General features: G+C 62.6%; 379 protein-coding genes, 2 tRNA genes and 1 pseudogene (2 of these 382 only partly in view). 207 read left to right on the top strand and 175 right to left on the bottom strand.

All coding sequences use genetic code 11. The features are described 5' to 3' along the window. Positions 1–1,081, top strand: partial view of an exo-alpha-sialidase gene (locus tag F4X08_07400; GenBank protein MYD25624.1) — the 3' portion only. 35 nt of this gene lie to the left of the window's left edge; only the last 1,081 of its 1,116 coding nucleotides appear in the window; its start codon lies beyond the left edge, outside the window; its stop codon occupies positions 1,079–1,081. Next, a complete protein-coding gene (locus F4X08_07395) occupies positions 1,078–1,380 on the top strand; it encodes a MoaD/ThiS family protein (protein ID MYD25623.1) in 303 nt (100 codons plus the stop codon). Before F4X08_07400 ends, F4X08_07395 begins: the two co-directional genes overlap by 4 nt. Positions 1,381–1,385: 5 nt before the next feature. On the opposite strand, the gene F4X08_07390 is transcribed toward F4X08_07395, so the two are convergent. Beyond that, positions 1,386–2,360, bottom strand: a complete 975-nt coding sequence (locus tag F4X08_07390; GenBank protein MYD25622.1) for a hypothetical protein — start codon at positions 2,358–2,360, stop codon at positions 1,386–1,388. A gap of 29 nt (positions 2,361–2,389) precedes the next feature. Next, positions 2,390–4,636, bottom strand: coding sequence for a sigma-70 family RNA polymerase sigma factor (locus F4X08_07385; GenBank protein MYD25621.1), 2,247 nt, complete (start codon positions 4,634–4,636; stop codon positions 2,390–2,392). Positions 4,637–4,761: 125 nt separating this feature from the next. Here F4X08_07385 and F4X08_07380 point away from each other — a divergent pair, with 125 nt between their 5' ends. Further along, positions 4,762–5,133: a glyoxalase gene (locus F4X08_07380; protein ID MYD25620.1), complete on the top strand. Its 372-nt coding sequence runs from the start codon at positions 4,762–4,764 to the stop codon at positions 5,131–5,133. Positions 5,134–5,152: 19 nt separating this feature from the next. On the opposite strand, the gene F4X08_07375 is transcribed toward F4X08_07380, so the two are convergent. From F4X08_07375 to F4X08_07350, 6 genes are all read right to left on the bottom strand, one after another. After that, a complete protein-coding gene (locus F4X08_07375) occupies positions 5,153–6,061 on the bottom strand; it encodes a DNA-3-methyladenine glycosylase 2 family protein (GenBank protein ID MYD25619.1) in 909 nt (302 codons plus the stop codon). Positions 6,062–6,155: 94 nt separating this feature from the next. Beyond that, entirely contained in the window at positions 6,156–6,503 is a 348-nt protein-coding gene (locus F4X08_07370) for a VOC family protein (GenBank protein MYD25618.1), read from the bottom strand. A gap of 64 nt (positions 6,504–6,567) precedes the next feature. Then, positions 6,568–7,158, bottom strand: coding sequence for a hypothetical protein (locus F4X08_07365; protein ID MYD25617.1), 591 nt, complete (start codon positions 7,156–7,158; stop codon positions 6,568–6,570). Positions 7,159–7,183: 25 nt separating this feature from the next. After that, a complete protein-coding gene (locus tag F4X08_07360) occupies positions 7,184–9,751 on the bottom strand; it encodes a DNA polymerase II (protein ID MYD25616.1) in 2,568 nt (855 codons plus the stop codon). After that, a complete protein-coding gene (gene uvrA, locus F4X08_07355; protein MYD25615.1) occupies positions 9,729–12,698 on the bottom strand; it encodes an excinuclease ABC subunit UvrA in 2,970 nt (989 codons plus the stop codon). Before uvrA ends, F4X08_07360 begins: the two co-directional genes overlap by 23 nt. 51 nt (positions 12,699–12,749) lie before the next feature. Then, positions 12,750–13,706, bottom strand: coding sequence for a nucleotidyltransferase domain-containing protein (locus F4X08_07350; GenBank protein MYD25614.1), 957 nt, complete (start codon positions 13,704–13,706; stop codon positions 12,750–12,752). 258 nt (positions 13,707–13,964) lie between these two features. Here F4X08_07350 and F4X08_07345 point away from each other — a divergent pair, with 258 nt between their 5' ends. Then, entirely contained in the window at positions 13,965–15,533 is a 1,569-nt protein-coding gene (locus F4X08_07345; protein ID MYD25613.1) for a hypothetical protein, read from the top strand. On the opposite strand, the gene F4X08_07340 is transcribed toward F4X08_07345, so the two are convergent. Together F4X08_07340 and F4X08_07335 are read right to left on the bottom strand one after the other, a co-directional pair. Then, positions 15,511–16,548 (bottom strand): hypothetical protein, encoded by a 1,038-nt coding sequence (locus F4X08_07340; GenBank protein ID MYD25612.1) that lies wholly within the window; start codon positions 16,546–16,548, stop codon positions 15,511–15,513. The two genes, F4X08_07345 and F4X08_07340, sit on opposite strands and share 23 nt — an antisense overlap. Positions 16,549–16,596: 48 nt before the next feature. Continuing rightward, positions 16,597–17,289 (bottom strand): hypothetical protein, encoded by a 693-nt coding sequence (locus F4X08_07335; GenBank protein MYD25611.1) that lies wholly within the window; start codon positions 17,287–17,289, stop codon positions 16,597–16,599. 11 nt (positions 17,290–17,300) lie between these two features. On the opposite strand from F4X08_07335, the gene F4X08_07330 reads away from it, so the two are divergent. Continuing rightward, complete coding sequence (locus F4X08_07330; protein MYD25610.1) at positions 17,301–18,602, top strand: hypothetical protein; 1,302 nt, start codon at positions 17,301–17,303, stop codon at positions 18,600–18,602. Between the two features lie 45 nt (positions 18,603–18,647). Here F4X08_07330 and F4X08_07325 read toward each other — a convergent pair whose 3' ends face one another. Then, on the bottom strand, positions 18,648–20,357 hold the full coding sequence (locus tag F4X08_07325) for a hypothetical protein (GenBank protein ID MYD25609.1): 1,710 nt from the start codon (positions 20,355–20,357) through the stop codon (positions 18,648–18,650). Further along, a complete protein-coding gene (locus F4X08_07320; GenBank protein ID MYD25608.1) occupies positions 20,354–20,851 on the bottom strand; it encodes a hypothetical protein in 498 nt (165 codons plus the stop codon). Before F4X08_07320 ends, F4X08_07325 begins: the two co-directional genes overlap by 4 nt. A 212-nt stretch (positions 20,852–21,063) precedes the next feature. Between F4X08_07320 and F4X08_07315 the strand changes: the two genes are divergently transcribed. From F4X08_07315 to F4X08_07305, 3 genes are all read left to right on the top strand, one after another. Beyond that, positions 21,064–21,858, top strand: a complete 795-nt coding sequence (locus F4X08_07315) for a hypothetical protein (protein ID MYD25607.1) — start codon at positions 21,064–21,066, stop codon at positions 21,856–21,858. An 18-nt stretch (positions 21,859–21,876) separates the two neighbouring features. Next, positions 21,877–22,626: an SDR family oxidoreductase gene (locus tag F4X08_07310; GenBank protein ID MYD25606.1), complete on the top strand. Its 750-nt coding sequence runs from the start codon at positions 21,877–21,879 to the stop codon at positions 22,624–22,626. A gap of 85 nt (positions 22,627–22,711) precedes the next feature. Next, positions 22,712–23,569 (top strand): ZIP family metal transporter, encoded by an 858-nt coding sequence (locus tag F4X08_07305; protein ID MYD25605.1) that lies wholly within the window; start codon positions 22,712–22,714, stop codon positions 23,567–23,569. A gap of 23 nt (positions 23,570–23,592) precedes the next feature. On the opposite strand, the gene F4X08_07300 is transcribed toward F4X08_07305, so the two are convergent. The 5 genes from F4X08_07300 to F4X08_07280 all read right to left on the bottom strand — a co-directional run bounded on the left by F4X08_07300 (position 23,593) and on the right by F4X08_07280 (position 27,812). After that, the gene (locus tag F4X08_07300) at positions 23,593–24,654 is read right to left on the bottom strand and encodes a Gfo/Idh/MocA family oxidoreductase (protein ID MYD25604.1); all 1,062 of its coding nucleotides are present in this window, start codon (positions 24,652–24,654) and stop codon (positions 23,593–23,595) included. Positions 24,655–24,703: 49 nt separating this feature from the next. Beyond that, on the bottom strand, positions 24,704–25,342 hold the full coding sequence (gene pdxH / locus F4X08_07295) for a pyridoxamine 5'-phosphate oxidase (GenBank protein MYD25603.1): 639 nt from the start codon (positions 25,340–25,342) through the stop codon (positions 24,704–24,706). Positions 25,343–25,411: 69 nt separating this feature from the next. Continuing rightward, positions 25,412–25,915 carry a DUF1761 domain-containing protein gene (locus tag F4X08_07290; protein ID MYD25602.1) on the bottom strand — a complete coding sequence of 168 codons (504 nt, stop codon included), beginning with the start codon at positions 25,913–25,915 and terminating at the stop codon, positions 25,412–25,414. After that, positions 25,842–26,534, bottom strand: a complete 693-nt coding sequence (locus F4X08_07285) for a hypothetical protein (protein ID MYD25601.1) — start codon at positions 26,532–26,534, stop codon at positions 25,842–25,844. The genes F4X08_07290 and F4X08_07285 overlap by 74 nt, the downstream gene beginning before the upstream one ends. A gap of 57 nt (positions 26,535–26,591) precedes the next feature. Continuing rightward, positions 26,592–27,812, bottom strand: coding sequence for a DNA polymerase IV (locus F4X08_07280; GenBank protein ID MYD25600.1), 1,221 nt, complete (start codon positions 27,810–27,812; stop codon positions 26,592–26,594). A 97-nt stretch (positions 27,813–27,909) separates the two neighbouring features. On the opposite strand from F4X08_07280, the gene F4X08_07275 reads away from it, so the two are divergent. Next, complete coding sequence (locus F4X08_07275) at positions 27,910–28,521, top strand: hypothetical protein (protein MYD25599.1); 612 nt, start codon at positions 27,910–27,912, stop codon at positions 28,519–28,521. A gap of 24 nt (positions 28,522–28,545) precedes the next feature. On the opposite strand, the gene sfsA is transcribed toward F4X08_07275, so the two are convergent. Both sfsA and F4X08_07265 read right to left on the bottom strand, forming a co-directional pair. Further along, positions 28,546–29,652, bottom strand: coding sequence for a DNA/RNA nuclease SfsA (gene sfsA, locus F4X08_07270; GenBank protein ID MYD25598.1), 1,107 nt, complete (start codon positions 29,650–29,652; stop codon positions 28,546–28,548). Positions 29,653–29,667: 15 nt separating this feature from the next. After that, positions 29,668–30,750: an aminotransferase class V-fold PLP-dependent enzyme gene (locus tag F4X08_07265; GenBank protein ID MYD25597.1), complete on the bottom strand. Its 1,083-nt coding sequence runs from the start codon at positions 30,748–30,750 to the stop codon at positions 29,668–29,670. A gap of 338 nt (positions 30,751–31,088) precedes the next feature. Between F4X08_07265 and F4X08_07260 the strand changes: the two genes are divergently transcribed. The 3 genes from F4X08_07260 (at position 31,089) to F4X08_07250 (ending at position 34,204) form a co-directional block, all read left to right on the top strand. Next, on the top strand, positions 31,089–31,499 hold the full coding sequence (locus F4X08_07260; protein ID MYD25596.1) for a hypothetical protein: 411 nt from the start codon (positions 31,089–31,091) through the stop codon (positions 31,497–31,499). 3 nt (positions 31,500–31,502) lie between these two features. Continuing rightward, on the top strand, positions 31,503–32,411 hold the full coding sequence (locus F4X08_07255; GenBank protein MYD25595.1) for a hypothetical protein: 909 nt from the start codon (positions 31,503–31,505) through the stop codon (positions 32,409–32,411). A gap of 95 nt (positions 32,412–32,506) precedes the next feature. Next, positions 32,507–34,204, top strand: a complete 1,698-nt coding sequence (locus F4X08_07250) for a hypothetical protein (GenBank protein ID MYD25594.1) — start codon at positions 32,507–32,509, stop codon at positions 34,202–34,204. Positions 34,205–34,215: 11 nt separating this feature from the next. Here F4X08_07250 and F4X08_07245 read toward each other — a convergent pair whose 3' ends face one another. Beyond that, complete coding sequence (locus F4X08_07245; protein MYD25593.1) at positions 34,216–35,085, bottom strand: hypothetical protein; 870 nt, start codon at positions 35,083–35,085, stop codon at positions 34,216–34,218. Between the two features lie 169 nt (positions 35,086–35,254). Between F4X08_07245 and F4X08_07240 the strand changes: the two genes are divergently transcribed. Further along, a complete protein-coding gene (locus F4X08_07240; GenBank protein MYD25592.1) occupies positions 35,255–36,478 on the top strand; it encodes a hypothetical protein in 1,224 nt (407 codons plus the stop codon). Positions 36,479–36,528: 50 nt separating this feature from the next. Next, on the top strand, positions 36,529–38,358 hold the full coding sequence (locus F4X08_07235; protein MYD25591.1) for an ankyrin repeat domain-containing protein: 1,830 nt from the start codon (positions 36,529–36,531) through the stop codon (positions 38,356–38,358). Between the two features lie 65 nt (positions 38,359–38,423). Here F4X08_07235 and F4X08_07230 read toward each other — a convergent pair whose 3' ends face one another. The 3 genes from F4X08_07230 to F4X08_07220 all read right to left on the bottom strand — a co-directional run bounded on the left by F4X08_07230 (position 38,424) and on the right by F4X08_07220 (position 40,160). Next, positions 38,424–38,750 (bottom strand): hypothetical protein, encoded by a 327-nt coding sequence (locus F4X08_07230; GenBank protein ID MYD25590.1) that lies wholly within the window; start codon positions 38,748–38,750, stop codon positions 38,424–38,426. Next, positions 38,747–39,220 (bottom strand): VOC family protein, encoded by a 474-nt coding sequence (locus F4X08_07225; protein MYD25589.1) that lies wholly within the window; start codon positions 39,218–39,220, stop codon positions 38,747–38,749. Before F4X08_07225 ends, F4X08_07230 begins: the two co-directional genes overlap by 4 nt. 97 nt (positions 39,221–39,317) lie before the next feature. Next, positions 39,318–40,160 carry a helix-turn-helix transcriptional regulator gene (locus F4X08_07220; GenBank protein MYD25588.1) on the bottom strand — a complete coding sequence of 281 codons (843 nt, stop codon included), beginning with the start codon at positions 40,158–40,160 and terminating at the stop codon, positions 39,318–39,320. Between the two features lie 236 nt (positions 40,161–40,396). On the opposite strand from F4X08_07220, the gene F4X08_07215 reads away from it, so the two are divergent. The 3 genes from F4X08_07215 (at position 40,397) to F4X08_07205 (ending at position 43,878) form a co-directional block, all read left to right on the top strand. Further along, complete coding sequence (locus tag F4X08_07215; GenBank protein ID MYD25587.1) at positions 40,397–41,917, top strand: hypothetical protein; 1,521 nt, start codon at positions 40,397–40,399, stop codon at positions 41,915–41,917. A gap of 218 nt (positions 41,918–42,135) precedes the next feature. Next, positions 42,136–42,411 (top strand): oxidative damage protection protein, encoded by a 276-nt coding sequence (locus tag F4X08_07210; GenBank protein ID MYD25586.1) that lies wholly within the window; start codon positions 42,136–42,138, stop codon positions 42,409–42,411. A 27-nt stretch (positions 42,412–42,438) separates the two neighbouring features. Beyond that, positions 42,439–43,878 (top strand): radical SAM protein, encoded by a 1,440-nt coding sequence (locus F4X08_07205; GenBank protein MYD25585.1) that lies wholly within the window; start codon positions 42,439–42,441, stop codon positions 43,876–43,878. A gap of 55 nt (positions 43,879–43,933) precedes the next feature. Here the strand turns inward: F4X08_07205 and F4X08_07200 are convergent, their stop codons facing one another. The 6 genes from F4X08_07200 to F4X08_07175 all read right to left on the bottom strand — a co-directional run bounded on the left by F4X08_07200 (position 43,934) and on the right by F4X08_07175 (position 52,279). Then, the gene (locus F4X08_07200; protein MYD25584.1) at positions 43,934–45,136 is read right to left on the bottom strand and encodes a hypothetical protein; all 1,203 of its coding nucleotides are present in this window, start codon (positions 45,134–45,136) and stop codon (positions 43,934–43,936) included. A 1-nt stretch (position 45,137) separates the two neighbouring features. Then, complete coding sequence (locus F4X08_07195; protein ID MYD25583.1) at positions 45,138–46,331, bottom strand: hypothetical protein; 1,194 nt, start codon at positions 46,329–46,331, stop codon at positions 45,138–45,140. Between the two features lie 9 nt (positions 46,332–46,340). Beyond that, the gene (locus F4X08_07190; GenBank protein MYD25582.1) at positions 46,341–47,285 is read right to left on the bottom strand and encodes a paraslipin; all 945 of its coding nucleotides are present in this window, start codon (positions 47,283–47,285) and stop codon (positions 46,341–46,343) included. 70 nt (positions 47,286–47,355) lie between these two features. Beyond that, positions 47,356–47,787, bottom strand: a complete 432-nt coding sequence (locus tag F4X08_07185; protein MYD25581.1) for an NfeD family protein — start codon at positions 47,785–47,787, stop codon at positions 47,356–47,358. 38 nt (positions 47,788–47,825) lie between these two features. Further along, complete coding sequence (odhB, locus tag F4X08_07180) at positions 47,826–49,199, bottom strand: 2-oxoglutarate dehydrogenase complex dihydrolipoyllysine-residue succinyltransferase (GenBank protein ID MYD25580.1); 1,374 nt, start codon at positions 49,197–49,199, stop codon at positions 47,826–47,828. Positions 49,200–49,372: 173 nt separating this feature from the next. Further along, positions 49,373–52,279, bottom strand: coding sequence for a 2-oxoglutarate dehydrogenase E1 component (locus tag F4X08_07175; protein ID MYD25579.1), 2,907 nt, complete (start codon positions 52,277–52,279; stop codon positions 49,373–49,375). A 288-nt stretch (positions 52,280–52,567) separates the two neighbouring features. On the opposite strand from F4X08_07175, the gene argG reads away from it, so the two are divergent. The 13 genes from argG (at position 52,568) to F4X08_07110 (ending at position 65,485) form a co-directional block, all read left to right on the top strand. Then, entirely contained in the window at positions 52,568–53,812 is a 1,245-nt protein-coding gene (gene argG, locus F4X08_07170; protein MYD25578.1) for an argininosuccinate synthase, read from the top strand. A gap of 54 nt (positions 53,813–53,866) precedes the next feature. After that, positions 53,867–54,289: a VOC family protein gene (locus tag F4X08_07165; GenBank protein MYD25577.1), complete on the top strand. Its 423-nt coding sequence runs from the start codon at positions 53,867–53,869 to the stop codon at positions 54,287–54,289. Positions 54,290–54,309: 20 nt separating this feature from the next. Then, positions 54,310–55,896, top strand: a complete 1,587-nt coding sequence (locus tag F4X08_07160; protein MYD25576.1) for a peptidase M14 — start codon at positions 54,310–54,312, stop codon at positions 55,894–55,896. A gap of 51 nt (positions 55,897–55,947) precedes the next feature. Continuing rightward, on the top strand, positions 55,948–56,910 hold the full coding sequence (locus F4X08_07155; protein ID MYD25575.1) for a nucleoside hydrolase: 963 nt from the start codon (positions 55,948–55,950) through the stop codon (positions 56,908–56,910). Beyond that, complete coding sequence (locus F4X08_07150; protein MYD25574.1) at positions 56,907–57,644, top strand: SDR family oxidoreductase; 738 nt, start codon at positions 56,907–56,909, stop codon at positions 57,642–57,644. Before F4X08_07155 ends, F4X08_07150 begins: the two co-directional genes overlap by 4 nt. 2 nt (positions 57,645–57,646) lie before the next feature. Beyond that, complete coding sequence (locus F4X08_07145; protein MYD25573.1) at positions 57,647–58,294, top strand: AMP-binding protein; 648 nt, start codon at positions 57,647–57,649, stop codon at positions 58,292–58,294. Then, positions 58,291–59,448 (top strand): CoA transferase, encoded by a 1,158-nt coding sequence (locus F4X08_07140; GenBank protein ID MYD25572.1) that lies wholly within the window; start codon positions 58,291–58,293, stop codon positions 59,446–59,448. Before F4X08_07145 ends, F4X08_07140 begins: the two co-directional genes overlap by 4 nt. Before the next feature lie 21 nt (positions 59,449–59,469). After that, positions 59,470–60,891: a cupin domain-containing protein gene (locus F4X08_07135; GenBank protein ID MYD25571.1), complete on the top strand. Its 1,422-nt coding sequence runs from the start codon at positions 59,470–59,472 to the stop codon at positions 60,889–60,891. Between the two features lie 12 nt (positions 60,892–60,903). Beyond that, positions 60,904–61,806: an aldo/keto reductase gene (locus F4X08_07130; protein MYD25570.1), complete on the top strand. Its 903-nt coding sequence runs from the start codon at positions 60,904–60,906 to the stop codon at positions 61,804–61,806. Positions 61,807–61,899: 93 nt separating this feature from the next. Next, complete coding sequence (locus F4X08_07125) at positions 61,900–62,661, top strand: hypothetical protein (GenBank protein ID MYD25569.1); 762 nt, start codon at positions 61,900–61,902, stop codon at positions 62,659–62,661. Continuing rightward, the gene (locus F4X08_07120) at positions 62,658–63,407 is read left to right on the top strand and encodes an amidohydrolase (protein MYD25568.1); all 750 of its coding nucleotides are present in this window, start codon (positions 62,658–62,660) and stop codon (positions 63,405–63,407) included. Before F4X08_07125 ends, F4X08_07120 begins: the two co-directional genes overlap by 4 nt. Positions 63,408–63,421: 14 nt before the next feature. Next, the gene (locus F4X08_07115) at positions 63,422–64,414 is read left to right on the top strand and encodes a hypothetical protein (GenBank protein MYD25567.1); all 993 of its coding nucleotides are present in this window, start codon (positions 63,422–63,424) and stop codon (positions 64,412–64,414) included. A 39-nt stretch (positions 64,415–64,453) separates the two neighbouring features. After that, positions 64,454–65,485, top strand: coding sequence for a Gfo/Idh/MocA family oxidoreductase (locus F4X08_07110; protein ID MYD25566.1), 1,032 nt, complete (start codon positions 64,454–64,456; stop codon positions 65,483–65,485). 51 nt (positions 65,486–65,536) lie between these two features. Here the strand turns inward: F4X08_07110 and F4X08_07105 are convergent, their stop codons facing one another. Continuing rightward, entirely contained in the window at positions 65,537–66,118 is a 582-nt protein-coding gene (locus tag F4X08_07105) for an AAA family ATPase (protein ID MYD25565.1), read from the bottom strand. Between the two features lie 193 nt (positions 66,119–66,311). Between F4X08_07105 and F4X08_07100 the strand changes: the two genes are divergently transcribed. After that, positions 66,312–67,712, top strand: coding sequence for an amino acid permease (locus F4X08_07100; GenBank protein MYD25564.1), 1,401 nt, complete (start codon positions 66,312–66,314; stop codon positions 67,710–67,712). 63 nt (positions 67,713–67,775) lie between these two features. Further along, positions 67,776–69,353, top strand: a complete 1,578-nt coding sequence (locus tag F4X08_07095; protein MYD25563.1) for a thiamine pyrophosphate-binding protein — start codon at positions 67,776–67,778, stop codon at positions 69,351–69,353. On the opposite strand, the gene F4X08_07090 is transcribed toward F4X08_07095, so the two are convergent. From F4X08_07090 to F4X08_07070, 5 genes are all read right to left on the bottom strand, one after another. Continuing rightward, positions 69,350–70,192 (bottom strand): histidinol-phosphatase, encoded by an 843-nt coding sequence (locus F4X08_07090; GenBank protein ID MYD25562.1) that lies wholly within the window; start codon positions 70,190–70,192, stop codon positions 69,350–69,352. The genes F4X08_07095 and F4X08_07090 overlap by 4 nt on opposite strands. Before the next feature lie 60 nt (positions 70,193–70,252). Further along, positions 70,253–71,107 carry a sugar phosphate isomerase/epimerase gene (locus tag F4X08_07085; protein ID MYD25561.1) on the bottom strand — a complete coding sequence of 285 codons (855 nt, stop codon included), beginning with the start codon at positions 71,105–71,107 and terminating at the stop codon, positions 70,253–70,255. 9 nt (positions 71,108–71,116) lie between these two features. Next, positions 71,117–72,367 (bottom strand): tyrosine--tRNA ligase, encoded by a 1,251-nt coding sequence (locus tag F4X08_07080; protein ID MYD25560.1) that lies wholly within the window; start codon positions 72,365–72,367, stop codon positions 71,117–71,119. 32 nt (positions 72,368–72,399) lie between these two features. Then, positions 72,400–73,374, bottom strand: a complete 975-nt coding sequence (locus tag F4X08_07075; protein MYD25559.1) for a Gfo/Idh/MocA family oxidoreductase — start codon at positions 73,372–73,374, stop codon at positions 72,400–72,402. An 88-nt stretch (positions 73,375–73,462) separates the two neighbouring features. Further along, positions 73,463–73,810 carry a hypothetical protein gene (locus F4X08_07070; protein ID MYD25558.1) on the bottom strand — a complete coding sequence of 116 codons (348 nt, stop codon included), beginning with the start codon at positions 73,808–73,810 and terminating at the stop codon, positions 73,463–73,465. A gap of 536 nt (positions 73,811–74,346) precedes the next feature. Between F4X08_07070 and F4X08_07065 the strand changes: the two genes are divergently transcribed. Further along, positions 74,347–74,961, top strand: coding sequence for a GNAT family N-acetyltransferase (locus tag F4X08_07065; GenBank protein MYD25557.1), 615 nt, complete (start codon positions 74,347–74,349; stop codon positions 74,959–74,961). 8 nt (positions 74,962–74,969) lie between these two features. Here the strand turns inward: F4X08_07065 and F4X08_07060 are convergent, their stop codons facing one another. The 11 genes from F4X08_07060 to F4X08_07010 form a co-directional block, all read right to left on the bottom strand. Further along, positions 74,970–75,779, bottom strand: a complete 810-nt coding sequence (locus F4X08_07060; GenBank protein MYD25556.1) for a carbohydrate ABC transporter permease — start codon at positions 75,777–75,779, stop codon at positions 74,970–74,972. 55 nt (positions 75,780–75,834) lie between these two features. Continuing rightward, positions 75,835–76,719 (bottom strand): sugar ABC transporter permease, encoded by an 885-nt coding sequence (locus F4X08_07055; GenBank protein MYD25555.1) that lies wholly within the window; start codon positions 76,717–76,719, stop codon positions 75,835–75,837. A gap of 44 nt (positions 76,720–76,763) precedes the next feature. Beyond that, positions 76,764–78,170, bottom strand: coding sequence for an extracellular solute-binding protein (locus tag F4X08_07050; protein MYD25554.1), 1,407 nt, complete (start codon positions 78,168–78,170; stop codon positions 76,764–76,766). Position 78,171: 1 nt separating this feature from the next. After that, positions 78,172–78,990 (bottom strand): DUF72 domain-containing protein, encoded by an 819-nt coding sequence (locus F4X08_07045; GenBank protein MYD25553.1) that lies wholly within the window; start codon positions 78,988–78,990, stop codon positions 78,172–78,174. A 15-nt stretch (positions 78,991–79,005) separates the two neighbouring features. Then, positions 79,006–80,316, bottom strand: a complete 1,311-nt coding sequence (locus F4X08_07040; protein ID MYD25552.1) for a 2-oxo acid dehydrogenase subunit E2 — start codon at positions 80,314–80,316, stop codon at positions 79,006–79,008. 55 nt (positions 80,317–80,371) lie between these two features. Continuing rightward, positions 80,372–81,352, bottom strand: coding sequence for an alpha-ketoacid dehydrogenase subunit beta (locus F4X08_07035; protein ID MYD25551.1), 981 nt, complete (start codon positions 81,350–81,352; stop codon positions 80,372–80,374). A 22-nt stretch (positions 81,353–81,374) separates the two neighbouring features. Beyond that, positions 81,375–82,400, bottom strand: coding sequence for a thiamine pyrophosphate-dependent dehydrogenase E1 component subunit alpha (locus F4X08_07030; protein MYD25550.1), 1,026 nt, complete (start codon positions 82,398–82,400; stop codon positions 81,375–81,377). 33 nt (positions 82,401–82,433) lie between these two features. Beyond that, on the bottom strand, positions 82,434–83,123 hold the full coding sequence (gene lipB / locus F4X08_07025) for a lipoyl(octanoyl) transferase LipB (protein MYD25549.1): 690 nt from the start codon (positions 83,121–83,123) through the stop codon (positions 82,434–82,436). A 79-nt stretch (positions 83,124–83,202) separates the two neighbouring features. Next, positions 83,203–84,033, bottom strand: coding sequence for a carbon-nitrogen hydrolase family protein (locus tag F4X08_07020; protein MYD25548.1), 831 nt, complete (start codon positions 84,031–84,033; stop codon positions 83,203–83,205). Positions 84,034–84,139: 106 nt separating this feature from the next. Continuing rightward, positions 84,140–85,294, bottom strand: a complete 1,155-nt coding sequence (locus F4X08_07015) for a TIM barrel protein (GenBank protein ID MYD25547.1) — start codon at positions 85,292–85,294, stop codon at positions 84,140–84,142. Positions 85,295–85,315: 21 nt separating this feature from the next. Next, positions 85,316–86,206: a hypothetical protein gene (locus F4X08_07010; GenBank protein ID MYD25546.1), complete on the bottom strand. Its 891-nt coding sequence runs from the start codon at positions 86,204–86,206 to the stop codon at positions 85,316–85,318. A 242-nt stretch (positions 86,207–86,448) separates the two neighbouring features. Between F4X08_07010 and F4X08_07005 the strand changes: the two genes are divergently transcribed. From F4X08_07005 to F4X08_06975, 7 genes are read left to right on the top strand one after another with little or no spacing between them, the layout of a single operon-like run. Next, positions 86,449–87,387: an SDR family oxidoreductase gene (locus F4X08_07005; protein MYD25545.1), complete on the top strand. Its 939-nt coding sequence runs from the start codon at positions 86,449–86,451 to the stop codon at positions 87,385–87,387. 30 nt (positions 87,388–87,417) lie between these two features. Continuing rightward, a complete protein-coding gene (locus F4X08_07000) occupies positions 87,418–88,455 on the top strand; it encodes an AAA domain-containing protein (protein ID MYD25544.1) in 1,038 nt (345 codons plus the stop codon). A gap of 51 nt (positions 88,456–88,506) precedes the next feature. Continuing rightward, positions 88,507–89,409 carry a DUF58 domain-containing protein gene (locus F4X08_06995; protein MYD25543.1) on the top strand — a complete coding sequence of 301 codons (903 nt, stop codon included), beginning with the start codon at positions 88,507–88,509 and terminating at the stop codon, positions 89,407–89,409. A gap of 35 nt (positions 89,410–89,444) precedes the next feature. After that, positions 89,445–91,562, top strand: a complete 2,118-nt coding sequence (locus tag F4X08_06990) for a VWA domain-containing protein (GenBank protein ID MYD25542.1) — start codon at positions 89,445–89,447, stop codon at positions 91,560–91,562. A 3-nt stretch (positions 91,563–91,565) separates the two neighbouring features. Beyond that, positions 91,566–94,991, top strand: coding sequence for a hypothetical protein (locus F4X08_06985; protein ID MYD25541.1), 3,426 nt, complete (start codon positions 91,566–91,568; stop codon positions 94,989–94,991). 52 nt (positions 94,992–95,043) lie between these two features. Then, the gene (locus F4X08_06980) at positions 95,044–96,000 is read left to right on the top strand and encodes a histone deacetylase (GenBank protein MYD25540.1); all 957 of its coding nucleotides are present in this window, start codon (positions 95,044–95,046) and stop codon (positions 95,998–96,000) included. Between the two features lie 22 nt (positions 96,001–96,022). After that, complete coding sequence (locus F4X08_06975) at positions 96,023–96,976, top strand: aldo/keto reductase (protein MYD25539.1); 954 nt, start codon at positions 96,023–96,025, stop codon at positions 96,974–96,976. A 10-nt stretch (positions 96,977–96,986) separates the two neighbouring features. Here F4X08_06975 and lexA read toward each other — a convergent pair whose 3' ends face one another. Then, a complete protein-coding gene (gene lexA / locus F4X08_06970; GenBank protein ID MYD25538.1) occupies positions 96,987–97,604 on the bottom strand; it encodes a transcriptional repressor LexA in 618 nt (205 codons plus the stop codon). Between the two features lie 239 nt (positions 97,605–97,843). Here lexA and F4X08_06965 point away from each other — a divergent pair, with 239 nt between their 5' ends. Continuing rightward, positions 97,844–98,200 carry a sporulation protein gene (locus F4X08_06965; GenBank protein ID MYD25537.1) on the top strand — a complete coding sequence of 119 codons (357 nt, stop codon included), beginning with the start codon at positions 97,844–97,846 and terminating at the stop codon, positions 98,198–98,200. Here F4X08_06965 and F4X08_06960 read toward each other — a convergent pair. Beyond that, entirely contained in the window at positions 98,194–100,188 is a 1,995-nt protein-coding gene (locus F4X08_06960) for a peptide transporter (protein MYD25536.1), read from the bottom strand. The genes F4X08_06965 and F4X08_06960 overlap by 7 nt on opposite strands. Before the next feature lie 21 nt (positions 100,189–100,209). Further along, positions 100,210–100,692, bottom strand: coding sequence for a hypothetical protein (locus F4X08_06955; GenBank protein ID MYD25535.1), 483 nt, complete (start codon positions 100,690–100,692; stop codon positions 100,210–100,212). 391 nt (positions 100,693–101,083) lie between these two features. Between F4X08_06955 and F4X08_06950 the strand changes: the two genes are divergently transcribed. The 8 genes from F4X08_06950 to F4X08_06915 all read left to right on the top strand — a co-directional run bounded on the left by F4X08_06950 (position 101,084) and on the right by F4X08_06915 (position 109,516). Next, complete coding sequence (locus tag F4X08_06950; GenBank protein MYD25534.1) at positions 101,084–102,187, top strand: Gfo/Idh/MocA family oxidoreductase; 1,104 nt, start codon at positions 101,084–101,086, stop codon at positions 102,185–102,187. Between the two features lie 3 nt (positions 102,188–102,190). After that, positions 102,191–103,126, top strand: a complete 936-nt coding sequence (locus tag F4X08_06945) for an ATP-binding protein (GenBank protein ID MYD25533.1) — start codon at positions 102,191–102,193, stop codon at positions 103,124–103,126. A gap of 228 nt (positions 103,127–103,354) precedes the next feature. Further along, positions 103,355–104,227, top strand: coding sequence for a xanthine dehydrogenase family protein subunit M (locus tag F4X08_06940; protein ID MYD25532.1), 873 nt, complete (start codon positions 103,355–103,357; stop codon positions 104,225–104,227). A gap of 6 nt (positions 104,228–104,233) precedes the next feature. Then, complete coding sequence (locus F4X08_06935; GenBank protein ID MYD25531.1) at positions 104,234–104,704, top strand: (2Fe-2S)-binding protein; 471 nt, start codon at positions 104,234–104,236, stop codon at positions 104,702–104,704. Positions 104,705–104,765: 61 nt separating this feature from the next. Continuing rightward, the gene (locus F4X08_06930) at positions 104,766–107,042 is read left to right on the top strand and encodes a xanthine dehydrogenase family protein molybdopterin-binding subunit (GenBank protein ID MYD25530.1); all 2,277 of its coding nucleotides are present in this window, start codon (positions 104,766–104,768) and stop codon (positions 107,040–107,042) included. A 184-nt stretch (positions 107,043–107,226) separates the two neighbouring features. Beyond that, positions 107,227–107,496, top strand: a complete 270-nt coding sequence (locus F4X08_06925) for a MoaD/ThiS family protein (protein MYD25529.1) — start codon at positions 107,227–107,229, stop codon at positions 107,494–107,496. A 79-nt stretch (positions 107,497–107,575) separates the two neighbouring features. Then, a complete protein-coding gene (locus F4X08_06920) occupies positions 107,576–108,484 on the top strand; it encodes a hypothetical protein (protein ID MYD25528.1) in 909 nt (302 codons plus the stop codon). A 144-nt stretch (positions 108,485–108,628) separates the two neighbouring features. Then, the gene (locus tag F4X08_06915; protein ID MYD25527.1) at positions 108,629–109,516 is read left to right on the top strand and encodes a restriction endonuclease; all 888 of its coding nucleotides are present in this window, start codon (positions 108,629–108,631) and stop codon (positions 109,514–109,516) included. A 65-nt stretch (positions 109,517–109,581) separates the two neighbouring features. Here F4X08_06915 and F4X08_06910 read toward each other — a convergent pair whose 3' ends face one another. Together F4X08_06910 and F4X08_06905 are read right to left on the bottom strand one after the other, a co-directional pair. Continuing rightward, positions 109,582–112,050 carry a S1 RNA-binding domain-containing protein gene (locus F4X08_06910; protein MYD25526.1) on the bottom strand — a complete coding sequence of 823 codons (2,469 nt, stop codon included), beginning with the start codon at positions 112,048–112,050 and terminating at the stop codon, positions 109,582–109,584. 71 nt (positions 112,051–112,121) lie between these two features. Beyond that, positions 112,122–113,342, bottom strand: coding sequence for an aminotransferase class V-fold PLP-dependent enzyme (locus F4X08_06905; protein MYD25525.1), 1,221 nt, complete (start codon positions 113,340–113,342; stop codon positions 112,122–112,124). Positions 113,343–113,569: 227 nt separating this feature from the next. Between F4X08_06905 and F4X08_06900 the strand changes: the two genes are divergently transcribed. The 9 genes from F4X08_06900 (at position 113,570) to F4X08_06860 (ending at position 123,375) form a co-directional block, all read left to right on the top strand. Next, positions 113,570–115,015 (top strand): menaquinone biosynthesis decarboxylase, encoded by a 1,446-nt coding sequence (locus tag F4X08_06900; GenBank protein MYD25524.1) that lies wholly within the window; start codon positions 113,570–113,572, stop codon positions 115,013–115,015. 213 nt (positions 115,016–115,228) lie between these two features. Then, on the top strand, positions 115,229–115,528 hold the full coding sequence (locus F4X08_06895) for a YciI family protein (protein MYD25523.1): 300 nt from the start codon (positions 115,229–115,231) through the stop codon (positions 115,526–115,528). A 43-nt stretch (positions 115,529–115,571) separates the two neighbouring features. After that, a complete protein-coding gene (locus F4X08_06890; protein ID MYD25522.1) occupies positions 115,572–117,401 on the top strand; it encodes a hypothetical protein in 1,830 nt (609 codons plus the stop codon). Between the two features lie 10 nt (positions 117,402–117,411). Continuing rightward, positions 117,412–118,125 carry a hypothetical protein gene (locus tag F4X08_06885; GenBank protein ID MYD25521.1) on the top strand — a complete coding sequence of 238 codons (714 nt, stop codon included), beginning with the start codon at positions 117,412–117,414 and terminating at the stop codon, positions 118,123–118,125. Beyond that, complete coding sequence (locus F4X08_06880; protein ID MYD25520.1) at positions 118,122–119,072, top strand: extradiol ring-cleavage dioxygenase; 951 nt, start codon at positions 118,122–118,124, stop codon at positions 119,070–119,072. Before F4X08_06885 ends, F4X08_06880 begins: the two co-directional genes overlap by 4 nt. A gap of 137 nt (positions 119,073–119,209) precedes the next feature. Next, positions 119,210–120,421, top strand: a complete 1,212-nt coding sequence (locus tag F4X08_06875) for a CofH family radical SAM protein (protein MYD25519.1) — start codon at positions 119,210–119,212, stop codon at positions 120,419–120,421. A gap of 5 nt (positions 120,422–120,426) precedes the next feature. Then, on the top strand, positions 120,427–121,551 hold the full coding sequence (gene mqnC / locus F4X08_06870) for a dehypoxanthine futalosine cyclase (protein MYD25518.1): 1,125 nt from the start codon (positions 120,427–120,429) through the stop codon (positions 121,549–121,551). 44 nt (positions 121,552–121,595) lie between these two features. Then, complete coding sequence (locus F4X08_06865; protein MYD25517.1) at positions 121,596–122,402, top strand: menaquinone biosynthesis protein; 807 nt, start codon at positions 121,596–121,598, stop codon at positions 122,400–122,402. 7 nt (positions 122,403–122,409) lie between these two features. After that, complete coding sequence (locus tag F4X08_06860) at positions 122,410–123,375, top strand: DUF362 domain-containing protein (protein ID MYD25516.1); 966 nt, start codon at positions 122,410–122,412, stop codon at positions 123,373–123,375. A 38-nt stretch (positions 123,376–123,413) separates the two neighbouring features. Here the strand turns inward: F4X08_06860 and F4X08_06855 are convergent, their stop codons facing one another. The 3 genes from F4X08_06855 to F4X08_06845 all read right to left on the bottom strand — a co-directional run bounded on the left by F4X08_06855 (position 123,414) and on the right by F4X08_06845 (position 126,897). Next, complete coding sequence (locus tag F4X08_06855) at positions 123,414–124,541, bottom strand: aminotransferase class V-fold PLP-dependent enzyme (GenBank protein ID MYD25515.1); 1,128 nt, start codon at positions 124,539–124,541, stop codon at positions 123,414–123,416. 100 nt (positions 124,542–124,641) lie between these two features. Then, positions 124,642–124,974 carry an STAS domain-containing protein gene (locus tag F4X08_06850; protein ID MYD25514.1) on the bottom strand — a complete coding sequence of 111 codons (333 nt, stop codon included), beginning with the start codon at positions 124,972–124,974 and terminating at the stop codon, positions 124,642–124,644. A 201-nt stretch (positions 124,975–125,175) separates the two neighbouring features. Further along, positions 125,176–126,897, bottom strand: a complete 1,722-nt coding sequence (locus F4X08_06845) for a hypothetical protein (protein ID MYD25513.1) — start codon at positions 126,895–126,897, stop codon at positions 125,176–125,178. Positions 126,898–127,060: 163 nt separating this feature from the next. On the opposite strand from F4X08_06845, the gene F4X08_06840 reads away from it, so the two are divergent. The 3 genes from F4X08_06840 to F4X08_06830 all read left to right on the top strand — a co-directional run bounded on the left by F4X08_06840 (position 127,061) and on the right by F4X08_06830 (position 131,240). After that, positions 127,061–128,452: an aminotransferase class V-fold PLP-dependent enzyme gene (locus tag F4X08_06840; GenBank protein MYD25512.1), complete on the top strand. Its 1,392-nt coding sequence runs from the start codon at positions 127,061–127,063 to the stop codon at positions 128,450–128,452. 67 nt (positions 128,453–128,519) lie between these two features. Further along, complete coding sequence (locus F4X08_06835) at positions 128,520–130,202, top strand: AMP-binding protein (GenBank protein MYD25511.1); 1,683 nt, start codon at positions 128,520–128,522, stop codon at positions 130,200–130,202. Between the two features lie 39 nt (positions 130,203–130,241). Then, positions 130,242–131,240, top strand: a complete 999-nt coding sequence (locus F4X08_06830) for a site-2 protease family protein (protein MYD25510.1) — start codon at positions 130,242–130,244, stop codon at positions 131,238–131,240. A gap of 130 nt (positions 131,241–131,370) precedes the next feature. Here F4X08_06830 and F4X08_06825 read toward each other — a convergent pair whose 3' ends face one another. After that, complete coding sequence (locus F4X08_06825; protein MYD25509.1) at positions 131,371–132,126, bottom strand: tetratricopeptide repeat protein; 756 nt, start codon at positions 132,124–132,126, stop codon at positions 131,371–131,373. Between the two features lie 209 nt (positions 132,127–132,335). On the opposite strand from F4X08_06825, the gene F4X08_06820 reads away from it, so the two are divergent. Next, positions 132,336–132,938 carry a molybdenum cofactor guanylyltransferase gene (locus tag F4X08_06820; GenBank protein ID MYD25508.1) on the top strand — a complete coding sequence of 201 codons (603 nt, stop codon included), beginning with the start codon at positions 132,336–132,338 and terminating at the stop codon, positions 132,936–132,938. Positions 132,939–132,988: 50 nt separating this feature from the next. Here the strand turns inward: F4X08_06820 and rsmI are convergent, their stop codons facing one another. Together rsmI and F4X08_06810 are read right to left on the bottom strand one after the other, a co-directional pair. After that, complete coding sequence (rsmI, locus tag F4X08_06815; GenBank protein MYD25507.1) at positions 132,989–133,657, bottom strand: 16S rRNA (cytidine(1402)-2'-O)-methyltransferase; 669 nt, start codon at positions 133,655–133,657, stop codon at positions 132,989–132,991. A gap of 3 nt (positions 133,658–133,660) precedes the next feature. Further along, on the bottom strand, positions 133,661–134,845 hold the full coding sequence (locus F4X08_06810; GenBank protein ID MYD25506.1) for a Gfo/Idh/MocA family oxidoreductase: 1,185 nt from the start codon (positions 134,843–134,845) through the stop codon (positions 133,661–133,663). A 535-nt stretch (positions 134,846–135,380) separates the two neighbouring features. Here F4X08_06810 and hemE point away from each other — a divergent pair. Together hemE and hemG are read left to right on the top strand one after the other, a co-directional pair. Next, positions 135,381–136,445 carry a uroporphyrinogen decarboxylase gene (hemE, locus tag F4X08_06805; protein MYD25505.1) on the top strand — a complete coding sequence of 355 codons (1,065 nt, stop codon included), beginning with the start codon at positions 135,381–135,383 and terminating at the stop codon, positions 136,443–136,445. Further along, on the top strand, positions 136,442–137,920 hold the full coding sequence (hemG, locus tag F4X08_06800; GenBank protein MYD25504.1) for a protoporphyrinogen oxidase: 1,479 nt from the start codon (positions 136,442–136,444) through the stop codon (positions 137,918–137,920). The genes hemE and hemG overlap by 4 nt, the downstream gene beginning before the upstream one ends. Here the strand turns inward: hemG and F4X08_06795 are convergent. Both F4X08_06795 and F4X08_06790 read right to left on the bottom strand, forming a co-directional pair. After that, positions 137,913–139,250 carry an aminotransferase class III-fold pyridoxal phosphate-dependent enzyme gene (locus F4X08_06795; GenBank protein ID MYD25503.1) on the bottom strand — a complete coding sequence of 446 codons (1,338 nt, stop codon included), beginning with the start codon at positions 139,248–139,250 and terminating at the stop codon, positions 137,913–137,915. The two genes, hemG and F4X08_06795, sit on opposite strands and share 8 nt — an antisense overlap. Before the next feature lie 22 nt (positions 139,251–139,272). Next, positions 139,273–140,217 carry a phytanoyl-CoA dioxygenase family protein gene (locus F4X08_06790; protein ID MYD25502.1) on the bottom strand — a complete coding sequence of 315 codons (945 nt, stop codon included), beginning with the start codon at positions 140,215–140,217 and terminating at the stop codon, positions 139,273–139,275. A 270-nt stretch (positions 140,218–140,487) separates the two neighbouring features. Here F4X08_06790 and F4X08_06785 point away from each other — a divergent pair, with 270 nt between their 5' ends. From F4X08_06785 to F4X08_06675, 23 genes are all read left to right on the top strand, one after another. Further along, positions 140,488–141,645, top strand: coding sequence for a Re/Si-specific NAD(P)(+) transhydrogenase subunit alpha (locus F4X08_06785; protein MYD25501.1), 1,158 nt, complete (start codon positions 140,488–140,490; stop codon positions 141,643–141,645). A gap of 37 nt (positions 141,646–141,682) precedes the next feature. Continuing rightward, entirely contained in the window at positions 141,683–141,964 is a 282-nt protein-coding gene (locus tag F4X08_06780) for an NAD(P) transhydrogenase subunit alpha (GenBank protein MYD25500.1), read from the top strand. A 4-nt stretch (positions 141,965–141,968) separates the two neighbouring features. After that, positions 141,969–143,369, top strand: a complete 1,401-nt coding sequence (locus tag F4X08_06775; protein MYD25499.1) for an NAD(P)(+) transhydrogenase (Re/Si-specific) subunit beta — start codon at positions 141,969–141,971, stop codon at positions 143,367–143,369. 54 nt (positions 143,370–143,423) lie between these two features. Continuing rightward, complete coding sequence (gene purT, locus F4X08_06770; protein MYD25498.1) at positions 143,424–144,605, top strand: formate-dependent phosphoribosylglycinamide formyltransferase; 1,182 nt, start codon at positions 143,424–143,426, stop codon at positions 144,603–144,605. A 105-nt stretch (positions 144,606–144,710) separates the two neighbouring features. Next, on the top strand, positions 144,711–145,568 hold the full coding sequence (locus tag F4X08_06765; protein MYD25497.1) for a phytanoyl-CoA dioxygenase family protein: 858 nt from the start codon (positions 144,711–144,713) through the stop codon (positions 145,566–145,568). Positions 145,569–145,680: 112 nt separating this feature from the next. Next, positions 145,681–146,325 carry a ThuA domain-containing protein gene (locus tag F4X08_06760; GenBank protein ID MYD25496.1) on the top strand — a complete coding sequence of 215 codons (645 nt, stop codon included), beginning with the start codon at positions 145,681–145,683 and terminating at the stop codon, positions 146,323–146,325. A gap of 114 nt (positions 146,326–146,439) precedes the next feature. Then, complete coding sequence (locus tag F4X08_06755; GenBank protein ID MYD25495.1) at positions 146,440–147,072, top strand: peroxiredoxin; 633 nt, start codon at positions 146,440–146,442, stop codon at positions 147,070–147,072. Positions 147,073–147,333: 261 nt separating this feature from the next. Further along, a complete protein-coding gene (locus F4X08_06750; GenBank protein ID MYD25494.1) occupies positions 147,334–148,149 on the top strand; it encodes an SPFH domain-containing protein in 816 nt (271 codons plus the stop codon). Positions 148,150–148,171: 22 nt separating this feature from the next. Continuing rightward, positions 148,172–148,342 (top strand): Arc family DNA-binding protein, encoded by a 171-nt coding sequence (locus F4X08_06745; GenBank protein MYD25493.1) that lies wholly within the window; start codon positions 148,172–148,174, stop codon positions 148,340–148,342. After that, positions 148,338–149,324, top strand: coding sequence for a phytanoyl-CoA dioxygenase family protein (locus F4X08_06740; protein ID MYD25492.1), 987 nt, complete (start codon positions 148,338–148,340; stop codon positions 149,322–149,324). The genes F4X08_06745 and F4X08_06740 overlap by 5 nt, the downstream gene beginning before the upstream one ends. Further along, positions 149,212–150,669 (top strand): ABC transporter permease, encoded by a 1,458-nt coding sequence (locus F4X08_06735; GenBank protein MYD25491.1) that lies wholly within the window; start codon positions 149,212–149,214, stop codon positions 150,667–150,669. The genes F4X08_06740 and F4X08_06735 overlap by 113 nt, the downstream gene beginning before the upstream one ends. Then, a complete protein-coding gene (locus F4X08_06730; GenBank protein ID MYD25490.1) occupies positions 150,657–151,412 on the top strand; it encodes an ABC transporter ATP-binding protein in 756 nt (251 codons plus the stop codon). The genes F4X08_06735 and F4X08_06730 overlap by 13 nt, the downstream gene beginning before the upstream one ends. Continuing rightward, the gene (locus F4X08_06725) at positions 151,409–153,634 is read left to right on the top strand and encodes a CPBP family intramembrane metalloprotease (protein MYD25489.1); all 2,226 of its coding nucleotides are present in this window, start codon (positions 151,409–151,411) and stop codon (positions 153,632–153,634) included. The genes F4X08_06730 and F4X08_06725 overlap by 4 nt, the downstream gene beginning before the upstream one ends. A gap of 106 nt (positions 153,635–153,740) precedes the next feature. Beyond that, on the top strand, positions 153,741–154,334 hold the full coding sequence (locus F4X08_06720; protein MYD25488.1) for a hypothetical protein: 594 nt from the start codon (positions 153,741–153,743) through the stop codon (positions 154,332–154,334). Positions 154,335–154,391: 57 nt separating this feature from the next. Then, a complete protein-coding gene (locus F4X08_06715; protein ID MYD25487.1) occupies positions 154,392–157,241 on the top strand; it encodes a carbohydrate binding family 9 domain-containing protein in 2,850 nt (949 codons plus the stop codon). A gap of 211 nt (positions 157,242–157,452) precedes the next feature. Further along, positions 157,453–159,675 (top strand): thiol:disulfide interchange protein, encoded by a 2,223-nt coding sequence (locus tag F4X08_06710; protein MYD25486.1) that lies wholly within the window; start codon positions 157,453–157,455, stop codon positions 159,673–159,675. A gap of 43 nt (positions 159,676–159,718) precedes the next feature. After that, positions 159,719–160,345 carry a thioredoxin family protein gene (locus F4X08_06705; GenBank protein MYD25485.1) on the top strand — a complete coding sequence of 209 codons (627 nt, stop codon included), beginning with the start codon at positions 159,719–159,721 and terminating at the stop codon, positions 160,343–160,345. Positions 160,346–160,649: 304 nt separating this feature from the next. Further along, complete coding sequence (locus F4X08_06700; GenBank protein MYD25484.1) at positions 160,650–161,498, top strand: phytanoyl-CoA dioxygenase family protein; 849 nt, start codon at positions 160,650–160,652, stop codon at positions 161,496–161,498. Positions 161,499–161,540: 42 nt separating this feature from the next. Beyond that, positions 161,541–162,380 (top strand): phytanoyl-CoA dioxygenase family protein, encoded by an 840-nt coding sequence (locus F4X08_06695; GenBank protein MYD25483.1) that lies wholly within the window; start codon positions 161,541–161,543, stop codon positions 162,378–162,380. Between the two features lie 10 nt (positions 162,381–162,390). Then, positions 162,391–164,025: a thiamine pyrophosphate-requiring protein gene (locus tag F4X08_06690; GenBank protein MYD25482.1), complete on the top strand. Its 1,635-nt coding sequence runs from the start codon at positions 162,391–162,393 to the stop codon at positions 164,023–164,025. Between the two features lie 20 nt (positions 164,026–164,045). Then, positions 164,046–165,530 carry a M81 family metallopeptidase gene (locus tag F4X08_06685; GenBank protein ID MYD25481.1) on the top strand — a complete coding sequence of 495 codons (1,485 nt, stop codon included), beginning with the start codon at positions 164,046–164,048 and terminating at the stop codon, positions 165,528–165,530. Between the two features lie 46 nt (positions 165,531–165,576). After that, positions 165,577–166,509 carry a DMT family transporter gene (locus F4X08_06680; GenBank protein MYD25480.1) on the top strand — a complete coding sequence of 311 codons (933 nt, stop codon included), beginning with the start codon at positions 165,577–165,579 and terminating at the stop codon, positions 166,507–166,509. Positions 166,510–166,646: 137 nt separating this feature from the next. Beyond that, positions 166,647–167,159 carry a hypothetical protein gene (locus F4X08_06675; GenBank protein ID MYD25479.1) on the top strand — a complete coding sequence of 171 codons (513 nt, stop codon included), beginning with the start codon at positions 166,647–166,649 and terminating at the stop codon, positions 167,157–167,159. Positions 167,160–167,183: 24 nt separating this feature from the next. On the opposite strand, the gene F4X08_06670 is transcribed toward F4X08_06675, so the two are convergent. The 22 genes from F4X08_06670 to F4X08_06565 form a co-directional block, all read right to left on the bottom strand. After that, the gene (locus tag F4X08_06670) at positions 167,184–168,497 is read right to left on the bottom strand and encodes an amidohydrolase (protein ID MYD25478.1); all 1,314 of its coding nucleotides are present in this window, start codon (positions 168,495–168,497) and stop codon (positions 167,184–167,186) included. Between the two features lie 10 nt (positions 168,498–168,507). Further along, a complete protein-coding gene (locus tag F4X08_06665; GenBank protein ID MYD25477.1) occupies positions 168,508–170,271 on the bottom strand; it encodes a hypothetical protein in 1,764 nt (587 codons plus the stop codon). Between the two features lie 80 nt (positions 170,272–170,351). Continuing rightward, positions 170,352–171,137 (bottom strand): acyl-ACP--UDP-N-acetylglucosamine O-acyltransferase, encoded by a 786-nt coding sequence (lpxA, locus tag F4X08_06660; GenBank protein ID MYD25476.1) that lies wholly within the window; start codon positions 171,135–171,137, stop codon positions 170,352–170,354. Positions 171,138–171,160: 23 nt separating this feature from the next. After that, a complete protein-coding gene (locus tag F4X08_06655) occupies positions 171,161–172,717 on the bottom strand; it encodes a bifunctional UDP-3-O-[3-hydroxymyristoyl] N-acetylglucosamine deacetylase/3-hydroxyacyl-ACP dehydratase (protein ID MYD25475.1) in 1,557 nt (518 codons plus the stop codon). A gap of 6 nt (positions 172,718–172,723) precedes the next feature. Next, positions 172,724–173,782 (bottom strand): UDP-3-O-(3-hydroxymyristoyl)glucosamine N-acyltransferase, encoded by a 1,059-nt coding sequence (gene lpxD / locus F4X08_06650; GenBank protein MYD25474.1) that lies wholly within the window; start codon positions 173,780–173,782, stop codon positions 172,724–172,726. A 6-nt stretch (positions 173,783–173,788) separates the two neighbouring features. Beyond that, complete coding sequence (locus F4X08_06645) at positions 173,789–174,319, bottom strand: OmpH family outer membrane protein (GenBank protein ID MYD25473.1); 531 nt, start codon at positions 174,317–174,319, stop codon at positions 173,789–173,791. Positions 174,320–174,368: 49 nt separating this feature from the next. Continuing rightward, positions 174,369–176,894, bottom strand: a complete 2,526-nt coding sequence (gene bamA, locus F4X08_06640; GenBank protein ID MYD25472.1) for an outer membrane protein assembly factor BamA — start codon at positions 176,892–176,894, stop codon at positions 174,369–174,371. A gap of 67 nt (positions 176,895–176,961) precedes the next feature. Beyond that, positions 176,962–179,433 carry an ATP-dependent Clp protease ATP-binding subunit gene (locus F4X08_06635; protein MYD25471.1) on the bottom strand — a complete coding sequence of 824 codons (2,472 nt, stop codon included), beginning with the start codon at positions 179,431–179,433 and terminating at the stop codon, positions 176,962–176,964. Between the two features lie 66 nt (positions 179,434–179,499). Further along, entirely contained in the window at positions 179,500–180,579 is a 1,080-nt protein-coding gene (locus tag F4X08_06630) for a protein arginine kinase (protein ID MYD25470.1), read from the bottom strand. Further along, a complete protein-coding gene (locus tag F4X08_06625) occupies positions 180,572–180,895 on the bottom strand; it encodes a hypothetical protein (protein ID MYD25469.1) in 324 nt (107 codons plus the stop codon). The genes F4X08_06630 and F4X08_06625 overlap by 8 nt, the downstream gene beginning before the upstream one ends. A 99-nt stretch (positions 180,896–180,994) precedes the next feature. Then, entirely contained in the window at positions 180,995–181,714 is a 720-nt protein-coding gene (locus tag F4X08_06620) for an ABC transporter ATP-binding protein (protein ID MYD25468.1), read from the bottom strand. A 43-nt stretch (positions 181,715–181,757) separates the two neighbouring features. Beyond that, on the bottom strand, positions 181,758–183,212 hold the full coding sequence (locus tag F4X08_06615) for an FtsX-like permease family protein (GenBank protein MYD25467.1): 1,455 nt from the start codon (positions 183,210–183,212) through the stop codon (positions 181,758–181,760). Continuing rightward, positions 183,083–184,582, bottom strand: a complete 1,500-nt coding sequence (gene lysS, locus F4X08_06610) for a lysine--tRNA ligase (GenBank protein MYD25466.1) — start codon at positions 184,580–184,582, stop codon at positions 183,083–183,085. The genes F4X08_06615 and lysS overlap by 130 nt, the downstream gene beginning before the upstream one ends. Before the next feature lie 273 nt (positions 184,583–184,855). After that, positions 184,856–185,893: a peptide chain release factor 2 gene (locus F4X08_06605; GenBank protein ID MYD25465.1), complete on the bottom strand. Its 1,038-nt coding sequence runs from the start codon at positions 185,891–185,893 to the stop codon at positions 184,856–184,858. 98 nt (positions 185,894–185,991) lie between these two features. After that, entirely contained in the window at positions 185,992–187,035 is a 1,044-nt protein-coding gene (locus F4X08_06600; protein ID MYD25464.1) for a Gfo/Idh/MocA family oxidoreductase, read from the bottom strand. A gap of 117 nt (positions 187,036–187,152) precedes the next feature. Continuing rightward, positions 187,153–187,851, bottom strand: coding sequence for a JAB domain-containing protein (locus tag F4X08_06595; protein ID MYD25463.1), 699 nt, complete (start codon positions 187,849–187,851; stop codon positions 187,153–187,155). 80 nt (positions 187,852–187,931) lie between these two features. Beyond that, a complete protein-coding gene (locus F4X08_06590) occupies positions 187,932–188,816 on the bottom strand; it encodes a slipin family protein (protein MYD25462.1) in 885 nt (294 codons plus the stop codon). A gap of 14 nt (positions 188,817–188,830) precedes the next feature. After that, positions 188,831–190,150 (bottom strand): nodulation protein NfeD, encoded by a 1,320-nt coding sequence (locus tag F4X08_06585; protein ID MYD25461.1) that lies wholly within the window; start codon positions 190,148–190,150, stop codon positions 188,831–188,833. Positions 190,151–190,192: 42 nt separating this feature from the next. Next, entirely contained in the window at positions 190,193–192,232 is a 2,040-nt protein-coding gene (locus F4X08_06580) for a hypothetical protein (protein MYD25460.1), read from the bottom strand. Positions 192,233–192,292: 60 nt separating this feature from the next. Further along, complete coding sequence (locus F4X08_06575) at positions 192,293–193,756, bottom strand: M81 family metallopeptidase (GenBank protein MYD25459.1); 1,464 nt, start codon at positions 193,754–193,756, stop codon at positions 192,293–192,295. Between the two features lie 16 nt (positions 193,757–193,772). After that, positions 193,773–194,141: a DUF423 domain-containing protein gene (locus F4X08_06570; GenBank protein ID MYD25458.1), complete on the bottom strand. Its 369-nt coding sequence runs from the start codon at positions 194,139–194,141 to the stop codon at positions 193,773–193,775. 58 nt (positions 194,142–194,199) lie between these two features. After that, the gene (locus F4X08_06565) at positions 194,200–194,976 is read right to left on the bottom strand and encodes a glucose 1-dehydrogenase (protein MYD25457.1); all 777 of its coding nucleotides are present in this window, start codon (positions 194,974–194,976) and stop codon (positions 194,200–194,202) included. 181 nt (positions 194,977–195,157) lie between these two features. On the opposite strand from F4X08_06565, the gene F4X08_06560 reads away from it, so the two are divergent. Beyond that, the gene (locus F4X08_06560; protein MYD25456.1) at positions 195,158–196,417 is read left to right on the top strand and encodes an enolase; all 1,260 of its coding nucleotides are present in this window, start codon (positions 195,158–195,160) and stop codon (positions 196,415–196,417) included. A 74-nt stretch (positions 196,418–196,491) separates the two neighbouring features. Here the strand turns inward: F4X08_06560 and F4X08_06555 are convergent, their stop codons facing one another. The 8 genes from F4X08_06555 to F4X08_06520 all read right to left on the bottom strand — a co-directional run bounded on the left by F4X08_06555 (position 196,492) and on the right by F4X08_06520 (position 206,689). Beyond that, complete coding sequence (locus F4X08_06555) at positions 196,492–197,775, bottom strand: hypothetical protein (GenBank protein ID MYD25455.1); 1,284 nt, start codon at positions 197,773–197,775, stop codon at positions 196,492–196,494. Positions 197,776–197,828: 53 nt separating this feature from the next. Then, positions 197,829–199,658, bottom strand: a complete 1,830-nt coding sequence (locus tag F4X08_06550; GenBank protein ID MYD25454.1) for a hypothetical protein — start codon at positions 199,656–199,658, stop codon at positions 197,829–197,831. A 166-nt stretch (positions 199,659–199,824) separates the two neighbouring features. Then, complete coding sequence (locus F4X08_06545) at positions 199,825–201,264, bottom strand: NADH:flavin oxidoreductase (protein ID MYD25453.1); 1,440 nt, start codon at positions 201,262–201,264, stop codon at positions 199,825–199,827. Between the two features lie 95 nt (positions 201,265–201,359). After that, a complete protein-coding gene (locus F4X08_06540) occupies positions 201,360–202,400 on the bottom strand; it encodes a hypothetical protein (protein MYD25452.1) in 1,041 nt (346 codons plus the stop codon). A gap of 90 nt (positions 202,401–202,490) precedes the next feature. Then, on the bottom strand, positions 202,491–203,222 hold the full coding sequence (gene pyrH, locus F4X08_06535; GenBank protein MYD25451.1) for a UMP kinase: 732 nt from the start codon (positions 203,220–203,222) through the stop codon (positions 202,491–202,493). 9 nt (positions 203,223–203,231) lie between these two features. Further along, a complete protein-coding gene (locus F4X08_06530) occupies positions 203,232–204,575 on the bottom strand; it encodes a nicotinate phosphoribosyltransferase (protein MYD25450.1) in 1,344 nt (447 codons plus the stop codon). Between the two features lie 9 nt (positions 204,576–204,584). Beyond that, a complete protein-coding gene (locus tag F4X08_06525; protein ID MYD25449.1) occupies positions 204,585–205,814 on the bottom strand; it encodes a trans-2-enoyl-CoA reductase family protein in 1,230 nt (409 codons plus the stop codon). A 29-nt stretch (positions 205,815–205,843) separates the two neighbouring features. Further along, positions 205,844–206,689: a histidinol-phosphatase HisJ family protein gene (locus F4X08_06520; protein MYD25448.1), complete on the bottom strand. Its 846-nt coding sequence runs from the start codon at positions 206,687–206,689 to the stop codon at positions 205,844–205,846. A 190-nt stretch (positions 206,690–206,879) separates the two neighbouring features. Between F4X08_06520 and trmB the strand changes: the two genes are divergently transcribed. Together trmB and F4X08_06510 are read left to right on the top strand one after the other, a co-directional pair. Next, positions 206,880–207,524, top strand: a complete 645-nt coding sequence (gene trmB, locus F4X08_06515; protein ID MYD25447.1) for a tRNA (guanosine(46)-N7)-methyltransferase TrmB — start codon at positions 206,880–206,882, stop codon at positions 207,522–207,524. Between the two features lie 17 nt (positions 207,525–207,541). Beyond that, positions 207,542–208,000 (top strand): peroxiredoxin, encoded by a 459-nt coding sequence (locus tag F4X08_06510; protein MYD25446.1) that lies wholly within the window; start codon positions 207,542–207,544, stop codon positions 207,998–208,000. 35 nt (positions 208,001–208,035) lie between these two features. On the opposite strand, the gene F4X08_06505 is transcribed toward F4X08_06510, so the two are convergent. Then, a complete protein-coding gene (locus F4X08_06505) occupies positions 208,036–208,902 on the bottom strand; it encodes a sugar phosphate isomerase/epimerase (protein ID MYD25445.1) in 867 nt (288 codons plus the stop codon). Between the two features lie 181 nt (positions 208,903–209,083). On the opposite strand from F4X08_06505, the gene F4X08_06500 reads away from it, so the two are divergent. The 6 genes from F4X08_06500 (at position 209,084) to F4X08_06475 (ending at position 217,023) form a co-directional block, all read left to right on the top strand. Then, positions 209,084–209,599: a biotin transporter BioY gene (locus F4X08_06500; protein ID MYD25444.1), complete on the top strand. Its 516-nt coding sequence runs from the start codon at positions 209,084–209,086 to the stop codon at positions 209,597–209,599. A 124-nt stretch (positions 209,600–209,723) separates the two neighbouring features. Beyond that, entirely contained in the window at positions 209,724–211,478 is a 1,755-nt protein-coding gene (locus F4X08_06495) for a peptide ABC transporter substrate-binding protein (protein ID MYD25443.1), read from the top strand. 39 nt (positions 211,479–211,517) lie between these two features. Continuing rightward, a complete protein-coding gene (locus F4X08_06490) occupies positions 211,518–212,381 on the top strand; it encodes a phytanoyl-CoA dioxygenase (GenBank protein MYD25442.1) in 864 nt (287 codons plus the stop codon). A 13-nt stretch (positions 212,382–212,394) separates the two neighbouring features. Beyond that, positions 212,395–213,204, top strand: coding sequence for a phytanoyl-CoA dioxygenase family protein (locus F4X08_06485; protein ID MYD25441.1), 810 nt, complete (start codon positions 212,395–212,397; stop codon positions 213,202–213,204). A 36-nt stretch (positions 213,205–213,240) separates the two neighbouring features. Next, positions 213,241–215,952, top strand: a complete 2,712-nt coding sequence (locus F4X08_06480; protein ID MYD25440.1) for a peptidase M14 — start codon at positions 213,241–213,243, stop codon at positions 215,950–215,952. Between the two features lie 63 nt (positions 215,953–216,015). Then, positions 216,016–217,023 carry an Ldh family oxidoreductase gene (locus F4X08_06475; GenBank protein MYD25439.1) on the top strand — a complete coding sequence of 336 codons (1,008 nt, stop codon included), beginning with the start codon at positions 216,016–216,018 and terminating at the stop codon, positions 217,021–217,023. Positions 217,024–217,063: 40 nt separating this feature from the next. Here F4X08_06475 and F4X08_06470 read toward each other — a convergent pair whose 3' ends face one another. The 3 genes from F4X08_06470 to F4X08_06460 form a co-directional block, all read right to left on the bottom strand. Continuing rightward, the gene (locus F4X08_06470) at positions 217,064–217,480 is read right to left on the bottom strand and encodes a DUF4440 domain-containing protein (protein ID MYD25438.1); all 417 of its coding nucleotides are present in this window, start codon (positions 217,478–217,480) and stop codon (positions 217,064–217,066) included. Positions 217,481–217,494: 14 nt separating this feature from the next. Next, positions 217,495–218,022: a hypothetical protein gene (locus tag F4X08_06465; protein ID MYD25437.1), complete on the bottom strand. Its 528-nt coding sequence runs from the start codon at positions 218,020–218,022 to the stop codon at positions 217,495–217,497. Positions 218,023–218,242: 220 nt separating this feature from the next. Beyond that, positions 218,243–219,058 (bottom strand): hypothetical protein, encoded by an 816-nt coding sequence (locus F4X08_06460; protein ID MYD25436.1) that lies wholly within the window; start codon positions 219,056–219,058, stop codon positions 218,243–218,245. A 226-nt stretch (positions 219,059–219,284) separates the two neighbouring features. Here F4X08_06460 and F4X08_06455 point away from each other — a divergent pair, with 226 nt between their 5' ends. Then, positions 219,285–220,847 (top strand): DUF2088 domain-containing protein, encoded by a 1,563-nt coding sequence (locus tag F4X08_06455; GenBank protein ID MYD25435.1) that lies wholly within the window; start codon positions 219,285–219,287, stop codon positions 220,845–220,847. Here F4X08_06455 and F4X08_06450 read toward each other — a convergent pair. Further along, positions 220,844–221,929, bottom strand: coding sequence for a Gfo/Idh/MocA family oxidoreductase (locus tag F4X08_06450; GenBank protein ID MYD25434.1), 1,086 nt, complete (start codon positions 221,927–221,929; stop codon positions 220,844–220,846). The two genes, F4X08_06455 and F4X08_06450, sit on opposite strands and share 4 nt — an antisense overlap. After that, positions 221,866–222,891 (bottom strand): zinc-binding dehydrogenase, encoded by a 1,026-nt coding sequence (locus tag F4X08_06445; protein MYD25433.1) that lies wholly within the window; start codon positions 222,889–222,891, stop codon positions 221,866–221,868. The genes F4X08_06450 and F4X08_06445 overlap by 64 nt, the downstream gene beginning before the upstream one ends. 147 nt (positions 222,892–223,038) lie before the next feature. Here F4X08_06445 and F4X08_06440 point away from each other — a divergent pair, with 147 nt between their 5' ends. The 9 genes from F4X08_06440 (at position 223,039) to F4X08_06400 (ending at position 235,121) form a co-directional block, all read left to right on the top strand. Beyond that, positions 223,039–224,286: a transglutaminase domain-containing protein gene (locus F4X08_06440; protein ID MYD25432.1), complete on the top strand. Its 1,248-nt coding sequence runs from the start codon at positions 223,039–223,041 to the stop codon at positions 224,284–224,286. After that, positions 224,279–225,292: an NAD-dependent epimerase/dehydratase family protein gene (locus F4X08_06435; protein MYD25431.1), complete on the top strand. Its 1,014-nt coding sequence runs from the start codon at positions 224,279–224,281 to the stop codon at positions 225,290–225,292. Before F4X08_06440 ends, F4X08_06435 begins: the two co-directional genes overlap by 8 nt. 29 nt (positions 225,293–225,321) lie before the next feature. Next, positions 225,322–226,383 (top strand): dihydrodipicolinate synthase family protein, encoded by a 1,062-nt coding sequence (locus F4X08_06430; GenBank protein MYD25430.1) that lies wholly within the window; start codon positions 225,322–225,324, stop codon positions 226,381–226,383. A gap of 37 nt (positions 226,384–226,420) precedes the next feature. Then, complete coding sequence (locus F4X08_06425; GenBank protein ID MYD25429.1) at positions 226,421–227,536, top strand: mandelate racemase/muconate lactonizing protein; 1,116 nt, start codon at positions 226,421–226,423, stop codon at positions 227,534–227,536. 41 nt (positions 227,537–227,577) lie between these two features. After that, positions 227,578–228,636 (top strand): Gfo/Idh/MocA family oxidoreductase, encoded by a 1,059-nt coding sequence (locus F4X08_06420; GenBank protein MYD25428.1) that lies wholly within the window; start codon positions 227,578–227,580, stop codon positions 228,634–228,636. 6 nt (positions 228,637–228,642) lie between these two features. Further along, a complete protein-coding gene (locus tag F4X08_06415; GenBank protein MYD25427.1) occupies positions 228,643–230,685 on the top strand; it encodes a hydantoinase/oxoprolinase family protein in 2,043 nt (680 codons plus the stop codon). Next, positions 230,634–232,373, top strand: a complete 1,740-nt coding sequence (locus F4X08_06410) for a hydantoinase B/oxoprolinase family protein (GenBank protein ID MYD25426.1) — start codon at positions 230,634–230,636, stop codon at positions 232,371–232,373. The genes F4X08_06415 and F4X08_06410 overlap by 52 nt, the downstream gene beginning before the upstream one ends. 10 nt (positions 232,374–232,383) lie before the next feature. Continuing rightward, positions 232,384–233,871, top strand: a complete 1,488-nt coding sequence (locus F4X08_06405; GenBank protein ID MYD25425.1) for an NAD(P)-binding protein — start codon at positions 232,384–232,386, stop codon at positions 233,869–233,871. Positions 233,872–234,044: 173 nt separating this feature from the next. Further along, positions 234,045–235,121 carry a Rieske 2Fe-2S domain-containing protein gene (locus tag F4X08_06400; GenBank protein ID MYD25424.1) on the top strand — a complete coding sequence of 359 codons (1,077 nt, stop codon included), beginning with the start codon at positions 234,045–234,047 and terminating at the stop codon, positions 235,119–235,121. A 27-nt stretch (positions 235,122–235,148) separates the two neighbouring features. Here the strand turns inward: F4X08_06400 and F4X08_06395 are convergent, their stop codons facing one another. The 6 genes from F4X08_06395 to F4X08_06370 are packed head-to-tail and all read right to left on the bottom strand — an operon-like array spanning position 235,149 to position 244,955. Next, positions 235,149–235,889, bottom strand: a complete 741-nt coding sequence (locus F4X08_06395; GenBank protein MYD25423.1) for a hypothetical protein — start codon at positions 235,887–235,889, stop codon at positions 235,149–235,151. A 24-nt stretch (positions 235,890–235,913) separates the two neighbouring features. Next, a complete protein-coding gene (locus F4X08_06390; GenBank protein MYD25422.1) occupies positions 235,914–236,966 on the bottom strand; it encodes a methyltransferase domain-containing protein in 1,053 nt (350 codons plus the stop codon). 37 nt (positions 236,967–237,003) lie between these two features. Then, on the bottom strand, positions 237,004–239,031 hold the full coding sequence (locus F4X08_06385; GenBank protein ID MYD25421.1) for a cytochrome P450: 2,028 nt from the start codon (positions 239,029–239,031) through the stop codon (positions 237,004–237,006). Continuing rightward, entirely contained in the window at positions 239,031–242,207 is a 3,177-nt protein-coding gene (locus tag F4X08_06380) for an efflux RND transporter permease subunit (GenBank protein ID MYD25420.1), read from the bottom strand. The genes F4X08_06385 and F4X08_06380 overlap by 1 nt, the downstream gene beginning before the upstream one ends. Then, a complete protein-coding gene (locus F4X08_06375) occupies positions 242,204–243,418 on the bottom strand; it encodes an efflux RND transporter periplasmic adaptor subunit (GenBank protein ID MYD25419.1) in 1,215 nt (404 codons plus the stop codon). Before F4X08_06375 ends, F4X08_06380 begins: the two co-directional genes overlap by 4 nt. Before the next feature lie 7 nt (positions 243,419–243,425). Then, positions 243,426–244,955: an efflux transporter outer membrane subunit gene (locus F4X08_06370; GenBank protein MYD25418.1), complete on the bottom strand. Its 1,530-nt coding sequence runs from the start codon at positions 244,953–244,955 to the stop codon at positions 243,426–243,428. Between the two features lie 317 nt (positions 244,956–245,272). Between F4X08_06370 and F4X08_06365 the strand changes: the two genes are divergently transcribed. Genes F4X08_06365 through F4X08_06350 form a run of 4 tightly spaced genes read left to right on the top strand, consistent with a single transcriptional unit; the run spans position 245,273 to position 250,683 of the window. Further along, the gene (locus F4X08_06365) at positions 245,273–247,012 is read left to right on the top strand and encodes an ABC transporter ATP-binding protein (GenBank protein MYD25417.1); all 1,740 of its coding nucleotides are present in this window, start codon (positions 245,273–245,275) and stop codon (positions 247,010–247,012) included. A 42-nt stretch (positions 247,013–247,054) separates the two neighbouring features. After that, the gene (locus F4X08_06360; protein ID MYD25416.1) at positions 247,055–247,810 is read left to right on the top strand and encodes an energy-coupling factor transporter transmembrane protein EcfT; all 756 of its coding nucleotides are present in this window, start codon (positions 247,055–247,057) and stop codon (positions 247,808–247,810) included. Positions 247,811–247,863: 53 nt separating this feature from the next. After that, entirely contained in the window at positions 247,864–248,982 is a 1,119-nt protein-coding gene (locus F4X08_06355) for a Gfo/Idh/MocA family oxidoreductase (GenBank protein ID MYD25415.1), read from the top strand. A gap of 24 nt (positions 248,983–249,006) precedes the next feature. Beyond that, the gene (locus tag F4X08_06350) at positions 249,007–250,683 is read left to right on the top strand and encodes an NAD(P)/FAD-dependent oxidoreductase (GenBank protein ID MYD25414.1); all 1,677 of its coding nucleotides are present in this window, start codon (positions 249,007–249,009) and stop codon (positions 250,681–250,683) included. Here the strand turns inward: F4X08_06350 and F4X08_06345 are convergent. Continuing rightward, positions 250,677–252,104 (bottom strand): proline--tRNA ligase, encoded by a 1,428-nt coding sequence (locus tag F4X08_06345; protein ID MYD25413.1) that lies wholly within the window; start codon positions 252,102–252,104, stop codon positions 250,677–250,679. The two genes, F4X08_06350 and F4X08_06345, sit on opposite strands and share 7 nt — an antisense overlap. Continuing rightward, on the bottom strand, positions 252,089–252,508 hold the full coding sequence (gene apaG, locus F4X08_06340) for a Co2+/Mg2+ efflux protein ApaG (GenBank protein MYD25412.1): 420 nt from the start codon (positions 252,506–252,508) through the stop codon (positions 252,089–252,091). Before apaG ends, F4X08_06345 begins: the two co-directional genes overlap by 16 nt. Positions 252,509–252,703: 195 nt before the next feature. Here apaG and F4X08_06335 point away from each other — a divergent pair, with 195 nt between their 5' ends. Further along, positions 252,704–253,825 (top strand): citrate synthase, encoded by a 1,122-nt coding sequence (locus F4X08_06335; protein MYD25411.1) that lies wholly within the window; start codon positions 252,704–252,706, stop codon positions 253,823–253,825. Between the two features lie 118 nt (positions 253,826–253,943). Further along, a complete protein-coding gene (locus F4X08_06330; GenBank protein ID MYD25410.1) occupies positions 253,944–254,531 on the top strand; it encodes a hypothetical protein in 588 nt (195 codons plus the stop codon). A 14-nt stretch (positions 254,532–254,545) separates the two neighbouring features. Here F4X08_06330 and F4X08_06325 read toward each other — a convergent pair whose 3' ends face one another. After that, positions 254,546–254,788, bottom strand: coding sequence for a hypothetical protein (locus F4X08_06325; protein ID MYD25409.1), 243 nt, complete (start codon positions 254,786–254,788; stop codon positions 254,546–254,548). 123 nt (positions 254,789–254,911) lie between these two features. Continuing rightward, a complete protein-coding gene (locus F4X08_06320) occupies positions 254,912–255,739 on the bottom strand; it encodes an N-acetylmuramoyl-L-alanine amidase (GenBank protein MYD25408.1) in 828 nt (275 codons plus the stop codon). 243 nt (positions 255,740–255,982) lie between these two features. On the opposite strand from F4X08_06320, the gene F4X08_06315 reads away from it, so the two are divergent. After that, complete coding sequence (locus F4X08_06315) at positions 255,983–256,966, top strand: hypothetical protein (protein ID MYD25407.1); 984 nt, start codon at positions 255,983–255,985, stop codon at positions 256,964–256,966. On the opposite strand, the gene F4X08_06310 is transcribed toward F4X08_06315, so the two are convergent. Beyond that, positions 256,963–257,745, bottom strand: coding sequence for a cupin domain-containing protein (locus F4X08_06310; GenBank protein MYD25406.1), 783 nt, complete (start codon positions 257,743–257,745; stop codon positions 256,963–256,965). The genes F4X08_06315 and F4X08_06310 overlap by 4 nt on opposite strands. A gap of 159 nt (positions 257,746–257,904) precedes the next feature. On the opposite strand from F4X08_06310, the gene F4X08_06305 reads away from it, so the two are divergent. From F4X08_06305 to F4X08_06275, 7 genes are all read left to right on the top strand, one after another. Continuing rightward, positions 257,905–259,404: a glycoside hydrolase family 32 protein gene (locus F4X08_06305; GenBank protein MYD25405.1), complete on the top strand. Its 1,500-nt coding sequence runs from the start codon at positions 257,905–257,907 to the stop codon at positions 259,402–259,404. Positions 259,405–259,602: 198 nt separating this feature from the next. Then, entirely contained in the window at positions 259,603–259,818 is a 216-nt protein-coding gene (locus F4X08_06300) for a hypothetical protein (GenBank protein ID MYD25404.1), read from the top strand. Positions 259,819–259,975: 157 nt separating this feature from the next. Continuing rightward, positions 259,976–260,746 (top strand): SDR family oxidoreductase, encoded by a 771-nt coding sequence (locus tag F4X08_06295; GenBank protein MYD25403.1) that lies wholly within the window; start codon positions 259,976–259,978, stop codon positions 260,744–260,746. A 70-nt stretch (positions 260,747–260,816) separates the two neighbouring features. After that, a complete protein-coding gene (locus F4X08_06290; GenBank protein MYD25402.1) occupies positions 260,817–261,665 on the top strand; it encodes a hypothetical protein in 849 nt (282 codons plus the stop codon). 20 nt (positions 261,666–261,685) lie between these two features. After that, the gene (locus F4X08_06285; GenBank protein ID MYD25401.1) at positions 261,686–261,931 is read left to right on the top strand and encodes a peroxidase; all 246 of its coding nucleotides are present in this window, start codon (positions 261,686–261,688) and stop codon (positions 261,929–261,931) included. Positions 261,932–261,982: 51 nt separating this feature from the next. Next, positions 261,983–262,249, top strand: a complete 267-nt coding sequence (locus tag F4X08_06280; GenBank protein ID MYD25400.1) for a peroxidase — start codon at positions 261,983–261,985, stop codon at positions 262,247–262,249. Between the two features lie 63 nt (positions 262,250–262,312). Then, positions 262,313–263,119 (top strand): TauD/TfdA family dioxygenase, encoded by an 807-nt coding sequence (locus F4X08_06275; GenBank protein MYD25399.1) that lies wholly within the window; start codon positions 262,313–262,315, stop codon positions 263,117–263,119. Between the two features lie 94 nt (positions 263,120–263,213). On the opposite strand, the gene F4X08_06270 is transcribed toward F4X08_06275, so the two are convergent. Further along, the gene (locus F4X08_06270) at positions 263,214–264,053 is read right to left on the bottom strand and encodes an MBL fold metallo-hydrolase (protein ID MYD25398.1); all 840 of its coding nucleotides are present in this window, start codon (positions 264,051–264,053) and stop codon (positions 263,214–263,216) included. A 211-nt stretch (positions 264,054–264,264) separates the two neighbouring features. Between F4X08_06270 and add the strand changes: the two genes are divergently transcribed. Beyond that, complete coding sequence (add, locus tag F4X08_06265) at positions 264,265–265,302, top strand: adenosine deaminase (protein MYD25397.1); 1,038 nt, start codon at positions 264,265–264,267, stop codon at positions 265,300–265,302. 77 nt (positions 265,303–265,379) lie between these two features. Here the strand turns inward: add and F4X08_06260 are convergent, their stop codons facing one another. From F4X08_06260 to F4X08_06195, 14 genes are all read right to left on the bottom strand, one after another. Further along, on the bottom strand, positions 265,380–266,384 hold the full coding sequence (locus F4X08_06260) for an ATP-binding cassette domain-containing protein (protein ID MYD25396.1): 1,005 nt from the start codon (positions 266,382–266,384) through the stop codon (positions 265,380–265,382). Positions 266,385–266,396: 12 nt separating this feature from the next. Continuing rightward, entirely contained in the window at positions 266,397–267,386 is a 990-nt protein-coding gene (locus F4X08_06255) for an ABC transporter ATP-binding protein (protein ID MYD25395.1), read from the bottom strand. 18 nt (positions 267,387–267,404) lie between these two features. Then, entirely contained in the window at positions 267,405–268,421 is a 1,017-nt protein-coding gene (locus tag F4X08_06250; GenBank protein MYD25394.1) for an ABC transporter permease, read from the bottom strand. A 112-nt stretch (positions 268,422–268,533) separates the two neighbouring features. Then, positions 268,534–269,835, bottom strand: a complete 1,302-nt coding sequence (locus tag F4X08_06245; GenBank protein ID MYD25393.1) for an ABC transporter permease — start codon at positions 269,833–269,835, stop codon at positions 268,534–268,536. A gap of 80 nt (positions 269,836–269,915) precedes the next feature. Then, on the bottom strand, positions 269,916–271,775 hold the full coding sequence (locus F4X08_06240; protein ID MYD25392.1) for a hypothetical protein: 1,860 nt from the start codon (positions 271,773–271,775) through the stop codon (positions 269,916–269,918). Positions 271,776–271,846: 71 nt separating this feature from the next. Continuing rightward, positions 271,847–272,836 carry a zinc-binding dehydrogenase gene (locus F4X08_06235; GenBank protein ID MYD25391.1) on the bottom strand — a complete coding sequence of 330 codons (990 nt, stop codon included), beginning with the start codon at positions 272,834–272,836 and terminating at the stop codon, positions 271,847–271,849. A 126-nt stretch (positions 272,837–272,962) separates the two neighbouring features. Then, a complete protein-coding gene (locus F4X08_06230) occupies positions 272,963–274,666 on the bottom strand; it encodes a peptide ABC transporter substrate-binding protein (protein ID MYD25390.1) in 1,704 nt (567 codons plus the stop codon). A 78-nt stretch (positions 274,667–274,744) separates the two neighbouring features. Beyond that, positions 274,745–275,938, bottom strand: coding sequence for a hypothetical protein (locus F4X08_06225; protein ID MYD25389.1), 1,194 nt, complete (start codon positions 275,936–275,938; stop codon positions 274,745–274,747). Positions 275,939–276,052: 114 nt separating this feature from the next. Further along, positions 276,053–277,267, bottom strand: a complete 1,215-nt coding sequence (locus tag F4X08_06220) for an aminotransferase class I/II-fold pyridoxal phosphate-dependent enzyme (GenBank protein ID MYD25388.1) — start codon at positions 277,265–277,267, stop codon at positions 276,053–276,055. A gap of 48 nt (positions 277,268–277,315) precedes the next feature. Then, entirely contained in the window at positions 277,316–278,089 is a 774-nt protein-coding gene (locus F4X08_06215; protein MYD25387.1) for a heme-copper oxidase subunit III, read from the bottom strand. 31 nt (positions 278,090–278,120) lie between these two features. After that, a complete protein-coding gene (locus tag F4X08_06210) occupies positions 278,121–279,068 on the bottom strand; it encodes an amidohydrolase family protein (GenBank protein MYD25386.1) in 948 nt (315 codons plus the stop codon). Further along, complete coding sequence (locus F4X08_06205; GenBank protein ID MYD25385.1) at positions 278,987–279,982, bottom strand: MBL fold metallo-hydrolase; 996 nt, start codon at positions 279,980–279,982, stop codon at positions 278,987–278,989. Before F4X08_06205 ends, F4X08_06210 begins: the two co-directional genes overlap by 82 nt. A gap of 28 nt (positions 279,983–280,010) precedes the next feature. Next, positions 280,011–280,316 carry a hypothetical protein gene (locus tag F4X08_06200; protein ID MYD25384.1) on the bottom strand — a complete coding sequence of 102 codons (306 nt, stop codon included), beginning with the start codon at positions 280,314–280,316 and terminating at the stop codon, positions 280,011–280,013. A gap of 388 nt (positions 280,317–280,704) precedes the next feature. After that, positions 280,705–281,820, bottom strand: coding sequence for a trypsin-like peptidase domain-containing protein (locus tag F4X08_06195; protein ID MYD25383.1), 1,116 nt, complete (start codon positions 281,818–281,820; stop codon positions 280,705–280,707). Positions 281,821–282,106: 286 nt separating this feature from the next. Between F4X08_06195 and F4X08_06190 the strand changes: the two genes are divergently transcribed. Both F4X08_06190 and F4X08_06185 read left to right on the top strand, forming a co-directional pair. Continuing rightward, entirely contained in the window at positions 282,107–283,213 is a 1,107-nt protein-coding gene (locus F4X08_06190; protein ID MYD25382.1) for an aminotransferase class V-fold PLP-dependent enzyme, read from the top strand. 33 nt (positions 283,214–283,246) lie between these two features. Further along, entirely contained in the window at positions 283,247–283,561 is a 315-nt protein-coding gene (locus tag F4X08_06185; GenBank protein MYD25381.1) for an MTH1187 family thiamine-binding protein, read from the top strand. A gap of 51 nt (positions 283,562–283,612) precedes the next feature. Here F4X08_06185 and F4X08_06180 read toward each other — a convergent pair whose 3' ends face one another. Continuing rightward, positions 283,613–284,578, bottom strand: a complete 966-nt coding sequence (locus F4X08_06180; protein MYD25380.1) for an aldo/keto reductase — start codon at positions 284,576–284,578, stop codon at positions 283,613–283,615. A gap of 141 nt (positions 284,579–284,719) precedes the next feature. Here F4X08_06180 and F4X08_06175 point away from each other — a divergent pair, with 141 nt between their 5' ends. The 5 genes from F4X08_06175 to F4X08_06155 all read left to right on the top strand — a co-directional run bounded on the left by F4X08_06175 (position 284,720) and on the right by F4X08_06155 (position 290,456). Continuing rightward, entirely contained in the window at positions 284,720–285,550 is an 831-nt protein-coding gene (locus F4X08_06175; protein ID MYD25379.1) for a phytanoyl-CoA dioxygenase family protein, read from the top strand. A gap of 8 nt (positions 285,551–285,558) precedes the next feature. Continuing rightward, positions 285,559–287,022: a sulfatase-like hydrolase/transferase gene (locus F4X08_06170; protein ID MYD25378.1), complete on the top strand. Its 1,464-nt coding sequence runs from the start codon at positions 285,559–285,561 to the stop codon at positions 287,020–287,022. 36 nt (positions 287,023–287,058) lie between these two features. Then, a complete protein-coding gene (locus tag F4X08_06165; GenBank protein ID MYD25377.1) occupies positions 287,059–288,060 on the top strand; it encodes a hypothetical protein in 1,002 nt (333 codons plus the stop codon). A 66-nt stretch (positions 288,061–288,126) separates the two neighbouring features. Continuing rightward, positions 288,127–289,332: a hypothetical protein gene (locus F4X08_06160; protein ID MYD25376.1), complete on the top strand. Its 1,206-nt coding sequence runs from the start codon at positions 288,127–288,129 to the stop codon at positions 289,330–289,332. Continuing rightward, on the top strand, positions 289,329–290,456 hold the full coding sequence (locus F4X08_06155; protein ID MYD25375.1) for a hypothetical protein: 1,128 nt from the start codon (positions 289,329–289,331) through the stop codon (positions 290,454–290,456). The genes F4X08_06160 and F4X08_06155 overlap by 4 nt, the downstream gene beginning before the upstream one ends. A 65-nt stretch (positions 290,457–290,521) precedes the next feature. Here the strand turns inward: F4X08_06155 and F4X08_06150 are convergent, their stop codons facing one another. The 3 genes from F4X08_06150 to F4X08_06140 form a co-directional block, all read right to left on the bottom strand. Beyond that, positions 290,522–290,995, bottom strand: coding sequence for a metallophosphoesterase family protein (locus F4X08_06150; GenBank protein MYD25374.1), 474 nt, complete (start codon positions 290,993–290,995; stop codon positions 290,522–290,524). Between the two features lie 35 nt (positions 290,996–291,030). After that, on the bottom strand, positions 291,031–291,444 hold the full coding sequence (locus F4X08_06145) for a DoxX family protein (protein MYD25373.1): 414 nt from the start codon (positions 291,442–291,444) through the stop codon (positions 291,031–291,033). Positions 291,445–291,579: 135 nt separating this feature from the next. Beyond that, on the bottom strand, positions 291,580–292,578 hold the full coding sequence (locus F4X08_06140; GenBank protein ID MYD25372.1) for a Gfo/Idh/MocA family oxidoreductase: 999 nt from the start codon (positions 292,576–292,578) through the stop codon (positions 291,580–291,582). 222 nt (positions 292,579–292,800) lie between these two features. Between F4X08_06140 and F4X08_06135 the strand changes: the two genes are divergently transcribed. Beyond that, positions 292,801–293,124 carry a TM2 domain-containing protein gene (locus F4X08_06135; GenBank protein ID MYD25371.1) on the top strand — a complete coding sequence of 108 codons (324 nt, stop codon included), beginning with the start codon at positions 292,801–292,803 and terminating at the stop codon, positions 293,122–293,124. A 6-nt stretch (positions 293,125–293,130) separates the two neighbouring features. On the opposite strand, the gene F4X08_06130 is transcribed toward F4X08_06135, so the two are convergent. The 3 genes from F4X08_06130 to F4X08_06120 all read right to left on the bottom strand — a co-directional run bounded on the left by F4X08_06130 (position 293,131) and on the right by F4X08_06120 (position 296,894). Continuing rightward, entirely contained in the window at positions 293,131–293,520 is a 390-nt protein-coding gene (locus tag F4X08_06130) for a DUF805 domain-containing protein (GenBank protein MYD25370.1), read from the bottom strand. Positions 293,521–293,588: 68 nt separating this feature from the next. Beyond that, the gene (locus F4X08_06125; protein MYD25369.1) at positions 293,589–294,710 is read right to left on the bottom strand and encodes a mandelate racemase/muconate lactonizing enzyme family protein; all 1,122 of its coding nucleotides are present in this window, start codon (positions 294,708–294,710) and stop codon (positions 293,589–293,591) included. 63 nt (positions 294,711–294,773) lie between these two features. After that, positions 294,774–296,894 carry a hypothetical protein gene (locus F4X08_06120; GenBank protein MYD25368.1) on the bottom strand — a complete coding sequence of 707 codons (2,121 nt, stop codon included), beginning with the start codon at positions 296,892–296,894 and terminating at the stop codon, positions 294,774–294,776. A 241-nt stretch (positions 296,895–297,135) separates the two neighbouring features. Between F4X08_06120 and F4X08_06115 the strand changes: the two genes are divergently transcribed. From F4X08_06115 to F4X08_06040, 16 genes are all read left to right on the top strand, one after another. Then, complete coding sequence (locus F4X08_06115) at positions 297,136–298,356, top strand: pyridoxal phosphate-dependent aminotransferase (protein ID MYD25367.1); 1,221 nt, start codon at positions 297,136–297,138, stop codon at positions 298,354–298,356. 246 nt (positions 298,357–298,602) lie between these two features. Beyond that, a complete protein-coding gene (locus tag F4X08_06110; GenBank protein ID MYD25366.1) occupies positions 298,603–302,274 on the top strand; it encodes a DUF3883 domain-containing protein in 3,672 nt (1,223 codons plus the stop codon). Positions 302,275–302,314: 40 nt separating this feature from the next. Further along, complete coding sequence (locus F4X08_06105) at positions 302,315–302,848, top strand: hypothetical protein (GenBank protein MYD25365.1); 534 nt, start codon at positions 302,315–302,317, stop codon at positions 302,846–302,848. Positions 302,849–302,989: 141 nt separating this feature from the next. Beyond that, positions 302,990–305,455: a toll/interleukin-1 receptor domain-containing protein gene (locus F4X08_06100; GenBank protein MYD25364.1), complete on the top strand. Its 2,466-nt coding sequence runs from the start codon at positions 302,990–302,992 to the stop codon at positions 305,453–305,455. A gap of 58 nt (positions 305,456–305,513) precedes the next feature. Next, positions 305,514–308,786, top strand: coding sequence for a DUF1156 domain-containing protein (locus F4X08_06095; protein MYD25363.1), 3,273 nt, complete (start codon positions 305,514–305,516; stop codon positions 308,784–308,786). Then, on the top strand, positions 308,783–310,066 hold the full coding sequence (locus F4X08_06090) for an AAA family ATPase (GenBank protein ID MYD25362.1): 1,284 nt from the start codon (positions 308,783–308,785) through the stop codon (positions 310,064–310,066). The genes F4X08_06095 and F4X08_06090 overlap by 4 nt, the downstream gene beginning before the upstream one ends. Next, entirely contained in the window at positions 310,063–310,635 is a 573-nt protein-coding gene (locus F4X08_06085; GenBank protein ID MYD25361.1) for a hypothetical protein, read from the top strand. Before F4X08_06090 ends, F4X08_06085 begins: the two co-directional genes overlap by 4 nt. Positions 310,636–310,647: 12 nt before the next feature. After that, a complete protein-coding gene (locus F4X08_06080; GenBank protein ID MYD25360.1) occupies positions 310,648–313,968 on the top strand; it encodes an ATP-binding protein in 3,321 nt (1,106 codons plus the stop codon). 113 nt (positions 313,969–314,081) lie between these two features. Next, positions 314,082–315,377 carry a tryptophan 7-halogenase gene (locus F4X08_06075; GenBank protein ID MYD25359.1) on the top strand — a complete coding sequence of 432 codons (1,296 nt, stop codon included), beginning with the start codon at positions 314,082–314,084 and terminating at the stop codon, positions 315,375–315,377. Between the two features lie 213 nt (positions 315,378–315,590). Then, the gene (locus F4X08_06070; protein ID MYD25358.1) at positions 315,591–316,148 is read left to right on the top strand and encodes a hypothetical protein; all 558 of its coding nucleotides are present in this window, start codon (positions 315,591–315,593) and stop codon (positions 316,146–316,148) included. A gap of 7 nt (positions 316,149–316,155) precedes the next feature. Then, the gene (locus F4X08_06065; protein ID MYD25357.1) at positions 316,156–318,366 is read left to right on the top strand and encodes an NHLP family bacteriocin export ABC transporter peptidase/permease/ATPase subunit; all 2,211 of its coding nucleotides are present in this window, start codon (positions 316,156–316,158) and stop codon (positions 318,364–318,366) included. Then, positions 318,366–321,317, top strand: a complete 2,952-nt coding sequence (locus F4X08_06060; protein ID MYD25356.1) for an ATP-binding cassette domain-containing protein — start codon at positions 318,366–318,368, stop codon at positions 321,315–321,317. The genes F4X08_06065 and F4X08_06060 overlap by 1 nt, the downstream gene beginning before the upstream one ends. Before the next feature lie 50 nt (positions 321,318–321,367). Continuing rightward, positions 321,368–322,669 carry a hypothetical protein gene (locus F4X08_06055; GenBank protein ID MYD25355.1) on the top strand — a complete coding sequence of 434 codons (1,302 nt, stop codon included), beginning with the start codon at positions 321,368–321,370 and terminating at the stop codon, positions 322,667–322,669. Between the two features lie 64 nt (positions 322,670–322,733). Beyond that, entirely contained in the window at positions 322,734–325,142 is a 2,409-nt protein-coding gene (locus F4X08_06050) for a hypothetical protein (protein MYD25354.1), read from the top strand. Further along, the gene (locus F4X08_06045) at positions 325,139–327,577 is read left to right on the top strand and encodes a TOMM precursor leader peptide-binding protein (protein ID MYD25353.1); all 2,439 of its coding nucleotides are present in this window, start codon (positions 325,139–325,141) and stop codon (positions 327,575–327,577) included. Before F4X08_06050 ends, F4X08_06045 begins: the two co-directional genes overlap by 4 nt. A gap of 9 nt (positions 327,578–327,586) precedes the next feature. After that, a complete protein-coding gene (locus F4X08_06040) occupies positions 327,587–328,705 on the top strand; it encodes a hypothetical protein (GenBank protein MYD25352.1) in 1,119 nt (372 codons plus the stop codon). A 143-nt stretch (positions 328,706–328,848) separates the two neighbouring features. On the opposite strand, the gene F4X08_06035 is transcribed toward F4X08_06040, so the two are convergent. Genes F4X08_06035 through F4X08_06020 form a run of 4 tightly spaced genes read right to left on the bottom strand, consistent with a single transcriptional unit; the run spans position 328,849 to position 331,758 of the window. Continuing rightward, positions 328,849–329,127 carry an NHLP leader peptide family natural product precursor gene (locus F4X08_06035; GenBank protein MYD25351.1) on the bottom strand — a complete coding sequence of 93 codons (279 nt, stop codon included), beginning with the start codon at positions 329,125–329,127 and terminating at the stop codon, positions 328,849–328,851. Positions 329,128–329,164: 37 nt separating this feature from the next. Beyond that, positions 329,165–330,655 carry a sodium:solute symporter family protein gene (locus tag F4X08_06030; GenBank protein MYD25350.1) on the bottom strand — a complete coding sequence of 497 codons (1,491 nt, stop codon included), beginning with the start codon at positions 330,653–330,655 and terminating at the stop codon, positions 329,165–329,167. 3 nt (positions 330,656–330,658) lie between these two features. After that, a complete protein-coding gene (locus F4X08_06025; protein ID MYD25349.1) occupies positions 330,659–330,877 on the bottom strand; it encodes a hypothetical protein in 219 nt (72 codons plus the stop codon). Positions 330,878–330,915: 38 nt separating this feature from the next. After that, a complete protein-coding gene (locus F4X08_06020; GenBank protein MYD25348.1) occupies positions 330,916–331,758 on the bottom strand; it encodes a hypothetical protein in 843 nt (280 codons plus the stop codon). Between the two features lie 177 nt (positions 331,759–331,935). Here F4X08_06020 and F4X08_06015 point away from each other — a divergent pair, with 177 nt between their 5' ends. Next, positions 331,936–332,718 (top strand): SDR family oxidoreductase, encoded by a 783-nt coding sequence (locus F4X08_06015; GenBank protein ID MYD25347.1) that lies wholly within the window; start codon positions 331,936–331,938, stop codon positions 332,716–332,718. Between the two features lie 48 nt (positions 332,719–332,766). Here F4X08_06015 and F4X08_06010 read toward each other — a convergent pair whose 3' ends face one another. The 5 genes from F4X08_06010 to F4X08_05990 form a co-directional block, all read right to left on the bottom strand. Continuing rightward, a complete protein-coding gene (locus tag F4X08_06010) occupies positions 332,767–333,471 on the bottom strand; it encodes an NAD(P)-dependent oxidoreductase (GenBank protein ID MYD25346.1) in 705 nt (234 codons plus the stop codon). After that, positions 333,468–334,694 (bottom strand): hypothetical protein, encoded by a 1,227-nt coding sequence (locus tag F4X08_06005; protein MYD25345.1) that lies wholly within the window; start codon positions 334,692–334,694, stop codon positions 333,468–333,470. The genes F4X08_06010 and F4X08_06005 overlap by 4 nt, the downstream gene beginning before the upstream one ends. A gap of 143 nt (positions 334,695–334,837) precedes the next feature. Next, positions 334,838–335,722 (bottom strand): phytanoyl-CoA dioxygenase family protein, encoded by an 885-nt coding sequence (locus F4X08_06000; protein ID MYD25344.1) that lies wholly within the window; start codon positions 335,720–335,722, stop codon positions 334,838–334,840. A 3-nt stretch (positions 335,723–335,725) separates the two neighbouring features. Beyond that, positions 335,726–336,106 carry a hypothetical protein gene (locus F4X08_05995; GenBank protein ID MYD25343.1) on the bottom strand — a complete coding sequence of 127 codons (381 nt, stop codon included), beginning with the start codon at positions 336,104–336,106 and terminating at the stop codon, positions 335,726–335,728. 174 nt (positions 336,107–336,280) lie between these two features. Continuing rightward, complete coding sequence (locus F4X08_05990) at positions 336,281–337,216, bottom strand: heme A synthase (GenBank protein MYD25342.1); 936 nt, start codon at positions 337,214–337,216, stop codon at positions 336,281–336,283. 138 nt (positions 337,217–337,354) lie between these two features. Here F4X08_05990 and F4X08_05985 point away from each other — a divergent pair. The 9 genes and pseudogenes from F4X08_05985 to lepB all read left to right on the top strand — a co-directional run bounded on the left by F4X08_05985 (position 337,355) and on the right by lepB (position 343,458). Further along, a tRNA-Trp gene (locus F4X08_05985) sits at positions 337,355–337,427 on the top strand. Positions 337,428–337,505: 78 nt separating this feature from the next. Next, on the top strand, positions 337,506–337,871 hold the full coding sequence (locus F4X08_05980) for a hypothetical protein (protein MYD25341.1): 366 nt from the start codon (positions 337,506–337,508) through the stop codon (positions 337,869–337,871). Between the two features lie 36 nt (positions 337,872–337,907). Then, positions 337,908–338,672 (top strand): hypothetical protein, encoded by a 765-nt coding sequence (locus F4X08_05975; protein ID MYD25340.1) that lies wholly within the window; start codon positions 337,908–337,910, stop codon positions 338,670–338,672. Positions 338,673–338,703: 31 nt separating this feature from the next. Next, a complete protein-coding gene (locus F4X08_05970) occupies positions 338,704–339,915 on the top strand; it encodes a CoA transferase (protein ID MYD25339.1) in 1,212 nt (403 codons plus the stop codon). Positions 339,916–340,085: 170 nt separating this feature from the next. Continuing rightward, positions 340,086–340,886 (top strand): arylamine N-acetyltransferase, encoded by an 801-nt coding sequence (locus F4X08_05965; protein MYD25338.1) that lies wholly within the window; start codon positions 340,086–340,088, stop codon positions 340,884–340,886. Next, a complete protein-coding gene (locus tag F4X08_05960) occupies positions 340,883–341,272 on the top strand; it encodes a co-chaperone GroES (protein ID MYD25337.1) in 390 nt (129 codons plus the stop codon). Before F4X08_05965 ends, F4X08_05960 begins: the two co-directional genes overlap by 4 nt. Positions 341,273–341,319: 47 nt before the next feature. Beyond that, positions 341,320–342,027, top strand: a complete 708-nt coding sequence (locus F4X08_05955) for a permease (protein MYD25336.1) — start codon at positions 341,320–341,322, stop codon at positions 342,025–342,027. 134 nt (positions 342,028–342,161) lie between these two features. Then, a pseudogene (locus F4X08_05950) lies at positions 342,162–342,284 on the top strand (collagen-like protein). 565 nt (positions 342,285–342,849) lie between these two features. Continuing rightward, entirely contained in the window at positions 342,850–343,458 is a 609-nt protein-coding gene (gene lepB, locus F4X08_05945) for a signal peptidase I (GenBank protein MYD25335.1), read from the top strand. Between the two features lie 13 nt (positions 343,459–343,471). Here the strand turns inward: lepB and F4X08_05940 are convergent, their stop codons facing one another. Together F4X08_05940 and F4X08_05935 are read right to left on the bottom strand one after the other, a co-directional pair. Further along, positions 343,472–345,775, bottom strand: a complete 2,304-nt coding sequence (locus F4X08_05940; protein MYD25334.1) for a M1 family metallopeptidase — start codon at positions 345,773–345,775, stop codon at positions 343,472–343,474. A gap of 194 nt (positions 345,776–345,969) precedes the next feature. Beyond that, positions 345,970–346,503 carry a hypothetical protein gene (locus tag F4X08_05935; GenBank protein ID MYD25333.1) on the bottom strand — a complete coding sequence of 178 codons (534 nt, stop codon included), beginning with the start codon at positions 346,501–346,503 and terminating at the stop codon, positions 345,970–345,972. Positions 346,504–346,929: 426 nt separating this feature from the next. On the opposite strand from F4X08_05935, the gene F4X08_05930 reads away from it, so the two are divergent. The 6 genes from F4X08_05930 (at position 346,930) to F4X08_05905 (ending at position 353,138) form a co-directional block, all read left to right on the top strand. Continuing rightward, a complete protein-coding gene (locus tag F4X08_05930) occupies positions 346,930–347,484 on the top strand; it encodes a hypothetical protein (protein MYD25332.1) in 555 nt (184 codons plus the stop codon). Between the two features lie 41 nt (positions 347,485–347,525). Beyond that, a complete protein-coding gene (locus F4X08_05925; protein ID MYD25331.1) occupies positions 347,526–348,044 on the top strand; it encodes an adenylyltransferase/cytidyltransferase family protein in 519 nt (172 codons plus the stop codon). Between the two features lie 102 nt (positions 348,045–348,146). Further along, entirely contained in the window at positions 348,147–349,250 is a 1,104-nt protein-coding gene (locus F4X08_05920) for a Gfo/Idh/MocA family oxidoreductase (GenBank protein MYD25330.1), read from the top strand. Between the two features lie 8 nt (positions 349,251–349,258). Then, complete coding sequence (locus tag F4X08_05915) at positions 349,259–350,023, top strand: sugar phosphate isomerase/epimerase (protein MYD25329.1); 765 nt, start codon at positions 349,259–349,261, stop codon at positions 350,021–350,023. Positions 350,024–350,064: 41 nt separating this feature from the next. After that, positions 350,065–351,390, top strand: a complete 1,326-nt coding sequence (locus tag F4X08_05910) for an aspartate aminotransferase family protein (protein MYD25328.1) — start codon at positions 350,065–350,067, stop codon at positions 351,388–351,390. Between the two features lie 89 nt (positions 351,391–351,479). Next, positions 351,480–353,138, top strand: coding sequence for a peptide ABC transporter substrate-binding protein (locus tag F4X08_05905; protein MYD25327.1), 1,659 nt, complete (start codon positions 351,480–351,482; stop codon positions 353,136–353,138). 197 nt (positions 353,139–353,335) lie between these two features. On the opposite strand, the gene F4X08_05900 is transcribed toward F4X08_05905, so the two are convergent. Beyond that, positions 353,336–353,935, bottom strand: coding sequence for a tetratricopeptide repeat protein (locus F4X08_05900; protein ID MYD25326.1), 600 nt, complete (start codon positions 353,933–353,935; stop codon positions 353,336–353,338). A 479-nt stretch (positions 353,936–354,414) separates the two neighbouring features. On the opposite strand from F4X08_05900, the gene F4X08_05895 reads away from it, so the two are divergent. Then, positions 354,415–355,626, top strand: coding sequence for a hypothetical protein (locus F4X08_05895; protein ID MYD25325.1), 1,212 nt, complete (start codon positions 354,415–354,417; stop codon positions 355,624–355,626). A 67-nt stretch (positions 355,627–355,693) separates the two neighbouring features. On the opposite strand, the gene F4X08_05890 is transcribed toward F4X08_05895, so the two are convergent. Further along, positions 355,694–356,089 (bottom strand): cupin domain-containing protein, encoded by a 396-nt coding sequence (locus F4X08_05890; protein ID MYD25324.1) that lies wholly within the window; start codon positions 356,087–356,089, stop codon positions 355,694–355,696. Between the two features lie 46 nt (positions 356,090–356,135). Further along, positions 356,136–357,266: a ferritin-like domain-containing protein gene (locus tag F4X08_05885; protein ID MYD25323.1), complete on the bottom strand. Its 1,131-nt coding sequence runs from the start codon at positions 357,264–357,266 to the stop codon at positions 356,136–356,138. 112 nt (positions 357,267–357,378) lie between these two features. Between F4X08_05885 and F4X08_05880 the strand changes: the two genes are divergently transcribed. From F4X08_05880 to F4X08_05870, 3 genes are all read left to right on the top strand, one after another. Continuing rightward, entirely contained in the window at positions 357,379–359,517 is a 2,139-nt protein-coding gene (locus F4X08_05880) for a CBS domain-containing protein (GenBank protein ID MYD25322.1), read from the top strand. A 127-nt stretch (positions 359,518–359,644) separates the two neighbouring features. Further along, entirely contained in the window at positions 359,645–360,718 is a 1,074-nt protein-coding gene (locus F4X08_05875; GenBank protein ID MYD25321.1) for an outer membrane beta-barrel protein, read from the top strand. Positions 360,719–360,766: 48 nt separating this feature from the next. Next, entirely contained in the window at positions 360,767–361,888 is a 1,122-nt protein-coding gene (locus F4X08_05870; GenBank protein ID MYD25320.1) for an outer membrane beta-barrel protein, read from the top strand. An 89-nt stretch (positions 361,889–361,977) separates the two neighbouring features. Here the strand turns inward: F4X08_05870 and F4X08_05865 are convergent, their stop codons facing one another. The 6 genes from F4X08_05865 to F4X08_05840 all read right to left on the bottom strand — a co-directional run bounded on the left by F4X08_05865 (position 361,978) and on the right by F4X08_05840 (position 368,521). Then, a complete protein-coding gene (locus F4X08_05865) occupies positions 361,978–362,610 on the bottom strand; it encodes a threonylcarbamoyl-AMP synthase (protein MYD25319.1) in 633 nt (210 codons plus the stop codon). Positions 362,611–362,630: 20 nt separating this feature from the next. After that, positions 362,631–363,671, bottom strand: coding sequence for an aminotransferase class I/II-fold pyridoxal phosphate-dependent enzyme (locus tag F4X08_05860; GenBank protein MYD25318.1), 1,041 nt, complete (start codon positions 363,669–363,671; stop codon positions 362,631–362,633). Between the two features lie 9 nt (positions 363,672–363,680). After that, positions 363,681–364,121 carry an ATP-binding protein gene (locus tag F4X08_05855; GenBank protein MYD25317.1) on the bottom strand — a complete coding sequence of 147 codons (441 nt, stop codon included), beginning with the start codon at positions 364,119–364,121 and terminating at the stop codon, positions 363,681–363,683. Between the two features lie 202 nt (positions 364,122–364,323). Then, on the bottom strand, positions 364,324–365,334 hold the full coding sequence (locus F4X08_05850) for an alpha/beta fold hydrolase (protein ID MYD25316.1): 1,011 nt from the start codon (positions 365,332–365,334) through the stop codon (positions 364,324–364,326). 213 nt (positions 365,335–365,547) lie between these two features. Next, complete coding sequence (mutL, locus tag F4X08_05845) at positions 365,548–367,356, bottom strand: DNA mismatch repair endonuclease MutL (protein MYD25315.1); 1,809 nt, start codon at positions 367,354–367,356, stop codon at positions 365,548–365,550. 22 nt (positions 367,357–367,378) lie between these two features. Next, the gene (locus F4X08_05840; protein ID MYD25314.1) at positions 367,379–368,521 is read right to left on the bottom strand and encodes a sorbosone dehydrogenase family protein; all 1,143 of its coding nucleotides are present in this window, start codon (positions 368,519–368,521) and stop codon (positions 367,379–367,381) included. 207 nt (positions 368,522–368,728) lie between these two features. Between F4X08_05840 and genX the strand changes: the two genes are divergently transcribed. After that, positions 368,729–370,066 (top strand): EF-P lysine aminoacylase GenX, encoded by a 1,338-nt coding sequence (gene genX, locus F4X08_05835; GenBank protein ID MYD25313.1) that lies wholly within the window; start codon positions 368,729–368,731, stop codon positions 370,064–370,066. Between the two features lie 72 nt (positions 370,067–370,138). After that, complete coding sequence (locus F4X08_05830; GenBank protein ID MYD25312.1) at positions 370,139–371,164, top strand: alcohol dehydrogenase catalytic domain-containing protein; 1,026 nt, start codon at positions 370,139–370,141, stop codon at positions 371,162–371,164. A 36-nt stretch (positions 371,165–371,200) separates the two neighbouring features. Here F4X08_05830 and F4X08_05825 read toward each other — a convergent pair whose 3' ends face one another. From F4X08_05825 to F4X08_05800, 6 genes are read right to left on the bottom strand one after another with little or no spacing between them, the layout of a single operon-like run. Next, positions 371,201–374,839 carry a hypothetical protein gene (locus F4X08_05825; protein MYD25311.1) on the bottom strand — a complete coding sequence of 1,213 codons (3,639 nt, stop codon included), beginning with the start codon at positions 374,837–374,839 and terminating at the stop codon, positions 371,201–371,203. 26 nt (positions 374,840–374,865) lie between these two features. Beyond that, positions 374,866–375,585 (bottom strand): inosine monophosphate cyclohydrolase, encoded by a 720-nt coding sequence (locus F4X08_05820; protein MYD25310.1) that lies wholly within the window; start codon positions 375,583–375,585, stop codon positions 374,866–374,868. A 23-nt stretch (positions 375,586–375,608) separates the two neighbouring features. Then, positions 375,609–376,763, bottom strand: a complete 1,155-nt coding sequence (locus F4X08_05815; GenBank protein MYD25309.1) for an AAA family ATPase — start codon at positions 376,761–376,763, stop codon at positions 375,609–375,611. 26 nt (positions 376,764–376,789) lie between these two features. Beyond that, positions 376,790–377,980, bottom strand: coding sequence for a mandelate racemase/muconate lactonizing enzyme family protein (locus F4X08_05810; protein MYD25308.1), 1,191 nt, complete (start codon positions 377,978–377,980; stop codon positions 376,790–376,792). Continuing rightward, a complete protein-coding gene (locus F4X08_05805) occupies positions 377,977–378,858 on the bottom strand; it encodes a hypothetical protein (protein ID MYD25307.1) in 882 nt (293 codons plus the stop codon). Before F4X08_05805 ends, F4X08_05810 begins: the two co-directional genes overlap by 4 nt. 57 nt (positions 378,859–378,915) lie before the next feature. Next, positions 378,916–380,367 (bottom strand): aminotransferase class I/II-fold pyridoxal phosphate-dependent enzyme, encoded by a 1,452-nt coding sequence (locus tag F4X08_05800; GenBank protein MYD25306.1) that lies wholly within the window; start codon positions 380,365–380,367, stop codon positions 378,916–378,918. A gap of 395 nt (positions 380,368–380,762) precedes the next feature. Here F4X08_05800 and F4X08_05795 point away from each other — a divergent pair, with 395 nt between their 5' ends. Then, on the top strand, positions 380,763–381,974 hold the full coding sequence (locus F4X08_05795; protein MYD25305.1) for a hypothetical protein: 1,212 nt from the start codon (positions 380,763–380,765) through the stop codon (positions 381,972–381,974). Continuing rightward, entirely contained in the window at positions 381,953–383,449 is a 1,497-nt protein-coding gene (locus F4X08_05790; protein MYD25304.1) for a HupE/UreJ family protein, read from the top strand. The genes F4X08_05795 and F4X08_05790 overlap by 22 nt, the downstream gene beginning before the upstream one ends. Here F4X08_05790 and F4X08_05785 read toward each other — a convergent pair. Next, positions 383,412–384,020: a hypothetical protein gene (locus F4X08_05785; protein MYD25303.1), complete on the bottom strand. Its 609-nt coding sequence runs from the start codon at positions 384,018–384,020 to the stop codon at positions 383,412–383,414. The genes F4X08_05790 and F4X08_05785 overlap by 38 nt on opposite strands. A 282-nt stretch (positions 384,021–384,302) precedes the next feature. On the opposite strand from F4X08_05785, the gene F4X08_05780 reads away from it, so the two are divergent. From F4X08_05780 to mutY, 9 genes are all read left to right on the top strand, one after another. Next, complete coding sequence (locus F4X08_05780; GenBank protein ID MYD25302.1) at positions 384,303–384,533, top strand: twin-arginine translocase TatA/TatE family subunit; 231 nt, start codon at positions 384,303–384,305, stop codon at positions 384,531–384,533. A 102-nt stretch (positions 384,534–384,635) separates the two neighbouring features. Then, positions 384,636–385,964 carry a glycerate kinase gene (locus tag F4X08_05775; protein ID MYD25301.1) on the top strand — a complete coding sequence of 443 codons (1,329 nt, stop codon included), beginning with the start codon at positions 384,636–384,638 and terminating at the stop codon, positions 385,962–385,964. Positions 385,965–385,987: 23 nt separating this feature from the next. Continuing rightward, positions 385,988–386,794 (top strand): phytanoyl-CoA dioxygenase family protein, encoded by an 807-nt coding sequence (locus F4X08_05770; protein MYD25300.1) that lies wholly within the window; start codon positions 385,988–385,990, stop codon positions 386,792–386,794. A 98-nt stretch (positions 386,795–386,892) separates the two neighbouring features. Beyond that, the gene (locus tag F4X08_05765) at positions 386,893–389,790 is read left to right on the top strand and encodes an anaerobic glycerol-3-phosphate dehydrogenase subunit C (protein ID MYD25299.1); all 2,898 of its coding nucleotides are present in this window, start codon (positions 386,893–386,895) and stop codon (positions 389,788–389,790) included. Beyond that, a complete protein-coding gene (locus F4X08_05760) occupies positions 389,787–390,437 on the top strand; it encodes a DUF1028 domain-containing protein (protein MYD25298.1) in 651 nt (216 codons plus the stop codon). The genes F4X08_05765 and F4X08_05760 overlap by 4 nt, the downstream gene beginning before the upstream one ends. Next, positions 390,434–391,639: an MFS transporter gene (locus F4X08_05755; protein ID MYD25297.1), complete on the top strand. Its 1,206-nt coding sequence runs from the start codon at positions 390,434–390,436 to the stop codon at positions 391,637–391,639. Before F4X08_05760 ends, F4X08_05755 begins: the two co-directional genes overlap by 4 nt. A 36-nt stretch (positions 391,640–391,675) precedes the next feature. Continuing rightward, positions 391,676–392,050, top strand: a complete 375-nt coding sequence (ytxJ, locus tag F4X08_05750) for a bacillithiol system redox-active protein YtxJ (protein ID MYD25296.1) — start codon at positions 391,676–391,678, stop codon at positions 392,048–392,050. 3 nt (positions 392,051–392,053) lie between these two features. Continuing rightward, a complete protein-coding gene (locus tag F4X08_05745; GenBank protein ID MYD25295.1) occupies positions 392,054–393,304 on the top strand; it encodes an FAD-binding oxidoreductase in 1,251 nt (416 codons plus the stop codon). Between the two features lie 77 nt (positions 393,305–393,381). Next, complete coding sequence (mutY, locus tag F4X08_05740; protein ID MYD25294.1) at positions 393,382–394,452, top strand: A/G-specific adenine glycosylase; 1,071 nt, start codon at positions 393,382–393,384, stop codon at positions 394,450–394,452. 76 nt (positions 394,453–394,528) lie between these two features. Here the strand turns inward: mutY and recA are convergent, their stop codons facing one another. Further along, positions 394,529–395,608: a recombinase RecA gene (gene recA / locus F4X08_05735; protein MYD25293.1), complete on the bottom strand. Its 1,080-nt coding sequence runs from the start codon at positions 395,606–395,608 to the stop codon at positions 394,529–394,531. A 302-nt stretch (positions 395,609–395,910) separates the two neighbouring features. Here recA and F4X08_05730 point away from each other — a divergent pair, with 302 nt between their 5' ends. The 6 genes from F4X08_05730 to F4X08_05705 are packed head-to-tail and all read left to right on the top strand — an operon-like array spanning position 395,911 to position 407,164. Next, the gene (locus tag F4X08_05730; GenBank protein MYD25292.1) at positions 395,911–398,145 is read left to right on the top strand and encodes a tetratricopeptide repeat protein; all 2,235 of its coding nucleotides are present in this window, start codon (positions 395,911–395,913) and stop codon (positions 398,143–398,145) included. A 34-nt stretch (positions 398,146–398,179) separates the two neighbouring features. Then, on the top strand, positions 398,180–399,046 hold the full coding sequence (locus F4X08_05725; protein ID MYD25291.1) for a hypothetical protein: 867 nt from the start codon (positions 398,180–398,182) through the stop codon (positions 399,044–399,046). Then, positions 399,043–399,870 (top strand): phytanoyl-CoA dioxygenase family protein, encoded by an 828-nt coding sequence (locus F4X08_05720; GenBank protein MYD25290.1) that lies wholly within the window; start codon positions 399,043–399,045, stop codon positions 399,868–399,870. Before F4X08_05725 ends, F4X08_05720 begins: the two co-directional genes overlap by 4 nt. Positions 399,871–399,927: 57 nt before the next feature. Continuing rightward, on the top strand, positions 399,928–401,319 hold the full coding sequence (locus tag F4X08_05715) for an alanine:cation symporter family protein (protein ID MYD25289.1): 1,392 nt from the start codon (positions 399,928–399,930) through the stop codon (positions 401,317–401,319). Positions 401,320–401,363: 44 nt separating this feature from the next. Then, positions 401,364–404,321, top strand: coding sequence for a TonB-dependent receptor plug domain-containing protein (locus F4X08_05710; GenBank protein ID MYD25288.1), 2,958 nt, complete (start codon positions 401,364–401,366; stop codon positions 404,319–404,321). 32 nt (positions 404,322–404,353) lie between these two features. Beyond that, positions 404,354–407,164 carry a TonB-dependent receptor gene (locus F4X08_05705; protein ID MYD25287.1) on the top strand — a complete coding sequence of 937 codons (2,811 nt, stop codon included), beginning with the start codon at positions 404,354–404,356 and terminating at the stop codon, positions 407,162–407,164. Between the two features lie 53 nt (positions 407,165–407,217). On the opposite strand, the gene tatC is transcribed toward F4X08_05705, so the two are convergent. After that, positions 407,218–408,456 carry a twin-arginine translocase subunit TatC gene (tatC, locus tag F4X08_05700; GenBank protein ID MYD25286.1) on the bottom strand — a complete coding sequence of 413 codons (1,239 nt, stop codon included), beginning with the start codon at positions 408,454–408,456 and terminating at the stop codon, positions 407,218–407,220. Positions 408,457–408,640: 184 nt separating this feature from the next. Between tatC and F4X08_05695 the strand changes: the two genes are divergently transcribed. The 6 genes from F4X08_05695 to F4X08_05670 all read left to right on the top strand — a co-directional run bounded on the left by F4X08_05695 (position 408,641) and on the right by F4X08_05670 (position 415,743). Beyond that, positions 408,641–409,717, top strand: coding sequence for an NDP-sugar synthase (locus tag F4X08_05695; protein ID MYD25285.1), 1,077 nt, complete (start codon positions 408,641–408,643; stop codon positions 409,715–409,717). 48 nt (positions 409,718–409,765) lie between these two features. Continuing rightward, positions 409,766–411,721 (top strand): selenocysteine-specific translation elongation factor, encoded by a 1,956-nt coding sequence (selB, locus tag F4X08_05690; GenBank protein MYD25284.1) that lies wholly within the window; start codon positions 409,766–409,768, stop codon positions 411,719–411,721. A 25-nt stretch (positions 411,722–411,746) separates the two neighbouring features. Further along, positions 411,747–411,844: transfer RNA gene (locus F4X08_05685), tRNA-Sec, on the top strand. A gap of 367 nt (positions 411,845–412,211) precedes the next feature. Continuing rightward, a complete protein-coding gene (locus tag F4X08_05680; GenBank protein ID MYD25283.1) occupies positions 412,212–414,581 on the top strand; it encodes a response regulator in 2,370 nt (789 codons plus the stop codon). A gap of 17 nt (positions 414,582–414,598) precedes the next feature. Beyond that, positions 414,599–415,138 carry a hypothetical protein gene (locus F4X08_05675; protein MYD25282.1) on the top strand — a complete coding sequence of 180 codons (540 nt, stop codon included), beginning with the start codon at positions 414,599–414,601 and terminating at the stop codon, positions 415,136–415,138. Then, positions 415,135–415,743: a heme-copper oxidase subunit III gene (locus F4X08_05670; GenBank protein MYD25281.1), complete on the top strand. Its 609-nt coding sequence runs from the start codon at positions 415,135–415,137 to the stop codon at positions 415,741–415,743. Before F4X08_05675 ends, F4X08_05670 begins: the two co-directional genes overlap by 4 nt. Before the next feature lie 104 nt (positions 415,744–415,847). On the opposite strand, the gene F4X08_05665 is transcribed toward F4X08_05670, so the two are convergent. After that, positions 415,848–416,684, bottom strand: a complete 837-nt coding sequence (locus F4X08_05665) for a sugar phosphate isomerase/epimerase (protein ID MYD25280.1) — start codon at positions 416,682–416,684, stop codon at positions 415,848–415,850. A gap of 77 nt (positions 416,685–416,761) precedes the next feature. Beyond that, positions 416,762–417,376, bottom strand: coding sequence for a CoA pyrophosphatase (locus F4X08_05660; protein ID MYD25279.1), 615 nt, complete (start codon positions 417,374–417,376; stop codon positions 416,762–416,764). Between the two features lie 623 nt (positions 417,377–417,999). On the opposite strand from F4X08_05660, the gene F4X08_05655 reads away from it, so the two are divergent. After that, on the top strand, positions 418,000–420,000 hold the full coding sequence (locus F4X08_05655) for a hypothetical protein (GenBank protein ID MYD25278.1): 2,001 nt from the start codon (positions 418,000–418,002) through the stop codon (positions 419,998–420,000). A 185-nt stretch (positions 420,001–420,185) separates the two neighbouring features. On the opposite strand, the gene F4X08_05650 is transcribed toward F4X08_05655, so the two are convergent. Beyond that, positions 420,186–421,055, bottom strand: a complete 870-nt coding sequence (locus F4X08_05650) for a phytanoyl-CoA dioxygenase family protein (protein MYD25277.1) — start codon at positions 421,053–421,055, stop codon at positions 420,186–420,188. A gap of 326 nt (positions 421,056–421,381) precedes the next feature. Here F4X08_05650 and F4X08_05645 point away from each other — a divergent pair, with 326 nt between their 5' ends. Together F4X08_05645 and F4X08_05640 are read left to right on the top strand one after the other, a co-directional pair. Continuing rightward, positions 421,382–422,383 (top strand): acetyl-CoA carboxylase carboxyltransferase subunit alpha, encoded by a 1,002-nt coding sequence (locus tag F4X08_05645; GenBank protein MYD25276.1) that lies wholly within the window; start codon positions 421,382–421,384, stop codon positions 422,381–422,383. Positions 422,384–422,406: 23 nt separating this feature from the next. Continuing rightward, a complete protein-coding gene (locus tag F4X08_05640) occupies positions 422,407–423,594 on the top strand; it encodes an amidohydrolase family protein (GenBank protein MYD25275.1) in 1,188 nt (395 codons plus the stop codon). 32 nt (positions 423,595–423,626) lie between these two features. Here the strand turns inward: F4X08_05640 and solA are convergent, their stop codons facing one another. Together solA and F4X08_05630 are read right to left on the bottom strand one after the other, a co-directional pair. Then, complete coding sequence (gene solA, locus F4X08_05635; protein ID MYD25274.1) at positions 423,627–425,132, bottom strand: N-methyl-L-tryptophan oxidase; 1,506 nt, start codon at positions 425,130–425,132, stop codon at positions 423,627–423,629. Beyond that, positions 424,796–425,791, bottom strand: a complete 996-nt coding sequence (locus F4X08_05630; protein MYD25273.1) for a Gfo/Idh/MocA family oxidoreductase — start codon at positions 425,789–425,791, stop codon at positions 424,796–424,798. The genes solA and F4X08_05630 overlap by 337 nt, the downstream gene beginning before the upstream one ends. A gap of 175 nt (positions 425,792–425,966) precedes the next feature. Here F4X08_05630 and F4X08_05625 point away from each other — a divergent pair, with 175 nt between their 5' ends. The 6 genes from F4X08_05625 to F4X08_05600 are packed head-to-tail and all read left to right on the top strand — an operon-like array spanning position 425,967 to position 431,522. Continuing rightward, positions 425,967–426,824 (top strand): phytanoyl-CoA dioxygenase family protein, encoded by an 858-nt coding sequence (locus F4X08_05625; protein MYD25272.1) that lies wholly within the window; start codon positions 425,967–425,969, stop codon positions 426,822–426,824. 22 nt (positions 426,825–426,846) lie between these two features. Beyond that, positions 426,847–428,106 carry a mandelate racemase/muconate lactonizing enzyme family protein gene (locus tag F4X08_05620; GenBank protein ID MYD25271.1) on the top strand — a complete coding sequence of 420 codons (1,260 nt, stop codon included), beginning with the start codon at positions 426,847–426,849 and terminating at the stop codon, positions 428,104–428,106. Positions 428,107–428,133: 27 nt separating this feature from the next. Further along, positions 428,134–429,165: a phytanoyl-CoA dioxygenase family protein gene (locus F4X08_05615; GenBank protein ID MYD25270.1), complete on the top strand. Its 1,032-nt coding sequence runs from the start codon at positions 428,134–428,136 to the stop codon at positions 429,163–429,165. Positions 429,166–429,197: 32 nt separating this feature from the next. Further along, positions 429,198–429,929: a phytanoyl-CoA dioxygenase family protein gene (locus tag F4X08_05610; protein ID MYD25269.1), complete on the top strand. Its 732-nt coding sequence runs from the start codon at positions 429,198–429,200 to the stop codon at positions 429,927–429,929. Next, positions 429,856–430,671, top strand: coding sequence for a hypothetical protein (locus tag F4X08_05605; GenBank protein ID MYD25268.1), 816 nt, complete (start codon positions 429,856–429,858; stop codon positions 430,669–430,671). Before F4X08_05610 ends, F4X08_05605 begins: the two co-directional genes overlap by 74 nt. A 35-nt stretch (positions 430,672–430,706) precedes the next feature. Then, positions 430,707–431,522 carry a creatininase family protein gene (locus F4X08_05600; GenBank protein MYD25267.1) on the top strand — a complete coding sequence of 272 codons (816 nt, stop codon included), beginning with the start codon at positions 430,707–430,709 and terminating at the stop codon, positions 431,520–431,522. A 54-nt stretch (positions 431,523–431,576) separates the two neighbouring features. Here F4X08_05600 and F4X08_05595 read toward each other — a convergent pair whose 3' ends face one another. From F4X08_05595 to F4X08_05585, 3 genes are all read right to left on the bottom strand, one after another. Continuing rightward, positions 431,577–432,410, bottom strand: coding sequence for a glucose 1-dehydrogenase (locus tag F4X08_05595; protein ID MYD25266.1), 834 nt, complete (start codon positions 432,408–432,410; stop codon positions 431,577–431,579). Further along, complete coding sequence (locus tag F4X08_05590) at positions 432,364–433,632, bottom strand: L-seryl-tRNA(Sec) selenium transferase (protein MYD25265.1); 1,269 nt, start codon at positions 433,630–433,632, stop codon at positions 432,364–432,366. Before F4X08_05590 ends, F4X08_05595 begins: the two co-directional genes overlap by 47 nt. A gap of 82 nt (positions 433,633–433,714) precedes the next feature. Further along, positions 433,715–434,308 carry an N-acetylmuramoyl-L-alanine amidase gene (locus F4X08_05585; GenBank protein ID MYD25264.1) on the bottom strand — a complete coding sequence of 198 codons (594 nt, stop codon included), beginning with the start codon at positions 434,306–434,308 and terminating at the stop codon, positions 433,715–433,717. A gap of 192 nt (positions 434,309–434,500) precedes the next feature. Here F4X08_05585 and F4X08_05580 point away from each other — a divergent pair, with 192 nt between their 5' ends. Both F4X08_05580 and F4X08_05575 read left to right on the top strand, forming a co-directional pair. Further along, complete coding sequence (locus F4X08_05580; GenBank protein MYD25263.1) at positions 434,501–438,061, top strand: indolepyruvate ferredoxin oxidoreductase family protein; 3,561 nt, start codon at positions 434,501–434,503, stop codon at positions 438,059–438,061. Positions 438,062–438,100: 39 nt separating this feature from the next. Further along, positions 438,101–439,210 (top strand): acyltransferase family protein, encoded by a 1,110-nt coding sequence (locus F4X08_05575; GenBank protein ID MYD25262.1) that lies wholly within the window; start codon positions 438,101–438,103, stop codon positions 439,208–439,210. A 172-nt stretch (positions 439,211–439,382) separates the two neighbouring features. On the opposite strand, the gene F4X08_05570 is transcribed toward F4X08_05575, so the two are convergent. The 4 genes from F4X08_05570 to F4X08_05555 all read right to left on the bottom strand — a co-directional run bounded on the left by F4X08_05570 (position 439,383) and on the right by F4X08_05555 (position 445,701). After that, positions 439,383–440,597 carry an aminotransferase class I/II-fold pyridoxal phosphate-dependent enzyme gene (locus F4X08_05570; GenBank protein MYD25261.1) on the bottom strand — a complete coding sequence of 405 codons (1,215 nt, stop codon included), beginning with the start codon at positions 440,595–440,597 and terminating at the stop codon, positions 439,383–439,385. A gap of 44 nt (positions 440,598–440,641) precedes the next feature. Continuing rightward, positions 440,642–441,856, bottom strand: coding sequence for an aminotransferase class I/II-fold pyridoxal phosphate-dependent enzyme (locus F4X08_05565; protein MYD25260.1), 1,215 nt, complete (start codon positions 441,854–441,856; stop codon positions 440,642–440,644). 290 nt (positions 441,857–442,146) lie between these two features. Then, positions 442,147–443,193 carry a glycosyltransferase gene (locus F4X08_05560; GenBank protein MYD25259.1) on the bottom strand — a complete coding sequence of 349 codons (1,047 nt, stop codon included), beginning with the start codon at positions 443,191–443,193 and terminating at the stop codon, positions 442,147–442,149. A gap of 66 nt (positions 443,194–443,259) precedes the next feature. Beyond that, positions 443,260–445,701, bottom strand: coding sequence for a leucine--tRNA ligase (locus F4X08_05555; GenBank protein MYD25258.1), 2,442 nt, complete (start codon positions 445,699–445,701; stop codon positions 443,260–443,262). Positions 445,702–445,921: 220 nt separating this feature from the next. Between F4X08_05555 and F4X08_05550 the strand changes: the two genes are divergently transcribed. Continuing rightward, positions 445,922–447,370 (top strand): hypothetical protein, encoded by a 1,449-nt coding sequence (locus tag F4X08_05550; GenBank protein MYD25257.1) that lies wholly within the window; start codon positions 445,922–445,924, stop codon positions 447,368–447,370. Here F4X08_05550 and F4X08_05545 read toward each other — a convergent pair. Beyond that, a complete protein-coding gene (locus F4X08_05545; protein MYD25256.1) occupies positions 447,318–448,691 on the bottom strand; it encodes an APC family permease in 1,374 nt (457 codons plus the stop codon). The genes F4X08_05550 and F4X08_05545 overlap by 53 nt on opposite strands. Positions 448,692–448,906: 215 nt before the next feature. Here F4X08_05545 and F4X08_05540 point away from each other — a divergent pair, with 215 nt between their 5' ends. Beyond that, positions 448,907–450,073: a phosphoribosylaminoimidazolecarboxamide formyltransferase gene (locus F4X08_05540; protein MYD25255.1), complete on the top strand. Its 1,167-nt coding sequence runs from the start codon at positions 448,907–448,909 to the stop codon at positions 450,071–450,073. Between the two features lie 21 nt (positions 450,074–450,094). Here F4X08_05540 and F4X08_05535 read toward each other — a convergent pair whose 3' ends face one another. Next, on the bottom strand, positions 450,095–450,832 hold the full coding sequence (locus tag F4X08_05535) for a glycerophosphodiester phosphodiesterase (GenBank protein ID MYD25254.1): 738 nt from the start codon (positions 450,830–450,832) through the stop codon (positions 450,095–450,097). Between the two features lie 124 nt (positions 450,833–450,956). Here F4X08_05535 and F4X08_05530 point away from each other — a divergent pair, with 124 nt between their 5' ends. Then, positions 450,957–452,726: an arylsulfatase gene (locus F4X08_05530; protein ID MYD25253.1), complete on the top strand. Its 1,770-nt coding sequence runs from the start codon at positions 450,957–450,959 to the stop codon at positions 452,724–452,726. A gap of 3 nt (positions 452,727–452,729) precedes the next feature. Here F4X08_05530 and F4X08_05525 read toward each other — a convergent pair whose 3' ends face one another. After that, a complete protein-coding gene (locus F4X08_05525; GenBank protein MYD25252.1) occupies positions 452,730–453,668 on the bottom strand; it encodes a dihydrodipicolinate synthase family protein in 939 nt (312 codons plus the stop codon). A 292-nt stretch (positions 453,669–453,960) separates the two neighbouring features. Between F4X08_05525 and F4X08_05520 the strand changes: the two genes are divergently transcribed. The 3 genes from F4X08_05520 to F4X08_05510 are packed head-to-tail and all read left to right on the top strand — an operon-like array spanning position 453,961 to position 459,639. Then, on the top strand, positions 453,961–455,241 hold the full coding sequence (locus F4X08_05520) for a pyridoxal-phosphate dependent enzyme (GenBank protein ID MYD25251.1): 1,281 nt from the start codon (positions 453,961–453,963) through the stop codon (positions 455,239–455,241). A gap of 10 nt (positions 455,242–455,251) precedes the next feature. After that, complete coding sequence (gene pdxA, locus F4X08_05515) at positions 455,252–457,882, top strand: 4-hydroxythreonine-4-phosphate dehydrogenase PdxA (GenBank protein ID MYD25250.1); 2,631 nt, start codon at positions 455,252–455,254, stop codon at positions 457,880–457,882. Next, positions 457,879–459,639: a peptide ABC transporter substrate-binding protein gene (locus F4X08_05510; GenBank protein MYD25249.1), complete on the top strand. Its 1,761-nt coding sequence runs from the start codon at positions 457,879–457,881 to the stop codon at positions 459,637–459,639. The genes pdxA and F4X08_05510 overlap by 4 nt, the downstream gene beginning before the upstream one ends. A 212-nt stretch (positions 459,640–459,851) precedes the next feature. On the opposite strand, the gene F4X08_05505 is transcribed toward F4X08_05510, so the two are convergent. The 3 genes from F4X08_05505 to F4X08_05495 all read right to left on the bottom strand — a co-directional run. Beyond that, positions 459,852–460,133 (bottom strand): integration host factor subunit beta, encoded by a 282-nt coding sequence (locus F4X08_05505; GenBank protein MYD25248.1) that lies wholly within the window; start codon positions 460,131–460,133, stop codon positions 459,852–459,854. A gap of 31 nt (positions 460,134–460,164) precedes the next feature. Further along, entirely contained in the window at positions 460,165–461,043 is an 879-nt protein-coding gene (sppA, locus tag F4X08_05500) for a signal peptide peptidase SppA (protein ID MYD25247.1), read from the bottom strand. 114 nt (positions 461,044–461,157) lie between these two features. Next, a protein-coding gene (locus F4X08_05495) for a LysM peptidoglycan-binding domain-containing protein (GenBank protein MYD25246.1) crosses the window boundary here: on the bottom strand, positions 461,158–461,373 show its 3' portion. It continues 1,644 nt past the right edge of the window; 216 of the gene's 1,860 nt are visible here — the last part of the coding sequence; its start codon lies beyond the right edge, outside the window; it ends in the stop codon at positions 461,158–461,160.

Here is a 461,373-nt window from a genome sequence, read left to right as displayed (position 1 = left end):
AGGGGCGTTTATTCTGTCATCGGACGGCGCCCGAAAAGACTGGAGCGTCGACGGTCCGCATTTCGGAGGTTGGGAGGTCTACCACATCAAGGGATCCCCCATCAATCCGGATCGCCTCTATGCGTCCCAGGGCACGGGCTGGTTCGGGCAGCTGGTGCAGAAATCGGACGATGGCGGAAAGAGCTGGGACCCGGTGAGCAACGAATTCACCTACGAGGGAGAGGTGGGCACCCACCTCGATTTCGACGACAACCCGCGCCCATGGGCATTCAAGCGGGTCTGGCACCTCGAGCCATCGCTCTCCGACCCGGAAACGGTGTTCGCGGGCGTCGAGGACGCAGCGCTCTTCCGCTCGACGGACGGGGGCCGGTCCTGGCAGGAACTGGCCGGCCTGAGGAACCACCCTTCGGGTTCGGGCTGGCATCCCGGCGCGGGCGGGCTCTGCCTGCACACCATCCTGCTGGACAAGGGCGATCCGAACCGGATGATTGTCGCCATTTCCGTGGCCGGCGCGTTCCGGACCCTGGACGGCGGTGCGTCCTGGCAGCCGATCAACAAGGGCCTGCATTCCGACTACATGCCCGAACCCGAGGCCGAGGTGGGCCACTGCGTCCATCGACTCGCCATGCATCCATCCCATCCGGACGCGCTGTTCATGCAAAGCCACAGAAACATCATGCGCAGCGACAACGGTGGTGATTCCTGGACGAATGTGAGCGGCAACCTGCCCAGCGACTTCGGCTTTCCGATCGGCGTGCACGCCCACGAACCCGAGACGATCTACGTCGTCCCGATGAAGGGCGACTCCGAGCACTACCCGGATGAGGGCCACCTGCGCGTATACCGGAGCCGGACCGGCGGGAACGAATGGGAACCGTTGTCCTCAGGACTGCCGCAGAAAGACTGCTACGTCAACGTTCTTCGGGACGCCATGGACGTGGATACGCTCGATGAATGCGGGATCTACTTCGGGACTTCGGGTGGCACGGTCTACGTATCCCCCGACGGCGGCGACCACTGGGGCTCCATCGTGGAGAATCTCCCGCCGGTGATGTCCGTCGAAGTCCAGACCCTCCCATGATACGCGTCGTCCTGCCCTATCACCTGCGGAACCTGGCGGGCTGCCGGGACAAGGAAGTCATCCTGCAGATCGCCGGTGGGGTCGTGACCCAGCGCAAGATCCTGGACGCACTGGAAGCGCGCTTTCCTCAACTCGGTGGGACGGTCCGGGATTACGGATCGGGTTGCCGCCGGCCCCTCGTGCGGTTCTTTGGTTGCGGGCGGGACCTTTCCCTCGAATCGCCCGACGCGCCGGTACCGGAAGCCATCGCGCAAGGCGAGGAGCCCTACCGTATCGTCGGTTCGGTGGCCGGCGGGTAGCGGCATCAAGGCGCGCCGAGCTCCATCAATAACGCCAACTCCCGGCTCGTTTCTCTCCAGACCGGACCTGACGCGAACCTCTCCGCGTATCCTCGAGGCGTCAGTTCCAGCACCTCCTTGAAGAAGTGATCTGCACCCTTGTGAATACAGTCCATGACCAGATGGTTGTCGCCCGGGTTCGACTGGATCAAGGCCTTCACAGCCGGGTCGGGTTTCAGGTCCAGCAGGTGTTCGAATACGTGAAAGCCCGTCCCCTGGTTCGTGCCGATGGCATGAAAGAGGGGCGTCTGGCCTCCCACGCCGTTCCGTCCGATGGACACCCGTGCGTCGAGATCGGCCCCGTGTTCCAGCAGCAGGGCTATCGCGTCCAGTTCGTGAAACTCCACGGCCACGTGGAGTAGCGTACTTCCCCGCAGGGTGAGGTGATTGCCGTAGTCGAGGGCATAACGGGACGTAACGAGTTGTTCGTCCACCTCGAGACGGGCCGCCAGGGTATCCAGGTCTCCCCGGTGGATGTCCATGACCGGACCGTCTTCAAAAGCGGCGCCATGGTCGATCAACAGGTTTATACAGGTGTGTAAACGGTCCGGGCTCGACCGGGTATAGGTCTGCAGGAAACCGTACAGCACGTCGCAGTCCCACCCTTCGTTCCGTGCGTCGTTCGGGTCGACGCCGACGGCCAGCAACCGCCGCAGGTGTGCCAGGTCATGGCCCTCGCAACAGCCGAAGAGCGAAGCATCCAGGTCATGGATGTCGGCGCCGGTCTGTAGCAGTCGCGTCGTCATGTCGACCCGCGCCAGCATGTCGGCGAGCATCAGGGGCTTGACCGGCCGCTCCCTGCCTCGGCGATCGATCCAGCTGCCGGGCGTCTCCACCAGTTCGGGTCTGGAGGTGATCACCGTTTCGAAGGCGGCCAGGTCATTGCGTACGATGGCCTCGCCCAGTGCGTGATCTTCGGCCAGGCTTTCGGTTTGTGGCATGATCGATTACGCTTCGTTGGTAATCCGTTCTATTTCAACATCTCGACGATTTCCTGGTGCCCGGCTTTCTCCGCCCGCGCCAGCGGGGTCGCCCACTCCGCACCGCCACCACGGGGATCCGCGCCCCGATCCAGCAGGAACGCCGCAAGGTCCCGGTGTCCCCAGCGCGCGGCCCATCCCAGCGGGGTGGAGCGCCACTCGTCGTCCACGGCCTCGATGGATGCGCCCCGGTCCAGCAGCAGGGCGGATTTCTCCACGTCGCCGATCACCGCCAGTTTGTGCAGGTAGGTGACACCGTGCCAGTTGGCGTTGTTGGGATCGGCGCCATGGTCGAAGAACAGGTTTAGCATGTCGAGGATATCGTCGTTGGGGGTCAGGGCGCGCCCGTCCAGGTGCCATCCCTTGCGCCGCCGGAACGCGTACCCCATGTAGTTGTTGGCGTACCAGGGCCGGTTCAGTTCCGCACCCGCCCGGATCAACATTTCGATGATCTCCCTGCGTGCGAAGCCGGCCGCCATGCAAAGCACCCCGTAATCGCCGCCGTAATTGGCCAGACCGGGGTCCGCGCCGAGGAGTTCGCCGACCACGGGGATATTGTCCAACAGCACGTACATGCTGATGTCGGCCGTCGCCCCGTGCTGATAGAGAAGGTTTACCATCTCCTCGTTTTTTCCCTGGCCGAGGGCCTGTGAAAGTGGCACGCCGCTGGATTCAACCGGAGCGTTGGGATCGGCGCCGTGAGCGAGCAGCAGTTTTGCCGTTTCCAGGTGATTGCCGGCCACAGCTTCGTACAGCGCGTGTCCCCTTGGCGCGTTGTGTTCCGGTGCGTTGGGATCAGCGCCGTGGTCCAGCAGAAGCTGCACGATGTCGTTGTATCCCTGTGACGCCGCGCTGAACAGCGGGGAGTGTCCGCAGGTATCCTGGTCGTTGGCCAGGTTTCGGTCTTGTGCCAGGAGTGCTCCAACGCGCCGTTCGTCCCCCAGGGCGCACGCGACCGTCATGCTGTAGTTCGCTCCTCTTGCGATCAGGTATCCGGTCAACAACGGATTCAGGCCTCCCCTGGACTTGCGCGCGCGAAACACGGCCACGTGCAGCGGTTTGCTTCCATCCCACCTGACCGGATCCGGTTCGGCCCCCATGTCCAGCAGCAAAGCCGTCATTTCCAGGTTGTGTTCTTCCACGGCCTCGTGGAGGGGACGGTTGCCGCGCTCGTCCGAGGCGTTGATCAACTCGGGAGAAGCCTCGAACAACGCCCGGGCTTCCTCCAGATCGCCTTGACGGACTACTTCGCAGGCACGTTCGCCCACGGGCGGCGCACTGTACCTGGACGCGATGGCGTCCGTCAGAAGACCGGCGATCTCGTCGTACCCACGGTCCCTGGCCCGTTCGAGCGGCGGCACGTGATAATCCAGTCCCGATGCCGACGAAGGATCCGCGCCGTGTTCGAGCAACAGACGGACCGCCTCCGTGTGACCTTCCCGGACGGCGAAGTGCAGGGGCTGGTAATACGCCCAGTTGCAGTTGGCCAGGCCTGGATCCTCCTGCAACAGCGACCCGATCCTGGCAAGATCGCCTTCCACCGAGGCCAGCAACATGTCCCAGACCTTGTTCGGCTTGCCATCCATGAAATGACCTTGCTCGCTCGTGAAATCGGGTCGTATCCAATGCATAACTCGGTCTCCGAAGATATCATTTGCAGACGGCGCGTGACCGTTCAGTTCGCTTGACAAAGTGCGAAGCAGACTCGGTTTCAACTTGCTCCGTGCTTCGAACAGCCTTTTGCGCACCGTGCCTGCTTTCAATCCCATGAAATTTGCGATTTCAGGCGCTGAGTAGTCTCCAATATACCGTAGCACCGTTACTTCTCTCAGTGTTTCCGGCAATGCCTCCACCGCTCCGCGGACTATTTGGCTTATGTCCCTGCGTGCCGCCCGGTCCAGGGGACTTTCCACGGCCGCCTCGATGTCATCCACCATGGGCACGAACCGGTGGTTATCGCGTTTCTTGAACCGGAAACATTGCCACTGAATGATCCGCCTCAGCCAGGCCGGAAACGAATCCGGCTCGCGAAGCGACTCGATGTGCTGCCAGGCGGCGATGAATCCCTCCTGAGCGGCATCTTCCGCCAGGTGCCGTTCTCCCAGAAGGCCCAGCGCGTAGCCGAAGGCCATGTCCTGGAAGTTGGCTACCACCTCACCGAAAGCGGTACTGCGTTCGGCATGGGGTAGAGATCGGTCGGCTGAAACCCGAATGTGTTGTTTGAGTTCGTTGGTCATATCGAACCGTCGAAGCGGTAACCGGCGACTTGCGCCTTCCGTCCATTCTCCATTACCATAGTGTCTTTCAATGGGCCAGGTGTTACAATGTCATTTGGATAGTCGAGCAAGAGGAGGGATCCTCCATGCATAACCTGAAAGTGAACGCGCTCCGGGTCTTCGTCCCGTCTAAAGACTACGATGATTCTACCCGGTTCTACGAGGACCTCGGATTCGAAGTGGCCTGGGCCGCGGACGAAGTGAAGGAGATGCGCATCGAGGGATTCAGCTTCTTCCTTCAGAACTACTATCAGAAGGAGTGGGCGGACAATTTCATGATGCAGCTGAAAGTGTCGGACCTGGACGCCTGGTGGGAGCTGATCGTGGGAAAAGACCTCGTGGCGCGATACGAGGGGGCCCGCGCCAGGAAGCCCACAGATTATCCCTGGGGGCTTCGCGAGATCCACCTGATCGATCCGGCGGGCGTGCTCTGGCACATCGCCCAGGATCCGGACTGACCTTTCTTTTCGCGGAGGATCAGGTCCCGCCGGAACCGTAATCGGCCAGGAGGTACTGTACGGCCAGGTTCGCGAAATCGCCCCACCGTACCGCAAATTCTCGGATCTGCTCCTCGGAAACGCGTTCTCCGTTGAAGTAGTGCCGCTCGATGGACCGTTTGACCGCGAGATCGCCGGCGGCGATGACGTTGCCCCGGCCCAGGTAACGTGCGCGAAACCAGTCCGCCGTCCAACGCCCGATCCCCACCAGGGCCGTCAATTCCCGTTCAACCGACGCGTCGTCCTTCTCCGCGAGCCCGGCCAGGTCGATTTCGCCCTCCCGAACGGACCGCGCCAGGTTCAGGATGTACCGTTCCTTCTGTCTCGAGAACTGCAACGGCAGCAGATCGCCGGGCACCGCTTCCGCCATCCTGTCGGGCGTCGGAAAGGCATAGTGGGTTTCGCCGCCGAACACGTGAGGTTCGCCGTATTCGGCTACGAGCCTGCTCCGCACGGTATAGGCAAACCCCAGGTTGATCTGCTGGGCCGTGATCGAGGACACGATCATCTCGAAGGGATCGACCTGCAGATTGGGACGCAGGCCGTAGTGGTTCTCAACTGCGTCGGCAAGGACCGGGTCCTCCGACGCGAACGCGTAGAAGGCCTGCAGAGGGAAGGACAGGCCCAGGATCTTCCCGGCTGCCGCGATCGCCTCGTCGGTCGCCGAGGAACCCGATCTGGCAGCCCCGTCCCCGGGCATCAGGCGCAATTCGATCCGGTCTTCGACGCGGTACAGGGACAGAAGACACGGTCCCCCGGCTGTACGGACCACCTTGCTGAAGACGCCCGCTTCGAACCGGTTGGCAAGGTCGGTGCCGTACCGCCGGTATCGATCGAGCGTGGATTCGAAATCGATGATCGTACCGCTGTCCGCGACGGTATGGACCAAGTTTCTGATGGTCTAGTTAACTCCTTGCAGACGTTGGTGTTACGGTCATTCTGAAAGACGTGTTTCCGCCGGAAAACAAAGTAGCGAACTACAATTACAGGGGCTTCCACAGTCCGACGAACGTTCCCTCGTTGTCCGCAATCCACGCGAAGTGGCCCATGCCCGGCACTTCGGTTGGAGGTACGATGGAGGCTCCACCCAGTGCCTCGGCCTTCGCGACGTAGGCGTCCAGATCGTCCACCTGCACATAGACCAGCGTATAGTTGTGCGGCTCGTGACCGAGGGCGGAAATATGACCGTTGATCCCTTCATCTTCCCCGGTGTCGATCATGGAGGCATGTTCATGGGACTCCATGTTCCACCCGAACAGGCCGGCGTAGAAGGCCTGGGTTTCTTCTCGATTCTTGCAACCGATCTCGAAATGCATGACGGGGTTCGCCATGGCGCGCTCCTCTCTGGTTGTGGTGCGTGTTGCTGCGGTTCATGCTACTTTGTGGTACATGCTACTACTTGTACTTGTCATTGAGTCCGTGGCCGGTCCGGATCATGGGCAGGATCTTCTCGAGGCGCCTGGCCCTGGTCTCCGCCCGTTTGGCCTCGGCAATGTATTCGGTGTACTCGCGCTGCTTGCCCGGCGTAAGCGCATCGAACCGATCGCCGGCGTCTCGGTCTTCCGCTAGTGCGCCGGCCAGTTCATCCGGAACCTCCACCGGCTTTTTCCTTTCCGCCTTGATCGCTTTGCCCTGCCGCTGGTTTTCGATGGACTCGGCCACGTAAGCGCGCAGCATCGGTTCGTCGATCTCTTCGACCGCCTGAAACCGCCATTGCCGCATGGCCCTGGTCCTGCCTTCCTGCGCATTGACCAGGACGCCGTGTTCGTCGCGCAGCAACGCGCCCTGGAAGAACCAGACGCTCACGAACTCCTTGAACGCCCCGATACCCGCCACGTTTTTGCCTGAATGGGTATAGCAGGGCTGACCCCACTTGACGGTCTCTTCGACCTCGCATTCGTTCATGACGGCGCGCAGTCTTTCCAGCATGGGACGCCATTCCACGTGGCCATCCAGGTAGTCTTCGACCGATTTATACCGTTGCACGATCCATCCTTTCCATGAATCCGGCCTAGGACGAGACTTCAGGCCGTCCCGATTCGTAGTGCGGGGTGTTCTGGGTGTTTCCGAAGAGACTGAGCCGGCCGGACAGGGCGGCCTCCACGTCCAGTTCGTACGCGTTGGCGACGGTCGTGACGATGGGCCGGATCTGTTTCTCGACGTAATGTCCGTAGTCTATCGGGGCCGTGATCCGGCCCTCCGGTTGCGGACCGTCAAGGGTAATCACGTACCGGATGACACCCGTCGGGTTTTCCATGAGCCGGGCCGCCTTGACGTGGGGAGGCACCGAACGGGTGTAGGATTCGACGGGCTTGCGCAGGTTCTTCCGATAGACGAGCAACTCGTCCCGGCGGCCCGAGCGGACCTCCTGGACCCAGTTGTAGATCTCTTCTTCGATCTCGGCGCCGGGCACGTCGTGAAACACCCGGTCGAGCAGCACGCCCTGCAGCCGGTGGGCCAGGTCGGTCCAGTCCCGCCGTACGGCTTCCATGCCCACGATTTCAACGCGGTCGCCATCGATCTCACGCCGCAGGCCCGCGTAACCCTTGGCCCTGCCGCGCTCGACGTCGCCCCGCATGGAAGGCAGCAGGAACCGGTGGTAGCACTTTTCGAGTTCCAGTTCGAGGAAAGACGCCACGCCGTACCGTTCCCTCACGTGCGCGGCCAAACGGGCATTGATCCGGTCGCATACCTTCCGCCCCAACTCCGTGGCCCGGTCCGATTCCGGACTGTCCGCCGGGTCGAGATCCACGAACACCGAATCCGTGTCCCCGTAAAGCACTTTGTATCCGTCTTTCTCCAACTCATCCCGGCACCACTTCAGGATGTAGTGTCCGAATTCCGTGATCGCACCGGCCAGTTGAGGCGCGGCGAAGCGGCAGGAAGCGGATGCCAGTACGCCGTAGAAGGAATTCATGACGATCTTATAGGTAAAGGAGGCGAGTTCGTCCCCGGTAGTCCTGGCCTCCTCGCGGCGCTTGAAAAACTGTTCCAGCATGGAAGGCAGTATGCCCGGGGTACGGGAAAACCGCGCGCCATTGGGAGCTTCAAGAAATCCCCCGTTCCGGTCGCCGTCGGACACGCGGCCGGGCACTGTGTCCGTCTGGCGGCCGGGTACCAGATCGGTCTCGCGGCCGGGAACCGCGCCCGTCTCGTCCGATGCCGTTTCCTGGCCCTCGATATGCGCCAGGGGATCGATATTGAAGGTGCGGATGATGGACGGGTAGAGACTCTTGAAGTCGAAGACGAAGACGTTTCGGTAGAGCCCTGCTTTCGCGGGGATGATCAATCCGCCCGGCGCGCCGGCGCCCGGGGTGCGGTCCACGCCGGTCGTCGGCGCCACCATGCCGCGTTGGTGTAGCGCGTTGATGTAGATGTTGTCGAAGGCGGCCACGCTGACCCACGCCCGTTCCAGCGGCAGGCCCGTCAACAGGCCCCTGCGCAGCGTCAGGTTGATCAGTCCTTCCGCCTCCAGGATGTCGAGTACCAGCCTCGCGTCCTCGAGACAGTAGGCGCAGAAGGTCGCCCGGTCCTCGCGATAGACCTCCGTGATCTTCTCCGCCCGGGAGCTCCCCTCATCGTCCTCCAGCAGCTTGCCCCTGCCCAGGATGGCGTTGGCCACGGTGTCCAGGCGGTAGTCCTCGAACCGCTGCAGCGTGCCGCGAAGCAGGTGCAGGGCGTCCAGGATCTGCCGGCCGTGAATCACCATGGTGCTTCCGCCCCAGACCTCCCCGGACCGGTACCAGGACTGGTCATCGGTCCGGCCGAGTTGAAACGGCACGTTCAGGTCCCTGTAGCGTCTCTGCAGGACCTGCAGGTCGAAGTCGACCAGGTTCCATCCCGTGATCAGGTCGGGATCCATTTCGAGTACGTGGGACGACAGGCCGCGCAGCATCGACGCCTCGTCGGGCCAGCAGACCAGGTGCGAGGGGTCCCCGTCGGCTGGTTCGCCGACCATGTGTATTTCTTCCGAGTCCATCCCGCCGTCCGTACCCGACAGCACCAGGCCCACGGCGTAGATGGTGGTCGCTTTGGGGTCCGTTTCGATATCCAGGGCCAGAACGCTGAAGGCAGGTTCCCAGTATTCCGGTTTAAGTTCGGGATTGGCGTAGACCCGGTCGACCCGATCGCCGGATGTCCAGGCGCCGCTGATCTTCACCCCACCCCGAAGGCCTCGTCCGATCAGGTACTGCCTGGCGAAGGGGATATCGCCTTCGTAAGTCCGCGGCTGTTGGACCTCCAGGCTCTTGACCAGGTTGCGCTGATCGCGCACGCGCTCGAACTGGATGCCTGCCACGGGCTCGCCGTCCATCGTGGTGTATTCCGATGGGACCACCCGGGCGGAAACCCCGTCTGAACGGATCCGGGAGTCGAGCTCAGGTTGTTCCGAGACCCGAACGAAGAGTGTGGGCGCAACGCGGTCGTCCGTGAACTGGAAAGTCTGGCCGTCCTGGAGTTTACCGACCCCGCAGATCACATCCCGGCCGTTCTCCGCCCGATGGAACACGTGGAGCAGGTAGCCCACGTCTTCCGCTTCGGTCTCCCCGCTGTTGTTGTTATGCGGTTGCGCGTTGGACATGGCTCAAATGGTCTCGGAGAAACCGGCCGGTGTAGGATGCGTCGATTCCCGCCACCTCCTCGGGCGTGCCGGTGGCGATGACTTCACCGCCGCTGTGGCCGCCTTCGGGACCCAGGTCGATGATGTGGTCCGCCGTTTTGATCACGTCGAGATGGTGCTCGATCACCACTACGCTGTGACCGGCTTCGATCAACCGGTTCAAGCTGGACAACAGATGGACGATGTCGGCCAGGTGCAGCCCGGTGGTGGGTTCGTCCAGGATGTACAGGATATGGCTGCCCCGTCGAAGCTTCCCCAGTTCGCTCGCCAGCTTGATGCGCTGTGCTTCGCCCCCGGAGAGGGTGGTGGCGGACTGGCCCAGCGTGAGGTAACCCAGGCCCAGTTGGTCCAGCGTCCCGATCTTCTTCGCGATGGAAGGCCTTTCTTCGAAGAAAGTGACCCCCTCTTCGACGGACATGTTCAACACGTCGGCGATGGTCTTGCCCCGGTAGGTCACTTCCAGCGTTTCCGGGTTGTACCGGGCGCCCTTGCAAGCCTCGCATGGCACCTCCACATCCGGCATGAAGTAAAGCTGGGTGGTGATCGTGCCCTCTCCGTTGCATTCGGCGCAGCGTCCCTCGGCCACGTTGAAGCTGAACCGGCCGGGCCGGTATCCGCGGGATACCGCTTCGTCCGTCTTCGAGAAGAGCGTCCTGATCTGGTCGTAGAACCCGATGTAGGTAGCCGGGTTCGAACGGGCGTTCCGGCCGATGGGCGACTGATCGATGTTGATGACGTGCTTGATGTACTCGACGCCTTCGAGCCGGTCGTGGTCCCCCGCGAGCACGCGGCTGTCGTACAGCTGGTTGTACAGCTTCTTGAACAGCACTTCGTTGATCAGTGTACTTTTCCCGGATCCGGATGCACCGGTCACGCAGACGAACTGTCCCAGGGGTATTTCGACGTCGATATCGGTGAGGTTGTTTTCTCGCGCGCCCAGGATGCGCAGCGTCTTTCCGGTAGGTCCGCGCCGTGTCTGCGGGGTGTCGATGGTCCGTGCGCCCGAGAGATACTGGCCGGTCGGCGACGCGGCACAGTGCAGGATATCGTCGAGCTCTCCCTGCACCACCACCTCACCGCCGTGCACACCCGGTCCCGGTCCCATTTCCACGATGTGGTCGGCCGCCCGGATGGTTTCCTCGTCGTGCTCCACCACGATGACCGTGTTGCCGAGATCGCGCAGTTGCCTGAGCGTGCGGATCATCTTCACGTTGTCGCGGGGATGGAGCCCGATGCTCGGTTCGTCCAGCACGTACAGCATGCCCATCAGGCCCGACCCAATCTGCGTGGAAAGCCGGATGCGCTGCGCTTCGCCGCCCGAGAGGGTACCGGCACGGCGGTTGAAGTTGAGGTAGTCCAGGCCGATGCCCAACAGCAGGTCGAGCCGGCCGATAATCTCCCGGATCACCTGCCGGCCGGCCAGTTCCTGTCGTCCCGTGGGTTCGATGGCTTCCAACTCGGCGCGGAGTTCGTCGAAATTGATCTCCCCGAAATCGTGGACCGTGCGGCCGTTGATCCGGAACAGGTGCCGTGTCTCCTTGAGCCGGGAACCCTTGCAGTCGGGGCACACCCGCTCCACCATGACCTTTTCGAGCCAGGCTTCCATGCCCGAACTGGCCACCTGCTTCTGCCGATACCGTTTGTAGTTCCGCTCGATACCCTTGCCGATTCCGCCGAAGCCCCATGGCTTCCCGAGCAGCTTGTGATCGGGTTCCTTCGCATCGGGCGGCGCCAGCAGGGGAAACTTGTCCGGCGTGCCGTCGAAAAGCACGTCCTGGATATGTGGCGGCAACGTACGGTAAGGCGTATCGAGGCTGAATCCCATGTGCACCGAAAGGCTGTACATGACCCGCCCGGACCAGGTATCCGGCTTGTAGTTAAAGGCGTCCTTGACGAAGCAGCCGTCCCGTATGCTCAGCGATTTGTCCGGTACCAGCAGGTCCCGGTGCACGACCATGTACGTGCCGAGTCCGAGACAGGTCCGGCACGCGCTGGAGGGATTGTTGAACTGGAAGTAGTCCGGCGCCAGGTCGCCTACCGCGAGATGGTGTTCCGGACAGCCGAAGGACGCGTAGAACCGTTCGGCGTCGCGCTTCCTGCCGCAGGCCGCCACGTGGATCCTGAGGAACTGATCCCCGGCGACCAGGGCGTTTTGAATCCCCTTGACCAGTTGTTTCTCTACGCCGAGCTTCAGGACGAACCGGTCAACGATCACCTCCATGCGCAAGTCACCGGATTCATCGACATCGACTTCGCCGCTGATATCCACGGGCTTTCCGTCGATCACCATGCGGCGGTACCCCTTCTTCCGGATCTCCGCGAAAAGAAAGTCGAGGTCCTCGCCATAGATCCGGGAAACCGGCGCGCGCAGTTCCACTTCGGTGCCTTCGGGCAGCGACAGCAGTTCATCGAGTATCTGCACCCCGGTCTTGATCGGAAGGTCGCGGCCGCAATAGGGACAGCCGGCGCCGCTGATCGTGGCGAACAGCAGGTTCAGGTAACTGCTGACATCGGTCATGGTGCCCACGGTGGAGCGTGGATTGCGCGCGACGGTCTTCTGCTCGATGGAGATGACGGGAGAAAGCCCGAAGAGATAGTCCACGTCCGGCTTGCCCACCTGCTGGATGAACCGGCGGGCATAGGAGGAAAGCGACTCCATGTAACGCCGCTGGCCTTCCGCGTAGATGGTATCAAACGCCAGGGACGATTTCCCCGAACCGGAAAGCCCCGTTACCACGATCATCCGGTTGCGCGGCAGCTCTACCGTGATGTCCCTGAGGTTATGCTCCCGGGCGCCCTGAACCAGGATCGACGTCCGGGGACCGGCCCCGTCACCGCTTTCGACGGCGTGCGGACCGACCGATACGGGATCGGCGGATGTTTGCGGTCGGACCGGGATTTCGGGCATGTCCATGCTCCAGAATTGCTGAGCGACTGTTCGCCCACGGCAGCAGTTGAATCACCCGCGATAGTAGTAGAACCCGAGTTCCTCGTACTCCACGTTGCTCTTCAACGTGAGCCGCAGCGGGCTGGATACCCGGGAAATGACGTCCTTGTCCGAGAGCCATTCACACACGGTGGTAACACCCCTGAGATTCATCTGGTTGTCGAACCAGGTCTCGATCTCCGTGACCGACCTGGCCGAGCCTTCCTCTGCGAGGTAATCGAGAATGGGCTGGAACAGGTCCGGCAGGCGTTCCTCGAGATAGGCATCGATCAGGCCGAGCGCTTCACCCACCACTGCCTCGGTCTTCGGCTGGTCGATCAGGTCCGTATACACCTTGTTGAAAAACTCCGGATTGAGTTCCAGCGCCTGCTGGATGACTTCGCGTCCGGCAAGCTGGCCGTGCATGAACACCTCGATCTTCGCGAGGCTGTTCGCGCACAACATGATGTAGAGAAACGCGTAGTGCAGATCGCGCCGGACGTGAAACCACTTCTCCGCCTTGTACAGGGTGGGTATCACGTGCGATGCCGCGTGCATGAGCTGGACCTGGCGGTCTCTCGAATGCAACGCCTGAATGCCGTCGTACAGTTCTCGGATCGTCTCGTCGTGGGTAAAGAGAAGGCGGCTGCGGGCCAGGGCCGAGTGCATGAACGAGCTCTGCAGTCCGCCTTCGATCATCTTCCTGAACGCCGAGCGCGGCTGCATGAACACGTGGATATACACGTCGTTCTCCAGGAGCGCGGCGCCTTCGGACACCTCGTCGTCATCCCTGCTCTCCCGGCGGAACAGGTTCTTGTCGTCTCGAGTGACGACGATCAGGTCGATATCGGATTTCTCCCACACCCGGTCGGCGGAGAGGCTGCCGAAGAGAATCGCCGCCAGGATGTGCCGGTCTTCCCGCGCCTTGCTTACGAAAGACGCGAGGGCCGACTCGAATTTCCGTTCAACCGTCGAGGGTGTGGTTTCCATCTGGGTATCCCCGGAAAAGGCATCCAAAAGGATAAAGCGCATACCGCAAAACCGCGACCGGTCCGTGGATGCGCCCGTTTCTATATAACATGCACCTGTGCCGTCGTCAACGCACAATTGCGAGTCGCAAGGCGATGAAACCCCTTGATTGGAACGCCCGCCGGCGGCTACTTTGCACCAGGTGCCAGGACCCGCATTCCAACCTTGCGGGATTTTCAAGCTTCGTACGGCGAGATCCCATGGTCCGAGGATGGTGCAATGCCGGCATCACCAGCATCCGGCGATTCGTCCCGTTTCCAGGCCCTGCTGGCCCACCGCGGCGGGCTCGCAACCGCGTTGCGGCCGGATCCCACCCTGTTCGAACGGATCGGCGGCCGGTCCGTGGTCGCGGACGTCATCGACGGCCTGTACGACCGGATCGAAAAGGACGCCGAACTACGTCCCATGTTCACCCGTACGCTGGCTCCCGAACGCATGAAGCAGAAGGCGTTCATGGAGGAGTGGATGGGCGGCGAACCCGGCTACACGCGGCACCACGCCTACGGCGGAATAAAAAACCGGCACGGTCACATTCACATCACCCGGGCATCCGCCGACCGGTGGCTGTCCCACATGACCGCTTCGCTGCAGGATCACATCGGTGACGAACCGCTCGTTGCCGAAGTGCTGCACGTGCTCCGGCCCCTTGCCCATGGTCTCGTCAACGAGCAAAAACCCGCCCGGCACGGCTGGGAGATGAGGTGTTATCGGGAAAAGCGATGGAGAGCGCCCGCCAGGTTGGCGGCCAGGGGTCAGGCGGAAGCCCTCGAGCGCAGCCTGGACGAGGATCCGGCGATGCTGAACGATCCCCGTCACGGCGCGATCATCCTCGCGGAAGCTGCGTTGCGGGGTCACACGGGGGTAGTGGCCCTGCTGCTCGACCGTGGGGTGGACGTAAACCTTCCGTCGGCCCATTCGAGCGACATTATGATGACCGCCCACTGTGCCGCGCGGAGCAAGAAGAAAGACGAAACGGCCGCGTTCCTGCTGGAGCGAGGTGCCGTGTATGACGTCTTCAGCGCCTGTTTTCTGGGTGACCGGCACCGGGTATCCGAACTCCTGGATGCAGCGCCGAGCCTGGTCGACGCGCAGGACCCCGCCTGCGACCTGCTGCCCGTAACCCCCTTGCATCACGCCGTTTACGGCGGTCACGAAGAGGTCACGAGCATGCTGTTTGACCGGGGCGCCGGGGTCGGCGTAAACAGCACGGCACTGGTCCGTTACGCCGCCGGTCGACGGCGGACCGATCTGCTTCGGCTGGTGCTGGAGCAGGGCGCGGACGCCACCCGGATCGGCTGCGGCAGATGGGTACTCGACGAGGAAGAATCCGCCCTGCTTATCGCCCGTGGCGCCGATGTCAACTATCCCGATGGAAAATGGATCTGGACGGCCTGTACGGGGAACAACAGCCAGCGGGACGATCCACGGTACGTGCAGGCCTTGCTGGACAAGGGGGCCCGGATCGACACGGTACTGCGTGGCGCCGGCGCCCTGCACTTTGCCGCCAAGGCTGGATTCACCGGAGTGATGGAGGTGCTGCTGGACAACGGCGCTCCGGTCGACGGGCGGAGCGAGAAGGGCGAGACCCCTCTGTTCTACGCGCTGAAGGCGGGTCCCCGGGCGGACATGGTGAAATCGGCGGCACTGCTGTTGGACCGCGGCGCGGACCCGACCCTTGAAGATAGACTGGGCAAGTCTCCCCTGGGGATCGCCCGCCGGATGAAGCGTCCGGACAAGGAACGCATCGTCTCGATGTTCGAAGCCGCTAGTCCGTCCGTGCCGGCGTAATGTCCTTCAGGTACGCAACCAGGGCCTCACGCTCCGGCGTTGTACCGTTGATTTCAATCCCCACTTCCGCCCAAACCAGTGGCGTCGTGCCGTGTTCATCGTCTGTCGCACCCGGATCGGCACCGGCATCGACGAGCAACTTCGCGATCCCGGCGTCTCCGCACAGATGCAGTGGCCTCTGCCCGGAGTCCGCCCGGGCGTTCGCATCCGCGCCACAACCCAGTAGCAACCGGACCGTTTCCTCCCGTCCATGCTGCACCGCTGCGTGCAGGGGCGTTCCCACTACGGCGTGAACCCCGATCTTCCCTTCGAATGCCACCGTGTCTGCATCGGTCCGGCAAAGCCGGCCGAGCTGGTCTGTCCTTCCGAGAGCGGCGAGCTGGCAGGGATCCGCCGGCGCGCCCCGGTCGATCAGGTACTCCGCCAGACGGCGACAACGTTCGCCGCGGGACAGCGCTGCGCCCAGCGGCGTGTTGCCATCGCCGTCGGCCGTATCCAGCCGCGCTCCGTGGTCCAGCAGGATCCCGGCCGTTTCCGCGGACACAACCACGTGGAGAGGCGGTTCTCCTCCCAGACCCGGACGGGATGCCGCGCCGGGGTCTTCCGCCAGCATCGCCCGAACGGCGTTGACATCATCCAGCAGGCACGCGGCGTGGAGGTCGACCTTCGCCCCACCTTCTATCAACAGCCGGGCCGCTTCCATGTGCCCCCAGTGGGCAGCGAGGTGGAGAGCGGTCCAGCCTCCATAGGAATCGGTGCCGTGGTTCGGATCCGCACCGTTGTACAACAGAATTTCGATGACTTTCGTGTTCCCTCGTTCAGCCGCCAGTTGAATCGGCACCGGACGACCTCCCCAGCGCGGGTGGGACGCCGGTTCATTCACCAAGCCAGGCACCTGGGAAAGGGCTGTTTCGACCCCTGACGGATCCATCTGCCAGATGGCGGTTCTCAGTCGTTTCATTGCCGCGCCGGCGTGCGATTCCGCCTGGGGGACGGGTTCACGGGATTCGGGCATCTGACTATCCTCTCTTCCGTCCAGTTCGATGCGTGGATGCGTGCGTGCCTAACAGTTTTGTTCGAGAATCCGGGACAACACTCTGTATCTGCGAACGCCAAATGGGGGATTTCGCCGTATGGACTTCAGGCGGCGCTCGCACTCCGGCAAGGCGTACAGCACGGCGCGGCGGGCATTCGGCGTATCTACCTCGGACAGGGCAAGCAGGGTGTAGAAGAAGGGAAACCGGCGCCACGCCCCCGCCCCGTCTGCGTGGCTCGCCAGTACGCCGATGCCTTCATCCAGGTGACGGGCGTAGTCGCCGAAACCGCCTATGGCCATGTGACGCCAGAGCGAGACGGTGCAGGGACCGCAGCAGAACGTTCCCCGCGGTTTGCCCTTCGAGTGCGCCGCCTCGAAACATCCCAGCAGTCTGGACGTTGCCGCCTCGAGTTCGGGCAACCGGTCGCGCCCGACGCGGCGGTTCAGCAGGATGATCGCCCGGCAGGTTTCTTCGGCGTGGATATGTCGCAGCGACGCCGATTGAAGTCGCTCACCCGTGAAGGTATAGAGTTTGGACCGGCTGTCCTGCTCGGTAACGCCGAACGTCCCGGCATAGGCGGACTCAGCGCCAAAACGACCGGCGAGCCAGTCCAGGGCGCGTTCCGCTTCGGTCCGGTCGAACGATTCACCGAGGAAGTGCCGTTCGTTGATACGGTCCAGCGTCTCGGAGAGACTGTGAGGATGGGGAATGCAGTCCATGGACTTCCTTGATGCACGCCAGGTGTCAGCGCAGTGGGCCGTTACACCCGAATTATATTGACACCATGGGCCTTGCGCCAGTAAATCATCCTCGCTTCATCTTCATTTCCCGCAGGATCTTAGCACCATCAAGGTTAACCATGCAACACCGTATAGTCGTGAAAGAAAAAGGACGCTACAACGCGTTCCCCGTATTGAATCATCTTCCGGACGGGCGGCTTACAATCGGCTGTATCTCTTCGCCTTTCGGGGATCACTACGGTCTGGCCGACTGGCGGACGCTCGAGTCCCGCGACGACGGACGAACCTGGACGCCGTCGGAAGATCCAATGCTGCCGCCCAACTGGCCGGGTACATCGCCGCGGGAACGGTACGACCGGCTCTCAGGCGTTCTACCCGGCGGCACCTTGATGGCGGTGGGTTCGGTGGGGCATGAATTGTTGACGCTGGACCGCCGGGAGGAAGCCGAGGCCCGCGGTCTGGGTTTCGTAGAAGATGAGACGTACACGTCCCGTTTTCCGGGAAAGTTGATCATATCGGGATATCGACTGTCGGTGATACGATCCCGGGATGGAGGACACTCCTGGGATCGGCGCACCTGGACCGTGCCGGGTTATAGATTCGCGGTCGGTTTTCCACGCGGGATTGTGCTCGAAGACGGTTCGTGGCTGTTTCCTGTTTACGCGATGCGCGACGGGGGCGAGAGCGATTGCCTCCTGTTCCGGACCGGCGACGACGGGGAGACCTGGCGTCTTCATGAGGCGGTGCCGCGTATCGGCAGCGAATGGGCCCTGGTGGAGACGGAGCCGAACCGTGTCCTGGGCCATATCCGCTCGACGTGTTACTGGGATCCGGCGGCCGTTGAGCGTACCTTTCACAGGGACCGGTTCTACACCCTTGAAGTCTGGTCGGAAGACGGTGGCAGGACCTGGACCCGCCCGGTTGAGACGTCCTTCGAGGGCTATCCGAACCACCTGCTCAAACTGCGTGACGGACGTATTCTGTGCACCTACGGCTATCGCCGGGCCCCGATGGGCATACGGGCCCTGATCAGCGAGGACGGCGGTCGCACCTGGGACACGGACCACGAATATGTGCTCCGGGATGACGGCGGTGGTGTTTCGAGTGCGTGGCCGCCGGAGAAGCGTCCCCGTATGGGCGGCGCGGATGTGGGCTATCCGATTTCGACGGAATTGGATGACGGTACCATGCTGACCGTCTATTACATCACGACGGAAGATGAAACCACCCATGTCGCCGCCACACACTGGCATCCTGACCGGGACAGACCATCAGGTCCTCGAGGAGGGTGAGCAACCGGCGCTCAGGAAATGGCGCCGGCTCGCCGCAGCACTCGCTCAGGAAACGGCGCCGTCTTGCCGCAGACGCTCCACGATGGCCGTGTGCCCGTACCGTTCGGCCCAGGCAATCGGCGTGGTCCAGGATTCTCCGTCGGGCTGCGGATCGGCGCCGTGCTCGAGATAGAGATCGACCAGCGCATCGCGGCCCCAGCGGGCCGCCCAGGCCAGGGGCGTGGAATGGAGCAGCGTATCCCTGCCGTCGAGCGAAGCGCCGTATTCGAGGAGCAGGCGGGCGAACTCGATCCGTTCGTCCTCTTTCAGATTCGGTTCGCCCCAGACTTTTCCGGTGGCCGCGATGTAGTGCGGGAGTGAGGTGTCGCGCCGGCCCTTCACGTTCGGGTCCACCCCGTGATCGAGGAACATGCGAAGGATCTCCGGGAAAACGGAACGATCGAAATCCCGGTACTTCCGATGGGGACCGCAGGGCCAGATGCCGATGGGCTGGATGACGAGTCTGTACCACCGTGGATCGTCCAGGGCCCAGTCCAGTTTGCGCAGGCACACGCCGACCACGCTGGGATCGCCTCCGCAGGCGGCGCCCCACAGGATCTGCTCGACCAGGTCGGGCTGCAGGTTCAGCGCCATGACGGCCGCGGAGGTATCGCATTCCAGGGCCGCACCGTCCGGCGTCATCGATCCTCCGTACCGGTACAGCAGCAGCTTCATGCGCTCGTCCCGGTTATTGTAGGCGCGGCTCATGGGATTGCCGGAGGCATAGACGCTGGCGTTCGCGTCGGCGCCCCGCTCGAGCAGCAACCGCGCGATATCGTGCTGGCCGTCGCCGGCCGCGATCCACAGCGGTTCTCCCCAGTTGTACGTCTCTTCCTCCAGGGACTGGATGCGGTACCGCTGGTTCGGGTCCATGCCGAGATCGAGCAACAGCTCTACCATCTCGTACCGGTTGTGTCGGACGGCGTCGCCCAGCAAGTGGGTTTCTGTATCAACATCCGGTTCGAACAGACCGGGGTGACTCGCGGCGACCTCGCGCACGGCTTCCCCGTCGCCCAGCATCACGTTCGTTCGCAGGCTCCTGGGGGCGCCCGCGCTCATAAGGATACCGGCGGCCATGAAACACCCTTCCGCCCGCCGCCGATCCGTAGCGGCCGTTTGATCTACGGCCAGTTCGAGGGGAGTTCGGTCTTCTAGATTGGTCTTGCCCGTGTCGGCCTTGACCGCCAGCAGCGCCTGTACGAGTCCGGGATGACCGTGGCTGGCCGCGTGGTGCAGGACCGTATTCCCGTCTTCGTCGCAGGCCTCCGCGAGTTCGGGCGCGGCGTGGATTTCCCGCATCGCGCCGGCCACGTCGCCATCCGCGACTTTCTCGGCGAGGCACACCACTTCCGGAGCTACGGTCAGATTCGGGCAGAGGTTCGCTTCCCGCCGCCGCTCCATTTCCTCGGTGATCGTTTCTACGACGTCATCAAAACCGCGGTCGCGGGCCATGACCAGGGGCGTGGAGGCATCCCGGTGGGGATAGACGCCCTGGTGCGGGTCGGCCCCCGCGGCCATGAGCGCGGAAACCGCGTCGATCCGGCGGTTCATCACCGCGTGGTGCAGGGCGCGGTGCTCGTCGTAGGACGCCGTGTCCACACCCACCAGGTGGGGCGCTACGGCCAGAATGGAATTAATGCGCTTCAAGTCTCCATCGGCCGACGCCTCGCAAAGCTCGGACACGGTAAAGGCGCCGGAGGTCGTCTCGTTCGTCATGTTTTCTTCTCCTCGGAGTCGTCGTTGCCCGCGACCAGGTGGCCGTATCGATCCGTATAGACCTCCATGAGATCGTCATACCGGTCTTCCACGGTGGTCCCGGCCAGGTACGGACCCAGGTGGTCGATGAAGGCGTGCCAGCCGGCGGAGAATCCCATCAGGATGTCCGGCGTGACGTGGGAATTCGTGAATCGCAGACGTGTGCCGCCCTCGCAAGGCTCGAGCACCCACCGGACCACGGAAAGCCCCCAGGTATAGGCAAACACCCGTTCCGGTACCCATTCGCAGACCGTGCCTTCCAGGTTTCCTTCCGACTTGAAGTCCACGTAGATCCTGCCACCCAGGCGGCGGTCCAACGTGGCTTCGTACTTCATCCAGGCCGAGATCCCCACCGCCGTCGTGACGGCCGTCCAGACTCGGTCGACCGGAAAGGGGTACTCCCGTTCGATGTCGATACAGTATTCCGGCGATATCCTGGCCAGATGTTCTGCCATAGTGATCACTGTGCTATAGTGTTAGTGTCAATTAGAACGGTCGGCGTTACAAATACTTGTGTTTCGGTCAAGAATTCGAACCCAATTTGCCGGAAACTTTAATCCGATGCGTTTCAGGCGACTCTCTTAACTGCTGGGGCATATCGAGGTTTGTATTGACAGTGCAACCCGGCGGCACTAACCATGATTTGTCGATATTATGGGAGCGGACGATGCGATTTGACAAGGAAAAACAGTGGATCGGCGCCGTGTACGCCGAAGACCTTGGCCTCATGGCCGAAATGCTGGCCGAAGACCCGTCTCTGGCCGATTTCTGCCACGAAGCCTTCGACGATCCCTATCGGGAGGGCCGCTTCCCGGTATATACCCTGTCCTTTGCCGTCGGCGGTCCTCCGCATCAGCAGATCGACTGGCGCCAGGTGGAACGCAGGATAAACTTCGACATGGTGGAGCTGCTCGTCGAAACAGGCGCCGACCCCAATATCGAAAACGTGCACGGCCGGCCCCTCTGTGTATGCCGTGAAGAACGTATGGCGCGGTACCTGATCGATCATGGCGGCGACATAAACCAGTGGCACGACAACGGGGGCGCGCCGGTTTATTTCGCGGTGTGGCAGATCGATCCCGAACGGCTGAAGATGCAGATCCGGCTGGGTGCCGATCCCGGACAGATTAATCCCCATAACGGATCTTCCGCCTTTCATTCCGCCGCGGAAGTCAGGCCCGGCGACGAACAGGTTGCCGATCACCTCGAGAACATTCACATTCTCAAGGAAGCCGGCCTGGATCCGAACCACCGTGCGGGCGTCGGCGTACAGTCGGACTGGGGCCCCGTCTACCAGGGCGATGCGCCGCTGCACATGGCCGCCCAGCTGAACAGGTCCGAAGTGATCGAAGCGCTGATTGCCGCCGGCTGCGGCCGGTCCCAGGCCAACGCCGCCGATGAAACGCCGCGCGAAGTAGCCCGCAGGGTCGGGCGAAGCGAGGACATCGTCCGCCTGCTCTAGGCGGCACGGAATCAGACCATGGCCTACGACTTCACCGGCAAAACTGCCCTGGTAACCGGTGCGTGCAAAGGAATCGGACGATTCACGACGATAGCGATGCTGGAGGCCGGCGCTTCGGTGACCGCGGCGGACCTGACCCCCTGCGCACGCAGCCTGGAGCTATTCCGGACACGCAGCGAGAAGGTGCACTTCATTCGCACCGATGTAACCGACGCCGCCCAGGTCCGGGCAGCGGTACGGCAGACCCGAAAACGCTTCGGACGCCTGGATTTCGCGGTAAACAACGCGGGCGTCTACAGGTACGAGGCACTGACGCACAAGTGGAGAGAAGACCGGTGGGATGACATGATAGACGTCAACCTAAAGGGCGTCTGGCTCTCCATGAAATACGAGATTCCCGCCATGCTCGATCAGGGTGGCGGGGCCATCGTGAACGTCTCGTCTGTCGCCGGCCTTGTGGGCATAGGCGGCATGTCCGGCTACGCCGCCAGCAAGCACGGCGTGATCGGCCTGACGAAATCTGCGGCGCTGGAATACGCCCGGGAAGGCATCCGGATCAATGCGGTATGCCCCGGCAGCCTGGCCCGACCGTCCCTTCGCTTTCCCCGCGTCTTCACCGAGGTCAAAGAGGACGACGGACGTCACCCCATGGGACGTTGGTGCAAGGGCGAGGAAGTGGCGGACGCGATTCTCTGGCTTTGTTCGGACCGGTCCTCCTTCACGACGGGCTACGCGCTGGCCGTAGACGGCGGATGGGCGGCGCGATGAAAGACTTACTGCTTCAGGACACTGAATTCCGAGTCTAGCCGCTTTTGGAATCGTCGATGTCGCCGACGACCGGAGAATCAAACTCATGTCCCTATTGACATTCAAGCTACTTTCCGCGGCCGCGATACTGGCCATCGCGGTGATCGGCGGGCTGATCCCCCTATACGCCGCCAGACACGAAAACAGCCGGCGGTTTTTTTCGCTGGGAAACGCTTTCGCGGGCGGACTGTTTCTGGGCGTCGGGTTTATCCACCTGCTGCCGGAGGGTATAGAAAAGCTCGAGGGGGTCACGGATTATCCCCTGGCCGTGCTGCTGGCCGCGATCGGCCTGGTGGCACTGCTGCTCATTGATCGTGTCGTTTACGGAGAGCATCACGACACCGGGCATACCGAAGACGGAGAGCAACACTGTATCTACCCGTACGTACTGCTGGTGCTGCTGTCGGTCCATTCCGTCATTGCGGGCATATCCCTCGGTATCGAATCCCACTTTACGGGGCTGGCCATCATATTGCTCGGGATCCTCTGTCACAAGGGATCAGCCGCCTTCGCACTGATGATCAGCGTCCTTCGGGCCGGCATCGAACAGCGCCGCCATCGGCCCATCCTGGCGGTTTTCGTATCGATGACACCATTGGGCATTCTGATCGGAATGGGGGCCGGCATGACCCTGCATGAAAACGAGACCGTCACGACCGTGATCGAGGGAAGTTTTAACGCCCTTGCGGCGGGAACGTTCATTTACGTGGCGATCATCGACATCATCGACGCGGAACTTTCGAGGCGCAATGTACGCGTGGCGAAATTCGTCATGAGCGTGCTCGCCGGCGAAGACGACCAGCCCATGCCCACCCGGGACCACGACCGCGTGTTTAAATTCGCCCTGGTCATCCTGGGTATCGGACTGATGGCGCTGCTGGTGGAATGGGCGCACGCCCACTGACCCGCGGCGAACCTCCCGTTCACTCAGCCGATGTGCACTTTTTCGCCGGTCTTCGCGCTGTCGTACATCGCGTCGAGCAGTTGCATGTACCGGTAGGCGTCATTCGCATTCACATCGGGCTTTACGCGGCCGGCGACCGCCCGGGCGAAGTGTTCGACTTCATGGAAGAAGGGCAGGCCGTCTTTCGGCGGATCGGAATGGGGCACGTCGGATTCGTCGTCGATCTCCCGGGAGGTGAAAACGCCGTCCTCCATCTGCCAAAGTTGACCGTGGGAATAGGCGCCCTCGCTACCGTAGACCTCCACCACGGTGGGCGTATCGCAGTGCACCCAGCGGGAGCAGTCGATCTGGATCGTCTTGCCTCCTTCGAAGCCGGCTATCCCCGAGAAATAGTCTTCGGCCGGTCCTTCCGGTCCGTCATACAGTGCCTCGACGACGTGCTTGGCGGCAAAGGCCCACTGGGGATCCGGACAGCCCATCCACCACCAGGCCAGGTCCAGCTCGTGGGACGCGTGCTGGCCCAATGCGCCGCCCTTCTGGCCGAAGACGTGGGTCCAGGCCTCGGGACTGTCCAACGGCGCCCTGTGGTTGTATTTCAGAAAGATGCGGGCGTGGTACGGCTCGCCGATGCGCCCCCGGCTTAACGCGACCCGCGTCCTGCGGTTCACCGGGGCATGACGCATGAAGAAGCAGAACTGCATCGTTACGCCGGCGCGCTCGGCCGCTTCCTTGAATGTCAGGATGTGGTCGGCGCGGGTGGCGTGCGGTTTCTGTACCAGCACGTGCTTGCCCGCGGCGATCGCGTCGAGGACCATGGGATAGCGGGCGGGCGGATTCACCGCCAGGAGGACGGCTTCCACGTCCTTGTCGGCCAGCAGGTCCTGGTAAGGTCCGTACAGACGCGGGATGCCATCCTCACGGCCCACCCGGTTCAGTCGCTCCTCGATCAGGTCGCTGATCGCGACGACGTCGAGCAGCGTGCTGGCACAGGCCGAACGGATGGCGGCATGGCCGGCCCCTCCGCAGCCAACTACGCCGAACCGAATCGCATTTTCCTTCTGTGTCATTGCTTGATTTTTAGTCATCGCTTGTTTCCTGTGTCAGGGACGGCAGGATCCAGGGCGGCAACGGGATTTAGGGCGATAGCCGTTCGATCACCCAATTGCCGTCTGCGCCGCGCCGGTACCGAATGCGGTCGTGCAGGCGGAGTTCCCTGCCCTGCCAGTATTCGAACTCATCTGGAGAAACGCGGAACCCGCCCCAATTGTCGGGACAGGGGACGTCACCTGAGGGGTGTTCCGCCTTAAGCGCTTCGTAGCGGTCTTCCAGCACCTTCCGATCGGATATGATCTCGCTCTGGCTCGAGGCCAGGGCCGCCAGGCGGCTTTCCAGGGGTCTGGACCGGAAGTAACGGGTGGATTCTTCTTCAGCTACCCGTTGAACCGCGCCCGTAATCCGGACCTGGCGTCCGAGCTCGCGCCAGTAGAACACCAGCGCGGCCCTGGGATTCTCATCCAGGTCCCGGCTCTTCGCGCTACGGTAGTCCGTGTAAAACACGAACCCCCGCTCGTCGACTCCCCGCAATACGACGATCCTGGCCGATGGCACGCCGGCCTGCGAAGCCGTGGCGACCGTCATCACGTCCGCCAGGTCGATCCCCGCGTCGACCGCGTTCCCGAACCAGATGTCGAACTGCTTGAACGGGTCTGCGTTCAGATCCTGTTCTTCCAGACTGCCAAATACGTATTCCCTGCGGAGTGCGTCCGGGTCCATGAGGGTGCTTTCTGTGCTGTCCATGCTATCTGTGCTGACCGAGCCGTCTGTGCTGACCGTGCCGTCCGCCTAACGCCACACGGCGAGAATCGCGCCCATCAACACGCTGTAGAGCACACGGTATCCGGACTGGATCAACCACAGTTTCAGCCCGGTGTCGCCGAAGGCGCTGTCCGAAGCCATCGCAGTGGCGATGAAACCGATGCCCACGAGAAGCCCGATCGATATACCTCCGCCCAGCGTCGATATGTTCAAGGCGCTGATGAACATCGCGAGTACGATCGCCGTGACCAGGGAGGTGAAGAAACTGATGACGAACGGTGTGGCGGATGGTTGAATCTGGTCTGCCGTCTTGCCCAGCGCGGCCAACCATGCCTCGCCAAAAATCGGGCCGTACCAGATCCCGCCCAGTGCGAATCCAGCAACCGTTGCCACGAGAATGGCCAGCCAGTTCAGTCCGGTTAACTCAAGCATGACGCCTCCTTGGTTCAGCATGGGTTTATTGTGGTACGACCGTTCCTTCCAGTCCTTCACCTTCGGTACTGCCGGTAGGGTCCGAGGTGGTTCCGCCATCCGAAGGTTCCGTCATCGGTTTGATCACGTAACGCAGGATGGTGACGTATTCCTCGGGGTTACCCCTGAAAATCATGCCGGGTCCCTTCAGGTACTCTTCCTCGTGGGGACCGGCGAATGCATATCCTTCTTCGGCCGCGAAGTTCCGCAGTCTTTCAATGGAGGGGGTTTCGTCTTCATAGGGACCGATGTAGAGCAGTTCCGCGACTTCTCCATAATCCCAGGTCGTAAGAGAAACCGTCATGCCGGGTATGTGGACATACTCCGGCAGTTCCGCCACCGAATCGGGAACGGGTATGCCATAGATACCGACCCACTCTTCCCTGGGGAGATCGGGCGAGACCGGCCAACGGGCCCTGGGCGCCGGAAGGGGCCAGTAATCCACGCCATTGACGCTGTAGTACAGATCGTACAGCATTTCGTAAGCTTCGGATGCTACGTGGTCCGGATCGCCCCTGGCCTCGACCACGATCATCCGCTGAGGCGGCATGGTTGAAATCGCAGGTTCGACGAGATGGCCATAGGAGGAAAGGTCGGGGCCCTTCCACAGGTAATAGCCCATCACGGACACACCGGCCACGACCGCGACGACAAAGACCAGCAACAGTTTTTTTATCATAGTCCTCCCGTCCCTGTTATGCGTAGGTGCGAACGCGGATCAGGCTAATATCGCCGATCAGGCTTTCATTGTGGATGCGCCGTGTCGTATGGCGCGGCGGCCGTAGCGGTCCCGTATGGTGTCGAGCGCGCGCACGAGACGATCCGACTGCCGGTCGCCTTCCGTGAAGAGATCGGTTTGCACGGGCTCCTCCGGTCTAACCAGGTTGCCGACGGCCACGCCGAGCAGCCGAATGCCCGTCTTGCCGTCCCAAACACCGTCGAACAGTTCCACGGCCGCCTTGCCGATGACGAAGTCGTTGTCTGTCGGCGCCACGGCCGCCTGCCGGGTGAGGGTCTTGAAATCCCCGAACCGGACCTTGACCCGGACCGTCCTGCCCAGTCGCCCCGCTTTCCGCAGCCGACGTCCCACCTTGTCGCTCTGGTCCACCAGCACGCCGTGACATTCCTCCCGGTCCGCCAGGTCCGTGCCGAACGTGTTTTCGTGGCCGACCGACTTCGCGGGATGCCCGGTCACTACGGGCCGGTCGTCCTGCCCCCGGGAGATCTGCGCGAAATGTGCGCCGGCGGCGCTGCCGAGCAGCCGTTGCAGTTCCTCCGATGATCGCCGCTGCACGTCCCCGATCGTCCGGAGTCCGAGACGGACCATGCGTTCCTGCATGTCCCTGCCCGCGCCCCATAGGCAGGAAACGGGCAGAGGCGCCAGAAAATCCAGTACGCGGTCCGGCGGGACGATCACCAGGCCATCGGGCTTGTCCAGGTCGGAAGCCACTTTGGCCACGAATTTGCACGGCGACACGCCGACGGATATGGTAAGGCGCGTTTCCTTCAGCACGTCCGCCTTGATCGACCGGGCGATCGCTTCGCCGTCTCCGAACAGCTGCGACGAACCGGTGACGTCCAGGAATGCCTCGTCAAGCGACAACGGCTCGACGAGGGGCGTATACCGGTGGAAGATCTCCTGGACCTGCCGTGAAACCGCTCCGTAGGCCTCCGATCTGACGGGCAGGAAGATCCCTTGTGGACACAGCTTCCTGGCCGTCGTGCCCGGCATGGCGGAGTGTACGCCGAATTCGCGCGCCTCGTAGGAACAGGTGGAAACGACGGACCGCGGCCCGTCGCCTCCGACGATGACCGGTTTGCCGCGCAGTTCGGGACGGTCCCGCTGCTCGACGGCCGCGAAGAAGGCATCCATATCCGCGTGCAGAATGGTGCGTGGGCGATACACTGTAGATGTAAGCAGGCGTGGAAGTGAATGTATTGACCGAGTACTATACATCCTATTAAACTAAACGCACGGCTGGCATACAAGGGCTTTGTTGACCTGTAGGCTCAGGGCGTTTTTTCCCAGGGCGGCCGGCGGAAGTGAGGTGATCGTGTCCGGACATGCAGACCTGAACTCGACCTTGATCGACGCCGTGGAGAATGGCGACCCGGCGAAAGTGTACAGGGCGATCGAGCTTGGCGCCGATGCGGCGATCATTACCCCCGCCCACATTCCGCCTCAGCAGGAAACCGATGAACATTACGAGATCATGAGATACCTTTTTTCCGTGGGTACTGAAGTGAACTTCGCGGGATTCGACGAGGGCATCCTCATGACGTTTTCCGCGTACCGAGGCCAACTGCGGTACCTGCGCCTCTACCTGGAAGCGGGCGCCGACATCAATCTCGCCCAGCCCATGAACGGCGTCACGGGATTGCACGTGGCGGTCCAGCACAACCTCCCGGACGTCGTGCGTTTATTCCTCGAGAACGGCGCCAGCGTCGATCAGGCCTGCCACGAAGACGCGCCGACGACCGACCCCGGACACGTATACGGTGAAACGGCCCTGCATTTCGCCGCCGCGGGGGCCGACTGGGTAATCATCGAAACGCTCCTGGCCCACGGCGCGGACCGGTCGGCAAAATCCTCCCGGGGAGAAACGCCGCTGGACTACGCGGTCCGCAACCACCGGTCGCCGGACGTGCAGCAGTTGCTCAGCTAAGACGCTGCTTCGATGAAAGGCGTTTCAGTGCGAACCCGGTCGCAGCCGGCGCGGCATGCGGAAGTCCAGGAGCGCCTCTTGAAACTCGGGCGTTGGTACCGGGTCGGTTGCACACCTGAACGTCCAGCCGTCGGCGTCTTCTGACGGGTTACCATAAAGCCCTGAAAGCATGCCCGCCATACTCTCCGAAGCGTCGATGGAGGACCGGACGGGGTATACAGCACCTGCACGGCCTGGGCGGCCTGGGCGGTCCGCGCGACCCGCACGAGTGCGTGTGCGCGTTCGCATCCGCATTACTAACTTTCGCGAGAGTTCGTCCGAATAGCGTGTCAGTGTAATCCGGTATCCCGTCCCACCACGCGCGACGCAGACCAGGTGGCCGCAGTCCACACATTCTGTGCGGATGGTGTCCCACGGAATGATTACCCTCGGATTCGAGACTCGGAATCGCAGGTCCGGTGTCCACTCCAGGGCAACGGCCAGGACGGGCAGTCGGTCCTTCACGTCGCAGAATGCCTTGGCAAATGCGAAATCCGTGTGATAATCCGGCAGAAAAGCCCTGGCGTTTCCGTGGTGAATCAGGAACAGCAGGGCGCCCCGCTTTCCCTCCGCGTGCATCTGTGCCAGGGCCAGCAGATGCCTGCGCCCCCGTTCCGTGACCGCGTCGGGAAACATGGCGATCCCGTTCGCGGACAGGGTGCAGGATTTCACTTCCAGGTACAGGTCCGCCGCGGTGTCCCGCAAGAGAAGGTCGAACCGGTGGGGGCCAACGGTCATCTCCGATCCCGCGACCGCGAAGTACCTCAGTCCGGGGACCGCCCTGCCTTCGACCAGGTTGCGCGCCGCGAGGTTGTTCAGATGGGTGTGGAGGAACACGATGCGCTCCCGGTAGCGCACGGCCATCACCGTATACCGAGTCTTTCGGTTTGCCTGCGGGCCGTGATCAGCGAGGATCAGCATTACCCCTGGCAGAAGCAGTTCCCTCATCCTGCCGGGATTCGGCATGAAGACGTACTCCTCCATGCCGTCGACCAGGCACGTTACGCTGAATCGGTTGGGCCGCGACAGATACGTCCCCTCGACGAGGGAGAGGGAAGTAATGGGCGAATAGAACGAAGGTTCAGGTGACATGCCGATCCTGCACGCTCAGTCGCATAGCAGTTCCCGCAGCCGTCGGATCACCCGGTCCACCTCGCCCGGCTGCAGCGTACCCAGTTTCACCCGGAAGCTTCCGTTCCTGCACCAGGTCACGATCGAAGGTTCGCCGGCGAGCAACAGCCGCTCAAATTCCTGGTCCGACCACCCGGCCCGGGCGAGGTCGATGTCAACCGAGACCACGTCGCCGCTCCGCTTGACCGACTTCACCAGGGAGGACGGGGACAACCCCTTTCGGATATCCAGCCCCATACGGTTGACTTCCCTGCGGACCGCGTCCTCATCTCTTTCCATGATGTACTTTACCGCCGCGTAGATACCGGCCAGTTCTTCCTTGCCGACCTTCATCGTGCGGCCGATGGCCCGATTAGGATTGCCGTGGGCGGCGCATGCTTCCACGATGGACTTCCTGCCGATGACGAGCCCGGTGGTCTGGGGGCCGCGGATCGCCTTGCCGCCGCTGGCGATGATGGCATCGACTCCCAGTTCGCGGGTGAAGTATCGGAAATTGGCCTTGGGCGGGATACTGAACGCCGCGTCCACGAGTACCGGTACGCCGTGTCCGTGGGCGATGTGGACAATCCGGTCGATGGGCAGCATGCGGCCCCACGGAGACAGGGTCAACACCGCGGCCGTACGCTCGTTGATGCACGCGGCGAGCTGTGGTACCGTGGCGCCGCGCTCGTCGCCCATTTCCACGATCGTCGCCCCGGGAACCTGGATGGCAATATCCTCGTAAAACCGCGCGCACCGGTGCACGATCACCTCGTTCTTCATGCCCGTCGTATCGGGCAGTTGTACGATCCTTTCCGGATCCGTGCCGGCCATGCAGGCCGCGACCGCCAGCGCGATCCCGCCCGCGGCGCCGCAGCTCACGTAGGCGGCTTCGTTCCCCGTCAACTCGGCGATGGCCTCGCCGACCCGGGTCTGCATCTCGAACAGGTTGACGTACTGGCGGGACGCTTCGACCATGGCTTCTACCGCGCAAGGCCACATGATCGACCCGCCGTACCGCGTGTAGTGGTCCGCGGCGTTGATGAACGGCCGGATGCCCAGTTCCTCGTAAACTCCCATGTCTGCTCCCTTGCAAGCTTCATCTGTCTTAAGCGGATGGCACGCTGAGGTCCGACTGGATTCGGACGACGAAAACCAACGTACTTCCGGGACGAATACCGGACAAGGCCATTATCTGCCGGTGATTTGCTTTGCCTGCACGTCCAGTTGGGGGTAGATTTCACAGCAACCGGAATTCGCACCAGGCATGGATCCGGCCGGAACCTGGCCGGTTGTGGACCGTGGGTGGAACAAGCGATTTCAGGTTTAGAAGTCTATACGATGTATATACGTGTCTATTCGTGTCTATACGATGTAAATACGCAGCCATTCTCCTCACCTGACCAGGAGGGCACACCATGGGTAAAACGGTCAGAATCGTCCTGGCGGTGGTCCTGGGCATGGCGGCCGGCAGCGCGGTCAACATGGGCCTGATAGTGTTAAGTCCTATGGTCATTCCGCCGCCGCCCGGCGTCGACGTAACGGATATGGAATCCCTGGCGTCGTCCATGCACCTGTTTCAGTTCCGGCATTTCGTCTTTCCCTTTCTGGTCCATGCGGCCGGCACCCTGGCAGGCGCGTATCTGGCCGTGAAGATTGCGTCGGGGCACAGGCTGAAGCTATCCATGCTCATCGGATCGCTGTTCCTCCTCGGCGGCATCGCCAACGCCATGATGCTGCCCGCGCCGGGCTGGTTCATCGCGATGGACCTGGTCGGTGGGTATCTGCCTATGGCATGGATCGGCGGGCGGTTGGCTGCCAGAGATTGAGACATGACGTACCCGGAGGGTCCAACCGGTATGGAGTCCGGATCTGACGAAGCCTTCCTTGCGATGTTTGCACGAGGGGATCTGAAAGCCGCGCAGGCCGCTGTCGAAAGCCGGCCACGGCTCGCAGGCTACGACGGGATCGCGGCCCACCCTCTGCTGCGGGAGTTCGTCCGCCGAAATTGCGGCCACTGCTATAAGCCGGTCCACCGGGCGATCGCGGACCTTCTGATTCCCGATCGGGTGCGCGCCTGCAGGGATGCCGTGATGGCGGACCGGATCGAAGCGGTCCGGTCCGGGCTGTCGGACGATCCCAAACTCGTACATGCCGAGTTCACCGGAGGCCGGGGGATCGCCCTGGCGATACATCACTGGCGGTCCGTCCCTGTCGGCAGTCTACTGCTGGGCGCTGGGGCCGACGTGAACGCCCTGACTACCGTGGGGTGCGCCGGGGAAACCCCGCTCATGATGCAACTGCGATTCGGCACCGTGGAAGGCGCGCGATTCCTGCTGGAAAACGGCGCGGAACCGAACCGGGGCGGACTCAAGCATACGCCGAGCGCGTCGATGGCCGAGGGCCTTGAACTGCTGGTCAGGCACGGTTGGGACATCAACGAGTGGGTGGACGGTCGCACCCTACTGCACCACGACGCCAATCACGGTCACGGCAAGCGGGTCCGTCTTCTCCTGGATCTTGGGGCTGATCCCAACCTCCGGGATGGTGAAGGCCGTACCGCGCTGCACCTGGTCTGCGCGAGAGGAACGGGAACCGATACGGTCCGCGCCTTGATCGAAGCCGGCGCCGACCCGGACGCGCTGGACCACGGGGGCAGAACGCCGCTGGACTGTGCAGCCTCCGCGAGGGGACGGACGGCATTCCACACGCTGGTTGAACTTGGCGGCCACACCGGTTGAAAACGAGGATCGGCCGGGCGGCATCTGCCAGGCAACACAACAGGGTCGATCGGGTAACGGATCGGCATCATCGAGCAACGGTTTGGAGCAACGCAGTGAAAATCAAAGGAAAGTACCCCGATCGCGCCGCGCGCATGGCGTTTCCCGGGAAGTTCCGGGGGCGGGTGCACCTGTACGCTTGCCGGACCGGGTTCATGATCTGTCCGGGTCTGGGTCCCGATTACGGACGGCCCTACTACGACGACCGCTGGGGCGACGAGACCGACTGGATCGACGGAGAAGCCGCCTGGTCGCTGTTCAAGGCCGGAGCTGCCGGAGATCTGGCGGCCATTGCGGCGCTCCTCGACGAAGATCCGCGCCTGGTGAACGCCTTGCACTGGTACACCCAGCCGGTGCACATGGCCGCGCGCCACGGCCATTCCGATGCCGTGCAACTGCTGCTCGACCGAGGCGCCGATCCCGGGCTCAACATATTCAATTCGACCTGGGGGAGTCTTCTAGAAGGCGCCCGGGAACGCGGCTTTGACGACGTGGCAGCAGTACTCGAGAAAGCGATGAACGCCCGGCTCGGCTACGATCCCGCGTTCTGGGAGATCGCCGATCTCATAAAGGCATGCGACTTCGAGGGCGTTGCATTCGAGCGTGTTGCATCTGAATTGAGCGGCCGGCCCGAATTGGCCGGGCGAGCGGACGAAGACGGGAACAACGGGCTTCACCTGTGCGTACTGAATGGCCGGAAAGACCTGATCGAGCTGTTTCTGGACCGCGGCGTACCCATTGATTCACGGCGCGCGGACGGTAAGACCCCGCTGACCTTGTCCTTCGATGTCGGATTCGGACTCGACCCGCCGGATCCAAATCTCGGGCTCACGGAGTTTCTGTTAGAGAACGGCGCACATTACGGCATCTCAGCGGCCTGCCACCTGGGCGACTTCGAAAGGGCAGTGTCGATCCTCGAAGCGCATCCCGCCGAGAAGCACCGCGATGCCGCCCTGAGGTCCCCCCTGTCCTATGCGGTGCGCGCAGGACATGAACCCATCGTTCGACTGCTGCTCGAAGCGGGCACCGACGGACACGCCGTAGACGAAGCGCTCTTCGTGGCCGTGTGGCACAAGCAGACGGATCTGGTCGCCCTGCTGCTTGAAAGCGGCGCCAATCCCAACGTGGAACTGGACTCCTGCGGATGCGCCGCGGGCACGGACGATCAAGCCACTAGAGACCTGCTCATACGTCACGGCGCAGTGTACCCGCCGTCCTGGAGCCTGGACCGCGTAGCCCTCCGGAACCTGGTGGACGGCAAATTAAAACGGGTCCGGGATCCCTACGTGGCCGCCGAGGTGATCGGTTCGGAAGACGAGCGACTGATCGATACATTGCTGGCCGACGATCCCGAAACGCCGGGACGCCTGGTTGATCTTCAGTACCTGCCGGGCTGGGGCGACAACGCCGCGAATACAGGCAAGCTAGTCGCGGCGGGCCTGGATCCGAACCGCCGCACTTTCGAGGGCCAGACCTACCTGCACGTCTGCGCCCGGCAGGGCTGGGCATCCACCGCCCGGTCCCTGATCGAACGGGGCGCGTCGGTGAACGTACTCGATGAGAAAGATGGCCGCACGCCCCTGGCCGTCGCGGTCGAGCACGGCCAGACCGGCATGGTTGGCCAGCTGCTGGAACATGGCGCCGACCCCGTCCTGGCCGACTGGCCCTGGACCCGTCCGCTGGCGATTGCCGCGGATAAAGGAGAAGATGAGATCGCGAAACTGATTCGGGAGTGGAGGGCTGAGGATGCATAACCGACGGGTCATCAATCCGTGGAAAGAAACTCCTCCCAGCCGGCTCGGACCGTCGCTTCCACGACCTCGGGATAGGCGAAGGTATACTGCTCAGCCAGCGAACGCCCGACGCGGGCGACCTCATCCCGATGCCGTTCGATCAGCGCCTTCAGTTCGGTGCGGTTTCGCACCGGCGCTCCGAGGACTTCCAGTGCGTTTCTCCCGGTTTTCCCGATCGACCGAATCTGGGGCGTCAGTGTATGAATAGTCGGTTTCGCCGCACCCAAATCCTGTCCCGATGCGTGTATCGCCCAGAGCCGGATCAGGATGGCGCGCTCGGTCTGCAGCCCCACGATGACCATGGGATCGAGCCCGCGGTACAGCACCTTGCGATGTTTGTTGGAGTTAATCCAGAAATCGACGATCAACTGGCCTACAGTACCGGGATCCGGATCCGTACCCGGCGATCCGGGCGATACAGCGGCCGATACAGTGACCGGTTCCGTGAAACTCCCGGCCAGCGCGGGGTCCCGGCAACCAAGCAGGCGGCTGGTGCCATGCAGGGCAAGCCGATCGATCCGCTGGATGCCGAGGTCGTACATTTCGCCGGTTTCGAGCAGAACGTGATGCAAGATCGCTTCTTCTTGCGGAAAAAGCCTTTGGTGCGCGATACACAGGCCCTTGAAAAGCGCCGTAAAATCGGGAGTTTCCCATTTCCGGAATCGCGCGACGGGAACCGCCAACCGAAGGTCCACGTCGCTGTACCGGTCCGCGGTCTCCTGTCCGAAGCTGCCTTCGATCCAGATGGCCCGCACCTCTTCGTTGGACCAGATTTCAGGTGCGACTCGCTTGAGCGTTTCCACCTGGGGCAAAACAGGTAGAAACGAGAAATCCAAACCCATGACTACCCCTGTCTACGGCGGAGGGTTTCGTATTACATTCGTACCGCACAATACCGAACAATCCCCGGACATTACCGCGCATGTGTCCGGAAGATGAACAAACATTCGTATAGACAGTAGTCCTATTGAAGTTGGAATGGAAGCATGATCGCGTAAATAGTGAGAAAGCATGGCCGATACAGTCATAGTACAACTTCCCGATCACCCCGACCTGGATCGGCTGGAAGCGGAGGCTGAAGGCCTTCTCGAGGAAGGTTCCTGCCCATCGCTGTCCGATGCACGGCAGCAGATCGCCGCGCGGTACGGATTTCCCAGTTGGTCGAAACTAGCGTCCTACGTCGGGTCGATCGGCGCCATGGGGGCACTCGAACGGGCGATCCAGGCGGACGATACCGATCGGTTGAGGCTGTTGCTGCGGGACGATCCCGGACTGATACACCGGGAAGGGCACTGGATAAAACGGCGCCGGCACAACGGTTACCGGCCGCTGGCCTATGCCGCCTTTTTCGGCAGGACCGGGGTCATGAAGACCCTGATCGATGCCGGAGCGGATGTACACGAAGGGGAGGAGAAGGCGTTGCGGGCGGCGGCGTGCTTCGATCGGAACCTCCCTGCCGTCGACTTGCTGCTCGACTGCGGCGCAAACCCCGACGCGTCGACGACCTCGCCCTCCGGTGTACCGTACCGGGTGATCGACTATCCCTGCATGACGTTGGCGCCGGCGATGCTGGACCGCCTGGCTTCGGCGGGCGGTACGCTCACGCCGGAAAACGCCGGGATGGTCCTGGCGACGAATGAAAGACGACCTGTCGACAAAGCCGCGTGCCTGCGCGTCCTTAAGCAGGCGGGCATCATGTTGCCGGACACGCCGCCCATGGCGCTGCATCTCCGGGACAGGGACGGTCTCGAGTGGCACCTGGACGGCGATCCTCACATGCTCGAGAGGCTGTTCAGCTCGGAGGAAATCTTTCCATCGGACTTCGGGATCAGGCATCCCGCTCCTTACGCCTGTGCGACCCCTTTGGCCGGCGGCGTAACGCTGCTTCACATGGCGGTCGAGTTCTGCGACGTGGAAATGACCGGATGGCTGCTTGAACAAGGCGCCGACGTCAATGCGCCCGTGGGGACCGACGACGAGGGATACGGGGGCTGGACGCCGCTATTCCATGCCATGGCTTCTCTTCACGTACCACGCAACTTCACAGACATGGCGGACCTGCTCCTGGAACACGGAGCCGACCTGGCGGTGCGCGCGTCCCTTCGCAAACCGACGCCGGAGGGCGGGGAATACACGTGGAGGGATGTGACGGCGGCCGAGTACGCCCGGAGATTCGCCTATCCCGATCTCGTCAACCAGGACGCGCTTCGACGCGTCACGGAGGCGGGTGGCTGAACCGTACCCGCAGGCCGCGGGCGGCCGATCCGAACCCGAGAATAAGCAGCATGCCAGAATTGGATCCACTCCCTACAAAACCATGGCCGTACCCGGTCACCCTGAACGATATCGCCGGCGAAGCCCGCGAGTTGTTCGAGGCACACCGGACCGGGGCGGAAGCAGCACAGGGTAAGACGGCCCGGAACCAGCCCAACCCGGATCCGCCCACCCTCACCCTGCAGGACGCCCGCGACGCCGTGGCCCGAAGCTACGGGTTCCCGGACTGGAGCCGGGTCGAACGATACTTCCGCACGGTCGAAGACTTCACACGCAGCCCCAACGTGGAACCCACGCCGTCGAAACCGTGTGACGGCGCCGGATTCGCCGACGATTTCCTTCGTCTCGCCTGTCTGACCCAGGGCGCCCAGGACCACCCGTCGAGGTGGGCAAGGGCCCGGAGCATGCTGGACGCCCATCCGGAACTTTCCCGGATGAGTATCTACGCCGCCGCCGCGGCCGGTGACCTTTCCGCCTTAGCCGCTTTTCTGGAAGCAAGCCCCGGACTTGCGAAGACTCCGGGCGGCCCCCATGGCTGGGAACCGCTGCTCTACGTGGCGTTTTCCCGTCTGGAACCGAAGACATCGGAACCTGCGGCCGTCGAAGTAGTCCGGTTGCTGCTCGCCCACGACGCCGACCCGAACGCGGGCTATCTTTGGGCCGGTTTCCCCTGTCCTTACACCGTCCTGACCGGTGTATTCGGCGAGGGGGAAAACGGTCCGGCAAGGTGCCCGCCACACCGGAACTGCTACGACCTGGCGGAGATCCTGATCGCGGCCGGCGCCGATCCTAACGACGCTCAGACGCTCTACAACCGGATGTTCAGCCGTGACGACGTGCACCTGAGGTTCCTGTTCGCCCACGGACTGGGAAAGGAAGGGAAACGGCCCTGGCACCGGTCACTGGGCGAGCAATCTAGGGGCTGGGTGAGCAGTCCGGCTGACATGCTGGCCTATCAACTGCAGTGGGCCGCCCGGTGGAACTATCCGGACCGGATACGCCTGCTGGTGGAGAACGGGGCAGACGTTAACCAGCCTTCTCACCGTCCTGATGCGCGATCCCCTTACGGCGAAGCCATCTATCACGGGAATGAGGCCATCGCCGAGTATCTGGCAGCCCGCGGCGCGAGGTCGATCCCGCTGGACGACCTGGACCGGTTCGCGGGTGCATGCATCAGCGGAGACCGGGACCGGGCACGCACGTTGCTGACCCGCGATCCATTGCTTGTCGAAAAACTCGGAGATCGCGGTAACGCGCTCATGGAGAACGCCATTGGATCGGACAACGGGGACGCGGTCCGGCTGATGGCCGAACTGGGGTTCGACTTGAATGCCTGCGGAATGCACGAAGCAGCCCGGTACGGCCACCTGGACATGATCAAGCTGCTGGTCGAACTGGGGGTCGATGCGTCACAACGGGACGGGGGACACGGCATCGAGGCAATCGGCCATGCCAGCCACTACCAGCAGGACCACGTGGTCGACTATCTGGCACCGTTTGCCGGGATACACCGGGCCGTAAAATCGGATCTGCTGGTCCGCGTTCGGGAGCTACTGGAGCATGACCCCGCCTGCGCCCGCGAACGGGACGACGCGGAGAACACGCCGCTGCACGGTCTCGACGTGGATAACCGGATGGAGGATACAGAGGAGATACTCCGGCTGCTCGTAACGCACGGAGCCGATGTCAATGCCAGAAACAACGCGGGCCTGACACCGCTCGACAGGCTGGAGCGTCTTGCCGGTTTGAGTCGAAGGGACGACCTGGCCGAATTGCTGCGCGGATACGGGGGCGTGGAATCAGACGTCGCGGACGCGCCGAAGGACCGCCCGGGGACCTGAATCGGCACCCGCCGCGCCGGATAGCATGACGCCCATCCCGATGAATCCTCAACCGTTTCCCGGGATCACTTTCCCCATTTCGATACGACCAGGCCCGCCAGCAAACCGACGACGATCCCCGGAGGCACGATCTCGACGTAGGATCCCGTGGAGACCGCCGCGAGCAGAGAAAGCACCGCACCCACCGCGCCGCCGGCCAGCACGTTCTTGCCTACCCCATCGATTCTGCACGCGATCATGCCGACCAGCAGACCCGTGACCAGGCCCTTCGCCGTTCCCCACACGATGATTTCGGTCATCATGCCCTGTGCCTCGGGAATCAGGAACGCGGACAGCCCGTCCAGCAGACCAAGCACCGCGCCGGCGATCAATCCCAATGGTACGCGCTTCATGACGGCTGCTCCTGTGTATCCAGGTGACAATTGAACATCCAGTTTGTGCCGAATTTGTCCGTGATCATTCCGAAACGAGCACCCCAGAAGGTATCCTGCAACGGCATGGTCACCTCGCCGCCGGCGGACATGGCGTTGAATGCCTGCTCCTGTTCATCCACGCTCGCGAAGTCGATCGAAAGCGAGATGTTGGTGTCCGAAGGGACCGTTTCAATATGGTCCGAACCCATGAGCATGTTGTCTCCGAACTGGATGGACATGTGCATGGCCTTTCCCACCATGTGGTCGGGGATATCCATGCCGATGTCCTGGTCTTTGCTGTAGTGACTCAGATTCACGACTGAACCGCCCAGACAGTTCCGGTAAAACTCGAGTGCCTCCTCGCATTGACCGTTAAATGCCAGATAGGGTACCAGTTTCACGATAGGTCTCCTTACGGTAAGCCACCGAGCGGGTGGCGGGTTCGCCAGGCCGCCGCGCGGATGGCGGGTTCGCCGACGTCAGGATACTTTCATGACTAAAGATACAAAGTGTGGTGTGATATAATTGTAAAAATGAGACACAAACCTAAAGTTCCGCGAATTTCACGTTGTTTTTAGCGAAGAACGCCTTCGGGGTAAACCCGGTAAAGGCATTGAATTCCCGGATGAAATGGGCCTGGTCGAAGTACCCGCATTCGTGGGCCAGTCGGGTCAGCGTACTGTCCCGGTACCTGTCCAGATGATGGCAGATGTTTAGAAACCGGCTGATGCGGGCGAAGGTCTTCGGCGTCGTGCCGACCGTAGCCACGAACTTCCTTTCCAACTGCTTTCTTGAGAGACCGACGCGTTCACCGACCTCTTCGACAGACAGTTGCCCGCCCGTGGACCGGATGAGCTTGACCGCCTCGTCTAGCGCTACGTCATCCTTGTAATGCTCCTCCAGTCGGTCCAGCAGGAACCCCTGCACGACAGAGGCGAGGCCCGCGCCGTCTGCACCGCCCGTGCTGCTCGCAACGCCCGCGCCGCCTGCCGCCACGTGTAGTTTCTCCGTCATTTCCTCGTAATGCACCGGCCATAGGGCCGCCGTGCTCACCATATCATCCAGAAAACTGTGAACTGGGTTGTCGAAAAAGTGGTAGGCGCCCCACGGATAGAAGCGCACCGACACGAAGCCGGTCCGGCCGTTGGACTCGATTTCGATATACTTGCGCATCTGGGAGACCGCGAAGCTCCGCGGCTGGACCAATCGCCTCCCGCCCGCCACCGTCGTGATCCACGGATCGCCGTAATGGAAGACGATCTCCACTATGCCGTCCGGAACGATGAGCGACCTGGGCGCGTGGTCGTCCTCGTGCTCGGACTCCATCATCCATACGAGTTGAACGTAAGGCGCGAGAACGGCGTGCGTTTCGAATTCCCGATAGATCATGACTGATGCGATAGGTAACAGGAAAAGCGGCCTCCGTCAAGCCGGACGCTTTCCCTTGACGCAACCGCAAGGCGCCTGTACCATTCCATGACCGGTGTGTGCAGGACGCCGCCCGTCCGCGGAAAGAACACAAGTTCACCTGCGTTGGTTCCCATCTGTACTGGCAACCTTCTTCCTGCCCGTACGGCGGACACACGGGTGTTCCGGCGGTCTCATGGCCGCGCGAAGGAGGTTCCATGCCGTCCCTGCCTTCCCATCCCGATATACGCCATCTCAGGCTGCAGGCGAAAACGCTGCTGAAGTCCGCGCGCAGCGGCAAAGAAGGCGCCGTCGACAGAATCCGGTCGGCCACCGGCGCGCGGCGCGACCGCGTCGTGCTGTCGGACGCCTATCATGCCATCGCCCGGGAACATGGGTTCAGATCCTGGCCCCACCTGAAGATCCACCTCGAAATCGCTGCCGGGAACCTGGACGAGAAACGGGAGATGTTCCTGTCCTCGGCCTGGTTATGGGGCGATCGGAAACGCGCCGAGGCCGTGCTCGAATCGTCACCGGAACTCACCCGGGGGGATATCCACGCCGCCTGCGCCGCCGGGGACCTGGATGCCGTCACAGACATGCTGGCGACTGATCCTACCACGGCCACGACAAAGGGCGGCCCGAGAGACTGGACCCCGATCCTACATGCGACATGGTCCTGCTATCTGACCGAACGCGCCGACGCCATGGTCCGCATCCTGGAACTGCTGCTGCGGCACGGTGCCGACCCGGACAGCTACTGGGTGAACGATGACGACTGGAAGGAGTCGGCCCTCTACGGATGCGTGGAAAACAACTGCGTGCCGGCGGCCCGGGTGCTGGTGGACGCGGGCGCCGACCCCAACGACAACGAGTCCCTGTACCACGCCTGCGAGAAGTTCAACCTGGAACTGCTGGATACGGTCGCCGCGAACGGGTTGGACGCGGAAGCGGTTTCCTACTGCATCAAGCATGTCATGGACATGAACTGGACCGAGGGCATTCGGTGGTTTCTCGACCAGGGCGCCGATCCCAACGCCATCCATCCCGCCGACGGGGAAACGTCCCTGCACTGGGCCGTAAAGCGAAACAACACGGTAGAAGTGATCGGCGCGCTCCTGGTGGCCGGCGCGGACCCCAATGCGCGCACCTCGACAGGTAAGAGCACGGCGCTCGGGATCGTCGGGTGGACGCCGCTCGACTTTGCGCGTCGCCTCGGCCGACGCGATGTGGCCGAACTCCTCAGGCAGCATGGCGCCGAGCCGTCCCCTACCTCCGAATATGACCGGTTCGTGATTGCGTGTGCGAACACGGATCTCGAAGTCGTGCAGAGGCTTAGAAGTCGTCACCTGAACCAATTGAACGACGACGACAAAACCCTGATCAGCCACGTGGCCCAGGTGGACAACTGGACCGCGGTCCGTCTCATGGCGGACCTGGGCTGGCCGATTGACGCCCGGGGCTGGATGGAGGCCACACCCCTGTACTGGGCCCTGTGCAAGGGGAATCCCGAGATGGTCGACTTCCTCCTCCGGCGGGGCGCCTCCACCGAGCCCATCGGCGGGTATTTCCAGGACACGGTCCACGCCGTGATGCACTGCCAGTGGAATCGGGATAACGGCGGGTATCCTGCCGCCCTCGGCCTGCTGCTCGACCACGGTCTCGGCGTTCCGGAAGGACGCTATCCCAGCGGCAACGCCGCCATGGACGCGGTACTGTCGCAGTATATCGAGGACTGAGGCGGCCATCGAAGGAACGCGGAGGATCCGGGCGAGAAGGCAGGTTCCCCGCCCGGGACCTAAGCTTCGAGACGGGGCGCTGCGCTTCGATGCCGGGAAACGGCCACGGTCAACTTGACAAACCAGGGGCGGGCGGGTATATAGCCTGTGTTGTAACACAAGCGAAACCAACCGGCATTTGATCATAGAAGACTACGCCCGTTACGAGGAGGTCCGGCATGGCCCGCATGGTCCACTGCGCCAAGCTCAAAGAAGAACTCGAAGGACTCGATTTCGTCCCCTTCCCCAACGAACTCGGCCAGCGCATCTACGATAACATTTCCAAACAGGCCTGGCAGATGTGGATCAACTATTCGGTCATGGTCATCAACGAGTACCGCCTGAATCTCGCCACGACAGAGGGGCAGGAAGTCTACGACCGGCACCTGGAAGAGTTCTTCTTTGGCGAAGGCGCTGAAATGCCGCCGGGATACCGTCCCCCTCAGACGAAATAACCGGCCTCCGTCGCCGCCCGTGGTTATATCATGAAGCGTGACGATGTCATCCTGCTCATCTCCTGCTATGAACTGGGCCATCAGCCCTTCAGCCTGGCCTCCCCCGCCGCTCGCCTGAAGTCCGTAGGATATAACGTCTCTGTCGTCGATGCCGCGATCGAACCGGTCCCGGAGGATATCGTCCGCCGGGCCGGCTTCATCGGCATTTCGGTGCCCATGCATACGGCAATGCGGGTCGGGATGGACCTGTCGCGCCGCATCCGGAACCTCAACCCCGGCGCGCATCTTTGCTTCTACGGACTCTACGCCACGCTGAACGCCGAGTATCTCCTGTCCCACGGGGCAGACTCGGTGATCGGCGGCGAGTTCGAACAGCCGCTCTGCGACCTGGTCGGCAGGTTGTGCGACGGCGAATCGTCAGTGGCGACCGGGGAGACCGTATCGGCCGGCGAACCCGCATCGGCCGGCGGTGAGGCCGGCGGTACGGCTGCCGCCCCGAATCTCGCCCGCCAGTCCTGGTTGGTCCCGGACCGCGATACGCTGCCCGGGCTGAAGCGGTACGCCCAGCTGGACAACGGCATTGAATCACTTCCCGCCGGTTACACCGAGACCACGCGCGGCTGCCTGCATACCTGTCTGCACTGCCCGATTACGCCGGTGTACAACGGCCGGTTCTTCGCCGTGCCCGCCGACGTGGTGCTCGCTGACGTGGACCAGCAGGTACAGATGGGGGCCCGGCACATCACCTTCGGGGACCCGGATTTTCTGAATGGCCCCACCCACGTCCTGCGCATACTCCGCAGGATGAGCGACGCCCATCCCGGCCTCACCTTCGATTTCACCACCAAGATCGAACACATCCTCCAGCACCCGTCCTTTTTCCCGGAAGCCAGGGACCTGGGCGGCATCTTTGTCGTATCGGCCGTGGAATCGGTCAGCAACCTGGTGCTGGAGCGCCTCAGGAAAGGACACACCCGCGACGACGTCGTCCGGGCCCTCGCCATCCTGCGCGACGCGGACTTGCCCATGCGGCCCTCGCTGGTGGCTTTCACGCCCTGGACGACCCTGGACGGCTACCTGGATCTGCTGGATTTCGTCGAAGTCCACGACCTGGTCGACCACATCGACCTGGTGCAGTACACCATCCGCCTGCTCGTGCCACCGGGGTCGGCCCTGCTGGCCGAAGCGGAAACCCGGTCATGGATCGGCGCGCTGGATGAAGCGGGGTTCACCTACGCCTGGCGCCATGACGATGGGCGCATGGACCGGCTGCATCAACGGGTTTCCCGTCTCGTGGAGGAGGTCGACGCGTCGGGAGAGGAAAGGGACAACCGAATGGTTTTCCACCGGATCCGGTGCCTGGCGGCGGAAATGGCGGGCGTCGAAGCGCCTTCGGAGCAGCCGTTTCACGACATCCCGTTCAAACGGCGGCGCGTCCCCAGGCTGACCGAGGCCTGGTTCTGCTGAGCGGAGCCCACCGCGAGCCGGAAAGGCTCGTTCATCTAATCTTCGTAAATCGGATTCAGGAAGTGTATCCGTCCTGGGCGGGACCGCAGTGTTGCGACCGGACCGGAGCCCGGTACTGCACGCGGTGATCGGGCGTCTCCAGGCAGACGCCACCTTTCTGCTTCGACGTGAGGCAGTGGTCGAGAATGCCGCAGACGGTGAGCGTTCGTTCCACCGGGATCGGGGAAACGCCGGTCTCGAACATCTCGTCGATCTTCGACACCAGGCAGGCGGAATAGGTGACCGGAGGCGTGGGCGGCAGGAAGAACTGGGTCGACTGCGGCTCGGGTTCGTCCTTCAGTCGGGCGGCGAAACAGTAGTCCCCGATGGCGCCGTTGAGCATGAGCAGCGTGGTCTTCAGTCCATCCACGTGTTCGATGAAGTAGGCGGCCGGCTCAGTAGCGAGCCGTTGCAACTCGCCCGTGCCCAGCAGGTCCTGGGTACGCCCGTCCTCGTCCGCAAGCCCCTTCGGACTGTCGCAGCGGGACAGCGCCGATTCCAGCAGTTCCTTCGAATAACGTCCCTGCTCGCCAGCCTCCCACACGGCGTCGCCCACGATCATCTGCACTGCCTTGACCCCCGTTTCTCCGCCCCTGCGGCGCTCGATCATGCACTGCATGGCTTCGAGGGCGTGGTAGTCCATGGCGTCCGAACCGCCGACGCCCACCATCAACGCTTCCTCGATGTCGCATTCCAGCGGGAGTTCCAGGTCGGGCAGCCGCCAGGTGACCGGCAGGCTCGAGCCCGCGAGCACCGGAAAGCCGAGTCGCTTCGAATCGGCCACCATCTCCAGCCCCCGGTCGAAGCTGTAGGACAGGTTCTTGTCGTTGTAGACCGGCACCGAGCGGCCGTCCCACTCGAACACCTCGACGCAGGCCTTGAACATCTCGTAGCGCGGGTAGAGTTTCTGTCCTTTTTCGTTGTTCGGATAATCGCCGTGTTCGCAGATGATCAGGATCCCGTCCACCGCCAGCGTATCCCCGCCGCACCGCAGCGCTTCGGCGATGGTGGGATAGACCTCGAAACCGAACTCTCGGGCGCGGCCGGTACTCTGGTCGCCTTCGGGCCGCTGGTCGACGTAGAGCGACACCACTTCCACGTCCGGCCGGTGCCAGCGGCCGGACCGCGGATAGCCCACGAGGAACCGGTCCGCGAAATGCTGCGTATGGGAGAGATAGGTGTAGATGGAACTGATGACGGCGAGCCGTTTGGCCATGATGTCAGTATCTCCAGAACGTGGAGCGCTCGGGCGCCGGGTAGGCGACGTCGAGATGAGGCGTTTCAAGGCGTACCTGCCCCTCGTGCAGGCTGTCCACCCCCGCCGCGGTGAGGCCCGTCGTCAGCAGGGTACGTTCCACGGGATAGGCGGCCTCGCCGGTGAGGAACATCTGTTCCACGTTGTTGACCTGCGGCGAGAAGAAGTTGGCCAGCGAGGTGCGCGCGGGGGGCATGGGCAGGTACATCTGGGTCGACAGCGGTTCGCTACGCCCCGCGAGGCGCGCCGCGAAGTTGAAGTCCTCCACCAAACCGTTGAAGAGGATCATGGTGCACCGGAGCCCGTCGCGGTGCTCGTAGGTGTAGGCCACGGGGTCTTCCACCATCCGCTTCATCTCGTTGATGGTCGGGAAGATGTGGTTGAAACCGTCGCGGGAGGGTTTGAGCGTATGGCTGCGGCAGAGCGCCGCTTCGAAGAGCTCGCGGGACCACACTTCGTCGTGGTAGGCTTCCCAGAAGGCCTCGCCGCGCCGGGCGTGGAGCCATGCTACCCCCGTCTCGCCGCCACTGCGCCGCTCGACCATGCACTGCAGGGTCTCCAGGCCGTGGAAGTCGTAGCTGTCGACCCCGCCGTAGCACACGCACACGGCCTCCTCCACCTCGGCGTGAAGCGGCATGTCGATCGAGGGCGTCCGCCAGGTGACCGGCAGGCTGGACCCCGCCATGAAGGCGAACCCCAGCCGCCGCGAGGTATCATACATCTCCCGGGCCCAGTCCCAGTTCCACGACAGGTGCTTGTCGTTGAAGATCGGCGCGGAACGGCCGCTGGCCTCGTAGACCTCCACGATCTCGCGGAACAGTTCATAGCGCGGATAGAGCCGCTGCCCCTTCTCGTTGGCCGGATACTCACCGTGCTCGCCCACCAGGAGGACGCCGTCCACCTGCAGCGAATCCCCGCCCAGAGTGAGGGCGTCGGCGACCGTGGGGTAGATCTTCATCCCGGGGAACCGTGCGGACCGGTCCCGGCTGAGATCGTTCTCCCGCACCTGGTCCACGTACAGGGAGACCAGGTCCATGGGCGGGTGGTGATGCCGTCCGGCCCAGCCGTACCCCTCCAGGAAGCGGTCCACGATATGCTGGGTGTGGGCGTAGGGGTGGTAGATGGTCGTGATCGCGGCGATCTTCGGTCGGTTGGGCATGGACGTAAGCTAGACGCGCCCCCGATCGCCGTTATCTGCGGTCCGGTCGTGCTTGATCACGGACATGGCCGATGCGATGATGGAGCTGACGTCACTGAGATTGGACGGAATGATCAGGCTGTTGCCCGACTTGGCCAGGTTGCCGAAGGTTTCGATGTACTGCTCGGCCACCCTTAACTGTACGGCCTCGTCGCCTCCGTCCGACTTGATGGCGCCGGCTATGGCCCGGACACCCTCGGCCGTGGCGTTTGCGACGGTGAGGATGGCCTGGGCTTCGCCCTCGGCCTCGTTGATCTGCTGCTGCTTCGTGGCCTCGGACTCCTTGATGACCTTCTGCTTCTCGCCCTCGGCCTGGTTGATATTGGAGTCGCGCAGCCCTTCCGAATTCAGGATGGCCGCCCGCTTCTCCCGTTCCGCCCGCATCTGCTTCTCCATGGCCTCCAGGACGTCCCGGGGCGGACTGATGTTGCTGATTTCGTACCTCAGGACCTTGACGCCCCAGGGATCGGACGCCTTGTCCAGTTCGCTTACGACGGCAAAGTTGATGGCGCCGCGCTCTTCGAAGGTCTTGTCCAGGTCGATCTTGCCGACCTCGCTTCTCAGGGTCGTCTGGGCGAGTTGCGTGATGGCCAGGTCGTAATCGGCTATGCCGTAGGAGGCCCGCTCCGCGTCCAGCACCTGCATGTAGAGTACACCGTCCACGCCGACCTGGACGTTGTCCCGCGTGATGCAGAGCTGTTCCGGGATGTCGATGGACTGTTCCTTCAGCGTGTGCCGGTAGGCCACCCGGTCCACGAAGGGCAGCAGGATGTAGAAACCGGCATTCAGCGTCTTGCTGTACTTCCCCAGCCTTTCGATGACGCGGGCTTCCTGCTGCGGCACGACGATGATCAGGTTTCTCAGGAATATAATCGCGGCGATCGCGACGACGATGGTTACGATCAAGGTTTCCATTACAGGTTCCTTCCAGCGGTATTGGTGACGGACGAGGTCATAAAGAACCCTCGACGCCATCCGGGTACGTTTACGCGCTCCTTACCCAGAGTGAGACGCCTTCAACACGTTCGACCAGGCAGGCCTGTCCCTTTTCGATAAGCGTGTCTCCCTTGTTCACGGCGTTCCAGCTCGTGCCCCGCACTTCTACCTTGCCGGTGCCATCGGCCGGGATGTCCTCGAGGGCCGTTCCCGATTCGCCTTCCAGGGTGTTGATCTTCGTAGCGGGCTCATCGGGATTCAGTTTTTCGGTCAACATCCTGCGGAACAGGACGAGCGAGGCGATGGAGACAACGGAAAACAGGAGAAACTGGACCCAGGTTGTTTCCACCAGGCCTACCCAGGCCAGCACGCCGACCACGAGCGCGGCGACGCCGAAGAACAGCAGGTAGAAAGCGCCTGGCGTGGCCATCTCGGCCAGGCAGAGCAACACGCCGCCAACAATCCAGACCCACCAGGCCATCAGACCCTCCCGGAATCAGGTAAATCGCCGTCAGGACGTCACACTTCGAGCAGCAAAGCCGCGGGCACCTCGATCAGGGTCTTGACCTTGGCCAGGAACTGCACGGCTTCCCGGCCGTCGATGATCCGGTGGTCGTAGCTCAGCGCCACGTACATCATGGGACGGATCACGACCTCCCCGTCGACGGCCACAGGACGGTCGTCGATGCGGTGCAGCCCCAGTATGCCGACCTGCGGCGGGTTCAGGATGGGCGTGCTCAGCATCGAACCGAAAACCCCTCCGTTCGTGATCGTGAAGGTGCCGCCGCGCAGGTCCTCCAGCGACAGTTTGCCCTCGCCCGCCTTTGCCGCGTACTGTCTGATATTGCTTTCGATCTCGGCGAATGACATGCGGTCCGCGTCCCGCAGGACCGGCACCACGAGTCCGTCTTCGGCGCCCACGGCGATACCGATGTCGTAGTAGTGCTTCCTGACGATCGCGTCCCCGCGGATCTCGGCATTGAGTTCGGGGAAATCCCTGAGCGCGCCGATCACGGCCTTGACGAAGAAAGACATGAATCCCAGCCGCACGCCGTGCCGTTCCTCGAAGGCCTCCCGGTTCCTGCGGCGTATCGTCATCACCGTGCTCATGTCGATCTCGTTGAAGGTCGTCAGCATCGCCGCGGTCTGCTGCGCCTCCACGAGCCGGCTGGCGATGGTGCGCCGGCGCCGGGACATGGGCACGATTTCTTCCCGGTCGTCACCGGCCGGGTCGGCCGTGGGCACCGTCGGGTCGGCCGCGGGCGTCGGCGGTTCAACCTTTCGTTCGGATGCCGGACTCCTGCTGGATGCTGCCGCATCCTCCTGCGACTCCGCTGCTGCCCCGGCACCCGATACTTCGCCGGCCAGCCCGGTCTGCGCGGACATGTCCTGTTCTCTTCTCGCCGCCACCGCACGTTCCACGTCCTCCCTGCGGATCCGGCCACCCATCCCGGTCCCTTCCACGTCCGACAAGGAAATCCCCGCCTCATCCGCCATACGCCGCGCCACAGGCGTTACCCGGTCGTCGGTGACCGCTTCGGACGGTCCTGACTCTCCCCGGGCGGGTAAGGGGGGTTCATCCGCGGAACCGGGCTCATCCGCGGAACCGGGCTCATCTGCTGATGTTTCCGAGCTGTTCGTCGCCGCCGCTTCATCGGTTTCGTCCAGTACGCCAAGCAGGTCGCCGATGCGGACGTCCTCGCCAGCGGCCCGTTCGATACGGGAAAGTACACCGCTGTCGTTGGCGTTCACCTCGAGAGTGACTTTCTCCGTCTCGAGCTCCAGAAGCGCTTCGCCGGTCGTGACCGGGTCGCCTTCCTGCTTGAACCACTGGACGACGGTTGCTTCTACGATGGATTCACCCAGTTGCGGCACGGTGATATCGATGGCCATTCAAACTCCCCGAGTCTTCACCTCAATCTACGAACGTTCTCTTCACTCTCCGATCAGGACAACCGTGATTCAGACTCTTTTCGACCAGACTGAAGGGGCTGCCTCGAGCCCGCGGGTTCCGGTTTCCGGGCGCATGCCCGAATCGTACAAAATGCGCCGGATGCGGCGATCTGTCAATGCATCTCGATATTTCCCGACGCGCCCATGTCAAAGGCCATTTTAACGAGGTTTTTCTGGTTTTGGTTGTGAACGGCCGTCGAACCCTCCGAGGGCACCGCGCTCGGCGGGCGGGATACGCGGTAGGTCGGGCACCGGCCATCCAGGACCGTCTCCAAGACCTTGCGGATGTAGTCCCAGGCGCCCATGTTCTCAGGTTCTTCCTGGAGCCAGACGACTTCCTCCAGCCCGGGGAACTGCCCGATGATCCCGGCCACCTGGTCCTCCGCCACCGGGTAGAGTTGCTCAATGCGAACGACCGCGGCATGGGTTGCGCTTTCCCACAGCTCGTCGTTCATCAGGTCGACGTACACCTTGCCGCTGCAGAACACCAGTCTCCGAATCTTCTCCGGATGTTCCTCCGCGCGCTCGTCTTTGATAATCGGCATCCATTTCCCTTCGGCCAGTTCGCGGGCGGAAGAGGCCACGTCGGGATGACGTAACAGGCTCTTGGGTGTCATGATGATGAGGGGCAGCGGGTCGGATTCGAGGAGCCTCGACTGCCGCCTCAGCAGATGAAAGTACTGGGCCGCCGTGGTGCAGTTGGCGATGCGGATGTTGAAATCGGCGCCGAAGGACAGGAATCGCTCCATCAGCCCGCTGGAGTGATCCGGCCCCTGCCCTTCGAATCCGTGCGGGAGCAGGATGGTCAAGGACGATGTCTGTCCCCACTTGGCCCGGCCGGAAACGAGGAATTCGTCGATGATGATCTGGGCGCCGTCCACGAAGTCGCCGTACTGGGCTTCCCAGAGTACGAATCGCTCCGGCGCCTGAATGCTGTACCCGTATTCGAATCCCAGCGCGGCATATTCGGTCAACGGCGTGTTCCGCGTCTCGAAGGAGGCGTTCGCCTGGGGCAGCCGCCGCAACGGCGTCCAGGCCCGGTCGGTCTCGTAGTCGTGCAGTACGTTGTGCCGCTGGCTGAAGGTCCCCCGCTCCACGTCCTGGCCCGTGAGGCGGACCGGCACGCCGTCCTCGATGATGGTGGCGAAGGCCAGGGTCTCGGCATGGGCCCAGTCGATTTTCCGGGCGTCCACGTCGTCCAGCGCTCGCCGCCGGCGTTCGATCACGCGCTTGAGCCGGGGATGCAGGGTGAATTGATCCGGAAACGTCCACAGCGCCTTGTTCAGGTTCTTCAGACGCCGCATGGAAACGGAAGAACGCGTCCGCCGGGCGGTACCCGACCTGGGCGGTTTGTAATAGGGCTCCACGAGCACTTCTTCCGGTTTCAATTCATCCAGCATCGTCTGCATGGCCCCCATGCGGCCGGCGACCAATTCCTCCGGCTTACCCGCTTCGATCCGGCCCTCCGCCGCGAGCCGGTCGGCCCACAGCTTCCTCACCGTCGGATGGGCGTCGATCCGCCGGTAGAGACTGGGATGGGTGAGCGAAGGATCGTCTCCCTCGTTGTGGCCGTGCCGGCGATACCCGATCAGGTCGATCAGGAAGTCCTTGCGGAACTTGACGCGATAGGCGTAGGCGATGCGGGCGGCCTCCAGACAGGCCGCCGGGTCGTCGGCGTTCACATGGATGATAGGGATTTCGAATCCCCGCGCGATGTCGCTGGCGTACAGCGTGCTGCGGGACTGTTCCGACGGGGTGGTGTACCCGAGCTGGTTGTTGGTGATGAGGTGGATCGTGCCGCCCGTCCTGAAACCCGGGACGCGGTAGAGCGTAAAGGTCTCCGCGACGACGCCCTGTCCCGAAAACGCCGCGTCGCCATGGATCAGGATGGGCAGGTTCCGCTCGGGCAGGGGCCGGACATCCCCCGGCAGGTTGACGATCGTCCCCGCGGCGCGGGCCATGCCCTCGAGCACCGGATTGACCGCTTCCAGGTGGCTGGGGTTCGGTGCGAGGTGGATATGCAGGTCCACTTCCTTGCCCTGCCGGTCCTGGTATCTGCGCTGGGCGCCGCTGTGGTACTTCACGTCGCCGGTCCAGCCCGTGTCGTTGCCGGTCTTGTTGACCCGCTGCACCGGGTCCCGGAATTCGGCCAGGATGTGTTCGTAGGGTTTGTGCAGGATGTGGGCCAGCACGTTGAGCCGGCCCCGGTGGGCCATGCCGATGAGGATGTTGCAGGTGTTGTTCTCCGCGGCCTCGCCGATCACCCCGTCCAGGACGAGGATCATGGTGTCCAGGCCTTCGATGGAGAACCGGGTCTTGCCGGGGAAAGTCCGGTGCAGGAACTGCTCGAAGACCTCCACCTCGGTAAGACGGTCGAGGATGGCCAGTGCGCTCTGGTCATCTTCCGAGGGTCTGAACCGCCCCGTTTCCGCGGCCTCCTGCAGCCATTCCCGCTCTCCGGGCACCTCGATGTGCATGTAGTCGTAACCGGTGGTGGAGGAATAGACGCGCTTGAGTTTCTTGAGGGCCTCGGAGGCATTGTCGCACTGCTGGCCCACCGGACCGCCGATCAGGGAGGAGGGCAGTTGTCGCATCGTCACTTCGGTCACGCCCTGCGCCTCCAGTTCCAGCTCGGTCAGGGGGTCGCCCAGTGCGGCGTCGTCCTCGGTCGCGAAGACGGAATAAGGAAAATACCTGGGATCGGCCAGGGGGTCCAGGTGGGCGCCGAGATGTCCATACTCGCGGACGTTCTGGGCGAGATTGGCGATGAAGACGATCTGGTCGATACCGGCCGGACTGGCGCTGCCGTCTGCGCTGGCTGTGCCGTCGGCTCTGGCGGGGCTGGCGGCGCTTGAAGTTCCGTCGGTGCCGGCAGTTGGATCTCCGTCGAGGTCAGCTGCATGGCGGGAGAACAGCGCGCGGGTTTCCGCGTCGACAGATTCGGGATCTTCGAGGTATTGCTCGTATAACGCGATCACGTATCCGGCGTTTGGGCCATGGAACTCGCGCAAGAGATCCAACTCGAATCCTCCCACGGGCGACTGAATTCGACGTGGCTGGCGGGCGGGGAATCAATGCCTGGCGAAGGCCTCTCAGACTCCGGTTCATCGCCGTTTCAACCCGCATACGAAGATAGAGGCGCCACCGTGGAAAGGCAAATGAATTGTAGGGGTTCCGGGTGAGTGCTGAAGCGCCGGATGCGGGTCCCTTTCCCCGATTAGTGCCTTGACTTTTGACTTGCGTATGCATTACTTCCAGATTTCGATCTTAATCCGTATCAACCGGTTGTTTCGAGGAGTTTCGACCTCATGGACCTGAGTAGGTTGAAGGGCAGGACCGTCGGCGCCGCGGTATCGGGCGGACTGGACAGTTGTACCGTCACCCGGTGGCTGGCGGATCACGAAGTGGACGTGGTCTGCGTGACCGCCGACCTGGGCCAGCCGGATGAAGAACGCATCGACTACGTCGCCGAACGCATGATGCGGTGCGGCGCGAAAGACGCCGTAATCGTAGACGCGAAGGATGAACTGGCGCAGGCCGGCATCGAGGTCATCCAGTGCCAGGCCGCCTACGAGGGGAACTACTGGAACACGACCGGCATAGCCCGTCACATTACGGTGCGGACCCTGCTGCCCGAGCTCAAGAAGCGCGGCATCGATATCCTCTCCCACGGCGCGACAGGCCGCGGGAACGACCAGGTCAGGTTCCAGCTCGTGGCCAACATGATCGACCCTTCGGTAGAGGTCTACGCCCCCTGGAGGGACCAGGCTTTCCTGGATGATTTTCCCGGACGCAAAGAAATGATCGACTTCTGTGAAGACCGCGAGTTGCCGATACAGGCTTCCCACGAGAAACCCTATTCCACGGACGCGAACATCCTCGGACTGACTCATGAGGCCGGCCGCCTCGAGTCGCTCGAAACCCCAGCCGGTTTCATCACGCCCGGCATGGGCGTCCATCCCCGGGAAGCGCCCGATGCGCCCGAACGGTTTGCCGTCCGCTTCGAACAAGGCGTACCGGTCCGGATTAACGGTGACCCGGTGACGCCGCTGTCGGCCATCGAGACGGCCAACCGGATCGGCGGCAGAAACGGCATCGGGATCGGGATCCACACGGTGGAAAACCGCTTCGTGGGCATCAAGAGCCGGGGCGTCTACGAGTCACCGGCCATGACGCTCCTCGGTCAATGCTACGAGTTCCTGCTGCAGCTCATTCTCGACCGCCGCGCCCGGCGTTCCTTCGACCAGGCCTCGGAAGTCATCGCGGAGCAGATCTACCAGGGCTACTGGTACGATCCCGCCACCCAGGCTTTGCGGGCATCCGTCGACGTGTTCAACCAGCTCGCCACGGGGACCATCCAGGTCGGATTGTACAAGGGCGGCGTGTCCTTCGTTTCGGCCGAGGACGTCCCCAACTCACTCTATTCCGAAACGACGGCTTCCATGGAGGGCGTGGGTGATTTCGACCACAAGGATTCCGAGGGATTCCTGGGCGTGCTGGGGGTCAGCGCACGGGCGCTCAAATCATCCGGTCAGACCAGCCGGATGCGGTAGGCCGAACCGCACACGCTGAAAATCGCGCACGTTGAAAACCTGGAGACTGCATTTATGCCGGTAGGCAGCAAAAACCCGTTGGTTCCCGGATGCGGCACGCATCACGTGGCCGTTCAGACGAGGGATTGGAACGCATCGCTGCGGCTGTACCAGGAGGTCCTGGGCATGCAGCCCGTGGCGGAATTCGGCCCCGCCGAACGGAGGATCATGCTCCTCGACGCCGGGGACGGCAGTCACATCGAACTGTTCCAGCCCACGAACGATACCCCTTTGCCGGGCGGCCCCTCGCCCAATGACCCGGTCACCCATATCGCGCTGGCCACGACGGACGCACGGACCGCGATCGAACACGTCCGGTCCCATGGATACGAAGTGACGATCGAACCGAAAGAGGTCAATCTGGGGGGACTGGAAGTGACCGTCGCTTTCTTTAAAGGCCCGTGCGGCGAGGTGATCGAGTTCTTCCAGGAGCATTGACAGAGCAACGCAGGGACCCGATGTACCGAATCTTCGCCACCCTCGTCCTGGTCATGGCGGCCGCTTGCCCCGCCATCGCCCAGGAATATGACGTATCCGAGCTCCAGACGCGCGCCGAGTTCTCCGATTACGACGAGACGACCCGGTATGCGGAGGTCATGTCCTACCTCCGGGCCGCCGTGCTCGCGTCCGACCGGCTTCATCTGACCGAATTCGGCTATACGACGGAAGGCCGGACCCTGCCCCTGCTCGTATACGGCGACGTCTGGGACGCATCCGCGGAGGAAATCGCCCGGACCGGCAAAACGAGGGTGTTCGTCCAGGCGAACATCCACGCCGGAGAGGTGTGCGGCAAGGAAGCCCTGCTTATGCTGATCCGGGAACTGGCCTCCGGAGCGTACGCGGACTGGGCCGATTCCCTGGTGCTGATGATGGCGCCGATCTACAACGCCGACGGCAACGAGCGGATCAGCCTGTACAACCGTCCGCGCCAGCATGGACCCGTGGGGGGCATGGGGCAGCGGCCGAACGCCCAGGGTTTCGACCTGAACCGCGATCACATGAAGCTGGACTCCCCCGAGGCGCGGTCCCTGGTCTGGCTCATGGACGAGTACGATCCCCACGTGCTGATCGATCTCCACACCACGAACGGCACCGTCCACGGCTACCACCTTACCTATTCGCCGCCGCTCAACCCCAATACCGACGGCCGTATTATCGAACTGTTGCGGGGTCGATGGCTGCCCGAGGTGCGAACCACCGTACGTGAGAACTACGGGTGGGAGTTCTATTACTACGGCAACGTGCCCCGGGCCGGGTCGTCCCGTGAACCGGGATGGTACACCTTCGATCACCGGCCCCGGTTCAACAACAACTACGTGGGACTCCGGAACCGAATTGCCATACTGAGTGAAGCCTATGCCTACGCGTCCTTCGAAGACCGGATCATGGCCACCCTGGCCTTCGTGAAGGAGAACGTCCACTTCGCCTACCGGAATGCGTCTTCGATACGCGCGATCCTGGAGACCGTGGACCTGGAATCGGTGGTGGGCCGGGACCTAGCCGTCCGTTCCGCATTCGCCCGGTCCGGTGAACCGGTGGAAATCCTGCTGGGTGAAGTCGATGAGACGCGCAACCCCTACACGGGCGAGGTCATGTATCTCCGGAAGGAAGTCCTCAGGGCGACTTCGATGTACGAATACGGGACATTCTCCGCGACGGAGACGGAGCGCGCGCCCCGGACGTATTTCGTACCCCCCTCCCTGTCCACCGTGATCGAACGGCTCGGTGCCCACGGCATCTGGTACGAGGAACTTTCCGGTCCGCGCGAATTGGCGCTGGAGCGGTTCAGGATTGACGCGTCGCAGGCCGCCGAGCGGCCCTTCCAGGGCAGGCACGAACGGACGCTGTCGGGCGTCTACGAACCCGTGGTCCACACGCTGGAACCCGGCACGCTGGTCGTACCGGTGGATCAGAAGCTGGGCAGGCTGGTATACTACCTGCTGGAACCTCGGTCCGACGACGGCCTGGTCGCGTGGGCGCTGATGGACGATGTGCTCGAAGGCGCGGAGCACTACCCCATACTGCGCGAACCGGCCGACCCATAGCCGGCCGGAAGGGCCCGCGACGGCCCGGAATCTACTCCCGACGGAGCCCGAATGCCCGTACGCGTAATCCTGGACACCGATACGGGGGTCGACGACGCCCTGGCCATCCTGCTGGCCATGCGGTCGCCCGAGCTTCGCGTCGAGGCCATTACGGGAGTGTGCGGAAACACGTCTCTCGAAAACTGCGTACGCAACATTCACCTCACGCTGAACGTACTCGATGCCCGTGAAACACCGGTCGTGGCCCCGGGCGAGGACCGGCCGCTGGTCCGCGAATTGGCCTTCGCCGGGGATATACACGGCGAGGACGGACTGGGCGGCGTGTCCCGACAGGTGGACGCGGACGGGCGCCGCGTATACCCTGATCCCGACCAGCGGCCGAGTACCGAACACGCCGTCGATCTGATCACGGACCTCGCCGGCCGGTACCCGGGTGAGCTTGTCCTGGTCGCCGTGGGGCCGCTCACTAACGTCGCGCGGGCCGTCATGAAGGATCCGGACCGCATGCGCGGGCTGCGGGAGATCATCATCATGGGCGGCGCCTTCGAGACCGGCGGAAACGTATCTCCAGTGGCGGAGTTCAATATCCACGCCGATCCCCATGCCGCGCAAATCGTCTGCGATTCCGGGATCCCCCTGGTCTTCGTACCCCTGGACGTGACCCGGCAGGCGTTTCTGGATGCGGGAACGATCGACCGTTTCGCCGCTGAGACGGGCGCCAGGGCCGTCTTCGTTCGCGACTGCACGACCCGTTACGTGGCCTTTCACCGGCAGAACAGGGGCGTCAACGGTTGCTTTCTCCACGATCCCCTCGCCGTGGCCGTCGCCGTCCGGGAAGACCTCGTCACGACGGTGCCGGCCAGGGTGGACGTGGAAACCGCCGGCGATTTGACCACGGGCATGACCGTGTCCGATCTTCGTTCCGACCGGTGGGGCGAACCGAACGCGAGGATCTGCACCGCGGTGGACGTCCAGGCATTCACCAGGCTGTTCGAGGAAAGGGTGCTCGCATGATACTGAAGGACCGTACGGCCATCGTAACCGGCGGCGGGCAGGGCATCGGCCGGGCGATATGCGATATCTTCGCCGAAGAAGGCGCCGCGGTCGTGGTCGTGGATATCAATGAATCCGCCGCCGAGGAGACCGCCCTGCAGCTGAACCGGGAAGGCCATGACGCGCGGACCGTCCGGGCCGACATCTCGGTCGCGGCGGAGATAAGCGCCCTGGTCGACGGGGTCGTCGAGGAGTACGGCCGCGTGGACATTCTCGTGAACAACGCGGGACTGGCCCTGTTCAGGTCGGTGGAAGCGTGCACGGAGGAAGAATGGGACCGGGTGATGGCGGTCAACCTCAAGGGACCGTTCCTGCTGTCAAAGGCCCTGCTGCCCACCATGATCGCCCAGCAATCCGGCGCGGTGATCAACCTGGCCTCGGTCGCGGGGAAGACCGGCGGCGTGGTGTCCGGCGCGCCTTATTCGGTCTCCAAGGCCGGAATCGAGTGTCTGACCAAGTCGCTGGCCCGCGAACTGGCGCCGCACGGGGTCCGGGTCAACGCCATCGCGCCCGGAATCATAGATACCGCCCTGACCGCCCATCACGATCCGGCGTTCGTCGACGCGATCCCCCTGGGCGGCAGCAAAGGGGAACCGCGGGACGTGGCCGAGGCGGCGCTTTTCCTGGCATCAGACCGGTCGCGTCATATCACCGGCGAGATCCTGGACGTCAACGGCGGCCTGTTGATGGACTGACCATGACCGCATCCGTTTCCAATTTCGCCGTGGACATCGTGGACCGGCATGCGCGGGAGCCGGGCCGGGTCGCCCTGCGATGGCAATACGCAGGCGGCGTCACGACGGACGTGACCTTCCTTGACATGAAGATACGCTCCGAGAAGGTCGCCTACGTGCTGCACCAACATGGCTTGCGCCCGGGACAGCGGGTGTTCATCCTGCTACCGCCATCCACGGCCTGGTGGGAGTCCGTACTCGGCTGCATGCGCGCGGGCGCCGTGGCCGTACTGGGCCAGGACGCGTCCACGTCACAGGTGCTGAAGGACCAGATCAACCAGTCCCGGTCCACGCTGGTGATCGCGTCCGACGCCGTTGCGGAGGTGATCGGCCGGATCATGGGCGACTGCGGCCGGATCACCCACTGGCTTTCCGTAGGCTGGGAGCGTGAAGGGTGGGTGGATTTCGACCGCCGCGTCTCCCTCGCGCCGGCCGGCTTCAAGGCGGTGGAAACGCGCGGATCCGATCCGTGCATCGTCGTGTACGACCAGGGATCGTCGGCCATCGAAACCACGCACTGTCACGGCGATGATGGATATGACCTGGAGCAGCTCGATGCGTGGCGCGACGGGCTGGCCATTGCATTGCAAGAAACCTCCGAGCACCCATGATTCGCGCGCTGACCGACTGCCTGGTGGTGGAGTTGACCACGCAACTGCCGGGTCCCTACTGCGCCATGCTGCTGGCCGATCTCGGCGCCGAAGTGATCAAGGTGGAACCGCCCGGCGGGGATCCCCTGCGCGGTTTCCCCCCGGCGTTCACCGGCGTCAACCGAGGCAAGCGGAACATCGTGATCGACCTCAAAAAGGACGCGGGCAGGGCGGTCATGAGCCGCCTGATCGGCCGGGCGGACGTCGTGCTGGAAGGATTCCGGCCGGGTGTGGCCGAACGGCTCGGCGTGGACTACCCCGCGGCGAAACGACTGAACCCCACCATCGTGTACTGCGCTATCTCGGGATTCGGACAGGAAGGCCCGTACCGGGACCGTGCCGGCCACGACATCAACTACCTCGCGATCGGCGGCCTGCTCGGACGCGGCGATCCGCCCACGGTCCCTCCTGTACTGATTTCGGACCTGTCCTCCGGTCTGTACGCCGCGCTGGCCGTTTCCGCCGCGCTCATGCGGCGCGCGGCCACGGGGGAGGGAAGCTTCATCGATCTGTCCATGACCGACTGCATACTGTCCTGGATGGCGCTTGACATCGCCGCGGCTGCGCAGGATCCGGAGGCGGCCCGGGGACAGTTCCTCGGGAACATCCCCCATTACGGGATCTACGAGACCTCGGACGGCCGGCACATCAGCCTCGGGATCGTCCACGAGGACCATTTCTGGGCCCGTCTCTGCGACGTCATGGGACTGGACGTATGGCGGAGCTGGCCTTCGCAGAAAAGGCTGGAACGGGCGACGGAAATCAGGGAGAAACTCCGTGCCGTTTTCGCCACGGCATCCTGCCGGGAATGGGACCGGAGGCTGCGTGAAGCCGACGTGCCATGTGCACCCATTTACCAGCTTGACGAGTTACCGGACGACCCTTATATACAGTATCGAAACCCGTTTTACCATCTCGTCGCTTCCGACCGGTCGGAAAGCCGTCAGGTCAGGGCGCCGTACCGTACGGATTCGCCGGAGTCCGAAGCCCCGCTTCCGCCTCCCGTCAAAGGCGAACATACGCGATCGGTACTTTCGGATTCCGGATACGACGATGACGAGATCGACCGACTGATACAACATGGCGCAGTTCACGCATCCCGAACCGGGGAGTAGTAGCCGAATCCCAAAGGAGATATGATGAGCATCCGCGTGCGAAACTGGCGTGACCAGGCGCCTTATGTCGGACATATCAGCGCGCTGGTCTGGACGCTGTACCAGTCCCATGACAAAGACGAGACCTCTCCACCGGAAATCAACCGGCTGCACGGCATCAACAGCTTTGTCAAGCACGGTCTGCAGGGCCACCAGCACTCGGACCACCACCAGCACGACGCCATAGAGCAGTTGTATTTCATCCTCCGCGGGCGCGGCCAGTTGCTGATCGGGGACGACAAGGTGGACGTCCGGGACGGCACGGCCGTCTACATGCCCGTCAACGTGCCCCACCAGGCGTTCAACGACGGGGAAGGCTGGATGGAGCACCTGATCGTCAGTTGCCCGCTCGAAGAAATCCGGGAGGGCACGCCCGCGGTGCGGGACTGGCGCGATGTCCATCCGGTCGTACTGGAAGGCGGCACCGTTTCCTGGCCGCTGCTGCGGCGCGAGGAGGATGCCCCGGCCGGAGAAGGCGGCGTGCTCCAGCGCGTGCAAAGCGTGACCCGCTACGCGGTCCAGGGGCGCCAGGGAACCGCCTGGCAGCAATTGGATGGCATCGAACTGGTCCACTACGTACTCAGCGGATATGGCATCGTCGAGGATCTGGACGGGGACCGCCAACTGGTCACGGAAGGTTCCGCGGTTCACGTGCTGCCCGGGGTTGCCCATCGATTCGCCAACCAAAGCGAGGGCTGGCTCGAGTACGTCACGTTCGCGGTCGAAACAGGTGAGGTCGAAGCGCCGGACGAATCCGACGAGTTCGATGAGTCCAAGGAGCCGGTTGTGGAGTACGGCGTGGAAGAAGTCGCCGAGGCCGCCGTGGTGGCGGAAGTCGATTGGGACGACGCCGACACCGTGGAGACCGAAGAGGAAATCGAGGAGGACGGGACCGACGATGAAGCCGACGATGAAGTAGAGTCGGCGCAGTCCGAAGATGAGGATGAGGATGAGGCAGAGGCCGAGGATGAGGCGGAGGTGGCAGTTGAAGCGGCCGTTGACGATGAGGCCGGCGGCGACGGAATAGAAGATGAGGCCGGCGAATCGGCAGTGGCCGACGAAGAGTATGAAGCTGACGAAGCCGACGAGGATATCGAAGTCGTGGAGGAAGGCAACGGCGAAGATGGGGAAGACGCGGAGGAGGTCGGAGCGGAAAGCACTGAGACGACCGATGATAGCGAACCGGAAGCGGCAGTAGAAGACGCCGAGGACGCGGAAGCGGAAGAAGAAGACGTGGCCGAAACGGAACAGGCCGAAGCCTCAGAAAAAGCGAAAGCGGACGACGACGATTTCGACATGGAAGACGACGATGCGGACTTCGATATCGAAGACGAAGATGAAACCGTCGTGGAGGACGAAACAGGGGAGGAGGACGACGATTCCCCTGATGCGGACAGACGTTAATCGAAAGCGTACGTGAACAACCTACCCGCCCGCTCGTTCGGGCGTACCGGCATGCGTCCGGCGGCGCTGGCCATGGGAGCCGCCTTTCTGCACGAAAGCCCCGAGGCGGTCGAGGCCATCCAGACCGCCCTGGAACTGGGCGTCAACTATTTCGATACCTATCCGGGCCACAACGAGGAGAAATGGGGCGAAGCGCTCTCCGGCGTGCCCCGGTCCTCCTACTATCTCCAGGCCAAGATCGGCACCCATCCCGAACGCAGGAAGGATTTCTCCGGAGAAGGCGCCAGGTGGAGCCTGGACCAGAGCCTGCGATCCCTGAAGACAGACTACCTCGACTGCGTGCTCGTGCACGATCCGGCCGATGTAGAGGAATTGCTGCGCAAAGGCGCGGTTTTCGACGTGCTGCTCGAGATGAAATCGCAGGGCGTGGTCAGGAACATAGGGCTCGGCGCCCGCTCCCATGACTGGCACGTACGGCTGATCGACGAAGGCATCAGCGACGTGTCCCTGACCTTCCTGGACTATACCCTGGTCAACCAGTCGGCCGCCGCCACCATTTTTCCGGCGGCCAGGAAGCGGTCAACGGGAGTCATCCTCGCCAGTGTGCAAGGCATGGGACTTCTGACCGGACAGGAGCCCGATCCGGATCGCGAGCGGGGCATGCATCCCGAGTCCGAGCCACGCGCGCATCGAATCTGGACCTGGTGCCGCGAGCACGGCGTCAACATCCGCCACCTGGCCATACAGTTCTGCCTGGCGGCACCGGTGGACAGCATCGTCATGTTCGGGCCGGCGAGCATCCGGCACGTCCACGACGCCTACGAGGCCGCCACCGAGACGATTTCGGCCGAACTCTGGGAAGCGTTCGACCTGGCTTTCGGCATTCATCCGGGCATGGATGCCGGACCGTCATAGTTCCAGTACGGCGAGTTGTCACCTTCCCACCTATATCGAGAGAACCAAACACGTCATGTCACAAGCCACCCATCCGTACGGAATTCCTTCCACATGCCCTCACTGACCTTCTCGCCCCGCGTGCCCGTCATCGACGCGAATGTGTGCGTGGGCAATCACCATACCGGACCTTCGCCCTGCCAGAGCCCCGCGCAACTGCTCGACGAAATGGATTTCCACGGGGTCAAGCGCGCCGTGATCTACCATGCCCAGGGTGAACAGATCAGTCCGACGGACGGCAACCGGTACCTGGAGGACTGGCTCGACGAGGACGGACGCCTGATCCCCCAGTGGTCAGTCGCGCCGGTGGAAATCTCCATCGAGCAGATCGCGGAACTCCACGGCCAGGGCCGGGTGCGTTCCGTCCGGCTGCACGACTGCCAGTCCGCCGGACTTCCCTTTCTCCCATGGGGTTACGACGATCTCCTGACCTTTCTTTCAGACGCCGGGATCCCAATCTGGATCCCGCTGATGGACGTGGAAACAGACCACCTGGTCACGACGCTCAAGGCCTATCCGGACCTGCACGCCGTGCTCGTCGGCGCGCACTATACCCACGCGCTGGTCGTTCGCGGGCTGCTGGAAGCGAGTCCCCGTGCCGTGCTGGAACTCAGCCGCTACGAACCCATCGGTGAAGTAGAGGCCCTCGTGGATCGGTTCGGCGCGGGCCGGTTCGTCTACGGCTCGTGGTATCCCCGGTACGCCATGGGGCCGATCCTTTTCTACCTGCACCACACGCGCATGGGCGAGGATGCACTCGCGCGGATCTGCGCGGGAAACGTCGAGCGGCTGCTCGGACTCGGGGAGGGGTCATGATAGACGGTACGAGGGTGATCGACTACCACGGTCACACGGGAAGATGGGAACGGTATGGCATGGTGGACGACCCTGAACTCCTCCTGGGGGCCATGGACGCCGTCGGCATCGATATCGCGTGCCTGTTCCACATATTTCATCCGGACGGGACCACGGGCAACGATCTGACGGCGAAATTCGTCGCCAGGAACCCGGACCGCTTCGTCGGTTTCGCCTATGTCTCGCCGACAATGCCCGAACGCATGGTTGCCGAACTGGAGAGGGCGATCGACAAACTGGGGTTCCCGGCCATCAAGCTCTACCCGCCCTATACGCCCTGGCCCTTCAACGAGGAACCCTGGCATCCGATCTACGAGTTCGCCCAGGACCGGGGGCTGGCCATCATTTTTCACACGGACCACTTCATCAACAGCCGGCCCCGTTACTTCGAAGACCTCGCACCGGCCTACCCCCGGGTGAACTTCGTCTCCGCCCACTGCGGCAACGTGCCCGAGGCCCGCGCGGAGGCCATCGCCGCCGCGCAGAAGTACCCGAATGTCTACCTCGAGACCTGCTCGACGTACCGGACACCCGGCGTGATCGAGGAACTGGTGGAAAAGGGCGGGGCCGACCGCGTGCTGTACGGATCGGACATGCCCCTGATGGATCCGCGGCCTCAGATCGGCAAGATCATCACGGCCCGGATATCCGACGAGGCGAAACGCATGGCACTGGGCGAAAACGCGGCCCGGCTGCTGAATATCTAGGACAGGAGGTTCACGTGATTCTCGGCCAGGCAGAACTGCACAACGTACACGAACTGCTGGACGACCCCGGAGGCGCGGGCAGTATCTGTTGCCGCGTGCCGAACGACCTGCGCGTGACGCTGAACGAATCGGCGAAGAACAACGCCCTGCAGGCCACCGGGTGCGAGATCCGGTTCAACCTGGAGGGACCGGAGGCGGCTATCACGCTCCAGAGCCCCGACGGCCCGACGCTCGCGGAAGTGTACCAGGGCGACTTCTTCAGCGCCCTGCACATCGTCGACGCGACCCCGACGCGAATCACCGTTGTGCGCCCCGAGTCCGAAGCGGACATGCGCCGGGTCACGCCGTCCGATGCACGGTTCGATACCGGCCTCACCAGGGTGGTCCTGCCATGGCGGCCTGCGGTCCGCCTGGTCTCCATTGAAGGCGACACGTCCCTGCCAAGACCGGACCAGGCGCCGCAGACCCGGTACCTGGCCTACGGTTCGTCGATCACCCACGGCAGCACGGCCGTCCGGCCCACAGGAACGTATCCTGCCCGGACCGCCGAGTTGCTGGGCACCGATCTCTTCAACCTGGGATTCGGCGGAGGCGCCCACCTGGAAGCGGGCATGGCGGACTACATCGCCGGACGCACGGACTGGCACTTCGCCACGCTGGAGATGGGTATCAACGTCGTGCAGTCCTTCACCGTGGACGAGTTTTATAACCGCGTCGCGTACTTCGTGACCACGATTGCCGACGCCCATCCCGACGACTGGATCTTCTGCATTGACATCTTTCCGTGCCGGTATGATTTTACGGGCGTCGAAAAATGCCAGACCTTCCGGTCCATCGTGGCGGAACGGGTGCTGGAATTGAACCGCCCGAAGCTCGTGCATATCCCGGGAGACGCCATGCTCCGGTCCAACAACGGCCTCACGGTGGACCTCGTGCATCCCGCGCCCGCCGGTTTCGAGGAGATGGCGCGGAACCTCGCGGACATCATCCGTGCGCGCAGAACGTAGTTTTTTAAACTTCATCCAGCAGACCAAAAGGGGAAACGAATGGATACCATCCGGGTAGGCGTGGTCGGCGCCGGCACCAATACCGTGACCATGCACATACCGAAGCTGCAGGCCATTGAAGGCGTGAAGATCGTCAGCGTGTGCAACCGAAGCCGGGCGTCGTCGGAGCGGGTGGCGAAGCAGTTCGTCATTCCGAAGACCTACGAAACGTGGACCGAGCTGATCGAGGCCGAAGATACGGACGCCATCGTCGTGGGGACCTGGCCCTATCTTCACTGCGCCACGAGCATGGCGGCCCTGGCGAACGGCAAGCACATCCTTTGCGAAGCGCGTATGGCCATGAACTACGAAGAGGCCCAGCTCATGCACGACGCCGCGCAGAACAACCCGGACCTCGTCGCCCAGATCGTGCCTTCCCCCATGACGCTGTGGGCAGACAAGACCATCCAGCGCCTGATCGCGGAAGGGTACGTGGGCGAGATCCTCAGCGTGGAACTCCGCTCCTCCGGCAGCGAATTCATCGACAGCGACGGTCCCATGCATTGGCGACAGAACACGGACTACAGCGGCATGAACATCATGACCATGGGCATCTGGTACGAGGCCATGCGGCGCTGGGTCGGGGATCCGCTTTCGGTTTTCGCCCAGGGCAAGACCTTCACGAAGATGCGCCGCGACGCCGAAACGGGCGTGATGCGCGCCGTCAGGGTGCCGGAGCATATCGACATCGTGATGGACATGATCTGCGGCGCGTCGGCCTATGTCAAGATTTCGACCGTCCAGGGCTTGGCCAACGAAAGCGAAGCCACGATTTACGGCAGCGAGGGCACGATCCGCATGGGCGACAGCAAGCTCTACGGAGCCCGCCGGGGCGACGACGCCCTGTCCGAAATCGAGATCCGGTCCGAGGACCACGGGGAATGGCGGGTGGAAGAGGAATTCATCAATGCCATACGCGGCCTCGAGAAGGTGTCCCACACGCCCTTCGACGTCGGGGTCAAGTACATGGAATTCACCGAGGCCGTAACCCGGAGCATGTCGGAGGGCAAGGCCATCGCCCTGCCATTGTAAGCCCCTGTAGGAGAGGGGTCTCCCGCGGGTGAGTGTTAGGCGGAAGGCCTGTTACGTTGAAGTGACGCGATCCACGTAGGCCAGGACGGCGTCGATCAGGTCCTCCGGGGCCGATTCGTTGACGACGGTGAAGTCCGCCATGGCGATGGGGCCGCCCTTCTCGATGTTCTCGATCTCCGCGTGGTCCCGCTTTCGCGCCTCGTCCGCCGTGAGGGGACGCATCCGGAACTGGGGGTCCGTCCGCGCGTCGTGGGTCCGGTGCTCCAGCCTGCGGTAGCGGGTCTTCGGCGAAGAGACCACGGCCACCACGTGGATGCGGTCGCCGAAGGTCTCCTTCAGGATCTTGTGTTCCGACCACGAATACAGCCCGTCGATCACCACGTGGCCGTGTTTCAGCCCTTCCTCGATGGCGGGCAGCGAAAGCAGCGCGAAGGCGCCCATCCCGTGTTCGCGCCGCAACCCTTCCCGCATCTCCTTCTCGTTCTCCGGATTCACGTCCCGGCCTTCCGCCCTGAGCCGGTCGATGGTCACCTGGCCAAAACGGATATGGCGCCAGCCCCGGTCGACCAGACATTCGGCAGCCGTCGATTTCCCCGATCCGGTCATGCCTACGATGGCGACGATTAGGTGCATTTCAGGTCCGCCTGGTTGCAGAGAAGGAAGACGAAAACCGGGCAGAATATACCATTTTTCAGGGACCCTGTCAAAGCGGTTGTACGCGGGGTATATTGTCCTTGACGATCATCCCGCGTCCAATTTGTTTTAAGTTTCTTCGACTTTAACAAACGATCCGAATAACCGTGCGTGACGGCAACGGAGGAAGGCCATGGCTGAATCATCACCCGATCGCGTCGGAAGTCGATTTCAACTCGAGACCGAGCTGGCCCGGGATCTCGGCCTGGTCGCGGCCACGACGATCATCGTCGGCGGCATCATCGGATCCGGCATATTCGGCGCGCCCGCGGGCATCGCGGCCGTACTGGGCTCTCCTGAACTGTTCCTGCTGGTCTGGGTCATCGGCGGCCTGCTCTGCTTCTCGGGTGCGCTGTGCTTTGCCGAACTGGGCGCCATGATGCCCCGTACGGGCGGCATCATCGTGTACCTGCGGGAATCCTATCCCCCCTACGTGTCCTTTCTCTACGGGTGGACGGAAACCGCCGTGATCTGTCCCGGCGCGCTGGCCGCCGTCGCCATGATCTGCACCTCGTACCTCGGTTACTTCGTACCGGATATCTCCCTGGAGCACGTGCTGCTGCAGGCTGGACCGGTAATGGTCTCGACCCAGCACCTGGCGATCTTCGCCGTCCTGGCCCTGCTCGGAGCCGTCAATTATGCGGGCGTGCGATTCGGTGGGTTCATATCCAATGTGTCCACCTTCGCCAAGGTCGCGGCCCTGCTGGGCCTGGTGTTCCTCGCCCTGATCGTCGGCGGGTCCGCGGAGCATTTCTCAACGCCGTCGGCCACGGGCCGGGAGATGAGTCTTTTCGGTGCGCTGGGAACGGCCATGGTCGGCATCCTGTTCTCGTACAACGGCTGGTACAACACGAACAACGTCGCCGGTGAGGTGAAGGACCCTCGCCGCGTACTGCCCCTGGCCATCATCATCGGGCTGAGCCTCTGCATGCTGGTCTACCTGGCCGTCAACTGGGCATACCTCTACGTCATGAGCATCGACGAAATCGCCGGGTCGAATCAGATCGCCGCCGAGGTAGCGGAAAGGCTGATCGGTCCGATCGGCGGATCGCTCACCTCTCTGGCGGTGATCGTCGCCACCTTCGGAACCCTGAACGCCAACATCATGTACATGCCGCGCATCGCCTACGGCATGGCCCGTGAGCGCCTCTTCTTCGGCTGGTTCACCCGGGTGCATCCCAGGTTCCGGACCCCGTCGCGAACGATCACCACCCTGACCATCCTGGGCATGGCGTGGAGCCTCGTCGGGAACTTCATGGAAATCGTCCTGGCCGTGATGTACGTGTTGTTCGTGTTCTACGTGTTGACCGTGATCGCCGTGTTCATCCTCCGCCGGAAGTATCCTGACGAACCCCGACCATTCAAGGTGTGGGGCTACCCCGTCACACCGCTCTTCTTTATCGTGGTATCCCTCGGATACATCATATCGACGGTCGTTTTCAGCTTCGGCGACGCCCTGCCGGGCATTATCGTCCTGCTCCTCGGCGTGCCGGTGTACCTGCTGTGGTTCCGCAGGCAGGCGGCCAGTGCATAGACTTCAGATTGCAGGCTTCAGGTTAGTGATTAAAACACAGATCAATGAAAAGAGGAGTTACCGATGCCCGTCATGAACGGCGGCGAGACCCTCGTCCGGTCCCTGCACGCCAACGGCGTCGAGGTCGTCTTCGGACTGCCCGGCGCCGGCCAATACGAAGCCATCGACGCGATCTACCGGCAGGAGGGCATGCGGTACATCACCACGCGGAACGAACAGGCGATCAGCTACATCGCCGATGGCTACGCCCGCGTGAGCGGCAAGCCGGGCGTGGGTATCGCGGTCGAAGGCCCCGGGTTCTTCAACACCACCGCTGGACTGGCCACCGCTTTCGCGCAATCCTCGCCCGTACTGCTGGTCACCGGAGACCACCACGGCGTGTCCATACCCGGCCGGCCCCGGCACGACAGCCTGGGTGACTACGGCGCCTATTCGAAGTGGGCGGGTCGTGCGGAATCGCCATGCGACGTCCCCGGCCTGGTCCGGGAGGCGTTCCGCCAGCTCAGCACCCCGCGGAAACGGCCCGTCGTCCTGGAGATCGGACCCCACGTTTTCAGGGCCGAGGAGGAGGTCCGCCTGCAGGAAGCGGCGGCGTACTCGCCCGCGGCGGGAGACGCCGGCCGACTGGCGCACGCGGCCCGGCTGCTCGCGGAATCGAAACGGCCCCTGATCTGGGTCGGCGCCGGGGCGTCGGAAGGCGCGCCGCTGGTCCGGAAGATCGCCGAGCACCTGGGCAGCCCGGTCGTCAGCAGCCGCAGCGGTAAGGGCATCCTTCCGGCGCGGCATCCGCTTTCGCTGGGGATGTTCGAGGCGCGGTTCAGGCCGCTGAAGGACCGGGTGGACGAATGCGACGTGATCCTTGCCGTGGGCACGGCGACCGACCTGAGCGCGCGACTGGATGGACAGACGGTGATCCGGATCGACGACGACCCCGACGAGATCAACCAGGACGGAAGCCATACTCACGGCATCCTGGGCGAAGCCGCACTGAGTCTGGAGGTCCTGTACGACAACCTGGCCGGCCTGTCCGCGCCGAGGCCCAACGTCACCGAGGACATCCAGGCGATCAACGCCCACCGTTTCGGTCCGGCGGAACAACTCCAGCCCCAGGGCGCTTTCATGGACGCCATGCGCGCGGCGATTCCCGATGACGGCATCTTCGTGGGCGGGATGAACCAGATGGGATATTACGGCCGGAACTACTACCATGCCCAGTCCCCGAGGGGATACCAGACTTCCTCACACCACGGCACACTCGGCAGCGTGTTCCCCGTCGGCATCGGCCTCAAGATCGGACGCCCCGAGCGCGCGGTCGTCGTGGTCTCCGGCGACGGCGGCATCCTCTACAACCTCCAGGAACTCGCCACGGCCGTGCAGTACGGCATCAACGTCGTGACCGTCGTGTTCAACGACAACGCCTACGGCAACGTGTTGCGGGCCCAGTTGGAAGAGTTCGACGGCCGCGTCATCGGTACCGAACTCCACAATCCGGATTTCGTGAAACTGGCCGAAGCCTATGGCGCAAGGGGGGTTCTGGCCGCGGACCCGTCACAGCTGGAGGCGGCCGTGGGCGAGGCCGTTACGGCAGACGCTCCGACCTTGATCGAGGTGCCGATCGGCCCCTGGGAGCGAAGGTACTAGGCAGGACACTTCCAGTTCAGGTCGCATCCCGCTTCCCGCAGGAAACGGATACCCTCGTCCCAGTGCCGGTCGACGTTTCCTACCCCGTGGGAATCATCCCCGGGTACCACGGCGACTCCCATTTTCAGGGCCTGCTCGAGTACTGGCCGGGAGACGTAGGGCTCGGCCTGGCCTTTCTTCAGCGCGGCCAGGTTGAAATCCAGGATCGACCCGATATCACGGATCGCTTCCAGGTTGCGCACGACCCGGTCCCACACGAAGGGCTTTACGAGGCGCGCCCTGTAATCGGGGTCGAAGATCCGCACCAGGTCGAAGTGGCCGATCACCTCGGGACGCAGCTTCGTGATCATTTCGTACTGTCGGTCGAAGTACGCGCAGTACAACTCATCCACGCCTCCGACTGTATCCGCCGCGGCACGGTACCATTCCGGCGATCCATCGAACAACTCATCGTTGATCTGGTGCACGGAACCCACGATATATTCGGGTTCGTGCGCCTCCCTCATCGCGGGTACCCAGGTTTCATACCCGCTGTACGCCTCCGTTTCGAAGGCTACCAGTATGCGGATTTCGGACGCATACTGGTCCCGCAGCCGTCTGCAGGCCGCCATGTATTCGGCGAATCTCGCCTGTTGATCGACGGCGTTCAACCCGGTGGTCAGCTCATCGGGATAGCTCAATGCATCCCGCTCCGGCGGCATGTGCTCGGTGATGCCCACCCAGGCGTATCCATGGGCGATGTAGGCCCGTACGATCTCCTCCAGCGAGTCCTCCGCGTGTCCGCAGAACTCACCGCTGTGGCCGCCGTGGACGGAAACGCGTTCGGGGGCTGAGGCCATTCTCGAACCTGTTTCGATTGTTTCGGTTATTGAAGGGTGGCAGGCTGCCGGGATATGCGACTATGCGATACCGGCCGATGCCCATGCCCGATGCATGGCCTCGGACGTCTCCCGCAGGGCGTCCTGCGGAGCCTTGGCGTTCACCCGCGCGCTGAAAGGTTCGGCGGTGACCGGTCCGTCGTAGCCCATGGCGTCCAGCGCCTTGAGGAACCGGGCTATGTCGAGGACGCCGGTCTCGCCGGGCAGGCATCGCTGGTTGTCGATCTGATCGTCCACCGGGACGCCGGCCGGCGCGTCGTTGACGTGCACGTTGACCACGTCGCCGTTGCCCAGCTGCGCGAGGTCATCCCAGGTGCCGTGGGACGTATACCAGTGCCACAGGTCCAGCAGTAGGCCCACGCTCGGACCAAGGTCGCGGCACAGCGCCAGCATGCCGCCCATGGTATAGATGAACGCATGCTTCCGGCCCCGACGAAGCGTTTCCGGGCCGATAAACTCCAGGCCGAACCGGCAATCGTGCTCCCCGAGGATCTCCGCCACGGGCTTCAGCCGCTCCACGTGGAAGGCGTAGTTCTCGTCGAAGGTCCGTTCATCCGACCAGGGCATGACCACGGCAGTCGTCCGCAATGCGCCGATGTCCCGCGCCAGGCCGGCATACCGGCGCAGCCGGGCCAGTTCTACCGCTTGATCCCGTTCCGAACCGTGCCATTCGATCGGCAATCCCCAGTTGCCGGGACGGCAGCCCGCCCTCGCAAAAAGATCGCGGACCTCTCCGGCTGAAGTCTCCCGAACCAGTTCGGCCACGTCCGGCAGGTTGACATCGACACCGTCGAAACCGTACTGCGCGGCCATATCCAGCGCTTCGGCCAGGGAAGCATGAATGCCGATCATGCCAGGATTGAGGTTCTTGAACATGGCCCGGCCTTACCCGGTCTTGACGCGCTGGAACCGCTTCTTGCCGGCCCTCAGGAGCAGGACACCTTCGTCGTCGAGGTCCCCCGTATCGAGCATTCGGTCGATGGCGGCCACGCGTTCGCCGTTGACGGACGCGCCGCCCTGCTGGATCAGCCTGCGCACTTCGCTCTTGCTCTTGCCCAGTTCGGCTTCCACGAACAGGTCGACCACGTTGATGCCGGCCTCCAGGCGTTCCCGGCCGATCTCCACGGTGGGCACGTCCTCCGCCCCCGCCTGCGCGCCTCCGAATACGCTCCGCGCGCCGCGCTCAGCCTGGGACGCCGCTTCCTCGCCGTGGGTGATCTTCGTCGTCTCGAAGGCCAGGACCGACTTGGCGTGGCGGATCTTCTCGCCCTCGAGGGCGCCGAGTTCCCGAACCTGCTCCATGGGCAGGAAGGTAAAATGGCCCAGGAGGCCTTCCACGTCCCGGTCGTCCACGTTGATCCAGAACTGGTAGAAGTCGTAGGGCGAGGTCATATCGGGATCGAGCCAGACGGCGCCTTCGGCCGTCTTGCCCATCTTCTTGCCATCCGAAAGGGTCAGCAGGGGCGTGGTAATCGCCTGCGCGGCCGCCCGTTCCTTGCGCCGGATCAGGTCCACGCCGGCCACGATGTTGCCCCACTGGTCGTCTCCCCCGAACTGCATCGTGCAGCCGTATTCCCGGAAGAGCATGAGGAAGTCGTAGGCCTGGAGGATCTGGTAGTTGAATTCCAGGAAGGTGAGTCCCGTCTCCATGCGCAGCTTATAGGCTTCGGCCGTCAGCATCCGGTTCACGCTGAAATGTTCTCCGATTTCCCGCAGGAAGGTGATGTAGTTCAGCGTGCGCAGCCAGTCCGCGTTGTTCACCATCAGCGCTCGGCCCGCCCGGCCCACGTGCCCGCCTTCGAAATCGAGGTAGCTGCCCAGTTGCTTCTTGATCCGGAGGATGTTCTGATCGATGTCCTCCGTCGAGAGCTGCGGACGCAGGGCGTCCTTGCCGCTCGGATCGGGAATCATCGCCGTGCCGCCGCCCACCAGGGCGATGGACCGGTGGCCGCCGCGCTGCACGTGGGCCAGCATCATGATCTGGACGAGATTGCCGACGTGCAGACTCTGCCCCGTCGGGTCGAACCCGATGTAGCAGGTGACGGTCTCGTCTGCGAAGGCCCGGGCCACGGCCTCTTCGTTCGTGACCTGGGAGACGAATCCCCGTTCCTTCAAAACGTCGAATGCGCTGGACATGCTGGGAGATTCCGTATTAATGGGACACCGAATTACAGGGAAACGGCCTGTCCCGTCCGGGAAGATTCGTAGATGGCGAGGATGAGCGCGAGGGACTTCTTGGCTTCCTCGCCCGTAATGCGGGGCGTGCCGCCGTGCCGGACCAGGCCGACCATGTCCTCGATCACGTTGCGCGGGCCCTCGTAGGGAAACGGATCATCGGCCGATTCATCCGGAACATGCCATGTATCGACCTTGTTGCCGGCCGTAATGACCAGCCCCTGCGTACCGTGCAGCTCCACCCCCGCGGGGATGGTGACGGGACAGGTCGTCGTCCCAAGGATGGTTCCGACGGCGCCGCTCTTGAACCGGAGCATGGCCATGCCGAGGTCCTCGGATTCGATGTCGTGGTTGAACACCCCGATCTGGCCCTGGACGCGGTCGACCTCCCCCATGTACCAGCCCAGCAGGTCGATCTGGTGCACGGACTGGTTGATCAGCGACCCGCCGCCGTCCAGCGCCCACGTGCCGTGCCAGCCCTCGTAGTAGGCGTCGTTTCTGAACCACTTCAGCCGTACCTCGCCCAGGATCATCCGCCCGAGGCGTCTTTCGTCCACGGCCTGCTTGACGCGCACGTTGTCGGCCATGTACCGCGCTTCGAAATCGACGGCCAGGATCACACCGGCCTTGCGGCAGGCCGCGATCATCCGGTCCGCCCGTTCCAGGCTGACCTCCACGGGCTTGGTGGTGATGACATGCTTGCCTGCCTCCGCGGCCGCGATGGCGAAGTCCGCGTGGGTGCCGCTGGGCGTCATCACGGTGATGACGTCGATATCGTCGCGGTCGAACAGCCGGCGGTAGTCCCGGTACCAGTCGATCCCGTACTCCGCCGCGGCTTTCCGGCCCCGCTCCTCGTCGAGTTCCGCCACCGCCACGAGCCGTGCGCCTTCCGTCTCGCTGATGAAACGGGCGCGTACCGCCCCCATGCCAAGCCCTATCACGCCGAAACCGACGGGATCGGTGCTCAAGTCGAACTCCTTTTCATGTGAATGGAAATGTCAACGCCGGTCCGGGCGGGACTTCCTCCTGCCGGACCGGCATGCGATGCAGCACCGTTCATTCTTCGAACCGGCCCGAACCCACGGTCAGGAATTCGCCCGCCAGCAGCTCGCGCAGGATTTCCACCTTGTTGCCCGTACGCCGATGCAGATCGCCGAGGACCTCTTCGCCCGCAAGCTCGTCGACGCAGCCGACGTGCTCCACGTATTCTGCCACGAGATCCTCGTTCCATTCTCCATCGATACTGGCGGTTATATAGACCGAAAAGGTTTTGATGGGCATGGGATACTCATCCGGAATCATCACCTGTACATCACGAATCACTTCATTCACCCTGATCGACTGGACGCTTTTCTCCTTCAGCTCGTGTATCATATCGTTGAGATCGGTGAATGTAAGCTTCATGGATAGGCTCCTCTCCGGCCACGGGCCGTATACCTGCAAATCGGTATGACAGCACAAGAATGAGGGACGCAGCGCAGGCAGGCCTGCTGAACGTGTTGCGACCTGAAACTAAAGCTGGATCTTATCGTGGCGTTGGTCTGCATTCAGGCTAAGCGGAAGGAGCGTTTATGTCAAGCGGTTTTTGGCCGGTTCGCGCACGGTTTTCCTGCCGGCCGATCGGGTCTTCGAGTCGGTTCCGAAGCGCCCCGCGTGTACAAATTGCAAGTAGTACTTTCAGATTTACACATGGTCGGCCATGCCGGCTCATTCGTCGCTATGATTCGCACCTGCGAACGTCACGCCCGCACAGTTCGCGCAGGTCCCGTCAGGACAGCTCTTGCGGGTCCCGTCAGGACGGCTCGCGCAGACCCCGCACGCACACTGCCAGACCCCGCTTGACAACCGGTACCGTTCGATCTAACTTTCAGTGAAAAGTACAGGCGTTCAGACATCCTATCCAAATCGAGCGCCGCCGGCTGGCTGTTTTCGGCAACGCGATGGCACGAGAGCAGAAGGGAGTCGCCATGCTGGATGAAATCCTGGCCCAGGAATATCCGAAACAGGAGACGTTGAAGGACGGTACCAAGGTTACGATCCGCCCGCTCGAAGCGGACGACGTGGAAGCGCTGTACGCCTTCTTCCAGTCGATCCCGCGCAAGGACCGGATCTTCCTGAAGGACGATATCCGCGACAAGAGCATCATCCAGGGATGGTGCAACAATATCGACTGGGACGTCGTCATCCCCATCGTGGCGATCGTGGAGGGCGATATTGTCGCCGAGGTCTCGCTGCATCGCGAGCGCCGCGGCTGGAAAAGCCATATCGGTAAGCTCCGCCTCGTCGTACACCCTGATTTCCGCCGCCAGGGGCTGGCCGTCGATATGATCAACGAACTGATCGCCGTAGCCCTTCACACCGGGTCCATCGAGCAACTCAACGCCGAGTGCATGGTGGACGTCCAGCGTGGCGCGATCCTCCTGCTGCAACTCGTGGGGTTCGTACAGCGCGCCATCCTGCCCGGCCAGGTCCGCGACATCGAGGGAAGCGTGCATGACCTCGCCTTGCTTTCCTACACCCTGCGCGACCAGGAAGACTTCCCGGCCCTGGACTAGCGCGGGACCTACCCCTTTATCGCACCGATCGTGATGCTCCGCACGAAATAGGGCTGGAAGACAAGAAAGAAGGCGATCATGGGCAGGGCCGACACCGCGGCCCCGGCCATGAGCAGGCCGTAGTCGGTGTAGTACTGGTTCTGCAGAGAGTTGAGCCCGACCTGCAGGGTCAGCATCGAGCTTTGGTTGATCACGATCAACGGCCACAGAAAGTCGTTCCACACGCCCATGAAGGTGAAGATGGCCAGCACGCCCATCCCGGGCTTCGCCAGCGGCAGGATCACCCGCTGAAACACCCCCCACTCCCCGCATCCATCCATGCGCGCGGCCTCGATGAGTTCCGTGGGCAGCGTCTGCAGAAACTGTTTCATCAGGAAAATGGAAAAGGGCATGATCAGCGCCGGGACGATGAGCGCCTGGTAAGTATTGATCCAGTCCAGTTGGACGATCAGCGCGTAGAGCGGGATGATGGTCAGCTGGCTCGGGATGAACATGAGGCTGATCACCGTCCAGAAGATCGTCTGGCGTCCCGGGAAGACCTTCTTGGCCAGCGTGTAGCCGGCGAGCGTGCCAAGGAGCACGTTGGATGCCGTCACCGTGCCCGTCACGATGAGGGAATTGGCCATCCAGGTGCCGATCTCGGAACCATTGAACAGGCGGGCGAAATTGATCCACGACGCGGGCGACGGTACCAGGCTCGGCGGGAAGGCGAGGACCACCGACGGGGTCTGGAACGCGGTAACGACGATCCAGTACAGCGGCATCAGCGTCAGCACGGCGAAAAGCGCGAGCAGGATCTTAAAAGTGTATTGTAACATATCCTTGTAACTTGGCCGTCCTGGTTCTGAAGACGTGGGGTTCTGGCGATTCGTATCAATATTCCACGTCGCTGGCCAGCCACTTGTACTGCAGTACGGCGATACCGGCCAGGCTGAGGGAAAGCAGCGTCGCTTCGGCGGCGGCCTTCCCGAAATCGAAGTATTCGAAGGCGTCTGTGTAGATCAGATAGACCAGCGTGGTCGTCGCGTAATCCGGGCCGCCTCCCGTCATCATGAGTACCTGGGTAAATACCTGGAAGGAGGCGATCGTGCTGGTTACGAGCAGGTAGAGCACCGTCGGACGGAGCAGAGGCAGGGTGATCTTCCAGTACTGTCGCCACGGACCGGCCCCGTCCAGACGCGCCGCCTCGTAGTAGCTGGCCGGGATGCCGCCCATGGCGGCGGTCAGCAGCACGATGGCTGCGCCGTGCCCGCCCATGATCGCCATGAACATCAGCGAAGGCAGGGCCATCTGGGGATCGCTGGTCCACAGGTAGGGTCCCAGCCCCGCGAAGGACAGCACGTAGTTGAGCAGGCCCCGGGCCGGGTTGAACAGCCAGAGCCAGACCAGGGAGAGGATCGCCCCGGACGTCACCACCGGGAGATAGAACGCCGATTTGAAGATGACCTGGGCCCAGGCGTATTTCAGACCGAAGATGACGTAGGCCAGGAACAGCGAGATCAGCAGGCTGGCAGGCACCACTCCGCAGGTATACAGGACCGTGATGCCCAACGCCTTCCAGAACAGGTCGTCCGACAGCGCGTAAGCGTAGTTTTCGAGGCCGGTCCAGACCGGTTGTCCCCCTGGAAAGTAGTCGGCGAAACCGAGGAAGATCGTCGCGGCCATGGGCAGCATGTTGAAGACCGCGAAAAGCAGGAGGGGCAGGAGGAGGAACAGGTAGGCCCAGCGTTCCTTGAAGATCGTTCGGGTGAGGCTCAAGACGATGGGACCCTCCGGCGCTTACTCCGCGCTTACTCCGGCGCTTACTCCGCCCCGGCGCGCAGGCGGCGTTCGATGTCTCTGCGAATGAACCGGTTACCCCGCCTGGCCAGGTCGTCGAGCGCTTTCCTGGGCGTGGCCTGCCGGGACATGGCGGCCTGGAAGGCGCTCAGGGTCATGTTTACCAGGGGAATGCCGTATCCCTGTATGGCGTCCTTCGTGCCGTAACGCGCCACGCGCAGGACGTACTGCTGGAAGGGATCGCCTGCCCAGACGTCCAGTGCGGAATACCGGGTCGGCAGGGTGGACAGGGCGTAGGCCGCTTCCCGTTCGTGGCGGGTGTTGGTCAGGAACTTCGCCAGGGCAATGGAGAGTTCCCGTTTTTCTTCATTTTCCTGCTTGAATACACACGGAGAGTCGGCCACGACGAACGCGCCGGGATCGGTACCGGGCAGGGACGGGTACATCATGGGATAAAGCTCGATGATCCCCTCCTCGATCACGCCGGTCTCCAGCGCGCGCTCATGGGCACGCCGGGTACCGTGATGGGCCTGGCGCATGGCGAGCCGTCCCGCGTTCCACAGATCGGTCACGTCGTTGTTGCGCAGTCCCGCGGAGCCCTTTGGAACTACGCCGTGCACGTGTTCCAGGTCCACCATGAACTGAAGGGCCTTCACTCCCACCTCGCTGTTGATCACCAGGCTGTCGCCGCTGTCGTTGAACTGCCGCGCGCCGTGCCCCCAGAAGAACGGCATCTGGTCCTGCTGCGGTGAATTCCGCTGGAAGGGCATGGCGAAGCCATATACGTCGACCCCGCCGTCGCGGTCGAAGGTCGTCGCGCGGGCGGCGGCGAGGAATTGATCATAGGTCCAGAGCCGGTCTCCCTCGCTCGGGAGCAGATGCACCGCGTCCCGTTCCCGGAAGATCTCCAGATTCGCCACCATGTACCGGTTGCCGCCGATAAAGGGCAGGAAGTAGTGTTTGCCTTCATACTCGCTGAATCCGTAGAAGGATCCGAAATCCTTGATGTCTTCTTCGGAGAGATATTCGTCGAAGGCTTCCAGGAGCCCGAAACGTGCGTACTTGAGTGCGATGCCCGACGTGCTGATCAGGACGTCGGGCGGCCGTCCGGAAGCCACGGCGATGTCGATCTTCTGAAACCCGCTGGTCCAGTCGAGCGTTTCGATGTGGATGCGGATCTTCCGGTTCGGATACAAGGCCTTGAAGTCGTGAGCGACCTTGTTGTACCAGTCCTTGACGGTGTACTGCGCCCGCCGCGGGTCATCCAGCGGGACGCCGTCCAGTTCGTGGCCGGTGACGCCGACCCAGTAGTCCTGGGTCCAGAGCGTGAGCCTTATCTCGTCTTCGTCCAGCGGAGCGTCCGCCGCGCAGGCGCACAATGCCAGCAGGATCGATCCGATCACGAGTGATTTTCCCATGGCGCAACCCATTTCAGAACAGGCTCAACTGACGGTCGAAATCGGGGGCGGCCGTGTCCAGTCCGAGCAGCCTTTTCATCCGGTTGCAGTCCGTGGGTGAATGACCGGAATAGTAGTTGTTGAAAAACCCGTACAGCGTGTCGACCCGGGGGAGGATGTCGCGCTTCAGCCGTTCCGCCCACTTGATGAGCTCCTGGGTGCGGTCCACGACGGATTCCCGGAAGTGGCCGATGCGCGGGTCCTCCGTATTGCCCATCCATCGGATATAGGTGAAATCCGCGGTGATCTCGGGCACGATCGGCATGATTCTGGGATGGTCCTGCATGGTCCAGGCCACGCCGTGCGTCCGGAGCAGGTCGAACACCTCCGCCTTGATCCATGACCCGTGCCTGAACTCGAAGGCGAAGCGGAAGTCGCTGGCGGGCAACAGTTTCAGGAATGATCCCACCCGGCTGAACGTCTCTTTGTTGCACCGGAATCCGGGAGGAAGCTGAACGAGCACGCAGCCGAGACGCTCCCCCAGGAGGGCCATGCTGGCCAGGAACGGGGTCAACAGGTCCTCCGTGTCGACCAGGCCCCTTTCATGGGTGATCTCGCCGGGAAGTTTGGCCGTGAAGCGGAACGTCCCCGGGGTGCGGTCGTGCCAGGACGTCACCACCTCCGGCCTGGGGATGAAGTGGAAGGTACTGTCTATTTCGAGGGCGTCAAAGACCCGGGCGTAGTGCTGCAGGAGGACTTTGCGGTCGGCGTCGCGGGGGTAGAAGGATCCAAGCCAGTCCCTGTAGGTCCATCCCATCGTGCCGATATGCAGGAAGCCGGGTTCGGGCGTCATTTCCGGGCCGCCGGGTCAGACCCCGACCCGGTCGGTATCGAAGGACTCCAGGTTCTGCGTGATGTCCCGGATGAACCGGGCCGCGTTGAGGCCGTCGATGAACCGGTGGTCGAAGGACAGGCTCAGGAACATCATGGACCGGATGGCCAGTGAATCGTCCGCCTGCACGACGACCTGCTTCTTGACGCTTCCGGTGGCGATGATGCCCGCCTCGGGCTGGTTGATGATCGGCGTGCCGAAAAGGGTGGCCCACATGCCCGGGTTCGTCAGGGTGAACGTGCTGCCCTGCAGGTCGTCCGGGGTCAGCTTGCGGTCATGGGCCCGCTTGGCCAGGTCGTGGGCCGCCGCGGCGATTTCCGAGAAGTCCATCTCGTCCGCGTGGCGGATCACCGGTACGACGACGCCTTTTTCCAATCCGACTGCCAACCCCATGTTCACGTGCTTCCACTGCAACACCCGGTCGCCGTCCATCGTGGCGTTCAGCATGGGGTTCGCCCGCAGGGCGTCGACGATGGCGGTGATGAAGAACGGGGTCAGCGTCAGCCGGATGCCGGTCTTCTGCTGGAACCGCTCCCTGGCCTCGTCCCGGTAGCGGACGACGTGGGTCATGTCGACTTCCGACACGGAGGTCACGTGGGGGGACACCTGCTTGCTGAGGACCATGTGCTTGGCGATGGTCTTGCGCAGGGTGTCCAGGTTCACGACACGGGCTTCTTCGGTGCCGGCCGGACGGGAAACCGATACGAATTCCGATTCGTCTTCCTGTTCCGCGGCCGCTTCGGGAATGCGCGACGCGCGCCGTTCCAGGTAGGAAAGCAGGTCGTCCCGGGTCAACCGGCCGCCCTTGCCGGTTCCTTCCAGAGACTCGAGCGTGGCCATGTCTATACGCTCTTCCCGGGCGATGCGCAGCACGAGGGGGGAGTAAAACCGCTCGGAACGCCGGCGCTTCAATGGCCCGCCGTCGCCAGCCTCCGCGGCCTGAGTCAGTTCATCAGCCTCAATTGTCTCTACTTCTCCACCGGAATCACCGGCCTGCTCGGCTGCCTCGGTTTCACCCGGTCCGCCTGGTCCGCCCGGTCCGTCGGCATCGTCATCCCCCGTATCGATGACACCGATGACTTCTCCGATGGCCACGGTCGTTCCCTCGGCCACCCGGATCTCGCTCAGCACGCCGCCCGCGATGGCAGGGATGTCCGTGTCGATCTTATCGGTGGTGATCTCCACCACGGACTCGTCGCGCTCAATCGGATCGCCGACTTTCTTCAGCCAGCGGATGACCGTTCCTTCTTCCACGCTTTCGCCGAGCCTGGGCATAACGATGTTCACTTAGCGTTTCCTCTCAGTGCCTGACGATAGGTACCGAACGATGCGTGCCTGACGGTCAGTAGGCCAGTAGCTCTCTCAGGGCCGCGGTCACCTTCTCCGTGTTCGGCAGGAAGTATTCCTCCAGCGGCGGACTGAAGGGGACGGGCGTGTCGATGGCCGCCAGCCTGCGGACCGGCGCGTCGAGATGCTCGAAGGCTTCCTCGGCCACCACCGCGGCGATTTCACCGCCGAAGCCGCCGGTCAGCGTATCTTCATGGACGACCAGGAGCCGGTTCGTCTTCCGGACGGACTCGAGGATGGCCTGCTTGTCGTAGGGCAGCAGCGACCTCAGATCGATCACTTCCGTCTCGACCCCCTCGCCGGCCAGCGTTTCCGCGGCGTCCAGGCTGTGAAAAACCATCTTGCCGTAAGTTACGATCGTCGCGTCGACACCCTCCCGGCGGACTGCCGCCTTGCCGATGGGTACGGTATAGTCCTCTTCAGGTATTTCTTCCCGGATCCGGGGAAACCGGTACAGGCCCTTGTGCTCGAAGTACAGTACCGGGTTGTTGTCGCGGATCGAAGACTTGAGCAGGCCTTTCGCGTCGTAGGTCGTGGCCGGCGCTACGACCTTGAGGCCGGGCACTTTGCAGAACCAGGCCTCAGGGTTTTGGGAATGGAAGGGACCGGCATTGCCGATGGCCCCCGAGGGGCACCGCACCACGAGGGGTACCGCGGCGCCCCAGCGGTAGTGGGTCTTGGCCACGTTGTTGACCAGTTGGTTGAACCCGCAGGTGATGAAGTCGGCGAACTGCATTTCGGCCACGGGCCGCATGCCCATGAGCGCCGCGCCCATGGCCGCGCCGATGATCACGGATTCGGCGACGGGCGCGTCGATCACGCGGTCCTCACCGAAATCGTCCAGGAACCCCTTCGTGATCTTGAAGGCCCCGCCATAGACGCCGATATCCTCGCCGAGGCAGAAGACGCTTTCATCCCGTTCCATTTCTTCGCGGAGTCCGGACGAAATGGCTTCAAGGTAGGTTACGGGCGGCATGGGCAGGTTCCTGTTGGGGACATCAGTCCGCGTAGACGCCCTGGAGCGCTTCTTCGGGTTCGGGCAGGGGACTCTGTTCCGCGTAATCGACCGCGTCGTCGACGATGCCCTTGACTTCTACCTGGATCCCGTCGATCTCCTCGCGGGTGAAGTACTTCCTTTCCAGCAGGAGGTTCTCGGCCTTCGTGACCGGATCGTTGTTCCACCCGTCCTCCATGATGTCCTTGGGGACATAGAAGGCGTCGTCGTGCTGGGCGTGGCCGAGCAGCCGGGTGCAGCGGGCTTCGATCAGGGTCGGACCGCCCCCCTCCCGTGCGAGATCCACGGCGTCCCGCGTCGCCTTGTACACGGCGCGGACATCCGTGCCGTCCACCAGCGCGCCGGCGATGCCGTAACCCCGGGCCCGGTCCACGATGTGTTCGCAGGCGTACTCGTAACGGGTGGGCGTGGAGTAGGCGAACTTGTTGTTCTCGACGATCAGCACCATGGGCAGCCGGTGCACGGCCGCGAAGTTGAGTCCTTCGTGGAAATCGCCGATGCTCGAGCCGCCTTCGCCGATGTAGGTCAGGGAGACCGCCCCGCCGCCGCGGATCTTGCTGGCCAGCGCCACGCCCGCGGCCACGGGTATGTTCGCGCCGAGGTGGCTGATCATCCCGACGATGTGGTGGTCCCAGTTGCCGCAGTGCATGTTGCCGTCTTTGCCGGCGGTCGGTCCGTTGGCCCGGCCCAGGTACTGGCACATCATGTCCCGCGCGGTGTGCCCGCGTAGGAAATGAGCCCCGATCACCCGGTGCATGGGGACCAGGATGTCCGCGTCTCCCAGGGCGTAAGCGCTTCCCGCGGCGATGGCCTCGTGTCCCGCGCCGGCGTAGGCCGCGCCCACGAGCCGGCCCTGCCGGAAGAGACGGTATACACGCTCTTCGAATTCCCGTTGAAGGCGCATGGTATGGTAGAGAGTTCGGTAGTCTTCCCGGCCGAGGCCGAGATCGTCCAGGTCGGACGCTGCAAGGTCGGGGTCGGACAGGGCGGGGGCGGTCTCAACGTTCATAACGCCTCCAGGGTGCGGTGTGGCGTGTACTGATCATAGTCTCTGCTGCAATTCGGGCAGGCTCGTCTCCTCGAAAGCCATGCCGAAGACGTCACCAAGGTTCCGGAGCAGGCTTTTCTCCACCTCCTCCATCGATACCGGCCGTCCGAGCAGCCGCTCCATCGAGGTGACCTCGCGGTCGGCGATACCGCACGGGACGATTCCCTCGTACAGGGAGAGGTCGGGACGCACGTTCACGGAAAACCCGTGCATGGCGATCCACCAGCTGACCCTGATGCCCAGGGCCGCGACCTTACTTTCGTCCACCCAGACCCCGGTAATCCCCTCCAGGCGGCGTCCCTCGATGCCGAAATCCCCCAGACACCCGATGATCGCGGCCTCGAGATCGCGCAGATACCGATAGACGTCCTGGTACCATGCCGCGATATCGAAGATTGTGTACCCCACCAGCTGGCCGGGGCCATGGCAGGTGATGTCTCCGCCCCGGTCGGTTTCGTAGACCCGAATGCCACGGGTCCGGAGCGTTTCTTCCCCGTAGAGCAGGTGTTCGCTGGCTCTCAGCCGACGACCGATCGTGTACGTGGGAGGGTGTTCGAGCAACAGGAGCACGTTGTCTATCAGGCCGGAACGACGCGCCGCGAGCAGACTCCGCTGAAGAGACAGCGCCACGCCGTATTCCATCGTGCCGGTCCGCTTGGCCCGAACAACCCAGCAAGGCAGCACCTGCCCTCCTCATGTACGGCGGCCTCGTATTCTCCAGGCCCTGTACCCCGGACAACCTAAGTTCTGGGGGTCCGTTCTGTCAAGGTTTTTCTCCCTCGACGATGGGTCCGTAGAACTCCACCCGGCGGTCTTCCAGGCGGTCGAGTTCATAGGCCTTGGCCACGTTCACGATGTGCTTCTCGCGAGCGCCGGCAAGGTCCAGGTCGGCGAAGATGATCTCCTCGCGGGACCGGTCTCCTTCGGCCAGCGTGCGCCCGGTGAAATCGACGATCTTGCTCTGTCCGATGAAGTTGGTCCCGCGCTCCCGCCCGACCCGGTTCACGGCGATGTAATTGACGCGGTTCTCGAAGGCGCGCGTGTTGACCACGAACTCGGTGTTGCAGTCCGCGCCGACCGGCCAGTTGGTGGGCAGGGCGATCAGTTCCGCGTCATGGAGCATCATCACGCGGGCGCTCTCCGGAAACGCCGCGTCATAACAGATATTGAGCCCGATCTGGCCCACATCCGAATCATACACGCGAAAAGGGCGGTCGCCGGGGGAAAGGAAACGGTCGATCCCGAGATAGGGGAGGTGGATCTTGCGGTAGTGGCCGATCAGCCCGTTGGGCGCGATGAAGGCCGCTGAATTGTATATACTTGACCCATCCGCTTCCAGCAGGCCGATGATGATGTGTAGTTCGAGATCCCGGCAATGCCGTTCCAGGCGCTCGGTGTAAGGCCCGGGCACGGGCTGGGCGTACGCCCGGGCTTCCTCCAGGTCGTAAAAACAGTACCCGGTCAGCGCGCATTCGGGAAACACGGCCAGGTCCGCTCCCGCGCGGGAGGCCGTCTGCATGGCGTCGAAGACCCTGGTGAGATTCTGCTCGGTCGCGGCGAGTTTCAGGTCCATCTGCACGCCGGCGACCCGTATGGTATCTGGCATTTCTCCCCCCGTCTGCCTGTGGGCTGTGTTTCGGGATTATACGCCTTCGAGGGCCGGAAGTTGCCGGAAGGAAACGGCTACCCTGACCTGGGCCCTATCCCTGGCCCTTCCGGTACGCCGGCATGGCGCTCAATCCAGTCGAGGTAGGATGGAAGAGCCGGGTCAGGTGGGCTTCGATGACGCCCCGGTTGAGATCGGGGCGCTCCATGCAGGCCACGACCAGTTCGTGGTCCACCCGTTCGGTCATTTCAGCGATGGCCTTCATGCGGTCGATGGAATTGATGAGGGCTTGCCGGATGGGGATGCGCTCCGGGAAGATGTCGATGCCCATGTAACCCCGGTAGCCGTACATCTTCAGCGCGTACATGCCGGCGAAGATCTGCTCCGGCGATACGATGCCGACCTGCAGGTCCTGGTCGTAATTGCCCAGGGGCTGGCTGTTCCAGTGCGTGTGGGCCAGCCTGCCCTGCCGGAGGATGCGGCTCAGGGCATAGGGGAAATCCTCGAAGCCCATCAGGACGTGGCCGAGTTCCGGATTCAGGCCGACGATGGCGTGTCCCTCGTCGATCAGCGCCCGGTTCTCGGGGGCCCGGAGCCGCTCGTCCACGTTCTGGGCCATCAGGATGCCGTCCGTGGTGTTCCGGTAGATATTGTTCCCCCGGGGCTCGTAGGGCTTGGGTTCGATGGCCGTCCGGATCCCGGGCACGGCGTCCAGCGCCTCGGCCAGGCCCGACTCGAAGAGGTCCCACATGGCGTAGAAATCGGTCCCGAAATTGAGTTCGTAGCCGTCGCCGCCGGGCCACACGACCATGAAGTCCGTATCCAGTTCCCGGTTCATCCGCAGCGTCTCGATCACCCGGTCGATGGCGGCGCGGCGCGCCTCGGGCACCGGGGAGGAAAGGGAACCGAATTCGAACTGCGCATCCCAGAAGAGGTTGGGGATCACCGTGATCAGCCGCACGCCCGTGTCCTTTTCCAGTTGCTGGTAGAGATGGGCGTTGTCCTCGTTGATCTCATTGGGATAGTGGGCCTCGATGCCGCACAGGCCGTATTCCGCCAGTTCGCCGGCGATGTCCAGGCGTTCCTCGATGGAATAGGGTTCCATGTAGGCTTCGTGGAAACGGATCTGGGACGGCGAGAAGAACCAGACGCCGGCCGAGATCTTCAATTCGAGCGGAAAACTACCGAGGTGACGCACGAGTTCATCGCCTCTGCGCACCGTTGCCTGGTCCCGAAGGTCTGCGAACATAGCCGTCTCCTGAGGTAAGCGTTAGCCCATGGCGAGTCGTTTTTTCTGTGCTGCAAGCATCTCTTGTTGCCGTCTGACACGTTCGGGCACCAATCGCTCCCGCGGCGCGGCCGGTTTGAAGTCCAGGCGTTCTCTGCCCAGTCCCGAGAGGACGGCCCGTTCCACCGGAGAGAAATCTTCGGGATCGTCGCGATTGAAATCCATCGGTTCCTTAAGCGCGACCGGAGGATTGGTGATAAAGCGCGCACGGCCTGACGGGTTGCGGGACGCGGAGTGCAGCATGAACGGATGCAACAGCAGGACGTCTCCCGCGTTGCCCGTAATTTCCGCGAAGTCCCTGCAATTTGAAACCAGATGGCCGAAATTGCCGCTGGGTAGCAGACCCTGTGGATTTTCGTAAAGATGCCGCGCGACGTGCTGCACCGAATCACAGGCGACAAACGTGCCGCCGCTTCTGGGTAGTATGTCGGACCATACGACGATTGTCAACAATCCCTGCTCCGGACTGTCCAGGAAGTGCCGGAAGAAATCACCGTCCTTGTGCCAGCCCCGGCTAAGGGTTTCCGGTGGTTCCCATATCTCGTCCGCACCATAGGAGAAGTTGATGATAAAACCATCTCCCCAGGACGTCTGGGTATCTGCCAGCCGGTCTTTACCGCCCAGCAGGTCGCAGATGGCGTCCCATGCCCTCGGCGCGATTTCGCGTATCGGAACCCGGTTCATCGATGGAAGATGCATGCGTGGTTCCTCCCAGGTCGCGGCATCATCGGGATCGTAGCCGAGACGACTGAACGCCAACGCGCGCCATTCGACGGCCAGTTCCCGTGAGAAACAGTCCCGCAGGACGACATGGCCTCGTCGGATGAAATGGTCTACGTCTGATTCGGTCAGCGCCCTGTAGCTTTTCGCCATGATACCCTGGGAGTCGTTCCTACAACCTCTGTGGCCGATACGGTTGTGCAGGCCGCCCCGCACCAGCGATGAAGATCGAATCCGCACTGGTTTCCAACAAGATTATAGGAGTGAAAAAAGAGCCTGTCAACAGGGAGATCCGGCGTCAAAAGAGCGCTTGACATGCGAAGTGAAATCTCCGTATTTTCCACCTTTATCCTGCAGGTTTCCGTGACCTTACATACCACGCAAAGGAAACGTCCTTGCGCGTTGTCGTAACCGGTGGTGCGGGTTTTCTGGGATCCCATCTGTGCGACCGTCTGCTGGCGGACGGTCACCGGGTCGTCGCCGTGGACAACCTGATCACGGGCCGGACCGTGAACATCTCCCATAACCTGGAAAAAGAAGGATTCACCTATCTCCAGCGGGACGTTTCAAAATACCTGGACATCGAAGGCGAGGTGGACTTCGTCATGCACTTCGCCAGTCCTGCGAGCCCGATCGACTTCGAGCGCGTCCCGATCCAGATTCTGAAGGTCGGCGCTCTGGGTACCCACAACGCCCTCGGATTGGCAAAATCCAAGGGCGCGGGCTTCTTCCTCGCATCCACCTCGGAAGTCTATGGCGACCCGCAGGTCAACCCCCAGCCGGAGAGTTACTGGGGCAACGTCAATCCCATCGGCGTCAGGGGGGTCTACGACGAGGCCAAGCGCTTCGCGGAGGCCCTGACCATGGCCTACCACCGGAAACACGGAATCGACACGCGGATCGTCCGGATCTTCAACACCTACGGTCCCAGGATGAGACCCGCGGACGGCCGCGTCGCGCCGTCCTTCATCACCAAGGCGCTTCGGGGAGAACCGCTGACGATCTTCGGGGAAGGGCGGCAGACCCGCAGTTTCTGCTACTACGAGGACCTCATGGAAGGCATCGTGCGGCTCATGCGATCCGGCGAGCACGATCCGGTGAACATCGGGAACGAGAACGAGATCACCATCCTCGAACTCGCCCACACCATCATCCGCCTTTGCGGATCCGGCAGCGAGATCGTCTTCCGGCCCCTTCCCCAGGACGATCCCCAGCTGCGGCGCCCCGACACGACAAGGGCGCGGGAGATCCTGGGTTGGAAAGCCGAAGTCTCCCTCGAAGAAGGCATGAAGAAAACCATCGCGTATTTCAGATCCCTGGACGGGAACGCCTGATCAGGCGCCCGACGGAAAGGATTCCGGCCGATGACGACGAGCGGCACCGCGCAGCACGCAACCGAAGAAGGACCCGGACAGGTACGCATAGAAGCATTCCAGGAGGGGCGGGAGAAGATACTGGCCGAAGTGCGCAAGGTGATCACCGGCCAGGATGACGTCCTGGAACAGGTGCTGATCGCCCTGTTCGCGGGAGGGCACTGCCTCGTGACCGGCGTGCCCGGACTGGCAAAGACCCTGCTCATCAAGACCTTCGCCGAGGTGCTGGACCTTGAGTTCCGGCGCATCCAGTTCACCCCGGACCTCATGCCGGCCGACATCACCGGGACCGAGATCCTGGAAGAGGACAAGGCTACGGGACAGCGCTCGCTGACTTTCATCAAGGGTCCGATCTTCGGCAACATCGTACTAGCGGACGAGATCAACCGGACGCCGCCCAAGACCCAGGCCGCCTTGCTCGAAGCCATGCAGGAACACCGAGTGACCGCCGGCCGCACGACGTTTCAGCTGGACGAACCCTTCTTCGTCCTCGCCACCCAGAACCCCATCGAGCTGGAGGGGACCTATCCCCTGCCCGAGGCGCAGCTCGACCGGTTCATGTTCAACATCCACATCGAATATCTCGAGGAAGACGACGAAGTGGCCGTGGCCCGTACGACGACCTCCGCCGAGACGGTCTCGGTCGATACCGTCCTGTCGGGCGAGGTGGTCCGGGATTACCAGCGCCTGGTCCGGGAAGTCCTGGTCTCCGAACAGGTTGCCCGGTACGCCGTTCGCCTGGCATCCGCGAGCAGGCCATCCAGCGAGGAACCGCCTGAATTCGTGAAGAACTGGGTATCCTGGGGGGCCGGCCTGCGCGCCTCCCAGTACCTGATCCTGGGCGCCAAGGCCAGGGCCCTGCTCGACGGCCGGGGACACGTTTCCTGCGACGACATCCGCGCGCTCGCCCATCCGGTCCTGCGGCACCGGATCCTGACCAATTTCTACGCCGAGGCGGAGAAGATCACCTCCGAGGGCATCGTCGACCGGCTGCTCGAGACCGTTCCGGCGCCGCAATCCGGCATGTAATTCGGCACAAAACACGGCATGTAACCCTTCATCCCTGCCATCGGCACCGACATGACCGAAGTCCCCCGCTTCCTGGACCCGAGGACCCTCTCCAGCCTCTCCTCCATGGAAATGCGCGCCCGCATCGTGGTCGAAGGGTTCGTATCCGGCCTCCACAAGAGCCCGTACCGGGGCTTTGGCGTGGAGTTCGTGGAATACCGGCAGTATACGCCGGGCGACGACATCCGGCACGTGGACTGGAAAGCCGTGGCGCGGTCGGACCGGTACTACGTCAAGGAATACGAGGACGAGACGAACCTGCAGTGCGTGATAATACTCGACCGCAGCGCGTCCATGGGATACGGCGGCCAGCGGAACCCAGCACTGGACAAGCTCGAATACGGATCCTATCTCGCGGCTTCCCTGGCGTATCTCATACTGCGGCAGGGGGACGGGGTGGGACTCGTCACCTTCGACCAGGTCGTACACAATTACCTGCCGCCCAGTTCGAAGAACACCCAGTGGCTCGCCATCCACTCGACCCTGGATGAACTGCGCGCGGACGAAGGCACCGATTTGGGCAGGCCCCTGCACGAACTCGCCGAATCGATGCCGAGGCGGGGATTTGTCATCCTCATTTCCGATCTGATCGACGACGTCGAGCAGATGATGAACGCCCTGATGCACTTTCGCTTCAAGGGTCATGAAGTGCTGGTCTTTCACATCGTCGACCGGGAAGAACTCACCTTCCCTTTCAGCGAGACCGCACGGTTCGACGACCCGGAGACCGGCGAGCGGATCACGGTGGCTCCGTCGGCCATCCGGGCGGACTACCTGGCAGCGGTGGAGGAATTCATGGAATCGATCAGGACCGGATGTGCGAAGATCCAGGTCGACTATGAGCGCATGGAGACCGACCGGCCGCTGGATTTCGCGCTTTATTCCTATCTGAGCAGGCGCATGGTGAAACGTTAGGGCTTCACCAGCGCATCGCCCCGCAGGTACGCGTCATGGACCTGGCCTTCCTGAACCTCACGTTCCTCTTCGGCGCGCTGGGCGCGGCCGTCCCGCTGATCCTGCACCTGGTGCGAAGGCAGCGGGCCGGGATCCACGTCTTCAGCATGGTCCGTTTCCTCATTTCGTCCCAGCGGTCCATCGTCCGCCAGCAGCGATTTCGCCGTCTCCTGCTGTTGCTGCTGCGCATGGCGGCCTGCGCGCTGCTGGCCGTGATTTTCGCGCGGCCCTTCCTCCGGGATCAGGACGAAACCGTTTTCGCGGGCACCCAGCCTGAAGCGGTGGCCATTCTGGTCGATACCTCCTACAGCATGGGATACGGGAACCGCATCGCCCTGGCGAAGCGGCGGGCGGCCGAGATCCTGAACGATCTGCAGACCGGCGACCAGGCGGCGCTGCTGACCTTCGCCGTGCAGGCGCGGGTCATCCGGGAACTCGGGTCGAGCCACTCCGAACTGCCCGTCCTGGTGGACTCCGAGGTCAGCGCGACATTCCAGGCGACGGACTACGTGGAAGCGCTGCGCGCCGCCGACGACCAGTTGAGCGGGTCGGACTTCGACCGCCGGACGGTCTACCTCGTTTCCGATTTCCAGCAGTCCGGCTGGAATCCACGGTCCGGCGGATGGAAGCTCGGTCCGGGCGTCCAGCTCCGGATGATCGACGTCGGGGACGCACAGGACGACAATTCCGCCGTCACAGGCGTGGAGATCCCGACCGTTGCCGGCATGGAATCTTCGGCCGCGCCGGACGGCGCGGAACGTGCACTGTCCGCGGACGGCCGTACCCTGGACGTGGCCGTCCGGATCCGGAACTTCGGACAGGCGCCCTTCCGGGACGAGGTGACGCTCCGGGTCAACGGGATCGAGACCGGGAAGCGGCGGGTCGACATTCCCCCGCACTCCAGCCGGGTGGAGATCTTCCGGCAGACTTTCGGATCGGCCACGAATACGGGTGAGGTGATGCTGGGTGAAGACGGGCTCCCGGTGGACAACCGGTTCTTCTTCACCGTGAATGCGCCTACGCCAGTGCGGGTCCTCTGCCTGGAGGAAAGATCGCGGCCGAACCGCCCGTCGGAGGCCGCGTACTACCTGTCCCAGGCGCTGTCGCTGCGCCGGGACCCGCCAGTCGTCGTGGACGTGCGGTCGCCGGACGCGCTGGCCGCCGTCGATCCATCGGAATACGACGTGGTCATCTCGGCCAACCTGTCCGTCCTGCCGAGGGCCGCGAAGGACCGGCTGACCGGGTACGTGCGATCGGGCGGCAGTCTGATAATCGCCTTGAATCCCGCAGTATCTTCCGGTATATTCAATTCATCCTTCGGCGAACTGCTGCCTGGACGCATTGCATCGCTTTCGCCTCCGGACCGTCCGCGAGACCGGTACCGGGTGCTGACGGACGTGAATTACCAGCACCCCGTCTTCCAGCCCTTTTCCGGTCCCAGGCACGGTGATTTCGGTACGGTACGATTCTACCGCACGGCACGGTTCGAACCCGACTCCTCGGCATCGGTCCCGGCTCGTTTCGATGACGGCGCCGCCGCCGTTGCGGAAAAGCCCTTGGGAAACGGCCGCACGTTCCTGGTTCTTTCCACCTTCGACCTTGCGTGGACCGATTTTCCCATACGGGAGGTGTTCGTTCCCTTTCTGTACGAGAGTATAGACTACCTGGCCTCCCGGGGAACGATGCACGAGCGCGGGGCCGGGTTGTACCGCCTGGCGGGGGAGGCGGTCAGACTGCCGGACGGCGCGCAACACGTGGTACTTCCATCCGGAGAGCAGGTCCCGGTGGAAACGTCCCGGACGGGCAGGAAGCTGTTCACGCAGACGAGGCAACCGGGGTTGTACCGGGTGCAGTCGGAGGGCGGGCAGCAGACATTCGCGGTCAACCTCGACACCCGTGAATCCGACTTCGCCAGGATGGACGCGGAAGCCTTCGCCGCGGCGCTGATCAATCCCGTGGCCGAGAGTCCGGAATCACGGGAAACCGAGTCGCTGGCCCGGTTTGTCCGGGACGCCGAAGTCGAACGCCGCCAGGGGCTCTGGTGGATCCTGGGGTTCACGCTCATCGCCCTGGTCCTCGGAGAGACCCTGCTGGCGAATCGAACGCACAGGTGATCCATGTCGACGGAACGATCCATCCTTCAGGAATGCCTGCGGAGCGTACTTCGCCGCTGGCGTGCCATGCTGGTCATTCGCGGCGTCTCGGTCATCGCGATCGCCGCAGTCATGCTCTTCCTCTGCGGCGTAACGGCCGTACATTTCTTCGATCCAGGCGGTCTGGCCAGGATCCTCTACCTGTCCGCCGCCGCGGGGATCCTCGGCTGGCTTGCTTTCAGATATCTGCTCGCACCGCTCCGTCAGTCGCCCTCGGACCTGCAGGTCGCCCGTTATATTGAAGAACGGCATCCCGCGCTGAACGACGCCTTGGTCAGCGCCGTGGAATACGGCGACACGCACCTCCGGCGACCCCAGCAGGACCTGATGGACCAGGTGCTGGAGTACGTCGCCGGTTACACCGAGCAGATCGAATACAAGAAGATCGTGGATCGCAGGCGCCACGCCCGCATCCAGGCTTCCGCGGCCGGCGCCGTCCTGGTCCTCGCCGTCCTGATCTTGCTTGAACCCGGTTACTTTGGCCGGTCCGCCCTCCGGTTGGTGTCGTGGACCCAATTGGAACCGGCCTTGCCCGGCGGTATTCGGGTCGAACCCGGCGACACGCACGTAAGACGCGGCGACAGCCTGACCATCACCGCCATCCTGGGCAGCGGCCTTGCCCCGGATCCGAGCCTGTTCGTCCGGTTTGGGCAGGACGAAGACTGGACAACATTGGACCTGTTTGCCATGGACGGCGAGCGGACCTTCGCCGGCGATATCCACGGGATCGTCGAGAATGCGCGGTACTACGTCGCCGTGGCCGGAACCCGGTCGGGTGAATTCCGGATCTCCGCCATCGATCCGCCCTATGTCGAACGGATCGACGCCCGGTACGAATTCCCGGACTACATGGAACTCGTCTCGAAGACCGAGGAAGACCGCGGAGACATCACGGCGCCGGTGGGCACGCGGGTCGCCCTGCGTATCACGGCGAGCAAACCGGTGGTTTCCGGGGCGATGCGCTTCAGCGACGGCCGGTCCGTTGAGCTGGAAGTGGGCGGAGAGGACCTCGAGGGATCCTTCGTCGTGCGCGAGGATCTTTCCTACTCGATACACGTGGTGGACTCGGACGGCTTCGCGAACGACGACCCGGTGGAGTACTACGTCCGGGCGCTGCAGGACCGCGCGCCCCGGGTGGCCATCCTCGAACCGCAAAGAGACACGAGGGTCTCCCCCGTCGATGAAGTCACTATCCGCGCCGAGGCCGAGGACGACTTCGGCCTGGCGGCCTTTTCCCTCAACTACGCGGTGAACGGCGGCGACGAAGTCGTCGTGGACCTGGGCGCATTGCAGCGCGAATCGAGCGGCACGGTCTGGGAGGGAGAGCACATAGTTTACCTCGAGAACCTGAGGGTCCAGCCGGGAGATTTCGTGGCCTACTACGCCGAGGCGGGCGACCGCAGGAGCGAAGCCGGCACGTCCGCGACGGATATCTACTTCATCGAAATCAAGCCATTCGATGCAACCTACCGCCAGGCTGAAGGCGGAGGCGGAGGCGGCGGGGGAGGAGCAGGGGACGACGTGATGCAGACGAGGCAGCTCTCCCGCAAGCAGAAGGAGATCATCTCGGCGACGTGGCGGGTCAAGCGGACGCTCGCGGCAGCACCCGATACGCGGGTGGAAGAAGACCTCGAGGCCATCGCGGCGGTACAGGACGGATTGCGGGAGCAGGTGGAAGAAGCACTCGCCTTCATGCGCTTCATGGTCGGGTTCTCGCAGGAAGCGATGAAGATGGTCGAAACGCTGGAACTTGTGCAGACGCCGATGGCGGCGGCTTCCGAAGCACTCCGCTCCGGCGCGGTCGACGAGGCCCTGACACACGAACGTGAGGCGCTCATGTACCTCACGAGGCTCGATGCGCAGATGCGGGAGTTTACGGTGAGCCAGCAACGCGGCATGTCGGGAAGGGCACCGCTCGACCTGTCGGACACCTCCGAACTCGAACTGGATGATGAGCGGAACAGGTACGAGGTCCCGGATCAACCGGCGCTGGAACGGGAGCGGGAGCAGAGCATCGACGAGCATCAGCAACGCGTCCAGGACCTGGCCCGGCGCCAACAGCGCGTGAATGAACGGATGCAGAAGCTGGCGGACGACGAAGACCGCCCGGAAGCCGAGCGCCGGAGGGAACTGGACCGGCTGACCAGGACCCAACGGGATCTCAGGGCGGAGACGGAAGAGATCGCCCGGTCGCTTTCCGGGGCCAGGAACCCCACGGACGCGCGCGGCGCGCAATCGGGGGCGCAACGCCCCATGCTGGATCAGGCGGACCGCGACCTGCGTGACAGCTCCGAGTCGATGGGCGAATCGATCGAACAAATGCGCAGGGACCGCCTCCAGACTGCGGCGGAGGGCGGCGCTCAGGCCGCGCGGCATCTGGCCGACGCTTCCAGCCAGCTGCAGCGGGCCCAGGGTGCGTCGCTGGAGCGGCTGGCGAGAGAAGCCGTGAAGCAGGCGGACCAGCTGGCCGTCCGGCAGGAACAACTCGAACGGAACGTCAACGCGCTGAAAGACGAGAAAGAAGGTGGATTCGAGGGCATTCTCAATCGCCTGGACGCGATCGATTCGAGGCGCGGCGGTTTGGACGAGTCATCGAAGGAGCGGCGCCTGGACCGGTTCCTGCGCGATCGGATGAGGGGTCTGGAAGGGGCGAAAGAGGAGATCCGTTCGGACCTCGAACGCCTCGAGAAAGACCTCGAATTCCTCGCCAGGAGTGCGTCCCGGGTGCAGCCCGAGACGGCGGCGGCTGCGGACCGGGCCGGCGAGATGATCGATGAGGAACGGTTAAGCGAAGAGATCGAGCGTTCGAAGCGGCTCTTGAACCGGAATTCCCTGGACCAGTCCGCCCGCACGGAGACGGATATCTCCGCGGCGCTGGACCGGCTCGCGGAAATGGTCCGCATGGCGCGGGACAAGTTGATCACCCGGGACATGGACCATCTCGCCAGGACGCAGGACAGTGCGCGGGATGCCATGTCCGAATGGCAGGGACTGCAGCGCCGGCTCTACCGGTTGAACCGCGGCATTCCCAATTCAGAGACGCTCGACCAGATCTCGCGGGATTACCAGCGTCAGCTGCAACGCCTTCGGGACCTTTCGGGACAGGTCCCGCAGATGTCCCGGGAGTCGCGGCAGTTGCAGGACGACCTGGATCGGGCGATCGCCCTCGGCGACGAACCGTGGAAGATCGACCGGGGATCATGGAACGAGCTCCACCTCAACATGGCCCGCAGTCTCGTGGACTACTACGATGGCCTGCGTGCGGAAGTCCGGGACATGCGCCGGAGGGAAAGGCTCTACCTCGCTCGGGAAGAGGATGTCCCGCCGGGGTACCGGGACCTGGTAAACGACTACTTCGAGAATCTCTCCAGGAACGGGAGCCGCAACTGAAGTTCCGGCCGGTGGTCTCCGCTCCCGGAGACCTTCGCCCTGTCGCGACAACATGCCCACCGCGTTGATCAGCCACCCCGACTTCCTCCTGCACGATACCGGTCCCTTCCATCCGGAACGGCCGGACCGCATGAACTCCGTGCTTGCCCAACTCGGCCTGTCCGGCGATGTTCCCGACGGCGCCCGTCAGGCCGGCCTGCTGTGCCTCTTGCCCGAGCCGGCCGGCGAGGCGCGGATCAAGGCCATCCACGACGGGGCCTATGTCGACGCCGTCGTCGACTGGTGCGGAAAGGGATACCGGAATCTGCCCACAGGCGACACCACCGTTTCGTCCGCATCCGAGACCGTGGCCCGACTGGCCGCCGGCGCGGCGATGCGGGCGGTCGACGCGGTGCTGACCGGGGAAGCGGACCGTGTATTCTGCGTCGCCCGGCCTCCCGGGCATCACGCCGAATCCGACCGGGGAATGGGCTTCTGTATCTACAACAACGCCGCCGTCGCGGCCCGTTACGCCCAGTCGCGGTTCGGGGTGGAACGAGTGGCCGTGCTGGACTGGGACGTCCATCACGGTAACGGGACCCAGGAGATTTTCGAGGAAGACCCGTCCGTGTATTATCTCAGCATACACCAGTATCCCCTCTATCCCTTCACCGGCGCGGAGCGGGAGACAGGAACGGGCAAAGGGGCGGGTTTCACGATGAACGTCCCGGTCTCCGCCGGATCCGGAGACGAGGTTTTCATCGATGCATTGCGCGGCACGGTCCTGCCCGCCATGAAGGCCTATCAGCCGGACCTCCTTATCCTTTCGGCCGGATTCGACGCCCACATGGACGATCCGCTCTCCGGCACCCTGGTCACGGACGCGGGTTTTCGGGCCATGACCCGCCTGGTGCTGGACTTCGTGGAAGACGCGTGCGGGGGCCGCCTGGTTTCCGTCCTGGAGGGCGGTTACGACCTCGAGGCCCTCGGCCGGTGCGTCGCGGACCACGTAGGCATGATGAACGACTGAATGCCGGTGGAGGAGTCGAACAGTGCGGTACAGAAACCTGGGGCGAACCCGTTTGCGCGTTTCCGAAGTCTCCCTCGGCACGGTCGAGCTGGGCATGGAGTACGGCCTGAAGGCGGGCGGCGAACCCGGCGTGCCCGCGGAGTCCGACGCCCGGATCCTGCTCAACCGGGCGATCGATTCGGGTGTGAACTTCATCGACACCGCGGCGCTGTACGGAAACAGCGAGGAGATCATCGGCCGGGCGCTCGGTAGCCGGCGGTCCGAATACGTCCTCGCCACCAAGTGCGTGCACCGGCTGGAAGAAGGGCTGGATTACGCCGAATCGAGACGGAGCATCGCAACTTCCATCGACCGGAGCCTGTCCAGGCTGCAGACCGACCACATCGACCTGCTGCAGGTACACGGTCGGGACCTTCTCGAGCTGGAACTCCGCATGATCCGGGACGGCGAGGTGATGGAAGAGCTCGACAGGGCCCGGGAGGCGGGCAAGGTCCGCTTTGCGGGATATTCGTCCTACAGCGAAGAGGCGGCGCTTGCGGCCATCGAGGATGGGCGGTGGGACACCCTGCAGATCCCCTGCAACATACTAGACCGCCGTTACCTGGTACGCGTCATTCCCGAGGCGCGCCGGCGCGGCGTGGGCGTCATCGTGCGATCCGCACTGCTGAAAGGTGCCCTGACCGAGAAAAGCAGGTTCATGCCCGACAGGCTGAAGCCCCTCGTCGCGCATATCGACCGGCTGGTCGAAATCCAGTCCGCGACCCGTTTCAGCCTGCCTGAACTGGCCCTGCGCTTCGTCCTGTCGATCCCGGACGTCTCCACTGTAATCGTCGGAGCCGACAAAATCGCGTACCTGGATGAAGCCGTTTCCGTGTCGGACGGCCAGGGCCTTAGTGAGGAAACACTACTGGCGTTGGAAGATATGGCGCTGAACGATCCCTACCTGCTCAATCCGGGGAACTGGGGCATTCCCTGAACGCCGCCGCTCAGTCCATTCTGCGGTATACCCCGACCACTTTGCCCACGATGGACACCTCATCGGCGATGATGGGCTCCATGGTCGGATGGGCGGGTACGAGTTCGAAGCGGTCGTTGCGCCGGTAGAATCGCTTGACTGTGGCCTCGTCGTCCAGCAGCGCGACGACCGTTTCGCCCGTCTCGGCCACGGGCTGCTCGCGGACCAGGACGTAGTCCCCGTCCATGATGCCGTCTTCGATCATGCTGTCCCCGTGTACCTCGAGGGCGAAGACGTTCCCGTCCTGCTTCACCATGCCTGTCGGAAAAGTCATGTACTCCTCGACATTCTCCTCGGCGAGAATTGGCAGCCCTGCGGCTACACGGCCGAGGACGGGGACCCGTACGACGTCGTCGGCGCCCGGCGCGGAGGCACCCCTGGACCCCACGATTTCTATCGCGCGGGGTTTCATGGGGTCGCGGCGGATGTAGCCCTTTTTCTCGATCGCCCGAAGGTGGTCATAGGCCGCGCGGGTACTGATGCCGAACTGTTGCGCGATCTCCCGGACACTGGGTGGATACCCGATCCGGCCGACCTTTCTCCGTATATAATCGTATACGTTCTGCTGCTTGGCCGTTAACGCTTTCATGAGGTGGAACTCCCGGGATCTTCATGCGCGAGGTTTTGTGCTTCTTGAGGGCCTGTGACGGTGAAATATACACAACATACGGTTAGTCGTCAACAAAAAAACGAATTACCGTCGTGGGCATGTCGTGATTTCTCGAATTGCAGTATAGCCGGGCTGGCGTTAAAAATTCACGTGCACAGGCCGCCGGACGTCATATATATTGATTCGACCGATCACGACCGCATGAACCGGAGACCGCCATGCCTGTAAATGAAATGATCCAGACCATGCTGGAGGAACTGCGCCAGATCGCAGATACCGAGGTGCACGTGGGCAAGCCGATGCAGATCGGCGATGCCTGGGTGGTTCCGGTTTCCAGGCTGTCCCTGGGGTTCGGCGCCGGTGGATTCGGCGGCGAGGACAATCAGAAGAAGGGGGCAGGGGGCGGTGTATCGGTCGAACCGCTCGCCTTCCTGGTCATCCAGCAGGACCGCGCACAACTGCTGCATATGAAATCGCCCAGCAGCCCGATGGGCAAGTTGCTGGACATCATGCCGGACGTCATCGAGGAATTGAAAAGGTATACCCGAAAAGACGGAAAAGACGGCGATCAATAGACCAGGGGCGCCACGGTCTTGGAAATCAGCGCGATGGCTACCGTAGCCATGCCTACCAGCCCCGTACCGCAGGCGTAGCCGGCCGCCAGGACCGGCGTGTACCGCATCCATTTCCGCCTGCCGAATTTCCGCTCCATGTAGAACCTGCCCAGTATCGCGCCCAGAAACTGCGGGATGAAGGCGTGGGGCACCGTGCCCACGCTGGCGATCACGCCGAAGATCAGCATGACGGGAAGGTTGAAGGCCGCCAGGACGGCGTAGGCCAACACGCCGAAGGCCGCGCCGCCTATCATGTAGGGAATCTTCAACGCCTCGATCAGGTAGCTTGACTCGAACCCCGATCCTGCCGTACTGGAGTACCACAACGCCTGCATCGTGGCCTGCTGCTGCCAGAACTTCTGCGCGTAGGGATAGGCCTGCGATGGTATCGGCGCGAGTCCCCAGACGAAGTGCCAGAATAGCAGGCTGCAGACGAGCAGGAACGGGATCATGACCAGTTCCGCCTTCAACACGCTCGTGAACCGGGTGCCGGTCAGCTCGACCTCGCGAAAGGCCTGGGCCTGGCCGCCGTAATTGAATATGGGAATCGGCGCGAACCAGATGTCCACCCCCTTGTAGCCGCTGAGAATAAACGTGGCCTCCTTGATGAGGGGGAACTGCAGATCGGCGCCCGTGATGGCGCGCAGGCGGGCGCTCGCGTACGAGCTGAGCGGAGTATAGAAGAATCCGTAGAACACGAAGAAGAGGATGGGGAACCCGGGCACCAGGCGCCAGCTCAGGACGACGTAGCCGACCGTCAGGACCAGGAAGGCGCCGAAAATCAGAGACATGGGAAAATCCCCCCGGCCGGGCGGCGTGCCGTATCCGCCGGACGGACCGGCGTTCGATCCTTCGCGCCTCGCCTCGCCCGACCGTTTCCTGAGTCCGGACAGGATGCTCCATCCACCGATCAGTGCCACGGCGAATCCCGTGCCGATGCGTACGCTCATCCAGAAATCGATATCGTTGACGAGCGTGGTCTGGATGGCGTCCATGCCCGGCGACCAGGTGCGCAGGATATTGAAATCGTAGAGCAGCGGGTTGACGACCACGGTAAGCAGTGCACCAATGGCGGAACCGACAACGATCCAAAAGGGCAGCACGAACCCCGTCAACACCGGCCCCAGTCCCAGTTCAACCGCCATGGCCGCGGCGGGCAGGATGTTCTCCGTATTGCGCGTCAGGTCGGCGAAGGGAATGGGAATCAGCGTGATCGGCTCAGCCAGCAGCGCGCCTGTGACGGCCGGTATGCCGATGTAGAACGCGCCGAAAACGAGTCCCAGCATGGCCCCGATGCTGAAGGCGCGCCAGCGCCACGATTCCTGTCCCGCGGAGCTCTCCGCCAGGGCCGTGGCGCCCTCCGCCTGGATCGGGGCCAGGGGGAAGGGCAGCCGTTCCACGTCGGCTGTCACGCGAAAGAGTCCGTAACCCAGCGTGAAGGCGCTCGCCCGGTTGAAGATGTGGAGCACGGCGATGAGCAGGATCGGTACCAGCCATTCCCCGTGCAGCAGCGTGCGCAGGACGATGGCGTCGGAATCCGCGCCGGGAGAGATCCAGGAAGGGATCTGGTCGTCGATGCCGAAGGCCCGGGCGCCGGGGGACTGGACGAAGTACTGGTACCAGATGAGCTGGGCGAAGGGCCCGCCGGACAGTGCCAGTCCCACGCCGGCGGTGAGGCTGGCCGCCACGTAGTACAGCATGTAGATTTCCTGGCGGCTGAGCGTGGTGAAGGACCGGCGCGCGACTTCGATGAACAGGATGATCGTGGTCCATTCCGCCGCAGGCCCCAGGCTTTGCCCGGCAATCAGGTTCAAATAGATCGAGCCCGGGATCATGAACAGCCCAAGGAAGACGATCCCGATGACCGTCTTTACATTGAACCCTTCCTCGTAGACCTGGGGATGGTCGGAAAAGGCGGAGGCTGACAGGTCGTCCTTGACGAGGGTCATGCCCTGGCGCTTTCGTTGGCGTTATGGATCCGCGGGGGGCTCGACGTCGGGCAGTTTCAGCCAGACGTCCGTGACGCTGAAAAACCTGCCCGATACGTGGCGGATTTCCTCGGAGTCGCGCACCAGCCTCAGGCCGTCGAACGTAAAACGGTCCTCGTACTGCTGGTTGTCATCGGTCACGAAGTAGAACACGTTGTCCAGCACGCTCCAGCGTCCGTTCTGGATATTGACCGTCGTGGAATCCGATACGATGGTCGTATCGACCTGGCCGTACCGGCCGTCGGTGCTGAGGCGGAGGTGTCCGCGTACCAGCGGGGGTACCAGCGTGATCCTTTCCTCCGTGCTGCCGGAATCCGTCTGTATGGTGGTGTTGACCGTTCGGCTTTCGAGATCGTAGTTGCCCACGAGGGGCCTGGCGACGTTGCCGGGACCGACAACTTCATCGCTGCACCCCGCAATCAACGCGCTGAAGAGCACACCGCAAGTCAGGATCTGCTTGATCAAGGCTTTCTCCGGCGGGTTGACCGCGGAATGTCACCACGGGATGTCACCGCGGAATGGCGCCGCGGAACGGCACACGGGATGGTCCAGCGTACGGTTTATTCCGGCGGCGATGTGGACCGATTTCGCGCGGCCGGATCACCGGTCCGGGACGATTGAGATTATAGGCAAGCCCCTTGTGAACGTCAAGCGATTACAGGTCGCCTCCGGCGGCATATTTCGCTTGACGTTTACCGGCCCGCGGATTAGAAGTGATGGGCATTTGCCAGGTGGTACTCCCGTGGCTCCATGGATACGGATCACGAGGCCTGGCAACGCGTTCCGCAGCGGTATCGACGCGGCGGGACCGTACTTTCGCGTTACGGTAAGCTACCGCACTGCAGAGGTGAATTCCATGGCGGCGCTCAAAGCCGGCATCATAGGATGCGGAAACATCAGCGGCGTATACTTCGAGGCGGGACGCAAGTTCGAGGCTTTCGACGTGGTCGCCTGCGCCGACATGATCCCCGAACGGGCGCGAGTTAAAGCCTCCGAATACGAAGGGGTTGAAGCGCTTTCGGTGGAAGCCCTGCTGGACGATCCCGCTATCGAGATCGTCATCAACCTGACCATTCCCGCCGCCCATGCCGAAATCGCCCGGGCCGCGCTGGAACACGGAAAATCAGTGTATTCGGAAAAACCCATGGCGGTCCGGAAGGAAGACGGCCGCGCCTTGCTCGACCTCGCGAAGCGCACCGGGAAGCTGGTGGGCGGGGCGCCGGACACCTTCATGGGAGCCGGCATACAGACCTGCCGCAAGCTCATCGACGACGGCTGGATCGGAGAACCGGTGGCGGCCACGGCCTTCATGCTGAGTGCGGGGCACGAAAGATGGCACCCCGATCCCGCCTTCTTCTACAAGCCCGGCGCCGGCCCCATGCTGGACATGGGGCCGTACTACGTCACGGCGCTGGTCAATCTGCTGGGGCCGGTCGCCCGGCTCACGGGCACTACGCGCATCACCCATCCCGTACGCACCATAACGAGCGAGCCCCTTCGCGGAGGTCAAATCGAGGTCGAGGTGCCCACGCACCTGGCGGGCCTGCTCGAGTTCGAAAGCGGACCCATCGGGACGATCGTGACCAGTTTCGACGTATGGCACCACGAGTTGCCCCGCATCGAGGTCTACGGATCGGAGGGCTCCCTGAGCGTGCCCGATCCCAATTCCTTTGGCGGGCCCGTGAAACTGCGCCGCGGCGGCGCGGAAAACTGGACCGAAATGCCCCTGAGCCACGGTTACGAGGAGCAGAACCGCGGCCTGGGCGTGGCGGACATGGTCTATGCCTTGCGCTCGGGCCGCCCGCACCGGGCCAGCGGCGAACTCACGTGCCACGTACTTGATGTCATGCTGTCCATCGAGGAATCGTCGGAATCGGGGCGTCACATCTCGTTGGAAAGTACCTGTGCCCGGCCGGCCCCGTTGCCGCTCGGGCTGGCGCCTTATACGCTGGATACTTGATTTATGCCTGATCACCCCGTAAGAACCCTGTCCGATCTGCTGCCGCGCCTCGAAAGGCTGTTGGGCCGCATCGAAACGCTGGTCTCTGCCTACACGGGAGGGCGGAGCAGGCCGACCGGGCGAACCGGGCAGTCCGGCTCGTCAGACGACGTGTTCGCCGGCTCCATCGCATTCCGGTGGGGGAAGCTTGGAGAAAGGGGCTGCCTGGAACCGATCGTGCACCCCGACCTGGTGGACCTGTTCGATCTCTTCGGCCTTGACCGCGAGATCGGGATCCTGGAGCGGAACACCCGCCAGTTCGTCCGGGGGATGCCCGCGAACAACGTGCTGATCTGGGGCGAGCGCGGAACCGGCAAGTCTTCGGTGGTGAAGGGCCTCCTGGCCCGGTTCGCCGGCGAGGGTCTTCGCATGATCGAGGTCCGCCGGCAGGACCTGACGGATCTGCCCGAGATCGTCGAACTCCTGTGGGACCGGCCCGAGCGTTTCGTCCTGTTCTGCGACGACCTGTCCTTCATGGAAGACGAATCCATTTATCTCGAGCTCAAGGCGCTCCTCGAGGGCAGTCTTTCCGCACGGCCCGACAACGTGCTCGTCTACGCCACGTCGAACCGCAGGCACCTGATGCCGGAGAAACTCGCCGACAACACCTTTCGGTTCAGTCCGGACGACGATGAAATCCACCCCCAGGAAACCGTGGAGGAGAAGGTCTCGCTGAGCGACCGGTTCGGCCTGTCCATCGGTTTCTACCGGATCACCCAGGACACCTATTTCCGGATCGTCCGCCATCTCGCCGATCAGCGCGGCATCGACATGGACGCGGGACTGCTGAGACGGGAATCCCTCCGGTGGCTTCAGCGCGCGAGCGGCCGTTCCGGCCGGGTGGCGCGGCAGTTCGTGGACGACCTCGAGGGACGAATCAAACTGGGCGAATTACCGTAGATTCGGGGCCGATTCGAACCGGACGAACTGCCTTGATTTTCGACCCGCCGCGATATTTCGGGAACCGCATTTCTTTCCCGCTTGACACGTTATTTCGCACCGCCTAATTATGTAGATTGGATTTTCTCGATAACCGCTTGTTGAACCCGTGTGTAACCGGGTGCCCGGTTTTGCGGCTATTTCGATTTCGCAGTCAACAGTTCAAGGTAAACAGCAAAGGAGTGTGTCTTGCACGCATTCGATTACGCCACGCCTGAAAGCGTGGCCGATGCGGTCGTGATGCTTAGCGATCAAGGGAAAAACGCCTGTGTGCTCGCGGGCGGTACGGACCTGATCGTTCAGCTCCGGGAGAACCGCAGGCGGACCGATCTCGTGGTGGACGTCAAGAGCATCGCGGAGTTGAACGCGTTGTCCTACGACGCCGCGACGAGCCTCACGATCGGGGCGGCCGTGCCCTGCTACCGGATCTACGGGGACGCGGAAATCGCCGCGGCCTATCCCGGACTCATGGACGCGGCCAGACTGGTGGGCGGCACGGGGATCCAGGGCAGGGCCAGCCTGGGTGGGAACCTGTGCAACGCCTCCCCGGCGGGCGATACGATTCCCCCCATGATCGTCCTTTCCGGCGAGGCGGAAATCGCCGGTCCGAACGGAACACGGAAAGTGGCCGTGGAAGACTTCTGCACAGCGCCCGGCCGTACCGTGCTGGAGGACGGCGAGTTCCTGGTGTCGCTCCATTTCCCGGCGCCGGCACCGAATTCCGGCGCTTACTACCGGCGCTTCATCCCCCGTAACGAGATGGACATCGCCGTGGTCGGCGTCGGCGCGTCTGTCGTCCTCAGCGAAGACCGGTCCTCGTTCGTGTCGGCGCGCATCGCCGTCGGCGCCGTGGCCCCGACGCCCCTTTTCGTACGGGAGGCCGGGGACGCCCTGGCCGGACAGCCCGTGTCCGACGAAACGATCCGGCGGGCAGCCGACCTCGCCCGCGACGCGGCCCGGCCCATCAGCGACATGCGGGGCACCGCCGAATACCGCAAGCATCTGACCAGCGTATTGACGCGCCGGGTTGTGGAAGGCGCGGTCCAACGAGCCAAGGAGTAGCCGTCGATGTCGAAAAAAGTACACGTACAGACCACTATAAACGGAGAAGCCGTCGATTTCCTCTGCGAACCGCGCAACAGCCTGCTCGAAGTGCTGCGCGACGACCTGGATCTCACCGGCGCCAAGGAAGGATGCAACAACGGCAACTGCGGGGCATGCAACGTGATCATGGACGGCAGGCTGGTCAACTCCTGCTGCGTGCTGGGGGTCGAAGCCGACGGATGCGAGATCACGACTATCGAAGGCATCGGTTCCGCCGCCAACCTCCATCCGCTGCAGCAAAAGTTCCTGGAGCACGCAGCGCTGCAATGCGGAATATGCACGCCAGGATTCATCGTTTCCGCCAAGGCGCTGCTGGACGAGAACCCGAACCCCACAGAAGACGAGGTGCGTTACTGGCTGGCTGGCAATCTGTGCCGCTGCACGGGATACGACAAGATCGTCCGCGCGGTCCTGGACGCCAGGAACGGCGCCTGACCGGTCGGTACATGGATCGGCTGAATGATCTGAAAGCAATGACTCAACGGAGGGAACAGACGTGTCACAAAACGGACATAAGGTCATCGGCACCCGTCCGATTCGCCATGACGGGGTGGACAAGGTCACCGGCCGGGCGATCTACGGCGCCGATATCCAGCTGACGGGACTGCTGCACGGCGCCATCAAGCGCAGCCCCCATCCCCACGCGCGGATCAAGAACATCGACACCAGCCGCGCGGAGGCCCATCCGGGCGTGCGGGCCGTCGTCACCGCCCACGACCTTCCGCAGATCGCGGATAAACTCGCCGACCTGGGCGAGGCGATCGTCAACTTGCGCGACGCCAGCAACAACGTTCTGGCCTACGGCAAGGTCCTGTACAAGGGGCATGCCGTCGCCGGCGTAGCGGCGATCAATCTGCACGTGGCGCAGGAGGCGGTGGAACTGATCGACGTAGAGTACGAAGTGCTGCCCCACGTCACGGGCGTGCTGGAAGCCATGGAGGACGGCGCGCCGATCCTGCACGAGGACATGAAAACCACGTCCATGGGCGAGGAGACGGACAAGGTCAGCAACGTCGCCAACCACTTCCAGCACAAGATGGGCGAACCGGACGACGGTTTCGCGGAAGCCGACGTGGTGATCGAACGGGAGTTCACGACCCAGACCGTCCACCAGGGCTACATCGAGACCCACAACGCCACGGCCCACTGGAATGAAGAAGGCCAGCTCACGATCTGGACGAGCACGCAGGGCGCTTTCTCGGTACGGGACCAGATGGCCGAGATCCTCCAGATGCCCGTTTCGAAGGTCAAGATCGTGCCCCTCGAGATCGGCGGCGGCTTCGGCGGCAAGATCTCCGTCTACCTGGACCCGGTCGCTGCGCTGCTGTCGAAGCGGACCGGGCACCCGGTCAAGATGACCATGACCCGGGACGAGGTCTTCGAGGGAACGGGACCGACGCCGGGCTCCTACCTGAAGGTCAAGATGGGCGCCACCAGCGACGGCCGGCTCACGGCCGCCACGGCCTACATGGCCTACGAGGCCGGCGCCTACCCCGGATCGCCGGTCGGCGCGGGCGCGGGCTGCATCTTCACGCCCTACGACATACCCAACGTCCAGATCGACGGGTACGACGTGTGCGTGAACAAGCCCAAGACGAACGCCTACCGTGCGCCGGGCGCCACCAACGCGGCCTACGCCACCGAAACCGTCGTGGACGAGATCAGCGAGAAGCTCGGCGTGGACCCGCTCGAGTTCCGGGTGAAGAACGGCGCGAAGGAAGGCACCCGCCGGGCCGACGGTCCCGTGCACCCGCGTATCGGCTGCATCGAGACTACGGAAGCCGCCCTCAACAGCGAACACTACAGGTCTTCCCTCGCGAAGTCGGGGAACGGCAAGGTCCGCGGCCGGGGCGTCGCTTCCGGTTACTGGTTCAACTTCAATGGCGGCCGGTCGGCCATTTCCGTGAGCATCAATCCCGACGGCACCATCAACATGCTGGAGGGTTCCACGGATATCGGCGGGACGAGAGCCTCCATCGCCATGCAGCTTGCCGAGACCATCGGCCTCGAGGCCACCGACATCAAGCCCTACGTCGTGGATACGGACTCGATCGGCTATACCGACGTGACCGGCGGCAGCCGCACGACCTTCGGAACGGGCTACGCCGCCCATGCCACGGGGCAGGCCCTCATTCGTGAGATGAAGGAACGGGCGTCCAAACTCTGGGACGTGCCCGCCGACGCCATCGACTTCGAGGACGGGGTCTTTTCCTACCGGGATGACGCGGAGAAGCGGGGCAGCTTCAAGGAACTGGCGAGCCAGGCCGGCGATGCCGGCGGTCCCGTGGTCGCCCAGGTCAGTACGAATCCCGACGGCAGCGGAGGCGGCGCTTTTGCCACCCACGTGGTCGACGTGGAGATCGACAAAGAAACGGGCAAGGTGGACATACTCCGGTACACCGCGGTCCAGGACGCCGGAACGGCCATTCACCCGAGCTACGTGGAAGGACAGATGCAGGGCGGCGTGGTCCAGGGCATCGGCTGGGGCCTGAACGAGGAGTACATCTACAACGACGACGGTTCCATGACCAATGCCAGTTTCCTGGATTACCGCATGCCCACGACCCTCGACCTGCCCATGATCGAGACCATCATCGTGGAAGTGCCCAACGAGTCCCATCCCTACGGCGTACGGGGCGTCGGCGAAGTGCCGATCGTACCGCCGCCGGCCGCCCTCGCCAACGCCATCTACGACGCGACGGGCGTGAGGCTGCGCGACCTGCCCATGTCGCCGCCTCGGGTCCAGAAGGCCCTGGCGGAAAACGGCGGGTAGGCGCGGACTGGGAAGCGTTTTGGTAGCGATGACGTTGTAGCGAAGACGCTAAGGGCGGGAGAAGTAGTTTCCCGCCCTTTTGCATTACGTGAAGGAATAGCCAGATCCTGCGCTGGCTGAGTGTACAGAACGTCGGATAAATACAGGACGCAGGAAAAAACCGCAAATCAGCGAAAGCACATCCATGGCCACCATCTACATCCCGTCCCTCATGCGCGACCTGACCGGCGGCAAGGAGATCATCCACGTCGAAGGGGCCGACATGCGTCAGATCATCGCCAACCTGGAGACGGCCTACCCGGGTTTTAAGCAGAGACTGCTGGAGGAAGGGACGCAGCGGATCAAACCCAACATCGCGGTCATGATCGACGGCCGGAACGCCCGTCGCATCCTGCTCGACAAGGTGAACGAGAAAAGCGAGATCCACTTCCTGCCCGCGATCAGCGGGGGATAACAATGGATTTGTACCTAGAAGTGATTGTGAAGTCTCTTATACCGACAGTTGAGCACTGAGTCTTTAGGGAGGTAAACCTGTGGGTACCCCCCAGTTAGGTACATTGGAGTCTATCGACGTTCGTCAGGCTTGGAAGCACGAAGCCCATGAATTCACACCATGGCTTACAAAAAACCTTGACCTGCTATCAAACGTATTAGGGATCGAAATGGAATATATCGACAGTGAAGTATACGTTCAGGGTTTTCGTGCGGATATAATAGCACGTGACTTAAGAGACGGAAGCCAAATACTTATTGAGAACCAATTAGAGAACGCAAATCTGCAGCATCTTGGTCAAGTACTAGCATACCTCGCTGGCCTAGATGCAACGGTGGTAGTTTGGATTGCGAAACAGTTTAATGCAATTCATCGTTCTGCAATACGATGGCTTAATGATCACACTAGCGATCCATTTAGGTTTTTTGCTGTTGAACTCAAGGTTGTGCGGATTGGAGACTCACCGTTAGCGCCTGTATTTGATGTGTTGGAGAAACCGAATGAATGGGATCGCAGTGTCAAAGATACAGCACATCGTACTGAATTGAGTGAGCTTGGTCAATTTCGTCGAGAGTTTTGGAATTTCGTAGCAAGTAAGTATCCAGGTGAAGTAAGACCCGATCATGCAGACAGCAACGTCTACCATCAAGTTGACGGAATAGAACTACGGATTTCGCAGTGTTTATACCGAAAGGGTGTTGGTGTGTTTCTTGTGGTTACCTCATTCAGTGATCCAGAACTGCCGTTCCTTGTAAAACCATATCTCGAACCACTAGATTTAGCGCTTCAATTAAACAGGTCTGAAGAAGAAACGGAGATATCTACGAGAGGTGAAGTGTACCTACGAACAAATCCTCGTGAAAGATCGAACTGGGGTCGTATGGCTGAATGGTTGCATGATAGACGCTTAGTCTACGAACGTGTGCTTCGCGAAACTAAGGTCGATTGACCGGGTATTTTGTAACCAACGAAAATACCGGATCATAGACAATTACATGGCTTCGGAATACTGAATTGTGTTTAAACTGACATACCAACTTCCAATGAATTCGCTTTACCCATGAAATTGCGCTTAACAAGGTCAGGTACACGTATGGCAATGAAATCCATAACGAAACCACCTACACATATCGAGTTGTTTAACCCTACAATAAAGGCACTTCGATCGTTGGGAGGGAGTGGTTCAATAGACGAAATCGCTGAAACTGTGCTTCAGCAGTTGGAGTTGCCAGATGAAATCGTCAATCAGTTGCACGGCGAAGGACCACGGACTGAAGTTGAATACCGCCTCGCTTGGTCTCGTACCTACTTAAAACGATTCGGGATTCTCGATAACTCTTCCAGGGGAGTTTGGTCATTAACACCATTAGGTTTGGAGAATGAAGAAGTGGACCCGGAAGAGGTCACCACTCACTATCAAGATTACTATTTGTCCAAGCAACGTAATCGTGGAAAAAAGAACCGACCCAACGAAAAGCAGGGTGATCTTACCCTACCAATTGTAATTCCCAAAGAAGATGACAAGTGGCGGGAAGACTTTCTTGATTTATTGCTGAATCTATCGCCAGATACGTTTGAACGGTTATGTCAGAGGTTACTTCGCGAGTCAGGATTTATAGAAGTTGAAGTTACTGGTCGCTCTGGAGATGGAGGGATTGATGGCCATGGGATAATCCGATTGGTAGGACTCGTCAGTTTTCCTGTTCTTTTTCAGTGTAAGCGCTACAAAGGAACAGTCTCGCCAAATCAAGTTAGGGATTTTCGTGGTGCAATGACTGGGCGTGCTGACAAAGGGCTGATAATTACGACAGGTGGTTTTACCCGAGAAGCTCGACGTGAAGCAACACGAGAAGGGGCACCACCGATCGATTTGATCGATGGCGATCACCTAATCGATATTTTAATGAAACTGGAACTCGGCGTGAGTGTTAGGAAAGTGGAAGTTGTAGAGATAAACAACGAGTGGTTTGAGAAAATCTAGTAGCAGACTTGATTCCTTGCGACAGCGTTATCCATCTGGAGTTGCGTCGAACCGCCTTCTTTCCATTACAACTTACGGTTCAGCTTGAGCAGGTGATCGACGGTCAGGACCTTGTTGGCTGAGGAACTTCGTTGGCCGGTCGACTTCCGATTCGAGGGTTTTTTTCTCCGGTTCTTTCGTGAGACTACTTTCCCGGACGCTTCGGTCTTCCCGGCGTCTTGTGCCTTCGAGGTCGAGTCTGCCTTCACGGACGGATCTCCCTTTTCGGTTGCTTCCGCCTGCCCGTCCGCACTCGTGCGCTCCGCCGCCTTCACATTCCCGCCGTCGGTCTGCCCATCCTGCCGGCGCTTCGATGGCCGGCGCCTTCGCCGGCGCTCGGGCTTCCCGTTGCCACGTTCCTTGCCCTCCCGCATCGACAGCGAGATCCGGTTTCGTTCGTGGTCTACGCCAAGCACCCGCACCTCGACCAGTTGCCCCACCTTGACGGCTTCGCCGGCATGCTTGACATACCGGTCCACGAGCTGGCTGATGTGCACGAGCCCATCGAGGTGGACCCCGACGTCCACGAAGGCGCCGAAGTTCGTGACGTTGGTCACGACGCCGTTGAGCCGCATCCCCTCCTTGACTTCATCGATGCTATTTACCCCTTCGGTGTACTGGACGGGCTTGAACTCCTCGCGGGGGTCGCGCCCGGGCCGCGCCAGTTCTTCCAGGATATCTTCGAGCGTAGGCAGCCCCACGGTATCGTTCACGTAGGTATCGAGCTCGATACGGCCGCGGACCGCTGAATCGTCCATGAGCTCCTTGACGCTGCAACTTTGATCGGAAGCCATCCGGTCCACGATTTCATAGCTCTCGGGGTGCACGGCACTGGCGTCCAGGGGGTTCTCGGCGTTCCCGATTCTCAGGAAACCCGCGGCCTGCTCGAAGGCCCTCGGACCGAGGTTCGGCACCTGCTGCAGATCCGTCCTCGAGACGAAGGGACCCGCTTTCTCCCGGTGGGCCACGATGTGCTTCGCCAGCGCGGGCCCAATGCCGGACACGTAGGAAAGGAGTTGAGCGCTCGCCGTGTTTACCTCGACGCCGACGTTGTTCACGCAACTCGTCACCACGTCGTCCAGGCTCTTCTTCAGCGCTGCCTGGTCGACGTCGTGCTGGTACTGCCCGACGCCTATGGACTTGGGATCGATCTTGACCAGCTCGGCCAGGGGATCCATGAGCCGGCGGCCGATGGAAATCGCCCCGCGTACCGTGACGTCCAACCGCGGGAATTCCTGCCGGGCCTCGGCAGACGCCGAGTAGACCGAAGCGCCGCTTTCGTTCACGAGCACGATGGACGGATCACCGGCAAGCCCGATCGTACGGAGGAACTGGGTGGTCTCCCGTCCGGCTGTCCCGTTGCCCACGGCGATAGCATCGAATTCGTACTGCTCGTGCAGGGTCCGCACGATCCGTGCCGCCCTTTCCTTCTTCTTGTCCCCGGAATGAGGAAAGATGCTGGCCCGGTCCATCAGTTTGCCCTGTTCGTCGAGACACACGACCTTGCAGCCCGTGCGGAAACCGGGGTCGACCGCCATGATGCGGCGGCGGCCCAGGGGAGGCGCCATCAGCAGCTCCCGCAGGTTCCGCGCGAAAACGAGAGTCGCCTCCTGCTCGGCCTTCTGCCGGACAAGGGACCTCAACTCCGTTTCGAGGGAGAGCGAGAGCAGGCGGCGGTAGCCGTCGGTAACGGCCAGGCGGACCTGTTCGGACGCGGGACCTTCTCCCTTGACGAAGAGCTCCTCGAGTCGCGCAATCGCCTCGCCTTCCGGCGGGGCAATGGTCATTCGCAGCACGTCTTCTTTCTCGCCGCGCCGCATGGCGAGCACGCGGTGAGAAGGCGCTTTCACCGCCGTCTCGGACCAGTCGAAATAGTCCCGGAACTTGATACCCGACGATTCCTTCTCCGCGACCACCGTGGACCGGATGACCGCCTTTTCTTGGAACAGCCGGCGCAGGGCCGACCGTGCCGTCGTATCTTCATTGATCCATTCGGCGATGATGTCGCGCGCGCCGGACAGGGCGTCCTCGGCGGTATCGACTTTCTTCTCCGGATCGACGAAGGGAGCGGCTTCGGCTTCCAGATCCATTTCCCCCTGCTCGAAGATGCGCTTCGCCAGGGGTTCCAGGCCCCTTTCCCGGGCAGCCGTGGCCCGCGTGCGCCGTTTCGGCCGGTAGGGAAGGTAGGTATCTTCCAGTACGGTCAGGGTTTCCGCGGCGCGCACCTTCGATTCCAGCTCGTCCGTGAGCAGGGCGCGGTCCTTCAGGGAGGCAAGGATCGAGGTCCGGCGCTTCTCCAGTTCCCGGAGCTGTCCGATCCGGTCGCGTATCGCCGTAACGGCCACCTCGTCGAGCGAACCGGTCCTTTCCTTGCGGTAACGGGCGATGAAGGGGACCGTGGCCTCTTCGTCCAGCAGGCGCGCGACGGCTTCCACCTGCTCGGGCCGGATCCCCAGTTCACCGGATATCTTCGTGATGTGCGTTTCGTCACTCATGTATGATTGTGGCCTTGTCTGTCCTCAACTCGTCCGTTCTCGCCTGGCCCTGCCTGGTCTGATCTGCTTATTCACGCGCCCAGGATCTCCCTCAGCCTCTGGGCCACCCGTTCCGGTTCGCCCGCTTTGAGGCAGACCGGGCCGAAGAGCACGATCCCTTCCGAGACTCTCCCGGTATTGGCCTGGATGGGAGGATCGCCCTCCTGCAGTGCGAGGACCACGTCCAGGGCGGTCTTGCCCGCCACGGACTCGTCAAGTTTCAGCACGGCCATCGGTACCTCGCTGGGCCTGCTGTCGGTATCGATCGTGAACCGGCAACCGGGAGTCTCCCCTGTGGCGGCCACGAGTTCATCCATGCGGTCCCGCCACGCCGCCGCGCGCGCTTCCAGGTGTTCACCGGCAAAGCGCTCCAGCGCGGTCAGCAGGCCCACGATTTGTTCCTTGCCGACCTTGCAGGGTCTCCCGATGCCGTGATGAGGCGCGCCGGGCAGGATTGACTTGTCGATGAGGGATTCCGGTGGATTCCACTGCGGTTTCAGTACGTCCATGTCCAGGTGTTGTAGCGCCACGCACATGATGAGGTCCCGGCGGCCGCAGAGAATCCCCGAACCCTGGGGACCGCCGATGGCCTTTCCGCCGCTGAAGGCCACGAGGTCGGCGCCCATGGAGATGTATGCCTGCAGGTTCGACCGTGGCGGTAACTGTCCGGCGGCGTCGACGATCACCGGTACGTTGTGGGCGTGGGCGACTTCGACGACTTCTTCCAGGGGAGGCAGGGCGCGGGGATGGGCGACGTAGCAAACGGCCGCCGTGCGCTCCGTGATGGCATCGGCAATCTCCCACGCTTCGGTGTCCCGAACGCCGGCCCCACTGTAGCGGTCCGCGATCCCTACTTCGACGAGCTTTACGCCGACGGACCGGATCGCGTGGTCGTAGAAATTCCGCTGGCTGCGGGACATGATGACTTCGTTCTTCATGCCCTCCGTGTCCGGCAGCCGGTTCATCTTGCCGGGGTCCGGACCGGTGACGCAGGCCGCGGTGCCCAGGAGGAGTCCCGCCGCCGCGCCGGAGGTGACGTATCCCGCTTCCGCCCCGGTGATCTCCGCGATTAACTCGCTCGCACGGGCCTGGAGTTCGGCGATGTCGACGCAGTACTGCGACGCCTCGTGCATGGCGTCGGCGACTTCGGGATCCATGATGCCGCCGCTGAGACGGGTGGACGGCCCCGAAGCGTTGATGATCGGCCGTACGCCGATGCGTTCGTAAACGTTGGGCATGCAATACCCTGGCATGATTCGAAGGACGGTGTTTCGAAAGCGCCACTAATCCTATTACATCGTCCCGTGGTTTGCAACCTGTTTTTTCGCGGTCTCGGCCGGGACGCTCCGATCCGCCAGTAATGAATTGACTTGGACCATCGCCGGGGGTACTTTACACGGGTGGAAATACCATCGTGGCGTGGCGCCGAACCCCATGCCGAACCCCATGTCGAATCGAACTCTTTTCAGGCAGCAAGTCAATGGCTCACAAAGACTTAAATACGTTCGTCGATCTGCTTCGGGAAGAAGGTGAGTTGAAGGAAATCACTGCGGAGATCGATCCCGAGCTGGAGATCAGCGCCATCGCGGACCGCGTGGTCAAGCAGAACGGGCCGGCATTGCTCTTCACCAACGTAAAAGGCCATTCCGGCATACCCGTGCTAATCAATACCTTCGGGTCGAAACGCCGCATGGAGCTGGCCCTGAGTACCGAGGACCTGAACGACATCGCGGCCGAAATCGCCGACCTGATCAATCCCCAGGTGCCCGCCTCCCTTGCGGGAAAGCTCCAGCTCCTGCCCCGGCTCGCCCGGTTGAAGGATACCCAGAGCAGGACCGTGCGCAACGGCCCCTGTCAGGAAATAGTCGAGACCGACGCGGCGTCTCTCGATAGCATTCCGGTCATCAAGTGCTGGCCCGGCGACGGTGGAAGGTACATCACCTTTCCCCAGGTCATTACGAAACACCCTGGGAAGGACACGCGGAACGTGGGCATGTACCGGCTCCAGGTCTTCGACGAGAAAACCCTGGGGCTTCACTGGCAACGGCACAAGGGCGGCGCCCATCACTACCGCGTCGCGGAGGAGATGGGCAAGCGGCTGGAGGTCGCCATCGTGCTTGGACCGGATCCGGAAACCATGTACGCCGCGACGGCGCCCCTGCCCGACGAGATCGATGAGTACATGCTGGCCGGATTCCTTCGCAGGCAACCGGTCCAGCTGGTGAAGTGCCACACGGTGGACCTGGAGGTGCCGGCCAACGCCCAGATCGTCCTTGAGGGGTACGCCGAACCCCATGAACGGCGCGTGGAAGGGCCCTTCGGAGATCACCAGGGCTACTACTCGCTGCCCGACGAGTACCCCGTGTTCCACCTTACCGCCATCACGCGGAGAAAAGACGCCATCTACCCGACGACCATCGTCGGACCGCCGCCGCAGGAAGACGGGTGGCTCGGGAAGGCCACCGAACGCATCTTTCTCCCGCTGCTCAAGACCACCCTGCCGGAAATCGTGGACATCGACCTGCCCGTCGAAGGCATCTTCCACAACCTGGCCATCGTATCCATCGACAAGCGCTATCCCGGCCACGCCCGGAAGGTGATGCACGCCCTCTGGGGCCTGGGCCAGATGATGTTCACCAAGGTGATAATCGTTGTGGACAAGGACGTGGACGTGCATAATATGCGGGAAGTCGCCTGGCGGGTCGGCGTCGCCATCGATCCGAAGCGGGACCTGCTGATCAGCGAGGGGCCCTGCGACGTCCTGGATTTCGCCGCGCAGACCGCCGACGTGAGCGGCAAGCTGGGCATCGACGCCACCGAGAAATGGCCGGACGAGGGATTCGACCGGGGATGGCCGGAAATCCTGCGCATGCCCGAAGAAGTCGACCGGCGCATAGACAAGCTCTGGCCGGAACTGGATCTGTAACCTGGTCAAGGCTGGAGATGGACCGCCCGGTTTCGGTCCCGACGTATCCTGAAATCGCCGTCGCAACTAAGTCTTGCATAACCTTTCCGACTTAGTTTTTATACTTAACATTTCTAACTCTTGCACTACGTTAATGAATCAGGCTTTGTCGGCTGCCCGTAAGATCGCGTGTCGGTATGATCTTGCGTGCATCCCGGCAGGAAGGGAGGACAGATGTTTTTCGTAGTCTCTGCGACACATAAGGCGGAAATGGCACAGGAAAGGCTTCGTCTACAGGAATCATTTGCCGCCTACATTCACGATTCCACCCATCATCCCGATGTGACCGTACATCACGGCGGGCAAACGCTCAGTGAGGGTGACCGGTCCGTCACCGGTTTCGTCCTCGTGCTCGAGGCGCCCTCTATCGAGGTAGCACGGGCATTTGTCGAAGGCAGTCCCTATGCCCAGGCGGGCACCTTCGCCGAGTCTCACGTCCGCCCATGGAACTGGTTGACCGGACGGCCCGGCTGAGCGAAACGCTGCCACCGCTCATTCCGGATCGGGTCCACGGTGGATTCCGTACATCTCCAGGTGTTGGATCACCCGGTGTGCGTATACCGGCCAGGGGAGTCCTGTGAGCAGCCGTGACGAGCAAAGCGCTTCTGGCGTTCAATACGAACCCGGCGAACATCCTCCGGCGCTTGTGTCGCTGGGCAGCGGCCTGCAACTGGTCGTACTCGGCATAACAAGCATCATCTTCATCCCCACGATCATCATACGGGCCAGCGGCGGAACCGAGGCGTACCTGTCCTGGGCCGTGTTCGGCGCGGTCGCCGTCAGTGGGATCTGCACCGCGCTGCAGGCCGTCAGATTCAGCCGGGTCGGTGCGGGATACCTGCTCTTCATGGGTCCCGCTGGCGCCTTTATCGGGGTCTGCGTCAGCGCTCTCGTCGAAGGCGGTCCGGCGCTGCTCGCCACCCTCGTCGTCGCATCGTCACTCGTCCCGATCGTGATATCGATGCGGCTGGCCCTGTTCAGGCGGCTTCTCACACCGACCATCGTCGGCACCGTGAACATGCTGATCCCGGCGACCGTGCTGCCGGTTGTATTCAGCCGCCTGGCCGACGCGCCGCAGGACGCGGCGCTCAGTGCACCGCTCACCGCAGTGGCGACGGGTCTGGTCATCGGCGGCATTTCCCTCACGGCAGGGGCGACGCTGCGTCTGTGGGCTCCGCTCATCGGGGTGATCGTAGGTTCGGTCATCGGCGGATCACTGGGGCTCTACGACTTCGACCTGATTGCCCGGGCACCGTGGATCGGGTTGCCACAGGGCAATTGGCCGGGTATCGGTTTCGACCTCGGGCCGGCCTTCGTGAGTCTTCTGCCTGCCTTCGCTTTCGTGGCCCTCATCGGCGCTATCCAGACGATAACCGGTGCCGTCGCCATCCAGCGCGTGTCGTGGCGCCGGCCGAGGGCCGTGGACTACCGGGCCGTGGAGGGTGCGGTGACGGCGGACGGTATCGGCAAACTGCTTTCAGGCATCGCCGGAATCGTGCCGACGCAGACTATTGGCGTCAGCGTCCCGACCGTTGAACTCACGGGGGTCGCGGCCCGCCGCGTGGGCATCATTGCCGCCGGCGTGCTGATCGTGCTGGCGTTCCTGCCCAAGTTCCTCGCCATGATCCTCGCTATTCCCAGTGCGGTCGTGGTCGCCTATCTGACCGTCGTGCTGGCGTTGACCTTCGTCCGAGGGATGACCGAGGTGGTGCAGGGCGGGATCGACCATCGCAAGGCACTGATCGCGGGCGTCGCCTTCTGGGTCGGCGTCGGCTGCCAGAACGACCTCCTGTTCCCCGAAGTGCTCGCGGAGTTGGGGGGCGGCCTGCTGGCGAACGGCATAACGGCCGGTGGTATCATGGCGATCCTCATGACCCTGTTTCTGGAAGCGACGGCCCCGCGCAGCAGCCGGATCGAAGTGGCGCTCGACCTGTCCGTGCTGCCGAAGATCAGGGCGTTCCTCGAGGCGTTCGCATCCCGAAACGGATGGGGACCGGAGATGGTCGGCCGTCTCGACGCCGCCAGCGAGGAGACGCTGCTGACGCTGATCGAGCAGGACGAGGGCAGGGAGAGCAGCGAGCGAAGGCGCCTGCTCCTGAAGGCGCGAAGGGAAAGCGGTGGCGCCGTCCTCGAGTTCATTGCCGCGGCGGGTGAGGAGAACGTTCAGGACCGGATCGGATTGCTGGCGGACCGACCCGACGACGTGCTGGTGGAACGGGAAGTTTCGCTTCGGCTGTTGCGGCACATCGCTTCCTCCGTCCGCCACCAGCAGTTCCACGACACGGATATCGTTACCGTCCACGTGAAAGTTCCCGAGCCGGACAGGAACCAGCCGAGCACATCATGAGACGCGAAGGATGAAACGCGAGAAAATGCACGAGGCGGAAGGCGCCGGCGTTCCGAAAGGCGCCGGCGTTCCGGGAGAAGCCGCGGCGCCCGTCAGTCCGCCGACACATGAAGCAGCATTCGAACGGGCCTGGACCAACCCTGGCAACACCCGAATCGAGCTTGATCCCGTCGACATCAACGGGACGCTGGCCCGTTATTACCGCACGAACAAGCCGCTCAGGTTCACCCGGACCATGCTGTGGGACATGGAGGTAAAGAAGGCGTTCCGGCCCGACCTGTATATTCCTTCTGTGGTAAAGAAAGGCAGTTCCAGCTATTGGAACCGGCAGGCATCGACCGGCGGAGCCGAATCCTTCGTGCGATGCTCGCGGCAGCGCCTCTGGCTTGAACCGTCGAAGCACGGGCTGGTTCTCGAACGCGTCTTTCTCAATCCCGGGCGGCAGCGCGTCACATTCATCGGCACGACGGAACTGCCCGGCATGGATGGGAATCCGCTTCAAGCAGGCGATAAACAGCCGCTCTTTCACGTTGAGCATTCGGTCGATGGCAGTGAATTGCGGCCGCTGAACCTGTGGCGCATCGTTTACCTCACCGACGGACCCCGGCAGCAACTGATCGATCGGTTCACGCTGGCGAAGGACGTGTGGCTGCGCGAGTTCGTCGAAATCTACATCCGGCGGGACTTGAAGATCGCGTTGAACCGGAGGGAGCTTCCCGGATGAAGATCCTGGACATCCGCCACGTGGGGTTGCTGTCACCCGCGACCCCGACCCACGCGAAGTTCTACCTCGAGGCCTGGGGACTCGGCTCGGCCGGCGAGGACCGGCACGCACGGTATTTCCGAGGAGCGTCGACCGAGCATTACATTCTCAGTCTGCATGCGGCGAAACGGCCTGGGCTGCACCACCTGGCCTTCAGCGTTGACGGATGCGAGGCGGTCGACGGGGCGGCAACCGAGCTCGAACGCCGGGGAATCACCATCGTGGCCCCTCCGGGCGTCCTGGACGAACCCGGCGGCGGGTACGGGCTGCGATTCCTGGACCCGGAAAACCGCTGCATCGAACTGTCGGCCGGCGTGGCCCGACACGCGAACGGCGGGGCCGATGCGAACGGCGGATCCGATGCGAACGGCGGGTCCGGCGAGCACGATGGACCCCGCCGGTTGTGCCACGTGGGTCTCAACACGCCGCGGTTCGAGCAGACCGTGGCGTTCTATACCGATGTGCTCGGATTCCGGGTCTCGGACTGGATCGAGGACCAGATGGTCTTCCTGCGATGCGGCCGGAGACATCACGTCGTCGTGTTCACTCGCGCGGATCACGCATCGGTCAACCACGTCGCGTACGGGATGTCCGGCGTGGACGCCTTGATGAGAAGGGTCTCCAACCTTCGTGACCGGGGGCAGGAACCCGACTGGGGGCCGGGACGTCACGGCCCCGGCAACAACATCTTCTGCTACTACAAGGATCCGGCCGGATACGTGAACGAATGCTCCAGCGACCTGGCGTGCATCGAAGACGAAGCAACGCACGAACCCGCGGTGTGGCGAAGAGTGCCGGAAACGATGGATTACTGGGGTACGGCTGAGGCGCCCGGTTCCGGCGTTCGGAAGGCGATGGCCGGCGACCCGGATCCCGGCTGGACGGCACAGGGCCTCGTCGAGGAATGACAGGGAGATTGCCGAGGTGATTCTTATTGTGAAAAAGGGCTCGGAAGTGCATAATAAGAGGGAAGCGTGTGGCGGGTCGGCGTCTGCAGAGGACGCCCGCCGGTTGAAACTGAACGACTGTTTATGAGGAGACGGTTTTGTTCGAAGCATTGATCGCCGCGGCGGGACTGGAAGACATCCACGAGAAGGTCGCAGCGGGCGAGCGACTTTCGGCCGACGACGGGAGAAGGCTGTACCGGAACGGGAACCTTCCTGCCATCGGCTACCTGGCCAACCTGGTGCGCGAGCGCATGCACGGCGACCGGGTATACTTCGTGCGCAACCAGCACCTGAACTACACCAACATCTGCAACAAGAGCTGCCTGTTCTGTTCGTTTTACGCCCTGCCTAAAGACCCCGAGGGCTACGTGCTTTCGCCCGACGACATCAGGGCGAGGATGGAGACCTACGCTGACATTCCCATCTCCGAAATCCACATGGTAGGGGGCGTGAACCCGAAGCTGCCCTACGCCTATTACCTGGACATCGTCCGGGTGATCAAGGAAGTCCGGCCCGGGGTGTCCCTCAAGGCCTACACCATGATCGAACTCGAGCAGATCCGGAGAATCGGCAAGAAGTCCATGGCCGAGATCCTGCTGGATCTGAAAGAAGCCGGGGTGGACGCCCTGCCCGGCGGCGGGGCCGAGGTCTTCAGCGAACGGGTGCACGAGGAGCTGTTCCAGGCCAAGTCGGATTCGGACAAGTGGCTCGAGACCGCGCGCGTCGCCCACGAGGTGGGCCTGCCGTCGAACGCCACCATGCTGTACGGCCACGTGGAGCAGACGGAGGAGAAAGTCTACCACCTCATGAAACTGCGTGAACTGCAGGACGAGACAAACGGACTGCTGGCCTTCATTCCCCTGTCGTGGCACCCTGAGCGTACGGCGATCGAGCACCTGCCGGGGCCGACGGGGCAGATGGACCTCCGGGAGATCGCGGTTGCCCGGCTCATGCTGGACAACGTGCCCCACATCAAGTCGTTCTGGATCATGAACACGCCGGCGGTGACGCAGGTGTCGCTGTGGTACGGCGCGGACGACATGGACGGCAGCGTCCTGGAGTACGAAATCACCCGGAACCCGGTCACCGACCGTATGCAGGCCCTGACCCACACGCAGATGCTCGATATGATCAGCGAGTCGGGGCGGAAGCCCGTCGAACGCGACGCGCTCTATCATATCGTCGACCAGCCCGAAACGATCCGTCCGGCCTATATGGAGACCGCCAACGGGGCGGAGGCCGCCGGGGCGAAGGCCAACAGGGATGCGGCCAACGTGGCGAAGGCCGCCGCGACACCGAGCCAGGGTTAACCCACATGATCACCGATATCGCGGAAAAAGTCCTGGCCGGAACGCGGCTGACTGCCGAGGACGGGAGGCGTCTTTTCCAGCACCCGAACGTCACCGAACTGGGCATGCTGGCCGATCACGTGCGCCAGACCAGACACCCCGAGCCGGTGGTGACCTACAACATCGGGCGCAATATCAACTATACCAACGTGTGCTGGGTGCGGTGCAAGTTCTGCGCCTTCTACCGCCCCCCGGGCGACCAGGAAGGATATACGCTGCCGGACGAGGAGATCTTTGCGAAGGTCGAGGAACTGATCAGCGTCGGCGGGAACACGCCGGAATCCTGCGAAATCCTCATGCAGGGCGGTTTGAACCCGAAGCTGAAGATCGACTACTACGAACGGCTCTTCTCGGAAATCACCCGGCGCTATCCCGCGGCCTATCTCCATTCACTGTCCGTGGCGGAAATCGTCTATCTCGCCCATATCTCGAGAATCTCGGTCGAGGAAGCGCTGATCCGACTGCGCGCGGCCGGACTGAAATCCCTCCCGGGCGCCGGCGCCGAGATCCTGGACACCGAGGTGCGCGACGCCATCGCCTTCCGCAAGGAAACGGTGGAGGAATGGCTGGACGTCCACAGCCTGTCCCACCGCCTCGGCATGAAGTCGACGGCCACCATGATGTTCGGATCGGTGGAAACCGTCGAACACCGGTTGAAACACCTTCTGCGGGTCCGCGAAGTGCAGGACGAGTCCCTGGCTCGCCACGACGGTTACTTCACGGCCTTCATCGCATGGAGCTTCCAGCCGGAGGGCACGGAACTGCCGGATACGCGAAAGGCGACGGGGTACGACTACCTGCGCACCGTGGCGATCGCCCGGCTGATGCTGGACAATATCGAGAACGTCCAGGCGTCCTATGTGACCCAGGGGCCTAAGATCGCGCAGATCGCCCTGGGCTACGGGGTGAACGATTTCGGCAGCACCATGATGGAAGAGAACGTCATCAGCGCCGGAGGCACGAGTTTCGTGATGCCTACGGTAGAGATCGAGCGCCTCATCAGCGACGCGGGATACACGCCGCGACGACGTAACACGCGTTACGAGTACGTGGGAAACGGCACGCCAGAAAAGCACGAAGCCACCGCGTAAATGCGCGGGAAGCGGTGACGGATACAACCGGCAACGACTTCCGAATGGACAACAGAACCCGCATCTACGCCGTCAGTTACCTGAATTCCCGGGCTTTGACTTATGGCCTGGAACACGGCGGCCATGAACACGGATTCGAAATCCTCTACGATATCCCCTCCGAATGCGCCCGGAAGGTAGGGACGGGCGAGGCCTCGGCGGGTGTCATTCCGAGTATCGAATACGCAAGAAGCCAGGCGGCCTACGCCATCGTGCCGGAGATCGCCATTGCGTCTGATGGTCCGGTCGCCAGCATCCTCCTTTTCCACAGGATGCCCGTACACCGGATCCGCAAGGTGGCGATGGACGCGAGTTCCCGGACCTCGGTCGCCCTGGCGCGGATCGTCCTGCATGAGCGATACGGAATTGAAATCGATTCCTTCGACCATCCGCCGGACGTCTCCGCGATGATGGAACGGGCGGATGCGGCTCTGGTCATCGGCGACCCGGCTTTGGAATACACGGACCGGCCGGAACCGCGGGTCGATCTGGGGGAAGCCTGGCAGGAACTGACCGGTCTGCCTTTCGTATATGCCTTCTGGGCGGGAAAGGACGGCGGTCTCACCCCCGCTGAGGTCGAACGGCTGATCGCGTCGAAGGAACAGGGGCTGTCCGCCCTGGATGAGATCGCCAAAGCACATGCAGGGAACCGTTCCCGGCCCACTTCTTTTTATGCGTCGTACCTGAAGGACAACCTGGCCTACGACCTTGGTGACCGCGAGCGTAGCGGGCTCATGGAGTTTTACGGCCTGGCCCATGCCCGCGGCCTGATCCCGGACGTGCCGGAACTGCGGTTCTATCCACGTCAATGAAGGAGAGATGACCATGGCTTCGAAAACGACGGTCGGAATCGGTACGGGAAGCAACCGCCGGGAGAACGTAAGGACGGCCGTAGAACGCTCCGCCCCGCAACTGGCCTCCCTCATGCGCGAGGAGGTCATGCTCAAGCCCAATTTCCTCTCCGGCACGAACCCCGTAGTATGCACCCACCCGGACGCGGTCCGCGGCGTACTGGACGTGATCATGACCCTGCCCGACAGGCCCCGGCGGGTCCTGATCGCCGAGGGCGGGAACGAGACCGTACCCGGGGAGTGCTTCCGCCACATGGGGTACGCCGACATCCCGGACGAATACGACCTCCCCATCGAACTCGTGGATCTGAACCAGGAGACACGGTGGCGCAACACCCGGGTATACATGGTCGACGGCACCTGGACTACGGTCCGAATGCCCCGTACCGTGCTGGACTGTCCCTGCGTCATTTCGGTCGCCGTGGCCAAGACCCATGACGGCGCCATGGTTACCCTGGCGCTGAAGAACCTCATTATGGGCACGATCCTGAAGAAGGACCGCATCAAGGTACACGGCTACACGACTCACCACGATCGGCACCATCCCCAGGAGGCGCGGGCCCTCAGCAGGAACCTGATACGTCTTGCCCGCCACCTCTATCCGCACTACAGCGTGGTGGACGGCACGGTGGGCATCCAGGGCAACGGTCCCGGTGGTACCGACACGGTACCGCTCGGGTTGGCGGCGGCCGGCGAGGACACCATCGCCGTGGACGCCGTCATTTCGAAGGCCATGGGATTCGAGCCCCTGGAAGTGGGCACGGTCTTCTACGGGGATGCCATCGGGCTGGGTGTGGGTGACCTGTCACGTATCCGTGTCGCCGGCGGCCGGTTGGATGAGCACGCCCTGTCCTTCAAAGGTCACGAGTCCATCGACCTGCAGCGCCAGTGGGCTATCGAAGGCGCGTGGGAGACGGCGGCGGTCGGCGGCTGAAGCGGTCGGCGACAGAACGCGGCCGGCGGCTGAAGCGGTCAGTGCCCGGGAAGCGCGTCCACGACGCGAAGTACTTCCTCTTCCGTGTTGTAGAAATGCGGGGATATGCGAATGCCGCCTCCGCGGCGCGCGCCGATGATCTGGTGGCTCCGCAGCGTGCGATGCAGGGCTTCGGTCTCGTGTACCGGACTGTCGAACGTCACGATGCCCGACCATTCGGATGCACCCCGTGGACTCAGGACGCGGTAGCCTGCGTCGCGCAGCCCGTCGACCAGCCGGTCGGTCAGCAGTCGCAGTCTCCCCTGCACCGCGTCGATACCCACCTCCAGCAGCAAATCCAGGGAAGCGCCCAGTGCGTGTATGCCCAGCGTATTGTGGGAACCGCACTCGAAGCGCCGCGCCGTCGGTGCCGGCGTGGGATCGTAGGCATCGTAGTTGCCGGCGTCGGCCACCGAGTTCCAGCCCACTTCGTAGAGCCTCAGCCGATCCGTCAGGTGCGGCGCGCAGTAGAAGACGCCGATCCCTTCCGGACTCAGCAGCCATTTGTGGCCGTCGGCCGTGAGGAGGTCGATGGACATCTCCTCCACGTCCACCGGCGTCTGCCCGAGGGACTGAATGGCGTCGACGACGAAACAGACGTCCTTCTCACGGCACAGCGCGCCGATTGCCGCAAGGTCGTTGCGGAATCCGTTCCCGAACTCGACGTGGCTGATCGAAACGGCGCGCGTCCGCCCATCGATCCTGTCCGCGATCGAATCCACCGTGAGCCGGCCGTCCACGGACTCGACCATCCGTGTTTCCACGCCGTCTTGGGCAAGATTGAACCAGGGATATACGTTCGAGGGGAATTCCAGGTCGTTCAGGACCACGTTGTCGCCTGAACGCCAGTCGATGCCGTTGGCGGCGAAACACAGGCCTTCGGTCGTATTCTTGACGAAGGCGATCTGCTCGGGTGTGGCGTTGATCAAGCGGGCAGCCCGGGACCGGGCGGTCTCGATGGCGGCTTCCCAGTCGCGATAGTTAGAGGCGGCGTGCTCGTTGAAGTCCTCCACGTAGGCGCGCACGGCTTCCCTGGCGCGCGTGGGCAACGTGCCGACCGCCGCGTGGTTCAGATAGGTGCAGCGCTGGACGACAGGGAATTCCTGGCGGATGCGGTCCAGGTTCAATTCAGGCCGGTCCGGTTCGACGGGACAGTGTGCGGCAAGGCAGGGACGGGTGCCGGACCGTGTGGTACGGCAGCCTGATCGACGACAGTCCGATCAACAGTTAGAAACTTGCCGCGGCGTCCTCTGCCGAGTCGAAGATGTTGAAAACGGAATCCAGGCGGGTAACGACGACCAGCACGTTGTGCGTGCGTTCGCTCAGGTTAGCCAGCTTCAGGTCGCCTCCGGCTTCACGGAGGGTCTTGGCACTGCCCACGAGCGCGCCGACGCCCGAACTGCTGATGAGGTTCAACCTGCCCAAGTCGACGACGGCCGCGGTCGTGCCTTCGGCCTTCAATGCCCTCACGCGGTCATGGAATGCGGACACTTCGGGATCGCCCAGGAAGCTGCCGACGAGTTCGATAACCGGTATACCGTTAATCCTGCTTTCGTTCATTACACGCCTCCGTCTATAACACTGCTAAAGCAAAGACCAGCTATTGGATGGTGTAACATTAAACATCAGGTACCCGGTCTCCGCAAGGATAAATTGCGCGGATCGCGGTGGACCCGAAAGCGGTGCGGACGGCGCAAAAAGCGGCGCGGTAGATCGGTCTTTCGGCCGGTCCTGTGGCCGATTTCGCAGATGGCCGGACGGTCAGGTATTCGACGCAAAAACGGCGGTCTCGGCGCCTTTGGCGCTATAGCCCGGGCAGTGCCCGCTCTCGATGTAGGGACAGGGGCTCCGGGCGATGATCACGCGGACGCCCGACTGGCGCAGGCCCCGTCCGATCACGTCGCGCGACCGGTCCTCGTCCCAGGGATCGATGGTCTCGTTCAGCGAGACCGGGCAGGCTTCCACGATGCCGTCGATGCTGAGCGGCATCGTCTCGCGGCCCGGTTCGGATCCGCCCAGGTTGGGCGTGCCCTGGAACCCGGACAGGGCCGTCGTCGCGTTGTCCAGGATGAGGATGATCAGATCAGACCCCTGGTGGGCCACGTTGAAGAGCGCGTTGGCGCTCAGGTGAAAGAAGTCGGAATCCCCTACGACGGCGATCACGGGGTCGGTCACGCCGGCGAGGACCAGACCCGATGCGATGCCGATGCTCGAACCCATGGAGTATTTCACGTCGAGCATCTCGAAGGGCGGCGTGCTGATCTTGATCGCGCAACCGGGGTCCACCACGTACACCGGCGACAGGCCGAATTGCCCGCTCAAATCGCGCAGGATTTCAAATACGGGCGTGTAAGGACAGTTTTCCGGAAGGCCCGCCTCGCTGGGCAGGTCTTTGTGTTCCGCTTGCGGCGGGAAGTCGTGTGCCGGCTTGAATCCGGGGACGAAACCGGCCAGGGCCTCCGCGATCTGGCCACGGAACAACTCCCCTTCCCGCGACACGGCCCCGTCGTGCTTGCCGCTTATCGGCGTCGAGATCTTCGCGTCATAGGAGACCGATTTAATCAATGTTTCGAGAAAGGGCTCGTTCTCTTCCAGGACCAGGGTTTTCTCGGTGGAGGCAAGAAAGCGGGTGATCCGACCGGTGGGCAGTGGCCACAGGGTGGAAAGCTTGAGAATGGACAGGCCTGAGATATCCACCCCATGAAGCACGTCCATCAATTTGGTGTGGATCACTCCCGCGGCGATGATACCGGTCTTCCCGGTGCCGGTGATCTGGTTGAAGCCCGCGGATTCGAAATGCATGGCGACCGCCTCAAGCCGCTCGTGCAGTCGCCGATGCAGCTGGACGGCGTTTCCGGGCACCGATACCCACCGCATGGGATGCCGATCGAAGGCATGGGGCCGAACGTGAGCCGTACGGGGGATCTCAGGAGGTTCCACTTCCTCTTCCAGCGCTCCGTACGTCTTCGTGATGCGCACGATGACGGGCATTTGCGTCTCGCGGGACAGCCGGAAGGCCTCCCGGGTCATGGTGATCCCTTCGGAGGGCGTCGCCGGTTCCAGCATGGGCAGTTCGCTACCCCAGGCGATCGGGCGGGTATCCTGGTCGTTCTGGGTGGCCCAGGCGCCCGGGTCGTCCCCAAGCAGGATGACGAGCCCGGCGCCCACGTCCGTCAGGTTGGCCACCATGACGGTATCCAGGGCGACGTTGAACCCGACGCCCTTGCAGCCCATCAGGGCCGGGACGCCGCCGATGGATGCGCCCACCGCCGTTTCGAAAGCGACTTTCTCGTTGGTGGACCATTCCACGTACAGCCCGTGGCTCTCCGAGAATCCACGCAGAAACTCGATGGTACTGCTGCTCGGTGATCCAGGATAGCTTGTCGCCACCGCGACACTCGCCTGCAGCGCGCCGTACGCGATGGCCTGGTCACCGGTGATGCGCATCCCGGCCATGTAACGCTCCCGCAAGGGCAAAACCATGCTTGAATGAACGTGTGAATATAGGTTTTGCGGCCCTTGACGGTCAAGCGATATCCGTCGCGGAGAACCGGCCAGAAACCGCTTGCGACCGTTCCGCCGTCCGGCTATATTTGACGCGTTTCCCTTCAAGGTTCAGCACCGGGGCCACTTGACGCGGGACCGCATGACACGGGACCGCATGATGCGGGCACGTCCGTGCCGGTCCTCCGGTGCCACGCATTTCGCTCCGAAGATCCACGCGGGCGACGGAGATATGGGAATGGCAAAAAGTCGGCAGGCATCCGGACGGAAAAAGGCGGCGAAAAACGGACGGTCCGGACAGACCGGACGGTCCGGACGGACCGGACGGATGGCGGACACCATCGAAGAACTGGACGGGATGCTGGCCGGCGCGGGACCGGCCGAAGCGGACAACGAGAAATACTGGCAGGCCGTGAGAGCCCAGTTTCCCTATAACGGTTCCATACACTACACCAACAACGGGACGATCGGCATTCTGCCCCACATGGTCCTGCAGGCCCAGATCGCGGTCCTGAAGGAAACGGAGATCCAGGACGGGGACACCGGGGGCGTCGCCTATCCGGCGCCTCACGAGGCCCACGAGAAGCTGGCCGCGCTGATTAACGCGGACCCTTCCGAGGTCGCCATCACGAGGAATTCAACCGAGAGCATGAACATCATCGCCCTCGGCCTCGACCTGAAACCGGAAGACGAGATCCTTACGACGACCCACGAGCACTACGGCGGCTGGTCCTGCTGGCAGCACCGGCACGCACAATTCGGCAACCCGATCCGCAAGCTCGACCTGTACGATCCGCCGGAAGACGAGGACGAGATCGTCCGGCTGTTCGAGGAAGCCATCCGGCCCGAAACCCGCGTGCTCAGCTTCTGCCACGTCACCTGCACGACGGCCTGGCGCCTGCCCGTCCGGAAGATCTGCGCCATGGCCCGCGAGCGCGGGCTCATCACCGTCGTCGACGGGGCGCAGTCGGTGGGCATGATCGCGGTCGACGTGAAGGACCTCGGCGGCGACTTTTACGTGAGCAGCACGCACAAGTGGCTGTTTACGCCGAAGGGCACGGGCCTGCTTTACGTGGATGACGCCGCGCAGGACAAGATCGGGCTGGGTTACTACACGGGCGGCGGCCCGCCGACGGCGAGGCGGTTCGAGAACAACGCTTCCCAGAGTCACGCGCCGCTGGTGGGATTCGCCGTGGCCGTGGATTTCCACAACGCCATCGGCACCAGCCTGGTCGAGGACCGCGGCGGGGCCATGGCGAAATGGCTCAAGACCCGTCTTTCCGACATACCCGGCGTTCGGGTCTGGACGCCGATGAACCGCGCACTCTCCGCGTCCATGGTATCTTTCTCCATCGCCGGCATGACCTCCTCCGACGTGGGCACGCCGCTCCGGGAAAGGTACCGGATCCACAGCCGCGGACTGTACGAAGGGGGCTACCACGGCGCACGCATTTCCTGCGCCATGCACAATAGCTACGAAGAAATGGAGCGAGTCGCCGGCGCCGTGCGCGAAATCGCGGCGAACCGGTGCTAGAGGTGCAAAAACCTGGTTCATTCAAGCGTACGTCTGAACAGGTGCAAATAACGCGGGAGAACGGATCATGTCCGATACTGCACTTACCATAAAGGCACTGAAAGACCGGTTGGGAGATGCGTTCGCGGAGAACGTCGTCCTCCGCATCAAACGCGACGGCGAGTACGTGGAATTCACGGGGTCGGAAGCGGCCCGCCGGGCCGACGCGCTCGCAGGACTGCTCGCCTCCCTCGGTTTGCAACACGGCGACCGGGTCGCGCTGCTGGCGGCCAACCAGCCCGAATGGGGCATCGCCTACCTGGCCATCGTCGGGCACGGGATGACGGCCGTGCCCATCGACCGGCTGTTAAAACCCGGTGAATACCAGCGGATCCTCGAGGATTCCGGGGCGCGGGCCATCGTCGTGTCGGACGCCTTCCGGGACGATTTCCATTCCATCGCCGGTTCCTTGCCCGAACTCAAGCACGTGCTGAGCCTGGAAGAGGTAATGGCCAGCGAGACGGACGCCGCCGCGCCCGAAAACCAGGTCAACCCGGATGACCTCGCCGTCCTGATCTACACCTCGGGCACGACCGGCCGGCCCAAGGGCGTGATGCTGTCCCACCGCAACATCATGTCCAACGTGTCGGCCGCCAGCCAGGTCATATCCATTAGCTCCGACGACAGTTTCGTTTCCGTGCTCCCCCTGCACCATACCTTCGAGTGCACGGCCGGGTTCCTTGCGCCGGTCTTCAACGGCGCCATGGTGTCCTACGTGGGCAGCCTCAACTCGAGAGACATCGTCGAGACCATGAAGGACTCCAGGGCGACGATCATGCTTGCCGTCCCGCTGCTGTACGAGAAAATGTACCAGGGGATCATGCGCAAGGTCGGCTCCCAGCCCGCGGTCACGCGGACCGTGTTCAACCTCCTGATGGGCGTGGTGAAACTGGGCGAGAAGTTCAACAAGCGCATGGGCACAGCCCTGTTCCGGAGCCTTCGGGACAAGGGCGGGCTGGGGACGATCCGGTTCTTCGTGTCCGGCGCCGCCGCGCTGCCGCCCGAGGTGGCCGAGGGATTCGATCGGCTGGGCCTGCGCATCCTGCAGGGTTACGGGCTTACGGAAACCTCTCCGGTCGTTTCCGTGCACCGCGTGGAGCAGCCTCCGAAACCCGATTCCGTCGGACCGCCCATTAATGGCGTGGACGTGGAAGTCGTGAACCCGGACGACACGGGCGTGGGCGAACTCGTCGTGCGGGGTGAGAACGTGATGCTGGGCTACTACAACAATCCCGAGGCCACGGCCGAAGTCCTCAAGGACGGCGCGCTATATACCGGCGATTCGGGATGGATCGACGACGAAGGGCATGTCCATATTGCGGGCCGGCTCAAGAACGTGATCGTCACCCGGGCCGGCAAGAACATCTATCCGGAGGAAATCGAGGGTGAACTCGTCCTCAGTCCCTACATCGCGGAGGCGCTCGTCTTCGGCGCCGAAAACGCGGATACGGGAGAAGAATACGTCCGAGCGGTGGTGGTCCCCGACTTCGAAGTCCTGGAAGAAGAAGGCACACCGGACGACGACGAGACCCTGACCGCGCTCATGAACCACGAGGTGCGGGAGCGTTGCCGGAACCTCGCGGACTACAAGCGCGTCAGAGAAGTGGAGCTGCGCCGGGAGGAGTTCTCGAAGACTTCCACGCGCAAGATCAAACGTTTTCTCTTCAAGACCGGGCAGGAAAGCCCCGCGGAGGACACCGCCGGCCAGTGAGGGAGATGCCGCGATCCCCGGAAGGCGGAATCACGATCCATGGATAACAGGTTACACCCACCCGATTCGGATCCGGCGCCGCATTCCTCGAAGGATACGCTCCCGCATGCCCTGCGGCCGGACGAAGCCGGGCGGCAGCCCACGCACTGGCGCCGCCCCACCGTCCTGTTCGCCTGTACCTTCCTGACCACCCTGATCTCCGGCACCATCATGGAGCACCCCACGGTCCCCCCGCTGGTGGTGCTGTTCACCCTGGTGACCGTCCCGACGCTTCTCCTGGACGGTTTGCCCTTTTCCCTGTCGGTGCTCGGCATCCTCATGGCCCACGAGATGGGCCACTATCTCTACGCCAGGTGGTACGGCGTCCACACCTCCCTTCCTCATTTCATTCCGTCGCCCTTCTTCTTCATCACGCCGAATCCGGGTACCTTCGGCGCCGTCATCGTGACGAAGGCGCCCTACCCGAACCGGCAGGCCCTGATGGACATCGGCGCCGCCGGTCCCATCGCCGGATTCATCGTGGCAGTCCCGATCATGGCGTACAGCCTGGTCGGCGCCCGGGTGGATCTCATTCCCGGTGAGGGAGAGGGCCTTTACCTCGGCGAACCCCTGGTGTTTCAGGCGCTCGCCTACCTGATACACGGTCCGCTGCCCGAAGATTACACCATTTATCTCGATTCCGTGGGCCTGGCGGCATGGTTCGGCTGCCTGGTCACCATGCTCAACCTGCTGCCGGTGGACCAGTTGGACGGCGGCCATATCCTGTATGCCTTCACGGGAGGCGCGGCCGGAGGCAGGCGCCTGCAGAAAAACCTCGCGCTCGCGAGTTTTGCGGCGCTGGCCGTGCTGGGGTGGTATTCGCCGGGATGGTGGGTGTTCGGGGTCCTGCTGCTGTTGATGGGCAGGTTCAGCGGTTTCCGGCATCCCGCGCCGGTGGACGACGCGGCGCCGCTTCCCCGGCACAGCAGGTGGCTGGGCTGGCTTGCCGTCGTAGTCTTCATCCTGACCTGCATGCCGGTACCGATCTCGTTTACGTGACGGTAGCCCTGAAGTCCGGTGCGCGCGTTGTGGGTAGGTCGAGCAGTCAGAGCGGGCCGAGTACGCCGGGCGGGCCGAGTACGCCGGGCGGGCCGGGCAGGCCGAGTACGCCGGGCGGGCCGGGCAGGGATCAGCTGATCAGCAATCGCTCCAGTTTCTTGTGGATTCGTTCGTCGCCCCCGTCGATACGGTGGGCCTTGAGCAATTCGTCGATCGCCCGGGCGTTCTCACCCATGATCTCGAAGATGGACCCCAGCGCGTAGTGGGCCGCGAAATTGGTGGCGTCGAGATCGAGCGCCTCTTGGTACTCTCCGACCGCCAGTTCCCATTTCTCCTGACGGACGAAGATCTCTGCGAGACTCATGTGGATTTCCGAGTTGTCTCCATCCCACCGCATGGACTCCCGGTATGCGGCGACGGCCTCGTCGTACATGGTCCGCCGCTTGTACACCATGCCCAGGAGCTTGTAGGCGGCGCCGTTCCGGGGTGTACGGCGGATGACCTCGCGGAAGCAGTTGGTCGCCTTTTCGAATTCACCTAGATAGCAGTAGATCCGGCCCAGGTCCTGGAAGAGGGCGTCCGTTCGGTATCCGCCCTCGAGGGCGTTCAACATGTAGCCGCGGGCTTCGCTGTAGCACTCCTGCTTCATGTAGATCAGGCCGATATCGTACTGTACCGCGACCTTTTTCGGATACGCCCGCGCGCACTTGCTGAGCCATTCGAAGGCTTCGCTCGTGCGGCCGGTATACATGAGTCCGAGACCCAGGCCGCGCAGGGTCCAGTAGTCGGCCTGGTTCCGCTCCACGCGCTCGAAGCAGAGTCGCACGATGGTCTCGTAGTCCTTCTTCACCAGGAGGAGCTTGAGCTTATGAGACCAGAACCACATATTGTCTACACTTTCACGTACGGCCGGCACCGTAGAAGGGGGTTCGATTCCGGAGGAACGGGACACGCGGCGCCACCATCCCGATACCCTGAATATACGTCGGTTCGGCAGGGGTGTCAAGCGGACCCGGCTGGCCGGATTTCGGGGTTTTTCGCGTGGTCGAGGGAAATGGAATCGTAGGTCGGAATCAGATGGAGCGAACACGATAAATGACAGCCAGAGAAGAAGTTACGGGCGTCATCCTCGCCGGAGGAAAGAGCAGCCGGTTCGGCTCGAACAAGGCACTCAGCCGGATCGACGGAGACCGCCTGATCGAACGGCTTTGCCGGACGGTCGGTTCGGTGACGGGACGGATGATGCTGATCACCAACACCCCGGCAGACTACGCCTTCCTGGAGCTGGAAAGCCGGAAGGACCTGGTGCCCCGCTGCGGGCCCATCGGCGGCATTTATACCGCGCTAATGACGGCGCATACGCCGCTTTGCCTGTGCGTTGCCTGCGACATGCCTTTTGTCAGGCCGGAATTCCTGGAATACATGATGGAGCGGTCGTCCGGCTACGACGTGGTCGTCCCCGTGAACGACGGACGGGTGGAACCGCTGTGCGCGGTTTATCGTGAGACCTGCGTCCCGGCGATCGAGGACCGGATCCATGCGCGCAGATACAAGATCGCCGGATTCTTCGACGAGGTGCGCGTCCTGCGCCTTGTACCGGAGGAGGGTGGGTTCCACGACGACGGCATGTTCTTCAACATCAACGACAGGACGGATTACGACGAAGCGCTGAAGCGCATGACGGACCAGGCGCGCTAGCCGGACCAGGTGCGCTGGCCGGACCAGATGCGCTGGCCGGACCAGGTGAGCTAGCCGGAACGTCCCTCCACCAGCAGGACAAACTCCCCGCGCAGACGGCGGTCCCGGGTCTCTTCGCGCAGCACCGACAGCGGACTCCGGTCGATTTTTTCGTGAAGCTTGGTCAGGTCGTTCGCCAAGGCCGCCCTGCGGTCCCCGAACGCCTCCAGGGCGTCGGCGATGAGCGCGTGCACCCGGTGGGGGCTTTCGAAATAGATGAGCGTGTCCGCCCGGTCCGCGTCCGCTTCCAGATAGCGGCGCCGGGCTGCGGGCTTGCGAGGCGGGAAGCCGCAGAACGAAAACCGGTGGACCGGCAGGCCCGAGAGGACGAGCGCCATGATCGGTGCGCTCGGGCCGGGGGCCATGCTAACGGGGATTTCGGCCTGGATCGCGGCCTGGACGAGCCGGTAGCCGGGATCGGCGATACCGGGCGTGCCCGCATCCGTGACCAGGGCGAGGTCCCGTCCCCGTTCCAGGGCGGCCAGGGCCCTGGGGACGGCCCGCTGCTCATTGTGTTCATGGTAGGACATCTGCCGCGCGCTGATCCCGTAACGCTTGAGTAGCCGTCCGGTCCTGCGCGTGTCTTCGCTGAGCACGGTATCCACGCCGCGCAGGATCTCCAGCGCCCGAAGCGTGATGTCGTCCAGATGGCCGATCGGCGTGGCTACCAGGTAAAGCATGGATCAGTTCGTCTGTTCGGGGAACGGCGCGCGTATGTCGTAGCGGCCGTGTATCTCCACGGGAAGCGCTCCCTCCTCTACCATCCGGTCCAGCGGATTGTCTCCCGTCTGCAGCGGCAGTTCGACCACGTCGCGGATACGGGCCGACTCGTAGATCGCCATCATGAGTTCCATGGTCAGACGTGCGGTCTCGCCGTCGTTGCGGTGTCCTTCGCCGCTGCCGTCCAGCCAGGAAATGAACTCGTCGTACTGGTCGACCTCCACCGGCGGCGGCGTGATGGGCCGCCAGTCGCCGGCATGGCGGTTCAGCAGGAGCAGGCCGCCTTCGGGACCGCGTTTCAGGATCCCCTCCGTACCGTAGATGACGTCGCCCTGAAGCCCGGGATCGGGCAGGTCGCTTTCATAGGTACCCCTGATCCCGCCTTCGAAGGCGATGATCGCCGCACACCGGTCCTCGCACCGCACCCGGCGCTCCCAACGGTCCGTCTTGCGGGTCACCTGGCCGATCACCCAGACCGGAGCGGGGTCGCCCAGCACGTACATCATTTCGTCCAGTTCGTGAGTGCCCCGGTTGAGCAGGCCGTGGGCGTCCCGGCGCAGCATGGCCGTGGGCGCTCCGATCGCGCCGTCCATCACCAGGCGGCGCGCTTCCACGTTCTGCGGGGTGAACCTGCGCTGGTGGCCGATAGCGAGCTTGACGCCATGCTGCGCGCAGGATGCCAGCATGAGGTCGGCTTCGCGGAGGCTGGACGCCATCGGCTTCTCGCCAAGAATGCCCTTTGCGCCCGATTCCGCGGCTTTCACGGTGATTTCGGCGCGGACGTTCTGCCAGGTGGTGATGCTGACGATGTCACAGGCTTCTTCCTCCAGCATATCCACGTAATCCGTGTAGGGTTTCGCGTCGAATTCGTCGGCCAACTTGCGGGCGCTTCGCTCACTGACGTCGGCGACCGCGACCACGTCGGTCTGCGCCTTCTGCGTCCAGTGCCGCGCGTGCGAACCGCCCATTCCTCCGCAGCCTATGATGCCCACCCGATATGACCCGGACATGTGAACTCCTTGATTGCGTGTGCTTTCCCGTCTCCCGCGGTCTGTCGTCCCGCGCAATGTACCACTTGCCGAATGAACCCGCAACCACTGTTTGGCAGGGCCAGGCACGCCCGGGCGGGGTCGGTAAACCCCGGGCATGGACCAGCGGAACGATCGCCGCACCTTACTAATATATTGCTCCCCACTATCGTCGGTTGTAGGTTAGAACAGTTCAACTTCGGGAGAGTACGAAATGGACTACAACGGCCTGCAGGTCGCTACATTGGACGGGTCGCTACGGGACGCTATTGCCGCGCGCGGCGGCAGACCCATGGTAGCCAGTGCCGACGATCCGGAGCGCGTGGACGCCTTTATCGATGGCCTGGCCAGGGACGACATCGCCGTACTGTTGCTGTCGGAACCCGAGCATATCCGCGCGTTACTGGGGCGAGTGGCCGCCACGGGCCGGATCGAGGTCCTGCTGGATGCCGTCAGGCAGATTGCCGTGGGCTCGGCCGGGCCGGCCTGCACGGACATCTGGAGAAACCACCGTCTCTCGGTCGACTTCGAACCCGACGGAACGGGAGGCGAAGCACTCGTGTCAGGCATGGCGCGCCTGGCGGGCTACCTGGTCAACAAGAAGCGCACCGCGGTGGACGGAGGCGTGGATACCTCGTACTGGCACCGCACCGACATGCGGTGGCATTTCGAGAGCGATCCGTACGGTACCCGGGGTGAATCGGCCTTCCTCAGGGCGTGCCGCCGCGAATCGACGGAGTATACGCCCATATGGCTGCTGCGCCAGGCCGGCCGGTACCAGCGAGCCTACCGGGAACTCAAATCCGACCTGGATTTCCTGGATATGTGCAAGACCCCGGAGCTCACGGCGGAAATCACGTTGATGGCCGCGGAACGCCTCGGGGTGGACGCCGCCATCCTCTTCGCGGACATCCTGCCCCTGCTGCAGCCGATGGGGTTCCGCCTCGAATACATCACGGGCCAGGGTCCGGTCATTCACAACCCGTTGCGGTCGGCCGAAGCCGTGGACCAGCTCGAAGACGGGGAACCGGCGTCCCAGCACTTCGTCTACGAGGCCATCCGCATGGTGCTGCCCGCGCTGCCGCCCCATATCCCGCTCATCGGTTTTTCCGGCGCCCCATTCACCCTGGCGGCCTATGCCATCGAAGGCCAGAGTACCAAAGACTTCAGGCACCTCAAGACCTTCATGTATACCGATCCGGGCGCGTGGCACGCCTTCATGTCGAAGCTGGCCCGGGCCGTCACGGCGTACCTCAATGAACAGATTGAGGCCGGCGTCCACGCCGTGCAGCTGTTCGACAGCTGGGCCGGCTGCCTGTCACCCGACGATTACCGGGCGTTCGTCCTTCCCCACACGGGGTACGTCTTTTCCCACCTTCACCGGGGCGTGCCCAGGCTTCACTTCGGCGTGGGGACGGGGTCCCTGCTCGAACTGATGCGGGAGGCGGGAGGAGACGTCATCGGGCTGGACTGGCGGGTGGACCTGGCCGAGGCATGGCGACGGCTCGAATACGATACGGCCGTCCAGGGGAACCTCGATCCCGTGATCCTGTTCGCCTCCCCCAATGAAATCCGTAAACAGGCCGCGGCCATCCTGCACAAGGCCGCCGGACGTCCCGGCCACATATTCAATCTGGGCCACGGCATACTGCCCGGCACGCCGGAAGACCACGTGATCGCCCTGGTGGACGCCGTACATGAGATGGGAAGCGGTCGATGAAGGTCGTCGTGGTCGGCGGGGGCATCGCGGGATTGAGCGCGGTCCACCGGCTGACGGAATCCGGGCATCCCGGACTGGAAGTGACGCTGCTTGAAAGGTCGGACCGTTTCGGCGGGACGATCCGTACGGTCGAGCGCGACGGATGCCTGGTCGAACTGGGGCCTGATTCCTTTCTCACTTCCAAGCCCTGGCTTTCGGACCTCGCGGACCGCCTGGGCGTGGCGGATCGGATCATCCCCACCGCGCAGACCCATCGCAGGTCCCACGTGGTCCATCGCGGAAAGCTGCATCCGTTGCCCGACGGTTTTCTGATGATGGCGCCCACCCGGCTCTGGCCCATGGTGGGCACCTCCCTCTTTTCGTGGAAGGGCAAGGCCCGGTGCGCCCTGGACCTGGTTCTGCCCAGGGGGACCGCAACCGGCGACGAAAGCCTCGGCGCCTTCGTACGCAGGCGGTTCGGCGGCGAGGTGCTCGAACGTGTCGTCCAGCCGCTCATCGGCGGCATCTACGCGGGAGACCCGGATACCCTCAGCCTGAAGGCCACCATCCCGCGGTTCTTCGAGATGGAACAGCGTCACCGCAGCGTCATCAAGGCCATGGTCGCGCAGCGGCGCGCGGCCGCAAAGAGACAGCGTGATGCGTCCGCAGGCAGCGGGGCCTCCGCAGGTAACGGAAATTCCGTCAGTAGCGGTGACCGCGCCGGCAGCGGCGCCCGTTACGGCGAACTGGCTTCCTTCGACCGGGGCATGGAAACCATCGTGCAGGCGCTGCTGCGGCGACTGCCCTCGGACGCCATGCATACCCAGGCCGATGTGACGCGGCTGACCCGTGACGGCAGCGGCTTGAGCCTGTCCTGCGGCGATGGGCGGCATTTCCAAGCGGACGGCGTCATTCTCTCCGTGCCCTCCCGACATGCCGCGGAACTGCTGCACCGTACCGACACGGATCTTTACGACGAGCTGGCGGCCATCCCCCACGCGTCGTCGGCCGTCATGAACCTCGCATACCGGCGTTCGGACGTGCCCCATCCGCTGGACTGCTTCGGTTTCGTGGTGCCCGCGGTAGAGGATCGCAAAATCATCGCCTGCACCTTCAGCAGCGTGAAGTTTCCGAACCGGGCGCCGGAAGGCCTCGTCCTGTTGCGCGTGTTTTTAGGTGGCATGCTTCAGCAGGAACTGCTCAAGTCCGGCGACGAGATCCTGCTGCGGATCGTACGCGGGGAATTACGGGACCTGATGGGCATCGAAAACGAGCCACTGCACACGGAACTGGCGCGCTATCCGGACGCCATGCCCCAGTACCTGGTCGGCCACGGCCGGCGCGTTGAGCGGATCGGATCGCTGCTCGGGCGGCATCCCGGGCTCGCATTGGCGGGCAATGCCTACGGGGGCGTGGGCCTGCCCGACTGCGTGCGCTCGGGTGAACAGGCGGCGGAGCGGGTCCTGGGCGGAGCGGATGCCACCCAACTCACCTGACCAGCCTCCTGAAGGGTTCCTTCTTGAGGTCGCATTCAAGCAGTTCCGACAGGTTGCCGTGGTCCAGGCCCGATTTGATGAGCCCGAAAACCTCGGCGGCCGCCTCGCCCAGTTGCCGGACGTCTTCCTCCGTATGAGCCATGGTGACCCGAAACGAGGTAGGGGTGAAGATGCCCCGGCGCGACATCTCCTGTACGAACAGCGTGGAGACGATGGGGGTGAGTTCCGGATCGGGCAGGTCGAAGGCGAGTCCGGGATTGTGGGATAGGCCCACGCAGGCGCCGGGCAGTCCCGCGCTCGCGAAGGCGTCGTTTATCGTCTTCTTGACCAGTTCGCCCATGGCATCGAAGAAAGGTACCGAGTCCCGTCGCTTCAACTCACGAATAGTGGTCAGCGCCGCGGCAAGGCCCACGTTGTCGCTCCAGTAGGAACTGGATACGAACATCGACGCGGCGGGCGCCATGGCCTCGCGGGACCCTACGACGGCGCCCATGGCGTATCCGTTCGACATGGCCTTGGCCAGGGTGGTAACGTCGGGCGTCACCCCGGTATACTCCTGGAATCCCCCGATGCGGAAGCGCCAGCCACAGGACACCTCGTCGAATATCAGCAGCGCGCCGTTTTCGTGGGTCAGCGACTTGACGGCTTCCAGGTAGCCAGGCGGCGGGAGATCGGACCGCGCGGGTTCCATCATGACCGCCGCGACCTGTCCCTCGTACTTTTTCAGAAGGTCCGAGAGCATGTCCAGGTCGCCGTACGTGAAGGGGATGGCCGTCCCGGCCAGCACCCTCGGCACGCCGATCGGCTCGATGCCGGCGAAGGGATACTCGCCGCTCTCCGGATCGACGAGGTAGTTGGCGGACTGGTACCAATCGTGCCAACCGTGATATCCGCAGAAGAGGATGATGTCCCTGCCGGTGGTTCCCCGCACGATCCGCACGGCCAGGGCGCAGGTTTCTCCCCCGGCCTTGGCGTATCGCACCATCTCGGCGCTTGGGATTGTGTTGACGAGTTCCTCGGCCAGTTCGATTTCCAGCGGACCGTTCAGCGTGTAGATACTGCCCCGGTCGATCTGTTCCTTCACCGCTCCGTCAACGATATCATCGGCGTGACCCAGGATGATGGCGCTGACCGCGTTCATCATGTCCAGGTACTCGTTGCCGTCCACGTCTACGAAACGCGCGCCCTTGGCGCTTCTGGCGTAGACCGGGCTGACACCGTTGGCAAACTGGCTTGCCCGCCGGCTGATGAGTTGTGTCCAACCGGGGATCAGTTCCTCGGCCCGCCGGTACATGCGCATGGACCGTTCTACGGAACGGGTGACGGACATTTTTATCTTCCTTTCCTGGTCATTATGCTTTGCTGCTTCGGGTCCAGCCTCGCGGCCTGTGCCACGGCTTGAAGAGCGCGCGTTGGTCGTCGTCCCATCGGGCGAAAGTGGCTTCCGTCACATAGGGAAATTCGTCCATGGTCGCCTGGTTCTGCGACAGCATCCAGTAGGGCCCATAACCCACGTGGATCGTCTTGCGGACCCGGTCGGAACTGTTGGTAACGCCTCCGTGACGGAGGTTCTCCGTGAACAGTATGGCGTCACCGGCCTTGACTTCCAGCGCGGCCACGCCGGGTTCCTCGTCCGGATTGCCGTCATAGGGACAGGGCAGGTTCGTCTTGTGGGTTCCGGGAATGACGCAGAACGCACCGTGTTCCCGGGACACGTCATGGATAAAATAGACCATGCGCACCATCATGCAGTCGATTCCGTTGGCGTTGAACCCATACCGGTACTTTTGGTTCTCGAGCCGCATGCCCCCGTGCAGTCCCGACAGGTTCCCGCGGTAGCGGATCCGGATCTCGGAATTGTTGATCGTGGACCTGCCCTGGACGATCCCGCCGATATAGGCCATGGTGCGCGCGTCGTTCACCAGCGCGTCGAATCGCTCGTCGGCGTTCCAGAAGTCCTCGATGATGACGGTCCTGCCCTCCGCGTTCGATCCGTCCACGTGATATCCCCGTTCCGGATTCCGGTGGTAATCCGGCCCCCACGGACTGACCTTGCGCGGCGGTTTTTCCAGGTTCTCCAGTGCGTGTGCTTCCAGTTCGTCCACCGCCGCCGACAGCGAGGAGACGGTGCCCGGATCCAGCAGGTCTTCGATCACGATGTAGCCCTGGCGGTCGAATTCATAGCGTTCGGATTCGTTCATGATGACTCCTTGGCTGCCCGTCTCCCTTAGCGGAATGTAGGCCGCCTGTTCCACCGATGCCACCGTTCGCGATTTCATCCTCGAGGCCCACTCCATACAAAATAACGCGCGACCGTGACCCTGACAATATGCGCGTGGCTTGCACGGGTTTTTTTCCGCGGCGCCGAAGAGTCCAATCTGGTAGTTGACGCGTCCGGCAGGAATCCTTATATATAGAACTCGGTCCGCGTAGAACTCGGTCCGCGACGCGGCGCAAGCATGCGGTCCGTTCAGTCCGCATGGTCCGCATGGTCCGCACCGTCGGACCAGCCAGCATATTTGATACAGCCGGAATATTCAATACAGTCAACGCAGTCGGAGCAGTAAATGACCATCGGCGTCCCTAACGAAACCTGTCCGGGCGAACGGCGTGTATCCATCGTTCCGGCCGGGGTTGGCGCCCTGGTACGGGCAGGTTGCGCCGTCCGGGTTTCCGCAGGAGCGGGCCGTGAGGCGGGCATCTCGGACGCAGACTATGAAGCGGCCGGTGCCAGGGTTGTACCGGATCGTGGATCGGTATTTTCTGAAGCAGACGTGATCGTGCAGGTCAGAGGGGGCGGAGCCAATCCCGACTCGGGTATGGCGGACGTCGAGCTGCTGCGCGAGGGACAGGTACTGATCGGGTTTCTGGAACCGCTGTCCGCCGCCGCCGAGATCCGGGCGCTTTCAGACCGTCGCGCAACCGCCTGCGCCATGGAGTTGATCCCGAGGACCTCCCGGGCGCAGAGCATGGACGCCCTTTCCTCCCAGGCCAATATCGGCGGGTACAAGGCCGCGCTAATGGCGGCCGAATTCCTCCCGAAACTGTTCCCCATGATGATGACGGCGGCCGGGACCATCACGCCCGCCCATGTCTTCGTGGTGGGTGTCGGCGTGGCGGGCCTGCAGGCCATTGCGACCTGCAAGCGGCTGGGCGCCGTGATCCAGGCCTACGACGTGCGGCCGGCCGTCAAAGAACAGGTCCAGAGTGTCGGGGCACGATTCGTGGAGCTGGAGCTCGACACCGCGGAATCCGAAGGATCGGGGGGTTATGCACAGGCCATGGACGAGCAGTTCTACGAGAAACAGCGGGAGATGATGGCCCGCGTCGTATCCGAGAACGACGTGGTGATCACCACGGCCGCCGTACCCGGAAAGCCGGCGCCCGTGCTGGTGACGGAAGACATGGTCAAGAGCATGAGTCCCGGCTCGGTCGTGATCGACCTGGCGGCGGAACGGGGGGGAAACTGCGAGATCACGGAGCCGGGCAAGACCGTCGTCAAACACGGCGTGACCCTCGTGGGCGAATTGAACCTGCCTTCGACCGTGCCCTTTCACGCCAGCCAGATGTATTCCAACAACATCGTGAACTTCCTGAAGCTGATGATCAACGACGGCGCGCTGGACGCGACCGTGGACGACGATATCGTGCAGGGCGCGACCGTTACCCGCGACGGCGAGATCGTCAACGAACTGGTCCGTTCCGTACTTGACGGTACCGGCTGAGCTGGCTTGTACCGGCGAACGAATCGAGGAGTGCCACATGGGTGAAACCATTGCCATATTGACCATTTTCGTCCTGGCGGTGTTCGTCGGATTCGAAGTCATCACCAAGGTCCCGCCCATTCTCCACACGCCGCTGATGTCCGGCTCGAACGCCATATCGGGGATCACGATCATCGGCGCCATCCTCTCGGCCGGAACCCAGTACTCTACGCTGACCACGGTCCTCGGAACCGCCGCCGTGGTTTTCGCCACGATCAACGTGGTCGGCGGCTACCTCGTGACCAACCGCATGCTGGACATGTTCAAGAGAAAGGAGTAGGCGGATGTCCCCCGATCTCGTCCGCTTCGCCTATCTCGTCGCCGCCTCCCTGTTCGTATTCGGGCTGAAGGGCCTCTCACATCCCCGCACCGCGGTGCGGGGCAACCGCCTGAGTGCCCTGGGCATGTTCATAGCCATCGTGGTGACACTGATCGACCAGCAGATCGTCCGGTTCGAGTTCATCGTCGCGGGTATCGTCCTCGGCGGAGCGATCGGCGCCATCTGGGCGCTCAAGGTGCCCATGACCGCCATGCCGCAGTTCGTGGGACTGTGCAACGGTTTCGGCGGCGGGGCGTCGGTGCTCGTGGCCGGCGCGGCCTACGTCGAGGCAGCGCTGCGGTCCGCGGACACGATTTCGATGCAGTTCGGCATCGCGACCATGGCGTCCGGACTGATCGGCGGCGTGACTTTCTGGGGTAGCCTGATCGCCTTTGGCAAACTGCAGGGCATCGTCTCCGAAAAAGCGGTTCGCTTCACCGGAGATCACGTGCTCAAAGGGCTCTTCCTGTTGGCCGGACTGGCGGCGGGCGTCCTCTGCATCCTGCAGCCGGAGAACACCATGTACTTCTGGATCATGGTGGCGATCGCTTCCGTCCTGGGCATACTGCTCGTGGTGCCCATCGGCGGCGCGGACATGCCGGTGGTCATCGCCCTGCTCAACTCCTATTCGGGCATGGCCGCCGCGGCGACGGGCTTCGTGCTGTCCAACAACGTGCTGATCATTTCGGGATCGCTCGTCGGCGCTTCCGGATTCATCCTTACGAGCATCATGTGCAAGGCCATGAACCGGTCGCTCGCCAACGTGATGTTCGCGGGCGTCGGCGGCGATGCGGGCGGCGACGACGCGGGTCCTGCCGACGATCTCTACGAAGGCAAAGTGAAATCCACCACCGCCGAGGAGGTCGCCATGGTGCTCGACAGCGCGCGGCGCGTGGTGTTCGTCCCCGGCTACGGCATGGCGGTGGCCCAGGCGCAGCACGCCGTGCGCGACCTGGCCAATCAACTGGAGGCCGACGGCATCGAAGTGGAGTTCGCAATCCATCCCGTTGCGGGCCGCATGCCCGGACACATGAACGTGTTGCTGGCCGAAGCGGACGTCCCCTACGACCGCCTGAAGGAGATGGACGAGGCCAATACGGGTTTCGAACAGACCGACGTAACCATCGTCATCGGCGCCAACGACGTGGTCAATCCCCTGGCCCGCGACGCGGCGGACACGCCGCTGACCGGCATGCCGATCCTGAACGTGGACAAGTCGCGGACCGTCGTGGTCATCAAGCGCAGCCTGAGCCCGGGCTTCGCCGGCATACCCAATCCGCTCTTCGCCGCGGACAACTGCCTGATGCTCTTCGCCGACGGCAAGGATGCGGTGCAGGAACTGACGGCGGCGGTGAACGAAATCTGACCGCGGTGCACCGGGAATGATGGAATCAGCAACACATACCGGAAGGACGACCCGATGGCCGTGCTAGGCACGCCGCTGTCCCCTTCGGCGACCCGGGTGCTGATGTGCGGCTCGGGCGAACTGGGCAAGGAAGTGGTCATCGAGTTCCAGCGGCTGGGCGTGGAAGTGGTCGCGGTCGACCGTTACGCCAACGCGCCGGCCATGCAGGTGGCCCACCGCTCCCATGTCGTGGACATGCTGGATCCATCCGCCCTGCGCACGGTGATCGAGCGGGAAAACCCCGATTTCGTCGTACCCGAAATAGAAGCCATCGCCACCGGCGCACTGGTGGACCTGGAATCGGAAGGATACCACGTCGTTCCCACGGCGCGGGCCGTCCACCTGACCATGAACCGGGAAGGGATACGCCGGCTGGCTGCGGAGGAACTCGGCCTTCCCACGTCGCCCTATCGCTTCGCCGAGACCCGCGAAGCCTACGAACGTGCGGTGCGCGAGATCGGCCTGCCCTGCGTCATCAAGCCCGTCATGAGCTCATCCGGCAAGGGACAGAGCACGGTGCGCCACGCATCGGAGGCGGCCGGCGCCTGGCAGCGCGCGCACGACGAGGCCCGCGGCGGCGCGGGCAAGGTGATCGTAGAGGGATTCGTCGAATTCGACTACGAAATCACGCTCCTGACAGTGCGCCACGCGGGCGGCACGGGTTTCTGCCTGCCCATCGGCCACGAGCAGGTCGATGGAGACTACCGGTACTCCTGGCAGCCCCAGCCCATGAGCGAGAAGGCGTGGGCGGAAGCCAGGCGGACGGCTTCAGCGGTCACCACCGCACTCGGTGGCCGTGGCGTATTTGGCGTTGAGTTGTTCATCAGGGGCGATGAAGTGGTCTTCAGCGAAGTCTCGCCCCGCCCCCACGATACGGGCATGGTCACGCTCATCTCGCAGGACCTGTCCGAGTTCGCCCTGCACGCACGGGCCGTGCTGGGTCTTCCGATCCCGGAGATCCACCAGCATGGTCCTTCCGCGTCGGCAGCCCTCGTGGTGGAAGGCGAGTCCGACCGGATGAAGTTCGGCAACCTGGGTACCGCCCTTGCCGAGCCGGACACCGGCCTGTTTCTCTTCGGCAAGCCCGAGGTCTCCGGTCACCGGCGCCTTGGCGTAGCCGTCGCCCGGGGCGATGACATCGACGCGGCCCGCGCGAAAGCGGTCCGGGCCATGGAATCCGTGCGCGTCGAACTGTAGTGCGCCGATTGTGGTGCGACGCTGTACTGGGAGACGGACGGGGAGTTCGCTGGCGGTGACTTGCCGCAGACGGCAACGCCCGGATCTCGGGAGAAAGGAGGGATGATGCACAGTCAAGCGGAACAGCAGATCAATGTGGATGACCGGGACTGGCGCGCCCTCACCCGGGGCGAGCGGGTCCGGATGATCGAGGAGGAGGGCTACCTGATCATCCCGGACTGGATCTCACCGGACCACCTGGCCGAGTTGAAAGCGGAAAGCGAAAGACTCGAAACCGTCGGACGGGACTACAGCGAAAAGCAGCGGGGCTGCAGGGATCCGCATCTTGCCAGTCCGAAGCTGGCCGAACTCATCGCCTTCGAACCCACGGTGGGGTTCCTGGAGGAGTTGTTCGGCGACCGCCTGGTTTTCATTCACTATACCTACGACCGGTCCGAACCCGGCACGCCGGGGATCAGTCTCCATACGGACGGCCAGCCCTACGGCTCAAAGATATTCGGGTACGAGGGAAGCTGCCCAATTACCGTCCGGGTACTCTACTACCTCGACGACCTGACGCTGGACGTCTCGCCCTTCCGGGTCGTTCCCAGGTCCCATCTCTGCATGCACGCGGACGCCCACCCGTACAAGCGGTACGAGCGCCATCCCGAGGAGGTGGTCGTACCCTGCACAGCGGGATCGGCGTTGTTCCTGAATCACCGGACGTTCCACGGCACGCTGCCCAACAGAGGCAACCGGTCTCGGGCCATGCTCGCGGTGGCCTACCGGCCGGCCTGGGCCGGACCGATCGTCGACGTGGAGCCGCGGGATCCGTCGGACCTGGAAAGTATGCCCGATTCCGTCCGGCCCTTCCTGGGTGATCCCAGCATGCGAACCTACGAGTTCGGCGTCGGCAACAAGCCGGAGGGCATGTCGGACAGTGCGCCCGGGATGAACCCGAGCCGCTGGGAACGGCGGTCATAGCGGGGGGACGGCCGGAACAGGAAGGCCTGATCCGCGAACCCGACGGCCGCGAAACCACGGTGCCCTGGTCCGCATAGGGCAGTAATCGAATTGCAACCATAGGAGCAACCACATGCCTAAGGCCCTTTTCGTCTGGGGTGGTTGGGAAGGACACGAACCCAGGCAGTCTCAGGACATCTTCATCCCGCTGCTCGAATCGGAAGGATACGATATCACACAGAGCGACACGCTCGCCGCCTACCTGGACGCGGAAGCCATGCCCACGTATGATCTCATCGTTCAGACCGTGACCATGAGCACGATCACCGGCGCCCAGGAAAAGGCGCTCCTGGATACGGTGTCCGCCGGGGCCGGGTTCGGCGGCTGGCACGGCGGGCAGGCGGACGCCTTCCGCAACAACACGAATTACCAGTACATGGTGGGTGGACAGTGGGTGTCCCATCCGGGCGGCATCATCGACTACGAAGTCAACGTCACCGATCACGACGACCCCGTGACGGCCGGGCTGGACGACTTCGCCATGCACTCGGAACAGTACTACATGCACGTCGATCCGTCCAATCACGTGCTCGCGACCACGACCTTCAGCGGGGATCACGACGCCTGGATCGACGGCACGGTGATGCCCGTGGCGTGGAAAAGGCCGTGGGGCAAGGGGAAGGTATTCCACTGTTCGCTGGGTCACGTCGCCAGTGATTTCGACGTGCCCGAGGCGCGGGAAATCGTCCGTCGCGGGCTGATCTGGTGCACGCGTTGATTTTATTCTTTACTTTGTTGACCTAAATAGGTATATTATCGTGGCCAATAGACGGATCAGGCCACTGATCTCACCATCATATATCTACAGCAAGCCCTTTGCAGGAGGACTGTCATGGCGTTACGTTTAATGGACGAAGCCCCGGATTTCACCGCTGAAACCACCGAGGGAACGATTCGTTTTCACGAATGGCTCGGGGACGGCTGGGGCATACTCTTTTCCCATCCTGCGGATTACACGCCGGTCTGCACCACGGAACTGGGTTACATGGCCAACATCGCCCACGAGTTCGCCCGGCGAAACGTCAAGATCCTGGCCATCAGCGTGGATCCCCTCGATTCCCACCGCGGCTGGATCGGCGACATCAACGAGACGCAGAACGCGAACGTGAGCTACCCGCTGATCGCGGATCCTGACCAGGAAGTCGCCCAGCTCTACGACATGATCCATCCGAACGCCGACGACAAGATGACCGTACGTTCGGTGTTCGTCATCGGTCCGGACAAGAAGATCAAGCTGATGCTGACCTACCCCGCGTCCACGGGCCGGAATTTCGACGAGATCCTGCGCGTCGTGGATTCCCTCCAGTTGACGGCTCATCACAAGCTCGCCACGCCGGTGAACTGGACCAGCGGCGAAGATTGCATCATCGTGCCGGCGGTCACGGACGAGGAAGCGGACCAGACCTACTCCGACATCCGCCGCGTGAAGCCCTACCTGCGCTACGTGAAGCAGCCCCAGGGCTGATTGCGGCCGCGGACGGCCGTTACAGTAAGGAAAAAGGAAGAAAAAGGCACCTCGACAGGGGTGCCTTTTTTTATTTGAAAATATGTGCTTGACAGGCGTTCCTTTATCTCTTAATATGATATCATAATAATATCAATATGTTATCCATAGACAGGTATTTCGAGGAGGGAAGCAATGATTACGGAACGAAGCCCGTTGAAATTCAGCGGCTGGAGGGCGTTGGTCTGGCTGATCGTCCTGTTTCCTTTGACGTTAGTGGTCATGGACTGGGTCATCACGTTCAATCCACCCGTACTGGAGCAGGAAATGAGCGTCAGAGACGTGCTCCTGCTGGTGTTTATCTTCATACCGGTCCTCGCCGTGTTGGGATTCTGCTTCAAGGGATTCTTCACGCTGGAACCGAACGAAGCTAGTGTGCTTACGCTGTTCGGCAAATACACGGGGACGGTGAGGGAGCAGGGATTCTGGTGGGTGAATCCCCTCAACAGCAAGGCGAAGATCTCACTGCGAGCCAGGAATTTCGACAGCGAGCGACTGAAGGTGAACGACAAAAACGGCAACCCGATCGAGATCTCGGCCGTCGTGGTCTGGCGCGTGGAAGATACGGCCCAGGCGAGTTTCGATGTGGACGATTTCGTCGAATACATACAGGTACAGTCCGAATCGGCCATTCGCCATTTAGCCACCAGCTATCCCTATGACCTGACCGAGGGGGAGACCGCCAGCCTGAGGTCCTCCATAGAGGAAGTGTCCGAAGCGCTCGGAAACGAAATACGGGAACGGGTCGCGGCGGCCGGGGTTTCGGTATCGGAAGCGCGGATCAACCACCTGGCCTACGCCCCGGAAATCGCGCAGGTGATGCTGCAGCGGCAGCAGGCCGATGCCATCATCGCCGCCCGCCAGAAGATCGTGGACGGCGCGGTGGGCATGGTGGAGATGGCCCTGGAAAGACTGAAGGACCAGCATGTAGTCGACCTGGACGAAGAACGCAAGGCCGCCATGGTGAGCAATCTCCTCACCGTGCTCTGCAGCGAGTCGTCCACGCAGCCTATCGTCAATACCGGTTCGCTGTACTGACGGGGCTTCAGGGAAACGTTCGATCGTGCCGGATAAAAAGAAACCCCTGCTGCTGCGAATCAACACCGAGCTCTGGAATGACCTCAACGCCTGGGCAAAGGATGAATTGCGTAGCGTGAACGCCCAGATTGAGTATATATTGAGGGCGGAAGTGCACAAACGGAGGAAGCGGCGGCGGCGCGAGGAAGATTGAAGGATTCGAAACGTGTGCAGGTAAACATGTGAGGTGTACAAAGGAAACGCGCGGCCAGGCCTGGGCGAATTGTCCTGGGTGGCCAGACAGGAGCCGCGCGCTGGACCGGGAGGCCACTGGCTTGGCAGTAGAGATAAATACGAACCTGGATCGGTTCGAAACAACGGGATTCGTGATCCTGAAGGGGTTCTATCCCGATAGGGTGGTGGAGGCGGCCCGGCGCGACGCCGGCGAACTCGTGGACAGGTTCGCGGACCGGCTGATGGCGGCCGGCAAGATCTCGAGAGACCACGGCGATGCGCCCTTCGAGACGCGCCTGGCCCGGATCTGCGAGGACGCCCCGGACGACGCGCCCCACATCTTCCGCAAGGAGCTCCACCTGGCGGGCATGTACGAGGTTTTCTTCCATCCGCCGCTGCTGGACATCGTGGAAACCCTACTGGGCGAGGAACTTCGGCTCTATCCCAACTACTCCATCCGCCCCAAGCTGCCCGACCACGCCCCGACGCTCGTCCTCTGGCACCAGGACGGCGGATATACCTACAAGGTCCACCGCGACGGCGATCACAGCGCGGAGACGGTGGACGCCCTGCGCATGATCAACGTATGGTCTCCCCTGGTCCCCGCCCGCGAGGACAACGGGTGCATGCAGTTCATCCCCGGTACGCACCGGATTGGCATGGCCCGGCACGAAGACCGCGAATACTACCTCGAAATTAAGCAGGAGGACCTGGCGCCCTACGTGGACCAGGCCGTGTCCATCGAAATGGACCCGGGAGACATCGTCCTCTTCCATAACATGCTCTACCACCAGGGACTGCCCAACCGCTCCGATCAGGTCAGGTGGAGCATGGACTGGCGTTACCAGGATGCACGGCAGCCGACGCTGCGCAGCACCACGGGGCATCTCGCCCGCAGCCGCCTGCATCCCGAAAAGGTCGTACGCGACGCCGGGGACTGGGTCCGCCGGTCGTTTCAGTAGCCGGTCCTCTTCCCGCGAACAGGATGCCGTATTGCTCAATCTCACCGATACCGGTCTCGTATTCCTCCGCGAACTCCGCGGCGCCCTGCGTGAACGCTCCATCGTCATCAACGTCGTCCTGGTGCCCCTGTTCATGTACCCGGTCCTCCTCTGGCTGGCCTACACGGGGCTGTCCTTCGTCATCGGCCAGACCGAGAACTTCACGGCCCGCGTGATGATCGTGGGCGACGTGGGAGAAGACGCTGCCCTCGTCCGCGAAATCGAGGCCGCGGACCGCCTGGAACGCGTGGACCGCGCTGAAGGGGTGGACCGTCCTGGACTTGTGACGGCCGCAGACCCGCAAGCCGCCGAGGAAGCGATTCGCGACGGCCAGCTGGATCTCCTGGTCGAACTCGCGCTCCGCGAGGGGGGTGAAGCGGACGACATCGAGGTCCGGATGACCGGCGACTCTTCGAAGGACCGGAGCCGGATCGCCATGAGCCGGGTCGAAGACGTCGTCAACCGCCACCGGACGGCCTACCTGGAAAGGGCGGGAAGGGAACGCGGGCTGGCCGGCCCGGCCTACCAGATGATCTGGATTGAACGGGAGAACGTTTCCTCCAGCCGGGACATGGGACGTTTCATCCTGGGGATGGCGGTCCCCATCCTCGTCATCATCATGCTGATCGTGGGCGGCATGTATCCCGCCCTGGACGCGACGGCCGGAGAACGCGAGCGATCCACGTGGGAGACCACGTTGACGGCGGCGACGGACCGCGTGAACGTCCTCGCCGGAAAGTACCTGTACGTGGCCACGCTTTCGACCACGGCCGGCATGCTGAATTTCCTGGCTATGAGCCTGTCCATGCGCACCCTCATGGCGCCGCTCTTGGGCGACCGGATCCAGGACCTGAGCTTCACGATCCCGTGGTCCGCCGTTCCGCTGATCTTCGTGGTGATCGTGCTCCTCGCCCTGTTCGTCTCCGCCTTCCTCATGGTCGTGGCCAGCTTCGCCCGGACGTTCAAGGACGCCCAGTCCCTGGCGGGTCCCTTCGTAACCGTCATGATCCTGGTGCCGGCGGTCTTCATGCAGTTCCCCGGCCTGGAACTCACGACCTGGCTGGCCTGCGTGCCCATCATAAACGTCTGTCTGGTGTTCCGGGAAGCCATCGGCGGGGTCTATCACTGGCCCCAGATCGGCCTCACTTTGCTGATGGAAGTCCTGTACATCTGGATCATTCTGCGGATCGCCGCGGCGATCACCCGTTACGAAGACATCATGACCGGCAGCTATGAAGGCGGGCTGGGCGGTTTCCTGAAACACCGGCTTTTACGCCGCAACCCCTCAAGAGGATGGCAACCGTGAACGATCCCGTATTCGTGAAGGACCTGAGCAAGACCTATTACGATGAATCCCGCGGTCCCGTGCACGCCGTGCGGCAGATCGATTTCACCTGCCGTCCCGGCGAGATCTTCGGGTTGCTGGGTGCGAACGGCGCCGGCAAGACGACGACGCTGCGCATGCTGACGACGATACTCAAGCCCTCGGCCGGCACCGCGCAGATCATGGGATTCGACGTGGCCGAGGAACCCGTGGAAGTCCGTAAACACGTCGGGTTCTATTCGGCCACCACCGCGTTGTACCCCCGCCTTACCGCGAGAGAAACCATCGAATTTTTCGCCCGGATCAACGGATACGACGCCTCACGGACGCCCGCCAGGGTCGATGAACTCGTCGAGCGCTTCGGGATCGAGGAATATGCCCGCGCCCGCATAGACAAGCTCTCCAGCGGGATGAAGCAGAAGGTGGCGATCGCCCGGACCCTGGCTCACGATCCGCCGATCCTGGTCTTCGACGAGCCCACCGTCGGCCTCGACGTGCTGAACGCCCTGGAAATGCAGGCCATATTGACCGAACTGAAAGCACAGGGCAAGACCATCCTGTTCTCCACCCACATCATGAGCGAAGCGGAAAAACTGTGCGACCGGATCGCCATCATCCACGAGGGACGGATCCTGGCTTCCGGCACCCTTGAAGCGCTTCGCGAGCGGACCGGGGCGCACTACCTCGAAGACATCTTCGTCTCCTTCATCCAAGAGGCCGCATGAACCGCGCAAAGATCGGACTGCTGTACAAGCACGAAATGCGCATGCTGCTGCGAGACCGCCGGACGGTGGTATTGAGCATCCTCCTGCCGCTCCTCGTATTGCCGGCGATCCTCTTCGGCTTCAAATTCATGAACGAATGGCGCAGTGATCAGCTGGATACGACGACGTATCGATACGTCGTGGTGGGCGCCTACGCCGACTCCGTCCGGACGCTCATCGCCAGGGGCGAACTGCACGCGGCGGGCAGTCCGGCCGAGAACGGGGATCCGGCCGAGAACGGGGATCCGGCCGAGAACGCGGGGCCCGCCGAAACCGGGGATGAGGACCGGCGGCCGGCCACTTTTCTGGAGGTGGAGGCCGCGATGCCCGATTCGAGCCTGGAAGCCGGCGACCTGGATTTCTACCTGGAAGCCCTGACCGGATCCGAAGCCGATTCGCTCGACCTGGCCCGCGCCGCGGCCGACACCACGGAAACCGGAGACGAAGCCGACGCCACGGAACCCGGGGACGAAGCCGGCGTTGTGGTGACCGTGGCGGACGAGCGGTATCCGGGTGTCCCCGTGGTCAGGGTCTACTACCGCGCAAACCGGGACGATTCCAGAAGGGGCAGCGCCCTGTTGGTGGATCGGATGGTCGACGCGAGGAAACAGGACCGCGCCGAAGCGCTGCGCGTAAGCGGGCTCGAGGCTGATCCCGAAGAAGCCATCCGGCTGTCAAGGGTGGATGTTGCCACGCCGGATCAGGCGGCGGGGTTCTACTTCGGACGACTGCTGCCGCTGCTACTCGTTTTTCTCACGCTCACCGGTGCGTCGGTGGCGGCTATGGACAGTGTCGCGGGCGAGAAGGAGCGGGGTTCGCTCGAAACCCTCCTGACCACGTCGGTCCGCCGGATCGAGATCATTGCCGCCAAACAATTGACGATCCTGTCCGTCGCACTCTTCATCACCCTGGCACAGGCGGGGAACCTCTTCGTGTACCTCGGCCTCGGGTTGATCGAACTCCCCGCGGAAATGGACATCGAAGTATCGCCCGTCGCCGTGCTGGTGTTGTTCGCTCTCTACATTCCCGTGGCCATCGTGGTCTCGTCCCTCCTGCTGCTGATCTCGGCTTATGCCAAGACCTACCGGGAGACGCAGCTCTACCTCCTGCCGGTTTTTCTCGGACTCATGGTCCTGACGGCGGCGGGGCTGCTCCCGGCGGTATCCCTGCGCTCGCTGATCGCCGTGGTGCCGATCGCGAACGTCAGCGTGGCCGTGCGGGAAATCATGGTCGGTCATTACGACATCCCCATGCTCCTTGTAGCCTGCGCATCCATGCTGCTTGCCGCCTTCCTGCTGCTCCGACGGTCGTCCCGCATGCTGGACAAGGAAAGGCTCGTCACCGCGCAGGACATGGACGAGGCGGACCTGGCAGGGGGCGCCGCGCTGTTCCCCAGGCGGGTGCTCCTGTGGTTTCTCGGCATGTGGGCCATTGTCATCATCGCCCCTTCGAACGTAGACGCGCTGACCCGGCTCGAAGGGCAGTGGGCCTTCAATATGTTCGGCGTCTTCTTCCTGGGCTCGCTGCTCATGATCCGGGTACACCGGCTCGACTGGCGCCAGGCCCTGGCGATCCGCCCGGTTAGGCCCCAGGTATGGCTGGCGGTGCTGCTCCTGGTGCCGTCGACCCTGTTGACAGGGATCTTCGTCGTGGAACTGTCCAGCGCGTTCCTGCCCTTCCCGGAGGAAATGCTGGAACAGTTCGCCAGCGAGCTGTTGCCGGAAGACTTTCCCCTGTGGCAGATCATGCTCATGATGGCCATTACGCCTGGGATCGTGGAAGAAATGGCCTTCAGGGGCCTGCTGCTTCACGGACTGCACCGCCGGCTGAGACCCGTCGTACTCATCCTGGTAGTCGGCATTATATTCGGACTGTTCCACCAGGCCCTGTTCCGCATCATTCCGACGACCTACCTGGGCGTGGTAATCACCACCGTGGCGGTCCTTTCCGGCTCGATCTTCCCGTGCATGCTGCTTCACGCAGGCAACAACGCATTCGCCTTCCTCCTTTACCGCTATGGCGTCGAGATCGAGACCTGGCCCCCGGAGCTGCTCCTGCTGAACCTGCCCGTGTTTGTCTTCGCGCTCTATCTGCTGTACCGGTACCGTACGCCCTATCCGGGCCTGTTGCCCTTCAGGAAAGGGGTAAGCGCAGGTCCGGCGAACGAGCGTATGCAGCCATAGCGATTGGTATTGCCTCCCGTGGCCGACGGACATATATTGGCTCCGGTCTTTCGCGATATCCCTGATCCTGCCCTGAATCGGGCTCCGGCTGCAATCCTTCCAGTACATGTCACGATCCGCACAACATCCGTTTTTCCTTTTTCTCCGGGTCATGCTGAAGAACCCGCTGAGCGTGTGCGCCCTGACGCCCAGTTCGAGAATGCTCGCCCGGGCCATGGCCAGGGGATTGAAAATCAAGGCCAACGAATCCGTCATGGAACTGGGTCCGGGGACGGGTGCGCTCACGGACCAGATTCGGCATATCCTCCCCGATGACGACGGATATATCGGCATAGAACTCGAACTACGGTTCGTTCACCTGCTGCGGGATCGGTTTCCGAACCTTCGCTTCGAACACGACACCGTCACCCGGGCGTTCCAGGTGCACGCGGATACGGGCGTACCACCGGTCAAGGCCGTCATCTGCGGGCTGTCCATATCCACCATGCCGGTTCCGATAATCGACGAGCTCATCGACAACCTGGACCAGCTGCTGGGGCCCGGTTCCGTATTCCGCATGTTTCAGTACGTCCACGCCTACTATCTGCCCTCGGCAGTACGGTTTCGCCGCCGCATGACCCCGCTGTTCTCCGACTACCGTTGCGAATCGCTCGTCGTGAGGAACCTGCCCCCGGCTTTTGTCCTGACCTGGACCCGCTAGCACCTGGCGGCAAACGCCGATATTTTAAAGTTTTACCATGCACGTTTGTAGTATAAGATGACTTCCGTCGTCGCACTGGCGGACAGTGCGGACATGTCGCATGGCCGCGGTGGATTGTCGCCGGCGGTGTATTGGCATGGCGGAAGACGCAAACGCAAAGCTTTTGGATTCGATCTGCACCACGCGCAGGAAGGAACCGTTGCAAATATGCATTTGAAATCCCTTGTCCCGCCGATTTTCGCCCTGATCGCCGTCTTCGCGCTGTCCGTCGATACCGCGCTCGCCCAGACGAGCGCCGACGCGCCTGCCGTCCCCGCCATGGAGGCGGCGCAACGCACCGGGCCCATTGCGATCGACGGCAGGCTGGATGAAGCGGCCTGGGCCGTGGCCATTCCAGCGACGCGGTTCGTCCAAAGGGAACCCGTTGAAGGCGTCGAACCCGGAGAGGACACCGAGGTCCGTGTACTTTACGACGACGGCGCCATCTACATCGGCGCCCGGATGTACGACGATCACCCGGAGCGTATCGGCAGGCAACTCGTCCGGCGGGATGAACGGGGCGCCTTCGACCTGCTCTCCGTTTCCATTGATCCGAACAACGACCGCCTGACCGGATACCAGTTCCGCGTGAGCGCCGCCGGGGCACAGCGTGACGCCTATCTCTACGACGACGTGCGGCAAGACGACGCGTGGGACGCCGTATGGGAATCCGGCGTGGCGATCGACGAACAGGGCTGGGTCGCCGAGATGAGGATACCGCTCAACCAGATAAGGTATGAGACGACGGACGGCGCCCAGTCCTGGGGCATCAACTTCATGCGCCGGTGCCTGGCCACGAATGAGATCATCGACTTCGCCCTCCAGTCCCGCCAGCGTTATGGAAGGGTCAGCGTCCTCGGCCGCCTGAACGGCCTGGTCCTTCCTACAGAGGCCAGCCGCCTGGAGATCCGTCCATACATCCTCGCCAGCGCCCGGACCGCCCGGGCCGAACAGGGGAACCCCTTCTTCGACGGATCCGACTTCAGTGGGCGGGGAGGGTTCGGTCTGCGTTACGGACTCAGTCCATCCTACCACATGGTCCTAACCGTCAACCCGGACTTCGGGCAGGTGGAAGTGGATCCCGCCGTCATAAACCTTTCGGCCTTCGAGACGTTTTTCCGGGAACAGCGGCCGTTTTTCGTGTTAGACGCCCAGGAGTTTGAGTTCGGCCTGTCGGGCCGGGATGAACTGTACTACAGCCGGCGGATCGGGCGGCAACCACGAGGGGGTACGCCAGACGGTGCGGATTTCGCCGACATACCCACGGAGACCAGCATTCTCGGCGCGGCCAAGATCACCGGGCGGTCGCCGGGTGGCGTGTCCATCGGCGCCCTGGCCGCGGTTACGGGCCGGGAAAAGGGCAGGGCCCATTCGATTGCGAACGGCAGGATCCCGGAATTTACGGTCGAACCCCGGGCGGAATTCGGCGTTTTCCGGATCCGCAAGGACTACAGGAACGGCGCCAGCCAACTCGGAGCCGTCGGCTCGTTAGTGCACCGGGCCCTTCCCGACGACGGCGCTTTCGACTACCTCACGTCGGAGGCTTTTTCCGGTGGGGTGGATTTCGAACACAATTGGGGAGGAGCGCGTTCGCGGGACTGGGCCGCTTACGGCTACCTGGCCGGCAGCCGCGTCCAGGGAAGCACAGACGCGCTGATCCGGCTGCAGCGGTCCAGCAATCATTACTTCCAGCGTCCCGACGCCACGCGGTTGGCCGTGGATTCCACCGCCACCTCCATGAACGGCTACAACTGGCGGCTGCAGTTCGCCCGCCGGGACGCCGAACATTGGACCGGAGCGGTCTGGTTCGCCCAGATATCGCCCGGGTTCGAGATCAACGACCTGGGGTTCTCCCGCTCGAGTGAACGACTCGACGGCGGCGCGCGTATCCAGTACCAGAACATCACGCCGGGTCGCTTCTTCCGAAATTACGAGTTCAGTTTCTTTTCCTTCTACAACTTCCGGCACGAAGCCCTAGACGATCCGTGGTCCTGGTCGTCGTGGCGGAACAATTACAAGAACGGCAGCTTTTGGGCGGGGGCCGAATTCGAACTCAACAATTACTGGGAAGTTCGGTTCGACTCCAGTTACAGCCCCACCGAGTTCAGCGACACGCGGACCCGGGGCGGTCCTGTGATGGAGAACCCCGGATCCTATTCATCCCGCCTCTACCTCAGATCGGACCGGAGGAAACCGATCTACCTGGGGACGGGAATCGATTACGAGCGATCCCAGCGGGGCGGCCATGAGTGGGAAGCGGAAGTCGAAGCCACGATTCGCCCGACCCCGAATTGGGAACTGGAAGTTTCGCCTAATTTCAGCTGGGAGCGGAACGCGGCCCAGTATGTTACCCGGACCGACGCCGTGCCCTTCGCGCCTACATACGGCAGCCGTTACGTGTTCTCGGACCTGGAGCGGCGTTCCTTATCCCTGGAAACCCGGTTGAACGTGGCCTTTTCGCCCGACCTGACTTTGCAACTGTATGCACAGCCCCTGCTTTCCTCGGGAGACTACTTGAACTACAAGCAGTTGCTCAGGGCGAGCAGTTTCGATTTCGACGTGCTGGACGAGGGCACGCGTTCCTTCATCGATCCGGCGGACGGCTACAGGTACCTCGACTTCGACGGGGACGGCATGCCCGATATCAATTTCTCGGACCGTGATTTCAACATCCAGTCCCTGCGCATGAACGTGGTGCTGCGCTGGGAGTACCGCCCCGGTTCCCGGGTGTTTCTCGTCTGGCAGCAGACCCGAAGCGAGCGGGACGAAAACGGGACGCTGGACATCGGCAGGGATTTCGGCAACCTATTCGGCGTGGAATCAGAGAACATCTTCATCGTCAAGTTCAACTACTGGTTCGGCGTGTGAATGCGGACGGACAGCTGGACCCACATCCGGATGCGGCTTGACACCGGGACGTTTCTTGGACCATATTGTGCTTGTATACCTGTTCCGCCGCATGAAGCCCGAGCGGCCTTCGCCGGCTGAGATGGTCGATAGAGCCGGCATCGACGAACCTGGATAGCACGGCATCTGTCCGCGCGAACCGAAACACACCATGAAGACTTCTCAACACACCATGAAATCAATGCGCGCCACCTTACTGTCGCTAGCGATCCTGTTCGCCATCGGTGCCGGCACCTGGTCCGTACACGGTCAGGCGGTCCGTACCGATTACATGGAGACCGAACTGGTCGTGGAGACAACGTCCATCAAACCCGGGCAGCCTTTCTGGGCCGGCCTGAGGATGAAGATGGACGAGCACTGGCACACCTACTGGCGCAATCCCGCCGATTCGGGTCTGCCCACGAAGATACACTGGACGCTGCCTGATGGATTCCAGGCCGGAGAGATCAACTGGCCCTATCCCCAGAAGATCGAACTCGACATCCTGGCCAGCTACGGCTACGAGGGCGAGACGCTCCTGCTCGTGGAAATCACGCCACCGGCCGACCTGGCACCCGGCGGGACGGTCGACGTCGGAGCCTTCGCGTCCTGGCTGGTCTGCGCGGACATCTGTCTCCCAGGAGAATCCGGATACCAGGTGACGCTGCCCGTTTCCCCGGACGCGCCCCAGGCCGATGATCGATGGACCGATCTCTTTACCCGCACCCGGGAGAACCTTCCGGTCGCGGTCCCCGGATGGCATGTCGAGGCCGCCATCTCCGATTCCACCGTGGCGCTGCACGCCGCGCCGCCCGAATGGTTCCCGGGTAACCTTACCAGCGCCGATTTCTACCCCTACAATGCAGACCTGATCGACTACATATCTCCCCAGAAACTGGAGAAGACGGAGACTGGGTACCTGTTGACGATGCGCCGGTCGGGCTTCTACACGGGCAGGCCGCAGCAGATCACGGGCGTACTGGTGTCCGCGGATGGATGGCGTGGCCCCGGATCGGAGCGTGCCATGGCCGTGAGTGCCGTCTATTCGGACGAACTTCCGGCGGCGGTCGCCGTAATCGGACCGGCGGGTTCAGGCGACGTATCGGTGGTATCGGGCCTTGCGGCCACGGCGGTTTCCGGCGATCTCGTATCCGGCCTGTGGCAAGCCCTGCTCTTCGCCCTCGTCGGCGGCATGATCCTCAACCTGATGCCCTGCGTCCTCCCAGTGTTGTCTATCAAGGTGCTCGGATTCATCCACCAGGCGGGCGACGACCCGGCAAAGGCCCGCAGGCACGGCCTGGTCTTCACCGCGGGCGTCCTGGTTTCCTTTCTCGCATTGGCGGCCGTCCTGATCGCCCTACGGGCCGGGGGAGAGCAGCTGGGCTGGGGATTCCAGCTCCAGTCGCCGGCCTTCATCGTCGTTCTGTCGGTCATCATATTCATGTTCGGCCTGAGTCTCTTCGGCGTCTTCGAGATCGGCACGTCGCTGGTCGGGCTCGGCGGGCGGATGGATTCGGGGAGCGGACTCGGCGGATCCTTCCTGAGCGGCGTCCTGGCCACGGTCGTGGCCACGCCGTGCACCGCGCCGTTCATGGGCGTTGCCCTGGGATACGCCCTGACGCAGTCGGCGGTCCAGTCCCTGGCGATCTTCGGGTTCCTCGGCCTGGGCATGGCCCTGCCCTACCTGACCCTGTCATCTGTACCCGTCCTCCTGCGGTATGTGCCGAAACCCGGCGCGTGGATGGAATCCTTCAAACAGTTCATGGGTTTCCTCATGATGGCCACCGTGGTCTGGTTGCTCTGGGTGCTGAACCTCCAGACGGACCCCAACCTGGTCGCCCTGGTGATGGTCCTGCTGGTGCTGGTAGCCCTTGGAAGCTGGATTCTCGGCCGCTGGGGAGGCATCGCTGCCGGAAGCCGTTCGAGGATAGCTGCCCGTGCTGCCGCCGCGGTGATCATCATCGCGAGCATGGTAACCGTACTGAGCCAGGTGCCGGCACCGGCCAAGGCGGAACGGACCGCCGCGGCTACGACATACAGCGCGGGGCTGGAATGGGAACCCTTCTCCCGGCAGTTGGTGCGGGACCTGCGCACTTCCGGGAAGTCGGTTTTCGTGGACTTCACCGCGGCCTGGTGCCTGAGCTGCCAGGTCAACAAGCGCGTGGCGCTGAGCGACAGCCGCGTGGTGGAGCAGTTCGAGACCCTGGGCGTGGTCCCGGTCCAGGCCGACTGGACGTCAAGGGACCCCGAGATCACGCAGGCGCTCGCCGAATTCGGTCGCAACAGCGTCCCACTGTATGTGCTGTATACGGGCGGTCCGGATTCCGAACCGGAGATCCTGCCTGAACTGCTCACACCCGGCCTGGTGCTGGATGCGTTGCAGAAGGTGGAAAGCGGGAGCGCTGCCATCAGGTAGAATTTGAAGTAGTTTGACGTTACTATTCACAAGGAGGATGTTCATGAAGAGGATCTTGATTCCGGCAGCCGTGGTGGCCGTTGCCGCCGCGTTCCTGCTGGTTAACTTCTCCACACCGATGGCCGCCGGAGAAGCCAAGGTGGGAAACGCGGCACCGGATTTCACGCTGACGGACACGAACGGCAACAGCGTGACGCTTTCGGACTACAGCGGCAAGTACGTGGTCCTGGAGTGGATCAACTACGACTGTCCCTTCGTGGCCAAGCACTACGACGCCAAGAACATGCAGGGCCTGCAGGACAAGTACCGCGAGCAGGGCGTGGTCTGGCTGGCCGTCAACTCGTCGGCCGAAGGCAAGCAGGGCCAGTTTTCCAATGAAGAAATCCACAAGCGCCTGAAGAAGCACGCGTCGACCGTGGACGCCTACCTGCTCGATGGCAACGGCGACGTCGGCAGGGCGTACGGCGCCACTCACACGCCCCACATGTACATCATCAACCCGGAAGGCACGCTGATCTACATGGGCGCCATCGACAGCATCAACTCGGCCAACATCGCCGACATACCCAAGGCCGACAATTACGTCGTCATGGCCCTGGACGCGGTTTTTGCCGGCAATGAAGTGCCCGTCGAGATGACCCGGGCCTACGGCTGTACGGTGAAGTACTAGAGGAATTCGCGGGTCGCGCCATCGGCCTGTAGAATTCGGAATTATCCAATTGCCGTTGTTGCCGCACTTGTGGTGACAACGGCAATTTCTGTAATTATGGGAAGGAAGAAACCAGGTCCGGTCAACGTATAGTTACCTTTGACTACGCTCCTCCGTTTTCTATATTCCTGAACACGTGATTTTGTATTCCACCGACGCCGGAACGGGCCGTATCCGTTCGTGGCGACTGGATACACAGTGAGGCGGAGCAAGCCGCCAGGAGACCGCCATGGCCATGTTCGGCGACCCGGAAGACTTCGTCGTGATGAGCGAGCGCGAGAAATACCTCTATGACCTTCAGGGGTTTCTCGTGGTCCGCAGCCTGCTTTCCTCCGATGAAGTGCGGGCGCTGAACGACGCCCTGGACGCTCATCCCGACCGGACCGGCGAGCACGGACCGGGCGGCGCGCTGGACGGCACTCCGCTGGCGGGCCCCGACACGCAGTACGTCCACTACGAAGGGATGCTGACCTGGGACCCGCCCTGGTGCCAGCCCTTCCGCGACCTGCTTGCTCACCCGAAGCTGATTCCCTATCTGAATACCATGATGGGCCGGGGCTGGAAACTTGACCACAACATCGACGTGCTCACCTCGAAGCCGGGCGCCCAGGGCACGCCCTTCCACGGCAACAGTACGGGGAAGTTTGCCGGGTCCACCTACTACATGTACGACGACGGCCGCATGCGGAGCGGACTGATCGTCTGCCAGTTTTACCTGACCGATGTAGATCCGGATGACGGCGGGCTGACCGTGATACCGGGCAGCCACAAGGCCAATTTCCCCATGCCGGGATACGTCCGCCACTACGAGGACCACCGGGAAATCTTCCATCACGTCACTGTGAAAGCCGGCGATCTGGTGATCTTCAACGAGGCCACGACCCACGGCGCGCTGCCGTGGAGGGGAAAGGGTGAGCGACGCTGCGTGCTCCACCGGTACATCCCGAAATACATGCATTACGAAGGCGGCGTATATGAAACGCGCCTGCCCGAATGGACGAATGAGCTCACCGAAGCCCAGCGCGCGGTCCTGGAACCCCCGTACATCTACAACCGCCCCCTGATCGAGGACGACGGCGAATCGATCGTACGTCCCCGCAGGGAGGGGATCTGAATCGAACCAGTCCACATGAACCCGTCCACGCCATTCGCCACCATGGAACCCCATGAGCAGTACCTCTTCGACTTGCAGGGGTTCATCGTGGTGCGCAAGGCCCTTGCGCCCCAGCAGGTTGCGGCACTGAACGAGGCCCTGGACGCCAATCGAGACAAGCGGAAGGACGATACAGCGAGCAGCACGAGCAAGGCGCTCAAAGGCACGCAGCTCCGCGGGCTCTATGAAGGCATGCTGACGTGGGAGCAGCCCTGGTGCCGGCCATTCCGCGAGGTGCTGGCCAATCCGAGGATCATCCCTTATCTGAACACCCTGCTGGGCCGGGGGTGGAAGATGGATCACAGTCCCTTCATCTTCACGTCCGCGGCGGGGACCGAGGGACTGCGCCTTCACGGGTACGGTCAGGCCGAATACAACGGATCCCGGTCCTACCACTACCAGAACGGCGCCATGCGTTGCGGGCTGATCAACTGCCAGTACCAGCTGAGCGACGTGAACCCGGGCGACGGCGGGCTGTGCGTCGTCCCGGGCAGCCACAAGGCGAACTTCACCCTTCCGGACGAAATCTCCCGCTACGAGGCCGATCAGGATATCGTGTACCACGTGCCCATGAAGGCCGGCGACCTGGTCATCTTCAACGAGGCCACGACCCACGGTACGCTGCCGTGGAAGGGGCAGGGAGAGCGCCGCTCGCTGTTCTACCGGTACACCCCGAAGTACATGCATTATACCGGCGGTGTGTTTGAAACTGGCCTGCCGGAGTGGACGAAAGAACTCAACGAAGCCCAGCGGGCCGTGATCGAACCGCCGTATGTGTATCACCGTCCCTTGATCGACGACGACGGTAGGACGCTTTCGACCCCTCGGCGCGAGGGAGAGTAAAGGGAAACCCATGACCGGAAACGAAGCCATTGCGAAGATCCTGAAGGCGGAGGGGCTGGACTGGTTCAGCTGTTTCCCCCACCATCCCCTCATCGACGCCTGCGCGATCGAGGGCTTGCGTCCCATTCTCTGCCGGCAGGAACGGGCCGGCGTCAATATCGCCGACGGATTCAGCCGGATTCGGAACGGGAAAACCATCGGCGTCTTCATGATGCAGATGGGGCCGGGTGCGGAGAACGCCTTCGGCGGGGTGGCCCAGGCCTACGCGGATTCGGTGCCCGTCCTGCTGCTGCCCGGCGGTCCGCCGCGGTCCCGTGCGGGCGCCGACCTGGCCTTCGAATCGGTAGAAAACTACCGGGGCATCACCAAGTGGGTCTCGAACATCAACTCGGCGGCCCGGATTCCGGAAATGATGGGGCGGGCGTACAGCCTGCTGAAGCAAGGCAAGCCGGGGCCGGTCATGCTGGAGATCCCCGGGGACGTGGGCGAGGAGGAGATCCCTGACGACGCCTTTGACTACACCCCCATTAAACCATTCAAGAGCGGCGCATCGCCCGAGGACGTCCGGGATCTGGTTTCGGCCCTGCTGAAGTCCAGATGCCCGGTCATCAGCGCCGGCCAGGGCGTGCTGTACGCCGAGGCCACCGATGCGCTGATCGAGTTCGCCGAATGGACGAAGACCCCGATCATGACCACGTTGGCCGGCAAGAGCGCCTTCCCCGAAACCCATCCCCTGTCCCTGGGCACGGGAGCGGCCTCCCATTCCCTGATGGTGGCGGAATACCTGAAGAAGACCGATTTCTTCTTCGGCATCGGCACGAGCATGACTTCAGGGTTCAAATCGGATGTGCCGGCGGGCGCGGCGCTCGCCCAGTGCGTCGTCAGCCACGGGGACCTGAACAAGGAGCACCGCGTCGACTACGGCGCGGTGGGCGACGCGGGGGTGGTGCTGCGGCAGATGGTCGAGGAAGCGAAACGTCAGCTCGACGGGCGGCCCCGGGACGATGAGCGGGGCGATATCGAGGAGATCGCACGGCTCAAGGCGGCGTGGCTGGCCGAATGGGAACCCCGTTTCCGCTCCGACGAGGTGCCCCTGAGCCCGTACCGCGTGTTCCGGGAGATCGCCGGGGTAGTGGACGGCAGGCGCACGATCATCACCCACGATTCGGGGTATCCGCGGGAGCAGCTCGCACCCTTCTGGGAGACCGATACGCCCCGGGGCTATATCGGCTGGGGCGCTTCCACGCAGCTGGGCTACGGGCTGGGACTGGCCATCGGCGCCAAGATCGCCGACCCGGAGAAACAGGTCGTCAACGTCATGGGAGACGCCGCCTTCGGCATGGCCGGGCTGGACGTGGAGACCGCCGTGCGTTCGGAGATCCCCATCATTACGGTAATCCTGAACAACGGGGTCATGACCCACTACGACCATCACATGGCCTACGCATCGGAACGCTGGGGGAGCAATCGGCTGGGTGGGGATTACGCCGCCATCGGGGCAGGGCTGGGTGCTTACGCCGAGAAGGTGACGACGCCCGACCAGATCGCTCCGGCGATACAGCGAGCGGTGGAAGCCAACCGCGAGGGCCGGCCGGCAGTCATCGAGACGATCACCAAGGTGGAAGAGCACACGTCGAGGTATTGAAAGGAGACCGCCGGAGCGCCATGCCCAGAATCCTGATCGGCACCTACTTCCAGGAAACCAACGACTTCCATCCCAACGATACGGTGTATGAAGATTTCTGTATCCTGCGCGGCCGCGAGATGCTGAAGGGTCCGGTCGGCCTCGAGGACCCGGATGACCAGGGCGGCGCGGACAGCCTCGGTGGCGTGGTCGGCGGTGCCGTCGATACCCTTTCCGCTCGGGAAGGCATGGAAATCGTGCCCACTTACAGCGCTGCCATGGGGGCGGGCGGTACGATCACGCAGGCGTGCTTCGAGCGGACCACGTCGGAGTTGCTCGACGCGATCGAACGGCACAGGACCGGCGCCGACGGCGTTTACCTGAACCTGCACGGCGCCATGGCGGCGGAAACCGAAAAGGATCCGGAAGGGTACGTCCTGCGGGAGGTGCGACGGATCGTCGGACCCCACGTGCCCGTGGTCGCTTCCTTCGACATGCACGGCACGATCACCCGGCGCATGCTGTCCCACATGGACGCCTGCGCCATCCTGCACACCTATCCCCACATCGACTGGTACGAAACGGGCGCGCGGGCCGCCGGGGTGCTGCTGCGCATCCTCGACGGGGCCCGGCCCGTGATCGCCAGCGTGTATACGCCCACCATGGTCAGAGGCGACGAGCTCAAGACGGCCACCGGCGTGCACGGCACGTTCATCCGGTACCTGGAGCGCCTGGAGGAACGGGACGACGTGCTCGCCGGGGGGATCATGCTGGGCCACCCGCCGACGGACTGCCCGGAACAGGGCTCCCGCGTCGTCGTGATCACGGACGGCAACCGGGACCTGGCGGTGCGGGAGGCCCTGCATATCGGCCGGAGCTTCTGGAACATGCGGTCCCACATGCAGTGCGTGCTGCACAGTGTAGAGGAGGGCATCCGCATCGCCGCGCAGGCGAAAGGAACGGTCGTTTTCGCCGATGCCGCCGACGCCACCAGTTCGGGCGCGCCGGGCACGAGCAACACCATCCTGAAGGGGTTCCTCGAGAGCGACTACCGGGGCAGCGTGCTGTTCCCCATCCGCGACGATCCCGCGGTCGCGCGCGCCATGGATGCGGGTGTCGGACAGACCATTACCGTCCCCCTGGGCGGAACGCGGGACCCGCGCTTTATCCCGGTGGAAGTCACCGCCACGGTGGAAGTGCTGGGCCGGCGGGACGACGTTCCCATCGCGGTGCTGCAGTGCCGGAACGTCACGATTTTCCTGGCGGCTTCCGGTCCCCTGCTGTGCGACCGTTGGATGTATCCCGCCTTCGGCCAGGACCCGAAACGCTTCGACGTCGTGGTCAAGAAACTGCCCCATACGCCGGACGCGTGGTACGACGACTGGGCGGAACGGACCATCACCATCGATTCGCCGGGGGCGGCGAGTCCCAACATCCCCACGCTTGGCCACCAGTACGTCCCCCGACCCATCTACCCCCTCGATCCGGACATGACCTGCACGCCGGAAGTGGAGGTGTTCGAATAAAGCCGAGCGGCTGTCCTCCCGTAACGGTCTCTCCCGCGGGGAAGGCATGAACCGGCACGTCACCAGCGGCCGTTGGGGCCTGGGACTGGTCCTTAGCCTGTTCACGATCTTCGTATGGGGCGGCCTGCCCATTGTCCTGAAAATCATGCTGATCAGCCTGGACGCCTTCACGATGACGTGGTACCGGTTCGTCGTCGCGGCCGCGCTGATGGCGTTGATCGTATACCGGCAGGGTCATTTCACCCTGGTCCGTCGACTCAAGGGCGGTTACGCACTCGTCTTCCTCGCGGCGGTGCTCGGGTTCAGCTGCGCGTACGTGTTCTATCCCCAAAGTTTGCAGTATATCTCGCCCAGCGCCGCCCAGGTGGTCAACCAGATTTCGCTGCTGTTTCTGCTGTTGGGCGCCATGCTGCTCTTTCATGAACGGATGACCCTGATCCAGGTACTGGGTCTCCTGCTGCTCACCGGCGGGATCGTGCTGTTCTTCAACGAGGAACTGGCGGAACTCCTGTCCGGTGACAGCGCGATGATTCCGGGCATTATGTGGGTGACTGTCGCCGCGCTGGCACTGTCTACCTATACCCTCACCCAGAAGCAGTTGCTCCAGATCCTGCCCACGTCCGTCATCCTGTTCCTGATCTACCTGGCCGGTTCGATACTGATCCTGCCCTTCGTTCGATTCGAATCGCTGCTGGTGCAGGACACCCGGCAGATGATCCTGCTCAACGCTTCGGCGGTGATCTCGCTCGTCGCCTTCGTTACGCTGGTGGAATCTCTGAAACATCTCGAAGTGTTCCGGGTCAGCATGGTCCTGGCGGCCGTGCCCCTGGTCACGGTCGTGGACATGATGATCCTTGCGCCGCTCCTTCCCGGCCTGCTGCAGCCGGAGCACCTGAATCTGCTGAGCATATCCGGCGCCGTGCTGGTCGTCATCGGGTCCATACTCGGCAACCTTCGGCGGTCTGTGAAGTCCGGGTAACCGGTTGTCGCGCGGTTCCGCCGAGGACGAACAGGCCGGAAAGCCCCGGTAGCTTCGCCGTGACCGTGCCGGCCGGACCACCCCGCCGCGACCGTGCCGGCCGGCGTCATCGATTTACGCAGAAAGGAACCGATACCATGAAGCCCCTCGTGGTCATGGGTTTACGGACGCTGGCGCACCTGGACGCGAAAGAAACCATGTACGAACAGATCGACCGGGACGAGATCCAAGCGTCGGGACGATTCCCGGTGGAACATCTCAAGGTCATCGCCGGCGGATTTGCGCTCGGGATCCTGTCCAGCCACAGCGTGACGCGGATCGAGCGCGTGGTCGGTCACCTGGGATGGTCCCGCCTGTTTCCGACGGAACATCTGATCTCATCGGATCCACTGGACCGGAAGGACGCGACAAACTGGATAGGATGGCGGCGGGAATACGAAGCGCGGGGGCTTGCGCTGCACACGGTGGTCGATATCGGCGAGGTGCTCGTGCACAACCTCGCCGGTTCGACCGCCTTCGGGGAGGTGGACAAGTATTATGTCACCGGGGACGCGGGCATGCGTATCGAGGGAGCGACGCGCATCACAGGCCTGGACCAGACACGGGCTTACCGCCAGGCTGTCCGGGGTCCGCGGAATATGGGTCGTTAAGACTCACATACCCCCGTCGCGCGGCTACCGATCGGACCGCGGCGCCCGGGCGTTCAGGAACTCCAGCACCAGGTGGGTCATCACCCGCATGCCCACCCCCACGGATTCACTGTCCGCCGTCATGGTCGGGGTGTGCAGGCCGCCTGAAGGCTGTCCGGGCCGGGTGGTACCGAGCCGGTAGAAGAATCCGGGAATCTCGTTGGCGAAATAGGCGAAGTCCTCGCCGCCCATGGTCGGGGGCAGTTCGAGCACCTGCTCGACGCCGGGCGCACCCGTCAGGTAACCGGCCATTTCCCGGGACAGCGCGGGGTCATTGATCACGGAAGGGGTGCCGCGGTCGTAGTTCAGTACGAAGGAACCGCCATAGGCCCCGGTTATGCCCTCCAGGATGGAGTTCATCCGACGCTCCACCGTGTCCCTGACCTCGGGGTTATAGGTGCGCACCGTCCCTTCGAGATGGACTTCCCGGGGGATGATGTTGAAGCGTTCGCCACCGCGGAAGATACCCACCGTGACCACGCTGGGCTCGAGGGGCGACAGGGTGCGGGACCGGATCGTCTGCAGGGCGAACACGATCTCGGAAGCCATGACGACCGGGTCGATGCCCTCTTCGGGACGGGCGCCGTGGGCCTGCTTGCCCCGGACTTTGATGGTGAAGTGGTCCACGGCGGCAAAAGCCGGCCCGATGGTGTATCCGACGGTGCCCACGTCGAGGGAGGGCAGCGCGTGGAGACCAAAAATCGCCTCGGGCGCGGGGTCTTCGAGGACTCTCTCCCTCACCATAAGGTCCGCGCCGCCCTCTTCACCGGGCGGCGCTCCTTCTTCCGCCGGCTGGAAGATGAACTTGACGGTGCCGGGCAGGTCGTCTTTCATTTCGGCCAGCACGGAAGCGACGCCCAGTTGTACGGCGGTGTGCACGTCATGGCCGCAGGCGTGCATGACGCCCACTTCCTGGCCGAGGTAGGTCGTCCGTACGGTCGACCGGAAAGGCAATACCGTCTCCTCCGTCACGGGCAGCGCATCCATGTCCGCCCGGATGGCCACTACCGGACCCGGTCGGCCGCCTTTAAGTACGCCTACCACGCCCGTGTGGGCGACGCCAGTCCGGATCTCGATACCGAGCGCGGTGAGATGATCCGCCACCAGCGCCGCCGTCTTGAACTCCCGGTTGCTCAGTTCCGGGTTCCGGTGGATGTGCTCCCGCATGCGGATGGCGTCAGCACGGTACTTCGCCACCAGGGCGGCCACATTTTTCTGCTGGGCGGCCGCGGGCAGCGGCATGTTCGTGATAAACAACATGCCCAGGATGAGCAGCGCCCATGTCTGTCTTCTCTGCATATGGTCTGTTCTACCTCTCCCAGGGGAAGTCGAAGGACGGCCGGTTGGCGTAACGGTCCATGGCCACGCGCAGCCGGCTGCCGCATCCCGGCTCGAGCGTCACCGTAAAGCTACTGCCGTCGATCGGGGTTGTCCCGCTTCCGCCATCCACTTCCAGGATCTGATGTTCCCCGTATGCGCCGCCCTGGACGGTCACCGAACGGGAGGAGACCTGGTTGGTATTGACCAGCGTGACCACCGCACTGTCATCGTGAAGCTCTTCCACGAGGGCGCCCACGTCTTCCGGCATTCCCGGACGGACGCGCGCCGGATCGAAATATCGGAACCGGCAGTGCAGGGGGTGGCCCAGGTGCCCGGTGGGCATGCCACCGAGCATGAGCCGGATCAGGGCGTCCACCGCCGCGGGATTCGTGCCGTTCATGTCGTCCGATAGACGCGTATCCGGCGTGGACAGGTCGTTCCGCATCCTTTCCATCTTCGAGCGAACGGTCGAGATGTCCTCCAGCAGCGCCTCTTCCGGATAGTCCGGGTTCTGCCCTTCCAGGAAGGCGATCCAGCCCTCCATGGGCACCCGTTCGAGATCGCGTCGGTCCATGGACCAGTAGTAGACCTGCTCCGCGCCCACGTCGAAGGGTTCGGGACGGTAGTCGTACCAGCCGTCATCGCCGTGCATGCGGGGATAGAGCGTCCGGCCGTTCTCGACCTTGCTGTTCGCGTTGACGCCGTCGATGACGCCGCGCCAGGTGTCGACGTACTTCTGATCGCCGGTCAGCAGCAGCCCGTTGCCGAAACTCCAGTGGGCCCGGATCAGGAAGTAGGGCCGGTGCGCTGTCTCGCCGGTCTGGGGCACGATCGTCGAGAATCCCCACCCGTACGCCCCGCCGTACCATCTTCCGCCGCACTCCCCGCCGATGCTCCCGTCCAGTCCGATGTTGGAGGGGATGATCCCGTTGTTCTTTTCGGTGCGCTCCACCCAGGCGTCGATGTAGTCCTTCGTCCAGTCATAGTACCTTTCATCGCCGTCGATCATGTAGGCGTTCAGGGTCATCGTGGTTACGCCCATATTCAGTGGATGATCGCCTGCCACATCGTTGTAGTCCTTGAAGTGGGCGACCATCTCCTCGTAGTTCCGTTCCCCGTGCCCCAGTCTGAAACGGCCCTCGACCTCGATGGAATCGCCGGCCCAGTCGAGCCCCGTGGCCTTGCGCAGCATGGACCCCCGGCTTCCGTTGAACATGCTCTTGATCACGTGGTGCTCGGGGATCCAGTTGTCGGCGATGGGATCGTCGCCCATGTAGAAGCCGCAGAAACGCCGGGTGCGGTCCACGAACTTCTTGTCGCGGGGGTCACACAGGCCTTCGAGGAAGAAGGCCGTGAATCCCTCCCCGTTGTGCATCCAGTCGAACATCGTGGGGAATTCCTTGAAGTACATGCCGTCCCGGGCGAATTCGACCTCGGTGGTCTTCGCCTCCGAGTACTGCAGCAGGTGGCCGTCCCACGCCTTCTTGTACAGGTCATATACCCGCTCCGAAGCGCCGATCGCGTAGAGTTCCGGCCAGTTCGCGAAGTTCTCCGCTGCGTCGTCCGGACCGTCGTCGCCGCCCCAGCGGGGCACGCACAGCAGGTACCCGCGTTCATCGAAGTATTGATTGTAAAACGCTTCCACGGACTCTTCCTGCTGTTTGATCAGGCTCAGTTCAAGCAAGGCCCAGGACGGAGGCGACATGGGCGAGGCAATACGCACGGTACGCCCACCGGTTGAGACGGCCGACATGGCAGTTCCTTTCTTTGACGATGGGTAGTGTGGATAGTGAAGGGGACCGCGGCAGCTTCTCTTCTGAAGAATCCACGCGATCAGGAAGTCAGGCCGCGGCCGTATCGCTTGCTCCGCCGGGCGCTTTCCTCTATAAACGCGAGCAGGTACTTGACTTCGTCGGTATGTTCCACTTCCGCCGTCACCGCTTTCACCGCCTGGGAGATATTGAGCGAGGACCGGTGGAGCAGGCGATAGACCTGCTTGAGCGTACGGATGGCTTCCTCGGAGAACCCGCAGCGCTTCAGGCCGATGGTGTTGAGTGAAACGGGCTTGAGCGGATCGTGGCCATACTTGAAGTACGGACAGATGTCCTTGGTCACCATGCCGCCCCCGCTGATAAAGGCGTTGCGGCCGATCCGGACGAACTGGTGGACGGCGACGAGCCCGCCGGTGATGGCGAAATCCTCTATTTCCACGTGGCCGCCCAGCTGCGTGCCGTTGGCGAGGATCACCCGGTTGCCGATCACGCAATCGTGGGCGACGTGCACATAGGCCATGACCAGGGTATCGCTTCCGATCACCGTCTTCCCCAGCGCGCTCGTCCCGCGATTCAGCGTGGTGAACTCCCGGATGGAAGTCCGGTCTCCGATCTCCAGGATGGACTGCTCGCCGATGAATTTCTGATCCTGGGGGATCGATCCCACGACGGCCCCGTGATAGACCTTGCATTCGGCGCCGATACGGGTATGGGCGCCGATCATCGCGCTGGATGCAATCTGGGTACCGGCCCCGATGGTCACGTTGGGTTCCACGATCGTGTACGGACCGATGCTGCATCCGGCGCCCAGCTCCGCGTCTGGATGCACGATGGCCGTGGGATGAATCTGGACTTCGGTGGTAATGTCCGTCACTGTGGGGCCTCCCGGTCCGCCCGGTCCGCCCGGTCCGCCTGGTCCGCCTGGTCCGCCTGGTCCGCCTGGTCTGCCTGGTCCGCCTGGTCCGCCTGGTCCGCACGGTCCGCCTGGTCCGCACGGTCTGTGAGCATGGCCATGAGGGTGGCTTCGGCGACCAGTTCATCGTTTACGTAAGCCTTGCCTTCCATCTTGCAGGCGTGCATGCGCATCCGGACCGTCTCCAACTCGAAGCGGAGCTGGTCGCCGGGTTTTACCAGTCTGCGGAAACGGGCATGGTCGATGCCCATGAAATAGGCCATCTTGCTTTTCGGCTCATCGATCGTGTTGAGCAGCAGCAGGCCGCCCGCCTGCGCCATGGCCTCGACGATCAAGACGCCCGGCATGACGGGATGGCCGGGGAAATGGCCCGCGAAGAAAGGTTCGTTGATGGTCACGTTCTTCAGCGCAGTCACCCGTTTCCCCGGTTCCATGTGAATCACCCGGTCGATGAGCAGAAAGGGATACCGGTGGGGGAGGATGCGCAGGATATCCTCGATGTCGAGGACCGATTCGGGTTCAGATGCAGGCGGAGCAGGCGCTGGCGGGGCAGACGCAGCCGGATCGGCATTCCCGGTTTCCGGCTTCTTCTTCACGCACGCGCCGCGGATCCTTCGCACGAGTTCCACGTTGGCGGCATGGGAGGACCGCGCGCCGAACACCTGCGCCCTGAGCGGCGCTCCGAGCAGGGCCAGGTCGCCGATCAGGTCTAGGGCCTTGTGCCGGCAGGGTTCGTTGTCGAACCGAAGCGGCTGGGTGCCCACGATTCCGTTCTCACCGATCACCACCCTGTCCTCCACGCCGAACAGATCCTTCAACTCGTCCAGTTCCTCGTCGGACAGGTCCATGTCCGCGATGACCACCGCGCTTTCCAGGCTGCCCCCCTTGATCAGTCCCCTTTCGCGCAGGGCCTTCACGTCACTCAGGAAGGTCCACGTCCGCGCCGGGGCGAACTCGGTGACGAACTCGTCTTCCAGGGAATAGAGCACGGTGTGCTGGCTGGCCAGGTTGGATTTCTGATAGTCGACCATGTAGGTGAGATGGAAATCGTCGGAGGGCATGACGACGAGTTCCTTAAGCAGGCCGTTCTCCCGCTCCGAATACAGCACGGGGTTGTCCAGTTCCAGGTATTCCCTGGGGGCGTCCTGTTCGACGATGCCCGCTTCAATCAACGCGTTCACGAAGGGAATGGCGCTGCCGTCGCAGATCGGCGGCTCGTCCCCGTCCAGTTCGATCCGGATATTGTCCAGGCCCAGGCCAGCAACGGCGGCCAGGACGTGCTCCACGGTGTGGATCCGGACGCCATCCCGCGCCAGGTTCGTCCCCCGGGTCGTATCGATCACATAGTCTATGTCCGCCGGGATTTCCAGCCTGTCGGGATGGTCGACGCGCACGAACCGGATCCCGTCGTTCACGGTACCGGGCTTGAACGTAATCGTCGCCCGTCCACCGGTATGCAGGCCGATGCCCTTGATGGACGCCGGGGATTTGATGGTACGCTGGCGATTGAACATGTGCCGCTACTCTCTTCCTTCGTTGGATGGCCCATCCTGTTCGCCGCTTTCGAGCGTCTTGATCCGTGCCTCCAGGGTCTGGACCTGGTGCAGCAGATCCGGCAGGCGCTTGATGGCCGCCTCGATTCTCCTGGCCTGGTTGTGCGGACGGGCGGGATATCCCGAAACAGTCGATCCGGCGGGAATGGACTTGGTCACGCCCGCCTGCCCGCCGATCCTGGAACCGGCGCCTACGTGGATGTGATCGGAGAGTCCGGCCTGCCCGCCGATGAGGGTCCCCGATTCAACCACCGTGCTCCCCGCGATGCCCACCTGGGCGCATATGGTGACGTGATCGCCGATTACGACGTTATGGCCGATCTGTACCAGGTTGTCGATCTTCGTGCCGCGGCCGATACGGGTCATGCCCATGGTTGCGCGATCGATTGTCGAATTTGCGCCGATCTCCACGTCGTCGCCGATCTCCACGCCGCCGACCTGCGGTATCTTCCTGGCCCCTCCGCTGCCCTGGAAATACCCGAAGCCATCGCTGCCGATCACAACGCCGCCGTGCACGATCACGCCTTCTCCCAGGGAAACCCGGTCGTAGAGCGTCGCGTTGGCGAAGATCCACGTGCCGGCGCCGACCCGGCAATGGGCGCCGATCGCCACGTTCGCGCCTATGCAAGCGCTCCGCCCCACCGTGGTGTGCGGGCCGATCGACACATGGGGGCCGATGGCCGCTTCGTCATCCACTTCCGCGGCAGGATCGATCCTGGCCGTCGGATGGATCCCGCTATCGGCGGGACGGTGTCCGGCGAAATAGGTCGTCAGCAGGGTGACGAGGGCGAGCTCGGGAGAAGCCACGCGGATGATGGGGACCGGAGCGTGATCGATTTCCCGGGAGACAATGACCGCCGCGGCCTCCGTCGACTCCAGGCGCCGGCTATGCCGGGCGTTGATCAGAACGGAGATCGACCCCTTGCCGGCCTCGTCCAGCGGCGCTACGCTCTCGATGATGCACGAACCGTCACCGACGAGTTCGCCCTGTACCTGCGTCGCGATATCTGCCAGCTTCTGTCGCATGGGTGGCTAGTTGGCTTCCTTCTGCAGTTCCTCCAGGACCTGCCCCGTGAGGTCCTGCGCTCTCAAGGGATCCACGTATATGAGCGACCCGGCATCGAAGACATAGGTGTAGTTCTCCGCCTTGGCCAGGGTCTGCACCACGTTGAAAATGGATTCCTGCAACGGCCGGGTCAATTCCACTTCCTGTTGCGCCAGCTGCATCTGCTGGGACTGGGCGAACTGTATGAGCTCCTGTTCCTTCTGCATGATATTCTGCTCGTCCTGCTGCCGCCTGGCCGCGGTCAACATGGTCTTGCGGGCTTCATACTGCTGCTTCAGCATCTCGACTTCCTGCTGCCTGCTCTGGACCTGTTCCTGCATGGCCGTCACCTGCGTCTGGAAGGCCTCCTCGGCATCCCTGAACCCCTGGTAGGACTGGCGCAGGCGTTCCATGTCGAGATAGCCGATTTTGAGTTCCTGCCCCTGGGTCACGACCGGCAGCAATATGACGGCGGCGAGCACGGCCGCAATGCGAATCATCCCTCTCCCTGAAACCATTTATTTCCTCCTCGAATGCCGGATCGCTCCGGTAACCTGGACCAGCTTGTCAGAACATCTGTCCGAGCTGAAAGTGCGTATGCCAGCCGCTTCGCTTTTTCTGGAGGGCCTGGATCGGATCCGAGGGCTGGTCGAATCCGTATCCTACGTCGAAGCCCAACAGCCCCACCAGGGGCATGATCACCCGGATGCCTGCGCCCACGGATTTTTTCATGTTGCCCGGCAGCGGCGTGGCGTCCCCGAGCTTCGCCCAGGCGTTGCCGGCCTCGACAAACGCCACGGCGTAGACCGGCTGCTGAGAGCTGAGCTGGTCGATGATCGGGACCTGGTACTCCAGGGTGATGATGCTCATCGCCCGCCCTCCGTCCCGGCTGCTGGTCCCGTCACCCAGATCGGTATAGGGGCCGACGGAGTTGTTGCCGTACCCCCGGATCAGGCCGTCGAAACTGACCCCCCCAGGAAAGAACCGTTCGAAAAACGGGACCTCCCGGTCGTTGAAGGGGTTTGCGGCCAAGGAGTACCTTCCCCTGAGGGAAATGGACGTGCCCTTGAACAGGGGAACATAGAAATCGGATTCCAGGGTCTGCTTGAGGAACTTCACGTCACCCCCGACGCCGGCAACGGCACTGCGGGACGTATGGCGCATGCCGCGCGTGGCGAACTGGGGGAAATCGCGGCTGTCGCGCGTCACGGAGAAGGAGACCTGGCTGGTCAGGCCGCTATTGGATTCGTAGGATTCTCTTCTACGGATATTCTCGTTAATGGCCGAGATCTGTACATCCGTTAGTGTAGTATCTCCCAGCGCCGCCGCGTAGTAACGCTCGCCGAAACCGGAGTAACTCTGGTCGTAAAACCGATAAGCCCCGTTGATGCGCCAGTACGTGCCGCGGAAGCGCCGCCCCAGGGACAGCCCGAAGCCCTTCTGTATGACATTGAATTCCCGGTACCATCGCCGGTTCGTACGGTAGATGTCGATGCCGGCGCTGGTCGGCGTATCGAAGAGCCAGGGCTCGACGAAACTCGTTGAAATGGAATTGCGCCGGGCGCCGAATTCCCAGTTGAAATTCACGTTCTGTCCGTTGCCCAGGAAATTCGGGATGATCATGGATATGGTGCCCACGAGCCCGTCGAGCCCGCTGTAACCGGCGCCGGCATTCGCCGTGCCCGTCGGTTTCTCCAGGACGGTGAAGGTGATGTCCACGTCTCCGTTGGGACGGGGTTGCAGGCCGGGCTGCACGTCCTGGAAGTAATTCAGCTGGAAAACGTCCCGCTGGCTTCTCATCAGCACCGAGCGGCGAAAGAACTGTCCCGGCTTGATCAGCAGCTCGCGCCGTATGACCTTGTCCTTCGTCTTGGTATTGCCGACGATGTTGATCCGGTGAACCTTCGCGGGTTCACCCTCGTTGACCGCGAAATGCAGATCGATGGTGGAGTCGTTGGCCGCCGATTCCCGGGCGATGGGCGTGGCGTACAGATAACCCAGTTCGCCATACGCTTCGTAGATGGTCGACACGCTTTCCTGGTATTCTTCTTCGTTGAAGGGCTGGCCCGCGTCGATCTTGATGAGACTGGACAGTTGATCGCCGGTGAACTTCGTGTTCCCCTCGAAGGCGACGTCCCCGAGGTAGTACCGCCTTCCCTCGTTGACATCGACCTTGATGTACATCCGCTTCCTGTCCTCGCTGAACCAGAGCGTGTCGCTCACGACTTCCGCGTCCCGGAATCCATGCTTGCGGTATTCCTGGACGATTTTCTCGAACTGGTCCAGCAGGCGTTCCCGGCGCAGGTCGCCCTCTTTCCAGAAATGTTCTTCTTCCGTTTCCGCTTTCTTTCGAAAGGCTTTCTGCAACTCCTTTTCCGGTACGGACACGTTGTTTTCGATAAAGATCTCGCCCAGCCCCACCTTCTCGCCTTCATCGATTTCGATCCGCATGATCGCGTTGTTTCTTTCCACGAGGACGCGGTCATTCAGCGTGGCGAGCAGGTACCCCTTTTCGTAATAGGCGCTGGTGATGTTGTCCAGGACACTCTTCCTGCGGAAGGGAGACAGGGCCTGGCCCTGGAAAATACCCGAAATGCGTTCAAGTTCGTCGTCCTTGATCTTATCGTTTCCCTCGAACTCCAGGCGGTCCAGCAACGGGTATTCCTTGACGTTTACGGTCACGATCAGACCCGTCGCGCCTCCACTGACGTAGATGCGTATGTCCTCGAACAGTCCCAGCCGGTACAGTTGCTTGATCGTGGTGGCGCCGTCCCGGGGATTGTACGGGTTACCCGCTTTCAGCGCGGTCATCGACCGTATGAGGGGTTCATCCACGTTGGCGTGCCCCTCGATACGCACGTCGGCGATCAAAGACTGCTGCTGTTGTCCGAAGACTTTCTGGGGACTCACGGATGCGGAGGCAAGAATCCCGCCCGTAAGGATCAGTACAAGGAAGGGTTTGAAGTACATGGATGACTTTGAAGACACTAAGGCAACTTTCCCGTCCATGCGGGTAATCGATCGGCAGAAGCCGGCTATCGACATGAACACGGCGCAAGCGAACCGGCTGTCGATTCTACGCGCATCCCACATCACGGGTTCCCGTCCGAGGGTTTCAACCGGACATACTCGGAAGGACTCGGCCCGCGGATCCGCGCTTTCAAGCTTCCGACTCGGTGAGGACGGGCGCTTTGCCGGAATCAGCGGTCTCGGCCTTGTAGAACGTCAGGTTTTCGCCTTTCTTGCCGACCCTGATTTCATCGCCGTCGCCGAACGTTCCCTTCAGCAGCTCTTCCGCAAGCGGATCCTCGAGCATGCGCTGGATGGTCTGGTTCATGAACCGGGCGTTGTAGACCGGGTCATATCCCTTGTCGGACAACAGCTCCCGCGCACTCTGCGTCAATGAAATGCGGATGCCCCTTTCGCTCATCCTTTCGTTGATTTCCTTGAGCTGCAGATTGATGATCCGGGAGATATCGGACGGGTTCAACTGGCGGAAGACCACCGATTCGTCGAGCCGGTTCAGAAACTCCGGATTGAACAGTTTCTTCACCTCTTCCTTGACGGTGGCCTCCATCTTTTCGTAGTCGACGGTGGCGTCCTGCTGGAAGCCCAGGCCTCCGGCCTTGTTGATGTCCCGGGTGCCGAGATTGGAAGTCATGATGATGATGGTGTTGCGGAAATCCACCCGGCGGCCGTTGCTGTCGGTCAGTGTGCCCTCGTCCAGTATCTGCAGGAGGATATTGAATACGTCCGGATGGGCTTTCTCCACCTCGTCCAGCAGAATGACGGAATAGGGTTTGCGCCGTACCTTCTCCGACAGGTGCCCGCCTTCGTTGAATCCCACGTAGCCCGGCGGAGCGCCGATCAGACGGGACACGTTGAACTTCTCCATGTATTCGGACATGTCGATGAAGATCAGGGCGTCGCTGTCCTGGAAGAGGAAGGAGGCCAGGATCTTGGCCAGTTCCGTCTTGCCCACGCCGGTCGGGCCGAGGAAGAGAAACGATCCGATGGGCCGGTTGGGGTTCTTCAGCCCGGAGCGCGAACGCCGGATGGCCTTGCTCAGCACCTGGATGGCCATGTCCTGGCCGATGATCCGTTTCTTCAGTTCGTCCTCCATGCGCAGCAGGCTCCTCGATTCCTGTTCCTCGAGCCGGAACATGGGAATGCCCGTCATGCTGGAGATGATCTGCGCCATGTCGTTCTCGGAGACGGTCACCACCTGGTCGGATACCCGTTCGCGCCAGGCCATGAACGCCTCGTCGTACTCGCGCTGCAACTCCTCCTGGCGGTCCCGCAGCGCGGCCGCGCGTTCGAACTCCTGCTGCTGGGCGGCCTCCACTTTCTTTTCCTGAATGGCCTGGAGCTGTTCCTCGATCTCCCGGATTTCCTCGGGGACCGTCATCTTGGACAGCTGCGCCTTGGACCCGGCCTCGTCGATGATGTCGATGGCCTTGTCCGGGAGGAAGCGGTCCTTGATGTACCGGTCGGACTGTTTTACGGCGAACTCGAGGGCGTCGTCCGTATACTTGACGTGATGGTATTCCTCGAACCGGCTGCGCAGCCCTTTGAGCATGTCGATGGTTTCCTCGATGCTCGGCTGGTCCACGATCACCTTCTGGAACCGGCGTTCGAGCGCGCCGTCCTTTTCGATGTGCTTGCGGTACTCGTCCAGCGTCGTGGCGCCGATGCACTGCAGTTCGCCCCGGGCGAGGGCCGGCTTGAAGATGTTGGACGCGTCGAGACTGCCTTCGGCGCCGCCCGCCCCCACGATCGAATGGAGTTCGTCGATGAAGATGATCACCTCGTCCGACTTGGTGATCTCGGCCATGATGGATTTCAGCCGGTCCTCGAACTGTCCCCGGTACTTGGTCCCGGCCACGATCGAGGCCATGTCCAGCGTCACGACGCGCTTGTTCTCCAGGATCTGGGGGACGCTGCGCTGCACGATGCGCTGCGCAAGCCCTTCGGCGATGGCGGTCTTGCCCACGCCGGGCTCGCCGATCAGCGCCGGGTTGTTCTTCTTGCGCCGGCTGAGGACCTGGGTGACCCGTTCGATTTCCTTGTCGCGGCCGATGACCGGATCGAGTTTGCCGCCGCGCGCCATTTCGGTGAGATCGCGGCCGAAATGATCCAGAAAGGGCGTTCGGCTGCGCTGGGCGTCCTTCTTGGTCACCGAACGGTCGCTCTGGATGTTCTGGATCTCTTCCTTGATCTTCTCGAACGTCACGTCGTAGGTCGAAAGGATCTGGGAGGCGATCCCCTGCTTGTCCCGGACCAGCGCGAGCAGCAGGTGTTCGGTCCCCACGTACTTCGATTTCATGTTGTTGGCTTCGTGCGCGGCGATCTCCAGGGCCTGTTTCGCCCTCGGCGTAAAGGGAACCTGGCCGATCGTGAGCGCGCTCGACTGGGATACCGTAGCCTCCTCGATGGATTGCCGGAGGTCTTCGAGATCGATGCCCATATTGCGCAGCATGGCGGCCGCGGTCCCTTCCCCATCCCGGATGAAGGCCAGCAGCAGGTGCTCCGTGGCGATGTAGTCATGCTGCAGTCGGGCGGCTTCTTCCCGGGCGATGTGCATCACCCGTTTGAACCGTTCCGTAAACTTGTTGTTGTTTCCCTGGGGCATCTTGAGCATCCCTCCCTTCATGGTCCGGGGTCGTAACCCCCGGCCGGAGTGTGTTCGCCGTCTTTCTCAGAACCTCAGGTGTTCCCTGACCAGCTCCGCGCGTCGCTCATCCTGTTCCTCCGCCGTCATTTCCCGGCCCGAGGCCATCCGGATGTGCGCGGGCTGTATCGCGATCATCAACTGGTTGAACGCACTGGTCTCCATGCCCTTGCAGATCCGCATAAACGCGCCCATCCTGAGCATGGACAGGGCATCCAGCGCTTCCATCTCGCCGAGCAGCCGGGCATGCTTCAACAGGCCGTACGCCCGGGCCACCCTGTCTTCCGTCTGGCGTTTCGCCCTGCTTGCCAGGGCGTCGCAGGCCCGTTCCTCGAAGGCGGCCAACCGGCGCGTGACGCGGTCGAGCCGGTCTACGATCTCCTCCTCGGCGTGTCCCAGGGTGCACTGGTTGGACACCTGGTACATGTTGCCCGATCGCCCGGTGCCTTCGCCGTGCAGTCCCCGCACCGTGAACCCGATCTCCTCCATGGCGCATCCCAGGGAGGCCATCTGGTCCGCCAGGGTCAAACCCGGCAGGTGCATCAACACCGACAGCCGCATTCCGGTGCCCGTGTTGCTGGGACAGGACGTTAAATAACCAAACTCATCTGAGAAGGCAAAATCAAGTGTTTTGCTCAGTTCGGTATCGATTTTGTCCGCTTCCTGCCAGGCGGCGCGCACCTGCAGGCCGCCCTTGATGGTCTGCAGGCGCAGGTGGTCTTCCTCGTTCACCATGAGGCTGAAGGTTTCTCCGGGGCCGATGAACACGCCCGCAGGCCGCGTCCCGTCCGCCAGGGAAGGGCTGATCAACCGTCTTTCCACCAGCACCCCGCGGTCCAGTTCCGACGTGTCCAGCAACGACAGGTACACCGACCGCGCCACGTTTTCGCTGCGCTGGACGGCGTTTTCCACCTGTTCGATCACGCGGAACCGCTCGTTCTTGATCGAACGGTGCACGAAGGGCAGGGTGGTCAGGTTCCGAGCAAGACGTGCCCGGCTGCTGATCACCAGGTCCGCCGTATCGCCTTCGGGCACGCACCATTGCGGCACGTCGACCAACAGTTCCGTGTACAGGTTTTCCATTGCGTTGTCCATGGGCCTATCCATGGGCTACCTGGTGCAGGTCCGAGCCGCGCTCGAGTTCCTTGATGCGGTCCCGCAGGTCCGCCGCCTGTTCGTAGGCTTCACGGCCGACGGCCTTCTTCAGGGCCCGCCTGAGGTCGATCAGTTCGCGCCGCATCTTCTGCCGCGACGGATCGGACACGGGGACCTTGCCCCGATGGAACTCATTGCCGTGAATCTGCTTGAAGAGCGGGACCAGCGTCTCCTTGAAGGCGCGGTAGCATGCGGCGCATCCCAACTGTCCCGAATCGCCGAACTCCGCCGCGGACAAGCCGCACTGTGTACATGAAGTCGTTTTCATCACCGATCCAACCCCTGGTCGCCGTTCCGGGCCTGGTCGCCAACCTGAACATGGACGCCACCCCGGGATCCGGACACCGACCTGGACCTGGAAGCCACCCTAGGCCGCCACAGCGTTCAATAGTCCGTCTTCCAGCCTGAATGCGCGGTCCGCACGGCGGCCCAGGTCTTCGTCATGGGTTACGACGACGAAGGCCTGTCCGTGCCTGCGGGACATATCCCACATCAGGTCCAGCAGTGCTTCTCCGTTCCCGCGGTCCAGGTTGCCGGACGGCTCGTCCGCCAGCACGATATGGGGCCGGCCCACCAGGGCCCGGGCCACGGCGACCCGCTGCTGTTCTCCGCCGGACAGCGCGACCGGCTTGTGGTCGAGACGCGCCGCCAGTCCCACCTCCGCGAGCAGGCTTCCGGCCCGGTCGCGGGCCGTGTCCCAGTCGCATCTTCCCACCAGCAACGGCATCATCACGTTTTCCAGCGCCGAGAACTCGGGGAGCAGGTGATGGGCCTGGAAGACGAAGCCCACGGTCCGGTTCCGGAACTCGGCCAGCCGGTCGTCCGGCAGGTCGAAGGCGTTCGTTTCGCCGATGAAGACCTGGCCGGAAGTGGGCCGGTCCAGCGTCCCCAGGATATGCAGCAGGGTGCTTTTGCCCGCGCCCGACGCGCCGTGGATCGCCACGATCTGCCCGCGGCGGATATCGATGTCGATGCCCTTCAGGATCTCGAGCCGGCCGTTGCCTGAGAGGAAGTCCCTGGTCAGGCTCCTCGCGCTCAGCACTTCATCGGTCCGGCTGTCGTCCGCTGTGGGCGGTTCGTAGGCCATACCCTGGCTTCCAGTCCTCCTCCCGCGCCCCGCGGCGCGTTCGCTATTCGTGCCTGATCGCCTCGACCGGCACCAGGCCGGCGGCCTTCCGGGCCGGATAGACGGCGGCCATCACGCAGATCAGCATGGATCCCAGGGCGACGCTGGCGAAATCCAGCGGGTCGACCCGTACGGGCAACGCGTCGATCAGATAGATGTCCGGCGGCAGCGCGATGAACTCGAAAGTCCGCTGCGTCCAGCAAAGCACGTAGCCGATCACGCAACCGAGCAGGGTACCCAGGACGCCGACCACGGACCCCTGGATGATGAATACCCTGGTGATGCTGGCGGCGGTGGCGCCCATGGACTTCAGTATGCCGATGTCCCGCGTCTTCTCCAGCACGACCATGATCAGGGTGCTGGCGATGTTGAAAGCGGCCACCAGGATGATCAGATTGAGTATGGCGAAGGATCCCCATTTCTCAAGCGTCATCCATCGGAACAGGCCCTTGTGCCGCTGCATCCAGTCTACCGTAAAATACGCTACGGACGGGCTTGACGCAACAGGGGATTGAGTGGTCTCCTCCACGTAGCGGTTAAGTGCGGCCTCGATTTCTTCGGAGACACGACGCGCCTGGTCCCGGTCGGCAACCCGGACGGCGATGCCGTTAATGTCGCTTCCGAGTTTGAACAGTTTCTGGGACTCGTCCAGGGAGACGTAGGCGGAGGAGGCGTCGTACTCGTAGAACCCGGTTTCCGAAATGCCCGTGACCCTGTACGGCCGGATGTATGGCGTGAGCGCCGAGGTCAGGGAGAAGCCCTGGATGTTGCCCAGAGCCACCCTTTCGCCGACGACGATCCCCAGCTGATCCGCCAGGCCCCGGCCCAGTACGATCCCGGGCAGCGGTCGTCCTTCCGGATTGGCCGGATCGGGCGCGGCCGTCAGGTCCAGGGCGCCGAAGGCGATGTTTTCCTCGAGGTTCGTGGCCAGGCGGCCCGATGCGATGTCCAGCCCGTGCACGATGACGCCCGCCGCGGCATTTCGCGTCGTGGGCACCGGTGCGCAGACGGCCTTCTCCAGCACGTATGGCGCGGCCGAGACCACCTCGTCCACCGACAGGATGACGTCGATCAACGGATCGTATTCGGAAATCGAACCATCGCCAAGCAGCGAATACACGTTGATATGCGCGCGCTCCCCGATGATCCGTTCCCGGACTTCGCTTTCAAAACCGTTGAACAGCGAGAGGACGATGACGAGGGCGGCAACGCCCACCAGCACGCCGCCCACGGATATGTAGGTGATGAGGGAAACGAACCGGTTCTGCCGCTTGGAGCGCAGGTATCTCAGAGCGATGAACCATTCGTATGACCATCGTTTACGCAGCACTATTCGGCATCCTGTGCGCCGGGTTCGTCTTCGAAGGCTTCCCTGCGCAGATGGGGAAAGAGCAGTACGTCCTTGATGTTGGCCGAGTCGGTGACCAGCATGGCCAGCCGGTCGATGCCAATGCCGCATCCCCCGGTGGGCGGCATGCCGTATTCCATGGCGCGCAGGAAGTCTTCGTCCATGGCATGGGCTTCCCCGTCGCCTTTCCGCTGCATTTCCACCTGCTCCTCGAACCTGCGGCGCTGGTCCACCGGGTCGTTCAACTCGGTGAAGGCGTTGGCGAACTCGCTTCCGCAGATGAAGAGTTCGAACCGCTCGGTAAGGTCGGGATCGTCCCCGCGGCGCTTGGCCAGGGGGGAGATCTCCACAGGATAGTCCGTGATGAAGGTCGGATTCACGAGGCGGTCCTGCACGAAGTGCTCGAAGAGTCCGTCGATCATCCGGCCCCGGCCCAGCTCGGCGTCCACATCCAGTCCCCGTTCGCCGCAGACCGCGGCGAGTTCACCGGTCGTCAGGCCGGCGACGTCGATACCGCTGTACGTGCGGATGGCTTCCAGCATGGGAATCCTCGGCCAAGGCGGGGTTAGATCGATGGGCTGGTCCTGGTAGGTGTGCTCCAGCGTGCCGTTTACCTCCTCGAAGACCGCGACGAAGAGGCGCTCTACCAGGTCCATGATGTACTGGTAATCGACATAGGCGATATAGAACTCCAGCATGGTGAACTCGGGATTGTGCGTGCGGTCGATCCCTTCGTTCCGAAAGTCGTGTCCGATTTCATACACACGCTCCATGCCGCCGACGATCAGCCGCTTGAGGTAGAGTTCATCGGCGATGCGCATGAACAGCGGCATGTCGAGGGCCTGGTGATGGGTCTTGAAGGGACGTGCAAGCGCGCCGCCGTACAGGGGCTGGAGGATCGGCGTTTCGACTTCGATGAAGCCCTCGCCGTCCATGAACCGCTGGATGGACCGGATGAGGCGCGAGCGCTTGAGGAAGACATCCTTGACCCCGGGATTGATGATCAGGTCGACGTAGCGCTGCCGGTACCTGGTCTCGATATCCCGGAGGCCGTGCCACTTCTCGGGCAAAGCGCGCAGCGACTTGGACAGCAGCGTCAGTTCGTCCGCCATGACGGTGGTTTCACCGGTCCGGGTGGTGAAGACGGCACCTTTCACGCCCAGGTAGTCCCCTACCTCGATCAACTGGTCGTAGACCTCGTAGGCGTCCGGTCCGACGCGATCGAGCCGGACGTAGATCTGGATCCGGCCGGTACGGTCGAGCAGGTGGGCGAAACCGGACTTGCCATGGCCCCGCTTGGACGTGATCCGGCCCGCTACCGCGACGGGCTCGGCGGATTCGATCAGTGATTCCGCCTGATCGAGAATGGACTGGGCGGGATGGGTTACGTCGTAGCGGACGGGGTACGGATCGATGCCGCGCGCGCGGATCTCTTCGAGTTTGCTGTACCGTTGACGGTTGAATTCGATCGGGCGGTTCACCCGTTTGCTCCGAAGAACTTCATGGTTGGTGGCGGACCCCGGTAGAGGCGCGCTGCGGATTGATCGATGCGCCGACCGGCCTGCCGGACGGGCACCGGAATATAGGCGCGACGGGCCGTCCTGTCAACGAAAAAGGACTTCCAGAATAGCGTGCGGCGGGGGTCCGTACGGCATGCGTGCGGGGGATGCGAGGCGGCGGTTGCGCGATGTGCGGTGGGGGTCCGTGCGGGGGACGCGCGGCGGCATGCGGGCGGGGGACGCGCGGCAGCGGTTTCAGTCGCTTTTCGCGGCGTCTCCACTGCGGAGGTAGGCCTCGATGAAGGCATCGATTCCGCCGTTCATCACGGACTGGATATTGCCGATTTCCGTTCCGGTCCGGTGGTCCTTTACCATGGTGTAGGGATGGAAGACGTAGGAACGGATCTGGCTGCCCCAGGCGATGTCCTTCTTGTCGCCTTCGAGACGTTCCCTTTTCTCCCGGATCTCATCCTGCCGTTGCTGGTAGAGGCGGGACATGAGCACCTTCATCGCGCTTTCCCGGTTGCGGTGCTGGGACCGCTCGGACTGGCACTGTACGACGATGCCGGAGGGCCGGTGGGTGATGCGCACGGCCGAGGAGGTCTTGTTCACGTGCTGGCCGCCGGCGCCGCTCGCCCGGTAGACGTCGATCTCCAGGTCCGTCTCATTTAAATCGATATCGCCCGGATCGTCAATTTCGGGCAGCACGGAAACCGAGGCGAAGGAGGTGTGCCGCCGGTGGTTCGAGTCGAAGGGGGAGATGCGCACGAGGCGGTGGACCCCGGCTTCCGCCTTGAGGTACCCATAGGCGTATTCGCCCGAGACTTCGATGGAAACGCTCTTGATGCCGGCTTCTTCGCCCGGCTGCAGGTCCAGGGTGTCGAAGGCGTAGTCCCGTGATTCCATCCAGCGCAGGTACATGCGCATGAGCATTTCCGCCCAGTCCTGGGACTCGGTACCGCCCGCCCCCGGGTGAATGGAGACGATGGCGTTCTTCGTGTCGTCGGGAGCCGACAGCATGCTCTGCAGCGTCGCCGTCTCAAGGAGGCCCTGCAGCGACCGGACCCCTTCTTCAATCTCGTCGAAAGCGTCCCGGTCGTCCTCCTCTACGGCCATTTCAAACAGGGTCTCGAGGTCCTCGGCCTGGCTGCCCATCTCGTTCCAGCCATCGATGATCTTCTTGTGATCGCTGATCTGACGGCTGATCGCCTGGGCCCTGGCCTGGTTGTTCCAGAAGTCCGGTTCGCCCGTGACGCCTTCGAGCCGAGCCGTCTCCGCCTGCCGGTTCTCTATGTCAAAGGCCCCTCCAGAGCCAGGACAATTGGTCGCGGCACGCTTCCAGCGCGTTCTTGATTTCGGAGGGTTCCATCATCTTGGGCATGTGCTCCTTTCTAGAACCGCCTGAACGCTTCTTCCAGCAGTTCCTGGTCGCGGATCGAGTCCGCCCCGGAGGAACGGACCGGGTCGCCGGACCGTATGCAGGCCAGGAAGTGGGCGTTCGCCCGGCGGAACGCCCAGTCTCTCGGCGCCTGCGGCTGGGAATGCTCCTGTACGTCACCGGCCCGGTAGACCGAGACCCCGGCCGGCACGTTCCTGAGCAGCGGGGGCGGCGTAAGGACCTCCACCCATCCGTCCTCGAAATACACCTTGACGCCCTCGTCCCAGAAGTTCGCCGACAGCCGGCCCAGTTCCAGCACCGCGTCGAAGCCGTCCATGGCGAAGACCATCAGTTTGGTCGGGCCGTCGAGGGCCGCGTATTTCAGTGCCCGGACCTCGCCCAGCAGGTGGCGCATCAGATTGATGTTGTGGCAATACAGGTTGTTTAAACTGTAGATCTCACGGACGCGTTCATCGTCCAGCCATTCCGGAGGCCGGGGTTCGATATCCGGGTAGGTCTCGTCCGTTCGGATCGGCGTCTCGGCGTTGCAGACCCAGTCTCCGGCGAAACAGTGGCCCTTCGCGTGGGTGATCGCTCCGAGTTCGCCGGATGAGGTCAGTTCTTCGATGACCGAGCGGGCCAGTTCGACGCCGGTATCGAACCGTTTCATGTACCCGACCATCAGCTGGCGTTCGTTGCCCTCGGCGGCCTCGACCATGCGGCGGGCATCGGACAGGTTGGTCGCCATGGGCTTCTCGAGATAGACGTGCTTGCCCGCGTTCAACGCGTCGATGGAAACGGGCGCGTGGGCGTCGTCCGAAGTGATCTGCACGATGGCGTCTATCGCGGGGTCGGCGCAGAGTTCCTCGTGGGATTCGCAGGTCCTCGCGACCCCGAAACGGTCGGCCACCAAACGCGCCAACCGGGGCCTGCGGTCAGCCAGGGCGACCACCTCGCAACTGTCCATCTCCGTGAAATTGGGCAGATGGACCAGTTGTCCCATGAATCCCGCGCCGACGAAGCCGATCCTGATCCGGTCGTTGTTCGAAGTTCCCACGCCATCCTCCGGTTGCCATGTGCACCAGGCTGACCAGGCTGACCAGGCTGACCTGGCTGACCTGGCTGACCTGGCTGACCAGACTGTCCAGACTGGCCAGGCCGACCAGACTGGCCGCTATATTAAACCTTTGCCGGCCAGGCTGGTAAAGGACTTTCGGCCGATGATGATGTGATCCAGCACCTTGATGTCGATCATCTGGCCCGCGTCGACGAGCTGGGCCGTGATCTTGAGGTCGTCCTGGCTCGGAGTGGGGTCGCCGCTGGGATGGTTGTGAACGAAGATCACCGAGGCGGCCGAATCGAGGATGGCGGGTTTGAACACCTCGCGGGGATGGACGATGCTGGCCGTAAGACTGCCCACCGATACGGTCACGCCGCGGATCAGGCAGTTGCGCGCGTCGAGCATCAGGACCATGAAGATCTCCTTGCGCAGGTCCCGAAGCCTCGGCATGAAGTAGCGGGCTACGTCCGTACTCGAAACGAAGGACTTCTGTTCCATGTCCTGCGCTTCGAGCCGGCGGCCGATTTCGATGGCGGAGGCGATCTGGGCGGCCTTGACGGGTCCCACACCCGACACCTGGCACAACTCGCTCAGTTCCCGGGTGGCGAGGTGGCGCAGGCCGCCGAAGTGCTGCAGGAGTTCCCGTGAGATTTCAATCACGTCCCTGCCGCCTGCGCCGTTTCCCGTGCGCAACAGCAGCGCGATCAGTTCCGTGTCCGACAGCGTGTGTATGCCGTACTTGAGCAGGCGCTCCCTGGGCTTCTCGTCCTCCGGCCAGTCCCTGATCGGCGTTACTCCCTGTAAATCGGTCATCGCATCGTCCTTTCTGCGGGTCATTGGAAACATTGCGTGTTGACCGATTTAGTCGGAATCCGATCAGGCGATCTCGTAAGCTATGAAGCCTCCTCGCCCGGACGCTCCGCTGCGCCCGAATTCGTCTCCGCCGCGCCCGAATTCGTCTCCGCCACGCCGGAACCCGGATTCGCCGGGCCGCCCGTGACCGCCGGTTTCATCGCGTCCACGAAAGGCTTGAAAAGGTCGATGGGGACGGGGAACAGCGTGGTGGAGTTGTTCTCCGCCGCCACGACCGACAGGGTCTGCAGGTAACGTAACTGAATGGCGACGGGATGGGTGCCCATGACGTGGGCGGCTTCGGAGAGTTTCTCCGCGGCCTGCTGCTCGCCCAGAGCGTTGATAACCTTGGCCCGGCGTTCCCGTTCCGCTTCCGCCTGCTTGGCCATGGCCCGCTGCATCTCCAGGGGCAGGTCGACATTCTTTATGACGACCATGGACACCTTGATGCCCCAGGGTTCGGTCTGCTGGTCCAGGAGGATTTGCAGATCCTCGTTGATCTTGTCCCGATTGGAAAGCAGGTCGTCCAGTTCCACCTGCCCGAGGACGCTCCGCAACGAGGTCTGGGCCAGCTGATGGGTCGCCTGCAGGAAATCCTCCACCTCGGTGATCGCCCGTTCGGGGTCGAGGACCCGGAAGTAGATCACCGCGTTGACCTTGATGGACACGTTGTCCCGGGTAATCACGTCCTGGGCCGGCACGTCCTTGGTCACGGTACGCAGGCTGACCTTCTCCATTTTATCGATGCCGGGGATCAGGATAATGATACCCGGTCCGTTCTTCCCGATGAGGGCCTTGGAAAGCCGGCCCAGCCGAAAAATCACACCCCGCTCGTATTCGCGGAGTATCTTGACCGCGTTGGTGAAGAGTATGATGAGGATCAGGATGATTACAATCGTCGATAGCTGAAATCCGTCAAAGAACATGGGCGTCCCCCTTGTTACGTTGCGTCCGTACCTGAGTCCTGGCTTTCCACCTTGAGTCGCAGGCCATTGACCTCCACTACCCGAATCGGCGTATCGGGCTCGATAGGCGCCTCGCTCGTGGCGAACCAATATTCGCCGTGGACGAATACTTTGCCGCTCCGGCTGTCCACGGCCGTGTGCGCGCGGCCCGTCTCGCCGATCAGTCCCTGGCTGCCCGTGGTCGTGCGCCGCTTCTGGGCCTTCAGCGCGTAACCCAAGGCGAAGAGCGTGAAGGCCGCGGTCGCGAGCACGGCCGGAATGATGGCATACAGGGAAATGCGGAGATAGGGATCGGGCGAATCGATGAGCATCATCGAACCGATCGTGAACGAAACGGCGCCGCCGAGGGTCAGCAGGCCCCCGCTGGCCACAAACAGTTCGGAGACGAACAGTCCCAATCCGAGCAGGAGCAGCAGAAGCCCCGCGTAGTTGATGGGCAGCGTCTGCAGGGCGAAAAGCCCGATGACAATGCACATGCCGCCCACGACACCGGGGAAGATGGCCCCGGGATTGATGAACTCGTAGATGAGCCCGTAGAACCCGAGCATCATCAGGAGATAGGCAATATTGGGATTGGAGAGCACGTTCAGTACCCGGTGATGCCAGCTCATTTCACGTATGCTCACCTCGGCGTCCTTCGTGCGCAATACCCGGCTGCCTTCGCGGACTTCGACCACGGTGCCGTCGATCCGTGTGAGCAGGGAGTCCAGCGTGGCGACGCTGAGGTCCACGACGTTCTGCTCCACGGCTTCCCGGTCGGTCAGGGCCTCGGCCTTCCGCACCGCCTGTTCCGCCCAGTCCGCGTTACGGCCGTGCTTCTCGGCGATGGACCGGATATAACTCACGGAGAAGTTCTCGACCTTCTCCTGCATGGTCGAGTCCGCGACCGCGCCGCCGATGCCCACGGGGCTGGCCGCGCCGATGCTCGTGCCCGGGGCCATGGCGGCGACGTGGGCGCTCATGGTGATGAACACGCCCGCGGACCCGGCGCCCGCGCCGCTGGGCGACACGTAGACCACGACGGGCACGTTGGACGCGAGCATGTCCTTTATCATCATCTGGGTGGACTGGAGCAGCCCGCCGGGGGTGTCGAGCAGAATCACCAGGCATTCCGACCGGTCGTCTTCCGCCCGTTCGATCGCGGCGGACACGTGTTGGACGCTGATCGGCCCGATCGGGCCGATCAGCCTGATGACGTCGACCCGGGATGCCGCGGCGTCCGCTCCCGGCCAGGCCAGCCCGCAGGCCAGTCCGCAGGCCAGCAGGAGGCGTTTGAGCGTTCTTATCGGGTTCATAGTGGGTTTGCCCGGTTGGTGCGTGAAAGGATTCAGCGGCGGCTAGGGCCGGTGATTCGGATTGAGCAGGTGAACGAGTTGCACGGCCTGGAACAGCGCCGCCGGTTCGATCTGGGGCCTGAGGGACCGGCGCCGCGGGAACAGCGTGGTCTCTCCCATCATGGGCGGCGCCACCACGACTTCGACCTGGCCCGGGTTTATGCGGATGTTCCGTCTCGGACACTTGGGCCAGATGGAATGGATGCCCCTGAAGGCCATGGGAATGATGACCACGTCGGGCGGAATCTTGCTGAACAGCCCGTGCTGCAAGGGTATGGACTGGATGTCGAAGGCCGCCGTGGTCCCCGCGGCGTATATGATGCCCGGCCGTTTCTCCAGCAGTCCGGCGAATCGCTGGGTCGCGTTGTTGGTGTCTCCCGCGCGGGGCAGGACCACGTAACCGTCGACTTCCTCGAGCAGCCGGTCGAATTCCGCGGCGTTCACGCCGAACAGGGTCGTGCTCCAGGAACCCAGTCGCAGCGTCACGTACTCCGTCAGTCCCGACCGGGACAGGATGGTGCAGGGACGGGAGTCCTCCCAGCCCAGGGCGTCCAGCAGGACGCGGGACTGAAGCACCTTGTACATGACGGGATGGTCGAAGACGCTCTGGTGGGTCGGGAAGAACAGGACCTTGTACCGTCCCTCGTGGAGCTTGAGCACGCGGGCCAGTTCGCCGACCATCGGATCGACGTGGACCTTGACCGTTATGCCGAAGATCTTCAGGGTCCGGTCGGCCCAGGTGAGACTGTTGTGCCAGGCCGCCTCTAGCTGCTCCCGCTCGCCCAGGTTCTCCTCCTCGATGGCGAGTTTGTTCCTGACGTACCGCCATGAAGCACCGATCCACCGGGTGAGCTTCGTGGCGCGCTTGACGGGAGAGTACCGGGCGTTGCGCCCCACGTGCGGATACTCCAGGAAATGGCCCGCGGCGGTCCGGTCCAGCAGGGGCGGCACCACCATGGGTTCCAGCATGGAGGCGAGTTCGTCGGGGATTTTCGCCTTCTCCTCCTCATGGTCCTTCATGTGCTGGTTGATCCGGTAGATGACCAGGTTGCACTTGTCCATCAGGGCATGGGTCAGGTCGATCATGTCCCGTGTCAGGCTCGTATAGTGATGGCCGTACCAGTATCCGGTAGGCTTGAGCTGCGCGGGGTTCTCCTGGTGCGCCTGGAAGAACTCCACCATCATGGCCTGGCCGAGCAGGATATCCTCCTGGATGCCGTCGATCTTGCGCTGGATATACTTGCTCGGGACGTGCCGGCGGCAGAACTCGGCCAGCAGTTCGGCGTCGCTGATGATCTTCCATACCGCGCAGCCGAACCAGGCGAAATTGGTATAGGTATTGTAGCGGACGGCGAGCAGTTCGCCGGCGGCCAGATATTCGAGCGTCTTCTCCGCGGTGTTGTGGAAGATGTCCCGCAGTGTGGAGCGGGTTTCCTTGCCGTCGAGCGTGCATGGATAGGTAGCCTGCCAGATGGGGTCGTCCTCCGGCACGATGTCCTTGAGCTTCTCGGCGACAGGCTGGGCGTGAGACAGGGGCACGCGGGACAGCCTGGCCCCGGCCAGGGCGGCCTCGCCTTCGTCCGGGGTAAACACGTTGCTCGCCCGGAGCGCTTCGACGTAGACCGTCTGGTAAAGTTCGAGGAACTGGGCGGTGGCGTCCGGGTCCTGCTGCAGGAACTGCTCCCTTACGCGTGCGTACAACTGGACCGACTGGTAGTAGTCGGGGGCGACCCGCCGGAACTGGTCGTAGGCCTCGCCCATCCGCTGGTCGCGAAGGAGGGGAACCCCTTCGTAGATCGCGCCGATCAGCTTCGCGCGATAGCCCAGTCCCTCCAGCCCGATCGATCCACCGGGCGTCCGCGAAGGCGGCCATTTCAGTAGTTCCGGATCGACGCCTTCGAAATAACCCTCGCTGTTCGCCAGGTCCAGCACGCCTTGCGCGGCCTGGTCGTAGACCGTGAGCAGGACGTCCACGTTCCTGATCAGCGTCTGGTGATCGAACCAGATCGAAGCGGAATCGATTTTCTGGGTCGCGGAGTTCATGTCTGGTTCCGTAATAGTCCAGCCCTTGGTGCGCGCTGTCGGACCGCCGGTATCGCTGCGTTATCCCTGCGCGCCGTCGAGCGGATAGAGTTTCCTGCCGAGGCGGTGATAGGTGACCACGCCGGCGTCATGGACGCCCGGTTCCGTGACCACGTGGATCGCGCCCGCCCACGGTTCGAATCCGGCACGGAAGTGGGCCGAAGACTTGACGCCGATGTAACGCATTGCCCTGGGGTCCAGGCCGAGCGATTCCGAAAACGCCGTATCGAAAGGCTGTTCGCGCTCGTTCACGAGTATGACGTGTACGCCTTCCTGCCGGATATGGGCCGATGGTCCCATCGTACCTTCCAGGCCGGCGAGCATGGGGCCGTGGTACCGGAACCTGCCGTCCGACAGGGCCAGCACCTCCGCCGTCATGGTCACCGGCTCGCCCTGCAACGGCGTGGATTTCCCCCCGACGTCCAGCGTAACCGTCGCGCCCACACCGGCATCCATGCACCGGTCCACCGCCTCGGGGTCAACCATGTACAGGACGCAGGCGTCTTCGAGTCCGGCGTCGATGAACGTGCGCAACATGGCGGTACTGTCACCGGGCGAGCCGCCGCCCGTGTTGTCGTTGTGGTCCGCCAGCACGACGGGGAAAAGGTCCTCCTCGTGGACCCGTACCAGCGTCTCTTTCGTCGACGGCATGTGATAATGCCAGTCGGCCCGCTGGTCGTACAGCCAGGCGCCCAGTTCGTCTGCGTAACGCTGGGCCGTCTCCCGGTCGTCGTCCGTCACGATGTACACGGACGCGCCCATGTGAGGTATATCCGCCAGCGGGAAACAGGTGGCGATCGATCCGCAGACGACCCCGGGCCTCGACTCGATTTCATGCAGATAGTCGATCGCCTCCTTCATGGGCGAATGAGCCGTCACCTGGTTCATGCCCCAGGCCATGGGGATCTGGTGCAGTGCCATGGTGGGCCGCAAGCCCTCCTTAAGGATCCGTACGAGCACGTCGGCGCATTCCCGTCCCCGGGGCGCCATGTCCACCTCCGGGTAGGACTCCCGGCCGATCAGCACGTCGGCCTGCTCGATCATCAGTGGCGTCATGTTGGAGTGGATATCGAGCTGCCCTACGATGGGCAGGTCGCCGACGAGTTCCCGGACGGCGGAGAGGATGTATCCTTCGCCATCGTCGATGCCTTCGGCCACCATGGCGCCGTGCAGTTCGAGCAGCACGCCGTCTATGGGCCCCGCGTTGCGAAACCCCTCCAGCATCTCGTCGACGATCTCGTCGAAAAGCGCCCGAGGCGTGGGACCGCTCGGATGGGGTTCGGCCACGATCGTGGGGATCAATTCGAACCCGTGTGCTTCCGCGCCTTCGATGAAGCCGCCCGTGGGCTTGTTCGTGCCCCTGAACGCCTTGAGGATCTCGCCGCCCCGCAGGCCGCCGTACCGTTCCTCGTAATTCCTCCGGGTGGTTTCCACGGTCGTGAACGTGCTCGTCTCGTGGGCGATGATTCCGGTTACGACGCGCATACAACTCCCTGCCGATTCAAGCCCGGTATATGCCGTAGACCAGGAGCAGCCAGCCGACGATGAACGCCACGCCGCCCAGCGGAGTCACGGCGCCCAGCCACCGGATGCCCGTGAGACTCAATACGTACAGGCTGCCGGAGAACAGCACCGTGCCCGCGATGAACGACCATCCCGCCGCCGGCGGGATCGCACCCGGCCATCGCGAGACCGCCCAGGCCGCGAAGAGCAGGCCGAAGGCGTGATACATCTGGTACCGGACGGCGGTCTCGAAGATCTCCAGCATCTCCGGCGAGATCCGGTCCTTCAGCCCATGGGCGCCGAAGGCCCCTGCGACCACGCCCAGGAGCGCCGAGATTCCGCCGGTTATGGCAAATAGCTTATCCATCTAGAACCAGGTCCTGTTCGGCGGCCTACCAGATCGGGGCCAGCCAACCGCCGTCAGCCTACCAGATCGGGGCCAGCCAGCCGCCGTCCACGGGCAGGGCCGTTCCGGTGATCCACTCGGCGTCGTCCGACGCGAAGAACACGCAGGCCCGGCCGATGTCCTTCGGTAGTCCCAGCCGGGGCAGAGGGGTCTTCTCCAGTGCCTCGGCGACCTGCTCCTCGGTCAGGTAGTCCTGGATGGGCGTCTCGATATAGCCCGGGCAGATCGTATTGGCGGTTATGCCGTGCGACGCCAGTTCGACCGCCGTATCCCGCGTGAGGTTGACGACACCGGCCTTGGCCGGCGCGTACGCCGGACCGCCGCCGCCGTGAAAGGCGTGCACGGAAGCGATGTTGATGATCCGTCCAGCGCGGGAATCCTTCAGGTGCGGCACGGCCGCGCGCGTAGTCAGGAACAGGGCCCGCAGGTTCACGCCCATGACGCGGTCCCATGTCTCGACCGGGGTCGTCTGGCTGTCACCCAGGGTGAAAATCCCTGCGTTGTTGACCAGGATGTCCAGGCCGCCATAGGCTTCCAGCGTCCGGTCGACCAGCCGGTTGACGGATATTTCGTCCGATACGTCGGCCTGCACGAAGAGGCCGTCGGAACCTATCTCGGTCAAGGCCTCCACGGTGGGCGTCGTCACGTCCTGGTCATGGTACTTGCCCGGCCTCGGCCGTTCGACGAGGTCGCACACCACGACGCGGGCCCCTTCCCTGGCCAGCTCGATGGATATACCTCGGCCAATACCGGAACTGCCGCCCGTGACGATAGCGACCCGACTTTCGAGTTTCAAGTGGTCCTCTGTTTAACCTGGTAAGCGATCTGGAGCCTTTCTGAATGGAATGTAACCAGATCGAAAAACCGAGGCAAGGCAAGTGTTCATAAATGGATTGCGTTTTTCGAATCCCGCCTTAGTTATATAGATTTCACGCCCGTCCCGACCCTACCGTCCCATACCAACGCAGGAGGAATCCATGAAGATCACGCACGCCGAACGAACGGCCCTGAACGTGCCGTTCTACGCCCCCCACGTCGATCACGCCATGGCTCGGGCGAACACCCATAACGAGCGCGTCTGGGTGTACCGGCTGGAAACCGACAACGGACTGGTCAGCATCACCGACGGCCACGGCGCTTCGGATACCGCCGGCCTGGTCGGCAAGGACCCCTGGACCATCATGTGGGACGACGATATCGGTTTCGGACCGCAGATCGCCGTCTTCGACCTGTGCGGGAAGGACGCCGGGGTGCCCGTGCACGCCCTGCTGGGCAACAAGCTGCGGGACCGTTGCCCCCTTTCCTGGTGGGATATCGACATGGCGCCCGAAGACTGGGTCAAGGAGGCGGAGGAGTCCCTGCGACGCGGCTACACGTCCTTCAAGATGAAAGCGCGGCCCTGGCGCGACATCATCGCCCAGATCGACGCGGTAAGCGAGGTCGTTCCGGCCGACTACCGGTTCGACGTGGACTTCAACGGTTTCCTGCTCACCCAGGCGAAGGCGGAACAGATCCTGTCCCAGCTCGACCAGCGGGTGAACGTCGGCATTTATGAGAGTCCCTTCTACCTGCGGAAAGACCTCAAGGGCGCGCAAATGCTCCGGGAACGCATCCAGAAGCCCATCGTGGAACACTTCGGCGACGACGTCTGGCACGCGGAGGTCAGCGACGGGTTCGTGGTCGGCGGCGGCGCCTCGGGGACGATGCGGCAGGGCATCATGGCGGCCGCGTTGAACAAGCCCTTCTGGCTTCAGATGGTGGGGGCCGGATTGACCACGACTTTCGCCGCCCACATCGGCTCGGTGCTGTCCCACGCCCAGCTGCCCTACATCACCTGCCACGAACTCTGGCAGACCGATCTGCTGACCGAACGGATCAAGGTGGTGGACGGGTACATGGATGTGCCGGACAAGCCCGGTCTCGGCGTGGAGGTCGACGAGAAGGCCATCGAAACCTACGCGGTCGACGACGACGAACCCACGGCGGTGCAACGCTACCGCAGCAAGAAGCGGATCCTGCGCGTGGTCTGGCCGGGCCATGCCGGCGGGCAGCGCGTCTGGGAGTTCACGGACGAGAGCATCTACCAGCCCGAATTCTACAAGGGGAATCTGCCGGGATTCGAAACGGGGGTGCACCTTGAGGTGATCGAAGACGACCAGAGTTCCGCCTTCGAACAGCGGCACGCGGAACTGGCGCGGCGGGAGGCCGCCGTGGCCCGAGCACCCAAGGGGATCTAGAACCGGGCCGGGAAGCGCGCGGCCTTAGCCACGGCCGAAGCGTGCGACGTCAGCCACGGCCGAAGCGTGCGGCCTCACGTTTTGTTCTTTCCGGACCGTCTGAACGTTTCCGGTATCACCCGCTGCGCCGCTTCGACGACGCGTTCTTCCACGTCGCCGGCGAAGCGATTGGGCAGTCCGAAATACACCGTGGCGTCGCCGCCTTCGTACCCGCCCTCCTTCCAGATCCGCCGGGAGGGTATGTATCCGGGGAAGTCGTTGGCGTACGCGCCTATCCACATCCTTGACGGATCGTACATGCGCCTCAGCCTGAAGGCGTAGTCCGCGACGACCTCCCCGGACAGGAAGACGATGGCGAGTTCGTCCCCGAACGACCATCCCTGGACCGGATAGCTGAGTGCTTCCGGGACGGTTTCGCCGTGGTCCATGCGGGCGATCCACTTCCGGGCGTGGTAGCCCGTGGCGCCTGTTTCCTTTGCCGCGGCCATCCAGGCCTCGCGCGAAGGCAGGGTGTCGTAGGGCAGCGAGGCGTGGACCAGGCGGCACCGGATCCGTCCCGTCAGGGGGCGTCCGGGGATCCGGAGCAAGCGGTCCACTTCCCATGCGATGTCTCCACCGTGACGCCGGGAAAAGGAAAGGCCCGTGCGGGGAAAGGGATTCGCGTTGGCGGCGCACCCGATGGTGACCAGGGCAACGGCCCCCGGGTGGTTCCGCCTGATCCTGTCGGCCGCGAATCCCGCCCAGTCACCGCACATGAAGTTGTCCGCGGGGCCGAATGTCGTGCAGTGGCAGGCGTAGCTTACCCATACCGCCCTCAGGTTTCCGTCCGGGTCATCTACCCGTATCATGGGCATCACGTGATCCACGGGCCCGATCTGCGCGCGCCGATTCACCGCGAACCCGGCGTGTCCCTCGCTGTAACTCAACCGGGACGATTTACGGTCTGACAGGGCACGCAGTCCCACCTCCACGAGCCTTTTCGTCACTTCCCCGGTATAGCGGTCGATATGCCGCTGGTGCGCCGCCGGGATATCCGTGCTGAACAGCATGGGCGCCGCGCCCGACAGCATGGGCGCGTTGTGGGTGTGAGTATAGCACAGGACGATGCGCTCACGTTCCATCCCCGCCTGCCTGCCCAGTTCCCGCGCGACGGACGCCGTCATGGATTCGGTCACGCCGCAGTTGTCCAGGGCCAGCATCAGGACCGGCCGCTCCGCGCCGATGGCCAGGGCGCGGGCGTACAGGGGCGACTTGATCTTCACCGTTTCTTCCCGGCGCGCGCCGTAACCGCTCAGGCGCACCGGGTAGTCGGGGGTTACGTCGACTTCTGACACGCCTACCGGGATCAGTTCGCTCATCGGTATTCCCTGCCTTCCCTGCGCGACGCGAACGCGCCGCGAACGCGTGCCAGCTAATACCATTCCGTCCTGTGGGGGGTTCCCGGGAAGAAGACCGCGTCGACCACGAGGGACAGGACGACGCCGAGGAGAAACCCGAGGATCGCTCCGGTGAAGAATGGTTGGGCGGCGCGGTACATGCGCACGCCGCCGATGCGAATCAATACGATCTGCAAGAGCCAGGCGAGGAAAATCGGCAGAAAGGCGTTCCTCACCACGCCGCCCACGTCCCCGACGGCCATGCCGACGGGATGCAGGGGCCACCACGTGAAAAACGCCCTGCCGGCGATGACCAGGCCGTTGATCAGCATGCCGGACAGCAGGAACAGGGCTTCGAGGACCCCGATCTGGGCGGCGTTGGTCGCCCAGACGATGGTGCGTCCGAAGAAGAACGTACCCAGGCCGCCGGGCTGGGTATAGAGGTTGTTGGCGCCCACCGTATGGGCGGAATGGACCAGGGAGACGACCGAGACCACGGCGCTTACACCGATCGCCAGGCAAATCCAGCCGAACAACCCGCGGCCACGCCCTTCCAGCCGGTTCTTCAGCCACGCGATGTGCGAAAACCCGACCAGGGTGAAGGTCCGCCAGTTCCGCGCGAAACCGTTGGCCATGCCCATCACGTTGATGTCCCGCATGGACAGGGAGGCCGTTCCGATCAGTCCGACCGTGAAGTAGTTGGGTTTCACGGTGAGCTCCGCCATGACCAGCCCCGATTCGGCCACCACCCGGGCGAGTACCAGGTAGAAGGTGAACATGACGGCGAGGAAGAGCACGCCCACCGCAATGGAGAGCCCGGCGCTGTACAGCCACAGCACCGCGAACGCCGAACCGCCCGCAAGGCCGATGAGCGCCCACCGGTAGGAGAACAGTTCCCGCGCCTCGCCGTCGTCCCGGACGGGCCGCCAGGCAGCGCGCCACACCGAAGCCAGGTGGCGCCTTGCGATCCAGACCAGCCATGCTGCAAAGACGATTACGCCGCCCATGTACTGCATGCCGGTCAGTCCCCCCTGCACCACGCTGCCGCTCGTGGAGAACATGCCCATGCGGCTCAGCAGCCCCTGTTCGAGCACCCCGAAAAGCTGGAAGAACCAGAGACTGAAGAGGATCTCCGCAGGCGCGAAGAAAGCGAAGCACAGGGCGTAGACGTTCAGGTACAGGGGTATGCCCGGGAAGTAGGGGGCGATTTCCAGGGTGGCCACCGCCCCCGGATGAATGGGCAACATGGGCAGCGCGCCCGAGTAAGCCGCGCAGTTCCAGGCCATGGCGGTGAAGGTGAGGAGCAGCCCCGCCAGAAAAAGCCGGTTGCCGCCGCGTCCGGGACGGGACGCAGCCCGGTCCTCCCCGGATTCCCCGATGAGCCGAAGGGCCGCTTCCGCCAGGGGGAATCTAAGGCGTTCGTACTCCATCCACTGCCTGCGGAAGATCACCACGATGCAGGCGCCGATCAGCAGGAGTGCGGCGAACAGGCAGAGCCACCAGAACACGGGGGTCATCCAGACCGACCACGGAATCTCCTGGCCCGGCTGCAGGCCTTCGTAGAATCGCCGGGCCGATTCGGAATCGCTCAGGTAGACCCAATGGGGAAGGTGGGGAAGGATGAGTTCGTCCCACCGGTTTTCGGGGGAGGCGAAGTAGGCGGGCGCCGCGATGGCGGAAACCATGTAGCGGGTGACCCCCAGGTCGGGCATCATGGACGCCGCCCAGCCCATCGCGAAGACCGTGAACAGCTCGGTCCGGGTTAACGCTTTGCCCGGGCAGCAGGCCCGGCAGATCAGGTTGGGCAGCAGAACGAGGGCCAGAAAAGGGATCAGGAAGCCGGAGGGCAGGTGGGCGAACAGCATGAAATCGTAACCGCCCCGGTCGGCCAGGTATTGCGTGCCTAGCCCGATGAGGGCCGACAGGAGGAGGCCGATACCGGCCGACCTCAGCGTTACGGGCTGCCGGTCCGGGCCGTCCGGGCGATCAGGGCCGTCCGGGCCGACCTGAAGATTCGCAGATTTGCCGTCCCTAGGGTTCAGGCGCTGTATCCAGCATCTCCTTGTAGATGTCCGCGTAGATCTTGTCCCGTGGAACGCATCCGACGGCGAACTGGCCGAGTTCGTTGTGCTTCCCGCGCATCAGGGCGGTGCAGTAACTGACCGTGATACAGCTCTTCTTTCGGATCATTTCACCGTGCTCGGCCACGTCCTTCGCGAAATCGGGATAGGCCAACGCGCCTCTGCCCGATCCCATGACGGTGACCCGGCCGTCGCGGATATTCGCCGCACCCGCGTTGATCATGTACTTCTGCAGCCAGCTATACCCGGTACCCACGATGTGGAGTTCCGGATGCGCCGCGCAGAGGGCGGCTGCCGCGCGGAAGTGCCGCGCAACGCCGAACAGGGGATGTTCGGGGGCATCGTAGCCGTCCACCGGCGATCGCTCGGCCGGACGGCCCACGTGGGGATTGTAGTAGGGGCTTCCCATGGTGGCGTTGATCATCCCGATCCCGGCCTCCTTGAGCAGGCCGGCCACCGCGACCGGTTCCGACAGGTCCTCCCGCAGCGGATCGTCCGCGTCCACGCCGAATCCGGAGAGGTAGGGTACGGGGTACGGCGCGCGGGGCGTGCCCGTGCCCGTATCCGGGTCGGTGGTGTACGGAATGCCGTCGTATATGTTCATCCGGGTTGCCAGCGGCAATTCGTCCTTCGTTTCTTCGCGAATGCGTCCGATCACATTCCGGACCAGCCGCGTCCGGTTCTCGAGACTCCCGCCGTAATCGCCTTCCCGGAGCCTTGCGGCCAGTAGTTCGGAGAGCAGGTAGCGATGGCACTGCTTGATGTCCACAAAGTCGAACCCCAGTTTCCAGGCCAGGACCGCGGTATCCACGAGGGCATCCTCCACCCGGCCGAGATCGGCGTCCGTCAGCACCGGGTAGTCCGGGGTAACCGGTATCTTGCGCTTCTTGTCCACGAGGGTGACCGGATCGGCGGCGGGATCGTGGAAGGCGATGAGCGGTTTCCGGTAACTGTAACGGCCCGAGTGGGTCAGCTGCAGCCCGACCACCAGGTCGTCATCGCGGCCATGGACGGTCCGGTGGGCCTCGCGGGTCTGCGCGAGCAGCGCCTCGAAGGACACGGCGTTGCCATCGTGCAACCAGAGTTGCCGGGTATTCGCCCGGGCTTCCTCCGTCACGGCCGTGGCTTCGCCCCAGATCAGTTTGGCCCCGCCCTCGCCGAAGAGCCGCCACCTGCGGAATACCAGCTCGTCAGGCGAGCCGTCCAGGTGCCCATCGCATCCCTCCATGGGGTGCACGGCCATGGAGTTGCCGATCGTGCGGTTCCCGAACCGGATGGGGCGCCAGAGCGGATCGAGGTCCTCGGTCAACGGGATATCTTCGTTCAATCCGAGGCGGTCGATATCCTGTTGCAGATCCTCGAGCGAACGGTAGCGAAAATGCTTCGGCATGTCGTCATCCTGTTCCGGTTGAAATCCAGGGCGTCACGGGGTGCGCGGGCCGCCGGTGGCTTTTAGCACACGATCATCACGGGACGGCACGATCATCACGGGACGGCGTACCATCGACGCAGCACCCGTTCCGCTTCCTTGTTCTGAGGACTGAATTCTATCCTGTCCTCGGTTACGCGGCTCGCGTCCGGATACCACTTCCAGATGAACATTCCGCGGAACCAGGGCACTCTACCGACAGTCCGGAACAGGGCTTCGTAGGCGTTGACCTGCTCGTCCGGATCGACCTGGTGGACTACCGGGCTGACTTCCCCGCGCCGGTTCCGCCTTCTCGGCGGCCACTCCCATGGCCGGATGGTCGACCCGGGTGAGTTCTTGTAACCTACTTCCGTGAAAAGCACGGGTTTTCCGTGCGTATCGGCCAGCCGGCCGATGTTCTCGATATGGGGTTCCCACCCGGACATGATTTCAGTGACGCTCGGTCCATGCCGGTCGGTCAAGGGGAAATAGGCGTTGACGCCGATGTAGTCGAGGTGGGGCCACAGCTCGATCACGTCGTAGTCCCCGTGCCAGTTCGCTGCGTAGGTGAGCTTCCCGTTGTAGACCGTCCTGATTTCCGCAATGAGCGACTTCCAGAATCGTGGACGGGACCGCACCGGATTCGAGAGTTCCGTAGCAATGCAGAGGATCTCCATGTCTTCCGCCTGCGCCAGTTCGGCGTAGTGCAGGATGAACGTCCGGTAATCCGCCTCCCACTGCCGCCACTCCTCCTCCGTTGTGAAATCGATCACGCCGATCCAGCCGTCGTCCACGGGCCGGGTCAGCCAGATGTGGGGCTTGAGCATCAACCGGAATCCCAGCTCCCTGGCCTTCCTGGCCGTAGTCCGCAGTCCCTGGTCGGTCTCTCCCCAGAATCGTCCGCGCCGGTTCAGCCGCACGGACGGCGTAGTGTGGTTCTCCATCCATCCGAAAGGTGTGAGCGCCAGCCATTCGACGCCCAGTTCGCGCGCCTCGGGGAGGGCGTTTTCCGGCATCTCCCAACGGCCGCCCACCCAGGATACGCCCTTGTAGAAGTTCTCCAGCGCAAAGGGCGGTTCCTGTGCCGCAGCGCGGTCGCACCACAGGACGCATAACAACAATAGAATACCGAGGTAACGGATTGGCGTCATGTTGATGGATTGGCGTAGCGTAAACTAAATGGCGTCATGTCGACGAAACGGCCGTGGTCAGGCGAACTGGTCCGCCGCCCTTGTGATGAGGCTGCCGAGGTCCTCGCCACGGCAGATGCGTTCCATGGCGCCGGGCGAGTTGAAGTCGAAAACGTGAATCGGCAACCCGTTGTCGCGGGCCAGCAGCACGGCCGTCTGGTCCATGACTTTGAGATCGTGCTGGATGACCGAGTCGTAGCTGATGACCTTGTACCTGCGGGCGTCCGGGTTTTCCCGGGGATCGCTCGTATAGATCCCGTCGGTGCCGTTCTTGGCCGAAAGCAGGACTTCGGTCCGAAGTTCCAGGGCGCGCAGAACCGATGGATAGTCCGTGGTCACGTATGGGTTCCCGGTGCCGGCGGCGAGGAGGACGATGCAGCCGTGCTCCAGGTGCCGGACGGCTCGGAGCCGGATATAGGGTTCGGCCACGGTATTGATGGGGATGGCCGTCATGACCCGGACGTCGCCCGCACCGCGTGAGGTCAGTGCGCCCCGGAGCATCATGCTGTTGATCACGGTCGCGATCATGCCGATGTTGTCGGCCTCCGCCCGCTCGATGCCCCAGTCCTGGCCCAGTTCGCCTTTGAATATGTTGCCGCCGCCCGCCACGATGCCCACCTCGACACCCGCGGCATGCAACTTCATGACCTCGCTGGCAATGTACTCGATGGCGGAAGGATCGAATCCCCAGGGATTTTGACCCGAAAGCGCACCGCCGCTGAGTTTGACCAATACTCGTTTGTAACGCACGGGTCCTCCTTATCGATTTGCGGAAAGTTGAGCACTGAACCGGACGGGATAGGCCGCCGCGTCTTCCCTTCGTTTGTAGCGCGCGGGGAGGCTGTCCAGTTGTGACGCCCTCCTGCGGCCGGCCGCGGACAGGTCCGGCATCGGACCTTCAAGGCGGCCGCTGCGCATGACAGGGCCGAGCAGGGGTTCCCATTCCTGGAATCCGGCTGGTTCGCCGTCCCGGGTTACCCGGTCCTCCACGAACTCCCCATGCCCGTCGCGCCGCCGCCACACCTGCTTTGCATAGGGCCGGGTCTGCTTCCCCTCGCTGAGTTTGAAGACCGGCCGCGTACCGGAAGGCGTTTCCAGCGCGCATAGCTTGTAAACGCCGCTCAGGGACGGCGCGTCCGGCGAGTTGACCAGTTCATTGCCGACACCGAAGAGATCCACGGGTACCCCGGCTTCGACCAGCGAAGCGATTCGGAATTCGTTCAGATCTCCGCTGAGCATGATCCTCGTTTCCGTCATTCCGGCCTCGTCCAGGATGCCGCGGACTCGCCTCGCCTGATCGGCCAGGTCGCCGCTGTCGAGCCGAACTCCCTTCAGAGACGGTCCTATCCTGGTGGCCAGCCTGGCAGCCTCTACGGGGTCGAAGGTGTCCAGCAACAGCGTGGTGCTCCCGGGGAAAACGCGATGGTAGGCGCGGAAGGCCTCCAACTCGTTTTCGAAGGTCATGATCCAGGAGTGGGCGGCGGTCCCGTAGACGGTGATGCCGAACTGCCGTCCCGCCTCCACGTTGGACGTCCCGATGCACCCCCCGATGACCGCGGCCCGGGCCGCCATCAGTCCTGCCTCGGGGCCGTGGGCCCGGCGGCTGCCGAATTCCACCACACCCCTGCCCGCGGCGGCTTCGACGATACGCGCCGCCTTCGTGGCCACCAGGGTCTGGTGGTTTACCGTGGTCAGCAGGAAGGTCTCGACGATCTGGGCTTCGATAATCGGCGCCGTAATCCGAATCAACGGCTCGCCGGCGAAAACCACGGTCCCTTCGGGTATGGCCCAGAGATCTCCCGAAAAGCGAAACGAAGACAGGAAATCGAAAAACGCGTCCGGTATACGTTGAAACGGCGGCAATGTCTTCAGATGATCGATGTCGTCCGCAGAAAACCTGAGTGCGGACAGATAATCGACGGCCTGCCGCAACCCGGCCGCGACGAGCCAGGACCGCCGTGCCGGCAGGTCCCTGATGAACAACTCGAAGGTGGCTCTTTCCCGGCGTTCGTTTACGAAATAGCCGGCCGCCATCGTGAGTTCGTACAGATCGGTTGCCAGCGAAGGCGACCAGTGAATCGGGCAGGAACCCTTCTGGTCCATGCAGATCCGCTATATCTCCGCTTCCAGTTCGACCGGTTCGTCGTACGCCACGCCGTCCACTTCGAAACCGAACAGCTGCCGGAAACCCCGCTTGTAGGCATCGTAGTCGGTCAGTGCGCGGAAGTTGTTCGTCGTAATCGTCGGCCACACCGAATCGATTTCCCCCTGGACCGGCCCGCCCAGTTCCAGGTCATCGAGGCGGATCCTGTCCTCCCCGTCGAGCGCTGGCGTCCTGCCTGGACCGATATGGTCGTTGAACAACCGAACCATCTGGTGGATCGGATCCTCGTGCAGGCCGCGTTCCCGCATAATACGGTACAGCAGGCTGATGTACAAAGGGACGACCGGGATCGCGGCCGAAGCCTGGGTGATCACGGCCTTGTTCACCGACACCATGGCCCTACCCCCGACGGCTGATTGTAACTGGCCGTCGATCGCTTTCGTGGTCTCTTCCAGGTGTTCCTTCGCACGGCCGATGGTGCCGCTCCGGTAAATGGGCCAGGTCAGGGCCGGCCCGATGTACGAGAACGGAACGATCCGGGCGCCGTCGGCCAGCAAACCGGCGTCGAGCAGCGCTTCGCTCCACCGGCGCAGGTCGTCGCCGCCCATGACGCCCACCGTCCCGCGGATGCCTTCGTCCGACGCCGGTTCCACGGTGACCTCGTTGATGACCTCGCGGTTCAGATCGATGGTCTTTCCCACGTAGGTCTCCCCGATGGGACTGAGTACGGACTGGTAGTTCTCGCCCGTGTCCGGATCCGTGCGCTTCGGAGAGGCCAGGCTGTAGACGACCAGGTCCACCTGGCCCAGCCGGGACGCGACCAGTTCCACGGTCTTCCGCTTGATCTCGTGGGAGTAGGCATCGCCATTTACATTGGCCGAGACCAGTCCGATTTCCGTCGCGTACCGGTGATATGCCGCGGTGTTGTAGAAACCCGGCGTACCGCATCGGGTTCCGCTGCTTTCGCGTTCAAAAAAGACGCCCACGGTGCCGGCGCCGTACATCGCGCCTGCCGCGATGCGCGCCGCCAGGCCGTATCCCGTCGAAGCCCCGATCACCAGTACACGGAGCGGGCCGGCGCCATTCTTCTGGTCTGCCTGACCGTCCTGAACGGACCGGGCAGACCGGGCGGACCGGGCGATCCGGATCTGGGCGTTGACGTTCGAAGCGCAACCGGCGGGATGCGCCGTGGTACAGATAAAGCCCCGGATGCGTGGCTCAATGACGGCCGTGGCCATTAGTTCTTTTCCCTTCCCGTATTAAATGCCTATTCAATGGGCACCGGCGTCGCGCGCCGGCCGTCAAAGGACATGGCTTCCCCGTACCCGCAGGATGCCGCGTGGGTCCTGACCCGGTCGAAATCCCGGCCGATGTCTTCCAGAACGTGGGCGTCTGATGCCGTCGTGATGGAGATCCCGCGACGGGCGCAGGCCTCCAGCAGGGGGCGCTCCGGGTAGATCCTGCCCACGGGTTTGCGAAAGCCGGCCGAGCTGATCTCCACGCAGAGGCCCTCCTGACCGCTCACCTGCTCGGCAAAGGCCTCGTACAGATCCGAAATGTCGCCGTCGGGCATATGTCCCATCACCTTGATCAGATCCGGATGGGACATGGAATTGAAACATCCGGTCTGCACGGCCTGTCCCAGCAGGCGGAAGTAGTCCCGGTAGGCCTGGTCCACCGATCTCCGGTCCCACTCGTCCGCGAAAAGGGACATGTCGAATCCCCAGTCGCCGATCCAGTGCACCGAACCCAGCACGAAATCCCAGGGATATCCCCCGACGATCCGTTCGATGACCGGTTCCTTGCCTTCGATGTAATCCATCTCGATGCCGGTTTTGATGGGCAACCCCTCCCGGCGGGCTTCCTGCAGGAGGCTCACGTATTCGTCCATATCGTAAAAGCACTTGTCCACCGCCCAGGGCTTGTCCACGATCTCCCGTGCCTGGACGAAGTGGTACACGTGCTCGGTGATGGCGATTTCCCGCACGCCGTGTTCGGCCGCCGAGGCGGCGAAAAGGCGCATGGTCTCCATCGGATCCGTGCCGTCCGGGCGGGTGTCCTCCGTCCTGCCGAAGGGAAAGTAATTCTCCACGTGCATGTGGTAGTCGAGCATGGTTCAGCCTCGTGCCGCAGGAGGAATCAGCCGCGGGGATGCCGGGCGTGAGTGCTGGTAATGATAACCAGTGGCCGGTCTAAAATCAAACCAATTCTGGGCGGTCCGTATCGCTTGACAGGGCACCGAAGGATTCCTAATTTGCCCGGTGGAACGTCCAGGTGGCCACCCCTGTCCTCATCGCCTTTCTATGGAACAAATGACCCTTTCCCCCGAACCACGTCGGGCGGCGGACGCGACCCGGGACGTGGAATTCCGCATACGCGAGAACGAGGACCAGGTTCAGTGGGACCGGTTTTTCGAAAACAGCGGGCCCGTGGAAGTCGAAATCGGGTGCGGTAAGGGCCGCTTCATCATCAATTCGGCCATGGCCTATCCGCATATCAATTACATCGGCATAGAACGGGCCCTGCGCTATTTCCGCATCATGAAGGAACGGGTGGTCCGGCGGGAACTGGCCAATGTCCGCCTGCTGCGGGACGACGCCGTGTATTTCGTTGAACGGTTCATACCCGACGGGGCGGTCTCGGCCTTTCATATCTACTTTCCCGATCCCTGGCCGAAGAAACGGCACAGGAAACGCCGCCTGTTCAATCTACGGTTTCTGGACGAGATCGTGCGCACGCTGGCGGCGGGGGGGACCCTCGATTTCGCCACGGACTACGTCGAATACTACGAAGAGATCCAGGCCCTGCTCGATGCGTCGGACCGACTGGACGCACTGGGGGAGATCCCTGATAGGGTAAAGGAACTGGGGCGTGATCTGACCAATTTCGAGACGAAGTACACCGCGGAGGGTCGGGCGATTCACCGCGGGGCGTACGTGAAACCCTGAATAGAAAGGAAACCATTATGCTGCAGGCAGGCGATCCCGCACCCGACTTCACAATGGAGGCCGATAAGGGCGGACCCGTTTCGCTCAAGGGCCTGATGGGCAAGACGGTGGTGCTGTATTTCTACCCGAAGGACGACACCCCCGGCTGCACCCGGGAATCCTGCGCCTTCAGGGATCACTTCCCATCGTTTCAGGGCCGGGATGTGCTGATCTACGGCGTCAGCTGCGACGATATTCCTTCCCATGAGAAGTTTGCAGCGAAGTACGACCTGCCCTTCCCGCTGTTGAGCGACCCGGACACCTCCGTATCCACGGCCTACGGCGTGTACAAGGAGAAGACGAACTACGGCCGGAAGTACATGGGGATCGAGCGATCAACCTTCGTCATCGACGGGAACGGCCGGATTTCCAGGATCTTCCGCAACGTCAAGGTGGACGGCCACGTCGAGAAGGTGCTGGACGAAGTGTCCGGCTGAAGGGCGCCACACTCCGGCTGAGGGGCGCTACACCGCTACACCATGTACCGTTTCAGGTGCGCCCGCGCGCGGACGAAACCCTCTTCTTCCAGTTCCCACGAACCGTAATACCGCCCGTCCTCGTGTTCGATGCTCAGAATGCCGTCGTAGCCGAAGTCTTCGAGGCGTTTCACGATGAGCGCCCAGTCGGCCATGCCCTCGCCGGGGATGCAGTAACGCCAGTAGCCTTCGCCGAAGGCGACCGGAGAACCGAAGGAGGGCTTGATTCTGCCGTACAGGTAAAGGGCTTCCTCGTCGAACACGGTGTCCTTGGCGTGCACGTGGTGGGCGCGGTGGCCGAACTCCATCAGGAAGCGCATCGGATCGACGCCCAGCCGGATCAGGTGCGAGGGGTCGTAGTTGATGCCGAAGGCGGGTGACGGGCAGGCCTCGAACATGGCCCGAAGCATCTCTGGCGTGGCGCCGATCCGCTCATGGTGGGTCGACCCCCCGGGCCAGCCTTCGAGGGCGATGGTCGCCCCGCGGGACTCGGCGAAGTCCACGATTTCGGGCATCGTGCGTTTCCACTGCTGGAAGGTGGCCTCGCGGCCCTGGGCGGGATCCTCGGGGGCCGGCGCGACGTAGAACAGGTTGGTTACGCCATGGTCGACCGCGCGCTGGATGGAATCCCTGGAGGCGTCCAGCGCCTGTGTCTGTTGCCCGGCGTCATCACTCAGCAGTTCCGTGCCCGCGACGAGGTCCACCTGGCCGATGGCCACGCCGTGCGCTTCGGCGGTCCGGACCATGTCGCCGTCGATCCTGGATACGTCGATCGTATCGAACCCCTTCTCGGCCATCCACGCGCACACATCTTCGAAGGGCATGGCGTTCAAACGGCCTGTAGTGCGGATCCCTACTCTCATCGAAGCACTCCTTTGCCTTTAGAAAACGTCGTTGACACAACCGCCCGCCAATGTATATGAACGTGCGTGAGGTAGCAAGGCAAAGCAGCCTCCCTTGAGCATGCGAACGTAAACCGGTTCGGCCGGAACGACAGGAAGGGAAATTTTGTCCAGGAACGTGCGACTGGCCACGGCCTCCCTGATGGCGGCTCTGACGGCGGTGAGCGCCTATATCAACATACCAATCGGCCCGGTGCCCATCACGATGCAGACCTTCTTCGTCCTGCTTTCCGGCGCCGTACTCGGCGGCCGCTGGGGTGCCGGAAGCCAGATCGTCTACGTATGTCTCGGCCTGGCCGGCATCCCGGTATTCGCCGGCGGCATGACCGGGCCGGCGGTCGTGCTCTCGCCCACCTTCGGCTACCTCGTTGGGTTCGTCCTTTGCGCTTTCCTGACCGGAAGTTACCTGGACCGTTTCACCCGGAGCAGCATCCCCCATATCGTCGTCGGAATGCTACTCGGTCACGTCGCCATCTTCGGTTGCGGCCTTTTGTATCTGTACGCCTACTTCAACTTCTACGCAGGCGTGGAGACCACCTGGCCCGCTACGCTGGCCGTCGGCCTGATCCCCTTCCTCCCCTTCGGACTGGTCAAGCTCGTCCTCGCGGTCTCCGTTACCCGGACCCTGTCGAAGTATGTCCGGATCGAATGCCCGTGAACCGAGCGTCCGGGTGCGCGCCTGTATGTACGCGCCGGACACCGTAGCCTGCTGTTGACACGCCATCTTCCGTATTGTATAGTCTTTAGTCTGCCGGAATCCTGCGTTCCGCGTCGATTCCATCATGTACACGACAGCCACGGGAACAGGTATGAATAAGGGGACACGACCGGTCCGGTCCGCAATCACGCGCGTCCGGGCCCTGTGTGCACGGGGGCGTCTCTTCGCCGTCGCGGCCTGCCTTGCCGGGTTCATCTGCTGCTTCCTGCCGGTCGCCACATTGACCGGCGCCGTCCCATTGGTCAACTCCGTCGGCAAGGAGATGCCACCGGACGCGGCGTCCCTGGAACAACAGGTGTTCCGCTATACGCTCGTAGAACCGCTGACCTTCGACGTCAGCATCAATATATACGAGGGCCAGGGGGCGCTAACCCTGTTCGAACGCCTGGTCATGCTCGACAAGAACCTGGAGCTTGTCGGGGCCGCGGCTTCCTCGTGGGAACAGTCGACGGACGGGCTGCGCTGGACGTTCAAACTCCGTCCCGACGGGAAGTGGAGCGATGGCCGCACGGTCACGGCACACGACTTCGAATACACCTACAAGCGATTCCTCGATCCGGCCGTAGCGAGTCCCTACGCCTTCTTCTACTACGAAATAAAGGGCGCTCGCCCGTACAACCAGGGCAGTGTGACCGACCCGTCGACCGTGGGCATTCGCGCCCTGGACGACTTCACGCTGGAGATCGAAACGGAGAAGCCCTGTCCCTATCTGCCCTTCATCGTAGCGTTCACCGGATCGGGACCGGTACCCCGGTGGCAGGTCGAAAAACACGGGGTGCGATGGAGCGAAGCTGGGAACCTGGTAGCCAACGCGAGCTACACCCTCTCCGAATGGCAGAAGGGCAGGCAGGCCACGCTGACCCTCAATCCCTACTATACCGGTCCCCACAAAGGGTATCTCGAGAAAATCGTACAGATCTTCACCACGGGACACCCGGGCACCCCACCGTACGAGAACGACGAAATCGACTATCTCAGGGTCATGTTGACCGACCTTCCCTTCATCGAAAACCATCCGACATTGAAGAACGAACTCGCCTACTACGCCTTTCCGGAAACCTGGTACCTGTTCTTCAAGACCCGCGAACCGCCCTTCGACGATGTCCGCGTGCGCCGTGCGATCAGCCACGCCATCGACCGCGAGGCGTTGTGCAAAGTCGTCCTGCGCAATACGGGCGTGCCCGCGTACTCCATGCTCCCGCCAAATTTTCCCGGAAGCGCGGACGCGTCCATACAGTCCGTACAGGCCTACGATACGGACCGCGCCAGGGCCCTGATGGCCGAGGCGGGATATCCGGACGGCAAGGGGTTTCCACCGATCGATTTCTGGATCGGAAAGACCAATCCCCAGATCAGCTACACCGCGCAGACCGTTCAGGCGATGCTGGCCAACACCCTGGGCCTGCGACTCCGCATGCGGGGGTCGGAAGACAAGGTATACCGGGACAATATGTACGACTGGAACATTCCCATGGGCCTGGGTGGGTTCAATGCGGATTATCCCGATCCGAACAACCTGCTCGGCATGGTTTGGCGTTCGCAGCCGAGAGGATTCGGGCGACAGGACTGGCGCAACGAGGGCTTCGACCGGCTGATCGACGCGGCGGCGCATGAAATGGATCACGACAAACGCATGAGCATGTACCGTGAAGCGGAGCGGCTGCTCGTGGAAGACGTGGGCGGCGCGTTTCTGTACCACAATCTGACGGTGGACCTGCGGAAACCCTACTTGAAAGGGCTCGAGGTCAACAAGTTCGGCTACGCGATGTTCTCGTGGATCGGCATCATGCACACCGAGATGTACATCGCCCGGCACTGAAGACGCCGGCACTGAAGACGCCGGCACTGAAGAAGGTCGATTGGAAGGAGCGTGCGGGACTTGAATGCGGAAGGAATCGTAACCGAAGACATCGTACGGCAATACCAGGAAGACGGCGCGGTGTGCATACGGCAGGCCTTTGATCCGCACTGGGTGTCCATCGTGGAAGCCGGCGTGTCCCGTAACCTCGCCGAACCCAGCGATTACGCGGGCACTCTGAAGGCGGGCGAGGAAGACCGAGGGGGTTTCGTCGACGACTACTGCAACTGGCAGCGGATTCCCGAGTACCGCGATTTCGTGTATAAGTCGCCCGCGGGGGCCATGACGGCGCGACTCATGGAATCGCGGAGTTCCGTTTTCTATCACGAACACCTCCTGGTCAAATGGCCCGGCACGCTCAAACGGACGCCCTGGCACCACGACCAGCCCTATTACCCGGTGAACGGCCGCCAGAACGTATCCCTGTGGATGCCGCTGGACCCCGTTTCGAAAGCGTCTTGCGTGCAGTTCGTCCGGGGTTCCCACGACTGGGGCCGCTGGTTCGTACCCCGCAAGTTCGCCACGGAAAGCAATTACGCCATCGAGGACGCCTCCGCGAAACCCATGCTCGAGGACCGGCCCTTCGAGGACGTGCCGCCCATCGACGAACACCCGGAGGACTACGAGATCCTGGCGTGGGACATGGAACCCGGCGACGTCATCGCGTTCCACATGTGTACGCTGCACGGCGCGGCGGGCAACCAGTCCCTCACCGATGCGCGCCGGGTGCTGGCCACCCGATGGCTCGGAGACGACGCCCGGTTCGCGACCCGGCCCTGGGAGATTTCCCCCACGGAAACCGGAGGGCTCGCCCCGGGAGACCCCATGGCCTGCGACCTGTTTCCCCGGGTCTGGTCCGCATGACGGAGCGCAAGAAATGAACCATCTATTGACGAGTGAACAGATTGCCTCCTACCGGGAAAACGGTTTTCTCATCATCGAAGACTTCCTGAACGAATCAGATCTGGAGACCTGGCGGTCCGCGGTGGATGAGGCGGTCACGCTACGGGACCGGAACAGGCTGCCCGAAGGGTCCTACCACCTGGCCAGGAAGGTAACGGCGGACGACGAATCCGTATTCCGGCAGCGGATCAACCTGTGGATGGATCACGAAGGCGTCCGCGCGCTGATGCTGGACGGTCGGCTGGGTAAAATGGCGGCCGACCTGGAGGGGGTCGACGGGATCCGGATCTGGCACGACCAGGTCCTGACCAAGCTGCCCTGGGCCAATCCCACCACGTGGCACCAGGACAATACCAAGTGGTCCTTCGCGTCGGAACACGCCATCACCATCTGGGTCGCCCTGGATGAAGTCACCGTCCAGAACGGCTGCATGTTCTTCATGCCTGGTTCACACAAGCAGCGGCGGGACGACTTCCCGGCGGCCGGGAAACAACTGGGAGCCATGTTCGACGCCTACCCCGATCTCGGCCGGACGGACCCTGTGCCCGTCGTCATGCCGGCGGGCGGATGCTCCTTCCACAACGGGCTGATCGTGCACGCCGCCGCCGCGAATATGACGCCCCATCCGCGCCGCGCCTTCACCTGCGCCTACATGCCCGACCACAGCACGTTCAACGGCACCCCCAACGTGCTTCCGAACCGGATACTGGATTCGATCGAAATTGGCGACCCGCTGGATGACGATACTCAGAACCCGCTTATTTACTCCAATGACTTTACCTGAAAGAACCGCCCAGACCGTGTGTGAGGAGGTATATCGATGAATAGGCTCACCGTCCTGCCGCTTTTTTGCCTGGTTCTACTCGCCGGGATGATCCCCCGGGCAGCTGGAGCGCAGGACTTCGAATACTGGCCCGGTACCGAGTACGATCCCGCGGTGCCCACCGCGGAGGAGGTCCTGGGCTACCGGATCGGGGACCGGATCACGCCTCACGCGGGACTGATGAAGTACCTGGAGGCGATCGAGTCGGCCTTGCCCGGCCAGGTGCGCGTGCTAGAGTATGCCCGGTCCTGGGAAGGGCGGAAGCTGGTGTACGCTTTCGTGGGTTCGCCGGAACGGATCGGCGCGCTGGCGGAAGTCAGCGCGGGCATGAAACGGCTGGCCGACCCCAGAATAACGCCCCGCGCGAGCGCCGACAGCCTGATCGCTTCGCTGCCGGTGATTGTCAACCTGAGCTACGCCGTCCACGGCAACGAGATCTCCCCCGGGGATGCGGCGCTGTTCACGGCCTATCACCTGCTGGCGGCCCGCAACGACCCGGTCGTGGACCGAATCCTCGAAGAAACGATCGTGATGATCGACCCGGTACAAAATCCGGACGGACGGGACCGGTTCGTCCATAATTACGAGATCGCCGAAGGCCTGGAGCCGAACGCCAGTCCGCTGGCGGCCGAGCACAACGAACCGTGGCCCGGCGGACGGACCAACCACTACTACTTCGACCTGAACCGCGACTGGATTTCGCTGAACCATCCCGAGACCCTGGGCCGGGTGAAGGTCCTGCAGGACTACTACCCGCCCGTATTCGTCGACCTGCACGAAATGGGTTCCAATACCACCTACTACTTCGCGCCGGAGGCGATTCCCTACAACCCGCACCTGGCCCGGGACCAGCGCGAGAACCTCCAGCTCTTCGGCCGCAACAACGCGAAGTGGTTCGATCACTACGGGTTCTCCTACTTTACCCGGGAGATTTTCGACGCCTTCTATCCGGGTTACGGCGCCAGTTGGCCGTCCTATTACGGCAGCGTGGCCATGACCTATGAACAGGCATCGGCCCGGGGACTGGTCGTCAGGAGAAGCGACGCGTCGGTGATGCACTTCAGAGACACGGTAAGGCACCACTTCGTGGCGTCCATCGCCACCAGCGAGACGGCCGCGATCCACCGGGAGAAGCTCCTGGCGGACTTCTACGCCTACCGGCAGTCGGCGATCGAGGAAGGCCGCAGCGAGGACATCAGGGCCTACATCCTTCCGCGCAGGCTGGACGGCAATACCTCGGGGGTGGACAAGCTGGCCTGGCTCATGGACCGTCACGGCGTCGAGGTGCACCAGGCCGGATCGGACTTCCGGTCCGGCGGAGCGACCTATCCCGCGGGCAGTTACGTCATTTCCCTCGCCCAGCCGGCCAAGCGCTTGATACGCACGCTCCTGGACAAGCACGTACCCATGGATGACGACTTCATCGAGGAACAGGAGCGTCGCAGGAGCAAGGGCATTGGGGACCAGATCTACGACGTGACCGCGTGGTCGTTCCCGCTGATGTACAACGTGGACGCCGTGGCCGCGGGTCGGACGGTCGAAGGCGACCTCGCCCTGGTCGATCCTGACATGATCCCACCGGGTGTGATTCAGGGAGACCGGGCGGAAGTCGCCTACCTGGTGCCCTGGGGCACCCAGGCCGCCGGCCGCCTGCTGGCCGCGTCGCACCGGGCCGGGCTCCGGGTATTCAGCACCGACCTGGCCTTCGTGCAGGGAGACCGGCGCTATCCGTCCGGCACGTTGATCTTCAAGGTCAAGGACAACCCGGATCACCTGCACGAGACACTGTCGCGAATCGCCGCATCCTCGGGCGCGGAGGTCATCGCGACGGACACCGGCTGGGTCGATGAAGGACCCAACTTCGGCAGCAACAACGTGGTCTTCATGCGCAAGCCGCGCATCGCCCTCGCGTGGGACCGGCCCACCCGCGCGTACAACGCGGGCGCCACCCGTTTCGTCGTCGAACGCCAGATCGGATACCCGGTAACGGCCATCCGGACGCGCCAGCTCGCCACGGCCGACCTGAGAGACTTCGACGTGCTGCTGCTGCCGGACCCCGGATTCGGCGGCACCTACGGCACCGTGCTCGGTGATCGGGGAGCCCGTCGTATCAGGGAATGGGTGCGCGGTGGCGGCACGGTGGTCGGACTTGGGGCCGGCGCCACGGCTTACCTGGCGTCGGAATCAGCCGGCCTGCTATCGACGACCAGGGAAGACGAGGCCGAAGAAGACGGCGAAGACGGCGATGGCGATTCCGGTGACGGAAGCGCTTCCGGACGCATTTTCGAGACGGAAGACGAATACCTTCGGTCATTGAATCCCGATGATCCCGCACCGCCGTCCACGCAGGGCGTGCTCCTCAAGGCCGGGCTCGATCCGGACCACTGGCTGGCGGCCGGCAGGGACCGCACCGTGAACGCCCTGGTCAGCGGCAGCTCGATCTTCAAGCCGCTCAAGCTGGACGCAGGCAGTAACGTGGCGGTTTTCCTGGGTCCCGACGAAGTCCTCGCAAGCGGTTTCGCCTGGGAAGGAAGCACGCAACAGCTGGCCTACAAACCCCTGCTCATGGAAGAGCGGCACGGCCGCGGCCTGGCCATCGGATTCACGGCGGACCCGAACTTCAGGGCCTACATGGACGGCCTGAATATCCTTTTTATGAATGCGATCTTCCGCGGTCCGGCCCACGCGGGGGCGGCCGTGACGGAGTAGCATGGCAGTGACGGAGTAGCACGACAGGGACGACCACGGCTGCAACAGAAAGGCGATCGAAGCATGACCACCATTCCTATGCGCAATACCCCGCCGGTCCATGGCATCAGGGTACCGTACGAAACCCATGCGGCATTCACCGCGGAGCTTTTCGTTTCGGCCGGGATGGGTCGGGATGAAGCGGGACTGATGGGCAGGATTCTCGCCACGGCCGACAAGCGCTGCGTCTACAGTCACGGCACGCAGCAAGCGCTCGGTTACCTGCCGAAGCTCCGCGACGGCGACGTAAATCCGCGTCCCGAGGTGACGACGGTACGCGAATCGGAGACCGTACTGGTACTTGACGGGGACGGGGGCATGGGGTACGGCCCGTCCCACCGGGGCATGAAGACCGCCATCGAAAAGGCGCTGGCACATGGCCTAGGCGCGGCGGCCACGCGCAATCACTACCACTTCGGCGCGGCCGGAAACTACTCGCGCATGGCCCTCGAGCACGGGTGCGTGGGATGGGCGCTGTCCACCCACCGCGTCGCCCTCGACCCCGAAAACGTAATCATGTCCGCAAGCGGCGGCTCGCCCATGAGCCTGGCCTTCCCCACGCGGAACCAGCCCCCCCTGGTGCTCGACATGGCCGCGGTATTCATGGGATACAAGGACGAACTTTTCCAGGAACACTTTGCCCTCTTTGCCAAGAGCCTGGGTCTCGCGGTCGCCCTGCAGGCGCTCGGCGGCATCCTGGCCGGCATCTGGAAGCCCGAATTCCAACCGCCCCGTTCAAATTGGGAATCCAACCAGGGCGCCTTCCTGCTGGCCATGAAGGTCGATCATTTCATGGATCTGGACGAGTTCGAGCAGACCCTGGACGACTTCGTTTCGAAGGCGAGAAAAATGCGGCCCTTCCCGGGCATGCCCCACGCGGAACTTCCCGGTGGCATGGAGTGGCGGTGGGAAAGGGAGAACGAGGCGAAGGGCGTGCCGCTGAGCGACGAACACCGCGGGAAACTGGAAGACATCGCACGCGAATTCGCCGTAGAGCCGCCCTACGGGGAGTACGAATCCACGCGGTTCTGAATCGAAACGACGTTTTCCGGTGACGGATATTCAAGGAAAGTCAGGAAGGCCGCCGGTCGAACCAGGTTTCGTGCACGCGTAGCCACTCCAGGCCGTTCGGCTTCTCCTCACTGCGGCGGAAGACCGCGGTGCTGTGCCTCGAAGTCGTCTCCCCGCCCTCCGTCTGCCATTCCTCGTATTCCGCGACGACGAGCGCCCGGTCTTCCTCCAGCACCCGAACGTTTTCAATCCAGATCCGGATGCCCGGCCGCCCGCCGTGGGCGTCATAGAGGCCCTTCAGCAGCAGCGCGCGTTCCACTTTACTGCCCTGCGGCATGACGATGACAAAGGCCTCGCCGAGGGCCGTATCGATTCGGCCGAAGGCCTCCGCGGTCCTGGGGACGCGGCCGTTGAACCAGTCTTCGAAACACCGGTGCAACGTGTCGATTTCGTTTCTGCACGCTTCTTGAATCTGCATAGATGATCCCGGAATCACCGGCCTACCTTGAATCCGACCATGGCGTAGACCGCCGCCGTACTCACGCCTTTCTCCAGGTTGATGTACCTGCCCTCAATCCCCACGAAGGCGGGGCCGAGGGACGCCCCGATCAAAACACCCGGTTGCGCGTAGTAGGTATTCGTCGTTGTGGTGGTGGCCGTCCGGGTATCGTCGTCCCGGGTCACCGTCTGCTCCGAGTCCTGCGCCCTTCCCACGCCGATCATCGCGCGCACCAGAATGGGAGACGAGACCAGCGTCACGCCCGCGTCCACTCCGTACAACAGCAGGGATTTCTCGCCATCGTCCTCCGTTCTCGCCACATGATAGGTCGCCCTTGCCCCGACGTGAACGGTCCGGATACCTGTCGGCAGGTTGACGACCAGGCTGCCACCCCCGCCCCGCTCATATTCCTCGACGGCCTGACCGCCGTGAAAGGCGATTTCCGCACCCTGGCCATGGACGGAACCCGTAACCGCGGCAAAGACGACAACACACAGAATCAAGCCGATACTTCGAGACATCCTCAAGTCCGTTACTCCGGTGAAGGTTCCCCGCCGCCATGCCTGAGGACCCGCCGGGTTGTTGCGAATCAATCTGAACGAACGAGCCGAACAACGACCAGCAATATAACCCGGACTCGCCCAGCAAGTCCACCGGGATGTGACGGTCGGGTCGTATGCCGTGGCCGGCGCTCCGTCTGCCGTGACCGGGGACATGCATTCCGGATGGTCGGCCTATCGCTTAGAACTCGTATGCCGTCTCCAGCGACAGACCTTCTTCGATGGCCCGGCGCGACCGGGTTTCCTTCTCTTCTAGCTCGCCAATCTTCTGAACCACTTCCATCATCGCTTCAGCCGGAAAAGCCATTACGCCGTTCACGTCGGCGGCGACCACGTCGCCGGGCGAGATTTCGATCCCGCCGCAGGTCACGGGCACGTTGGAGGCCACCGGGCGTATGACCGAACCCGGTCCGTAAAGACAGGTGCCCGCCGCGTAGACGGGCAAACCGACTTCCTCCATCCCCTCGATGTCCCGGCAGCCGCCGTCGGTTACCAGCCCGGACAGGCCCTGCTGCATGCAGGAGAGCACGATCACGTCGCCGAACATGCTGAGGATTTCCGTGGTGCCGCTGGCTGTGACCCAGATCGACCCGGGCCCTGCCTCATCGACCGGCCGGAATACATGGGCCCGGATATCGTCCCGCGTCGTCGGTATGTCGCTTTCTTCGTATTTCGTCGTCACCGCCGGCCCGGCGATGGTGCCCCTGGCCTGGTACATCGGTCGCACGGCGCGGGACATGGCCAGGCGGGTGCGGTCGTAACCAATCCGGGTCAGCGCATCCATGATGAGGGGCGTGGGCGTATTCCTGAGGGTCAGATAGGGGTTATCGTCGCTGACCGGACCGCGGTTCTCCTGGCCAGCCTGGTCAGCCTGGGTGGTGTGGGCGTCCTGGGCGGCGTGGGCGCTGCGCATACCGGCGAGGCCACCCGCGGCCGCAGCGGCCATTCCGGTTTTCATGAATCCCCTTCGGGACAGGTTGCGGTCGAATATCGTCATTTTGTACTCCCGGGCGGTGAGGATGTGGGCCGAAAACCGGTACGGGTCACGGCCTATGCGTTCGAATCGAACGCGCGATTAATCGGTTGATACCACGAATATACGCGTCTATAATGAATGAACCCGACCTTAAACCGACCCGCTATCAGGCCGGGCGGAAGGCCGCAGGACTGTCCTTCCTGATCCCCTGCGGACTACAGAATATTCCCGAAACGCGGAGTGCGCGATGAAATACCTTACCTATTCCGGAAACAACATCATACACGCCGAACTGCCCGACGAGGGGTCGGTTTTCTTTCCGCCGCCGCCGCTGCCGGGCATTCCGAACAAGGACATTCCGGACCGGGTCAGGGCGGCATTCGAATCCCCCCTGGACATGCCGCCCCTCGAGGAACTCGTCGACGCGAACAGCCGGATCCTGATCGCTTTCGACGACAACTGCCAGCCCTTTCCGGCTACCGCGCCGCCCGACATCCGCCAGCTCGCCATCGAGACCCTGCTGGAAATGCTCTACCGTTACGGGGTAAAGCAGGAGAATATCGAGCTCATGTGCGCGGTCGCGCTGCATCGCAAGATGAAAACCCACGAAATGGCCGCCATGCTGGGCAAGCGGATCATGAAAGCCTTCCACCCCAGCCAGCTGGTCAATTTCGACGCCGAAGACCCGGACGACATCGTCGTGCTGGGCACCACCGACCACGACGAGCCGGTGGAGACCAGCCGCAAGGTCATCGAGAGCGACCTGGTGATCTACGTGGACTCCATCCAGATCCCCCTGAACGGCGGACACAAGTCCGTGGCCGTCGGACTGGGCACCTACAACAGCATCGCGCCGCACCACGCGCCGCAGATGACCGCGGAGAAACCCCATGTCATGCAGCCCGAGGGTTCCGACATGCACGGCTCCATCGAGCGCATCAGCCGCGTCATCCTGAAGCACACCCGCATCATGGTCCTCGAGGCGGCCATGAACAACGCGTCCTATCCCCCCATGATGCGCTACTTAAGCAAACCGGCGGAGCGATGCAACCTGTTCGAGAAGATCCTGAAGGCCACGACGCCCGCGTCCATGAGCATGCTTCCCGAATCGGTGCGCTTCCGGGTTTTCAAGGGCATCCAAAGCGCTTACCTGCCCGTTGAAATCAACGCGGGTTCCATAGACGCCGTGCACGAACCGACCCTGCAGACCCTGAAGGACCAGCTGCTGGTGACCACCGACCATCAGCACGATACGCTGGTCTTCGGCCTGCCCGACCTGAGTCCCTATTCCGTCGGTACGCGGATCAACCCGGTGCTGGTGTTGAGCGACGTGCTCGGTTACGTCTTCAACTGGTTCTACAACAAGCCCTTCGTCAAGCCGGGCGGCGTAGTCATCATCCTGAACCCGGTCTTCGAGTTCTTCCATCCCGAGTACCATGTCGCCTACGAGAAGTTCTGGAACGAGGTGCTACCCGAGACCCAGGACCCTTTCGAGATGCAGTCGGGGTTCCAGGAGCAGTTCGCCCGGGATCCCCACCTGGTCGACTGCTACCGGAACCGCTTCGGCCACCACGGATTCCACCCCTTCACGGTGTGGTACTGGGCGACCTATCCGTTGAAATACCTGTCCCGGGTGATCCTGGCCGGACCCAAGACCGATTTCGCGGCCAAAAGGCTGGGGGTCTCCTGGGCGCCCGACCTGGAACACGCCCTGGGACAGGCCCGTGAGGTCACCGGCGGAAACGACGTGGTGGCCCTGACCATCCCGCCCTTCATGTACATGCAGGTGAACGACGGTTCGGCCGGCTAGCCCAACGTGGCGCGCAATTTACCCACCAGGTCCGGCGACGGTGTAAAGGGCAGCGAAACGACCGTCCGGTTCAGCGCGCTTTCGTAAATCCCCAGTAAAACGCCGAAGTCGCTCAGCGCCGAGTCGATGTTCAGCGGGTGAAGGACCGAATCGTCTTCGAGCCAGTCGATCATGGCCTCGGTCATCGCCGCCTGGCCCAGGATGTCTTCCTCGGCATAGACGTGTTCCCCGCACTCATAGACATCGTCGATCCTGGACTCCCAGCCGTGCATGTTCCAGTGCACGAAGCCCCGGTCCCCGTACACGGCGATCCGCTTGTGGACGTTAGCGGAACCGCCCGGGATGACGCGGGGGGCGACGGCGCCGCAGCGCAGCAAAGCGCTCACGCCGTTGTCGTAGTCGATGATCCCGGTGCACGCGTCCGGCGCGTAGTGGTGTCTGGGGGTTTCAACCAGCCCGTCCGCGCCCGAGACCTGCCCGAAGACGGCGACCGGCGCCGCACCGGGATTGAAAGCGCTGATGGCCTGCAGCGCGTGCGTCCCCTGGTAGGCCGGGTTCATGCCCGCGCTGGCCTCGATGAAGCGCAGGTTCCCGATCGCGCCATCGCGCACCTGCTGTTGCAGCCGGCCGCGACGCGGATGGAAGTGCAACTGGTGGTTGACGGCGATCTTGACACGGGCTGTCCGTGCGAAAGCCTGGATCGCAAGAAAGTCCTCTCCCTGAATGGCCAGGGGCTTTTCGACCAGCACGGCCGGAACGCCCGCCGACTCGGCCGCTTCGAAGATCTCCAGGCGTGCCGAGGGCGGCGTGTTCACGTGGACCAGGTCAGGTTTCTCCCGTTCGAACATCTCGCGGTAGTCCGTGTACCTCGCGGACACGCCGAAGGCCGTTCCAAAGACGTCGAGCTTGTCCCGGCGGCGGGTCGAAACGGCGGCCAGCCGGCCCCGGGTTACGTGTCCATAAGCCTCGGCCAGCCCACGGGCCCGTCCGCCGCCGACGCCGATGATCGCGCATTTGATCATGCTGATTCCCAGGGTTGGATGACGACTTTCGCACATTCGCCCGATACCTGCGTTTCCCATGCACGCTGGATTTCATCTATGGGATACCGATGGGTGATGAAGCGGTCCAGTTTCTCCCGGCTTTTCGCGATGATGCCCATGATGTCGAGGGCGCCCTTCATGTTGTAATGCCAGGAGCCCTTGAGATCGATGCCCTTGCGTAACATGTCGGGACTCACGACCAGCCGTGTGTCCGCCCCGCTCTCGCCGACGAAGGCGAGGCTTCCCCTCCTGCGGAGCGCATTGATGCAGAGCCTATGGGCCGCCGGAGACCCCGAGCAGTCCACGGCCCGGTCCACGCCGATCCCGCCGGTCAAGTCGCATATCCGTTCCAGCGCGTCCTCGTTTCCTGGATCGATGACGTGCGCGGCGCCTAGTTCCATGGCCTTCGCCTTGCGGTAGGGATGGGATTCCACGGCGATGACCTCGGCGCCAATATGGGATGCGCCGATCACCCCTCCCAGACCCACCGGCCCCATGCCGGTGATCAACACGGTGTCGCCTCCCCGGACCTGAAGGCGGTCGAAGGCACCGTAGGTCGGCCCCAGTCCACAGCAGGCCATGGCCCCGTGCTCATAGGACATGCCATCGGGAATGGGCGTCAACAGCCAGTCCGGTTTGAGCATGTACTGCGCGACGGTCGCCCTGCCTTCGGCCGATCCGGTGAATGCCTCGAAGTCCACGTTGTTTTCGCAGTGGATGTAGTCCCCGGACCGGCACAGCGCGCAACTGCCGCAGGGATACCCGGGCATGACCACTACCCGGTCTCCTTCCTCGACCCGGCAGGGTTGCACAACCTCGACCACTTCGCCGGACGCTTCGTGGCCCAGGTAGTCTTCCTTGCGGCCCGCCGCGAATCCCTTGAATTCGTTGCAGAGCGGAGCCGCGTGAATCTTGATCAGTACCCAGTTTTCCCGTGGCTTCGGTACGTCGGCCTCCACGACGCCGCCCTGGTTGCGACCGAGTATCACTGCCCGCTTCATAGGGGGATTCCTGAAGGAAATTCCTGAGGCCACGATCTCTATTCGGGCTGAAGTAAGGCTTTGCGCCGGGTATGCTGATTACAAGCCGCAATATAACGTCCGTCCGATCTTGACGCAACATACCGCAGGCTGTTACTTGGATAGTCAATGAGCAGACTCTACCACAACGAATCCGGCCGTGTCATCCCTTCGCTGTGCGAGGAACTCACGCGGTTCCGGCGCGTCCGCGTCATCCTGAATCTGCCGGCCACCGGATCCGACGCAACCCTGTACCTGCTGGCCCGGCCCCACCGGGTCGGCGACAATCCACTGCACTGGTCCGTCAACGGGATCGGCCAGGAAACGATCCGGGCCGGGGAGGATCTCCACTACAGATGGTACGAACGTACCGTCAAGTCCGGCGACCTACGCGACGGGGACAACACGGTGGAGCTGTGGGCCGATGACGCCGCGATGACGGGATGGTCGCTCGCGCTGGAGGCGGGCGCCGCCCCGTCGAACAGCGCGCTGACCGACGACGGCGGCACAACCTGGCGTTCGCACCGTATGGGCTACCTGAATGCAATTAGTGGAAACTACTGCGTGCGCGTGCGGCTGGAGGAAGGCCGGGACGACCCGCCGCCGGACATGGTCTGGGAATCCGCAGGCCACCCCAGAGCGCTGTCGATGCGTGAACGGATTCCCCGCCGTATCGCGAACGGCAGCGAACTACTGACCCGGGTGCGGGCGCTTTCCGCGTGGATTTCGACAAGCTGGGAGCATTCGGGATCCCGCCGCGGGACGGCATACGCGCCGTGGGACGCGGAGACCATACTCGCATGGGGCGAAAACCGGCAAGGCCATAACGGCGAAAGTTCCATCACCATGTGCGTCCACTATGCGGTGACCTTCGCCAGTGCCTGTCAGGCGCTGGGCATCCCTGCGCGCTGCTCGGCGCTGATGGGAACGCCGAATAGCTATGAAGGCCATTTCGTGGCCGAAGTCTGGTTCGACGATTACCGGAAATGGGTGATGGTGGACCCGAACATCGACGCGATCCTGTTTCGGGGCGGAGTGCCTCTCTCCATTCCCGAGATCCAGGGGCTGGACGACGGACTGGGCCCCTATATCGAATGGGGCAGCGGATCGAAATACCAGCGGACGTTCTCCCACATGCGGAATTTTATCAGAAACAGCCTGCTCCGGGGTGTATGCTTCCGCCACCGAAGCATCTGGCCGCGGACCGATTTTTTCTCCCATCCCGAACTGACGCCGCCGGGACATGGTTCCGTGTCCTACTGCGAGACCGACCTGGTCTGGTCGGAACCGGACCGGGAGTCGGGTTTCGGCATGTTCAAGTACTTCGCGCCAGCCGCTTACTTTACGGCGCCACCCGGCGGAGCGGCCTATGCCTGATCTGATCACGAGCGAGGAGATGCTGATCGACCGGATGACGGCCCCTTCGACGGCCGTCGTCGAAGCCGTATCGGAACTGGAAGGCGACGTGGTGATCCTGGGCGCCGGCGGGAAGATGGGGCCGACCCTGGCGGAACTCCTCGTACGGGCCGGCGCGAAGCGCGTGATCGGCGTCTCCCGGTTCAGCGACGCAAGGGTAGGTGCTTACTTGGAAAAAGCCGGCGTCGAAATCGTTCGGGCGGACCTGCTCGACGAAAAGGACCTGGCCCGTTTGCCGGATGCGCCGAATGTCCTCTTTCTCGCGGGATTCAAGTTCGGCGCCACGGGCAACACGCCGATGACCTGGGCGATGAACGCCTGGCTGCCGGGCCGGATCATGCGCAGGTACGCCGGATCCCGCGTCATCTACGTGAGTTCGGGCAACGTGTACGCCTATACCCCGGTCGCGGAGGGCGGCGCGGACGAGGACGGTGAAATCGGACCGGTGGGTGAATACGCCCAGTCGCGTCTGGGCGGGGAACGCATCGCGGAACACCTGTGCCAGGAACAGGGAACGCCCCTGCTGATCGCCCGGCTGTTCTACGCCACGGAGCTGCGGTACGGCATCATCCACGACCTCGGCAGAAAGATCCACGACGGCGTGCCGATCGACCTGGACATGGGCCATGTGAACCAGATCTGGCAGGGAGATGCCAACCGGTACCTGGCCCGTCTGTTCCCCCTGTGCAGCAGTCCCGCCACGATCCTGAACCTGACGGGGCCGGACGTCCTCTCCGTCCGGTCGATGTCCGAAGTGCTCGGACGCCGGATGGGAATAGAACCGGATTTTACAGGCCGTGAAAGCGATACGGCGCTGCTTGGCAACGCCCGCAGGCTGTTTGACCGGCTGGGTGAGCCGGAGGTCCCGCCGGAAAGGATCGCGGACTGGGTCGCCCATTGGATCCGCATCGGTGGCCGAAGCCTGGACAAACCGACCGGGTATGAGTCGCGCAGCGGGCGTTTCTGACCGAAGGATACCAACGCTGGAGAGTAACAATGCAGGAAGCAATGCCCCCATCGGTCCAATCGGCCATGCGGCGAGGCGTGGTCATCCCGGCCCATCCGCTGGCCGTAACGGCGGACCGGCAACTGGATGAACGGCGCCAGCGGGCCCTCACGCGTTACTACATCGCGGCCGGGGCCGGTGGACTCGCCGTAGGCGTCCACACGACCCAGTTCGAGATCCGGGACCCCGCCCACGGTCTCTACGAACCGGTACTCGGCCTGGCCGCGGAGGTCTTGGACCAGGAGGCGGCGGCGGATTTCATCCGGATCGCGGGTATCTGCGGACAGACAACCCAGGCGACCGGCGAGGCGGAAGCGGCGCGGTCGCTCGGATACCATGCCGGCCTGCTCAGCCTGACCGCCATGGGCGGCGCCTCGGAGGATGAACTCATCGCGCACTGCCGCGCCGTGGCCAGCGTCATCCCCGTCATGGGATTCTACCTGCAGCCCGCGGTCGGCGGCCTGGTGCTTCCCTACCGTTTCTGGCGGCGGTTCGTCGAACTGGAAGGGGTGGTGGCCATCAAGATCGCGGCGTTCAACCGGTACCACACGCTCGACGTGCTGCGGGCCCTTGCGGAGTCCGGAAGGCAGGAGGAAATCACGCTTTACACCGGTAACGACGACAACATCGTGATGGACCTCCTTACCGAACACACGTTCCGGTGCGGAGACGCGCGGCGGTCCGTACGGTTCAAGGGCGGGCTGTTGGGACACTGGGCCGTCTGGACCCGGGGCGCAGTCGCGTTGCTGCGGGAATGCCATGACGCCTCCGCGTCCGGCGAAGCCGTACCCCAACACCTGCTGACCCGCGCGATCGAGGTCACGGACTGCAACGCCGCTTTCTTCGATCCGGCCCACGGTTTTGCCGGGTGCATTCCCGGGATTCACGAGGTACTGCGCAGACAGGGCCTGCTCGAGGGCACCTGGTGCCTCAATCCCGATGAGACGCTGTCGCCCGGCCAGTACGAGGAAATCAGCCGGGTATACGAAGCCTATCCTCATCTCAACGACGACCACTTCGTCGCCGAACACCGGGACGACTGGCTCCGGTAAGCGCAGCGGAGGAGATCAACCGAAAACGGAGCGGAGCATGAAGATCACCCGCATCGAAGCCCTTCCCATCGAAGTGCCCCTCAAGCAGGGCATGACCACGAAAACCGCCCATGGCGAACACATCGTCTCTCCCTATGTCATCCTCCGGGTCCACACGGACGAGGGGCTGACCGGACTGGGAGAGGCCACGGTCGCGCCGCGCTGGAGCGGGGAAACGTCCGCATCGTGCGCCGCAGCGGTCCGGGACCTGGTGGCTCCCGCGCTCAAGGGCGAGGACCCGGCGGACGTGAACCGGCTATGCGGGGTCATGGACGAGGTCATCAAGCTGAACCCCTTTACGAAGGCGGCCGTGGAGATGGCGTTGTGGGACCTGGCGGGGAAGCGCGCGGGTGTACCGCTCTACCAGCTGCTGGGCGGCAGGATCCGGCAGGAGATTCCCATGAAGATGGTGGTCGGAGCCTTCGATGTGCCGACTTCCGTTGCGCTGGCGGAGAAGTTCCTGCAGTGGGGCGTGCAATGTCTCAAGGTCAAGGTCGGACTGAACCCCGGCGAGGACCTCGAACGCGTCCGCGCAATCCGCACCCTGGCCGGTCCCGGCATCCGGATGAGCATCGATGCGAACTGCGGGTGGCCGCCAGCGGTGGCCCGCCGCATGCTTCGTCTCCTGGAGCCGTTGGACATCCTGTTCGCCGAGCAGCCCTCGGCGCCGCAGTTCGACGATGAAGCGGCCCTGATCCGCACGGGAACGACTATTCCCATCATGGCCGACGAGAGCGTATTCACCGTACACGACGCCATGCAGACGGTACTCAGGCGGTCCGCGGACATCATCAGCGTCTATCCGGGGAAGAACGGTGGCATAGGCCAGACGCTGGGCATCTCGCACGTGGCCCGGGCGGCGGGACTGCGTTGTCACATGGGCAGCAATCTCGAACTGGGGATCGGCACGGCGGCCATGCTCCACGTGGCGGCCAGCGTGGAGGCCATAGACAGCGAAACCTATCCCGGAGATCTGCTGGGACCGTTGTACCACGAAGGCGATATGATCGAGTCGCCGCTGGAACTCGGGCCGGTCACCGCGAAGGTACCCGACGGCCCCGGACTCGGCGTCACCCTGGATGAAGCACAGGTCGCGCGCTGGAAGGACGCTTAGCACCTTCCCTGGAGTTTTACCAACCTTAAGAAAGGACAGCCATGGCTGACGAACGGACCTACAAGGCCTGCGTGGTGGGCTTGAGCGGCATAGGGGCGGGAAGTCCCCCGGCCGACGGCGACCACGGGATGGGCCACGAAATGCCCAACCGCCACGTGCCGGCCTATGCCCTCCTGCCGTTTACCGAGGTGGTCGGTGTCTGCGACCTGAAAGAAGACCTCCTTCAGGACACACTAAGGGATTGGTCGGGTACTTTCCCGGGCCTGCGGGGATTCACGGACTACCGGGAGATGCTGGAAGCCTGCAAACCCGATATCCTGAGTGTGGTGACTTCGGACCACCGCCACGCGGACATCGTCGTGGACGGGGTCGCTGCAGGCGTACGGGGGATCTACTGCGAAAAACCGATCGCGACCACCCTTGCCGATGCCGACCGTATGATCGCCGCGGTGGAAAGCCGGAACGTGCCCATGAACATCAACCACACCCGTCGCTGGAGTCCGGTGTACCGGGAAGTCAAGCAGCTCCTCGACGAAGGCGCGATCGGCACGTTGCAACGCATCGTCCTCAACTTCGGCGGTCCCCGGGCTATTCTGTTCCGTAACGGCACGCACATGATCGACATGACCTGTTTCCTCTCGGGATCGGAACCCGCGTGGGTATTCGCCGAACTCGACGAAGGCTACGAGGACTACTGGCCCTACCGGGGCGACGGCGGCAGGAACGCGGACCTGGAACCGGGCTGCTCCGGTTTCATCCATTTCAAGAATGGCGTGCGGGCTTTTTACAACGGTTCCAAGGGCAGGGAATGCCGGGGAGGATACCAGCTCGACGGCACCGACGGATGGATGTTCGTCCACGAGGACTACTACGAACTCGATACGGGAAACGGCGTCCAGATCGTCACCCCCAAGGGGCCGACCCATTACTACTCCGCAGCGGCCATCCGGGATCTCGTCCACGTCATGGAAAACGGCGGCGAGACGGTCTCCCCGCCGCGCGCGGCCCGGAGTACACTGGAGATCATCCTGGGGTTTCTCGCGTCGCAGAAGCACGGCAACGTGCGCATCGACTTCCCGCTGGACGAAAACACCGTCTGACCCGCCATGAGCGTTCGCATCGCCATAGACACGGGCGGCACGTTTACCGATCTCGTCCTGTCCGACCCCGACACGGGCCGTCTGGTCTTCCACAAGGTGCCGAGTACGCCGTCCGATCCGAGCCGGGCGCTGGTGGAGGGCGTCAGCGAACTCGTCGCTCAGGCCGGATACGCACGTGGGGATATTCGGTTCCTGATCCACGGCACTACGGTGGCCACCAACACCATCCTGCAGCGAAAGGGCGCGCGCACCGCCTTCATTACGACCGAAGGGTTCCGGGACGTACTCCACATTCAGCGCCAGGACCGGCCCCACCTGTACAACATGCGTGTTCGCCGGACGCCGGCTCTTGTACCACGCTCCCTGCGGTATGAGCTTCCGGAACGAACGTTGCACGACGGATCGGAAGCCTTGCCCGTCGACCGGGATCGGCTGAACGAACTGATCGAAGCGCTCAGGAAGGTAGGCATCGAAGCGGTCGGCGTGGGGTTGCTGCACAGCCACATCGATCCCGGCCACGAGCAGGCAGTCGGCGATGCACTGCGGCAGGCTCTGCCGGACGCCACGGTTTGTCTTTCCTCAGATATGAGCCGCGAAGAGGGCGAATACGAACGGTTCAGCACCTGCGCCATGAACGCTTACGTGCAGCCGGTCATGACGAACTACCTTGACCGGGTGAACGACACCCTGTCGGACGCCGCCGTCGAGGCGCCGCTCTTTGTCATGAAATCCAACGGTGGAGTCACCTCGGCCCGGGACGCCGCGGATCAATGCGTGCATACGATCCTGTCCGGACCGGCCGGCGGCGTGGTGGCCGGGGACGAGATCGGACGGCGGCTCGACCGGCCCAATGTGATAACGGCCGACATGGGTGGTACGAGTTTCGACGTGGCCATGATTCACGAAGGCGCCATCGCCTTCGCGAAGAATGCGGAAATCGACGGTCTGGCCCTGAAAGCGCCCATGATGGACATCCACACGATCGGCGCGGGGGGCGGGAGCATCGCGTGGATCGATTCGGGCGGCGCCCTGCGGGTGGGCCCGCAGTCCGCGGGGGCCGTGCCGGGTCCCGCCTGCTACCAGGCCGGTGGTACCGAACCCACGGTGACGGACGCGAACCTGGTCCTGGGCCGGCTCTCAACGGACAGCCTGCTGGGCGGCGCCATCACCCTGGACCCGGCGGCCGCGCGGAGTGTAATCGAGGAGAAGATCGCCGCCCATTTAGGGTGCACGGTCGAGGAGGCCGCCGAAGGGATCATCAGGGTAATCAACGCCTCCATGACGGCGGCCATCCGCAAGCTCACCGTGGAGCGCGGGTATGATCCGCGCCTGTTTACCCTGGTACCCTTCGGCGGCGCGGGACCGCTTCACGGCGTCGAGCTCGCCCGGGAACTGGGGATCCGCGACGTGGTCATACCGCTAGCTCCCGGGGTCGCCTCTGCCGAGGGCCTGGTATTTTCGAACCTGCGGACGGACCGGATCCAGACCCACGTGGAACTGCTGGATCGACTCGGCGCTGCGGAATTTGAAGAGATGCTGGACAACCTGACCGCGCAGGCGATTGAGGATCTGGCCATCTCTTCGGAGGGTAGCGATCCCGTCATCAACCGGCGCGCAGGCCTGCGATACGCCGGACAGGGCTACGACATCCCCATCGACCTGCCCGAGGGCGCCGTCGACCTGGCCTCGCTCGAATCGGCCTTCCATCTCGAGCACGAGCGTCAATACGGATTCGCGCGGCGCGACCAGCGCGTTCAACTCGTCAACGTGTGGGTTTCCGCGGAATTGCCCATTTCGGATGACCGGCGGAAGCCTGCGGAACGGAGCGTATCCGACCGGGCCGGCCCCCTCGCTGCTCGCCCGGTCTACTTCTCAGGAGACTGGGTGGACACGCCGATCTTTCGCAGGACCGGCCTGTGCACCGGGCAGTGGATCGACGGTCCTGCCATAATCGAACAACTCGATTCCACGACGCTGATCGGACCCGGGCAAAATGCATGCGTCGACGAATGGGAACAGATCACCATATTCGGACTGGACTCGGCATGAAGACCGACCCCATCACCCTGGAACTGATGCGCAACCGGTGGACCGGCATCGCGGAAGAGATGTGCGCCGCCCTGATCCGCACCAGCTACTCCACCAATATCAAGGACCGGCGCGACTGCTCCGCGGCCATCGTGCAACCCTCCGGGGAGATCCTGGCCCAGGCGGAATCGGGCGTCCCCCTGCACCTCGGCGTGATGCCCGGCGTGGTCCGGTCTATCCTGGAAGCCTATCCCGTGTCGGCCATGCAGCCCGGCGACGTCTACATCACGAACCTGCCCTATCCCGAGGGACCGGGTCATCTGCCGGATGTTTCCCTGGTATCCGCCATTTTCCACGAGCATCGCCCGGTCGCGCTGGCGGCATCCACCGCCCATCATGTGGACATGGGCGGATTTGCGCCCGGCAGCATGCCCTTCGGGGTGACCGAGATCTACCAGGAGGGCCTGCAGATCCCGCCCCTGCCCATTTTCAAGGAGGGACGGCTAGACGAAGAGATCTACCGGCTGATCAACCAGAACGTGCGGACGCAGTACGAAGTGCGCGGGGACCTCATGGCGCAGTTCGCCTGCGCCCAGATCGGCCAGCAGCGGGTGAGCGAACTCATTTCGCGGGAATCTCCCGATGAAGTCGTTCGCTACATGGACGAGATCCAGGACTACGCCGAACGGCGGATGCGCGCGGGCATCCGGTCGCTGCCCGACGGCGAGTACACTTTCGAAGACTACCTGGACGACGACGGCGTCACCGATGCGCCGGTGAAGATCGCGGTCACCCTGACCATATCCGGGCACGAACTGCGCGCGGATTTCTCGGGGTGCAGCAACCAGGTCCTGGGCCCGCTGAACGCGCGCCTGCCGGCGGCCGCTTCCTGCATCAGCTACGTGTGCAAGGCGGTGATCGATCCGGACCTGCCGGCCTGCGCAGGGGCGTACCGGCCACTGGACATCTACGCGCCCGAGGGCTCCATTCTCCAGGCCACCTACCCCGCTGCCATCGGCAATGCAAACATCCTGACGGACCAGCGGGTCGTGGATGTGCTCATGGGCGCGCTGTACCAGGCCGCGCCCGATCGGGTGTGCGCGGCCTGCAGCGGGGAGATGAATCTGGTCAACATCGGCGGGATCGATCCGGGTACGGGGGATTACTACAACTACGTGGAAACCTACGCGGGCGGGCAGGGCGCCATGTCCGACCTCGACGGCGAGGACGGCGTGCACACCCACCTAACCAACACCCGGAACGCGCCGGTCGAGATCATGGAACGTACCTATCCGCTCCGGGTCGAGCGGTACGGACTGATCCCGGACACCGAGGGGCCGGGACGCCAGCGCGGCGGCTGCGGGATGATGCGGGAACTGAAGTGCCTGGGAGAACGCACCATCATCACCCTGGGTTCCGACCGCCGCAAGTTCACGCCCTGGGGACTCGAAGGCGGTGGGAACGCCACGGGGGCCCACTGTTACGTGATCGACACCGAAGGGCGCGAAAAGGAGATCCCGACCAAGACCCATACCGAACTGTACCGGAACGAGATCCTGCGGATCGAAACGCCCGGTGGCGGAGGTTGGGGCGACCCGACCGAGCGGGACGGGAAGAAGGTGGAAGAGGACGTCCAGAACGGACTCGTAAGCCCGGAAAGGGCGGGCGAGCACTACCGCTTCGCGAAGGATCGGAAACCGGCAGACTGACGGGTTCGGGATGGGACCCTATCGTCCGGTTTCAGATCGTCCGGTTTCAGATCGTCCGGTTTCAGATCGTCCGGTTCCAGGTGCAGCTAATGAAGAGGATGCGAGGATCATGGCAGCCGGCCAGAATGGTACAAAACCGAAGAGAATCGCCATAATCGGCGGCGGAGTATCCGGGCTCGGGGCCGCATGGGCGCTGCATCGCCACCCGGACCGGTTTGACTTCCGGCTGTACGAGGCCCGGGACCAGGTCGGCGGGAATGCGATTACGGCCGACATGCCGCAGGATGACGGCGGCACCATACCCTTCGACATATCCGTCACCGCGCTCATACCATCGGTATACCACCACATCCTGTTGTTGATGCGGCAGTTCGGCATCGAACTGCTCGACACCCGGTTCAACTACAGCGTGAAATACCACGGCCGGGTATACGCCCACGACTTCGACTCCGACATCCGGCGACAGCTTCAGCCCGAGATCGCCCGGTTTCAACGGGTCCTGAAGCGTCTGCACCGGTTCGGCCGGCTGACCCGCTCCCGATCAAGGCTGATGAACGCCCTCAACCCATTCAATTACATCACGATGCGGACGGTGCTCAACCTGGGCGGATTTTCCGGAGACTTCAGATACAAGATCCTGAAGCCCATGTTCGTCAATTTCCTGATGGCCACGAACGTGTTCGACATGCCGGCGGCCCTCTTCGCACGGTACCTGGAGTTCTTCGACATCGAACGCGCGACGCCCATGCAGACGTGGGACCAGGGCACGCGACGGATCTATGAAAACCTGACAGCCGGATTCCGGGACCGAATATACCTAAACCGGCCGGTGCGTAAAGTGCACCGCCGGTCAGACTGTGTCGTGGTCGAGGACGCCGACGGCGTGGAGGAGACGTTCGACGAGGTGGTCTTCGCGTGCAATGCGAACCAGGCCCTGATGCTGCTCGACCGGCCCACGTTCCTGGAACGCTACCTGCTGTCGTCGATACGCTACGAGAGCGAACTCCACAACCACACGGTCGTGCACTCGGACGCCTCCGTCCTGCCGGAGAACGAAGTGAGACCGTTGGAAACACGGAGCAATCATATCGAACAGTACGGTGCCAGGCCGGACAACTATGAAATCACCTACATCATGCACAACCAGCAACCGTGGGCCAACCGTTCCGATAGGCCCTGTCTGGTGACCTACAACCCGGTCAGTCCGATCGATGCGCAGAAAATCGTCAAGAAGTGCTGGTTCCAGCATATCGTCCACGACGTGCGCCACGTCGCCTGGCTCATCCACCTGTTTCGCTTCATCCAGGGCAGGCGGCGGACCTGGCACTGCGGCGCCCACACCCTGGTGAACAGCCAGGAGACCTGCTTCGTGACCGGACTCGCCGCCGCCCGGCAGATCGGGGCGGACTATCCCTTTGACGACCCCGAGGCCAGGCGGATGTACAACTACTACGGTCGGATTCTGTACGGCGGTCGGTTCAGGAAGGCGAAGGGCTGACACGGCCCCGTTTCGACCGGCTTCCAAAGCCCTTCCGGCGCTCGCAGGGCCACGGGTAGCCGGTCCTGATTTCGCCTGATCCAGTCCACGTGCCGGCGGCTCGATCCAAATCCTGCTTGTCGCGTTAACGCCTTGTAGTTATAATACTTACGTGGCACACTGGAGGATAGGCCTTGTATACAACCGATACGTTCCCAACGCCGGCGGCCGACGCGGATACCGGGCTTTCCGCCAGCCAAACCAGGGAAGGGCTTCATCCGTTCCCGGAAGGCTGGTACCTGGTCACGACCCGCGAAACGCTGCGGCGGGAAAAACTGATCGAGAAGCAGTGGATGGGCGAGGATATCGTCGCGTGGTGCGACGAGGAAGGCCGGGTCTGCGTGGCCGAAGCCGTGTGTCCGCACCTGGGTTCCGACCTGGGACCGAAGGTCGGCGGCAAGATATGCGACGGCCGCCTGGTCTGCCCGTTCCACGGGTTCGAGTTCGATACGACCGGGCAGTGCGTCGCGACGCCTAACGCCCCGGCGCCGAAAGCCGCCCGGCTGGCCGTGTACGAGACCCGGGAGATCCTCGGCCTGGTCTTCGCCTGGTACGGACTCGGCGGGCGGTCCGCGCACTGGTTCCTGCCGGACGACCCACCGACCGGCAGCGAGTGGGGCGACCTCGGTCTCCGGACCCTCCGGTTTCGCAGCCATCCCCAGGAAACCGCGGAGAACTCCGTGGACATCGGCCACCTGCGTTACGTGCATGGCTACGACAACGTGAACCCGGTCGGATCAGTCACGGTGGAAGGCGCCTACCTGAAGAGTTGTTTTGACTTCAAGCGTGTCCGCAGGGTTCTGGGTGTCAAGGACCTTGTCTACGAGGTCTCGGCCGTCACGCACATCCACGGACTCGGCTACTCTTTCGTTGAAATCCATGAGAAGACCATCGACATGCACGCCAGGCTCTGGGTCCTGCCGACCCCGGTCGACGGCAAGTACATCGACCTCGTGCTGGTTAGCCAGCTGCGGGAGATCCGGAAGCCCCGCCGGTTCGTCTCCGGTCTTGGATTCCTGCCGTCGAAACTGCGGCGGCGGCTGATGAACCAGATCCTCCTGGCGCAGCAGAAACGGGATGTGCTGCAGGACGTGGTGATCTGGGAACGGAAACAGTTTCGCACGCCGCCCCGGTTGTGCAAGGCCGACGGCCCCATCGGCCTGTACCGGCGCTATTGCCGGCAATTTTATCCGGATCGGCCGTCAGCCTGATCGGCGCGACATCCGCTGCCCGATGAGCTACCCGCCGTTCTCGTGTTCCGCCAGGGCCTCGAGAACGTCCTGATGGATGAGCGCTTCGAAGGCGTCCCGCGCCGGGAGTCCGGCCGCCTTCGACAGCAATTCCCCGGCCCGTTCCCGGCCGCCCTCTCTATCGAGATCGGGTAAATTGAGCGCGTATTCCAGCAGGACGATCATCAAGTCCGGCGCGAGTTCCAGCGCCCGTTCGTAATGGAAGACGGCGCTCTCGCGGTTTCCCTTGTACAGGAACCGGGCCACGCGCCCTGCTCGGGCGATACCGGCATGCCAGCTCCCGAAGGCCATGTGCGCCTCGGCGAAGTCGGGATCGATGGCAAGCGCGCTCTCCAGCAGTCCGCGGACCCGGCCCGCCAGGCCCCGGCGAAGCGCCGTAAACCTGCCTACCGTCAGCGAATACCGGCCAACGGCGTGCGCGGACTGGTAATACGCTTCTTGATTGGTCGAATCGGCGCGCACCGCCTCCTCGCCGAGTTTCATCGCACGTTCAAAGAACCCCTTCCGATCATCACCGGTCGCAACGTAGTGGCCGTGCACCGCGAGCGATTGCGCCGCCAGGGCGTAGCCCACGGAGGTCCCGAGGGCTTCCGCCAGGTCCGCCGCCTCGAGAAAGCGGCCTTCCTCGAAAGCAATCCGAGCGTCGTCGATCGACTGGGCATTCGCGCCGACCGCCAGTAGCACGAGTGCCCCCACCGTCGCGAGACGTGCAATTCGCGCAAGCATCATCTTAACATCTCTGTTTAGTCGGATCTAAAGAGGTTTACGAGCCAGGAAACAGTACAGCGGTGTGAAGATACCCGTCTTGCCACCCGAAACATAGGCGTCCGCAGTGCGATCAAGGAGCCGGACGACTTCAGATGAACCCTTCGGAAGCAGACGCAGCATTTCGGCCATCTTCGATCCCGCGATGATGGCCTTACGGCCCCAAGGAAGCCTGCGCAGCGTATTCCCCAACGTTCCGCGACGACTATCCATGGTACTATACCAGGGCGTGGACGGCCCTTCCTGGATGTCTCGGTCCATCCCTTCCATGACTTGGAACCCCGCCGCTTCCAGTGCGCGATTCACTTCGCCGAACGTCGCGATGTCGTTCAGCGCAATGCCACGCCTGAGTTCCTGCTCAATGACACGGTGTCCGGCGTCTTCCGGATCGAACTTGTCAGTCAGGCACATTTCCTGGCCCCAGAACAGCGCACCCGGTTTAAGTACGCGGTATATCTCCTCGAACGCGCGTACCTTGTCCGGTGCGTGGCAGGTCGACTCGATAGCATAGCCCCGGTCGAACGTCTCGTCTTCGATGCCGCCCATATCCATAAAGCTGCATGCCTCATAATCGACCATGTGAGCGATTCCGGCCTCCGCGTTCAACTTTCTTGCCTTCTCCAGCTGGACTTCACTGATGTTGATTCCGACGACCTTGACACCGGCTTCACGGACGACGCGGCGCATGGGGCCGCCGATTCCACAACCAACGTCCACTACCGTCATGTCCGGCTTCAAGTCCAGCTTCGAGATCATCAACCGCTGATGACGGACTATGGATTCTTCCAGGCTCTCATCGGGTGTGAGCGGTACGAAATGCAGGGATTCGTTCCAGCCCCACACCATGAATCCGCTGCAAAGGTTATAGTACTCTTTCACCGTTGCCGCATGGTCATACCCGCTTGTGCCGTCGGCTTCCTGTGCCGCGCGGGCCGACCGGGCCGCCCGCGCGGTCCAGCCGTCGAAGTGCCGGACTCGACCCTTGACGCCCGTTCCCTGGTAAGCCTCACGCAGATCTCTGGACAGTTTACCCAGTTTCAATACGGTGACCTCTCCCCTGGAATCCGTCTCCACGACTTCAGACAGGCAGTTCGTGTCTCTGTTCGGCGATGACGAACTTCAGCTTCTTGCTCGGTTTCAAAGAGGGAAACGGATTGAACCTGAGCTTGAAGTTCGCGGGCGACACTTCGAGCCTGAAGTAATGCGCCAGCAACAACAGATTTACAGCCAGTTGCAGTTCCATCCAACGGGTGCCGAGACACATGTGCGTGCCCAGTCCGTACGGAGCGTATCCGGGACTGCGATGTTCGTGGCGCGGCGGAAGATAGCGGTCGATGTCGAATTTGTACGGATCGGGAAAGATGTCGCTCATGTAATGCGTGGCGGTCGGCGCGATATGGAGCCGTTCTCCCAGGGGCAGTTCGTACCCTTCGAACACACACACGTTCATCACGTTTCGAATAGACATGGGCACGATCGGGTACATGCGCATGCACTCCATGAGGAAGCGGTGCGTAACGTCGATCGCGGGTGGCGCGAACGTCTCGGCATCCGGATCGCCGTTCCCGAACAAGGCATCGGATTCTTCCCGGATTTTCTCGTAGAGCGCGGGCTGCGACACCATGGCGTATACGACAAGGCTGTACATATCGCCCAGGTACACGCTTGCAATCAACGCCGCGGAAAAGGAAAACCGCAGGTTGGATTCCGGGAGGAACTGCGGGTCGCTCGCGTGCAGGCTGAGGTACTCGTCCACGAGGTCCCGGGGGCTATCGGCCCGTTGGGCAGGGGTATGGACGCCTTCGATTCGTTCCATCAGCGTATCCAGGGCTTTCGCCCGGCGTTTCATGCCCGGGGTGTTCAGTGTGAATTTGGGCAGGATCCTGGCGACGTGCACGCTGAGCGCCCGTTCCTTGAACTTCATCAGATCGTCCAGGACGTCCTGGGAATCGACGCCGATAAACAGGGGCGAGAGTTGTGAGTTGATCATCCGGCGGCACATGGTCGAAGCGGTATAGGCGTCTCCGACGTTCCAGCTTGCCATGTGACGTCGTGCATGTTGGTAGAGCTGGTTCAACTGCCCTCCCAGTCTTCCGCGAGAATACGCCGGCGACAAGGACTTGCGAAGCCGGAAGTGATCGGCGCCGTCCAGAGAGGGCAAGAGGCCGGATGCACCGTAGACCTTCTCGAATTCGCTGAAGTAATCCCTGGCTCTCAGGTACATGCGTCCGTGCTTGTGCACCCAGCGGTTTACCTCGAGTCCGGCCATAAAGACCATGGCCTTGGCGAATGGAGGACAGATCTTGAACACCGGTCCGTACTCCTCCGCCAGGCTCGCAAATAGCGCGTTGAGGTTGCCGTCTCGTACGTGCGGGTTTCGCAGCAGTTTACGAAGCGAAACCGTCGGGATCTTTCTCGTAAAAGCGGCCCGGCGAAGCGTCGGGCTGGCCATTTTGTGTGAGACTGCTTCGGCGATTGACCGGCCGATTTCGTCCATCTTGCAGATGAACTCAATGCGCTGCTCCGACTCTTCGTCGAGTTGGAACATGAATCGAAAAACGTCGCAGGTATTGACCAGGCATATGACGATGACGTCTCTCGGGTCGGGTATCTCGTTCATGAAGATCGCCCGGCTGATCCGCGTTCTGATGAACTGATTCGCCGTACCCTTTTCGTCCTCTTCGTACAATCCCATCTTCCAGTCGACTCGGGCCAGCGTCCAGAACTCGCCGTCGTGGTGTTCCAGGACTTTCATTTCTACCAGGCGATCCAGCACCGAATCGATGATCGTCTCCGCACGGGGAGCCAGCCGTTCGATCCAGTATTGCGTATTCTGCTGATTGGGCTCGCTCGCGATTTCCTCGAGTATGAAATCGATGGTGGAATTGCCCGTGGGCGTCGGGTCGAGGAGGAACAGGGACTCCACATCCGTGTCGATGCGGGACCTGAGTGAAAGCTCCGCAAGCACGGCACCGACCACGGCGCAGTGCAAATGCCAACCGGGCACCTGGTGGAAGTAGCCGGTCTCCTCGTTGAGCAGCATCAGGATGAGTTCCTGAGTCAACGTAAGCGGTTGGGGCTTCGTGCCCTTATTGGTTTCAGTCATCAGATTTGCCCTCCCTTCATCATACGCAGATGAATGGTGGAAAGCGCGGGAACGACCATCATGATTATAACCGTAACAAAGAGTATACCGCAACCAAGCGATGCGGCAAAAGGAATCAGGAACTGCGCTTGAATGGCGGTTTCCAGAATCAGCGGCGTAAAACCCAGAAACGTCGTCAGGGAAGTGAGCATAATCGGACGAAAACGGCCCTTTGCGCCCTCTATGATCGCAGTCCGCACCGGGTTGCCCTCCCTGCGTTTCTGATCGATGAAATCTATCATGACGAGGGAATCGTTCACGACCACGCCGCTCAGGCCGAAGATACCCAAAAAGGACACGGCGCTCAGGGCTACGCCAAGGACCCAGTGGCCCAGGATCACTCCGATGAATCCGAAGGGGATAACCGCCATGATGATGAACGGTTTGGTATAGGATCGCAAGGGGATCGCGAGCAGTGCGAAAATCATGATCAGCGCGATCGCGAACCCGCGGTACAACGCATCCAGGGAATCGAGCTGCTGTTGTTGTTCACCTCCGAACGTGTAGGTCAGATCCGGGTACACGGCGGTCAATGACGCAAGGATCGAATCCTCCAGGATGCTGTTGGCCTGGTCGCCGGAGATCACCGCGGCGTCCACGTCCGCGGAGACCGTGACGACACGCTGGCCGTCCTTCCGTCGAATGGCCGGTGGCGAAACGCCCGGGTTCAGCGACGCCACGCTGACGACCGGGACCTCGGCCCCGCCCGGCGTGCGGACCAGGTACCTTTCTATATCGGTGATGGAACTCCGCTCATCGGCGGGCAGGCGCACGTAGACCCGGACCTCTTCCCGGCCGCGCTGGACCCGGACGGCATCCGCGCCGAAAAACGCCGCGCGCGTCTGTCCGGCCAACGCTTCCAGCGTCAGACCCAGGGTACGCGCTTCCGGCCGTAGTTCAAGCTGCATTTCCGGAATGCCCGGGGTGTGATCCGACCGGATGTCGTGGACGCCCGCCACTTCTCGGAGACCGTCGACCACCCCGTTCGCAATCCGGGCGAGCAGCTCCGGGTCCGGATGGGACAGTACGGCCTCGACCGGGTTGCCCAGGTCAAAGACCGCGCCACTGAAGGTGAGGCCGCGGACGTAGGGAAGCACGCCCACCTCTTCCCGCCATGCCTGCACGACCTCTCCGGATGAGATTTGCCTTTGCTGCGCACTCAGGAGTTTGAACTCGATGGTAGCGATGTTGGCTTGGGGATTGAGGGTGGGGGCCGGATTAAGCCCGCCCTCGAGTCTCGATCCCATACCGACGGTCACCGTCACGCCGCTCAGCAGCGGTGGCGCATCCTCGGGCCGGCCACTCGAAAGCCGTTCCATGACCCGATAACCCGCGGCCTCCAGTTCTCGTGCCACCTCATATGTCCTCGGGGCGGTCGTCCCATCGGGCATCTCCAGGACGACCGTCGCGAAATCCCCCTCGATGTCGGCGGCCAGCGTGGTAGGTACGATTCCCGCAGGCAACAGCGAGATACTAAGCACGAGCATGCCCACGGCTCCCCCCATCGTGATCGCGGGCTGATCCGTCGCAAATCGCAGCGCGCGGTCCAACGGACCCTGCACGAACCGGTTCAACAGCTCGTTCACCCGACCCTGGATCCGGGCGAAGAAACGTTCGAATGGATTTACCGGCACCCATTCAGGACCTTTTAAATGGGACAGGTGATTGGGTAATACCAGCAGTGATTCGACCAGGGAGACCAATAGCATGGCGATGATGATGACCGGCAGTGCCCGCCACACGTCACCGATGCCGCCGGGGATGAACAGCAGTGGGACGAAAGCGACCACCGAAGTTAGCACCGCAAAGGTCAACGGCACCTTTATCCGTCGGACACCACGGATCGCGGCTGCAACGCCGGACGTTCCCCTGCTGCGTTCGTATTGAACGTGCTCGGCTACGACGATGGCGTCGTCGACGACGATCCCTATGGCGAGTACGAAGGAAAAAAGGCTGATTTCGTTGATCGACACGTCGAGCGCATTCATGACGGCCAGCGCGCCGATACCCGAAACGGCGAGGCCGACGGCGACCCATACCGCAAGCCGGATCTGGAGAAACAGGCTGAGCGCGATCAACACCAGCAACAGCCCCAGGATTCCATTCTTGATCAGGAGATCGGCGCGTTCCTCATAGACCTGGGATTCGTCATTCCACATGGTGACGGCCACGCCGTCCGGCAGTGCCGGGATCACTTCGTTATCCAGATGTTCCCGGACGTTCGTCGCGACGTCCATTACCTGTTCGCCATCGGCCCGGTATACCTCGACGAATACAGCGGGATGATTCTGATGCCGGACGATCAGGTCGGATTCCTGAAAACCGTCGCGGACCGAGGCAATGTCCCCGAGTCGAACGACCGTTCCGTCACGCCGGCTGAGCAGGACGATATCTTCGAAATCCTGCTGGTCGTAGCTCTGGCCGAGGGTCCGGATCCGCACCTGGGATTCCCGGGTATCGATACTGCCGGCAGACAGGTTCAACGAACTTCGACGGATGGTATCGGCGATGTCGGTGAGTGTCAGTCCAAGGGCCCTCAGCCGATGGAGCGGTACCTCGATGGAGATTTCGTATTTCCGAACGCCGCTGACGTCGACCTGGGACACGGACGGAAGCGCAGCGAGCTCATCCTCGATCTGATATGCCAATTCCTTCAGCGAGCGTTCGGACACGTCGCCGAAGACGATGAACCGCATCAGGCTCATGCGGTTGTCCATCTCCCGGAAACCGGGACGATCGGCGCCGGCCGGGAAAGACTGAATGCGATTGACCGCGGACTCGATATCGTTCAACGCCTGCGCCATGTCCGTACCGGAATCCATTTGAACCCGCACAGACGCGATACCGGGGGCCGCCACGGACTTGACCGCCTTCACGTCATCCAGTCCGCTGACCTGATCCTCGATCTTGACGACGATCGACTCCTCGATCTCCTCCGGCGTGGCACCGGGATAGGCCATCGACACTTCAATGTGGTAGAAGGGCGTGGTGGGCCACGCTTCCCGGTCGATGCCGGTCAGCGAAACCAACCCGGCGGCTACGATAGCCCACATCAACAGATTGGCAGCCACGCTGTTGCCCGCCATGTAGGCGATCGGGCCGGAAGTTTCTTTATGATTGCCGTTGTCCATGGTCATGGGGTCTGGCCGGTCTCCGTCTGGACGCGCATGCCTTCTGTCGTAAACCGGATCCCGCTGGTGACGGCGGCCTGGCCGTCTTCGAGGTCACCCGTCACATAGGCTCTATCGCCGGTACGCTGCAGTACCTGCACCGGAACGATATGCACCGCGCCGCCGTCGCGCACGATCCAGACCTCGTTGCCTGATTGCAGCGCCGCTCGGGGAACCAGGAAGTAATCATCCCGCTCAAGACCGTTGATTTCCACCTCGACGTACTTGCCAACCAGCAGGGGGGGACTGCCGCCAGGACCAGCCGTGTCGTCCATGGGCTGCCCCGACCGAAACGGATCCGGTACGCGTACGATCACGTCGATGGTGCGCGTTTGCCGGTCAAGGTAGGGCTCGCTTCGGTCCACGTAACCTGTCCAGGCATAGGATCCTTCACCGAAACGGGCGACCACGCGCGCACCGACGCTCCGGTTCCCGTCGCCCGCCGAAAGCGACCACAACCCAGGTATTAACGCAGCATCGGAATCGGATAGCGGCGCGACGACTTCCACGGCATCGGCGGCGAAAACGCTTGCGACCGGCTGGCCGGCGGCAACGATCTGTCCCACATCCACGGATTCTTCCTGGACGAAACCGTCGAAGGGCGCGGTAATGTGGGTTCTGGACAGAGCGAGATTGGCCTCGGCGAGTCGGGCTTCATCCCGATGCAGTGCAGCCCGGGCCGCCTTCAGCTGCGGATCCCTCAACGCGAGTGGATTTGCGTTGTCGTCCGAAGACGCATTCCCTTTGCGCGCGGTGTAGAGATCGTGCTGTGCACGGGCGATCGACGCCTGTTCCTCCTCCCGCAGCAACGCCAGTTGACTGGCCGCGAGACTGGCCTCCGCTTCCCGCACCCGATACCGGTAGTCGACCTCCTCGATGCGGAAGAGCGTATCCCCCGCCGCGATCCGGCCGCCACTCAGGAAGCCCGGGTCGACCCACGCGATTCTGCCGCCTACCTGCGAAACGACATCGATCTCCGCACTCGGCCTTACCGTGCCGGAACCGAACACCGGAACGGGTCCGGATCCCGCGGTGACCAGGCCCGTCTGAACAAAGGGTACCTGGGGCGGCTGTTCCGTGCGCGTCGGTTGCGGGGCCAGCGAAACCAACAGGGCGGCCAATGCCACGGAAACTCCGAGTATGCCGCCGGCAACGAGAAAACTGGTTAAACGCGACATGGCTTATTCACTCCATTGGAGGACGGGCAGAGAGACGACCGTCCGGCTGGGGCTGCCGCAGCATGAGACGCTCACGGTCGGTGGCGGTCCAGGTGCCGCCCAGTGCGCGATGGAGAGCGAGTCTGGCGTAACCCAGGTCCCGCGCCGATGCCGCCAGTACCGACTGTGCCGCCAAACGGGTCTGTTCCGCCGCCAGGAACGCTTCGTATGCGCCCACGCCTGATACGTATCTTTGCTCTTGAAGCGCCGATTCGGATCGGGTTTCATCGGAGATGGCGGCCAGCAGCGCGTGTCTGCGGTGGCTGGCATCGAGTCCCACCAGGGCCGATTCGACTTCGTTTACCGCGGTGACCACGGAGCGGCCATAGGCGGCCGCGGCCTCGTTCAGTCGTGCCTCCGCGATCGCTATATTGTTCCGAATCCGCGAGCCCTGGAATACAGGACCCAGCAGGTTCGCGGTGAGGTTTCGGAACCACTGATCGGGGTCGAACCATTCGCTCGAATCGGTGCTTTGCAGGCCGATCGCGCCCTGCAGAGACAACCTCGGCAGCAGGTCGGCGCGTCGCGCACCTACCGAAAACCGCGCCGCCTCCACACGCTGCAATGCCGCGAGCACATCGGGCCGCTGGACCATGAGATCGGCCGGGATGCCCGCGGGAACGGGATCGAGTGACGGTGAAGGACCGGCGGAATCGGACAGCGTATGCGCCAGGTCGGTCCGGAAGCCGCCCATGAGAATCCAAAGCCGTCCCTCGGCGTCCGCACGCAACGCTTCGATCTGCGGCAATTCAGCCTGGGCTTCGCGCAGGCTGCGCCGCGCCGCGTGGAGGTCCTCCAATTCGACCAGTCCCCGCTCGTACCGGGACTCGGCAAGCGATTCCTGTTGTTGCAGGACGGCCACGATCTCGCCGGACAGCGCCTGTTGCCGGCGCAGACTCGAAATCTCCAGATAGGTGCGGACGGTCTCGGCCAGCACCCCCATGCGTGCGCTGAGATAGTCCGCCTCCGTGGCCGCCAGCTCGGCCTCGGCGGATCGCTTATCGTTGCGGTTGCGGCCCCAGAAATCGAGTTCGTAGGCGAAGTCCATACTCAGGGTATAGGTGGTGAGTCCCAGACGGTCGGGGATCTCCACGCCCGCCGCGCTCAGGGATTCCGGGTCCAGCCCGACCTCCTCCAGTTGCGCTCCGATGCCAGCGTTCGTCGGACCGTCGAAGTCGTTCACGCTTAACGAAGGCTGAAGCAGGGGAAACGCCGCAGCCCGGGCGACACCCGCCCGGCTCCGGGCCTGCTGTACCCGGGCGACCGCTCCGGCCAGGTCGAAATTCGAAGAGAGCACCTCCTCGATGACCCGGTCGAGGACCGGATCTTCAAATGACTTCCACCATGCCAGGGGCCGGTATGCACCGGAATCCGCTACGCCGGCGGCAAACGCGCCGGGCGTTTCCGGTACCGATTCGAGTACCTGAAGGTTCCGGTTCGGCGCCAGGGAACAGGCCGAGAGGAGCAAGATGGAGGCAAGTATGGAGCAGCGTACCATATCGATTCCATGATCGGGACCGTGATCGAATGTACTTAACACATTACTTGCGAATCCGGTCTTTGACTATTGAAATAGTCTAACACAAACTATTAGGAATGTATACTTACTATACTGTGAATATTCAAAAGAGGCCAGATTCATATCCATCTTTACGAGCACGGCAACCTTATACATTAACTAATTGAACGTTTTTCCTTTGTGCAGATGCGATTGATGGATAAACCAAAATTGACAAACGGAGGATTAACCACTAACCTGTTCGCGTTCTTCATCCATTGTAAATTAGGGTGCAATCCCTCCATGAATCAAGTCTCTTGAACCAGCCGATCCTCACGCTCAGCGACCTCGCGTTCACCTACCGCGACGCCCCTAAGCCCGCGCTCGATCAGATCAACTACCATCATCCCCGCGGTGAATTCACGGTAATCGTCGGCGAGACCGGCGCCGGCAAATCCACCCTGTGCCGCTGCCTGAACGGGCTGATACCCTCCTTTACAAAGGGCAGGCTCGACGGAAGCCTGCAGGTAGCCGGCCACCGGGAATCCGAACGGCCGCAGGTCTACGAACTGGCACGAATCGTCGGCCTGGTCTTCCAGGACTTCGAGGCGCAGTTGTTCTCCACCAACGTGGAACTCGAGACGGCTTTCGCCCTCGAGAACTTCGCCGTGGACCGCGATCAGATGAAAAGCCGCGTCGACCAGGCGCTGAACCGGGTCGGGCTGTCGGGCTTCGAACAGCGGGACCCCGCCAGCCTGTCGGGGGGCGAGAAGCAGCGGCTGGCCATCGCCTCGGTGCTGGCGGGCAGTCCCTCGGTGGTGGTCATGGACGAACCGACGACCGACCTGGATCCCGTCGGAAAACGAGCCATCTTCAAGCTCGCCCAGGTCCTGCGTAACGAGATCGAGGGCATCATCCTGGTGGAGCACGAGACCGAACACGTCCTGAGCGCGGACCGGATCCTGTTGATGCACGAGGGGCGTATCGTCCAGGAGGGGCCGCCCGGCGAGATCCTGGCCGATCCCCGGAATGTGATACGGCATGGCGTCAGGCCGCTTCAGACCACCGTGCTGCTGTCCCAACTGGGACTGGAGACGGATGCGCTGACCATACAGGACGCGGCTGCCCGAATCCGTTCGGCCGGATGGCGCGTCAGGGAGTCTGCCCGGGAAAGCCTGGAAGGCGCGCGCCGGAGCGAACGGCCGCATGAATCACCGGGTGAACCATCGGGTGAGCCACCGGGTGAGCCGCGCCAGTCTGTCGTGCACATCGAAAACCTGGTCTTCAGATACGGCGAAACACCGCCGGCCGTGGACGGGGTCAGCCTGGACATCGCGGCCGGTGAATTCGTCGCGCTGGTGGGACAGAACGGCTGCGGCAAGACCACGCTCGCCAAGCATCTCAACGGACTGCACGCCCCGACGGAGGGCGAGGTCCGGGTCCTGGGCAAGTCGACCACCGACTGGACCCTGCCCGAACTGGGACGTCGCGTCGGTTACGTATTCCAGAATCCGGACCATCAGATCTTCGCCAATACCGTGCGGGACGAAGTCGCCTTCGGCGCCCGGAACTACGGGTTCTCCGAAGATAAAATCGGGGAGAAAGTGGACGCGGCACTGGCCGAAACCGACCTGTCCGGCCGGGATCTCGAGGACCCCTTCAATCTGACCCGGGGAGAAAGGCAGCAACTTGCCGTGGCGTCGGTGCTGGCCACGGACCCCGAGATCCTCGTTTTGGATGAACCGACCACCGGGCTGGACTACCACGGCCAGGTCGCCATACTGAACCTGGTCCGGCGGCTCAACGAATCCGGCCGTACCGTGGTCATGATTACCCATTCCATGTGGGTCGTCGCCGAATACGCCGACCGTTGCGTCATCATGTCGGGCGGACGCGTCGTCCAGGACGGAGACGTGCGGACGTGTTTCAGCAATCCCGAATTGCTGGAATCGCTGTACCTGGAAGCGCCCGAGGCCGTCCGTCTCGGTTATGAATTCGGACTCGTGGCACGTTCCGTCAAAGAGATTGCCGACTGCCTGGAACGTGTGGAGGAATAGTTCCCGGCCGTACAGCCCCAAGGCCTGCGGACCGGACCGCCCATGGTGCTCTACATACCCACTGATTCCCTGTTGCATCGGCTCCATCCCTCGACGAAGACCGTGGGACTGGCCCTGTTGCTGATCCTCACGGTGGCCTTCCAGTCGCCCTGGTACCAGCTGGTCATCCTGTCGGGTGTCCTGTTGCTAGCCCGTTCGGCCGGCGCGTTCAGAAACCTCCGCCGGATCCTGCCACTCATGATTACCGTGCTCGTGTTCAGCGTCGTGTCCTGGTCGCTGTTCAGACGCGTCGGCGATCCGTTCTGGTCCTTTGGACTGTTCACGCTCTCGACGGAGTCCATACGGTTCGGGTTCGCCATGGGATTCAGGCTCGAGGCGATGCTCGTTTCCGGCATGGTCTTCGTTTCCTGTACGAAAGTGGAGGAATTCGCCTATGGGCTCCGGGCCATCGGGCTGCCCTTCGCCGTCAGTTTCGCGCTCTCTCTTGCCTTTCGGCTCGTTCCCCTGTTTTTTACGCGTATCGGCACGGTCGTCCAGGCCCAGCAGGCACGGGGCCTCGATCTCAAGAGCGGGAACGTATTTCAGCGGGCCCACAAGTACGTGCCGCTGCTGGTGCCCATATTCGTGTACGCGATCAGGGACACCGACCTGCTTTCCATGGCCCTGGAATCCAAGGGTTTCGGCATGCGGGGCAGGAGAACGGAGTACCTTGCTTTCCCCTTCGTCTGGCGTGACTATGCCATACTGGGGTTGCTGCTGATCCTGAATATCGCGGGCTGGTTGATGCCGGCTCCGTGAGCGATCCACCGGGAGAGGCTTCCGGAAGAGCGCTGATACCGCAGGAGCATCGAATGGACCGACGATACAGGGCGGGGGTCATCGGACGCACCGGCCGTGGCAACTACGGCCATGGCCTGGACACGGTGTACCTCGAAATGGATGACGTGGACATCATCGCCGTGGCCGACGACGATCCGGACGGTCTGCGGGAAGCGGGCCGGCGGCTCGGCGTGCGGAACCTGTATACGGATTACCGGGAGATGCTGCGCAACGAGTGGTTCGATATCGTCAGCATCTGTCCCCGCTGGCTCGACCAGCACGCCGCAATGACCCTGGCCGTCGCGGAAGCGGGCGCGTGCATCTTCCTCGAGAAGCCCATGGCCCGAACGCTGTCCGAGGCCGACGCCATGATCGAAGCCTGCGAGAAGGCCGGGGTGATGATGGGCATCGCCCACCAGGGCCGCATGCACACGGCCGCGTGGCACGCCCGTCAACTGATCGTCGACGGCGCTATCGGGGATATTCTGCACGTCGGCATGAACGGCAAGGAGGATCATCGCGGAGGCGGCGAGGACCTTATGGTGCTGGGCACCCACCTTTTCGACATGCTACGGTTCCTCCTCGGCAGAAACCCCGCCTGGGTACAGGCGTCGGTGACCATGGCCGGCGGCCGGCCCGCGACCCTGGAAGACGCCGTGGAGGGTCCGGAAGAACTGGGTCTCATCGCGGGCGACGCCATCCACGCGATGTACGGTTTCGGTCACGGCGTGACGGCCACTTTCGAAACGCGCCGCAACCAGGCCCCTCACCCCCGGAGGTACGGGATGTGGGTGTACGGTTCGGAGGGCATCATGACCGTACATGAAGGTTCCCAGCAGATCAGGATCCACGAATCCCCGGTCTGGCATCCGGACGACGACGCGTCGGTTCGCGACGTTACCGCGGAAGCGCTGGAACTTGAGCCTTCCGAGCAGCCTTCAATGAGCGCGCTTCAGGCGGCGGCCAACGCCGCCATCGTCCGCGACGTGTTCGAGGCGAGGCGGGACGGACGCAGACCGGTGAACAGCGGATACGACGGGCGCTGGGCACTGGAGATGATCCACGGCGTCTTTGCCGCCCACCTGGCGGAAAGCCGCATCGCCCTGCCGCTGGAAAACCGGGACCACCCGTTGTTGCCGAACCTGATTTAGGATGGACGCCGGCGGATGACCGGCATGCGTACACGTACCGCCAGATCGGAGGCATCTTTGCCCGCGACATCTTCGTCCGCGTCGTCACCATCCGTGGCGGCTTCAGCGCCGGGCAGGTCCTGCCGCGACGCACTGGGCCTTATCGGCCTGCCCGAACCCGTGTCCTCGCTCGCGGGACGCGACTGGGACGCGGTCGTCGTGGGCGCCGGCCACAATGGCCTGGCCTGCGCGGCCTACCTCGCCCGTGCCGGGAAGCGGGTGCTGGTCCTGGAAGCCAGGGAACGCGTGGGCGGCGCCTGCACGCTCGAAGAGACCTGGCCGGGATACCGAGTGTCGCCCTGCGCCTACCTCGCCGGCCTGCTCCATCCCCTGGTGATCGAGGAATTGGATTTTGCACGCTACGGCTATCGATGGACGCCGGCGGAAGCGGGCATGTTCGTACCCTTCGAGGATGGATCGAGCGTACAGTTGTGGGAGGATGACGACCGCTGCCGGGAGGAGATCCGCCGCCTGTCGCCCCGGGACGTGAGGGGCTTCGAGGCCATGTACGCGCCCATGCGGCGCATACGGGAAGCCCTGCGTCCGCCTGGAAAGGACGACATCTGGATCGGGCGGGCGCCGACCCGGGAACAGATCGAAGAACGCCTCAAGGGCGACCGGGAGGCCATCGGACTGCTCTTCGAATGGTCCATGGTCGAATACGTCGAGCGGTACCTCGAAGACGAGCGGCTGCGCATGGCCCTGACCGGCCAGGGTGTGATCGGGACGAACGCCAGCCCCTACGAGCCCGGGACCGCCTCCGTGCACGTTTTCCACTCCACGGGAACCATGGCCGGCATGCCCGGCATGTGGGGGTACGTGCGGGGCGGAATGGGCGTGGTGTCCTTCATACTGTGCGACATTGCACGCGACTCCGGCGCCGTGGTGGCCGCGGGCGTGCCCGTCGCCCGCATCCTGCCCGGAGAGGGCGTGGAACTTGAGGGGGGCGAGCGCGTACGGTCGAAGGCGGTCGTATCGAACGCCGATCCCCGGGTCACGCTGCGACTCCTCGGCGACGCGGCCGACGGGACGTGGAAGGACCGCGTGGAATCGGTTCCCCAGACCGGCGCGACCGTCAAGATCAACATGGCCCTCGCCGAATTGCCGGATTTCACCAGCCGGCCGGGAACGGACGAGGACCACCACCGGGGCCAGGTCAACCTCCCGCTTACCGCACGGCAATGGCACGAATACCACGCCATGGCCGGAGACGGCCGGTTGCCCCCGCGCCTCTGGGAGGAACTCTACTTCCACACCGCCCACGACCCGAGCGTGGCGCCGGCGGGCCGTCATACCATGAGCATCTTCGCCCAGTTCGTCCCCTACGCCTTCGCCGAGGGCGACTGGGATTCCCGGAGGGAGGAGGTGGGGAGGCTGGCCCTGGCATCACTCGGCCGCTTCTGCAGCAACATACCCGATGCCGTCCTGCACATGGACGTCATGGGTCCGCCGGATATCGAGATGAAGGTGGGACTGACCGGCGGCCATATCTTCCAGGGCGAGATCCTGCCGGCCTTCATGTGGGACAAGCGGCTCGAACCTCGGACGCCCATGCCCGGGGTCTACCTGTGCGGGGCATGCACCCATCCGGGCGGCAGCGTGATCGCCGTCAACGGGCGCAACGCGGCAATGGAAGTGCTGGGGATGTACGGGGATCAGTAGGCCTGGGCGTAGACGACCTTTCGTTCCGATGTCCCCCCGCAATACGCGCAAGCGCCCGGATCGGCCTGCCAGTCCATGGGGACGCACCGGATCGTGTTCCGGGTTTCGTCTTTGACCGCGGCCTCACACGCCGGATCGCCGCACCAGTGCGCGTGGATGAACCCCCCGTCGCCGTTCGCGGCCGACATGAAGGCTTCCCGGTCCCGGATCTCCCGGGAACGGGCTTCGCGGAAATCCAAGGCGCGCTGGAACATATCCCGCTGCACGGTCTCCAGCAGATCCCCGATCCGCTTGCCCAGGGACTCGAGGGAAACGAAGTCCTTCTCCCCCGTATCCCTGCGCACGACCACCGCCTGGCCGGACGCGATGTCCCGCGGGCCAAGTTCCACACGCAGCGGCACGCCCTTCGTTTCCCACTCGGTGAACTTCCAGCCCAGGCCGAACTGCTCGCGGTCGTCGACCTTCACCCGCACGCCTTCCAGCGACGCAACCAGCTTGTCGACGGCTTCCCGCACGACGGACTGTTCCTCGTCGGACTTCGCGATGGGAATGACGACGACCTGGTGAGGCGCCAGGCGGGGAGGCAGTACCAGCCCCCTGTCGTCGCCATGGGCCATGATGATGGCGCCGACGGTCCGGGTGCTCATGCCCCAACTCGTCTGGTAGACGTGTTCGCGCGACCCGTCCCGCGTCTGGAAATCGATGTTGAAGGCCCGGGAGAAGTTCTGCCCCAGGTCGTGCGAAGTGCCCATCTGCAGGGCCTTGCCGTCCTTCATCATGCCCTCGATGGCGTAGGTCTGAAGCGCGCCGGGGAACTTCTCGGCGTCGGTTTTCGGACCGTACAGCACCGGAATCGCCATGTAGTCTTCCGCGAAGGTGCGGTAGATGTCCAGGATGCGCAGGGTCTCCTCCTCGGCCTCCGCCGCCGAGGCGTGGGCCGTGTGGCCTTCCTGCCAGAGGAATTCCGTCGTCCGCAGGAAGGCCCTCGGCCGCAGTTCCCACCGGAAGACGTTGGCCCACTGGTTGATCAGCAGCGGCAGGTCGCGATAGGACTGGATCCACCTGGCGTACATGTCCGCAATGATGGTCTCGGAGGTCGGGCGGACCATGAGGCTTTCTTCGAGCTTCTTTCCCCCACCGTGCGTAACCACGGCGCATTCGGGCGAGAATCCCTCCACGTGCTCCGCTTCTTTCTGGAAGAAGCTGTCGGGGATCAACAACGGGAAATAGGCATTTACGTGACCGGTATCCTTGAACATCCGGTCCAGCACCGCCACCATGTTCTCCCAAAGCGCGAAACCGTATGGCCGGATGACCATGCAGCCGCGGGTCGGCGCGTTGTCGGCCAGTTCGGCTTTCGCGATCACTTCATTGTACCAGGCCGAGAAATCTTCCGCCTGCGCGGTCAGTTTTTTTGCCATGACTCCACCTTTTCGTCCGAAGATATCGCAAGATAGAACCGGCCGATCTCCACTTCGAAGTGACGGCCGTCCGCGTCCTGCATTTCGTATTCGCCTTCCATGGTGCCCCACTCCGTGTCCAGGGGGCAAAGGCTCTGGTATTCGTGGTTTTCTCCGGGCTCGAGTTCGGGCTGCAACCCCACGACGCCCGGTCCCCTGACTTCGCTACGCTTGCCGTCGGCGTTGATGATGACCCAGTGACGGTTGATCAGCTTCACCCACCGCTCGCTGTCGTTGGTGATGACGATACGATAGGCGAACACGTACTGGCTCTGGCCGGGATCGGAATGATCGGGCAGATAGCCCGGGTATACCTGGACCCGTATGCCATGGGTGACCGTGTCGGAATTCAGCGGTGTCGGCATCGCGTTGCTCCGTGGAATCGGCCCGGAAAATCGAAGGTGTATAAGATAAATACGGGGGGCTTCATCGACAAACAAAAAACCGACGTAGACGCCCTTCCCGGAGGCGGAATCCGGACCAAAAACACCTTGACACCCGGGGGCCGCATCTCTATCCTGTCCACGGCACAAAACCGTATCCACCGGGGAAGAAACGGAATGGTCAAGCTAGGCCTTGAAGGCGTCGTAGCCGCGCAGACGGCCGTCTGTTTCATCGATGGCCTGCAGGGCAGAATGCTCTACCGGGGCCACGACATTCACGACCTGGCTGCCCATTCCAGTTTCGAGGAAACGGCCTACCTGCTGTGGCACGGCGACCTGCCGGGATCGGGCCGTCTGGCGGAACTCAACGAGCAGCTCCTCGCCGGCAGAACGTTGCCTGCAGCAGTTCTGGACCTGCTGCGGGCACTCCCGCGCCACACGGCGCCCATGGATGTGCTCCGTTCGGCCGTGTCGTTCCTGTCCGCCTACGACCCGGATGCGGCGAACCACGCCCGCGAAGCGAATTTGCGCAAAGCCGTCCGGCTGACCGCCCAGTTCGCGACCGTTACCGCCGCCTGGCACCGGATTTCGCACGGCGGCGATCCCATCGCGCCGAATCCGTCTCTGGACCACGCCGCGAATTTCCTGTACATGCTGACCGGTATGCGACCGGACCCCGAGCACGCGAAGGCCTTCGACGTCGCCCTGATCCTGCATGCCGACCACGAACTGAACGCGTCGACCTTCGCCGCCCGGGTCACCGCGGCCACGCTCTCGGACATGCATTCGGCGGTCACGTCGGCCGTCGGCACGCTCAAGGGACCGCTGCACGGCGGCGCCAACAAGGACGTGATGGACATGCTCAACAAGATCGGGGAGATCTCCCTGGCCGCGGACTACGTCAGGGAGAAACTGGCCGCCAGGGAGAAAATTCCCGGATTCGGTCACCGCGTCTACAAGACGGAGGATCCCCGGGCGACGCACCTGCGCCGCCTCTCGGAGGAACTGGGCAGGAATGCGGGTGACCTGAAGTGGTATGAAATGTCCCGCGTGATCGAGCAAACCATGATGGACCTGAAGGGTATCGCCTGCAACGTGGATTTCTATTCCGGATCGGTCTATGCCAGCATGGGGATTCCGGCGGGGTTGTTCACACCCGTTTTCGCCTGCAGCCGGATCACCGGATGGACCGCGCACCTCCTCGAACAGTACGCCGACAACCGGATCATCCGCCCGTTGGGCGAGTATACGGGGCCGACCGAAGCGCGGTACATACCCATGGACGCCCGCCCCGTCTGATTGCGGGCACCAGCCCACCTATCCACGGGCACCAGCCGCCTGGCCACGGTACGCCCCGCGCGGCGGTGAAATCGAACGGACACCAATGAATGTCTAGACCGGATCGGGGACAAGTATCATGATACAGGCCTTCCGTGCGCTGGTCTTCGCGGCATCGGTCAGTCTCGTCACGCTGCCGGCGTCCGGACAGTTCAATTTTAACCTGGGCGGCGAAGTGGCCCGCCCCGCCGCGGGTCTTGCCGATCTGGTCGAAGAGAACTACGGTTACGGCGCCCATGCCGCCCTGACGTACTGGTTCAGCTATCGCGTCCAGCTGGTCTGCTCGGGCGGCTACGTCACCTACGGCAGCGAGAAGATCAAGTCCCGCACCGAAGTGGAGGACCTGGTCGACCAGGGTCTCGACGCCATCGTCGACCGGATCGAGGGCAACTACTCCAGCATTCCGGTGACCGCCGGCCTGCGATTCTACCCGTTGGAAAGGCTGTTCGTGCAGGGCGCTGCCGGCGTGGTGTACAAGAGAACGCGGCAGATGGGTAACGTCAACGCGAATGCGAAAGACGGCTTCGTCACGGAAAGAGACCTGGTCGTGTCCCCCGGAATCGGACTCCTGCTCGGTCGTTTCAGCCTCCAGGCGCAGTACAACGTGTCCAGCGACGACTGGAAGTGGATGAGCCTGGGCGTGTCGATGATCTTCGGGAAGCTGTAGGTTGTCATTTAAATTTAGCGTGACAATAAGGTCTTTACGTCATGCCTGATTTCTCTTACATCGGCTCTCAATTCGGCGATACCTGCCATCGTCCTTTCTTGTAGTGTTCCGATCTCTCTTACCAGGTCGGTCTTGGCTGTATCCAATTCACGTTTTTCGACCATCTTGCCTCGCAGGAAGAAAATCCAACTGGAAATCCAACCTAACACCGCCACCAGAATCACAGCCGCCGGCATTAGATAATCAACCACTGTCATTTCCGATCCTCCTTACCAGATTCATTGGTCGTGCGGTCATTCCAGTTTATTGATTGGTCGCGTTCCGAATTTGGATTCTCGACGTTTTTCGAACTGCGATGGTTTTTACCATGCAGCGTGCAGTCAAGGCAGGTACCCGCCGCGGTATTTATCGATCAGGCTCCAGAGAATGGCCGCGGTCTCAACGTCGGGTACGCCGCCATAGTCCGAGGGGCGAAAGTGCATTTGAAACGCGCGTACGGCGAAGCGCGTCTGGTGATCGAGTTCGCCGGTTGGTTCGACCAGGTATCCGAGCCTTAGCAATGCGGTCTGCACTCTTTCGACCGTAGGTAGCTGGTCCTCGAATTGCGCCATGTAACGCAACCTAGATTCCTCGTCATACCAGGCGCCTATGCCTTCGTCGTACAGCCTTCGCCAGGGAAAGAGGGGACCCGGATCCGACCGGCGCCGGTGTGGGACCGCAATATCGGAGTGAGCGACGAAATCGAGCGGACCAATGCGGGGGTGCCGTCGCTGAATGCCCCGAAGCAATTCGATCAACATCTCGATCTGCGCTTCACTGAAAGGCGGGAAATCACAGACGAGCGCGTCCGGACCGCTGTCCTCGACAGCTGACGTATCCGACTTACAGCTAAACTCGTTTACGATCTCGATTCCGATGGATCGGGCGTTAAGCCCCGTATCCCCGGCCCAGTAGCTGACGCCGGCGTGCCATGCCCTTTGGCTTTCCTTCACGAATTGATGCAAACGCAACCGGCGGTGACCGTAGGTAGGGTCGTTTTCGTCGGGAATCAGGTAATGTGCGCTGACCGGACGCCCGGTTCGGGTGGTGAGCAATCTTACCGATTCCGCAAAATTCGCCGAGGTGGCGTGAATCACCACGTAATCGACCCGACTGTTCTGGTTCGCCGACTCGATGTAGATTACGTTCGAACAGCCAGCCATAAACATTGAAAGCATCCAGAACATACAAAACCGCGTAACACTGGTTATCTTCATGTCAGGTTCCGTTCTCAATAAAGGCAGCGGCGCTTTGTTTGTGATTGAAATACCGAGTGCGAGTCAGCACATTGAAGGGTCTTGTTGCCGCGAAGCATGTCCGGTTCGGATTTACAATGTAATGGATCCGGTGTAGAATCCAATCAGGAAGCGGGTATAGACTTGATCGTCAAACGCTCCAGGCCGGAGTACTGAATGAGCCCATTCAGGGAAGCGCGTGACCGTGGCGGCCGTTACCTGCTCGGCCAGTTGCACGCGGACGGCAGTTTCGGCGATCCCGGTCTCGGCGTCACCGAATACTACAAGGTACCTGCCGCGTTTCTCGTGTGCGGACTGTCTCACGCGGCAAGCCGCCTGCTCCGGTGGATCAGGCACAACGGGTTCCTCCCCGACGGCGACTTCGGTCCACGTCCCGCCAACGAGCTCGACAGCTACTACTACACCTACCATAACGCCTGGGTCATCAAGGCGGCCCACCGTATGGGCGCCTTCGACCTGGCCCGGTGCGGCATGGATTTCCTCCTCGGGTTCCGCGACCCCGACAGCGGCGGCTTCTACTCCCATCCGACGGCGCGGGGCAGCGGCACCGAACAGGATCTGTGGGTTGTGAGCGGCTGCGGATGGTGCGCCGTCTACACCGGAAGACTGGATGTGGCCAGGAGCGTGGGTGCCTGGATGCGGCGAATGATGAAGGAACAGCCCGATTTCCCGAACGAGTTGTGGACGGTCTACAGCCGCGAACGCGGGTTGATCACCGAGGTGATGGACGGCGACGACTTCAGGTACGTGCTGACGCGGGACGCGTCGCGGGACCAGTCCTTCTACCATCCCGGTATCGCGGCGGGTTTCCTTTGCCGGCTGTACATGGCCACGGGCGAGGAGGAATGGCTGGACCTGGCGAAAACGTACATGCGGTTCTGCGAGCACGTTGGGGACTATCACTACAGACTATTGCGTGCCGGCAAGGTCGGTTGGGCCGGCGCGATGCTCTACACGCTCACCGGGGAAGCGAAGTACCGCGACATGGCGGTCAGGGTCGGAAACAACCTTGTCGAAACCCAACTGGAGAACGGGGCATGGGCCTGGCCGGAGATGGGCATTCCGGGCCCCCACAACGATATCACGGCCGAGATGGTCGTCTGGCTCGACGAGATCCACCAGGCGATCGGCGAGGACTAGGCAGCGTCTACCGGATGCTCCCGCGCGACCACCGCCCGCGTGCTTTGGTCTTCCGTGGACAACCGTCGGGCGATACCTGCCCGGAGCAGCGAGATATCGCCCGGTTCGAGCGAAACTTCCCGTCCGTCCAGCGACAGTTGCACGGCCCCGCTCAGTACCATCCAGTGCTCGTTCCGGTTCAGCACGGCGTCACGCTGGGTGCCTCCCTGGGCGTTCACCTCTTCATATCGCCGAAGCCGCCATTCGGAGATAGGGCATCGCGGGCCGGGATCCGGTATGGGGCCGGTATTCATGCTGCCCGGAACGACGAAACCGGAAACGGTGGGCTCGGGGGGACCATACTCCTCCACGGTGAGGTGCAGCGGCCTGCCCGCCCGCTCCAGGCGCGTCACGATGGCGTTGTTCTCGTAGTGCGTGAACATCTGGAACTGGTGGACACAGCCCATGGGCGTATAGACCAGCGTGTTCGGCGTGATCTCGTGTCTTACGCCGTCAAGGCGAACTTCCCCGCGGCCCGCGGTGAACAGCCAGATCTCGTCATTGTCGTGGTAATGGGGTTCGACACCTGTCCCGGTCCCACCGTCCGGATAGTGCCGGTAACAATTCAGGGCGGTCCAATCCGGGAACATGTCCTGTTCCCAGTAGGACTGGTTCGAATTGAGCGAACGTATCGTGTATCGGGGGGTTTCGATGACCATTGTATCTCCACGATCGACGAACTGGCGGGGCCTCGTTTGTGTATGTAAATTACGCCCATAGGTTCTCCATATATCAAGCATATCTTCAACGATTCGGCGAATTGTGCCCGTTAGCGGCCACTCGCCCGGACCGGTTCTGCCCGCGAATCGTGGCCCAGGCCATGCATCGGCCCGCAAAAAGAATTCCCGGGCAGGCAACCCGGGAGCGCTAAAATGACCGACGACAACCGGATTGAACGGATGGAAACCCGTATACGGGAAGCCGGCGAACTCGCTGCCTCCTATGCAAGCGACCCGCACCGGCCCGCTTACCACTTCACGCCGCCGGCGGCCTGGATGAACGATATCAACGGGGCCCTTTTCTGGAAGGGCCGCTATCACATCTTCTACCAGTACAATCCGCACGGCGCCTACTGGCATCTCATCCAGTGGGGCCATGCCTCCAGTACCGACCTGGTGCACTGGGTCCACCATCCTGTGGCGCTGAAACCGGATGCGGACGGACCGGACCGGAAGGGTTGTTTCAGCGGGGGTGCCCTGGTCAGCAAGGACGAAGTTCCGGTACTGATCTACTACGGCAACCCCGACGGACTTTGTCTCGCCCGCAGCAGCGACGACCTGCTGATCGAATGGACGAAAGACCCGGGGAATCCGGTGATCCCCGAGCCGAAAGCGGGGAGCGCCGACTTCGGCCGCTACACCATGCACGACCCCTGCGGGTGGCTGGCGGACGGCCAGTATTACGCCGCCGTCAACAACCGGGACCCGCAAGGCCGGGGGGACGCCGCGTTCCTGTTTAAATCGGAGGATCTGCGCACCTGGGAGTACGTCGACTTGTTCTACCGGTCGAGGCGGGCATGGACCGAAGGCGGCGAAGACTGCGCGGTGCCCGATTTCTTCCCCTTCGGCGACCGCCACATGCTGCTCTTCTGCAGCCATCTGCAGGGAAGCCAGTACTACATCGGCGAGGTGCGGAATGAACTGTTTGTTCCCGAGATACACGGGCGCATGAGCTGGGAAGGAGGACATCTCGGCGGCCCGAGGACGCTGCTGGATCCCAATGGACGGCGCGTCTTCTTCGACTGGATCCGCGAACTGCGCGGAAACGATCGTGAGCGCGAATCCGGGTGGTCGGGCGCAATGACCGTTCCCCGCCTGTTGTCGCCGGGGCCCGGCGGTCAACTGTGGATCGATCCCGTGCCGGAGCTTGAAGTGCTGCGGCTCGATGCCCGCCGGCATGAGTCCATCGACGTAGCCGCCGATTCGGAGTTGGCCGTCGAGGGTATCGGCGGGGACTGCCTGGAACTGACCGTCGAAATCGATCCCCGGGATGCGCGGGAGGTCGGCGTGAAAGTGCTGCGCTCTCCGGGGGGCGAGGAGGAAACCGCGGTTTCCTGCGACGTGGCGGCAGGCGTCCTGCGCGTCGATGTCAGCCGGTCGTCCCTCGACCGCGAAGTTCGTTACATGCGGTACCGAAGTCTGCAGCCGCACCTGCCTGAGCACGAACATTACGTCACCGCGCAGGAGGGGCCGTTCGAGCTGGCGCCGGGTGAACCGCTGGTGCTGCGCATCTTCCTGGACCGTTCGATCCTCGAGGTCTACGCCAACCGCCGGCAATGCGTGACCCAACGCATCTATCCGACACGAACCGACAGCATGGGCGTCAGCCTGTTCGCACGCGGAGGCGCGGCCAGGTTCATATCGCTGCAGACCTGGAACCTGGCACCGACGCGCATGTGACGGCTTTGCCGAAGAAGTCCTCGAGGTTCACCCCTCCCCCGCCCGCCCTACCCGTCTTTCATCCGCTCGTGGCGAAGACTGTCGATCTTACCCATTGCAGTAAATTCAGCAAAGGACTCGAGAACCCGTGGGCAGCCAATGACTAATTCAATAACACCAGCGGACTACGTTCCACCCACGCGGACCGGAGGTTGACCAATGACGGACCATCCAGGAATTAAACCGGCAGATTCGGTCGTTTCAGAAACGGACAGGCTCAATCTGCTGTTTTCGGAGGTGTACACGAAGGATCATAGCATCCGGGATCGGCTTAAATCCATAGAAGTCAAATTGAACCTGCTTATCGGTGCGATTCCCATCATCACGATTATCCTTCTGAAGATCGTCGAGCATCTTTTCCCCGGTTTGAAATAGCCGGCTGTTCCCATCGACATGCACACTTTCCCGGTTGACAAACCACGCGCGCTGCAACTTTTTCTAATCGTCAATAAGCGGCCTGGTGAAAGCATCCCATTGGCCGCGTTCCGGGTAACACTGTCCTCAACGGCTCACGCTTAAAAACGGAGACTTCATGTCCATACTGGACGCATTCAGGCTAGATGGCAAAACCGCACTCGTAACTGGCTGTCGCAGGGGGATCGGCAGGGGACTGGCCGAAGCGCTCGCCGGAGCAGGCGCGGATATCGTGGGCGCAAGCGCGTCGATGGAGTCGTCCGGCAGCGAAATCGAAGGGGCCGTCACCGCCCTGGACCGCAAGTTTACCGGTTACAGCGTCGACCTGAACGACCGGGACGCGCTGTATGATTTCATTCACCAGGTCAAGAACGATTTCCCGGTCATCGATATCCTCGTCAACAACGCCGGGCTTACGTTGCGGGCGCCCGCAGCCGAACATTCCGACGAATACTGGGACACGGTCATGAATGTAAACCTCAACTCGCCGTTCATCCTGAGCCGGGAGATCGGACGGGACATGGTCGCCCGAGGCCGCGGAAAGATCGTGTTCACCGCATCCGTACTGTCCTTCCAGGGCGGCATCACCGTGCCCAGCTACGCGGCGTCCAAGGGCGCAGTCGGACAACTGGTCATGGCCTTTTCCAACGAATGGGCCTCCAGGGGCGTCAACGTCAACGCCATTGCGCCGGGCTATATCGCCACCGACCTCACGTCGGCCCTGCAGCATGACCCGGAGCGTTCCAAGTCCATATCCGAACGTATCCCCGCCGGCCGGTGGGGCGCGCCGAGCGACCTGGGCGGCGCCGTCGTCTACCTCAGTTCGGACGCTTCCAACTACGTCCACGGTGCGGTACTGGCCGTCGACGGTGGTTGGCTGGGCCGATAGGACACCCGGGAACCGAAACGGATCCCACGCGCCTGCGGTGTATGTCGACTGAAACGTCAGAGGGCCGTCCATGCCGTCGCCATATTCCCATCTGTTGACCGAAGAAGAGAAGTGGCATTTCGACCTGCATGGATACCTGCACCTGCGCGGCGTGATCGCGCCGGACCGCCTGGCACGCATCCTGGAGGTCGTCGCTCACTGGCTCTCCGTGGACGAGCCCGAGATCCCCGCGCCGGTGTTCAGGCACCGTCAGGAGCCCTACAAGACACACCTGGACCACATCCAGTACGGCCACCGGTTGTTCCAGGAACTGAACGCCGATCCGGAGATCATCCGCGTCGTCGCGGGGCTGACTATGGGCATGCCCCGGCTGTTTCACTGCAACTTCACGAAAATGGACCCGGCGGCGCCGGACGACGAGGACCACCAGGGCTACCACCGGGACGACAGCGGGTTCAAGTTTCCGCCGGGGTTCCGCAACCCCCACAACGACTACCAGGCGGCGGGCGGCGAGATCTACTGCAGCCACCTGGCTACCTGGGTCGCACTGGCCGACGTGCCCGAGGGGACGGGGTTCAGCCTGGTGCCCGGCAGCCACAAGTCGGCCTTCGCCACGCCTGACGGGCTGAAGGTCGGCCACCAGCCGCCTGTCTCCATCACCGTGCCCATGGAAGCCGGCGACGCCCTCGTGTTTTCGACCCACGTGCTGCATGACGCCGCGGTCTGGACCCAGGACTATCCCAGAATGAACATCTTCCAGCGGTATCAACTCAGCGCCTATTTCAACGAAACCGGCAAGGGCGGGCTGCCCTTCGAGGAATTCCGCGATCAGATCACCAAAGAGGAATACGAACTGGAGTCGCTGAGCAAGGAGGAGAAGGCCGCCGTGACTCGAATGCGGCGTCACTTCGGAATGTAGTCAACCCACAGGAGACCTGCATGGCTTGGATACGCACCATAGACGAATCGGAAGCGGAAGGACAGCTGGCCCGGATTTACCAGGGCTCGATGCGATCCTGGGGCGGCGTGGACAACATCATCAAGGCGCACAGTCTGAACGTCCAGGCGATGCGGGCGGTGATGGTCTTCTACAAGGGCCTGATGCACGGGGACTGCGACCTGACGCTGGGACAGCGGGAAATGATCGCGACGACCGTCTCGGCCCTGAACGAGTGCGAGTACTGAATCCGCCATCATGGGGAGGGGCTCCTCAGAGAGATCAACGACCGGGAACTGGTGGACGCGATCAAGAAGGACTACCGCGACGCGGACCTGGACGCCGCCGACCGCGCCATGCTGGATTACGTGCGCAAGCTGACCCTGGTGCCCGCTGCGACATCGGAGTCGGATATCGTTGCGTTGAGGGAGGCCGGGTTCGGCGACAAGGCGATCCTGGAGATCAACCAGATCGCGGGTTTCTTCGCCTGGTGCAACCGTACGGTGGACGGCCTGGGTGTGGAACTGGAAGCGTTCTGGGGCGATCCGGACGCGACGAATGTCTAGTCATCCTGCATTGCGGGAATTGCGCCAAAACGGGGTTGGTCGCAGGATCCGTGTATACGAGGCATGATGGATTCGTTTGAAGTCATACCGACCGGCGGCGCACTTGGCGCGGAAGTGCGTGGCCTGGATCTGTGCCACGAACTGGACGGGGAGACCGTAGGTGTGTTGCGCGGCGCCTTTCTCGACCACTGCGTGCTGTTTTTCCGCGGCCAGGCGATCACCCAGGAGGACCTGGTCCGCTTCACCCGGTATTTCGGAAGGCCCGTACCGCACGTGCGGCCGCAACCGGACCGCCCCATCGAGGAGATCTTCGTCATCTCTAACGTGACCGAGGACGGAAAGCCCATAGGGGCCCTCGGCAGCGAGGAAATCCCTTTCCATTCGGACCTGTCCTACCTTCCTGAACCGGGCACGATTTCATTGCTGTACGCGCTGGAAATACCTGACGAGGGCGGCGAAACGATGTGGGCGAACGGATACGCGTCTTACGAGGCGCTGGCCCCCGGCATAAAGTCCCGCATCGATGGCCTGAACGCGGTCCACCGGCATCCCATCGACACGCTGAATACCCCGGAACCCACGATGCATCCGGTCGTCCGTATCCATCCAGAAACGGAACGCAAGGTGATCTACGTCAGTCCCCACCTGACGCATCACATCACGGACATGGAACGGGAAAGCGGCCAGGTCCTGCTGGACGAACTGATCGCCCATGCCACCGACGCACGATTCGTATGGAAACACCGATGGCAGGTTGGCGACCTGGTCATGTGGGACAACCGCTGCACCATGCACCGCCGCACGCCCTTCGACGATGGGCAGCGCCGGGTCATGTGGCGCACGCAGGTGTTCGGCGCGGGAACAAGATAGGTGGCGTGGAATCGCGCGCGGTCCGCGGCTGGCCTGTAGTCAGGCGGCCGGGGCAGCGGCCTGGGGCGGCAGCAACTCGGTTGGACATCCCGGTTCAAGCGGACAGGCGATCCAGCACCACCGGTTCGATTGCGTACCGGTCTTCGCCCTCGCACGAAATCCTGCCCGAAGACACATTCGCATCGTGATCCAGGGCGATGATCCAGCCCTCGTCGGCCGCCTGCCGGAGCAGGCGCATCTTGGCGACCATGGTATCGTAGGGGAACAGGTCGTAGGCCATGTTGTACGGTGCGCGCAGATGGGTCGTCATGGGCAGGATATCGCCTGAGTAGACCGCCCGGGTACCGCCTGAGTCCACTTTCACCAGCTGATGGTACCGGGTATGGCCGCCGGTCACCTCGACACGGATCCCTTCCTCGATCTCCACGTCACCCTCCACCAGGGTCAGCACGCCCCGGTCCATCAGGGGCTGGTAGTTCTCGGAGCGATAAGTGGTCTTCATGGTGCCGTAATCACTCAGGGCGTCACCCCACTCGCCTTTCTGAACCACGTACTGCGCGTTGGGGAAAGCAGGTACGGCCCGGCCCTCCTCGTCCATCCGGGTCGCGCCGCCCGCGTGGTCGAAATGGAGGTGGCTCAGGATGACGAGATCGATATCCTCCGCGGATACGCCCCGGGCCGACAAAGACCCCAGGATGGTGGAACCCGACATCCCGTAGATGCCCCGGTCCCGGTCGGTCATCTTGTCGCCGTAGCCGGTATCGACCAGGATGAGCCGGCCGTCCTTCCGGATCAGCAGGCAGTTCGTATCGTTGGTGATCCGGTTCTTTTCGTCGGGGGGACAGACCTTCTCCCAAAGCGGTTTCGGAACGATCCCGAACATGCTCCCGCCGTCCAGTTTGAATACGCCGCCGCTGACGACAGACAGTTCCACTTCGTGCTCCTTTTGTTAACTCCTTTCTACCGTTTTACATGCCCTCACATAATAGTCGCCGGACAGGTGAATGTCATGGCAAATGTGCTCACGCTTTACGCCCTGCGGGATAAACGTTACATTTATCCGGAAACGCAGGTTGGCACCTGACCTTTCGGCCGCGCCGTCCTTGATCCAGTTGAATCGCGCATAGATTCCGCAGGTTACCGACATGTCCCTTTACGACTACATCGCCGCCGTGCCGAAGGCGGACCTGCACGTGCACCTGGAAGGATCCATTCAGCCGTCCACACTGCTGATGCTGGCGGAACGGCACCGCGTCGACCTGCCGGCGGACACGGAGGAGGGATTGCGTAACTGGTACCGGTTCAGGGACTTCCACCATTTCATCGAGGTCTATGTCGCCATCACGAAGTGCCTCCGCACCGTAGAGGATTTCGAGTTGATCGTGTACGAATTCGGCGCCGACATGGCCCGCCAGAACATCCGGTACGCCGAAGTGACCTTCTCGCCGAGCACCCACCTCTGGATCAACCGGGTCGACCAGGACGTCTGGTTCACCGGGCTGACGGACGGACGCCGCCGGGTAAAGGAAGCCTTCGGCTGCGAAATCAACTGGGTCTTCGACCTGGTGCGCAACGACTACCCCGAGCGGGGGCGGTTCGACTATACGACCGATGTGGCGATCGAGGGGATGGACGACGGGGTCGTCGCCCTGGGTCTGGGCGGGATGGAGGAGGGATACCCTCCCGCGCCGTTCGTTCCGTGGTTCGACCGGGCGAGATCCGAGGGTCTGCACAGCGCCCCCCATGCCGGTGAGCACGTCGGCCCCGAAAGCATCTGGAGCGCGATTCACGATCTGGGCGCCGAGCGCATCGGCCACGGGGTGCGGGCCATAGAGGACCCCGAACTCGTCGATTACCTGGCGGAACATCGGATTCCGCTTGAGATCAGCCCCACGAGCAACATCAGCCTGGGGCTCTACTCCGACGCGGCGTCTCATCCTTTGAAAGCACTCTACGAAGCGGGCGTAACCGTCACCGTCAACTCCGACGATCCCCCCCTGTTCAACACCTCGCTGACCGACGAAGCCTGCCTGCTCGCCGACCCCTGGGGGTTTTCCAGGGAAACCATCGACGAAATCCTGCTGAACGGGATTCGCTTCAGCTTTCTGCCGGATGACCGGAGAAAGTCCATGGAGACCGAATTTCGCAGTGAAATGATCGCGTTGCGGGACCTGGCTGGCTGACCCGACCAGGCCGGCTGACCCGATCCTCGAGCCGACGCTCGCCTGACGCTCTAGCAGGCCGGGACCGGACCCGTTCTTCAGACCAGGTGGCACGCCGCCTTGTGGCCGCTGCCCTTGTCTTCCAGCACGGGGACTTCGGTCTTGCAGCGGGCCTCCGCCAGGGGGCACCGGGGATGGAAGGGGCACCCCGGGGGCAGGTTCGCCGGGTTGGGGACGTCGCCCTTGAGGATGATCCGGTCGCGGCCAAGCGTGGGATCGGGAAGGGGTACGGCCGAGAGCAGGGCCCTGGTGTAGGGGTGGAGCGGCTTCGCGTACAGCTGGTCCCGTGTGGCCGTTTCTACGATCTTGCCGAGGTACATGACGGCCACCCGGTCGCTGATGTGGCGCACCACGCGGAGGTCGTGGGAGATGAACAGGTAGCTGAGCCGGAACCGGTCCTGCAGCACCTTGAGCAGGTTGATGATCTGCGCCTGGATCGATACGTCGAGCGCCGAGACGGGTTCGTCGGCGATGATCAGCTCGGGCCGGACGGCCAGGGCCCGGGCAATGCCGATGCGCTGCCGCTGGCCGCCGCTGAACTCGTGGGGATACCGGCGTGCGTGCGCGGGATTCAGGCCCACCGTTTCGAGCAGTTCGGTCACGCGGTCACCCACTTCTCCCAGCGTGCTCAGTCCGTGCACGGTCAGGGGTTCCCTGAGCAGGGCGCCGACGGTCATACGGGGGTTGAGGGAGCCGTAGGGGTCCTGGAACACGATCTGCATCTGACGCCTCAGCCGCCGGAGATCGCTCTTCTTCAAATCGAAGACTGCGTGCGGCCTGCGCGGTTCCCCTTCTTCAAAGGCCGTATGGAAGGTGGCCGTTCCGGCGGAGGGATCGACCAGGCGCAGGATCGCCCGTCCGATCGTGGTCTTTCCGCACCCGCTTTCGCCCACCAGGCCCAGTGTTTCGCCCCGTTCCAGGGTCAGGTCGACCCCGTCGACGGCCTTGATGGCCGCCCGGTGGCGCCGCAGCAGTCCGCCGCCCACGGGGAAGTGTTTCTTCAGTCCCCGGACCTGCAGTAACATTTCTTTTTCTTCTGCCATACGATGCTACCCCTATGCCGTCTCCGCCTGCACGACCCGCTGCCATTCGCCGCAACGGACCAGGTGGCGGCCTCCCGCGTCCTCCAGCGCCTGCGGCCGGCCGCAGGCTTCCACCGCGAAATCACATCGCGGGGCGAAGCGGCATCCAGCCGGGAAGCCCACGGGATCCGGTACCGTCCCCTCAATGGTCGAAAGCTCCTCCGTACCCGAACTCATTGTCGGCACCGAAGCGAGCAGTCCGCGGGTGTAAGGATGGTGGGGACTTCCGAAGAGCGTTTTCACGTCGGCCCGTTCCACGACCTGCCCCGCGTACATGACCAGTACCTCGTGGGCCATCTCGGCCACGATGCCCAGGTCATGGGTAATCAGCATGAGTCCCATGCCCAGCTCTTCCTGAAGGCGGCGCAGCACGTCGAGAATCTGCGCCTGGATGGTAACGTCCAGTGCCGTGGTCGGTTCGTCGGCGATCAACAGCTTCGGGTCGCAGGAGATGGCCATGGCGATCATCGCGCGCTGGCGCATGCCGCCGCTGAGTTCGTGGGGATAGCTTCCGGCCCGTTCTTCCGGCAGTGGGATGTCCACCAGGTCCAGCAGTTCGACGGCCCGCCGCCAGGCGTCCTTCCGGTCCGCGCCCTGGTGCAGGCGGACCGCTTCCGCGATCTGCTCGCCGACGGTAAATACGGGGTTCAGGGACGTCATGGGTTCCTGGAAGATCATGGCGATATCGTTGCCCCGTATCGCCCGGATCTGCCGGGGAGAGAGTTTCAGCAGGTCCCTGTCCTCGAAGAAGACCTCACCTCCGGCGATGCGTCCGGGCGGCTGCGGGACCAGTCCCAGGATGGAGTAGGCCGTCATGCTCTTGCCGCATCCCGACTCGCCCACGATACCCAGCGTCCTGCCGGCCTCCACCTCGAAGCTGACGCCGTCGACGGCCCGCACCACGCCGCTTTCGGTGTCGAACCAGGTCTTCAGATCGTTTACGCGCAGGATCGTATTCGTCATGCGTCTCTCATGTGTCTCTCATGCGGTACCGCGCTGCCTGGGGTCCAGGGCGTCGCGCAGTCCGTCTCCCAGCAGGTTGTACAGGGTCACCGTGATGAAAATGGCGAATCCTGGCACGATCACGAGCCACCAGGCCGCGATGTTGCTGCGCGCGCCGGCCAGCAGCGATCCCCAGGTGATGACCTCGGCAGGTACGCCGATGCCGAGGAAACTCAGCCCCGATTCGGCCAGGATGGCGCCGGCCACGCCGAAGGCCGCGGGGATAAGTACGGGCGCGATGGCGTTGGGCAGGATGTGCACGGCCATGATGCGCAGGTTCGAACAGCCCAGGGCCCGCGCGGCCGCGATGTAGTCGAAGGCCCGGACCTGGAGGAACTGGGACCGGGTCAGCCGGGCGATGCCCACCCATCCCGTGAACCCGATGATGATCATGATCCAGAAGAGGCTCGGCGGGAAGAAGGCCGCCGCCGTGATGATCAGGAAGAAGGGCGGGATCGCCGCCCAGAGCTCGAAAACGCGGGACAGGATCAGGTCCGTCCACCCGCCCAGGTATCCCGCCAGCGCGCCGAGTCCCACGCCGATGAGCAGGGAGATGCCCACCGATACCAGCCCGATGGTCAGCGAATACCGCGTGCCGTGAATGAGTCCGGACAGCACGTCGCGGCCCAGCCGGTCCGTGCCGAACGGGTGGTCGCCTCCCGGCCGCTCGTAACGGGCGCCGAGACGGATCTCATCCGGCGCGTAGGGGATGAGGGGAAACACCGCGTCGCTGTACGCGTACCGCTTGAAGTTCCTCCGCGTCCGCAACTCCTTCGGCCAGTCCATCAGGCCGGTGTACACCGCGTATTGCCTGAAAGCGGGGAAGTAGGTCTCTCCCTGGTAGACCATGTAGTACGGTTTGTTGCCGGCGATCAGGTCCGCGGTCAGCGCGAGGAAGGCCATGGCCACGAGGACGTAGAGACTGTAGAGCGCCGGACGGTTCTTGCGGAACTCCTTGCGCGTCAGCCGCCAGAAGCTCTCGCCGCCCTCGTTCATCACGGCATCGGCCGGCGTACCGTTCACCGCCTCGTTTTGGTTATGATTGGCCGGGTCCGATCCCAAAGCCGGTCTCCTTCACAGTGTCGTTCTACTTCCCAATGCTGGTCCACTATCCCTGCAACTGGTCGAAGGTGATCCGCGGATCGACCACCTTGAGCAGGATGTCCGCGACCAGGATGCCCAATAGCGATAGCAGGGAGCCAATGGTGAAAAGTGCCATGACCATGGGGTAGTCCCTGGTCAGCACCGACTCGAATCCGAGCAACCCCATGCCGGGGATGGTAAAAATCGTTTCGATGAACACGGATCCCGCGATCAGGGCCGGCAGCAACCCGGCGGACGTGGTCACGATCGGGATCAGCGAGTTGCGGTACACGTGCCGCAGGACAACGACTTTCTCCGACAATCCCTTGGCCCGGGCGGTCCGCACGTAGTCCTGGCGCAGGTTCTCCAGCATGCTCGTCCGCATGAAGCGTGAAATCGTCGCGAAGCTGATATAGGCGGAGGCCAGCACGGGCAGGAACATGTGGTACGTGTGGTCCGTGAGCAGCCGCCAGAAGCTCCAGTCGCTGGAGGCGTCCAGCGACTGTATGCCCGAGGCCGGGAACCAGTAGAAGAACTCCCGGTTGCACAGGAAGATGATCAGCAGCATGCCCACCCAGAAGGAGGGCATGGACCAGAGGACGAAGGTACCGGTCGTAAGCACCCTGTCCGTCAGGGTATTCTGCTTGACCGCGAGCCAGACGCCGAGGGGCAGTCCCACCAGGTAGGCGATGATGATCGCGATGACGTTGATCTCGAGGGTGACGGGCAGCCGCTCAATGATCCGGCCGATGACAGGCTGATTGTCCTTGAAGGAACGGCCGAAATCCAGCGTTACGAAGCGGTATCCCGAGAGTTTGAAGAGTTCGATCCCGGCGCCCCGGTAGGTATAGTTACCCCCAGCGCTGAAGGTCCTGCCTTCCCAGAAAGACGATCGTTCAAGCTCGCTCGCTTCCCCTGGCGCGCGATCGCGCACAAGGACAAGGAACCGTTCTTTCTGTTCCTCCCTGGCGAGTTCCTGGAGCGCCCGGCGTTCCGACGCCTCGAGCCGTTCCAGCAACCCGTCCGCCCGCAACGCGCTCCGGTCGAAGGCGCTGATGGTTTCGACTTTCAGGAACAGCGCCGTGACCCAGTTGAAGTACTGTACGTGGACCGGCCGGTCCAGGCCTAGCTGCCTGCGCAGATCCTCCCGGGTCTTTTCGATGTCCTGCTGCCGGTCGGACGCGAGCCCCTCGCCGCCGGCCACGCCGCCGAGGAACAGGTCCACGGGATCGCCTGGGGCCAGGTGCATGATGAAGAAGGAGATCACCGTGATCCCGACGAGCGTAGGGACCATGAGCAGCGAGCGTTGAAGGATGTAACCGAGCATAGGAGAACGTGCCCCCCGCCGGGTCATGGCCGGTTCAGCGCGTCATCACGGGTATGGACAGGGGCCGGAAACGCGCTGCGTTACTGGTACATCCGGTCGGTAGGCTCTACCCACCACTCCTGGTTCACGGCGCCTGCCGGATACCAGTTGACGCCCTGGAAGCGCCGGCTGTACGCACTGGCGACACGCGATTTCCAGAGAAAGGTATAGGGTTGTTCCTCGTGGAGGATCTCCTGGAACCGGCGGTACAGTTCGATCCGCCGGTCCATGTCGAATTCCGTTCGGTAGACCTCGAGGATCTCATCGGATTCCGCATTGCGGAAACTTACGAAGTTCGATCCGTTACCTTCGATCTGGGACGAATGCCAGATCTGGTAGGAATCCGGCGGAAAGCGCAGTCCCGTTCCTCCGCTCCAGCCGAGAGTCACGGCCGCGAAATCCTTGTTCTTCACCCTTTCCAGGAATATGGACCAGTCCAGTTCGCGGACCTGGCAGTCGATGCCGAGGTCCTCCAACGCGCTCTGTAGCGTCAGCGCAATATCCTTCCTGAGCTGATTGCCCGAGTTGACGAGAAACTCGAAACGGAAGGGGGTTCGCTCACCGTCGATCTCCCTGTCGAGGATCCCGTCGTTGTCCGTATCCGACCAACCGGCTTCGTTCAGCAAGGCCAAAGCCCGGTCCGGGTCGTAGGCGTAGGGCTGCAGGTCGTGATTGTACTCGGGACGGAACTTGTGAATGGGGCTCTCGACCGTCTCCGCGAGCCCGAAGAGCAGGTTGCGCACCATGGATTCCCGGTCGGTGAGGTGGGTCATCGCCTGGCGTACCCGACGGTCCCGGAATATGGGGTGGTCGTTGTTCCACCCGATATAGACGTATCCTCCCGCATACTGAATGCCCTTCATGAACCGGTCGACGAAACCGGGAGACCAGCTCTTCTCCTTGAACTCGAGGGGTTTCATTCCGTGGATATCGAGGTTGCCGTTGGTCAGTTCGATGAAGGCGGCGTCCAGGTTGTTGATGATCTTGAAGACGACCCTGTCCACGTGTCCGGCGGGGGGGATTCCTTCCACGTCCCGGCCCCAGTAGTTCTCGTTGCGGGTGAGCACGACCCGCTGGCCCGTGACCACGTCGTCCTCCCAGTCCGCCACGTAATAGGCCCCGCTTCCCAACATGCGCCGGTTGAAATCCTGGTTGAACCTTTCGCCGAACTGCCGTACCCGGTCCGCGTGTTCCCCTGCTTCCCAGCTACCGTCGATGAGGCTGCCGATCGGCACCGGATCGAGCAACCCGTCCGGATCGTAGAAATGCCGCGGGAGGATATCGAAACCGCCGAGGAAGAGATCGTTCAGGATGTAGGGTTGGCGGCATTCGAAACTGATCTCGTATTCCCCGAGTTTCCTGACGTCCTGAATGGAGGAGTAGTAGTTTCTGAGGTGAGGTGCCCGTACCGTGGGCGTCTGGATGACCTTCATGCTGAACAACACGTCGTCCGCCGTCAGTTGAACGCCGTCCGAGAAATGGACGTTCTGGCGAAGTCGGAAGGTATAGGTCAACTTGTCGTCCGATACGGCGGGATAGTCCACCGCGATGAAACCCCGCTGCGCGTAGGGTGGATCGTACTCCGGCTCCAGCAGCGATTCGAAGACGTAGGTATGGACCTGCGTGGCGCCCTGGTCGCTCGACGTGTAGGGATTGTAGTTTTCGGGATCGGAAAGTGCGTGGCGCACCATCCAGTCACCGTACCGGGGTTCGTCCGTCCCCGCGTACTTCAGCGCCGCTTTCTCCGTGCCATCCAGCACGACCGTATCCCTCGATTCAGACAGGATCACCTGTACCTTGTTCCAGGGATCTTCCGTCGTATCGCCACCGCCGCAGGCGATCTGGGTGGCAAGCAGACAAATGGCCGCGGTCTTTGCCGCGGTACCCATGGCCCTATGCATGTCGTGATACCTCCAAGCGTGTCCAGTGCACGATGAATTACCCGCACACGGTCCGGTGATCCGCCGGGCAGCTACCTGCCCAGGCCTTTCTCCTCGAAATCGATGACGATCTTGATGCACTCGCCCTTGCGCCCGGTGGCCATTTCGAAACCGTCCTGGACCCTGGCGAAGGGCAATTTATGCGAGATCATGGGCGAAACGTCGACGCGGCCTTCGCCGATCATGCGCATGGCGCTGGCAAAGTCGATATGGATATCCGGGCCGACCGAAGTCGTCAACTGGATGTTCTTGCGGAAAAGATCGAATATGTCGGCCGTGTACTGCGTTGTCTTCGGGACGCCGAAGTTGATGAACCGCGCGTTGCGGCGAGCCAGTTTGACGCACAGGTTGAAAGTCTCCTCGACGCCCACGACCTCGATCACCCCATCGGCCATCCGCCCGCCGGTGATCTCGTTCACGGCCTCCACCGGATCGGTGCCCGACGAGTTCACCGTGTGGGTCGCCCCCATCTCCTTCGCGGCAGCGAGCCGGTTGTCGTGCTGGTCGATGCCGATAATCAGCGCCGCTCCCAGGTTGCGCATCATGGCCGTGAAGAGCAGTCCCATGGGGCCCTGGCCGACGATGGCGACCTCCGCGTTGAACCAGTGGCCCAGTTTGCGCAGGCAATACAACACGGTACCCAGGGGCTGGGCCATCAGAAGCTGCTCCTGGGGCAGTCCCTTCGGCAGCGGCGTCACGGACGTGCCCAGTCCGAGGAAATACTCGGCCATGGCGCTAGAGCCAGTGGGCAGGGCCAGGACGAGATCTCCTTCCCGGCATCCGTTCGACCAGGACTTCTCGATGACGCCTATACTCTCATGGAGGGAAACGCCTGGCGGTGCCGGGTAGTTTGCCGGACCCGTGAAAACCGGATGGTCGCTGCCGCAAATGGCGGCGTTTACAGTTCGAACGAGCACGAGATCCTTCAGCCCGTCCGGATCGGTCCGTTCCAGTGCGAGGTCCGGCCGTTCGGCTTCCACGATTTCGATGCGTTCCCGTGCGACGACTTGTCCCGCTTTCATCGGATTTCCTTTCTGGGCTCCGGCGTGATGCAACCTGGTGGCGGTCTGACGGACGCATCTTCCTGAATGTACCCGACCGGCGGGTATTGTCAAACCGAAACGGACGGGGCTGCGCGGGGTGGACCGTCAGGGTCTGCCATCACCGATGTAGATGTCGAAATAGCCCGTGTTGTTGCCCCAGAAGGGGTATTCGCCGTCACGGTCGCGCTTGATGCCCTTGAGCCAGGGTTTTCGCAGCGAAGCCTTCATGCCGTAGTAGAGAAACACGGCGCCCACGTCCTCGGCGAGAATCCGCTGGGCCTGGTCGTACAACCGGAACCGCCGGGTCGCGTCCATTTCCGACGCCGCCTCGTCGACCAGGCGGTCGAATTCGGCGTTGATCCAGGGATGGCGGCTGTATCCGGCCGGCTGGGACCGCCAAACCATGGCGAGCATGTTGTTCGGGTCGGGATAGTCGTAGTGGTACTGGATGAGGCTGAAGGGGATCTTTCGCTGGTACTGGGCGGTCCGGTAGGAGATGTTTTCGACGACGCGTAGCGTCATATCGATCCCCAGGTGGGATTTGAGCATCTCCTGTATGGCCTGGCCGACCTGCTGCCGGCCCACATTGTTGATCCACATCTCGATCCTCGGAAACCCGCGTCCCTCCGGGTAACCCGCCTCGCGCAGGCGCTGTCTCGCCCGTTCCGGGTCGAAGCGCTGAATGTCCCGGTACTTGCCGCCCGCGTAGCCGGCAAACCCCGGCGGCAGCATCGACCAGGCCGGCATGCCCATGCCCTGGAGCAGCACGCGGCAGATGGCCTCCCGGTCGATCGCGTGGCTGATCGCCTGGCGCACCTTCAGGTTGTCGAAGGGGGGAAAGTCCGCGTTGAAGAAGAGGAAATGGGTCATGAAATCCTTGCTGACGTGCAGTTCCCTGGACAGCCCCGGATGGCTCCGGATGCGCGGCAGATCGATGGGGGTAACGTCCTGCTGGTCGATCTCGTCGTTTTCGTAGGCCAGCGTGCCGCCGGCCATCATGCGGGTATCCAGGAATTTACCGATGATCCGCTCCACGTATCCCTTGTAGGGGCCGTTGTAATTCGGGTCCAGGACGAATTCGAAGAAGGCGCCGTGATTCCAGGCCGCCAGTTTGAAGGTCGAGTTGGTCACGAACCGGCCGGGTTCGGACCAGCCCGGTCCGTATTTCTCCACCTGCCAGCGGGGCACCGGAACGGAGGTGGGGAAGGAGGCGATGTAGGGGAGATAGGGACAGGGCAGCGTGGTCCGGATTTCCAGCGTGTGGTCGTCGATGGCCCGGACGCCGACAGAATCCGCGTCCCGGGTCTGCCCCTGGTTGAAGGCCTTCGCGCCTTCAATTTCGTAATAGAACGAAGCGTTACGATTCGCGCTGGCCGGATCGACCATCCGCTTGAAGGCATACTCGAAATCGTGGGCCGTGACGGGCCGGCCGTCGCTCCACTTCGCGCCCCGGCGCAGGTGGAAGGTCCAGCGCGTTCCGTCGGGCGACGCCTCCCATCGGTCGGCCGCGGCGGGCGTGAGTTCGTTGTTGTGATCCAGCCGGGTGAGGCCTTCGAAGGAAAACACCGCGCCGGTCGCCTCGTAGACGGCGATACCGATATCGAGCGTCGTGGGTTCGGGCAGGTGGAAGGAATAGACCTGCTGCGCGAGAGGCGCCGCGTCCGGCGGCATGGTTTTGCCCACCGAATTGACGGGCTGCTCCGGGGCCCCAGGCTGCACCGTGGTCGCGGGCTGGCCTGCACCGTCTTGAACGACTTGAAGTACCGGTAGGAAAAGCAGCAGAAAACACAGCAGAAGGCCGGGATTCATGCGTACCTCCCCGTGGCTCTGCGGGTCTGAAACGCCATTCCCGGCCTGACCATTCCCGACCTGGCCATTCCCGTGCTATCAGGCAAAAATGGCGCGGTTGGAGATCCCCGAGCGGTAAGACGCCTGTTGAACGCCGCCGATGAACTGCGCGGTGCGGCCCGCCGGCGCCGATCCTTCGTACCACGCACTGAACGACGCATTGAACTCCTGTATCCAGGCCCGGTTCGCTTCGGTGTCGTCGCCGGCCACCACGTAGGCGTTGTTGAAGATGCCGTTCTCTTTGAGTCCGGTTCCGCCCGCCGCCTGGATGCGCGCATCCAGCGTCGAAAGCTGCAGGCCGGCGTCGTCGCCGCCCACGGCGCTGGTCATGACTTCGGTCACGCCGCCATAGTGAATGGAGGTCCAGGTGCTGAAACCGTCCTCCAGATCCCCGGACCGCGTGATGCTCACGTCGCCCGAGACCACCCGGGGCTGGGGTTCCACGATGCCGTCCAGGTTCGGGATGCGGGAGACCGGGTAGATCAGCCCGGCCGGCCGGTCGTCGCCGAAGTAGTCTTCGAAGACCCGGCGTACCGTATCGATCCTCTCCCAGGTTTTCCCGGGCGCGTCGTCGACGGCGACCAGGATTTCCATCCAAACGGTCTGCTTCCGGAAATCGTTGCCGGCTTCGGCGAAGGGTTTCTCGTAATGCTCGTCCAGCACGAAGGCCGTTTCCTCCGCCAGGTCGGACCCGAGGGACGTGATGACCTTGCCGTCGCGGGTGTGCATGACCGACGCGCCGCTCGGCTGGTGGTCCTGCCAGTATCCGTAGTCGATCACGCCGTTGCCGATGCTGACGTGCTCGCCACTGACGGCCTTGATCTGGACCTCGAACAGCGCCACGGGATCCGGGAAGCCCTCGGGGTGCGTAAACCGCGCCATGCGGTTGGAACGCAGCGGGCCGCCGGTCACCGCCTCGATCATCGGAGCGTACACGGCGTTGTAGTCGTCCTTGAGCCGGTCGCAGTCCTCGCGGTCACCGGAAGGAGTCGTCCAAAGCACGTCCGTCTTGTAGACGTCGGACCAATTCACGCCACAGATCGCCAGGTTCCTGTTCAGGTTCTCGATCGTGCCGAACCACTCGGAGCCCACGTCATTGGGATACTGCGTACCCACATTACCGCTCGGTTCGACCAGGCGGAATACGTGGTTGCGATCGTCCTTGACGAGCACTTCCGTGGGATTGGAAAAGATGGCGATGGGATTATGCCTGACGATGCTGACCTGTGCCATGTGGAGACTTCCTTTCGGATCGGATTAAATTGGCGGATATTCCAATGATTCAGGCCGTAGAAACTAAACGGTCGGACCGGCAAAAACAAGCGGGAAAAGAAATGGACGGCCATCCTATCCACGGCAAAACCGGGCGAAAACCTCCACGTGGCCACCGGCGATGTCTTCGTCCTCCGGAAGGCCGGTAACGTTCAGCCTGCAACGTCCGGGCGTGAAAACAGGATACAGATGGGCATCGTATATCACCGCCTGGGCCTTGTCCTCGACGCGGGGATTGCGGAAAAGGCCGGCATAACTGTCCGTGAACAGCTCGGAGAGCGGTGAACCGGCGCATTGGTCCTTCCAGGCTTTCTCCGCCGTGGCGACCCTCCGCAGTATGCCGGCGTGTTCACGCTCCAGGGATTCCAGGTCGTTGACCAGCGCGGAGACGAATGCCCGCGTTACCGGATGTTCGAAAGACGAACCCCGGGCGCGCGTCACCGAATTGGCCAGTGCCGCCAGTTCTCCCGACCGGGACGCGTCCGGCAGGTGCACCAGGAGCATCCCGCAGGGACGCAGGGCGAAGGTGCCGAAGGACTTGGTGGGGCTGATGGAGACCCAGAAGGGCACGTCGTTTTCGATGAAGGGCCGGATCTGGTCGTCGTAACTCATGGTCATGATCTCGTCGTATCCGTGGGACTCGAGGAGGCGGGCATACTCGAATCCGGAGTAGGCCCGGTCCAGCAGCACGGGGCGGCCCTTCGCCGCGGCCGCCCGTTCACGCATGGTCTCGAGGGACTGGACGCGGCCGGTCGTATTCATCGGACCGGCCTGGTAGATCCGCAGTAGATCCGGGGCGTCCATCACGTCACCGATGGGAAACTCGCGGCACGAGATCCTGCTCATCCGGGCGATCGCCTTGTATGCGGGCCAGGACAGTTCTTCCACGCCGATCGCCTGCAGGTCGGGATAGAGCTGCAGGGCCATCTCGACCGCGGTCTTCACCGCGCCGGTGCCCGCGTCCGAGGGAATCAGCAGCGAGAAGCGGTCCCAGTAGTCCTCGGGGATGCGCTGCCAGCGCAGCACGGCTTCCTTAAGCGGTGCTGCGAGGGACGCGGTGCTCATGTACTCGCCGAGCAGGCTGTGGTCTATTTCGGCCCTGGCATGGTTGAGCAGCGTCTCGGAGGTCGGCCAAGCCCGGCCCTTCCCGTCCACGACGATGCCGATGCCGTAGTTGTACCCTTCGGGGTCCTGGTCGCATACGATTTTCGCGATCTGGTTGGCGTCCTTGCCCTGGGCGCTCAGCGCTTCCGCCGTACGTTTCACGTCGACGCCGAAGGACGGTTTCATGTGTGCTCCGTTTCTATTTCAGGAAGGAAACGCTAAAGACGGAATGGCTCACAGGAGGTAGACGAAAACGAAAAGCAAGGGCCAGACGAGCACGACGAATCCCCAGAACATCCCGCCCATGGTCAATCCGTCGTGTGCTTCGCGGGTGTACGCGCCTTTTCCGAACTTGCGCGACACGTAGAGTAGTCCCAGGACGGCGATGAAGACGTGCAGCCCATGCATCCCAACCATGACGTAGAAAACCGCGCCGTAGATATTCTGGGAGACGGTCAGGCCGAAATCGATCAACCGGACCCATTCCACGCCCTGCACCACCAGGAACAGGATTCCGAGCAGCGTAGCCGTGATTAGCAATCGCCTTGAATACGGCACGATTCCGCGCCGAATGGACCGCCACGCTCCGAACATGGCCGCGCCGCTGCCCAGCAGGACAAGGGTGTTGAAAAAAGACATCATCACGGGGAGCCGGGGCTGGTCCGATGGGGGCCATTCCGGGTAGCCCGCCCGTACAACGGCGAACGTGACGATCAGCGTCAGGAAGAGGACGGCCTCGCTGGCGATGAACACCAGCATGCCCAGCACGTTGGTCCCCATGGCCGCCGGCGCCGCGGAAGGGGAACCGGGCGGTTCGTCGTCACCGCCGCCGCCACCGTCCCGGCCGTCACCGCCCCGGCCGCCACCGCCGTTTCCGGTGTCGCGTCGATACGATCCGGTACGCACCCCGGAGCCGGGGACACGTACCCACTCCCGGTCCCTGACTTCCGGTTCCAGCAGCTCAGTCTGCGTATCGGTTTGCGTACCGGGTTGTGTCACCACAGACATCTTTCCGGACTCCTGCCTTTCCCGGCGTCATTCACCCCAATCGATAAAAACGGCTGGCATTGTCGTGAAACAATTTGCGGTGGTCCTCTTCGGAGACGCCCGCCACCGCGGCAACGAGCGTTTCGAACCACGCCCGGTAGGTCGCCGCGAGCGTACAGACCGGCCAGTCGCTGCCGTACATCACCCGGTCGAATCCGAAGACGTCGATCAGATGGTCGATGTAAGGTCTCAGATCGTCCGCGGTCCAGTTTTCCTTCGCCCGGGTAACGAGTCCGGAAATCTTGCAGACCGTGTTGGGAAACCCGGCCAGCTGGTTCATGTAGTCCGCCCACGGCGCGAAACCGCCCGCCGCGATATCCGGCCCCCCGCAGTGGTTGATGGCGTGGGTCACGTCGGGGGTCGCGCGAACCAGGGTCACCGCCGCGTCCAGCTGCGTGACGTTGGCGCATAGTTCAAAGGTGTAGCCGTACTTCGGCAGCGCCTTGACGCCTTCGATCAGGGACGGCCAGCTGTAGAACGCTGGGTCTTCGTGATGCCAGGCCATGCGGCGAATGCCGACCACCATGGGATAGTCCGCGGCCAGCCGCTCCAGGGTTTCCTCGCGGTCCTCCGATTCCAGGGGCGCCGTGGGGACGATCGCGCCGATCATGCCGTCCTCGGCGGCTATGCGCACGAGCCGGTCCACCTCGGCCACCTCGGCACCGGGGGCGGGGTCCGCTTCGATATGTACGGACGTGGTGATATCGATGCCTTCGAACGCGGTCCGGTAGTCCTCCGGTCCATACCGCTGCCGAAGGGCGTCGAATCCTTCCAGCCAGGGATAGCTCAGTTCGGCCGTATCCCAGAGATGCTGATGCGCATCGATGATCTGCAAAGAAAACCTCCCGTTTTTGAACTTTATTCCGCCGAACCGTAACTGTTGAATATCGTCTCGATCCAGCGCGCTTCCGGGACGAAGTCGCTCGCGTAGCCGGCCCACTCACCCGGCAGGCCTGCCGCCTTGATCTCGTCGAGCGTCTTTCCCTCCGCCACCATCGCACGGACAGCATCCGTAGTCGCTACGAGCATGCCGTGGTAAGTCCGCAGGTCCGCCCGGTCGCCCAGATCGCCGTGTCCCGGTATGACCCGGGTGTCCGGTCCGATGATTTCCAGCACCTCGGCGATATTGCGGATCAGTCCGTCCACCGTACCACCGCTGCGCAGATCCACAAAGGGGAACCGTCCGTTGAAGAAGGTGTCCCCCATGTGCACCACGTCCGATCCCGTGAAGTAAACGTAACTGTCGTTGTCCGTGTGGGCGCCGGGCATATGCACCAGCCTGATCTCTTCCCCGTTGAAGTGGACCGAGACCTCCTCGTCGAAGGTGATCACCGGCCAGCCGTCCTCTACCATGGCGGGGATGGTCTGGACGCCCCGCTGCTCCGGCGTGGAGACCCGTTTGCGGACGTTCGTATGGGCGATGATGGTCGCCTCCAGGCCGAAGATGGGGTTGCCGCCGACATGATCGCCGTGAAAATGGGTGTTCAGGACGAACTTGAGGGGGCCCGCGTGCAGGCCCCGGAGGGCGGACTTGATCTTGTCGGCCAGCGGCGCGTACTGGTCGTCGACGATCAATATGCCGTCTTCGCCGACCGAAACGCCGATGTTCCCGCCGCTGCCGGTCAGCATGTAGATGTTTCCGACGACGGGGTGGGCTTCGACGACCACCTCATCCCAATTCTGCTGCGCATCGGCCGGGCCGGACACCAGGAATACGGCGGCGGCCATGAAGGTGTATATTCGTCTCATGGATTCGCTCCAGCTCCGATGTTCGATGCTTCCCGGACGCAACAATCCTTCCAGACCCCCTCGTGCAGCCGGAAGGCCGGCATTACGAGTATACGCATCATGCATGGGGCTGTCATGGGTATTCTACCGTTTGTCATTCGGAACGGTTGTAGAACGCTTCCGCCGTTTTGCAGGTGACAATCAAGGCGCCCAACATCAGGGCAAGGAAGAGGTACATCGGCCACGACGGAGCGTACCACCACGCCAGCGTGAAGAAGACGGCGCTAATGCAAGTACCTGGCAGGACCATCTTGTTGTATGCGACCTTGAACAGGACAAGGACGAACAATCCGAAGAAACCTTTGAGAATCAGTCCCCAAAATGTTCCCGGCAGCGCCAGAATCACGACGATGCAGAAGCAGATGAACAGGAGCAGGACTACAGGGAGTAATCGGTTCATTGCTCAAGTAGCAGGTTATGCTGGTAGTAACTTTCAGCGTCCTGCGGCAGCCCGGAAACACCGTCAAACCGCGCTGAACCACGCTCCGCGATGGTCGCAGTCCAGGAAGATAGCCATCGGCTATACGTCAATCTGCAAGGTGGGATAGACTGGAAAGACGAGCTATCCCAGGGGTTGACCGACGCACAATGCGCTGGTCAGGTCACGCGGAAGCATTGATGGGTGTTCAGGAAGCAGTTATTCGTCGAGGACTATTAACGCCACTCCGTTTATAGCGACACAGGAATATCCCTAGATATACCATGTACATCCGGTCACGGAAACTCCAGGCTGATCCAGACCACTTCCGCTTACACTTTTTGTCGCATTCCACCGGACAGGGCATCCGTCAGGGCAGGACGGTTTCTCCATTCCAGTTGTGCGGTTCCGGCTGATACTCCTCGTGGGGATAGGATCGATCGTCATATGAAGCGTCTTCGATGGAAACTGTAGACGCGATGACACTCGTATCGTTTCGGTTTTCCAGATAGTCGAGCAGATCCCACGCCGCCGATATATTGACACCAAAGTCTTCGGCAAGTTCCACTCTTCCTATGAGTTCTCCCGGCTCCTCGTCTTCCTCATCTTCATCGGGCAGCCTGATAGGAGTAACGAGTCCCGCGAAGTTGATGGCGATGATATACCCTTCATGATCGAAAATCGGACTGCCACTTGTACCGCCAAGGGTCCCCAGATTAGAGTGGATAATTTGGCCCGTATTTATGGGACTGGCGAAAAAAGCCTCATTGTAGAAGGGTCTGATGGCGCCGATCGTACCTTCCCTGAAGTTGGCGATCGGCAGTAAATTGAAAAAAGGAAGCAGTCCAGGGAAACCAAGGGTGCCGATCGGTTGACCTTCGCGCAGATCGTCGTTAAACTCCCGCGGCAGGAACTCGGGCGAGTCGTGGGTGATCTCGCCGCCGATGAGTTGTATCAGGGCAATATCCGGAGACCAGTTTTCTTCGTTATCGTATTCGGGATGAAGGACATAGGGCTCCCACAGATAGGTTTCGTCGCCTCCAAGCAGTGTGCCCGTACGTGTAGCGAGAAGATACCGCAGACTTTCCGCGTTTTCGGGATCGTTGTAAACCTCCAATGTGGACTCTACCACATGGGCGTTTGTCCAGAGCTTATCTGTGAAATAAGCGCTGAAGCCCGTACCGCTTGCTCTTATTTCGCCGTCGACGACTACGGAGATGAGATAGATCGCGTCCCGCAGCTTGCCTTTCTCGATAACCTCCGCCCAGTTGAGCATTTCACCGGTCTCGCCCTGGACACCCTGCTCACCCTGCTCACCCTGCTCACCCTGCACACCTTGTTCGCCCTGGGTGCCCTGTACACCTTGTTCTCCCTGGATCCCCTGGATACCCTGGATTCCCTGGGAGCCCTGAGGACCGACCGGTCCCGGTTCGCCCTTGCAGGACACCAAGACAACAGCCATGGCCATCATGATTACAACTCGCACGATTTCCACCCTTTTCTCGAAGGATACTTGACCGATTGACCACCAAGTACCCAATTCATAGATGACAGTCTGATCATGTTAAAACACAGATCAAAGGAAACTACTAGAATGCAGTTTTATTGCAATTGAATAATCATCAACAACAACATTAAACGTTAGACAGGTGCTTTGGGTGTAAGATAAATTGTCCTGGACCGCACATTCGCGCACGATTTTGCACAGCAAACTCTTCGCATGGTGTCAATATCGGAGTTGAAAGATCTGGAGCTACTACGAGGAGCCAACCATGCCATTTCAGGAATACCCTACCTACGATAGGATAGGTGTCCGTCCTCTCATCAACTGCAAGGGCACGCTGACCATGTACAGCGGATCGGTCATGCTGCCTGAAGTCCGCAGGGCTATGGCCGAAGCGTCAAGGAAGTACGTGCATATCGAAGAACTTATGGAAGGCGTCGGCAAGCGTATAGCCGAAGTCATGCAGGCGGAATTCGGACTCGTGACCAATGGGTGTGCGGCTGCGCTCTGCCAGGTCACCGCCGCCTGCGTGGCCGGAACGGATCCCGACCGGATCGCCCGGTTGCCGGACACCACGGGCATGAAGAACGAGGTCATCACGCTTAAGGCTCACAGGCATGTCTATGACCATGCCATTCGCATGGTGGGGATCACGCTCGTGGAAGTGGACGACGACCCGGATAGCCTGCGGGCCGCCTTCAACGAACGTACCGCCATGGTCGCCCTGTTCGGCGACCGCGCGGGCGACGGCGTAATGACCGTGGCCGAGATCGTCGACATCGCCCACGGCCATGGCGTTCCCGTTTTCGTGGACGCGGCCGCGGAACGACCGGATGTGCCCAATCCGTACCTGGCGGACGGCGTGGACGCCGTGGCCTACAGTGGCGGGAAGTGCCTCCGGGGGCCTCAGGCCTCCGGGCTGGTTCTCGGCCGGCGCGACCTGCTGTGGGCGGCTTTCATGAACGGTGCCCCGCATCATTCCATCGCGCGTCCCATGAAGGCGGGGAAAGAGGAGATCATGGGACTGCTGGCCGCCGTGGAGCAGTGGGTTCAGAGAGATCACGAAGCGGAATGGAAGGAATGGGAAGGATACCTCCAGACCGTGAACGATGCGGTCGGGGCGCTCCCGTCCATGCGGACGTCGATCCGGCTACCGGGCCGGTCCAACGTCGCGCCGGTCTTGCACATGAACTGGGAGACCTCGGAAATCGGCATCGAGCCGGACGAAGTCGTGCGCCTGTTGTCCGAAGGCGAACCCCGCGTCGAAATGGGCGGGGGCGACGGCCTGTCCATCATGCCCTATATGATGGAGCCCGGCGAGGATGCCCTGGTGGCCGCACGACTCAGGGAGATCCTTGAACCGCGGGTAAACTGAACCGCGGGTGAAGTGAACCAGAGAGAGGACGCTATGAAAGTCATCGTCGATCTGTGCGTGGTGCCTATCGGAGTCGGGGTATCGGTTTCAGCGTACGTTACGGCCTGTGAAAGAGTCCTGAGAAAGGCGGGGTTGAAGACGTTCATGCACGCTTACGGGACCAATATCGAAGGAGAGTGGGAAGAAGTCTTCGAGGCCGTGAAGCAATGCCACGAGACGGTGCACGAAATGGGCGCTCCGCGGATTTCCACGACCATCCGGCTGGGTACGCGAACCGACCGTGCGCAGACCATTGAAGAGAAGATCGAGAGCGTCGAACGGAAGTTGAGAGACGAATCTTCGTCGTGACCAGCCAGGCCGGTCGCGCCGGCCAGTCCAGCCATGAAATCACGGCGGCCACTAGTTCCCGACGGGTTCGCTGATGTGGCCGAAGAGCCGCTGTACGCGCTTCACTTGCATTTCGGGAAGCGGTCCCCTGGCGATGCTGCGGATGTTCTGCTCGATCTTGTCCAGGGTCACCGCACTGCAGACGGCGGTGGTGACGCCCTCGGTGTAGACGACGAAACGGTAGGCCGCTTCGACCAGCGATGCGATATCGGCATCTTCGAGCAGGAAGTCGTACGGGGAATGGGGGTCGATGGACTCGTCCAGCAGTTCCTGCCGCTGCAGGTCTTCGATCGTCTCGGCAAGCCGCGCCGGGTTCTTGAAGATGTTACGCACCGAGAAGATGTTCATGACGCCGACATCGTGCTCTATGCAGTAGGGAAAGACCGTATGGCGGGCCGACTGGTTGAGCATGCTGTAGGCGATCATGATGACGTCCAGCGTTCCGGTGGGCACCGCAGCCTGCAACCAGGCATGGGCGCCGTCTGTCAACGCGGTTTCGCTGGATCCGAGGAAACGTATCTTGCCCTGTCGGCACAGTCGTTCGAGCACGGGGAACAACTCGTTGATCATGTAATCGAAGTCGGCTTTTTCCGTCGCGGCGATCAGTGCCACGTCGATCTCGTCAACCCCCAGGCGGCGAAGGCTGGTCTCGATGGATTCCGTGATGTGCGCCGGTGTCTTCAGGTTCGGCCCGCTTTCCTCGTCGAACTGCGAGAGTACAACCCGTGTGGCGACGTAGTACCGATCTCGCGGAATGCTTCGAAAGGCCCGCCCGAGGATCGCCTCGGCTTCAAGGTAGCCGGGAGACGTATCGAAGAGATTGATGCCCAGGTCCAGGACCCCGTGCACCAGCCGGTGCATCTCCGGTTCGGTCAGCGGAGGATCGCTGGTCTGCCCCAGCCGGTTGAAACCGCCGGATCCCATACTCAGCGTAGAAACTTTCAAACCGGTTCGGCCGAGGGGGCGGTACGAAACCATATCAACTCCTTACGGTGTTACCTTTGGCGAGAATCGCCTTTACAAAATGGCCGGTTTTGAATATCGATCTTTAATCGCAGTTCAGCTTCAGAAACCACCTCAATCGATACACTGAATAAACTCTAAGCTTAAGGAACGGGCATGTCAACCTTCGAAGACCTGGTCAAGCGTATCAAGATCGAGGGCTGGTGCGTCGTAGACGGTGTGATACCCCCCGATGAAGTGGTGAAGGTCCGCGACAGCCTGGTCGCCACGGCGGATGGCCGGCCCGAGGATCTGGAAAACGGTCGGCATGCCGTTCGCGGGATCATCGCCTACGATCCGGCGATCGCCCCGTATCTGTCCGACGATCGAATCATGGGGGTCGCCGAAGCGTTTTTCGGCATGCACGTCCGTATATCCATGACCACGGGCGTCATTCTCCACCCCGGATTTCCCCGGACGGACGAACCGGGCGGGGGCCTGCACTCGGACTGGCCCTTCGGGCAGAGCTACGACTATCGCATCCCGGCGCCCTATCCGGACGCGCCACTGCTGCTGACCAGCCTCTGGATGCTCACGCCCTTTACCCGGGAGAACGGCGGCACGGTACTGGTGCCCGGAAGCCACAAGGCGAGCAATAACCCGACGGGCGACAGCAGCCTGGTGCCAGGAACGACGCATCCGTCGGAAATCCGGGCCGAAGGGAAGCCGGGGAGCGTACTGCTCTTCGACAGCCGAACCTGGCATATCAACGGACATAACCACAGCGACGAGACCCGCATGGCGATCATCGCCCGTTACGCGGCGTGGTGGTTCAACCTCAATCCGATTATACCCGGCCTGTCGGACTTCGAACGCGATGCGGCCAACCGGGGATTCCGGCCGGACGACGTCGTGCCGCTAACCCCGGAGCAATACGAAGCGCTGCCCGAACGCACCAGGCCCCTGTTCCACCACATCGTCATCGGGCAGCAGGTACTTCCGTCCTAAAGGAATCCATGAAACGAAGCAGCCGCCCCAACGTCGTCCTCATCTGCGCCGACCAGCTTCGCGGCGACACCCTGGGTATCGCGGGCCACCCCGTGGTCCACACGCCCGGCATCGACGCCCTCGCCCATACCGGACACTACTTCCCCCGCGCGGTCTCGGAGGTCCCCTCCTGCGTGGGCGCCCGCCGGACGCTCTTCAGCGGCCAGTGGCCGGTCACCCACGGCATGGTCGGTTTCGACGACATGGCGCCGTGGGACGAGCCGGACACGCTCTGCCGGGTTTTCCAGCGCAGTGGATACAAGACCTACTGTATCGGGAAAAGACATGTCTTTCCCCAGGACGAGCCCTACGGCTTCGACCGTATCATCGCCCACGAGGAAGGCCGGTTCCTGTCTTCCGGATACCGCGACGACTACCTGGACTGGCTCGCCGACCAGGGCTGGGGCGACTTCGGCCTGTTCAACGCGGGCGTGACCAACAACGGGTACACAGCCCGTCCCTGCGTCTTTCCCGAGGAACTCCACGTGACCACCTGGACGGCGACGCAGGCCATTCGCGTTATGGACGAGCACGTCCGGGACCACGGCCGGGACACGCCCTTCTTTCTCTTCGTGTCCTTCAGCAAGCCCCATCCGCCCTGGGACCCGCCCGCGTTCTTCTACGAGCGGTACGCAAACGACCCCGACCTGCCCGATCCGGTCATCGGCGATCCGTCGCGATACGTAGGTGGACGCATGTCCTTCGTCAAGGCCCACGGCCCCTTCCCGGAAGCGGAATACCTCCCCCTGTCCCTCAAGAACGTCCGTCGGGCCCGGGCGGGCTACTACGGATGCATCGATCACGTGGACACCCAGATCACGCGGTTCACCTATCACATGTGGCGCATGCTCCAGCTGCGCAACCTCGTCTTCGCCTTCGTCGGCGACCACGGCGACATGCTGGGCGATCACCATTACTGGGCCAAGTCATACGGGTACGAGGGTTCGATCCGCGTGCCCTTCGTCCTGAATTTCCCCGCGCAGATGGACCTCCCCGCGGGCGTCCGGCACCCCGATACGACCGTGGGCCTGGCCGACCTGATGCCGACGCTGCTCGACGTGTGCGGCCTGCCCCCTCCCGGCCGCATGGACGGCCGTTCGCTCATGCCGCTCGTGCGGGGCGAAGCGGACCGGCTGGACCGGGAGCGACTGCACGCCGAACACCTCGAATTCGGCCACTACCTGGTCGGCCACGGGGACAAGCTCATCTGGCATTACCGGACCGGGCAGTTCGAGTACTACGATCTCCAGGAAGACCCGCTCGAGTGCCGGAACCTGTACAGCGATGATCGTCCCAGGGCCCGGACCCTTCGAGACCAGCTGCGTGGCCTGATCGTGGACCAGGGCCGGGAGAAAGACTTCATGCGCGACGGGGACTTAAGCAATGAAGTCGCCCAGCGCCACACGCACGAGTTCCCGCCCTACGCCGTGTAGGGATGATGCCCCGCTGAAACCACGCTGAGGTACGGCATGGAAGAACCTTTCGAGCCCACCTATGACCGCAGGGGGCTGCGTCCCCGTTATCCCGAATCGATTCCGCCCGGGAAGATCCGCGAGAAGTTGCTCGAACTCTTCGGCATGGCGGACATCCCGGTGCAGGTCGACTATTCTGTGGGCGATTCCAGGGTGGAAGACGGCATACGGCTCACGGACCTGACCTACGCCAATTCCCACGCAGAGACGGTCCCGGCCATCCTGATCGAGCCCCTGGACGACCCGGCCGAACACCTGCCGGGCGTGGTCTGCGTACCGGGCACGGGCGGATCGGCCGAGCGCATGGCCCTCGAGCGGTACTTCAAGGACGGTCCGAACGAGCCGCCCCTCTACGGATGGGCCCGGGAGCTTGCACGGCGGGGCTACGTCACGCTGGCCATTTCGCCCAAGGGTTGCCACGGCCGGGGTACGATCGAGGAGTCCTGGTACATCGAGCTCAAGCACCTGCTCGCTTACGGCATCTCGCAGATGGGACTCCTCGTGGAGGAAGCGCTCAGGGGCGTCCGCGTGCTCCAGGTCCAGGACCGGATCGGACACAACAAGGTGGGACTGACGGGCATGTCCCTGGGAGGCAACGCCACGTGGTACGCCATGGCCTGCGCCCCGTGGCTGGCGGCCGGTGTGCCCATCTGCGGCGGCGTGGGACAGATGGAAAGCGTCATTCAGGGAGGCGACCTGTACCGCCACAGCGCCTACTTCTACGTGCCCCACATGCTCCGCTACTTCGACCATCCCGAGATCGTCGCGCACTGCATCGCGCCGCGTCCCTTCATGATGGTGGCCCCCACGTCGGACGAGGACATGCCGAAGTCCGGGGTCGACGCGCTCATTCGCACGGTGGCGCCGGTATACCGCGACGCCGGCGCCGGCGACCACTTCCGCGTTTACCAGCCCGATGGCAACCACGTCTTCCGGTTCGAGTACTTCGAGTGGATGGTGGACTGGTTCGACCGTTTTCTCAAGGGAGATTCTGCTTGACGATCATGGTAGATCGACCTTACTTTAACTGCGTTCCCTTCAACATGTTGCAGGCAGGATGACATCGTGAGCGAATCTGCCAGAGATCCTAACGAATCGGGCGACTCCCCGGAAATCGTCGGTCCGGATCAATCCGTGCTTTCCGACGAGGAAGTGCTGACCGAGGGACCGCAGTACAACGCGCCGCCCCCGAAGAAGCGCGTGAAGTGGTACCGGTGCCGCGTCACGCGGGAACAACTGGCCAGCCTCAACCGGCGCAGCGATTTCCTGGGATTCGTACAGACCCTGGGCTATCTCGCCGTCCTGGCCGCCGGCGCCGGCGCCGCCATCTACTCCTCCCTCTACTGGCCGTGGTATATTACGATACTCCTGGTATTCATCAACGGCCATTTCTGGCATTTCCTGGTCAACGGATTTCACGAACTGGTCCATGATTCCGTCTTCAGGACCCGCTGGCTGAACCGCTTTTTCCTCCGCGTGTATTCCTTCCTGGGATGGCACAACCACCACCACTTCTGGGCGAGCCACACCGAACATCATAAGTATACGCTGCACCATCCGGACGACCAGGAGGTGGTCCTTCCCGCGAAGTTCGACATGCGGAACCTGTGGAAGTCGTCGATCGTCAACTATCGTTATCCCTACGACCTGGTGAAAGGCAGGCTGGCGGCCGTCGCGGGCAAGATTCCGGACGATAAGTGGTCGCAGGAGCTCTTTCCGGAAAGCGACCCGGAGCGGCGCAGGGCCTACACCAACTGGGAACGCTTCATGTTCACCGGCCACATGCTGATCGCGGGCGTCTCGCTGGCCTACGGGCTGTGGGTCGTGCTCCTGGTCATCACCTTCCCTAAGATGATCGGCTCCTGGCTGCAGTTCCTGTGCAACGCGACCCAGCACGTGGGCCTGCAGGACGAAATCCCCGACTTCCGCCTGTGCTGCAGGACCTTCTATATCAACCCCGTCCTGCAGTTCCTGTACTGGCACATGAACTACCATACCGAGCACCACATGTACGCCGCGGTTCCCTGCTATAAACTGGGCAGGCTGCACCGGCTCATCAAGCACGAAATGCCCTACTGCACCAGCGGGTTATGGGAAACCTGGAAGCAGATCATCCAGATCATGGACCGCCAGGCGGTGGAACCCGATTACCAGTATATCGCCGAGCTTCCGGCGGCCGCATCATCACCCGGGACCGCACCCGCGCCGGCGACTCCTCCCGCACCCGCGAACGCGTCCGCGACCCCTCCCGCACCCCGTAAATCCGCATGAAAATCACCGGCATCAGGCTGTTCGTACTCGAAGATCCCGACCAGCCGCAGTACTATCACGTATTGAAGCAGGTCCCCGGCCTGAGGCGCACGCAGTATACCCACGGCAGCAGATCCCATCCCAAAACCGGAAAGCTGCGGCAGCACTTCATCCGGGTCGAGACCGATGAGGGCATCGAGGGCACGTGCACGACCACGATGGACCGGGAGCAGGTGGAGATCCTGCGGACACAGGTGATGGGCAAGAACCCGCTGAACCGCGAAGAACTGTTCCAGCTGCTTCACAAGGGCACGCGCTGGCTCTACCAGAAGCCCGGCTGGTTCGGGGACTTCGACAATTGCCTGTGGGACATCGCGGGCAAGAAGGCGGTTCTGCCGGTCTACGCCCTGATCGGACGGGTCCGGGACCGGTTCCCGGTGTATCTGACCGGAGGAGATTCCGATATCGGGACCTACCTGCAGATGATCGAAGACGGCAGGGAATACGGCGTAAACGCCTACAAGTTCCACACCTACAAGGGCGGCAAGGCGGACATCCCGATCTTCAGGGAAGTGCGGAGGATCGTCGGTCCCGACTACCTGCTGCTGAACGACCCGGTCTGTTCCTACACGCTGCAGGAAGCCATCGAAGTGGGACGGGTCATGGAGGAACTGGACTTCGTCTGGCTGGAAGAGCCGATGCACGAACACAAGGAGCATCAGTACCGGGAACTGTGCAGGGAGCTGACCATTCCGGTGATGGGGAACGAAACGCTGATGCACGACCTGGGTATTTCGACGCAGCGGCTGATTTCAGGGGCGACCGACCTGCTGCGCGCCAACGCACGGCATGGGACCACGCAGGTCCTCAAGATGGCCCATTTCGCCGAAATGTACGACACCAACATCGAGTTGAACGCCGAGGGCGGCCTCTTCGGACTCGTCCACGCCCATCTCGGATGTTGTATCGACAACACGGGGTTCTACGAGACCGGAGCCCACGGATTCGTAGACACGGCCAGCACCTGGGGCATGGTCAACAAGCCGCTCGTAGCGGACGGCCACATCGTACCGCCCGATGGTCCGGGCTGGGGCGCTGAGTGGGACATCGAGCGCTTCGAGGCCATGACCGTGGCGAAGTATTGATTTCGCATTCGCCGCCCGCTGCTCGCCGTCCACTACCGCCCGCCGCCGAAACGACGGTCCACGAACTACACTTCCAGATACTTGATCTCACCACGTATATACTTTGTAGATACCTGCAGACGGGCAACCGAGACGGGAAGACTGAAACGGCGGGGTCCTGCGGAGCCGGGATTGAGCTGCCATACCCCATCGCCGCGCTGGTCCCATACCGGCCGGTGGGAATGGCCGTAAACGACCACGTCGATACCTGCCGCGGCCGGATCCACGTTCAGGTCTTCGATATCGTGGACCACGTAAATCGACCGGCCCCCAACCTCCAGCAATTCGGTCACCGGCAGGCGCGCCGCCCAGGACTGGTAGTCCGTGTTCCCCCGCACTACCGTTACCGGTGCGATCGCCGACAGGTCGTCCAGGATATCTTCGCCGCCCACGTCCCCACCGTGAATGATCCTTTCCACCCCCTCCAGCGCGTCCAGGGCCTCTGGTCGCAACAGGCCGTGGGTATCTGAAATCACTCCTATCTCGACGGTCTGTCTCATGGATCTCCGCGTCCGATTCGGTGCCATCGGGGCCGCTAGGACTGGTCTTTCGTGGTGCCCGGCATCAGGCTGTACTTGCCCGGACCGGCAAACCAGAGGGCGATGTATACGGCGCAGAGTTCCATGGCGTGCGATGCGCCGTTGAGTCCCGAAGCCGGATCGTCCGCAGGCAGCGACAGGTGACGCAGCATGGCCATCAGCATGGTTAGCGCGAGCAACGTCGTCGCGGGCCGGAAGAACACGCCGAGCATCACGAGGATCGAGCAGAAGAATTCCGCGAACCCGGCCATGAACCCCCAGAACGCCGGGAGGAAGCTGATGCCGACCAGTTCCATGTTACCGCCGATGGCAGCCCACCGCCCGGGATTGGAAATCTTGCCCCAACCGTGAAAGGCCGCCATGCTGAAGCCGATCACGATGCGGATGATGAGCAGGCCGAGGTCGGTCATGCCGAGATTCTTCGTTAGGAAGCACATCAGTCTGTTCATTTTGTTATCCTTGTGGGATGGGTGAATCCATGTCGAACCGATTAAGAAAAACAACTGTGTACACGCAACGTCGAGCGGGATGGAGTGTACGCTTGGTCACGTCCAGGCCACCTCCCGCGCTTCTCCTCCGGGTCCGGCCTGCAGGATCGCATCCGCCACGGCGATGGCCTTGATCGCCTCCGTGCCCGGCGACAGGCAGGTGACGTCTCCGCGCACGCAGGACAGGAAATGCTCCGCCTGCAAGGCGTACATGTCGGGTTCCGATTTCGACTTGATCAGGGTCTGTTCGCCTTCCCGGTCCGTGAAACAGCAGTACTGGTGGGATTCGGTGTCTTCCGGATCGGGCAGATCCCCGGTGCCGAACTGGATGAATCCCTTTGGCCCGATGATATCGTGCAGCCCGTTTCCCCGGGCCGCCCAGCTCCATGACATGAGCAACTGGTTGCCGTTCCTGTAGCGTACGATGGCGGAACAGGTGTCCAGGGCGGATGAATCGGGCTCGAAGTTGATCGAACTGGACAGGACGCTTTCGGGATCGCCGAAGAGGAAATTGGCGAAGTCGTAGTTGTGGACGGCGCCGTCCATCAGGGGTCCGCCTCCCATGTCGTGGTCCATGTACCAGCGTCCCGGCCCGAACCCGGCCATGGCGTTGCGCCACAGGATGGGCGATCCCAGCTTTCCCGAGGCCACGTACGCACCCCAGGACTTCCAGTGGGGATCGAAACGGCGGCAGTGGGCGACCATGATGAAGGTGTTGTTGCGATCCGCCGTCTCGTTGAGCCGCCGGCATTCCTCCACCGTGCGCGCCATGGGCTTTTCCACCAGCACCGGGATGCCCGCATCGAGGGCGGTCAATGCCGCTGCGCAGTGCAGGCCGGTCGGCACGGCGATCACGACGGCGTCCACCTCACCGCTGTTGACGATGGCCTCCGTGGAATCAAACAGCTTCGTGCCCGGGAAGGTCTCGGCAAACCGTGCCCGCATTTCAGGAGACGGATCGGCGCCCGCGACCAGCTCGCAACCTTCAACCCCGTTAAAAGCCCTGGCCTGGTGCGACCCCATGCCGCCAAGTCCGATGGAACCCACCCTGATCATGGTCTGTCCTTTCGTGGGATGCCTCTGGATCTACGATTGAGCTTTCGAACCATTGTCGCCGAAACAGAAGGAAACTTTAATGCGAATTCGCTTGTCCAACGTATGTCAGGTACTATAACTACACGATGGTCAAGTATTCAAGACCTTATGCAATCTGTTCAAGGATGTGGCGTAGTTCGAGCCGTCCTCGACAACGTACCACAAACCACGGGAGATCATGGCATGTCCAATGAACAGGAACTGCGGGAAGCGAACCTGGCAAAACAAGATCTGGCGAACGGAGAGCAATTGCAGTTCGACGTACAGTTCGCAACCCGGCGTAAAGACCCCAGAACCGCCCTCGCGATCAGTATCATCGGCGGTTCGCTCGGTGTCGACCGATTCTACATTGGCGATGTTGGCCTCGGCATAGCCAAGCTGCTGACCCTCGGCGGGTTATTCATCTGGACGATCATCGACTGGTTCCTGATCATGGATGCGGCCCGGCTCAACAACAGCGAGCTCATGCGTCAGGTCCGGGACAGCATTGTCCAGTCGAGAGCTTGATCCGGTCTACCAGGTCGGAGCGACTTCAGCATCCTTAGGGTCCGGTCCGTATCGATTCTCGCCCCTCGTTCCTTGCAGGATCAGAAACACCAGCAGAATCAGGACGCCGACAAGCGGGATGAACGCGATCAGAATCCACCAACCGCTGCGCTCGGTATCGTGCAGGCGTCGAAATATCACCGCGAGATAGGGTACGATTACCGCTAGATAGTAAAGGGTACTCAGGAACCCAAGGCTTTCTCCATCCATCTCGAACTGCCATCCCATAAACTCGTCAATCACCGCGAGGAATATCGAAATGATCGTGGAGAAAAGAAAAAACATCCAGAATTCCTTCCTCCTCGCTCTTCCGCTGAATACGGTGTACTTCTTCAGTACATCTATGTACCAGTGCATGTTCCCTCCCCGAAGCGCGTATCTCTAGTCAATACAAACATTGTTCCAGGTTGCCCTGGCAGATCTTCTCACTGCCACAACGCTTCCCCTTCCGGCATCTGCGACGCGAGAAACTCCTCGTTCAGTTCCACGCCCAGTCCGGGCGCTTCCGTCAATACCACGTGTCCATCCTGGATGACCGACTCCTCCGTCGCCAGCACGTCGTCCCACGTCGGGTCGTCGAACCGGTGAAACTCGAGCACGAGGAAGTTCGGTACGCTCGCACAGACATGGGCGTCGCCGACCGTGCTCAGTGCGCTTGAGTTGTTGTGCGGGGCGAAGGGCACGTAGTACAGCTCGGCCATGTTGGCGATCTTGCGGCATTCCGACAGGCCTCCGCACTTCGAGATATCCGGCATGATGATATCGGCGGCCTGCTGCTGTAGCAGATCCCTGAATCCATGGCGGAGATAGAGATTCTCGCCGACGCAGATGGGCGTCCCCGTGGCCTGGGTGATCTTGGCCAGCGCATCGATATTCTCCGGCGGCACCGGTTCCTCGAGCCACAGGAGGTTCAGCGGCTCGAATTCATGGGCCATCTTCATCCCGGCAGTCGCGTCGTACCGGCCGTGGAGGTCGATGGCCAGGTCGAGAGACGGGCCGATGCCCTCCCGGATCGCGTAGGCCTGGTCCACGAGGGACTTCAGTTCGTCGGGCGTGACCGACCAGTTCCAGGGGTCCAGCTTGTGGGGGTTCTGCGCATCGTCGAGATCGAACTTGATCGCCGTGAAACCCCGTTCATTCACCTCCGCGGCGCGCTCGTTGTAGTCGGCGTGCGCGCTGTCCACGTACAGCCTGACCCGGTCTCGGTACTTGCCGCCCAGGAGTCGGTATACCGGTACGCCCTGGGCCTTGCCGGCGAGGTCCCAGAGCGCGATCTCGATGCCGGTCAGCGCCGAGATGGAGGTGCCGCCCGCGCCGCCCATGAAAATGTACCTTCGGCGAATGAGTTCGAAGCAGGCGTCCACGTCGCGGGGGTCCATGCCGATGATCATCTTCGCCATGTGGCGGGTCGAGTCCCGCCAGCCGGGGTCGACATGACTGGTTTCCCCCGTACCGTACACGCCCTCGTCAGTGTATACGCGAATGTAGTGGTACGTGTATCCGGACGGTACGGTTACATCGGCAGTTTTGATCTCGGTAATCTTCATTCCTTCTCCTGTCTGATTCTGGGCTCAATATGCGCAACGGCCGGCACGCCACCGGCATCCCACTCAACCACCTGTCCGGACGGCTTTCAACCGGTTGTTGCCATGATCGCTGACGACGAGCACATCCTCGCCATAAAAGCAAAGGCCATGAGGCTCGTTCAAGGGCGCATCTGTCGCGGCTACCGGCCCGTCGCAGTCGCCGTATTCACCGCTGCCAAAAACGGTCTCGAGGTTGCCGTTCTCCGCTATGCGACGCACCAGGTTGTTGCCCGTATCGGAGAAGTACATGCGTCCCCACGCGTCCAGGGCCAGACCCCGGGGCGTGGAAATTGCGGAATGCGACGCCCGCGACCCGTCCGGCGAGAAGCCCTCGTCTCCTGTGCCCGCCACGGTCGAAATGATCCCGGAATCCCCATCCACCCGCCGGATCACATGGTACCGGTCATCGGCGAAGTACAGGTGCCCGGATCCGTCGACGCAGATGGCCGTAGGCGAACCAACCCGCGCCTGGGTCGCCGGGCCGCCGTCACCTGAATATCCCTGAAGCCCGATGCCCGCCACCGTAGTGATGATACCGGTTCCGGCGTCGGTTTTCCTGATGCGGCCGCAGCCGGCATCGCCGATGTATATGTCGTCGCCGGGGCAATGGGCCACTGCGAGGACGTGCATCAGGCATGCGCTCAGGGCCGGGCCGCCGTCCCCCTTGTCCCACTTGAAGGCCGCGCCCGCGACGTTGCGGATCACGCCGTCCCGGTCCACGCGACGCACGTGTCCGTGGCGGGTATCGGCGATGACCACCCGGCCGAAGCGGTCCACGGACACGTCGTGGGGGTTGCCGAGATGGGCATCGACCGCCGGACCGCCGTCGCCTCCGTAGGCCCGGGCGCCCGTTCCCGCGATCGTCCGGATCACCCCGGTTTCCGGATCGATGGCCCGGATGCGCTGGTTCCAGACGTCCGCGACGAACAGCGTGCCGTCCGGGCCGGCAGCCAGGCCGCCGGGCCCGTTCAGGAATCCCGCCTCGGCGATCTCGCCGTCGTGCACGCTCGTGCCGCCCAGGACCGTGGTGACGATACCGGTGGCGCCGTCGCAGCGGCGCAGCCGGCCGGAGCAGTCGCCCCAGAACACCGTGCCGTCCGGTTCCGCGTAGATACCCGCTTCCACGGAATTGCAGCGGGTGACGGAGCCGTGCAGTCCTTCCTCGCCGAATCCCGGCTCACCGGTACCGGCCAGCGTCCGCACGATACCCGTCTCGCGCTCCACCTTGCGCACCCGGAAACCGTACTTCTCGCCTACATAGAGATTGTCGTGGGCGTCCAGGCAGATGGCGTCCGGCATGAGCGTGCTCGCCTCCACGGCGGGACCGCCGTCGCCGTTGGACGCACGCTGGCCGTTGCCCAGGACCGTGTAGATGATCCCCGACCGCATGTCGATCCTGCGCACCCGGTCATTGGAATTGTCGCACACGTACAGGTCGCCCCGGGAATCGAAGGCGAGATGTTCCGGATGATAGAACCCCGCGGCGCGGGCCGGACCGCCGTCGCCATGGTACCCCCCCAGGCTCAGTCCGGGCCCCCCGTACGGCCGGCTTTCTCCCCGCTCTGAGGGGTAATGCCGGGCGTGATGGCCGAAGACAGTCTCTACGATTCCGGTCCGGGCGTCGATACGCCGGATGTTGTTCGTCCACTCGCTGGACAGGTACACGTTGCCGTCCCGGTCTACGGCCACGCCGCAGGTGCAGTCCAGTTCCGCGTCCAGCGCCGGGCCGCCGTCGCCTCCCCGTCCAATCGCCCCGTTGCCGGCGACGCGGGAGATGACGCCGGTCTCGTAATCGATGCGACGGATCGTGTGGTTGCCCAGGTCGGAGAGATACAGGTTGCCGTGGCGGTCCTGGTACAGGTCATGGGGATTGCGGAACCGCGCTTCGGCGGCCGGGCCGACGTCGCCCGAGTTGCCTGCGACGCCGTCCCCGGCAAAGGCGTGGAGGATCCCGTCTCGATCGATACGCCAGATGCGGTGCCACTGGTAGTCGATCACGACCAGGTCGCCGTCGGGCCGACGCGCCACGCCCATGGGCCAACCGGCGTCGGCCTCTTTCGCCGGCACACCCGCGCGCTGGCCCACGCCGGCGATGACCAGGGTTTCTCCGGCGGACAGGTTCTTGAACCGTTCGACAATGCGCATGCGTAAAGGGAGTAACCCGGCGATTGCGTGTATTCATTCGGCATTCAAGGCAGTGAAGACGGCGGATCGGACAGGCGGCCGCCGAGTCCACATGGTACAGTCTAAGGCCATGCATGGCAACCGTTAAATGCAAATTGACAGCGCCACCACGACCGGTTAACATACGACGCCGAACGGCCACCTTCTAAACGACTTAGTACAGCCTCTGCACCGCCCCGAACCGATGGAGATACCCTTCCCGATGAACTATGATTTCGACCAGCGCATCAATCGCAACGGAACCAATTCGTACAAGTGGGACTATGTCAAGCGGGACGGCGCCATTGTCCCGTGGGACGAAACCGACGCCAGCCGGCACGAGAAACCCGTACTTCCGCTGTGGGTGGCGGACATGGACTTTCCGTGCCCGCAGCCGGTGGTGGATGCGGTGACCGAAATCGCAAGCATGGGCGTCTACGGATACGCCTTCCCGCCGCCGTCCTACTACGATTCCGTGGTACGGTGGATGAAGCGGCGCCATGACTGGTCCGTCGATCCCGACACCATCTGCTTCACCCCGGGCATCGTACCCGCCCTCCACATGCTGGTCTCGGCCTACACGAAACCCGGCGACAAGGTGCTGGTGCAGCCACCGGTGTACTATCCCTTCTACAACGCCATCGAGAATCTGCAGACGCGACCGGCGTTGAACCCGCTGACCTACCGGGACGGCCGCTACTACATGGACTTCGACGATCTCGAAGCCAAATGTGCCGACCCGGAGGTCAGGATGGCCATCCTCTGCCATCCCCATAATCCGGTAGGCCGTATCTGGACCCGGGAGGAGTTGCGACGCTTCGGCAGGATCTGCATGGACAACGACGTGCTGGTCGTGTCCGACGAGATCCACGGCGACCTGATCCTGGGGAACCGGGACTTTACGCCCTACGCCACGCTGGGCGCGGAATACGAGGCGCGATCGATCATCTGCACCTCGCCCAGCAAGACCTTCAACCTCGCCGCGCTGCAGGCGTCGAACATGATGATCCCCGACCCGGAACTCCGGGAGGCTTTTCAGCAGACCGTCCGCAGCGCCGGCATCTTCACGCTGAATCCCTTCGGCATCGCGGCCGTCGAGGCCGCCTACAACGACGGCGGGGAATGGCTGGAGCAACTGCTGGCCTACCTGGAAGGGAACTACCGGTTCCTCGAATCCTTCTTCAGGGAACGGCTACCCGGCATACCTGTCATCGAAACCGAGGGCACCTATCTCGTGTGGGTGGATTTCACGAGCCTGGGCCTGGACAAGGACGCCCTTCAGCACCTCATGATGGAAGACGCGCGCGTCTTTCTCGATGAAGGGTACATCTTCGGCCCCGAGGGCGAGGGCTTCGAACGGATCAACATCGCCTGCCCCCGGTCGATCCTCGCCGAGGCGCTGGAAAGGATCGAGGCGGCGGTGAAGGGGCTGGATTCTATCTAAACCTCCTCACAATATCCGCCCAAACATCATCTAAAGCCTGTTCAAAACCAAGATTTAATACCGCCATTAATGCCTAATCATACCCGCGCTTAACTCCTCCAATATAACATTTGTTATACCCCCCATACGATTCCACGCGATATATCTTGACATTCCACGACTATAGTGTATCTTAACTAAATCCGAATTAGGTGGATGCGCACCGAATAGACGGAATCAGCATGTCATCAAACGGACGGAATCAGCATGTCATCAGTTGAATCAGCGGTAGTGCCAGACGACTACTCACGAAGGATCAAAGACTCCAGGAACGTCAGGGGGCTTACGCAAGAGCAATTCGCCGACCTCGTCGGCGTCTCCTTCGCCACCGTCAACCGGTGGGAGAACGGACAGTCCCGTCCCAACAACCTCGCCTGGCAGCGCATCGTCGAACTCGACAACCAGTCGAGGCGGGAGTTGCTTGGCGTCCCGAAGGTATCGGAGGAAGAGTCCGCGTCTGCCTACCACGCTCTGGATTTCTCCGCCGACCCGAATGCGGTTTCCGCTGTCGCCGAAGCCCATCGCCTGGCTTACGGTCACCTTTTCAACACGGCTTTCGCGACGGAAACTTCACTCATAGATCCGCTTCCCCATCAACGAATCGCTGTCTACGAGCACATGCTCAAGCAGCAGCCGCTTCGATTCCTGCTGGCCGACGACGCAGGTGCGGGCAAGACAATTATGACGGGGCTGTACATCCGCGAGATGCTGTCCCGTCGGCTCATACGCCGCATCCTAATCGTACCACCCGCGGGACTGGTCGGGAACTGGGAGAGAGAGATGAGCAAGTTGTTCCGGCTGCGGTTCCACATCCTGACGGGCGCCGACGCGCGCGACGGCAATCCCTTTACTGGTCCGGAGAGCGATCTGATCATCGTCAGCATTGACACGCTGGCAGGCGAGCGGACGTTCGGACGGCTTCGGGAAACTACAACCGAACCGTATGACCTGGTCGTCTTCGACGAAGCCCACAAGCTCTCCGCCAACCGGGAACCGGACCTGCGCATAAGGAAGACAGACCGTTATAAACTGGCAGAGACGGTGGCCGGGGCCGGGGCACACGACGACTCCTGGAAACTGTACTGGTCTACCCGACACCTGTTGTTGCTGACGGCGACACCGCACATGGGTAAGGACTTTCCCTACTATTGCCTCTGGCGTTTGCTGGATCCGGATTCCCTGTCGACACAGGATGCCTTCGAGAGATTCCCGAACGAAGCCCGGCAGCGACATTTCATCCGACGCACAAAAGAGGAGATGGTCCGCTTCGACGGAACGCCCCTGTATCCTCAGCGGCAATGCGATACCCTGAGTTACGAACTCGACAAAGTACCTGGCGGCGAGCAGGAACTCTACGACGAAACGAGCGATTACATTCGAGACTACTACAACCGCGCTCAATATCTGAATCGATCAGCCGTGCGCCTTGCGATGAGCGTCTTCCAGCGCCGTCTCGCCAGTTCGACCTATGCGCTCCTCCGTTCTTTCGAGAGGCGATTAAAAAAGCTCGAAGGATTGATCCAGGACATCCGGGCCGGGCGGCTGACCGAAGACCAACTGCAACGGAACCAGCGCAAATTGGACAGGGAACTGGACGACGTCTTCGAGACGCATACGGCCGACGAAGAAACTTCGACGAGGGACGGCAGTGAGAAGCACGAATACTTCGAGGACGGAGCGATGGGCGGAACGGTGGCGGCCAACCTGGCCGAACTGGAGGCAGAGCGTCTGAAGGTAGACGGCCTCCTTCGCAAAGCGCGCGCACTCTTCGATTCCGGCAGGGAATCCAAATTTGAAACGCTTCGACAGGTCCTCGGGGATTCGAAATACGTCGATGAGAAGTTCATCATCTTCACGGAGCACCGCGATACGGCCACGTTCCTGGTCAGGCGGTTGGAGGGACTAGGCTTCACCGGACAGGTGGCGCAAATCCACGGCGGCATGCCGTACCGGGAGCGGGAACAGCAGGTCGCCTTCTTCAGGAAGACCGCCGACGTGGGCGGGGCCGGTTACCTGGTGGCGACCGACGCCGCAGGCGAGGGCATCAACCTCCAATTCTGCTGGCTGATGGTCAACTATGATATACCCTGGAACCCGGCTCGGCTCGAGCAGAGGATGGGCCGCATCCATCGCTATGGCCAGCAACACGATCCCGTCGTCATCGTTAATATGGTCGCTGGAAGAACCCGGGAAGGGCGCGTGATGAGTACGTTGTTGGATAAGCTCGAAGCCATGCGCAGGGAACTGGATTCAGACAAAGTATTCGACGTAATCGGACGCCTCTTCGAGGGCGTATCGTTCAGGGACTATCTCGAACAGGCCGTTACAGGGAGCGATCCGGACGCCCCCGTCCAACAGTTGGAAGGCAAACTTACCGAAGGACAGGTCCGGGCACTAGGCGAAAGAGAACGCGCACTCTTCGGGGCAGGAGGCGACGTCCGCCAAAGCCTCGATCGGCTTAACGAGGAGACGGAACAAGAAAACTACCGTCGGCTCCTTCCGGGATACGTCCGTCGATTCGTGGAGAAGGCGACCCCTTTGCTAGGTCTCCGTATAGAAGGCGACCCCGGCGGTTTCTTTTCCTTCCTGCCGGACCGTCCCCGGGCACTCGATCCGCTGCTGCCGGCGATGGAACTCCACCCGCCTGAAACCCGAGAGAAGCTGACCGTATACAAACCCGATGACGCAACCGAAGCGATCTGGCTTCATCCCGGTGAACCGGTCTATGACCGGCTCGCGGCTTCCATCCTGAACAGGTTCGGCAACGATGCACTCCGGGGCGCTGTCTTCGTCGATCCGAAGGTCGAGGATCCCTATCTCTACCATCTCGCACTCGTCACAGTCAATAACCGTTCGGACCGTCCGCATGCGACCCCGGGTGTCCTGGTCGACGAGGAGACGTTAGAAGGCCGCGAGCATCCGAAGAACGTCGAAACCCGCCTCGTAGGTCTGCGCCAGACCAAAGATGGAACGGTCGAAGAATCGCCGGTAGAGCACCTTCTCCTGTTGCGGGGCGCTCCGGGTTTCCCGCCGAGTCGGATCCCTCTCGCCGCACTGGCCAATCGGATGGCGCCCGAGGCCAACGCCTACGCACAAAAGGAAGTCGCAGAAAACCTCGAGCAAGCGCACCGTCAGCGGATACTGGACGATCTGCCCGGTCGGCTCGAGTTCATCAACCACGGATTCGACCTCCGGAACGCCGAACTGGCGGAGACCCGCGCCCGAGTCTCCAGGAAGGCCCGCGAAGGCGACCCGCGTGCGCAGGCGGACCTGTCCGAGATAAAGGCTCACCAGCGCAGTTTAGCCGCGATGCGCAACCGACGGCTGACGACATTGCAGGCAGAAGCGGAAAACGTCCGCGCGGGCGAGGTGGAACTCCTGGCACACGCCCTCGTCGTACCGGCCCGGGATACGGAGGTGGTCGAGCAATTTGACGCCGACGTCGAGCGCATCGCCGTATACGTTGCCACCGCCTATGAAGAACGCTTCGGCGCCGTGGTGGAAGACGTTTCGACGCCCGAACTCGCACGCCGGGTAGGGCTGCCCGACTGGCCGGGATTCGACCTGAGGTCGCGGCGTCCAGCGGGTCTTAGTGCTGCAGGTACCAGCTTTGACGGGGAAGAACGGGCCATCGAAGTCAAGGGCCGGGCAGGTACAGGCGCCATCGAAATGAGCGAAAACGAATGGTGGAAGGCCTGTAACCTCAGGGACCGGTATTGGCTTTATGTCGTCTTCGACTGCGCCACACCCCGGCCACGCCTAGTCAGGATCCGCGACCCCTTTGCCAGGTTAATCATGCGCGACCGGGAGTCGATAGCTTACACCATTACTCCATCGGTACTCATGGAGGCCGCCGAAGAGGCCGGAACGCTATCATGATGGCGAAACAAAAGTTGGTTTCAATAACCCACCAAGGATAATGAAATGGCTGGATTCAGCCCTGAAAAAGGAGAAGGAAAAGTACGAGAAGTGTCCCTTGAAACCTGATTTGATTCCTAGCCACGAGGTAGCGCAGGCATGGGGTTACGTGGTTGCTGGCTATTTCCTAGTTGAATCGTCAATTAAGGCGCTTCTGTATGTACGCGGGAAGACAGTACCACGCAAATATACTCTGACTATCCTTTTAGATTTGCTTGAGCCGGAAGACCAAGAAATGCTTCGCAAGAACTATAACGATTACAAGGCGTCGATTGGAGGAAGGTTTCCATACAATGCACTGGAAGCCTTCTTAGCGAATCTGGACGGCGATTCAAACGAACGAGAAGATGATTTCAATGGTTCTTTCGACTGGCGTTACTTCCTCATCGAAGAACCTCTAAGTCGTAATCTGCCTTTGGTTAGAGTGGAGTTTCTGCACGAAATCGTTTTCGGGTGCGTCAGGATAATCGTGTTTGTGCATTACGGTCGATTCGAACCGTCGCAGTATACTTATAGTAATCGACTCAATTGGTAGCGCGGCCGGAAACACGATCATTGGCTGAATGTTCAAGCGATAAAGGACATGTGGGGTGAGATAGGCGGTAGTTTGAAAACCTAACATAGGATTCTGAAGATTCTCCTTTTAACACTTAAAACTGATGAGGAGTAAGAAGTCATGAATCTTGTTTATAGTTATTCACATAAGGACGATCATCTACGCGAAGGGATTGAAAAGCACCTTGCCCTTTTAAAAGCCGAGGGACTTATCGACGAATGGTATGATCGGAAAATACTGCCGGGACAAGCGATCCATGACGAAGTTGATAGTAATCTGGAAACGGCCGACTTGATATTGTTGGTGTTAAGTCCTGATTTCCTCGCATCCCCCGAATGTATGAGGGAGTTGCGTATTGCGCTCGACCTAAAAGCGAAGAACGATGCCCTTGTAGTAGTACCAGTAATCGCACGACCTTGCGCTTGGAAAGATCTCGAAGGTATATCAGGCCTACTTGCGATACCGACAGACGGGAAGCCCATTACCAAATGGGAAAATGAGGATGATGCACTTCATGATATATACGAGAATATCAGAAAGATCGTAACCCACATACCTTTCCGGCTAAAAACAGAATTCAGGGATGACTTAACCCAAGTTGAATTCATATCACAACATAAAGAGAATATAAGGCTGGATGATCTATTTGTTTTCCCAAATGTCAAAGCCGAATTCAGCGATCGTGGTGTTAATGGGTTTGAAGATTTATGGAAGAAGAACAAGCGTCTCGTTCTGAAGGGAGATGACCGGAGTGGAAAAACCGTATTTTGTCGCAAACTGCTTCTTAGTGAAATCGACAAAGGTATCCCGGCCATACTCATATCGGGTAATGACATCAGGAGCCCGATAAATCACGAACGACTCATAAAGGAAGTGTTTAAAGAACAGTTCAATGGAAGTTTCTCTCATTGGAAAGGTAAACCAGCAAAACTGCTAATCATTGATGACTTTAGCCATAATTCGCATTTGAATTTTGTTGACTTCGCAAAGGACTATTTCGAGCGCATTCTCATTGTGACCTCGGAGGATGACTTTCTTGTCTATTTCAAGGACGAGGGCAGACTTGCCGGTTTCGAGTTGTTGAGTTTAAGATCATTGGGGCATGTTAATCAAGAGATCCTGATCAAGAAATGGATCGGCCTAAGCAACACAAAAGACCAAGAGTTGTCTATCACCCACGGGAAGATAGACCAGATAGAAGATCAACTGAATTCCATTATTCTCCATAACAGAATTGTCCCACGTTATCCGTTCTATATCTTATCTATTCTCCAAACATTCGAAGCGTTTATGCCCCAAAGTTTACAGATCACCGCTTACGGACATTGTTATCAAGCTCTGATTACAGCCCAACTCATCAACATTGGAGTAAGCAAAGAAGATATCGATTCTGCGCTGAATTTTCTCAGCCACTTCGCCTTTGAGGTATTTGATCAAAGTAAATGCTCTCAGGATCAATATGAGCAATTCCTTAAACGCTATCAGCAGGATTTTATCGTCAAAGACAGTGTCGTTAATCGTTTGATGAGGAAGGATTCTTCAATAATCCGAATGCGCAGCGGCGGCTATGAGTTCAACCATCCTTTCATTTACTACTTTCTTCTCGGACATTACTTCGCGAGGAACTACGAAGTAAAGAAAGGGCTGATTGAAGAGCTAGCCAGGAAGAGTTATGTACATGATAATGCGTACATACTGATTTTCACGATTCATCACACGCAGAACGATGAATTAATCAACACCATGATACACAGCGCATACGCATTCGACAGTATTTCACCCGCTACATTAAGTACAGATGAAACCAGATTGTTGGAAGGTATACTTGAAGAACTCCCGGAGAGGATCCTGTCTAATCGACCGGTTGAGGAAGAGCGTAGAATAGAAAGAGAACAGCGAGACGAAAACGAAGCCGAATTAGAAGAACTACCTCCCAATGATGGTTCTGAGGAGGATGCTCTAAATGATTTCTATCGTGCATTGAAGAACATGGAGATTTTGGGTCAGATACTGAGAAACAAGTATGGCAGCCTTCCTCGGGAAAAACTCAAAGAAGTCGTTTCCTTCGTTGCTGATGCCGGGTTGCGTTTAATCAACATAGTCACTGACCGCGATACCATTCTGAGCTTCGAAGGATATTTCATCGAAGAGCTAAAAAGCGTTAACATTCCAGAGGACGACAAGCAGAAGATACAAAACTTTTTAAGGAGGCAAATCCGTACTCTCGTGTTCGTAAGCATAGGATCTTTGTTAAGGAAGATCCTCATCTCCATTCGTAAACCAGAGTTACAAAAAGTAGTAGATGCCATGTGTCGAGAGAATGGCACTCCAGCGTATGACCTACTCCGTATATTGTTCATATTGGAAACTTCGGAAAGCCTTAGCACACAGAGCGTTAAACAGATTACAGATACATTTAGTAAATTTGAAGGAAATCGAAACACAGTCCCCAAGAGACTGCTTTCTCTCTGGCTACAACACTATGCGAACACACATGAAATCAACTACCGGCTACGGGAAAAACTGTTCGTCGCGCTAGGTCTCAGTTATCAGCCAAATCCATTGAAGAAACCCCGATTGAGCTAACTAAGTATCCTTCTTTGACTAACGTAGTTTTTAAGCAAGAGGAAGACGGAGAACAGGGATGCACGACAAACGCCTCATAGAAGCTGCTTTTCCCCTGAAGCAGGTTTCTCTCGACTCGGTACACGAGAAGAATGTGCGGCATGGTCACATCTCCACGCTGCACATCTGGCCGGCGAGGAGACCGCTGGCGGCGTGCCGTGCCGCGCTTATCGCGACGCTGCTCTCCGACACCGACGATCCGGTTGAACGGAAGACGATACTTGAGCGCATGGCCGGCCGGGTCGTGGAGTCCGTCGACCGGAAAAGTCTGAACGGCCGCGTGGTCGAAAAGACGAAGGAGGAGACCGAAGGAGGCATACTCCATTGGGGACGCGAGAACGGCTCGAATCTCGAATGGTTCCGCTCGGAGATCCGCAAGGCGTACGGCGGACGGATGCCCAAAGTGCTCGATCCCTTCGCGGGCGGAGGTGCCATACCGCTTGAAGCCATGCGCCTGGGTTGTGACGTTACGGCCATGGACATCAATCCGGTGGCCTGGTTCATCCTTAAGTGTACCCTCGAATACCCCCAAAGACTGTCCGGTCAAACCGGACAGTTGCCCGCATTCGCGCTGAAGGACCGCGAGTTCATGGAGGCGTACCTGAAGTCAAAGGAGCTCAAGGGAGTCCACCTCAAGAGGTTTCTAAAGCGGTTTGAACAGGGTGATCAGACTGGCCTCCAGATCGACGCCCTGCCGAGAGACGATCATCTGATCGAAGCAGATTTTGCCTGGCACACCCGTGCCTGGGGCCGATGGGTTCTGGCAAGAGCGCGTAAGCGACTGGCTTCGTTCTACCCGACCTATGCCGAATGGACGCGGCTTGACGGAGAAGCGACTGATGGGCCCCCACCTATCGTGGACGAGAAGTTGCAAGAACCGCTTGGTAACTCAAACGGCCCCCCTGAGAGGCTCTTGCTGCTTGAACCGAACGCTGACGGCATGACGGACGTTGGCCCATTGAATGCCGATTTCGATTCGATGTATCTGAAATACCCGGGTAATCCAAGGTGGGTAGCCAAACCGACGGTCGCCTACCTCTGGGCCCGGACCGTGACCTGCAAGTACTGCAGAACCACGTTGCCTCTGCTTAAAACACGTTGGTTGTGCAAGAAGGTCCGTAAACGGGTGTTGTTGACGATGAAAGTCAGGACCGACTTGGATGGTGTCGTTTTCAGCGTGCAAAATGATGTGCCGCAGGTTGGAGGCAACGTGGCCCAGCGACGGGAACACGACAAGCGCATCGGCGCAGGTACCATGTCGCGCACCGGGGCAACGTGCCCGTCCTGCGGTATGATCACGACCATGGAAGATGTCCGGTTCGAGGGCCGTGCCGGCCGATTGGATGCCGTAATGACGGCCGTTGTGGTCGACGGACCGAATGGCAAAGAATACCGGCTGCCCACGGAACATGAACGAGCAGTGGCGGAAGTATCCGAAGAACGACTTCAGGAGTTATACTCGGAAATCCCGTTCGGATTGCCGAACGATCCCCTTCCAAGTAAGGAAGCGCTTGGATTCCGTGTACCTCTCTATGGTTTCAACACATGGCGGAAGTTGTTTACGAATCGGCAACTGGCGACACAATGCGCCCTTATCCAATCCATCACTGAAGCGAAGTCAGAACTCGAAGCGATACATGACCCTGGCGTCGCCGAAGCAATTATAGGCTTTCTTACATGTATCATGAACCGACAAACGGCCTATGGTAGTGGTGGATGTATCTGGGTAAATAGCAACGAACATATGGGACAACAATTCAGTCGGTTTGCATTGCCAATCGTATGGGATATCGCTGAGGTCTGCCCGTTCACGAAAGCAACCGGTGGATTAGAGAGTGCTAATGAGTGGGTGGCCAGAGTTTTTGATCACCTTCAAGGTGCTGTGAAAAACGCGCCGGTTCCATGCGTCGAACTGCAATCCGCAATCGAAGAGCAAATTGGGCAGTACGATCTCATTGTCACGGATCCTCCCTATTACGATGCAATACCGTATTCTGATCTGATGGATTTTTTCTATGTCTGGCTGCGCCGGTTGATGCACAGCGTTTCGAGTGGACTAGAAGGCGCATTCAGATCAGAACTCGGACCGAAGTGGGATGCCGAAGCTGGCAACGGAGAGTTGATTGATGATGCAAGTCGTTTTGGTGGAAACAGAAACCTCTCCAAGCAAAATTACGAAGACGGTATGGCTCATGCTTTCGAGAAATGTTGTGATGCTCTCCGGCCACAAGGGCGGATGGTCATAGTATTCGCAAGCAAGAGCCCGGCTGCATGGGAGACCCTTGTCGCAGCTCTTATTCGGGCTGGATTTGTCGTTGCTGGTTCTTGGCCCATCCAGACTGAAAGACAGGTGCGGTTGCGGTCTGTAAGTTCCGCCGCCCTTGCTTCATCCATCTGGATAGTCTGTAAGAAACGCTCCGCCGCCCGTCCTGGTTGGGATAATGTTGTTCTCGGCGAAATGAAGAGTAACATTTCCCGACAACTCCACGATTTCTGGGACGCCGGCATTCGAGGGCCGGATTTCGTCTGGGCCGCGACCGGTCCGGCCCTGGAGGCCTTCAGCAAGCATCCGGCGATCAAGAAGGCGAACGACCCCGACCAGTTGATGTCAGTCTCGGAATTCCTCCGCGAAGTGCGGCGCATGGTCGTCGATTTCGTCGTCGGTCGCGTACTGACCCACGATGGCGAAGATACCATCAGCGGACTCGACGATGTGACCACCTACTACCTGCTGCACCGCCATGATTTCGGCATGGACGAGGCGCCTGTTGGCGCGTGCATCCTCTACGCGCTCTCCTGCAACCTATCCGACACGGCCCTGATGAATCAGCATGATCTCCTTACCCGAACCGGCAGGCACGGGGCTGACGAGGAGGCGGAAAATGAAGGGGCCGAAAGCGACGAACCGACTAGTGATGCGGATGAGACCGTAACCGGGGTTGTTGACACCGGAGGCGGCGCCAAGGTGAAGCTGAAGCCCTGGCACCGGCGGCAGGGACGGAATCTCGGCCGCGAAAGCCAGGGAGGCAGCCCCGCGCCACTCATTGACCAAATTCACAGACTCATGCACACGTGGCGGGCAGGCGACCAGGTAAAGGTCAACGACTATCTCAGTACGCAGGGCCTTCAACGAAACATCTTGTTCAATCAGATCCTTCAAGCCCTTATTGAACTGTCCGAGGCCGGTTCCGACGAGAGGTCCGTTCTCGAAGCGCTGAGCAATCACGTGGCCGCGCAAGGCGATGTTTCCCCTATACGACAGAAGAGATTCCAGTTCGGAGATACGCCATGATCACCTCGCTCAGACTCGTCAATTTCAAGAACTTCGCCGACGAGACACTACGGGTTGGCCCGTTCACCGTAATAGTAGGCGCGAACGCTAGCGGCAAGAGCAATATCCGAGACGCCTCCCGTTTCCTGCACGGTATTGGCCGGGCCTATACGCTGGCGGAAATCATCGGTGGTAAATATGGCTCCGGCGGTCAACGTGAATGGGAACCGATTCGTGGTGGCACCGATGAAATCATCCAGTTTGGCGAATCCGCGTTTTCGCTGCAGGTCGAATCGACTGACTTCGATTACTTGATCGAAGTCAGTCGTGACAATAAAAAAACACCTGGTATGTTCCGGGTTACAAAAGAAGAACTAAAAAAACGCGTGTTGAAGAAATACTGGCGGACGATCTACACCAGTCATCCGGACCGGGATGACCCTGTTAGAAGGCAGGGGGATGATACGCACTTGCTCCTGCGAATGGAAAAAACCGGGGCGCAGAAACGACTCGGTCACAAAATCTCGGTGAGGCCGGATCAGCCTGCACTGACACAGCTTATAGAACATCCACGTATCGTAAAGAGCCACAAGGAACTCGCCGAAAAAACCATTAAAGTTTTTGCAAACATGCGTTTTCTGGACCTTGTACCTGATCGAATGCGCCAAGCTGCTTTCCCAGGTCAGACCATACTGGGCAATGGCGGTGAGAACCTACCGACTGTGTTGCGAGAAATCTGCGACGACCCGAAACGCAAAGAGACTTTGGCCGAATGGACCCGCAAGTTGACTCCAATGGACGTGCGGGATTTCGAGTTCCCGATCGAAGAGGTATCCGGTCGGGTTCAGCTCGTCTTTCGAGAGGCGAACAACAGGCGAGTGTCTGCATATGGCGCTTCAGATGGTACGTTACGTTTTCTCGCCATGCTGGCCGCATTGCTCGGTACAAATCCGGCCGGCCTCTACTTCTTCGAGGAAATCGACAACGGCATTCATCCTGCTCGGCTGAATCTATTGATGGATTTGATTGAAAGGCAAACCGCGAAGCACAGTACTCAGGTACTCACCACGACTCATGCGCCAACATTGTTGACCGTAATGAACGATAACACCTTCGAGAAGACATCGGTAGTCTGCCGACTTCAAGACACTTCCGAGGCAATCATTCGCCCGGTTGCCGAATTGCCCAATGTGCGGGAGTTGCGGCAGGATCAGGGGCTGGGACGGCTTCATGAATCCGGTTGGATGGAGGACGCCCTGTTCTTCATCGAAGACTACAATGCAGCGGAGGATGGTTCTTGAGAGTTCTCATCATACCGGAAGACGACCGTAAGGACCAATACATTCTGAATCCGATCTTCAGTCAACTTCTTCGATCCCTTGGTAGGCCAGGAGCACGTATTCTGGTTTGCCAGGACCCGCGGCTTGGCGGCATTGGTGAAGCATTGAAAATGGAGCGAATCTCGGAAATCGTAGCTCGTTATAGAGGCATGATGGATATCTTCATCCTGTGCGTCGACCGCGATGGCGAGGAAGGACGGCGCCAGAGACTCGACGAGTTTGAAGCGAAGTTTGGAGATGTCCGGGTATTCCTGGCCGAAAACGCCTGGGAAGAGCTTGAGACTTGGGTTCTCGCGGGCTTGCAATTACCCGCAAATTGGAATTGGAACACTCTACGAGCCGAAGTACGGGTCAAGGAGCAGTACTTCGAGCCACTTGTCGACCAGCGCAACTTATCGGACAAGCCCGGCGGTGGTAGAGAGCCTTTGGCAGAAGAGGCATCCCGCCGTATTAACGCAATTCGGCAGAAGTGTCCCGAGGATTTCGATAACCTTGCCCAGCGCCTCGAAGCCGCGATACGAAATACATGAACGAGGTATGATATGACGACCAAACCTTCCTGGAAACCCTGGCACGAGGTCGTGCAGTTGCGGGACGACCTGAAGACGGGCGAATTGTCTTTGGCCGTGTTCGCGGCCGACCTGTTCGACGTGGTAATGCAGAAGGGGCGGCGCCGGGTTTACGAGGATCCGGCGGAGTTCTTCGCGCTCACCCATCCCACTTACAACCTCCGGGAACTGGTCAGGGATGTGATTCACCGTCTGAGCGGCCAGAGCGATAAAGCCTATAGGAAACTCGCCGTTAACTACGGCGGCGGGAAGACGCATACGCTCATTGCGCTTCGGCACCTGGTAAACGAACCGGACGGGCTGCCCGATCTGCCGGCTGTACACGAGTTCAAAGCGCATATCGGAGCCGGAATTCCGAAAGCGCGCGTGGCCGCCCTGTGTTTCGACAAGATCGACCTGGAAAAAGGCGTCGAGACGCCCGCGCCCGACGGGTCCATCAGGATGCTTCGGCACCCTTGGAGCGTGCTCGCCTTTCAACTGGTGGGTGCCGAGGGGCTCAGACTCATTCACGCGGAAGGCCGGGATACGGAACGCGAGACACCGCCGGCCGAACCGCTCATGGTGGAGCTCCTGGCCAGGCCCCAGGCGGAGGGACTTTCGACGCTCGTGCTCCTCGATGAAGTGCTCATGTACATCCGCACGCGGGTCGAAGCCGATCCGACGGCACGCGGGAGCCTGGTCAGCTTCTTCCAGTATCTTACCCAGGCGGTGGTCAAGGTGGACCGTTGCGCCATGGTAGCTTCGCTACTCGCTTCCGATCCGAGGAAGCACGACGACTTCGGCAACGAACTCCTGCGCGACGTTTCGGAGGTCTTCGGCCGCCAGATGGAGGAAGACGCAAGTCCGGTGAGCAAGGAGGACGTGGCCGAGGTGCTGCGCCGCCGCTTCTTCAAGCCCGAATCGATCCGGGACCCCGGCGTCTTCCGCCCCCACGTCACTTCGGTGGTGGGCAATATCGCCGCCATCGATGAGCGGACCCACAAGGAGCGGGCTGCAGAGGAAGATCGGTATCTGGGCAGCTACCCCTTCCACCCGGACCTTACCGAGGTCTTCTATACCCGGTGGACGCAGCTCGACGGGTTCCAGCGGACCCGCGGCATCCTCCGGACCTTCGCCATCGCCCTGCGCGACGCGGAAGGATGGGACGCGAGCCCGCTCATCGGCCCCAACGTGCTGCTGAAAGAGCCGGAGCAGAACGGACTGGCGGAAGCGGCGGGGGAACTCGCCAACTACGCCAGCGTCGACACCGAGACCGGCAGACACCAGGAATGGCGGCCGATCCTCGAAGGAGAACTCGCCAAGGCGCGGGAAATCCAGGCCGAGACGACTGGGCTGCGCCACCGGGAGATGGAGCAGGCGGTCATCGTGGTCTTCCTGAGTTCCCAGCCGATCGGCCAGAAGGCGTTGACGCGGGAACTGTTCGTGTTGATCGGTGGTGCCAGTCCCGACCGGATCGAACTGGCGAAGGCGCTGTATCGGTGGACGGAGTTGTCCTGGTTCCTAGACGAATCGGAAGTGGCCACCGCAGCAGCGAACCGGGACGGCACCCGCGAGTTGCCCAGAGCTTGGCGGCTGGGCAATCGGCCCAACCTGCGCCAGATGCACCACGACGCCTGCAACAACCGCGTACCTCCGGCGCAGGTGGAATCCCAGATCGTCGAGCACATCGCCAAGCTGAAGGCGCTTACTGCCGGCGCTTCCGCGGCCGGCGCAAAAGTGCACAACCTGCCGGAAAAGCCCGCCGATGTTGCCGACGACGGCGATTTCCACTATGCCGTGCTTGATCCAGAGGCCGCCTCGGAGTCCGGCAAGCCCAGCGCGGAGGCGAGACGATTCCTCGACGAGACGACCGCCGCGAACCGGCCACGGGTGTATCGCAATGCCACCGTCCTCGCCGTGCCGTCGCGGGACGGCCTGGACGCGACCAGGGCACGGGTCCGGGAATACCTGGGCTGGGAAGAGGTCCGCAGCCAACTGAAGGATCAGTCCATAGATCCGGTCCGAGAGCAGATGCTCTCCACCGAGACCGCCGCGGCGAAGCGGCGGATCCCCGAAGCCATCCGGCAGGCCTACTCCATCGTCGTGACCGTCGGCGAAGAAAACGTGGTCCAAGCCTTCAAGATCGTCGTAACCGACGAGCCCCTATTCACGATTATAAAGGCCGACCCGCGCGCACGCATCCAGGAGACCGCCATCAGTTCAGAGGCCTTGCTGCCGGGAGGTCCCTACGACCTGTGGCGCGAAGGCGAACACGTCCGGCGAATTAAAGACCTGGTAGGTGCCTTCGCACAATTTCCCAAGCTACCCAAGATGCTGCGGTCCAGGGAGATTCTGGAAACGGTCTTGCAGGGCGTACTGGACGGCATCTGGGTCGCGCGGGTAACGCGCCCCGACAAGACCTGCAAGACGTTCTGGCGTACCACCGTCGACGAACCGGTCCTCCGGGACCCGGGTCTCGAGGTGTTGCTGCCCGAACACGCAGCCTTGACGGAAATCGCCCCGGAACTCCTCAAAAAAGGGAGCCTCCCAGGACTGTGGAAAGATTCGGAGATCAGCGTCCAGGACGTATATGGTTATTTTGCAGGCGGCCACACCGTGAGCGTGCCCCGCGATGGATATGAAGATACCCTGGACATCCCGAAGTGCGAACCCTCCGACGTGGAGATTGCCGTAACACAGGCCATCGAACAGGGAACTCTGTGGCTGACCGCCGGACCAGCTTCGATCCTGTGCGAGTCCGTACCTGCAGGTGTGCTCGGTTCGTCGGCGACGCTCAGACCACCCCCCGAACGGATACCTGTCAATGAAATGATGGCCGAATCGATACCCGGCGCGTGGAAGGATGGCAAGACCAATGCGCTGGCCATCGCCACCACGCTGTCTCATAAGACGGGTATGAATTTGCCCTGGTTCACCATTCGCACGGCGATAGACGAAGGTATGCGGGCGAGATGGATCGAAGTCAGCGACGAAGGCGCCCCGTGGCCATGCGATATCAGCGGCGCCCAGCACGTGACACTCCAGGTACCGGACAGAACGGATGTGCGCGAAGACCAGGATGGTCAATACCGGCCTAAGCCGGCGGGACAGTTGACCGCCGAAGCCGAACTGGAAGCCAGTGGCATCCAGGACCTGTCGGAAGTGTTGCCGGACATACTTAATGCCGCCGTAGGGTCTGGGATTAGATTCAACTTTCGCATCGAGTTAGGCGGCGAGACGCCACCGGACCCGGAGACCGTTGAGAAGTTGAACAAAATCCTGTCAGAGGTTTCCGACAAGTTAAAGTTAGAGTGAAGGCCCCAATACCGGGCACCTCCGACATCTGAAGAATCCAGTTTGACTATAATTTTGACCCTCGCTTGCGTCTTCACTTGAAATGAAAAACCGTACCTGCGAAAGGACTCGGGATGATCCAGCCGGGCGCGGAATCGTTACGGAAGATCGCCGTTATCGGGCAGGGGACCGCAGGATCCCTGGCGGCCGCCAGCGTAACGCGTCTTCACCCCGACGGCGACCACGAGCTGCACCACATCTATGACTCGCGCATTCCGGTCATCGGGGTGGGAGAAGGCAGCTGGCCGAGCCTGGTGCAGGAACTGCAGAAACTGACGGGGCTGCCCCATGAGACCGTCCAGCAACGTTTGAAGGGCACACGCAAGTACGGTGTCGCCTTCGAGGGATGGGGCCGGCGCGACCGGGATTTCACCCACTACTTCACCCCACAGCAAGTGTCTTACGCCTACCACCTGTCCGCCGACCTGATGGCGGACCTGCTGCGTGAAGGCACGCGCGCGCGCCACATCGACGCGAAAGTGCTCGACATCACCAGGGTGGAGGACGGCGCGCAGGTGGAATTCGAGGGCCGGGAGTCGGAACGCTACGACCTGGTCTTCGATGCCCGTGGGTTTCCGAAGGAACTGCACCCCGATCAGCACATCGACATTTCTTTCATCCCTACCAATACCGCCGTCATCCGGCGCTGCCCGACGATCATCGAAGACGGGCGGAACGGACCGGTACGGCAACATACCTACACGCGGGCGGTTGCCCGTCCTCACGGTTGGATATTCGTCATTCCGTTGACGGTGCACACGTCTTACGGGTACATCTTCAACCGCGACGTATCCGACCTTGCGGAAGTCGAATCGGACTTTGACGCATTCCTGGAGACCGACGGCGTGGCTGAATTCGAGCAACGGGCCGTCATCCCGTTTCCGAACTTCGTCCATCGCCGGATCTATGACGGCGCCGTGGCCCGCATCGGCAACGCGGCGGCTTTCATGGAGCCCCTCGAGGCGACGGCGATCGTGTCCGCTCAACTGCAGGTCGGGATGGTGCTCCAGACGCGCCTCAATCGGCCGGCGGCGCATCTCGGGCGCGACGCGCCCTCGGTCAACCGGTTTCTCATCAACAACATGCTCTGCTACGGCCTTTTCGTCGGCTGGCACTATGCCTGCGGTTCGATTTACGACGGCGCGTTCTGGCGCCACGCGCGAGAACGAGCCTGGCCCCGGCACCGAAAGGCCATGGATCCCGAGGCGGTGGATTGCGATGCACTCGGCAGATTCGATGGGATGCTCGAACTGCTGAACCGGCCGGTCATCGACAAAGCCGACTGGCACCGGATGTGCGCGGTGCCGCTCACCAGTTACGCACAGATGTCCCAGGGACTGGGCTGGACCGGCCGACAGGCGCCGGTTTAGGGCAACCTCGATACCGATCAAAGGCTCATGTTCCGGATGTCCGCGACGGCGTCCCGTGAAGTCCACAGCGTGACATTTCTTGATTTGAAACATATAACATATCATAATATATGCATCGTACTGGTCGGATTTAACTATCGTGAGCATGCAAACCGGCCCGACTCGTGAGCGTACTACCCCGCTTAATTACCATGAGGAGACCATTAAACGCCCGTGTTTAACAATCTGCTGAACTCATTTCATGAAACCGTTGCGGAGGCGAAGGAAGACCGCGAGCAACTCGACCGGCTTCTGACGATATCCACGCCGCGGGAACGGCTGCTGGTTGCCGCGATCGCTGTTTTTCTGTGTGCCCTCCTGGCGTGGTTTTTCTTCGGCAGCGTGGCGCGCAGTATCGTGGTGGACGGCGTCATCGTGGAGCAGGGGGAAACCCTTCCCGACGGCGGCATCTCCGTAGAGGCCCTCGCCTGGATCAATAGTGAAATCGCACCGGATATCGCGGCCGGGATGCCGGTATTGATCGAGCCGGAGCCGGCGGATGGAGATACATACGCACCCGGCGGAACGGTTAGAGCCATCGCCGCCGAACCCGTCTCGGGCGGGCCGGCCGCCTTTGAGACCGCGGCGCCGGTATCCGTTCACCGCATCGATATAACGCTCGAGACCGCACTCTCGGAAGACCGGGATCTGGAATCCCTGGCGGGCATGAAGTGCCGGATCGTCATCGAGCTGGGCAGGCAGTCTCCGATCGGGCTGTTCCTCATGAGGTGACCGCAGGATGACGGTGAGCACGACCAAACAAGCCGGCAACAAGAACGCCGCGGACGACTCGGCGCAGCGGATATCCACGCCCGTTCTGCTGCAGATGCACGCATCGGAGTGCGGCGCGGCCTGTCTCGGCATCGTACTGGGATACTTCGGGAGATGGGTGCCGCTCACCGAACTGCGGGAAAAATGCGAGGTGAGCCGGGACGGAAGCAGTGCCGCGAGCATCCTGCGTGCCTCCCGGCACTACGGTCTCGAGTGTAACGGCCTCAGCGTGCGCGCCGAGCAACTGAAAATGCTGGAATTTCCGCTGGTGTTGTTCTGGCAGTTCAGCCATTTCCTCGTCCTCGAAGGAATCGACAGCCGCTACTACTATCTCAACGACCCTTCCACGGGACGGCGCAGGGTCACCGCCGAAGAGTTCGAGAAGAGCTACAGCGGCATTGCGCTTCGCTTCAAGCGCGGCGAGGACTTTACGCCCGGCGGCGAGCAACCCGACCTGTTCAGGCAACTGAACGGCCTGATCGCCGGGTCATGGCGACTGCTGACCGGCGTGGTGGCCTGCGGACTCATGCTGACGATGTTGACCCTGGTCGTTCCGGCATCGCTCGGCGTTTTCGTCGACGACGTCATGGCTAAGCACGGGACCTGGGGCGGATTGGTAACCGCCTTGCTGGGCGGAGGCGTGCTGGTGTATGTCCTGTCTCTCCTCAAGCACCGGTTCCTCAAGCGGCTCGCGGTCCGTGTATCGGTAGCCGGCTACAGCAACGGGATGTCACGGCTGCTTCGCCTGCCGGTGGAGTTCTTTGAAAACAGGCTGGCCGGCGACATCACTGACCGGGTGTCGTCCACCGACCGAATCGCCAAAAACCTGGCGGACCAGTTCCTGGTGCTCGTGATCGACATGGCCATGAGCGCGGTGTTCCTCATTGCGATGTTCGCCTTCGACACCGTACTCACGCTGATCGTGATCGTGCTGGCGCTGCTGCACGCGGTGCTTGCCCGTTTTCTCAACAACCTCAGAGCCGTCCGCAGTCAGACGATGAGGCGGGAGCAGGGGTTGCTGATCGGTCTCGGCATGCAGATGCTGAGCCATGCCGACAATCTGCGGATGACGGGGGCGGACGACCGGTTTTTCTCGCGATGGAGCGGGCAACAGGCCCGGGAGTTGCGCGCACGACAGCTGTATTCGGAACTGGGCTCCGTCAACGCCTCGCTGCCGGGACTGGTCGACGCGCTGCGCAGTGCGGCGATCCTGGGCATCGGCGGCATGATGGTCATGCAGGGAGAAATGTCGCTGGGCATGCTGGTGGGATTCTTCATCCTGGCGGAGATGTTCCTGGCCCCCGTCGAGCGCTTCCTGGAGTTCGCCGAAAACCGCCAGGCCCTCGAAACCGATCTGCAACGGCTCGAGGACATATCCAAAACCGATGAGGATCCGGTCTTTCGTCGCAGAAACCCGGAATCGGATGCGATACACACGTTCAACGGCCGGCTCCAGCTCGCCGGCCAGCTGGAACTGCGTAACGTCACCTTCGGTTACAACCGGAGCCGGCCGCCCCTGATCAAGGACTTCAGCCTCGAGATCAAACCGGGCCAGCGGATCGCCGTGGTCGGTCCAAGCGGATCCGGCAAATCGACCCTCGCGCGGCTTGTATCGGGGGTCTACCAGCCCTGGTCGGGCGAGATCATGTTTGACGACCATTTGCGCGATCAGATCCCCGAGGAGGTGCTGCGGCAATCCATCTCCATGGTGGACCAGGAGATCGTGCTCTTTTCCGCGTCCCTGCGCGACAATATCACGCTGTGGAACCCGGCCATCCCGGACGAAGTCCTCTTTGCCGCGACGCGGGACGCCCAGATTCACGACGAAGTCCTGCTCAGGCCCCACGGCTATGCGACGCTCGTCGAAGAAGGAGGGGCGAACTTCAGCGGCGGCCAGCGCCAACGGCTGGAAATCGCCCGCGCGCTGGTGGGCAACCCCACGGTGCTCATCCTGGACGAGGCCACCAGCGCCCTCGATGCGGCCACGGAGGAATACGTCGATGATGCGCTGCGGCGGCGCGGGGTCACCTGCCTGATCGTGGCGCACCGCCTGAGTACCGTGCGGGACTGCGATGAGATCATCGTGCTGGACCAGGGCATTACGGTACAACGGGGCACGCACGACGAGTTGATCGCCGACCGGGACAGCACGTACTACAAACTGGTCAGGTCGAACTGATGCAGCCCAACGAACCGAAATACTCGCCATTGGCCGAACTCGCCGATCGCTTCGGCGAATCCGTGCCCTGCGCAGGTAACCTGCCCGTCTACCTCGACGACCGGGACAGCGTCTGGTTCATCGACCAGGGCGTCGTCAACCTGTTCCTGGTCGAACTCAAAAACGGGACGGAGCAGGCGGCGCCGCAGCACTTATTGCGCCGGGAATCGGGCTGGCTGCTGCCGGGGGTCGCGCCGCACCGGTTGGGCGGTGAAACAGACACCACGCTCAGTATCATCGCCAGGGGAATGCCGGGCACCCTGCTCAAGCGTCTGCCGGCTTCCCTGCTGTCCCGGGTGGATCCAGCGGAACTGGCGGAACAGACCGACACGTGGCTGACCGCCATTACGGAGACGCTGGCGCGTTTCGCCATCCCCCCTCCCCGTCCGACCGCGCTGGCCGAACCCGGCCTGACGCAGACGCTGGCGCCCTGTACGTTGTCCGTCCGTCGCGGCGTGGTATGGATCTCTGAACCGCCGTCCGGCGCGGGCCTGTTCATGGGGATCGTCGACACGGCGGAACTTGCGGAGACGGGCAGCCCCCACGAGACGGTCATCCCGCTGGCCCGGACGAGTTGGCTCACCCTGGTCGACGAGGCGACGCTGACCGGTCAGTCAACGGAAACACTGGCCCGGCAGGGCAGGCTGCTGGCGGCACTCGCCTCGTTCCACGCGGTCGCATTCACCCTGGAGCGCCTGAACCGCCGGCTGGTCGTTGTAGATGCCGTCAATCTCGAACGGGCGCGGACAGCGAGCCGCCGAACGGCCGAGAACACCGCGCGTCAGCGACTCTACAATATCTACGACCTTCCGACCGACCGGGATGACGGTGCCGAGGATACGGCACTTGCGGATGCCCTGCAGCTGATCGGCCGTCATGAAGGCATCGATTTCAAGATCCCGGCGCGATCGGGCCAATCCGAAACCCCCGTCGGCCTCGTGGACATACTTGACGCTTCCGGCGTGCGCGCCCGGCGCGTGCGTTTCAACGCCGAGGACCGCTGGTGGCACGGTGACAGCAACGCGCTGCTGGCCTACCGCGCCGACGACGGTCGGCCCGTGGCGCTGCTGCCGGGCATGTTCGGACGATACCGTCAAATTGACCCGGCCGGCAATCGACGCACACGGGTCTCGGCGGCCCGCCTGGCCGGTTCGGACGCGCTGGCGGAAGAGGCCTGGATGTTCTATCAGCCCCTGCCGGCAAGGGGTGTGAAACCGGCGGACCTGCTGGGCATCGCCCTGCGCGGCTCGGCCTCGGACTGGGCACGGATGGTGATCGCCGGGCTTCCATACGGCATGATCCGGCTGCTGCCGGCGCTCGCCCTCGGGTACGTAGCGAACCACATCACGACGGGTGGAAGCGCTGGAATGCTATACGCGGTCGCCGTGGCGATTGCGGCCTTCGGCCTGCTCGGCGCAATGCTGCACCTGCTCCAGAACATGGCGATGATGCGGCTGGAGGGGCGCTCGGCCTCCCGAGTCGAAGCCGCCTTCTGGGACCGTCTCATGCGTCTTCCACCCGGCATGCTGCACCGCAATCCGGCGGGCGACCTGGCCATGTCGGGAATGACCTTTCAGCAACTCCGCGACGGATTGCGGGGGGTCGTCGCCAACTGTTTCCTGTCGCTGGTATTCCTGCTTCCGGTTTTCGGCGTCATCTTCTTCTACGACACCACCCTCGGGATCGTCACCCTCCTCTTCAGCCTGGTTTCGCTGCTGGTCACCCTGGTGCTGGGATTGCGCCAGATCTCTCCATACGGATGGATGATCAGGGCGGCCCGGCGCGTGGCCGGCCGGCTCTTCCAGATCGTGGGGGGCATTTCCAAGCTGCGCATGGATAACGCGGAAGGTTCGGCTTACGCCATCTGGGCACGGGATTATCGCGCACAGAAGCGCGCGGAGATCGAACTGGGCGCACTGGAGGGGCATTCTCGGGCATTTGGTGCCGCACTGCCATTCCTTGCCGCCGGCGTGCTCCTGTTCACGGTAATGGAGGCGGGAGATCGCAACATGCCGGTCGGCGATTTTCTCGTCGTTTACACGGTCTTCATCGTGTTTCAGTCCACCATCGCCCGGCTCGGCGAGTCCATCGGCGCCCTGGCCTCCATGCTGCCGGCCTTCGAGCAGATGCGTCCGCTGCTTTCGGCGGCGCCTGAGACGGGTACGGAAGGCGAACCGGTCGAATACCTGGGCGGGGACATCCTGTTCGATCATGTTTCTTTCCGCTACGACGCCGACGGACCACTGATCCTCGACGACGTAACGATTCGCGCTCATCCCGGCGAATTCGTCGCCATTGCCGGGGAATCCGGCGCCGGGAAGAGCACCCTGTTCCGGCTTGCGCTCGGCATCGACTGGCCGACCGCCGGGGCGGTATACTACGACGGGCGCGACCTGAGGCACCTGAATCTGAAACAGGTGCGCCGGAAGATCGGCGCGGTACCCCAATCGGTCGGACTCCATCCCCAGGATCTCTGGGACAACCTCGTCAGCCACTATGAAGGCGTGTCGACCGATGAAGTATGGGCGGCGGTCCGGACCGCCGAGGTCGAAGACCAGATCAAGGCCATGCCCATGGGCATGATGACCATGGTGGGCACCAGCGGTTCCGTTCTGTCGGGCGGCGAGAGCCAGCGCATCACGATCGCCCGCTCGGTGATCGGCAGCCCGCGTATCATGTTGTTCGACGAGGCGACGAACTGGCTGGACAACGAGAACCAGTCCAGCGTGATGCGGAACCTGGCCGCGCTGACTTCCACTCGCCTCGTCATCGCCCATCGCCTGTCCACGCTCGAGCAGGCCGATCGCATCTACGTGCTGAAAGCCGGCAAGGTCGTCCAAAGCGGCTCTTTCAACGAACTGAAGGAGACCGACGGGGTATTCAAGGAACTGATCAGGCGGCAAATCGCCTGATCCGCACGCCGCACGTTCGGACAAGACCCGTGTAAACGGAGCAGACGTTCATGAAAAAGTCCTCTAATGCGGTCGATTTACTTATCTTGAAAGCGGGCGACGACGACGAATTGAGGAAACGTCTCCTTGCCAGGCCCAAAGAGACCATCGAGCAGGAGTTCGGCGTGACGATGGCTGAAGACCACGAGATTCACGTGCACGAAGAGACCGCCGCCGCGACCCATATCGTCCTGCCCCCTCGCAACCGATTTACCAGGGAGGAACGGGAGGAGGCGCGCACCGGCGCGTCGTCCTTCGCGTTTCTGCGCAAGACCATGCACGATCCCGCCCCGCCCCTACGGCCGCCGGGTGACGAGGCGGGGCGCGTCCCCGGTAGCGACGCCGGCGCCGAGGTGCTGGCGGAAGCGGCCAGAGAAAGCATCCGCCGTGGCCTTGACTTCCTTGAGTCGACGATAGACGAGCATGGCGCCTGGCACTGCATCCGGTTCAACGTGGCCGATCCGAAGGTGCCGCGGCACTTCGAAAGGCCTCCCTTCATTTCGGCGTTCTGCGTCCTTGCCCTGGAAAATTGCCGGGAAGCGAAGGCCAGATCCATCTGCACCGCGACCAGCACTTATCTGGTCGACACCATCGAATATCCCGGATTCTGGCGCTATTACCGTCATCTTCCCCAGGATCTCGACAGCACCTCGCTCTGTTCCCTGGTGATCGGAACGCACCCCTGGATCCTGCTGGGGAGGAACATACCTCGGATACTGGCGAACCGCGATGGGGAAGGCCGCTTCATGACCTGGATGCTGGAGGGCGACGAACCCGATGTCGTGTCGCGATTTCGCATCGAAGCCGACCCCGTAGTCAACGCAAACGTCATCGCCTGGCTCGGCGACTGCCCGGAAACCAGGGATGCCCAGCGATGGCTGGAGGCGCTGATCACCGAAGGCGATCTCAAGGACGCGTCCAAGTGGTACCCCGACGAGATCGCGATCTGTTACGCGGTCGCCCGGGCCGTGCGACGCGTGTCGCCCGCCCTGGATCGGCTGCGCCCGGTCCTCGCGGATCGTGTCCTGGGCCTGGCGGACGAAGAGGGCGGTTACGGCAACGTCCTGCAGACCGCCCAGGCCGTGTCGACGCTCTGCGACGCGGGATGCCTGGAAAGGACCGACGCGACGCGGCCGTTGAGGCGCATCCTGACCGCGCAACGCGGGGACGGCAGTTGGCCGGAACTGCTCGCCTTCGGCGATCAGACACTGAAGTTCGGCGCGGTAGGACAAATAGGCCATGGCTCCGAAGCCGTGACCACCGCGTTCTGTATCGAAGCGCTCGAGCGTTTAGCCGCCTTCCTGCGAACCTGAGTCTTGCGGTGACGAGAAAACGCCCGCGCAGGTGCCAGGTTATGCTGACCAAGGAGGTGTAGCCATGTCACAAAATCCAGTTGAAATCGACCGCGCTGAAACCAATGGCACCGGACCGGGCCAGGCCGATGCAACGCAGGAGATCGAGCCGTCCATCCTGACCGCCCTCCCGCATTACCTGCCGCTGGGCGTTTTCCCGTTGATTCTGCTCGCCGCGTTGTGGGGCGGATGGTGGCTCCTGCCGCCCATGGTCTTCATGAGTCTTTCCTGGTCCTTCGACCGGGTGTTCGGACGGGACGGACGCATAATGGATCCGTGGAAGACGCCGAAACACCGCCTGATCTGGCACAATCTGCCGGTCTGGTCATGGGCGTTTCTGTGGCCGCCCACCCTGGTCTTCGGCCTGTGGCAGATCCTGGTGGCGGATCCCTTCGTCTGGTGGCAGGACGTTGTGCTGGCCATCATACTGACGATGGAAGCACAGGCCGTGTTCGTGGTAGGCCACGAACTGATTCACCGGCGCACGACCTGGGAACGCCGGATCGGCGAGTTCCTGCTGTCTTCCGCTTCCTATCCGCAGTATGCCACGGAGCACGTCTATATCCACCACGCCCTGGTCGGCACGCCCTACGACGTGGGGTCCGCGCCGAAGGGGGAGAGTTTCTGGCGGTACATGCCCAAGGAAATCGTCAGCAACCTCGTCAATTCATGGGAAGTGGCACGAGAACGCCTGGCACGGCGCCGCCGGACCATGTGGCATTACAGCAATCCCTTCTGGCGCTACGGCTTCGGCGTCGCGTTCTGGTACGCACTGGTTTTCTGGATGGGCGGGATCTGGGCGGTCCCGGTCTTCGCCTTCCTCGGCCTGTCCTGCGTCTTTTCGATGAAGATCAGCAACTACTTCCAGCACTACGGCCTGCGCCGGGTCCGCCTGGAAAACGGCCGGTGGGAGAAGATCATGCCCCGCCATTCCTGGAGTGCCGACTGGAAGTTCAGCAACTGGATGCTTTTCAATGCGCAGCGACATGCCGACCATCACGCGGTGGCATCCCGCCAGTATCCCCTGCTGCAGGTCAGTCTCGACGAATCGCCGGAACTGCCAGGCACCTACTCCGATATGATGAACATCGTCCTGAAGCCCAAAAAGTGGTTTGAAAAGATGGACCCGCTGGTGGACCAGTGGCGCAAGCACTTCTACCCGGAGATCGAAGACTGGAGCGTCTACGACAGTCCCCTTGCCGCGAAGCGTCCCGACGCCTTTGACATGATCGTCGAGATATTTGGCGCCGCGCCGCGGCTCGCGAAATGGATCGAACGGAACCCGGAGCTCCTGGATAACCTGCAGGAACAGGAATTCCTCGATCTCGACCTGCCCAAGGGATTCGAGCAGGACGAGGAGTTCGAGTCGATCGCAAGGCGCGGGCTTGCACGGGTCTACTGGACCTACGAAATGGGCGTTCAGGAAATGAAGGACCTGATCGTCGAGTTGCCCGTGGTCGACGCGAGGGAAACCGCCGAGATCGTGCGGAACTGGTCGAACGACAAGGCGTTTCAGATCGGCATGCACGTGGTGCGCGGAAACCTGCTCCCGGCGGAGGCGCGGACGGCGCTGTCCAATCTCTCCGAAGCGTCGGTTTCGACGGTGCTTGCCTCCGTGGTGGCGGATTTCGGCGAGCGGTACGGCACGGACAGCGTGGGCGAGGTCGCCGCCATCTTCCTGGGTGATCTGGCCAGCCGGGAAGCCTATCCCGGCGTAGCGGTCGACATGCTGTTCGTCCATGACGGCGCGCAGTCCGGCGCGAATGAACGCCTGTGCCGGAGTTTCCGCAAGGCCCTGGCCGACCTGGCGCAGGACAACCTGTTGTTCTCCCCGGTCTCCGCCGGCGTGGAGGCCATGCCAGCGGTATCGCTCTCCGATCTGGCCGAGCAAGCCCGTGACCCGGCTTCCGGCGGGGTTCCCGTGCTCACCCGGACCCGTTGTGTCTTCGAGACCGAGGGTTCCGGCATCGGAAGCCGCTTTGATGATGCGCGGCGCCGGGTCCTGGCCGAATGCAGTACGGACGCGGCGGTGTACGCCGGATCGGGCGGACAGCCGGCAGGCCGCGCAGAGACGAGTGTGTCCGCATACGCCCAGATGCCCGGCGGATTGAACGATGTCGAGCAGGCCGCGCGCTTCCTGCAGTTGAACCGTGCCGGTGACTTCCTCGACGATCCTGCGCCGTCCGCCGTGGCGGTGTTCGATGCCGCCGGCGACGAGCCGCTGGCGCAAGCCGCTAACCTGTGGCGTGACTTGCAGGGGGTCATGCGGCTGGTCGGAGAGGACGGATTCGACGCGGCAACGGCGGGAGCGAAGGTCAAATCCCTGGTGGCGAACGCCTGCGGGCAGCAGGACTTCGATGCGCTGGCGTCGGCGGTCGACGAAACCGCCACCCGCGCCGCCGCCCGGATCGATACGCTCGCCGCACACGCATGAAAGCGCCTGCCGAGAAGACGCGGGAACCCGGGACGCCAGGGACGACCAGCAAGAATGCCCGCCAGGGGAAACTCACGAGAACGACCCCCGATGACCTGGGCCTCGTCGATCTTCCCGCGCTTACCCCGCACTTGCGATCCCACGTCATCGGCGCACAGCAGACGCTGCTGGTTTCCGAGTCCTTCGATACACTGCTGCACGGCGCCCTGCTTTGCGATCTGCTTCCTCTTCTCGACGGCCGCTGTCCCCTGGCCGGCATCGTCGCCGACCTCGAGGGCCGCTATGCCGCGGCCGATGTGCGCGCGGCGATCGTTTCGCTCTCCGACCGGGGCTATGTCATCTCCGCCGATCATGGCATGGACCGGTCCCGGGCGGCATACTGGACGTCCCTCGGCGCATCGCCCCGATGGGTCGAACAACGGCTGGCGGATTCGCGCGTCGCTGTCGACGGCGACGACGGAAGGCTGTCCCGGCAGCTGGAAACGAGCGGCGCCGGCGTGGTGGCCGACGTGGTGGCCGACGACGACGTCCAGCTCAAGGTTATCGTATGCGACGATTACCTCGACGCGCGGTTTGCAGCGGTGAATCGGTGCCGGCTCGAGGCGGGAGCGCCGTGGATGCTGGTGCGTCCGCACGGCATGGAGGCGCTGTTCGGACCCGTCTTTCACGCGGACCGGAAGGGCCCCTGCTGGGACTGCCTGGCCCACCGGCTACGGGGCCACAAGGAGGCCCACCAGTTCCTTCGGCACGTTGCCGGCGAGGATGCCGCCTTCAAGCCGTTCGCCGCCGAACCTGTCGCGCTTGAGGCGGTATACGGGCTGGTTTCGGCTGAAATCGTCAAGTGGCTGGTGCTGGAGGAATCGGCGCCGATCGACGGACAGGCAATTTCGTTGCATGTCGGCGCGGTCGCGAGCTCGACGCATACGGTCCTGCGCCGGCCGCAATGTCCGGCCTGCGGCGAAGAAGCGCTGCACCGGCCCGACCGGCCGCCGGTGCCGCTGCGTCTCAAGGCCAGCCCCAAACTCCACCGCAACAGCGGCGGTGCGCGGGCCGTGACGCCGGAAGCCACCCTGGCGCAATACCGCCACCTTGTGAGCCCGGTAAGCGGCATCGTAACCTGGCTGGCGCGCACGACCAGTGAGCATGACGCCTGGCTTCACGTCTACTGGGCCGGGAGCAATCCCGGTATGAGAAGCCGGAGCCTGAGTTCGCTCAGGCGCAGCCTGCGCAGCAAAAGCGCCGGCAAGGGCAGTACGCGGGAACAGTCCGAGACCAGTGCCCTCTGCGAGGCGATCGAACGTCATTCAGGCGCTTTTAGCGGAGACGAAATCCGTACCCGCGGTCAATTCGTCGATTTCGCCGCCGAAGACCGGGCGATCCACCCCAACGACGTGCAGTTGTTCAGTAACGACCAGCTCGACAACGCGGAAAGCATCAACACGGCAGGCCACCCCTACAACATCGTCCCGCCTCGTTTCAATCCCGCCGCCGAAATCGACTGGACGCCCGTGTGGTCGTTCACGCAAGGACGGCATCGATACCTGCCGACGTCGATGCTCTACAGCATGGCGCCGGAACAGCGCGGACCCGCCGAAGTGATTGCCGATTCCAACGGCTGCGCCGCGGGGAACACCCTGGAGGAGGCCATCCTGCAGGGTTTCTATGAACTGGTCGAGCGCGATGCCTTCGCCATCTGGTGGTATAACCGGCTGAGCGTCCCCGGGGTGGATCTCTCCAGCTTTGACGACCCATTCCTCGCGTCGGCCACGGACTATTACGGACGATGCGAGCGGGAGGTCTGGATGCTCGACGTGACGTCCGATACGGGCATTCCGTCCTTCGTTGCGCTTTCCCGGCGGCCGGACGCGGAAACCGAGGACATCATATACGGCGCGGGCGCCCATGCCGACCCGCGACTGGCGGCCCTGCGCGCCTTATGCGAGTTGAACCAGTGCCTGACGTGGCTTCCCCGGCCCGGTGGAAGCGTAGGCGGCGGTCAATCGGGTCGGTCCGGACTAACCGGTCAGCCCGCACAGTCTGGCCGATCCGGTCGACCTAACCAGCCCATGATCGACGATCCCATGGCGCTAAACTGGTGGAAGACGGCTCGAATCGCCGATTGTGCCTGGCTGGCGCCGTCGACGGACGCGCCGCTCAGGCAGGCCGCGCAGTATCCGGCGATCGAGACCGCGGATACACGGGAAGACGTGGACTGCTGCCGCGCGCTGATCGAAGCCAGGGGCATGGAGTTCCTCGTGCTGGACCAGACCCGGCCGGACATCGGCATGCCGGTGGCGCGGGTCATCGTACCGGGCATGCGCCATTTCTGGGCGAGATTCGCCCCGGGGCGCCTGTACGACGTGCCGGTCGACATGGGCTTTCGCAATCAACCCCTGACCGAGGCCGAATTGAACCCCGCACCGGTCATCGTGTAAGGAGGCAAGGTGAATATCGACGATGCCGTCCTGCACACCCAGGATCGTCTCGCCATAGAGGGCGAAACGATGGCCGAGTTGCTGGCGCAGTTGCGAAATGGGATTTCACCCGGTCTGATCGGAGCGCGGGAATGGGGGCTTGTACTGAAACAATCGACGCAACTGCCCATAACGATGGGCGCCCAGCCCTTCGGTTTTGAACTTCCGCTGCACGATAGCCGGCCCGTGGCGGACTTCGGCGTCTCGCTGGCAAGCGGAAACCGATCGGGGGACTTTTTTGAAGCGCAAGCGCGGACAGACGAGACGGATGAAACGGCTGGAGCGGTAAGGCGGCTGTTCGGGGAAATGGAAGCCGAGCATTCGTCGCTGAGAGAGATCGTGGGGCGGAAGCTGATGCTGGAGTATGACGTAGGCTCGGCGCCGGGTGAAGAAAAATCGTTGCCGGGCCTGTTTCTGCGGCCCAACGAACGCACGCTGTTCGGCGGCGCCGGACTCCAGCATGACGTCGGCATCGTGGTCGACGCCCTCGTTTCCAGCGTCGGTTGGGAAAGGATAGCCGCTGAGCGAGAAAACGCCGAACGGGTCTACCTGGCGCAACCGGAAGACACGCGCCTGGACTCCTTCGGCGTGTTTCCGTCCCGGAAGCGCACGGTCCGCCTGGCGATCATGGGTTTCAGCGCGGAGGACGGAATCGGCCCTTATCTTGAAAACACCGGATGGCCGGGGCAGGTTTCCGCGGTCGAATCCGTGCTCGCGCGCCTGAGGGAAAGGGCGGACATCGTGAGCGCTGGCTTAAACGTAGACGTGCGGGCAGACGGGCTGGGGCCCACACTCGGGCTGACGCCCATCGTCAAGCAGAGGTACACGCAGGATTCCCGTTACTGGATCGACGGCATGACCGACTGGGATCCCGTTCTGGATGCGTTGGGCTATGAGGATTATGTCGTTCCGGAGAAGCTCGCGGCCCTTGCGGACTGGGCTTCCAAACCCACGACATTGTTTGGCAAGACCGGGCCTTTTCTCATGTTGCGAGGCATACATCACATCAAGCTGGTCATATCCGGAAACCGGCTGGCACAGGCCAAGGCCTATCTATACATGGTGCTTTCCGGTGCGCACGCGAACTGAACGCCATTCGCTCGAACCGAGCGAAACGTCAGGCCATCAAAGCAAAAGTCCTCCTCGACCAGGATGATCGGGGAGGACTTTTTTTATCTACCACATCATGCGACTGCCAGGCATCCGCATGACAACCGGTGTGTTGATTCGATTTACCAGCAGCAGCAGAGTCCGGCCGAGACGGCTTCAAGCTGCTCCTCGGTGATATTCGCATCCGGGGGCAGTGCGATATGTACCGTCTGCATATCGCTTTCGTGGACCTGGATCGACATGGATTCCGGCATCGTAATGTCCAGTTCCTCACAGATGGTCGACTTCGGGTCCGCGATCAGCTTTTGCCTGAAATCCGAATCCAGGGAGGACTTCTCTACGATCTGCTTTAACATTTCATCGCCACTTCTCATGATTTTACTCCTTTCGAAAATTGACATCCGACTATGTTCCGACGTAGCGACTAATATATGTCATTTAGTTACAAAAGTCAAGTATATTCGGTGATCTGAACCGATGGGAACGCCCTGCCCAACTCACCGCCACCCCCACAATCACGTTCAGCGCAAGGCCCAGCACGCCGGCGTGCCAGCCCCAGACCTTGCCCATGCCCGCGAGGGTCAGCCCGGCCGCGAGTACCGTGCCCGCGGCCATGCCCGCGGCCGCGCCTGACGCGCTGAATCGCGGCCACAGCACCCCAAGTACAAACAGCGGGGCAGTCTGGATCAGCACCTCCATCTTCAGCTCGATGAGTCCCCACAGGGTGAGATCCGGCGTCAGGGCGATGAGGACCAGGATGGCCATGATGATCCAGGACAGGCGCTTCCCCCACGCGGTATGGCGCGCTTCCGGGAGCGAACCCATCCGGAACCGGCCCAGCACGTCCTTGACGAGCAGGGAAGAGAGGCTGAGCAGGACGGAGTCGGCCGTCGACATGATCGCCGCGACGATGCCGGTGAGGACGAGCACGGTCATGACGTAGAGCCAGAGCGATTCGGCGGCCCAGACCCGAAGCAGGCGGGGCATGACCTGGTCGGTTTCGACACCCTCCAGGCCCGATAGCTGCGGGATGGCGAGGATCCCGACGAGCACGACCGCCGAGATGGTGGCCAGGGGCATGAAGGCCATGAAGGTGAACGACCGCTTCAGGCTGCGGGTGCTCCGGGCGGCGAAGATGCGTTGTATGGCCTGGGGATAGACGGCGGCGGCGAAGCCGACCAGCAGGATGGTGCTGATCCAGGTACGGATCGTTTCTCCCTCGGGAAGCGCGGCTTTCGCAGGCTGATGGGCGATGATCCACGCCGTCGCTTCACCGAGGCGGTCGCTCCCCGCGACCACGGCGGCCAGCATGCCCAGCAGGCCGACGAAGAGAAGCAGGCCCTGGATGCAGTCGGTCCACGCCACGGCCTGCATGCCGCCGAGGGTCTCATAAAACAGGATGATGACCGCGAGGATCACCACGCCCGCCCAGAACGGAATGGCGCCGCCAGACAGGCCGGAAACGATGTGCCCAACCGCCAGGAGCTGCGCGAGCAGGTAGTTGGCGATGGCGACCACGAACAGCACGCCGGCGAAGAGGGTCAGTCCGGATCTTCCGTCCGCACCGAATCGATGGGTGATCCAGTCGCCCGGCGTCACGAAGTTGCCCCGCTGCGACGCGCGGTAGAGCGGCGGCGCGAAGAGCAGGTAGGCCACCACGATGGCCATCATGAAACCGACGCTCATGATCCAGGCGTATCCCAGCCGGTAGGCCTCGCCTGGATAGCCGATGAGCGTGTTTCCGCTGTACTGGGTCGCGTAGAGCGTGAAGAAGAGAACCAGGGCGCCCAGGTTCTTGCCCGCCAGGTAGAAGGAGGACATGGAATCGTCCCGGCGGCGGGACCGGGCCACGTATCCCAGGACGATCATGAAGACGAGGTAGGCGGCCAGGAAGGCGAAGGCGCCGGGGCCGTAAGGCTGATCCGCCATGGGTTATCCGTCCTCCCTCCAGTATCGGTGTATCACGAACGCGGTGAAGCACGCGATGGCCAGGCAGGCCGCCAGGCAGATCACGACCCAGTACGGAACGCCGATCCAGACCGGGACCGGTTCAATCTCCGGGAGGTACCACGGTATCGACAGGGCGAAGAGGGCCGCGTAGACGGCCCAGATCCATCGGGGAAAATGTCGGTCGGAAGGGAGAGGATTCATAGATGCATGCGGGGATGTATTCAGGGAAATTCGGTCCGTCAAACGCGGACGTATTTATGCACGAGGTTCTCCACGCCCACCTCGCCCACGTAGATATCCCCGTGGCGGTCGACCCAGACGCTGTGGGCGCCATGGGCCCGGTCGACCGGTCCGCCCCGGACGACCCACTGGGCGATGAGCCTTCCGTCCATGTTCATGATGGTGACCCCGCCGCCCTCGCCCAGGAAGACCGTATCCTCGTCATCGACAAACAGGCCGCAGGGCGCGGGACGGCCGGGCCATTCCGAGAGGAAGCTGCCCTCGGAATCGAAAACCTGGATCCGGTTATTGGTCTCCCGGTCGGCGACGAGCAGGCGGCCGTCGGACACGGGGAAGATGTTGTGCGGGAGGGTGAACCGGCCGGGTTCGGCACCTCTTCCGCCCCAGGTCCGGACCAGGTCTCCAGAGGGCGTCATCCGGTGCACGAAACACTGCCCGTACCCGTCGGAGACGTACAGGTCCCCGGAAGCGCCTTTGACGGCGCGCGTCGGCATGTTGAAGGGTTTGCCCGGCTCTCCGGCCCGGTTCGGCTCTCCCAGCGTCTGTAGCAGGGTGCCGTCGGTCGCGAACACCCGGACGGTATGATCTCTGCAGTCCGGAATGAAGATCCTGTCCTCCCAGTCGATCCATATCTCGTGGGGCAGGGCCAGTATGTCGTGACCCCATTCGTCCAGCAGGCGGCCGTCCCGGTCGTAGACCACCACGGCGGGACTCGGCTCCCTGTCGACGACGTAGACCCGGTCCCGCGAATCCACGGCCACGGCCGTGGCGATGCCCAGCGTGCGCTCGGATCCCCACTCCGGCACCTTCTCGTAACAATAGTCTCCGCTCCCCCAGATCATGGTCTGCTCCTCAGGCGAAATGGCTTCAGATCTCTACTCGTGGACCTGCAAGGCGTTACGGCTTACCTGTCGAATCCGGCGGGTACAAAGGCTTTGTCCCGCATGATGGCACGATATATACTTTGTCGATACACCGTCTAGTAATTGTCTACAAAGTTGAACGACAGGAGCCTACTCATGGGCGTACTCGACAGCTTTTCCCTGGCCGGACGCATCGCCGTCGTCACGGGCGGCGCCGGACCGCAGTTCGGAAGCAGCATCTCCGAGGCCCTGGCCGAGGCCGGCGCCACGGTGGTCGTCGCTTCGCGGGACCTGGAAAACAACCGGCAGTTCGTCGCAGGACTGAACGAACGGGGATTCGACACCCACCCCGAGGCGCTGGACATCACGAGTACCGAATCGATCGACGACCTGAAACGACGAGTAATGGACCGTTACGGCCGCGTGGACGTCCTGGTCAACAGCGCCGTGGTCGGCCGCGGCGGCGGTTTCGACGAGCAGACTCCGGACTACTGGGCCGCCAGCGCCCAGGGGAACATGGTGGGGCTCTTCGCCCTTTGCAAGGCCTTCGTCCCCGTCATGGCCGGCCAAGGTAGCGGCAGCATCATCAATATATCGAGTATCTACGGCGTCGTGGCCAACGACCCCGGCCTTTACGAAGAAACCGGCATGAAGCAACCGCCGGACTACACCTTCGTCAAGGGGGGCATGATCAATTTCACCCGGTACATCGCGAACTACTACGGGAAGCAGGGCGTACGGGCCAACTGCATCTGCCCTGGCGGATATTTCAATGAACAGCCCGGACCGTTCGTGCAACGGTATGAACATCGCGTGCCGCTTGGACGCATGCTGGACAACGAGGACCTCAAGGGCGCGGTGGTCTTCCTGGCCTCCGACGCGTCCGGGTACGTCACCGGGGTCGCGCTCATGGTCGACGGCGGCTGGACGTCGCTTTAACCGGACACGGCCAGGCGCGTTCGGCCGCGGCCAGACGCGCCAGAAAGATCAGGCTTCCGGATCGATGACTGATTTGTCCTGGGGGAAATAGTCGATCGCCTGGCGGCCGTGATCCAGGTCGTACAGGTCCCACGTGCTGTCGGACACACCGAAAACGACCTCGAACCGGACGCAGGGGTGGATGACCGCCCGTTCGAACACCCGCACCGCGTCTCCGTGACTGAGGTGGTGGGGATGGCCGGGCAGGTCCCGCTGTTTCTGAAAGTTCCCGATGCGCACGCATACGACCTCCATGTCGAACCGCACCGCGTACATGTATCCCAGGCTTTCCCCGAAGACCTTGCTGATGGAATAGTAGCTCTCCGGACGGGGCGGCATGTCGATCCTGCGGTACACGTCCTGCGGATATGGCGCCAGCAATCCGGCCCTGCTGGCGAAGGCCACCCGGCGCACGCCATTGTGATTGGCCGCTTCGAACAGCGTATAGGTCCCGATGAAGTTGGCGTGGAGGATTTCCTCCCACGACGCGCCGCCGGAGGGATTGCCGGCCAGGTGGATCACCGCGTCCATCCCTTCGGTGGCCTGAAGCACCGCGTCCATGTCGGTGATGTCCGCCACGACTTCGTCTTCCAGGCCCGGAGTCGGCACCCGATCGAAACCGCGGAGGGGGTATTTGTCTTTAAGTCCGTTTACGATGGTTGTTCCGATGACGCCGGCGGAACCTGTGACGAGTATGCGGGGTGTTTCGTTCATTCCGACTCCTTGCGCATGAAGGGTCCACGGCGTTCGATCCAGTCGTAGGTCTCCTGCCAGGATGAACTGCCGTCTTCTTCCCAGATGTCCAGCCGGATTCCCCGGATGTTGCCTTCGGTGAAACCGGTCAGCCGATGGACCGAGGGATACCCGATGGTATAGTAGATGTTGCCGCTGGGCAGGCGGGTCTTCGCGATGTGCCGGGGAAGCTCGGTGACCGGGTTCCCGGCGATGCGCACCAGTTCGTCTTCGTCGACTTCGACGCCGAGGCCGGGTCCCTCCGGCACGGGCGAACAGCCGTCCGCCACCTCGATCCGGCCGCCGGTCACGTCCTCTCCGTACTGGTCGTCCAGGTTGACCGTATGCATCACGTTGGGAATCACCGCGCCGAGGTGGAGCGCCATCGCCTTATTGAGCGTGCCCCCGGTCATCTGGATCACGGTGGAGACGTTCGCCTCGGCACAGGCGAACCCCCGCTTCAGGCTCATTCCGATGCCGTGCTCGCCGATCATGTAAGCGTCGGCGCATCCAAGGGCGATCTCAGGACCGCCGCCCAACTGCGGCACGTGCATCAGCAGGGGGATCGACGTCTGCTCGCGCAGGCGCCGCCAGCCCTCCACGTCGCGCCAGGCCATGGGATCCTCGATCACGCCGACGACGGGCGACTTCTCGAGGTGCTCGACGATGCGCGACACGTCGGCGAGTGACCGGTTGTGATTGAAGTCGTAGTGCATCTTGAATCCGGCCGGAGCGACCTCTTCCACGGCGCTGTTCTGCTCGTATACATCGTAGTACTCGCCCGTGTGCATCTTGAAGATCATGTACCCTTCGTCCACGGCGCGCACCACCTCGTCGGCCAGTTCTTCGGGGGACGCTACGCGGGTCCACGCCGCGACGGGCACCCGGTCCCGCACCTTCTGTCCCATGAGCTTGTAGGCCGGGATCTCGAGATGCCTGCCCATGAGATCGTAAAGCGCGCCCATGAGACCCACGGGATAGCCCGCGTTGATGTGGTCGAAGGGACTGCTGCCGGTCAACCGCTCCACGTCCCCGATGTCCATCGTGACGTGACCCCGGCTCTCCCCGAACCCGACCACCCCGTTGTCTGCGGTGACCTTGAAGACCGTCTGGGTATCGATGGTCCTGAACTGGACCGTCTTGTCGACGTTCCGTTCCGCGAGTTTCGGATTGATATGGGTAATTGCGATGTCGGTAATTTTCATGGCCTGCTTCTTTCCGTGCGGAATTCACCCTCCGGCGACCGCACTTTTTGTGCGATGGGTTGATGGTCTTGGTTGCGACGGTCCCTACTCGGCCCGACGCCCGGTCCGTGTTCCCGTGCCGGACCGCAGCCACCCGCCGGACCTTACGGGTTCGCCAGCGACCTGGGCGCCCCCTCCTGGTTCACGCCTTCCCGGACGGTGGTGGCGATGGGCCAGCACTGTCCGCCTCTTTTCCGGTACTCGTCCTCCGCGCCGCAGAGCCAGGTGAACATCCGTGCGGCCGCGATGGCGCCCTGGAACTGCTCGAACACGCCCGACGGCGGATCGAATTTGATGGTGTTGAAGTCGATGTCCTCTTCCGTGATCCAGTCTCGCCGCGGCGGTACGGTCCGCCAGTAGTTGTACTTGAGCAGGTTGCGGAACCTGCTCTTGCCTCTCGGGCCCGATGTGGCCCGCGACCTGCGGTGCCAGATCCCGTAGACGGTGAGAAAGATCGTGCCGGCCGGACCGGCCGACGATACGGTCCCCCGTATGGAGCCGAGATGGGCCATCATGGGCGCCTTGTTCCGCATGAAGTGCGACCCGGGCAGCACCACGGTCGGCCCCATGTCCTCGGTGCATTCCTCCGGATAGTAGAAGACCTGCAGGTATTCCAGCTGGTCCGTATAGATCGTGCCGCCGTCCCGGTGCCAGTTCTGGGGCTGGTCGAAGGGCAGGGGACCCCGGTGGTTGCTGATGATGAGCGGCAGAGTGAAGCCGCTTCCCAGGAGCGACCGGACGGCGCCCGCCGCCTGCGGGTTCATGAGCACGCCGTCCAAGAAGAAGGACTCCTTCATGATGGGCGTGGGCTCGTAGGTACTGTCGACGCGGTCCAGGTAGTCGATGACCTGCCTGTTGACGTCGTCCGGCACGACACCGGGGAGCATCAGGTAACCGTTCCGGCAGAAATCGACCACCTCGCGGTCCGTCAGCGTCGGCGCGCAGTCCATCTTTTCTCCGTAAGGCGCTCCGGTCATCGCGGTCTCCATCTCCTATCTCCATCGCTCCAGCACGAACTCGTATCCGAGCCCGTAGGTATCCTGTTCCCGCATGGCGAGGGACGCTTCGGGAAACTTGATGATGCGCCAGCCGTCGTCCAGGGCCTCCTTGATCGACCGGTACCGGAATTCGCCGTTGTCGTCGAGCCCGTCGGAATCCGTCCCGTCTTCGTAGATACTGATGCCGACCACCGCTGAATGGGGGTTGGTCGTGGGCGCTTGCAGATAGAGCAGGCTCTGGCGGCCGTCACCCGGGCTGTGCTTCGCTTCGGCGTTTTCCGACAGGGCGATCGCTTTGTCGATGTCCTCCCTGGTCAGCACGCCGTCTTCGAAACGCACTTTGATCGTTTTCAACTGCGCGGTCAGTGGGTCCATCGTTCCTTCTCAGGACGGGTCGGCCGGAGCCTGCCGGGGTCGGCCGGCGTCTGCCGGGGTCGGCCGGCGTCTGCCGGGGTCGGCCGGCGCCTGCCAGGGCTGAAGCGGAACTCAAAAGAGAAACTTGAGCAAAAATAACCGGACGGCGGAAATGTGAAAAGAAGAAAACCTTGATTATCGGCGTGAGGCTCTAACCATGAGCAGAAACATGCATTCTCCGCAGACCAGCAGTGTGGCCAGCGTGAGGTGAAGGACCTGCGCCCCCGGCGGCAGGCCGCCGTAAGCCAGGACGACCCCCAGCGCGATCTGCAGCAGGATGGCGGCCAGGATGAACCGGGCGGCTGCGTTAAGCTGCCCGGCCATGCCGTGTCGCCGCACCGCCCGGTAGAGGAGCACGCCGGCAATCAGGACCAGCCAGGAAGAAAACCGGTGCACGTGGTCGACGAGGCCGACCTGGGCCAGCCATTCGCCCCGGGGCAGGCCGCCGTCGTCCTTGATGAAGGGATCGATGCCCTCCCGTACCTGCGTGCCGATGAGGACCTGGATCGCCGTAACGGCCAGGAGCGCAAACCCCAGCCGCAATAGGACGGACCGTCCCCGCCCGGTGAGTTCGACGCGCAGGCGCTGTTCCATGGACTGGAAAGTCACGTAGAGCAACAGGCACAGCAGGATGACCGCCAGGGCCATGTGGAGCGTAATGATCCCGGGCTGAAGGCCGGACCTGACCACCTGCCCGCCCAGCCAGCCCTGGAAGCAGACCAGCACGAAACACAGGCCCGCGCAATAGAAGACCACCGGTTGCGTCATTCGATATCGAAACGAACGCAGGAAGGTCACGAAGACGAGTATCCCGATGACGACGCCCACGAGTCGGTTGGCGTATTCGGTCCACATCTTGACCGGGTTGAAGTCCGCGGGATCGTAGCCCTTCTCCCGGACATAGGCCATGTCCAGTGCTTCCACGCTCGCCGGCGGCAGCCAGGAACCCCAGCACCTGGGCCAGTCGGGACAACCCAGGCCCGCGCCCGTTATCCGTACCAGGCTGCCTACGGTGATCAGGAGTATCGTAGCCGCCAGGGTAGCGAGGGCCGTTTTCTGAAAGGCGTTCATGATAGGGCATCTTAGACCGCCGCGCCTTTTTCGGCAAGGGATATCGGGTGGTGAAGGACGGGCCCGGCGGCGGAAATTCGGTTGCCAATCCGGGCGCGTCGATGTATCTTGTGCCGTGCAGTTCGAGGCGGTATTTCAAGGGGCATAGCTCAGCTGGTAGAGCGGCGGTCTCCAAAACCGTAGGTCGCGGGTTCGAATCCTGCTGCCCCTGTTCCCTGTCACAGGCCGACCGCCGCCGCGGCTCACAGGCCGAGCGCCGCCACGGCCGCCTTGACGGAACGGACGGGCCATGTCTTTCTTCGAAGTGGAAACCTGGATACCCAAGCCCGACCGGAAAGTCGATCACGACGAAATGATACGGACCTGGTTCGCCTTCGTGGAGGCCCACAAAGACGACCTGTTCCCCGAATGGCGGTCCGCCCGCTACTTCCGTGAGGTGGAACGAAACTCCGGCCTGGCCACGGGCCGCTACGTGATGGTGTTCGAGTACGTGTCCCACGAAGGATTCCTCGCGTACAAAGAACGACGCAGGGACTGGTCGGGGCCCTATGCGGAATACAAGAAAGTGGATCCCTACCAGTTCTTCGACCTGGAATCCGTAACCGAGACCTGTTGGATGCCGGAAGAGCAGGACCGTTGGCTGGATTTCACCTGAGGACCACAAGATACCGCCATCGATACAGGTGTGACCATGCGTAATCAGTATATACTCACGCCGTACTTCCTGGACCGCCATGACCCGGCGCTCCTCGATCTGGCGCGGGACGACTGGACCGTAAACGAAACCACGTTGCAGGGCGACAGCGAAATGGCCCGCACCCTGTGCGTACACCGTCCCCTCGCCGACCGCGTCGCCGAAGCCGCGGAGGCCGGCAGGCGGCCGGTCAGCGTCGCGGGCGACTGTTGCGCGACCATACCGGTCATGGCCGGGTTGCAGCGGGCCGAGATCGAACCCCTCTTCCTGTGGCTCGACGCCCACGGCGACTTCAACACCTGGGATACGACACCGAGCGGGTTCCTGGGCGGCATGCCGCTGGCCATGATGGTCGGACTGGGCGAGCAGACGATGGTCGAGAATGTGCGCATGGATCCGATTCCCGACGGGGACGTGATCATGTCGGACGGCCGCGACCTGGACCCCGGTGAGCGGCAACTGGTCGAAGCGTCCCGGTTGCGCCATGTCCCGGACGTGCTCGAACTCCTCACGTGCGACCTGTCCGGCAGGCCCGTCTACGTCCACTTCGATACCGACATCCTGGATCCTTCGGAGGCGCCCGCCATGGGCTACCCGGCGCCGGGCGGGCCGCCGTCCACCGATCTGGAGCGCGTGTTCCGCCACCTCGCGGAAAACTGCGACATCGCCGCGCTCTCCATCTCGACCTGGCGTTCCAACATGGACAAAGACGGTCGCAGCAAATCTCTGTGCATGGGCCTCTTCAAAATCCTGACCGGCTGACCAGCGATCCTGCTGACTGGCGAGTCCTGCCTTGTCTTCCACCGATACCCTCTTCAAAGACCTGATCGTCATCGAGGCCGCGAACGTACTCGCCGGCCCCGCCGTGGGCATGTTCTTCGCCGAACTCGGCGCCACGGTGATCAAGGTGGAGAACATCAGGACCGGCGGCGACACGACCCGTCAGTGGAAACTGCCGGCCGAAGACGAGCACTCCGATGTGTCCGCTTATTTCTCTTCGGTGAACTGGGGCAAGCGGTCTATCGGCGTCGATTTCTCGATTCCGGCGGGATACGAGGTGATCGTGGACCTGGTACGGCGCGCCGACGTCTTTCTGCAGAGCTTCAAACCGGGCGATGCCGGGAAGTTCGGGCTTGATTACCCGGCCCTGCGCGGCGTAAACGACCGGCTCATCTATGCGGATATCACCGCCTTTGGCGAAGAGGACGAGCGGCCGGGGTTCGATGCCGTCCTGCAGGCGGAAACCGGTTTCATGGGCATGAACGGTACCGAAGCGAGCGGCCCGGTCAAAATGCCGGTGGCCCTCATCGACCTGCTGCTGGCCCATCAGTTGAAAGAATCCCTGCTGATCGCCCTCATCGAACGGATGCAGTCGGGACGTGGCTCGTACAACACGGTTTCGCTGTTCCAGTCCGGCGTCGCGTCCCTCGCCAACCAGGCCGCGAACTACCTGGTGGCCGGGTCCGTGCCGGGCCGCACGGGTTCCGACCACCCGAACATCGCACCGTACGGGACGGTGTTCCGGACCCGGAACGGGGATCCCGTCGTGCTGGCCGTCGGCACCGACAGCCAGTTCCAGGCCCTATGCGAGGTACTGGGCATCCCCGAAGCCGCGGCGGACGCGCGGTTCGCCACCAACCAGCAACGCGTGGTCCACCGCGACGCGCTGAACGCGCTGCTGGCGCAACGAATGGCCGAATTGGAAAGGGACGACTTGCTGGATGAGTTACGGGCGCGCAAGGTACCGGCCGGCGCGGTCCGGAGCCTGGACGAGGTCCTTGCCCAAGATTCCGTGGAACCGTTGCTGCTTCAAGGGAAGCGAACCGACGGCGTACCTATTCGCGGCCTGCGCACGATCACCTTCGAAAACGACGCCGTGTCGCCGCCTTCCTCGCTGGATGCGCCTCCGGCATTCAATGCCGACCGCCGGTTTGTGCTCGCCGACGTGCTGGGATATACGGAAGAACGGATTCGGGGACTGCAGAAAGCGGGGGCGGTCCTTTAAGTCCAATCGTTTCAAGTAAAACGGCCACTATTCCTATGACCGGATTTCGGTTGCTGGCATAAGGTAAATTGCCGTATATTAACACGTGTTTGAGGCGTGAGGGCGCGAAGCACGCTGTGCGCTGATAGGTCATAATCCATTTTGCGCCTCGGAATGCACAGGGAAGCTGGATGGACGTTGATATCGCAGCCTATTGCGCGCGCATCGGAGTCAGCGGCCCATTGCCGCCAACGTCGGCGACACTGCGCCGTCTGCACTATGCGCACATGCTGGCCGTGCCCTTCGAGAACCTCGACATCCATTGGGGCCGCCCGATTTTGCTGGAGGAAGCGCGGCTCTTCGAGAAGCTCGTGACGCAGGACCGCGGCGGGTTCTGCTATGAGCAGAATGGCCTGTTTGCCATGGTGCTGCGCGCACTCGGCTTCACGGTCGACCTGTTGGAGGCGCGCGTGGGCGCGAAACCCTGGGAGGACAGCCTCCCCTGGGACCATATGACGTTGCTGGTCTCACTGAAGGAACGCTGGCTGGTGGACGTGGGCTTTGGCGACGGTTTCCGCGAGCCGCTGTTGCTGGACGAGGCGGGGCCGCAGGCGCGCGCGGAAGGCATCTGGCGTGTGCAACACGACGGCTGTGAGGGCCTGCATTCGAGCCTTACGGCGGCCGGTGACTGGAAACCCGAGTATCGCTTCCGGCTGCGGCCGCGCCAACTGACGGACTTTACGCCCGGTTGCGAACTTCACCAGCACTCGCCGGAGTCCCATTTTACGCAAAAGCGCGTGTGTTCGCTCGCAACAGAGACTGGGCGCATCACGCTGAGCGACCTGTGCCTGATCGAGACGGAAGGCTTCCCGTCCCGGACGCCCGCCGCCAGCACTGAATCGGGAAAAGTCCGGCGCGAGGAACGGGACCTGGCGGATGAGGCGGAGTTTAAGCAGTTGTTGCGGGAGCGCTTCGGAATCGAAGAGATATGAGCGAGTTAATTATTGTAGGTGACCGGGTACTCGTCGAGCAGCATGACGGCGAACAGCTCACCAATTCGGGACTGTACCTGCCGGCCACGGTGACCGAGAAGGAAAAGGTGGGCACCGGAAAGGTCGTCCGCGTGGGACCGGGGCACCTGATGCCCAATCCGGACTACAACGAGGGCGACCCGGTCACCAGACCCGCCGAATCGGTGCGCTATCTGCCGCTTCAGGCCCAGCCGGGCGACTTCGCCTTCTACCTGCGCAAGGAGTCCATCGAGATCAATTACCAGGAGAAAACCTATATCATCGTCCCGCATAACGCCATCCTGGCGCTGGTGCGATCCGACGGCAACGTGCTGCAGGACCTCGAGGACCTGCTGGGCGAAGAGTAGCTTGAACCGAGACCGGTTTGTTAACCCGAAATAAGGAGCGTGAGCCAATGAACAGGACGGCGGCCTACAGGGCACAGCAAGGCATACCCGTCGCGCAACTGGGTGTCGACGTGCGAGGGGCGTTCATTACCCGTACCTACACTCATCTTCTCGGGGCGATCCTGGCATTCGCCCTGATCGAGATCTACCTGTTTCAGACCGGCATGGCGGAGTCGATCGCCCGCGTGCTGCTCGGCGGGTCCTGGCTCATCGTACTGGGCGGGTTCATCATCCTGAGCTGGATCGCGTCCCATTTCGCGCACAGTGCGCAGACCAGGGGCGGTCAGTACGGCGCGTTGGGGCTGTTCGTCGTGGGCGAGGCCATTATCTTCACGCCGCTGCTCTACGTTGCCGATTCCATGGCGCCGGGCGTGATCAACAGCGCCGCCACGGTTACGCTCCTCGGGTTTCTCGGACTGACGATCGTGGCCTTTCATACCCGGAAGGACTTTTCCTTCCTCGGCGGACTGCTGCGGTGGGGGTTCATCTGCGCCCTCGTGCTGATCGTGGCCAGCGTGCTTTTCGGATTCCACCTTGGGACGATCTTCACCGTGGCCATGATCGTACTGGCGGGCGGCGCGATCCTCTACGACACATCGAACGTACTACATCATTATCCCGAAGACCGGCACGTCGGCGCGGCGCTTCAACTCTTCGCCTCCGTGGCGCTCTTGTTCTGGTACATACTGCAGTTCTTCCTGTCCTCGAGAGACTAAAGACGCCAGGACATGAGGTTCCAATACACTAATCATGGAGGAGTTCCGGGATGTTCGACTACCAGCGTATGAAGACTACGTTGTCCATTGGTCTGATGGCCCTGGTGCCGTCGCTGTTCGCACTGGCTTGCGAGGGAAAGGTGGGACCGACCGGACCGGCGGGACCGGCAGGACCGGCGGGGGTCGCCGGACCACAGGGGCTACCTGGCACGGACGGCAGTACGGGTCCGCAGGGACCGGAAGGGCCGCAGGGACCGCCCGGCGAGGTACGGGTCATCGACCTGGACCTGGTCGGTTCGTGGCGAGCCGTGGGTACGGATCTCGCTCAAACCCTTGCGCAGAACCTGCGGGATTTCCTGTTGAACATAGGGGGGCTGGACGAAGCGACCGCCGATGCCATAGTCGCCGAATTTCTCAAGGAAATCGAAGCAGACCTGGCGAACTCGTCCCTTGGGACATTAACCCTGAATGCCGACGCCACCGCCACCAACCACCTGGATGAATCGGCTGTATGGTCGGCGAACGGCAGCGTACTGATCCTACGACAGGACGACACCGTCGTCTTTCTTGGTAATTACGTGGTCGAGAACGACCGCCTGACGCTGACCCTGACCAAGGCTCATGTGCTGCAGTTGATCCAGGCCGAATCCGAAGAGCCCCCGACTCCTGACGAACTGATGTTCTTCGACGCCGTTTTCGGGGAGGATGGTGGGATCAGCTTCTTCTTCGAACGGGAATAGCCTCGATCACCGCGTTCACCGGACGCCGCGTTCACCGGACGCCGCGTTCAAAGTAACCGGACCGCGGTCGGTGTCATAAGAAATGGTACGCATGCACCCCAGAATCAGGACTATCGGCAGGGAAATCGTTTCCTTCGGGCTCATCGCGCTGGTCCTGCTGGCGGCCCGGTCGACCCTGGCCGATCACTATACCGTTCCTTCCGGTTCCATGGAATACACGCTCCTGCCGGGAGACCGGATCTTCGTGGCCAAGTACACCTATGGCTTCCGGTTTCCTTTCACGGACTGGAAGATTACCGAGGGGCGCGAAGTGGAACGGGGCGAAGTGGTGATTTTCGATTCGCCCGTGGAAGACATCCGCCTGGTGAAGCGGATCGTCGCCGTGGGGGGCGACACCGTGTCGATCCGCGGCGGCCAGGTTTCCATCAACGGCGCGCCGATGAGTTCCTACACGGATATGCGGGAGGAGCACTACGGCGAACGCCGGGTCCGCCTGAATCTCAGTTACAGCGGAGGGGAGGATTACGGTCCGGAGATCATTCCCCCCGGGCATCTCCTGGCTATCGGAGACGCCCGGGGAAACAGCAAGGACGGACGGGTCTTCGGTTTCATCTCTAAGGAAGCGGTCTACGGCCGGGCCGTGTCCGTCTACTACCGCAGCGACGAAGGCCTCTGCTGGCTGAAGCTGTAGCCAAACGCGGTGCCTACTGCGTTTCGGTCTTCGTTTCCTCTGCCTCTTCCTGCTCTCTATCATCCGCGCGCTGCTGGCGCTGCATCGGGTTTTCCGGCGTCCGGAAGCGCTGCTTGAACAACTGGAAACGCGTGGGTTTCGACTGCGGCGGCCAGACGTTGTTGCTCAGGTCGGTATCCGCGGTCTCCAGGAAGGGATCGAGGGTGATCCTTTCCACTGGCTGATCCATGACAAAAACCTTGGTCACACGGTCGTCCCGGTACCGCCAGATCTCCGCCGGAATCCGCTGTACTTCCTTTGTGCCGTCCTCGAGTTCGAACTCCAGGATCACCGGCATGACCAGCCCGCCGACGTTCTCGAAAGTCAACTCGTAGAAGTGCTTGCCGCTTTCCAGGATGGCCAGGTCCTCCGGGGTCAGGCTCTCCAGGTAGCTTTCATACTCGTCCCGGTCGAGGATGGAAACCTCGAAGGGATCGTACCTGTTGTAGAAATCGACCAGCGTCGAGTCCTGCGCGACCATCGGGTCCGTTATATCGGTCTGGTTTCGCGCGTAGCTGATCCCGCGGTTTTCCTCCGTCCGGTCCGCCCGGGCGATCTCCTTCTCCACTTCCGGGTTCCGCGTGTTGATCTGGAACCACTTTACGTCGCCCAACCCGAGATCCACGTGGTCCGTGCTGTAGAACCACCCACGCCAGAACCAGTCCAGGTCCACTGCTGACGCGTCTTCCATGCTGCGGAAGAAATCCTCGGGGGAAGGGTGCTTGAACATCCATCGCTGGGAATAGCTGCGGAAGGCATGGTCGAAGAGATCCCGGCCCATGACGGTCTCCCGGAGGATATTCAGCGCGGTAGCGGGCTTGCCATAGGCGTTGGGGCCAAGCTGGAACACGGACTCCGAATTGGTCATGATGGGGGATATGCGCTCCACGTCGCCCTTCATGTAGTTCACGATCTGGTGGGCGGGTCCGCGGCGGGACGGATACTCGGTATCCCATTCCTGTTCGGCCAGGTACTGGAGAAAGGTGTTCAGCCCCTCGTCCATCCACGTCCACTGCCGCTCGTCCGAATTGACGATCATGGGGAAGTAGTTGTGGCCTACCTCGTGGATGATTACGCTGATCATGCCGTACTTCGTCCGTTCGCTGTAGGTGCCGTCCGGTTCCGGCCGGCCGCCGTTGAAGCAGATCATCGGGTATTCCATGCCGATGCGGTTCGTGTGCACGGAAATCGACGTGGGATAGGGATAGTAAAAGGTGTACTTCGAATAGACGTCCATCGTGTGGGCGACCACCTTCGTAGAATACCGTTCCCACAGGGGATTCCCCTCCTTGGGATAGAAGGACATCGCCATGACGTGCTGCGGTCCGGACATGACGCCCATGGCGTCCCATATGAACTTGCGTGAACTGGCGAAGGCGAAGTCACGCACGTTGTCCCCATGGAAAACCCAGGTCTTCTTCTCGGTCGCGCGGCCCTTTTCCGCTTCGATGGCCTCCGCTTCGGTCACGATCATGACGGGTTCGTCCGCCGTCCTGGACCGATCGAAACGCGCCTGCTGTGCGTCGGTCAGCACGTCCTTCGGGTTCTGGAGCACGCCGGTCGCCGCTACGATATGGTCGGCCGGCACGGTAATGCTGACCTTGTAGTCGCCGAAGGGCAGGGTGAACTCACCCCGGCCGAGGAACTGCTTGTTCTGCCAGCCTTCGACCTCGTTGTAGACCGCCATGCGGGGGAAGTACTGCGCGATGGCGTAGAGGTAGTTGTCGTCTTCCTCGAAGTACTCGTAACCGGAACGGCCACCGATCTTCATCCGGTCGTTGATGTTGTACCACCATTTGATCTTGAACGTGAAGGACCTCCCGGGCCTGAGCGGCTCGGGGATGTCCACGCGCATCATCGTATTGTTGATCGTATGGGGCAGCGGGTTGTCGCGCCGGTCCCGCACCCACTCGATCTTGAAGCCGCCGTCGAAATCGTTCAGCAGCCTGCGCAACTGGGCGAAGCTCATCTGCCCCGAGACCCGGCTGCCCGCGATCTTGCGCGTGTCCGAATCCTGCGCCCGCACGTTCTGGTCGAGCTGCACCCAGAGGTAGGCCAGTTCGTCGGGCGAGTTGTTGTGGTAGGTGATCGTCTCGGTGCCATAGAGACGCTGCGTCTCGTCGTCGAGTTCGATCTCCATCTCGTAGTCCGCCTCGTTCTGCCAGTACTGGTGGCCCGGCGCGCCGGAAGCCGTCCGGTACACGTTCGGCGTCGGGGCTTCCTGCTTGATCTGCCGGAACTTGCTCCGGTTGATCGATTCGGGGCCCTTCTGGGCCATCACGGAGGTGGACAGGCACGCAATGCTTAGCGCGCATACGTAGAATAGAAGGCGTTTCGCCATGGATGGTCTCCTGGTTTCCTCGAGTGGTGCGTCCCGGTCAATACAGATCGTTATGAATTATGGGAATATAGGGCAGAGGCGGGCGCGTGTAAAGGATCATCCGGGGATGGTGAACTGCTCCACTAAACGACCTACGCCTTGGAGAAAAACATGGTCATGACCTCTATATCCTTGAACATGATCCTCAGCAGTTCCGCTTCCTCCTCGTCCTCCGTTTCAAGACCCACAGTAGCCAGCAGTGCAGCTACTGGAAACTGGAGCGATAGCGTGGTGTCCGTAACCGTGTAACCCACACTGAAGGTCTCGCCGTCTGATGTGGTGATGTTGATTCGATTGCCGGACACCTGATACCGGTCAATTGGTCCGTTATCGGCAACTACGGTGCCGTCGGCCCTGAAGTTAAGGGTAACGGAGAACGTCTCGCTGGTATCACCAAGCATGTCGGCTATCACCATGTCGGCCTGGCTCGCAGTCAGGCCTTCCCTGACAAGGTATTCCCGCAGGTTGGCTGCCAGTCTGGCATCGAAATCGTTCCCCGTGTATCTCCAGGTGCCGATCAATTTGGCGGCAGGATCCGGTTCCGGGGTCGGCGTCGGGGCCGTCGGCATGTCGTCATCGCCACAGGCCAGTGTGAACATGACGGTTAGCATGAATAGAACACGCATGTCGTTTCTCCTGCGGGAAGGTCCCGCTATACTCGCCCGGGAGGACGGATATTCCGATCTGGTGTGTCGTCCGGAAATCCCGTTTCCTGCGGGGTGCTGCCTGGTCACTGGAGTAATACCGGAAGATACATGATATAAGCTCTTAAAATGAACTGTTTTGTACCTTTAATATGACAATACCGTGATATTTCCCGATTATTCATGATTTAGGATGATAATCCTCTATTGAGGTCGCAGGCCGTTTACGTCCCGGTCGAAAACGCGATAGATAACCCCCGCGGACATCGAGGCAGGCATAGGGCAAGATCCGACAAAAGATTCGAGTTGCCTGCCTTGCCGAAATCGGATAACTTTGGTGCTCGTGGTAGCCGGCCCGAATATCATATCGGGCCGTGTCGCGCCACACTGGCATATGGGAGGAGCCGAATGAAGTGGGGATACACCTGGATTGCCATGTCGGGTACGCTACTGGCCGGTGGACTCCTTCTGACAGCCGCCACGGAAGGCGCGGCCCGTTCTCTGGTCGCACCGCGCCACGCAACCCATCCGTTCTACATCAGCGTCTGCCAGGTCGATCACAACCCCGAATCCGGCGCGCTGGAGATGTCTTTTCGCATCTTCATGGACGACCTGGAACTGGCCCTCGAAACGATGGGCACGGATCGGCTGCACCTGGGTACGGAACGCGAAGTTGAAAAAGCGGATCTTTACATTGACCGATATCTCGCGCGCCACGTCGTAATCGAGATTAACGGCCGTCGCGTCAGTGCCGCCTTTCTTGGAAAGGAAGTGGACACGGATGCGATCTGGTGTTACGTGGAGGTCGAGAACATCCCGGCGCTGGAATCGATGACCATGACGAATACACTGCTCCTCGAGACCTACGAAGACCAGGTCAATCTCGTACACGTCAACGCCAACGGCCAGAAGAAGAGCCTGTTGTTCAGCCAACAACAGATCACGCAGACCCTGGACTTCTGAGCAGGATTCCGGGTCCCCTGCCCCAACCATCATCCCGGACCATGCCGCAGCACACGCGAAATGAAGCCCGCATCGTAGACCTGGGTGAGTTCCCAGGCCTGAAGGCCGGAGAAGACCTGGGCGCCATCGTGGCCACCTCCGGCGGGTACGATCCGCTTCATCCCGGCCACGTCTCCTGCCTGTTGGAGTCGTCGGCCCATGGCGATACCCTGGTCGTCATCGTCAACGGCGACGGGTTTCTTCGCCGCAAGAAGGGCAAACCCTTCATGGATCTCAGGGCCCGTTGCCAGGTCGTCTCCTGTATTCGCGGCGTGGACTACGTCATACCTTTTGAAATAGAAGACGACGATACGGTCTGCGAGGCCCTGAGGGTGATCCGGCCCCGCGTGTTCACCAAGGGCGGTGACCGGACCGACATGTCCAATATCCCTGAGTGGAGCGTTTGCAAGGAACTCGGCATCGAAGTGATTTCGGGGGTGGGGTTGGACAAGGCCTGGAGCAGTTCCGACTACCTGGAATCGTGGGGACGATTCTGGGCCGGGCGCGCGGGCCGCGGGTAGGGCCGAAACGGTGTATTTGTTGCTTGTCCCGCGTCCTGTGCCGTCTTATAATCCCGGTACACGAAAATCACCCTGTTTCTCCCGGATGACCCGGAGGAGAGTATGGCCAGCAGATACCGAGCCGCCGTGATCGGCCTCGGCCGCATGGGCAGCACCTTCGACGACGAGATCGATCAGGGCGGATCCATCTTCCTGCCCTACTGCCACGCGCCTTCCTACCAGGCCGCGTCTGACGTGGACCTGGTCGCCGGGGCGGACCCCCACGACGAGCAGCGTTCGATATTCGGCGAGCGCTGGGGCATCGAAGGTGGTCATCTTTATGCCGACTACCGCGATATGCTCGAGAAAGAGCGTATCGATCTGCTCAGCGTCTGCACTACGGCCCGGATCCGGTCGCAGATCGTGCAGGATGCCGCCCGCGCCGGCGTGAAGGCCATCTGGGCCGAAAAGCCCATCGCCCTGTCCCTGGCCGAGGCGGACGCCATGGTGGAGACATGTGAAAGGCACGGCGTCGCCCTGGCCATCAACTGCGCGCGGCGTTGGCATCCTTTCTTCTCCCACGCGAGGACCATGATCGAAGAGGACGAACTCGGTGAGATCGTCCAGGTGACGGGCTACGGCCAGTGCGGTCTTTCCCATAACGGCAGCCACCTCATCGATATCGTCCGGTACATGGCGGGCGGAAGGGTCGAATGGGTGTATGGCGAGATGGAATCCGACGAGGCCGCGGCCGGCGAGAAAGATCTCATGGGTAACGGTTACCTGGCCTTCGACAACGGGGTCCGGGCCTATGTCCGCGGCATGCCCTGCGGGATCGCGAACTGGGAGATCGACGTCCTCGGCACGAAGGGCCGCTTCCGCTCCATCGCGAACGGCCAGGACGCCGAACTGGTGAAGCTGCATCCCGGCGGACCGCGGGGCAGAGGCGTGCCGGGCCGCATGCCGTTTCCCTGGCCCGTTCGGTACCCGTCCATGGGACTGACCATCGTCGCGGACCTGATTTCGGCCGTCGAAAAAGGCCATCCCCCGAAGTGTTCCGGGGTGGACGGGCGCGAGGCCCTGGAAGTGGCCATCGCCCTCCGGGAGTCCCATCGAAGGGGAGGGCAGAAGGTCCATCTGCCCGTGCCAGACCGGGATTCGGGCATCCTGTCCTCCGAAATACACCAGGACGACGTACCGGCGCGCGTCCGGCGCCTGCGGAGTTAGGAGGGCGAATGAAGCTCGGGTTCGTGACCTACCAGATCGGCCGGGACTGGGACGTGCCGGCCATCATCGACATGTGCGGAAGGACGGGTTTCACGGGCGTGGAACTCCGCACGACCCATGCCCACGGCGTGGAATCCTCGTTGAGTGCGGGCGAGCGTTCGGAGGTACGGCGGCGTTTCGAGGACGGCGGCGTGGACCTGGTGGGCCTCGGCACGGCCTTCGAGTATCATTCGGTCGATCCCGACGAGGTGCGGTCGAACGTGGACGGAACCGTCGAGTACGCGAAACTGGCGGCCGACCTCGGTTGTCCGGGCGTCAAGGTGCGCCCCAACGGCCTGCAGACCGAAGCGGGCATCCCGGAAGAGGCGACCCTGGAGCAGATCGGGAAAGCCGTCGGGGAATGCGCGGAAGCGGCCGATGGCCTCGGAGTGCAGATCCGGGTAGAAGTGCACGGCAAGGACACCCAGGAGCCGCGGCGCATGCGTGCCATCATGGACCACGCGGACCATCCCAATGCATATGTCTGCTGGAACTCGAATTTCGGCGAAGTGGTTAACGGATCCATCGAGGCCAACTACCGGCTGCTTGCCCACAAGATCGGCCTGGTGCACATCACAGAGATCTATCGCGCGGAATATCCCTGGCGGGAGCTCTTCCGGTTGCTTCAAGCGGACGGTTATGAAGGATATACGCTTGCGGAAATCGCCCACAGCCCCGAACCCGAGCGGCTGATGGGCTACTACAAGGCCCTCTGGGAAGCGTACCAGGCGTAAGCGACCGCGGTCCGATCCAAATTGAAAGGGATCTCCAATAAATGACAACGGCCCAGAAGATATCGCAGGAGGCGATCTACCGCGAAAGGACGCCGGGATCCTGTGAAGCGTTCAAGCGCGCGGGTGAAGTCATGCCCGGCGTCGCCAAGGGCGCCTACTACTACGCGCCGTACCCGGTCACCATCGCGCGGGCAGAAGGCTGCCACCTGTACGACGTGGACGGCAACCGGTACGTGGATTTCGCCAACCACCACACGACGCAGATCCTGGGGCACAATCACCCTGCCGTCGTTCAGGCCGTGGCGCGACAGCTGGAGCAGGGCATTGCCGTGGCCGCTCCCATGGGAATCGAAACAGCACTGGCGGACGAGCTGTGCCGGAGAGTGGACTCCCTGGAGATGGTCCGGTTCTGCAACTCCGGGACGGAGGCGACCCTCCACGCGATCCGGCTGGCGCGGGAACACACGGGCCGTCACCTCATCGCCAAGTTCGAAGGGGGCTACCACGGCAGCCACGACGCCGTCGAAATCAGCACTTCACCCGATCCGGCGAAGGCGGGTCCCGCGGATCGGCCGGTGCCCGTGGCCAGCGCGGGAGGCATGCCTCCCAACGCCACCGACAACGTCGTCATCCTGCCCTTCGACGACGAAGCGGCCGTCGAGGCGATTGTCGCGGAGAAAAGCAACGAACTGGCGGCCGTGATCCTCGACCCGAAGACGGGCGTCATTCCCCAGCGATTGGACTTCGTGAAGGCGGTGCGCGAGATCACCGAGCGTTACGGCGTGCTCCTCATCCTGGACGAGATCGTGGGATTTCGCGCGTCGCCGGGCGGGGTCCAGGCCCAGTGCGGCATCCTTCCCGACCTGAGTACCTACGGTAAGATCGTGGGCGGTGGGTTTCCCGCGGGCGCTTTCGGCGGCCGCAGGGAACTGATGTCCCTGCTGGATCCCACCCAGGGCAAGACCCGGGTTTTCCAGAGCGGATCCTTCAGCGCACACCCCGTCACCATGGCCGCGGGACTCGCCATGCTGGAAGTGCTGACGCCCGACGTGTATGCAAGGCTCAACCGTCTCACCGATCGTCTCGTGCATGGTCTTGATGACGTGTTCGCCCGCACGGGTACCGTGGCGACGGTGGCCGCGTCCGGCTCCACCTTCAGCATCTATTTCACAAGGGAACCGGTCCGCACCTACCGCGCCGTGGCGGCGGCGGACAAGGGTCCCGTATCCGCGGTGTTTCTCGGCTTGCTGAACCGCGGTTACTACCTGTCGAACGGCCTCGCCATGAACTGCCTTTCCGCGGCCATGGACGAATCGCATATCGACGGTCTCGTCGAGGCGGTGGCCGGTACGCTGGAAGAAATCTGACGTTCCGCCTGGACAGCACTGTCCGCCTGGCCAGCACAATCCGCCTGGACTGAATTCACCGACCATTCATTCATCACAGGAAAAGAACCATGCGCCATTCTATCAAGTATGCTGCCGTCCTGCTCGGCGCCGTCTCCGCCTTCTTCCTGGTCCCCTTACTGATCGCGGCGCAAGGCGGTTCCGGGGAATCGGCCGCGCGGCCCCTTCCGCCGGACGCCTCCCCGCGGGACCAGCAGGTCTTCAGGTACATGAGCCCGGAGCCCCGCACCCTGGATTCCGCAATCAACGACTACGACACGGAAGACACCATCATCCCCTTCGAGCCCCTGCTCCGCCGCGATCCGAACTGGAATCCGGAACCCGCGGCCGCGGACAGCTACACGTCCTCTCCGGACGGCAAGACGTGGACCTTCCACCTACGCCAGGGCGCGAGGTGGAGCGACGGCCGGCCCGTTACGGCCCATGACTTCGTCTACTCCTTCCGGCGCATGCTGGACCCGGAGGAGGCCAACCCCTACGGGTTCTTCTACCACGACTTCAAGAATGCCAGGCCCATCAACCGCGGCGAGATCAAGGACCTGACCCAGCTGGGCGTCCGCGCGGCCGACGATCTCACGCTGGTCATCGAGACGGAGAAGTCGGCGCCGTACCTTCCCTACATCGTATCCTATGGGAATGCGCTGCCGGTACCGCCATGGCAGGTCGAAAAGTACGAGAGGAAATGGACCCGCCTCGAGAACATCGTCTCGAATTCGGGGTTCAAACTGTCGGAGTGGATCACCGGAAGCCACATGACCCTGGTTCCGGACCCAATGTACAACGGTCCCCACAAGCCGTACCTGGAGAAGGTCATCCATCCCTTCCGCAACGCGGCGGTGGCCACGGTCCTCGCCTACGAGAACGACGAGGTGGACCGCGAACTCGTCGACGTGACCGACATGCCCCGCATCCTGGCCGATCCCGAACTCGCGCCGGACCTGGTCAAGATAGCCGCGCGGGCCTCATGGTATCTCTTCTACCGCACCCGTCAGCCGCCCTTCAACGACGTGCGGGTCCGGGAAGCCTTCACGCGGGCGATCGACCGGGAGGTCATCACCAACATCCTCCTGGGCGGCACGGCCGTCCCCGCCTACTCCATGATCCCGCCCGAGTTCGCGGAGTACAACGGTCCGGCCATGAAACCCTATCAGACTTACAATCCGGCCAAGGCCCGGGAGCTCATAAGCGAGGCCGGCTATCCCCGCGGACGGGGGTTCCCCCGCCAGGAGATGTGGCTGCGGGCGCCGAACCCCACCATCAAGCGCATCAGCGAGGCCATCATGGCCATGCTGAAGGAGAACATCGGGGTCGACGTCACGATCCGGAGCGCCGACCGGACCATGTACATGAACAACATGTATAACTGGCGCATGAACCTGGGGCTAATCGTGTTCTACGCGGATTACCTGGATCCCCGCAACATGCTCGACATGATCTGGCATTCGCAGCCTCAGGGATATGGCCGTTCGGACTGGACGAACGTCGAGTTCGACCGCCTGGTGGAGGAGGCAGCCGCGGAACTGGACAGGGACAGGCGGCGCTCGCTTTACGCGGAAGCGGAGGAGATCATGGTCTCGGACTACGCCGGGTCCTTTCTGTTCCATCCGGTGTATCTGGAACTCAGGAAGCCCTGGGTCAAGGGCATCGCGGAAAACCCCGACGGCACGGTAGGCGCCATGGACTATACGCGGGTCTACATCTCCCGCTGAAAACCGACGGAGAGAACTCGCGGGTGCGATATGGCGGTGGTTCAGATCAGTACGGTACAGTGCGGTGCAGATCCGTACAAACAAACGCAAACAAAAAGGCCTCCGCGCGAATCTCTTCACGTGGAGGCCTTTCGAATTTCGGTCCGTCTCTCTGTTTGTTTCTTCGGCTGGATCGGCCGGATCAGCCCGGACGTCGCTTAACGGATCGCGTCCTTCATCTGGGCGACGATGTTCCGGAGTGACGCGGCGTTCCTGGCCCGGGGCGCCAGTCTCAGATAGTTCTCGTAGGACCTGATCGCGTTCGGATAGTCCTCGCGGGTCTGGTACAGGATGCCCAGGTTGTAGTGCCAGTTCGCCTTCTTGTCGTTGATGCCGATCGCAGCCCTGTAAGATCTAATCGCGTTGCTGCTGTTCTTGAGCTTCTGGTATGCGCTGCCCAACGCGCCGTGCGCGTCCGCGTATTTGGCATCGAGCTCCGTCGCCTTCCGGAACGATTTGATCGCGTTGGAAGTCTGGCCCGCCTTCTGCTGGGAAAGGCCGAGGTTGTAGTACGCTTCCTTGTAATCCGCCTTCAGCTCGACGGCTTTCTGGAACGCGCCGATGGCGTTCGTAAACTGTCCTGCCTTGAAGTAGGCGATGCCGAGATTGTAATGACGGGGAGGATCGTCCGGCATGGCGTCCACTTTCGTCTTCGCGTCATCAATCGTCTGGGCCTGAATGGCAGGCGCCGCGACCAACGTGACCAGGACCGTGAATACGGCAAGAATGTTCAACTTCTTGATGCGTGTCATCCTCATTCCTCCGTTGGATAACTGAGCGTTTCAGGACACTGAGTATTTATGGACAAATCGAGGTCTTCGGCGTATATTGTATCCAAGTAAGATAAGATATGCCATTTGGCTTCAATATGCAAGTTATATTCTCGACTCTCATGCGTACCAGACGAAATCGAAGCATCAAGGAGGCCATCGATGACCAGGTACACCGTCGATGATTTTCTGGAAGACGCACAGCGGATCGTGCGGGAAAACGGGATCAGGCACGGACTGGAATCGATCAGGAAGAACACCGAAAGGCTGCTGGGCCAGTCCGACCTGCTGGAAACCTATGTGAACATGGACGAATACGAAGGCCACACGGTGATCGGCCACGATCCCGAAACGGACATACACGTCATCGTCCACGGAGGTCGAAAGGGCGGCACTTCCCCGCCCCACGATCACGGTCCCTGCAGCGTGATCTACGGCAACTACACCGGGCATACCCTGATGCGGCGATGGAATCGGCTGGACGATGGAGGATCGGAAGGACCGGCCCGCCTCGAGATGGCCCGGGAGTACACCGTGGGCGCCGGGCAGGCGACTGCCTTCGCCGAGGGCGATATCCACTCCATCGACTATCCCGACGGCGCCTTCTTCGTCCGCGTTACCGTGGGGGACGTGGAAAAGCAGAAGACGCGACGCTTCGATCTCGAACGGGGTATAGTGGAGATCGACGACCGCGCGGCACGCACCTGATAAGCGTCTGTCGACCCATGTCCACCATCGAACAAAAAACCGGACAAGTTCCGGTAAAACCCACCGATATCGTTCCGCCCGACCGGCTGAGCGAACTGTTGCGTCGACGCAACCAGCCGGGTTTCGTATTCCTGGCCGGGCATCTGGCGGCCACCTTGCTCACCGGATACCTGGTGTCGCTCTCCCTGGGCACATGGTGGCTGGCGCCGGCCCTGCTGGCCCATGGCGCCGTCGTGGTGCACTGGTTCGCGCCCTTCCATGAGTGCTCCCACGGCACGGCCTTCAGAAGCACGGCGATGAACCGGATCGTCGGCTGGATCACCGGCACCGGATTGTTTCTCATCCCCGCGTACTTTCGCTACGAGCACCTGGCTCATCACTCCCACACGCAGATCACGGGGGACGATCCCGAGATGATCCCCATGGCGGAAAGCCTGGGAGGCTATCTCTGGTACGCGACGGGCATTCCCTATTTCTACAGCAACCTGACCGCCCTGGCGCGGATGCTCTTCGGGCGGTTCAACACGGTCGAGCGCAAGTTTCTGCCGGGACGAGCACGCGGAAATGTGGTGATGGAGGCCTGGAGCATGGTCCTGGCCTACGGCGCGCTGGCGGCCGTATCGGTCTGGTTCGACACGCTGGCCGTGGTCCTGTTCTGGCTGGCGCCCCGTTTCCTGGGCGAGCCCGTCATGCGTCTCATCCGCATGTCCGAGCACACGGGCTGCCCCCGCGTCCGCCATATCCTGCTCAACACCCGGACCGTGCTGACCATCCCCCTGGTCCGGTGGCTGAACTGGAACAACGCGTACCACGCCGAACACCACGCCATCCCGACGGTACCCTTCCACGCCCTGGGCGACCTGCACAGGATCATGGGCTCCCACTTCGAAGAAGTACGGCCGGGATACGTGAATACGCAGCTGCACCTGATGGCAAACGGAATGAAAAACAGCGCCGCAAAGAGCGGCTGACCGGCAAGCACGACGGAGTTCCGGTACGAAGGGCGGCGGACCGACGTGTAGAGTGGTTGACCGGGGGCTAGCCGTCGGCCGTTTCCGGGGGATCCTCTTTGGGCGGGACGACGCACAGGAACCCGAGCGGTTCCTCGCCGACGCTCTCGAACTGGTGCTGTTCGTTGGGGGCGATGTACACCACGTCGCCCGGTCCCACGTCGTGCACGTCCCACCCGATGAGCACTTTTGCCCGTCCCCGGAGGATGTAGATGCCGTGGTCGTGGGGATGTCGGTCGAAGGATGACTGCCCACCCGGTTCGATTTCGAAGTATCGGACGGAGAAATTGTTCGCCCCGTCGTCGGGACCGATGACTACACGCACCGATCCGCCCACCGCCCCGCCCTTGCTGTAGGGCTGCTTCTCCACGCCGGACCAGTCGTTCGCGCCTTGCTGTCCCTGGTGCTTATGGACGACACCCATTTCAAGCCTCTCCCCAAAACGGCCTATTCACGATTAAGTGAATGCGTTACATGAAGTTCCGTACGCCGCTGCCGTGCAGCTCCGATATGCGTTCGGCATCCTTGAGTTCGAAGCCGATGGCCACGAGTTCGCGTACCCGTTTGCTGTGCATTTCCTCGTAGAGACCCATGACCGCGTCCCGCCCCCGTGCCAGTTGCTCCGGGTGCGAGCCGCCGCCGGCCAGCGTCATCATGGCTTTCAGCACGAAGGGGCTGGACCCGGAAGCCTGCTGGAGGAACAGGGTCCGTTCCTCGGCCGCCCGCATCAGATCGTCCTTTATCGACGGGTCCTGCTCGATGTGGTAGGCGAAATGGGATATGCCGTACCCGACGTGCCGGCCCTCGTCCTGGCGCGCCAGCTTGAAGGTCCGGGCGGTCACCGGGTCGGGCGCGACCTGCTCCAGGAACATGAGGAGTTCCATGAAGGTCCCCTCGCCCAGGACGTGCATAAGGAAGGAACCATTCGAGTAGTCGTCCTGCGCCAGCAGGCTGCGCAGGGACCATTCGGTCGCGGCCGAGACGTACTGCAGGCCGCCGCCGTTGGCGAGGGCACGCTTGGTGAATACCTCCGCGTGACGGGCCTCGTCCATGACCTGCGTGGCCAGGAAGAGGACCACTTCGGAGAACTGGGGATCGATGCGGTTCATGAACTTGGCGGGCAGGTACATGGCCAGGTATTCGTTCTGGATCAGGAAGGTCATGACCTGGCACACCGCCTGCTCCAGGTCGTCCGGCAATACGGGCAGGTCATCCCACGGGATGTCCGTCGTGGCGTCCCACTGCCCCGCCTTGCCCTGCTCGTACAATTCCGCGATGTTATCGGCCCATACCAGCTTCTTTTCCCGGATGGCAAATCCGAAGTCCGGCGTCCCTGGATCGACGACTGAACCCCGCTGCGCCAGGCCGTGTCCGTCGAGGGCCAGTTCCGGCACTTCGCCCGCCCTGCCGACCTGGCAGTCCCGCATGAGGATGCCTCGGCCGTCCGCGGGTTTCACGCGGATGCCCCGGTCGGGTTCGCCCCAATCGGATGTATCGGGCAGAGGTATGGCGAAGTCGTCAGACTTGAGCTCGTCGGACTTGAGTTCGTCGGACCTGGATTCATCGGACACGGGGTCTTCGGACTTGTTGTTCTCGGACATGTTCAGACCTGTTCCAGAGCGAGAATTGACTTAACTTAGCCTCGATCGCCGGGTATATGTATGATACTGGGTTTGCCGGTCGATGACAAGATGAAGGTGGGAAGGACGATTCATGAATCTGTCGAGGCTTCGGGTGTTTCGCCTCTGGCGCGTAATGGCACGGCGTTTCAGGCAACGCCTGCACGCCAATATCGAACGCATGCGGACAACCGACCAGGTCTTCATGATCAGCGCCGCGGTACTGATCGGCGTGCTGGGGGCGGGAGGAGCCATCGCATTCCGCGAGCTGATCATGTTCATCGAGTCCGTGGCCTGGGGCGGCGGAATGTACGACCGTGTTTCACTCACTACGCTGGCGGTGCTCACGGTTCCCACGGCCGGCGGGCTGATCGTCGGCATCTTGATCTACTTCAGCACCCGGGAAGCCCGCGGACTGCCCGATGTCATGGAAGCCGTGGCTCTTCGCGGCGGACGCATAAGGCCCCGGGTCGCCGTGGAGACCTCGCTCGCCACCGCCATCAGCATAGGCACCGGGTTGTCGGTGGGCCGCGAGGGCCCCATCGCCCAGATCGGCGCCGCCATCGGCTCCACCTTCGGCCGGCTGACGCACGTCAACGTCCATCGCATGCGGACCTTCGTGGGCTGCGGCGCGGCCGCGGGCATCGCGGCGACCTTCAACACGCCGATCGCCGGCGCGCTGTTCTCCCTCGAAGTCATCCTGGGCAATTTCTCCTTCAGCCGGTTCAGTCCCATCGTGATCTCCTCGGTGGTGGCTACCGCCATTTCCCGCCATTTTCTGGGCAACCAGCCGGCCATCATCGTTCCCCCGCACGGCGTGAACCACCCGCTCGAATTCGTTCTGTACGCTGTACTGGGCATCTTGGCCGCCATCGTGGGCACCCTCTTCGTCCGGGCGCTTTACGGCGTGGAGGACCTCTACGGCAAAGTCCCGCTGCCAGATTACCTGAAGCCGATGACCGGCGGACTGCTCGTCGGCGCCCTGGCCCTGCTCTATCCCCAGATCCTCGGCGTGGGATACGAGACCATGGACCGGGCATTGTTCTCCGAACTGGAGTGGCAGTTCCTGCTCATCCTGGTCTTCATGAAAATCGCCGCCACGTCCTTCTCCCTGGGATCGGGCGCCTCGGGTGGGGTCATCGCCCCGTCCCTGTTCGTCGGCTGCATGCTGGGCGGCGCTTTCGGCGCGCTGGTCAACCACCTGCTGCCCGGAACGAGCGCCACCGACGGCGCGTACGCCCTGGTAGCCATGGGCGCGCTGGTGTCTTCGACCATCCGGACCCCCATGACGTCGATTCTGATGATCTTCGAAATGACCGGTAATTACGAGTTGATCCTGCCGCTGGCGATCTCCGTCATCGTCAGTACGGCGCTGTCCGCCTACCTGCTCAAGCCTTCGGTTTACACCTTGCGCCTCCTCAGGAGAAACGTGGACCTGGAAAAGGGCCAGGAGACGAACATCCTCAGGTCGCTGACCGTCGGGCAGGCCCGGGTTGCCTCTTTCGAGACGATACCGCCACAGGCGCCGCTCGACGACCTCATGTCCCGCCTGGCCGAGAGTACGGATACGGAGTTTTACATCACCGACGATGAGGAGCGTTACCAGGGAACGGTCACCTTCGACCGCATCCGCAGTCTCGTCGCGTACGGCGAGGATCTCGAAGGCGTCATCGTGGCCCACGACGTCGCCCAGTTCGACCTGCCGACGGTCAAAGACGGCGACACGCTGGACCGGGTCATGCTGCTGTTCGGCCGGCACCAGGTAAACGCCTTTCCCGTTGTCGAGACGGACTCGGGGCGCCTGGTCGGCGTCATCAGCCGAGAACACGTCATGGACGCCTACAACCGGGAGACGGCCAGACGGGACCTGGCCGGTGAATTCGGGAGCATGGTAGACACGTTGAGCGGCGGACAGGTGGTGCAGCTGGGAGACGCATACGCCATGGTGGAAATCAACGCACCCCGGCGGTTCATAGGAAGCAGCATCCGGCGCCTTCAGATCCGCAGCCGGCACGGTGTGCAGATCCTGCTTATCAGGAAACGGGAGCACGGGGCTGGCCAGGCGAACCGGGACGGTCAGGCGAACCAGGACGACCGGGCGAACCAGGACGACCGGGCGAACCGGGCCGGCCAGGCGCACTTCGTCCCTGCGCCGGACTATGTGATCCAGGAGGAAGACGTCCTGCTCGTTGCCGGAGAACGCGATCGCATAGATCGTATCATCCACCTGTAATGTTTAGTAGCCAAATGTTTAGTTGACATCATACTATTGCATCCTATAATACGAATCGCGCAGTCGCGATGAAACGTTAACATCATGAGGTTCCTTTTTAGTCACATCACATCATGGGAGCGTGAAAATGGGTACCTTTATGTTACGCAGATTCCCCGCCTGGCTGGCGGTCCTGATGCTCGCGGTCTTCCCGGCCGCCGCGCAGGAGAGCGGTGAATCGGCCGTTTCCGGCCTGGTCGAAATCTCGGGATTCGTAGACGCCAGCTACACGTACTCCAACCTCGATGATTCGAACACCTTCGGCCTCGATCAGGTGGAGATCGATCTGTCCAGGAACCTGGGCGATATCGGCTCGTTGCGCGCGGACCTGGAATGGGTGAGCGACGGCGAAGGCGGGTTCACCCTCGACGCGGAGCAGGGTTACGTCACCCTCGATCTCGGCATGGGCCGCGGGGAGGGGAACTACCCGACCCTGACCTTCGGGAAATTCAACGCGCCCATCGGGTTCGAGCTCCTGGACGCCCCGGACATGTACCAGTACTCCCACGCACTGGTCTTCGATAACGGATTGCCCACCAATCTGACCGGCGCCATGCTCTCCATGGACCTGGGCGGCGGAATCGACGTGGTGGTACACCTGACCAACGGCTGGGACCAGAACGTCGATGCGAATACCAACAAGATGATCGGCGGCCGACTCGGCTACAGCCACGAGGAAATGGGCGGCATCGGCTTCTCGGCGATGCGCGGCGACGAAGAGGGTCTGGTCGGCAATCTGACCGTCTACGACGTCGACCTGACCCTGACTCCTTCAACCCGCCTGATCATCGGTGGGGAGTACAACAGCGGCAAGACCGACTTGGACCAGGTCGACGTGGAGAACAGCTGGAACGGTTTCATGGTAATAGCGCATTACAGTTTGAACGACGTCATGGGTTTGACGGGCCGGTACGACCGATTCAACCGGGAGATTTCGCAAGTCGCGGCGCGGCGCAGTGGAGCGCAGGACCACCCGCGAAGCCTGGACCTGACTCAGCAGGCCCTCACTATCGCCCCGACCTTCGCGCTGACCGACGGCCTGGGGTTCCTCATGGAACTCCGCCGAGATTTCTCCGACGATGCGATCTTCTACAACTCGGAATCGGGGAAATCGGAGAAGTCGATGGTCAATTTCGCCTTCGAGATGACCTATTCGTTCTGAGTCGAAACAGATCCGTCAGCTTCGCCACCACATCAAGGGAGCTTGAAAATGGGTGCGTTTATGTTACGCAGATTCCCCGCCTGGCTGGCGGTCCTGCTGCTCGCGGCCTTTCCGGCTGCCGCGCAGGAGAACAGCGGGGACGGCACGGACCCAGGTGGAGATTCGGCCATTTCCGGCCTGGTCGAAATCTCGGGATTCGTTGACGCCAGCTACACCTACAACAACCTCGATGATTCGAATACCTTCGGTCTCGATCAGGTGGAAATCGATCTGTCCAGAAACCTGGGCGATATCGGCTCGTTGCGCGCGGACCTGGAATGGGTGAGCGACGGCGAGGGCGGGTTCACCCTCGACGCGGAGCAGGGGTACGTCACCCTCGATCTAGGGTTGGGCCGCGGGGAGGGGAACTACCCGATCCTGACCTTCGGGAAGTTCAACGCGCCCATCGGGTTCGAACTTCTGGACGCCCCGGACATGTACCAGTACTCCCACTCGCTGGTCTTCAACAATGGATTGCCCACCAATCTGACTGGTGCCATGCTGGCCATGGACCTTGGCGACGGCATTGATGTGGTGGTACATCTTACGAACGGTTGGGACCAGAACGTCGACACGAATACCAACAAGATGGTCGGCGGCAGATTCGGTTACCGCCACGAGGATGTGGTCGGGATCGGCTTCTCGGCGATGCACGGCGACGAAGAGGTAACGGTCTTGAATTCGTCCGTCGAGAATCCGGTCAGCAATCTGACCGTCTACGACATCGACCTTACCCTGACGCCGGCGCCCGGACTCATCATCGGCGGGGAGTACAACTACGGCAAAAGAGAACTGGATTTCTGGGACTCAGAAACCAAGTGGAACGGCTACATGGTCATGGCGCACTATAGTCTTACCGACGTCATGGGATTGACGGGCAGGTACGACTACTTCAACACCAGCACCAGAACCGTTACCTCCTCCGCTCCCGGTTTGGATCATACATTCGAATCGGATGACACCCTGCAGGCCCTCACCATCGCCCCGACCTTCGCGCTGACCGACGGCCTGGGGTTCCTCATGGAACTCCGCCGGGATTTCTCGGACGATGCGATATACGGTGATCCGGATGAAGGCGAGCAGGAAAAGTCGGTGGTCAATTTCGCCTTCGAGATGACCTATTCGTTCTGATCCAGTCGACTCCCGGGAACGGCCGATCCACCTGGGCCGCCCGGGCCGCCTTGGCCACCCGGCCTGAACGGGACGCCCCCCGGTCCAGGTCAGTACAGGTCGGCTTCGCCGGCACTCGCCCGAAGGATCTCGGGCTCCTCGCCGGTCAGATCAACCACCGTGGACGGCTCCGGAACAATGACGCCGCCGTCCACGATGACGTCCACGACCTTGCCGTACCGGGCCGCGATGGAATCAGCGTCGTTCATATCGCTTCCGTTAGCTGAGGCCTCGATACCGGAAGGCGCGATGCTGGTACTCAGCACGGGCCGGCCGAGCGCCTGCACGATTTCGAGGCATATCCGGTTGTCCGGCACCCGGATTCCCACCGTACGCCGCTTGCCGATCATGAACTTCGGCACGTCTCTAGAAGCTTCCAGAATGAAGGTGTAGGGCCCGGGGAGCAGCCGATTCATCATGCGATAGGCCGCGTTGGAGATGTTCTTCGCGTACCGGGCGAGATCCTTCAGATCCGAACATACGAAACTGAGCGGCTTACCGGCGGGGGCCTGCTTGATCTGGTAGATCCGGTTGATGGCCTTGCGGTTGAAGATATCGCAGCCCAGTCCATAGACCGTGTCGGTCGGATAGACGATCACCCCGCCCCGGTGCAGCGCTTCGACGACCCGGTCGACATGCCGCTTCTGGGGATGTTCAGGATGGAGTTGAAGGATAGCGGCCATGGCGGGTCAGGAAACGCGCGTCACGAGACGCGGGTCAGCACCTTCCTGCAGACTTCGATGGCCCGGTCGATCTGATCGCCGCTTACGTCCAGGTGCGTAACGGCGCGGATGATGCCGGGTTTCATGGCGAGCATCCGGACGCCTTCCTCCGACAGGCGATCGACGGCCTCGAAGGGGTCCAGGCCGTCCCGCAGGCTGAAGAAGATCATGTTGCTGTGGACCTCGTTCAGGTCGATCTCGACGTTCTCCAGGTCGGCGAGCGCCGCCGCCAGCCGGGTGGCATGGCCGTGGTCCTCGGACAGCCGGGAGATGTTGTGCTCCATGGCGTAGAGGCCGGCCGCCGCCAGGACGCCCGCCTGGCGCATCCCGCCGCCGAGCATCTTCCGGTAGTAGCGCGCCGCATCGATCGTGGCCTGATCGCCCGCCAGCACGCTGCCGACCGGCGCGCCCAGGCCCTTGGACAGGCACACGGATACCGTATCGACATGCTGCGTATAGGTCTGTGCGGTCAGGCCCGTCGCCGCGCAGGCGTTAAACAGCCGGGCGCCGTCCATGTGGACGCGCAGGTTGTTTGACCGTCCGCAGTCGCCGACCCGGGACAGCGCCTCCACGGGCCATGGGTATCCGCCTGACTTGTTGTGGGTGTTCTCCACGGCGACCAGCGCCGTCCGGCCGTAGTGCACGTTATCGCCCCGCTGGATCACTTCCTCCATCTGCGCCGGCGTGAATACACCCCGTTCTCCCGTCAACAGGCGGACCTGCACGCCCGACAGTGCGCCGAGTGCGCCAGCTTCCGCGTTGAACATGTGGCAGTACTTTTCCGCGATGACGTCGTTGCCGTGATGGGTCTGCGACCGGACAGCGAGCTGGTTGCCCTGCGTGCCGCTCGTGACGAAGAGGCCCGCTTCCTTGCCGAGCAGGGCGGCCATGGCTTCTTCCAGCCGGTTGACCGATGGGTCTTCGCCGAAACAGTCGTCGCCGACCTCGGCGTTCGCCATGGCGTGGCGCATGGCCGGCGTCGGCCGGGTCATGGTATCGCTGCGCAGTTCGACGACTTGCATGGACGCTCCTCAGTGGCCGTACTTGATCAGGGTCACGCTGGTGCCGTGCTCTGTGATATCGAACTCGACTTCGTCCATGAGGGCCTTGATCATCAGAATGCCCCTGCCATTCTCCTTGAGCAGGTTGTCCGGGTTTCGCGGGTCCGGCAGGCCGTCGGGATCGAAACCACCGCCGCAGTCGCATATGTGTATACGGAACAACGTCGAACTGCATTTGCAGGAGATGATGACCTGCTTGGACTCGTCGCACCGGTTTCCATGCAGAATTGCGTTCTTGACCGCTTCGTTCACGGCGATCATGATGTCGCCGCGCGTTCCCTGGTCGAAGCCGGTCCGCGTGGTCAACTCCTCAATGCGGCGATCCACCTCCGCAGTCAGATCGGGATTGCTTGGGATCGTCAGTTCCAGCGTCACGCCGCTTTCAGCCCCGTCCTGCCGAGTTTCGCCCATGCAAGTAGCTCCATGAATCCGCCGCACGAACGGCCGGCGTGCGGCCCGGATCCTGCCCGGACTCTGCAGACCATCCGCATGATCCAGGTTACACGGTATCTACCTTTCAGACTCAGTAAAGGTATGGGGCGGGAAGGGTCGTGTCAAGTTAGGGGAGGCGACGATGGGATACGGCGCAAAGGCGACATGCATTCAAGACGGGTCAACCTTCACGCTCGGCGTCACGAACCATTTTAAGGTAGACATCGCGTACTTTGTTCTTGAAGGGCTTTCGCGCCTGCCGGGGAGCGCGCAATTCACACGGTTCCCACCAGGCCAGTTCGTTGAGGTGGTCGGCGGGGACGGGAAAGGCTTCCTGGCGCACCTTCTTCGATCCCAATTTGTCCGTCCAGGCGGCCGAGGTCACAGACACCAACCCATCGTTGTCTCCTTCGCGCCCTGCGATGTATTTCCAGGGCAGCTTCAGCGGGGTGAATATCCGCGCAAAGCTTTGATGGGCGGCGTAGGTGGTATAGCGGACGGGGTTTCGTGCCTCGGCGTTCAGCGCACGCTCGTTGAAAGCGGCGGCAGCCTTGGTACTGAGATCGCGGAATCCCTCGAGATTGAGGCCGAAGACGCCGGTGAAGCCGATCAGCCAGTTCACTTTGGCAAGACCGAAGTCGGCGAAGCAAGTTCCGCGGTGCGGCGTGCCAATGGTCGTCAGTGTCGCGACGCGGTCGGCCATGTCGAAATCGACGATCATGTGGCGGGCGTCGAGACCGCCCATGCTGTGAGCGATGATGTGAACCCGGTCAGCTCCGGTGCTTTTGAGGATGACTTCGATGCGGCGTTTCAGGGCCATGGCGCGCTTATGCACTTCGGCGGCGAAGGGCACGCGGGGGGCGAAGACGGTGTAGCCGTGGTTTTCGAGATGGCCGGCGATCCCGCTGAAGTAGTCGTACTTGTCGGGCGGGCGCAGGAATCGGCGCAGCCCCGCCCGGAGGAGCGGCCGGTAAAGCGCGTCGAAGGGCACGATGCCATGGGCGAGGATGATCGGGAGACTAATGGCGCACACTCCCTCGACGGTCAAACCGGCCTTCGAGTTTTCACAATGAAACACGTGTCGGTTTACGTACCACGTGCAATAATGACCAATTACTAGCACAGTATTCGGAATGGCGAAATTATACCTTAATTTAACATTTCTTTTTAAACAATAGATTTTCGGTTTCATATTTGACTCTTGAGTGATGTTTACAAATCACCAAGTGGTTTTACATGTAAATCATATCATGATTTGAATGCCGTTATGCGGGCATGCTAGCCAGGCCGGTACAAGATCTCACCCGTTAAAACGATCGCCTGCCGGCCTGAGATCATCGAAACAGGGCAAGGAATCGAGTCGGGTGACCGGGTTTAGCACGTGAGTAGAAGGGCCTGAGGAGTCCTACGAAGGTCGGTTGAATCTGCGTTCGATCTCTTCGAGTGGCATGTTGACCACGGTGGGTCGCCCCCGGGGTGTTACATAGGGCATTTCCGTGGCGAACAGATCGTTGACGAGCCCGTTCATCTCCTGCTGGGACAACGGGTCGCCCTTCCTGATTCCGGCGTGGCCGGAGAAGGTAATCGCGATACGTTCTTCCGTCTTGAGGTTCTTTTCCGGCATCTCCTGCAGGTTTTCAATCATCCGGTGAAACAGTGTGTCTACATCCTGGCTGTGTGCCATACAGGGGACGGCGTCGACGACCACGGTCTGCTCGCCGAACAGTTTCACATTGAATCCCAGCCGGGCGAAGTGATCAAAATGTTCCCGGACCAGCGCGATCTGCGGCACCATGAGATCGAGGGTAACCGGAAACAGCAACTGCCGGGAAGGGGCGGATTCGTGGCCCATCGTCTTCAGCGCCCGTTCGAACAACACGCGTTCGTGGGCGGCGTGCTGGTCGATGAGCATGAAACCGCCTCTGACCTGGGCCAGTATGTAGGCGTTGTGCAGTTGCCAGAGCGATACCAATTCCGCATCGGTATGCTCCCTGACTGTTCCGTGTCCCCCTTCGTCGCGTTCCCCGCGCTCCGTGCCCGCCGGCGTGTAGGTCCACTCGCCCGTAGGATCACCGTCGATTCCACGAGCGGGACCGAACAGGTCTATCTGGGCCCTGCGCGCCACGGCCGGTTCGTCGTAGGGCGTACCCACGGCGCCGGGCGCCGCGGCTGGCGCCATTCCGGAGATGTCCGGCGTGTCCGTATCGAAAACGGGCACCACGTCCGAGTTCTGCAGCGCCAACCGAATGGCCCGCAGGAGCCGCTCATATACCCTGGACTCGTCGGAGAACCGGACCTCTCGCTTCGCGGGGTGTACGTTGACGTCCACCTGGTCGAGATCGATGTTCAGGAAGACGATGGATACGGGATATCGTTCTTTGGGTAGAATCGAACCATATCCTTCGAACACGGCGCGGTTCAGGGCGCGGCTGGATACCGGCCTGAGGTTGATGAACAGATGCTGGTGGGTACGGGAAACCCTGGCGGCGTCCGGTCGGCTGATGAACCCGTGTATCTTGACGAGGTCGTCATCGAAGGTGACCGGTATCATCTGGTTCATGAGCGTGTTGCCCATGACGGCCTGCGTGCGGGTATAGGTGTTGGACACGGCGGGCAGGGAAAGGGTATCCCGGTCGTCGACCGTCAGCGTGAAGGCGATCCCCGGATAGGCCATGGCGATGGAGGAAACCACGGAAACGACATGGCGCGTCTCCGTACCCGTGGTCCTCAGGAACTTCCGGCGGGCGGGCACGTTGTAGAACAACTGCGATACGGCGACCGTCGTACCCACTGCCCGACCGGCGTCCGTAACTTTTGGCGCCGAACCCCCGTCAATGCGGACGCGGGTCCCGGCCGCTTCCCCCTGCGTATTTGTCGTCAGGTCAACCCGGGCCACGGAGGCGATGCTGGCCAGTGCCTCGCCCCGAAATCCTAAGGTACCGATGCGGTAGAGGTCGTCTTCGCCGGCGATCTTGCTGGTCGCATGCCGCTCGAAGGCCAGTACCGCGTCCTCCCGGGACATGCCTCCGCCGTCGTCCATGACGCGTATGAGCTGCCTACCGCCCGACTTTATCTCCACGGAAATGCGCTCGCCGCCGGCGTCGATCGCGTTCTCGACCAGTTCCTTCACGACCGAGGCGGGGCGTTCGATCACCTCGCCCGCCGCGATCATGTTCGCCAGCTTCTCGGGCAACACCTTGATTTGATCAGCCATGCGTCACCGGCGTTACCAACGTTTACTCCCCGTACGTGATCCGGTAGATCACTCCGGCGTAATCATCAGAAACGAGCAGAGAACCGTCCGGCATGACCTCCACGTCGGCCGGGCGGCCGGAGTATTCCTCGTCAACGAGCCAGCCCTCGGCGAAATCCTCGTAACTCACGGCCTCGTTGCCGTCCAGGCGCACCAGGGTGACCCGGTAACCGATCCGCTCGTCCCGGTTCCAGGATCCGTGTTCCGCGATCAATACCTGGTGGCGGTACTCGGGCGGAAACATGTCCCCGGTGTAGAATCGCATGCCCACCGCGGCCACGTGCGGATCGAGGTCCTGCACGGGGTGCACCAGGGAATCCAGTGGACGCCGGCCGCCGAATTCGGGATCCGCGATGTCCGTGCCGTGGTGATACGGGAAGCCGAAATGCTGTCCGGCTTCGGTCACGCGGTTCAGCTCGTCCGGCGGTATGTCGTTGCCCATGAGGTCCCGCCCGTTGTCGGAGAACCACAGTTCGCCCGTGTCCGGGTGCCAGTCGAAGCCCACGGTATTGCGCACGCCGCTCACGTAGACTTCCAGATCCGTTCCGTCCGGGTTCATGCGCATGATGGTCGCGTATCGAGGATCAGCGCGTTCGCAGACGTTACACGGAGCACCCACGGGAACGTAGAGCTTGCCGTCGGGCCCGAACCGGATGAACTTCCAGCCGTGATGACGATCGGTCGGGAAACCCCGGCTGACCACGGCCGGTTCGGGGGGATCGTAGAGCCTGTTTTCGATGTCGTCGTACCGGAGCACCACGTTGATATCGGCGACGTAGAGCGCTCCATCCCGAAAAGCGATACCGCTCGGCATCTTGAGCCCGCTGTCGAGGGTCAGCACCTCGTCGGCTACGAAATCCCCGTCCATGTCCCTTACGGCGTACACGTTTCCGGCGCGCCGGGAGCCCACGAAGAGGGTACCGCCTGGTCCCATCGCCATGGCCCGCGCGTTGCGGACACCGCTGGCGTAAACGGAGATCCGGAAGCCTTCCGGCAACTGGATGCGGGAGAGGACGGGATCGGATTCAGAAGATTCGCCACCGGGCGCGGGGGTGTTTCCGCACGCGGCGACCACCAGGAAGCCCAACAGGAACAGACGTGGTGCCCAAAGTCGGATTGCGGTCATTGAAACGGGCCGGCGGTGATCGTTGCGGCGTTAATTTCGGCCGGAGACGCGCGGAGCGCGCCAGGGTCCTGAAGTACGTTACGGTTCCCTCACATGGTAATGATCCGGGGGATGCGAATCAAGGACAAACTGATGCTTGCTTTTGATGAAATCGACCGTTAATGTTTACCACGAGTTTGTCAGCAGGAATCTCCTCGAGAACCGGCCATGTCGCGTATCAGACACCTCCACAGCCAGGGTATTCAATCGTATCCCGCCCGTACCGGCAGGACGCATACGGTGCGGCAGGTACAGGAATCCGGAGCCGCCGGAAACGCAACAGTGATTGCCGGGCGGCTGATCCGGCTGGATCCACGGGTTGGGAGCGGCGCGCTCGAGGATTGGACGGGCACGGTCAACCTCGTCCTGGACGATCCAGCCCTGTCCGGCATGCTGTCATTGGTCTGCGCCGGCGACCTCGTGGAATGCGCGGGTACATGGGAGAACGACGCATACACCGTAACCGGCCTCAGGCTCCTGGCGCCCTGCCTTCGCGGCGCGCCCGGAATGGAAGCGGCCGGCGCCGTGCGCCTCCGGGCAGATATCCTGGCCGGGACCCGTGCCTACTTCGAATCCCGCGAGTTCATAGCCGTGGACACGCCCACATTCATGACCGTTCCGGACCTGACGCCGGCCCTGAGTTCGTTTCGAACGGAATACGTGGACGGCGAAGGCGGAACGCAGCCCCTGTACCTGCAAACCTCGCCCGAACACTACATGAAACGCCTGCTGGCGGCGGGCTGCGAACGGATATACCAGATCTGCCGGTTCTACCGCAACGGGGAACGGTTCGACGCGCACCATCCCGAGTTTACCGGACTGGAGTGGTACGAGGCCTACGCCGATTACGAGACGGTCATGGCCACCACCGAGGATTACGTGACCACGCTGGCCGGGACGCTCAACCACGGGGGCGAACTGACCTACCGGGGTACCACGATCGACCTCCGGCCTCCTTGGCCGAGGTACAGGGTGCGGGACTGCTTCCTGGACCGGTCGGGGATCGACCTGGATGTCTGCGATGACCTGGAAAAGTTCTCGTCCGCAGCCAGGGCCAGGGATTACGAGGTTCGGGAAGACGATGACTGGGACGACCTGTTCCACCGCGTTTTCCTGACGGCCGTGGAACCCGCGCTGCCCGCGGACCGGCCGGTCTTTCTGACGGAGTATCCCGCCCGGCTGCCGTCGCTGGCGCGCCGGGTTCCGGGCAACCCCCGGTACGTGGAACGATTCGAACTGTACATGGGCGGGCTGGAACTGGCCAATGCCTTCACGGAGCTGAACGATCCGGTGGAGCAGCGTGCCAGGTTTGAAGCGGACCTGGTGGTAAAGCGATCGAAGGAAGGCCCGGACCGCTACCACGGCGGGGTGGACGAAGCGCTGCTGGCAGCCCTCGAATACGGGATGCCTCCGTCGGGCGGCATCGCCTTCGGCCTGGACCGGCTGGCGATGTTGTTCGCCGACGCCGAAACGATCGATCCCGTGATCATGTTCAGGGATTACTGACCGATGCTGAGGGATCTGAAACACACCGGCTGCGGTTTATGATAGTCGCCGGCCGTACTTAAGGAGGAAGGCATGCGGGCACTAATGTACCTGGGAACGCGTCAGATGGAAATGCAGGACGTCGAGGAACCCGGGGTCACGCCCGGCTACGCCGTGCTGAAGGTCGGGGCGGCGAGCATATGCGGTTCGGACCTGCACGGCTTTCTGGGCAAGAGCGCAAAGCGGGTCCCGCCGCTGATCATGGGACACGAATTCACCGGCGAGGTGGTGGACCTGGGCCGCGGCGCGGAAGGGCTGGCCATCGGCGACCGGGTCACCATCAACCCGATCCTTTCCTGCGGCCGGTGCGACGAGTGCCTCCGGGGACGCACCAGTATCTGCCCTCATCGGACGGTCATCGGCATCGAGCATCCCGGGGCCTTCGCCAACTACGTTTCCGTGCCCGCGGCGTCCTGCTTCAGGCTGCCGGACCACGTGGGCGACCTCGAGGGCAGCATGGTCGAATCTCTCTCGAACGCGCTGCATATCTTCGACCGGAGCCTGCACGGGTTCATCAGGAGCGTGGCCGTCATCGGCGCGGGCACCCAGGGGCTCCTCGCCCTGCAGGTGGCCCGGCACATCGGGGCGACCCGCATCGCGGTGACTGACATGGTGCCCTCGCGACTGTCGCTGGCCGCCTCGATGGGCGCGACCCACACCATCGACGTACGGTCGATCGACCCGGTGGAAGCCGTGTTCGATATGACAGACGGTCAAGGGGTGGACCTGGCGGTCGAAGCGGTGGGCCATACGGCGACGCAGGAACAGGCCGTGCGGATGCTCCGGCAGGGCGGTGAAGCCGTGCTGCTGGGCCTCGGCGCCGAAGCGCCCATGGCCATTGACGGCGTGGCCATGGTCAACAGGGAACTGGTCGTTCGCGGTTCCTATGCCTACACGAGCGTGGACTTCGCCTATTCCCTCGATCTCATCTCTAAGGGCAGGATCGACGTCGCCTCCATGGTCGTCGAAAGGGACCTGGAGCAGGGGCCGGGCATTTTCGCGAAACTGGTGGACGACCCCGGCGACCTGATCAAGGTGGCGCTGGTGCCGGGTTCCTGAGGCGGTCTCCTGGCGGCCGCGCGGCTGGAAGAAGGATCAGCGGCCAGGGCCGTGCCGCCGCAGGGCTTCTCTGAAATTCTCCTGGGAGACCCAGCGCGAGTTGTAGGCGCTTCGGTACGCTCGCAGGCCGGTTTCGTCCGGGTAAAGGGAATCCGGACCATAAGGGTAGCCGGCCATCCCGTGAAAGGGCAGCGGTTCGATCGTGGCGGCCGTCGCCGTGTTCAGGTCGCCCTCCTTCAACCAGCCGTCGGTGTGCAGGACGAAGTCCCTCGTCCAGCCAGACGGTGGTTCGGGCAGGTCCGCCGTATCGAACGTCACCTTGATTTCCTCTCCTGAACTATAGACGACATAGCGGTTGTCGGACGCCTGCAGCAGGGGCGTCACGTCGCCGTACCGCGTCCGGTATCCCGCGAAGGGCAGCCACTGGGGTTCGCCGCTCAGCACCTGGTAATCCCGGATAAACGGGCCATAGGGCGCGGTCCGGTACTCCCGCGAGTAGCCGCGGTAGTGCAGATCCGCCGTATCGGGCGACAGCCGGGTAATGCGCCTTTCGGCCCGCACGGGTTCGTCGACGGTGAAAAAGACCTCGCTCCAGTACAACTCCAGGTTCGTGGTGAGCCTTACCCGGTAGTCTTCGGCGGGAAAACGGTCCGTAAGATCGATGAAAACGGTCTTGTGTTCCCCCGATGGAAAGCCGGTGTACGGTATCACGGTCCGCCACTGTCCCCTGCCGTCCGGCACTTCCAGGTACGGCGGGACCACGGCGACGTTACCGCGCTGGGACAGGGCCAGGTTGGAACTGGGCTCGATCGGCATGATCCAGCCGCACAGGTACAGGTGGATCCGTTCCGCGCCCTTCAGATCGCCCAGGTCCAGTGTAATGGAATGCATTTCTGGAACGCCCTGAAATTCACCAAGCCTGTAGTCCCCGACGTACAGGCTGTCCCTGGCGGCGAGCGCGGGCAGGATGTCGTTACCGTGGTGGTCGCGAGCGGCCACGGGCAGGCGCGGGTCCGTCACCGTATGGATTTCGAGATCCGGGTAGGGCGGCGGGAGGTACTTTTCATCCACGAAAATGTCCGTCTCCGCCGGGTGGTCGACGACCAGCAGTTCCATTTTGTCCATGTACACGGCGTCCCAGAGTTCCTCCACGACCCGGACTTCGAACTTTCCGTCCCGCATCCTCAGCTGGTCTCCCCGGATCTTCACGTAGTCGTTCGCCGCGTCCGGCCAGGCCGGCGCGCCGGTTTCCGTCAGGGCGCCAATGGCACTCCGCGTCATCAGGTGGGTGACGAAGACGAACCGGTCGCCGTTCCAGGTGTATAGCGACGGGCAGGATCCCTTGAGCCGCTGCGGTTCGACGATAAGCGTGCGGGATTCCGGATCGATCCGGTTCTGGGGGACGCCGTTGCTCCAGATTACCCGGATCACGTCGGCCGTTTCCCGGCTTCCCAGACCGACGTGGGTGACGGCCGCGTCGACCCGCAGAGACTGGTAGTGCGACCCGGCGTTTACCTCTATGGTCGACCCTATGCCATAGAAGTTGTTCTTCCCGCTTCCTTCCAGGGCCGCGGCGAGCTGTACCTTGAGCCAGCCGTTCGCGTTGCCGCCGTCGTTCCTCAGTACTAAAAGACGTCCCTCGGAAAGCACTGCGAGATCCAGGTCACCGTCATCGTCCAGGTCGCCGACCTCGACGTCTTCGATGGCCGACGGCAGGCCGGGGAGCAGGTCGGCCCTTTCCTCGAATGTCCCGTTGCCCAGGTTCCTGGCCAGCCTGAGTCCCGACAGGCCCGGCACCGAAGCGCCGGCAAGTGCGAGATCGATGAATCCGTCATTGTCGAAATCGAAGGGCCGGACGGCGGCGGCATCGAGGCCGTCACACGCGTCGCCGAACGCCGGGGGCGTGTCCTCCCCGTTGAAACGGCGCCCACTGTCGTTCCACAACAGCCGGCAGCCCTCGGCGGCGGTCCCCGCCATGAAAAGGTCCAGCGCGCCGTCGTTATTGAAATCGGCCGCGGCGACCGTCTTCGCGCCGCCCCACCGGATTCCGCCGAAACGTTCCGTCCAGTCCACCCACCTGCCCTGCCGCAGGTTCCGGTACAGTCTGTGCGCCCCGTCGTCGAACAGCGCGACGACATCTGCGGCGCCGTCCAGGTCGAAGTCGCCCCAGGCCAGTGACTGGGCGGGCCGCACGGCGGAAACATCCTCAGCGGAATCACCATCTGCGGAAACACCATCTGCGGAAACACCATCGGCGGGAACACCATCGGCGGCCCTGCCGGAAACGTTGGACGCCGATTCGAGAAAGCCCGTTGTGGAGGTGGCCTCGTCGAAAACCCCTCCCTCCGTATGTCGGTAGAACCGGAGCGCGCTCATATTGGACGCCAGCACGTCCAGGTCCCCGTCGTGGTCGAAATCCGCCCGGGAAACGGAGGCGAATAGCCCCGATCTATCTCCCGGGTCCAGGGTCTGCGCCAGGCCGAATGTCCCATCCCCTTCGTTGTGGTACACCTGAGGTGATGATGTTCCGGCTACCAATATGTCCATATCGCCGTCATTGGCGAAGTCTCCCGGGACCAGTCGAAAGACCGCGTCTTCCCGGACCGAATCGTCCATACCCGACCATGGACTCAAAACGGCCTCCCAACCGTCCACGGGGTTGCGCAGGACGGTCAGCCCTTGCCGGCCCGCCAGCGCCAGGTCCAGCCGCCCGTCCCCGTCCGCGTCCGCCAGCGCCAGGTCCGTCCATCGCTCCTCATCCGGCAGGATATTGCCCATCCATTCGTCGCCCGCATCCACGAACGCCATATCGACCAGGGAACCCGCGACCACTGCCGCCAGGTCGGGCGGTGCCGTCCGGAAATCGTAGAGCGGGGGCGACTGCTGCGAAGGATCCCCCAGGCGGTCCCGCGATGCCCGGTAGGCCGGGTCCACCACCAGCAGGTTGCCCAGGATGCCCGCGCTGGATTCGGCTTCTGCCCCATCCCGGCGATCCAATGCGTCCAGCGTCCGGTCCAGCCAGGTCTGAATGTCTTCGGGAACGGGCTCGAGCAACCCGGCCATCCGCCGGTACCCGGCCGATGCTTCACGCCACCGTTCCAGCCGGACCAGGATTTCGTTCAACTCGACGAGCACGGCCAGGTTTTCCGGTTCGTGTTCGAGCATGGCCTGCAGTTCGTCCAGGGCGTCCTCCTCCTGGAGATCCGGACCCCGCAGCCTTCTCATCTCGGTGAGATACTTGTACCGGAGCACCACGTCGGACGCGTTGTGACCAACGGCGTGAGCCAGCAGGCCCAGGGCGGCTTCGCGGTCTCCCCGTGCCGCCACGATATCGGATTTGATGGAAAGGACTTCACCGTCTTCCGGGGCAAGATCCACAGCCCGGTCGACGGATGCGGCGGCCTGTTCGTAGTCTCGAAGTTTCAGCAACGCCAGGGCCCGGTTAGCGTGACCGAGCGGCTCGCGGGGAACCAGCCGGGCCACCGACTCGAAGGAACCTGCCGCGCCTTCCAGGTCGTTCCGGTACAGGTAGGCCAGCCCCGTGTGCTTCGCGGAAAGGGCTTCCTCCCACACTACGCGGGAAGGGGCGGACTCACCACAGCCCGCGAGCAGGCACGCGGCCGTCGTTATCCACGCGCCCATCGACATACCCGTAATGGCGATTACCATCCGCATTGAGCTTCACCTCTGATGGGAAAGGACTAGAACCGGTTGATGGCCATCAGTTCGCTGATGCCGTCCCGCGTCACGTTTTTCAGGGCGATGGCCACCCGGTTTTCTTCGTCGAGTGCGTCCCAGTACGTCCCCATGACCTCTTCCGCCTCGCCTTCCAGGGGCATGAGCAGCGGATCTCCCGAAAACCCCGGCAGCGGTTCGCCGTCGCCCATGTAGGTCGTCAGGCACAGTCCCCGTCCGGGTGGGGGCGGGTCCGGCCGGTAAGTCAGCCGGTCGGTATGGGCGGGATCGAGCGGATTCGCCCGGAGTACGCTCAGGGATACGGCAGGCAGCCCGTTCAGCTCCAGCATGCCGCTGATCCGGGGCGTGTAGTTCGGCGCGTCGGGCTCCCGTTCCCGGGTGGCCAGGGCGGCCTCGAAGGTCCCGCCGCCGCGCAGCGCGTCGTATATCGTCCGCGACTGGTCGCCGTTGGTAACGATGTATGTCCCCGGCAGTTCGAGCATGGCCGGGTAGATGATCAGCTCCGGTGCGTCCAGCCTTGCGGGATCGACCGGTTCCGTGCGAAGCACCGGCCCCTCGATCGCGAACCGCCGGTTCCGGCTGCTTTCACTGCGGCCCATGATCCAGTAGAGCAGGAACCAGGCGTCGCCGCCGGCCGACCGGCCGATGATCAGCCCCCGCCCCGGATAGCGGTTCGAGGCGATATGCCGTGCGAAGTTCCGTGCCGGGACTCCGGAGTCGTTCATGGGGCGCACCTGGACCGATCCCTTCATTCGAACAGGCTCAACTGATTCGGGTCTTTTTCGAGGGTTCTTTCCCGGGGTGCCTGTTCCTCGGAGACGTCGCGGTCCAGCAGGAGCAGCGCGTCCGTCACGTCGCCGGTCACTTCCGCTGCCGATCCTTCATGGACGGGTTTCAGCAGCAGGACTTCTTCCGGTTCGATATCGGGGTCGGACAACAGCACCGCGCTGTGCGTGCTGATCAACACCTGCCGTCCGGTGTTCCGCTGCATGCGCAGGATCAGTGCGGCGAGCCGGTTGACAATGCCCGGGTGCAGGCAGAGTTCGGGCTCCTCCAGGAACAACATGGATTCCCCTTCGAGCAGCGCCCACAACATGCCGATGAGCCGTAGTGTCCCGTCGGAGAACTGGTCCTCCCGCTGGATACCCGCCCTGGGCCGCCAGTGGGCGTACAGGGCCTGGAGATGTGGGCGTCCCGTCTCCGGGTCCCGAATGAATTCGAGCTGCTCGAGCCGCGGCACGGCCGCCTTGAGCACCGCTTCGATCCGGGACAGGCGGGCTCTTCGGGTCCGGTCGTGTTCCCGGGCGATGCGGTCCAGGAAGTCCTGCCCGTAGGGGTCGCCCTCGAGCGTCCGGCCACCGATCAGGTCCGCGTGGCGGAGCAGCGATGGAACCAGGTGATGGTAGGTAATGGCCTGAAAGTACCGGGCGATCTCACGAAATGCCCGGTTGGCGGTGATCTGTTCCAGGTAGGTCTGGGTAAGCCGTACGATGTCTTCCCGGTCCTCCTCGTTCGGCCGGTCGAGTATGACGGTCTCGTCTCTGCTCACCCGTTCATAGGTGATCAGCGTGTGCCGGTTCCCCCTGGCCTGCTGCTTTAGTCCGAGTTCATAGCGCCAGGTTTCCCGCCCGTTCACCGGATCGCAGAACCGCACCTCGATGGCGATATCCGGATCCCTGCGCGCGGCGAGATTCCGGATCTTGGTCATGCCGCCCCGGTCCGCGACGGCCTTTTGGAGTCCCCCGCCCTCCACCTTGGCAATATCCCTGAGAAACCGGAACACGTCCATCAGGTTGGACTTCCCGGACGCGTTGGGGCCGACGACGAACTGCCGTTTTTGCAGATCGACGTCGATCCGCGGGAAATTCCGCCAGTTTCTGACTTTCAGATGGCGCACATACATGGGCCGCTCCGGCGATCCACGGTGTACTAGTCGAAAAAGCCCTGGTCTTCTTCCTTCAGGTAGGGCAGCGCTTTGTCCGGCACCAGGTCGACCCCCAGGCCGGGGCTGTCCCACACGTCGATGAAGCCGTCTTTCACGATCGTTTCCGGCAAACCCTCCACGATGTCGTACCACCAGGACGGGTTGCCAACGGGGTATTCGAAGGCAATGTAGTTGGGCGGCATGGCGGCCGAGGCGTGCACCAGGGCGGCCAGGCCGATCAGGCCGTCTATGACGCCGTGGGGCGCCATGAGCACGCCGTGGAGGTCGGCGTATTCCGCAATCCACTTCAGTTCCGCGATCCCGCCCACGTCGGCCGGGTCGGGGCCCACCACGTCCACGGCCCTTTTCTCGATGAGATCGACGAAGTTCTCCCGGAGATAGATCTGTTCCCCCGTGTGAATCGGCGTGGAAGTCCTCGAGTTCACCTCCCGGTAGAGATCGGCCAGGACGAAGGGCGTATAGTCGCCGGTGATCATGTCTTCCAGCCACATGATATGCAGGTGTTCCACGGCTTTCGCCAGGCGCAGGGCGTCCGGCACGAGCATGCCGGGGCCGCAGTCGAGGGCCAGGCCGACTTCATCTCCGAGGACCGCCTTCATGGCCTCTATGCAGGCTACCAGGTGCTTCAGGCCCTTCTCGGTGAGCGGACCCCGGTTGCCGTGAAAGCCGTGCTTCTGCAGGTCGCCGTAGAAGAAGTCGGGGACCTGCGACGGCATCTGGCTGTGAAAGCTGATGCCCTCCTTGATGATGGTGAACCCCTCGGGCGCCGCCTTCATCCGGGCCATGTCCTCCGCGTAGTCCTCCACGGTGGCGCCCTTCATGGGAAACCGCACAGCGCCGTTGTACACCCGCACCCGGTCCCGCATCTTGCCCCCGAGCAACTTGTACACCGGCAGTCCGGCCGCCTTGCCCGCGATATCCCACAGGGCCATCTCGATGGCGCTAACCGCGCTGCCCCAGGGCTTGAAGCTGCCCAGCCGCCGTATGCTCGAGACGACGCGGTTCACGTCCGTGGGATCCTGGCCGATAATGTGGTCCCGATAGAACAGAACGTGGGGTTTCATGTAGGGCTTGGAGTTCTCGATCTGCCCCAGCCCGTGGATCCCTTCGTCCGTCGTGATCCGTACCACGGGGTTCTGGCCGATCACGGCACATCTCAGGTCGGTGATCTTCATGCAGGACTCCCAGTAGTCTGTTGCAACCGGCTCTCCCATCCCGCCGGCCGGCCGGCCGCCTCCCAGGCCGTCATTTCGTCCAGCAGGCGTTCGGCGATGTCCTTCGGTCCCTGGAATCCGCCCGGGCGTTTCATTTCGCAAACGCCGTCAGACAGTTGGTGCCGGTGCGCCTCGATGGGACCCGCGCCGGGCGTCCAGGACGCGTAGGACGTGCAGTACCTTTGAAACATGGTGCGCCGCGGCGGGTCGCGCAAGGACCAGGGCAGCGCGCCGTGGCATAGGGCTTCGGTAAAGACGACGGCGTCCCCCGCGTTTACGGGCACGTTGATTACCGTCGGCGGGCCTGAGCGGATGTCGATGTGTGCCGGCCGTTCGAAATAGGTCTTGTGGCTGCCGGGAATACACACGAATCCGGCCCCTTCGGGCACGTCAACCAGGGAAATGGCCGCGTTGATGAAGGTGGCGAACACTTCGCCGTCCGCGGCCTGGTAGTCGTTGGCCGGGTTCCTCCACGCCCCGGAAGCGCCGTTGTGCAGCGTGATCTCGTCGCTGTCCGGCCGGTTCACCGTGAGGGCCGACAGCAGGTGCTGGGGCCGCTCCCTCGTCAGGGCGAGCACCAAGCGCATGACCGGCAGGTTCAGCACGAGCCGGTCGAATACCGGGTCGGCATACTCGGCATGGAGAATGGCCCGCGCGGCCGTCGGATTTGCCTTGGGATCCTCATAGGAACAGAGCGGCGGCGGAAGCTCTTCCTCTGCCATCCCGTGCCATTCGTCGCACCGCGCGATCATGTGATCCAGGTCCTCGGACGTGATGACCTGGCGCAGGACGAGATAACCGTGCAGATCGAAAAGCCACTTCTCTTTAACCGAAAGCATGCTACCCGCCCGTCAATTAACCCGCCCGTCAGTTCACATATGCATTTAACCCGCCCGTCAGTTCACATATGCATTGTGGAACGCGATCCACTTGGGAAGGACTTCCTCGATCACCTCCCGAGGCGGCAGGAATGCAATCCTCAAATGACTGGTGCCCGGTTGCTGCCCGAATCCCTCGCCGTTGACCGTGACCAGCCCGGTCCGCTCCAGGAGTGCCATGCAGTAGTCGAAGTCGTTCGTTCCCTCCGGCAGCCTGTCCAGCCTGGGGAAGAGGTACATCGCCCCGGTTCGCCCGTAACAGGAAACGCCTTCCATCTGATCGAATCCCGACCTGATCATGACCGCCTTTTCGTGGAGGTCTTCAAGGATCGTCCTGCGCTCATTCGTGAAGCGGCGATAGGGTTCGGCGTTCTCGGGGGGCGGATTGACCAGCAGATACATCATCAACTGGCCGACCGTGTTCGAACAGATGTTCACCGACGCCTGCTTGAGCACGAGATCGGTAAACGACAGTTCGGTGTTCCGAACGCGCGGAGCGTTCCTGATCTCGAGATAGCCGCCCCGGTGGCCGCACTCGCCGTAGTAGCCCTTCGAGGTGCTGTGCACGCTGAACAGCGGCACACCGCTTCGTCCCAGCACCCGGGCGATGGATACGAACCCCGCGTCCCCGCCGTAGACGTTCTCCTGGTAGACCTCGTCGGCGATGATGGCCAGGCCGTTGTCGCCGGCAAAGGCAACCACCTCCCTCACGGTCTCTTCGGTCAGTACCGCGCCGGTCGGGTTGCCCGGGTTGATGACCACGATGGCCTTGACGTCCACGCCGCGCCCGCGTGCGTCATCCAGGGAAGATTCCAGCAGTTCCCGGTCCAGGGCCCAACCCGATTCCTCATCAAGGAAATAGTCGACCTGCACGCCGCCGCAACGCTTGATGGCCGCGGAATACAGCGGATACTGGGGAATGGGGATCATGATGCCGTCCGACGTGTCGTCGATCATCAGGTCGATTACGTACCGCACGCCTTCGCTGGCTCCGTTGGTGATGAATACCTGCTCCGGGTCGGAACGGGGAACGGCGCCGCGGTCCGCATCGTCCGCGCCGTCCCTGCGGTCTATGAAATCCGCCACGGCTTCCCGGATGAACCGCGGGCCGCTGCTGTCCGAGTAGGCGCCCATGCCGGTCTCCATCTGCGACAGGTAGCGTTCACTGAGATCGAGCACGTAGTCGGAGTGGAACTCGTCCTGTTCCAGGCCGCCCAGGCCGCCCGGTGCGTCCAGGGCACTGCCGTTTAACAATGCTTTGAATCTGCGTTCGCGCTCGATGCGAACGGGATGTTCGACCAGGCTCAGCACTTCCCGGTAAAAGGAGATGGGTTGCTGGCCAAGTGCCTGGGGGTTACCGAGATTGCACGGGATGATGCGTCTTCCCTGTTGCTTCAGTTCGGCCGCCCGCTGGGGAATCGGTCCGCGCACGGCGTACTCCATTTCGAGTATCCTGCGGTTGACCGACATGTCCCAGGGCGCTTTGGCGTGCATGGTTCCGATTCCAATGGGTTGCATTTTCAGGATCACTTAAATTATAGAATCCCGCCGCGTGTTTGTCGATGTATATTTGTCGATGTACAAATGACCGGCCCCGCGATCGCAATCGGCGAATATTCGCTTGACCACCCTTGGGGCACGGGGTAACTTCGCCCTATACCGAAACCTATGCAGACCGTGAAAGGTACGCACTTTCCATCTTCGCCTGCAGGCAGACTGCCGCCATACCAGACCGCCCGTCGTATCGCGCCGGCCATGCGGCCGGACTTCAAGCGAATGACCGATGAAGGGCGTGTGCTGGCTTAACGCGGAGTGAGCGCAGGAGATACCCGGGAGGAATCATGATTCGAAGGTCCTTCATACCCATGGCCACGGCCGCCCTGACCGCGGCAGGCATAGCGTTCCTGGCGGTCGCGTGTGCGGACGTGGAAGTGGCCGAGCAGACCGCTGACGCCGACGCCGTGATGGCGCCGATGTTCGAGGTGGACCCCCTGTGGCCCAAGCCGCTGCCCAACCACTGGATCCTGGGTTCCGCCATCGGCGTGACCGTCGACGCCAACGACAACATCTGGATCATACACCGCGGAAACGGCAACCCGAGCACGGAACTTGGCGCCGCACAGGACCCGCCCGTGGCCGAATGCTGCATTCCCGCCCCGCCCGTACTCCAGTTCAGTCCCGAAGGAGACCTGTTGAACCATTGGGGCGGACCGGGAGAAGGATACGACTGGCCGGGTTCGAATCACGGGATCACCGTCGACCCGATGGGTAATCTCTGGATCGGCGGCAACGGAGGCGACGACGCCCACATCCTGGTTTTCGCCCAGGACGGCACCTTCCTGAAGCAGTTCGGCGAACCGGGCGCGCGAAGGGCCGATTCCTTCGACGAAGCGGATCCGGAGTGGTCCGGCAACAGCATGGATCCGGGGAGTTTCGGGCGAGTGGCCAAGATCTCCTTCGACGCCTCCGCGAACGAGGCCTACGTGGCCGACGGCTACCTGAACAAGCGCGTCGCGGTGCTGGACATCGAGACCGGGGCCCTGAAGCGGTACTGGGGCGCCTACGGCAACGAGCCGGATGACGCCAATATCGGGAGATACGACCCCGAAGCGCCGCCGGCGCAGCAGTTCCGCAATCCCGTCCACGCGGCCGATCCCTCGAACGACGGTCACGTATACGTCTGCGACCGGCCCAACAACCGTATCCAGGTATTCCGGACGGACGGTACCTTCGTGATGGAGAAAGTCCTCTCCGGCAACACGCTGGGCGCCGGATCGACCTGGGACGTCGCCTTTTCAAAGGATGCGGACCAGAAATACCTGTACGTGGCGGACGGCCAGAACATGAAGGTGTACGTGCTGTTGCGGGAAACCATGGAAGTGCTGACCACTTTCGGAGACGGCGGCCGCCAGCCGGGCCAGTTCTTCGGCACCCACAGCATCGCGACGGATTCGAAGGGCAATATCTACACCACGGAGACCTACGAAGGCAAGCGCGTACAGAAGTTCACCTACATGGGTGAGGGCCCGGTCGAGCAGCAGGACCAGGGCGTGATATGGCCCTCTGCCTCCCGGTAGGCACGACTGATCGGGTCTCTCCTCTCATGGGACGACGGGCGGCGACCGGCCAGGTTGCCGTCCGCGTCCTGCTGTTTCTGACCATAACCGGACTCACGGCAGCCGTGCCGTCGACCGGCGCATTCGGCCACGACATCCCCACCGACATCACGGTTCGCGCTTTCGTCAAGCCGGAAGGCCAGCGCCTCAGCATGCTCGTGCGGGTTCCCCTCGAGGCCATGCTCGACGTCACCTTTCCCCTGACCGGCCCCGGCTACCTCGACCTGTCCCGCACCGACGAGTCCCTGAGGGACGCCGCCATGCTGTGGCTCGGACAGGAGGTGTCGATCTACGAAAACGACACGCGCCTGGCCGTGCCCGAACTGGTGGCCGTCAGGGCCTCCCTTCCTTCCAATCCATCCTTTCACGCATACGATACCGCGCTGGCTTCCACCCGGGGGCCGCCGCTCCCGGTCGGCACACAGATCTTCTGGCAACAGGTCATGCTTGACGTGCTCTTCGAGTATCGGATCACATCGGATCGTTCGGAGTTTTCCATCCTCCCCGGACTCGAAAGACTGGGCATGCGGGTCTCGACCGTGCTGCGCTTCCTGCCGGCTTCAGGCGGCGAGCGTCTTTACCAGTATACCGGGAATCCGGGCCGTGTCGTACTCGATCCCCGCTGGCACCAGGCCGCGTTTCGTTTCGTGCAGCTCGGTTTCACCCACATCCTCGACGGCATGGATCATCTCCTGTTCCTGTTGTGCCTGATCATCCCCTTTCAGCGCCTTCGTGTACTCGTGATCCTCGTTACCGCCTTTACCGTCGCGCACTCGGTCACGCTGGTCGCCGCCACCCTGGGCCTGACGCCCGCCGCCCTCTGGTTCGTGCCCCTCGTGGAAACGGTGATCGCCGCCTCCATCGTCTACATGGCGCTGGAGAACATCGTGTCCCCCGGCCTGCGCCGGCGCTGGATGGCCGTATTCGGGTTCGGACTCGTGCACGGATTCGGTTTCGCCTACGCGCTGCGGGACATGCTGCCTTTCGGCGGAGATCACCTGGTAGTCTCGCTTCTGGCGTTCAACGTGGGAGTCGAACTAGGTCAGCTGCTCGTGGTCCTGGTCTGTGTCCCGGTACTTCGGATGCTCTTCAGGTTCCTTCCGGGTGAGCAGGCCGGGCACAGTGAGCAGGCCGGGCAAAGTGAGCAAGCCGGGCAAAGTGAGCAGACCGGGCAGATTGGACAGACCGGACGGACCGGGTGGACCGGGCAACCCAGGCGGATCGGTGCGGTCATCCTCTCGGTCCTCGCGGGCCATACGGCCTGGCACTGGCTGGTGGAACGGGGTGCCGTCCTGTGGGAATTCGATTTGCTGGCCACGACACCGGACGGCGCACTCTACGGGGTGGCGGGACTCCTGGTACTGATGCTAATCATCGCCGCCATCGCGGGATGGGCGTTCATTCGTCCGGGCCGTCCAGGCGGACTGCTTGAATGAAGGTCTCGGACAGTGCGAACACACAGGAGCTGCGCTCGCCGCCGAGACTGGGCTTCCATATATCGACCGGATAGGGTTCACCCGGTATCAGGTGACCGTTGAACATGATCCGGGCGGACCGGGCAAAGAACAGGCAGGAGAAGACGTCCCATCCTTCCCGGAGTCCCGGACCGGGCGCGTCGAGCAGTTCGGGAGGCTGCAGGCCGTCCCAGCGGGCGATGACCAGGTCGTCCGCCGTTTCGATCGTCCACGCGGGCGCGTCGACTACGTTACCGCACCGCGTGAAAGCGGCCGGCACCACCTCCAGTTCCATGTCGTACATGCCGCCCCGGCCGCTCATCCAGGTTCGAATGAACGCGGCCAGGTCCGGATTGTCGGTACAGATCCTGCGATACGAGGATCCATGCTCGATCAGCACATAGGCCACGGTCCCTTCGCCGGCCGAACTGTAGTGCGTATGCCAGAGGCTGACCATGGCGCTGTTCTCCCCGGTGTTCGTGGGGCGTATGTAGTTGATCCAGTGCTGCCCCGTCCAATACAGCCTGCCCGGGTTGACGATCGGCCTGTCCATCCGGTCCCTCCTATGCGCATTTCCACGGACCGCGTAACCGGTCCGCGATCCGAATCCATGTAAACTGATCCGGGCGGGACCGGCCGTCAAGGAATGACTGGGAGACGGGCCGGCAAGACCCTCGCGCGCGGCCCTTCGTCGAGGCCCTTCCGCATAAATCGCTTGCCCGGTTTCTGCCCGTCCTGTACATTTTCCGCATCAGGTCTTACTATCGGAAGGCCGTACAACACGGTCTGTTCGGGCAAGCGGTCATTCTTGCGCTCACTCCGGGAGTTTAGTGGCATGATCGGTGATATCGGCATGCAGGAACTGATGGTGATCTTCCTGATCGTCCTTCTCCTGTTCGGCGCGGACCGGATTCCGGCCCTGGCGAGGGGACTGGGCAAGGGCGTTCGGGAGTTCAAGCGGGTCGTGAACAATGCGAATACCGAAATCCAGCGCGCCATCGACATCGACGAGAAGGAACCGCCCCCGCGAAAGCCACCGCCGACAAAGGAATTGGACCGGTCATAGGACAACGGAACAGCGGGCTTGACGAATGGGCGTGCCGGCCGGTGGACGGTGCGCCCGTTTTGCATGATCCGGAGCCCGCAACGCTTTCCACGACTACAGGACATGTCCACTGCCGCCCTTCGCAAAGACGCAAGGTGCATATTCGACGCGGCCCTGCAAGCCGTAGATCCAGCGGCGGCCATCCGGCGCCATGTCGTACGTGAAGGAAACCAGCTGAATATCGGTGGCCGATGCTGCGACCTGGACCGATTCGAAAACGTCTACGTCGTCGGTACCGGCAAAGCGGGTTCGGTGATGGCCGGCGCCATGGAATCGCTACTCGGCGACCGGCTCACCGGGGGCGTGGTCAACGTCAAGTACGGCCATGCTACGCCGCTGCGGTGCGTGAAGGCGGTCGAAGCGGGCCATCCCATACCCGACGCGGCGGGCGTGGGCGGAACGGAGCAAATCGTCGAGCTACTGGCGTCCCTTGGCGAAGACGACCTGGTCTTCTGCCTGCTTTCGGGCGGGGGATCCGCGCTCCTGCCGTTGCCCGCGGAAGGGGTGACGCTGGAGGAGAAACAGGCGGTCACGGAACTACTGCTGCAATGCGGCGCGACGATCAACGAGACCAATACGGTTCGCAAGCATATCTCGCGGGTAAAAGGTGGACAATTGGCCAGGTTGGCCTCGCCCGCGCGGCTGGTGAGCCTGGTCCTTTCGGACGTCATCGGGGACCCGCTCGACATCATCGCGTCGGGGCCCACGGTGCCCGATGAAAGCACCTTTGCCGATTGCCGGGCGATTCTAGAAAAGTACGGTCTGCGCGATAGACTGCCCGACACGGTGATTCGCCACCTGGATGCGGGGTCGAAGGGAACCGTACCTGAAACACCGGACTCCGGTGATCCGGTCTTCGGTCGTACGCAGACGGTCATGGTCGCCAACAACCGGCAGGCACTCGATTCCGCCCGGATCGAGGCGGAGAGGAGAGGCTACAACCCGCTCGTGCTGTCCAGTTCGATCGACGGCGAGACGCGTGAGGTCGCCCGTATTTACGCCGCCATGGCCAGGGAGATAGAAGGGTATGGCGATCCGGTGAGGCGCCCGGCGTGCGTGATTTCCGGCGGTGAGACCACGGTCACGCTGAAGGGCGGGGGCAAGGGCGGACGGAATCAGGAATTCGTACTGGCCACCGTTTCGGGTATCGAGGGACTGAAACGAACCGTCGTGTTCAGCGCCGGAACGGACGGAACGGACGGTCCGACCGACGCCGCGGGCGCGGTGGCGGACGGGCATACGCTGGTCCGGGCCGCCGAAATGGGACTGGACGCCGACGCCTGCATGGACCGCAGCGACGCCTATCACTTTTTCGAACCGCTGGGCGACCTCGTCATGACGGGCCCTACCCATACCAATGTCATGGACCTGCGTCTGTTGCTCGTCGGTTGAGGACGCAAAATCCGGAATCCACCATGATGACCGAATCGCAGAGGTACCTGTTCGACCTGACCGGTTTTCTCCACCTGGAAGGCGCCCTTGGAGAAGCAGCGCTCGCCGAGGCGCTTGACGCCGCGGAGCGTTACATACAGACGCCCGCCGAAGACCTCCCATCCGACTTCGGAAGCAGGGACGGACGTATTTACGACAACGGATTCGCCTTCGACAAGGCACTGGAGCGGCTGGTCTTCCAGCCAAGCTACTGGCCCATCGTAAAGGAGTTCACGTCCGGCAAACCTCGTTTCGTCCGGGGGTCCATGCTCGTGAACCAGCCCGGCGGAGTCGTCGATCCCGGGTCGCTCCATTGCGCGCGCGAGGCCTACGGTTGGCAGAGCACGCGGTACGAATGCCGGGACGGACGTATTTACTGCGATGATTTCGTCGTATTCACCTATCTCACCGACGTGAACCCCGGCGACGGCGGACTCGTGGTCGTGCCCGGGTCCCACAAGTGCAATTTCGAACGCCCCGATTCGGTCTTCGACGGGGGCGACCTGGAAGACGACGCGCCGCCCGGCACGATCAACGTCACCCCCAGGGCGGGCGACGCAGTGGTCATCTCCGAGTTGCTCACGCACGGTACCCTCCGATGGAAGCCGACCGACCGGAAGCGTATCGTGCTCGTACTGCGGTACGCGCCCCAGTACAGCGGCGGCGGACCGTGGACGACGGACACGCTGAAGGCCCGGCTTTCGCCCGAGACCAACGAATTGATGGCCCTGGCCTCCTTCACGGAGATCAAGGAAGTCGCCCAGAGGGAAGTGGTCACGTTAACCGTATGATCCGTTCGCATCTTCGGCAGCGGGCCTGACCCGGCAACGCCCGGAGCGGACAACGGACCTGACCTGACAGCGCCCGGAGCGGCGCAAAGGCAAGGTACATGGACACAGCCTGGCAGGAACAGATCGGGAAAGAGATCGACTGCGCGTTCCGATTCGACGAAACGGCCAGGGTCCTGTACAGCACGGACGCCAGCATCTACGAAATCGAGCCGCTGGGCGTCGCGTATCCGGCGCACGCGGACCAGGTCTCCCGCATCCTCCGTTTCGCCTACGAAAGAGGCATCCCCGTCACGCCACGCGGCGGGGGCACCAGCCTGGGCGGCCAGGCGGTGGGCCGCAGCATCCAGGTCGACTTCTCCCGGCACATGAACCGGATCCTCGAGGTCAACGTCGAGGAGCAGTGGGCCAGGATCCAGCCCGGCGTGGTCCTCGACGAACTCAACGCTCACCTGAAACCGATGGGACTGCTCTTCGCCCCGGACGTCTCGCCGAGCAACCGGGCGAACGTCGGCGGCATGATCGGCAACAACTCCTGCGGTTCCCATTCCATCATCTACGGCAAGACGATCGACCACGTCCTGGAACTCGACGTGGTCCTGAGCGACGGTACGCGGACGGTCTTCAAGCCGGTCGGCGACCGCGAATACGGCGAGAAGGCCGCACTCGGCGGCCTGGAGGGCCGGATCTACCGCGAAATCCGCCGTATCGCCCACGAGAACCGAGACGAGATCGAGGCCCGGTACCCCCGGATCATGCGGCGCGTAGGCGGGTACAACCTGGACGAATTCACCGGAGAAGGTCCCTTCGACCCCTGCAGGATGATCGTCGGATCCGAGGGCACCCTGGCCGCCGTGACCGAGGCGCGCGTCAACCTGGTGCCGCTTCCGGCCCACAAGGCGCTCGGTATCTGTCACTTCTCGGACCTGATCGAATCCATGGAAGCGACGGTCGAGATCCTGAAGACCGATCCCTCGGCCGTGGAACTCACCGACAAGACCATACTGGATCTGGCCAAGGCCTCCCCCGCGGCCGCCCACCAGCGGGATTTCATCGAAGGCGACCCCGAAGCCATCCTCATGGTCGAATACTACGGGAAAACGGCCGAAGCGGTCGCAGGCCGCCTGGACGCCCTCGAATCCCTGCTCCGGGAGAAGCACATGGGCTACGCCTGCGTCCGGGCCACGACCCCTGCCGCCCAGTCGAACGCCTGGGCCATCCGGAAGGCGGGACTCGGGTTGCTGATGGGCATGAAGGGGGATACCAAGCCGGCGACTTTCGTGGAGGACACGGCGGTCTCGCCGGAGAAGCTTCCGGACTACATCCGCGACTTCCGCGATATCGTCCACAAGCACGGCACGGTGGCCTCCTACTACGCCCACGCCAGCGTGGGCACGATCCACATCCGGCCGCTCATCAATCTCAAGGAATCCGAGGGCATCGTGCGCATGCGGGCCATCGCCGAAGAGATCCGCGATCTGGTCCTTGCCTATGGCGGCGCGGTCAGTTCCGAACACGGCGACGGGCTCGTGCGGAGCGAGTGGAACGAGCAGGTTTTCGGTCCGCGGTTGTACGAGGCCTTCAAGGCGGTCAAGGCCGTGTTCGACCCGAATGGCATCATGAATCCGGGCAAGATCATCGCGAACCAGAAGATGACCGATAACCTTCGATTCGGTGCGGCATACCAGGCTGAGGAGATCAATACCTACTTCGATTTCTCGGGCGACGGCGGGTTCTCGCGCTCCATCGAGCTCTGCAACGGGGTCGGCGCTTGCCGCAAGAAGCTGGTGGGGACCATGTGCCCTTCCTATATCGCCACGCTCGACGAGGAGCACAGCACCCGGGGCCGCGCGAACGTGCTCAGAGCCGCCCTGTCAGGCAAGCTGGACGGGGAAGGATTCACGAGCCGGCGGGTCTACGAAGCCCTCGACCTCTGCCTGGAGTGCAAGGGCTGCAAGGGCGAGTGTCCCTCCAACGTCGACATGGCCAAGATGAAGTACGAGTTCCTCGCCCACTACTACGAGAAACACGGGCTGCCCCTGCGCAACCGCCTGTTCGGCCGCATCGAATCGCTCAACCGGCTCGGTTCCGCCTTCGCGCCGCTGAGCAACCGGATCGTGAACCATCCCTGGCACAAGCGGTTCCTGGAACGGACGATCGGCGTGGACAGGAGGCGGTCCCTTCCGGAGTTCGCCGAAGTTACGTTCGAACAGTGGTTCTACCAGCGCGGTCCCGGACGCGCCGATGACCGCGATCGGCCTACGGTCGTCTTCTTCCCGGACACCTTCGTCAACTACAGCGAGCCCCACATCGGCATGGCCGCCGTGGAAGTCCTGGAGAGCGCCGGCTACCGCGTGGTGCTGGCCGAACCCCGCGCCTGCTGCGGCAGGCCCCTGATCTCGAAGGGCATGCTGCGCCAGGCACGGGCAGCCGCCGAATACAACATCGCCCAGCTTGCCCGGTACGTGGACCTTGGATGGACCATTGTGGGCTGTGAACCCAGCTGCGTCATGACGTTCCGGGACGACTACCGCGACCTCGTGGACGACCCGAGGGCCGACCGGCTCGCAGAGAGCATGCTCATGATCGACGAGTTCCTGGCCCGGGAACATGGGGCCGGCCGCCTTTCGCTTCCGGTCCAGACCACCGGCCGGTCGATCAGTCTGCACGGGCACTGCCAGCAGAAGGCCATCGCCGGTACGGGTTCCACCGTGGCCGCCCTGGAACTGGTGCCCGGGTACGAGGTCACGACATTGAACACCGGGTGCTGCGGCATGGCCGGCAGCTTCGGCTATGAACGGGAGCACTACGACCTGTCCATGAAAATCGGGGAAGACCGGCTCTTCCCCGCTGTCCGCGCCGCCGATGAAGGGACGGAATTCGCCGCGACGGGGACCTCCTGCCGGCACCAGATCGCCGACGGCACGGGCAGGACGGCCTTCCATCCCATCGAACTGATCAGAAAGGCTCTAGACGACCGACGGAGCATCCAGCGTTGAACCGCGCCCCCTGTTTCTCCACCTTTTCCATCGTCGCCCTGGACCCCGATACGGGGGATCTCGGCGTGGCGACCCAGTCGAAGTACCTCGCCGTGGGATCCGTGGTCCCCTGGGCGCGGTTCAACGCCGGCGCCATCGCGACGCAGGCCTGGGCCAACGCGTCTTTCGGCCCCAGGGGGCTCGACCTGCTCGAACAGGACGTCGGCGCCATCGACACCCTCGAACGCCTGATCGAATCGGATGCCGGCCGGCAGTCCCGCCAGGTCGGCGTGGTGGATCTCGACGGCACGGCGGCGGCCTTCACGGGGGAGGAATGCCAGGAGTGGGCGGGGCACGTAACCGGTCCGGGCCACGTCTGCCTGGGCAATATCCTCGCGGGTGAAGAGGTGGTCGCCGCCATGGCGGAAACCTTCGAGGCACCCGGCGAGGAGGATTTCACGGCGAAACTGCTCGCCACGCTCACGGCCGGCCAGGAAGCCGGCGGCGACCGGCGGGGCATGCAGTCGGCCGCCCTGCTCGTGGCAAGGGAAGGCGGGGGTTGCGGCGGCACCTCCGACTTCCTCGTGGACCTTCGGGTCGACGACCATGCCGATCCCATCGAGGAACTGAAGCGCCTGTACATGCTCCATGGAAGGCTCAATCCATGAAGTCCGACATGCAGCGCGCCAAGCTCGTGCTGCTGACCGTGGTTCACTTCCTGGTGGACCTCTTTTCCTCCCTGCTGACGCCGATTCTTCCCGCGCTCGTTACGAGGCTGCAGCTCTCCCTTACGCAGGCCGGCCTGCTCGCCGGTCTGCCTGCCATGACCTCCTCCCTGGTCCAACCCCTGATGGGCATCCTGGGGGACCGGATGGAGAAACGCTATTTCATCATCCTCGGACCGGTGTTCTGCGCCGTCTTCATGTCCGCCGTGGGACTGGCGCCCTCTTTTCTCGTGCTGCTGCTGTTTATCATCCTGGGCGGGTTCGGCACCGCCAGTTTCCACCCGCAGAGCGTGTCCATGGCCGGAGACGTCAGCGGTTCGAGACGCGGTTACGGCGTGTCGCTTTTCATCGTCGGCGGGACCGCCGGGCTGGCGGCAAGCCCCTTTGTCGTACCCCGCATCGTGGAGCGTTTCGGTCTCGAAAGCCTGGTCTGGCTCGCGGTTCCCACGGTAATCGCCGTATTGGCCATGGCCCGGGTCATCCCCATCCGCAACGAAGACCGCAAGATAACCCGCCTGGCCGATGTGGGCGCTTCATTCCGGCCGAATCTGTGGCCCATGGTCAATCTTACGGTAGTGGGCATCATCCGGACCATCTCCGGGGTCGGTTTCGCCACCTTTTTCGTGTTGCTGCTCAAGGACCGGGGCCTTACCCTGCAGCAGGGGGGCGACCTGCTCTTCGTCTTCCAGGGCGGCGCGGTGATCGGCGGGTTCGTCGGCGGCTGGCTTTCGGACCGGTTGGGACGGAGCCGCGTTATCTGGTCCTCGATCCTGCTCTCCACCCCCTTCCTGTTCGCTTCGCTCTACGATACCGGACCGCTGCTTCCCGTCTGGCTGTTCCTGGCCGGATTCATGAACATGGCGTCCAATTCCGTTTCCGTCGCCATGGCCCAGGAGCTCGTCCCGGACAGTGCGGGAACGGCTTCCAGCTTTCCCATGGGCTTCAGCTGGGGCGCGGCGGGTGGCGCGCTGATCGTCTTCGGCGGTATCGCGGACCGCGTCGGCGTAGTGGCGACGCTTGAAGTACTGGCATTGATCCCGCTGGCCGCCGTGGCGCTAGCCCTGATGCTGCCGCGGGACCGCGAATTCCGAAGGGCGGCTACCCAGGTGCGCAAGGCGGCCGCGGCTGTAGAGGAAGTGTCCTGATCCATGCAGGACCCCATGGTTACAAGGAGGACCTACATGTCTGACCGTGTCGTACGCCTGACCGGACTCTCGGCGCTGGACGAGGTCATCGCCTCGTCGTCGGAACGTCCCGTTTTTGTCTACAAGCACAGTACGGTGTGCCCGGTGAGCGCACGGGCCGCCGATCAATACCACGATTTCGCGGATGATTTCGCGGACGTGGACGAGGACATGGACACGGACCCGTCCACGCCGCTGTTCACCCAGGTCATGGTCATCGAGAACCGGGATCTCTCCAATGAGATCGAATCCCGCCTGGGTATCAGGCACGAGTCGCCGCAGCTGCTGCTGCTCCGGGACGGGAAAGTGACCTGGCACGCTTCCCATTTTTCCATATCCGGAAAGAGCATCAAATCGGCGCTGGAGGACTGACCGATGTCGAGACACGCTGTCATCGTGGGCGCAGGGGTGACCGGCCTAAGCACGGCCTATCATCTCGCCCGCAAGTCGTATGGAAGCATCACGGTCGTCGAAAAGGGACACGTGGGGGACGGCGCCAGCAGCCGGGCCGCCGGGATCATTACGGGACTGCTTTGGTCGGAAACCGGCATCCTGGCCCGCAAGATCAGCCTGACCCGTTTCAGGGAACTGTCCGGGGAACTGGATGGCTACCGGTACCAGGATGTGGGGTGCCTGAACCTGTTCGACGCGGCGAGCTGGCCGGAAAGGGAACGGCTGTTGCCCCTGTACGACCGCCTCGGTGTGGAATACACCATCATGGACCGGACCGAGATGGCCGCGGCCTGGCCGGACCTGGCGCTGACCGGTGAGCCGGTCGGGCTATTCGATCCCCTGGGCGGCTACAGCGAGCCGGATCACTACCTCCCGGCCCTGGCGGACGGTTGCCGCGCCCTGGGCGTGGAGATCAGGGAAGGATGCATGGTCTCCGACTTCATCGTGGATGGGGAACGCATGGCGGGCGTCGTCGCCGATGGAAGGCGCATCGAAGCCGATGCCGTGGTGAGTACCGTTCACGTATGGACCCTGAAGGTACTGGAAACCATCGGGTTGCAGCTGCCCCTCAAGTCCTTCGTGCACCAGCGTTACGTCACGGCGCCACTGCCCGCCCCGGTCCGGATCCCGGCGGTCAACGCCAATCCCTACGGGGGATACCTCCGGCCGCATTACGGGCAGCGCTTGCTTGCGGGCATCGAGAACCCCGAGGCGCCGGACTTTCGCGTGCCCGGCCGCGAATTCCTGATGTCGACGATAACCCCGCCGCCCGGGCTTGACGAGGCCGCGCGGGAAAACCTGCTCCCGCTCGTTCCCGGGGCGGGCCGTGCGGGCCGGACGGGTCAGGCGGACCGCGCCAACCATGCCGGCCATACCGGCTGGGAAATCGAGAAGGCGGGCCTGCTGTCCTTCTCCGCGGACGGCGAACCGGTGCTCGGACCCGTGGAGCGCTTTCCGGGACTGTACGTGGGCGTCGCCTTTCATTCAGGTGGCTTCGCCTACAACCCGGCGGCCGGCGCATTGCTGGCAGGATGCGTCGCGGACGGGCGGCCCGAAATCGATATCGGGGATTTCTCGCCGAACCGGTTCGATCCACGAGAGACGGAAGACTACAACCGGACCCGGATCACCCACGGAGAATACAGCCTGCCGGGGCAATCCCGCCGGCACTGACAGTAAGGCGCCTGACCATGGACGCGAAATCGGAATTTCCCTTGGACGCCAGGCAGATCGACGCGTTCCGCCGCACCCTGCTCGACTGGTACGGTGAGAACCAGCGTGACTTGCCGTGGCGGAGGGCCCTTGACCCCTACGCGGTCTGGGTATCGGAAATCATGCTCCAGCAGACGCGGGTAGACCAGGCACGGCCCTACTACGACCGGTTCATGGAACGTTTCCCAACGGTAAAGCACCTCGGCACAGCCCCGCTCGAGGACGTCCTGAAGGCATGGGAAGGCATGGGGTACTACGCCAGGGCGAGAAACCTGCATCGCGCCGCCCGCCGGGTCGTCGACGAACACGGCGGGCAGATACCCGAAGATCCCGCGCGGATCTCGGACCTGCCGGGCATCGGACCCTACACGGCCGCCGCCATATTGAGCATTGCCTTCGGGAGAGATTGTCCGGTCGTCGACGGCAATGTCGTTCGCGTGCTAAGCCGCCTGTTCCACCTGACCGATAACCCGGCCTCCTCAGCGGCCAGAAAGCGTCTAGATGGTCTCGCCGTGCGACTCCTCGTCCGGGGCCGGGCGGGCGACTTCAACCAGGCCATGATGGAGCTGGGGGCCACGATTTGCACGCCGCGCAAGCCCCGCTGCGGTGCATGTCCGGTGAACCCGTTTTGCGAAGCCCGCAAAACGCTGCCGGACCCTTCGGTGCTGCCGCGCAAACGGCCGCGCAGGCAACGGCCTCACCATCATGTCGCCGCCGGCATCGTACGCCGGAACGACGAGGTGCTGATCGTCCGGCGGCCGACGGACGGACTGCTGGGTGGACTGTGGGAGTTCCCGGGTGGAATCGTCGGTAAGGGGGTCGTTGGGGAGAAGTTTCTGGCAGAGGAAATTAAAAACATGCTAGGGATCGGCATACGCGTCGATCGCGCCGTTGCCACCCTGAGACATGCCTTTACCCATTTCGAGATGACGTTGCAGGGCTACAGCTGTTCACACATAGCAGGGGTAGCCCGCCATCGCGACGGGAACGAATGCCGATGGGTTCGATTCGAAGACCTCGGCCGTTTCGCCTTCCCCAGGGCCTATCAGCGCCTGATCGAAGCCGCGGCAGCACTCCATGAAGGCCGGCGGCCTGCCGGTTCCACATAACGTATATCGCGTATCGCGCGCGCCGGACAGGTCCTACCCCATCCGGCGCAGCCTACTACCGGGCGCCACCGCCTTTTCAGCGCCGCTTTACCGAGGGTTCGGGACGGGCGGCCGGTTTCCCGGCGACTCCGTTGTTTTCGACGGATTCGTCCTGGCCCGGAGGTGCGAATATCGCACGGACTTTCTCTTCGATCTCCCCGGCGAGTTCCCGCTGTTCCCTGAGCAACTGCCGCACGTTCTCGCGGCCCTGCCCGAGCCTTTCGTCATTGTAGGAAAACCAGGTCCCGCTCTTTTCTATGATGCCGTTATTGACCCCGAGTTCGATCAGGTCGCTCTCTTTGGAGATCCCTTCCCCGTAGATGATATCAAACTGCGCCTCGCGAAAGGGCGCAGCCAGCTTGTTCTTCTTTACGGTACCCCGTACCTGGATGCCCGCCGAGGCGTCGTCCCCCTTGATGTTCCCGATTCTACGCACCTCGATCCGGACCGAGGAATAGAACTTCAGGGCCAGCCCACCGGTCGTCGTTTCCGGATTGCCGTACATTACCCCGATTTTCTGGCGGATCTGGTTGATGAAGATCAGGCAGGTCCTGGACCGGTTGATCACCGAGGTCAGCTTCCGCAGCGCCTGCGACATCAGGCGGGCCTGCAGACCGACATGGGAATCACCCATCTCTCCTTCTATTTCGGCCCTCGGGACCAGCGCGGCGACCGAGTCGATGACAATCACATCCACACCGCCGCTGCGGACCAGGATCTCGGCCACGTCGAGGGCCTGCTCGCCCGTATCCGGCTGATGGATGAGCAGTTTGTCCATGTCCACGCCGAGGGCCCGCGCATAGCGGATGTCCAGCGCGTGTTCCGCGTCGATGAAGGCGGCCATCCCGCCCAGTTTCTGCGCCTCGGCCACGATATGCTTGGCCAGCGTGGTCTTGCCGGAGGACTCGTTTCCGTAGATCTCCACCACGCGTCCACGGGGCACACCGCCGATGCCCAACGCCAGATCGAGGGTCAGGGACCCCGTTGGTATGGACTCGACAGACAGTTGGGGGTTCTCGTCTCCCATCCTGATGATGGAACCCTTGCCGAACTGCCGTTCTATCTGCGAGATGGCGCCGCTCAGCGCCTTCTCCCTTCCCGGATCGTTATCGTTCATGTCCGCGATCTCCCCTCGTTGATGCAAGTGAATGTCTTTTTGGCATACCTGTCCAATATGCCAAACATTTGTGTAGTGTCAAGCGAATTTCGTTTGACTAAATGAAATGGTCGTAATCCGGGCGAGGAATCTTGGGGAAAAAGTATTCCCGAACGACCCGAAAGTAAAGTAATTTCGCGCCGGTCCGGCCTGGCGCCGTGCGCATGGAAAAAAACGGGAGAGAATGGGCTTCGAAAGCCGTATATTGTGGTTATATACCCCTTTCGCCGACGCTGGACCAGTCGACTTAAGCGGAGCGTGATATGAGTGCCTTCAGGACGATTATCTGCCTCGGAGCGGCCGCCGTCTGCCTCCATTGGGCATCATCGGGCTGTGCGGGCGCAGGTGCGCCGAGTACCATTTCCGACGACGCCGACAGCGCGAGCGTGAAAGCATCCGGTCTCGCATTGATGAACGAAGGCGACTACGAAGGCGCCATCGCCTACTACCGCCGGGCGCTGGCCCTGGACCTGACGGACTCCGAGGCCTTCGGAAACCTGAGCGTGGCCTACTACTACCTGGGCAGATACGACGAGGCGTTGCGGGAAGCGCTGCAGGCCGTCGTTCTTACGCCCGATGAAATCAACTGGCGGCTCAACCTGGGCGCGATCTATACCCGCAAGGGGAACCACGAAGGAGCGGCGAGAGCCTATGGCGAGGCCGTCGATATCGCCCGCGGCCTGCCGGAGGAAAACCGCTATCAACTCCGTAACGCCCTGATGGGCCTGGGCCGGTCCAGCGAACTGTCCGGTTCGTACGACCAGGCGCTGGACGCGTACGAGGAAGCACTGGTCTTCGCACCCGATGACGTGGCCATGCTGACCGGGGTCGGCAACATTTACTTCCGCCAGGGACGGCTGGATGAGGCCGAGGCGTCGTATCACCGGACGTTGGCACAGGATTCCACGCACGCCGTGGCCAGGTACAATATGGCGCTGGTCTACTCCAGGACGGGGAGATACGACGAGGCGTTCAGGCTGCTGGCGGACAACCCCGTGTTGGACAGGCGGCTCGAGAGCGCACTGGAAGGCAGTACCGTAAGCGCCGTGGACCGGTCGAAGACCCAGATCATCACGGCCTACCGCGCCAGGTTCGGGAGGATGGGCGGCCCCCCGTCTCCCGGCACCCGGCAGGGACGCCGGCCGCCGCCCTATGTCCATGTAAGGGGGTTGACCTATTACGAACAAGGCGCGTACGCGGAGGCGAAGCAGGCTTTCGAGCAGGCCCTGGCCGAGGACCCCGGGCTTGCGGAGGCGCATCTGTACATCGGAAACATCTACGCACTTCAGGATCGCCACGCGGAGGCGGTCGAAGCCTATGAAACGGCGATCGCCGTCGACACGGAGTTCTTCGAAGCCTACAACAACCTGGGCACCATGTATGCCAACATGGACCGGACCGAAGACGCCATGGACGCTTACGGGAAAGCGCTCGCGTTGAACGACCGTTTCTACGACGCCCGTACCAACCTCGGACTGATGTACGCGGAGGCGGGCAGGCTGGACGAAGCGGTCGAGGAATTCAGGAAGGTCATCCGCGCCGAAGTAGGCATCGCCGAGGTCCACAACAACCTCGGCATCGTCTATCTCAGGCAGGGAAAGGATGAAGAGGCCAGCGAACAGTTCAACAGGGCTATCGCGCTTCGAGAGGATTTCCCGGAAGCCTACAACAACCTCGCACTCTCCTACAGCCGGGACGCCGTCGTGGATGACGTGATCGAAACCTGGCGCGGACTCGCGGCCCGATGGGCGGGCCATGATCCCTCGGCCCGCGTGGGCTTCGACTGGATGCCGCTCCGGCGGGTGGCCGCCCGTTCTTCCGGCGTGGGTGGTGAAGCGCGGTCGGCTTACCGTGACGGAGTCGAAGCCGCCTACGGGCACGATCTTGAGGCCGCGCTCTCACACTTCCGGGCATCCGTTGCGGCGCGGCCGGAATGGAACGCCGCGCGGTTGGCCGTGGCCGCCGTGTTGCTGGCCCAGGGGAAGTGGGAGGACGCGGCGACATCAGTCGAGAAAGCAATCGACCCGGAAACCGCGGATCCGCTGCCCAACGCCATCCTGGCCATCGCGAGGGTTTCCGGCGGCGACTTCGAGTCGGCGCTCGAAGCATGGGAGGGTGCGGTACGCCTGGCCGGTGAACCGGACAGTACCGCTCCGTTGGACGCGCTGACGGCGATGCGTACGAAGACCGAGGCCGCGGGCCGGGTGCTGCGCGCCCTGGACCAGGCCGTGGCGCTGCGACCGCGGTTTACGACCGCGCATTTTAATATTGGCCTTGTCAATGACATGCTTCGTCGATACCATCAGGCCATCCGGAGCTACCGGGAAGTCGTCCGCCTCGCCCCGCAACTTGCCGCCGGGCATTTCCGCCTGGGTATCGCTTACTTCCGGATCGGCGATTTCGAGCAGGCCCGGGATGCGCTGCGTGAGTATATTCGCCTCTCCGAGGACCCCATGCTGCTCCCCCAGGTGGAGACTTTTCTGAACAGATCGGGATAGCCGGCGCCGCTGCATCCCAGGAAGAGCATGCTGCATGCAAAGGACCGATAAAACACTTGAACAGGTCGTCGAGGAAAGGCCGTTTCCCGAATATGCCGTCTGGTGGCCGGTAGGCAGCGCGTTCACCGCGTTCATTTCGGATGCCATCGTCAGCGAGTGGAAGGCGCTGGACCCCGACAGCGGCGCGCTGGACCCCAACAGCGGCGCGCTGAACGAAGTACGGGAAACCACCGAAAGTTACATCCGGACGGTCTACGACAGGCCGGCCAGGCAGGGGTTGGTGGAAGCCTTCGTTCACCCGGACGATGGAACGGCGCTGCAGTCGGGCGAATTCGACGCCCTTTCCTATGCGTTCTACAGGTCGGCCTTCCGGCATATCGAAAGGCATCCGGATCGCTTCGATGAGGGACTGGATCGGGAACGCCGGCTGTTTACCATCCGGGTGGGCAAGTTGTTCTTCGACCGCCTGAATCGTCACCTCGCGCTGGACCTGCCCGACGGCCTGAACACGCCGGACCAACTCGAACAGTTGTCCTCCGCCATCGACCGCGTCGGCCGTTTCCTGCACGACCAGGGATATCTCCGCAGTCACTTCGCCTTCCGATTCGACGTGGACGTCGAGCAGGCAGATACGCGAATCATCCAGCTTGCCGATGACGTCGTCTCCCGTCTGCGGAAGGGTCGACTGGCCTACGCCATGTACGAGATGGGCTATCCCGTCATACTGCCCTCCGCGGTCTACCTCTACCACACGATCGGGGAAGCGCAGCATCATTCCTCCCGAACTATCGAGAACCTGTTCGGCGAAGTGGGATACGACGCCAGGGAGACGGACGACTTCGATCCCATTGGATATCCATCGGAAATGGTGGTGGAACTCTGGGAGATCCGCAGCCTGTGAAACCCGCAAGTCCCGACACGCTGGTTGATGTCGACCGGTACCCGCTGGAGGACCTCGACAGCCGCGACGGCCAGGCATTCCTCGCATCCTGCCGATCCGGGCTCAAGGAGCAATCCATCTGCGTACTCGAAGGGTTTTTGAATCCGCGCACCGTGGCCGGCATGGTGCGGGAGACCAGCGCCTTGACCCCGCTCGGTTTCTACTACGACCGGCCGCGCACGAGCTACGAGGGAAACGACAACGTCGACCGGAGCTGGCCTCCCGGCCATCCCCGGACCGTCGAGCATGTCAACCGCTACCGCCAGGTCCTCAACTACCAGATCCCAAACGACAGTCTCGTGCGCAGCGTATTCCATTGGCCGGCCCTGACCGAATTCGTGCGAAGGGTGCTCGGGTTCGACATGCTGTACACAAGCGCCTGTCCCCATCTCGCCCTGACACTGCAGATCGCGCACGAGGGCGACAGCAACGGGTGGCACTTCGATTCCAATAACGGCAATATCACGCTGTTGATCCAGGCGCCTGATTCCGGCGGGGTATTCGAATACGTTCCGGGTCTCAGAGAAGACCGCGACGAGCATTACGACGACGTGCGCGCCGTCTTCGAATCCCCTGGAAAACGCGTACGCCGCACGAACATCCGGCCGGGTACGCTGGTGCTGTTCAACGGCAAATACGCCCTGCACCGGGTGTCTCCGGTCGGTCCGACGAAACGGCCCCGGATCATCGCGATCTTCAGCTACGACAAGCGTCCGGACCAACTGTTCTCCCGAGACTATATCGAGATGGTACGCAGTTTCAGGCAGGACGCGCCCACGGGTTGAGCCCGCGTCCAGCCAGTGTAACGCTCGTACGTTCGCGCAAGCCCGGAGTGCCTGGCCATGGGCTTCATAGAACCATACGTAGTCGCCTTTTCCGACCTGGCCTGGTCCTACGTATTCTACCTGGTCATCGGCGGCGGAGCCCTCCTGCTGCTCTACAGCCGCTTCACGCCGTTCCGGTATGTGAAGCACGCCATCGACCTGGTACGCGGCAGATACGATGATCCCGACGACCCCGGAGACGTCTCCCATTTCAAGGCGCTGGTCAGCGCCCTCTCCGCCACGATCGGCATGGGGAACATATCCGGCGTGGCCATCGCCATCACCATGGGAGGCCCCGGGGCGATCTTCTGGATGTGGGTCAGCGCGTTCGTCGGCATGGCGACCAAGTTCTTCACCTGCTCGCTGGCCGTCATGTATCGGGGACGGGATACCGAGGGGCGCATACAGGGCGGACCGATGTACGTGATTTCAGAAGGACTGGGGGGCGCCTGGAAACCCCTAGCCGTCTTCTTCGCGGTGGCCGGGGTCATCGGCTGCTTTCCCTTCCTGCAGCCCAATCAGTTGATCCAGATCGTCCGGGACGTCGTATTCGCGCCGTACATGTCTTTCGAAGGCGGCCACTTCAGTTTCGATCTGATCGCCGGTATCATCCTGTCCGGCCTCGTGGCCTCGGTGGTATTCGGCGGGATTACCCGCATTGCGGAAGTTGCCTCCCGCGTCGTGCCGTCCATGGTGGTCCTGTATATGGTTTCGACCCTGTGGATCATCCTGTACAACCTGGGCGATGTGCCCCGGTACCTGTCCCTTATCCTGACGGACGCCTTCACCGGAACGGCGGTGGCGAGCGGCGTGGTCGGCACGACCATCATCACCGGAGTCCGCCGCGCGGCCCTTTCGAACGAGGCCGGCATCGGTACGGAAGCATTGGCCCATGGCGCTGCAAAGACCGGCGTGCCGGTCCGCGAGGGCCTGGTCGCCATGATGGGACCGGTCATCGATACGATGATCGTCTGCACCTGTACCGCGCTCGTGATCCTCATGACCGGCGTTTGGCAGACCACGTCGGACGCCGGGGTGACGCTCACCGCGGGTGCCTTCGAAGCGGCCATGCCCGGTTACGGGGCGTATGTCCTTACCGTGTGCGTCTTCTTCTTCGCCGTTACCACGCTGTTGACCTACTCCTACTACGGCGCCAAGTGCCTGAGTTATCTGATCGGCGCCAGGTATGCGAAACTGTATAACGTGGCCTACGTGATTCTTGTCGTGGTCGCCTCCGTCTCCTCGATCGACGTGGTGATCAGTTTCGCCGACAGCCTGTTCGCCCTCCTGGCGATTCCGACCATGACTTCCACCCTGCGACTCGCGCCCCGGGTAATGAACGCGTTCCGGAAATACAGCGCTTCCGCGTCACCCGAAGGAACGCGGACCGGCCGGCCGTCTCCGACATAACGAGGTGATGTCGGAGAAGCGTTAGGTTTGTTAAATTCCGTCTGATGGTCCATTTACTAAAAAAACCAAACATTTTGTATTTACAACTCCACCTAATTACGACATATTGTAGTTACTACCTGTTTCCCACGCCAATTCACCCACACAAAAAAGAGGAGGAATTCTATCGATTCCACCATCTAATCGTAAGGAGAATCGCCATGAAACACCGCAAGTACCTTTCCTGGTTGGCCATTGGGCTGTTCGCCCTGGTTTCGACCGATGCCATGGCCCAGCAAGACCAGGAATTGGAAGGCGTCGATTTCGTCGCTGAAGAGGTGACCGTAACCGGTTCCCGCATCAGGGGCGAAGCCGCAGAATCCACCGCACCCGTTGTCATCCTCGCCAAGACCGAGATCCAGGAAAAGGGGCTCGCGTCCATCGGCGACGTGCTACAGACCCTCACCGTTCAATCCAACGCCATCAACACCCAGGCCAATAACGGCGGCGACGGCTCCACCCGGATCAGCCTCCGCGGACTGGGTGCCGGGCGAACACTCGTTCTCGTTAACGGCCGCCGTTTCGTGCCGGGCGGAACCGGGGCGAACTCGTCTGTCGACCTGAACTCCATTCCGGCTTCCGTCATTGAACGCATCGAGGTGCTCAAGGACGGCGCCTCGGCCGTGTATGGTTCCGATGCGGTCGGCGGTGTGGTAAACGTGATTACGCGGTCCGACCTGGAAGGGGTGGAGTTCGAGTACTACCAGGGGGTCGCGGGCGCGGGCGACGGTGACGTGATCGACGCCAGCCTGACCGCCGGTCTGCGAAGCGGCCGGGGTAGCATCCTGTTTTCCGCGGGGTACCACAACCGCAAGCCGGTCTGGACCGGCGATCGTGATTTCAGTAAAGCGGACAAGGCCTACGACTGGGAGGCGAACGACGGAACCTTCGCGACAAATGGCAGTTCGGCGACACCACAGGGAACCATTATCGACCGTTTAAAGCAGGAGGGCAACACGGCTTGGCAAGGTATAATCGAAAGAGCCGGTGATGGCGGTCCTGTTTTTTACAACGCACCATCCGGTGGCTGGCGACCCATGAACCTGGGCGGCAACTCGGACGATGGCTCCGGCGACCTGTACAACTACCAGCCAGCGAACTACCTGTATACGCCGCAGACCCGGTATTCCGCGTTCCTCAGCGGGAATTACCTGTTCAACGACATCCTGAGCGGCTTCTTCGAGGTATCCTACACCAACCGGCAATCGGACCAGAAGCTGGCCCCGACCCCGCTTTTCATCATCAGCGAAGGGATCAGTGTATCAGCGGAAAACCAGTACAACGATTTTGGCCGCGACTTCATCGACGTGCGCCGGCGATTCGTCGAGGCGAGCAACCGCAACTTCCTTCAGGACCTCGACACCTACCGTATTGTCCTGGGAATGGAGCACGAGTTCCGGGGTTTTACCGGTGACCTGGCCTTTTCCTATGGCCGCACGAGCGGAACCAACGTAAACGAGGGCCGGTTCATTCGAAGCAATATCGAAATGGCCCTGGGACCCGATGCGGATTGTGTGGGAGGTTGCGTACCCTTGGATATCATGCACGGTCCCGGTACGATCACGGAAGACATGCTGAAGTTCATCCAGTACACCGGTATCGCTAGAGGCTATACAACGCAGCGGATCCTGCAGTACAACCTGACCGGGGACCTGTACGACTTGCCGGCTGGGCCCGTTGGCGTAGCCGTAGGCGCTTCGTCCCGGTGGGAAGCGGGCGGCTCCATTCCCGATCCCATTACCGCCACGGGCAACACCACGGGCAACAAGGAAGAAGCGACCGAGGGTGAATACTCGGTGCGCGCGATATACGCCGAAACCAGTATTCCAGTTTACGAGAACGATATGGGCGGTCTGAACGTAACGGCCGCGGGCCGGCTGTTCGACTACGACACCTTCGGGTCGGACTTCACGTACGAGGCGGGCGCTCGTCTCGAACTGCCGCGAGGTCTGGCCTTCCGGTCGACCTACTCTAAGGCCTTTCGCGCGCCAAGCGTCGCCGAAATGTTCCTGGGCCAGAGCGACAGCTTCCCGTTGGTCAGCGATCCTTGTAGCGTCGTGGACGAAGCCGGGAATCCGCGCAACCTGACTTCTCAGCAGATGCGCAACTGCGCTTCCGCGGGCGTCCCGAGGGATTTCGAAGATTCCAGGGCGCAGCTCAGAGCCAGAGTCGGCGGTTCCACCGATCTCGATCCCGAGCGAGCCAACACGGTGACGGCCGGCTTGGTGTACCAGCCCGAATTCATCGATAACCTCGATATCGCGGTGAGTTACTACGCCACCAAGATCGAGGATGAAATCGGCGCGCTCGGCGCGGGTCTGATCCTGAGCAACTGCTACTCCCAGGACAACCCGACGGACTGCGAGAAGGTACAGCGTGACGCGAATAACCTGATCACCAATATCTTCTCGACCGCCACAAACATCGGCGAGACGGAAACCAACGGGCTGGACATCGAACTGAATTACATCGACGACACGCCCCTCGGCCTGCTCTCGGCGCGTCTGGAGTCCAATTACCTCTTTGCCTACGACGTGATGCTGCCCGTAGCGGGTGGCTTCGAACTGGTTCAGGGCAGGGGTTATTACGACCTGGGCGTGTTTCCGAACTGGCAGCACAACGCCAATGTCGGCCTGAAGTGGAACCGGGCATCGGCGGGTGTCTCATGGCAGTACACCGGCGGTTTCCAGGAGTGCGAGGACGATGACTGCAAGGGCCTGTACCGCGACGACGTGGGTACGAACCCTGCGGTCCGGGACGTGGATGCGCACCACCTCTTCGGTATCCAGGGGTCCTACAGACTGTTTACCGGTGCCGGAGGCTCCGTGATCACAGTCGGTGTCAACAACGTATTTGACACACCGCCCGCGGTGATCTACAATGGATTCCTGGGCACGTCGGACGCGTCGTCGTACGACTTCCTGGGCAGGTACCTGTACATCAGGTTGTCCCACTTCCTGTAGATTGACGTACTGTAAACAGACGGGTCCCGGTATTGATCGACGGACGAACATGGCTGTTGGCGGCGTGTTTATTCGTGGCGCCCACCAGTACCGGGATCCTCGCCCAGGACGCGGCAGGGCCGGACTCCCTTCAGATCGACTACGTCTTCGACGAAGTGACGGTGACCGGGTCCAGGATACGGGGCGAGGCGGAGGGCTCGACGGCCCCGGTGGTCATCCTCGCCCGCGAGGAGATCCGGGCCAGGGGGCTCGCCTCCTTGGGGGACGTCCTCCAGTCGCTCACGGTCCAATCCAACGCCACCAATACCCAGGCGAATTACAGCGGTGACGGGGCCACCCGTATCAGCCTCCGCGGACTCGGCGCCCACCGGACGCTGGTCCTGGTCAATGGCCGCAGGTTCGTGCCCGGCGGCCTCGGCGCGGACGCCGCGGTCGATCTTAACGCCCTTCCTTCCACCGTTATCGAACGGATTGAAGTACTCAAGGACGGCGCCTCCGCGGTCTACGGTTCCGACGCCGTGGGCGGGGTCGTCAACATCATCACGCGGTCGGACCTGGACGGCGTGGAATTCGAGGCCTACCAGGGCGTATCGGGCGCTGGGGACGGCGCGGCCATAGACCTGGCTTTTTCCGCGGGGCTTGAAAGAGACCGGGGAAACATCTTGTTCTCCGCCGGATTCCACGACCAGCGGCCGGTCTGGACCTACGAACGTGGTTTCAGCGAATCCGACAAGAGCTACGACTGGGGAAGGAACGACGGATCCTTCACGACGAGCGGCAGCTCGGCGACGCCGGAAGGCCATATCATCGTCCGGTCGGCCGCGGCGGGGAACGACGCCTGGAAGGCCGTCAACGCGGCGGCGGGCGACGAGGCCGGCGACTACTTCCTCGATCCGTCCATGGGCTGGCGGCCCTTCAATTACGCGGGAAACTCGCTGGACGGCACCGGCGACCTCTACAATTACCAGCCCGAGAACTACATCTTCACGCCACAAAAACGGTATACCACGTTCCTCGGCGGCACGCACCGGTTGAGCGAACGGCTGCGGCCGTTCTTCGAGGTGGTGTACACCAACCGGCAGTCCGAACAGAAACTCGCGCCGACTCCGCTCTTCACCATCGAAGAAGGCACCCCGGTCTCGGCGGGCAACCGGTACAATGCGTTCGGGCGGGACTTCGTGGACGTGCGGCGCCGCTTCGTGGAGGCCGGCAACCGGATCTTCAACCAGGACCTCAGCACCTTCCGCATCGTACTGGGCCTCAGAAGCCGCCTCGCAAACTTCGACTCTGACGTCTTCTATGCCTTCGGACGCACATCGGGAACCACGGTCAACCGGGGCCGCTTCATCCGGAGCAACCTCACGAGGGCGCTGGGTCCGGACGAGGCATGCACGGGGAGCTGTGTCCCCCTCGATATCCTGCACGGCGCCGGGACCATCACGCCCGAGATGCTGGCCTACATCCAGTACACCGGCGTTGCCCGGGGCTACACGCAGCAGAAGATCCTGCAGTGGAACCTGACGGGCGACCTGGCGGAACTCACGCACGGACCGCTGTCCGTGGCCGCGGGCGTGTCGTCGCGATGGGAGTCCGGCGCCTATACACCCGATCCCATTACGGCTTCGGGCAACACGACGGGGTTTCGAACCGAAGCGACCGAAGGAGGCTTTTCGGTCCGTGCCCTGTACGGCGAGACCCGGATGCCGGTTTACCACGGGAACGGCGTCGGGTTCCACCTGAACGCGGCGGGAAGAGTGTTTCACTACGACACCTTCGGTGCCGGGTTGACCTATGAGACCGGAGCCGGCCTGGAATTGCCCCGGGGCCTGACGCTGCGGGCCACCTACTCCAACGCCTTCCGTGCCCCCGGCATCGCCGAGATGTTCCTCGGCGCGAACGACGTGTTTCCCCTGGTGAGCGATCCCTGCAGCGTGGTGGACGAAGCGGGCAACCCGAGGGAACTTACCTCGCAGCAGCGGCGGAACTGCGCCGCCGCGGGCGTCCCGTCCGGGTTGAGGGACACCCGCGCCCAACTGCGGGCACGGGAGGGCGGGTCGACCGAGCTCGAACCGGAGCGCGCGGGGATGATCACGGCAGGCATGCGCTATCGCCCCGGTTTCGCACCGGACCTCCAGGTCGACCTGAACTACTACCGGAACAGGATAGAGGACGAGATCGGATCCCTTCCCGCGGGCGTCATCCTGAGCAATTGCTACTCGCAGGACAACCCCACCAGTTGCGGCCAGATCGTACGGGACGCCGATACGAAGCTGATCTCCCACATCGTGCAGACCAATACCAACGTCGGCGAGACCGAGACCGCCGGGCTGGACCTGGAGGCAGCATACAACGGGAACACCTCCTGGGGCATCCTGTCGGCGCGGGTGGAGGCCAACCTGCTGTTCCGGTACGACCAGTTCACTCCCGCGGCCGGCGGCACGGAAGTGATCAAGGCCAGGGGATACTACGACGTGGGCGTGTTCCCCCGGTGGCGCCACAGCGCCGCGCTGGACCTCAAGTGGCGGCGCGCTTCGGCGGGACTCACGTGGGAATACGTCGGTGGTTTCGTGGAGTGCGAGGACAACGACTGCAAGGGCCTGTACCGGGCTGACGTCGTCGAGACGCCGGCCTACAGGGACGTGGAGTCCAACAGCGTGCTCGGCCTTCGAGGAACGTACAGGCTATTTACGGGAGCGGGCGGTACCGTGCTGACCCTGGGGATGAACAACGTGTTCAACCAGCCGCCCACGGTGATCTTCAACGGGCTGCTGGGGACCTCGGATTTCTCCACCTACGATTACATGGGCCGGTACCTGTACCTGCGGGTGTCGCACTTTCTGTGAGTGGTGGGCATGCTGACCGGTTTCAGCTTCCGGCCCGTCTGATTCCCAGGGTTTCAGTTCTTCTTGTCATCGTCTGAACGGTCTGAGTCCGTACCATCCTGCTGATCTTCTTTGCCGGCGTCATTGGAGTCGCCCGATTCGCCGGTCTCGTCCGATTCGCTGGAGTCGTCTCCACTGGTTTCGTCCCCGCTTGCCTCGTCTCCACCGTTCTCGTCCGTTTCCACCTTATCCTGATCTCTCTTGTCACCATCCGCGGGATCGCTATCGCCTTTACGGTCGTCCCGGTCCGACTCGTCAGCCTTGTCCTCCGGCTCTTCGGAGTACCCCATCTCTACATCGTAGTCGTAGATGAACTCGTCGTCATCAGGCCAGTAGCCTCGGCCGGTGCGCTGCTCGCCAGCTGGGGTCGACGAATCCCGGGGAAGGGTCGGGGTATCGGGCTCGCCGGTGGTCAGCGCGGGCCGCTCCCCGTCGTCATCACCGCCGCCGCCTTCTCCACCACCGTCACCGTCGTCATCCCCCTCCTCCTCTTCTTTCGCCTCTTCGGCTTTCCTGCGGCTGCGGCCGATCAGCGCGGCGATCCCCATGCTGATGAAGTACAGCACCACCAGCGGAATCGCCACGAGGGTCTGCGTGTAGGGATCGCCCGTGGGCGTTATGACGGCGGCGGCGATGAATATGACGACCAGGGCGATGCGCCACACCCGTTTGAGCACGCCGGCGTTAAGGATGCGAAGCCAGGTCAGAAAGGCCACCACCGCCGGCATCTGGAACACGACGCCCATGATGAGTACCATCTTGTTTACGAGTCCGATATAGAACCCGATGTCCCACTGGGGCTTGATGTCCGGTACATGGAGCTGCACGAAAAACCGGACCATGACCGGGATCAGGACGTAGAAAGCAAAGGCCGCGCCGACGAGGAACAGCACGCAGCAGAAGAAGATGACGAGGGGAACGTACTTCTTCTCCTTGTCGAGCAGGCCGGGCGATATGAATGTCCAGAGCTGGTAGAGGACGTAGGGCAGTACGAGGGCGAATCCCAGCAGCAGCGAGATGTTCACCCTGGCCGTGAACATGCCGGCCGGCCGGATGGCCTGAATCTCGATCTCGGTCTTGAGGTTTTCCTGGAAGGTCGGCGAGAGCAGGAAATTGATGATGTAGTCGGCAAAGGTGAAGCAGAGGACCATGCCGATCAGGATGGCGAGGACGGACTTCAGTATGGCCCTGCGAAGCTCTTCGAGATGTTCCAGGAAGGACATCTCGCCGCTGCGGCCTCTCGCTGGGGACATGACTGTTCCTCTCGCCGGTAGAAACTTCCGAACAACGGGCGGTAAGTAAGCCCGGACCGTGGTCCCTGTCAAGCAAATCCCCCGTATCCTCCGCCTCCAATGGCCTTGACGAAAGCGGGTTCCAAACTTAGTTTAGTCGAGTCGTTTCAGAGGATTCCGCAGGGGTTGCAGCGGGTTGCGGACCATGGGTTTTGACAGGTCGCGACCTGCCGCCGGGAGCCGCCGAAGCATGGACGACAACGGGTTGGTTAGAGGCGTCATTCTGACCGAAGATCGCGATGCGGCCGGGCCTGCCGAATGGGATGGCTGCCCGGATCTGCTCCTTCCCCTGGCCAACAGGCCGCTTGTCGAATGGATGCTGTCGGAATACGCTCGGGCCGGGGTCCGGGAAACGCTGATCGCGGCCGGCCGGGACACCGGGGAGATCGCGGCGTTTTGCGGCAATGGGGCGCGGTGGGGCATATCCCTGGCCTACCAGGATGCACGGAACGCTCGGGATGCCCGGGACGCACGGGATGCACCGGCCGGACAGCGCCTGTGTCAGTTCGTCAGGGAAGTGGCGGCGTTTGCGAAAGATGCGCCATTTCTGGTGTCAACCGGTCCTCAACTGCTGGGATCCGAGGTCTACGCGCAACTGGTTCAGTCGTACCGAGAGCACCGCCCGTGTGGAATCCGTACGGGGCGAAACGCCGGCCACACCTCCGGCACGTCGCGTGATGCCGATGAGCATAGCCGTATCTATTTGATGACGGTCCGGACCTGCGAAGTCCTGGTAGACAGAAGCACCCATGACTATACACTGAATGGCCTGTTTGACGCGGCGCTGGATGATCTTGCCGCCCGCGGCGAAACCGTGCTGAGAATAGACGTCGACCATCCGCCATTCGACGTGACATCGCCCGAGGCCTACTTGGCATCGAATGAACGGATGCTCGCTTCAGGCCCGGAAAGCACGAGGTCGGCATTGCCGGAGATCATGGATGACAACTTCTCGTCGCCGAACCTCGTGATGCGACCGCCGGTGATCGTCGACGACACGGCCGAACTCGAACGTTGCCGCATCGGCCCCGGCGTCAGTATCGGCCCCGGCGTACGGATCGGACACGGCGCGGCCATCGAGCACAGCGTGATCATGACGGGCGCCGATGTCGGCGACGGCGCATCGATCTCCTATGCGGTCATCGGAAGAAACGCCGGCATCGAGAACCGGGCCATCCTGCATGGCAGCGCGGACCGTGTGATCGTCGTCCGGTCCGATTAATTCGAACGCGCGTTCATACTGCCGTCACAACCACGATCCCCTGCAACCATGTCTCATCTCACCATAGGCACGGCCGGACACGTCGACCACGGCAAGAGCGCCCTGGTGGAAGCGCTGACCGGCGTTCATCCCGATCGACTCAAGGAGGAACGGGACCGGGGCATGACGATCGACCTCGGTTTCGCCTTCATGCCCCTGGGCGACGGGCGGGAAGTCCCCATCGTCGATGTCCCGGGCCACGAGCGGTTTCTCAAGACCATGGTCGCCGGAGTGAGCGGCATACGTCTCGTCCTCTTCGTCGTGGCCGCCGACGAGGGCGTCATGCCCCAGACTGTCGAACACCTGGGCACGGTGAGATACATGGGGGTCGACGCGGGCATCGTCGTCCTGACGAAATGCGACCTGGTCGACGAAGAGTGGCTGATGCTCGTGGAGGACGATGTGAAGTCGCTCGTGAAAGGCTCGTTCCTGGAGGACGCGCCGGTCGTCCGGGTTTCATCGGTAACGGGCCAGGGGATCGGCCGGCTGAAGGAGATCATCGAAGACCGGCTGGCCGGACTGTCGGTCGAAGACGACGCAGGATACTTCCGCATGCCCGTGGACCGGGTGTTCAGCATGAAGGGCTTCGGAACGGTCATCGCCGGTACCGTCCTGTCGGGAAGTCTCTCGCGGGATTCGGACGCGGAATTGCTTCCGGCCGGGACGCCGCTCCGGATCAGGGGAATGCAGACCCACAACGACACCGTGGAACGTGCCGTCAAAGGACAGCGCGTCGCGCTGAACGTCTCGAATGTCAGGACGGCCGATATTCAACGGGGCGATGAGCTGGGCGCGCCGGGTTACCTGCTTCCGACCATGATGACCGATGCCACGGTGCAGTGCCTGGAGTCTCTGGAAGAGCCGCTGAAGAACCGGCAGCGCGTTCGCCTGCACAAGGGCACGAGCGAGACCATCGGCAGGCTGATCCTGCTCGACCGGGACGAACTCGCACCGGGCGAGACAGGTTACGTGCAGCTTCGCCTCGAGAAACCCATCGTGGCCGAACGCAACGAGCGCTTCATCATCCGGGGTTTTTCATCCATGCGGCTGCTCGGCGGAGGCCGGTTCGTGGAGGTCTATCCCCAGAAGAATCGCCGGTTCCGCCGGCCCGTTCTGGACTACCTGGAAGCGGTGACCGGCGCGGAACCGGATGTCCTGATCGAACGGGTCATGGGGCACGCACACGGCACACAGCAACTCAAGTCCATGGAGGACCTCGTTCGATTCACGAACCTGAATGCCGAAGTGCTGGAACAAAGCCTGACGCGGCTGGTGGAAAAGGGCGAACTTGTCCGGTTCCCGGACCACAGGTATCTGCACCGGGAAGGATACGCTGGCCTGAAGGACGAACTGGTCAAACTGCTCGAAAAGATGCACCGCACCCAACGGCTGAAGCATACGCTGCCCAAGGACGCCCCGAGGCTTCAGCTGTCCTGGGAACCTCCCAACACCGTCTATGACGGGTTGCTCAACGACCTCGACGCGGAAGGCCGGATCGTGCTGTCTAGCCGGTCGGTCCGGCTGGCCACCCACACGGTCAAGCTGAACGCCCGGGAAAAACGCATACTCGAGGCGTTCGAGGAACTGGGCGAGGCCGTACCTCCCGCTGTCTTCAACATGAACGATCTGCCGCAGGTCATGGCAGATCGGTCGATAATTGTGAAGGAATTACAGGTTGATCTGGACGCGGACGCGGATATGATTAGGAGCATGGCCGGGTATGCCCTGGACCAGGAAGTCTTCGTCGAGTTCGCGGACCGGCAGATCATGCATCACCGGGCGCTTGAGTCAGTCAGGCAGCGTCTGGTGGCCTACCTGGAATCCCACGGCACCGTGCGTGCGTCCGAGTTCCGCAGCCACCTGGGTATTTCCAGGGCGCACGCCACCGTGTTGCTGGACTATTACTGCGACCTGGGCGTCACCAACCGGGAGTCCGGCACGCACAGGCTGGCGCAAGGGGACTGAAAAAGAATACAGAAGCAGCACACAGGGGAGTGTATGGGTTGCTGGTGCGCCTCACGGACTTCAAATCCGATGGCGGGCCCTAAACAGGTCCGTGGTGGGTTCGATTCCCACACGCTCCCCCCAGAATCCGCATCACGATTGACGGTTGAATACCGAACTTCCGGCGCCTTCTCCTCCCTCGTTTTACTCACCGCCGCCATCTCCTCCTTTATGGTTATCCATCGCGAATCAGGACGCCCGTCTCAACGATCTTCCCATTGCTATTCCCGGTGTTGAAATTATGGTGACGAATCACGGGTAGTGGAAAGATTGTGAATTAACAGTAACGGTTTATGAATTTCATATGATGATCTATTCATATCGTGTAAATTCAATGTGATCATCTATCCGGTCAGGATCAGGATGGTCGTATTCGGCTGGGCGCGGGCGATGCCGGTTCAGCCGGTCAGCAGAGCGATTTCGGATACCGTGCATACAGAGGAGCAGATCGATGCCGGACGCTGACAGGTTAAAGGATAGAAACAGGAAGCTGCAGGAGCAGCTGGAAAAACTGAGCGAGGCCAGCCTGCGTATCAGCGAGAGTCTTGACGTCAACACGGTCCTGCAGGAAGTCGTCGCGGGAGCCTGCGCGCTGACCGGTTCAAGGATGGGCGGAATCACCATGATGGACGAATCGGGACAGTTACTGGACTTCGTCGCCCATGGCCTGAGTGATCGCGAGTATCAGGAGCTCTTGGATCTGCCGCACGGGTCCGAAATCTGGGAGTATTTGAAGGGCGTTACGCAGCCCCTCCGGTTAAAGAACATGTCGGCTCATTTCAAGTCGCTCGGTCTTACCATACATCCAATAATGGAACATGTTCTCCTGGGCGTTCCGATCCGCCACCAGGGTGCCCAGGTAGGATTCTTCTACCTGCTCGACAAGGAAACCGGGCAGCAGTTTACCGCGGAAGACGAACGGATCATTTCAATGTTCATTTCACAGGCCGGCGCGGCGATCGCAAACGCCAAGAAGCACCGTGATGAACAACAGCCCCGGGCGGATCTGGAGGCGCTGATCGACACTTCACCCGTCGGTGTCGCGGTGTTTGACGCGCGGACCGGGAAGGCCGTGTCGTTCAACCAGGAGTCGCGCCGAATCGTCGGCGACCTGCAGACCCCCGGCATGTCTATTGTGGATCTGCTTGATGTGATGAACGTGAAGCGTGCGGACGGGCGTGAAATCGAACTGGAGGAATACACGCTGGTACGGCTGCTGCGCGAGGCGACAACCGTACGCGCCGAGGAAATCGTGCTCGAGGTCCCCGATGGCAGAAAAGTCACGACGCTGATCAATGCCACGCCTATCGTATCAGAGCAGGGCGAGGTACAGTCGGTCGTGGTCACCATTCAGGATATGACGCCGCTGGAAGACCTGGAACGCCAACGGTCCGAGTTCCTGAGCACGGTGAGTCATGAAATGAGGGCTCCGCTTGCATCCATCAAGGGTTGCGCGGCCACGGCCCTCGGAAACGCTTCCGTACTACAGCCCGCGGTATCTCAACAGTTTTTTCGAATCATCGACGCGCAGGTCGACAACCTGAGCGAGTTGATCGGCAATCTGATGGACGCGGCGCAGATCGAGACGGGTTTGCTCTCCGTATCTCCTGAACCGGCGAACCTGGCGGTAATCGTGGACCAGGCCAGAAGCGCCTTCCTCAGCGGTGAGCATCGCCAGACCGTCAAGATCGACCTGCCGCCGGAGCTTCCGAGAGTGCGGGCGGACCAGCAGCGGGTCGTTCAGGTGCTGTGCAATCTCCTTTCCAATGCTGCCCGTAATTCGCCCGACTCGTCCACCATTACCGTGCAGGCTGAGTTGAAGGAATACCAGGTGGAGGTGTCGGTTGTGGACGAAGGCAGGGGCATTCCCGCGGAGCGGCTGCCTCACCTTTTCAGGAAATATGCCCGAAGCGGTCGCGACGAAGCGGGATTGGGGTCGGGCCTGGGCCTGTCCATCTGCAAGGGGCTGGTGGAAGCCCATGGCGGGCGCATCTGGGCCGAGAGCGAGGGGATGGGGCTTGGAACGCGGTTTACCTTCACGATTCCGGTGGCCGATGAAGTTCCGGTGAGTGCCGTGGCCGCACCGGACGGCAGGCTTGCCGGTTCCTCACCCTCCGGTGGACAACAGCCGAGCATACTCGTCGTGGATGACGATCCACAGGCATTGGGATACATCAGGGGTATTCTGGTGAACGCGGGTTACAGTCCGATTCTGACCGGAGAGCCCGAACAAGTCGAAAACCTGGTGAACGACCGGCAGCCGGATCTTGTCCTGCTCGATCTGCTGTTGCCCGGTACCGACGGCATCGAATTGATGCAGAACGTGACGGCGCTGTCGGAACGTCCGGTGATCTTCCTGTCGGCGTACGGCAGGGACGAAACGATCGCCAAGGCGCTGGAGATCGGTGCGGCGGATTACGTGGTAAAGCCGTTCTCGCCGACGGAACTGATCGCGCGGATCCAGGCCGCGCTGCGCAAGAACGCCGGACCGCCCGCACCATTTCAAGTTGACGATCTGGTCATCGATTACGATGAACGAAGGGTTGTCCTGGAGGGCAGTCCGTTGACCCTGACGGCCACCGAGTACGACTTGATCCGGGTTCTTTCGACCCATGCCGGCAAGGTGGTCAGCTACGACCAGCTTCTGAGGAACGTCTGGCAGTCGAGGAACTCTGGAGACCTGAGGGTGGTACGGTCCATCGTCAAGAACCTCAGGCGCAAACTGGGCGACGAAGCAGGAAACCCCCGGTACATCTTCACGGAATCTCGCGTCGGTTACCGGATGGCCAAACCGGCGCAAGTACAAAACGTCGCGGAATGATGGAAAAAGGAGAACCTATGCGCTCGAAATTTGCCCTGGCGATGCTGATCCTTGCTGTCCTTGCCGCCAAATCATGTGGCAACGAAGCGCCCGATCTTTCTGAGCTCCCCGAAACCAACCGGGAAGATATGAAGAACTCGGTGGTTACGGCCCTTGATGTTCTTGTGACGGAACTGGGGGAGAATAGACCGGCAGACTCGGCTGAGTATGCTGGGCGCCTGCGTGCCTACCTGGATGCGAATCCCGATTTCTACGGTAGTGCCGTCGCGCTTCTGGACAAGGACGGCACGGTCACCGCCTGCCCCTACGTCTTTCGCACCGAGAACGGCTACAATACCATTGACCTCGCGACCTCATCCTACAACTTGGAGCAACAGCACTGGTTCATGGTGCCTCTGCAGACAAACATGGGTATCTGGACCGACCCTTACTACGATGCGGGCGGCGGCGAGATCTGGATGATAACACGCTCAGTTCCAATGCATGACGATGGAGACGTTATCGCCATCCTCACCACAGATTTACAGGTAGATACACCGGAAAGGAATGACCCTTGACCCGACAGGCCGGTCAACCGCCGGCGCGATCGGCCCAGCCGGAAACCCAGCCGGGCATGCCCATGGAAATCCTGGGCATGTACCTCTTCATCGCCAGCGAATTCATCCTCTTCATCACGCTGCTGTTCATCCTGTTCTGGCTGCGGTCCGGACTCGTGGCGGACTGGCCCCCGCCCGACCAGCCTCGCCTGCCCATCGGGATCACGGGCATAAACACCGTGTTTCTGCTGGTGAGCGGTTACTCCATGCACCGGGCGTACCGGGCCGTTAAACAGAATGCATCCCGCCAACTGACGCGTTGGCTGATGGTCACGTGTGTGCTGGGCGTCGTCTTCCTCACGGTCCAGGGATTCGAATGGATCCGGCTGATTCAGTTCGGATTGAGCATGACCTCGAGCCTGTACGGCGCCATGTTCTACACGATCATCGGGCTACATGCCGTCCACGTGCTCGTAACCGTCCTCGTACTGCTCTACCTCTGGGTCCGGTCCTCCGCCGGCGCATACACCGCAGAAAAGCATACCGGCGTGGTACTGGGCTACATGTTCTGGCTCTTCGTCGTCCTCATCTGGCCCATCCTCTACGTTCTGGTCTATCTGGTTTGAAGCATCGGACCTGAACGGGAATGGACCGGTCGACATCGAGCGTGCCCCTAACGGCTCAGCGTCGTCAGCATCCCTTCGACGTTTACAAGACGACCATTCCTATTTCACCCGAAGTCCGCTATGGAAGTCAGGTAGTCGTAGCTCTGGCGGGCGGCGTCTTCGGGCTCCATGAGCTCGGCAAAGGCTTGGTGCACTGTGACATAGCCTTCGTATCCGATCTCTTCGAGCGTCCGCATGATGATGGGAAAGTCGATCCCGCCCGTTTCCTGGAGGGGCACCGGATCGTGAGGCGCGGGGCCCCGTACCCAGGTGTTCAGGGTCATGGATCCTTCGGGGTTCAGTCGGTGATTCTGAAGGTAGACATTGAAGAGCCAGGGCTCGAACCGCTTGATGGTTTCCGGTCCGTAATCCTGGCCGCACAGGTCGAGATTGGCCGGCTCATAGATGATGCCGAAGTTCGGACGGCCCACGCGCTCCAGCACCGAGACGGACTCCTCCACCGTTTCGAAGAGGCTGCGGGTGTGGGACTGGTGCGCCAGGCGGATGTTCCTTTCGGCCGCCTCGTCGGAAGCCCGCTGCGCCCAGGCGATGTCGTCGTCCTTTTTCATGCCGATCCGGATCAGGTCGGCTTCCAGCAATTCGGCCAGGTCCAGGTAGGGCGTGATGTTCCGGAGGGCGTCCGGGGCGCGTTCGTCGTTCGCGAGTATGGGGATGTCTCCCGTGATCATGGAAACGGGCAGACCCCGATCTTCGAGTACCTTCCGGATCGCGGTGATCTGTTCCAACGGCGACTTTATGCCCGCCTGGGACGCCCGCATGCACATGGCGGAATATCCGATCTCCCGAGCCAGGTCGGCCAGGTGTTCCATGGATCGGTTGGCTTCTTCCTTGTTCAAGACGGATTCGGCGACACGTACGGACAGGGATAGTTTCATGGACATCAACCTCTTTAAGTTAAAGAGTTTCGTGGAGCGAGTGGCTGCAACTCGTTCGTGATTGTGGCTGCAACTCGAACGGTCTAGCGCAACTGCACCTCGGATCCGCCCGGCAACGGGTGTCCGATGCAGTCCAGTACCTGTGCGGTGAAGCGGTACGTGAGTCCCCAGAGCACAGGTCCCTCGGCGCCCAGAAGATTGATGGCGGGCACCACCCTCTCGCCCCAATCCCCCGAGACGACGGTCGTAACGTACCGGTTCTCATCCATCAGGTCGGTCAGCGGGACCCAGTAAGCGCGCTGAATCTCATGGTTTAGAGACAGCATGGTTCCACGCTGGATAAAATACACGAAAGCCGCGACGTGCACCTTGCTCAAATGGGTGGCCTGATCGTCGAGACGGCATAGGTATTCCGCCCTGGTCAGATCAAGGCGGGTTTCTTCCCGGGTTTCCCGTATGGCGGTTTCCCGGGGGCTTGCATCGGAAGCGTCGATCTTTCCACCGGGAAAGCTGATGTGTCCGGACCAGGGATCGCCCCCGCGTCGCGCGCGCAGGAGGTAGAGCAGTTCGAGCCCCTTGCCGGCGCCGCGCATCCGCAACGGGAGCGCGACGGACGCGGTAAGTGCTTCCCGCGCGGGATCCAGTAACCTGCCGCGCCTGGTCCGCAGCTTTACCACGAGTGCTTGCTCTCGCGTCATTTGTCCACCGTTCCTCTCCGAACCCGGCGCCCGTTACCCAGGTTGGCTTCCACAACCGGTACTTGGTTTGCGTGGATGTAGTCCGTGAAGAAGGACACCGAATCGCGGTGTTTCTACCCGGGACAGATGTAAGATTCGTTTTATATTTTTTATGTATTGACAATTTGTCAGCATGGAGTACATTTATAAGCTTGCCCATGCTAGACGTCGCAAACTTTAACCGCGAGTGAATCTTATTGTAATAGCTTCGTCATGGTTCTGTCATCCCCATTTGGTTACAGTGGCATGCGAAGACCCGGGCTACCCGGCCGGTTGGTCGGATAACCCGCTGTTTCAGTTCGATCATCGGACGGCCCCGTAACAGCCCCGCCGAACCGCCTGGCTACATCACCGGGCAGGAGAAAACTGGAAACACCTTGAAAATCGCACCCCTTTATTGGAGTAGGCTTCCTCTTGCATTTCTGTTTCTGGTCGCGCTGACCAGTTGCGGCACAGACAGCCCCACAAAGCCCAAGCCACCACAAACACAGCGACCTGTAACACCGGTACCCGCCCGGATTGTCATTACGCCTCCGTCCGCCACGTTCAATGCCGTAGGCGAGACGAAGGAGTTCGCCGCGTCCGTGTACGATCAGAACAGCGCGTCCATTACCGGTATGTCTGTAACCTGGTCGAGCGACGATGCCGCCGTGGCGGCCGTCAACGCCCTGGGCCATGTGATGGCCATGAAGAATGGCAGCGCGGTGATCACGGCGCACTCGGGCAGTGTGTCCGCGACCGCAGCAGTTACGGTTATCCAGTCTGCGGGCAGCATCGAAATCGAGCAGTCGGAGATAACCTTTAAGTCCATCGGCAGGACTGTACAGCTGATCGCCAGGATTCATGACGGCAATGGACGCGTCATTCCCGGTGCAGCGGTAACCTGGTCGAGTGGCAATACGGCCGTGGCCACCGTGGATGACAACGGGTTGGTCACGGCCATCCAGAGTGGCGAGACCGTGATCACGGCGCGCGCGGACAGCCTGGAATCAACGACGACGATAACGGTGATCCAGGTGCCGGAAAGCATCGTGGTCGAGCCGTCGGCGCTGACGCTAACGTCCATCGGCGAGACCGAACTGCTGACGGCCAGGGTTCTCGACTGGAACGGCCGACCGGTGATGGAGTCCGCAGTTAACTGGTCGAGTGGCAATACGGCCGTGGCCACCGTGGATGACAACGGGCTGGTCACGGCCATCCGGAGTGGCGAGACCGTGATCACGGCGCGCGCGGACAGCCTGGAATCAACGACGACGATAACGGTGATCCAGGTGCCGGGAAGCATCGTGGTCGAGCCGTCGGCGCTGACCCTGACATCCGTCGGAGAGAACGCACAACTGGCCGCCAGGATATTCGACGAAAATGGACACGCCGTGCCCGATGCGGCAGTAGCCTGGTCGAGTGAAAACAAGGACGTGGCTACCGTGGATGTCCACGGGGTGGCCACTGCCGTCCGGAATGGCGAGGCCGTAATCGTGGCGCGCTCGGACAGTTTGAAAACGACAACGACGATAACGGTGATCCAGGTGGCGGAAAGCATCGTGGTCGAGCCGTCGGCGCTGACGCTAACGTCCATCGGCGACACTGCGAGGCTCACCGCCAGGGTTCTTGACGGGAACGGGCACCCGGTCGCGGAGGCCTTGGTGACCTGGTCGAGCAGCGATAGGCGGGTGGCGACCGTCAACGACAGAGGACGTGTAAGGGCCGTAGATCCCGGCGACGCCTTCGTCACGGCACGTTCCGGCGATACGTCCACGACCACGGCGGTCAACGTGTCGCAGTCGGTGGATCGCGTCGTGATCGATCCGTCTGTACTGACCCTCACGTCCATCGGCGATACCGCCCGGCTGACTGCCAGGGTTCTTGACGGAAATGGATACACTGTTTTCGATGCAGCAGTAACCTGGTCGAGCGGAAACCCGGCCGTGGCCACCGTGGACCGTCGCGGGATGGTCACCGCCGTCAAGAATGGTGAGGCCGTGATTACGGTGCGCTCGGGGGGCGAGGCGGACACCGCGGCGGTCACGGTGTCACAGTCGGTCAGCCGGATCGTGATCGAACCGGCGGCGGCCACCCTGACATCTCTCGGCGAGACCGCACAGTTCACCACCAGGACTCTTGACGGAAATGGATACCCCGTTTCCGGGGCGGCGGTAACCTGGTCGAGCGGAAACCCGGCCGTGGCCGACGTGGACCGCCGCGGGCTGGTCACCGCCGTCAAGAACGGCAGAGCGCGGATCACGGCCAGGGCCGGTGACGCCGCCACGTCCGCCGCGGTCACCGTTGCACAGACGGCGGTCCGAATCACGATTACACCTTCCGTTCCGACGATAGACCTTCCGGGTGGGACGGTTCAGCTAACTGCCACGGTGTTCGATCAGAACAACGCGCCTATTGACGATGCGCCTGTAACCTGGTCGAGTGAGCATACGGACGTGGCCACCGTGGATGCCAATGGTATGGTCACCGTCGTCTGGAACGGTTATGCCGTGAGCATGCCTGTGCCCGTGATCACAGCGCGCTCGGGTAGTTTGGAAACATCGGTCACGATAACGGTGAGACGCGACCCGCGCGGCGGTGGTTAATCTCGATTTATCCGCGCCTCGCCACCGGGCGTCAATCCAGACCAGTTTCCCCCGAATCAAGCCAGCTTACTCGACTGGCATGGCCGCCCGGCCGCCCGGTCCGGTAACGCGCGAGTAACACCGGACCTGCCGTCATGCACTCTCGGCCTTGTATCGCGCGAGGCGTCTATTCGAAGTCACCAGACTCACGACCGGTCGAACACGATCTGGTTGCGCGGATGATCGGCCCGCTGGCCCGGTTGCCTGTTCCCGAGGTTGGCGTCGATGACCGGCCGGTTCTCCACGCTGCACGCGGAATCGTCGATGAAAACACCGTCTTCATAAAACGTGATACCCAGTGCTTCGCGGACACGGCCCGACGTGTTTGCCCGGGCACCATGGACCACCCAGTGACTGTGCAGCGTCACGTCCCCCGCCGGAATCTCTTCTTCCACGACCGGAACCTGGTTCGCGTGGATGTAGTCTTCGAAAAAGGATTCCGATTCGCGGTGTATCCCCCTGGGGCCCAACACTCTTGACCTGTGGGTACCGCTGGCGAAACGGGGCGGTCCCATGTCGATGGTGGCGTCCACGAGGGGTATCCACATGGTCAGTACGTGGTCCGAATGAAGGGGCCAGTGGGGACCGTCCTGGTGCCACGGCGTGATCCAGCTTCCGGGTTCCTTGAACATGGCCTTGTCGTAGTAGATGCGGACCGCGTCCACGCCCATCAGATCGGCCGCGATCTCTCCGAAACGGGGCGACTGGATGAACCGGGCAGCGCGTGCGTCCGCCTCCCGCAGATTGAACGTCTGCATGAAAACGCGGGAGAAATCGTCCTCCGGCCGGTCGCTCATCCTGCTCGTCCCGGCGAAGCGTTCGGACGTGATCGACTTCACCACCTCACGGTACTCGGCGACTTCATTCTTCGTACAAACGGACCGAAGATGCACGTGACCGTTCTCACGGTACTGCCGCACGTGTTCGGCGGACAGCGGGTACGGTGTCGCGAGTCCGTTTCCATCGGTGCGATCACACTCTGTCATGGCAGTAGTTCCTTTCGCCCGGCAAGGCATACCCACCGGGACGTTCCAACCCGTTCCGGGCACCGGTCAACTAACAGGCCGCAACCTGGATGTCAAGGGGTTTGGCCCGTTGCCGGGGGAGGGGGAGGTCGATCCAGTGAACTGTAACCGGGAACGTTTTGAATGCATTTGACGTTTACCGGAGAACAGGCTGCGTCTATTCGATCGGTCCCCGCCCAGTCCCCGCCCGGTCCCCGCCCTTGACAGGTCGTACCGGTTGATCTTTATTTGGGAGAACGCGGCGGGACTGCTCGAACGTCATGGGTCCGCCGCGATTACCGTTTATGAAGGCCGGTTTGCAGCGCCTGGAGCATGTCATGGATGAGAACGGACCGATCCTCGAATTCGAAAAACCGATCTACGAGCTCGAGAAGCGCATAGAGGAAATGAGAAACTATGCGGTGACCGAGAACCTCGATGCCCTGGCCGACGAGATCCAGCGCCTGGAGGAGGAAGTGGCCCGCCAGCGGCGGAAGACCTATTCCAACTTGACCCGTTGGCAGCGCGTGCTCATCGCCCGCCATCCGAACCGCCCCCACACGCTCGACTACATCAACGGGATGATGGAGGATTTCGTCGAACTGCATGGCGACCGGTCCTTCGGGGATGACAAGGCCATGGTCACGGGGCTGGCGAAAATGGATGGTCGGCCGATCGCCGTGGTGGGACACCAGAAGGGGAAGAACACCAAGGAAAACGTGATGCGTAACTTCGGCATGGCGGGTCCCGAGGGATACCGCAAGGCCCTGCGCATCATGAAGCTGGCCGAGAAGTTCGACATGCCGGTCCTGTCCCTGGTCGATACCCCCGGAGCCTATCCCGGCGCGGGCGCCGAGGAGCGGGGCCAGGCGGAGGCGATCGCCCGGAACATCTACGAGATGGGACGGCTGCGCGTGCCGATCATCGTCATGGTGATCGGCGAAGGCGCCAGCGGAGGCGCCCTGGGGATCGGTGTGGGCGACCGCGTCATCATGATGGAGAACGCCTGGTATTCGGTCATCAGCCCCGAACCCTGTTCCACCATCCTGTGGAAGGACCAGGAAAAGGCGGCCGCCAGAAAGGCCGATTGTGCGGAGGCCCTGCGGCTTTCGGCTACCGACCTGCTCCAGTTCGGCGTCATCGACGAAATCGTGCCCGAACCCTTCGGGGGCGCGCACCGCGACCACGAAACGGCCATTTCGAACGTCAGAAAATCCATCCTCAAGGCGTTGCACGAGGCGGGCACACAGTCCGTCGAGGAACGCCTGGAAGCCCGGCTGGAGAAGTACAGCAGCATGGGTGCCTTCGATGTAGCACCTGCCGCGGACGACCCGTCGTAAGCCGGAACCCGGGAGCGGGATCCTTGCTAAAGGCCATCACAGGCGGCTCGATCATCAACGGGAAGGGCGCGGCGCCCATTCCCGGCGGGCTGATCCTCGTGGACGGCAACCGGATCCAGGCCGTCGGTTCCCGCGACAGCCTTTCCATTCCCGGCGACGCAGAGGTCGTCGACCTCGGCACGGCCACGCTGCTTCCAGGCCTTATCGATACCCACGTACATCTCGTCATGAACGCGCGGGAGGACTGCGTCACCTCCCTGGCGCACAAAAGCGCCGTGGAGTCCGTGGTCGAGGCCGCCGGGAACGCCCGACGGACCTTGCGGGGCGGGGTGACGACCGTTCGGGACTGCGCCGACGTGTTCGGCGTGACGCTGACCCTGAAGCGGGCCATCGACGGGGGTCACCTGGACGGCCCGCGCATACTCGCCTGCGGCCTGCCCATTACCACGACGGCGGGGCACCTTAACTACATGGGGATCAGCGCGGACAGCACGGAGGAGGTGCTGAAGGCCGTGCGCACGGTGGTCTCCATGGGCGTGGACTGGGTCAAGGTCTGTGCCACCGGAGGCGGACTGACGCCGGACAGCAACGTGCGCCGCGCCCAGTATTCGGCGGAGACCCTGACGGCCCTCGTCCAGGACGCCCATCGTCTGGGCAGGAAAGTCGCCGCCCACGCCCACGGCACCGAAGGCATCATGAACTGTGCCATTGCGGGCACCGACAGCATCGAGCACTGTTCGTGGATGGGTGAGGAAGATGGCCACCGTTACGACGGGGATGCCGTCGACCTGATCCGGCAGAAGGGCCTTTACGTCAGCCACACGATCACGGGGCCGAGGACCGGTTCGTCCGAGGAAGTGGAAGCGTTGATGAACAGCGAGTACGGCGAGCGATTCGACTTGCTGCGCCGGACGCTGGAGGCAGGCGTCCGCATGGTCATATCCAGCGATGCGGGCGTCCCGGACACGCGCTTCGAGGACTTCGCCGGGAGCCTCGTCATCGCCGTCAAGTGCTGCGGCTTCTCGCCCATGGGCGCCATCATCGCTTCCACGAGCCGGGCCGCCGAGATGCTGGGGATGGCAGATCAGGTCGGATCCCTGGAACCCGGCCGATTCGCGGATGTCCTCGCCGTCGATGGAGATCCACTGCAGGACATCGGCGCCATGCGCCGGATCGTCGGCGTGTTCAAGGACGGCCGCCGGTTCGTGTGAACCGAAAGACGCGCATGGCCGGCGTTGGGATGCTACGCGAGCGTACGAGGTTTCAGCACACTTTGACTACTGAACCGTTCGAGACCGAACAGACTCGTGTCGACGGGCGGCGTTTCATCGAACAGCCGGGCGGCCAGGATCTCTCCCAGCACCGGGCCGAACTTGAAGCCGTGGCCTGAAAAACCCGCCGCCAGGACCACGTTCGCATGATCGGGATGGCGGTCCAGGATGAAGTGGAAGTCCGCCGAGTTGGTGTACAGGCAATGTTTCACCGCGACGGGATCCCGGGACAGGTGGGGACATCTGCGTCCGATGAATTCCCGCACCGTGGCAAGATTCGCGCCGTCCACGACTTCGGGGTCGTCCGCCTCGACGACCCGGCCGGTCCGGTGGCAACCGGCCTTGACGCCCTGTACCCGTACCTGGGGCACGCAGTAGAAGGGATCGGGGGTGTGGTAATCGATCACGTTGGGCATGGCACCCGCCTCATGAGGGACCGACCCGGCCTGCGGAAAGTAGGCCAGCAACTCCCGCGTCACCACCAGGTCGACATCGATCCCCAGCGCGTTCAGCCATCCATCCGTCCAGCTGCCGGTTGCCAGCACGAGGCGGGTGCCTGACCAGGACCGTCCGTCCGCCGATGTGACCTCGACGTGCTTTTCGGACGGGACGATCGAAGCGACTTCCGTCTCCGTCAGGGCGTCCACGCCGTCTTCCCGGACGCAGTCCCACAGGCTTCGTAACACCTCGTCGGCGAAAAGCACGGCGCTGTCGGGTTGGTAGATGGCTTCACTGTGCTGTGGCAGGCTTAGCTGGGGGAAACGGCGCGCAAAGGAAGGACCGGCCAGTCGTTCGTAGGGGAGTTCGCAGTCCCGCAGCCGGGTCTCCAGCGTCTCCAGCACCTCCGCGCCGGCAGGCGCCAGGTTGCAGATGCCGGCCCGCCTGAACACCGGCCTTCCCAGGCGTTCCGCGAGATCCTCCCAGGCCCGGAAGGCGCGCGCCGCCATTTCGACGTACACGTTCTCTTCGTAGTCGAAACGGATCATCCGGCTGTCGCCGTGCGAACTGCCGTGTTCGTGGACGGGTGCGTACCGTTCGAGGAGGAGGACGCTCAGCCCGCGGCGGGCCAGCACGTAGGCCGTCGAGACGCCCACGATCCCTCCGCCGACCACGATCACGTCGTAATGTTTCACCGGCCGATTCACGACAGGCCCCGTGTCGCACGGAGCAGGGTTTCCTGCACGAGCAGTTCGTGGGACAGGGGACGGTCCGGCGGCTGCTTCCCGGTGATGGTCTTCAGGAAGGACGCCAGTTCGAGGTCGTACAGCGCCTGGCGGCCGCGGCCTTCCACGGGCACACGGGACTCGCCCGCGGGGTACCCTTCCCGGGCTTCTGCCAGGACCAGCCGGACTTCCGTGCCCGGTTCGAAGGGCTCGAGGAGAATGGCGCTGCCCTCCGTACCGTATACTTCGTAGCGGCGGGCGGGCGGAGACGGTTCCATGGCGGCGATATCCACGGTGGCCATGGCGTGCTCGTATTCAAACACCCCCAGGCCGTTATCCGCGAATGCGGGGACTTCCCCTGTTTCGTTGCGCAGAAACGCGGTCACCCTGGACGGCCGGCCCAGGGTCCAGACCACCTGGTCGAGCATGTGGCCGGCCAGGTCGTAGAAAATGCCTCCCCGGTGGGCGCTGATCACTTCGCGGGACGAAACGGGGACGTTGGTCGACATGTGTGCCCGGATCGAAAACACGCTGCCCAGCATGCCCGACCGGGCCCAGTCGGCGATCTTGCGGAACCCGTCGTGATACCGGAACATGTACCCCATCTGCACCTGCAGGTCCGCCTTTTCGGCAAGGCCGACCACTCGCTGCCAGCCTGGCCAGTCGTCGCCGGCGGGCTTGTCGTACCAGGCATGCTTGCCGGCGCGGACGATCTCCTCGGTCTGGGCCAGGCTCTCGTCGTTGCGGCCTTCCGAAGCCACGGCAACGACAGCCGGATCACCCAGCATGTCCTCCACGTGGTCGAACCATCGAACGTCGGCATAGGGCCCGTCGGCATGCTCCAGAACGGACCTTCGCCCCGCATCCGGCTCATAGACCCCGACGCACTCGACATCGGGATGGGTCGACATGGATTGAAGCTTGCCGGCGGCATGCCCGTGACCGGTGCCGTACTGTGCCATGCGTATCGCCATTTGGGGTTCCTTTAGTCATGTGGAATCGTATCGTGCCGGTGTTTCCGGGAAGTAATCAACGGTCGAGGTATCGTCAAGCGAAATCGGGTGGACATCAGGCTTGACAACAGGCTTGACATAAGATGCGGTTTCCGCTACGTTCGCTCCAATCTTTCCACAAACCGGGAGCCGAAGCGTGTCCCTGACCCAGGCACAGATCGAAGAGTTCAGAGCGGCAGGATTTCTCAACGTCGGCCGCGTTTACAGTGATGAAGAAGCCGATACGTTGAGGGATCGCCTCATGACGGTCATCGCGGGCACATCCCGCGGCAAGGCCGAGGCGGTTCGAAACATAGCCGGCGAGGATCTGGAGGCGGAACGGGACGTGGTGATCCAGGTGGTCAACACCTGGCAGGCGGACGACGGATTCCGCGACCACCTCTACCAACCGGAGATCTGCCGCATGGCCTGCGAACTCATCGGTACCGACGTGCTGCGGGTGTGGCACGACCAGATCCAGTACAAGCCGCCCCGGCGCGGCGGGGCCACGGACTGGCACCAGGACCATCCCTACTGGCCGATTATCCAGCCTGCGGACCTGGTGAGCGCCTGGGTGGCCCTGGACGACGCCACCGTCGAGAACGGATGCATGCGCATGGTGCCGCGCAGCCACCACTGGGGGCCCCACAAGGGCGGCACGATCGGGACGAACGAAGACGGCTTTACGCCGGAACCCGACCGGTCCCTCATCCCGGACGACGAAAAGATCGAGATCGTCCCCTGCGAGGTAAAAAAGGGCGAATGCATGTTCCACCACTGCCTGACCTGGCACGGCAGCCCACCCAATCCGTCCGACAACGGCCGGCCCGCCATCGCGGTGCATTACATGCCCGGATGGACGAGGTACCAGCCCACACGGACTCATATCATGGAACGCCGGGTCGACGTCGAACCCGGTGAGTTGCTGACCGGCCGTTACTTCCCTACCGTGTGGGATCACGGCCCGGTCGAGCCGCCGGCGCACCGGTCCGAGGGAACATCGAGAGACGGGTAACGCCGAGAAACGGATTGAACCTGTGCCAGAAACACCGGAAACAGCGATCAACGTCCACACCGCTTCCCGTCCTGGCGCACTGCGCATCACCGACCTGCGCACCGTGACGATCGGCGCATCAACGATCATCAGGCTCGATACCAACCAGGACATCCACGGCCTCGGAGAGGTGCGGGACGGCGCCAGCAAGACCTACGCCCTGGCCCTCAAGTCGCGCGTCCTGGGCGAAAACCCCTGCGACGTCGACAGGATCTTCAGGAAGATCCGCCAGTTCGGCCACCACGCCCGGCAGGCCGGCGGCGTCTGCGCCATCGAGATGGCTCTCATGGACCTCGCAGGCAAGGCCTACGGCGTGCCGGCCTATCAACTCGCGGGCGGCAAATTCCGAGACCGCGTTCGAATCTACTGCGATACCACGTCGACCCCGGATGCCGAAGAGATGGGGCGCCGCCTGAAGGAACGCATGGACTGGGGGTTCACCTTCCTGAAAATGGACGTGGGCATCGGCCTTTTGAAGAACATTCCCGGTACCCTGTCGGCCCCCGCCGGGATGCTGGACACCCTGCACGTCATGCATCCCTTCACGGGCATCAGGCTGACGGATAAGGGCATCGGCCTGCTGTCGGACTATGTGGCCGGGGTACGCGACATCGTCGGGTACGAGATCCCGCTGGCCGTCGACCACTTCGGGCACATCGGCGTGGAGGACTGCATCCGACTGGGCAAGGCGCTGGACCGGTACAACCTGGCCTGGTACGAGGATATGGTCCCGTGGCAGCTCACCGAGCAGTACGTCCGCCTGCGCGACGCCTGCGACACGCCGATCTGCACGGGCGAGGATATCTATCTCAGGGAAGGGTTCATGGAACTCTTCGAAAAACGGGCCATATCCGTGTGCCATCCCGACCTGGCCACTTCGGGCGGAATACTGGAAACCAAGAAGATCGGCGATACGGCCCAGGAATACGGTATTTCCATGGCGCTGCACATGTCCGCCATGCCCGTCGCCCAGATGGCCAGCGTGCACTGCGCCGCGGCCACGGAGAACTTCATCGCCCTGGAGCACCACCACGTGGACGTGCCCTGGTGGGACGACCTGGTGACCGGTCTGCCGAAACCGTCGGTCAGGGACGGATACATGACGGTGCCGGACGCGCCGGGCCTGGGGATCGAGCTGAACGAAGAGGCCATACGCGAGCACGTCAGTGAGAAGGATCCCGGTTACTTCGAACCCACCGACGAGTGGAACGCGTTACGGTCTCACGACCGCCTGTGGAGTTGATCGTCCGATGGACGGAAGGAGTAAACGATGACTATTCCCGCTGTCCAGGCCGCGCCAGACCCCTTTGAACCTGAACCTTACCTGGCGCTCACCGAATCGCAGCGGCAACAATTCGACGAAGACGGCTTCATCCTGATCGAGGACGCCCTCTCGCCGGACCATGTCGACCGGTTGATCGGCGTCGTCGAAGAGCTTAACGAAAAACACCGCAAGTCGCATGGGACCGCTCCGGACGCCGCGTACCAGATCCGCAATGCCCTGGCCCACCACGATGAGCTCTTCGCGTTGATCGAATATCCGAAGATCCTGCCGATGGTCGTGGACGTCATGGGCGTCAACATCCAGATCCGGACTTCTCACGTGGACGTCCGGCCGCCCATGAAAGACCACGTGGAGGGTGAGCTGGGGGCGGCGGGCGGATTCTTCCCCTGGCACTCCGACGCACCCAACTACGGCTACCCGGTCACGAACGGCATCGTCCCTTTCTTAGAGGTCAAGGTCGGGTACTACCTCACCGATCTCACCGAGCACAACAGCGGCGCCATCTGCGTCGTGCGCGGCAGCCACCACCGTTCGCCTAATCTGATTCACGATCCGGATTACCACATCGACCCGGCGGACATCGTCGAGGTGAACGTCCGTCCGGGGACCGCCATGGTCTGGCGCACGGCCCTGTGGCATTGCCTGACGCCCAACCTGTCCGACCACTCCCGGAAGTGCCTCTACTACGGTTACAATTACCGCTGGGCGCGACCCGGAGATTACGACCGCCAGGACGCCGGACTGCTGGCCCGGTGCACGCCGGTTCAGCGGCAGCTGCTGGGCTCCAATACCACGGAGGATGGCGTAGTCTACCAGGACGGCGACCCGGCCCATCCAGCTTCCAGGTACTGGCGCCCCGAACCCGGTGATGTGCCCCTGGAAGCATGGGCGGAAGGACAGATGAAGAAAAAGAGAGCCAGGGAATGGAGGCGATGGAAGAGAAGGAACAGGCTGCCCTTCGGCGCGGTGGGATCGCCGGTTGTGGCGGAGGGTGATCAACCAGGGGCCCTGGAGTAAGCATGCGTTAGACGAGGGTTCAGGAGGTATCCATGAACGAAGCCGAGATCTTCGAATTCGACCTCAACGGTTACATCATGTACCGGAATGTACTGACCCCGGACCAGGTCGACCATATGAACGGGGTGCTCGATCAGCACCTCACCGATGAATCCTACAATTTCCGTTTCCTTGAACTCGACCCCATGTTCATGGAGGTCATGGCCCTGCCCCGGACGCTGAACATCCTTAAAACGATGATCGGTGGATGGATGCGCCTGGACCACGCTTACGGGCTCCAGATGGATACGCGCTCCGAAGAGCGGGACGATGTAAGGCCAAACCTCCACGGCGGACCGCTGGAAGACAACGGCGAACACCACTACCAGTGGTTCAACGGAAAGATGTACAACGGGCTGACTGTCGTCATGTATGCGCTCAAAGACGTCAACCCCGGCGACGGCGGCTTCATCTGCGTGCCGGGGAGCCACAAGACCAACATGGACTTCAAGCCGGCGGTGGACTCGCACATCGTCGTTAATCCAACCTTCAAGGCCGGCGATATGCTGATCTTCACGGAAGCACTGGTCCACGGGACCGACACGTGGACCTCGCCTGACAAGCGGCGTTCACTGCTGTACAAGTACTCTCCAGGACATTCCACGTGGGCCATACCGGAGAACTGGGAGAAACTGCAGGCGCTCGCCGCCAATGACCTGCAGCGCGACCTGCTCAGAGCGCCCAGCATCGAGGGCCGGACGCCGGTGGAAATCCCGGATGCGTGAGGAGAAATCCATGACTGAAGCCGAGATCTTCGAATTCGACCTCAACGGATACATTGTCTATAAGGACATGCTGACCAGGGACCAGGTCGACCACATGAACGGGATCCTGGACAGTCACCTCCCTGAAGAGACCCACGGTTTCGATTTTCTCCTGCTCGATCCGGTTTTCATGGAACTCATGGCTCATCCCCCTACGCTGCGTATCATCCGCACGATGATCGGACAATGGCTGCGGCTGGACCACGCTTACGGGCTTCAGATGGACCGGCAGTCCGTGGAGCGGGGTCACGTGCGGCCGAACCTTCACGGCGGCCTCAGACATGACCACGGTGAGCACCAGTACCAGTGGTTCGACGGGCAGATGTACAACGGCCTGATCGTGGTCATGTACGCTTTGGAGGACGTCCATCCCGGCGACGGAGGACTCATCTGCGTCCCGGGCAGTCACAAGGCCAACTTCCGTTACCGCCCGCCCGTGGATTCCCACCTCGTCGCGAACCCGTCCTTCATGGCGGGGGACATGCTCATCTTCACCGAAGCACTGGTCCACGGCACCACCACGTGGACTTCCGACCAGCGGCGGCGCGCCTTGCTGTACAAGTACTCTCCCGGTTATTCTTCCTGGGCGACCGTCGAACGGCTGGACGAAGCGCGCGAAATGGCCGCCAACGACCTGCAGCGCGACCTGCTGCGCCCGCCCAGCGTCGGCAAACGGACACCTTTAGAAATTCCTGAAGCGTGAGTAATGCCGCAGCGCCTAATCACAGGAGAAAAGAAATGAACGTGCGGGAAGAATACCGTTACAACCGGTTGACCTGGGAGGACATGAACGAGGCGATCGGCATGCAGAAGGTGGTGGTCCTGCCCACGGGTTCCACTGAGCAGCACGGCAAGCACCTTCCGCTGGACACGGACGCCTTTCTCGTCGAATCGGTCTGCCATGAACTGGGTCGGCGCATCCCCGACCGCGTCCTCGTCCTGCCCACGGTTTCCTACGGACTGAACCTGCACCATATCGATTTCCCGGGCACGATCCATATCGAGCCCGAGGTTTTCATCGCTTTCTGCCTGAACATCACCAAGAGCGTGGCCTACCACGGCTTCGAGAAGATCCTGATCGTAAACGGCCATGGCTCGAACGCACCGATGATCGACCTGATTGCCAGGAAGACGGTACTTGCCACGGAGTCGTTGTGTTTTGCCGCCAACTACTTCACTTTCCTGATCGACGCATTCAACGAGGTGAAGGAATCGGAGGTATTGGCCCATGCGGACGAACTGGAGACGTCCCTGTACCTTCATCTGGCCGGCGATCGCGTAAAGATGGACAAGGCCGCGCCGGACATGGACCGAGTGGGGAAGTACTTCTCCTCCGACAGCACCGGAACCGTGCGATTCAATGATTTCTGGGGTAGATGGACGGGCCTGGGGGTCCACGGCGACCCGACGCCGGCGACGGCCGAGAAGGGCAAGATCATCTTCGACGCGTCCGTGGAAGGCCTGATCGAACTGGTCGACGATATCGAGAAGTGGCCGATCGAGCAGCGCAGCGATCAGCACACCGGGCCGGTGCAGAAGGGAATAAGGTGGTGAAACCGTATAGTAGCCGATCGTCTCGCCCGGCTGGAATCTGGCCGCTGCGGCCGGCTAGTAGCCCAGGAATCCCCCGTCCACCAGCCACGTAGCCCCGGTAACGAAACTCGCCTCGTCGCTGGCCAGGAACACGGCCACGCGGCCGATTTCCTCCGGCGTTCCCCGGCGGTCCAGCGGTGTATCCCGGAAGAACCTTCCTGTAGCGCCCCGCCCTACCGCGTCTTCCCTCGGCCGATCGCTTTGCTCCGTGTGTATATCGCCCGGCGCGATGCTGTTTACGCGGATGCCGTGGACCGCCAGTTCGATGGCCGCGGACTTGGTGAGGCCGTCCATTCCCGCCTTGCTGGCACAGTATGCGGAGGCGCCTTCCTGCGCGGCGAACTGGGCGACGGACGAAATGTTAATGATGGAACCGCCCGCTCCGCTGTCGATCATCCGGCGGGCCGCCTCCTGCGTTCCGATGAACGCGCCGGTCAGGTTGATGTCGAGGACGCTGCGCCAGTGTTCGTCCGTCTCCTCCATGAAGGGCCGCAGCTCCAGGGACTTTCCCGTCAGCGCGGCATTGTTGACCATCACGTCCACGGGCCCGAGCAACGATTCCGCCTGGTCCAGCAGGGCGGCGACGTCCTCTCTTCGGCGCACGTCGCACCGTTGCGCCTGAACGGCGAAGCCCTCGTCCCGGAAGCGTGCGGCCTCGCGCTCGGCGATTTCGATCCGGCGCTGGGCGATCATCACGGCGGCTCCTGCTTCGAGACAGCATCTGGCGATACCGAGACCGATGCCGGTGCCGCCTCCGGTGACGACCACGACTTTGCCTTTCAATCGTTCGCTCATAATCGCTTCAATCCTCGCTCCGTGACGCGTCCTCGCTCGGTGACGCGTCTTCATCCATCAGATCCGAGATTTCGCCGGCCGCGGATTCGACCACCGGGAATGCCCGTTCCTCCAGCGTACGCAGGTCGAGCAGGAAACGATCTCCCGACAGCCGGCCGAATACGGGCGGCGACTGCCGTCTGAACGCGGCGGCGAGTTGCCGGTTCGTCCAACCTTCGGGCCGAAGCGCCACGACGCGGGACGGGAGTTGCTGGACCGGAAGGGCGCCGCCGCCGATCTCCGCGGAGGATTCCTCCACGGTCACGTCGACGCGATGCGCAAAACGGCCCGCGAGACCTTCAGCGAGTCGATGCGCCCTGGATTCGAGTTCCCCGGCCGAAGCGGCGATCATACCCGTAACCGCATGGCCATCGGCAAGCCTGTCCGGATCGGTAAACAACTGCAGGGTGGCCTGCAGGGCGGCGTAGACCATCTTGTCCGCGCGGAAGGCCCGCATCAGCGGATCCTTCTTCATCCGGTCGAGGAGATCCCTCCGGCCCGCGATGATTCCGGCCTGCGGCCCGCCCAGCAGCTTATCACCGCTGAAGCAGACCACGTCGACGTCCTGGTCGAGCGCTTCCCGCACCGTGTATCCGCTGTCCAGGCCGTGCTGACCGTACGCTGCCAGATCGATCAGGGCGCCGCTTCCCTGGTCGTACACGACCGGTATGTCCCGATCGCGGCCCAGCGACGCCAGTTCGTCGAGAGGCACCGAGACGTCCATGCCGGCGAGGTCGAAGTTGCTCCGGTGGACGGCCATGATGAGGGCCGTCCGATCCGAGATGGCCGCACGGTAGTCGTCCGGTTCGGTGTGATTGGCCGCTCCCACCCCTACGAGTCGGGCTCCGCCCGCGGCCATGACGTCCGGCATGCGGAAGGACCCTCCGATTTCCACCAGTTGTCCCCGGGAGATGATGACTTCGCGGTCCCGCGCCAGGGCGTGCAGGATCAGCATGACCGCGGCGGCGTTGTTGTTCACCACGATGGCCGATTCCGCTCCGGTCAAGGCGCACAGCAGCCCGGAAACCAGGTCGTGGCGCGAACCTCGCTTGCCCGTCTCGGCATTGATCTCCAGCGTGCAGTATCCCTCGATCGCGTCGGCCACGGCCCGCCGCGCCGCATCGGACAGCACGGCCCGTCCCAGACCGGTGTGGAGGATCACGCCCGTGCCGTTTACGGCGGGTGTCAACGCGCCGGCCGGAAGGCCTGCTGCGGATGTATTAACCTGGGCTGGCATATGATGATTAGATTAAGGTGGTCCGCTCAGTTATGGTCCATGCCGCCGATGGAAGCCGGGCTTCGGGTGTCAACATTCCTGGCTACCATCGGCCGGCGATCACTTGCGACATCCGCGCCTTGAATGCACTCCAGGGGAACGCGGGTCCTGGATCGATCTTGCGATCCGGCGCGATGTCGCTGTGGCGCACTATGTGGTCCAGGGGGATCCGGTAGCGTTCGACGAGCCGACCGGACAGCGATTCGACCTGCTCGACCTGGCCGGACGGATACGACGCCCACCAGTCGCCCCCGGCCGAAACGGGCGATGGACCGCAGTAAGGCGTCCCGTAGTCCTCAGGCCAGCAGTAGTAACTCCCGTCTTTTTTCTCCAGCCGCCCCCAGTTCACGATCTCGATGCCCAGCGACCAGCGGTTGCAGCCTTCCCGCCCCCGCCATGCGCTGGTCCCGCAGTGCCAGGCGCAGTCTTCGTCGCGGACCATCTGCAGTACGGCGCCGTCGAGTCCCACGATGTAATGGCAGCTGACACGCCGCTCCGGGTCCTGAAAGATCGCGATGCAGTCTTCCAGCGAAGGACCGTCAGTAAAGTGAAGCACCAGCATATCGATCGGCGCGTCTTCACGGCTAGATGCATAGAGGGCCGGGATAAACGGTATATCTGCAGCGGCATTAGACATGTCAGGCACGTGTCCTTCCGGGGGTTCTTTTTGTCCCTCGATCGTTCCCTGAAACTTATAGAAACGCCCGCCGCAAGGCAATCCGTTTCACCACGTTCCGTGGTCGCGGCGGCCACCCGCGTCGGTTGACACGAACCACCCCACCGAGTATACTGATGCCATGATCCTGAAGCGCACTACACCCGTTTTCAGATGCCTCGCGACCAGGCAGGTCCGGCCTTGACCACCGACGCCATTCCAGCGCCCTCGCTGCAGGACCGATACCTCAAAAACCGCGGTCCGGTCTTTCTTACCGGCATACATGCCATCGTCCGCTTCCTGCTGGACAAGCAGCGGCGTGACGCCCTTTCCGGCGGTACGGTGCGGCGCAGCTTCATGGCCGGTTACGAAGGCTCGCCCCTCGGCGGCCTCGACCTCGAACTCCGGCAACAGGCCGCTCTGCTCAGTGAAGCGGCGCCGTTCGTACACCAGGCGGCGGTCAACGAGAAGACGGCGGCGGCGGCGGTGCACGGCAGCCAGTACGAAGGAAACGTGGACGGGTTCTGGTACGGCAAGGCCCATGGCGTGAAATGGGCCCTGGACGAATTCAGCCTCGCCAACATCGCGGGGACGGGAAAAGACAGCGGCGTCGTCCTGTTCTGCGGGGACGACCACATGGCGAAGAGTTCCGGATACCCCGCCAGCAGCGAACAGGCCCTGCGCGACGCGCGTATTCCCGTCTTCTACCCTTCGACGGTCTCCGAGGTCATCACCTATGGGCACCACGCGCTGGCGCTCAGCAGGTACGCCGGGGTCCTCTGCGGGATGAAACTCGTTACGCCCATCTGCGACGGCGCCGAAACGGTGGACGCAAACCCAGAACTTCCCAGCGTAACGCTGCCGCCGGGACCGGCTGGACGGCCCTACGAAAAGCGCTTCCACCAGGTGGTCATCTCCACCCAGTCCATCCCCTTCGAAGAAGAGCTGACCACGGTGCGCCTGGGAATCGCCGCCGAGTACGCCCGGGTGAACGGGATCGACACGGTCGATAGCCTGGGATCGGACAGTCCCCTCGGTATCGTCGCGACGGGAAAGAGCTACACAGACATCGTCCAGGCGCTTCGAATGCTGAACCTGGAGGACCAGGTTCCGATCCTGAAGCTGGGGGTGATCTATCCGGTCAATCCGCGTACGATCCGGGAGTTCGCAGTACACCTGAAGACCGTGGTGGTCGTGGAGGAAAAGGGGCCCTTCGTGGAAGAAGCGGTAGCCCATGCGCTCCTCGGCACCGGCGTAGAACATGTCTACGGAAAGCAAGGTCCGGACGACCGCCCGCTCATTCCCGCATACGGAGAGTTGAATCCCGACCTGCTCACAATTCTGCTCGGGCCGATGCTGCAGGAGATCTTCCCGTCGGCGCCCATTTACGACCGCTTGGAGGAACTGAACGCAATCGCGGAACGAGACCCGGGCTCCTTCGCCCGGCGCACCGCCCATTACTGTCCCGGATGTCCCCACAGCGTATCGGCCCGTGCGCCGGAAGGGGAGGTCGCGGGCGGAGAAATCGGCTGCTCTTCGCTGGACGCCTACATCGAGGCGGACGGCCGGGGTGTGCGTTGGATACCCACCATGGGCCTTGGCGGCGCCATCTACAATGGCATGTTCCCGTTCAATGAGAACCGGCACCTGTTCCAGAACATCGGCGACGGCACGGTGCTCCACAGCGGCCTGATCACCATATTCAGCTCCATTTCCCACGGCGCCAACATCACATATAAAGTCCTCTGGAACCACGTGGTGGCCATGACCGGCGGCCAGGACATCACCGGGCAGCCCACGCTGGACGACTTCGCGCTGATCCTGCTGGGCATGGGCGTGCAGGATGTAACGGTCGTCAGCAAGTTTCCGCAGCGGGTATCGCTCAAACGCGCCCGGGCCGCGTTGAAATCGGGCCAGCACTTGCTGCTCGAACCGCGGGATCGGCTCGAATCCGCCCAGGAGAGCCTTTCGCGAAAGCCCGGCGTAAAGGTGCTGATCTACGACCAGGAATGCGCCACGGAACACCGTCGGCGCCGCAAGCGTCAACATCTCGCCCCCGAACGGTACGTCTTCATTCACGAACGGGTGTGCGAAGGATGCGGCGACTGCGGACAGCAGTCCATGTGTCTCGCGCTCGAACCAACGGAAACGGAGTTCGGCCCCAAGACCGCCATACTCCAGTCGGCCTGCAACCAGGACCTGTCCTGCCTGAAGGGCGACTGCCCTTCCTTCCTCTCCGTCGAACCGGTCGGAGACTGCAAGCCTTTGAAACCGGAACACCCGTTACTGGACGAATCGGAGCTCGCAGCACCCGCCGCAAGGGCGACGATTGATGGAGAATACTCGATTCATCTCATCGGGATCGGCGGCACGGGCGTCGTGACCGTCGCCCACTTGCTGGCCGTCGCGGCGCTTTTCGACGGGAAGAAGGTGAGCGAGATGAACCGCACGGGGCTGGCGCAGAAGGGTGGTCCCGTGGAATCGCCCATCGTCCTGGGAGACGGCGAGGTCCCCCCTTCCAGCTATATACCCGCCGGGCGGTGCGATCTCTACCTGGCGGCGGATATCGCCGGCGCGGTAAATCCCCTGAACCTTCAGGCCGCCGCCGCGCACCGGACGGTGGCCGTGGTGAGCCGGTCCGGCGTCCCGACCGCGCAAATGGTATACGATCCCCAGGTGCCCGGCGCCGACGTCCCGGCCATGGAGGCGCTTATCGAAGCACACACCCGATCGGAGGACAATATCTTCATCGATGCGCAGGACTACGCGATGAAGCTCTTCGGGAATCACATCGTGGCCAACGTGTTTCTCCTCGGCGTCGCCAACCAGGCCGGGCACATCCCCCTGCAGGCCGAGAGTATCGAGCGCGCCATCCGGTTGAACGGACAGGCCGTAGACCTGAACATCCAGGCCTTCCGATGGGGCCGCATGGCCGTGCACGACCGGGCCCGGCTGGACGGGGCTCTGGAGGAACCCGAACCCGATTCGGATGAACTGGTCCGCCGCTATGCGCGGTTACTCGGCCGTAAGCGGGCGCAAGCCTTCGAGGCGTTGATTGGAAGGATCCCCGTCCACCAGGAATCGTTCCGGAGGAGCTGGGTCATGCGTGTGGGAGAACTGATCGCCTTCCAGGACGCCAGGCTCGCAGAGCGGTTCGCCGACCGGATCGCACAGGTTTACGATGGGGATGAGCGAACCGGCGGACCGGACCGCGGATACCTGCTCACCACGCACGCGGCTTTCATGTTGCACAAGCTCATGGCCTACAAGGACGAGTACGAGGTGGCCCGACTGCTGACCGACCCGTCCGAACTTGGCGTCGCGGAACGGTTCGATGGTCCGGTCAGGTTGTCCTACCATCTGCATCCGCCGCTGCTTCGGGCGTGGGGACTCGATCGCAAGCTGCGGCTGGGACCCTGGTTCAGGCCCATTCTGCGTATCATGGCCCGATGCAGATTCCTTCGCGGAACCCCCTTCGACCCCTTCGGATACACCGCGGCCCGTCGGGAGGAACGTGCGCTCGTGACCTGGTACGAATCCCTGCTGGACCAGGCCCTCGCCGTACTCACCCCGGAAAACTACCCCGAGGTATCGGAACTGTTGCGACTGCCGGACGAGATCCGCGGGTACGAGCAGGTCAAGCACCGCTCGGTGCTCAGGGTGAAGAAGAAAGCCGCCGAAATGCTTGAAACCCTCCTGCAAGGCGCGGCATCGCGCCCGGTCCGCAACCGTTAAAGCCCGCTAAGGCCCATCAAGGCCGGACAGCCATCAGAGATGCAACCAGGGAAGATGCAAATGAATGGCCGCAGTTTGCCCGCGCCGGGCAGGTTCCACGGCCTGGACGCGCTGCGCGCATTCGCCATGTTGCTCGGCATCGTGCTGCATGCCTGCCTCTTCCTCATGCCCGTCGACGACTGGCCGATCCAGGACAGGTGGGCGGACTCCCACGATTTGGAAAACAACCCGTACGCCTTTATCTTCGGCGTCATTCACGGTTTTCGCATGCCGATCTTCTACCTGATCAGCGGTTTCTTTGCCGCCATGCTCTGGCAGTCCCGGGGCCTGGACGGCCTGGCGCGCCACCGCCTGCACCGCATCGGACTCCCCCTGCTGGCGGGAATGTTGACGATCATCCCGGCGACGAACGCGTTCTTCATTCCCGTGACGCCCCTGACGTGGATGTACTCCTGGCTGTCCAGCCTCGCCCACCTCTGGTTCCTGTGGTACCTGGTCCTTATGACGGCGGTCTTCATCGCCTGCGCGAGGCTCGGCCTGCGGTTCCGCCATCCGGCCTGGTGGCTGCTCCTACCGGCCAGCATCCTTCCACAGTACCTGATGAGGGAAGGCATGATCGGTGCGGACGGATCGGCGGACTTGATCCCGATCCCCCACGTGTTCGGCTACTACCTGGTCTTCTATCTGTTCGGCGCGTTCGTCTACCAGAAGTCTATCGAAGTGCAAAAGTGGTGGTCCGCGGGCCTGGCGCCGGCCATTCTGGTGGCGATGCCCGCGGGGTACCTCCTGCTGGATCCCGAATCATTGGGGTTGGCGCCGTCGAATGCCGTCAGGTGGACCGCCGCGGTAATCGGCGCAGTCTATACCTGGCTGGCCTGTTTCGGTTTGTTGGGGCTGTTTCGGTGGATCGCGTCGAAGCAAAGATACTGGATCCGATACGTCTCGGACGCGTCTTACTGGCTGTACCTGGTCCATTTACCGCTCGTGCTCGGCGCACAGGCGCTGGCCGTGTCCTGGCCCGTCAGCGTGCATCTCAAGTTCGCGCTGATCTGCGTCGCGGTTACCAGCATCCTGCTGGCAACCTATCGTTTCGGGGTAAGGTACACTTTTGTCGGTAGGGTGCTGAACGGCCCCCGCGGCCGTCATTAGCCAGACAAGGCGCCGATACGTTCGGCATTCGTCACGCCGGGCCGGACAGATCACCAGGGATCGGGGATAAGCGGTCTCCGGACCGGGCCCGGGGTTACCCCGGGTGTGATCGCCCGGCCTCGAAAACCGTCACTTCACAGGATGGATATGTGGCGTAGGGTGGTCGGCGCCGTCAGCTGCTGACCAGGACCTTCTTCAACGCGGCAATGAAGGCCTCGTTCTCTGCCTGCAGGCCGGCGGTGACGCGCAGCCAGTTGTTCATCCGCCAGCGGCGCTTGCCGTTGCCCACGAGCACGTTGTACTCTTCGAACAGCTTTCGGGTGACCTCGTCGGCGTCCGTGCGCACGTTCACCAGCATGAAGCTGGACTGGCTGGGCACGTACTCGAGTCCCATCTCCTCGAACTGGCCGGTGAGATAGTCATGCCCGGCCCAGGCCGCCGCTCTCGCCCGGTCCTGGTAGTCCTGATCCTCTATGCAGGCCTCCGCGGCGACCACGGAGAGCGAGCTGACCCGCCCGCCCTTGTTGTCTTCGAGCTTCTCGATGACATGGGGCCGGGCAAGGCCGTAACCGATACGCAGGCCCGCCATGCCCATGATCTTCGAGAAGGTGCGGGTTACGATGACGTTCTCATGGTCCAGGATGAGCGGCGCGGCGCCGATGCGGTCCTGTGGGTTGCGGGCGAACTCGATATAGGCCTCGTCGACGAAGACCATGACGTCGGTGGGGATCTCGCTGACGAACTTCTTGAGGTCGTCGAAGGGTGCGATGATGCCCGTCGGGTTACCCGGGGAAGTGATGACGACGACGCGCGTGTCCTCGGTTATGGCCGCCTTCATGGCGTCGAGATCCTGGTGGAAGTCCGGCGTCGTGCGGACCAGTCGCGCCCGGGCGCCGTAACTCCGGGCCGTACGGACCACGCCGCCGTAACCGGGCGCGGCCTCGATCATCTGTCCGCCGTCACGCAGGTAGGCCGAGGCGATGGCGAAGAGCACTTCCGATGACCCGCACCCGAGGGTCACCCAGGGCTCGGTCCGGTCTTCGTTGTTGTTCGAAGGTATGACGACCGGCAGTCCGTGGCGCTCGGCGATCTGGCCGTAGAGCCCGCGGCCCCGGTAGTACCGGTTGAACTTGTAGACGTACTGCATGATCGCCTCGACGGCGCGGGGCGAAGGACCAATCGGGTTCTCGTTGCTGCTCAGGCGGATGAATCCCTCGGGTACCCCCCATCCCCGCACGGGCCGGACGCGGGGTCCCGCCACCATCTGCGCCGCGGCTTCGTAGCTGCCCAGGGAAGCCACCCCGGCGCCTACCGCGAGCCCCTTGAGGAACTTGCGCCTTGTGAACCCGGGAGCCGCCAGGTTCATCGCCTTTAACATGTTCGACATAACCCCGTCCTTTGATCAGATACTCGAAACGATCGAACGAACGATCAGCTACTTACCAGCACCTTCTTGAGCGCTGCCATGAAGGCCTCGTTCTCTTCCTGCAGTCCGGAAGTGACCCGCAGCCAGGTATCCATTTCCCAACGGCGCTTTCCGTTGCCGACCATCACGTTGTATTCTTCCCTCAACTTGCGGACGACTTCATCCGCATCCTTGTGCACGTTGATCAGCATGAAACTGGACTGGCTGGGTACGTACTCGATGCCCATTTCGTCGAAATTGCTGGCGAAGTACTCCTGGCCTTCCCAGGTCACCTTCCGCGCCCGGTCCTGGTAGTCATGATCCTCGATCCCCGCCACCGCGGCGTTGGTCGAAAGCATGCTCGGCCGACCGCCCTTGTTCTGATTCAGCTTCTCGATGACTTCGGGGCGCGCCAGGCCGTAGCCGACGCCGAGTCCCGCCATGCCCATGATCTTGGAGAACGTGCGAGCTACGATCACATTCGCGTGATCCAGGATCAGCGGTGCCGCGCCGACCCGGTCTTCGGGGTTCTTCGAAAACTCGATGTAGGCCTCGTCCACGAAGACGATCACGTCAGACGGGACCTCCTGGACGAACTTCCTCAGGGCGTCCGGCGGGACGAGCACGCCGGTCGGGTTACCGGGATTGGTCACGACCACCACGCGCGTATTTTCACTGATAGCAGCTTTCATGGCATCGAGGTCCTGCTGGAAATCGCTGGTCAACGGGACCCACTTCGCCGAGGCACCGTATGCTTCGGCCGTGCGGAACACGCCGGCGTAACCGGGCGAGGCCTCGACCACTTCAGCTCCGTCCCTGAGATAGGCGGACGCCACGGCGAAAAGCACCTCCGAGGAACCGCAGCCCAGGGTAACCCAGGCGTCAGGCGGCGAGAAGGTATTGGGAGGCCACTCCACCACGGGCAACCCGTGCCGCTCGGCGATCTTGGTATAGATGTCCCTGTTCCGGTTGTAGCGGTTAAAGGAGTACACGTTCTCCAGGACAGCCTCAACCGCCCGCGGCGATGGACCGATGGGCATTTCGTTTCCGCTCAGGCGCACGAGACCTTCGGGAACGCCCCACCCGCGCACGGGTCGCGCGTTGGGTCCGGAGATCATCTGTGCCACGGCCTCGTAACTGCCCAGCGATAATGCGCCTGCGCCCACCATCATGCCTCTTAGAAAGCCTCGCCTCGAAAAACCGGAAGGCGCTTCGTCTATCCTGTCCGCCCTGTCTACCATGATGAACTCCTTGAAGGAAGGTTCTGCAAAGAATTGCTCTGCAGGCCTTTGTTTTCCGCCTGTTAAATTGCGTGCGTGACGCCATGTTAAGGCGCGGCCGCGTCAGTCACGATGCTTGAAATCGGAATCCGCTGAGCGGTCAATGTAATGCGCAACGCATGAAATGACAAAGGTATTGTGAAAGTTATACAACTTCGGGGCACTCGGTATTCAGAATCGTGTCAATGGGCCGGTCCGGGCGGGCGGGGCGATCGGTCCGGTCCAGTCGATAGCGTCCACCCGTTCCGCATTCAGGCCGCGCACAGATAGTCTTCCACTTCGGAAAGGCCCGCGTCCGTGAGTGCCTGGCGTATCAGCTTACGTGCGCCCCGAGAGGACACGGCGACGATGAGCACCGGACGGCGGTAGCGGTTCCAGGTCGAAGGCAGTTCATCGGGACCGATCACCGGGGCTTCGCGCATGCGACTGCCGATCTTCCGGGGAGAAATGTCCACGAAGGCATCCACCGGACGGCCCATGCGGACGATGTGCCTGGTCAACCGGCGGCCGGTCTGGCCCGCGCCCCAGACGATCAACCCGTCCCGGTCCTGCAGCGGGCCGTTGACCAGGAAGTGCGCCTTGACGCGCAGGAAGTTCTCTACCGAGTACCGGGCGTCCGTTCGCGTCAGCCGGGACCCGTGTTCCCGCCAGTACAGCAGGACTTCCGGAACCTTGGCGAATCGCCGTCCCGCGGCGTGAAAGCGAAGCCAGAGGTCGTAATCTTCCGGCCATCCGGCGTCGCGGTATCCGCCGAGCTCCACGAGTTCGTCCCGTCGCACCATGGCCGACGGATGGGCGATCGGACTTTCTATATAGATCTCCCGGGCGATGTCTTCGGGCTCGACGAGGCTGTTGAGCCAGGCCTCGTAAACCTTCATGCCCTCACCCACTGCGCCTTCGGCGAAGATTTCCACGAGCGACCCGGCTACGCTGATATCCGACCGGGCGTCCAGCAGTGCCGACTGCCGGGCGAGACGGTCCGGGCGCATCCGGTCGTCGGCGTCCATGCGGGCGACCCACTCGCCCCGGCACCGTGATAGTCCGAGGTTCAGCGCCTCGACCAGGCCGACGCGGCCGGCTCGGACCGGCTGGATTCTCCGGTCCCCGCGGCCCCATGCCTCCAGGATCATCCCGCTGTCGTCGTCCGACCCGTCATCGACGGCGATGACCTCGAAGTCGCCCAGCGTCTGCGCGGCGATGCTCTGCAGGGTTTCGGGAAGCGTGCCGGCGGCGTTGTAGACCGGCATCAGGACGGATATGCGCGGCGTGGACATGGACGTAACAGTGTTGGTTGACACGTCGCGGACCGGACCGAGTCGGGCCGAGTTGGGCCGGGCAGCCTGGGCCGAACCGGAGCGGGCGGCCTAGCCCTTGACCACGATGTTGAGCAGCTTGTCCGGCACGAAGATGTTGCGGACCGATTCCTTGCCATCGGTCCACTGCCGTACGCGTTCGCTGGCGAGGGCGGCCTGCTCGATTTCTTCGCGGGGCGTACCGGGCGGCAGTTCAAGCCTGTCCCGAACCCGGCCGTTGATCTGGATGACGTATTCAATCGTGGCGGAAATAATCAGCGCCGGATCGTACTCCGGCCAGGGTACGTCGCAGACCATGCCCTTGTGTCCCAGGTGGGTCCACAGTTCCTGGGAGATGAAGGGCGCGAAAGGGGCGGCCAGCTGCAGCAATCGGTCGATGGCTTCGCGATGGTGTGAGGACGCGTTCTGCAGGCCGTTGAGCAGTTCCATCAGGCGCGCGATAGCCGTGTTGTATTGGAACGACGCCATGTCTCCGGTAACGTCCCGCGTCTTGCCGTGCAGCAGGGCGAGCAATTCGGGGTCCTCGACCGGCGCTTCACTGAAATCGGTCCCGGTGGCGTAGCGCCAGAGCCGGTCGTAGAACCGCCGCACGCCGTTGATGCCCGCGTCCTGGAAATCACCGCCCACCTGGTAGGGACCCAGGAACATGAGATAGGTGCGGAAGGCGTCCGCGCCGAAACGGTCCAGGTATTCGTCGGGGTTGACCACGTTCCCTTTGGATTTGCTCATCTTCGCGCCGGAACGGATGATGGTGCCGTGCGCGCGGAACTTCTTGAAGGGTTCGGAGAAGGAGACCAAACCGATGTCGTGCAGCGCCATCGTGATGAAACGGGTATACATGAGGTGCAGCACCGCGTGCTCGTTGCCCCCCACGTACATGTCCACGGGCAGCCATCGCTCCGTCATTTCCGGTTCGAAGACCACGTCCGCGCGATCCGAGCTGGGATACCGGAAAAAGTACCACGCCGAGTCCAGGAAGTTGTCGTTGACGTCGGTCTCACGGGTGGCGGGACCGCCGCACGCGGGACAGGTGGTGTTCAGGAAGGAAGGGTCGCGCGCCAGCGGGCTCCGTCCCGTTCCGTCCGGCCTGAAGTCCTCCACGTGGGGCAGGATCACAGGCAACTGATCCTCGGGGACGGGCACCACGCCGCATGCTCCGCAGTGGATCATCGGGATGGGCGGCCCCCAGTAACGCTGGCGGCTGATGCACCAGTCCCGCAGCCGGTAGTTGACCTGCCGTTTCCCGACGCCGCGGTCTTCCAGCCAGTCCGTGACCGCGCCCACGCCGACGGTGCTGTGGGTCCCGTCGAAGGGTCCGCTGTTGATCATGGTCCCCTCGCCGATATAGGCTTCCTCGAGGACGGCCGCGCCGTCGTAACCGTTCGTCGTGTCCTCCGAGCTGCTGATCACCTGCACGATGGGCAGATCGAAGGTCCGGGCGAACTCGAAGTCCCGCCCGTCATGGGCCGGCACCGCCATGATGGCGCCTGTCCCGTAGGTCATCAGTACGTAATCGGATATCCAGATCGGAATCCGGGTGTCGTTGACCGGATTGACGGCGTAGCCGCCCGTGAACACGCCGGTCTTCTCGCGGGTAACGTCCTCGCGTTCGATGGCCGTCTTCCGGCCGCTTTCTTTTACGTATTCATCGACAGCCATGCGGTGGGCTTCCGTGGTCACTACGTCGACAAAGGGGTGCTCCGGCGCCAGGACCATGTAGGTGGCGCCCCAGAGCGTATCCGGCCGCGTGGTGAACACGCTGAGCTTCTCTTCGTGATCCGCCAGCGGGAAGTCTACTTCAGCCCCTTCGCTGCGGCCGATCCACCTGCGCTGCGCGGTCTTGGTCGTCTCGGACCAGTCGATGGTCTCCAGGTTCTCCAGCAGTTGCCTGGCGTAGGCCGTGATCCGGAAGAACCACTGGCGCATGTTCCGCTGCTCCACCTGTGCGTCGCATCGCTCGCACACCCCGCCCTCGGCCTGTTCCGCCGCGAGCACGGTGTTGCAGGAGGGACACCAGGTGACCGGTGCTTCTTTCTGATAGGCCAGCCCGGCCTTGTAGAGCTGAATGAAGATCCATTGCGTCCACCGGTAGTAGTCCGGATCGGTGGACTGTACTTCGTGACGCCAGTCGAACATGGCGCCAAGGCGCTTAAACTGCCGGGTGAAATTTTCGATGTTCTCGGGGATCAGCCGTCCGGGATGGGTGTTGATCTTGAGGGCGAAGTTCTCGGAATGGATCCCGAAAGCGTCGAAGCCCATGGGCTCGAACACGTCGTATCCCTTAGCACGCATGTACCTTCCGTGGATATCCGCGCCCGTATAGGCGAACACGTTGCCCACGTGCATGCCCTCGGCGGAGGGATAGGGGAACATCATGAGGTTGTAGTAGGGATTCCGCGCCACCTCGAGGTCGACCTCGTAGGTCCCTTCCGATGTCCAGCGCTCGATCCACCGCGCCTCGACCGCCCCGTGATCGTATCTGTCGCCGTTCATTGCTTCCCCGGTTTTCTTTTCTCGAACGTTGTCCCCGGCCCCTTGCTGACCTGAGGCCGCCGGTTTCCTTTCCTCTCGTGATTTGCCCCCGTAATTTATCTATCTTGATTGTAGAAATCAAGTTACGACTTTACATTGGGTGACGGCCTGTCTTCATGACGACATGTCCTCGGGTAATGTGCAATAGAGTTCCAGTCCAAATCCATCAGAGAGGACCGCCATGCCAACCCGGAATCCCCATCTTCTGCGGGACGACCATATCCGCCGGTTCATCACGGATGGCTACGTGCAAGTCAACGACGGCCTGCCCGCGGAGTTTCACCAGGACCTGTACAGGAAGATCGAGACCGTGCTCGAGGAGGAAGGCAATCCCGGCAACAACATCCTGCCCCGGATTCCCGAAATCCATAAGGTCTTCGACCAGCCCTCCGTGCGGGGAGCGCTGACCAGTCTTCTCGGTCCCGGATACCTCATGCATCCCCATCGGTACTGCCACCTGAACAAACCGGGCAGTTCCGGCCAGCAGTGGCACAAGGACGATTACATCTTCGACCACAACGTGAGACACGCGCGTTTCCGGTGGGTGATGGCCTTCTACTATCCCCAGGACGTTAGCGCGGACATGGGGCCCACGGGCATCCTGCCCGGCAAGCAGCACCTCAACAGGATCTCCGACTGTGACGCGTCCAAAACCACAGAGTCCGCACTGGGACTGTGCGGCGCCGCCGGGACGGTTTCCATCGTCAACTTCGACTCCTGGCACCGGGCCACGCAGAACGTCAGTGGAAAGAACAGATACATGCTCAAGTTCCAGTTCACCCGGTCGCGCGAACCGGCCGGACCCGTATGGGAGAGCGGGAACGGCGGCTGGAAGCCTCAGCCGGGCGACGCGCTTCCCGCCGTATCCGAGGCGGTATGGAACTGGTTGGCGGGAGGGGCATGCGGCGAGGCTGAAGCGAAGGGGGTTTCCATCGATCGATGCATGGACGCCCTGGACGATGATGACGAACGAGTACGGCTGCAGGCCGCGTATACCTTCGGCAGGAAGGGCGAAGAAGCGGTGGAGCCGCTGGTGGAGCGACTGTGCGCGACGCGTGAGGATGAAGCCCTGGCGAGCGTGCCCAGGAACCCGGCGAATCCCGCGGGCGGCAATCCGTCGGAACTGCCCGTCGCCTATGCGTTGTCGGCCGTGGGACGTCCAGCGGTCAAGCACCTGGAAGCCCTGCTCGAAGACGATGCCTGGTGGGTACGCGCCTCCGCCGCGGACGTACTCGGCGACATCGGCCGTCCAGCGTCTGACGCCCGCCCCGCTCTGTTGCGTGCTGTTGGCGATGAGGACGCCTGGGTACGCCGAAACGCGTCCGAAGCGTTGGCGGTCCAGGGGGATTTCAGTGACGAAGACGCCCCTGCGCTTCGACACGCGCTCGGGGATGAGGACGAGCGCGTCCGGCGAAACATCGCTTTCACCCTGGCCAGACACCCGATTCAGGACGCGGACCTGGTCGATGACCTGGTCTCACGCTCGGCGGAAGACGAGGGGCGCTACGTCCGCTACTACGCCCTGGCGGCCGCGGCTCGCATGACCGCCGGCACGGACCGGGAAGGCTTTCTGGACGCTATGCTCGCCGCTCGCTGGTGCCCACTGACGACCCGGAAGAGTGCTTATTGATCCGGCGAAACAGCAGGTACAACGGGTAACTCAATACGACCACGCCAAGGGCCGTCAGGCTGATGGCCGTACCGCCCACGATGTTGCCGGCAAGGAAAGCCACGGCGCCTGCGAGGGTGAGCGCAGTCGTCCACGGGTATCCCCAGGCCCGGTACGGGCGGGGAAGATCGGGTTCCTTTCTTCTAAGGAGAAAGACGGAAAGGAACAGGATGGCGTAGTTGACCACGGTGAAGAACGCCAGGGCCTCGACCAGGCGTACGAAGCTTCCGCTGAACAGCAGGAAGACGATCGTGGCCGCCAGGCTGGCGACGAGCGCCGCCGTGGGGGTGCCGCCCCGGTTTACCCGCCGACACTGCCGGAAGAACAGGCCGTCGGTGCTCATGGCGTAGATCACGCGGGCGGCGAACATGTACCCCAGGTTGATCCCCACGATAAGGAATCCGGTCAGGAACGCCGTGATGACCGTCTCCGCCAGCGATCCCAACAAAGTCTCGACGGCCCGGCCCACGGCCAGTTCCGCCCCGACGATCTCCGACATGGGCAGCATGCGCAGCAAGGCAATGTTGATGAGCAGGTAGACCGCGATGACGATCCCGACGCCCACGAACATCGACCGGGGAATCGTACGCCCCGGATCGGCCATTTCTTCAGAAAAGTAAGCAGTAAACACCCAGCCGTCGTAAGCATAAAGCACCCCTCTCAACGCCACGATAAAGGCCATGGCCAGGGCCCATCCCGCGGGCATCGACGGCAGGGCGGCCGCCTCGCTCTCCTCACCTCCACCACCCGCCAGTACGAAACACGCGATGATAAGCACCGCGAAAACAACCGCCTTGATCATGCTCGCCGCGTTGTGAAGGCCGGTTCCCCATTTCACGCCCCGCCACTGGATCAGGGCGAAGGAGACTGCGATGGTCAGGCACAGCGAAAGGCTGTATCTCGGAATTGCGGGCGTCAGGAGATGGAGGTATTCGTTGATGACGACGATGGTCATCGCCGTTGCGCCGCACCAGTTCAGCCAGTCGGTCCATCCACTGACGAACCCGACGAAGGGGCCAAGTGACCGGTGTGCGTAGACGTAGTAGGCCCCGGCCCGCGGCAATGCGGTAGCCAGTTCGGCGGCGGAAGCCGTGCTGAACAGCACGAACACGCCCGCTCCGATCCAGGTGGCCATGTACCACCAGGGATCGGGCAACTGGGCTGCCACTTCACCCGGCGCACGCAGGATGCCGAGACTGACGATTCCTCCGAAGGTGATGGCCAGTCCCGTGATCAGGCCGAGCACGCGCAGCAGACCGCCGCGGGAAGACGCCGAAGACATGGATAGATCCTTGATTTGGAAGAATGATCAGCGATTACACCCTGATAGTTTGCCCGGCAGCACAAAGGGGATTATATTGTCCGCGCAAGTTGAAACACTATTCTTTTCGGCCAATTTCTGCGGGAACATGCAGGGAATGTGCATCAGTACCTGCCCGGAGTTTGCCCTGACTGAATCCAGGACACAGGACCATTTCAACCACAAGACATTGAACCATGGATCTTTCACTTAAATACGGACTCAATCCCCATCAACATCCCTCCAGGGTGACCTTGCCGCCGGAATCACCGTTGCGCGTGCTCAACGGAACGCCGGGTTACGTCAATATCATCGACGCCATGGGCGCATGGCAACTGGCGCGGGAACTGAAACAGGCAACCGGAGTGGCCGGAGCGGCGTCCTTCAAGCACGCCAGTCCTGCCGGGGCGGCCATCGCCGCTGAGCTCGGTGAAACGTACCTGGCCTCGCAGTTCCTGGCCGGGAAGGAGCTTTCACCTGTGGCCGCGGCTTACGTAAGGGCCCGCGGAGGCGACCGCATGTGCTCCTTCGGGGACGCGGCGGCCGTGAGCGAGGTGGTGGACCGGTCCCTGGCCAACGTGCTCAGACGGGAGGTGTCGGACCTGATCATCGCGCCGGGATACGAACCGGACGCGCTGGAAGTCCTCCGTGCGAAGAAAGGGGGCGGATACCTCGTTCTGGAGATGGACCCGGACTTCGAACCGCCCGATGTCGAGCAAAGAACGCTGTTCGGCCTCCGGTTGGAACAGCCCCGCAACGACGCGGCCATCACGCGGCAGACCTTCTCCAACATCGTCACGAACAACAAGTACGTTCCGGATTCCGCGCTCGACACCCTCGTCGTGGCGACGATCGCCCTCAAGTACACCCAGTCCAACTCCGTCTGCGTGGCCTATGACGGCCAGGTGATCGGCATGGGCGCGGGTCAGCAGTCCCGCATCCACTGCACCCGGCTGGCCTGCGACAAGGCCGACAAGTGGTTCCTGCAACAGCATCCCCGGACACTGGATCTCACGTTCCGCGAAGGGCTAAAACGCACCGAGAAGACGAACATCGTCGACCAGTACCTCCTGTGGGATCAGCTTTCCGACACGGAAGAGGCCCGCATGCTGGTTGACCTCGAAGAACGTCCCGTGCTGATCTCGCCGGATGAACGGCGGGATTGTGTTTCCCGTTTCGAGGGGATCTGCCTATCTTCGGACGCCTTCATTCCCTTCCGCGACAACATCGACCGGGCGGGGCGAAGCAACGTGCGGTACGTGGCCCAGACGGGCGGTTCTGCTGCGGATAAAGGAGTGACGGAAGCGGCCGACGAATACGGCATGGTCATGGCCCACACGGGCCTGCGGCTGTTTCTGCATTAGCACGGACGCCGATCGTTCCCGCTACACGTTTCCGCTACACGTTTCCGCGATCACCGCTTTCATCCGTTCCGGATAGTTTGTCAGGATTCCATCCACGCCCATCCCGATGAATTTCCGCATGTCTTCGGGGGTATCTGCGTAGAATACGTGAACACCCAGTCCTGATTCGTGCGCCTTCTGAACAAATTCCGGCGTGGTCATGTCCCGTCCAGGCTGCGTTGTCCGAAGCCCCAATTCCGCAGATGACCGAGTGTACTCCTCGGGGGAGCGGTTGTTCGGAAAGATCCGGCAAACTGTTCGCGGGTCGACCTCGGCGAAGATCCCCACGCTCTCATCGTTGCAGGCCAGTATGGAATCACCCATCATTCGGAATGCGCGCAGCGCTTTCGCTACCTTGCGTTCAAATTCGCCATCCGGGTTTCCACCCTCTTTGAGGTGTACATTGAGCCTCACTTTACCCCGAACGAGATCCAGCGCTTCCTCCCAGGTCGGCACACGTTCGCCCCGAAACCTTTCGCCAAACACCATTCCGGCGTCGAGCGCCCTGATCTCGGCAAGCGTGAGCTCGCCAATGGCGCCCGTACCGTCGGTTGTTCGGTCTACGGTGGCGTCGTGCATGACGACGAGATGCCCGTCCCGCGTAGAACGGAGATCGAGCTCGATCTCATCCACGCCGATATCAAGCGCCATCTGAAACGCGCGTAACGTGTTCTCGGGGTAGTTTCCCGACGCGCCACGATGGGCGACATTGGCAACCACGTGTTATTCCTTAGCCTAATGACGCAGGTATAGTTAAATAACAGTGATCAGAAAGCCCTGTTATATTAGTGATCAGATCGGTTGTATCACAACGCTTTCGTAACGCTAAGGAGTAGAAGTCAGGATGAGCGACAAAAGACCCAATGTCATCCTGGTCATCACGGACGACCAGGGTTACGGCGACCTGGGATGCACCGGGCATCCGTGGTTGAAGACACCCCGTATCGACGCCTTTCACGATGACGCGGTCCGCCTGACCGACTTCCACGTGTCGCCCCTGTGCACGCCGACGCGCGGCGCCCTGATGACCGGCCGGCGGCCCGTGCGCAACGGTGCCTGGGCGACCTGCTGGGGCCGGTCCATCCTGCGCAAGTCGGAGACGACCATGGCGGACGTCTTCGGCGCGGCCGGCTACCGCACCGCCATGTTCGGCAAGTGGCACCTGGGCGACAACTACCCCTACCGGCCCCAGGACCGCGGATTCCAGCACGTGGTGGCCCACAAGGGCGGCGGCGTGGGACAGACGCCCGATTTCTGGGGAAACAACTACTTCGACGACACCTATTTCCACAACGGCGCGCCCGTGGAGCACGCGGGATACTGCACGGACGTCTGGTTCGACGAGGCGATCCGCTTCATCGAGGGGTGCGCGGGTGGTCAGTCCGCGACCGGTGAGGCCGGATCAGACGCGCCGTTCTTCGTCTATCTCTCCACCAATGCCCCGCACACCCCCTATCTCGTGTCTGAGGAATACGCCCGGCCCTACCACGGCAACCCGGACGTGCCGGAACCCGAATTCTGCGGCATGATCGCAAATATCGACGAGAACTTCGGGCGACTTCGTCGAAGGCTCGCCGAACTGGACCTGGAAGAAAACACCATCCTGATCTTCATGACCGACAACGGGAGTTCGGGAGGCAGCGAACTCGATGAGAACCAACACGTGGTGCGGGGATTCAACGCGGGGATGCGGGGAAAGAAGGGGTCCTACTATGACGGCGGTCACCGCGTGCCCTTTCTGATACGGTGGCCCGGCGGCGGACTCGTGGGCGGACGGGACGTCGACGAAATGAGCCTTCATATCGACGTGCTGCCGACTTTCATCGATATTTGCGGTCTCGATGCGCCGGACGTGGACTTCGACGGCCGGAGCATAGCACCGCAGCTGCATGGCGGCCAGGCAAGCCTGCCCGGCGACCGGGTTCACTTCCTGCAGTACCGGCAGGATACCGTGCCGCCGGAGAAATGGACCAATGCCGTGATGACGCGCCGCTGGCGGCTGGTACGGGGCGAAGAGCTATACGACATCAAGGCCGATCCGGGTCAGCGCGAGGACGTGGCCGACGACCATCCGGGCGAAGTCGACCGGCTGCGTCGCGCCCATGACGCCTGGTGGGACGAGATCTCGCCCGGACTCGAAACCTACTGTCCCATCACGCTCGGAGATCCGGCCGAGAATCCCGCGCGCCTCTGCGCCATGGACGTGCTGGGGGACGTGGCCTGGCACCAGACTCACATCACCCGGGCCAAGGAAAGTACCGGCACCTGGGCCGTCGAGATTGCGCGGCCGGGACGCTACCGGTTCTCCCTGCGCCGGTGGCCCGCCGAACGCGACCTGGCCATCGACGGAACGATACCGACCGAGGAGGCAAGGACCCTCATCTACGCCCCGGAGGATGCCCGTTCCGTGGCGATCCGGCCGGTCGAAGCGCGCCTGTCGCTTTTCGACGAGGAACGGAGCGAACCCCTGGAGACCGGCGACAAAACCGCCGAGTTCACCCTCGCGATCGCAGGAACGGGAACGACGCTCCTGCATGCTTCTTTCATCGATGAGGCAGGGGAAATCCAGGGGGCGTACTACGTGGACGTCGAGCGGCTGGACGAGGCGGAATGAAGATCAGGCCGGTACGGTCCGGGTGATTCCCAGGGTTTCTGCGAAACGTTCGACCGACGTCTGCAATCCATCGATCAGCCCCTCGTCGAAGGCAGTCAACCTGGCGTCCGTTGAACGGCAGCGCGTCGTGATGGGCAGTCCGATACGCTGGAGGTACCGTTTGCAGGTGACAAGGTACTTGTTGTTGACGACCGGCGCCAGGGACGTCATCATCCGCTGCACCTCCTCCGCCGTTTCCGGGTGTTCGTCATACTCGGAACACAACCAGGCAAACAGTTCGGGGAATACGTTTCCGGCAACGGGAGAAATCCCGGCGGCCCCGTAGCGAAGACCATCGAGTCCGGTTTCGAAGTGGGCATTGAAGACCCCTAGCGGCGTGTCGCGCACGGCGTCGATCTTCAGCCGGAGCAGATCGATATCACAGACCGTATCCTTGTGGTAATGGAATCTGCCGGAAGCGCCGAGATGCCCGAAGAGTTCGGGCGACAGTTTCCGGTGATAGGGCGTAGGGCATTCGTAGAGACCCAGGGGAACGGGATCCGTCAAGGCGAGCAGTCGCTCCATGTTCCGCTTAAGCACTTCCTCGTCCTCGCTCCTTTCGGCCATCAGGCAAACGATGACGACCACCGCGTCCACACCCATATCAGCCAAATGCTTGACAAACCGGGCCTGATGCTCTATGGGACCGCCGAAGGTCCCTGTGGCGACTACGGGTACCTGGCCGGCGGCCCGGCTTACGACGCGTTGCGCTACGGCCAGGCGCTCCACGTCATCCAGGTGAAACATCTCGCTGGATCCACAACAGGCAAAGAGGCCCGCCGATCCTCTCTCGATATACCAGTCGGTCAGGGCGTCCACGCCGTGCCAGTCGATAGTCCCGTCCTCGTGAAATGCGTTGAGCATCACCGGCCAGAGTCCGTGGGGCAGTGATCGGGTTGACATGGTGTCGCTTCCGGTGGGTTTGAGTCTGTCCAGGATTTCCGCGTCATGCGTTCGGCTTACGGATCATATCGTTGTGCCGTCTTCCGTGTCAAGAATAACCGGGTCACGTCGGGCACCGGGCGTGGGAGACGACCACCGTGACGTTTGATGCGAAGCACCCTGTAGTCCTTTACACTCCCCGACCCCGAAGGTATATTTTCGGGTAGCGATCCTGGTAACCACACACGCATTGCCATCCCCTTCCATAGACGCAAAAGTCGGTATATTCCGGCTCAACTCCCGAAAGAAAACCATGTCCATTCTCGGCCTCACCTGTACCCGGTGCAATGCTCAATATCCTCTGGCGCCGATGTTCTTCGGCTGTCCCTCCTGCACGGCCGAGGCAGGGGGCGGCGCGGCCGAGGCAGGGGGCGGCGCGGCTGCGCTGACCGTGACCTACGACTACCCGGCGATCGCGACCGACCTGAACGTGGAGGACTGGGGCCGGGCCGGTCACGGTATATGGCGATTCGACGCCCTGCTGCCGTTGCGGGACCCGGCGGCGCAGATCTCACTGGGCGAAGGGAACACGGCCCTCGTGCGGCCCCGGGCGGTGTGTGAGGCGACCGGTTTATCGAACCTGTACATCAAGAACGAGACGACCAATCCCACCTGGGCCTTCAAGGACCGGTTCCACGCGTCCTCGGTCTCCATGGCGCGATCCCTGGGCTACAGCCGGGTCACGGCCAGTACCACGGGCAATCACGGCGCCTCGGCCGCGGCCTATTGCGCCGCCGCGGAGATGGACTCCTGCATCATCCTCTGCCATCCCGAATCCTCCATGCTGCAGCGGGACATGATCGCCCTGTACGGCGGCCACGCCTTCGTGCTGGAAGACCGCTTTCAGTACCTGGACACGTTGATCCGGGACCATGGCTTCTATCCCTCGACGACCATGACGCCCATGCCCACGGGCACGCCCTTCGGTATCGAGGGCTACAAGACCATCGCCTTCGAGATCTTCGTGCAACTCGGCGGCCGGATCCCTGATCGGATGTTCTGCCCCATCGCCGCGGGCGACGCGCTGTTCGGTCCGTGGAAGGGATTCAACGAGCTGCGCGCGCTGGACCTCGTCGATCGGAATCCAGTCATGCATGGTGTGCAGCCGGCGGGATGCAATCCTTACGTGCAGTCGTTCCAACAGGGACGCGGTGACGTGATCGTCCACCCCGATCCGAGTTCCATCGCCCTCTCCATCAGGGACGACACCGGAGGACCCCTTGCACTGGGGGCCATCTACGATTCCGGCGGTGACGCCACCGACGTGACCGAGGAAGAGATCATCGAGGCGGTGCGCCTGCTCGCGAGGAGCGGTTACCTGGTCGAACCGTCATCGGCGGCGTCCGTTGCCGGGGCGATCAAGTCCGCCCGGGCGGGACGGCTCGCCGCTGATGAGACCGTCGTATGCCTGGTCACCGGATCGGGCGCAAAGTGGCCGGAGGTCATGGCTGAGCTGGCAGACCGCGACGCGCCGGTCGAGCCCACCTGGGAAGAGATCGTAGCGCGGGCCGGCCTCGCCGGCGGTGCGGCCTGAAAGTACCACCATGACTACGCCCATTTATATCCTCGCCGACGACCTCGCCGGCGCTCACGACGTGGCGGTCCCCTTCGCGAAACGAGGCTTCGCCGTGGCCGTGCCGACCGGTCCGGACCGGCTGGATCGATTCGATTCGGCAGACCTGGTCGTGCTGAACACGGACACCCGTTCCTGCAGCGAGGCGGAAGCCGCCGATCGCGTGGGGGCGGCCTGCGAGGCGATACGGGCCCGGTCGGGTGCGTTGATTTACAAGAAGATCGACTCGACGCTCAGGGGAAATGTAGGCTTCGAAATCGACCTTGTCAGCGACCTGATGGACTTCGGACTGGTGGTATGCGCTCCGGCTTTTCCTGAAATGGGACGTATCACGGTGGGGGGATATCATTTGCTTGGCGGCCTGCCCATCAGCGGCGCGGACATGGCGGGTCCCGACATCCCGCCGCAACACGCCTTCGTCCCGGATCTCCTGGACAATGGTACCGGCAGAGGGAGGGTCCACATCGATTTGAAAACCGTTCATGGCGGTACGGCAGCTATCAGAGGGGCGCTTGACGAAATCAAGGCCGCAACGGGGACCACGGTGGTGGTGGATATGGCGGATCCTATGAGATGGGATGGGTTGCTGGACGCGGTTTTCGAGGATCGTGGAGCTTTTGAGGACAGACGTTCTTCAGCGCCTGCGGCGGCTACTACGCTGCTCTGCGGTTCCGGCGGCATGGCCGGCGCTCTCGCGGAACGGTTGGCGCTTAGGTGGAAGCCGCGTGCCTCCTCATCCCGTTCACCTCGGTCATCATCCAGCAAGCCGCGAGTTGCCGCACCCGCGTCGCCACTGAAGGACGGTCCCGTACTCGTATTCGCCTGCAGTCTGCACGACACGACCTCCCGGCAGGTCGAGCAGGTCAACGGCCGGAATTCGGCAACCATCTGCCCCTTTGATCCCCTGTCGATTGTGGATGAGCGGAAGCGTATGGGCGAGGTGGATCGACTGACCACTAGCATCGCGGAGGCCATGGCAAATGGGCGGAACGCGGTTGTAACCCCAGTGCGTCCGGACCGTACGGACCGTACGGATCGGCGGGCGTGGATCGGTCATCTGGCCGAGAAAGCCGCCGGCCGCGATCCCGCGTTGGTGGTCATCGAAAACCTGGGTGAAGTTGCCCGCAGGCTGTTCACGAAGGCGAACCCGGGTGGTCTCGTGCTCACGGGCGGGGAAACCGCCGGCCGCGTCTTTCAGGAATTGCGTGCCGATGGCGCCTGGATACGCGATGAAATCGACGCAGGTATAGGCCAGTCTGCCGTCGCGGGCGGTCCCCATGACGGCATGGGTCTGGTCATCAAACCCGGATCCTTCGGCGACGAGCACACGCTGGCGAAAGCCATGGAACGCCTCTCTCCACGTGGCGTTGACACCCTGGCTGGTGCCACCCCACGGGCGGGTGATACCAAGGCCGGCAGCACCGAGGCCGGTAACACCGAGGCCGGCACCATCACGGGCGGCGACACCTCGGCCGGCGACACCCCGGATGGCATCACCGGACCCTATGGTAAGCAGGCATCGGGCGATCGCAAAGGAAACGGTTCAGATGAACGCCCGGTCATCGGGATCACGCTGGGCGATCCGAACGGCGTGGGACCGGAGGTCATTGTAAAGATCCTTTCGCAGGAATGGGTCTTCGAATTGTGCCGGCCGTTGGTGATCGGGCATGATGAAGTCATCCGCCGGGCGCTGCCGCTGGCCCGAACCGGATCATGTCTCGACATCCATCCGATCGAACATCCCGAGGCGGGCCTGTTCCGCCACGGCACGATTGACGTCATGAACGCGCAGGAAGCGGAATTAGAAATCGATAGCCTGGTTCCGGGCCGTGTGCAGTCCGAAGCCGGTCGCCTTGCCGTGGAATCCGTGAAGCGGGCCGCCCGCATGGCGATGGACGGCTACATCGCCGCCATGGTCACCGCGCCGATCAACAAGGAAGCCATGAGCCTTGCCGGATACGCCTACGCCGGCCACACCGAGTTGCTGGCCGAAATCACCGGAACGAAGCGATTCAGGCTCGCACTGGCCTTCGACGGGATCCTGGTCTCCCACGCGACGACTCACGTCTCCCTGCGAGACGCCATCGACCGCCTGTCCGAAGATGAAATACTCATCACCCTGGACCTGGTCGGCAACGCGCTGGCCGGCATGGGCGTGGCGGCGCCGCGGATCGCCGTATGCGGACTGAATCCCCATGCGGGCGAGGGCGGACTCTTCGGGAACGAGGAGATCCGCATCATCGCGCCCGCCATCGAAAAAGCGCGTGAGAAAGCCGGTGCCCGGGGTTGGCGGATCACGGGTCCCCTGCCGCCGGACACCGTATTCATGCGGGCCCGGAAGGGCGACTTCGACGGGATCATCGGCATGTACCACGACCAGGGACACATCCCGGTCAAGGCCATCGCCTTCGACCGCACCGTGAACGTAACCCTCGGCCTGCCGATCATCCGAACCTCCGTGGATCACGGCACGGCCTTCGATATCGCGGGCAAGGGCATTGCCGACGCGGGTAACCTGGGCGAGGCGCTTCGGATGGCTGTGTCGCTTGTCGGCGAACAGTGGTCCATTGGAGATGGAAAAGGAGCACAGGCCACGTCATGAAATCGAAACTGCGGCCGACCCGAGGACTGGCGGGTGGATCGACCAGAGGATCGGCCGAAAGATCGACGGGAAGATCGGCGGGCCGGCGTTACCCGGCCATCCTGGCAGCCTCCCTGCTGGCATGCGCAGGCATGCTTCTGGCCGAAGCCATCCCGCTTACCCCGCAGGACACCGACCCCGTCTTCAACACCATCGGCAAGCAGATGCCGCCCGATGCGGCGCCGCTGGAGTTCCAGACCTACCGGTTCATGCGGGACGAGCCGCGCAGCCTGGACGTCAGCGTCAACCTCTACGTGGGGCAGTGGAACGAGTTCCTCTTCGAGACCCTGGTCGCCAAGGACGAGAACGGCGATCTCATCCCGGCGGCGGCCGATCGCTGGGAGGTCTCTCCCGACGGCAAGACCTGGACCTTCTATCTGCGCGAAACGGGGAGGTGGAGCGACGGCAGACCCGTCACCGCCCACGACTTCGTCTATACGTTCCGCAGGTCCCTTTCCTACGAGACGGCCAATCCATACGCCGCGTTCTACAGCGACATCGTGGGTGCGACGGCCTACAGCCAGACCGCGAACGCCGACCCGGAAATGCTGGGCGTCCGGGCCGTCGACGACCATACGCTGACCTTCGAAACCACCCATCCGGCGCCGTACCTGGGACTCATTCTCTCCGTCCCCACATCCATGCCGGTGCCCAGGTGGCAGGTGGAGAAGCACGGACCCCGGTGGACCGAAGAAGGGAACTGCGTGACCAATTCGAGCTACAGGCTGACGGAATGGAAGCACGGCAGCCACATGAATTTCGAGCTCGATCCTTATTACGATGGCCCCATCAAGGGTTATGTGGAGAAGATCCACCGCGTCTTCCGCCATCCGTCCACGGCCAACCTGCTCCCCTACGAAAACGACGAGGTGGGATTCGCCGAGGTACAGGCCAACGAGTTGATCCGTGTGCAGCGCGATCCCGATCTGAGCTCGGAACTCGTTTCCAACCCGACCGACGGCACATGGTACATCTTCTTCAATACACGGAAACCGCCCTTTGACGATGCCCGGGTCCGGCGTGCCATCGCCCGGGCCATCGACCGGGAAACGATCTGCCGCGTAGTCCTGCACGGCGCCGCCGTTCCCGCCTATTCCATGCTGCCGGTCACCTTCGACGCCCACGACGACTACAAAACCTACCAGGATTTCGATCCGGAAAAGGCGCGGAAGTTGCTGGCAGAGGCCGGTTATCCCGGTGGCCGCGGGTTCCCGGTGATGGGAATGTGGCTGAGACAGCCGAGACCCGATATCCGGATGGTCGCCGAGGTGATCCAGGGCATGCTGCGGGAACACCTGGGCATCGGCATCACGTTCCGCAGCGCCGATTACCCGGTATTCACCAACTACATGTTCAACTGGAACATCGACCTGGGGATGGTACCTTTCTTCGGGGACTACCGGGATCCCAAGAACATGCTGGACATGATCTGGCGCCCCGGAACACGCGGGCGCAGCCGCCACGATTTCGAACACACGGAATTCGAGGCGTTGCTGGACGCGGCGGACCAGGAACTGGATCCTGAACGGCGGACGGAAATCATCCGCCGGGCCGAACGCACTCTGGTCGAGGAGGCGGGGGCCGCCTTCGTCTTCCATCCCATGGCGAACCACCTCTTCAAGCCGTGGCTCAGGGGACTCAAAACCAACCGATTCGGCGGCAAGACCGTGATCTTCACGGATCTCTACATCGGCGAGGATTTTTCCGGTGCGAGGTAGGACTTCGGGGCAGGACGGCGCAGGACCGGCGGAGCGTCCCGAGGAGGACACCCGCTGCTTTCAAAGGCTCGAAGGCAACCGTCTGGCCGCCGGTTGACCGCCGATCTTACTTCTTCTTATGCCTGTCGGCCCGCAAGCGCTTCTTGCGCTTATGGGTAGCGATCTTCGACCGCTTGCGTTTCTTACCACTCGGCACGTCTGTCTCCCTTGGGTTAGTTTTCCTTCTGTACTCGGTTTTTCAGATGGTCTGACGGTTTGAAAACCGGCACCACGCACGGTGGAATCCGGATCCCCGTACCGGTTTTCGGATTGCGGGCGACGCGCGCCTTTCTTTCCTTCACCTTGAAAATGCCGAATCCACGCAGTTCGATCTTCTCGCCCCTTCCCAGCGCGGATGAGATCGAATCCAGCAACGCGTTCAGCACTTCCGCGGTGTCCACCTTGGTCATCCCGGTGGATTGTGCGATGCGAGCCACGATATCGGCCTTAGTCATACCAATCTCCTTGATCGTAGATGTTGCCGCATTATCGATACCGGTATTCGACGACGCCCGGTGAATACAGACCGGTCATCATCTCCATGTTATCCATCAGCATCTCGAAAAACGTCTTCGGCCGCTGACGGACTACGTTGGGCTTTTCCGAAAGGCCGGCCATCCTGCCGGCCAGGGCGATCGCGTCCTGGTAGGTCCCCAGGCGGTCCACGAGACCCAGGGGCAGCGCCTGGTTTCCGGTGTAGATCCGTCCGTCCGCCCGCTCGACCACCTCTTCGAGGGAAAGCGGCCGGTAGCTGGCTACCGCGCCGACAAACTGGTAGTATACGTCGTCGACGACGGACTGGACGATCCCCATTTCCTCGTCGGTCATGCTGCGGCTCGGTGAACCTATGTCCTTGTGCCGGCCGCTTTTGACGACCTGCCAGTCGATACCGATCTTTTCGAGCAGATCCTCCGCACTCGGTGCGACGGTGATCACGCCGATGCTACCCGTGATGGTGCCGGGGTTGGCCACGATGGAATCGGCCGCGCAGGCGATGTAGTACCCGCCCGATGCCGCCACGCTGCCCATGGAAGCCACGATGATCTTGCCCGCTTCCCGGGTCTTGCGCAACTCGTCGAAGATCTCCTGCGTCGGGGCTACGGCGCCGCCGGGACTGTCGATACGCACCACGATAGCCCGTACGGAATCGTCCTCGCGGTGCTTGACGATCTGCCTGACCGTGTCATCGCCCCGGGTGATCGCACCCCGGACTTCGACCAGCGCGACCCGGCCGCCGCCCATGCCGGAAAGAGAACTGTCGCTGCTCAGCATGGGACCGGCAATAAGCAGCAGCATGACGATAGCGATAACCAGTACCCCGCCACCGAGCAGGCCACCGATAATCCAGTCAGATTTTCGCGCCATGGCAACGCTCCGCTATCCCGCGTCACGTTTGAATTCGGGTTCAATACCGGACCGTCTCCGGACCTGAATATCCGTGACCAAAATATCACGTTAGTTTAAGAATGTCAATGACTTTTAAGAGTCGGAAGGGTTGATGCGGAGCCGGTCTCCGGGATGTATAGCGGCGCGGGTGCCCAATCCGTTCGTCCTGCGCAGGGCGCTCACCGTCACATTGTGGGCCCGTGCGATATCCCAGAGGGTGTCGCCCGGTTTTACGGTGTAGATGATGGCACCGGATGCCACCGCTCCGCCCTCACCGCGGTTCGATCCTCCCGTCCCGGGCGTTCCGGT

It is taken from the genome of Gemmatimonadota bacterium (genome assembly GCA_009841265.1).
Classification (GTDB): Bacteria; JAAXHH01; JAAXHH01; order JAAXHH01; family JAAXHH01; genus JAAXHH01.
This window is presented reverse-complemented; position numbering and strand designations above follow the sequence as displayed.

Bases quoted from the DNA above. Each gene is read 5' to 3' on its own strand.
- F4X08_07395 (MYD25623.1), top strand. From the start codon at position 1,078: ATGATACGCGTCGTCCTGCCCTATCACCTGCGGAACCTGGCGGGCTGC.
- F4X08_07390 (MYD25622.1), bottom strand. From the start codon at position 2,360: ATGCCACAAACCGAAAGCCTGGCCGAAGATCACGCACTGGGCGAGGCC.
- F4X08_07385 (MYD25621.1), bottom strand. From the start codon at position 4,636: ATGACCAACGAACTCAAACAACACATTCGGGTTTCAGCCGACCGATCT.
- F4X08_07380 (MYD25620.1), top strand. From the start codon at position 4,762: ATGCATAACCTGAAAGTGAACGCGCTCCGGGTCTTCGTCCCGTCTAAA.
- F4X08_07370 (MYD25618.1), bottom strand. From the start codon at position 6,503: ATGGCGAACCCCGTCATGCATTTCGAGATCGGTTGCAAGAATCGAGAA.
- F4X08_07360 (MYD25616.1), bottom strand. From the start codon at position 9,751: ATGTCCAACGCGCAACCGCATAACAACAACAGCGGGGAGACCGAAGCG.
- uvrA (MYD25615.1), bottom strand. From the start codon at position 12,698: ATGCCCGAAATCCCGGTCCGACCGCAAACATCCGCCGATCCCGTATCG.
- F4X08_07350 (MYD25614.1), bottom strand. From the start codon at position 13,706: ATGGAAACCACACCCTCGACGGTTGAACGGAAATTCGAGTCGGCCCTC.
- F4X08_07345 (MYD25613.1), top strand. From the start codon at position 13,965: ATGCCGGCATCACCAGCATCCGGCGATTCGTCCCGTTTCCAGGCCCTG.
- F4X08_07340 (MYD25612.1), bottom strand. From the start codon at position 16,548: ATGCCCGAATCCCGTGAACCCGTCCCCCAGGCGGAATCGCACGCCGGC.
- F4X08_07335 (MYD25611.1), bottom strand. From the start codon at position 17,289: ATGGACTGCATTCCCCATCCTCACAGTCTCTCCGAGACGCTGGACCGT.
- F4X08_07330 (MYD25610.1), top strand. From the start codon at position 17,301: ATGCACGCCAGGTGTCAGCGCAGTGGGCCGTTACACCCGAATTATATT.
- F4X08_07325 (MYD25609.1), bottom strand. From the start codon at position 20,357: ATGACGAACGAGACGACCTCCGGCGCCTTTACCGTGTCCGAGCTTTGC.
- F4X08_07320 (MYD25608.1), bottom strand. From the start codon at position 20,851: ATGGCAGAACATCTGGCCAGGATATCGCCGGAATACTGTATCGACATC.
- F4X08_07315 (MYD25607.1), top strand. From the start codon at position 21,064: ATGCGATTTGACAAGGAAAAACAGTGGATCGGCGCCGTGTACGCCGAA.
- F4X08_07310 (MYD25606.1), top strand. From the start codon at position 21,877: ATGGCCTACGACTTCACCGGCAAAACTGCCCTGGTAACCGGTGCGTGC.
- F4X08_07305 (MYD25605.1), top strand. From the start codon at position 22,712: ATGTCCCTATTGACATTCAAGCTACTTTCCGCGGCCGCGATACTGGCC.
- F4X08_07300 (MYD25604.1), bottom strand. From the start codon at position 24,654: ATGACTAAAAATCAAGCAATGACACAGAAGGAAAATGCGATTCGGTTC.
- pdxH (MYD25603.1), bottom strand. From the start codon at position 25,342: ATGGACCCGGACGCACTCCGCAGGGAATACGTATTTGGCAGTCTGGAA.
- F4X08_07290 (MYD25602.1), bottom strand. From the start codon at position 25,915: ATGGCGGAACCACCTCGGACCCTACCGGCAGTACCGAAGGTGAAGGAC.
- F4X08_07285 (MYD25601.1), bottom strand. From the start codon at position 26,534: ATGATAAAAAAACTGTTGCTGGTCTTTGTCGTCGCGGTCGTGGCCGGT.
- F4X08_07280 (MYD25600.1), bottom strand. From the start codon at position 27,812: ATGTATAGTACTCGGTCAATACATTCACTTCCACGCCTGCTTACATCT.
- sfsA (MYD25598.1), bottom strand. From the start codon at position 29,652: ATGTCACCTGAACCTTCGTTCTATTCGCCCATTACTTCCCTCTCCCTC.
- F4X08_07265 (MYD25597.1), bottom strand. From the start codon at position 30,750: ATGGGAGTTTACGAGGAACTGGGCATCCGGCCGTTCATCAACGCCGCG.
- F4X08_07260 (MYD25596.1), top strand. From the start codon at position 31,089: ATGGGTAAAACGGTCAGAATCGTCCTGGCGGTGGTCCTGGGCATGGCG.
- F4X08_07255 (MYD25595.1), top strand. From the start codon at position 31,503: ATGACGTACCCGGAGGGTCCAACCGGTATGGAGTCCGGATCTGACGAA.
- F4X08_07245 (MYD25593.1), bottom strand. From the start codon at position 35,085: ATGGGTTTGGATTTCTCGTTTCTACCTGTTTTGCCCCAGGTGGAAACG.
- F4X08_07240 (MYD25592.1), top strand. From the start codon at position 35,255: ATGGCCGATACAGTCATAGTACAACTTCCCGATCACCCCGACCTGGAT.
- F4X08_07235 (MYD25591.1), top strand. From the start codon at position 36,529: ATGCCAGAATTGGATCCACTCCCTACAAAACCATGGCCGTACCCGGTC.
- F4X08_07230 (MYD25590.1), bottom strand. From the start codon at position 38,750: ATGAAGCGCGTACCATTGGGATTGATCGCCGGCGCGGTGCTTGGTCTG.
- F4X08_07220 (MYD25588.1), bottom strand. From the start codon at position 40,160: ATGATCTATCGGGAATTCGAAACGCACGCCGTTCTCGCGCCTTACGTT.
- F4X08_07215 (MYD25587.1), top strand. From the start codon at position 40,397: ATGCCGTCCCTGCCTTCCCATCCCGATATACGCCATCTCAGGCTGCAG.
- F4X08_07210 (MYD25586.1), top strand. From the start codon at position 42,136: ATGGCCCGCATGGTCCACTGCGCCAAGCTCAAAGAAGAACTCGAAGGA.
- F4X08_07195 (MYD25583.1), bottom strand. From the start codon at position 46,331: ATGCCCAACCGACCGAAGATCGCCGCGATCACGACCATCTACCACCCC.
- F4X08_07190 (MYD25582.1), bottom strand. From the start codon at position 47,285: ATGGAAACCTTGATCGTAACCATCGTCGTCGCGATCGCCGCGATTATA.
- F4X08_07185 (MYD25581.1), bottom strand. From the start codon at position 47,787: ATGGCCTGGTGGGTCTGGATTGTTGGCGGCGTGTTGCTCTGCCTGGCC.
- odhB (MYD25580.1), bottom strand. From the start codon at position 49,199: ATGGCCATCGATATCACCGTGCCGCAACTGGGTGAATCCATCGTAGAA.
- argG (MYD25578.1), top strand. From the start codon at position 52,568: ATGGACCTGAGTAGGTTGAAGGGCAGGACCGTCGGCGCCGCGGTATCG.
- F4X08_07165 (MYD25577.1), top strand. From the start codon at position 53,867: ATGCCGGTAGGCAGCAAAAACCCGTTGGTTCCCGGATGCGGCACGCAT.
- F4X08_07160 (MYD25576.1), top strand. From the start codon at position 54,310: ATGTACCGAATCTTCGCCACCCTCGTCCTGGTCATGGCGGCCGCTTGC.
- F4X08_07155 (MYD25575.1), top strand. From the start codon at position 55,948: ATGCCCGTACGCGTAATCCTGGACACCGATACGGGGGTCGACGACGCC.
- F4X08_07150 (MYD25574.1), top strand. From the start codon at position 56,907: ATGATACTGAAGGACCGTACGGCCATCGTAACCGGCGGCGGGCAGGGC.
- F4X08_07145 (MYD25573.1), top strand. From the start codon at position 57,647: ATGACCGCATCCGTTTCCAATTTCGCCGTGGACATCGTGGACCGGCAT.
- F4X08_07140 (MYD25572.1), top strand. From the start codon at position 58,291: ATGATTCGCGCGCTGACCGACTGCCTGGTGGTGGAGTTGACCACGCAA.
- F4X08_07135 (MYD25571.1), top strand. From the start codon at position 59,470: ATGATGAGCATCCGCGTGCGAAACTGGCGTGACCAGGCGCCTTATGTC.
- F4X08_07125 (MYD25569.1), top strand. From the start codon at position 61,900: ATGCCCTCACTGACCTTCTCGCCCCGCGTGCCCGTCATCGACGCGAAT.
- F4X08_07120 (MYD25568.1), top strand. From the start codon at position 62,658: ATGATAGACGGTACGAGGGTGATCGACTACCACGGTCACACGGGAAGA.
- F4X08_07110 (MYD25566.1), top strand. From the start codon at position 64,454: ATGGATACCATCCGGGTAGGCGTGGTCGGCGCCGGCACCAATACCGTG.
- F4X08_07105 (MYD25565.1), bottom strand. From the start codon at position 66,118: ATGCACCTAATCGTCGCCATCGTAGGCATGACCGGATCGGGGAAATCG.
- F4X08_07100 (MYD25564.1), top strand. From the start codon at position 66,312: ATGGCTGAATCATCACCCGATCGCGTCGGAAGTCGATTTCAACTCGAG.
- F4X08_07095 (MYD25563.1), top strand. From the start codon at position 67,776: ATGCCCGTCATGAACGGCGGCGAGACCCTCGTCCGGTCCCTGCACGCC.
- F4X08_07090 (MYD25562.1), bottom strand. From the start codon at position 70,192: ATGGCCTCAGCCCCCGAACGCGTTTCCGTCCACGGCGGCCACAGCGGT.
- F4X08_07085 (MYD25561.1), bottom strand. From the start codon at position 71,107: ATGTTCAAGAACCTCAATCCTGGCATGATCGGCATTCATGCTTCCCTG.
- F4X08_07080 (MYD25560.1), bottom strand. From the start codon at position 72,367: ATGTCCAGCGCATTCGACGTTTTGAAGGAACGGGGATTCGTCTCCCAG.
- F4X08_07070 (MYD25558.1), bottom strand. From the start codon at position 73,810: ATGAAGCTTACATTCACCGATCTCAACGATATGATACACGAGCTGAAG.
- F4X08_07065 (MYD25557.1), top strand. From the start codon at position 74,347: ATGGCACGAGAGCAGAAGGGAGTCGCCATGCTGGATGAAATCCTGGCC.
- F4X08_07060 (MYD25556.1), bottom strand. From the start codon at position 75,779: ATGTTACAATACACTTTTAAGATCCTGCTCGCGCTTTTCGCCGTGCTG.
- F4X08_07050 (MYD25554.1), bottom strand. From the start codon at position 78,170: ATGGGTTGCGCCATGGGAAAATCACTCGTGATCGGATCGATCCTGCTG.
- F4X08_07045 (MYD25553.1), bottom strand. From the start codon at position 78,990: ATGACGCCCGAACCCGGCTTCCTGCATATCGGCACGATGGGATGGACC.
- F4X08_07035 (MYD25551.1), bottom strand. From the start codon at position 81,352: ATGCCGCCCGTAACCTACCTTGAAGCCATTTCGTCCGGACTCCGCGAA.
- F4X08_07030 (MYD25550.1), bottom strand. From the start codon at position 82,400: ATGAACGTTGAGACCGCCCCCGCCCTGTCCGACCCCGACCTTGCAGCG.
- F4X08_07015 (MYD25547.1), bottom strand. From the start codon at position 85,294: ATGTTCGCAGACCTTCGGGACCAGGCAACGGTGCGCAGAGGCGATGAA.
- F4X08_07010 (MYD25546.1), bottom strand. From the start codon at position 86,206: ATGGCGAAAAGCTACAGGGCGCTGACCGAATCAGACGTAGACCATTTC.
- F4X08_07000 (MYD25544.1), top strand. From the start codon at position 87,418: ATGACGACGAGCGGCACCGCGCAGCACGCAACCGAAGAAGGACCCGGA.
- F4X08_06995 (MYD25543.1), top strand. From the start codon at position 88,507: ATGACCGAAGTCCCCCGCTTCCTGGACCCGAGGACCCTCTCCAGCCTC.
- F4X08_06990 (MYD25542.1), top strand. From the start codon at position 89,445: ATGGACCTGGCCTTCCTGAACCTCACGTTCCTCTTCGGCGCGCTGGGC.
- F4X08_06985 (MYD25541.1), top strand. From the start codon at position 91,566: ATGTCGACGGAACGATCCATCCTTCAGGAATGCCTGCGGAGCGTACTT.
- F4X08_06980 (MYD25540.1), top strand. From the start codon at position 95,044: ATGCCCACCGCGTTGATCAGCCACCCCGACTTCCTCCTGCACGATACC.
- lexA (MYD25538.1), bottom strand. From the start codon at position 97,604: ATGAAAGCGTTAACGGCCAAGCAGCAGAACGTATACGATTATATACGG.
- F4X08_06965 (MYD25537.1), top strand. From the start codon at position 97,844: ATGCCTGTAAATGAAATGATCCAGACCATGCTGGAGGAACTGCGCCAG.
- F4X08_06960 (MYD25536.1), bottom strand. From the start codon at position 100,188: ATGACCCTCGTCAAGGACGACCTGTCAGCCTCCGCCTTTTCCGACCAT.
- F4X08_06950 (MYD25534.1), top strand. From the start codon at position 101,084: ATGGCGGCGCTCAAAGCCGGCATCATAGGATGCGGAAACATCAGCGGC.
- F4X08_06945 (MYD25533.1), top strand. From the start codon at position 102,191: ATGCCTGATCACCCCGTAAGAACCCTGTCCGATCTGCTGCCGCGCCTC.
- F4X08_06935 (MYD25531.1), top strand. From the start codon at position 104,234: ATGTCGAAAAAAGTACACGTACAGACCACTATAAACGGAGAAGCCGTC.
- F4X08_06925 (MYD25529.1), top strand. From the start codon at position 107,227: ATGGCCACCATCTACATCCCGTCCCTCATGCGCGACCTGACCGGCGGC.
- F4X08_06915 (MYD25527.1), top strand. From the start codon at position 108,629: ATGGCAATGAAATCCATAACGAAACCACCTACACATATCGAGTTGTTT.
- F4X08_06910 (MYD25526.1), bottom strand. From the start codon at position 112,050: ATGAGTGACGAAACGCACATCACGAAGATATCCGGTGAACTGGGGATC.
- F4X08_06905 (MYD25525.1), bottom strand. From the start codon at position 113,342: ATGCCAGGGTATTGCATGCCCAACGTTTACGAACGCATCGGCGTACGG.
- F4X08_06900 (MYD25524.1), top strand. From the start codon at position 113,570: ATGGCTCACAAAGACTTAAATACGTTCGTCGATCTGCTTCGGGAAGAA.
- F4X08_06895 (MYD25523.1), top strand. From the start codon at position 115,229: ATGTTTTTCGTAGTCTCTGCGACACATAAGGCGGAAATGGCACAGGAA.
- F4X08_06885 (MYD25521.1), top strand. From the start codon at position 117,412: ATGAAACGCGAGAAAATGCACGAGGCGGAAGGCGCCGGCGTTCCGAAA.
- F4X08_06880 (MYD25520.1), top strand. From the start codon at position 118,122: ATGAAGATCCTGGACATCCGCCACGTGGGGTTGCTGTCACCCGCGACC.
- mqnC (MYD25518.1), top strand. From the start codon at position 120,427: ATGATCACCGATATCGCGGAAAAAGTCCTGGCCGGAACGCGGCTGACT.
- F4X08_06865 (MYD25517.1), top strand. From the start codon at position 121,596: ATGGACAACAGAACCCGCATCTACGCCGTCAGTTACCTGAATTCCCGG.
- F4X08_06860 (MYD25516.1), top strand. From the start codon at position 122,410: ATGACCATGGCTTCGAAAACGACGGTCGGAATCGGTACGGGAAGCAAC.
- F4X08_06850 (MYD25514.1), bottom strand. From the start codon at position 124,974: ATGAACGAAAGCAGGATTAACGGTATACCGGTTATCGAACTCGTCGGC.
- F4X08_06845 (MYD25513.1), bottom strand. From the start codon at position 126,897: ATGGTTTTGCCCTTGCGGGAGCGTTACATGGCCGGGATGCGCATCACC.
- F4X08_06840 (MYD25512.1), top strand. From the start codon at position 127,061: ATGACACGGGACCGCATGATGCGGGCACGTCCGTGCCGGTCCTCCGGT.
- F4X08_06835 (MYD25511.1), top strand. From the start codon at position 128,520: ATGTCCGATACTGCACTTACCATAAAGGCACTGAAAGACCGGTTGGGA.
- F4X08_06830 (MYD25510.1), top strand. From the start codon at position 130,242: ATGGATAACAGGTTACACCCACCCGATTCGGATCCGGCGCCGCATTCC.
- F4X08_06825 (MYD25509.1), bottom strand. From the start codon at position 132,126: ATGTGGTTCTGGTCTCATAAGCTCAAGCTCCTCCTGGTGAAGAAGGAC.
- F4X08_06820 (MYD25508.1), top strand. From the start codon at position 132,336: ATGACAGCCAGAGAAGAAGTTACGGGCGTCATCCTCGCCGGAGGAAAG.
- rsmI (MYD25507.1), bottom strand. From the start codon at position 133,657: ATGCTTTACCTGGTAGCCACGCCGATCGGCCATCTGGACGACATCACG.
- F4X08_06810 (MYD25506.1), bottom strand. From the start codon at position 134,845: ATGCCCGGGGTTTACCGACCCCGCCCGGGCGTGCCTGGCCCTGCCAAA.
- hemE (MYD25505.1), top strand. From the start codon at position 135,381: ATGCGGTGGCATTTCGAGAGCGATCCGTACGGTACCCGGGGTGAATCG.
- hemG (MYD25504.1), top strand. From the start codon at position 136,442: ATGAAGGTCGTCGTGGTCGGCGGGGGCATCGCGGGATTGAGCGCGGTC.
- F4X08_06795 (MYD25503.1), bottom strand. From the start codon at position 139,250: ATGTCCGTCACCCGTTCCGTAGAACGGTCCATGCGCATGTACCGGCGG.
- F4X08_06790 (MYD25502.1), bottom strand. From the start codon at position 140,217: ATGGAGTGGGCCTCGAGGATGAAATCGCGAACGGTGGCATCGGTGGAA.
- F4X08_06785 (MYD25501.1), top strand. From the start codon at position 140,488: ATGACCATCGGCGTCCCTAACGAAACCTGTCCGGGCGAACGGCGTGTA.
- F4X08_06780 (MYD25500.1), top strand. From the start codon at position 141,683: ATGGGTGAAACCATTGCCATATTGACCATTTTCGTCCTGGCGGTGTTC.
- F4X08_06775 (MYD25499.1), top strand. From the start codon at position 141,969: ATGTCCCCCGATCTCGTCCGCTTCGCCTATCTCGTCGCCGCCTCCCTG.
- purT (MYD25498.1), top strand. From the start codon at position 143,424: ATGGCCGTGCTAGGCACGCCGCTGTCCCCTTCGGCGACCCGGGTGCTG.
- F4X08_06765 (MYD25497.1), top strand. From the start codon at position 144,711: ATGCACAGTCAAGCGGAACAGCAGATCAATGTGGATGACCGGGACTGG.
- F4X08_06760 (MYD25496.1), top strand. From the start codon at position 145,681: ATGCCTAAGGCCCTTTTCGTCTGGGGTGGTTGGGAAGGACACGAACCC.
- F4X08_06755 (MYD25495.1), top strand. From the start codon at position 146,440: ATGGCGTTACGTTTAATGGACGAAGCCCCGGATTTCACCGCTGAAACC.
- F4X08_06750 (MYD25494.1), top strand. From the start codon at position 147,334: ATGGACTGGGTCATCACGTTCAATCCACCCGTACTGGAGCAGGAAATG.
- F4X08_06735 (MYD25491.1), top strand. From the start codon at position 149,212: ATGCACGGCAGCCGACGCTGCGCAGCACCACGGGGCATCTCGCCCGCA.
- F4X08_06730 (MYD25490.1), top strand. From the start codon at position 150,657: ATGGCAACCGTGAACGATCCCGTATTCGTGAAGGACCTGAGCAAGACC.
- F4X08_06725 (MYD25489.1), top strand. From the start codon at position 151,409: ATGAACCGCGCAAAGATCGGACTGCTGTACAAGCACGAAATGCGCATG.
- F4X08_06720 (MYD25488.1), top strand. From the start codon at position 153,741: ATGTCACGATCCGCACAACATCCGTTTTTCCTTTTTCTCCGGGTCATG.
- F4X08_06715 (MYD25487.1), top strand. From the start codon at position 154,392: ATGACTTCCGTCGTCGCACTGGCGGACAGTGCGGACATGTCGCATGGC.
- F4X08_06710 (MYD25486.1), top strand. From the start codon at position 157,453: ATGAAATCAATGCGCGCCACCTTACTGTCGCTAGCGATCCTGTTCGCC.
- F4X08_06705 (MYD25485.1), top strand. From the start codon at position 159,719: ATGAAGAGGATCTTGATTCCGGCAGCCGTGGTGGCCGTTGCCGCCGCG.
- F4X08_06700 (MYD25484.1), top strand. From the start codon at position 160,650: ATGAGCGAGCGCGAGAAATACCTCTATGACCTTCAGGGGTTTCTCGTG.
- F4X08_06695 (MYD25483.1), top strand. From the start codon at position 161,541: ATGGAACCCCATGAGCAGTACCTCTTCGACTTGCAGGGGTTCATCGTG.
- F4X08_06690 (MYD25482.1), top strand. From the start codon at position 162,391: ATGACCGGAAACGAAGCCATTGCGAAGATCCTGAAGGCGGAGGGGCTG.
- F4X08_06685 (MYD25481.1), top strand. From the start codon at position 164,046: ATGCCCAGAATCCTGATCGGCACCTACTTCCAGGAAACCAACGACTTC.
- F4X08_06680 (MYD25480.1), top strand. From the start codon at position 165,577: ATGAACCGGCACGTCACCAGCGGCCGTTGGGGCCTGGGACTGGTCCTT.
- F4X08_06675 (MYD25479.1), top strand. From the start codon at position 166,647: ATGAAGCCCCTCGTGGTCATGGGTTTACGGACGCTGGCGCACCTGGAC.
- F4X08_06670 (MYD25478.1), bottom strand. From the start codon at position 168,497: ATGCAGAGAAGACAGACATGGGCGCTGCTCATCCTGGGCATGTTGTTT.
- F4X08_06665 (MYD25477.1), bottom strand. From the start codon at position 170,271: ATGTCGGCCGTCTCAACCGGTGGGCGTACCGTGCGTATTGCCTCGCCC.
- F4X08_06655 (MYD25475.1), bottom strand. From the start codon at position 172,717: ATGTTCAATCGCCAGCGTACCATCAAATCCCCGGCGTCCATCAAGGGC.
- lpxD (MYD25474.1), bottom strand. From the start codon at position 173,782: ATGCGACAGAAGCTGGCAGATATCGCGACGCAGGTACAGGGCGAACTC.
- F4X08_06645 (MYD25473.1), bottom strand. From the start codon at position 174,319: ATGGTTTCAGGGAGAGGGATGATTCGCATTGCGGCCGTGCTCGCCGCC.
- bamA (MYD25472.1), bottom strand. From the start codon at position 176,894: ATGTGGGATGCGCGTAGAATCGACAGCCGGTTCGCTTGCGCCGTGTTC.
- F4X08_06635 (MYD25471.1), bottom strand. From the start codon at position 179,433: ATGCCCCAGGGAAACAACAACAAGTTTACGGAACGGTTCAAACGGGTG.
- F4X08_06630 (MYD25470.1), bottom strand. From the start codon at position 180,579: ATGGATAGGCCCATGGACAACGCAATGGAAAACCTGTACACGGAACTG.
- F4X08_06625 (MYD25469.1), bottom strand. From the start codon at position 180,895: ATGAAAACGACTTCATGTACACAGTGCGGCTTGTCCGCGGCGGAGTTC.
- F4X08_06620 (MYD25468.1), bottom strand. From the start codon at position 181,714: ATGGCCTACGAACCGCCCACAGCGGACGACAGCCGGACCGATGAAGTG.
- F4X08_06615 (MYD25467.1), bottom strand. From the start codon at position 183,212: ATGCGGCATTGGCATCGACCGGCTGGCCATGCTGGTCACCGACTCGGC.
- F4X08_06595 (MYD25463.1), bottom strand. From the start codon at position 187,851: ATGACCGATTTACAGGGAGTAACGCCGATCAGGGACTGGCCGGAGGAC.
- F4X08_06590 (MYD25462.1), bottom strand. From the start codon at position 188,816: ATGTTCTTTGACGGATTTCAGCTATCGACGATTGTAATCATCCTGATC.
- F4X08_06585 (MYD25461.1), bottom strand. From the start codon at position 190,150: ATGAACCCGATAAGAACGCTCAAACGCCTCCTGCTGGCCTGCGGACTG.
- F4X08_06580 (MYD25460.1), bottom strand. From the start codon at position 192,232: ATGAACTCCGCGACCCAGAAAATCGATTCCGCTTCGATCTGGTTCGAT.
- F4X08_06575 (MYD25459.1), bottom strand. From the start codon at position 193,756: ATGCGCGTCGTAACCGGAATCATCGCCCACGAGACGAGCACGTTCACG.
- F4X08_06570 (MYD25458.1), bottom strand. From the start codon at position 194,141: ATGGATAAGCTATTTGCCATAACCGGCGGAATCTCGGCGCTCCTGGGC.
- F4X08_06560 (MYD25456.1), top strand. From the start codon at position 195,158: ATGAAGATCACGCACGCCGAACGAACGGCCCTGAACGTGCCGTTCTAC.
- F4X08_06555 (MYD25455.1), bottom strand. From the start codon at position 197,775: ATGAGCGAACTGATCCCGGTAGGCGTGTCAGAAGTCGACGTAACCCCC.
- F4X08_06550 (MYD25454.1), bottom strand. From the start codon at position 199,658: ATGCTGTTCGCCCACCTGCCCTCCGGCTTCCTGATCCCTTTTCTGGCC.
- F4X08_06545 (MYD25453.1), bottom strand. From the start codon at position 201,264: ATGCCGAAGCATTTTCGCTACCGTTCGCTCGAGGATCTGCAACAGGAT.
- F4X08_06530 (MYD25450.1), bottom strand. From the start codon at position 204,575: ATGGACCAGAAGGGTTCCTGCCCGATTCACTGGTCGCCTTCGCTGGCA.
- F4X08_06525 (MYD25449.1), bottom strand. From the start codon at position 205,814: ATGGCCACGGCCGTCATTGAGCCACGCATCCGGGGCTTTATCTGTACC.
- F4X08_06520 (MYD25448.1), bottom strand. From the start codon at position 206,689: ATGCTCGACTACCACATGCACGTGGAGAATTACTTTCCCTTCGGCAGG.
- trmB (MYD25447.1), top strand. From the start codon at position 206,880: ATGGAACAAATGACCCTTTCCCCCGAACCACGTCGGGCGGCGGACGCG.
- F4X08_06510 (MYD25446.1), top strand. From the start codon at position 207,542: ATGCTGCAGGCAGGCGATCCCGCACCCGACTTCACAATGGAGGCCGAT.
- F4X08_06505 (MYD25445.1), bottom strand. From the start codon at position 208,902: ATGAGAGTAGGGATCCGCACTACAGGCCGTTTGAACGCCATGCCCTTC.
- F4X08_06500 (MYD25444.1), top strand. From the start codon at position 209,084: ATGGCGGCTCTGACGGCGGTGAGCGCCTATATCAACATACCAATCGGC.
- F4X08_06495 (MYD25443.1), top strand. From the start codon at position 209,724: ATGTACACGACAGCCACGGGAACAGGTATGAATAAGGGGACACGACCG.
- F4X08_06485 (MYD25441.1), top strand. From the start codon at position 212,395: ATGAACCATCTATTGACGAGTGAACAGATTGCCTCCTACCGGGAAAAC.
- F4X08_06480 (MYD25440.1), top strand. From the start codon at position 213,241: ATGAATAGGCTCACCGTCCTGCCGCTTTTTTGCCTGGTTCTACTCGCC.
- F4X08_06475 (MYD25439.1), top strand. From the start codon at position 216,016: ATGACCACCATTCCTATGCGCAATACCCCGCCGGTCCATGGCATCAGG.
- F4X08_06470 (MYD25438.1), bottom strand. From the start codon at position 217,480: ATGCAGATTCAAGAAGCGTGCAGAAACGAAATCGACACGTTGCACCGG.
- F4X08_06465 (MYD25437.1), bottom strand. From the start codon at position 218,022: ATGTCTCGAAGTATCGGCTTGATTCTGTGTGTTGTCGTCTTTGCCGCG.
- F4X08_06460 (MYD25436.1), bottom strand. From the start codon at position 219,058: ATGACGATATTCGACCGCAACCTGTCCCGAAGGGGATTCATGAAAACC.
- F4X08_06455 (MYD25435.1), top strand. From the start codon at position 219,285: ATGAAATACCTTACCTATTCCGGAAACAACATCATACACGCCGAACTG.
- F4X08_06450 (MYD25434.1), bottom strand. From the start codon at position 221,929: ATGGGAAACGCAGGTATCGGGCGAATGTGCGAAAGTCGTCATCCAACC.
- F4X08_06445 (MYD25433.1), bottom strand. From the start codon at position 222,891: ATGAAGCGGGCAGTGATACTCGGTCGCAACCAGGGCGGCGTCGTGGAG.
- F4X08_06440 (MYD25432.1), top strand. From the start codon at position 223,039: ATGAGCAGACTCTACCACAACGAATCCGGCCGTGTCATCCCTTCGCTG.
- F4X08_06435 (MYD25431.1), top strand. From the start codon at position 224,279: ATGCCTGATCTGATCACGAGCGAGGAGATGCTGATCGACCGGATGACG.
- F4X08_06430 (MYD25430.1), top strand. From the start codon at position 225,322: ATGCAGGAAGCAATGCCCCCATCGGTCCAATCGGCCATGCGGCGAGGC.
- F4X08_06425 (MYD25429.1), top strand. From the start codon at position 226,421: ATGAAGATCACCCGCATCGAAGCCCTTCCCATCGAAGTGCCCCTCAAG.
- F4X08_06420 (MYD25428.1), top strand. From the start codon at position 227,578: ATGGCTGACGAACGGACCTACAAGGCCTGCGTGGTGGGCTTGAGCGGC.
- F4X08_06415 (MYD25427.1), top strand. From the start codon at position 228,643: ATGAGCGTTCGCATCGCCATAGACACGGGCGGCACGTTTACCGATCTC.
- F4X08_06410 (MYD25426.1), top strand. From the start codon at position 230,634: ATGCGTCGACGAATGGGAACAGATCACCATATTCGGACTGGACTCGGC.
- F4X08_06405 (MYD25425.1), top strand. From the start codon at position 232,384: ATGGGACCCTATCGTCCGGTTTCAGATCGTCCGGTTTCAGATCGTCCG.
- F4X08_06395 (MYD25423.1), bottom strand. From the start codon at position 235,889: ATGATGCTTGCGCGAATTGCACGTCTCGCGACGGTGGGGGCACTCGTG.
- F4X08_06385 (MYD25421.1), bottom strand. From the start codon at position 239,031: ATGACTGAAACCAATAAGGGCACGAAGCCCCAACCGCTTACGTTGACT.
- F4X08_06380 (MYD25420.1), bottom strand. From the start codon at position 242,207: ATGACCATGGACAACGGCAATCATAAAGAAACTTCCGGCCCGATCGCC.
- F4X08_06375 (MYD25419.1), bottom strand. From the start codon at position 243,418: ATGTCGCGTTTAACCAGTTTTCTCGTTGCCGGCGGCATACTCGGAGTT.
- F4X08_06370 (MYD25418.1), bottom strand. From the start codon at position 244,955: ATGGTACGCTGCTCCATACTTGCCTCCATCTTGCTCCTCTCGGCCTGT.
- F4X08_06360 (MYD25416.1), top strand. From the start codon at position 247,055: ATGGTGCTCTACATACCCACTGATTCCCTGTTGCATCGGCTCCATCCC.
- F4X08_06355 (MYD25415.1), top strand. From the start codon at position 247,864: ATGGACCGACGATACAGGGCGGGGGTCATCGGACGCACCGGCCGTGGC.
- F4X08_06350 (MYD25414.1), top strand. From the start codon at position 249,007: ATGCGTACACGTACCGCCAGATCGGAGGCATCTTTGCCCGCGACATCT.
- F4X08_06345 (MYD25413.1), bottom strand. From the start codon at position 252,104: ATGGCAAAAAAACTGACCGCGCAGGCGGAAGATTTCTCGGCCTGGTAC.
- apaG (MYD25412.1), bottom strand. From the start codon at position 252,508: ATGCCGACACCGCTGAATTCCGACACGGTCACCCATGGCATACGGGTC.
- F4X08_06335 (MYD25411.1), top strand. From the start codon at position 252,704: ATGGTCAAGCTAGGCCTTGAAGGCGTCGTAGCCGCGCAGACGGCCGTC.
- F4X08_06330 (MYD25410.1), top strand. From the start codon at position 253,944: ATGATACAGGCCTTCCGTGCGCTGGTCTTCGCGGCATCGGTCAGTCTC.
- F4X08_06325 (MYD25409.1), bottom strand. From the start codon at position 254,788: ATGACAGTGGTTGATTATCTAATGCCGGCGGCTGTGATTCTGGTGGCG.
- F4X08_06320 (MYD25408.1), bottom strand. From the start codon at position 255,739: ATGTTTATGGCTGGCTGTTCGAACGTAATCTACATCGAGTCGGCGAAC.
- F4X08_06315 (MYD25407.1), top strand. From the start codon at position 255,983: ATGAGCCCATTCAGGGAAGCGCGTGACCGTGGCGGCCGTTACCTGCTC.
- F4X08_06310 (MYD25406.1), bottom strand. From the start codon at position 257,745: ATGCTTGATATATGGAGAACCTATGGGCGTAATTTACATACACAAACG.
- F4X08_06305 (MYD25405.1), top strand. From the start codon at position 257,905: ATGGAAACCCGTATACGGGAAGCCGGCGAACTCGCTGCCTCCTATGCA.
- F4X08_06300 (MYD25404.1), top strand. From the start codon at position 259,603: ATGACGGACCATCCAGGAATTAAACCGGCAGATTCGGTCGTTTCAGAA.
- F4X08_06295 (MYD25403.1), top strand. From the start codon at position 259,976: ATGTCCATACTGGACGCATTCAGGCTAGATGGCAAAACCGCACTCGTA.
- F4X08_06290 (MYD25402.1), top strand. From the start codon at position 260,817: ATGCCGTCGCCATATTCCCATCTGTTGACCGAAGAAGAGAAGTGGCAT.
- F4X08_06285 (MYD25401.1), top strand. From the start codon at position 261,686: ATGGCTTGGATACGCACCATAGACGAATCGGAAGCGGAAGGACAGCTG.
- F4X08_06275 (MYD25399.1), top strand. From the start codon at position 262,313: ATGATGGATTCGTTTGAAGTCATACCGACCGGCGGCGCACTTGGCGCG.
- add (MYD25397.1), top strand. From the start codon at position 264,265: ATGTCCCTTTACGACTACATCGCCGCCGTGCCGAAGGCGGACCTGCAC.
- F4X08_06260 (MYD25396.1), bottom strand. From the start codon at position 266,384: ATGGCAGAAGAAAAAGAAATGTTACTGCAGGTCCGGGGACTGAAGAAA.
- F4X08_06255 (MYD25395.1), bottom strand. From the start codon at position 267,386: ATGACGAATACGATCCTGCGCGTAAACGATCTGAAGACCTGGTTCGAC.
- F4X08_06250 (MYD25394.1), bottom strand. From the start codon at position 268,421: ATGAACGAGGGCGGCGAGAGCTTCTGGCGGCTGACGCGCAAGGAGTTC.
- F4X08_06245 (MYD25393.1), bottom strand. From the start codon at position 269,835: ATGCTCGGTTACATCCTTCAACGCTCGCTGCTCATGGTCCCTACGCTC.
- F4X08_06240 (MYD25392.1), bottom strand. From the start codon at position 271,775: ATGCATAGGGCCATGGGTACCGCGGCAAAGACCGCGGCCATTTGTCTG.
- F4X08_06235 (MYD25391.1), bottom strand. From the start codon at position 272,836: ATGAAAGCGGGACAAGTCGTCGCACGGGAACGCATCGAAATCGTGGAA.
- F4X08_06230 (MYD25390.1), bottom strand. From the start codon at position 274,666: ATGAATCCCGGCCTTCTGCTGTGTTTTCTGCTGCTTTTCCTACCGGTA.
- F4X08_06225 (MYD25389.1), bottom strand. From the start codon at position 275,938: ATGGCACAGGTCAGCATCGTCAGGCATAATCCCATCGCCATCTTTTCC.
- F4X08_06220 (MYD25388.1), bottom strand. From the start codon at position 277,267: ATGAAACCGTCCTTCGGCGTCGACGTGAAACGTACGGCGGAAGCGCTG.
- F4X08_06215 (MYD25387.1), bottom strand. From the start codon at position 278,089: ATGTCTGTGGTGACACAACCCGGTACGCAAACCGATACGCAGACTGAG.
- F4X08_06205 (MYD25385.1), bottom strand. From the start codon at position 279,982: ATGCATGATGCGTATACTCGTAATGCCGGCCTTCCGGCTGCACGAGGG.
- F4X08_06200 (MYD25384.1), bottom strand. From the start codon at position 280,316: ATGAACCGATTACTCCCTGTAGTCCTGCTCCTGTTCATCTGCTTCTGC.
- F4X08_06190 (MYD25382.1), top strand. From the start codon at position 282,107: ATGCCATTTCAGGAATACCCTACCTACGATAGGATAGGTGTCCGTCCT.
- F4X08_06185 (MYD25381.1), top strand. From the start codon at position 283,247: ATGAAAGTCATCGTCGATCTGTGCGTGGTGCCTATCGGAGTCGGGGTA.
- F4X08_06180 (MYD25380.1), bottom strand. From the start codon at position 284,578: ATGGTTTCGTACCGCCCCCTCGGCCGAACCGGTTTGAAAGTTTCTACG.
- F4X08_06175 (MYD25379.1), top strand. From the start codon at position 284,720: ATGTCAACCTTCGAAGACCTGGTCAAGCGTATCAAGATCGAGGGCTGG.
- F4X08_06170 (MYD25378.1), top strand. From the start codon at position 285,559: ATGAAACGAAGCAGCCGCCCCAACGTCGTCCTCATCTGCGCCGACCAG.
- F4X08_06165 (MYD25377.1), top strand. From the start codon at position 287,059: ATGGAAGAACCTTTCGAGCCCACCTATGACCGCAGGGGGCTGCGTCCC.
- F4X08_06155 (MYD25375.1), top strand. From the start codon at position 289,329: ATGAAAATCACCGGCATCAGGCTGTTCGTACTCGAAGATCCCGACCAG.
- F4X08_06150 (MYD25374.1), bottom strand. From the start codon at position 290,995: ATGAGACAGACCGTCGAGATAGGAGTGATTTCAGATACCCACGGCCTG.
- F4X08_06145 (MYD25373.1), bottom strand. From the start codon at position 291,444: ATGACCGACCTCGGCCTGCTCATCATCCGCATCGTGATCGGCTTCAGC.
- F4X08_06140 (MYD25372.1), bottom strand. From the start codon at position 292,578: ATGATCAGGGTGGGTTCCATCGGACTTGGCGGCATGGGGTCGCACCAG.
- F4X08_06135 (MYD25371.1), top strand. From the start codon at position 292,801: ATGTCCAATGAACAGGAACTGCGGGAAGCGAACCTGGCAAAACAAGAT.
- F4X08_06130 (MYD25370.1), bottom strand. From the start codon at position 293,520: ATGCACTGGTACATAGATGTACTGAAGAAGTACACCGTATTCAGCGGA.
- F4X08_06125 (MYD25369.1), bottom strand. From the start codon at position 294,710: ATGAAGATTACCGAGATCAAAACTGCCGATGTAACCGTACCGTCCGGA.
- F4X08_06120 (MYD25368.1), bottom strand. From the start codon at position 296,894: ATGCGCATTGTCGAACGGTTCAAGAACCTGTCCGCCGGAGAAACCCTG.
- F4X08_06115 (MYD25367.1), top strand. From the start codon at position 297,136: ATGAACTATGATTTCGACCAGCGCATCAATCGCAACGGAACCAATTCG.
- F4X08_06110 (MYD25366.1), top strand. From the start codon at position 298,603: ATGTCATCAGTTGAATCAGCGGTAGTGCCAGACGACTACTCACGAAGG.
- F4X08_06105 (MYD25365.1), top strand. From the start codon at position 302,315: ATGAAATGGCTGGATTCAGCCCTGAAAAAGGAGAAGGAAAAGTACGAG.
- F4X08_06100 (MYD25364.1), top strand. From the start codon at position 302,990: ATGAATCTTGTTTATAGTTATTCACATAAGGACGATCATCTACGCGAA.
- F4X08_06095 (MYD25363.1), top strand. From the start codon at position 305,514: ATGCACGACAAACGCCTCATAGAAGCTGCTTTTCCCCTGAAGCAGGTT.
- F4X08_06090 (MYD25362.1), top strand. From the start codon at position 308,783: ATGATCACCTCGCTCAGACTCGTCAATTTCAAGAACTTCGCCGACGAG.
- F4X08_06080 (MYD25360.1), top strand. From the start codon at position 310,648: ATGACGACCAAACCTTCCTGGAAACCCTGGCACGAGGTCGTGCAGTTG.
- F4X08_06075 (MYD25359.1), top strand. From the start codon at position 314,082: ATGATCCAGCCGGGCGCGGAATCGTTACGGAAGATCGCCGTTATCGGG.
- F4X08_06065 (MYD25357.1), top strand. From the start codon at position 316,156: ATGACGGTGAGCACGACCAAACAAGCCGGCAACAAGAACGCCGCGGAC.
- F4X08_06060 (MYD25356.1), top strand. From the start codon at position 318,366: ATGCAGCCCAACGAACCGAAATACTCGCCATTGGCCGAACTCGCCGAT.
- F4X08_06055 (MYD25355.1), top strand. From the start codon at position 321,368: ATGAAAAAGTCCTCTAATGCGGTCGATTTACTTATCTTGAAAGCGGGC.
- F4X08_06050 (MYD25354.1), top strand. From the start codon at position 322,734: ATGTCACAAAATCCAGTTGAAATCGACCGCGCTGAAACCAATGGCACC.
- F4X08_06045 (MYD25353.1), top strand. From the start codon at position 325,139: ATGAAAGCGCCTGCCGAGAAGACGCGGGAACCCGGGACGCCAGGGACG.
- F4X08_06035 (MYD25351.1), bottom strand. From the start codon at position 329,127: ATGTCAATTTTCGAAAGGAGTAAAATCATGAGAAGTGGCGATGAAATG.
- F4X08_06030 (MYD25350.1), bottom strand. From the start codon at position 330,655: ATGGCGGATCAGCCTTACGGCCCCGGCGCCTTCGCCTTCCTGGCCGCC.
- F4X08_06025 (MYD25349.1), bottom strand. From the start codon at position 330,877: ATGAATCCTCTCCCTTCCGACCGACATTTTCCCCGATGGATCTGGGCC.
- F4X08_06020 (MYD25348.1), bottom strand. From the start codon at position 331,758: ATGATCTGGGGGAGCGGAGACTATTGTTACGAGAAGGTGCCGGAGTGG.
- F4X08_06015 (MYD25347.1), top strand. From the start codon at position 331,936: ATGGGCGTACTCGACAGCTTTTCCCTGGCCGGACGCATCGCCGTCGTC.
- F4X08_06010 (MYD25346.1), bottom strand. From the start codon at position 333,471: ATGAACGAAACACCCCGCATACTCGTCACAGGTTCCGCCGGCGTCATC.
- F4X08_06005 (MYD25345.1), bottom strand. From the start codon at position 334,694: ATGAAAATTACCGACATCGCAATTACCCATATCAATCCGAAACTCGCG.
- F4X08_06000 (MYD25344.1), bottom strand. From the start codon at position 335,722: ATGGAGACCGCGATGACCGGAGCGCCTTACGGAGAAAAGATGGACTGC.
- F4X08_05995 (MYD25343.1), bottom strand. From the start codon at position 336,106: ATGGACCCACTGACCGCGCAGTTGAAAACGATCAAAGTGCGTTTCGAA.
- F4X08_05990 (MYD25342.1), bottom strand. From the start codon at position 337,216: ATGAACGCCTTTCAGAAAACGGCCCTCGCTACCCTGGCGGCTACGATA.
- F4X08_05980 (MYD25341.1), top strand. From the start codon at position 337,506: ATGTCTTTCTTCGAAGTGGAAACCTGGATACCCAAGCCCGACCGGAAA.
- F4X08_05975 (MYD25340.1), top strand. From the start codon at position 337,908: ATGCGTAATCAGTATATACTCACGCCGTACTTCCTGGACCGCCATGAC.
- F4X08_05965 (MYD25338.1), top strand. From the start codon at position 340,086: ATGGACGTTGATATCGCAGCCTATTGCGCGCGCATCGGAGTCAGCGGC.
- F4X08_05960 (MYD25337.1), top strand. From the start codon at position 340,883: ATGAGCGAGTTAATTATTGTAGGTGACCGGGTACTCGTCGAGCAGCAT.
- F4X08_05955 (MYD25336.1), top strand. From the start codon at position 341,320: ATGAACAGGACGGCGGCCTACAGGGCACAGCAAGGCATACCCGTCGCG.
- lepB (MYD25335.1), top strand. From the start codon at position 342,850: ATGGTACGCATGCACCCCAGAATCAGGACTATCGGCAGGGAAATCGTT.
- F4X08_05940 (MYD25334.1), bottom strand. From the start codon at position 345,775: ATGGCCCAGAAGGGCCCCGAATCGATCAACCGGAGCAAGTTCCGGCAG.
- F4X08_05935 (MYD25333.1), bottom strand. From the start codon at position 346,503: ATGCGTGTTCTATTCATGCTAACCGTCATGTTCACACTGGCCTGTGGC.
- F4X08_05930 (MYD25332.1), top strand. From the start codon at position 346,930: ATGAAGTGGGGATACACCTGGATTGCCATGTCGGGTACGCTACTGGCC.
- F4X08_05925 (MYD25331.1), top strand. From the start codon at position 347,526: ATGCCGCAGCACACGCGAAATGAAGCCCGCATCGTAGACCTGGGTGAG.
- F4X08_05920 (MYD25330.1), top strand. From the start codon at position 348,147: ATGGCCAGCAGATACCGAGCCGCCGTGATCGGCCTCGGCCGCATGGGC.
- F4X08_05915 (MYD25329.1), top strand. From the start codon at position 349,259: ATGAAGCTCGGGTTCGTGACCTACCAGATCGGCCGGGACTGGGACGTG.
- F4X08_05910 (MYD25328.1), top strand. From the start codon at position 350,065: ATGACAACGGCCCAGAAGATATCGCAGGAGGCGATCTACCGCGAAAGG.
- F4X08_05905 (MYD25327.1), top strand. From the start codon at position 351,480: ATGCGCCATTCTATCAAGTATGCTGCCGTCCTGCTCGGCGCCGTCTCC.
- F4X08_05900 (MYD25326.1), bottom strand. From the start codon at position 353,935: ATGAGGATGACACGCATCAAGAAGTTGAACATTCTTGCCGTATTCACG.
- F4X08_05895 (MYD25325.1), top strand. From the start codon at position 354,415: ATGGAATCGGCTGGACGATGGAGGATCGGAAGGACCGGCCCGCCTCGA.
- F4X08_05890 (MYD25324.1), bottom strand. From the start codon at position 356,089: ATGGGTGTCGTCCATAAGCACCAGGGACAGCAAGGCGCGAACGACTGG.
- F4X08_05885 (MYD25323.1), bottom strand. From the start codon at position 357,266: ATGTCCGAGAACAACAAGTCCGAAGACCCCGTGTCCGATGAATCCAGG.
- F4X08_05880 (MYD25322.1), top strand. From the start codon at position 357,379: ATGAATCTGTCGAGGCTTCGGGTGTTTCGCCTCTGGCGCGTAATGGCA.
- F4X08_05875 (MYD25321.1), top strand. From the start codon at position 359,645: ATGGGTACCTTTATGTTACGCAGATTCCCCGCCTGGCTGGCGGTCCTG.
- F4X08_05870 (MYD25320.1), top strand. From the start codon at position 360,767: ATGGGTGCGTTTATGTTACGCAGATTCCCCGCCTGGCTGGCGGTCCTG.
- F4X08_05865 (MYD25319.1), bottom strand. From the start codon at position 362,610: ATGGCCGCTATCCTTCAACTCCATCCTGAACATCCCCAGAAGCGGCAT.
- F4X08_05860 (MYD25318.1), bottom strand. From the start codon at position 363,671: ATGCAAGTCGTCGAACTGCGCAGCGATACCATGACCCGGCCGACGCCG.
- F4X08_05855 (MYD25317.1), bottom strand. From the start codon at position 364,121: ATGGGCGAAACTCGGCAGGACGGGGCTGAAAGCGGCGTGACGCTGGAA.
- F4X08_05850 (MYD25316.1), bottom strand. From the start codon at position 365,334: ATGAAACCGAAAATCTATTGTTTAAAAAGAAATGTTAAATTAAGGTAT.
- mutL (MYD25315.1), bottom strand. From the start codon at position 367,356: ATGGCTGATCAAATCAAGGTGTTGCCCGAGAAGCTGGCGAACATGATC.
- F4X08_05840 (MYD25314.1), bottom strand. From the start codon at position 368,521: ATGACCGCAATCCGACTTTGGGCACCACGTCTGTTCCTGTTGGGCTTC.
- genX (MYD25313.1), top strand. From the start codon at position 368,729: ATGTCGCGTATCAGACACCTCCACAGCCAGGGTATTCAATCGTATCCC.
- F4X08_05830 (MYD25312.1), top strand. From the start codon at position 370,139: ATGCGGGCACTAATGTACCTGGGAACGCGTCAGATGGAAATGCAGGAC.
- F4X08_05825 (MYD25311.1), bottom strand. From the start codon at position 374,839: ATGCGGATGGTAATCGCCATTACGGGTATGTCGATGGGCGCGTGGATA.
- F4X08_05820 (MYD25310.1), bottom strand. From the start codon at position 375,585: ATGAACGACTCCGGAGTCCCGGCACGGAACTTCGCACGGCATATCGCC.
- F4X08_05815 (MYD25309.1), bottom strand. From the start codon at position 376,763: ATGTATGTGCGCCATCTGAAAGTCAGAAACTGGCGGAATTTCCCGCGG.
- F4X08_05810 (MYD25308.1), bottom strand. From the start codon at position 377,980: ATGAAGATCACCGACCTGAGATGTGCCGTGATCGGCCAGAACCCCGTG.
- F4X08_05805 (MYD25307.1), bottom strand. From the start codon at position 378,858: ATGCTTTCGGTTAAAGAGAAGTGGCTTTTCGATCTGCACGGTTATCTC.
- F4X08_05800 (MYD25306.1), bottom strand. From the start codon at position 380,367: ATGTCGGTCAACCGCAGGATACTCGAAATGGAGTACGCCGTGCGCGGA.
- F4X08_05795 (MYD25305.1), top strand. From the start codon at position 380,763: ATGGCCACGGCCGCCCTGACCGCGGCAGGCATAGCGTTCCTGGCGGTC.
- F4X08_05790 (MYD25304.1), top strand. From the start codon at position 381,953: ATGGCCCTCTGCCTCCCGGTAGGCACGACTGATCGGGTCTCTCCTCTC.
- F4X08_05785 (MYD25303.1), bottom strand. From the start codon at position 384,020: ATGGACAGGCCGATCGTCAACCCGGGCAGGCTGTATTGGACGGGGCAG.
- F4X08_05780 (MYD25302.1), top strand. From the start codon at position 384,303: ATGATCGGTGATATCGGCATGCAGGAACTGATGGTGATCTTCCTGATC.
- F4X08_05775 (MYD25301.1), top strand. From the start codon at position 384,636: ATGTCCACTGCCGCCCTTCGCAAAGACGCAAGGTGCATATTCGACGCG.
- F4X08_05770 (MYD25300.1), top strand. From the start codon at position 385,988: ATGATGACCGAATCGCAGAGGTACCTGTTCGACCTGACCGGTTTTCTC.
- F4X08_05765 (MYD25299.1), top strand. From the start codon at position 386,893: ATGGACACAGCCTGGCAGGAACAGATCGGGAAAGAGATCGACTGCGCG.
- F4X08_05755 (MYD25297.1), top strand. From the start codon at position 390,434: ATGAAGTCCGACATGCAGCGCGCCAAGCTCGTGCTGCTGACCGTGGTT.
- ytxJ (MYD25296.1), top strand. From the start codon at position 391,676: ATGTCTGACCGTGTCGTACGCCTGACCGGACTCTCGGCGCTGGACGAG.
- F4X08_05745 (MYD25295.1), top strand. From the start codon at position 392,054: ATGTCGAGACACGCTGTCATCGTGGGCGCAGGGGTGACCGGCCTAAGC.
- recA (MYD25293.1), bottom strand. From the start codon at position 395,608: ATGAACGATAACGATCCGGGAAGGGAGAAGGCGCTGAGCGGCGCCATC.
- F4X08_05730 (MYD25292.1), top strand. From the start codon at position 395,911: ATGAGTGCCTTCAGGACGATTATCTGCCTCGGAGCGGCCGCCGTCTGC.
- F4X08_05725 (MYD25291.1), top strand. From the start codon at position 398,180: ATGCAAAGGACCGATAAAACACTTGAACAGGTCGTCGAGGAAAGGCCG.
- F4X08_05715 (MYD25289.1), top strand. From the start codon at position 399,928: ATGGGCTTCATAGAACCATACGTAGTCGCCTTTTCCGACCTGGCCTGG.
- F4X08_05710 (MYD25288.1), top strand. From the start codon at position 401,364: ATGGTCCATTTACTAAAAAAACCAAACATTTTGTATTTACAACTCCAC.
- tatC (MYD25286.1), bottom strand. From the start codon at position 408,456: ATGTCCCCAGCGAGAGGCCGCAGCGGCGAGATGTCCTTCCTGGAACAT.
- F4X08_05695 (MYD25285.1), top strand. From the start codon at position 408,641: ATGGGTTTTGACAGGTCGCGACCTGCCGCCGGGAGCCGCCGAAGCATG.
- selB (MYD25284.1), top strand. From the start codon at position 409,766: ATGTCTCATCTCACCATAGGCACGGCCGGACACGTCGACCACGGCAAG.
- F4X08_05680 (MYD25283.1), top strand. From the start codon at position 412,212: ATGCCGGACGCTGACAGGTTAAAGGATAGAAACAGGAAGCTGCAGGAG.
- F4X08_05675 (MYD25282.1), top strand. From the start codon at position 414,599: ATGCGCTCGAAATTTGCCCTGGCGATGCTGATCCTTGCTGTCCTTGCC.
- F4X08_05665 (MYD25280.1), bottom strand. From the start codon at position 416,684: ATGTCCATGAAACTATCCCTGTCCGTACGTGTCGCCGAATCCGTCTTG.
- F4X08_05660 (MYD25279.1), bottom strand. From the start codon at position 417,376: ATGACGCGAGAGCAAGCACTCGTGGTAAAGCTGCGGACCAGGCGCGGC.
- F4X08_05650 (MYD25277.1), bottom strand. From the start codon at position 421,055: ATGCCTTGCCGGGCGAAAGGAACTACTGCCATGACAGAGTGTGATCGC.
- F4X08_05645 (MYD25276.1), top strand. From the start codon at position 421,382: ATGGATGAGAACGGACCGATCCTCGAATTCGAAAAACCGATCTACGAG.
- F4X08_05630 (MYD25273.1), bottom strand. From the start codon at position 425,791: ATGGCGATACGCATGGCACAGTACGGCACCGGTCACGGGCATGCCGCC.
- F4X08_05615 (MYD25270.1), top strand. From the start codon at position 428,134: ATGACTATTCCCGCTGTCCAGGCCGCGCCAGACCCCTTTGAACCTGAA.
- F4X08_05610 (MYD25269.1), top strand. From the start codon at position 429,198: ATGAACGAAGCCGAGATCTTCGAATTCGACCTCAACGGTTACATCATG.
- F4X08_05605 (MYD25268.1), top strand. From the start codon at position 429,856: ATGACCTGCAGCGCGACCTGCTCAGAGCGCCCAGCATCGAGGGCCGGA.
- F4X08_05600 (MYD25267.1), top strand. From the start codon at position 430,707: ATGAACGTGCGGGAAGAATACCGTTACAACCGGTTGACCTGGGAGGAC.
- F4X08_05595 (MYD25266.1), bottom strand. From the start codon at position 432,410: ATGAAGACGCGTCACCGAGCGAGGACGCGTCACGGAGCGAGGATTGAA.
- F4X08_05590 (MYD25265.1), bottom strand. From the start codon at position 433,632: ATGCCAGCCCAGGTTAATACATCCGCAGCAGGCCTTCCGGCCGGCGCG.
- F4X08_05585 (MYD25264.1), bottom strand. From the start codon at position 434,308: ATGTCTAATGCCGCTGCAGATATACCGTTTATCCCGGCCCTCTATGCA.
- F4X08_05580 (MYD25263.1), top strand. From the start codon at position 434,501: ATGCCTCGCGACCAGGCAGGTCCGGCCTTGACCACCGACGCCATTCCA.
- F4X08_05575 (MYD25262.1), top strand. From the start codon at position 438,101: ATGCAACCAGGGAAGATGCAAATGAATGGCCGCAGTTTGCCCGCGCCG.
- F4X08_05570 (MYD25261.1), bottom strand. From the start codon at position 440,597: ATGTCGAACATGTTAAAGGCGATGAACCTGGCGGCTCCCGGGTTCACA.
- F4X08_05565 (MYD25260.1), bottom strand. From the start codon at position 441,856: ATGGTAGACAGGGCGGACAGGATAGACGAAGCGCCTTCCGGTTTTTCG.
- F4X08_05555 (MYD25258.1), bottom strand. From the start codon at position 445,701: ATGAACGGCGACAGATACGATCACGGGGCGGTCGAGGCGCGGTGGATC.
- F4X08_05550 (MYD25257.1), top strand. From the start codon at position 445,922: ATGCCAACCCGGAATCCCCATCTTCTGCGGGACGACCATATCCGCCGG.
- F4X08_05545 (MYD25256.1), bottom strand. From the start codon at position 448,691: ATGTCTTCGGCGTCTTCCCGCGGCGGTCTGCTGCGCGTGCTCGGCCTG.
- F4X08_05540 (MYD25255.1), top strand. From the start codon at position 448,907: ATGGATCTTTCACTTAAATACGGACTCAATCCCCATCAACATCCCTCC.
- F4X08_05530 (MYD25253.1), top strand. From the start codon at position 450,957: ATGAGCGACAAAAGACCCAATGTCATCCTGGTCATCACGGACGACCAG.
- F4X08_05525 (MYD25252.1), bottom strand. From the start codon at position 453,668: ATGTCAACCCGATCACTGCCCCACGGACTCTGGCCGGTGATGCTCAAC.
- F4X08_05520 (MYD25251.1), top strand. From the start codon at position 453,961: ATGTCCATTCTCGGCCTCACCTGTACCCGGTGCAATGCTCAATATCCT.
- pdxA (MYD25250.1), top strand. From the start codon at position 455,252: ATGACTACGCCCATTTATATCCTCGCCGACGACCTCGCCGGCGCTCAC.
- F4X08_05510 (MYD25249.1), top strand. From the start codon at position 457,879: ATGAAATCGAAACTGCGGCCGACCCGAGGACTGGCGGGTGGATCGACC.
- F4X08_05505 (MYD25248.1), bottom strand. From the start codon at position 460,133: ATGACTAAGGCCGATATCGTGGCTCGCATCGCACAATCCACCGGGATG.
- sppA (MYD25247.1), bottom strand. From the start codon at position 461,043: ATGGCGCGAAAATCTGACTGGATTATCGGTGGCCTGCTCGGTGGCGGG.